The sequence below is a fragment of the Streptomyces sp. T12 genome (assembly GCF_028736035.1).
In the GTDB taxonomy this organism is placed as follows: Bacteria; Actinomycetota; Actinomycetes; order Streptomycetales; family Streptomycetaceae; genus Streptomyces.
In genome coordinates this window covers 4,743,963-5,193,566 of record NZ_CP117866.1, presented here as the reverse complement: position 1 = coordinate 5,193,566, position 449,604 = coordinate 4,743,963, and the positions used below count along the sequence as shown (strand labels likewise).

Sequence of the window (449,604 nt, the reverse complement as noted above, 5' to 3'; positions counted from 1 at the left end):
ATCGCGACGAGCAGGTCGTTGGTGCGCCGGAGTACTTCCGCGGGGTCCGTGGTGGCGGTCGCGACGGCGCGCAGACAGATCCGCACCTGCCCCATGAGGGCCGCGGCCTCGACGTCATGGCCCTGTACGTCGCCGATCGCGAAGCCCACCGAGCCGTCCGGCATGACGAAGCCGTCGTACCAGTCGCCGCCGATGTCCAGACCGACCCGCGCGGGTGTGTACCGCCCCGCCGCCTGCAGGCAGGGCAGGTCGGGGAGCTCGGCGGCGAGGACCTGGCGCTGGAGCGCGGCCGCGAGTTCGACGCGTGCCTGCTGGAACTTGATCTGGTCCAGTATCCGGCCGGTGAGATCCCCGAGCTGCTGCAGCAGCGCTCTGGTCGCACTGGCCGAATCGGTGCGGCGGTGGGCCATGGCCTCACCCTCCGGGTTCTTGCGGAGCGCCATATGCGCCGTTCTCACGGTACCCCCGCGACGGGAGGCTCCTCCTGGGAACGCCGCCCGGCACACGCTGCGGCCGCCCGTGACACGCCGCCGTGCTACAGGTCCTGGTCCCCGAACGCCAGCGTGTCCAGGTCGCCGTCGAAGTTCTCCCCGAGGCCCGCCAGGTCCCCCAGGCCCGCCAGGCCCGCCAGGCCCAGGAACATCCGCTCCAAGGCGTGGTCGGCCGGCCGCTCGTCCCGGGGCGCGTCCGGCGTCGTATGGAGGGTCTGTTCCGTCCAGATGCACTTGCCCGTCGGGGTGTAGCGGGTCCCCCACCGCTGGGAGAGCGCGGTGACCAGTTGCAGGCCCCGGCCCCCTTCGTCCGTCTCCGTCGCCCGGCGTATACGCGGCATCGTCAGGCTGCCGTCGAAGACCTCGCAGATCAGGTCGGCGCCGTGCAGGAGCCGCAGGCGCAGTGGGCCCTTGGCGTGGCGGATGACGTTGCCTATGAGTTCGCTGGCCAGGAGCTCGGTCGTGGGGGTCAGGTCCTGAAGGCCCCAGGCGGCGAGCTGGTCGCGGATCAGGCCGCGGGCCCGGCCCGCGGCTCGGGGGTCGTCGGGGAGAGGCCAGGCGGCGATGCGGGAGGAGGGCAGGGCGTGCAGGCGGGCCAGCAGGAAGGCCGCGTCGTCGGCCGCCTGCTGGTCGACGGGGAGGAGGGCGGAGGTGACCCGTTCGCACAGGTGCTCCAGGTCCTTCGCGGTGCCGTCCGCGTGCGAGGTCCGCAGGACTTCGGCGAGGGCCGCCATGCCCTCGTCCATCTCGCGCTTCGACGACTCCACGAGGCCGTCGGTGTACAGGGCCAGCACACTGCCTTCGGGGACCGGGATCTCGGTCGTCTCGAAGGGGGGTTCCGCCGCGCCCAGGGGCGGGTCGGCCGCCAGGGCCGGGAACAGCACGGTGCCGTCGGGGTGGAGCAGGGCGGGCGGCGGATGGCCGGCCCTCGCTATGGAGCAGATCCTCGTCGTGGAGTCGTACAACGCGTACAGACACGTCACGTACGACTCCTCGCCCATGGCGCCGACGATGTCGTTGAGGTGGCTCATGATCTCGTCGGGGGGCAGTTCGAGGTCGGCCAGGGTGTGGACGGCCGTGCGCAGGCGGCCCATGGTGGCCGCCTCCGGCAGGCCGTGGCCCATGACGTCGCCCACGACCAGCGCCACCTGGCCGCCCGACAGCGGGATGATGTCGTACCAGTCGCCGCCCACGTCCATGCCCTGGCCGGCGGGCAGGTAGCGGGCCGCCGCCGTGCAGGCGGGGACGGTGGGCAGGTCGCGGGGGAGCAGGCTGCGCTGGAGTTCGCGGGACCGGGTGTGCTCGGCGTCGAAGAGGCGGGCCCGGTCCAGGGCCTGGGCCACCAGGGCGCTGGTCGCGGTGAGAAGGGTGCGTTCCTCGTCGGTGAGGCGGCGGGGGTGGTCGAAGGTGACCGCACAGATGCCGAAGGTGTGGCCCGAGGCGGTCAGGGGGAGCAACGCCCAGGCCTGCTTGCCGGCGCGGGCCGGCAGGTCCGCGATCTCGGGGTACCGGGCGGCGAACTCCCGGGGGGAGGAGAGGAACAGCGGGGCGCCGGAAAGTATCGCGTCCCAGAGCGGGCTGGGTTCCGTGCGTCCGCGGCCGTCGAGTATGGCGAGGATGTCGTCCGGGTAGCCGACCGAGCCCACGGTGTGGAGGCGGTCGCACTCCACCGTCTGCACCACCAGTCCCGTCGCCTCGAACGGGGGCAGTACGCGGCGGGCGACCGCGTCCACCACGTCCTTCGAGGTCGTCGCCTTGGCGAGCGCCGTCGTCAACTCCGCTATCCGCGCGGCCCGTTCGCCGGCCGCGCGCTCTGCGGAGCGGCGGTCCTCCTCCAGGCGCCGCCTCTCGGTGACGTCCGTGAAGTAGATGGTGCGGCCGTCGGGGCCCGGCACCAGCCGCAGGTGGCACAGGCGCCCGTTCGGCAGCCGTACGTCGAAACCGACCGACTTCTCCGCGGCCGCGGCCTGCCGGCAGCGGATCTCCAGGCCGGGCACCTGCTGCGCGGTGGGCAGGTCCCACAGCAGGCACCCGAAGAGCTCCTCCTCGGAGTAGCCCAGGGTGCGCTCCGCCTCCAGGTTGGCGAAGGTGATCCGCCAGTCGTCGTCCACCGCGAGGAAGCCGTCGCTCATGTGCCGCAGGGCCCGGCTGAGCGCGTCCCGGGCGGAGCGCGGCTCGTCGCTGTCCCAGCCCACGCCGATCATCCGGTGCGGCTCGCCGTGGTCGTCGTACGTCACCCTGCCGCGGGCCTGGGTCCAGCCCCAGCTGCCGTCCAGTTTCCGTACCCGGTACTCGGCCTCGAAGACGCCGCCGTCGCGGATCGCCCGGTCCGCCGCCGCCAGCGTCGGCGCGAGGTCGTCGGGGTGGACGCACCGCATCCAGTTGTCGACCTTGCCGGTGAAGTCCTGCGGCCGGGTGCCGTAGAGCTCCAGGGCCGCCTCGTCCCAGGTCAGGTCGCCGGTGCGGATGTTCCAGTCCCAGGAGCCGACGCTGACCTCCTTCAGCGACTGGCGCACGCGCTCGCTGCTCGGCGAGTCCATCTGCGAGGGGCCCGCCGGTGGCCGTGCGTGGACCATACGGTCCTGGGCCCACGCGATGACGGCCCGGAGGAACTCCCAGTGCTCGGGGGTCGGTTCGCCCCGGTCGCCCATCAGGACGCTGAGCGCGCCGGTGGTGCGGTTGCCGCTGTACATGGGTAAGGCGGCGAGGCCGGTGCCGGGCCAGCCGGCGTCTGCCTCTTCGGCCGGCTTCAGCGGCACCCACACCCCACTGCCCTCGTGCAGCGCACGGGCGGGGGCCAGCGGGCCCTCCTGGTCGATGATCTCCCAGGCTCGGGTGAGGGCCGCAGGGAGCCCGGCCGTCGACACCAGGCGCAGCGCGGACATCGGGCCGCGGAGATGGATCATGCCGCCCAGGGCGCCCAGCTCGCCCACCGCATGCTGCAGGGCCAGCCGGAAGACCTCGCTTTCCGCGACACCGGGGGCCACCGTGCTGAGCAGTGACAGCCGAGCGTTCATGCCGGGGACCTTACCGTCACAGCCGTAACCGATTCGATGGTTCGCAAGATCCTCACGCCTCTCACCCGGCCGGTCGACAGGTCGTCAACAGCCAAGATTTATCGTCGAGTTGTTGTCGACGGCTTAGCATCACCCGGGACCCCCCGACCCCCTGAGGAGCGGCATGGACATCGGTGTCTTCATCCCCATCGGTAACAACGGCTGGCTCATATCGAAGAGTTCACCGCAGTACCTGCCGACCTTCGAGCTGAACAAGGCCATCGTGCAGAAGGCCGAGGAGCACGGTCTCGACTTCGCGCTGTCGATGATCAAGCTCAAGGGGTTCGGTGGCGAGACCGAGTTCTGGGACCACTGCCTGGAGTCGTTCACGCTGATGGCGGGCCTGGCCGCGGTCACCGAGCGGATCAAGCTGTACGCCTCCACGCCGATCCTCGTCCTGCCCCCGGCGATCGTCGCCCGCATGGCCACGACGGTCGACTCCATCGCCCCCGGCCGCTTCGGCGTCAACATCGTCACCGGCTGGGCGCCCGGCGAGTACTCCCAGATGGGCCTGTGGCCCGGCGACGAGCACTTCGGCAACCGCTACGAGCGGGCCGTCGAGTACGTCACCGTGATGAAGGAGCTGTGGCGCCAGGGCGTCAGCAACTTCAAGGGCGAGTTCTACGAGATGGACGACTGCGTGCTGTCGCCGCGCCCGGCGAACGGGCACATCGACATCGTTGCCGCGGGCCAGAGCAACACGGGCATGCGGTTCGCCGCCGAGCACGCCGATTACAACTTCATCCTCGGCAGTGGCGTCAACACCCCGCTCGCCTTCTCGGACAGCACCGCCACGCTGGTGGAGGCGGCGCGGGAGACCGGCCGGGACGTGGGCGCGCTCTCCCTCTTCATGGTCATCGCGGACGAGACCGACGAGGCAGCGCAGGCGAAGTGGCGGGACTACCACGACAACGCCGACCGCGCGGCCCTCGCGTACATGGCCGGCGAATCGGCCTCGGACACGACCGCCGACGACTCCTCGACCGCCCGCACCATCGTGCTGCCGGAGGGCGCGGTGAACTTCAACATGGGCACGCTCGTGGGGTCGTACGAGACCGTCGCGAGGATGCTCGACGAGATCGCCGAAGTCGACGGCACCAAGGGGATCATGCTGGTCTTCGACGACTTCCTGGCGGGCATCGAGAACTTCGGCACGCGCATCCAGCCGCTGATGAAGTGCCGGCGGGCATGAGCGGGTTACGGCGGCGTGAGGAGGACCGTGAGGAGAGCTGGGAAGAGAACCGTGAGGAGAACCGTGAAGGGGACTACGAGCGGGCCGGCTTAGGTGGCCGACTCACCCCCGGCACCTCCCCGGCCCTGCTCCTGGTGGACCCCGCCCGGGCCTACGTGGACCCCGACTCCCCTCTGTACGCCGGGGTCGAACCGGCTGTGGACGCGATGAAGGCGCTGCTGGCGGGCGCACGCCGAGCGAGCATCCCCGTGGTCGTCACGCGGGTGCGGTTCCGGCCCGACGGCCGCGACGGCGGCGTCTTCTTCCGCAAGGTGCCGACGCTGAAGGTGTTCGCCGAGGGCAGTCCATACGGTGACTTCATCGACGGACTGGCCCCGACGGCAGACGAGTTGACGGTCACGAAGCAGTACCCGAGCGCCTTCTTCGGTACGTCACTGGCGGCGTACCTCACGGCCCAGCGCATCGACACGCTTCTCATCGGCGGGCTGTCGACCAGCGGTTGCGTGCGCGCCACCGCGCTGGACGCGATGCAGCACGGGTTCGTCCCGGTCGTCGTGGAGGAGGCGGTGGGCGACCGGGATCCGGACGTGCACGCGGCGAACCTCTTCGACATCCGGCACAAGATCGGCGAGGTGTGGCCGATCGAACGGGTCATGGACCACCTCGCGGGGAGCAGCGAACGGCCTTGAGAACAGCTGTGACAGCTGGGGCGCACTGATGGTCAGGCGGCCGTGCAGAGGTGAAGGGAGTCCGGGGTCCTGAGCGGCGCCGGGCGCGGCGTCTTCCGGTCCCCGGCGAAGACGAACAGTCGCAGCACCAGGAACCGCCCGATGCCCGCCAGCCCGGAGGCGGTCAGGTACACGGCCTGTTCCCAGAGCAGCGTGGGGGACGGCTGGACCGCGTGGAGCATGAGCATCGCGGCCGTCGTGGCGAGGTAGGCGGCGGTGGCCGAGCCCGCCGACTGGAGGTGCCGGCGCAGCCCCGGGCGCCGTCCGGTGCCGAAGGTGAACAGGGCGTGCAGCTCGGTGCACAGGAGGGTGGAGGCGACGGTGATCAGGGCGTTCGCGAGCGCCCAGGGCATCGCCGCGGCCAGCAGCGGCACGGCTGCACTGGAGAGGAGCCCGACACCGCCGCCGCACACCACGAACCGGGCGAAGGAGGAGAGGGGGCCCGGCGCGGACGGGGACGAGGGACCCGGCTTGGACGGGCTCGGCTTGGACGGGCTCGGCTTCGACGAGCGCTGCGACTCCATGGCGGCTTCCTTCCGGGCTGACCTGAACCTCTGATGGAGGCAGCTCATCCCGGTGCGGCTTCAGCAGGGCCTCAGTCGGGCTTCAGCCGGTATCGACAGGGCTTCAGCCGGGATCAACTGAGGCCAACGATGCCGTTGTCCGCACGTCGGAACGATGGAGTGACCTACCGGACCGATGGTGGGGCAGGCTCCACCATGGGAGGCCGGGGCGGCGCCAAGACCGGGTCTGTAGGCCGGCAGCCCGGCTCAGCAGCCCGGCTCAGCAACTCGGCTCAGCAACGCGGCTCAGTTCATGATCCGCACGAAGCCGCCCCGCGAGGTGCCCGAGCCCAGCAGGTGGCCCCAGTCCAGCACTTCGGGTATCCGCTCCACCGACAGCACCACCGCCCCACCCGCCTGCTCGGCATCCTCGCACCAGGCGCCCATGTCACCTGGCCCGCCCGCATCGAGCACCGGTGCGGCGAGCGAGGGGACCATGAGGCCGGACTCCCCCGGCCCGTCCACGACGCACAGGGTGAGCTTGGGCACGACGCCCCAGCCCGCGCACAGCGGCACCTGCCCGTCGGACGCGGTCAGGGCCGGCAGGGCATCGTGGACGGAGGGTCGGCGAGCAGGAGGACGGGAGGGGTGCCCCGTACGAAGAGGGTGTTCTCGGGCTCGTGCAGCATGGGGCGGGCCGCCTTCTCAAGTGGCGCGATGTGACTGCTCCGCAGGCTAGGCGAAGGCACTGACATTGCGTCCGGCCCAGTCCGCGAACGCACGGGCCGGCCGCCCGAGGACATGCTCCACGTCCGGGCTCACCCGCCGCAACGCGGCCGCCGGAGCCCCCAGCATGTCGAGTGTGCTCTCGACGACCGGCTCGGGCATGAACCCCAGCATCCGCTCCCGGGCTTCGGCGCGGGTCAGTTCGACGAACCGGACGGCTTCACCCACGGCGTCCTCGATGGCGGCCGTCTGCTGCCGGGGCGAGACGGGCGCGGGGCCGGTCAGTTCGTAGACCTCGCCGTCGTGCCCCGGCTCGCGCAGCGCCAGGGCCGCGACCTGCGCGATGTCGACCGGGTCGACGGTCGGCAGGGCCACGTCGCCGAAGGGGGCGGCCACCTCCCGTCGGGTGCGGACCATGTCGGCCCACTGGAGGGCGTTGGAGTGGAAACCGCCCGGGCGCAGCATCGTCCACTCCAGGCCCGATGCCTTGACGGCGTCCTCCAGGACCGAGGGGTGGTCCCCGGTGCCGACCCCTTGGGACGACAGCAGGACCACGCGCCGAACGCCCGCTCCCCGTACGACATCCAGGACGGCCCCGAGGTCACCGCCGGCCGCCATGAAGTCGCCGGAGATCAGCAGGAACAGGGCCTTGGCCCCGTCGAGGGCGGGCGCCAGGCGCTCGGGTTCGGCGAGGTCGGCCGCGTGGGAGCGGGTCCCCTCCGGCACGTCCCTCGCGGAGATCCGGCGGGAGACCGCCGTCACCTGCTCGCCCGCTTCGACGAGGGCCCGCACAAGTGGCCGTCCCACATTGCCGGTTGCTCCAGTCACCACGATCATCATCGGTCTCCGTTCCGAGATTCGATCTCGAATCTCGTTCTCGTATCTCGTATCTCGTTCTCGTTCTCGTCTCGCACGGCGACGCTACTGTTGTGGAGGTAGTAGGTACCTAGAGGAAAGTATTGGCGGACGGGGGTAGTTGTGACTGAGGACACAAACACGGAGGGCGCAGGGAAGTGGACCCCGCGCGGAGGCGATCCCGAGAACGCCTGCCCGATCGCCCCCGTCGTCGACATCGTCTTCAGTCGCTGGACCACTCCGATCCTGTGGGCGCTCCACGAGTACGGTCGCCAGCGCTTCGTCGTACTGGAGCGTCGTATCGCCACGATCACACCGAAGGTGCTCACCCAGCGACTACGGCAACTGGAGCGGGACGGCCTGGTCGTGCGCACGTATCACCCCGAGGTGCCGCCCCGCGTGGAGTACGAGATCAGCGAACTGGGCCGCAGCCTGGCGCCGTTGTTCGCCGCGCTCTCCGAGTGGTCCGTCCATCTGGACGAGGTCGAGCGGGCGCGGGTGGAGTACGACGCCCGTCAGTGATCAGGACTCGTCCAGGTCGCGCAGTTCGTCGATGTAGGCCTGCGCGAGGCCCGTCGTGCGGGTGAACCAGTCCGTGAGTACGGCGATCTCGTCGGCGGAGTAGCTGGCGAAGAGGTCGTTGAGGCGGGCGTAGTAGGGGCCGTAGAGCTCCTCGGCCCGGCTGACCGCGGCCGGGACGGCGGCCACGCGGACGCGGCGGCGGTCGGCCGGGTCCGGGCGGCGGGTGATGAAGCCGGCGCGTTCCAGGCGGTTGAGGATGCCGGTCATCGCGCCGGTCGTGACGTGGGCGTGTTCCGCGAGGTCGCCCGCCGTGAGCAGGTTCTCGCCCGCCTTCAGCACGCAGGCGAAACAGAGCAGGTCGGTGATGTTCAGGCCCAGCCGCTGGGCCATCTCCTGCTGACCGAGCAGGTGGGCCGCGATGAGGGTGTCCATTGCCTCCAGCGCTTGGGCCGGGGTGGCGGTGGGACGCGGCTTGGCTTGCATCTTCCTGATTACCTTAGCTTGTGAGAGATTCAGTTCCTAAACTTCTCACGAGGTGAGAGATTCTCGGAATGCTCGGGAGGTAGCACGTGAGTCAGTATGACGAGGGGCACACGGTCGCGGGGTGGACCGGAACCGCGATCGCGACCATCGGCTCCGCTGTGCTGGGGGCGGGGATATGCATGGTTTCGGCTGTTCTGATGGTGGGCGGGCTGGGGATCGTGGCGGCGAGCGTCCTCGTCACCTGGGCCCTGCACCTGTCCGGTTGGGGCAAGCCGCCGGGCATCCGGCCTCGGGGCCAGTGGCGTATGGGGGCGCGCGACCTGACCGCTCGGGAAGGGCATGCGGACTGCTGGGGATGCCGATTGGCGGGGCGCGGTCGGCGTACGGCTGCGGTGGCGTCCGGGGTGGTTCCCGTGACCGGGGATCCCGAGCCCGCCGCCGCTGAAGCCGGCCGCTGAGGTCGGCGCTGAGGGCGGTTGCAGAACCGGCGCCACCAGCGGTCTCCAGTCACCGAACCGCCGTTGTCAGTGTCTGCCTCTAGTCTCGAAGGGCGATGGCACAGGCATGGAGATGCTCGGGGCTGCGGTGGTCGGCGGACGGTCCCGAGCTGGCGTGGGACGGTGGTCGGCGCTCCGCGCTGACCTGGGGGAAAAGGGTGGCCTTCGGGGTCGCGGAAGGGGGCGTGCGGACATGCGTGGGAGCGCGGGGGCATGCGTGTCCGGTACGGGCGGTCGTGCCGGGGCGGAGTACGGGGGCGCGGTGCGAGGAGTGTGCGCGGCTGGACCGGGCGCACTCCGTGGCGGCCGACACGATCGCGGACGACCCGCGGCCGTACCACGTATATCTGGCCTGGTTCGGGCCCGGGATGACCAAGGTCGGCATCACCGCCCTTGAACGCGGCTCGGCACGGCTGCTGGAACAGGGCGCGGTCTGCTTCAGCTGGCTGGGCGTCGGCCCGCTGATGGCCGCGCGCCGCGCCGAGGAGCTGTTGCGGGCTGCGCTGCGGGTGCCGGACCGGATTCCGTACGGCGACAAGCGGGCGGTGCGCTCCGCGCTGCCGGCGTCGGCGGCGGAGCGGGCGGCCGAGGTGGAGGACCTGCATGCCCGCGCCGTGGCCCTCCCCGGCTGGCCGGAGTCACTCGACCGCGAGCCCTGCCAACCGGTCGACCACGCCGGTGCGTTCGGCCTCGCGGAGCTGCCGGACGCCGTCGGGGAGGTGACCGAGCTTGTCGCCGGCGGGGTGGTGAGCGGGCGGTTGGTGGCGGCTGCGGGGCCGGATCTGCATGTGGAGACGGGCGGCGGGGTGGTCGTGGTCGACACGCGGTTGATGACGGGGTGGGAGCTGGTGCCGGCGGGTGGGGACGGTGAACTGACCATGCTGGTGCGGGCCTTGAGGAAGCGGGCGGCGAGCGCGCAAGACGGCTTGTTCTGACAGGCGTACCAAGGACGACTTCTTCGTCGCCGCGTACCGGGCCGCCATCGAGGAGGGCTGGGACCTGCCCTCGATGACGGTGGCCTGGCCGACACCGCCTACCGTCTGCCGCCCGCCAGACGGCCCGGCCTCACTTCAGGTGTCGGTCCAAGAACCGGCACCCGTCCTCCAGCTCGAACCACGGGGTGCCGGTGTGCCCGCCCAGATTGGCGTGCAGCGTCTTCTCTTTGCTGCCGAAGGCGTCGAACAGGTCCAGGGCCCGTTGCCGGGGGTTGCCTTCGTCGTCCCACTGCAGCAAGAACAGCAGCGGAATGGTGACCTGCCGGGCCTCCTCGCGCTGGGCACGGGGCACGTACCCCCCGGCGAAGAAGCCGGCGGCCGCGATGCGCGGCTCGACCACCGCCAGCCGAATGCCGAGGGCGGTCCACCCCCCGGAATACCCGACCGGGCCGCCGATCTCGGGCAGCTCAAGGAGGGCGTCCAGAGTGGTCTGCCATTCCGGTACCGCGTTTTCGACCAGTGGGCCGATGAAGGACTCAAAGATCTCGTCGACCAGCTCGCCGGCCTGCATCGCCCGCCGGAGGTCGGCACGGGCCTGCTCGTCGGCCGCGGAACGGGGACGGTCACCGCACCCGGCGGCGTCGATGGTGGCCACCGCGTAGCCGCGCGCCGCGGTGTACCGGGCTCGGGCCACCAGCCGGGGTTCCGCCTTGGGCAGGCCGTTGTTGTGGGCCATCAGGACCAGCGGGGCCGGTGCGGATCCGGGCGTCCACAGGGTGCCGGGGATCTCGCCGAGGGTGAATTCGCGTTCGAGGACGCCGTCGTCGAGGCGCTGCTCGGAAGTGAAGTGCATGGTCGTGCCTTTCGGGAGTGCGCTTGAGCGGCGCTCCCGGACGACCTATCGCCCGACCGCGACCCCGGAGGGGAGCACCCATGTCGATACTGCGTTCACGGGTACCACCTCCTCATTCTGTCGCACGGCCTCCGGGAGGTTAGCAACGGTCGCCGTGGTCCGCCACGGGTTTTTACGGCGCGCAGGACGGCTGGTTCTGATCCCGTGACGGTAAAGAGTTGGATCCCTCCGGGATCCCTTTCGGCAAGGAGCCTGGACGCCGCGAGGTGCGGAAGCCGACCGTAGGTGACATGAGCGATCACCGCATTGCACCTGTCGCCCCTGCCCCGTCCTCGTCCTCGCCCCCCGTACCCGTCCCCGTTCCCGTTCCTGCTCACGACCCTCCGTACTACGCCGTCGTGTTCACCTCCGTGCGCACCGAGGGTGACGGTGGATACGGCGCGACCGCCCAGCGCATGGGCGACCTGGTCAAGGAGATCCCCGGGTTCCTCGGCGAGGACTCCGCCCGCACCCCCGGCGGCCTCTCCATCACCGTCGCCTACTTCAGGGACCTCGCCGGCATCGAGCAGTGGCGCGACCATGCGGAGCATGGGGCGGCCAAGGAGCGCGGGCGTGCGCACTGGTATGAGCGGTACTCGCTGCACATTGCCAGGGTCGAGCACAGCAATGGTTTCGAGCAGGCGGCTCCGCCGGGTCCGCCGGGGGCCTCACGTGTCGATCACCCAAGTGCCCCCTGAGAGTCTCCTGTGCGTTTCTTAGGAAAATCACAGGTTGCGGAAAGCGTGTTCTAAGAGGGCTCCGACAAAGTTCCAGCATGACCACGACCTCGCCCCAGGGGCGCACCGAACTGCTGAGGCCGGACGGGAGCCCCGTCCGAGTGCTTGTGGTGGACGACGAGTTGTCGATCACCGAACTTCTGTCGATGGCCCTTCGCTATGAGGGCTGGCAGATCCGGAGTGCCGGGGATGGCACGGGTGCCATCCAGACCGCGCGCGAGTTCCGGCCCGACGCCGTCGTCCTGGACATGATGCTGCCGGACATGGACGGGCTGAGCGTCCTCGGGCGGCTGCGGCGGGACCTGCCGGACGTGCCGGTGCTGTTCCTGACGGCCAAGGACGCCGTCGAGGACCGTATCGCCGGGCTCACCGCGGGCGGGGACGACTACGTCACCAAGCCGTTCAGCCTGGAGGAGGTCGTGGCCCGGCTGCGCGGGCTCATCCGGCGTTCCGGTGCCGCCGACCGGCGGTCCGACTCGGTGCTGGTCGTCGGGGACCTGACGCTCGACGAGGACAGCCACGAAGTCTCGCGGGCCGGGGAGAACATCCACCTCACCGCCACCGAGTTCGAGCTGCTGCGGTTCCTGATGCGCAACCCGCGGCGCGTGCTCAGCAAGGCCCAGATACTGGACCGCGTGTGGTCGTACGACTTCGGCGGGCAGGCCAACGTCGTCGAGCTCTACATCTCCTACCTGCGCCGGAAGATCGACGCCGGCCGTGAGCCGATGATCCACACCCGGCGTGGCGCCGGTTATCTGATCAAGCCCGCGGCGTCATGAGCGGGCGACGACGGCCGCGTACGCAGAAGAGACGAGCGGGTCAGCCGCGCACCCTGCGGGCACGGCTCGTCGTCGCGTCCCTGGTGCTGATCGCCGTGGTGTGTGCGGTGATCGGCACGGTGACGACGCTCGCGCTGCGTTCGCACCTGTACGAACAACTGGGCACCCAGCTCACCGAGGTCGCCGATCGGGCCGCCGGCAAGCCTCCCGGCGCCGACCTCAACAAGAACGACCCCGACAAGAACGACCCCGACAAGAACAACTCGTCCGACAAGGCCGCCCAGGCCCCCGACCTCGACGAGTTCGCCAAGCGCGCCGGCGGCCCGGGGTCGTCCGGCACGGTCATCGCGCTGGTCCAGAACGGCGTCATCACCGAGGCCAAGGTCGGCCAGAAGTCGAACGACAGCACCACCGCCGACCCCTTCGGGATGAAGGCCAACCCCCTCACCGAAGCGCAGGAAGCGGCGCTCAACCAGGTCCCCCAGGACAACAAAGAGCACACGGCCGACCTGGGCAGCCTCGGCGAGTACCGCGTCAAGTACCAGACCAGCCCCGACGGCACCCGCAGCTACTACGTCGCCATCCCCACCAAGGACGTCAGCAGCACCCTCAACACCCTCATGATCATCGAGGCCAGCGTCACCGCCGCCGCCCTGGTCGCGGCCGGCATCGCGGGCACGGTGATCGTCGGCGTAGCCACCCGACCCCTCCGCCGGGTCGCCGCCACCGCCACCCGCGTCTCCGAACTCCCGCTCCACACCGGCGAGGTCAACCTCAGCGAACGCGTCCCCGAGTCCGAGACCGACCCGCACACCGAGGTCGGCCGGGTCGGCGCCGCGCTGAATCGGATGCTGGACCACGTCCATGCCGCCCTGCACTCGCGCCAGCAGAGCGAGATGCGGGTACGGCAGTTCGTGGCCGACGCCAGCCATGAGCTGCGCACCCCCCTCGCCTCCATCCGCGGGTACGCCGAACTGACCAGGCGCGGCAGAGAAGAGGTCGGGCCGGACACCAGACACGCCCTCGGCCGTATCGAGTCCGAGGCCGGGCGCATGACCCTCCTCGTCGAGGACCTCCTCCTGCTCGCCCGGCTCGACGCCGGACGTCCGCTCCAGTTCGAGCAGACCGACCTGGTCCCGCTCGTCGTGGACACCATCAGCGACGCCCGCGCGGCCGGCATGGACCACAACTGGCGCCTTGACCTGCCCGACGAGCCCGCGCTCGTGTCGGCGGACGCGGCCCGGTTGCAGCAGGTCCTCGTCAACCTGCTCGGCAACGCCCGCAACCACACCCCACCCGGTACGACGGTCACCGCGCGTGTCCAACGGCGGGGCCCGTGGCTGTGCGTGGACGTCGAGGACAACGGTCAGGGCATCCCGGCCGATCTGCTCCCGCACGTCTTCGAACGGTTCGCGCGCGGCGACTCCGCGCGCTCGCGTGCCACCGGCTCGACCGGCCTCGGCCTGGCCATTGTGCAGGCCGTGGCGACCGCGCACGGCGGCGCCGTGACCGTCGACAGCGTGCCCGGACGCACCGTGTTCACGGTGCATCTGCCGGCGCTCCGCACGCCGCCGAGCCCCGAAATGAGCTGGCAACAGCACTCACAGGCACAGCACAGCGTCACCACATGGGCGGAACAGGGCGCCTGACGAAAGTCGGTTCCATGCGAACCGACTCTTCTCCCGGCACCCTGCCGGCGCGGGAGCACCTCCCGGCCGGCGACGCCGGTACGCCTGTCCTGGACGTAGTGATCCCCGTCTACAACGAGGAGAAGGACCTCCAGCCGTGTGTGCTGAGACTGCATGATCACCTCAAGCGCACCTTCCCGTACGCGTTCCGCATCACGATCGCGGACAACGCGTCGACGGACACCACCCCCCAGGTGGCGTCGCGGCTGGAGGCGGAGATACCGGAGGTCAAGTCCTTCCGGCTGGAGCAGAAGGGCCGCGGCCGGGCGCTGCGGACCGTCTGGTCCGCCTCGGACTCCCCGGTCCTCGCCTACATGGACGTGGACCTGTCCACCGACCTCAACGCCCTGCTGCCGCTGGTGGCGCCGCTGATCTCCGGTCACTCGGACCTGGCGATCGGCTCCCGGCTGGCCCGTAGCTCGCGGGTGGTGCGCGGACCCAAGCGGGAGTTCATCAGCCGGGCCTACAACCTCATCCTGCGCGGCTCGCTCCAGGCTCGCTTCTCGGACGCCCAGTGCGGCTTCAAGGCGATCCGCCGGGACGTGGCCCAGGTGCTGCTGCCGCTGGTGGAGGACACCGGCTGGTTCTTCGACACGGAGATGCTGGTGCTCGCCGAGCGCGCGGGACTGCGGATCCACGAAGTGCCGGTCGACTGGGTCGACGACCCCGACTCCACGGTCCACATCGTGAAGACGGCGACCGACGACCTCAAGGGCGTGTGGCGGGTAGGCAGGGCCCTGGCGACCGGCTCGCTGCCGCTGGACCGGATCACCCGCCCCTTCGGCGACGACCCGCGCGACCGCGAGATCAAGGACGTACCCAAGGGCCTGGCCCGCCAGCTCGTCGGCTTCTGCGTCGTCGGCGGCCTGTCCACCCTGTTCTATCTGCTGCTGTACAGCGGCTTCCGGGTGTTCACCGGCTCGCAGATCGCCAACGCGCTCGCCCTGCTGGTCTCCGCGATCGCCAACACGGCCGCCAACCGGCGCCTCACCTTCGGGGTGCGCGGCCGCGGCGGCGCCGTACGGCACCAGGCGCAGGGCCTGGTCGTCTTCGGCATCGGCCTCGCCCTGACCAGCGGTTCGCTCGCCGCCCTCAACGCGGCCAGCAGCAACCCCGCGCACTCCACCGAACTGGCGGTCCTCATCGCCGCCAACCTCGCGGCGACGGTGCTGCGCTTCCTGCTCTTCAGGGCGTGGGTGTTCCCGGACCGCAGCGACAGCGACAGCGACACCGGCTCGACGGTGGTCGCCTCGCACAACCCGCTGCACAACGCGCCGCACACCCCGCCCCACGCCCGGGCCCCCCACCCGTCCTCGCGGGCCTACTCCACTGTCTCCGCGGCGCAGCCCGGCCACCACGGCCCGCTCCCGCAGCGTCCGGTGGCACAGCGCGCGCCCCAGTACCCGTACGAAACCGCATCGGTCCGCGCCGGTGAAGCCGCGGACCGCCCGGACGGCACCTGGCGGGACGCCACCATGCAGCTGCAGCCGGTGCGCCCGCACGACACCGACTCGAGGGACTCCCGATGACGCTCTACTACGACCAGTCGACACACGACAGAGACGCGAGCCCAGACACCTGGGGCAGGCCCTCGGCACCCACGCCCGCCGCTCCGGTTCCGGTTCCGGCTCCCGACGCCGGCGAACCCAAGCAGCCCTTCGTACGGCGGCTGTGGCGCGGCCGTCCCGAGGACCCGCGCTGGGCCCGCCCGGCCTTCCTGGGCCTGCTGCTCGCCACGCTCCTGCTCTACCTCTACAACCTCAGCGCCTCCGGCTACGCCAACTCCTTCTACTCGGCGGCCGTTCAGGCCGGCAGCCAGTCCTGGAAGGCCTTCTTCTTCGGCTCGCTGGACGCGGCCAACGCCATCACCGTCGACAAGCCCCCGGCCTCCCTGTGGCCGATGGCCCTGTCGGTGCGGCTCTTCGGGCTCAGCTCGTTCGCGATCCTCCTCCCCGAGGTCCTCATGGGCGTCGGCACGGTCGCCGTGGTCTACGCGGCCGTACGCCGACGGTTCAGCCCCGCGGCCGGCCTGATCGCGGGCGCGGTGCTCGCGCTCACCCCCGTCGCGGCGCTGATGTTCCGGTTCAACAACCCGGACGCGATGCTGGCCCTGCTGATGGCCGTGGCCTGCTACTTCGTCATCCGGGGCCTGGAGGACGGCCGGACGAGGTGGCTGGTGTGGGCCGGTGTGGCCATCGGCTTCGCCTTCCTCGCCAAGACCCTGCAGGCCTTCCTGATCCTGCCGCCGCTCGCCCTCGTCTACGCGGTGTGCGCGCCGGTGTCGGTGAAGAAGCGGATCGGCCAGCTCGCCGCGGGCCTGGTCGCGATCGTCGTGTCCGGTGGCTGGTGGGTCGCGATCGTCGAGCTGTGGCCGGCTTCCTCCCGCCCCTACATCGGCGGCTCGCAGAACAACTCCTTCCTGGAGCTGACCTTCGGCTACAACGGCCTCGGCCGGCTCAACGGCGACGAGACCGGCAGCGTCGGCGGCGGCGGTGGCGGCGGCAACGGCGGCGGCGGCAACTGGGGCGAGACCGGCTGGGACCGCCTGTTCAGCTCCAGCATCGGCGGCCAGATCTCCTGGCTGATCCCGGCCGCGCTGATCCTGCTGATCGCGGGCCTGGTGGCCACGCGCAAGGCCAAGCGCACGTCGGTGACGCGCGGTTCGTTCCTGGTCTGGGGCGGCGCGCTGATCACGACCATGCTGGTCTTCAGCTACATGCAGGGCATCTTCCACGAGTACTACACGGTGGCCCTCGCTCCCTACATCGCCCCGCTGATCGGCATGGGCGCGGCCAAGCTCTGGGAGGAGCGCGGCAAGATGTGGGCGTCGCTGTCCCTGGCGGCCGCGATGACGGCCACCGCGGTCTGGGGCTACGTCCTGCTCAACCGCTCCTCCGACTACCTGCCCTGGCTGAAGTGGCTGGTCCTGGTCGGCGGTCTGGCGGCCGCGCTGGGCCTGATCTTCGCCGCCAAGCTCGGCCGTCAACTGACCATGGGCGTCGTCGGCCTGGGCCTCGCCGCCGCGCTGGCCGGCCCGACGGCGTACACGCTCACCACGCTGAACGAGGGCCACACCGGCTCGATCGTCACCGCCGGCCCCGCGGTCGCGGGCGGCCGTGGCGGCCCCGGCGGTGGCGGCGGCCCCGGTGGTGGTGGCGGCTTCGGCGGCGGAATGCCGGGCCAGCAGGGCCAGAACAACCAGCAGGGTCAGAACAACCAGCAGGGTGGCCAGAACCAGCAGAACGGCAACGGCTTCCCCGGTGGCATGCCGGGCCAGCAGGGCCAGGGCCAGCAGGGCAACCAGCAGGGCGGAATGCCCGGTGGCGGCATGGGTGACGGTGGCGGTGGCGGCATGGGCGGTCTGCTCAACGGCGCCAGCGTCAGCGACGAGGCCAAGAAGCTGCTGGAGACCGACGCCGACGACTACACCTGGGTCGCCGCGGCCATCGGCGCCCAGAACGCCGCGAGCTACCAGCTCTCCACCGGCGACCCGGTGATGGCGATCGGCGGCTTCAACGGCACCGACCCGTCCCCGACGCTGGCGCAGTTCAAGAAGTACGTGGAGGAAGGCAAGATCCACTACTTCATCTCCAGCGGTTCCGGTGGCGGCGGCATGGGCGGCAGCAGCAGCGGTACGTCCTCGCAGATCACCGAGTGGGTCGAGGCCAACTTCAAGCAGGTGACGGTCGGTTCGGCGACCTTCTACGACCTGACGCAGAAGGCGAGCAGCTGACGTAACCCGGTGAAGTAGCCGGAGGCAAGAGGGCGGTGGCCGGGCGTGGCCACCGCCCTCTCCCATGTCCGAGAATCTCGTTGTACAGCGTATGGGAGATGTTCTACGGTGTACGGCATGTCGACGTCCTCCCAGGAAAAGGCCCTGGCCCAGGCCCAAGGCGGCCATCCCCAGCGCTGGCTGATCCTCGGTGTCATCTGCCTCGCCCAGCTCACCGTGCTGCTCGACAACACGATCCTGAACGTGGCCATCCCCTCGCTGACCAGCGAACTGGGCGCCGCCACCTCGGACATCCAGTGGATGATCAACGCGTACTCGCTCGTGCAGTCCGGTCTGCTGCTGACCGCGGGCAGCGCCGCCGACCGCTACGGCCGAAAGAAGATGCTGGTCACGGGCCTCGCCCTGTTCGGGATCGGCTCGCTGGTGGCCGGACTGGCCGACAGTTCCGGCCAGCTGATCGCCGCACGGGCCGGTATGGGCGTCGGCGGCGCCCTGCTGATGACCACCACGCTCGCCGTGGCGATGCAGATCTTCACGCCCGAGGAACAGCCGAAGGCGATCGGCATCTGGGCGGCCGTGAACTCACTGGGCTTCGCGACCGGACCACTCCTCGGCGGCTTCATGCTGAACCACTTCTGGTGGGGCGCGATCTTCCTGATCAACCTGCCGGTCGCGGCGCTCGGCCTGGTGGCCGTCGTCGCCCTGGTCCCCGAGTCCAAGAACCCGCAGGGCGACCGCCCCGACCTGTTCGGCGCCCTGCTGTCCACGATCGGCATGTCCTCGCTGGTCTTCGCGATCATCTCCGGACCCGAGCACGGCTGGACGTCCGGCCGGGTGCTGGCGTCGGCGGCCGTCGCGGTCGTGGTGCTGGGCGGCTTCGCGTACTGGGAGAGCCGGATCCCGTATCCCATGCTCGACATGCACTTCTTCACCAACCGCCGTTTCACGGGAGCCGTGGCCGGGGCGGTGCTGATCACCTTCGGGATGGGCGGATCGCTCTTCCTGCTCACCCAGCACATGCAGTTCGTGCTCGGTTACGGCCCGCTGGAGGCGGGGCTGCGCACGGCGCCGCTCGCGTTGATGATCGTGGCCCTGAACTTCACCGGTCTGTCGGCGAAGTGGTCGGGCAAGCTCGGAACTCCCGTCTCCATCGGGCTGGGCATGACGGCGATGTCCGCCGGCCTCGTCTCGATCGCGACGCTCACCGAGCACGGATATCCGGGCACGCTGCTGGGCCTGGTGCTCATAGGCGCGGGCGCGGCGATCGCCAGCCCGGCGATGGCGCACGCCATCATGAGCGCGATTCCGCCGGAGAAGGCCGGGGTCGGTGCGGGCATCAATGGGACGGTGGCGGAGTTCGGGCAGGGGCTGGGTGTCGCGGTGCTGGGGGCCGTGTTGAACTCGCGGTTCGCGGCGTTGATTTCCGTCGCCGCGGTGTCCCTGCCCGGGGCGTTGGCCGAGGCGGGGTCGGATGCGGAGAGGGAACGTATTACTGACGCATTCGCCTCCGGGCTGGAGACCAGTCAGCTGGTGGGGGCGGGGGCTGTGTTGGCCGGAGGGTTGGTCGCGGCGGGTCTGCTGCGCAGGGCTGAGCGGGTGGGCGCCTAAGAGCTCGGGGTGCTGGGTAGTCGTGCGACTGCGGGCCACGTTGTGGCTGGTCGCGCAGTTCCCCGCGCCCCTTGGGGGGCGCTTAGCATGGCCAGCATCAGAACGTCGAGGAAGGTGCGCCATGGCCAGGGCAGCCCGGCAGTCCGCGCGGACCAGCGTCTGGCTGGAAGGCAAGGAGCGCCGAAGCGGACGTGGCGGGGGACAGCCCTCCGGCCTCGACCGTGACCGGATCACCGCCGTGACCGTCCGGCTGCTGGACGCCGACGGGCTGGCCAAGTTCTCCATGCGGCGGCTGGCCGCCGAGCTGAACGTGACCGCGATGTCCGTCTACTGGTACGTCGACACCAAGGACGACCTCCTCGAACTCGCCCTCGACGCGGCCTTCGGCGAACTGACCCTGCCCGATCCGCAGGACGACGAGGACTGGCGCGACCAGCTGCGCGCGCTGGCCCGCGGGTACCGCGACCTGCTGGTCCGTCACCCTTGGCTGTCGCCGCTGATCGGCACCTACGTCAACATCGGTCCGAACAGCCTCGCCTTCTCCCGCTTCGTGCAGCGCGTCATCCGCAGGACCGGGCTGCCCGCGCACGGCCTGGTGGCCGCCATCTCCGCCGTCTTCCAGTTCGTGTACGGCTTCGGCACGATCGAGGGCCATTTCATCGCCCGCAGCGCGGCGTTCGGCATGACCCCGGACGACTACTTCCAGCACGCCATGAGCACGGTGACGCAGGCCCCGGAAGCCGCCGAGATGGTCCAGGAGTCCGCGGAACTCATGGAGGCCCGCGGCGGCGACACGGTCGAGGAGATGTGGGAGCGGGACTTCGAGTTCGCCCTGGACCTGCTGGTGGCGGGCATCGAGGCGATGGTGGCGCGAGCGGCCGCGGACGACCAGGAGGCCCCGTCCGCCGGCTAACCCTGCGGAGCGAGCCGCGCCGGGAACCCGCCGGTCGCCACCGGCCCCCACTTCTCCGGCGTGACCCGAATGATCGACTTGCCCTGCTTCACCATCGCCGCCCGGTACTCGTCCCAGTCCGGATGCTCCCCGGCGATGTTCCGGTAGTACTCGACGAGCGGCTCCACGGACTCCGGCGAGTCGATGACCTCGGCGGGCCCGTCGATCTGCACCCAGGGCCCGTCCCAGTCGTCGCTCAGCACGAGCAGGCTCACCCGCGGGTCCCGCTTGGCATTGCGCGTCTTGGCCCGCTCGGGGTAGGTGGACACCACGATCCGCCCCGAGTCGTCGACCCCGCAGGTCAACGGCGAGGCCTGCGGGCTCCCGTCCGCCCGTCGGGTGAGCAGGACGGCGCGGTGACGGGGACGTACGAAGTCCAGCAGTTCTTCGAGCGAAACGCGGGTGTTCGTCGCGATGTTCGGTGCCATGGCCTCAGCCTAGGGGGAGATCGGTCCTCTGAGCGTGACCCTGGCGTGCCTACCCTTGCGGCAGCGACTCCCCTTGCACCGCCTGGATGTCCAGCTCCACCTTCAGTGTCGTACCGATGGCCGCGATCCCCGCCTGCACCACCTGGTTGTAGCTCATCGCGAAGTCGTCCCGGTGCAGCTCCGCCGTAGCCCGGAACGCCGCCCGCGTACCGCCCCACGGGTCGGCTCCCGTGCCGAGGTAGGCCAGGTCCAGGTCCACCGGCCGTACGACACCGTGCATGCCCAGCTCGCCGTGCACGGTCCAGCGGTCGGAACCCGCGGCCGCCGTCACACCCGTCGACCGATACGTGATCTCGGGATGCTTCTCCACATCCAGGAAGTCCGGCGACTTCAGATGCCCGTCCCGCATGCCGTTGCCCGTGTCGATCGAGTCGGCCCGGATCACCGCCTCCACCCGGGACTTGGTGACGTCGTCCGGCGCGATCTCGATGGCGCCGGAGAAGTGGGTGAAACGGCCGTGCACGCTGGAGATCCCCAGGTGCTGGGCGACGGCGGCCACGCTGGAGTGCGCCGGGTCGACGGTCCACGGCCCGGGCGGCGGCAGTTCCGTGCCGCCCCGCCGGGCCAGCGTCACCGTGCCGACCTCGGCCCGCCCGCTCGCGGTGACGATCGCGCTCGCGGCGGCGGGCGCGTAGCCGACGGCGGTGACGATGACGGTGTACGCCCCCGGGGCCAGCGGATGCGCGTCCCGTACGGCCCCCTCCGCGTCGGCCTCCGCGCGCAGCACCTGTGTTCCGGTCATGTTGGTCACCGTGACGACGGCGTGCGACACGGCCCATCCGTCCCGGGTGCGGATCCTCGCGCTCAGTCCCATCCCGTCCAACTCCCTGCAAAGACTTACAAATTGGCCATAAAGAGTCCGGCCCGTGGCGGCGCACCTCCGCTCAGAGCGCGCCGCCACGGGCCGGGGTTCTGCTACTCGCCGGGGTGGGCGAGTTCGATGTCGTGGTCGTCGACTCCGCGGCCGGTCACCGTCAGAGCCGTCGCCACCGGCGGGTAGCCCGTCGCGATGACCGTGTACTCGCCGCCGTCCAGGTCGGTGAAGGCGTACGCCCCGTCCGCCCCGGTGGTGGCGGTGCCCACGACGTTGCCCGCCGCGTCGACCAGGGTCACCCGGGCGTCGGCCAGCGCGCCGTACGGTGCCCGGACCACGCCCTGGACCTGGGCGCCGGCTTCGAGGTCGACCTCGATCCGGGTGACCCCGGTGCCGCCGATCTCGACGGGCAGGGCGCGCGGCCGGAACCCGGCGGCGTTCACCGCGACGGTCACGGCACCGGGCACCAGCTCGGCGAAGCTGAACTCGCCCTGCTCACCGGTGGCGGCGGTGGCCAGCAGATCCCCGCGCACGTCGGTGACGATCACCATCGCCTCCTTGACCGGCAGCGCGCTCTGCGCCGTCCGGACGACGCCGCTCAGGCCGCTGGTGCCGCTGAGCAGGACGTCGTACGACACCGGCTCGTCGCCGTTCACGACGATGGTGGAGGCCTGCGGCTGGAAGCCGTCGGCGGAGGCGATCAGGACGTACGATCCCGCGCCCGGCGCGTCGACCGCGTACGAACCGTCGGCCTGCGCCACCGACCGGCCGAGCTGCCGCCCGGTCAGCGAGATCAGCGTGAGAGCCGCCTGCGGCACCGGCGCGCTCTCCGCGCCTCGCACGAATCCGCGGACCGGGACGCCGCCGGACGGACCGGTGGTCTCCTCGGGGCGGGCCACCGTGGCCACGGCGGCGAGCTTCTGGGTGCCGTCCGTCGAGGCCTCGGTGTCGGAGGTGGCGGCGGCCCAGCTCGGGACCCGCTCCTGCGCGGCGGCCGGCGCGGCGGCCTCGGCGGGCTCCGGCGTCGCGGGCTCGCTGCCCTCGGCGGCCTGGGCCAGGGCGCCCTTCGTCTTCAACGGGACCTCCTTGATGAACAGGGCGAACAGGAGGGCGAGGAAGGCGATCGGCGCGGCGTAGAGGAAGACGTCCGCGACGCCGTGGCCGTACGCGCTCTCGATGACGGTGCGGACGGGCGCGGGCAGCGCGTCGAGGTCCGGGATCTCGCCGTGGCCCGACGAACCCTGCACGCCGAGCTTGGTCAGGCCCTCCTCGGCGTAGTGCGTGATGCGGTGGCTCAGGACCGCGCCCAGGGCCGAGACGCCCATGGCACCGCCGAGGGAGCGGAAGAAGTTGACCACGGAGCTGGCGGCGCCCAGGTCGCTCGGGTCCACCTGGTTCTGCGTGGCCAGGACCAGGTTCTGCATCATCATGCCGACGCCGAGACCCAGCAGGGCCATGAAGATCGCGACGTGCCAGTACTCGGTGTCGTAGCGGATCGTGCCCAGCAGCCCGAGGCCCGCCGTCACCAGCACACCGCCCGCGAGCAGCCATGCCTTCCAGCGGCCGGTGCGGGTGATGACCTGGCCGGAGACGGTCGAGGAGATGAACAGGCCGACGATCATCGGGATGGTCAGGACGCCGGACATGGTCGGCGACTCGTTCCGGGCCAGCTGGAAGTACTGGCTGAAGAAGATCGTGCCCGCGAACATCGCGATGCCGACGAAGAGGGAGGCCAGCGAGGCGAGGGTGATGGTGCGGTTGCGGAACAGTCGCAGCGGGATGATCGGCTCGCTCGCCCTGGACTCGACGAAGATGAAGATCAGGAGCAGCGCGAGCGCGCCACCCGTCATCGCGTACGTCTGACCGGACACCCAGTCGTACTTGTCACCGGCGAAGGTCACCCAGACCAGCAGCAGGCAGACCGCGGCGGTGATGAAGAAGGCGCCCGCCCAGTCGACCTTGACCTTCCGGCGGACGACCGGGAGGTGCAGGGTGCGCTGGAGCACGATCAGGGCGATGACGGCGAAGGGCACGCCGACGTAGAAGCACCAGCGCCAGCCGAGCCAGTCGGTGTCGGTGATGACGCCGCCGATCAGCGGGCCGCCGACCATCGCGGTGGCGAAGGTGGCGCCGAGGTAGCCGTTGTAGCGGCCGCGCTCACGCGGGGAGATCATCGCGGCCAGGATGATCTGCGCCAGCGACGACAGACCGCCCATGCCGATGCCCTGCACCGCGCGGAACGCGATGAGCATCCCGGCGTTCTGCGACAGACCGGCCAGTGCGGAACCGGCCACGAAGATGACGAGGGCGAGCTGTATCAGCAGCTTCTTGGAGAACAGGTCGGCGAGCTTGCCCCACAGCGGGGTGGACGCGGTCATCGCCAGCAGCGACGCGGTGACCACCCAGGTGTAGGCGCTCTGGCCGCCGCCGAGGTCCTTGATGATGTCGGGCAGGGCGTTGGAGACGATCGTCGACGACAGGATCGCGACGAACATGCCGAGCAGCAGCCCGGTCAGCGCTTCCATGATCTGCCGGTGCGACATCGGAGCGCCGTCGGCGGACGGCCCTCCTGAGTGCTTGGCGTGGGCCCGCACACCGGCTGGTGTGGTCGTTGCCATGGATTTCCTTCTCTTACTGGGTGATCGCGGGTGTACGGCAGTCGTCGAAGCTGGCCCTCAGTCGGGCCATGAGCCGGGTGAGCTCGGCGACGTCGTCGTCGGTCCAGTCGCTCAGCCGCTCGGCGAGCAGCTGCGTGGTCCGCCGGGACATCTCCCGCACCCGGTCCTCACCGGCCGGGGTGAGGCGCAGGATGCGGCTTCGTTTGTCCGCCGGGTCGGGGGAGCGCTCGATCCAGCCGCGCTCGGCGACGTGGGTGACATGGCGGCTGGTGACCGACATGTCCACGGCGAGCAGCTCCGCGAGCTTGCTCATGCGCATCTCCCCGTGGCGGACCAGCAACGTCAGTACGGCGGCGGAACCGGAAGGGCAGTCGGACGGCAGCGTCCGTCCCATCTCCCGTTTCACGGCGCCGAAGGCGCTGAACTGGCGCACCAGCTCCTCGTACTGCGCCTGCTCGGCCATCACACCTCCGTCGTTTGTTGCTTAGGGCAACCATAGAGTTATTGGTTGCTGCAGGCAAACAAAACGGGCTCGGCGTGCCGCAAAAACTTGGCAAAGGCAAGTATTGCGACCGTAAATGTGCAGGTGGGGTGGGTCCTGTGACCCCCTGTGCAGGGCGGGAGCCCCCACTTGGGCCGAACGGGCGGATTCGCTAGGGTCTCAGGCCATGGCTAACACCCAGGGCCCCCAGGGCAACCACGACCCCGCCGGCAACACCCAGATGTTCCGCGCGTTCGTCGACGAGGCCCCGCAGGGCCGGCAGCAGCAGGCCTCCTCGGGCCCGCGCATCGGTCTGATCGTCGGCGTGATCGCCGCCGTGGTGATCGTGGCGGCGGTGGCCTGGCTGGCGCTCAAGTAGTCGCTGCAGGGTTCACTTCCACGTTCACTTCCACCGGACGGCGACGTCCCGCGTCTCGATGTGCATGCCCAGCGGCACACGCCAGGCGTCGACGCACACCGTCCAGGTCTTCTCCTTGCGCGCCCCGGCCCCGATCGGCGCCGGGAGCTCCTCCGTCGACTCCACCGTCGCCCAGTCGATGCCGAGCGCGCCGATGACGTGGGTGCCGAAGGTGACGGTGCCCGAGCGCACGGCTGTGCCGCCCGAGTTGTGGAAGTCGAGGGTCACCTTCTCGCACCAGCGCTTGTCGGTGGGCTCCCGATCGGGGGCACTCACGGTGAGCTTCGCGGGCGAAGGGGTTGTCGCGGGGGTCGAGGGTACGGGTGAACCGCTCGGCGGTACGGCGGAGTCGGCCGGCGTGACTGCGGGGGCAGGGGTGTCGCTCGGGCGTTGTCGAGCAGGGCTCCGCATTCCCTCGCGCTCCGTTCCCTCGGGGGAAACCGGCCCCTGACTCCCCTCCCGTCCAGGGGAGTTGCTCGACTCGCCGCCACTGCTCTCCGGCTCGTCGAGCGGCACCAGCGTCACCTCACCCGTCGGCGCGACCGCCGTATGGGACACCCTCGGCGGGCCACCCGCCGCCCCCGTCGCGACGTACCCGTCACCACCTCCGCCGCCTCCGCACGCGGCCAGCACCCCGCCCAGACAGACGACGGCCGCCGACGCACCGATCAGGGTGCACCGACGGCCATGTGTCCAGGTCGTCCTTGTCGCGGTTGCGCGAAGCATTCGGCCATGGTGGCTGACGCTCCGTCAAATATGAAGGGGTCGGTCGGAGATGAGGGCCGGGGTCGCAGATGAGGGTCAGTCGGAGATGAGGCCCTCGCGCAGCTGCGCCAGCGTCCGGGTCAGCAGCCGGGAGACGTGCATCTGGGAGATGCCGACCTCCTCGCCGATCTGCGACTGGGTCATGTTGGCGAAGAAGCGCAGCATGATGATCCGCCGCTCGCGGGGCGGCAGCTTGGCCAGCAGCGGCTTGAGGGACTCGCGGTACTCGACGCCCTCCAGCGCGGTGTCCTCGTAGCCGAGCCGGTCGGCCAGGGAGCCCTCGCCGCCGTCGTCCTCCGGGGCCGGGGAGTCCAGCGAGGAGGCCGTGTAGGCGTTGCCGACCGCGAGGCCGTCGACGACGTCCTCCTCGGACACGCCCAGGACGGTGGCGAGTTCGGTCACCGTCGGGGAGCGGTCCAGCTTCTGGGAGAGCTCGTCGCTGGCCTTGGTGAGGGCCAGGCGCAGCTCCTGGAGCCGGCGCGGGACGCGCACCGACCAGGAGGTGTCGCGGAAGAACCGCTTGATCTCGCCCACGACCGTCGGCATCGCGAACGTCGGGAACTCCACGCCCCGTTCGCAGTCGAAGCGGTCGATCGCCTTGATCAGGCCGATGGTGCCGACCTGGACGATGTCCTCCATCGGCTCGTTGCGCGAGCGGAAGCGGGCCGCCGCGTAGCGCACCAGCGGGAGGTTGAGCTCGATCAGGGTGTCCCGGACGTATGCGCGTTCGGGGCTGTTCTCGTCCAGGGTGGCGAGCCGCAGGAACAGGGAGCGGGAAAGGGTGCGGGTGTCGATATTCGCCGTGGCCGGCCAGGCCGGGACGTCATCGGCCGGGACGGCCGGTGCCGGAACGGCCTCAAGGGCCGGTACGTCGTCGAGCGCGGCGTCGGGCGCGGACTCGCTCTTCGTGAGCGTGAGCACCTTCGAGCTGCCCTGGTGTGCGGACATGCCACCCCCTTTGGGTCGCGGGACGGTCGCGGCGAACGCTCCGATCGAGGAACGCCAGCCTTCACCTGAATACCGGAGCCGAAGCCACGGCAAACGCGCTTCCCGAAGAATGTCACATGTCGGCAACACGCTGTAGTGACATGTCGACATGTGAGACTTGAATCCGCCCTGGATAAAGGGGGTCTGACGGTGTTTCAACGCAGAACTGTCGGGATCCGCCCTGGTGAGCGATTCGCTCGCGACGGTTACCTGTCGCTCTTGTTTGCGGTTACGCGTCGATCCGGTTCGCCGAACGCAGCCGTTGGAAGCTACGCGCGAGTAGCCTCGAAACGTGCATCTGGGAGACCCCGAGTTCGGCACTGATTTGCGACTGGGTGAGGTTGCTGTAGTAGCGCAGGAGCAGGATTCTCTGTTCGCGTTCGGGGAGTTGTACGAGCAGATGCCGGACGAGATCCCGGTGCTCCACGCCGTCCAGGGCCGGGTCCTCGTAGCCCAGCCGGTCCAGCAGTCCGGGCAGCCCGTCGCCCTCCTGTGCGGCCTCCAGTGACGTGGCGTGGTACGACCGCCCGGCCTCGATGCAGGACAGCACCTCGTCCTCGGTGATGCGCAGCCGCTCGGCGATCTCGGCGGTCGTCGGGGTCCGCCCGAAGGCGGTCGTCAGGTCCTCGGTCGCGCTGTTGACCTGGACCCACAGCTCGTGCAGCCGGCGCGGGACGTGGACCGTGCGGACGTTGTCGCGGAAGTACCGCTTGATCTCGCCGACGACCGTCGGCATCGCGAACGTCGGGAACTGCACGCCCCGGTCCGGGTCGAAGCGGTCGATGGCGTTGATGAGCCCGATGGTGCCGACCTGGATCACGTCCTCCATCGGCTCGTTGCGGGAGCGGAAACGGGCGGCCGCGTAGCGCACGAGCGGGAGGTTGGCCTCGATGAGCGCCCCGCGCACGCGGTTGTGCTCCGGCGTGCCCGGCTGCAGCTCCTTCAGCTCACCGAAGAGCACCTGGGTGAGCGCCCGGGTGTCGGCGCCGCGACTGCGGGGCGGTGTGGGCGCGGGCGTGTCCGCGGGGGTGTCCTCCTGGGCCGGGGCTTGAGGCGCAGTACTGGCCGGCACGGTCAACTCCACCTCGTGATCCATCAACTCACATCAACTCATCCGTCAAAAGCGGTCATAGCATCACAAGACATGTCCACCGTGTGCAAGCACCGCATAATGCCGTGTTGGGGATGGGGTCGGGGGTGAATCCGGATGAATCCGGGGGCAAGGCATGCGAAAGCCCCCCGTCGTTCCGGCGGAGGGCTCCGTGAAGATCCGGGTGGATCCGGGTGGATCCGGGATGTTGTGGCTCAGTATTCGTAGTCGGCGATCACCCAGGTGGCGAACTCCCGCCACAGCGTGACGCCCGCCTGGTGCTCGGGGTGCTCCGCGTAGGTGCGCAGGGCGGGCACGTCGTCGAAGGCGGAGTTGATCGCGAAGTCGTAGGCGATGGGGCGGTCGCTGATGTTCCAGCCGAGCTCCCAGTGCCGGATCTCGGGGATCTTGCCCTCGAGCGAGCGGAACGCCTCGACGCCCTCCACGACTCGCGGGTCGTCGCGCTCGACGCCCTCGTTGAGCTTGAAGAGGACCAGGTGGCGGATCATGAGCACTCCCTAGCTGTCGCCTCCGTTGGCGATCCACGTCATGAAGTCGCCGATGGCCTTGGCGGCGTCCGATATGCCCTCGAACCCTATCTGGACGTAGTCCGCGGCCCCTTTCGGGTCCGTGATGATCACGTATGACACGAAGACCACGACCACATAGACGGCGACCTTCTTCGAATTCACCGCCATCGCGGCCTCCCCAGTCACTTTTGCCCCATCGACCGCACATGATCGCACGAAGGGCCCCGTCTTTCGACGGGGCCCTTCTGAAGAGCGGTAGCGGAGGGATTTGAACCCTCGGTGACTTGCGCCACACTCGCTTTCGAGGCGAGCTCCTTCGGCCGCTCGGACACGCTACCGAGGGAGACCTTACAGCACGGTCGGCCGTGCTCTGAAATCCGTTTCCCCTCAAGCCCCCCGGTCAGGGGACCGGGCCACCGGGGGCACCGGGTCAGCGGCCGCGGAAGAAGTCGGTGAGGATCCGCGCGCACTCCTCGGCGAGCACGCCCTCGATCACCTCGGGGCGGTGGTTGAGCCGCCGGTCGCGTACGACGTCCCAGAGGGAGCCCGCGGCGCCGGCCTTCTCGTCCCGGGCGCCGTAGACGACCCGGTCCACCCGGGACTGCACGATCGCGCCCGCGCACATGGTGCAGGGCTCCAGCGTGACGACGAGCGTGCAGCCGGACAGCCGCCACTCGCCGACCTCGGATGCCGCGCGCCGGATCGCGAGGACCTCGGCGTGCGCGGTCGGATCGCCGGTCGCCTCGCGTTCGTTGTGGCCGACGCCGAGCACGGTCGTGCCGTCGGCGGCCAGCACGACGGCGCCGACGGGGACGTCCCCGCCCCGGACGGCCAGTTCGGCCTCGTCCAGGGCGAGCCGCATCGCGGCCCGCCAGCGGTCGCGTACGGGGTCGGGCACCTCGGGCGCCGACCCCCGGTCGGACGAGGTCAGCGGACGGTCTCCAGCACCTCCGAGGCGCCCAGCGCCTCGGCGATCGCGCCCAGCGCGTCCTCGGCGTCCAGGGCCTTCAGCTCCTTCTCGCTGACGCCCAGGTCGTCGAGGATCTCGCTGTCGCCGACGGGGCTGTGCGGGACCGCCTCGGCCCCGCCGCCGTCCTCGTCGTCGGAGTCGCCGTCCGGCTCCTCGGTGCCGTCGAGGTCGAGGGCATCCAGGTCGGGGCCGTCGTCGCCGGGCTCCCTGCCGAGCAGTTCGTCGGTGAGCAGGATCTCCCCGTAACTGCTGCGGGCAGCGGCGGCAGCGTCCGAGACGTAGATCCGAGGATCGTCCTCGCCGTCGATCCGGACGACGCCGAACCAGGCGTCCTCCTGCTCGATGAGCACCAGCACCGTGTCGTCCTCGGGGGAGGCTTCACGGGCCAGGTCGGCCAGGTCCGACAGGGTTTCCACATCGTCGAGCTCTGTGTCGCTCGCTTCCCACCCGTCTTCGGTGCGCGCGAGCAGTGCGGCGAAGTACACCGTGACTCTCCCACTGGTCATAGGCGTGCCGGTTGGGGGTCCCCCCGGCGGAGGTTGGGGGCGGGGAGAGCTGTGCTCCGAGCCCACCCACTCGGAATCGTGGCAGAAACAAGGCGTTCAGGGGACGTCTTCGGCTCCCTGTGTCCGGCAGTTTTGATCGGGTTGTCCCGAGAGAGGCGCGAGCACCTCCGTAAAGGACCGACCAGCACAGTCGTTGCTGCCACGTGCGGATCGTACGCGGCTTTTCCAGGTGTCCACGCACGCCCACCGCTGCAACGCACCCGAGGACCGCGGATCTTCCCCGGCGCCTCCCTCTACCAGCGGAACGTCCGCATACGGATCGCGTGGCGCAGGCGGGCGGCCTTGGCGCGGCGCGGCTGGACACGGTCGCGCAGCTCGCGGGCCTCGGCGAGCTCCCGCAGGAACTGGGCCCGGCGCCGACGGCGCGCGGCGTCGGGCTCCTCCGGGTCGGGCTCCTCCGGTGTGTCCCGCGTGGGATCCGCCGGGGACTCAGGATCAGGCATCGGCTCACCACCCCCGCTACGTCCCTCCCACTTTCCCTCCGATGGGCGGTTTGACGCCAGCGCAAGGGGGACGCGAGCACCGTTACTGTTGTGGACATGCGTCTCCACGTCGTCGACCACCCTCTGGTCGCCCACAAACTCACCACGCTGCGCGACCAGCGCACCGACTCCGCGACCTTCCGTCGGCTCGCCGACGAACTGGTCACCCTGCTCGCCTACGAGGCCACGCGGGACGTGCGCACCGAAGCGGTCGACATCACGACCCCGGTCACCGACACCACCGGCGTCAAGCTCTCCTACCCGCGCCCCCTGGTGGTGCCGATCCTGCGGGCCGGCCTCGGCATGCTGGACGGCATGGTCCGGCTGCTGCCGACGGCCGAGGTGGGCTTCCTGGGCATGATCCGCAACGAGGAGACCCTTGAGGCCTCCACGTACGCCTCACGCATGCCGGAGGACCTGTCCGGCCGTCAGGTGTACGTCCTGGACCCGATGCTGGCCACGGGCGGCACGCTGGTCGCGGCGATCCGGGAGCTCATCAAGCGGGGCGCCGACGACGTCACGGCCGTGGTGCTGCTCGCGGCCCCCGAGGGCGTCGAGCTCATGGAGCGCGAACTGGCGGGCACGCCGGTGACGGTCGTGACGGCCGCCGTGGACGACCACCTCAACGAGCACGGGTACATCGTCCCGGGGCTGGGAGACGCGGGGGATCGCCTTTACGGCGCGGCCGAGTAGGGCGGGTCCGGTCCGGTCCGGTCCGGTCTGTTCGCCCTCTTCGCTCTCTTCGCCGCAGGGTTGCGATACAGCGGCGCAGCCCCGCGCCTCTTGGCGGCGTTGCTCAGCAGGCGTTCTTCGAAGCGGCGGGCGTCGGCTCGGGGTTGGTCAGTGCGGCCAGTGCCTTGTCGGCGTCCGCCTTCTTCGTCAGCTCTTTGAACTTGTCGCCGATGATCAGGTCGACGGCCGTGCCCTTGCGGGCGACTTCGGTGCGGCGTTCGGCGGTGCCGAGCTGGGTGGCGAGGACGGGCAGCGAGGTGTGCAGGGCCGCGTCCGGGCCGAGCAGGAGCCCGGTGCCCTTGACCTTCTTGTCGAACTGCTTCGTCGCGTTGCCCACGTCACCGATCTTGAAGCCGCGCTTCTTCAGCTCGTCCGCGGTCTGCTTGGCGAGGCCGCTGCGGGTCGTGGCGTTGAAGACGTTGACGGTGATCTTGCCCGGCTCGGGCAGGGCCCCCGTGGCCGTGGGCGTGGCCGAGGGGGTCGCCCTGGTCCCGCAGCCGGCCTTCGTGCCGGCTGCCGAAGCCTTTCCGCCGCCCCCGGTGAACAGGTCGATGAGCTGCAGTGTGCCCCAGCCGATCATGCCGAGTACGGCGGCGGAGGCGACGGCGATGCCGACGAGCCTGCCGCGCCGTCGGCGACGTCGCATCCGGGGGTATTTGTTCCCCTTGATGCGGTACTGGCCGCCCATGCCTTGGGGAGTCAGCATGCTCATGAGCGCAGCGTAGTGCTCCCGGGCGGCAATGCCTACTAGATGATCATTCGACGTCGCTCAGTCCAACCCGAAAGGGGCAACTGAGGCGGCGCGGCGCGGGGGTGTCGGCCCGGGGTCAGTCCAGTTCCAGGACTCGCGCGTGCAACACCTGGCGCTGCTGCAGCGCCGCGCGCACCGCGCGGTGAAGGCCGTCCTCCAGATACAGGTCGCCCTGCCACTTCACGACGTGCGCGAAGAGGTCGCCGTAGAACGTCGAGTCCTCGGCGAGCAGGGTTTCCAGATCGAGCTGACCCTTGGTCGTCACGAGCTGATCGAGGCGGACCGGGCGCGGCGCGACGTCCGCCCACTGCCGGGTGCTTTCCCGGCCGTGGTCGGGGTACGGCCGGCCGTTTCCGATGCGCTTGAAGATCACACGGAAAGCCTACCGGTCAAGACCTTCCGGGCGCAGCCATGGCGACGGAGTGCGCCGCTGGAAAAGACGCGACAAAACTGGACAGACCGGGAGGTGGGCGGGGAACGGCGGCCCGATCGGAAGCCGGAACGGACCCGAACGGACGCCGCGGGCGGCGACCGAGGCCGAACCGAACACACGTCGGGCCGGCGGTCGGAGCGGATTACGGGGGCGTGGATCCGGGCCTGCGGCGGGGCCGAGTCGGTCGTCCGTCGGAGCGGAAGCGGGAGTACGTCCGACGTGAGCGAGCGGGAGACCATGCCCAAGGCGGGTCCGGGGCCGTGACTCCGGCTGAACACGCAGACCGTGCATCCGATTCGCCCGAAAGGGGGCGGTGTACCGGCGAGGCCGTGGTGACGGTGGTGGTGTGCCGGAGCGGGCGGTGACGGCGTCGGTGCCGTACGGGCGGTATGCACAGGCTGTGGACAGGGAGTCGGAATACGAGGGGCTGCAGGCGGCCTGCGGGGCCGGGGAACGTCGGGCGGGAGATCACCCGGTCGGCCTTCGGTGCGGCGCGGCGGAGGCGGGGCCCCGGGGTAGGGCCCCGCCTCCGTCAGGTCGGCGTCAGCCGCGCTCCCGGTCCTTAGGGGGCTGCTGCGGCTTCTCCCTCTGCACCTGCGGTTTCGGTGTGTTGCGTGCAGCCTCCGCGCGCAGCAGGGCGCGCAGGACCGCGTAGGGGTCGATGGGCATGGCTGTGCTCCTTGTGTCGTACCGGCGGACCTCGTCGCGGGGTCTGTCAGCAGCGCAGGACCACAGTGCGCAGGATGTGCGGGACGTACGGCGGCCGTGGCGGCGCGGGGCGGGCAGGGCAGGCCCGGACGCCGGGCGGCGCCGATTTCGGCAGGGGTGCGGGACGCAGCCGTACGGTGTTGCGCCGGTCGGGGCGGGCCAGTGGCCGCAGGACCGTGTCGAGGACGTCGTGCTCGGCGAGCTCGCCGGAGGCGCCGGAGGAGGCGCCGGAGGCAACGGACGTCATGGGCACGGCGTGCGCCTGGGTGTGCGCGCCCGGCACCAGCAGGAAGAGCAGCAGCACGAGGACCCGCAGCCAGGCGCGGCTGCGCAGGGGGCCTCGTGCGGTGCTCACGGAAAGTCATCTCCCCGGTGGCCGTACGGCGTTCATCGCGTCGGACGTGAGATCCGCCCGCACGGCGTACCGGTTCGCCGCGGGTATCACAGCTCGTGCGGGACCTGGCGGGCCCGCTTCCGCATCCGGATGCCGGTGACGATCTCGACGATGCCGACCGCCACGAGCCACCATCCGGCGAGCAGCATGAGCACGGTGACCGACTCGATCGGGGAGTCGATCAGCACGATGCCGCCGACGAAGGTGACGACCCCGAGGAAGATGTGCCAGCCGCGGGCCGGCATGGACTTGTCGGAGGCGGCGGCCAGGGTCTGGGTGATGCCGCGGATGAGCCAGCCGATGCCGATCCACAGGGCGAGCAGCAGGACCGACTGCATCGGGCGGCGGAAGCAGAACAGGCCGAGGACGACGGACAGGGAGCCGCTGATGAAGGCCAGCACCCGCAGCGAGGTCGTCCGGTGCGTGCCGAAGGCGGAGACCAGCTGGAACACGCCGCTGATCAGGAGGTAGAGGCCGAAGAGGACACCGGAGACGAAGAGCGGGGCGCCGGGCCAGACCAGGACCAGGACGCCCAGGGCCAGGGAGGCGACGCCGGTGAGCAGGACGATCTGCCAGGCGGCCCGGGAGAGGGCGTGCAGAGGCCCCTCCAAGGGCGGCTCGGGCTCATGGGACGTCCCCGGCCCGGGTGGCCCGGGCGGGTGACCGGAGTGGACCCGGCGGTCGTCGTAGTCCCGGCCGTAAGGGGCGCCGGACGGTGCCTCGCTCATGCTCCATGCTGGGAACGAGCCCGCCCGCCCCGCCATCTGGAGCGGTCCAGTCGACTGACGGCTGGTGCGGGTCTGTTTGCGGGCCGGGTGGCTGGCGCCGGGCTGCTCCTGGGTGGGGTGGCTGCTGTCGGGCTGGACGGCTGTCGCCGCGTCGCTTCCGAGCCCGAGGACTGCCGCGGGCCGGATTTGCGGGCGGCCGGATTGTGAGCGGCCGCATTTACGGGTCGGATGGCCGCCGCCGGGTTGCTCCCGGGTGGGGCGGCTGCCGCCGGGCTGGACCCCGGGTCGGATGGGCGGTCCTGGGCTGCTCCTGGGCGGGTGGCGGGTGGCGGTTGCCGGGCTGCCGCGCCGCGGGCTGGACGGTTGCCGCCGCGTCGCCGCGCGGGCCGGACGGTTGCCGCCGCGCTGCCCCGCAGGCCGGACGGCTGCCGCCGGGCTGAACCCCGGGTCGGATGGGTGGCCCTGGGCGGGGTGGCGGTTGCCGGGCTGCCGCTCCCGGGTCGGACGGTTGCCCTCGCGCCGCGCCGCGGGTCGGACGGTTGCCGTCCGGGTGTTGCTCCCGTGGCGGACGGTTGCCGTCGGGGTGTTGTTCGCGGGGCGGGCGGCTGGCCTCTGGCTGCTGTTTCCTGGTTACTTGCCGGACGCCTTCGCTGCCTTTGCCGCCGCCTTCATCTCCTGCTTGTGTGCTCGCACCTTGGCCAGTGACTCGGGGCCGGTGATGTCGGCGACGGAGCGGAAGGACTTTGTCTCGCCGTAGGCGCCTGCGGCCTCCTGCCAGCCCTGGGGGCGCACGTCCAGTTGCTTGCCCAGCAGTGCGAGGAAGATCTGTGCCTTCTGCTTGCCGAAGCCGGGCAGGTCTTCCAGGCGGCGCAGGAGTTCCCGACCGTCCTCGACGCCCTTCCAGACGAGCTCGGCGTCACCGTCGTAGTGCTCGACGAGGTACTGGCACAGCTGCTGGATCCGCTTGGCCATCGAGCCCGGGTAGCGGTGCACCGCCGGCTTCTCGGACAGGAGGGACGCGAAGGCCTCCGGGTCCTGGACGGCGATGTCGTGTGCGTCCAGGTCGTCCGTGCCGAGGCGGTCCGCGATCGTGCGGGGCCCCTTGAACGCCCACTCCATCGGTACCTGCTGGTCCAGCAGCATGCCGACCAGCGCGGCGAGGGGGCTGCGGCCGAGGAGTGCGTCGGCCTCGGGGTCCTGGGCGAGGTGAAGGGTGACGTCCATGACCCCGATCATGCCGTGGCCTGCGTCACCTCTCCACGTGGGGGCCGGTGAGGGCGGCGCCGAAGTGGCCCTTGAAGCCGCGGACCGTGATGCCGGTGCTCTTGCCGCAGATGCTGACCGAGCCGCTCAGCACGGGGCCGGAGGCCGAGCCGCGGGCGATCCACACGCAGCCGTCGCTGTTCTCGCCGGGAATGCCGACGACCGTCTCCGGCCTGCCGTCCTTGTTGAGGTCGGCGATGTGGACGGCGGTACCGAACTCGTCCTCGGTCTCGGCGGTGCCGGGCACGTCCGAGGTGTTCTGGCTGTATCCGGCAGCACGGGCGGTGGTCAGGCCGGAGGCGGAGCCACGCAGCAGGACGACCGCACCGGCCGAATCCTGCGTCCCGATGCCTTCGCCGGGGGAGCCGACGAGGACGTCGGCGTACTTGTCGCCGTTGACGTCACCGATGCTGAGGGACTGGCCGAACCGGTCGCCGTTCTCGGCCGTGCCGGGCACGCCCGCTGTGTCCTGCTGGTACACCTTCGGCTTCTGGTCGGCGGTGATGCCCTGCGCGCTGCCGAAGAGCACCTGGATCTCGCCGCCGCGGTGGGCGGCGCCGGTCCCGCCCGCGAGGGAGTCGTCCGCCGCGATGCCGGTGACGAGGTCGCCGTACCCGTCGCCGTTGACGTCGCCGATCACGCCGGTGTGGCCGTCGGCGTAGGGGAGTTTGGTGGGCCAGTTGGCAAGGCTGTCCTCGTGCGGGGCGCCGTTGTCGAGGTGCACCGGCCCGCGGAGGTCGCCGCTCGTCGGCCCGGCCAGCCAGAACCGCTCGGCCCTGCCGTCGCCGTCGACGTCGCCCATCACCACGCCCCGGGTCTCGCCCGTGCGCCACTCGCGGTAGGCGGAGGCGGCCCGCCCGGTGCGCGTGAACGGGCCCGTGTAGGAGGCGCCTTCGCAGCGGGAGCCGATGCTGAGCTCGGGGGCCCCGTCGCCGTTCATGTCACCGGTGGCGAGGGACATCCCGAAGCCGCAGAGCGTCATGCCGTCTCCGTAACCGGCGGGCGGGGCGATGTTCGCGCCGCCCTTCAGCCCGTCCGGCCCGCCCCACACCACGGTCACGGAGCCACGGAGCTGCTTGGTGCCGACGTCTTCGCCCGGGGTGCCGACGATCAGGTCCGCGTACCCGTCCCGGTCCAGGTCGGCGCTGGTCACCGCCGTACCGAAGCGGTCGAGCTCCTCGGCGTCCCCGGGAATCCCGGTCGTCGCCTGCGTGACGACCGTCCGCCGCGTCGCGCTCACCGACGACGCCGAGCCGTAGAGCACGACGACCGAACCGGCCGCCTCGACACTCCCGTTGGTGGCGTACGGCGCTCCCACGGCCAGGTCGCGATAGCCGTCCCCGTTGAAGTCGTCCTGGACGGCGGCCGTGTTGGCGCCCTTGTACGGCGCCGCCGCGGAGGACGTCACCGGGGTGAGCGTGACGGCGACGGAGGCGGTGAGCACGGCGGCCGCCGTGACTGCTCTGCGCAACGGGACTCCCAGACTTGAGCATCGGACGTCCCACTGGACACACGAACCACACGAATGGTTGTGCGGTCAGGGCCGCCAGTACCCCAGCGCGTTCACCCGCTGCTTCGGCAGACCCAGCTCCTTGCGGACGTACGAGGTGAGGGCGCGGGTCGTCGCCGTGTCGCAGGCGATCCAGACGTACGGGTCCGGGGCGCCGGCGAGGAGGCCGGGCAGGGCGTCCTTCACCTGGGCGACCAGGTGGGCGCCGGAGTCGCGGCGGGGGACCTTTCGCACCTCGTGGCGGGACGGTTCGGTGCGGAAGGGCAGGTCGTCCTGCTCGCCCTCGAACCAGACCGTCACCGGTGCCGAGTCCAGGGTGGAGAGCAGGGAGTTGAGGGCGGGGAGGGAGGCGGGGTCGGCGACGGCGAAGACGTGGGAGGGAACGGGGTCGGGGTCGGTGAACCCCGTGCCGTGGATGGTCGCCTCGATCGTGTCGCCGGGCTTCGCCGCCCGCGCCCAGTCGCTGGCGCAGCCCTCGTGCAGGGCGAACTCCAGGCTGAAGGTGCCGGCCGCCGGGTCCGGGTCGACCAGGGTGTAGGCGCGCTGGTGGGGCTTGCCCGCGTTGTCGAACCACAGCCGGACCCACATGGTCGGGTGCACGCCCGTCGCCGCCAGCATGCCGCCGTCCGTGAGGTGGACGCGGCGGTAGTCCTCGGTGACGTCCTCGGCGCCCGTCACCGTGAACACGAAGTCCTTCGCGCGCAGCAGCTTCAGGACCGCGCCCTCCCAGCCGTGCCCCTGCACCATGGCTTGTTCACCCTTCACGTACCATTCCTGCACCAATGACTTAGGCAAGGCTAACCTAAAGTAAAGGAGGGGCACAGGTGACCGGCGAGATCTTCCGTGATGCCTGGGGCATTCCGCATCTTCGCGCGGACGACGCGATGGCACTCGCCCGGGTGCAGGGCCGCGTCACCGCCCTCGACCGGGCCTGGCAGCTGGAGGTGGAGCGGCACCGGGCGCAGGGCACGTCCGCGTCCTTCCTCGGCGCCGAGGCCCTGCCCTGGGACCGGTTCGTCAGACGGGCCCGCCTCGACGACACGGCGAGACGCTGCTTCGCCGAACTGGAGAGACGGGACCCGGAGTCGGCGGGGTGGGTGCGGGCGTACGTCGACGGGGTGAACGACGGGCTGGCCGAGGGCGCCCGTCGTACGCCGGAGTTCGCGCGCACCGGGCTCGCCCCGGGGCGTTGGGAGCCCTGGACCCCGCTCGGCGTCTGGCTCGGCATTCACATCCTCTTCGCCGGCTTCCCGGCCAAGCTCTGGCGCGAGCAGGTCGTACGGCATCTCGGCGCCGACGCGGTCGCGCTGTTCGCCACCGACGGGCCCGGCACCTCCGGCAGCAACGGCTGGCTGGTGAGCGGCGAGCGGACCGTCACCGGGCACGCGATCATCGCCGGTGACCCGCACCGCTTCATCGAGGAGCCCGGCGTCTACCAGCAGATCCACCTCTCCTGCCCCGAGTTCGACGTCGTCGGCCTCGCCGTCCCGGGCATCCCCGGCATCGCCCACTTCGGCCACACCGGCACGGTCGCCTGGGCCATCACCAACGCCATGGCCGACTACCAGGACCTGTACCGGGAGCGGTTGCGGCGTACGGGGGCGGGGGTGGAGGCCCTGGGGCCGGACGGGGTGTGGCGCCGAGCGGCGCGGCACACCGAGGTGGTGGAGGTGGCGGGGGAGGAGCCGGTCGAGGTCGAGGTGATCGAGACGGAGCGGGGGCCGGTGATCATCGGGGGGCCTGAGGGGCTGCCTGACGGCCTGCAGGAAGGTTTCTCCGGTGGGCTGTCCGGCGGGTTGTCGGGCGGGTTGTCGGGTGGCTTGTCCGGCGGGCCGTTTGGCGGGCCGTCCGATGCGTTCCCCGGCACCCCGGAAGCCGACGCCGACCTCGACCCCGACCTCGACCTCGACCCCGACGGCACCCTGCCCCTCGCCCTCGCCGTCGCCCTCCGCTACCCACCCCGCGTCACCTCCGACCTCGGCTTCAGCGCCCTGCTCCCCCTCCTGCGCGCCCGCCGGGTCGCCGACGTCGACCGTGCCGTCGACCTGTGGGCCGAGCCCGTCAACGTCGTCCAGGCCGCCGACACCGAGGGCGGCCTGCTGCACCGCGTCGCCGGAAAGGTGCCGGTGCGCTCCGAGGCCAACCGCACCCGGCTCGTGCCCGCCTGGGAGCCCGGCCACGACTGGCACGGCCGGCACGAGACGCCGCGCGGCGGGCTCACCGACGGCATCGCCGCCATGGCCAACCAGCGCGGCATCGCCGCACCCCTGGGCGTCGAGTTCGCCCCGCCCCATCGCGCGGACCGCATCACGGCGCTGCTGGGGGAGAAGGAGCGCTGGTCGGCGGCCGACATGCCGGCGATCCACATGGACACGCAACTGGCCTCCGCGGAGCCCCTGTTGGAGATCCTCGGCGCCGCCGAAGCCCTCTCCCCCGAGGCCGCCCGCATCCGGCGGTCCCTCCTGGCCTGGGACCGCCGCATGGACGCGGGCAGCGAGACCGCGGCCCTGTACGCGGCGGTGCGCGGGGCGGTCGTACGGCGACTCGCCGCTCATCCGGCCTTCGCCGCGCTGTCGGTCCCGCCCGCCTACCCGGAGGTGCTCCTCCCCTGGCTGGCCCTGCTCCCGCGCGTCGGCTTCGCCCTCGAACACCTGCTGCGCGCCGCGGAGTTGGAGGAGTCGTACGGCATCGACCGCGCCGAGGCCGTACGCGCGGCGGTGGAGGAGGTGGCCGCCCGGCACCCCACCGGAACCTGGGGCGACACCCATCGCCTCGCCCCCTGGCGGGCGCTGACGACGACCTCGTACGACGAACCCGGCCTCTCCGGCGACCACGACTGCGTGCTGTGCACCTCCGCCGTGCCCGGCCTCACCGACCTGAGCGCACGCGGCCCGGCCGCCCGATACGTCTGGGACCTGGCCGACCGCGAGGCGAGCCGCTGGGTGGTCCCGCTCGGCGCCTCCGGCATCCCCGGCTCACCCCACCACCGCGACCAACTCCCCTTGTGGAGCATGGGAGATCTGGCCCCGGTCGTCACCGATTTCACCCAGTTTGAGAAGGAGTCCGATGTCTGAGCCGCCCGCGGTCGTCCGCCGACCGGTCCACGAGGAAGTGGTCGACGGCTTCGGCGCCGTCCGTGTCCTGCCCCTCGACCCGCACGCCGACGCCGAGGTGATCCACGGCTGGGTCAGCGAGGAACGGGCCGTCTTCTGGGGCATGAACGGCCTGACCAGGGACCAGGTGGCCGAGATCTACGCCCACCTGGACACCCTCGACACCCACCACGCCTTCCTGGTCGTACGGGACGCCGACCCGGTCGCGCTGCTCCAGACGTACGAGCCGGAGGCCGACCGCGTCGGCGAGTGCTACGACGTCCGTCCCGACGACATCGGCGTCCACCTGCTGCTCGCCCCCGCCGGCTCGGCCGGCGCGCGGTCCGGCTGGACCTCGGCGCTCCTGACCGTCATCACGTCATACGTCTTCCTCACCCTGGACCGGCAGCGGGTGGTGGTGGATCCCGACGTACGCAATGAGAAAGCCATCGCCCGTTTCCTCAAGCAGGGCTTCACGGCGGGCCCGGCGGTCGTGCTGCCGGAGGTCGACCTCCCGGACGTGTACATCCCGCGGAAGGACGCCCAACTCGCCTTCCTGGAGCGAGAGGTAGCCTTCCCGGCGTGACCCCCGAAGAGCTCGTCGCGCACTACGCACTGGAGCCGATCCCGCGCGAGGGCGGGCTGTTCCGGCGTACGTGGGCGGGACCGGAGCTGGCCGACGGGCGCCCGCAGGGCTCCGCGATCGTCGTCCTCCTCACCGCGGACGACTTCTCGGCCCTGCACCGTCTGCCGTCCGACGAGGTCTGGCACTTCTATCTGGGCGACCCCCTGGACATGCTGCTCCTCGCCCCCGACGGCACGTCCCGCACCGCCGTACTCGGCCCCGACATACTGCGCGGCCAGCACATCCAGCTCACTGTCCCCGCCGGAAGCTGGATGGGCGCCCGGGTGGCGGCGGGCGGGTCCTGGACCTTCTTCGGCTGCACGATGGCGCCCGGCTTCACCTACGAGGGCTACGAGCACGGCGACCTGGCGCAGCTCACGGCGCGCTATCCCGCCGAAGCCGCCCGGATCGCGGGACTGTGCCGTCCATGAGCGGACTCCTCGAAGGACAGGTCGCCCTGGTCACGGGCGCGGGCGGCGGCATCGGGCGCGGGGTCGCGCTGCGGTTCGCGCAGGAGGGGGCGGCGGTCGTGCTGCACTGCCGTACGGCGGTGGAGGCGGCGGGGGAAGCGGCGTCCCGTATCCGGGAATCGGGTGGGCGGGCCGTGGTGCTGCGCGGCGACCTGACGGATGAGGAGGAGTGCCGACGGGTGGTGGCCGAGGCCGCCGAGTGGGGTGACGGGCGACTGACGGCGCTGGTCAACAACGCGGGCGCACAGCCGACGCAGGAGCTGCGGGGCATGACCGTGGCGCAGTGGCGGGCGGTCGTGGACACCAACCTGTCGAGCGTCTTCGCGTGCACACAGGCCGCGGTCGAGGTCATGCGGGAGCAGGACGGCGGCGGCTCGGTCACCCACATCGCCTCCATCGAGGCGACCCACCCGGCACCCCTGCACGCCCACTACTCCGCCTCCAAGGCGGCGGTGGTGATGCACGCCCGCTCGGCCGCCCTGGAGTACGGCCCTCTCGGCATCCGCGTCAACACGGTCTCGCCCGGGCTGATCGACCGGGAGGGGCTGGAGGAGGCGTGGCCGGAGGGGGTGCGGCGGTGGGAACGGGCGGCGCCGGCGGGGAGGTTGGGGCGGCCGGAGGACGTGGGGGACGCTTGCGTGTTCCTGGCGTCGCGGCTCGCGTCCTGGGTCACGGGGCACGATCTGGTGGTGGACGGTGGGGTGTCGGCGGGGCCGACATGGTGACGGTGGCGTGATCGCGCCCCTGCTTCGAGTCGGGTGGTGAGTGGGGTAGGGCCTGGGGGCCGGGGGCGGAGCCCTCTTCGCAAGACCGTTGCCGAGCGTGCTGAGCCCGGAGGGCTTCGCGTCCGTACATACCCCCGAGGCCTCGAGTCCGACGACGGAGATGTGACAGACGTGGGGTGCGATGACCGACGACAATCGCGGTACCGAAGCCACTCGCGGCGAGGAGTTCAACGGCTGGTGCTGCTGGGCCCCCTGCTGGTCCTGCTCCTCCTCGGCGGCACGGGATCCGCGTCGGCTCACGCAGCCCTCCGCGCCACTGACCCCGAGGACGGAACCCTCCTCAAGTCGGCCCCCCGTCACCTCACCCTGACCTTCACGGAGTCCGTCGGCCTGCTCGACGACTCCTTCCGCGTCCTGGACCCGGACGGCCGCCGCCTGCGCACGGGCGAGCCGCAGCACGCCCAGGACGGCAGCGACACCGCGCGGGTGACGTTGCCCGGGAAGCTGGCCCAGGGCACCTACACGGTGGCCTGGCGGGTGGTGTCGGCCGACAGTCATCCGGTCTCCGGAGCGTTCACCTTCTCCGTCGGCAAACGCTCCCTCACCCTGGCCACCGTCGACCCCGGCCCCACCGAGGACCCGGCGACCAAGGCCCTCTACAACATCGCCCGCTACCTGGCCTACCTCGCCGCCGCCCTGCTCATCGGCACGGCGACGTTCATGGCGGTCTGCCGTCCGCCGGACGCCCCCGTGCTCCACAGGCTGCTCAGGACGGGCTGGTGGACCCTCCTCGTCGCCACCCTCGCCCTGCTGGTGCTGCGCGCCCCGTACGAGACGGGCGAGGGCCCCCTGGGGTCCCTGAGCGCCGACTCCCTCACCCGCACCCTGACCAGCCGCCCGGGCGTCGTCCTGCTGGCCCGCCTCGCCCTCCTGCTGGGGGCCGCCGTGTATCTCGTACGGCTGTCCCGGCGCCGTCAGCCCTACGGCTGGTCCGGCGCCGCCCTCGCCGCAGGCCTCGCCGTGACCTGGGCCGCCGGCGAGCACGCCTCCGCGGGCGTCCAGGTGCCGGCCGCCATGGCGTCCTCGGCGCTGCATCTGCTGGCCACGGCGGTATGGCTGGGCGGCCTCACGGCCCTGGTCGTGACGCTGTACCGGTCGGCCCCCCTGACCCCGGCCACCGTCACCCGCTTCTCCCGCCTCGCCTTCGCTTCCGTGACCGTCCTGGTCGTCACCGGCGTCTACCAGTCCTGGCGCGGCCTCGGCTCCTGGGACGCGCTCACCGGCACGACGTACGGCAGGCTCCTGACCCTCAAGCTGGCCGCGGTGGCCCTGCTCCTCGGGGCGGCGGCCCTCTCGCGTCGCTGGACGGCGCGGCTGGCGACAGTCGACGCGGAGGCGGTCGTACGGGAAAGGGAACGGGAGCGGGAGCGAGAGCGAGAGCGGGTGCCGGAGGCGGTCGGCGGGCCGACCTCGCCGGAGCCGACGTCGCCGGAGCCGCCGTCGGCCCACGTGGCGTCTCCCCCGGACCGGCACCGCCGTGCGCTGCGCCGTTCCGTCCTCGCCGAAGTCGCCGTCGGCGCCGTCGTGCTCGCGGTCACCACGAGCCTCACCAGCACGCTGCCCGGCCGAGCGGAGGCCGAGGCGGCGGCGGGGGCGCCCGCCGTCATCGGTGCCTCCGTCACCACCGTCCCCTTCGACGTCGGCACCCCCGGCGGCCGCGGCAAGGTGCAGATCACCCTCGACCCGGGCCGGGTCGGCGACAACTCGATCGAGGCCCTCGTCTACGGCCCCGACGGCGGCGTCGCCATCGTTCCTGAACTGCGTGTCTCCTTCACCCACGCGGCCAAGGACATCGGCCCCCTCGACGCCGAGCTCGCCGACAAGGGCGGCTACTGGGGCAACAGCTTCCTCAACCTGCCCATCGCCGGGACGTGGAAGATGAAGGTCACCGTACGGACGTCGGAGGTCGACCAGGTGAGCGAGACCAGGTCGGTCGTCGTGCGCTAGCAGCGCACCTCCACAATTTCGATCATCCCGGGCATCAAGATCGGTTCGAGATATCGGTCACGTTTCCGAAACGGCCATCGACATCTCTTGACGCATGACCTGACATACGGCTGTTATTGCGCCAACGTGTTCGGTCAAGTTGATTTCTGATCGGTTACGACGGACTTCAGCTAGCCCACCCTCGTGATCGAACCCTGTCATCAGGAGCCGTAGATGCAGCACTTCTCCCCCTCCGGTCTCTCACTGCCCTCGCCGAGCCGTCGCACTTTGCTGCGTGGCATCGGTGGCGCCGCTGTTCTCGGCGCCGGTGTCCCGCTGCTGAGTGCGTGCGGTGGCGGTGGTTCGGCGAGTGATCCGAAGACGGTCACGGTCGGTTCGAACGCGTCGGACGCGGTGCCGAAGAAGGCGTTCGCCGATATCTACGCGGCGTTCAAGAAGGAGTCCGGGCTCACGGTCGACGTGAACACCAAGGACCACAACACCTTCCAGGAGCAGATCAACTCCTACCTGCAGGGCACGCCGGACGACGTGTTCAACTGGTTCGCCGGTTACCGGATGCAGTTCTTCGCGGCCAAGGGGCTGGCCACGCCGCTGGATGACGTGTGGAAGTCCATCGGGGGCAACTTCCCCGACGCGATGCACAAGCTCTCCAAGGGCGAGGACGGCAAGTACTACTTCGTGCCGCTGTACACGTACCCGTGGGCGCTGTTCTACCGCAAGAGCGTGTTCAAGGAGAAGGGCTACGAAGTGCCCACGAAGTGGGACGACTTCGTGGCGCTGTGCAAGCAGATGAAGAAGGACGGCCTGGTGCCGATCGCCTTCGGTGACAAGGACGCCTGGCCGGCGCTGGGCACGTTCGACCAGATCAACTTCCGTGCCAACGGCTACGACTTCCATGTGGAGCTGATGGCGGGCAAGGCCGCCTGGACCGATGCCAAGGTGCGCAAGGCCTTCGACCTGTGGGCGCAGATCCTGCCCTTCCACCAGGAGGGCGCCACGGGCCGTACCTGGCAGGACGCCGCCCAGACGCTGGCGTCGAAGAAGGCCGGCATGTATCTGCTCGGCACCTTTGTGGGTCAGCAGTTCACCGACGAGGCCGACCGTGAGGACCTGGACTTCTTCGCCTTCCCGGAGATCGACCCGGCCTACGGGCAGGACACCGTGGAGGCGCCCACGGACGGGTTCATGCTCTCCAAGGCCCCGAAGAACAAGGCCGGTGCGGTCAAGCTGCTGCAGTACCTGGGCTCGCCGGCGGCGGAGGAGATCTACCTCAAGTCCGACCCGAACGTGGTGGCGGCCTCCACCAAGGCCGACACCTCCTCCTACAGCCCGCTGCAGAAGAAGGCCTACGAGATGATCTCCGGGGCGAAGTCCCTGACGCAGTTCATGGACCGTGACAGCCGGCCGGACTTCACCTCCACGGTGATGCAGCCGGCGCTGCAGAAGTTCATCCGTGACCCCAAGCAGATCGACAGCCTGCTGTCGTCGATCGAGCGCCAGAAGAAGACGATCTTCGCGTCGGGCTGATCGAGATGACGACTGACATCACCAAGGAGACCCCCGAGGCGGCCGCTGTGCCGCCTTCGGGCGCTGCCCAGCCCAAGAAGGTGCCCCGCGGGCACCGCCGTCTGCTGACCCGCCGTGACCGGCTCACCCTCGGCCTGATGGCCGGGCTGCCGACGATCCTGCACATCGCCCTGGTCTGGGTCACCGCGCTGGCGTCGATCGCGCTGGCCTTCACCACCTGGGACGGCATCGGCTTCGACTCGATCAAGTGGGTCGGGCTGGACAACTTCCGCGAGCTGTTCACCAACAACCCGCAGTTCTGGCCGGCCGTCGAGCACAACGTCGTCTGGTTCGTCGTGCTGATCCTGATCCCGACCCCGCTGGGGCTGTTCCTGGCCGTGCAGCTGGACAAGAAGATCCGCTTCAGCCGCGTCTACCAGACCGCGTTCTTCCTGCCCGTCGTGCTGTCGATGGCCGTCATCGGCTTCGTCTGGCAGCTGGTCTACAACCCCGACACCGGCCTGATCAACAGCGTCATCGGCGCCAACGAGCCCGGCAAGTACATCGACTGGATCGGCGACCCCGACCTCAACCTGTGGGCGATCCTCGTCGCCGCGTCCTGGCGCCACGCCGGCTACATGATGATCCTCTACCTGGCCGGCCTCAAGGGCGTCGACCCCGCCCTGCGCGAGGCCTCCGCCCTGGACGGCGCCGGCGAGTGGCAGACGTTCAAGAACGTCATCTTCCCCACCCTGCGCCCCACCAACACCATCGTCCTGGTCGTCACCATCATCGAGGCCCTGCGCGCCTTCGACCTCGTCTTCGTCTTCAACAAGGGCGCCGAAGGCACCGAACTGCTCTCCATCCTGGTCACCAACAACATCATCGGAGAGTCCAGCCGCATCGGATACGGCTCGGCCATCGCCGTCGTCCTGCTGCTGATCTCCCTGATCGTGATCATCCCCTACCTGGTGGCCACCTTCCGCAAGGAGCGGCGCGCATGAGCACCACCACCGCCCCCCTCAATGCGTCCAAGCAGCGCACCCCGATCCGCCCGGCCAGGATCCTGCTGCACCTCTTCCTCGCCTCGATGGCACTGGCCTGGCTCGCCCCGCTGCTGTGGGCCGTCTACGCCGCCCTGCGCCCCTACGCCGAAACGAGTGAGAAGGGCTACGTGTCCTGGCCCGACACGCTGACGTTCGACAACTTCACGAACGCCTTCCAGCAGTCGGACATGACGCACTACTTCGGCAACACCATGCTCATCGCCGTCCCGGCCGTACTGGTGACCCTCTTCCTGTCCTCGATGGTCGCCTTCTACGTCAGCCGCTTCGACTTCCGCATCAACCTGTTCCTGCTGCTCGTCTTCACCGCCGGCAACCTCCTCCCGCAGCAGGTCATCATCACCCCCCTCTACCGGCTCTACCTCCTGATCGACCTGCCCGGCATCACCATGAGCGGCAAGCTCTACGACTCCGCCCTCGGCCTGGTCCTCATCCACGTCGCCTTCCAGTCCGGGTTCTGCGCCTTCGTACTCAGCAACTACATGAAGATGCTCCCCCACGAACTCACCGAAGCCGCACTCGTCGACGGCGCCTCCGTATGGCGGCTGTACTGGCAGATCACCCTCCCCCTGTGCAAACCGGCGATGGCCGCCCTCGGCACCCTGCTGTCCATCTGGATCTACAACGACTTCTTCTGGGCCCTCGTACTGATCTCCACCGGCGAGAACATGCCGATCACCTCGGCACTGAACAACCTCTCCGGGCAGTACTTCACCGACCCCAACCTCATCGCCGCCGGCGCCCTCATCACCGCCGTCCCGGTCCTGGTCGTGTACTTCCTCCTCCAGCGCCAGTTCGTCAGCGGCCTCACCCTCGGCGCCAACAAGGGCTGACCTCGGCCCCGTTCGAAAGAGAACCCCCGTGCACCACCCCTTCACCCCCGTCGCCTCCGTGCCCGTGGACGAGGCCCGCGCCCGCGTCCACGAGGAGGGCTGGCAGTCCTGGAGCCCCAGCGGCGCCTACGCCCTCGGCGACAAGCCGTACCGCCCGACCGACGACAACTGGGCGACGGTCTGTTACCGCCCCGGCGTCACCGTCCCCGAGGGCACGTTCCAGGGCGAGGGCCTGCTGGTGCTCGACCCGGGCGACGGCTCACCGGTGCGCCTGTGGGCGGCGGCCGATCCGACGCGTGAGGTCCCGTCGATCCGGCTGGTCGTGCGGGACGGGGGCGTCGCGGAGGTCAGCGCCGACGGCCCGGTGAAGGAGTGGACGGGCAGCACCGTCCAGTCGGTGCTGGGCGACTGGGCCGACAGCCTCCAACTGGCGGCCCCGCGCCCGGCCCCGACGGTCTGGTGCTCCTGGTACGAGTACTTCACGCAGGTCACCGAGGACGACATCCACGAGAACCTCCGTGCGATGGAGACCCTCGACCTGCCCATCGACGTCGTCCAGATCGACGACGGCTACCAGAAGGCCCTCGGCGACTGGCTCACCCTCTCCGGCCGCTTCCGCTCCCGCGCGGGCATCGCGGACGCGATCAGGGCGCGGGGCCGCCGGGCCGGCATCTGGACGGCCCCCTTCCTGGTGGACCCGGCGAGCGACCTGGCCGCCGAGCACCCGGAGTGGCTGGTCCGGGACACGGACGGCGGTTTCACACACGCCGGCCGCAACTGGGGCCACGACCTGCGCGTCCTGGACACCACGCACCCCGAGGCGGCGGCGTATCTGACGGACGTGTTCCGCACGCTGCGCGCCGAGGGCTACGACTACTTCAAGGTCGACTTCCTCTACGCGGGCGCGCTGGACGGCGTACGACACGACCGGGACGCGGACGCGCTGACGGCGTACCGATCCGGGATCGAGCTGCTCCGCGAGGCGATCGGCGAGGACGCCTACCTGCTGGGCTGCGGCGCCCCGATCCTCCCCTCCATCGGCCTGTTCGACGCGATGCGGGTCAGCCCCGACACGGCCCCGCACCGCCGCCCCGAGGCCGACGACTACAGCCAACCCGGCCAGGACCCGGCCGAGTTCACCGGCGCCGGCCGCCAGTGGCAGCACGGCCGCCTCTGGATCAACGACCCCGACTGCCTGATGGCCCGCCCCGCGGTGGAGACCCGGGAGCAGTGGGCCGCGCACGTCGAGGCGACGGGCGGCCTGATGGCATCCAGCGACCGTCTGCTGTCGCTGGACGAGTGGGGCGTGGCCACGACTCGCCGTCTGCTCGGGGGAGATGCCCGATGAAGCGCGAACTGTCCCTCCCCGGCATCGCCTACGGCGGCGACTACAACCCCGAGCAGTGGCCCGAGGAGGTCTGGGCCGAGGACATGCGCCTGATGCGCGAGGCCGGGGTGACCATGGTCAGCGTCGGCATCTTCTCCTGGGCGCTGCTGGAGCCGGCCGAGGGCGAGTACGACTTCTCGTTGCTGGACCGCGTCCTCGGCCTGCTGCACGACAACGGCATCGCGGCGGACCTCGCGACCCCGACGGCGGCACCCCCGGCGTGGTTCTTCAAGGCCCACCCGGAGGCGCTGCCGGTCGACAAGGACGGCCGCGGACTGTCGTACGGCAGCCGCCAGACGTTCTGCCCGAGCAGCCCGGCGTACCGCGAGGCGGCCCTGCGCATGGCGGGCGAGATCGCCCGCCGTTACGCGGACCACCCGGCCGTGGCGATGTGGCACGTCCACAACGAGTACGGCTGCCACAACGCGGAGTGTTACTGCGACGAGAGCGCGGCCGCCTTCCGGCGTTGGCTGCGTAGCAGGTACGCGGACGATCTGGCAGCCCTGAACGAGGCATGGGGAACGCGTTTCTGGAGCCAGTGGTACTACTCCTGGGACGAAATCATCCCGCCCCGCCCCACGGGCGCCGTCCCGAACCCCACCCACCAGCTGGACTGGCGCCGCTTCTGCAGTGACGAGCTGCTGTCGCTGTACGAGGCGGAGCGCGAGGTCCTGCTGGAGGCGGCCCCGGCCACCCCTGCCACCACCAACTTCATGGTGATGTACAACTTCGACGCGCTGGACTACTGGCGCTGGGCCCCGAAGCTGGACGTCGTCTCCAACGACCACTACCTCCAGTCCGCCGACCCCGAGTCGCAGATCGACATCGCCCTCAGCGGCGATCTGGTCCGCTCCCTCGCGGGCGGCCCGTGGCTGCTGATGGAGCACTCCACGGGCGCGGTGAACTGGCAGCCGGTGAACAGGGCGAAGGGCCCTGGCGAGCTTCGGCGCAACGCGCTGGCCCATGTGGCCCGCGGCGCGGACGGCATCGCCTACTTCCAGTGGCGTGCGGCGAAGGCGGGCGCCGAGCAGTGGCACTCGGCGATGCTCCCGCACGCGGGCACCGACAGCCAGATCTGGCGTGACGTCGTGCGACTGGGCGCGGACCTGCGGGCGTTGGCCGAGGTACGCGGCAGCGTCGGCACGGCCGAAGTGGCCGTCGTCTGGGACTGGAACGCCCGCTGGGCCATGGAACTCCCCTCCCAGCCGAGCGCCGAACTGCGCTTCCAGGACCTGGTCCGCGCCTGGTACGAGCCGCTGTGGCGGTCGGGCGTGGCGGTGGACTTCGTACGGCCGGACGCGGATCTGTCGGGGTACCGGGTGGTGTTGGCCCCCTCGCTGTACCTGGTGGACGACGAGGGCGCGAGCAACTTGACGGCCTTCGCGGAACGGGGCGGCACGCTGGCCGTCGGCTTCCACAGTGGTGCGGTCGACGAGAACTGTCACGTCCGGCTGGGCGGTTACCCGGGCGCGTTCCGGGAGGCGCTGGGGGTGCTGACCGACGAGCTGTTCCCGCTGCTGCCCGGCGAGTCCGTGGGGCTCAGTGGTGGCGGTACGGGGGCGCTGTGGTCGGAGCGGGTGCGCCTGGCCGGCGCCGAGCCGGTGGAGTCGTACACGACCGGTCCGCTGGCGGGCGGACCGGCGGTGACGCGCAACTCCCTTGGCGAGGGCACCACTTGGTACCTCGCCACGCAGCCGGATGCGGCGACCCTGGCGGGGTTGCTGGACCGCATCCGTGCGGAGGCGGGCGTAAAGCCGGTCCGCACGACCCCGCAGGGCGTCGAGGCGGTCCTGCGGCGGGGTTCGGACGCCGACTATCTCTTCCTCATCAACCACACCGACCGGCCCGCCCATATCGCGGTCGCGGTGGACGCCACGGAACTGCTGACGGGCAAGCCGGTGCCGGGGGCGGTCAGCGTTCCGGCGGGGGAGACGGCGGTGGTGCGGGAGCCGCACGGGGACTGAGCAAACGGGTCGGCGCCGCGCCGAGGCGAACTCGGCGCGGCCTCACCCACCCCCAGAGGGCAGCGGCGAGGACCGACCAGACCGTGACGACGGGATCAGGTGGTGTTCGCCGAAACCTCCGCGCGGACGATCAGTGTGCCGATGTGCTGGTGGGCGTCGGGGCGGGCGCAGATCGTCGGCGGTTGCCAGCGTGGTGGGGGCAGCCGCAACGGCGGACGAGCCAGATGCCGACGGCGTGGGGCAGCGGAATGTCCTTGAGCTGGCGGCACTCGCGGTGCAGGTCCTTGTAGCCGGGCTGAACGGCGAGCGCGCACTCGGCGGACAGGGGGAGTGTCTCGGTGGGCGCCGTCATCCGAGTCGTCCCGCCCGGTTCAGCTCGGTCACCCGTGCACGGAGCACTTCGGTGTCCGTGGCGTGTCGGACTTCGTTGGGGGCCGCATCCCACTCGCGTCCGCCGCCGGGGGGCCGGAGCTGGACGTGGGGGCCTTCGTTCCCCATGGCGTAGCCGATCTTGTTTGTCTTCGTGTCGACGACCAGGGCGCCGTTCTCTGCCGGGGCCGGGTCGCTGTCTCGCAGTTCCGTCCGATCCATGAACAGGACGCTAAGAGCGGGAAGTTGGCAGGCACTATGCTTCTTTCTCAAATTTGCTCGTCGAGCTACTCGGATTGCTGGTGATTTCTTCTGTGCCCCGCCTCACTCCGTAGCGCCGGGCTGGGCCCCTGTCCATGCTGATTGGATCAACGCCCCCGGGAAAGGACAGCGTTCATGGCGCGTCAGCTACTCTTCACCGGCACGGACAGCAAGGTCGATGGCTGTCCTGCACTGCACACGGACGTCAACACCGGCGAGATCGTCGTTCAGGGCACGCCGGTCACCGACCCCGAGGACATCGCGCAGCTCCGGCACTTCGGGCAGCGAGAGGCCGCGGTGGTCGTGCCGCGGGAACTACTCGTGAACTGGGGACCGAAGGAGATGGAGCGGGTGCCGGAGCTGGTCGACCGAGACACCTTCCTGGGCCTCTTCGAAACCTTCGAGCACACCGCCTGGCGCTTGGAGACGCGGCGCGGTTACGCGTCAGACCGTCAGGACCCCGACTATCAGGCTTTCCTGGCCACCGGATCGTCGACCTGGGACCCCAGCGAGCCCTGGTTCACGAACATCCGCCGCCAGACCGATGCAGGCAAGACCATCGGCCGCGTCCGCATCGCCGACAAGCCGCCCACCACGGAACAGCTGTTCCTGCTCGACTACTCCAGGCACAACGCCTCCGTCGGAGAGGACATCCGCTACCTCTGGCGAGAGGAGGCGGACCGAGCCGGTCTGCCCGCCGAGGACTTCTGGCTCTTCGACTCGCGTCTGGTCGCCCTGCTCCGCTTCGACGACGGCGACAACCTGCTGAACGTCGAGCTGATCACGGAGCCTGCGGAGGTCGTGCGGTACTCCATGGTGCGCGACGCGGCCATGCACCACGCCGTGGGGTACGACAGGTTCGCCGCGCAGGTAGCCGCGACCGAGTAGCGCGTGTGACCGGTGAGTACTGACTACCAGCAGGCACGGGAGGCGTTGGGGGCGCGGCTTCGCGAACTCCGCTTTTCGTGCCCTGGCGGCCGGCTCACCGGTCAGCAACTCGCACAGCGGCTCGGCTGGCAGGGCTCCAAGGTCAGCAAGCTGGAGAACGGCAGGCAGACGGCCACCCCCGAGGATCTCCGGGCATGGGCTGACGCGACCGAGCAGCCGGACGCGTATCCCGAACTCGCCGCGCGCCTAGCCGGATTCGAGTCCCACATCAGGTCGTGGCGCCGGGCCCTGGCGAACGGCTTCAAGCCCCTTCACGAAAGCCTCAGCAACGAGATCGAGCGCTCCGCGGAGATATGGGTATGGGAAGAGGCAGTGGTCGTCGGCCTGATGCAGACACCGGAGTACGCCCGCCACGTCATCGGGCGCTATGCGGAGTTGCTCGGCTCGGCCGGCGACATCGAGGACGCCGTGCGGGCCCGGGTGCAGCGCCAGGAGTGGCTGTACCGGTCCGGCCGCAAACTCCACGTGCTCATGTGGGAGGCCGCGCTGCGTTCACTGATCTGTCCGCCCTCGGTACTCGCCGCCCAGCTCGACCGGCTCACCGGCATGATCGGTATGGACACGGTCGAACTCGGCATCATCCCGTTCGCCTCCCCGGTGAAGATCGTCCCCGCCAACGGCTTCTGGGTTCTCGATGACCGCCTGGTCGTCGCGGAAGACTGGCACGCGGAGCTGTGGCTGGACGACGACGACAATGTCGCGTTGTACAGGAAGGTATGGACAGCGCTCCGGGAGTCCGCGGTGTACGGGGCCGACGCCCATAACGTGATCACCGCTGCCCGGCGCGCACTGAACCAGCGCTGACGCCCCCGTCGTCTACGCGTCCTCTGCGGCGGCGGACTTCTCAGGTCGCTCGGTGACGAACGAGCCGAGGCCGGGCTCGGTGTAGATGAGTCCTTCTTCTCGCAGGCCTTTGTGGACCTTCTGTGCAGTCACAGCAGCGATGCCGAACTCCGCCGTGATCTCGACGACGGACGGGATACGCGTACGCGGCGGGTAAGTGCCGTCCTTGATGCGGCGGCGGATCACCTCAGCTACCTGGCGCCAACGGGGGATGTCGGGAGCGAATTCCATCACCGCACCACCATGCGCAGACGGTGGCACCCGGCGCGATTCACAGTTAACCGCTCATACCGCAGTAGACCATAGTAGGGTTCTCTTCCAAGAAGCCCCGGCGACGGTTGCAGCCGCCCCGGGGCACGGCCACCAGCGAACTCGGAGCTGATGACATGACCGACCTTATCCACCGCCTGGCCGCCTGGGTGGCACTGCTGCTCAAGCCACGCGGCGCGCATCGCAGGCCCGCCCGACCGCCCCACCTCGCCCTTGTCGCCCCACCGCGGCCTCGCGTCATGCCCCTCCCGGCCCACCGCAGCCCCTACGGCCTGGACACTCCGCTCGACGCCACGGCAACCCGCTCCGTACGCCCGTACCTCACAGCCCACGAGCAACGTCAGCGGCGCCGCGAGCTCGCCCTCGCCGCCCTGGGGCAGGACATGCCCGGCCCGTACTGGATCCATGGGCTGGAGGTCGCCTGATGGCAGCGGAATCGCCGCGCCTGCTCCCCTGGGCCGGCCCTGAAGGCAAGGCGTGTTACCTCATCACCGATGACCACGGCGGACCGGTGTCCCGTCTGGCCGATGCCACCGAGTCCATCCAACTCGGCATGGGCGGCGAACTCCTCGCCCACGCCCATGACATGCTCCCGGACACCCCGCCCGGCGAACTCCGCTTCCTCGCCGAGCGCCTGACCGAGGCCCTCCATGACGCCCTCCGGATCGCCGAAAGCCGCGGTCGGCGCTTGGGCCGTCTGAACTAGCAGGCGCCAACGCAATGCGACAGCCCCGGTGATCACCGGGGCTCTCGACTCTGTGCACTCGGTGGGATTCGAACCTGCAACCTTCTGATCCGTAGGATCGGGCAGCGCGTTGCGCTGGGGCCTCGCCCTCATCAGGGGTGATCGCTGACGGCCGTGATCGTCGGTCTCTGTGTGCCGTCGTTGCCGTCAACGTTGCCGTCATTGTCCTGCCCCTGGGGCCTGGCGCACGAGTGCCCAGACAGCTCTGTTGACCGCTTAGCGGTCACACTCCGATGAAGCTCACTGTCTCCGTCATGTCCGCCCGCCCGGTACGCAGCCGTGGCACGCCTTCCTTCTCGAATCCCACCGCTAGACCGCAGAACAGTGCGAGCCCGTCATCAGCTCCGACTATCTGGCTGACGGTCTTGCGGTACATCGTCCACATCACCTGGGGACAGCTGTGCAACCCTTCCGCCCTCAGCAACAGCATGACCGTCTGCAAGTACATCCCCGCATCCCCCCACTGTCCGGGCCCCATCGTCCGGTCGAGGTAGCAGAACAGCACGACGGGCGCCCCGAACGCCTCCGAGTTCAAGGCGGCGATCTTCGTGGGCCTGTCGGGGTCGTCGCGCTCGATTCCCAGTGCCTTGTACCGCTGGGCGGCTGCGGCGGAAAAACGGTCCAGATACGGCGAGGTCAGTTCGGCCGGATACATCGGATACTCCCGCTCATCACCCGGGTCTCCCCTCAGTGCCCTGGCCGTCGCACGCCTCTTCAGTTCGGCCAAGGGCTCGCCGGTCACGACATACACATGCCACGGCTGGAGGTTCCCGCTCGACGGGGCCCGCGTCGCTGCGGCCAGCACACGTTCGAGTAGCTCTTTGGATACCGGCTCATCGCTGAACGCCCGTACGGCCCGGCGGCTGTCCACGGCTTCATACACATCCACGTCTTCTCATCCCCTCACTCAACGACAACCACCTCTCTAGCGTCTTCAGCACGGATCGGGCAGCTTGCCTGGCGGGGGTCCGCCTTCCTCCGGACTGATCGCTGACGCTCGTGATTGTCGGTCGTTGTGTGCCGTCGGTGCCGTCATTCGGAGTAGTACGGTAAGGCCATCTCGTCAGGCTGACGTGAAAAGACCCAACCTGTGTTCGTCGCTCCGTCGGTCTGAGATCCTGGAGACCGATCGAGAGGGGCCGCAGGTATGGAGTGGAAGACCCACGGTGAGCGACAGATCTACACCAACAAGTGGGTGAACCTGTGTCTGGTTGACGTCCAGCAACCTGACGGGCGCAGGTGGGAGTACCACGTCGTTCGCCTCCGGCACCTGGCCGTGGCCGCCGTGGTGAACGATCGCCAGGAAGTGCTGATGATGTGGCGGCACCGCTTCATCACCGACTCGTGGGCCTGGGAGCTGCCCATGGGGCTGATCGAGGAGGGCGAGACCCCGGAACAGGCGGTTGCCCGCGAAGTCCTCGAAGAGACGGGCTGGCGGCCCGGCCCCATCAAGCCCCTGATCTACGGCGAGCCGGCCAACGGCATCACCGACTCGCAGCACCACGTTTTCCGCGTGGATGGCGCGACCTACGCGGGGCCGCCCACGGAGAAGAACGAGTCCGACCGCATCGAGTGGATCCCTCTCAGCGAGGTGCGGGGGATGATCGACCGCCGTGAGGTCGTGAGCAGCGGATCATTGGTCGGTCTCCTGTACCTGCTCATGGATGAATCGATCCGCTGACCGGTGGTAGGAGTTCCCGTAGCGTCGCCTCGAAGGCCAGGGCTACGGGTTCTTGCCTGTACGGGGCCAACTGGCCGTAGAACTCCCTGAGATGGCCTGACACTCGCTCGGAGGCCACCGCTGATGCGGGTTCAAGTGCTCGTGTGGCGGTGTGGCATGCCTGGTCGAGCTTGCCCTGATCCAACTGCGTACGCGCCAGCCAGAACGAGTGAAACGCACGGCCGCGCTGGTTGGCGTGGTCTTCGCGCCGCAAGGCGTCCGCGATCAAGGGCTCGGCGGTGGCTGCTTCGCCGAGTCGGCCGTGCGCGATGCCTGTGTCCACGATGAGCTTCGGCTCATCGAAGTAGGTCACCCATGACGGGTCGGGGTCGCTGGCCTGGATCTGCTCGTAATGACGGTGGGCTTCTCCGATCGCCCGGTGGGTGGAGTCCCGGTTGCCGAGGGTGGCATGAGCGAAGGCTTCGCGCATGGACAGCATGGACAGGACGCGTGGGGTGGTGCCTAGGTCTGAGCGGGCCTGGTCCTGGGCGGCCGTCACAAGTGCCAGCGAATCCGCGGGCTTGTCCTGGTAGGTCGCCTGCAAGCTCATGCAGGCCAGCACGTTGGCCATGAACTGCCGGTCATCGATTCCCTTGGCCAGTTGCAGGGCCTCGGTGAAGTACGCGCGGGCCTGGTTGTACTGGCGGGCGTCGAAGTAGGTCCAGCCGGTGAGGCGTGCCAGTTCGGCCGCGATTCCGTACAGGCCGTTCTGGATGGACGGGGGCCGGTGCTCCTTCAGGAGTCCAACGACGTGGCGGAGCTGGCCGACGATGGCCGGCCTCAGCGCCTCGCCGCCGTGCTGGTTGTCCCGTCGCCAGTAGTCCTCAATGGAAGAGCGGAAAGCTTCAAGTGTGGCTGCATTGAGGCTCGTTCGTGTGGCCAGCGCCAAGATGCTGTCTACATCGGGTCCTGGCAGAGACGCGGTTGTCTGCTGCTCGGGCTCTGGTACTTCTGGCGCCTCGCGCTCGGTCACGACGAGGGCCTGAGGCGTCTCCCACGATCGACGGGCCAGCCCAAGCATGTGCCCCGGGATCCGCAAGCCGTCCGCGATGCGCTCGACCACGTCCATGTGCTGCAACTGGCGTCGGCCTGCAATCACTTCGCCGACACGGCTGGGGGTCAGCTCACAGCGTCTGGCGATCATCGACGGGTAGATGTCCGCCTTGGTCTTCACCAGCCGGAAGACCCTGGCGAAGTCCCGTACCCGGCACGCATTGATCATCTCCGGATCGGTGAGCAGCCTGGCAGGCAGTTCCTGCGGCCGGTCGGCGTCGGGCATTGGGTGGCTCCCCACTGCGAGGGCTACGCAACGTCGTTGGGTATCTACTTGCCGCGATGTTACCCAAGTTGGGTAATCAGCCTGACCTTTTGGCGGCGGTCCCCGAATCGCGATGCTCCTTTCCATGGCGAGCAACCAGCAGACCAGACCAGACATCGGTGAACTGGCGAAGGACACCGCCAGGAACCGCATCGGCGTCGTCATGGGTGAGGTCGGCGGCCGTGTGCAGATAAGGCCGATCGGCGGTGGCGCAGAGTGGGATGCCATGCCGGACGACGTGAAACCGCCGAGTGCGCGAGAGGAACTGAGCGCACGCCTGGCCATCAAGAACGGCAACAGTCGGGACGGACTGTGATGCGTGTTATCGGCCGGTACGCAGGAGTCCTGTTCGTGATCATGATCAGCGGCTCGTGCGGCCTGGTGATCGGCATGGCTCTCGCCATGGGCCAGTAGACGGGCCGCCCCGGACGGGTGCCATTCCCCGGTTCCCCCCTTCCCCGTTCGGGGCCGGCCATCCAACCCACGCACCGTCACACACAAGGAGTATTGGCATGACGGCAACGGCGAACGATCAGAAGACCGGTCGCGCGGTGGCTGGCGAGGAGCTGTTCGAAAGCCTCGCCCGCTTCGTGGTCGTCCACAACGAGCAGTCGCCCGAGCGTGCCGAGCGGATCGCGGACCAGGCAGTCGCGTTCCTGGTCACGGCGGCCACCGCCACGGTTCCCATGGTCCCGTCGGATGACGTGGACCTCGGCCTGCACGCGCTCATCCTGCACACGAAGGAGTACGCGGAGCTGTGCGAACGGTACGCGGGCCGTTTCCTGCACCACAACCCGAAGCCGGGCGGAGGGGCCCGGGACCCTGAGAAGGTCGCCACATCGGCACGCGCCATGAAGGCGGCCGGGTTCATGGTCTTCGACGAGCTGTGGACCGTGGACGGCTCGAACCTCGCGCAGTGTGACTCGGACTGCGGCCGACCGTACGGACAGGCGTAGCAACACGACAGCAGCGACGCGGCCGGCCTCGACTCGTGGTCGGCCGCGTTCGCCCGGAAGGAGAAGCGAGTTGCCCGGCTCAACCCCTGAACTGCCGATCGTGGTGCTCGACGCGCTCATGCCCACGGCTCAGCGCCTGGTGCTCAATCGTCGGGGCTCCATGGTCTGGGAGGTGGAGGGCCCTCGGGGCCACCACGCCGTGAAAGTCGGCTATCCGATCGAAGCCACGGCCGACTGGCCCGCCCAGCCCTGGACTGCTCTTGCGCCTGCGCGCGAGGGTGCTGTGCTGTACCGCCTCGGGTTCGCTGACTTCGCGTACGGCGAGTGGGACCACGGGACGTGGAACTTCCAGCCGTGGCGTGAGGGGCCGGACCTGTACCGACTGTGGGAGCCCTGCCGCCGGCCAGACTCCACCATCGCCCCGCACATCAGCGTGGCGCTGGGCTGCGTCGAGGCGCTGGCCGAACTCCACTCCCAGGGTTGGGCACACGGTGATGTGCAGCCCGCTCACTTCATCGTCGGGCCGGAGCGGACGTACCTCATCGACCTTGCCCTTGCCCGAGGCGGAAGCGTGCCCGAGGGGTACGACTTCCCGTTCCGCGGCTGCCTCGTCCACTACGAGGCACCGGAGATCTCCCGCAGCGTGCTCGACACCGGAGAGGCCGAGCCGACACAGGAAGCCGACATCTACGCACTCGGCGCTACCTTGCTGATCTCAGCCACGGGCTGGCGGGCTGTCGAGTACCCGGACCACGCTCCGCGCCCCGTGCAGAGGGAGGCCGTGGCGAACGGTCGGCGTCGGCCGGTGAAGGCGCCTGGTGAGCTGGGCAAGTTGATCGACGCGATGCTCAGCCATGCTCCCGGGGATCGGCCCACCATCTACGAGGTGGGTGCAGCCCTGAGCTGATCCCAAGCCCCGGTTCATCCGGCGTCTCTCGCGCGGCTGAACCAGAATTCGGAGGGCGAGACAGAGCCGGACGCCAAGGACTGAGCGCCATTTCCCACCGCGTTGATGTCAACCGCTGAGGTCAAAGGCCCCTTGGGGTGATCCCAAGGGGCCTTTGACCTGTGTGCACTCGGCAGGATTCGAACCTGCAACCTTCCGATCCGAAGGATCGCGCAGCTTGTCAGGCGAGGGCTCCGCCTTCTTCCGGGCTGGTCGCTGACGCTCGTGATCGTCGGTTCCCGTGTGCCGTCGTTGCCGTCAGCGTTGCCGTCATTCGGAGCAGTACCGCCTTCGGTCATAACATGGCGTGAGTGCCAGACAGGATGGCCATGGACCAGTGCACATCGGTGCCGTTGACCTTTACGGACAGGTGCTTCTGCTCGCTGGGCGCGGTGTAGACGCGTCCGATGGTGACCGGGTCACCGCATGTGATCTTGGAAGGGTCTGAATCCTTGGGCCCGTACTGAATTGTCATGGCGCCCTTACCCGTACAGAGGGCGTGGATGGTGTAGACCTTCTCGGTCGGCATGAACACCGGCAACGTGCGGCTGTCCGTGCCATTGGTCACCGGGAGCAGGAAATCAGGCTTCTCTGGAAGGGCCAGGGGGTCTCGGGGGGCCTTGCTGGGGTTCGCCGCTGTAGTGCTCGACGGCGAAGAGGCCGGGGCCTGCGAGCCGACGTCGCCATTGTTAGCGGCGCACGCCGAGATCAGAGAGGCCAGCAGGACCGGCGCGGCAACATGTCGGCGCATGCGATGACTCCTTGAGGTAAGTGGGACGCGCCCTGGTGCCAACGGTCACGACGAGGCGCTCAAATCGCAGCGTGCGGGTCAGCTGTAGATGCGCCAACCCTCGCGATACGGAGCCCATACGCTCATGTATTGCTTGTCGCTGATCTTGCAGTTGCTGTACTGCGTCGCGACGTAGCCATACACGTTCTCCTTCATGATGCCGTAGTCACCCTTGACCGTTGAGCGAGCCTTCACCTTGCCGCCGGTCTCGATGCCGAGCTCAGATGTCCAACTCTTACTGACGCTGCCGTTGACGTCGACCTCCAACTTGCCGAGCCACAACACCTTGACCGAGCCACTGATGTTGATCGACGCACCCATGGTCGTCGTGCCCGACTTCTTGGACGCGAACTTGAAGTCGACCGCGTAGGACAGGTCGTTTTTCACGAAGTCCTGTACTTGACGGACATCGTGTTCTTCGTGTTGTTGGTGACGCGCACGAACTGTTGCCTGTCGCAGATCGGCCCGTCGGGGAACAACTCGTCGCCGGGCTCCGGCGCGTCGAGCACGCGCGCCTCGGCCGAGGCGAAACCGGCCCGCGTCAGCAGGCGCTCCCACACCGCAGGGCGGTAGCTGTAGCGGTAGGTGAACATGGCCTTGCCCGCGAAGCCGCCCTTGTACATGCCCTGCGGGCCGTACGCGCCGGGGATCGCCGGTGGCTGGGAGAACACGAGCACGCCGCCTGGCCAAGTCCGCTGAGTTCGCCCGCTCAGGGGAACCGGGTCGGTCTGCCTATCGCAGGCTGAGACTGTTTCGGGGATCCGGTCTGAGGTGGAGCGGTTTGAGCCTGCCTCCGTGAAACGGGGTTCGGCAGTCGTCGCGATTGCCGAACCCCGGTCGTCTACCGTCCGACGGTGAGTGCCCAGCGGACGCTGGACGGGGCAGTCACGCTCACGGTGCCGTGATCACGGGCGCGCTTCAGGGACAGCTGGTTGAAGGTGCTGCTGACCTCTCCATCCACGCATTCGAGGGGAAAACTCAACCCGACGGGTTCCACGGAGACGGTCAGTGTTCCCTGGCCCTGGCAATTCACGAGGACTGACATGGGCCCGGTCTTGATTCCGCCGCGGATGTCCATCTCGCGGTTGCCGGTAGCGTTCACGGCCTGCGCTACGACCTCTCCGTCTGGAAGGACCGGCGCTTTGGTCACGGTCTCCCCGGGTACGTGCTCGGCACGGTCTGACGCCGGCGAGCCTGTCGGAGAGGTCGTGGACCGGGGTGACGGCGTGTGAGGAGAGGGCGTGGCCTGGTCCTTGTCGCTGGTGCAGCCCGCCAACGCAACTACCGCTGCGATTCCCCCGATGACAGTGAGCTTCCTCAGCTTTCCCACAGGGCCCAGCCAACCTTCCAGGGGGAGTAGCTGACAACCTTCTTCTCGGGGGAGGTTGTGCAGTTGGAGTGAATCACGTAGCTGACCCCTGTGTGCTTGAGCCGGTAGACGCCGTACTTGGCGTTCGTCGTCTTGTGGGGCGGAGTGTCCACGGCGATCGAGTTCCCGAGCTTGGCGGTGAGTTTCGCCGTCACGGTGACATTGAACTTGGCCTTGATGCTGGCGAGCATCCTGTTGACTGACGTTTCGAGCTCGCCCTGGATGGCGACCCCCACCTCGCCCGTTACCTCCGAGGTGAACGTCGACCTGGCGGTTCTGGAGGTGCCGTTGTGGTTCGAATTCGTCGGACCCACACCCTTGTGGTAATCCCCGTTCTTCGACTTGGGCTTGTACACGAACTCAGGCGCCCCGCAGTCCGGGCGGTTGGGCGTGTCGCCGGGGGTCGGCTTGCCCGTGTACGTGGGTTCGTCGTCGACCGCGCCATCGGGAACTTCGGTGATCTGTTCCTCGGGCTCCTGCGGAGGCGCGGTGCCGACGACAGTGTCCTCTGCCGTGTTGGAGTCCGCACTTGCGGCCTGGTCAGCTCCGCTGGCGGGCGACGCCGACACTCCTTGATCCGCATTCGCTGTCCCGACTGCTCCGAGGCAGAGCAGCAGTGCCGTGCTGGACGCGATGGCAGTTCGGCGCATTCGTATGCCCATGCTTCCCCCATGTCAGTGGCCGCTGGTCAAGCGGCCGAACGCCCAGAACGTTACGACCCGATCATGTGCACTTCGATGGAGTGATCTCCTTACTGAGCATGACTTGAGGTAAAGGCTCCCGGTCACAACAGGTCCGAATGGCTGAGGCGCCGCCCCTCCCATTCAGGAAAGGTGGCGCCTTGATGGAGACGAGTTCGGTCCAGTGATTCGGCCCTGGCGGGATTGTGACCGGCGACGATGAGATCCGGGCGGGCTTGATGGCCAAGTCCGCTCAGTTCGCCGCTCAGGGGAACCGAGGCTGCTTGCCTATTGCGGAGTGATCTTCTGACGTCAGAGGAAGAGCATCAGCACCAGCCCCACCAGCACGACGCCCAGAACGAGGAGGAGCCCGAGGAAGCAGCTCGGTTTGTTGATCAGGTCGGAGAGCCGGGCTGTGATGCCGGTCGGGTCCGGCGTGACGTCCGGTGGCTGCGGGGGTGCCATGGGCGCCGGGGCGGTGCGGGGCGACGGGGGAGCCTGGGGCGATGGCGTCGTGGACGGCGGTCTTTCGGCCCGGAGCAGCGCGTTTCCCAGAAGCCGGCTCCACAGGTCCGGTGGCAGGTCGGGGACCTGGCCGTTCGGCGGTTCGATGATGCTCTGCCGGAGCCAGTTGCCCGTGGTGGGGTGGGTGTCCCGGCTCAAGCGGTACAGCAGAGACCGCAGTTCGGGCAGATGGCGCTCCTCCCGGACATGTGGGGCGACGGCCCAGGTGAAGAGGTACGCCGCTCGGGAGGCCCGGTCCGCTCCCGACCTGCCTTCCGCGCCCGGTCCGTGCGGCGTGAAGTACAAGTCGTTGCGGAGCACCTCCGCGCACAGCTCCTGCTGCAGGTTCAGTGGACGCGCCTGGACGCGGTGGGGGTCGCCCAGCACGTCCAGTACCAACTCGACGGATTCGGGTGGAAGTTCGCCCGAGCGCAGTTCGTGCAGGAGCAGTTCGTCGGGCTGCCTGCGCAGCTCCGTCAGCAGGACGCTCTGCCCCATGACGTCGCCGCGCCGGTAGGCGCAGAGGTTCCGGCGGAGGTTGTGTGCCTCATGGCCGTTCGGGCTGTAGGCGGGCGGGTGGAGGGGCTGCGCAGGGGTGTTCGGCGGGCGGGGTGTGGGGGCGGGGTTCGCGTACGGCTCCGCGAATGGTTCCGCGTACCGCTCCGCGTACGGCTCCGCGAATGGTTCCGAGGACGAGGCCCGGTACGGCTCCGAGGCGATCGCGGCTCGGGTCGGCTCCCCGCCCCGGTCCCAGTGCTGGTCCCCGTCCCGTTCCTGGCCCCTGTCCCATGCCTGGTCCCCGTCCCGTCCCCGATCCTCGTTCCGTTGCAGGTCCCGGTCCCGGTCCCGGTCCCGGTCCCGGTCCCGGTCCCGGGTCGGAGCCGGGCCCGGCTCCCCCGCTCGCGGCGCGCGTGAGGGGATCCTCGTGCCGGCCGGGGGTGTGCGGTCCGCGCCGAGGATCTCCTTGAGCCGGGCGCGGCGCCGTTCCCAGTCCAGGGACGCACCGTCGGGGAGTTCCTTGACCAGCTGCGGTAGGCCCGCAGGTGCCTCTGGATGGGACAGGAGGTGCCTCACCAGTTGCAGCGCCGCCTTCTGCTCGAACCGGGGGTTGGCCTCCCTGCGCCCCATGATCCGGGCCAGCGGGCCGGAGCCGCCCGCGTCCGGCTCCCAGCGCGGGACGGACATCAGCTGCAGGGGATGGCTGTCCACCGTGTCGTACGTGGCGAACGTCCACGTCTGCTTCAGCCAGGTCCCGAAGATCAGGAACAGCCCGAGATAGACCACCGGAACCGCGTCCGGCGTCGGCCAGTCGCGCGGTGTCCTCTCCTCCAGCAGCAGCGACACCCGCTGCTTTGGATCGCGCAGCAACTCCGCCGTGGCCAGGATCAGCGCGTGCTCGACCTCCGGCAGCCGCTCCAGCATGTCCGGCAGCCGGCTCCACGCCAGCTCCTCGAGGTCCGCGCGGTCGAACTCGGAAAGCGTCCCGGACGCCTGCTCCGCCTTCTCCTGTTTGCGCCAGCCGCCGCGGTAGGCGAGCCCGAGGCACCGATCGACCGTCAGGGTCCCCCGATCCCCGACCAGCACGTGGCTGATCGTGCTGGGCCGTCCGCCCCGGTCGGTGGTGGGCCAGCGCTGGACGAGGAGGACGACGCCGTCCCGGGACAGCGTGCGTACGACGCTCGGCCGGGCGGCCGCCGCGCCGGACACCCACAGCAACGGGCGCAGTTCCCGGCCCAGTTCCTCGGCGCGCTCGGCGTCGCAGGAGTGGGCGACGGCGTTCATGCCGGTGTCCTGGCGGCCGTGGTTGCCGTCCCAGCGGAAGACGATCTGGTGCACCGAGCCCCCGTCCTGGAAGTCGTTCACTGGAGTTCCCCTCCCTCGGATCCATCGGGCTCCTCGGGCCCGTCAGAACTCTCGAAAGACCTCTCGGAAGAGCTCTTGAACCGCTGGGGCTTCCCGGCTCCCCCGGTTCTCCCGGCGTCCGTGGCTTCCTCCCACGGCACCGCTTCGAGCGCCGGGGCTTCGCCGACCGCCAACGCATCGGCGCCGCCCGGTACTTCGATCAGCCCGTGCATGGCCAGCAGTGCCAGCAGCGGTTCCAGCACCCGCCGGGGCCCCGCCCCCGCCGGGTAGCGGCCGTGGTCCTCCTGGCCGCCGGTGGCGGACGCGATGTGCAGGGTGCACTGGCGGATCGCGTCGAAGGGGCGCAGCCACGCCTGGCCCGCGTGCCGGCGCAGCAGCCCGTACAGGTCCCGGCTCTCCTCGCGCATCAGCGCCGGGTCCAGCGAGGTGGCTGGTGGCCGGCTCAGCCAACCGTCCACGGGCGGCTGGAACCTGAGCAGGTCGGCCTTGCCGAGCACCATCGCGGCCGGCACGTCGAGATACCCGCCGCTCTTCGGCAGCCGGTCCAGGACCGTGCCGAAGGCGAGGTCGCCGTCCCGGTTCACCTCGACGCCCCAGCGTTCCCTGGCGTGGTCCAGCTGCGGCAGCGGCAGGGCCAGCGCCGGGTCGACGACGAAGATCAGGGCGTCGACCCCGAGCAGGAACCTGAGCGCCGCGTCGGTCCGTACCAGGTCCTCGCCGCCCAGGTCGAAGAAGGCGACCGGACGCACCTGCCCCCGGGCGTCGGTGATCAGCAGGGACTCCACGAAGCGGGCGAAGTCGTCCATGCCCAGCGCCGCCGTGTGGTCCAGGACCTTGCCGTTGCGCAACGGCTGCACCCGGTCCCGTACGAACCGTGCGTGCTGCTCCGGATTGACGGACTGCCACTTCAGGCCGAACGGCTCCAGGCCGCCGTCGGTGATCGCCGCGATCATCTGGGCCAGCAGATGACTCTTGCCGGTGGAGGACTGGCCGACCATCGCGACAGTCAGCGGGCGGCCGTACGTCAGGTAGGGCACCGGGATGTAGTGCGCGGGGAACTCCGGGTCCGCCGTGCACTTCTGGACGGCACCGCGCATGACGTCCGTCCGCCGCACGGGGTTTTTGATGCCCTTCACGTCCAGCGGCTGGTACTGCATCCGGCTGTCGGTGACGAACAGTTTCGAGAGGTCGAGCCGCATGGTCTCCAGGCAGTACGGGCAGAGCACCTCGTCGTCGGCCGACCCAGACCCAGACCCCGACCCCGACCCCGAACCGGACGTGGAGCCGTTGCGGGGGCGGGCTGCGGGTGCCTGCCGTTTGAGCCGCAGCGCCTCCTCGAAGGCCTCGTGGTGCGGGCGCGTTTCGTCGGGGGGCACGGCGAGCCGGACGCGGCGCGCGGCACCCGGCGCCACGAGGTCGAGCACCTGGGCGGGCGTCGGCCGGTCCGCCGCCCTCGGGGCGAAGGCGTCCCGCAACGTCTGGTCGAGCTTGCGGTGTTCGCCGAGGTCGGCGGGTGGCCGGTCGGCGGGGCCGGGCCGTCCGGTCACCAGCTGGTAGAGGACCTGGGCCGCGCTCCACACCGCGTCCCGCGAGTCGGCGAGGGACTCGCCCCGGCGCTGTTCGGGAGGGCAGAAGGGCGAGCGGCCCCACGGGCGCCGCGGCCGTCCGGTCCGGGTCACCGACTCCAGCCCCCAGAGCTGGACCTTGGCGCCGTCCCAGAACACGGTGGCGGGCGAGACGCCGCGCGGCACCAGACCCTGGCCCTCCAGCAGGCACAGGGCCAGCATCAGGTCCCGGGTGAAGACCTCCTGGTCGGTCGCGGACATCACATGGATCCGCGCGACGGCCGTACCGCGCGGCGGGTCGTACAGCAGGAACGGCTCGGCGGTGTCCAGCTCGTAGCCGACGATCCTCGGGAAGAGCGTCGCGTACTCCGTGTCGCCCAGCACCTGGTTCAGCCGCAGTGCGGTGCCCGCCTCGGTGTCCAGCAGGGCGCGCGCAGCCGGGTTCGCCGCGTCCTTGGCGCTCAGGCGTACCTGCACGCACTGCTGGCCCTCGTCGTCCAGCACGGCCTTGCGGATCAGCTGGGGCAGCAGCCGGTCGCGGCGGAACTCGCGGCCGACCCGGACCGGGGTGACCCGCCGCCGCCCCGACGGCACGGTGAACGCGAGCTTGTCCGGAGCCGGTCCGCCCGGCCGCGGCAGGGGGGAATGCGTGGGGCTCGTCACCGGCGGTCGCCGTCCCCTCGGTCGTCGCTCTGCGTCCAGTCGCCCGAGCTCAGCCAGTCGTCCGAGTCCGTCCGGTCGTCCGAGTCCGTCCGGTCGTACGAGTCCGTCCGGTCGTACGAGTCCGTCCGGTCGTACGAGGCCGTCCGCTCGTAGGGGTTCGTCGGCTCACCCTGGTCGTACGGTTCGGTCCGGTCGTACGGCTCCGTTCGCTCGTACGGCTCTGTTCGGTCGTACGGCTCTGTCCGCTCGTATGCGTCCGTCGTGCCGTACGTCTCCATTCCGTCGGCCCTGCCCCCGGCCCTGGCCGTCGCCCTGTCCCCGTCCCCGTACATGTCCATGTCCGTCCCGTCCGGCCCGGAGCCGTGCCGGGGCCGGACCGTGTTCACCACGCCCATGCGCAGCGGGGTGAGGCGCACCAGGCCGGCGTACCGGCCCGACGACGTCCACAGGACGTCCTCCGGGTGGACCGAACCGGCCGTCCGCCAGGCCTTCTCGACCTCGTCGCGTACGGCCCTCGGGGCGAACCTGAGCCACACCGCGGCCGTCGGGTCGCGGGTGAGCAGCGTGCCCTGCTCGGGTGTGGACAGCTGCACCACGGCCTGCCGGTCGGCCTCCGCGCTGACCAGTTCGGCCGGTCCGTGCGGGTCGGTGCCGAGCAGGTTCGCCGAGGTGGCGCGGACGCGGCGCGGGGCGGCGAACGGGGGCGGGGCCAGCACTCCGTTGTGCTGGAGGTGATGGCGGGCCGTCGACAGCAGCTCGCGGACCCGTTCCTCGGTGCGCAGGACGGCGCGGGCGCCGGCCTGGCCGCGTTCGACGGCGCCCCAGTAGTGCTTCATCGCCTCCAGGGCCGCGTCCGTCAGGTCGGCGGACAGGGTGGCGACCAGCTCGGGCCCGCCCTCACCGTTCTCCCGCTCCAGCCAGCGCGGCACAACTCCCTTGCCACGCCGTCCGTTTGAGGCGCTGCCGTCCTCCCGGGCCGACTCCCTCCGCTTCTCCTCCTCGGACGGCTCGTCCTCCCAGGCGTACACGCTCGCCCAGTCGCCGTCGTCGGAGTCGGCGAGGGCGTCGTCCGGCTCCAGGTCCGTGTCGTCGACGAGCCAGTCGTCCTCGGCGGACGTCCCGGCGCCGGACGCACCGAAGCCCGTGGACGCCCCGGCGGTCACGAGGCGCTCCGGCTCGGGCACCGCCTCCGCCTCCGCCGCGGCCGCCGTCGCCCGCAGCATGCCGGCGACGGAACGGGCGGCGTCGGCGCAGTACAGCCGCTCCTCGACGGCCCAGTGCTCCCGCACCGCCTCGGCCAGCAGCGCGTCCAGGCCATCAAGTGCCTTGCGCAGTACGGCGGTTGCGTGGCCCGGGGCCCAGGCGGCGGCCGCCGCGCGCCAGAGCCGGCGTACCGTCTCCACCGCGACGCCGAGACCGACCAGCAGCCCGATGGTGCCCACCCAGACCGGCGAATCGGTCGCGTACCCCACCGCCGCCCCGACCGCCGCGCCGGCGACCGCCGCGACCCTGGGGGCCACGGCCCAGCGGCCCGGGCGTCCGGCACCCTTCAGCCGGACCGACCCGAGCATCGCCATCCCGACGAACAGCAGCGGCACGACGACCGCCAGCGCGAGGAAGGGGCCCGACCACAGCGCACCGAGCAGCCCCGCCCCGGCCGCCGCCAGGGGGCCGGCCACCGGGACGCCGGGGACCTCGGCGCCCGCCGTGCCCGCCGCGCCCGTCTGCCGGGCCACGGCCTCGGCGGAGTGGGGGGTGAGCTTCCGCAGCAGCGCCGAGCCGGGCACCGGCTCCACCCGCCCGGCCAGACCGGTGAAGCGCTGGGCCACCGACCGCAGGGCGAGCTGCTGGCCCAGCAGTTTGTGGGCGAACTCCTTCAGCCCCTCGCCGATCCGCTCGCCCATGCCCTCGGCCGAGGGCACCCGCAGCCCGAGGGCCGCGAGCCGGGTCGCCGACTCGGCGGCCGACGGTGCACTGCCGCCGCCGCTGCGCAGGGCCGTGGCGACGAGATCCCGGTAGTTGTCGAGGGCTTGGCGCGCCTGGTCGACGTCCGTCTCGAACGCCTCCCGGCGCGAGGCCCGCAGCAGGCCGGGCAGGGTCCGCAGCCCGGCCAGCGCGTCCTCGGCGTAGTCGAGGGCGTCCGCACAGGCGCGGTAGGCGTCGTCGGCCACACCGCCGGGTTCCCGGTGGCCCTGGTCCCGGCCGCTCCGGCCCGCGACCAGGCCGCGCAGCGGCTCCGGCAGATCGGCTCCGGACGAGGCCGTCAGCAGCACGTCCGGGGCGAGGTCGGTGTCCGCCCCGGCGAACCGGGTGAGCGCATCACGCCAGGCCCGGTCGCGTACCTCCGGCGGCAGGTCCTGCTCCAGCAGCCGTACGCCGGGTGCGGCGACGGCGTCGGGCAGCGACTGGATGCGGTCCAGCACCTCCAGGTAGACGTCGGGGACCGACAGCACGTCCACCAGGATCGCCAGCGCGTCCGGGTCGTCGTGCTCGGGCTGCTCCAGCGCGGTGCGGGCGGAGCGCAGATCGCCGACCCACAGCAGCGCGGTGCCCGAGGATCGCAGCACCGAGGGCCGCAGCAGCCGGCGGTCGGGCTGGAAGCCGCCCTCCGCACCGGCGAACGCGCCGGGCGCGCTGCCGACCAGCAGCACCAGCAGCCTGACCTCGCTCACCGCCCGGTAGCCGGTGAGCAGCTCGTACTGCAGCTGGTGGTCCGTGAGCCCGGCCGGGGTGTCGACCACCAGGAACAGCGGTTCGTCCGGCTCAGGAAGCCCGGCCCGGCCCAGCTCCTGGGCGACCCTGGCCCGCAGGGCCGACGGACTGTTCAACGCCGCCGCCCCGGCCCTCAGGTCGAGATGAACGACGGTACGGAAGTCCTGGGACAGGCTCACTGCGCGTCACCGTCCCAGGGGGCGCGACGGGCGGTGTCGCCGGGCTCGTCGACGTCCCACGACGGCCGCGGCGGGTCGCCGCCGTCCCGGCCGGACTCCCATCCCCGGCCACCCTGGCTGTCGGGGCGGCGGTCGCCGTCCGGGTCGGGCCTGTCGTAGGCGTCGTAGGTGTCGTAGTCGTCCTGGCGGCTGTCGGTGCGGGGCCGGGCGTCGCTGTCACGGCGGGAGTCCCAGCTGTCCCGGCTGTCCCGGCTCTCCCGGTCCTCCTCGCCGCGTTCGCCGCGTTCGCTGCCGTACGGCTTGTCGTGGTCGTCGTAACGGCCCCTGCCGCGCGAGGTGACCGGCGCGGTCCCCCAGTCGTCGTCGTCCGCCACGGGGCGCCGGGGTGCGCCCACGTCCTCGCGGGTGCGGGGGCGGGTCGGCGTGCCGCCGCGGACGTGTTCCAACAGGTCGCGCAGGGTCGGCTGGACCGCGCGCTGGTCGCCGAACTGGGTGTCCAGCGCGGCGGGGAGGGTCTCCGCCCAGAACTCCCACAGCGGGCGCACCCAGCCCTCGACCCGCTCGCCGCCCCGCTCCCGGCGCTCCGTCAGCAGCTCCAGCTGGCGCGGGGCGACCTTCTCGACCAGGTCGACGAAGAGCGGATGCGGTTCGCTGCCGGTCCGGGCCAGGCCCAGCGGCTGAGCCCGCATCAGCTCGCGGCAGTAGTCCTCGACGATCCGTTCGTCGTCGAGCACCGTCCAGCGTTCGTACGAACGCAGCAGCTCGGCCCAGCTCGACACGCCCCCGGGGTAGTCCCCCAGCCGCAGCCGCACGCCGGGGATGTCCGTGCCCTTCTCGGGGGACAGCCGCAGCCGGACCCGGTCCGGCGACGCCGGGTCGCCGTCCACCACGTCCACCTGGCCGTTCCACATGCAGCACAGCAGGCGGTGCAGGATGACGCGCCGGTCCTCCTCGCTGCTGACCATCCAGCTGTCCCGGTAGCCGAGCCGCTGACGCCACCGCAGTACGTCCTGGGCCTGCTCGGAGTCCTTGGCGCGGGCCCACTGGCGCAGCACCTTGCGGGCCTCGGGCACCTGGGTGAGGCTCATCTCGCTGCGGAAGAGGACCACGGTGATCGAGTCGCTCTCCACCCCCCGGTACTCCACGGAGTTCTTTGCGTCCGAGGGCAGCCGCAGCGTCTTGCCGAGGAACTCCTGCACCTCCTCCACGGCCTGCACCCGCGGATAGGTCACCAGGACCCGCAGCAGCCCGGTGCCCTCCGGGGTGAACCCGACCGGCAGCAGCCCGGTCAGCTTCCGCCCGAACAGGTCGAGCGCCTCCTTGCTGACCTGGTCCTTGGCGTCCGCGTCCCCCGCCGCCGCGGCCAGCAGGGTGCCCATGGACGGCAGCAGCGGCCGCTGCTCCAGATGCGCCCCGCTCTCGGCGAACAGCCGGGTGATCCGGGCCTCCAGCTGCCCCTTGACCCGGGCCACCGCGCCCTCCGGGTCACGCCGGCTGAGCCCGTGGACCTGGCGCCAGGTGTCGCCGTCGACCAGCTTGAGCAGCAGCGCGGCCTCGTCGTCGTTCTCCCGCAGCCCCTCCCGGTGGATCAGCCGGCTGACGACGTCCTCGTAGAAGTGGTTGAGGCTGCGCTGCGGCGGCAGCAGATACGAGATGCCGGTGCGGTCCTCGTACAGTTCGTGGGCCTTCTGCTGGGCGGACTTGCGCTCCTGGTCGCTGTGCCTGCGGAAGGCGTTCACCAGGCGCCCGAGGTCGGTCCCGGCCGCGTCCGCCTGCGGCTGCCAGTGCTGTTGCTGATCGCGCCAGGCCTCGTGCCACACCATCCGGCAGCGCCACTGGTACCAGGCGTCCTGCTCCTGGATGGCCGCCTGCACGTCGTCGTCGCCCCAGCGGGCCGGTGCCAGGCCGCCCAACTGGCCCTTGATCCGGGGGATCTTGGGCGGCTGCTCGGTCACCCCGGGCGGGCGCTGCGGGTTGCGGGCGCGGCTTTCCAGCATGCCGAGGAAGCCGAGGCGGGCGATCTGTTCCTCGCTGTCCGGGACACCCCTGACGACGCGTTCGGCGAGGAAGGGGTCGACGGTCTGGAGCAGCTTGTCGATGGCGGGTCGCGGCGCGAACCGGTCGGCCATCACGGTGGCCGCGCGGTCCGCCTCGGACCGAAGGTCGGACAGCAGCCGCTGCATGTCCGCGATGCGCTCGCCCAGCGCCTGCTCGATGTTGCGGCCACCGCGCGGCAGCGGATCGGGCTCGGGCACCGCCAGCTGCCTGCGTTCCCACAGCTCTTCGAGGTGGGAGTCGGCGAACAGCTGCCGGATCATCGGCACTGCCTGCTCCCGCAGCACCGCACGCGGCAGCTCCACGAGGTCCGTGACCGCCAGCCGCAGCAGCCGCCCGGCCACCAGGTCGGCCAGCTGGTCCATCGGCGCGGTCATGGAGGCGACCAGGCTGGTGGAGACGCCCTGCCGGCCGATGCCGGTGGGGGACACCGCGCTGCGTTGCACGCCCCGGTTGATGAAGCTCGCGGCGAAGGTCTGGAAGTCGTCGTCGGCCGCCATCTTCCGGCCCCGGGCGCGGCCGTCGCCCAGCTCGGTGCCGATCAGCGACATCACCAGGGAGACGATGGAGCGGCGCAGGTCGTCCGCGCGGATGCCGGCGGTCGGGCTGAACAGGAACGCCGTGGGCAGGATGCCGGTGCGCAACCGGATCGGCGTCGCGCCCGGGTAGCGGATGCCGAGCCCGAGCTCCTGGTCGAGATCGCCGATCTCGTGGCCCTCCGACGGCGCGTTCTGCGTGTCCACCAGCCGGAACAGGTCGACCAGCGACCGGGCCGCGTTGAGTTCCGCCTCCCGTCCGCCACCGGTCGCGGCGGAGAACGACGACGGCATGACGACCAGCGGATAGATCTTCACGCCGTCGAAACGGCGCAGCTGGAAGGCGTGGTTGATGAGGTGCAGGTAGTCCAGGAAGATCCCGGCGCCGGTGCCGCCGGCCACCGAGAAGGCGACGAACACGTCACAGCCGTTGACCCTGCCGCCGCCGAGTTCGCTGAGCTCGCCCGCCGACTTGGCGATCGCGTCGATCGCCTGGATCAGCGGCTCCAGCACCGGGGCGAGGCTGTGCCGGAGGGTGGCGAACAGGGCGGCCCGGCCGACGGTCGGCAGCTGGCCCGCGCCGGCGTGCAGCGGGGTGACCTTCGGCTCGTCGATGCGCGGCGGCAGCCAGTCGGCGACCTCATCGCGCAGCACCGCCCGGAGCATCTTGGTCACTTCCGGGGAGGCGTCGAAGTTCGGCAGCAGGTCGTGGGTGGCCCGGGAGGTGCGGGCGTACGCCGCCCGCAGGGACGGGTCCACGTTGAACTGCGGAAGCCGCTGCAGATCGCTCTCGCTGTAGTCCGCGTACACGAACTGGAGGCAGTCGGGCAGCTGGAAGGGCGCGTGGCCGCTCTGCCGGCTGAGCGCCATGCCGTCCGGACCGCACAGCTCGGCGCGCAGTCTGCGCTCCAGTTCCGCGCCGACCAGGCCTCCGGTGCCGCCCAGGCCGACGAAAAGCATCGGCTGGAAGATCTTCATGGTTTCCTCCCCGCTTCACGGCCGACGCGGCCGCCGGTTCGTGCTCGGTACGTCTGTGGTGCCGCGCGGCGGGACGGCCGCGCGGCGATGTGGTGCGGTGCGTTGTGGTGCGGTGCGTTGGGTGCTCGTGCGTTGTGGTGCTCGTGCTGCGCTGTTCGGTGCGCGGGGGCGGGCCGGGCGGTGACGTGTCCGGACGCCGCCCCCGCGCGTCACGCGAACTCGTCGTAGGGGCCGCTCTGGCTCGGCGGCCTCCGGTCGCCGCGACCCGCGAAGGCGCCCTGCGGCGGACGGGGCCCCGGGCCGGGGGTCCCGCCGAGAGTGAGGCTCAGCGTGTCGGTCAGCTGGACCTGGCCGCGGACGGGCAGCGCGATCCGGTTGCCGCCCTTGCGCACCACCGCTCCGCCCTCGCGGCTGCGCCGGACGGCGTACGGGCCGTGCGCGCGCTTCTCGATCCGCGGGCTGCGATGGGCCTCGGCGACGGCGAACTCGTACCACTGCTTGTTGTTGCCGTGTCCTGCCTTGTGCTCATTGAGGACGGTGCCGTCCTCGGAGACCAGCTGCAGCACCAGCCCGAACGGGTCCCGCCGACGCCTGCGCAGCCCCAGCCAGGCGACGACGGCCACCGCGGCCAGCGCGATCGCGACGGCGCCGGACACGAACGCCCACCAGTACTTCTCCCAGATCCCGGGCTCCGGCGTGACCCGCACCGAGACCGGGGCGCGTTCGAGCGTCCGGTCGTCGTCGGTGGTGTCGACGACGGTGAAGGTGCCGGAGAGGTCCAGCCCGTCGCCGAGGCGGTCACCGAAGGCGCCCGCGGGGGAGACCTTGACCGTGACCTGCCGGGTGCCCTGCTCACCGGGCTTGAGGGTGATCTCGTTCGGCTCGACGGAGAGCAGCCCGTCCTTCACGTCGGCGACGGACAGCCGCAGGGTGTGCGGGGTGTCGGTGGTGTTGCTGACGTCCAGGGTGCCGGTGACCGTGCCGCCGGGATGGGTGTCGCCGGCGGGCAGTTCGACCGGTGCCTTGACGGGCAGTTCGCCGGGCGCGACCTCGCCGGTCTCGCTGCGCGTGTCGGCGGTCAGCCCCGAGGCGGTCAGCGTGGCGCTCACCGTCAGCGCCCCGTCGGCGTCCTCGGGGATGGTCACGGTGCCGGTGAAGGAGCCGTCGCTCGCCTCGGGGTCGGACTCCTTGCCGTTGTCCGCGAGTTCGAGCGCGAGGGGGGAGAAGCCGTCCCCGGTCAGCTCGCTGCGCACACGCAGCCCCTCGTAGTCGCGCGGGTCCTTGATCTCGTAGCCCTCGCGCGTCTGCAGCCGCATGGTCACCGTGACCTTCTCGCCGGCCTGCGGCGAGGGCGGGTCCATGGTGATGGCGCCGCGCAGCTCGCCCTGCCACAGCACACTGACGGCGACGGGCAGCGAGCGGTGGCCCTCCGGGGCCTCGGCCTTCACCTTCCAGATGCCGGGCAGCGGGTCGACGATCTTCAGCGCCTCGACGGTGCCGGAGCCGCCCGCCAGCTCGAACCGGGAGTTCTTGTACTTCCCTGAGGTGGTCGGGACCTTGTCGCCGGCCGGGTCGATGTAGGTGATCTTCACCTCGGGGTCGCCCTTGTCGACGACGATGCTGCCGACGGTGGCCAGCGGGGAGATGCCGATCTCCAGGGTGGCCGGCGGCCGCTTGCTGGGGCCTTCCTCGTGACGCAGGCAGTGGGCGGCGGCGAAGATCTTCTCCAGGGTGGTGCCCACGTCCTTGGCCCCGTCGACCTTGTGGGCCTTGGGAGTGGCGGAGGGCAGTTCGACGCAGCCCTTCTGGTAGCCGCCGGCGGCGATCTGGTCGAGCTGCTTCTTGTCCGGGTCGTCGCCGAAGCCCAGCGGCCAGATCTGGACGTTCTGCGCGGCGGCTTCCTCCAGCGCCAGCTTCAACTGCCGTTCACCCTCGGCCTTGCGGTGCGAGGGATCGCCGTACTTGAAGCTGTCCTCGACGTCCATCTTCCCGTCGGTCAGCAGGAACAGCACCCGGGGCACCGAGGCGTCGGAGCCGTCGGTCAGGTCGTCCACGCCCTGCCGGATGGCGGTCGGGAGGTCGGTGCCGGTGCCCTCGCTCTTCTTGCGGCTGCGCAGCTTGTCCACGCAACCGCCGACCTCCTCGCGGCCCGCCGCGTTCAGCGTGGTGCGCGGGCACACCGGGTCCACCACGCGCTGGCCGGCCTTCTCGGCGGCGGCGAAGCCGAACACCGTGACCTGCGAGGACGAGGAGACGTCGCCCAGCGCGATCCGCTTGGCGGCGGCCTTCTCGGCCTTCATGTCCTCGGGCGCGAGGCTGGCCGACTCGTCGACGGCCACGGCGTAGTCGACCGCTGGGAACACCGGTTCGGAGTCCGCCGCAGGCACCGGATCCTGACCGGCCGGTGCCAACAGGGACACGAACACCGCGGCGCCGCCCAGCACCGAAATCGCGGCGCGGCGCACCCGGGCCCTTCCTGTCTGCCGTCTTCCCGTGACTCTTCCCACGGCCGTCCCCTTGGTTTTTGAGGTTCGTGCTTGAGGTTCTTGATTCGTCAGGTTCTTGATTCGTCTTGCGACGTGTACGGACGCGTGCGCGTCGTGCCTGGTGCGCGCCGATGTCGTGTGCGGTGGTGCGTTGGCGTGTGTGCGGTGGTACGTCGGTGCTGCGTGCGCCGGTCGGGGGTCAGCCCGCGGTCAGACCCCAGACCACGGCCAGGGCCGCCGACGGGGCGAGCGAGGCCACGCCCCAGCGGATGGCGCGGTACTTGGCGGACAGGATCGAGCTGACGTCCACGGCCTGGACGAGCAGCCACCGGGCGGGATCGCGCGCCGCCTCGGTGACCCGGGCGGACAGCCGTGCGATGTCGTGCGCGGCCACCAGATCGCCGAAGTAGGTCACCTCGTCCCGGCCGCGGACCGTGCCGGTGCGCGGCATCAGCGCCGCGACCAGTGCGGCCACCGCGACGGCCCAGAGCACCCCGGAGAGGATCAGCGTCATGTCGGCGAACCCGTCCCAGCCGGGCGTGCCGTGCCACCCGACCAGGAACGCGGGCAGTGCGAGCGTCCCCGACAGGAGCACGGCCGCCTTGGAGTCGGCCCGGCCGAGGTCCTCCCGGACCGCGGTCAGCAACCGCTCGGCGATGCGCTCCCCCGCCCGGTCATGGCAGTGCCGACCCCCGTCCGGCACCGGCCCGACCGGGTCGGGGGAGGTCCGTGCCGCCCCGTCGGCGGTCATCGGTCCTCTTCCACCCAGGACCAGCCGTCGTCCTCGGCACGTCTGCGGCGGCGCGGCCGCTCCCGGTCGACGTCGTCGTCCGGGTAGTACGGCTCGGGCCGGTAGGTCCGGTCACGGTCCGGCGAGCGCGGCTCGTCGTAGTCGGGGTCCGGACCCGAGGAGAGCTCGGGCCGGGGCGGCCGGCGTCGGGCTCGGGTGCGCGGGTCGTCGTAGTCGGGGTCGTCGCCCTCGTAGTAGGGCTCGGGCCGGTAGGTCCGGTCACGGTCGCGGTCGCGCGGGTCGTCGTAGTCGGCGTCGGCCGTCGTGGAGTAGGGCTCGGGCTGGTGGGGGCGTCGGCGGTCGCGGTCGCGTGGGTCGTCGTAGTCGGCGTCCGCCGGGGAGTAGGGGTCCGGCCGGTGGGGCCGGCGCCGGGGGCGGGGCGTGTACGCGTCGTCGTCCGCCGAGTAGGGGTCCCGGTGGGGCTCGCGTCGCGCGCGGGAGGGCGGCTCGTCCGCGTCGGCGTCCTGGCCGGCGTACGGCTCCCGTCGGCCGGACCCCGTCCGGCGGGGCTCGTCCCGGGAGGGCTCGGGCCGGTGGGGGCGCCGTCGGGGCGGTTCGTCCGACACCCAGTCCGGGGTGAACGCCCCGTCCGTGGACGGCTCGAGCTGCCGGGGTTCCCGGCGGGGCGGCAGCGATCCGATGGGACCCTGGATGGGGCGGCGCCGGTCCGGGTTGATGAGGTTCAGGACCTGTGTCTCCACGTCGGTGGAGGCGAGCTCCCCGCTGAGCGCCATGGTGTAGAGCCGGTCGATCCGCTCCCTGTCGTCCTGCCTGCCCTCCTGGCGGATCTTCTCCAGGAAGTCCTTGGCCCCCTCGGGATCGGCGGCCAGCATGAAGCTGAGCTGCTCCAGCTCCCCGCCCTGCAGCATGCGCCGGAACGCGTCCTGACGCTGCCGGGTCACCTCGGCCTCGGCCACCACGTCCCGCTTCTTCTTCGCGTGCTCGATGGCGTCGTCGTCCACCCCCAGACGGACGTACAGCCGTACCCGCAGGCCGAGTTCGGCCCCCAGATCACTCCAGCGGCCCCCGACGCACTCGCGCGTGATGACCCGGTTGGCCTGTTCGGCGTCGGTCACCCGGTAGGACCGCGTGACCTCGTGCAGCCGTTCCAGGATCGGGGAGGTGAGCCGCTTGGCGACGTCCTTCACGGCCTGCACGGCGACCAGATGGGGGTCGGTCACCTCCCACTCGATGTCCACCTCGGCCTTGAAGAAGGCGGTGCTGCCGGCGGCCGGGAGCTCCATCCGCAGGGGCGTCACGAAGGTGCCGACCGCGATCTCGCAGACGGTGTACGGCCGGGCCAGCGTCCGCTTGTCGACGTGCCGGATCCCGAAGGCGGAGACCACGCTGTAGCCGCCGTTGCGGTAGAACACCACCGAGGTCTTCTCGGCACTGACCGGCGGCAACCCGCCCGTCGGCGTGTACTCCTTCAGGAACGGACCCGTCGGGGTCGAGTCGGCGGCGGCCCGCTTCGCCTGCACCCGCTGCCTCGCCTTCGCCCTCGCGTCGTCGTTGTCAGCCATGCCTCTCCTCCTGGCCCGTCCGCTCCGGCCGTGAGACGGCGAGCCACCACAGGTCGCGCGCCTTCGGTTCGGGGAGCGGCTTCTCCGGGTCGTTCATCATTCGGCGCAACAGCCAGTCCAGCCGCCGCCGGTCGTTCTCCTCGGTGGCCAGCGCGGGCAGCAGCGCCGCCAGCCCCGGCCGGGTCCACTCGGTGCCGTCCTTGCGCACCGCCGACCGCAGCAGCGCCTCCAACGCGTCCATCGCCACGTCCTTCGACCGCGCCGTGTTCAGCGCGGTCCACAGCAGGTCGGCCATGGGGACGACGAGTTCGGGCCGGGTGGCGGCGAGGGCCAGCGGCAGGGGCCAGTCGCCCCGGTCGCCCAGCGGCGAGGACTCGGGGTCGTCCGTCAGCACCTCGTCCACCGTGGTCAGCGCCAGCCGGACGGTGGTCACCAGACCCAGGTCCTGGTACGGCTCCTTCTTGTGGTGGGTCCACTCCGCCACCCGCTCCAGCACCTGAGCGGCATCGGACAGGGTCAGCAGCCGTACTACATTGAAGGAACTGACAGCCAGGTGATCTCCCTCGTCCCGGATCCCGATCCGGGCCAGCGCGTCCAGGGTGTCGTCCGTCGTGGCGGCGGCGTTGCCGTAGCCGAGTGCCATCGTGGCGGTCCAGCGCAGCGACTTGGTGCCGTTCCTGCTCCAGTCGCCGACGATCTTGTGCACCGTCTTGCGATGGGAGTCGTGACCGGCGGCCTGGTCCATGGTGGTGGCCGCGAAGATCCGCCGACGGGGCGTGTGCGCCTCGGCGAGCGGCCGGACCAGCTCGGTGTAGCCGTGGTCGAAGTCCCGTACGCACAGCTCACCGGCGGCGACCGCGGCGCGCATCCACACCTGGGAGCGCGGATCGTCCGCCAGCAGCCGCAGCCAGCGCACCACCGGCGCCCGCACCGGGAAGTGCCGGTCCCACAGCTCGGTCAGCACCGCGGACGGCAGGGCGGAACCCCGGTACCAGATCAGCCGCGCCGGCACGTCGTGCCCGGCCACCTCGACCTTGCCGTCGGTGAGTTCGGCGCGCGAGAGCGCCGTGTCGACCTCCGGGTCGTCGCAGAACAGGGGGCGGGCCGGTGTGTTGTCCGGGTCGCTCTGAACGGACAGTTCCCAGGTCAGCAGGTGTGCGGCGGTGGCCACGGCGCTGTACGACGCCCCGCCCAGTACGGCCAGCGCGATACGGAACGCCACCGGGTGGAACAGCGTCGCCGTGTCCGACCGGCGGGCCTTGCCTTCTGCGTCGACCCGGGGCGCGGTGAGCGCCCGGTCCACGCCGGCGAACCACTCCTGGGCCTGCTCGGCGGCGATGCTGCGGCAGCCGGACAGCAGCTCCTCGTACGAGGTGATGTCCCCGAGGACATGCCCGGCCAGCAACGACGCGAGCAACTCGGCCTCGGCGGGGCGCAGATCCTTCAGGCCGAGCGCGGCCGTGACCTCTTCGCGTTTCGCGAGGTCCTCCGCCCGTGCCAGCAGCTCCTCCAGCGGGGGGTCGCCCTCCCGGGCCTCGGCGGCCCGCTCCTCCAGCCGCTCGCGCAGCCGGGTGGCGAGCAGCTCCTCGGTGGGCGCGGGCGGGCAGAGCATGCCGTACCGCCCGGCCAGCAGTGCGTTCACCGCCGAGCCGACGGTCACGACGATCACCGCGAAGGCCTCGCGGCGGGCCAGGGCCGCGGCGAGCTCGTCGAGGTCCATCTCGTCCGGGGGCTGGGCGTCGGCCCGGGTGAGGGAGAGCTCCAGCAGATAGCCGGTACCGCGCCGGGCCTCCTCGCCCTCGTCGTCCAGCGTCCCGGCCAACTGCCGTGGCCCGCCCTCCGGGTCGACCCTAAGGACCCGGGGGCCGGGGGCGGGGGCGGGCTCGGCGCCGGAGTCGTCCGCCGTGCGCTGGGTGACCTCGTCGAGGAGCGACAGCGCCGTACTCGTACGTCCCGTACCCGGCGCGGCACCCAGCACCAGCAGCCGCCGGGCACGCAGCGCGCCGCGCAGCCGTACGTACCCCTGCGGCACCACATGGTCCCGGCGGAGCCTGCGCAGCTCCTCCTCGGGAACGGGGCCGCTGCGCATGCCGGAGCCGGGCTGGCGCGAGCCCAGCGTCAGGTTGAAGTTGTCGCCGATGTGGGCGCTCTGGAGCCGCGAGTGGGCGAAGCTGATCAGGTCCCGGCGGACGTCGAACAGCTGCCGGGTGGCCCGGCGCGTCCGCGCGGCGGCGGCGAGATCGGTGGGCCCGTCCTCGCCCTGATCGTCGGCGAGGGGGTCGCGGGTGCGCTCCTTGAACCGCCCCGCGGCGCGCTCCCGTTCCCTCTCCCTCTCCTTCTCCTTCTCCGCCTCCTCGTCCTCGGCGGACTTGGACTTGGACTTGTCGTCGTCGGACCTGCCGTCCTCGCCACGGGCCCGGTCGTCCCGGTCCTGCTTCCCGTCGTCTCCGGCCTTCCTGTCGTCCCCGGCCTTCTTGTCGGCCTTCTTGTCGTCGTCGGACGACCGCCCCCCGCCGGGCTGCTCAGGGGTGTCGACGGCCACGCCGCCCGCCTGCTCGTCGTCGCTCACCCGGCTCAGTCCTTCCCCTGCTCGGTGACGCGGTTGGTGGACCCGCCCATCTGCACGGGCCCGTGGTAGACGTTGTGTTCGTTATGGAACGCGTCGCGCCTGACGTTTTGATGAATGCCGACGTGACCGGGCCGATGGCCGTTCATGTCCACGGCCTCGAACTCGTCCTCGTCCTCGTCCTCTTCCTCGTCGTCGTCGAGCTCGTCGTCGGCGGACGGAGCACCGGCGGCAGACGCCGGTGACGGTGCGTTCGACGGTGACGGCGACACCGGTTCGGCCTCGGGGATCTCCGGAGCGGGCCGCCCGGGCAGGTGGAACCAGGCGGTGGCCGCGCCCTCCTTGAGTTCCAGCCGGGCCGAGGAGTAGTGCGCGGGCTCGATGAACTTGCCGCCGCCGCTGACCACGTCCTCGTACAGCGACTGGGAGGTCACCAGCACGAGGTCGGCCTTCTCGGCGTCGAGGAGTTGCCGGGCGACGGGGGAGTCGGCCAGTCGGCAGGCGAGGTCGACGGCGCGTCCGCTGATGCCCCGCTCGTCGTACCGGACCGGGCCGACGTGCATGCCGATGCGCAGCCCGAGGGGGACGGCCAGGTCACGGTTCTCGTCCCGCAGCTTCTCGTGCACCTCGATCAGCCACAGCCCGAGCAGCCGGCTCACCGCGATCCGCCCCGGCACCGACAGCAGCACGCCGTCGCCCCGGTCCTCCATGTGGACGGCGTCCCGGGCCACCTTGGCGTGGGTGAAGGCCGTCTCCAGCACCCGGTAGATCCGGGCGCGCATGCGCGGCTTGTCGACGTCGTCGTACGCGCCGGAACGTCTGGCGTCGACGCTGATCACCAACTCGTAGTGCGCTTCGGTGAGTTCCAGAGCGTCGTGGTTCACGCGTGCCCCCTGCATGTTCTTTCCGCTTGCCGAAGAGGTGGTTCGTCCTGCCGAGGAGGTGGTCCGCGGAGGCAGCCTGCACCGTGGTCCGCGGGAGGGGTCCCGCTGCATCAGGTTCAGGCCCAGGACGTGAGGCGTCTGTAGCCGTTTACACACGGCGGGGCGTGGGCTTACTCCTGATGACCGTCCGCGAGAAGGGCGAGCAGCGTGGGGTCGAGGACCTCCACCATCCGGTTGCCGGTGCGCACGATGTTCTGGGTGCGCAGCAGCCGTAGGGCCTTGGCGACGGCTTCGCGGGTGGCCCCTATCGTGGCGGCCAGTTCGTCCTGGGCCAGCTGGACGACCCGGCCGGAGGTGGCGGGGCCGGAGGTGGCGGGGCCGCTCGGAGGGCCCACCGCGGACGGGGTGTAAGGGCCGGAGGGCTCGGCTCCCGACAGTTCGGTGAGCCGGCTGGCCAGGCGTTGCAGCACGGTGAGTGAGGCGAGCGCGGACCGTTCCTGGTCGGCGCTGCGGAGCCGGGAGGTCAGCTGACGTATCACCAGTCCGCTGACCCGGGGGTGCAGGGCGAGAAAACGACGAAACGCATCCCCGGATATGACCTGGGCCTCTATGGGACCGAGTGCGCGCACGGTGGCGCTGCGGGGATGCGGATCCAACGCGGCCATCTCGCCGAGCAGTTCGCCCGGGCCGCGCAGGCCGAGTATCAGCCGGGTGGCCCCACGGTCCGTCGCCACGGATACGGTCACCCACCCCTGAAGAATGATCACGACGTGACTGGTTCGATCGCCCTCGGTGAGGAGATGGGCGTCGGCCGGGTAGCGCTTCCGGTTGCCGAGGGCCATGACGCTCTCGTGCTCCTGCGGAGTCAGGGTGTGTGCGAACGCCAGCTCATTGCCGAGTAGCCCCATGGCCAGCCCCCCGCCGCATTCCGGACGCCTGGGATTTCGATGGGTGTTGATGGTGGCAGGACAAAGTTCCGCGCCGAGTGGATTGCGCCATACCAGGGGTACTGGCCGGTAGTTGCGGAATGCCAGGTTGGTCGCCCTGTCGCCGTGCACCCCCGCGGCAGGGCGACCCCCGACACCCAGCGCAGGTCGCCGGCGCCACGCCCGCGCGTGAGGGGACGACCGTGAGGTCAGACACACCACTCGAACAAGGGGCCGTATCGAGGTCGCGATTCGGTCAGTCGATGGAGAGTTGGCGAAAACTCGGGTTTGCGCTGTGACAGGGGTGACGGCGAGGTGGTGGCGAGGTGAGGGGGCGGTGAGTCGGGAGGGGGTCGTGGGTGAGGGCGTCGTGGGAGAGGGCCAAGGCGAGACCTCCAGGGCTGCCCTCCGACGGTTGCGATCGATGTGAGCGCCGCCCCCCTGTGTCATGCCGTCAGCTTTCCGAGGGGGAGCGGAGGGAATGTTGAGGAAACCTGTACGCGCAGGTCGCGCGGCATGGACCATGGCCGCCCTGTGGGCACGAGCGGTTACGGAAGGAATGGCCGGTGGAGATCCGGTTGCTGGGGCCGGTACAGGCGTGGGCGGACGGTGCGGAGGTCGACCTCGGCCGGCCTCGTCAGAGGTGCGTGCTGGCCGTTCTCCTCATGGAGGCCAACCGCGTCGTACCGATCGAGACACTCATCGACCGGGTGTGGGGGGACGACCCGCCGGACACGGTGCGCAACGTGGTCTACGGCTATGTGGGCCGGCTGAAGAGCGCACTGCGGGAGGCGGGCCGGGGATCGACCGGCGTACATCTGGACCGTAGTTCAGGCGGCTACACGCTACGGACGCCCACCGAGCGAGTGGACCTGTACCGGTTCCGTGACCTGGTCGGCCAAGCCCGCGCCAAGGAGAAGGAGGCCCGTGCCAGGGAGGGGGAGGCCCGTGCCAGGGAGGGGGAGGCCCGTGCCAGGGAGGAGGCCGGCACCGCGGCCGCCGCCGACGACCAGGTCGCCGAACTCCTGGAGCGCGCCCTGCAGATGTGGCGCGGCGAACCGCTGACGGGGCTGACGGGGGCGTGGGCGCAGGCGACGCGCGACCGGCTCGCGAGCGAACGGGTCGTGACCCTGCTGCAGTACCACGAGGTGCAGCTGCGCAGGGGGCGCCACGAGGAGATCTTTCCCCGGCTGCGCGAACTGGCCGCCGCCCACCCGCTCGACGAACGGATGGCCGGGCAGCTGCTGACCGCCCTGTACCGGTGTGGTCTACAGGCCGAAGCCCTCCTCCACTACGACGACATCCGCAAACGGCTCGCCGAGGACCTGGGCGTGGACCCGGCACCGGAGCTGCAGACGCTCCACCAGCTCATCCTCACCAACGACCCCGCGGCGGGCGCACCGACACCGGGGCAGCGCGGCCGCCCGGACCGCGACATCACACCGTCGGTCCCGGCCGAACTGCCCCACGACGCCGCCGGTTTCGCGGGCCGCACCGACGAACTCGTCCGGCTGCACGCGCTGCTTCCGCCCGAGCAGGGGCCGGGGCCGGCGAACACGGTGGTCATCTCCGCGATCGGCGGCGCCGCCGGCATCGGCAAGACCGCGCTCGCGGTGCACTGGGCGCACCAGGTCCGTGCCCGCTTCCCGGACGGGCAGCTGTATGTGAACCTGCACGGCTTCGACCACGACCGCCCACCGCTCAAGGCCGGCGAGGCCCTGGAACTGCTGCTGCGGGGCCTGGGCCTGAGGGCGTCGGAGATCCCCCTGAACGACGAGGCCCAGGCGCGCGCGTACCGGACCCTGCTGGCCGGGCGCCGCCTGCTCGTCCTGCTGGACAACGCGGCGTCGGCGGAGCAGGTCCGCCCGTTGCTGCCGGGCAGCCCGTCCTGCTGCGTCGTCGTCACCAGCCGCAACCGGCTCGGCGATCTCGTCGCCCGCGACGGTGCACACGCCCTGCCGCTGGACCTCCTGCTGCCGGCCGAGGCCCGCGCACTGCTGAGCCGGGCACTCGGCGAGGATCGCCTCGGCGAAGACCCTCCGGCGGTGGAGGAGTTGATCCGGCTGTGCGGCAGCCTGCCGCTGGCACTGCGCGTCGCCGCCGCTCGACTGACGGGCGATCCGGGCCTGCGCCCGGCCGACCTGGTCGCCGAGATGTCCGAGGGCAACCGCCTGGAGGCGCTGGCACCGGACGACACCGACGACTCCCCCTTGCGTACGGCTTTTTCCGCGTCGTACCGAGTCCTGTCCCCCGCGGCACGCCGGCTCTTCCGGCTGCTGGGCCTGTTCCCCGGCCCGGAGTTCACCGCCGAGGTCGCGGCAGCGTTCCTGGAGATACCGCTGCCGCAGGCCCGGCGCCCGCTCGGCGCCCTGGCCGCGGCCCACCTGATCGAACCCGCGGCGGCGGGCCGGTACCGCTTCCACGATCTCCTGCGCGAGTACGCGCTGGAGCGCGCGCGGGCGGAGGAAACGGCGGCGGATCGTGACGCCGCGCTGCGGCGCGTCCTCGTCTGGTACCTGAACGCCGCGCGCGCGACCGGGGGAAGCTGGCTCTTCCCGGAGCTGCCCCACGACCTCGCCCCAGGCGACCGGCCGAACCTTCCGCCCGCTTCCGGAGCCGGACAGTGGCTGGAGGCGGAGCGGGCGAATCTGCTCGCCCTCATCAACCACACCGGGCGCCACGGCCCCCGCCCCATCGCCTGGCACCTGACCAACGCACTCTTCGGAGACTTCTGGCTCCATCTGCCACGGGCGACATGGCAGGCCATCACGCAGACGGCGCTGGACGCCGCCGCGGCCGAAGGCGACCTTCACGGCCAGGCCGCCATGCACACCGGCCTCGGGCTGCTCAAGTCGGACCGGGGGTGGGGCGGACAGGCAATGGATCACCACACTCGCGTACGGGAGATCAGCCGGGAGATCGGTTGGGTGACGGGCGAGGCAGCGGGTCTCGGCGGCCTGGCCCAGGCGGAATGGAACTTGGCCCGCCTCGACAGCGCGCACGAGCACGTCACCGCCAGTCTGCGGATCGCCCGCGCGGCCGGAAACCTTCACGTCGAAGCGCTGGGGCTGGTCACACTCGGTGTGACGTGCCGGGATCTGGGCCGGCTGCGCGAGGCTGCCGATCACCTGGAGACGGCCATCCGCCGCAACGAGGAGATCGGCTGGCACGACCACAGCCTGGCTCTGCAGAATCTGGGCTGGACGTACTGGGAACTCGGCCGTCTGACCGAGGGACTCGCCATCCTCGGTCCCAAGGTGAGCCCCGACCTCACGGGCGGATACCGCAACGACCGCGCCATGATGCTGGACTCCGTCGCGAGGATCAAGATCGAGCTCGGCCGTCACGAAGAGGCGCTGCACCAGGCCGAGCGGGCCCTGGCGGTGGGCAAGGCCAAGGGGCGCCGCTGGATTCAGGCCGGCATCCTCAACACGATCGCTGCCGCCCACCGGGAACTGGCCCACCCGGACCGAGCGGAGCGGGCCGGCCGGCAGGCCCTCACCCTGGCCCAGCAGTCGGGACACCGACGCACCGAGGCGGACTGCACCCTGGGCCTCTCCCTCACACTCGGGCAACTGGGCCGGCACGACCAGGCCCGCAGCCATGCCGAGCAGGCGCTGAGCCTGGCGCGCGACCACTCGTTCCGGGTGGTGGAGGCGCAGGCCCTGTCGGTCCTGTGCGACATCGCGGAGTCCGAAGCGGCACACGCCGCAGCCGTCGCCCTCGGCCACGAGGCGCTGGCCATCCACCGCGAGACCGGCCACCGCCTCGGCGAGGCCCGCACCCTCATGACCCTCGGCCGCGTCCTCCGCCCGAACGAGGCGGCCGCGGCCGACCTCATGAGGCAACAGGCGCGGGCCATCTTCTCCGACGTCGGAGTGCCGCCGCGGTAGCGGCCGCCGAACGAGCCGACCGGCGTCCCCGTGCGGTGTCCGGGTGGTTCCGCCACGAGATCACGAATCCCGGCGCGTCGCGGGGACATGTTATTTATTTTCCTATTATTCTCCGGTAACTGTACGAAGTCGATCTGTCACGGATCGCAATCACCTCACTTCACCGGAGATGACATGCACAACCTTCGCAAGGCTGCCGTCGTGATCGTCGCCCTCGGCAGCGTCGGCATCCTGAGCGCCGGCACCGCCACCGCCCAGGGCATGGACGGCCACGGCGGCAAGACCAGCGTCCTGCAGAGCTCCTCCTGCAAGTCGCACGACCTGAACGTCGACGTCCTCGGCCAGGTCGGCGTCCTCAACGGCGTGCTGGGCAACGCGCTCAACGGCGAGGGCAACTCGGGTGGGCAGGACACCCACATCGGCTCGGCCATGGGCTGCGACAACAGCGCCTTCTAGTCCGAGGCCCGGATCAGGGGTTTCTTTGGTCGGCTGGTCGTCCGCATGTCGACGGAGGCCGACCGACGGGATCCCCTGGCCGGTGCGGACCCCGGTGTCCCATGGCGAGACCTACCGGTGGAGTACGGGCCGTCGTAGACGGTCCCTGGGATGTGTTCCGCCGATGGCAGTGCACCGGTGTCCGCCCGGCCGTACTCGACCTCGGAAACCAGCCAGGGGCCCGATCCGCTTTCGCGGATCGGGCCCCTGGCCTGGTGGACCACGACAAGAACGAAAAAGGCGGCAGCTCTCTACCACGTCCCACTGAGGGCCAGTTATGCGTAGGGCCCTTCGTTTGTTAATTCTCGGAGAACTCTTCTACAACCTTCCGCACCATGCGTCGGTCTGGCTAACGCAGGGATGTCTGAGAGGTTCATGAAGAGGAGCTCAGAACGTGACCGTGCGTTCCTTTGCCCGGCGGATGCGACCGCGAGTCGAGCGGAAGGCCGCCGAAAGGGTGTGGCAGCTGCGCACCATGCGGCGGCGCCGCACGGCGGCAGTCACCGACCCGATGCTCCGCCCGGTGGCGGTGCGCGGCCAGCAGCTCTACGGCCGGATCGTGACCCGGTTCAGCGCTGTCGAGGCGGCCGCCGCCAACCTCGGCCTGGTCGTCGCCGCGCTGGAGCAGGAAGGTATCCCCTACTTCCTGGTACCGACCTCGCGTACGCGCCACACGGTCGGCGTGAACGCCGTCGACCGGGAGCGTTTCCTCACCGCCCTGGAGGCGCAGAACGCGGGGAAGGCGGTGTTCCTCGGCAGACCGCTGCCCGGCGGACAGCTCAAGAACCCCGCACTGTTCATGGACGGCGTACTGCCGACCGCACTGCGCAAGGCCACCGTCCTGCGGATCGGGGAGAACCACCTCGGCCCCGCGGGCCAGCTGCTCGCCGGGCCGGAACTCGCCTGCGACGTCGAGTTCTGGGAGGACGGGGCACAGCTCCTCGCCTCCGACGACGGGCCTCGGCGGCTGGCCAAGGTGCAGCCGCAGGCGTCCGAGGACATCTTCGCCGAGTCCCTGATCGCGCCGCGGAACAACGGCATCACGGACGTACTCCCGGCGTCCGAGCAGAAGCCGGCCGCGGTGCGGATCGGCGACCGGGAGCTGCCGAGCTTCACCCCGCTCACCCTGCCGACCGTGAACGACGTGACCTTCCCCGTCGACGTCGTCTACACCTGGGTGGACGGCGAGGAGCCCCAGATGCGGGCCAAGCGGGCCCGGTACCAGGAGCACGGCATCGCCGAGATCCTGGACAAGGAGACCAACGCCTCCCGCTACACCAGCCATGACGAGCTGAAGTACTCGCTGCGCTCACTCGCGATGTACGCCGACTTCGTCCGGCACATCTACCTCGTGACCGACGGTCAGAAGCCGCACTGGCTCGACGACTCGGCCCCGGGAATCACGGTCGTCGACCACCGCGACATCTTCCCGCAGGACGTCCTGCCGGTGTTCAACTCGCACGCGATCGAGACCCGCCTGCACCACATACCGGGCCTGTCGGACCACTACCTCTACTTCAACGACGACGTGTTCGTAGGCCGTCGCGTCACCCCGGAGCACTTCTTCCACGGCAGTGGCCTGATGAAGATCCCGGTGTCCCCGCTGAAGATAGGCGTCGGCAAGCCGCACGCCGAGGAGACGGCCACCAACTCCGCCGGCAAGAACGTCCGCCGGCTGCTGCTGGAGAAGTTCGGGCGGATGACGACGAACAACTTCATGCACACCCCGCTGCCGCAGCAGCGAGAGACGCTCCAGGTGCTGGAGGAGCTCTTCCCGCAGGACATCAGCCGCACCACGGCGTCCCGCTTCCGCTCGCCGCAGGACATCGCCATGACGGCCCCGCTGCTCTACCAGTACGCGCTGATGACCGGCCGCGGCGTGCCGGGGAAGTACAGCTTCCGCTACGTGAACATCAGCCGCCCGGACGCCGAAAAGCGCCTGGCCGATCTGCGCCGCAACCGCCGCTTCGACTTCTTCTGCCTCAACGACGTCGATGTGCCGCCCGAGGAGCGGGAGCAGGTCGGCGCCCGGATGGACGAGTTCCTGGAGAACTACTTCCCCTTCGCGAGCCCCTTCGAGAAGCAGAAGTAACGAGGGCTGGGGGGCCTGGACATGGGGGGCATGGACATGGGGGGAACGAACACCCGTCACCGCTTCGGACTGCCGGGGGGCATCCGGGCGGCCCGGGACTTTCTGGTGGGCCTGCGGCTCTGGCTGACGGCCCGGCTCTGGGCGCTGCGCGCGACCCGGGCCCGCCGGCGCCTGCGGGCCGCGGACCCCGGACTGCGCCGGATCACCTTCGGACCGGTGCGACTCTACGGCCGTACGGTCGCCGGATACACCGCCGCCGACGCCGCCGAAGCCGATCTCGAACGGGTGTGCACCCTGCTGGAGGGGCTCGGCGTCCCGTACTTCCTGGTCCCCGCCGACCACGGGCACAGCGCGGCGCCACGGCAGGCCATCGGCATCGAGGAGCGGTACCGCGGCGCGGTTCTCTCCCGGGCCGCCCAGCGCTTCGCCGGCTCCGTCGGGTACGTCGGCGCCGTCGGACCGGACGGCGCCGTGACGACCGCGGTGCTGTGGGCCGACGGGAAGCTGCCGCGGGCGCTGAGGCGGGCCATGGTGCTCCGTACCGGCGTGGTGCGCCTCGGCCCGCAAGGGCAGGTGCTCACCGGTCTCGAGGCGGGGTGCGACATCGAGTTCTGGCGGCACGGCCGGGACCTCGGCACCACCCCGGCCCCGGATCCCTCCTGGCTCACGGTGCCCGGCAGCCGCTTGCCGGACGTCTTCGGCCCGGCACTCGTCGCCCCGCGCCGCAACCCCGTTGCGGAGGTACTCCCGTCGGCGGCCCAGCAGCCCGCCTCCGTGGCGGGCCGCCACCGCAGCGTGCCGACGTTCGCCCCGTTCGCCGAGCCGGGCATCGACGAGGTGCGCTTCCCCGTCGACGCCGTGTACACCTGGGTCGACGGGAACGACCCGGCGCTGGCCGCGAAGCGCCGCGCCCATCAGGCCCTGTCCTGCGACGTCATCGCTCCGCGCGAGACCGGCGCCTCCCGCTACACCAGCCACGACGAACTGAAGTACGCACTGCGCTCCCTGGAGATGTACGCGGGTTTCGTCCGGCACGTCTACCTGGTGACCGACTCCCAGATCCCCGCCTGGCTGGACCCGGACGCGGAGGGCCTGACGGTGGTGGACCACCGGGACATCCTCCCGCCCGACGCACTCCCCGTCTTCAACTCGCACGCGATAGAGAGCCGCCTGCACCACATCCCGGGCCTGTCCGACCACTACCTCTACTTCAACGACGACGTGTTCATCAACCGCCCGGTACGGGCCGAGCACTTCTTCCACGGCAACGGCATAGCCCGCATCCCGCTCTCCCCCCTGAAACTCGGACTCGGCGCCCCCCACCCCCTCGAACCGGCCCCCAACTCCGCCGGCAAGAACGCCCGCGAGGTGATCAGCCGCTTCCACGGCAGACAGATCACGCACAAATCCCTGCACACCCCGCACCCCCAACTGCTGTCGGTCATGCGCGAGATGGAGACCCTCGGAATCGAGGAACTCGAGCGCACCTCCTACTCCCGCTTCCGCTCCACCTCCGACGTCGCTCCGGCGTCCACGCTCCACCACCACTGGGCGATCGCGACCGGCCGCGCCGTCCCGGCCGACTACCGCTTCCGCTACGTCCAGCTGGGCACCCCGGACATGCACCGCCGCCTGGCCCGCCTCGCGGCCGGCGAGGACATCGACTTCTTCTGCCTCAACGACGTGGACACCGCCCCGGAGGCCAGACCGGCGGCCCAGACCGCCATCCGTACCTTCCTGGAACGCAAGTACCCGTTCCCGAGCCGCTTCGAAGGCCCGCCCCGACCCACCCCCCGCCCGACCGCACCGCTCACGGCGCGCGTCCCGGCACACCCGGCCGGCCGGTCGGCTCGGCGCCGCCCCGCAACACCGTGACCAGCGACCACCTCGATCCGCGGACCGTCCGGGCTCACTTCACATCGACGAAGTCGGCCCGGCCGGTCCTGCCCTGGGTGAGGGACGTGCCCGCGAAATCGAAGCGGTACTCGCCGTCCACCGTCGCCTTCACGGTGGCCGTGGCCCAGCCGTTCCGGTCGGTCTTGACCTTCTTCAGCGTGGTGAAGGCGCCGCTCGTGCCCTTGCGGAACTGGAGCAGCACCTGATGCCCGATGAGGGGCACGTCCTTGTGCTTCTCCCAGCTGGCGACGATCATCCGGGCCTTGACCGTGAGGTCCTTGCCCTTCTTCACCGGCTCCGGGGTGGCGTCGGCCTGGGACAGGTGGGTCTGGCGCTTGATGCGTGCCAGCCAGGGGGCGTCGTCCTCGCGGGTGACGTTGCCCGCGCCGTCGACGGCCACGGCGCTCACGCCCCAGACACCGGCGAGGGCGTTGCTGCGGAGGTTGTCGTACGGGTCGGCGACCACGACGGCCTCGCACTTGGACTCGGTCTCGTTGATCTTCACGCAGCGGTCGAACCCGACCTGCGCCATGCGCCCGTCGGCTTCCGCCCGGTTCGCTCCGTGCCACAGCTCGTACGACACGCTCTGGACGCCGGACGGGTCGCTGACGATCGCGGAGACCAGGAACGCGACCTTCCGTGCGGCCGGGACGACAACGGTGTAGTCGCGGCTCTGGTTGACCTGGATGTCCCTGAAGGTCGTGGGCGAGTCGTCCTGCTCGGCCCCGGCGGCCGGGACGGCGAGAGCGGTGACGGCGAGGGCGGCGCTGAGGGCAGCGGCGGTGGCGGTGGCGACAGTGGCGCGCAGGCGCATGGTGTGGTTTCCCCCACGTTGGATGAATTGGGTGGTGACTCCACCTGCATCAGACAGAGGGGGCGTGCGGGGGGTTGTGCACTGTTGCCGACCCGACCCATCACTTAACCCTGGGTTCTCCTCGGGTTGGCGCAATCATCGGCTGCCGGCCAAAGGAGGAGACGCATACGTCGTACTGGGCTGTTCTGAGACGGACAACGTCGAAGGGCCCCACCGCAAGCGGTGGGGCCCTTCGACATCGTGCCCGGTGAGGCACTGGCGGAGGATACGAGATTCGAACTCGTGAGGGGTTGCCCCCAACACGCTTTCCAAGCGTGCGCCCTAGGCCTCTAGGCGAATCCTCCGCCGGAAACATTACATGACCGAGAGGAGTGCTCGCGAACTCGTTCCCCCCGGCTGACATCGGGTACTCTTCGGGAAGCCCCTCACGCGGCGCTATCTGACTGAACTCCCCCAGGGCCGGAAGGCAGCAAGGGTAGGTCGGCTCTGGCGGGTGCGTGGGGGGCGCTTGCGTTCCCGCTGCGGGGTCGGGTTGTCAGTGGGCGCCTATAACCTCGTAGGCGTGTCGTCTCTCGCGCTGTACCGCCGCTATCGCCCGGAGTCATTCGCCGAGGTCATCGGGCAGGAGCATGTCACTGACCCGCTGCAGCAGGCGCTGCGGAACAACCGGGTCAATCACGCGTACCTGTTCAGCGGGCCGCGTGGCTGTGGCAAGACGACCAGTGCGCGGATCCTCGCGCGGTGTCTGAACTGCGCACAGGGTCCTACGCCCACCCCGTGCGGGGAGTGCCAGTCCTGCCAGGACCTGGCTCGGAACGGTCCCGGTTCCATCGACGTCATCGAGATCGACGCGGCGTCGCACGGTGGTGTGGACGACGCGCGTGAGCTGCGGGAAAAGGCCTTCTTCGGGCCCGCCTCCAGCCGCTACAAGATCTACATCATCGACGAGGCCCACATGGTCACGTCGGCCGGTTTCAACGCGCTGCTGAAGGTCGTCGAGGAGCCGCCGGAGCATCTGAAGTTCATCTTCGCCACCACCGAGCCCGAGAAGGTCATCGGGACCATCCGGTCGAGGACCCATCACTACCCCTTCCGGCTCGTCCCGCCGGGCACCCTGCGGGAGTACCTCGCCGAGGTGTGCGGCCGCGAGAACATGCCCATCGAGGACGGCGTGCTGCCGCTCGTCGTGCGCGCGGGTCAGGGCTCCGTGCGTGACTCCATGTCCGTCATGGACCAGCTGCTCGCCGGAGCGAAGGAGGAGGGTGTGACGTATGCCATGGCCACCTCTCTCCTCGGGTACACCGACGGCTCGCTGCTCGACTCCGTCGTGGAAGCCTTCGCGACCGGTGACGGCGCCGCCGCCTTCGAGGTCGTGGACCGTGTCATCGAGGGGGGCAACGATCCCCGGCGGTTCGTCGCCGACCTGCTGGAGCGGCTGCGGGACCTGGTGATCCTGGCCGCCGTGCCGGACGCCGCCGAGAAGGGGCTCATCGACGCCCCGGCCGATGTCATCGAGCGCATGCAGGCCCAGGCCGGCACCTTCGGCGCCGCCGAGCTGAGCCGTGCCGCCGACCTCGTCAACGAGGGGCTGACCGAGATGCGGGGGGCCACCTCGCCCCGGCTCCAGCTCGAGCTGATCTGCGCGCGCGTGATGCTGCCTGCGGCGTACGGGGACGAGCGTTCCGTGATGGCCCGGCTCGATCGGCTGGAGCGGGGTGTGAACTTCTCCGCGGGCGCGGGCGGCGGCATGCCCGCGATGGGGTACGTGCCCGGTCCTGACGCCCATGCGGGAGCGGCCGCCGCGCCGGTTCCGCCGGGTGGCGGGCCTGCCGCGGCCCGGGCGGCGGTACGGGCTTCGGGGGCGCCCGCGGCCCCTGCTGCCGGGGCCGGTGTGCCGACGGGCGGTATGGGCGGTACGGACGGTGGCGCGGGGGCCGGCACGCCCGGTACGGCCGGTGCCGCTCCGGCGGCGCAGGGTGCGCCCGCCGAGGCCACCCCAGCGCCCTCGGCCCACGGCCACCCGCCCGCGCAGAGCGGTCAGCAGCCTCAGCCACCCCAGGCTCCGCCCACCCCGGCGCCCGCACCGGCCTCCACGCCCGCTCCCGCCGCCGCGAACCCGTCGGCGCCCCCCGCCTCCGCCCCCGGGGCATGGCCCACCGCCGCGCCCGCAGGTGGTGGCCGGCGCCCCGGTGGCTGGCCCACGGCAACCCCGGCGGGCGGCGGCGCCCAGCCCCAGGCCGCCCAGGCCGCCCAGGCCGCGTCGAGCGGCACGCAAGCGCCCCCGCACACACCGCAGCCCGCGACACCCACGCCCACGCCCACGCCCGCTCCCGGCGCAGGCGCGGCACCGGCCTACGCGCCCCCGAGCGGCGGCCTCGACCCCCGCATGCTCTGGCCGAACATCCTGGAGGCGGTCAAGAACCGTCGCCGCTTCACCTGGATCCTGCTCAGCCAGAACGCCCAGGTGGCCGGCTTCGACGGCACCACCCTCCAACTCGGGTTCGTCAACGCGGGCGCGCGCGACAACTTCGTGAGCAGCGGCAGCGAGGACGTCCTGCGGCAGGCGCTGTCCGAGCAGTTCAACGTCCAGTGGAAGATCGAGGCGATCGTCGACCCGTCGGGCGGAGGCTCGGCTCCCCCGTCGCCGGGCGGTTCCTCCGGCTTCGGCGGTGGCGGATACGGCGGTGGCGGCAACAGTGGCTACGGCGGTGGCGGTACGACCGCCCAGCGCCCGGCCCCTCCCCAGCCGACGCCCTCGACACCCACCCCACCTCCGGCGGCCCCGACCTCCCCGGCGCCGAACGCTGCCCCCACCTCGGCACCCCAGCCCCCCTCCGCGCCTGAGCAGCGACCCCCGGTGTCCATCGAGGACGACATCCCGGAGGACGACGACCCCGACCTCAACGAGTCGGCCCTGTCCGGCTACGAGCTGATCGTGCGGGAGCTGGGGGCGACGGTGGTCGAGGAGTTCACGAACGAGTAGCGGGGCCCTGCGGGCGCCCGGCCCGGGCCCCGCGACTTGGAGGAACGTACAGGTCACCAACCCCCGTCCCCTCATCGCCCCGCACAAAAACCCCGTTAGGCTGACCCCCGTGAAGGTCCTTGTCATCGGTAACGGCGCCCGCGAACACGCCCTGTGCCGCTCCCTGTCCCTCGACCCCGACGTCACTGCGCTGCACTGCGCCCCCGGCAACGCCGGCATCGCCGAGGTCGCCGAGCTGCACCAGGTCGACGCCCTGGACGGCAAGGCCGTATCCGCGCTGGCCACGGAGCTCGGCGCCGACCTCGTGGTCGTAGGGCCGGAGGCCCCGCTGGTCGCCGGGGTCGCCGACGCCGTGCGCGAGCTGGGCATCCCGGTCTTCGGCCCCTCCGGGGAGGCCGCGCAGCTCGAGGGCTCCAAGGCCTTCGCCAAGGACGTGATGGCGGCGGCCGGCGTCCCGACGGCCCGCTCCTACGTCTGCACGACCCCCGCCGAGGTCGACGAGGCGCTCGACGCCTTCGGTGCCCCGTACGTCGTCAAGGACGACGGCCTCGCCGCCGGCAAGGGCGTCGTCGTGACCGCCGACCTCGAGGCGGCCAGGGCGCACGCCAACGCCTGCGAGCGCGTCGTCATCGAGGAGTACCTCGACGGCCCCGAGGTCTCCCTCTTCGCCATCACCGACGGCGAGACGGTCGTCCCGCTGCAGCCCGCCCAGGACTTCAAGCGGGCGCTGGACGGCGACGAGGGCCCGAACACCGGCGGCATGGGCGCGTACTCCCCGCTCCCGTGGGCCGACCCGAAGCTGGTCGAGGAGGTCCTGGAGACGGTCCTCCAGCCGACCGTCGACGAGATGCGCCGCCGCGGCGCCCCCTTCTCCGGCCTGCTCTACGCCGGACTCGCGATCACCTCGCGCGGCGTGCGGGTCATCGAGTTCAACGCCCGCTTCGGCGACCCCGAGACCCAGGTCGTCCTGGCCCGCCTGAAGACCCCGCTGGCCGGCGTCCTGCTGGCCGCCGCCAAGGGCGACCTCGCCGACCTGGAGCCCCTGCGCTGGAGCGACGACGCCGCGGTCACCGTGGTCGTCGCCTCGCACAACTACCCCGGCACCCCGCGCACCGGCGACCCGATCACCGGCCTCGACGAGGTCGCCGCCGAGGACGCCCCGCACGCCTACGTCCTGCACGCCGGCACCAAGCGCGACGGCCACGCGATCGTCAGCGCCGGCGGCCGCGTCCTGTCCGTCACGGCGACCGGCAAGGACCTCACCAAGGCCCGCGACCGCGCGTACAAGGCCGTGGCCCGTATCGAGCTCGACGGCTCCCAGCACCGTACGGACATCGCGGCGAAGGCGGCGACGGGCGCGTAAAGGCGGGCGCGTGAAAAGGCGCCTGCGTACCCACCGCACAAGACAACCTGCCGCGGCACGAGACAACCTGCCGCCGCGCAAGACAACCCCGCGGGCCCCGAATCCGTCTCAGGATTCGGGGCCTGATGTATGCCGGGAGCAGGGGCCTGATCCTCGCTTTCCGTCATCCACCTTTCCCCAAAGCCATTCCATCGAGTGACCGCTGCCCCATCCGGCTGACGTGGGCCGGAGCCCCAACTAGGGTGCGGCGCAAGCGTTCCGGCACTTGGCCCACCGGCATTGCGATGTCAGTGGTGGGTGCCACAGTGGGGGAGTGAGCAAAGCCAGGACAGTTCGGACAGCCAGGGCAGCGGGGAGGGGGTGAGGTCCGGCCGTGACCGGTATCGGTGTGGAGGTGGGTGCGCAGTCCGCGCGCGCCCGGGCCCTTGCCGTGCTGCGCATCCGCAGCCGCGCGCTCGCTGTCGCCCTGCTGCCCGCGGCGGTCGCCGTGGTGCTGCTCGTCGGCGCCTCCACCGGCCACCTCGTCGGCCCCGGCTGGCATGCCGCCCGCTGGGTCGTGACCCCCGCCGCCGCCCTCGTCCTGATCGCCGCCGCCGGCATCGCCCTGGTCGTCGCCCGAGCCCGCCCCGCCGTCAGCCCCACGGTCCCGATAGCCGAGGAGCAGGCCCCGGACCTGTACCGGATGGTGCGCGACCTCGCCGACCGCCTCGACGTCCCCGCCCCGTCCGCGATAGCGCTCACCCCGGACTGCGACAGCTGGCTTGAGGACCGCACCCACCCGTCCCACGGCCCGCCCCCGGCCGAGGACCGCGACGAGCACGAGGTCAACGGCCTGCGCGGCGGAAGCACACCCGGCGCCCACCGGCGTGCGCCGGCCGCCCCCGTCCTCGTCATCGGCTCTCCGTTCCTGTGGTGGATGCGCGTCGGTGAGTTGCGCGCGGTGCTCGCCCCGGTCGTCGCCGGTACGGGACCTTCCGCGCACCCGGACATAGCCCAGGCCCGGCGCTTCGTCCGGGGCCTGGACGCCGCCGTCGCCGTCGCCTCGACGCGCGGCCGCTGCCCGGGGTCGCGGGCGGTGTGTGCGGGCGTCGGCTGGGTCGCGCGGCTGTTGCTGCGCAGCTGCCGGGAGCACGCCACCGAGATGGAGCGGGGCGTGGCCAGCGCCGCCGCCGAGCGTGCACAGGCTGTGGATTACGGACTGCGTATCGTCGCCCAGGAGCAGGTCGGGCTGGCGTACGCCGGCTGGGACCGGCTGCTCACACGCGTGGCGCTGCCCGCCTGGCGGATGGGCCGCTGGCCGTCCCGGCTGGACGCGGGCGTCGTCGCCGCCCTCACCGAGCTGTCCCGCCGGGACCGCCTGGCCGAGGGCTTCGCCTCCCGGCTGGGCGAGCGCCCCGCCTGCGATCTGCTCGAAGAGCCCGGCGCGGTCGACGAGGCCGCCTCACTCCTCGCCGCCCGCCTCTTCCACGGCGGCCCGGCCGAGTCCGGCCAGGACTGGTCCCCGGTGGACTGGCAGGAGTACCCGGAGGAGGTCGTCGACCGTAAATGGCGCATGGACGCGGCCCGCCTGCACCGCGTCCTCGACGCCCTCGGCGTCCGCCGCACCACCGACGGCACACCCTCGGAGGCGAGCGGCCCGACCCTGGCCCGCGTCATGGAGCACCTCTCGGTCCCACCGGACTCCTCGCCCGCCCGTCCCGCCGGCGCCCGTCCCGCCGACGCCGAAACCGATGCCGCCCCCGCCCCCGCCGCCCCGCCCCCACCCCCGAAGCCCCCCAAGGCGCCCTACGCGGCCATGTCCGAGGACGACTCCCCGGACGACCAGGAGACCGAGCGAAGCTCCGCTCTCGCCGCCGGCCTGACCGCCGAGCTGGCCCGCGAAGAGGCCGCGGCGCCCGCGGAGCAGACGGCGTCCCCCGTCCCCGACAGCACCCTCCTGGACATCGGCGCTCTTCCCCTCTTCCCGCTCCAACCGCCCCGCACCGCACGCGAGTTGCTCACCGACCACGTCACGGCGATGGTGTGCTGCGCGGCGATGGACACCGCCGGCGCGGCCCCCGGTCTGGACTGGCTCGACGGCCCCACCCTCCTCATCGACGGCGAGAGAGCGGCCGACCTGACCCCCAGAGTCCTCAGCCTCATCGAGGACGGTGATCCGGTGCCCCTGCGCGCCTGGCTGGTGGAGTCGGGGATACGCCCGGAGAAGCCGGTTCGCCTGGTCTGACGGCTGTTTCACGCCGTATGCGGTCGGAACCCCCGGTTCCACTTTCGGCCAATTCGCAACGAATAGTGACAGGATGCGTGCGCAATGTGATGTGCTGGGATCGATAGCGCACATGGCAAGGGCTTGCGACATACGACAGCCGTACAAAAGCCCGCGTCGCACGACGGAAACCGCAAGCGCACACAGCACTCGCACCACACACAACGCTCGACGCACCACCACGGGGGAACGAGGGAGGGGTAGGGCCATGGGGGAGCAGATCCGCCGCTGGGAGTCGGGAGCGCTCGCGCACGCCGTGACGGACCCCTTCGGCCAGGGCCCCGTCCCCTGGCTGCGCGGCAATGTGACGTACTTCGACGACACCGGCCAGGTCGTCCCCTGGTACGTCGACGGCCAGGCCCACCCCCCGACGTCGGACACCCCGAGGGTCCCGGCGCCCCGCAGTGCCGGCCCCCGCTCCGCCGACGACGTCCACCGTCAGATCAAGGGCTTCACCTCGACCGGCGCGGTCGCCCCCGGCGAGGCTGTCGACTTCCACATCACCGTCGACCCGCCCCAGGAATTCGCCGTCGACATCTACCGCATCGGCCACTACAGCGGCGACGGCGCCGCCAAGATCACCACCAGCCCCCGCCTCTCCGGCATCGTGCAGCCCCCACCGCTCACCGCCGACCGCACGGTCTCCTGCCACCACTGGTGGCTGTCCTGGCGCCTGCAGGTCCCCTCGTACTGGAGCATCGGCGCCTACGTGGCCGTCCTGACCACCGCCGACGGCTACCGCTCCCACATCCCGTTCACCGTGCGCGACAAGCACCCGGCGGACCTGCTCCTGCTCCTGCCCGACGTCACCTGGCAGGCCTACAACCTCTACCCCGAGGACGGCCGCATCGGCGCCAGCCTCTACCACGCCTGGGACGAGGACGGCCGCCTGCTCGGCGAGGCCGACGCCGCCACGACCGTCTCCTTCGACCGCCCGTACGCGGGCGCGGGCCTGCCCCTGCACGTCGGCCACGCCTACGACTTCATCCGCTGGGCCGAGCGCTACGGCTACGACATCGCCTACGCCGACGCCCGCGACCTGCACGCGGGCCACGTCGACCCCACCCGCTACCGCGGCCTGGTCTTCCCCGGCCACGACGAGTACTGGTCGTCGAACATGCGCCGCACGGTCGAGCTCGCCCGTGAGAACGGCACGTCCCTCGTCTTCCTCTCCGCCAACTCCATGTACTGGCAGGTGGAGTTGGGCCCCTCCCCGTCCGGTGTCCCCGACCGCCTGATGACCTGCCGCAAGCGCCAGGGGCCGGGCCGCCCGGTGCTCTGGCGTGAAATCGACCGTCCCGAGCAGGAGGTGATCGGCATCCAGTACGCGGGTCAGGTCCCCGAGCCGCACCCCCTGATCGTCCGCAACGCCGACCACTGGCTGTGGGAGGCGACCGGCGCCCACGAGGGCGACGAGATCGCCGGCCTGGTCGCCGGCGAGGCCGACCGCTACTTCCCGCGCACCCCGCTCCCGGACCACGAGGAGCGCATCCTGCTCGCCCACTCCCCGTACACCGACCGCGAAGGCGCCCTCCGCCACCAGGAGACGTCCCTGTACCGCGCCCCCTCCGGCGCCCTGATCTTCGCGTCCGGAACGTTCGCCTGGTCCCCGGCGCTGGACCGCCCGGGCCACGTCGACGCCCGCGTCCAGCGCGCCACCGCCAACCTCCTGGACCGCATCTGTAAACGTGACTGAGCTCACGTACGCCCACGTCACCGCCCCTTTCGAGGCCACCCCACTCCGAGGGCGATCCCCGGCATACGGGAGAATCGAGCCATTGGACAGAACCACGGGGAGGAACCGTGTCCGGATTCGTAGAAAAGCCCGAGCCGATTCAGGTTCCGGGCTTGGTACACCTGCACACCGGCAAGGTGCGCGAGCTGTACCAGAACGAGGCGGGCGACCTCGTGATGGTCGCCAGCGATCGCATCTCGGCGTACGACTGGGTGCTCCCCACCGAGATCCCCGACAAGGGCCGCGTCCTCACCCAGCTCTCCCTGTGGTGGTTCGACCAGCTCGCCGACCTGGTCCCCAACCACGTCCTGAGCACCGACGTGCCCGCCGGCGCCCCCGCCGACTGGGCGGGCCGCACCCTCGTCTGCAAGTCGCTCCAGATGATCCCGGTGGAGGCCGTGGCCCGCGGCTACCTCACCGGCTCCGGCCTGGTCGAGTACAACGAGTCCCGCACCGTCTGCGGCCTCGCCCTCCCCGAGGGCCTGGTCGACGGCAGCGAACTCCCCGCCCCGATCTTCACCCCGGCCACCAAGGCAGAGGTCGGCGAGCACGACGAGAACGTCTCCTACGAGGAGGTCGCCCGCCAGGTCGGCGCCGACACCGCCGCCCAGCTGCGCCAGGCGACCCTCGCCGTCTACTCCCGCGGCCGGGACATCGCCCGTGACCGCGGCATCATCCTCGCGGACACCAAGTTCGAGTTCGGCTTCGAGGGGGAGCGGCTGGTCATCGCCGACGAGGTCCTCACCCCGGACTCCTCCCGCTTCTGGCCGGCCGACCAGTGGGAGCCGGGCCGCGCGCAGCCGTCGTACGACAAGCAGTTCGTCCGCGACTGGCTGACCTCGCCGGCCTCCGGCTGGGACCGCAAGAGCGAGCAGCCCCCACCGCCGCTGCCGCAGGAGGTCGTGGACGCGACCCGGGCGAAGTACGTGGAGGCGTACGAGCGCCTGACGGGTACGAGCTGGTCGTAGCGCGGAAACGGCAAAGCCCCCGGCGAATCCGGAACGCCGGGGGCAACGCAAAAGCCCCCGGCCGAAACCGGGGGCTTTCATCTGGAGCGGACGACGAGGCTCGAACTCGCGACCTCAACCTTGGCAAGGTTGCGCTCTACCAACTGAGCTACGTCCGCACTGCGCCGTGGCGCGAGAGCAACTATACCCAACCTCGCTCCCGCGCGAGACGCACCGCCGCGTGCCGATTCTCCGCCCCGAGCTTCGAGACGGCCGACGACAGATAGTTCCGCACGGTCCCCTGCGACAGCGCGGCCCGCTCCGCGATCTCCGCGACGGGCGCGCCGTCGGCCGCCAGTTCCAGCACCTCGGCCTCCCGCGCGGTCAGCGGCGAGTCCCCGGCGGCGATGGCGTCGGCGGCCAACTCGGGGTCGACGTAACGGTTTCCGGCATGCACGGTGCGGATGATCTCCGCGAGCCGCTGAGCGCTGACGGTCTTCGGGACGAACCCGCGCACACCCGCCTCAAGGGCGCGCTTCAGATGCCCGGGCCGCCCGTGACTGGTCACGATCAACACCTTGCAGCCGGGCAGTTCGGCGCGCAGGGATGTGGCGACCTTCACACCGTCCGCCCCGGGCATCTGAAGATCGAGAACGGCCACGTCCGGCTCGTGCGCCCGTGCCATCGCCAGTGCCTCCGGCCCGCTCGCCGCCTCGGCGACGATCACCAGGTCGTCCTCCAGGGAGAGCAGCGTGGCGAGCGCACCCCGGATCAGATGCTCGTCGTCGGCGAGCAGCAGCCGTACAGGCCCGGTCATACGGCGACCTCCCGCACGCCCGCTCCCGCCAACGGCACCTCGGCCACCAGCCGGAACATCCCCTCCCCGACGCGGCCGGCCTCCAGCGTGCCGTCCACCGCGGCCAGCCGCTCCCGCAGCCCGGCCAGGCCGGAGCCTCCACCCCCGTCGGAGGCTCCGGCTGCCCCGTCGTTCTCCACCGTCTCCCCGGCAGTCCCGTCGTTCTCCACCGTCAACACCACGCGCCCCTCCGTCACCCGCACTCCCACCACGCACCGCCCGGCATCCCCGTGCCGCAGCACATTGGTGGTCGCCTCCCGCACCACCCACGCCAGCGCCGACTGCACCTCGGCGGGCAGTCCGGCCGCCTCCCCGGTCACCTCGCACTCGATCCCGGCGGCCGTCAACACACCCTGCGCACCCGCGAGTTCGACCCCGAGGTCGGCCTCCCGGTATCCCCGTACGACGTCCCGCACCTCGCGCTGCGACTCCTGCGCGATCCGCTGCACCTCGATCATCTGCTCCACGGCCTCGGGCCGCTCACGCCGCGCCAACTGCACGGCGAGTTCGCTCTTCAGGGCGATGACCGCCAGATTCCGCCCCATCACGTCGTGCAGATCCCGCCCGAACCGCAGCCGCTCCTCGGCCACGGCGAGCCGGGCCCGGGTCTCACGGGCCTCGTCGAGTTCGTAGACGGCGTTGAGCAGCCAGACGGAGAAGATGGCGCTGAAGGCGAGGAACCCGCCGCCGAGCAGCACCGCCAGCGCACTGACCAGTGCGGCGGGGGCCGGCTGGCCCAGCGGGAACGCGACGAGCCCCGCACCGGCCGCGAAGCCCGCGACGACGGCGTACACGCGCCGCCGGTTGCGCACACCGAGCGCGATGATGCCCGCCCCGAAGATCAGCACGACGCCGAAGACGCCGCCCGCCGCGGAGTCGACGCCGTCACCGTCCGGACCGTGCTCGGCTACGACGAGGGCGGTGACGGCGACCGCCAAGGTGACGGCGCCGAGCGCCCACAGCAGCCGTACGGGCTGCTCACGCCGGCCCCGCACCCAGTCCAGCGCCCGCGACACGGTCAGGGCACAGACCGCCGCGTGCGCGCAGACCAGAAGCATCAGCCAGGCGCCCAGCGCGAGTCCGAGCTCACCGGTGACCGGCAGTCCGACCGCCATGATCTCGATCACCGCGAAGAAGTGGAACGACCACCTCGTGTACGTCTCCACTTTCGCCGGCGTGCTCTTCCCCCGCCACCACGTGCCCGGCCCGCGCATATGTCGTCCCCCTGCTTCAGCGCCGCGGTTCCCACCGGAACCACCGCCGTACAGCCAACACGCCCAGGACCGCCCAGGCCAGTCCGGTCAGCACGGGACCGATCACCTCGTAGGCCGACAGCTCCCCGGTCCAGCCGCCGCGCACGAGCGTGATCACCGGGGTCAGCGGCAGCAGTTCGCACACCGACGCCACCCGGTCCGGCAGCACCTCCAGGGGGACGAACATCCCGGAGAAGATCATGGAGACGAACAACACGGGCAGTGTCGTGACCTGCGCACTCTCGACGGTGCGGGTGAAGGACGAGGTCACGGCGGCCAGCGACGCGCACAGCACGACCCCCAACAGCAGTCCCAGCACGGCGAGATGGGGAGCGCGGGGCGCGCCCACATCGAGCAGGACGGCGCAGCCGACCGCCAGCACCAGGCTCTGCGCGAGTCCCGTGGCCACGGCCGGCAGCGCGGCCCCCGCCAGGATCTCGGTGTCCTTCAGCTCGCCGGTGCGCAGCCGTTTGAGGACGAGTTCCTCGCGCCGGGCGGTGTAGACGGCGACGAGTGTCGCGTACACCGCGTAGAGCAGTGAGAAGCCGATCGAGGCGGGCAGGATGACCGTGCCGAGGGTGAGGCCGACCTCCGCCAGGTCCATCTCCTTCGCCGCCATCTGCGCGCTGAAGGGCAGCACCAGCGGCACGAACAGCGCCGCGAACAGCGTGCCCTTGCTGCGCCCGAGCAACGTCAGCTCGGCCCGGGCCAACGCCGTCATCCGCCCCACCGGGGTGGTCACCGCCGTACTCATGCCGCGTACTCCTTCGTCTCGGCAGCTCCCGCCGCCTCCCGCGCGATCCCCAGGAACGCCTCCTCCAGCGAGGCCGCCCGCACATCCAGCCGCCCCAGCTCCACCCCGGCCCCCTCGGCCCACACCAGCAGCCGGGTCGCCGCCCGTTGCAGCTGATGGGTCCGCAGTCGTACGGCCCGCCCGTCGACCTCGTGCCCGCTCACCCCCATCTCGGCGAGCGGCGGCAGGTCGCCCACGAAGTAGCCCTCGGGCAGCTCGAAGGAGATCCGCGCCGGCTGGGCCGCGGTCACCTCGGCCGGCGTCCCCGCGGCCGCGATGCGTCCCTCGTGCAGGATCGCGAGCCGGTCGGCGAGGCCCTCGGCCTCCTCCAGGTAGTGCGTGGTCAGCAGCACGGTCGTACCGGCGTCCCGCAGCCCCCGCACCAACTCCCAGGTGTCCCGGCGCCCTTCGGCGTCGAGGCCGGTCGTCGGCTCGTCCAGGAACAGCACCTCGGGATCCCCGAGCAGCGCGAGCGCCAGGTCCAGGCGCCGCCGCTCACCCCCGGACAGCTGCTTCACCCGCACATCGGCCTTCCCGGCCAGCCCGACCAGCTCCAGCACTTCCCGCGGCGGCCGTGCCCCGCTCACGCACCCCGCCCACATCCGCGCGGTCTCGGCGACGGTCAGCTCGGACGGAAACCCGCCCTCCTGCAACATCACCCCGGTCCGCGGCCTTACGACGCCCCGCTCGGCGTAGGGATCGCACCCGAGCACCCGCACCTGCCCGCCGGCCGGCCGGGCGAGCCCCTCCAGCAGCTCGACGGTGGACGTCTTGCCCGCGCCGTTGGTGCCGAGCAGCGCGAAGACCTCGCCGCGGTCCACGGAGAAGGTGATTCCACGCACCGCCTCGAACCCGCCCCCGTACACACGCCGCAGGTCAGTGACCTCAATCACGTGTTCGTGTTCGTCGATGTTCATGACATCAGCGTCCCGGCAGCGGGAGCCCCGCAGCAGTGCGCGCTGTCACCACTCCGCATGACAAATGTCAGGAGGCCGCGCACGGCACATGAAAAACCCCGGTCCAGTGGACCGGGGTTTCTATCAAGAGCGGACGACGAGGCTCGAACTCGCGACCTCAACCTTGGCAAGGTTGCGCTCTACCAACTGAGCTACGTCCGCATTGCCCCCGATCAGCTTCCACTGATCGGTGCGAGCACCAGCCTACCTGATCCACTTCAGTGGTCCGTACGGCGATGCAGAGCGGGTGACAGGAATTGCACACTGCGCCTTCCCCCTGGAAGGGGGATGTTCTACTACTGAACTACACCCGCATGCTCGGCGAGCTGGGCTTTTCTGCCCCGCCCGGCGGCGTGCTCCAGACATTAGCTGATCAGCAGGGGGGTAGCGCAAGTCGGTTGTCGCTCCGCCCCAAATCGGCTGTCCCCAGGGCCCGCTGACGGGCCCTGAGTCCACACCCCCGGGTCGCCTCACCGAGCTGAGGTCACCGCGCCGAGGCGAACGCCTCGTAGACCTTCTTGGGGATGCGGCCGCGGGCCGGCACCTCCATCTTGTTGGCCTGCGCCCAGGCCCGGACGGCCGCCGGGTCCGGGGCGACCTCGGTCTGCTTGTACGCCTTGCCTGACTTCGACCGCTTGCGCCCGGCCTCCACGTACGGCGCGAGCGCCTTACGCAGTTTCTTGGCATTGGCTTCATTCAGGTCGATCTCGTACGACTTGCCGTCGAGTCCGAAGGCGATCGTTTCCGCCGCTTCTGAGCCGTCGATGTCGTCAAAGAGAGTGACCACGACCTTCTGCGCCACGAATATCGGTCCCTTCGTCCGGCACCTCATACAGCTCAGCTGCGACGACGTGCCGAGTCTCGGCTATTTGCCAATTCATTTGTACAGTGCCCGGCAATGCAATGTGAAGCCCGACTAAATCTGCCCGCGTGTCCGAGCGCAATAGCTATCCGGGGCGGTACGGGGATCTTTCCCGTAACTTTTCGTGAACGCACCCCTTCGATACCGGATCGTGACGGCTGTCACGTAGCTTCCTACAACTCTACTCGCGTAGAAATTTTGTGCGGGTAGTCTGAAGGAACCTGCTCAGCACCACACACCGGGAGTGCCAGTGGCACGCGTCGTAGTCGACGTCATGCTCAAGCCGGAGATCCTCGACCCCCAGGGCCAGGCGGTGCAGCGCGCACTGCCGCGGCTGGGTTTCGAAGGTATCTCCGACGTCCGTCAGGGAAAGCGTTTCGAACTGGAAGTTGACGGGCCGGTCGACGAGGCCGCGCTCGCCCGCATCCACGATCTTGCGGAATCCTTCCTCGCCAACACCGTGATCGAGGACTTCACCGTCAAGGTGGAGGAAGTCGCGGAGGCCGCGAAGTGACCGCTCGTATTGGCGTCGTCACTTTCCCGGGGAGTCTCGACGACCGGGACACTCAGCGCGCGATCCGCCTCGCGGGTGCCGAACCGGTCGCTCTCTGGCACAAGGACAAGGACCTCCACCAGGTGGACGCGGTTGTCCTCCCCGGTGGTTTCTCCTACGGCGACTATCTGCGGGCCGGCGCCATCTCCCGCTTCTCGCCCGTGATGGAGACGGTCATCGAGCAGGCCAAGGCAGGCCTCCCGGTCCTCGGTATCTGCAACGGCTTCCAGATCCTCACCGAGGCCCACCTCCTCCCGGGCGGGATGCTCGGCAACGACCACCTGCACTTCATCTGCCGCGACCAGAAGCTGCGGGTGGAGAACGCGGAGACCGCCTGGACCGCCGACTACGAGGCGGGCCAGGAGATCTTCATCCCGCTGAAGAACATGGACGGCCGTTACGTCGCCGACCAGTACACGCTGGACAAGCTGGAGGCCGAGGGCAGGGTCGCGTTCCGCTACCTCGACTTCAACCCCAACGGCTCGCTCAACGACATCGCCGGCATCACCAACGAGGCCGGGAACGTCGTAGGCCTCATGCCGCACCCGGAGCACGCCGTCGAGCCCCTTATCGGGTCGGGCCGCACCGACGGCCTCCCCTTCTTCACCTCGATCCTCAAGAAGCTGGTCAACGCATGAGCCGGACGCCTCTGGACACGGTCGAGCACGCGGCCGCGACCCCCGACGTCGAGCTGCCCTGGGCCGAACTCGGTCTGAAGAAGGACGAGTACGAGCGGGTCGTGGAGATCCTCGGCCGTCGGCCCACCGGTGCCGAGCTCGCCATGTACTCGGTCATGTGGTCCGAGCACTGCTCGTACAAGTCGTCGAAGGTGCACCTGCGCCAGTTCGGCGAGAAGGCGCCGCAGAGCGATGCGCTGCTCGTCGGCATCGGCGAGAACGCGGGCGTCGTCGACGTCGGCCAGGGTTACGCCGTGACCTTCAAGGTCGAGTCGCACAACCACCCGTCGTACGTCGAGCCCTACCAGGGCGCGGCCACGGGCGTGGGCGGCATCGTCCGCGACATCATCGCGATGGGCGCGCGGCCGGTTGCCGTGGTCGACCCGCTGCGGTTCGGTGCGGCCGACCACCCCGACACCAAGCGCGTGCTGCCGGGTGTCGTCGCCGGCATCGGCGGCTACGGCAACTGCCTGGGCCTGCCGAACATCGGCGGCGAGGTCGTCTTCGACTCCTGCTACCAGGGAAACCCGCTGGTCAACGCCGGTGCCATCGGTGTGATGCGGCACGAGGACATCCACCTGGCCAAGGCGTCCGGCGCGGGCAACAAGGTCATCCTGTACGGGGCCCGTACGGGTGGTGACGGCATCGGCGGCGCGTCGATCCTCGCCTCCGAGACCTTCGACGACGCGAAGCCCTCCAAGCGCCCGGCGGTCCAGGTCGGTGACCCCTTCCAGGAGAAGCTGCTCATCGAGTGCACCCTGGAGGCCTTCCGGGAGAAGCTGGTCGTCGGTATCCAGGACCTGGGTGCCGCCGGTCTGTCCTGCGCCACTTCCGAGCTCGCCTCCAACGGCTCCGGCGGCATGCGCGTGACGCTGGACGACGTACCCCTGCGTGACTCGACGCTCTCTCCCGAGGAAATCCTCATGAGCGAGTCGCAGGAACGCATGTGCGCGGTCGTCGAGCCGGAGAAGGTCGACCGGTTCCTGGAGATCTGCGCGAAGTGGGACGTCATCGCCACCGTCATCGGTGAAGTGACCGACGGCGACCGCCTGGAGATCTACTGGCACGGCGGCAAGATCGTCGACGTCGACCCGCGCACCGTGGCGCACGAGGGCCCGGTCTACGAGCGCCCGTACGCCCGCCCGCAGTGGCAGGACGCCCTTCAGGCGGACGACGCCAACAAGCTTGCGCGGCCCGCGAGTTCGGCAGAGCTGAAGGACCAGGTCCTGAAGCTGGTGGCCTCTCCCAACCAGGCCTCCAAGAAGTGGATCACCTCGCAGTACGACCACTTCGTGCAGGGCAACACCGTCCTCGCCCAGCCCGAGGACTCCGGCATGATCCGCATCGACGAGGCGACCGGCCTCGGCGTGGCCATCGCGACGGACGGCAACGGCCGGTACGCCAAGCTGGACCCGTACCACGGCGCCCAGTTGGCGCTCGCGGAGGCGTACCGCAACGTCGCCACGACCGGCGCCAAGCCGCTCGCGGTCTCCGACTGCCTGAACTTCGGCTCGCCCGAGGACCCGGCGGTGATGTGGCAGTTCGCGGAGGCCGTCCGCGGACTCGCCGACGCCTGCCAGCAGCTCGGCACGCCGGTGACCGGCGGCAATGTCTCGCTCTACAACCAGACCGGCGAGGTCGCCATCCACCCGACCCCCGTGGTCGCGGTCCTCGGCGTCATCGACGACGTGGCCCGGCGCACGCCGGTCGCCTTCCAGGAGGAGGGCCAGCTGCTCTACCTCCTCGGCGACACGCGTGAGGAGTTCGGCGGTTCGGCCTGGTCGCAGGTCGTGCACGACCACCTCGGTGGGCTGCCGCCCCAGGTCGACCTGGAGCGCGAGCGCCTGCTCGCCGAGATCCTGATCTCCGCCTCCCGCGACGGCATGATCGACTCCGCGCACGACCTGTCCGACGGCGGCCTCATCCAGGCGGTCGTCGAGTCGGCGCTGCTCGGCGGCAAGGGCGCGCGTCTGGTCGTACCGGACGGGCTCGACGCCTTCACCCTCCTCTTCTCCGAGTCGGCGGGACGCGCGGTCGTCGCCGTGCCGCGCTCCGAGGAGGTCCGCTTCAACGACATGTGCGGTGCGCGGGGCCTGCCGGTCACCCGCATCGGTGTCGTCGACGGTGACTCCGTCGAGCTCCAGGGCGAGTTCGCGCTCTCCCTGGAGGAGCTGCGCGTGGCGCACGAGGAGACGATTCCGGCGCTGCTCAAGTAGGCAGCGGTGCTACGGCTCCGAAGCCCCCGTCCGGTCCGCCGGGCGGGGGCTTCGTCGTGCGGTCACCCGTCCCTTCGCCACTCCACCGCTTGCACGTAATTACGTAGTTCCGTAATATCGCAGGAGTGGAACTCGAAGAACGCGTCGCCGACCTCGAGCGACGACTGGCCGCGCTGGAGGGTGCGCAGCACACCGCCCCCCGCCTCGGCGAGGGCGACTTCTGGGCCCTGCAGGGGTTCAAGGAGCGGCTGGCCGGGCTGGAAGCGGCCGACGGAGGAGTGCTGTTCACCGGCGCCGTACGGCTGCCGACCGGGGAGCAGTACGAGTGGCAGCACGGCTCGCTGACCGAGGGCCTGCTCGACGGCGACTGGACCGAGGCCGCCGAGTCCTTCGCCGCGCTCGGCCACCCGGTCCGGCTGCGGCTGCTCCGCGAAGTCATCGGCGGGCGGCGCACCGCGGCCGAACTCGCCGAGCTGGACGAGGTCGGCACGACCGGCCAGATCTACCACCACCTGCGCCAACTGACCGGCGCGGGCTGGCTGCACACGACGGGCCGGGGCCGCTACGAGGTGCCGCCGGGGCGGGTCGTACCGCTGCTGGTGGCGCTGTCGACGGCCCGGCCGTGACGCGAAGTAGACACGAAGTAGACATGAGCAAGGGGGAACGATGTCCGCACGCAAACTGGCCACCCTCACCTACCGGGGTCTGCAACTGACCTTCCTCGGCCTGGTGATCGCGCACCTCTCACTGGACCTCGGATATCCGTGGTGGTGGAACTTCCTGCCGATCGTCCTGGCCTACGCCCTCGTCATCGTGGTCAACCGGTGGGGCGGCGCCCCGGACAGCCCGCGCGCGGCCCGGGAACCCGTCGAAGTCGCCCCGCCCGTCACCGGCCGCTGGACCGCGCTCAACAGCCCGGCCGACCGCACCCCGAGCCACGGCACGCACGCCTACGGCCAGACCTTCGCCATCGACGTCGTCGCCGAACCCGAGCCCGGCGCCCGCCCGGGCTTCCGCCTGCTGTGGCCGATCGCCCGCCGCAACAGCGCCTTCCCCGCCTTCGGCGCCCCGCTCCTCGCGGTCGCCGACGCCACCGTCGTACGGGCCACCGCCGGGCAGCGCGACCACCTGAGCCGCACCTCGCTGCTCGCGCTCCTGTACCTGATGGTCGTCGAGGCGTCCGTGCGCGACCTGCTCGGGGCCAAGCGGATCGTCGGCAACCACGTCATCCTCGACCTCGGCGACGGGACCTACGCGCTCTACGCCCACCTGCGGCGCGGCTCGCTCACCGTCCGCGAGGGCGACCGCGTGACCGTCGGACAGCCGCTGGCCCGCTGCGGCAACTCGGGCAACTCCACCGAGCCCCACCTGCACTTCCAGCTGATGGACGGCCCCGACCCGGACACCGCCCGCGGCATCCCCTTCACCTGGCGCGGCATCGGCGTCCCCCGCAACCGCGAGGCGTTCGAGGCCTCCACGACGCAGTCGCAGCCCGCATAGGCTGCCGCCATGCCGCCGGCCAAGAAGCGCACCCGCACCTATGACCCCGCCAAGATCCGCACCGCGATCCTCGCCCAGTTCGGGAACGTACGTCAGGCCGTACGCACCCTGACCCCCGAGCAACTCGCGCTGCCCACCCGGCTGGGCGACTGGACCGTACGGGAGCTGGCGGCACACGTGACCATGGCCGTGGAGACCGTCAGCCGCAACCTCGACCGCGACGAGCCGACGAAGGCGGAGCTCACCCTCCTGGACTGGCCCTCCGCGACCGCCGCCCGCGCCGGCGACATCGCCGACGGCACGCGCGAGCTGGCCGTCGGCAACCCGGACCTCGACGCCCTCTACGCCCGCACCGAGGAGCGCCTCACGCAGAAGCTGGCGGACGCGCCCGGCGACCGCATCCTCGCCGCCCGGACCGGCGCCATGACCCTCGCCGACTACCTGGTCACCCGTACCGTCGAACTCGTCGTCCACACCGACGACCTCAACGCCGCCGTCCCCGGCCTCGACATCCCGTACGACCGCCAGGCCCTCGCCGCCTGCACCCGTCTCCTCGCCGACGCCCTCGCCGCGAGGGCGCCCGGCGGCTCGACCGAGGTGCGGATCCCGCCGTACGCGGTGGTGCAGTGCGTCGAGGGGCCGAGGCACACCCGGGGCACCCCGCCCAACGTCGTCGAGACCGACCCGCTGACCTGGATCCGGCTCGCGACCGGGCGGCTGGCGTGGGAGGAGGCGGTGGCGGAGGCCAAGGTGAGCGCGAGCGGGGAGCGGGCCGACCTGGGCGGGCTGCTGCCGCTCCTGAGCTGACAGCCGGCAATCACCCGCTCGCCCCCGCCAAGCGGAACCGCGCGGAACCAGTCCCGCGTCCCTCCCGTCCCACCGGCATGAACACACTCGGCACACTCGGCATGGACAAGCAGCGACTGGCCGCCCTCGCCGCACTGACCCTCCTCCCGCTCGCCGTGGCCTGCGGCAGCGAGGACGCGGGCAGTGACTCGGTCGGTGCCGGGGCGTCGGCCTCCGTCACCGGCGCCTACTGGGCCGTGGACGACGTCACCGTCGACGGCAAGAAGAGCGCCGCCCCGTCCAACGCCTACCTGCGCATTGCCGACGGCGGCGAGGTCAAGGGCAACCTCGGCTGCAACAACTTCGGCGCCGACGCCGTCTTCGCCGACAGCCATGTCACCTTCGACCAGATGCAGGCGACCGAGATGGCCTGCGAGGGGGTCCCCGTGAACTTCGAGCAGACCCTCGCCCGCACCCTCTCCGACGGCGACCTCACCACCGAGGTCGAGGGCGACAAGCTCACCCTCTCCACGGCGGACGGCGACCGCGTCACCCTCACCAAGCAGGAGGCGGCCCCGCTCTACGGCACGAAGTGGACGGTCACCAGTCCCGACGCCGACGGCAAGGCCCACCTCACCTTCGACGAGAAGGCCGGAGAGGTCAGCGGCAGCCTCGGCTGCAACAAGGTGAAGGCGACGGCGACGGTCAGCGACGGCCGTATCACGCTGGGCACGGCGTCCACCACCCGAATGATGTGCGACACCTCACTCATGAATACGGAGAAGACCCTCCTGGGCCTCTTCGACGGCACGGTGAAGTACGAACTCGATCACCGCAACCTCACCCTGACCAGCGAAAACGGCGAACACGTCAACGCGGCCGCGGCCGAGTGATCCTTTACGGGCGCGTATCCCCAATTCGGACCAGTGGTCGATCTCGCCTACACTCGGAGCCGTGCCACGTGGTGACGGTCGACTCAATCATGATCTGCTCCCCGGTGAGAAAGGCCCCCAGGACGCATGCGGCGTCTTCGGAGTCTGGGCTCCCGGTGAAGAGGTCGCCAAGCTCACTTACTTCGGGCTCTACGCCCTCCAGCATCGGGGCCAGGAATCCGCGGGAATCGCGGTCAGCAACGGCTCCCAGATCCTCGTCTTCAAGGACATGGGCCTGGTTTCCCAGGTCTTCGACGAGACCTCGCTCGGTTCGCTCCAGGGTCATATCGCGGTCGGTCACGCCCGCTACTCGACCACTGGCGCCTCCGTGTGGGAGAACGCCCAGCCGACCTTCCGCGCCACCGCGCACGGCTCGATCGCGCTCGGCCACAACGGCAACCTGGTCAACACGGCGCAGCTCGCCGAGATGGTCGCCGACCTGCCCAAGCAGGAGGGCGGGCGCACTCCGCGCGTCGCGGCCACCAACGACACCGACCTGCTCACCGCGCTGCTCGCGGCCCAGGTCGACGAGGACGGCAAGCCGCTGACCATCGAGGAGGCCGCCCACAGGGTCCTTCCACAGGTCAAGGGCGCCTTCAGCCTCGTCTTCATGGACGAGAACACCTTGTACGCCGCCCGTGACCCGCAGGGCATCCGCCCGCTGGTCCTCGGCCGCCTGGAGCGCGGCTGGGTCGCCGCGTCCGAGTCCGCCGCCCTCGACATCTGCGGCGCCAGCTACGTGCGCGAGATCGAGCCGGGCGAGTTCGTCGCCATCGACGAGAACGGCCTGCGCTCCTCCCGATTCGCGGAAGCGAAGCCCAAGGGCTGTGTCTTCGAGTACGTGTACCTGGCCCGCCCGGACACCGACATCGCCGGCCGCAACGTCTACCTCTCCCGCGTGGAGATGGGCCGCAAGCTCGCGAAGGAAGCCCCGGTCGAGGCCGACCTGGTCATAGCGACCCCGGAGTCCGGCACCCCGGCCGCGATCGGCTACGCAGAGGCCAGCGGCATCCCGTTCGGCGCGGGTCTGGTGAAGAACGCGTACGTCGGCCGTACGTTCATCCAGCCCTCGCAGACCATCCGCCAGCTCGGCATCCGCCTGAAGCTGAACCCGCTGAAGGAAGTCATCAAGGGCAAGCGCCTGGTCGTCGTCGACGACTCGATCGTGCGCGGCAACACCCAGCGGGCCCTGGTCCGCATGCTCCGCGAGGCGGGTGCCGCCGAGGTCCACATCCGGATCTCCTCGCCGCCCGTGAAGTGGCCCTGCTTCTTCGGCATCGACTTCGCCACCCGCGCCGAGCTCATCGCCAACGGCATGACGATCGAGGAGATCGGCACCTCGCTGGGCGCCGACTCCCTCTCCTACATCTCCATCGACGGCATGATCGAGGCGACCACCATCGCCAAGCCGAACCTCTGCCGCGCCTGCTTCGACGGCGAGTACCCGATGGAGCTCCCCGACCCCGAGCTGCTGGGCAAGCAGCTCCTGGAGACGGAGCTGGCCGCCGGCCCGGCCGCCACGGCCGCCGCCGACGCGATCCGCCGCCCGTAGGCGTCCCGTAACACCTGCCGTACGACACGAAGGTTCTCTACTGCCATGTCTGAGACAACTGGTGCCAGCTACGCAGCCGCGGGCGTCGACATCGAAGCGGGCGACCGCGCGGTCGAGCTGATGAAGGAGTGGGTGAAGAAGACCCAGCGCCCCGAGGTCCTCGGCGGCCTCGGCGGTTTCGCCGGCCTCTTCGACGCCTCCGCCCTCAAGCGCTACGAGCGTCCCCTCCTCGCCTCCGCCACCGACGGTGTCGGAACCAAGGTCGACGTCGCCCGTCAGATGGGCGTCTACGACACCATCGGCCACGACCTGGTCGCCATGGTCATGGACGACATCGTGGTGTGCGGCGCCGAGCCGCTGTTCATGACCGACTACATCTGCGTCGGCAAGGTCCACCCCGAGCGCGTCGCCGCCATCGTGAAGGGCATCGCCGAGGGCTGTGTGCTCGCCGGCTGCGCCCTGGTCGGCGGCGAGACGGCCGAGCACCCGGGTCTGCTGGGCGCGGACGACTTCGACGTCGCCGGCGCCGGTACGGGCGTCGTGGAGGCCGACCGGCTGCTGGGCCCGGATCGTATCCGTAAGGGTGACGCGGTGATCGCCATGGCGGCGTCCGGTCTTCACTCGAACGGGTACTCGCTGGTCCGGCACGTCCTGCTGAACCAGGCCGGTCTGGCCCTGGACGCACAGATCGACGAGCTCGGCCGCACCCTCGGCGAGGAGCTGCTGGAGCCGACGAAGATCTACTCGCTGGACTGCCTGGCCCTCACCCGCACCACGGACGTGCACGCCTTCAGCCACGTCACCGGTGGCGGTCTGGCCGCCAACCTGGCCCGGGTGATCCCGGACACCCTGCACGCGATCGTCGACCGCACCACCTGGACCCCGGCCCCGATCTTCGACCTCGTCGGCAAGACGGGTCAGGTCGAGCGCCTGGAGCTGGAGAAGACCCTGAACATGGGCGTCGGCATGATCGCGATCGTGCCCGAGGAGGCCACGGACGCGGCCCTCGCGACGCTGGCCGACCGAGGCGTGGACGCCTGGGTCGCCGGCGAGATCACGGACAGGGGCGACCACGAGACGGGCGCGGCCCTGATCGGTGACTACGCCGGCTGATCCCCTGCAGGCAGCACAGAACCCGGTCGGTGACCGAGGTCACCGACCGGGTGAGTGCTCAATGCAAAGTCAAGCGCCGCGACGCTGTTCCGAGGGGTCCTCGTCCTGATCCTCGTCGTCGTCCTCATAGAGGTCGGCGTATTTCGAGTACAGGTCGTCGTCGTCCTGCTCATCGTCCTCGAAGCGATCGCCGTTCGGCGACTGGTTCGACGTCGATGCGCCCAGCTCCTCGGCCAGGCGTGAGAGGTCCGTCCCACCGCTGTTGTACTTCAGCTGGCGGGCGACCTTCGTCTGCTTGGCCTTGGCCCGGCCGCGCCCCATGGCTCGACCCCCTCAACGACGGGGCTCGACGGCCCCAGAGTCTGACACGCGTTCATGATCCGGAACGGACTCTCCGTGGAGAGGCCGGTCCGTAGGGCTTCCACGGTACCTGAGCCCGCGCCCATACGGTACGTCGCCCGCAGCACGCGCGTGTGCACAGGACCTTCGAGGCGCCCTGTCCTCGCTGGTCAACCGCGATTTTAACCACTTATTGGCGGTCGACCCGCCGGTAGAAGTGAGAGTTCTCTCCAACTGCCCACCGGCGGGTACCGGTCAAACCCGTGTGAGGGCCTCCGGCCGGACCGCTGGGCGGCTCAGTGCGCTCCGCGTGCCTCCGCCATCCGCTGCTCGGCGATCCGGTCGGCCGCGGCGGCCGGCGGAATCCCATCCGTCTTCGCACGTGCGAATATGGCCAGCGTGGTGTCGTAGATCTTCGCCGCCTTCGCCTTGCACCGCTCGAAGTCGAAGCCGTGCAGTTCGTCGGCGACCTGGATGACACCGCCGGCGTTCACCACGTAGTCGGGCGCGTAGAGGATCCCGCGGTCGGCGATGTCCTTCTCGACGCCCGGGTGGGCGAGCTGGTTGTTGGCCGCGCCGCACACCACCTGGGTGGTCAGCACCGGCACGGTGTCGTCGTTCAGGGCGCCGCCGAGCGCGCAGGGGGCGTAGATGTCCAGGCCGTCGATGCGGATCAGCGTGTCGGTGTCCGGGACGGCGAGGACGTTGCGGTGCCGCTCGGTGATCTGCCGCACGACCTCCTCGCGCACATCGGTGACGAAGACCTCGGCGCCCTCCGCCACGAGGTGCTCGACCAGATGGTGACCGACCTTGCCGACGCCTGCGATGCCGATCCGCTTGGCGCGCAGTGACGGGTCGCCCCACAGGTGCTGGGCGGAGGCACGCATGCCCTGGTAGACGCCGAAGGCGGTGAGCACGGAGGAGTCGCCCGCGCCACCGTTCTCCGGGGAGCGTCCGGTCGTCCAGCGGCACTCGCGGGCCACGACGTCCATGTCGGCGACGTACGTACCGACGTCGCACGCGGTGACGTACCGACCGCCCAGCGAAGCCACGAACCGGCCGTAGGCCAGCAGCAGCTCCTCGGACTTGATCCGCTGCGGATCACCGATGATCACGGCCTTGCCGCCGCCGTGGTCGAGACCGGCCATGGCGTTCTTGTACGACATCCCGCGCGCGAGGTTCAGCGCGTCGGCGACGGCCTCTTCCTCGGTCGCGTACGGGTAGAAGCGCGTACCGCCGAGGGCGGGGCCCAGAGCGGTGGAGTGGATGGCGATGACGGCCTTGAGGCCGCTGGCGCGGTCCTGGCAGAGCACTACTTGCTCATGACCCCCCTGATCCGAGTGGAACAGGGTGTGCAGGACGCCGTGTGTTACGTCGGTCACTGTGGTGACTCCTGAGTACTGGCGGCGATTGGAGCGAGCTCCCGTACGGGTGGCGGGGGCTGTGAGCATGAGATTAGACCCGTGGGCGCCCGCCCACCCCGCAGTGCTCAGGATCACCTACTCCTGGAGTACAGCCGTGCGACGATTTGCATAGTTTTCCCGCACGTTTGTGAGCGGGTTTCGGAGGTTTTCCTGGCAGACGGCGGGGGAGGGAGCAGGCGTGCCCAAGGTGTCCTCGGTGATCGTCCCGTATGCGACCTATCTGCGCGTCTACGAGCCGCTGGCCGCCTTCCCGGAGCCGGAGCGCGGCCACTGGGACCGTTACGCGCGCCGCCCCGACCGCCCGTCGTACCAGGACGAACTGCGCCGTTCCCTGGCCGACTTGCTGCCCACCCCGCCCATCCCGGTGCCGGTGCACGAGAGCGGCGACGCCTTCGTGCTCGAGGCCGACGGGGTCCTGTGCGTGTGCCCGTGGCGCACCCGGCTGCGCGGCTGGCAGGCGCTGGGGGAGCTGGCCGACGAGCTGCCGAAGCCGGTCCTGGACGCGGCGCTGCCGGAGGTCGTACGGCGCCAGACGGCCCAGGACTACGAGCGCTGGCTGGCCCGCAACCCGGACGCCCGGCCGTGGATCCGCACCTCGACCTGGCAGGTGCCGCTGCACTGGTTCGTGCTGGTGTCGGACGAGGAGCGACGCTTCGACAAGGGCTCGGGCGAGATCCCCCCGATGCTGCGCTACCGGACGCCCATGGTGGAGGCGCGGCGGCGGGTGGCGCGGGCTCTGAGGACGCTCAAGGACGCCATCGACGAGGCGCCGCTGATCGACGGCCTGGTGGACGTCGGGCGCTGGCTGGAGGAGTTCCACCCGCGCTCGCTGGTCGAGCTGGACTACGGCGGCCTGGTGCACACCCTGCCGGCCGGCGAGCTGGAGGACGATCACTCGGCGGCCGATGTGGCCGACGGGATCGAGGCGCTGCGGCGCGGTGACGGGGAGGCCGCGGGGGCGGCTTACGGGCGGCTCGTGGAGCGGTGGCGGTCGGTGCGGGACCGGCGGTCGGCGAACTGAGCGGTCGGCGAACTGGGCGGCCGGATGTGACCTGGCACACGCTGTGATGTAACGAACTGGCGTTTGACGGGCCGCCCGTTTTGGGGTTTCGTGCTCGTTCTGGGGTTCTTGATGCCTCGTCAACATCGGACGTAGGTCCCGATACGGGCGTATGCATCAAGGGTGTGTCAACGCACTCAAGCGTGACGGACCGCACGTACGCGGCCCTTGCATCCCTAACCCCTCCTCGTGCCAAAATAGGACAAGGAGTCCGGGGAGGACTCTCTCTCGACATTGCACGCTTTGGGGGGTCTTGGGACTCCTGCACGCCCCTGTGACTGATCGTCACAGTGGCGTGACTGTCCGCTATGGCATGGTCCATCGGCTTCCGTCGCTGATGAACACCTGGGAGGGCAATTCCATCGGTTTGGCCGACGCGGCTGGACAGATGGTGTAGTTGTAGTGCCGAGGACAAGCCGTTCGTCCTATAACCGACTCGACTCGCGTCCGCCATTTCGGGCAACGCGGGTCAAGGTGCAGAATTTAGAGGAAAGAACCGAGAAGGTTCGGTTCTCCCGAGGAGGCCGCTCATGACCGCTCGCACCCCTGATGCCGAGCCGCTGCTGACCCCGGCTGAGGTCGCCACGATGTTCCGCGTGGACCCCAAGACGGTCACGCGGTGGGCGAAGGCCGGGAAGCTTACGTCCATCCGCACGCTCGGCGGACACCGCCGCTACCGCGAGGCTGAGGTCCGCGCACTGCTCGCGGGTATTCCGCAGCAGCGCAGCGAGGCCTGAACAACTGCATAACCGGGCAAAACGGAGGTTCCCCCAACTTCCGTGGCGCCCGAACTCTAGCTCCAAGCGACGCGGGTTCTGCCCCAACAGAGCCCACGCCCAAGCCGAACAGAGCTTCGCAGGCACGCAACAAGGGTGCGTCGTAGATCGCGCTGGACTCCGCCGGGTCCAGCGCGATCTTTTTTGTGTGCGGAGCGTGTGCCGGCGATGGTCCTGTGGGTGGGCTTGTCGGAGTCTGGGGAGGGGTGTCGGATCTCCTGTGGACTCGCCCTGGCTGGTCGCTCAGTGTGCGCGGGGGTGCTCTCCGAAGCTGGTGCAATTGCACATATTAAATTGACCAGTTGTAGGTGAGGTGTAAGTACCGCGCTTCCGGAAACTCATGCGGTGACACCCGTCACATGGTGCGGTGCTTGTCGCCTCTGGGCTGTGTGCGCTAAAGGAAGGCGCGTTCCCCAGCGCCCCACGACAGCACGGGAGTTGACGTCCCAGGCGGTTACGCGGTGGAAGCGGTTTCTCCCTCGCTGACCTCGCGCGGAGTGACCTGGGGAGTGCGCGGGGCGGAGCCCATCGCCAGCCGCAGCAGGTGATGGCAGATCGGGCAGTGGCGGGTGAGGTGTCGGTAGGACGTGGCGGCGGACAGGTGCGCGCGGAGCAACGCCCGCGTTTCGTGCCTAGCCGATGCCGCCATACGCCACCTCCAGGGGCCACGCGGGGAAAGTGCCCTGACTTCTGGGTACCGAGCGAATGTGACTCCGTCAAGGTGGCGTGGGGCTCCGCCGGTGACGCCGCGTGGTGTGCGCCCGGCGCGCCTGTGGTGGTCGTCCCTGGAGGCTGCCGCCCCAGCCCCCCGCTTCGGCCCTGAACGGGCCTCGTCCTCAAACGCCGGACAGGCTGATGGGCGCGGGCCGGCGCCGCATGTGTGGCGGGACATGAAGAAGGCCCGAGTCCCGCGGCGAGTGGTGAGTGGGTCGCCTTGGCGGCGGGACATGAAGAAGGCCCGCGTCCCTTGCCGGGATGCGGGCCTTCGTCGTTCACTGCGGTCCTGACGGGATTTGAACCCGCGGCCTCCACCTTGACAGGGTGGCGAGCACTCCAAACTGCTCCACAGGACCAGGTTTCGCTGCGCCATTCGTGCGTTGCGCTGCGAGAAGAGACTCTACAGGAGGGCGAGCCCCCTGGTCGAACTCACCCAGCGTGCAGGCCTCGTTACGGCGCCAACGCGTCGATCGTCTTCACGATCCGCTTGTCGGAGATCGGATACGCCGTACCGAGCGCGTGAGCGAAATAGCTGACGCGGAGCTCCTCCAGCATCCAGCGGACATCCAGCACCTGCTGCGGCACCGGACGCCCCTGCGGCATCTGCTCCAGCAGCCAGGCGTACTCGTCCTGCATCTCGTGGACCTTCTCCATGCGCGTCGTGTCGCGCTGGACGTTCGTCGGCATCTGCTGCAGACGACGGTCCACCGCGATCAGATACCGCATCAGATCCGCCATACGCCGCAGCCCCGCCTCCGTCACGAAACCGGGCCTCACAAGGGCGTCCAGCTGCTTACGGACGTCCGTGAGGTTTGCCAGCAGGGCAGGGCTCCGTACGGCCTTCAGACGGCGCTCGGCGGCCTGCCAGGCGGCGAGGACCTGCTGCACCTGGCCCACCGTACGCACGGTCGTGTCGACGATCTCGGCGCGCACCTTGTCGTACAGCTTCCGATACGACTCCTCGTCCCACGCCGGACCCCCGAAGTCGCCGATCAGCTTGTCCGCCGCCGCCATCGCGCAGTCGTCGAAGAGGGCCTGGATCGAGCCGTGCGGGTTCGACGACAACGCCAGCTTCTGCGCGTTCGTCAGCTTCTCCGAGGCGAACTTCGCCGGGTTCACCGGGATGTTGCGGAGGATGAGCCGGCGGGTGCCCTTCCACATCGCCTGCTGCTGCTCCGCCTCCGTGTCGAAGAGGCGTACGGAGACCAGGTCCCCGTCGTCCACCAGCGCCGGGTACGCCTTGACCGGCTGGCCGGCGCGGCGGGTCTCGAAGACGCGGGTGAGCGAGCCGATGGTCCAGTCGGTCAGGCCCTGGCGCTCCAGCGACTCGCCGCCCTCGCGGGACGCCGTGGCCGCCGCGGCCTGGGAGAGGGCCTTGCGCGCCTTCGGCTTCAGCCGCAGCTTCAGCGCCTCCAGATCCTTGTCCTCCGCCAGCTTGCGGCGCCGTTCGTCGACGATCCGGAAGGTGATGCGCAGATGCTCCGGCACCTTCGACCAGTCGAAGTCGTCGGCGGTGAAGGGGACCCCGACCATGCGCTTCAGTTCGCGCGCCATGGTCACCGTCAGCGGCTCCTGCAGGGGGGCCGCCGTGTCCAGGAACCGCTTCGCGAAGTTCGGCGCCGGTACGTAGTTGCGGCGGATCGGCTTGGGCAGGGAACGGATCAGTTCCGTCACCAACTCCTCGCGCAGGCCCGGGATCTGCCAGTCGAAGCCCTCGTCCATGGCCTGGTTCAGCACCTGGAGCGGGATGTGGACCGTCACACCGTCCGCGTCCGCGCCCGGCTCGAACTGGTACGTCACCCGGAACTTCAGCGCTCCCTGCCGCCAGGAGTCCGGATAGTCCGCCTTGGTGACCGCCTCGGCCGACTCCCGGATGAGCATCTCGCGCTCGAAGTCCAGGAAGTCCGGCTGCTCGTGCCGCTTGCGCTTCCACCAGGAGTCGAAGTGGGCGCCCGAGACGACGTGGTCCGGGACCCGCTCGTCGTAGAAGTCGAACAGCGTCTCGTCGTCGACGACGATGTCCCGGCGCCGGGCACGGTGCTCCAACTCCTCGACCTCGCTGAGGAGTTTGCGGTTGTCGGCGAAGAACTTGTGGTGCGTGCGCCAGTCGCCCTCGACCAGGGCGTTGCGGATGAACAGCTCGCGGCTGACCTCCGGGTCGATCCGGCCGTAGTTCACCTTGCGCTGGGCGATGATCGGGACGCCGTACAGCGTGACCTTCTCGTACGCCATCACCGCCGCCTGGTCCTTCTCCCAGTGCGGTTCGCTGTACGTCCGCTTCAGCAGGTGCTCGGCGAGCGGCTCGACCCACTCCGGTTCGATCTTCGCGTTGACGCGGGCCCAGAGGCGGGAGGTCTCGACGAGTTCGGCGGACATCACGAAGCGCGGGGGCTTCTTGAACAGGGCCGAGCCCGGGAAGACCGCGAACTTGGCGCTCCGTGCCCCCAGGTACTCGTTCTTCGCGCCCTCCTTCACGTCCTTCATGCCGATATGGGAGAGCAGGCCCGCGAGGAGGGAGACGTGGATGCGATCGGCGGGGGCGTCGTCCTCGTTGAGGTGGATGCCCATCTGCTTGGCGACCGTACGCAGCTGCGTATAGATGTCCTGCCACTCGCGGATGCGCAGGAAGTTCAGGTACTCCTGCTTGCACATCCGGCGGAAGGAGCTCGATCCCCGCTCCTTCTGCTGCTCGCGGACGTACCGCCAGAGGTTGAGGTACGCGAGGAAGTCGCTCGTCTCGTCCCGGAAGCGGGCGTGCTGCTGGTCGGCCTGGGTCTGCTTGTCGGCGGGGCGCTCGCGCGGATCCTGGATGGACAGCGCCGCCGCTATGACCATGACCTCGCGGACACAGCCGTTCTTGTCGGCTTCCAGGACCATGCGGGCCAGGCGCGGGTCGACGGGGAGCTGGGCGAGCTTGCGGCCGCTGTCCGTGAGCCGCTTGCGTACGTCCTTCTGCGTCGGGTCCAGCGCGCCGAGCTCCTGCAGGAGCTGGACGCCGTCGCGGATGTTGCGGTGGTCCGGCGGGTCGATGAAGGGGAACTTCTCGATGTCGCCGAGGCCGGCCGCGGTCATCTGCAGGATGACGGAGGCCAGGTTCGTCCGCAGGATCTCCGCGTCCGTGAACTCCGGGCGGGCGACGAAGTCGTCCTCGGAGTAGAGGCGGATGCAGATTCCGTCGGACGTACGACCGCAGCGGCCCTTGCGCTGGTTGGCGCTGGCCTGCGAGATCGGCTCGATGGGCAGCCGCTGGACCTTGGTGCGGTGGCTGTACCGGCTGATCCGGGCGAAGCCGGGGTCGATCACGTACTTGATGCCCGGGACGGTGAGCGAGGTCTCGGCGACGTTGGTCGCCAGAACGATCCTGCGGCCGGTGTGGGCCTGGAAGACGCGGTGCTGCTCGGCGTGGGAGAGGCGGGCGTAGAGGGGCAGGACCTCAGTGAAGCGGTAGTTCTTCTTCACCAGCGCGTCGGCGGTGTCCCGGATCTCCCGCTCGCCCGAGAGGAAGACGAGGATGTCGCCCTTCCCCTCGCCCTGGAGCTCCTCGACGGCATCGCAGATCGCGGTGATCTGGTCGCGGTCGGCGTCGTCGGAGTCCTCTTCGAGGAGCGGCCGGTAACGCACCTCCACCGGGTACGTACGGCCGCTGACCTCGATGATCGGCGCGTCGCCGAAGTGCCGGGAGAACCGCTCGGGATCAATGGTGGCCGAGGTGATGACGACCTTCAGATCCGGCCGCTTCGGCAGCAACTGCGCGAGATATCCGAGCAGGAAGTCGATGTTGAGGGACCGCTCGTGGGCCTCGTCGATGATGATCGTGTCGTAGGCGCGCAGCTCGCGGTCGGTCTGGATCTCGGCGAGCAGGATGCCGTCGGTCATGAGCTTGATGAAGGTGGCGTCGGGGTTCACCTGGTCGGTGAACCGCACCTTCCAGCCGACCGACTCCCCGAGCGGCGTGTCCAGCTCCTCCGCCACCCGCTCGGCGACCGTACGGGCCGCGATACGGCGGGGCTGCGTGTGCCCGATCATGCCGCGCACGCCACGCCCGAGCTCGAGACAGATCTTCGGGATCTGCGTGGTCTTACCGGACCCGGTCTCACCGGCCACGATCACGACCTGGTGGTCGCGGATGGCGGCCGCGATGTCGCTCTTCTTCTGGCTGACCGGCAGCTGCTCGGGGTACCTGACCTCGGGCACAAGGGTGCGCCGGGTGGCGATACGCTCCTCGCCCCTGGCGATCTCCGCCTCGATCTCGGCGAGCACGGCGGCGCGCGCCTCCGGCTTACGGATCTTGCGCGCACCTTCGAGCCGCCGGCCGAGCCGCTGCGCGTCACGCAGGGAGAGCTCGGGCAGGCGGGGGGCGAGGGCGCCGAGGGCGGGGGCAGGGTGCGTAGACATACGCGATCCAGGATCTCATCCCGTCGAAATCCGTGGCGAACGCTTTTGTCGCGACGGCGAAGGGCGTGAAGGCGAAGGGTGTGACGGAGAGAGCCATGAAACACCGAGGGCTCCGACCGCATGGTCGGAGCCCTCGAGATGGTGGCTGGGGCCGGGGTCGAACCGGCGACCTATCGCTTTTCAGGCGATCGCTCGTACCAACTGAGCTACCCAGCCACGAGGCCTACAAGAGGCCTCAGCGGTCCTGACGGGATTTGAACCCGCGGCCTCCACCTTGACAGGGTGGCGAGCACTCCAAACTGCTCCACAGGACCAAGCTGTGCGTACGACAGTGTCGCACACCGTACTGCGTGCCCCCAACGGGATTCGAACCCGTGCTACCGCCTTGAAAGGGCGGCGTCCTAGGCCGCTAGACGATGAGGGCTATCGGCCCGCCTGGGCGCTTCTCAGCGCGTCGGGGACGTGAGAAGCATATGGGATGGCGGGAGGTATCGCCAAAACGGTTTACGGGGAGGGGCTGGGGGTGGGCGTCGGCGAGTCGCTCGGCGAGTCGCTCGCGCCCGGTTGGTTCTCCTCCACCAGGTTGCGCCGCACCTCAGCCGTCGTCAGGCCCAGGCCGCCCAGCTCGATCTCGTCCCAGGCCTGGAGGCGGTGGGTGTCGCGGTCGAAGTAGAGGATCGAGGTCTGGATGGGGTCGGGGTGTTTGCCCTCGATCGCGCGTAGGCCGCTGCCGCCGGTCGAGCCTTCGACGCGGAGGCGGGTGCCGTAGGGCAGGACCTCCATCTCCTGGTGATGGATGTGGCCGGCCAGGGCCAGGGGGACCTCGCCGTCGGTCTGGCCGGCGGCGATCGGTTCGTGGGCGACGGCGACGTCCACGGGGGTGCCGGCGGCCTTCTGGTCGCGCAGGGACGTGGCCAGGCGGGCGCCTGCCAGTTCGTTGGCCGCGTCGCCGCCGGGGATCTTGGAGCGGTCGGGGGTGAACTGGGGGTCGCCGATTCCGGCGAAGCGCAGGCCCGCGACGGTCCGTGCCTTGCCGTCGTCCAGGACGTGGACGTTCTTGAGGTTTTCCAGGTAGCGCTGGGTGAGGCGGGAGTCGTGGTTGCCGCGGACCCAGACGTAGGGCGCGCCGAGGTCCTCGATGGGGTCGAGGAAGCCGTTCTCGGCGGCGGTGCCGTGGTCCATGGTGTCGCCGGAGTCGACGATCACGTTGACCTTGTACTGGTCCACGAGCGAGGCGATGATCTTCCAGCTCGCCGGGTTGAGGTGGATGTCGGAGACGTGCAGGACGCGGATGGTGCTCGGGTCGGGTGCGTAGGCGGGGAGCGTGGAGGTGGCGTCGTAGAGCTTGGTCACGTTGGTGACCAGGCGGGCCAACTCCTTTTGGTAGACGTCGAATTCGGTGACGATGCTGCGGGCGTTGCCCACCAGGGACGGTGCGGAGGAGAGCAGGCCCGAGAACTTCGGTTCCAGGACGGATTCGGGGTTCCAGGTGGCGTATGCCGTGCCGCCCGAGGCCGCGAGCAGGGTGAGGGCGAGGCCGCCGGCGGCCAGGGCGCGGCGGGGGCGGCGGTAGACGGCGAGGCCGAGGGCGGTGGCGCCGGTGACGACGGCGACGCAGGAGCGCAGGGCCAGGTCGCGGGTGCCGTGGGCGACGTCCTGGGTGACCTCGTCCTGGAGGCCGGAGAGTCGTTCGGGGTGGTCGACGAGGGCCTGGGCGCGGGCCGGGTCCAGTTGGTCGACGTTGACGTCCAGGCGGACGGGGGCGATGTGGCTGTCCAGTTGGAGGGCGCCGAGCGGGGAGACGTTGATCTTTGTGCCGCCGGTGGTGGAGGGGCGCAGGGTCATCGTCGTGTTCATCGGGCCGACCGGGACGCGTACGTTGCCGACGATCAGCAGGCCGAGCCAGGCGCCGAGGAGGACGACGGTGACCAGGCCGAGGGCGCGTGTCCAGGGGTGGGGCTGGGTGACGAGTTCGGGGGTGGGGCTCGGGCGGCGGGTGGCGTAACGGCGGGCGAGGGCGCGTGGCGCCCTGGGGAGCGAGGCGAGAACCTTCCGGACTGCGGCGGGGACGCGGGCCATTGGTCCCGTATGCCCAAGTGCGCGGGTGGGTATGCGGGGCCGTTGGCGGCTCCTTCACGGCGGGTTCGTACCCGACAATGGGCCTGTGCTGGAGATGACGCGCGAGGAGTTCGAGGAACTGGTCGCCGAGGCGCTGGACCGGATCCCGCCGGAGTTGACGCGGCTGATGGACAACGTCGCGGTGTTCGTCGAGGACGAACCGCCGACGGACGATCCCGAGCTGCTCGGTTTGTACGAGGGGACTCCGCTGACCGAGCGCGGGGAGTGGTACGCCGGGGTGCTGCCGGATCGGATCACGATCTATCGGGGGCCGACGCTGCGCATGTGTGCGTCGCGGGAGGAGGTCGTCGAGGAGACCGAGGTGACGGTGGTGCACGAGATCGCGCATCACTTCGGGATCGACGACGCGCGGCTGCACGCGCTCGGGTACGGGTGAGTCGGGTACGGGTGAGGGGGATCCCGGGTCTTTCGGTGGCGGGTGTGTGTCCTGTCGCGCGGGGCGCGTGTCCTCTTGTGGGCGGCGGGAGTTGGGCAGGTTGACTTCTTCGCCCGCCCCTGGAGGTGGCTCCCGTGCGCCCCTTGTACGTACCTGTCCGTCTGGCTGCCACGGTGATGGCCGTCGCCGCTGCCGCCGGCTGTATGAGCGTGGGTGACGACGCCGGAGGCGGGAGCGCGAAGCCCTCGCACTCCGCGGGTCAGCGCGGTGGTGAGGCGCCCGACGGGGGGTCGGCCGTGTCGGGCGGCGGGTCCGGGTACGGGGCGCACGTGGACGACCGCAAGCGGGAGAAGGAGAAGGGCGAGAAGGGCAAGGGGAAGGGCGAGAAGGGGGCCGAGGAGTCGGCGTCCGCCTCGGCCTCGCCGTCCGCGGACGTGAGCGCGTCCGCTCCCGCGGGGGGCAAGCCGCCGGTCAAGCCGGGGCAGACCGAGAAGCCGGGTCCCACCCGTACGGCCGATCCGACGCCCACCCGGACGCCGGATCCGCAGCCGACGCCGACCGAGCAGCCGACGTCCGCCGTGCCGACGCCCACGGAGGCCGAGCCGTCGTCGTCGGCGCACGAGGAGACGGGGCCGCAGCTGGCTCAGCGGGAGCCGGCGCCGGCTGCGGGGGCGCCCGCCTGACGTGGGGGCGGCGGGGGCGAGGGGGTGGTGGCACGTGACGTTGCCTACACGGGTGGCGGTCGGTTTGCCTTGGGGGGTCGAGGGTGCGTATGGTGGTAGATCGTTTGATCCCATTGCCCGGCGCCAACGCAGAGCGCGCCGTGTGGCGCGTTCTCTCCCTTGCCGTGGCTGACCGCATAGAGGCGGTCGTATTGCGAAATCACGGAGTTGACGGGCGCGTGCCGACGAGACTCCGGAAGGTTTCGCTTAAGCATGTCCATTTCCAGTACTGATCACGTCGTCGTGCCCGAGAACGAGGGCACCGAGGACGCTCCCGAGGTCACCTTCGCGGACCTCGGTCTCCCCGAGGGCGTCGTGCGCAAGCTCGCCCAGAACGGCGTGACCACCCCCTTCCCGATCCAGGCCGCGACCATCCCGGACGCCCTGGCCGGCAAGGACATCCTCGGCCGTGGCCGCACCGGCTCCGGCAAGACCCTCTCCTTCGGTCTGCCCACCCTGGCGACGCTCGCCGGTGGCCGCACCGAGAAGCACAAGCCGCGCGCCGTCATCCTCACCCCGACCCGTGAGCTCGCCATGCAGGTGGCGGACGCCCTCCAGCCGTACGGCGACGTCCTCGGCCTGAAGATGAAGGTCGTCTGCGGCGGTACGTCCATGGGCAACCAGATCTACGCCCTGGAGCGCGGCGTCGACATCCTCGTCGCCACCCCGGGCCGCCTGCGCGACATCATCAACCGCGGCGCCTGCTCGCTGGAGGACGTGAAGATCACCGTCCTCGACGAGGCCGACCAGATGTCCGACCTGGGCTTCCTGCCCGAGGTCACCGAACTGCTCGACCAGGTCCCGTCCGGCGGTCAGCGCATGCTCTTCTCCGCGACCATGGAGAACGAGATCAAGACCCTCGTCGACCGGTACCTCACCAACCCGGCCACGCACGAGGTCGACGCCGCCCAGGGTGCCGTGACGACCATGTCGCACCACATCCTGATCGTGAAGCCCAAGGACAAGGCGCCGGTCACCGCCGCGATCGCCTCCCGCAAGGGCCGCACCATCATCTTCGTCCGCACCCAGCTCGGCGCCGACCGTGTCGCCGAGCAGCTGCGCGACTCCGGCGTGAAGGCCGACGCGCTGCACGGCGGCATGACGCAGGGCGCGCGGACCCGGACGCTGGCCGACTTCAAGGACGGGTACGTCAATGTGCTCGTCGCGACCGATGTCGCCGCTCGCGGTATCCACGTCGACGGCATCGACCTCGTGCTGAACGTCGACCCCGCCGGTGACCACAAGGACTACCTGCACCGGGCGGGCCGTACGGCGCGTGCGGGGCGTACCGGTACGGTCGTCTCCCTCTCCCTGCCGCACCAGCGCCGCCAGATCTTCCGGCTGATGGAGGACGCGGGCGTCGACGCCTCGCGCCACATCATCCAGGGCGGTGCCGCCTTCGACCCGGAGGTCGCCGAGATCACCGGCGCCCGTTCGATGACCGAGGTGCAGGCCGAGTCCGCGGGCAACGCCGCGCAGCAGGCCGAGCGTGAGGTGGCTCAGCTCACCAAGCAGCTGGAGCGGGCGCAGCGGCGTGCCGTCGAGCTGCGGGAGGAGTCCGACCGGCTCGTCGCCCGCGCGGCGCGCGAGCGCGGTGAGGACCCGGAGGCCGCGGTGGCCGAGGCGCAGGCGGCGGCGGTCGAGGCCGTCGAGGTGGCCGTGCCCGAGCAGCCGGCGGCGCAGGACGTCGACAAGACGGAGGCTCCGGCGTACGAGCGTCGTGAGCGTCGTGACAACGACCGTGGCGGGTTCCGCCGGGACGACCGTCGGGATGACCGGGGTGGTCGTTCCTTCGAGCGCCGGGACAACGACCGCGGTGGGTTCAACCGTGACCGTGGCGACCGTGGGTTCGAGCGTCGTGACAACGACCGTGGTGGCTTCCGCCGGGACGACCGTCGCGACGACCGCCGGGATGACCGGGGTGGCCGTTCCTTCGAGCGCCGGGACAACGACCGCGGTGGGTTCAACCGTGACCGTGGCGACCGTGGGTTCGAGCGTCGTGACAACGACCGTGGCGGCTTCCGCCGGGACGACCGTCGCGACGACCGCGGTGGCCGCTCCTTCGACCGCGACCGTGGTGGCCGTTCCTTCGAGCGTCGTGACAACGACCGTGGTGGCTTCCGCCGGGACGACCGGCCGGCCGCTCGTCCCTTCGAGCGTCGGGACGAGCGCGGTGGGCACCGCGGCAGCGACCGCCCCTTCAACCGCGACCGTCGCGACGACCGCCCGGGCTTCCGCGCCGGCGGCCACGACCGGCCCAGCCACGACCGGCCCGGCCACGACCGCCCGTACGGCCGTCGTGACGACCACCGCGGTGGCGGCTCCTTCCAGCGCCGCGATGACAAGCCGCGCTGGAAGCGCAACAGCTGACGGCTGAGCAGTACAGAGACAGAGCGCCGTGGTCCGGTTCGGGCCACGGCGCTCTGCTGTGTAGGGAGCGTGAGTGGACTGTAAGATCAGCCCACTTTTGAGGGAGATGTGACGGCCGGGGCCGGGGACATCTGACGCACCGCACGCTCTCCCTCGCGTTTCTGGGGAGGATTCGCCTTGGCTCGTCATGCCTTCGTACGTCTTTCGCGCGCGAGACGCGCGGCCGTCGCCGTCGCGGCTTCCGCGGCCCTCGCTGCTGGGCTGAGCCCGCTGCTGCCGGCCGCGTCGGCCGTGGAGGGCGCGCAGGAGACGGTGGTGCCGGCGACGCTGCGGAGCAGCTACCTGTGGGCGTCGCTCCACTACGCGGGCACGGGCACCGGTCATGACGGAGCGGGCAGCCAGGGCGTCTTCCACCGTATGGAGGGCAGCAACGAGCTGCTCTGGACGCGGTACGCGGACGGCACGACCCGGGCCGTACCGACGAAGGAGGGGGCGACCTTCACCTATGCGACCGGCACCGACGTCCTGCCGTATCGCTACGCAGACGGCCGGGTCGAGCTGTGGAACGCCTCGGACGACACGACCCGGACGGTTCAGGTCCCCGCGGGGCAGAACCTGATCACCGCGTACGACGGCGTGGTCGTCACGTCCAGCACCGCCACCGCGGAGGACGGCACGACCGTCAAGACGGTGCACCTGTTGAGCCCGGAGGCCGACGGCACCACCCGCGACGTGGCGGTCGACGACCTGCCCGCGGGCCTGCGCATCGGTGCTCCCCGGGGCGCCGACGCCACCAGCCTGTTCCACTACGGCCAGTACGAGGGCCAGACCGTCGTGGTCGGCGTCGACCGGCAGACCGGACGCGTGACCGGCTGGACCCGGCCGCTGGCCCAGGCGTACCCCGGCATCGTGGTCACGGCGGACCACGTCGTGCTGTACTACGCCGCTGACGCCAAGGTGCTCGTCCTGCCCCGGGCGGACCTGTCCGCGGCGCCGACCGAGGTCACGCTGCAGAGCGAGGGTGTGAACCCCGCCCTCGGCCTGGCGGTGATCGGCGACTGGCTGGTCTTCCGCTCCACCAGCAGCACGGTGGTGAAGGCCCAGCCGATCGCGGGCGGCGCCGCGGTGACCCTGCTGACGTCGTCCGACACCCGTGGCCTCTCGGTCTCCCACGACGGCACCGCAGCCGTAGTGGGCCGTACGTCCACCGCTGCCGATGACTGGGGCATCCAGCGCATCAGCCCGGGCGCGGACGGCGGGGCCCCGGTCGTCACCCAGGTCAAGGCGCTGCCGAAGCCGCCGGTCGAGATCCAGGGCCTCGCCCTCGAACAGGGGCGGCTCCTCGTCGCCGACGACAGCCGGTACGGCAACCGCGACAGCTACCTGCGGACCGTCGCCGCGACCGGCACGCCCGAGTTCGGCGCGCGTTCCTCGTACGACGGAACCGACCTGTTGCTCCAGGACTGCCCGCCGGCGGAGGGCGGCTGCCGGCTGTACGGCACGGCCGACAACCGTGCCGTCTGGCTGGCGAAGGACACGGCGGACCACGACCGGCTCCGCGTCAACGGCCCCGCCCCGTACAGCTTCTGGGAGCGCGGGGTCCCCGCGGGCGGGCGGATCACCGACGTCTCCGGCCAGTACCTGATCCACACGACCGCGACCCAGCAGACCGTCCTCAAGATCGGCAACGACGGTACGGCGGCGATGACCCGCACTCCCGGCGCCGCCGCCCTCTCCGGCGACACCTTGTGGACCGCGGGCACCACCCCGGGCAGCGTCACCGCGTACGACCTGACCGCGAGGAAGACCACCGAGACCCTCGCCACCGACGCCGGTTGCATCCCCACCGAACTCCAGGCGCTCGGCCGGTACCTGTACTGGACCTGCGCAGACGGCAAGGCCGGTGTCTACGACCGTACGGCCAAGGCGTCCGTGCCCGTGCCGGCGGGCGAGGCCAAGCTCGGTGACGGGTACGTCGTCACGCACGACAAGCAGGCCGGGAAGCTGACGCTGACGACCGTCGCGGGCGGCACGCCCGCGAGCCGCGTCATCGGCGATCTGCCCGACACCGGGGTCTCGCAGCGCGACGTGCGCTGGACCGTCGACGAGTCGGGCGCGAACGCCGCGTACGTCGACGACCAGGAGCGCGTGCACCTCGTACCGTCCGGAGTCGCGCAGCAGCCGCTGCGGCTGCTGGGGCCGGCGCAGAGTGCGTCGTACGTCGAGGCGCGCACGATCGACGCGACGCCCGACACCCTGACCACTGTGCAGCTGTCGAAGCCGTCCGCGGGCTGGGAGCTGACCGTACGCAACCGCGCGACCGGCAAGATCTACAACGCCGGCCGGTACAGCGGTGCGGCGCGCGGCGAGCTGAGCGTCGGCTGGAACGGTGACGACCCGACAACGACGGCCGGCGGGGACGTGTTCCTGCCGAACGGGACCTACGACTGGACGCTCACCGTCACACCGGCCGACGGCGTCGGCGACCCGCTGGCGGTGCGCGGCTCCGTGAAGCTGCTGCACGGCGACCCCGCGCGCCATGACCACGTGGGCTCGGACGGGCTGCCCGACGGTGACGGCGACCTGCTCACCCTCAACTCCTCGGGGACGCTGACCTTCCAGCAGGGCACGGGCAAGGGCACGTTCTCCGGGAAGGTGTCGGGAAGCGGCTGGTCGACGTCCGTCGTCGCGGTGCCCTTCGGGGACCTGAACGGCGATCGCTGCAATGACGTGCTGGTGCGGATGGGCGACGGCTCGCTGCGCGGCTACAAGGTCAAGTGCGGTCTGGCGCCGGAGACTTCGATGGCGTACACGAAGCTGGGTACTGGCTGGAACGCCTACAACGTGCTCACCTCGCCCGGTGATCTGACCGGTGACAAGCGGGCCGACCTGCTGGCGCGGAAGGCGTCGACCGGGGACATCTACCTCTTCGCGGCGAAGAGCGACGGGACGCTTGCGGCGGGGAAGAAGATCCGTTCGGCGTGGACCGGTTACCCGAAGATCCTGGGCGCCGGGGACCTGAACGGCGACGGTCACGGGGACGTCCTCGCCCGTGACAAGGCGGGGGCGCTGTGGCGCTACAACGGCCTGGGCAACGGTCTGTTGAAGGATCGCGTGAAGGTCTTCACGGGCTGGGGCACCGGCTACAACGTCATCGTCGGCCCCGGGGACATCACCGGGGACGGGAAGGCCGACCTCGTCTCGCGGGACGGCAGCGGCAATGTCTGGCGCAACAACGGTGACGGCAAGGGGTCGTTCGGGGCGCGGGTGAAGATCGCGGGCGGCTGGCAGGGCTACAAGGGCCTTTTCTAGCCAAGTTGTGACGTGTGTCATGCCCCCGGCGCGGGAATCGCTGGGGACATGACAGATGACGCCATAGCGAGTGGGCTGTCTGACGAAGAGCGGCTGGCCCAGCTCGGCTACACGCAGGTTCTCGCCCGCCGCATGTCGGCGTTCTCCAACTACGCGGTCTCCTTCACGATCATCTCGGTCCTGTCGGGCTGCCTGACCCTCTATCTGTTCGGCATGAACACGGGCGGCCCGGCGGTGATCACCTGGGGCTGGGTGGCCGTGGGCCTGATGACCCTCTTCGTCGGCCTGTCCATGGCGGAGATCTGCTCGGCGTATCCGACGTCGGCGGGACTGTACTTCTGGGCACACCGGCTCGCGCCGTCGCGTACGGCCGCCGTCTGGGCGTGGTTCACGGGCTGGTTCAACGTGCTGGGCCAGGTGGCGGTGACGGCGGGCATCGACTTCGGGGCCGCGTCCTTCCTGGGCGCGTACCTGAACCTGCAGTTCGGTTTCGAGGTGACGCCGGGCCGCACGATCCTGCTCTTCGCGGGGATCCTGGTGCTGCACGGCCTGCTCAACACCTTCGGCGTACGCATCGTCGCGCTGCTCAACGGCATCAGCGTGTGGTGGCACGTGCTGGGTGTCGCGGTGATCGTCGGCGCGCTGGCCTTCGTACCGGACGAGCACCAGTCCGCGTCCTTCGTGTTCGGCGAGTTCGTGAACAACACGGGCTGGGGCAGCGGGGTGTACGTGGTGCTGCTGGGCCTGCTGATGGCCCAGTACACCTTCACCGGCTACGACGCCTCGGCGCACATGACGGAGGAGACGCACGACGCGTCGACGGCGGGCCCGAAGGGCATCGTGCGGTCGATCTGGACGTCGTGGATCGCGGGATTCGTGTTGCTGCTGGGCTTCACCTTCGCGATCCAGTCGTACGAGGGTGCCCTCACGTCCCCGACGGGCGCGCCGCCCGCGCAGATCCTGCTCGATGCGCTGGGCGCGACCGCCGGCAAGCTTCTGCTGCTGGTCGTGATCGGGGCGCAGCTGTTCTGCGGGATGGCGTCGGTGACGGCCAACAGCCGCATGATCTATGCCTTTTCGAGGGACGGGGCGCTTCCCTTCTCCCACGTCTGGCACACGGTCAGCCCGCGCACGCGCACGCCGGTCGCGGCGGTGTGGCTGGCGGCGGGCGGGGCGCTGGTCCTCGGGCTGCCGTATCTGATCAATGTGACGGCCTACGCGGCGGTGACCTCGATCGCGGTGATCGGCCTGTACATCGCCTACGTCATCCCGACGCTGCTGCGGCTGCGCAAGGGGGAGGCCTTCGAGCGGGGGCCGTGGCATCTGGGCCGCTGGTCGGGGGTCGTGGGGGTGGTGGCGGTGGCGTGGGTCGGCGTGATCACGGTGCTGTTCATGCTGCCGCAGGTGTCACCGGTGACCTGGGAGACCTTCAACTACGCGCCGATCGCCGTCCTGGTCGTCCTCGGCTTCGCCACGACCTGGTGGCTGGCCTCGGCCCGGCACTGGTTCCTCAACCCCGACCACGAGCGGACGATCGCCCGGGAGGCGGCTCGGGCGGGGGCGCCTGAAGCGGTGGATCCGTAGGGCCACGGCGGCGCGCGAGGGCTTGTTTCCTCGCCGTCCGCCACCGTCGACGTGGCCGTGTCCCCGATACCCGATCGGAGACACGGCCACGGGCGGCTATGCTCGGGGTGGCAACATCGCCTGGGCCCTTAGCTCAATTGGCAGAGCAGTGGACTTTTAATCCATTGGTTGTGGGTTCGAGTCCCACAGGGCCTACAGGTTGCAGGTGGGGGTTGACCCCTCTGACCTGCTACGCAGCGCCTGAGTCGGCTTCGGTCGGGTCGGGCGCTGCTTCGTTCTCAAGCCATTGCGTGAGCGATGCGTGAGCGGATGCGCTCGCGGCTTGCGGATCGCGGGCTGCTGGGGCGGACGAATCAGCAGCCGCCGGACGCGACCGGGGGATCAGCTTTGCTGCCTTCTCGGCGATTTCGCGGTCCAGCTCAGGGAGCAGGCTCGTGTACGTGTCCGAGGTCAGCGTGATCGTGGAGTGCCGCAAGGTCTCCTTCACCGTGTGGATGTCGCCGCCGCCTCCGTGCGTGAGCGTCGCGGCGACGTGGCGGAGGTCCCGGAGGGTGATGGGTGGCAGGTCGGTCGTGGCGAGGATGCGGCGGAAGGTCTCGGAGACCGTGCCGGGATGGAGCCAGGAGCCGTCTTCCTTCGTGAAGACCTTGCCCGTGTCCTGCCAGGCATCGCCCCACTGCGCGCGCTCCTTCTCCTGGCGGGCTTTGTGCTCGCGCAGTTCGGAGATGGTCGTGCTGTCGAGCGCGATCGTGTTCGCGCTTCCGTCCGTCTTCGGCTCCGACTCGTAGGGGTCCCAGCCGTCCACCACGATCTCCTTGGCGGGGGTGATGAGTCCGGCGTCGAGGTCGATCTCGTGCCAGTCCTGGCCGACCGCCTCGCCGCGACGGAGGCCGCGGGTGCCCATGAGGTGGAAGATCGCGTACAGGCGGTCGCCCTCGGCCGCGTCGAGGAAGGCGCCGAACTGCTGCGGGGTCCACACCATCACGGGGCCAGGGATTTCGCCCGTCCCGCGCCAGCGCCGGACACGTTCATCGGTCCAGAGGAGTGGCTTCGGGCGCTTGCCGGACTCCAACTCGACGTGGGACGCCGGGTTGAAGGTGATGAGCTGCTGGGCGATCGCTGAGTTCAGGGCCGCGCGCAGGGTGCGGCGGATCGCCTGACGGGATGCCGGGCCGGTGATCTTCCGGAACGGCTTCATCTCCGCCAGCTTGGCCCGCTCGGCTGCGAGCAACTTCCGCTCGGCTCCTACGGGGCGGCCGGGCTTGCTCGGCTTGCAGCGGGCGATCTGCTCGCGGCGGGCCTCGTTCTCGGCCGCGATGACCTCGTTGTCGTCGGCTATCCCGTCGAACATCTCCACCAGGTGGCCGACGTTGAGGCGGTCGAGGCGTACGTGGCCGATGCGCGGCTTCAGGTGGACGCGGATGTGGGAGGCGTAGCCGTTGAGCGTGGTCTTGCGGCGCTTCTTCGCGGCGAACCACTGGTCGAGCCACTCGCCGACGGTGAGGCTGCCACGGAGGGCCAGGCCCGCCCTCAGACGGCGTCGGGTCTCCTCGATGGCGGGCAGCGGGGCCTTCTCGGCTGCGACCTCCTCCAGCAGGGCTACGAGGCGCTGGAGGCTGTCGGGGTCGTCCTTGTCCGCCAGGGCGAGCAGAGCGCGGACGTGGTCGAGGTCCGACTGGGCGTCCTTCAGGGACTCGTAGCCAGCGCGGCTGAAGGAGCGGCGGGTGCCGTCCTCGCGGGGTGGCAGCTCCTGGCGTATGGAGTGGTAACCGTGCTTCCGGCTTTTGCGCTTCGGGCAGGAGGAGCCGAGTTCCTTGCCGGTCTTCGGGTCGCGGCACGAGCAGCGGCGGTAGGTAGAGCCCTTCAAAGGCGTTCCTCCGGGGTGTCGGTATCGGGTTCGGGCGCGTCGACGTCGCCCAGTGCGGGTGGCAGATCGGGTGGGATGGCCCCCTCCTCGCGGAGATCGCGTCGGAGGTGGCGGAGGCTGTACTTGGCGGAGATGGCCTGATCGGCGTACTTGGCCCGCTGGCGCTCAGCTTCTTCCTGCTGGGCGCGGCTGGTGGCCGTCTTGGCTGCGAACCGTGCCCGTTCTTCCTCTTCTAGCGCGGCGAGGGCAGTGCTCACGAGGCTGGCGTGGGCCTCGAAGTCGGGGACCAGGCCCGCGTCGTAGCCGAACACGTCCTCTTCGCCGGTGAAGCGGCGCAGGGCGTCCCAGGTGGGCACGAGGTGCTGGAACGGAAGCTCCTGGGTCTCCTCGACGTAGCCGACAGGGAAGACCAGGCAGACCGGATACGTCTCCAGCGCGGCGGCCAGGACCATGACGTCCACCAGCGGGAGATTGGCCCGGCGGCCGGACTCCATGTTGGCGATCACGTTGCGCGGGATGGGATGCCCGAGCTGCTCGCACCGGTCCGCCAGTTCCTGCGCGCTCCATCCCATCTCCTTCCTCCTGCGCCGAACTTCGCCGGCCACGTTGGCCTTGACCCGGTCCGCCCACTCCGGGACGTCGTCCTCGTCACTTCCATCATCGAAACCGCGTTGTGTCATGCAGACACATTAACTTCGTCATCCTGGTTTGTAGGCGCCTGGAGACGGATGTGACGACCGCGTTCGCCGAGGGCTGCACGGAAAGGGGCGCACTGCATGCGCGAAGACACGACGGCCGGACGACCGAAGGGCGCGAAGGGGATGAGCCGGGAGGAGCTGCTCGCTCTCCCCGTATCGGTTGACCTGGACACGGGCAATCGGGCTCTGGGGCTCGGGCGTAGCAAGGGGTACGAGCTGGCGAAGCGCGGCCAGTACCCGTGCAAGGTGCTGCGGCTGGGCAACGCCTACCGAGTGGTGACCGCCGATCTGTTGCAGCTGCTGGGTCTGGCGGCGTGAAGGGGCGGGAGCGTAGCAGACAGTTCTGCGCTGAGCTGACACAGAAACGCTGGACTGTGGCGGGGCGTGGACGTACTGTCCGTGTTCCCTCGCGGTGTCCGAACGCCCGCGAGAAGAGGGAGAGCCCCCGGCGGTGCAACGCCGGAGGCCCGATGACTCCCCACCAATCCGATGCGAACCGACCCGGCGGCACGGGCATGCCAGCCCGCCACCGCCAGACGAGGAGCCGCCGAGTGCAACCCGAGAACCCCGAGTCCTATTCCGCCTCCGCCGAGGCGGTCTGGCCCACCACCGCCATCCCCGGCCGACCGGGCGCCCACCTGCGCGCCGCACAGGCTGACGGCGTCGGCCCGGACCTGAGCGATGACGCGCCCGCCCACAGCGCCGATGCGGCGGACGCGACGAGCGGGTTGGAGGCGATACCCGATGCGGAGCCGACGGTCGGCTCGAAGCTGCTGGACGAACTGCGTGAGCAGATAGCCCAGTTCGTGATCCTGCCCCCGCCGCAGGCGCTGGACGCCGTGACGCTGTGGGTGGCGGCGACGCACTTGCAGCCCGCGTGGCAGCACGCGCCGCGTCTGGCGGTGGTGGGGCCGGCGAAGCGGTGTGGCAAGTCGCGGCTGCTGGACGTGCTGACCGAGACGGTCCACGAGCCCATGCTCACCATCAACACCACACCGGCAGCCATCTTCCGCTCGATCACCGAGGAGAATCCGCCCACGCTCCTGGTGGACGAGGCGGACACCATCTTCGGCACCCCGAAGATGGCCGAGAAGAACGAGGAGATGCGTGGCCTGCTCAACGCCGGTCACCAGCGCAACCGCTACGTGACCCGGGTCGTCGGCAACGACCACACCCCGCACCGGTTCGCGACCTTCGCCATGGCGGCCATCGCGGGGATCGGCGATCTGCCCGACACGATCATGGACCGGGCGGTGGTGATCCGGATGCGGCGCCGGGCCGAGGGCGAGAAGGTCAAGCCCTTCCGCTCCCGCCGCGACATCCCGGCCCTGCATGATCTGCGCGACCGCATCGCCGCGTGGGCCAGGCCCCTGCTGGACGAGGCCGCGAACCTGGAGCCGGACATGCCGGTCGAGGACCGCGCGGCGGACACCTGGGAGCCGCTGGTGATCGTCGCCGATCTGGCCGGTGGGCACTGGCCCCGTCTGGTGCGGGTGGCGTGTGCGCGGATGGTCGCCGCCGAGGCGGCGACCGAGGAGGACCACCCGAGCGGGGCGCGGATCCTCGCCGACATCCGCCGGGTCTTCGTCGCCCAGCGCGAGGTGGACAGCCTGTCCACCGAGGAACTCCTGCACCACCTGTGCCAGGATCCCGAGGCCCCGTGGGGCGAGTGGGGGCGCGGCGGGCTGACCGCCCGTGAGCTGAGCAGGATGCTGCGTGAGTTCGACATCAGGCCCGGCAACGTCCGCATGGCCGACCGGACTCAGCGCAAGGGGTACATGCGCAACAAGTTCCTCGACGCCTGGCGCCGGTACTGCCCCGCAGTCCACCCCGTCGACGCCGACCCAGGCTCCGGCTCCGGCTTCAGCGAGGGCTGAGCCCCGCCCCCTGGTTGCCGTACTTGTCGTCCCTGCCGTGATCTCGCAGGTCAAACGGCATGCGGCCAAGACGGAAGCGAGGGCCAAGACGGCAACGCGATCATGACCGGCGCGTTGCCTGCCCAAGACGCGGTCCCGATCCGTCTTGTGCCGTACCCCGCCGTCCTGCCGTATCAGCACAGGTCGCAGCCCTGCCCTCCGGGACGGAAGAGGCAACGCCACCGTCTCGACGCGGGACACGGCCAAACCCGAAACCAGGTGCCCGTCAAACGCACCGACGTCTTGTTCCGAGTCGGAACAAGACGTCGGCAGCGCCCGCCAGGACGGGGAACCTAGGCGCTCGCCGTACCCACTCTGACCTGCGCTTGCAACGGCCAAGACGGCAAAGACGCACCACGCCACTACCCCAGGAGCACCCCGCTTGAGGATCCCGATCATGTCTCGTCGCCCAGACCGCCCGTCCCTGGACGACCAGCCGGCGAAGGCGAAGCTGAGTGCGGAGCAGTATGTGCTCCGCACGGCCGGCATCGTCATCGCGGCCCTGACCGCAGGTGCGTTCTGGCTCTCCTACGCGCACCTGGCCGAGGTCGCCGCCCAGCATGGACTCCGTGACTCGCCGACCCGCCGCTGGGCGTGGCCCGCGACGCTGGACGCGTTCATCGTCGCGGGCGAGCTGCTCATGCTCCGTGCTGGCCTGCGCCGCGTCACTGACAAATGGGCCATCGGTGTCACCGCCATCGGATCGGTCGGCTCCATCGGGCTCAACGTGGCTGGCGTGACCGGCACGCGCGAAGTCGGCAGCGTGCCGTTGCTCGACTACGTGGTGGCCGCGGTTCCCCCGGCCGCCGCGATGGTGGCCTTCGGCGTGCTGATGCGGCAGATCCACGAACTGGTCGCACAGCCTGCTGCCAGTCATCCAGCCCCGGATTCTGTGCAGGTGCCGCAACCAACGGCCACCACATCCGTCCACCCCGCGAAGTCGTCGGCCACCGCAGTCGGCCAGTGGGCCGAGGCTCCGGTCGAGCACATCCGGCCGGCCGAGCTACTCATCGAGCCCGCCCGGGCCACGGAGCCACCGGCCGCCACATCCGTCCAGTCGCCGGAATCGCCCGCCGACGCTGCAGCGGGCAAGCCGCGCGGTGGCCGTCCGCCTGGCGCCCCGCTTGAGGTACTCGTGGAGATCGGCCGGGCTGCTGCCGCTGAGCAGGGCAAGCTCACCCGCGCCGTCGTCCGAACAGCGGTTGAGGACAAAGGGCTGACGGTCGGCAGCAAGCGGCTGACCGAGGTGATGGACATCCTCCGGGCCGACCTCGAAGCCGCAGCGGAGACCGATCCGGCCGGCGGCTGACCTCAACTCCTGCCGGGTGACCGGAACCCTTCCGGTCACCCGGTCCGCCCGTCACAGCCCCGCGCAACGCCCGATCGTCCACACCTGCGGACGAAGCGGCAGCCGTCCGAACCCCCTCTGAATCGTCGCGGTGCCCCGCACACCCTCCCCACCCCTTCTCCGGAGAACCGTCCATGGCGCACGACCCACTCCATCCCGACAACGCTCCCGACGAGCTGCTGCTGGCGAAGTCGCCTACGCTGATGGACCGTTGGCGCCGCGCCTTCGGACGGGCTGCCCCGGGCGGAGCCAGTAGTACCCCGAGTCCGACTCAAGGCCGGACATCGGGGGTCTCCGCCCCGGGGGTGGCGGAGGAGGCCCAGCGCCAGGGGGCGCAGGACCAGGAGGCCGGGGCCGAGGGCGGCTCCGACCCGGATACGCTCCACGCCGTCCAGCGCGCGACCCTGCGCCCCGCCTCCGCCGCCGACACCGCTGAGAGTGTCGGCGGTGAGCCTGCCGTGAAGAGCGTGCAGCCCGCCATCCGCCGCTTCACCGGTACCAAACGCGACGAGCGCGTCGGCCCTCTGCGCTTCACCGCCGATCAGCTCGCTCTGCTCCGGGACGCCACGGCCCAGCATGGCTACAAGGGCGAGTCCGGTTTCGCCGCCGACATCGTCCTCGCCTTCGTCACCGGCCGGTTCACCGCCAACCTGCCCCTGTCCGAGGACCGCCGCCGCACCCACATCTTCCGCGCCCAGGCCCTGCGCCAGCTCAACCGGATCGGCGTGAACGTCAATCAGATCGCCCGTGCCCTCAACAGTGACCACACCCCACCCGACATCCGCCAGCGACTGACCGAGCTCCAGCAGCTCCTGGAGCTGATCGCCGAGGCCCTGCGTCAGCCCGCCGACTCGGAGACGGAGGCAGCCGCGTGATCGCCGCCATCAAACCGGCCGGGTCCAACACCCGCGGCCTGCTCGCCTACCTCTACGGCCCCGGCCGCCACGACGAGCACCTCGACCCGCACATCGTCGCCGGGTTCGCGATGCTCGGCATGCCCGACCCCGGCCGCGACGAGAACGCCACCCTCACCGCGCTCGCCCGCTACCTCGACGAGCCCGTCCACCTGCGCAACAGCGAGTTCGGCAAGAAGGTCTCCGACCATGTCTGGCACTGCCCCGTCCGCGCCGCCCCCGAGGACCGCTACCTCTCCGACGCAGAGTGGGGCGAGATCGCCCAGCGCATCGTCCAGGCGGCCGGAATCGCCCCCGCCGGCGACGACCTGGCCTGCCGCTGGATCGCCGTACGCCACGCCGACGACCACATCCACATCCTCGCCACCACCGTCCGCGAAGACGGCCGCCGCCCCAAACTCCACGACAGCGGACTTCGCGTCGGCGACGCCTGCCGCGAGATCGAGAAAGAATACGGGCTCCGGCAGTTGAACAAGGGCGACCGCACCGGCACCCGCCGCCCGACCCAGGCCGAGATGCACAAGGCCGAACGCCTCGGCTGGGAACAGCCCAGCCGCGAGTGGCTCCAGGACCGCATCCGCGCCGCCATCCCGCACGTGACCAACGCCGAGGAATTCATCGCCTACCTGCAAGCCGACGGCATCGAGGTCCAGGCCCGGCGCGGTCCGTCAGGAGACCTCCTCGGCTACGCCGCCGGCCGCTCCGGCGACCTCAACGAGAACCAGGAGCAGATCTTCCACCCCGGAGGCAAGATCGCCCCCGACCTCACCCTGCCCAAAATCAAGGCCCGCCTCGAATCCAGCCAGCCCGAAGAACACCCCACCGCCCGCCGCGACCGCCCCAGCACCCCCTGGCAGCAGGCCACCGAGGCCCTCGACGCCCTCCACACCGACCTGGCCGACGACAGCCACGCCCAGGCCCACGTCACCGCCCTCGGTGAACTCCTTGAAGCCACCGCCCAGAAAGCCCCCGAAACTCTGCGCGCCGAACTCCAGGCCGCATCCAAGGCGTTCGCCCGAGCTCAGCGTTCCCAGGTACGGGCGGAAGACCGTGCCGCTCACGCGCTGCGTAGCGCTGCCCGCGACATCGTCCACACCGCCACCGGACCCGACGGCAGCGCACTGGCCGCCTTGGTCGCAGCCCTCGTCTGGGCGACCATCGTCGCCGGGCGCTGGCACGAAGCGAAGAGCCACGCTCACCAGGCCGACGCCGCCCGCCAGGCCGTCCGGCACCTCCAGGCAGCCGCAGACCGAGCACTTGCTCCGACGCTCGCCGAACTCACAGCCCGGCCGCCCAGGGATCAAGCCCGCCGTGTTCTCGCCAACGACGTACGAGCAGCTGTCCCTGACCACGCCGAGCGGATCCTCGCCGACCCGGCCTGGCCGGCGCTCGCCACCGTCCTCGCTGACGCCGAAGCCCGTGGCCACCAGCCGCACCAGCTCCTCAAGGAGGCTGCCGCCCAACGCGAGTTGACCACTGCCCGCCAACCCGCCCGCGTGCTGATCACCCGCATCCAGCACACCGGCCGGAACCCGGCACGCAACCGTCTTGCCGAAGCCGCCCGCCTGCAGTCGACCATGGCAGGCTCGATCCCCACTCAGCAGACCGGAAACAGTCGGCTCCCCTCGGTGGCTCCGCCTACCAATCAGCATCACCGACAGCGCCGATAGACACCGTCAGAACCGCAGTGGTTGCGTTCCTCCGGGATCGGAGGAACGTGCGACGCTTTCCCGGATCATGCTGTCGCTGGCGTGCAGAGCCGCCGTCAGTTCTCCTCGCAGCTCGTCCGGGAGGATCCCAGCACCGAGGGCGCAGGCGTGCACCAGCGCGCGACAGTCCTGCACCTGCCGGTCGGTGGCGATCTCGGTGAACAGAGGATGAGCCAAGTTCTCGCGGGCCGCGTAGCCGTCCTCGGCGTCCGTCGTCCTGCGGTGGAGGTCCGCGACGATGCGGTGCGCGGTGAGCGCCCCGGCGGAGCCGATCGCGTCGAGGATTGTGAGTCCGAGCCGGGTGTCGAAGACGGTCATCCCGAGTTCGGTCTTCCGTCCGAGGTAGGCCGCCACCAGGTCCGCCAGGTGGCCGTCGATCGGCTGCCCGGCGTCGCGGCGGCACAGGACGGTCAGGCATGCCGTGACGGCTTGCTCCCACGGATCGCCGGGCATTGTGTCGGCGAGGAGGACAGTGGCCCACGAGGTGTCACCCGCAACGAGGGCGGCGAGCACGGCGACCTGTCGACCGTCGAGCATCCGCTTTCCGATGCCGTGGTGGGCTTCGATGTGCGCCAGGGCCTCGTCCCATCGCCCCTCGGTGGTGAGGGTGCGCGTGCCGTCGGCGAGGAGTACGCGCCACAGCCACGCGCGAACCTCCTGGCGGTCTTCGTCGGTCGCAGTGAGGTCCGCGGGTACGTTGACGCCCTCGAAGCGGGCGGCCGTGCCCGACTCGACGGCCTTGTACAGGTCGAGGAGTCGCTGACGGCCCTCATCGGCGTGACCGGCGCGGATCTGGAGGCGGGCCAGGTTGACGACCGGTTCCAGTCCTCGGATAGCGCTCATGCCGGGCAGGGGGCAGGCGTGGAGGTAGGCGGCGGCGTGCTGGTGGCACATCTCGCGGGCGAGGCCGGGAAGGCCGAGGTCGGAGGCGATGAGCGCGGCCTGGTTGTAGACAGCCGATGCAAGCCCCTGGTCGGTCTTGTTCACCGCAGTGTCGGCCAGGTCGACGAGACTGTGCACACGCTCGGGCAGGGGCAGGCAGGCGGGGCGGAATCGAGCGACGAGCGGGAAACGCTGGGCTATGGGGCCGTGCGGGTCCATGGATCCCCCGGGTCGAGAGTGACGACTGCTGAGGCGACGGTGCCCGCCAGCCGTGTGCCGACGGGCGCCGTCCGCTACGCGTGGGGCGTCATCGCCAGTCGACGACGATGCGGTTCAGCGGGGTGTCGAGGGCGAAGAGACCGGAGCGCTGCTCGATCTCGGGGGTGTCCAGGGGCTGGATCTCGAACGTGGCCTCACGGCCTCGGTACTCCCTGTCCCAGGTACGGATGGTGTCGGCGACCTTCGCGGCCAGCTCGTCGCTGCCGGGGCCGTGGCCGATGACGCCGAACTCCCAGAGCTTGTCGCCCTCGGGGGTTTTCTTCTTCGAAAGGCGCCGGGCGAGGTATGTGACGGCACCCTTGTCGACGACCGCGGTGGACGAGGGGTAGGGGTCCTCGGTGAGCAGAGTGCCTTTGGCGCTCTGGGGGAACAGCATCCGGATCAGACCGGAGGGCAGGGAGCTGGTGACGAACAGTTCCATCCACTCGGGCGACTCCATGGCGCGGACCGTCATGCCAGTCCACTCCTCGGTGCGCGGCTGGTCAAGTACGCCCGCGAGGGCGTCGGCGTCGATGTTGAGCCCGGCGGGGGCCTGGAGTCGTACGGCGCCGTCCGTGCTGAGAGGGATCACTCGGCGGTCGTCGTCAGCGATGCCCCGCCGGAGCGGCATGAAGGTGTTCATCTCGCTGCCGAGGGACACCCACCGGCCGTCGCGCTGCTCGTAGGCGATGGAGCGGGAGACGGTGCCCTTGAGGCGCTGGGGGACGAGGAGTCGGCCGCCGGGTGCGAGCTGCTGCAGCCAGGCGTGCGGTACGCCGTGCGCGCCGACGGTGGCGATGATCCGGTCGTACGGCGCTGCTTCTGTGTAGCCGAGGGCCCCGTCGCGGGTCACGGCCTCGACGTTGGTGATTCCGGCGGCGGCGAGGTGCGTGCGGGCACTCTCCACGAGGTCGTCGTCGACGTCGAGGGTGGTCACGTGTCCGCTCTCGCCGACCAGGTGAGCGAGCAGACCGGCGTTGTAGCCGGTGCCGGCACCGAGTTCGAGGATGCGCTCGCCGGGCTGGGCTTCGAGCTGGTCCAGCATGAGGGCGACGACGCCCGGCTGGGAGGCGCAGGAGATGGACGTGCCGTCGGTGTCGTACTTGATGTGCACCGGTGCATTGGCGTAGGCGTCTTCGAGTGGCGCGTCGGGCACGAACACGTGGCGGGCCACGGTCCGCAACGCGGTCTCGACGGCGGGCGTGCGGGCGTGTCCGTCCGCGCGGAGCTGGTCGACCAGGGCGTTGCGGAGGCGCTCGGCGTCCGCCGTGGGAATGGTGATCGTGTCGGTGTTCACCGCGCTGACGCTATCGATGTCGGCCGTTGCCTCGGTGGGCGACGCGGTGTGGTCACTCGTTCCCATGACTACCTCTCGTGCGATCTGGGACAGGGCGCTCTGGTCGTCCCGGAGGAGACCGGCGCGGTTGGCGTGGAAGATCACGTGGTGGGCAATGACGGCTCGCAGGCCGCGGGTGAGGGCGCCGCGGCCTGCGAGGTCGGCGAGCGTGGCTCCGGCCCGTTCGAAGGCGGTCACCCATTCCTCGTGAGCGTGGAGTGGGCCACCCGGGCGGCAGATGCTGTGGGCGTCGGCGGTCATGAGCTTCCGCATGGGCAGAGCCAGTTCGGCAGCTCGTTCGGGTGGTTGTGAAGCGGTGGCCGGTCGAAGAGCCGCTACCTTCGCCCATGCGTCACCCTGTTCGAACCAGTCGAGTCCAGCACCGCGCATCATGACGCTCGCCAGCAGGACGGCGGTCTCCCGGCGTCCCAAGTGCATCGGGCTCAGCTGGTAGGTGAGCAGGTGGCGGGAGTCGCTGTGGAACAGTTCGTGGGCTGCGTCCACGGCCTCGGGCCCGCCGAACGTGTCGGTCTCGGGCTCGTAGACGCCGGGCAGGCACGACACGGCCACGCCATCGCCGATGAGATCGCTCAGGAGCGACTCGATGGCTGGTGAAGGCTTGCCTGCGAGGTAACGCAGCGGCCAGGGCTGCTTGTTCATGAACCACCAGCCGGTGAGCTGCCCGTTGGCCTCGGCCTCGATCAGAGCGGGGCCGAGGCGTTCGGCGATCGTGCGCCGGGCGCTCTCACGGTCGGCGAAGGTGATGTTGTGCTGCTGCCAGCGGTCGGGAGGCATTCAGGTCCTTCGGTCGGTGGTTCAAGCGGTGAGGAGGCAGGCGTCCCAGGCGGACTGGGGTGGTGCGGCGGTGCTGGGCGCGAGGAGGGCCAGGGCTATGCCGACGGCGCCGTCGAGGAGGCCGGGGCCGCCTTTCTCGTCCTGGATGAGCGCTGTGGCCATGAGTTCTGGGTCGGTGCCCGGGGGAGTGATCTCAGCCAGGAGGGCCGGGATCGCGGCGCGGAGTCTTCCCGCGGTCGAGGGGTGAGCGTCGTCGGCCGTACGCGCGGCAGTGTGGGCGAGGCCGGCGAACCCGTGGCAGAGGCCGTTGTCCGTCGTGGCCTTCAGCTGCTCGGGATCGGTGAGGGCGGCCACGAGCGCGTTCTCCGCGTCGATTTGCCGGCTGGCATCGCCGAGGGCCAGCGCGGCAAGCTGCTGGGCGCGGGCGAGGCCGGCGGTGCCGTAGCACCAGGATGGCCGTCTGGGGGCTGACGGGCCGAGGCGCCCGTTGCGCAGCTCGCCCTGAGTGACCCAGTACGGCCAGACCGGTCCACCGCCGGTCTTCTGCTTCCAGCGGTCCAGCCAGGTCAGGATGGTGCGCAGTGCTGCGTGGTGCCCGTCGGTGACGGCGCCGTTCCGGGCGGCGACGGCCAAGAGCGAGAGAACGCCGCCGATACCGTGCGCCATACCGGTGTTGGCGTGCCCGCCGGGGAATCGGTCGTCCGGGTTGCCCGAGGGCCCGGTCTCCGTCCACCAGCCCGGCAGGGTCTCGCCGTGGTGGGTGATCGGTTCGGTGAGGCGCACGCAGTAGTCGAGAACGGCGCGCATCGTGGAGCTGCCGGGGTTTCGGCGCAGTAGGTATGCGCCGTATCCGGTGAGGCCCCGGATGGCGTCGAACTCGGCGAGCTGTGGCAGGCGTTCGGCGTCGATGCGGCGGTGTGCGGCGTCGAGACGCCGTCCGACGTCGACTGCGATCTGGCCGTCCATCGTGTCGAGGGCGCCTTGGTAGGAGTCGGGCAGGTGGTCGGCGGCGCAGCTCAGGGCGTGGGCGAAGGCGGGTACTCCGTAGAACGGGTGGCTGTCCGGGCCGCTGGTGAGCGGCTGCCGGGTGGCGGCGGTGAGCCAGTCGTGGGCGCGGTGCCAGGGGCCGAGGCCGTTCGCGGCCAGCTCGATGTGCAGGAGCGCGATTCCGGGCGGGCCGTAAGCGAGGTGCTGCCGGTCCGAGGACAGCGTCTTGAAGCCGAGGGGCAAGGTGTCGGGGTCGGCAAGCCGGGCGGCGATGGCGTCGACCAGGCCGAGCGCGGGATGGTCGGTCACGAGGCCCTCGCCTTGGTGCGGGCGGTCCAGGCCAGGGCGGCGGCGCGCGCCAGGTAGAGGCACACCTCTTCCTCCGGGAAGTTCACGGCGACGTGGCGCACGAAGTGGACGTGGAGCAGGGAGGTCAGGACGTCGTTGACGGCGATGCCCTGGGTGTCCGGGCCGGGCAGGTGCGGCCGGTACGCGGCGAGCGCCGCTTTCCGGTCGGCCCATCCGGACACGATGGCGTCTCCGCCGGGAACACTGCGCAGGGCCGACCAGTCGTCGCTCGGGTCGGCGAGCCGTACGGCCTCGGTGAACTGCGGGCGTGGAACGGGCACGGGTGCTGTCGGCGGGACGTGGTTGATCAGCCATTGCATCCCGGCCTCGGTGGTGCCGAGGAAGGCGGACGCGATAGCAACGGTGTGGGCCGCCACCAGCGTGCGCTGGCCCGGACGCTGTGGCTGCGCGAGTTGCGCCAGGACGGCGCGCGAGTCCGCCCGGAACACCTCCTCGGCCGCCTCCCATGCGGTGCCGGAGCCCCAGCGGCCCATCTCCCGGTAGGAGGTGGGATAGCGCAGGTCGGCCAGCAGGCCGATGCTGCGTAGCTCGTCGGCCCAAGCGCTCACCGTTCGGGCCGTGTCGGCGAAGGCTTCCGGGTTGGGGAGGGCGATGCGTACGCGGAGGTGCTGGTCCGGGTCGCGGAAGCGGATGAACCACCACGGCGGGTTGCCGAGCTGTTCGAGGAGGCCGGGAAAGTGCCGGGAGAGCAAGACGTCTTGGCGGCGGGGGTCGCTGTAGAGGGCGGCCAGAAGAACCGAGGAAGCGGCGGGCGTCTGAATCTGGGCCGCAGACAGGGCGCGGGCCCGGGTGGGGGCTGGCAGTGGCGGCCATGCCGACGGCCTGGTTGCTTTGAGGGGCACCACGACCTCGTGGGCTCGCCCGCCGCACCAGCCGTACGCCTCCGGTTCCGGGGCCTCGACGAGCACGGCCAGGCGCGAATGGTCGAGATGCCGGCGCAGGAGCGCGCGGTGGCCGGCCTCATCGAGGTCGAAGAAGAGGCGCCGGTCGTCCTCAACGAGATGGACGCGGCGAGGCAGCCTCCGCCGGGCACGCCAGTCGGCGAGCGCGGCGTCCCATTCGGTCCGAGGGCGGGTATGGCCGGGTAGCTCGGACGCCTCCAGCCGCCAGCGCGCCGGGGCCAGCACGGTCCGGCCGTACCGCACACGTGGAAGGAACGGCATCGCTGCTGCGGCGCCCCAGTCGAAGACGGTGACCTGCGCACACTGGGCGCGGGACAGTTCGGTGAGGAACCGCACCAGCGGCGGGGTGTGGGTGCGCAGGTTCAACGCGTGCATCCCGACGGCCTCCACGCGGTGGCCCCGCTCGGGGACGGCGAGGTACATGCGGCGGCCGTCGCACCCCACAGCCAAGTCCTCCGGGGTGAGGACGGTGTCCTGCGGAGCGCGGTGCTCCTGAAGGCTGATCACGGTGGGCAGGACCTGTGGGGAGCGGGTGACGTGGGCGCTCTCGGAAAGCAGGGGTGGGAAAGAGAGCTGCGCGGGCACGGTGTTGCCGTCCGCGGCCGGGAGGTCGGCAAGCTCGGCGGCCAGGGCCTCGCGGTCGGCGGGGGCCAGCACGCGGAGGAATCGGCCCGTGGAGACGCCGGCGCCACGGGACACGCTTGCGACCTCCAGCCGGAACCGCCCACGCTGCAGCTCCTCCAGGCTGGACGCGTGCACGCGCACCCCGATTTCCAAGTGCGGCGGCAGCCGAGGCTCGTCGGGACCCACGTCCAGGGCCTCGATCTGTTCGTCCGTGAGGGTCACTTCGTCGCGGCCGTCGAGCGCGGCGGTCTGAGCCAGCCGTACGAGGGCGTCATCCCGAGCGGAGACGCGGGGCCTGCGTGCGCCGGCCGGAGCGCCTGGGTAGCCGTCGGGATAGCCGGTGCCGCTGTCCGCGACGACCTCCGCGAGCGGCACCATCGTGCCGATGCCGTACCGCTCGTAGAACCGCTGGTGGTACTCGTTCCAGGCGGCGGTCCCGTACGGGCGGATGCTCAAGCGGGTCAGGATGAGAGCGGCGCGCTCGACCTCTCGGGCGACCGCTTCCGGCAGAACGATCTGCGCGTCCAGGCGCAGGTCAAGCGCGACAGGGTGGCGACGCAGGTCAGGGACGAGGTCCCGCATCCGCGCCGCGACGCTGTCCCGGCCACCGTGCGTGGCGCACTCCTCCAGACCCGCCCGGACCGCGCGGAGTTCGCGCACGGTCTCCGCGACCGGGGCAAGGCTTCCAGCGTCGATCGCGTCGAGTTGACTCACCAGATACCCGAGGGCGTCGGTCTCAGTGCTCGGAGCGTGCAGGCCCGTGATCAGCACTCGCCGCCGGATCAGCTCCGCCAGCAGTTGACGCGCCTTCTCGGGACCGGCCTCGGGGAACTCCGCCTGGAGCCTGTCCACGAGGGTGCCGAACCGGATCGGCACCCGGGTCGCGGCCAGGACCGCGCGCACCGGTCCAGTCAGGGCCAGAGACGCCTCGACCGCGCGCGTCCGCTCGTCCTGGACGTCCGGCTGGAACGGCACGATGAGCCGGTCTCCCCGGTACGTCACGGTGTCGTTGATGACGACGGGCAGCCGTTCGAGGAGGACCGGGCATGACTCCAGCCGTGCGCCCAGGGCCGCCAGCCACTCTGCCCCCGCGCGGCCCACGGCCACGTGTTCCTCGCCCCAGTCGGCCCGCGCTTGCGGGCCGAACTCCGCGGCGGCCACGCCGGCGAACAGGCCGAAGGGCGTGGCCCGGTGTTGGGCCCGCAGCAGGTAGCGGGCCACGGACAGCGCTGCGCGCTGCACATCACGGAGGGCTGGATACTCGGTCGTACACAGGGCCCCTACCTGCGCGGCCAGGACTGGGCTGGAGTGCTGGAGTGCCTCGACGACGTCCTCGTTCGCCCAGACCGCGCGTAGCCACGCCACACGGGCAGACGCACCACTGGGCGAGCGGTCGTCGAGGTCAGGGCATGGAGGAAACGGCAGCGAGGGCCGGGCCACGGCACGCACGAGAGCAGTGGAACCGGTGCGGAACGCTGCGGGCGAAGCAACCACCAAGTACCTCCGTGGTGAGGGGGGCGGGCGGCTGGTGCCGCCGCGTGGAGACGCGGCGGCACCAGACCGGGGTGACCTGGGGCCGAATCAGGCGACGTTGGTGGTGCAGGCGCCGCAGGTGGACCCGCAGTTGTCGTCGGTCAGGTTGACCAGACCCGCCGGGTCGGCGATCTCAGCGAGGGAGACGTCCAGGTCGAAGCCGTCCGATGCCCCCGGCATCTGCGGACGAACTTCGGTGCGGCTGAGAACTACGGTGCTGCGCGTCATACTTCAACTCCTCGTAATCGTTGTGGTGTTACTGGGCTGGAGCGCCCACCAGGTGCCGTCAGGGGAGCGTTGCCAGATGGCTGCTCCCTGAACGGCTCCTGGCCGCCCAGCACGAGGGGACGTGCTCCGCGTAGGAAGTCCTCACGGGGTTCCTGCCTCACGCCGGGAAGTCGTGTGTCGAGAGTCTGATCAAGCGGATGTCGGCCGCCGCTCCATGAAGTAGGCGAGCGCCTGGGCCTTGAGGCGATCGAGGCACGGCTCGCACGCGTAGAAGGGCGCGTGCTGCCCGTCCCACTGCACCGGACCGAGCCAGATCACCAGGACCCCGGTACGCCCGCAGCCGAGCCAGCAATCACCGGTGATCCACGGCTACTCCATGGAAGGACGTCCCCTTTCTCAGCTGGTCGGGATGGTCGATCTGGCGGCCTGGCAGTGGGGAGCGCAGGCCCAGAGCTGGAACGGCAGACCCCGGTGGCGTATCTCGCCCAGCCGCCGACCGCTCGCTCCCAACGGCCGAGCGCAGAGGGCGCAGTCCATGGCCATCTGCTGGCGGGGCCGGAGTCGAGCGAGATCCGGAAGGGGCGACGGTGCCGTGGCCGAGATACTCACTCGCCGCCCCCGGTACGGAGTTCCGCCCAGACCTCTTTGCCCCAGGGGCGTCTGCCCGAGCCGTGCAGGTCGTAGCCCCAACGGTCGGCAACAGCATCGACGAGGAGCAGCCCACGCCCCGACTCGTCGTCGTCAGCCGCGTGGCTGAGTATGGGCAGACGCGATGGCTCCCGGTCCACGACCCCGACACGCAGCCGTGTCGCGCTCGGCCGCCCAACCGTGAGACGGATCTCGGGACACGGAGTGTGCCTGGAGGCGTTCGCGATCAGCTCCGTGACGATCAGCGCGGCACGGTCGGCGAAGCCGTCGAGGTGCCATACACCGAGGACGTCTCGGACGAGTTCGCGGCCGAGCTCGGCCGTGGACGGCTTGCACGGGAAGGTCTGGCTGTACGTGGGGTGGCCGACGGAGAGGGCCTCAACTGGTGTTCTCAGACTCGTCATTGGGGTGGAGCCTTCGTGTCGTCTCGGCGCCCGGCCCGCCCCCGCGGGGGAACCTCAGGGGCGGGCCGGGCCGTCAACAGCCGCCCGCACGGTGGGGCGCGGCGGGCGACCAGCACCCAGACAACTCCCTTTCCCACCAAGCTGGTTAGGGCGTTCAGGCATTCAGCCGACGGACCCGCCTAGGGCGTTTTGACCTGCCCTTTACCTGGTGGGGAGGGATCGCGCGGACTACCGTGCCCGCATGGACACCACCCGCAACACCGTTCTTGAGGCGTGGATGACCGAACACGGCTACAGCTCCAACAGCCTCGCCGAGGCCGTGAACAGCGCCATTGAACGGTTGACCGGGCGCCCTGGAGGACTCGACGGCTCATCGGTCCGGGCATGGAAAGCGGGCCGGGTCACGTGGCCAAAGTCAGCCGCCCGCAAGGCACTTGAGGACGTCACCGGACTACCCGCCGTCGCTTTAGGGTTCGTGCCACGGAGCCGGCCTTCGTCCACCCCGGCCCCACCGCAGCAGGAGGACCCCGACATGAAGCGCCGTACCCTCGTCGGCAGCATCGCGGCGGCAGCCGCAGCAGCAGCCGCACCCGGCACCGCTTCGCCGCGCCGTATCGGCATGAGCGACGTCAACCGCCTCAACAAGCGCTTCGCCGAGATCATCGCCAGCGACCACCGCCACGGCGGACAACTCGGCATCGAACAGCGGGCCGCCGCCCTCGCCGACGAGGCACTCAACCTCCAGAACGCCGGCAGCGCCACCCAGCGGGTGCGCAGCAACCTCTACGCCTCCGCAGCCGCCTTCCGCTCCTCCGCGATGTGGGCCGCCATCGACGGCCGGCGCTACGACGTAGCCAAGGCACACATGCGCGAGGCCCAGGCCCTCGCCGAGATGTCCGGCGACCAGGCGATCAAGTTCCGCATCTGGAGCCACGCGGGCACCATGTACCGCCACATGGGCCGCCCCGCCGACGCACTCGCCGCCAACGACGTCGCCCGCAACCTGCACCTCACCCGCCGAGACCCCCTGTTCGCCTCCCTCGGCCTGGCCCGCCAGGGCGCCATCCACGGCACAGCGCAGGACCGCACCGGAACCCGCCGCGCCTTCGAGCAGGCTCAGGACGCCATGCTGCGCGCCGACCCCGCCGACTACCGGCCGGTATGGATGCTCGCCTTCTACGACCAAGCCGAACTGGACTCCCTGGCCCTGTCGGCGCACCTGGCGCTCGGCGACTACTCGACCGCCGAGTACCACGCCCACCGCTGCCTGTCCGCCCTCCGGCCCCACATGATCCGGTCCCGAGCCATCACCACCACCCGGCTCGCCCACGCCCAGCTCGCCCAGGGCGCCCCCGACGCCGCCACGGCTACTGCGATGAAGGTCCCCGCCGAAGCCGCTACCCAGCACGCCCGGGTCACGCGCATGCTGCAGGAGTTCGGGGCCGCACTGCGCGCCACCGCGCCGGGCAGCTCCACCGTGCAGACCTGGACCGAGCACACCGCCACCTGGAGGATGGCCGCATGACCACGGCGCCCGCCATCGAACTGCGCACCTTCACCACCCTCGACACAGCCCGCGGCGACCTCCTCGACGTGTACGCCGAAGTCCGCGCCCCGCTCCTCCACCTGCCGAACTACGCCGTCACCGCGTTCGGCGAGCGCCTGGACCGACACGGCACCGAGCCGGGGTTCACAGCCGTCCTCGCGTACGCGGACGGACATCCGATCGGCTACGCCTACGCCAACACCATCGAACATGGCGACCGCTACTGGCAGCGCACCAGCCCGGCGCCGGCCGAGAAGTACACCGAGCATCCGACCGTGGCTTTGAAGGAGATTGGCGTCCGGCCACCCTGGCGGAAGACCGGTACCGCCCTCCGCATCCACGACGCCCTCCTCGCCTCCCGCGACGAGCCGTACGTCACGCTCATGGTCAACCCGGCCGCCGGGGACGGAAAAGTCCACGCGCTCTACAAGTCGTGGGGGTACAAGGACATCGGACAGAGCCAACCGTCACCGGCCTCACCGGTCCTGACCGTGATGATCCGCGTCATCCGCTACTCAGGTTGAATCCGTGATGTCCGGGGTGTGGTGACGGGTCGTGATCCCTGCGGTACGACGTCTTCATGCGGTATGCGCAAGGGGGCGGGCTGACGCCTGCCGGGCAGGTGAAGCGGGAGGCCGTGCGCCTGGAGGCGGCCAAGTGGTTCGAGGCCGGGGCGGGCACGGCCCGGATCGCGGCCGAGTTACGGGTGACGGACCGGTCGGTGCGCCGGTGGCGGGCGGCCTGGCGGCAGGGCGGTGCCGGAGCGTTGGCGTTAGCGGGGCCGATGGCGGTGGAGCGGCTGTCGCTGGCGCAGTGGCAGCGGCTGGAGGCGGAGTTGAAACGGGGCCCGCTGGCGCACGGCTTCGACGACGAGGCGCAGGGCTGGACGCTGAAGCGGGTGAAGCTGCTGATCGGCCGGCTGTTCCACGTCGGCTACACCGTGCAGGGCGTGTGGCGGCTGCTGAAGCGGCATGGCTGGAGCTGCCAGGTGCCCGTGCGGCGGGCGCTGGAGCAGGACGAGGCGGCGATCGAGGTGTGGAAGGCCGAGGTGTGGCCGCGGGTAAAAGTACCGCGCACGACCTGGGCGCCCACATCTGTTTCGCGGACGAGTCCGGCCAGTCGCTGATCCCGCCGAAGGGCCGGACCTGGGCCCCGCGCGGGGCCAGACCCGTGGTGCGGGTGGCCGGGCGGCGCGGCGGCCGGGTCAACATCGCCGGCGCGGTGTGTTTCAAGCCCGGCCACCGGCCTCGGATGTTCTTCAAGCTGCACGTGAACCGCGGCCGCAGGGGCGAGCCGAAGACCTTCGCCTGGAGCGACTACCGGGACTTCATCCGCATGGTCCACCTGCAGCTCGGCACCCCCGTGGTGTGGGTCTGGGACAACCTGAGTGTGCATCTGCAGCAGGAGCTCTTCGACTTCGAGGCGGAGCACAAGGACTGGCTGGTCATCTTCCATCTGCCGCCGTACGCACCAGAGATCAACCCGCAGGAGGGCATCTGGAGCCTGCTCAAGCGGGCCCTGGCCGACTTCGCCGCCACCGACCTCGCGCACCTGACCCGCGTCATCAAGCGGAAACTCAAGAAGATCCAGTACCGGCCGCACCTGATCACAGGCTGCCTGCCGACCACCGGCCTGGACCTTCAGGGCCTGATCGAGACACCGGACATCACGGATTCAACCTGAGTAATCGGAGCACCGCCACCCCTACAAAGCTGCATGATCATTGAAAGCACCCATGCGCTACCTTCCGTGCCAACGACGGAACATGACGAGGTCACACACCAACCGAACCATCCCAATACCGCCGAGGCGCCGCCTACCCCTCACGAGTCAAGTCATGCCGTAGACTGCTTCACCGCGTTCCCCACCAAGTCGGAGTGGATTGAGTGTGGTTGAGGCTCGCCATCTGAACCGCGCCGCCGCGCAACTCTTCTCACTCGAGGGACGACGCGAAGCGCCAGACATCGTCAATTTCGAAGATCTCAAGCCCTTCTGGAGATCCTTGCGGAGTGAGATCTTGAATGATCTCGATCACTCCAGCTGGGGTCCTGGGTATGTCGAAATAGTAGAGCATCCGAAGAATCCGCTATCCGTACGCCCGATCGCGCGTTTCTCAATCAAGGATCGATTGATATATGACGCGCTAGCGGCTGTTGTGGCGGAATCGATTGAACCTCTCCTGTCGGGCCGCGTATATAGCTACCGAGCTAATCGCCCGACTACCCACTCCATCCGCGCATGGGTGAAAATGCGGGAAAGAGCAAGAGCCAAGCTTCAGCAATCTGGCACCCGAATGGCCCGTACCGACATCACCTCATTCTATGAGCATATAGATCTGAGTATCTTGTCGATGGATCTGGATTCTATAGGTGTAGACGGGAAGACCATCGAGCGATTGCAATACTTCCTGAATCATTTCTCGCACCAGAGTCACGCCTGGGGGCTTCCACAAGGGGCAACGGCATCTGGAATTTTGGCCAACACATACCTTCTACCAATTGACGAATGGTTGCTTCAAACAGAAATCGATTGGGTAAGGTATTCTGACGACATATATCTCTTCGATCGGGACGAAGAAGAACTCAGATCAATCCTACTCGGTACAAATAGGACGCTCCGAGCCCGCAAACTTTCCATGTCCTCCACAAAGACGGAGATTTTCACCAAAGAGGGTGCGGAAGATTTTCTGGACGACGCAGAAAAGGATCTGATCAGCTACTTCCTCGGTCTGGGAAAACCTTGGGCGAAAAAACTGCTACGAGACCTTTTCGCGCGCGCACTCACACAAGAGTCACTAAACGAGCGCGACATCAAATTCTCTCTTCCGCGTCTCGGCCGCATCAAAGATGATTCCGCTCTCGAGTGGGGCATGGATAACCTCCAGTCCCTGCATCACTTGTCGGAACAGATCCTTAGATACGCTGAGGCGCTACCCAGACACAGCAAGACGTTGGCGCAAACACTAGAGACACTTACTGACTCCATGCCGAACCGAGACTACCCGTACCTCGAAAGGAATATATTTCATAGTGCCCTCCGAAAAAATCTTGAATCTGCGGCGATCAAATCTCACGCATGGCGCGTACTACGGGATCACAACCGGCCTAACCTTCCCCGCGAGTTCGCCGCTAGATACATCGGTAGTTTCGCAAAGCCAGCCGATGGCCCACTTCTCAGGATGGAGTACGAGAACGAGGGAAGCGAGCATGTCCGGCGCGCGCTTCTCGTAGCCATGCACGAATCAGACTACATATCACCAACCCTTCTCCATAATCTAACGCGCTCCCCTTCACAACTTCGCTGGACAGCAGCCTATTTGCTTCGCAATCCCAGAATTCCGCACCCAAAGTAGTTGGTGGCCATGAAGAGACTTCTTTTCTATATAGCATTGTTGCTGGCATGCCTCATTGTCGCATTCACGCAACAGGGCAGCACTCTGGGCGATCTAGCAAGTGGCGGAGTGGTGGGACTCCTTCTGCCGGTCGCAGACGGGGTGGCTTCCAATGCCACGGAGATACGACACCGATGGTACTCATTTCGTTACGCTAAGTCTGAAATTCGCATTTCCGCATCCTATCTATTTCGCATCAAGGTCGACGGCCGCTACCTACTCATCCAAGGGCATCGATTTCCCCAATTCCAGCCCGTTGGAGGGGTTTACAAGATAACCAGAAGCGGCCGAGCCTTCTTGAGTGGAATCGGCGCACAGGACGACGATCTCATACCCTTTGACTCTACAAGTAAAGACGACATGCGCATTCGCATTAAGGGGAAGGAGCTGTCCAGATTCTATAGCTGGTTCGAATCGCGAAAAGGGCGTGAGGATTCCCCTTGGAGAGAGTTTTACGAAGAACTCGTAGAAAATGGACCACTCCCGCATAGCGTGTTCCCTTACATATTTCACGACTACGTGCGGCGAGATATTGACCCCATTCGGTTCAGCGAGCACGCCAATTGCCTCGAAATCCTCGTCGCGGACATCTACGAGTTGCTCCCTACCGAGGATCAGCTTTCTGCTTTGCAAAGTCTGATAGCTACTCATCCTGATTCGATACAGTGGGTCACGGAAGATATGATTCGTCGACGTGGGGCTATTCCAGGCGCTCCTCAGAGGTTCGACATAGCCCGGCATGCACAGCGCCTAATTCATTAGGAGGACGGCGTCCCATCAAGGCTCCAGTCTGCGTCAGCCCTCGACACGCGCACGTGGAGATGGTCTGCAGGTGCCAGCCGACGGTCTCCCGCCCGGTGTTCAGGCCCTGGGCAGCCAGATCCTGGCGGGTGATACTCCACGGAATTGCGGAGCCATGCAGACCATGTGCCTCCGTTCAGCGCTGCGGCGGACGCGTCGGCCGGCTCGCATCATCGGTTGTCCGCGCCCCGCGCGCCATCGCCGCCATGCGACTCGGCGCCGACTGGCACTGCTCCCTTGAACTGCGAAGTAGCTGACTGCGCCCCGGCCTTGATCCAGTCGCCATGGAAGTTGCTGCGGCACAGACAGCCGGACTCCGGGCCGAGGAAAACGTGTCCGTCGCGGAGGTCGAGCCCGGCAGCGCAACCGAGTTGTCTCACAGAAGCGGAACATTGTTCCTCGGCGCAGGTCAGTGCAGTCCATGCGGCGAAAACGCCGGTCGGTTGTCGGCAAATCCGAAATACTTGATGCCTGCCGACAACACCCAGGGGGGAACGTGGCTCAGCTCGAACTCGAAGTGCTCACGGACGATGCGTCCGAGGCAGCCGCCTTCGAGGCGTACTGGCGACTCAACGAAGACGGTGAGACGTGGGCGCAGACTGTCACGGCCATCCGGACCGAGTACGGGTTGAAGCCACAGCAGATGACCCGCATCGCCCAGCAGGCCGGCACGGCCTACCTGGCCGACTTGTTGTGCGAGTCGTGCGAGGACCCCTACCCGGTGTCCAGCCGCAGTGACCTCGCTCAAGCTCTCCGTTTCGAAAGCTGGAAGTGCCCGAGCTGCCACGAACGCGAAGTGGAAGAGCAGGCCGCGCGGGTCAAGGAACAGAAGGCGCGGCGCCGGGCCGAGGTCTACGAGCAGTACCCCGTCATGAACGGTCCCGACTTGGAGCCCGCCGACCTCACTCTTTTCGAGGCTATCGCGCTGCATACCCTCTTTAGCGACCCGGCAGTCGAAGACGCCGGGCTGACGTCTCCCACCGACATCTGGCCGAAGGAGCGCCGCTGGGCTCCCGAGCAGCTTCGGTACGACTTCGAGCGTGGGCTCTTGAAGGCTGTGCCGCGTCTGATCAAAGTGCACCCGGACTCGCACCTTGACGCCTTCGCCCTGGACGACGACGGGGAACTCAGCGATTCCTTCTACCTCGGCCGCGTCAGCTACTACCTCATGGGCCAGGCCGACGAGCTCACTGATCGGCACCCCCGTCTCCTCCAAGCTCTGAACCGCACCTTCCGGGAAGGCCCGTGGCCGACCTCCTGGGCGGGCCAGTGGCGGGAGCTATGGGACGAGCTGGTGCTGGCGGACGCACAGGACTACCTCGCGATGAAGCTCGGCGAGCACCACCTTGAGATGAACCAGGGCGAGGGGACCCGCACCGCCCTCCAGGACGCCCTGAGTACCTTCAGCCTCGGCCAGGTCTTCAACTTCATCTACCGGGCGGCCAAGGACTCCGCCGCCTATTACCAGCGTGGCGGAGTGAACAAGCGGCAGGCCGCCAACAGCACCATCGGGCGGATCAGCGCCAGCGCCGACAGGGCCCGCGCCAACGGCTGGGACGTCAAGCCCTTCGGTCGGCCCTGGAATCTCCCTCTCTCGGCCATCGGGGAGACGTTCTTCAGCAAGGTGATGTGGCAGCCAGACATGATGCAGGTGGCATCCCGCGACGCGCAGGTCCCCTTGCACGCCTGGCCCGCTGAAAACGCCGCCGAAGGCACGGAGGACGAGGGCTCCGAGGAAGTACCGCACCCGGTGCCTGGCATCGATGAGGAAGGCACCTGGATCGACCTCGGCAAGACTCCTGGTGCCACTCCGTGGCCGGACGTCAACGACCTCCTGAAGCTGGAGCCTGGGACGGTCACCGCGATCGTGTCCGTGCCAACTGCCGGCCGCTCGACAATGGCGCTGAACATCGCGCTGCACAATGCCACAGCCGACCGACTCACGGTCTTCAGCACCTGCGAGATCAACTCCGACGCGATCGAGCGGAAGCTTGTCAGCGCCACCTGCGGAGCAGATCTGCGCTACCCCGCCGACACGGTGGACTTCGACTCCCTGCGTCGCCGCGCATCAGAGTCCTCAGTCAGGGTGCCAGGCTGGCACACCCCGGCCATCGGGCTCCCGCTTGAACAGGTCTTCCGGGAAGCCGCAACTACGGTCATCCCACCGCAGCGTGGTCGCCTTGCCCTGTGGGTGGTCGACACGATCCAGAGCTACAGCGACCTGGACGAGGAGGGCCTGGCATTGAGCATGGACGTGGCACGCCGCATTGCGGAGGAACACAACCTCGCAGTTCTGATCACAGCTCGTGCGTTGAGCGAAGGGCCTGACGAGCCGCTCGAACTGCGACATGTCCCGACGCCTATCGCACGCGGCGCCGACACCATCGTTGAACTACATCGCGACGGGGTGTACTGGACGAACCTGCCCGACGCCGACTCAGCCATCGTGCGGGCTTTGAAGGTCGGAGGCAAGCAGTGCAAGGAATCCGTCTCCTTGAAATTCGAGGCGCCCTTCTGCCGTTTCGTCCGGACTGACAGGTGACCAAGCCCCCAGGTGACCTTCAGCGGTGCTGGCCCGCGGCACAGCGGGGCGCCCCGGCCGGGTGAATCAGCGTGGCCGTGCGCGAACCACAGGGCAGTCCATGGGCGCCCCAACTCGGAGAACTCATGGACTGCAGCACTGTCCTCACCGACTATTGATCTCGATGGGGGCAACAGAGGGTGCGCTGTCCTCTTGTAGGCCGAAAGCCGCTGCTCAGGGGCGTGCCGTGCGTGAGCGATGCGTGAGCGGACGGCGTGGCACAGCCTGTCCCGCGCCGGATCGGCACTCACGGCGCACATGCTCTGACCAGGTGGTTCCGGACCCCGAAGAAGCATCCGGAACCACCCAGCAAGCCTTGGCCAGGACTTTTAATCCATTGGTTGTGGGTTCGAGTCCCACAGGGCCTACCGGTGGCAGGCGAGGGGAATGCCCTCTGACCTGCTGCGCAGCGCCTGGGTCGGCTTCGGTCGGGTCGGGCGCTGCTTCGTTTTCGGGCCCGGGTGTGAGCGGCTGTTCTCCGCTGACATGCCGTCAACGCGTCGGCGGCCAGATGGCGCCGAGGATCACCTGCACCTGGCCGATCAGGTGGGGCGGGTCGAATCTGCCGGGGTCGGTGAGCGCGATGCGGCCGAAGTGTTCCGCGCAGGCGACGAGGGCGTGGGCGAGGACCTCCGGGTCGAGTGCCGGGCCCCGCCGGTCGGCCAGGACGAGGGAGAGCCATTTCTCGACCCGGCGCCGAAACCGTTCTCGGTCCGCCTCGATGCGGTCGCGGACGACCGTGGGCATGGTGCCCGGAGTCAGCAGGATCAGCCGCCAGGTGTCGGGGTCCTCGCGGAGCATCGCGGACATCCGGCGCACCGCCTCGGAGGCGAACGCGGCGGGGTCGCGCAGGTCCGCCGCGCTGGGGATCGTCTGGAGCAGTCGTCCGAAGGCGCGTGCCTGCTGCCGGTCGAGCAGTGCGGTCAGCAGGGCGTCGAGGTTCTCGAAGGCGCCGTAGACCACCGACCGGGCGACATCGGCCTTCTTCGCGATGGCGTCGATGGAGACCCGTTCGTAGCCGTCGCTCACGATCACGGCGAGGGCCGCGTCGAGCAGCTGCTCGCGGCGTTCCGCGATCGGGACGCGCGGGGCGTAGGGGCGTCGCTTGCGTGGCCTGTCTTCCGAAGAGGTGGGTGCTGACACCTTGGCAGTTTACGACACCCGTGTCTTAATTTAAGACAGCAGTGTCGTAATCGACGGCGGCGTACGCCGCGGACGCATGAGGAGCGGCTCCATGGCGAAGTCGAAGTGGAGTGAGGTCGAACCGCACGAGGACTACGGCTTCTTCGGCCCGGGGTCGGTGGTGTGGAAGGTCTGGAGCTATCCGACCGCTCCGACGGTGGGTTTTCAGCGGGCCGTGGTGGTCGAGGAACTCGACCCGCCGCTGGTGGCCGCCGTCCACGCGACCCAGGGCATCTACCAGCGCTCCCGCACTCGCTACGACCGGACCCTGCGGTACTTCGCGATGGTGGCCTTCGCCGGTTCGCGGGAGGTGTGCAAGGCCGCGGACATCCTGGTCAAGGTCCATTCCAAGGCGATCGGCAAGCTGCCCTACGGCGGCGGGACCTACGATGCCAACGACCCCGCCTCGCAGCTGTGGATCCAGCTCACCGGCTGGCACTCGATCCTCTACGCGTACGAGAAGTACGGACCCGGCAGGCTCACCGCGCAGGAGGAGAAGGAGTACTGGGAGGCGTGCGCGGTCGCCGCGGAACTGCAGACCTGCTCCCCCGACGACATCCCCCGCAGCCGTGCGGGCGTGCGGGCGTACTTCGAACGGATGCGTCCGCGGCTGTCCGCCAGTCCGATCGCCCGGCAGGCCATGAACCACCTGCTCAGGAGTGAGCTCGTCCTGCCGCCTACGCCGCGCTGGGCGAAGCCGGCGAGCATGGCGGTCGCGAAGGCACAGCGGATCGCCACGATCGCCACCATGCCGCGCTGGATGCGCGAGATGGCCGGGATCCGGCAGTCCCGCCTCCTCGACCTGCTCATCGTGCCCGTCATGAAAGCGGCCTTCGCGCTCGCCCACCTCAGCCCCAAGGCCGAACTGCGCCTGATAGCACGGCTTTCGCCCTCCACGGTCGCGGTGATCGCGCCGATGAAGCTCGGCATCCCTCCCCGCGAGGAGGAAGTGCTGACGCCCGCGGAAGCCCGCGCCCGCCACGGCTACGCCAAGCCCGCCGAAGCCCACCTCGAATTCCGGGCCCGACAGGCCGCGCGCGTCTTCGACGACGGCGAGGCGTCCAGCGACCAGGGGCTCATCGAGTCCCAGGAGATCCTGGGGCCGCTCTCGTAACCGGGGCCGATCTTCTGGTGCCGGGTGTCTGCCAACACGGGCTCGGCGCCGGGCTGGTGGGCCCGGCGCCGAGACTTATCGCGGTGAACTGGAACGACTAGTGGCCACAACTTGAGCCGGTGTGGTTCCACATTCCGCCCGCGTTGCCCTCGCCGTTCACGGCATTGCCCAAAAGGCCGGGGAGTACCCCGACCTGGCCGAGGATGTCGACGTTCAAGTCGTGCGACTTACAGCCGTGGCCATGCCCGTCGTATGCAGCGGCGGGGGCGGTGGCTATGAAGCTGAAGCTCCCCAGGATGGCGGCCGCGACAGCGGCCTTCTGAATCTTGCGCATTGCTCCTCCTCGGGTTGGGTAGAGCGCACCATTGATAGATCCACTTTGCGCTCATTTCGGAGGCTAATCCGATATCTGTCGCCGCGCTCATCGGGACTGCCATATGGGGGTCCTGAGGGTCAATCGGCTGTGACGGGGCCTCAATGTCCGCGGCCCCGGGCCGACTTCGGCTTCTCACGTTATGGCTTGCATCTATCCGTGAGAAGCGGTTAGCTGTGCCTCACGGATACATCTCCTCTCAACCGTGAGGTATGACGATGGTCGCCACCCGCACCACCAGCGAGCAGGTCCCCGCCCCGGTCCCCGTCCGCGTCTTCGGCGGCCCGACCGCCCTCATCGAGTACGGCGGTCTGCGCCTCCTCACCGACCCCACCTTCGACGCCCCCGGCGACTACCCGCTGGGTGGCGGCCGCGCCCTGACCAAGACCGCCGCCGCCTCCGCCTCGCCCGCCGAGCTCGGGCGGATCGACGTGGTTCTGCTCTCGCACGACGAGCACCCCGACAACCTCGACGTCTCCGGCCGTGCGCTGCTCTCCGAGGTGCCGTTGACCTTGACCACGCCAAGTGGCGCCAGGCGGCTGGGCGGTGCCGCTCGGGGGCTGGGGGACTGGGAGTCCGTGACCGTGGACCGGCCCGGCGGGGGCACGATCACCGTGACCGGGGTGCCCGCACTGCACGGCCCGGGAGAGCGGGAGGAACTCGAAGCGGTCGTCGGTCAGGTCGTCGGCTTCGTGCTGACCGGGGCCGGTCTGCCCACGGTGTACGTCAGCGGCGACAACGCCCAGCTCGGGCCGGTCAAGGAGATCGCCGAGCGGTTCGGGCCGGTGGACACCGCCGTTCTCTTCGCCGGCGCCGCCCGCACGGCCGTTCTCGACCGCCAGTTGCTCACCCTCGACAGCGTCCGGGCCGTGGAGGCCGCCCGGATACTCGGGGCGCGCCGGATCGTCCCCGTCCACTTCGACAGTTGGGCCCACTTCACCGAGGGGCGCGACGAGCTGGTGGCCGCGTTCGCCGAGGCGGGGTTGACCGACCGGGTGCAGCTGGGCTGACCGGCACTCGGGGGGCGTAGCCGGACCGTCTCACAGGAATGTCACAGCCTGGTCGGATAAGTCCCCCATGACGCATGGCGAGTTTGTGCCAGTCGGCGATCTCGGCTCCCTGAACTATCAAGAGAAATCGGTCCCTTGGGGGAAGCTGGGCGATCATCCGGGATCACATTCCGGACCGCGGCGGTCGAAGGTGCTCGATACGGCCGCCGACGTCTACGTTCCTTCAGCACCAGGGATCACCATGCCCACCACCCCCCACCCGGCCCCGATACCGGGCGCGACACGCGTCGCCCGTATCGCCGTGGCCGCGGGCCTCGTCGCCGCGCTCTCCGCGGCGGGGCCCATACCCCTCGCCCTCGCCGCGGACGGCTCACCCGCCACCGCGGCCGAACCCGGCGTCAAGTCCGCGCACGACAAGCTCGGTTCGGACGACGCCGACCTCCTCGCGGAGGCCAAGGCACAGCGCGACAAGACCGTCACGATGATGATCGCCACGGCGCCCGGCCAGACCGAGAAGGTCGCCGAGGAGCTGGACGCGATCAAGGGCGGCTCCGTGGGCCGTACGTACGACAAGCTCGGATACGTACGGGCCACGGTGCCGACCGCCAGGGCGGACTCGGCGATCACGGCCGCCGCCAAGCTCTCCTCCGTGCAGGCCATCGACCTGCGGGACGAAATACCCCTGGAGGAGCCGAGCCTCGAAAGCGGCGGCAAGTCGAGCGCCTCCGCGGCCGCTTACCCCGGCCCGGACAAGAACACCCCCGCGAAGAACCCGTACAACCCGTCCTTCGAGACGGGCGCGGTGGACTTCGTGAAGAAGAACCCGAAGGCGGACGGCCGTGGCGTGACCATCGGCGTCCTCGACACCGGTGTCGACCTCGCGAGCCCCGCGCTGCAGAAGACCACCACCGGTGAGCGCAAGATCGTCGACTGGGTGACCGCCACCGACCCCATCGTCGACGGCGACGGCACCTGGCGGGCGATGACCAGCTCCGTCTCGGGGCCGGCCTTCACCTACGGCGGCAAGAGCTGGAAGGCCCCTGAGGGCTCGTACCGGATCAGCACCTTCCGTGAGGACGTCACCAACCAGGGCAAGGTCACGGACGGCGACGCCGACGGCGACGTCAACCGCGACGGCGACACCACCGACGACTGGGGCGTCCTGTACGACCCGGCGGCCGGGACGGTCACCGTCGACGTCGACGACAACGGCGACTTCACCGACGACACCCCGATGAAGCCGTACAAGGACGGCCACCAGGTCGGCCGCTTCGGCACGGACAACCCGGCCACGGACATCCCCGAGAGCCAGGACTTCGTCGTGGAGGTCCGCAAGGACGTCCCGATGGATCCGCTGGGCGGCGACTGGGTCGGCAAGAAGGCCGACTTCGTCAACATCGGCCTCACCGCCGGTTCGCACGGCAGCCACGTGGCCGGCATCACCGCCGCCAACGGCATGTTCGGCGGCAAGATGAACGGCGCCGCCCCCGGTGCGAAGATCGTCTCCGCGCGGGCCTGCATCTTCGGCCCGGGCTGCTCGAACGTCGCGCTCACCGAGGGCATGATCGACCTCGTCGTCAACCGTGGCGTCGACGTCGTCAACATGTCCATCGGCGGCCTGCCCCCGCTGAACGACGGCAACAACGCAGGCGCCGAGCTCTACACGCGGCTCATCGACACCTACGGCGTCCAGCTCGTCCTCTCCGGCGGCAACTCCGGCCCCGGCGCCAACACCATCGGCGACCCGGGCCTGGCCGACAAGGTCATCTCGGTCGGCGCCGGCGTCTCCAAGGAGACCTTCGCCGCCAACTACGGCACCGGCGTGCGCAACGAGTACCAGCTGTTCAACTTCTCCTCGCGCGGCCCGCGTGAGGACGGCGGCTTCACCCCGACCGTCGTCGCCCCCGGCTCCGCGGTCAGCACGATCCCGGCCTGGATGCCCGGCGCGCCGATCGCCGAGGCGGGCTGGAAGCTGCCGGCCGGCTACGCCATGTACAACGGCACGTCGATGGCGTCCCCGCAGACGGCGGGCGCGAGCGCGCTGCTGCTGAGCGCCGCCAAGCAGCAGGGCATCAAGCTGACGCCGGTGAAGCTGCGCACGGCTCTCACCTCGACCGCCAAGCACATCGAGGGACTTCAGGCGTACGAGGAGGGTGCCGGCCTCATCGACGTCGTCGACGCCTGGAAGGCGATCAAGGCGGGCGCCACCGCCCACGACTACGCCGTCAAGGCCCCGGTCGACACCGCGCTCGACCAGGCGCTGAAGACGCCGGGCTTCGGCACGGGCGTCTACGACCGCGAGGGCGGCCTCAAGGCCGGCCAGAAGAAGACGTACGACGTCACCATCACCCGTACGTCCGGCCCCGGCGGCTCGCTCCCGCACATCCTGCGCCTGGCGAACAACAAGGCCCGCACCTTCTCGATCGTCGGCCCGAAGGTGGTCGACCTGCCGCTGAACAAGGCGGTGACCGTCAAGGTCCAGGCCGCGCCGAAGCACGCGGGCATCAAGAGCGCGATCCTTCAGGCCGACGACCCGAGGACGGCGGGCGTCGACAAGCAGATCCTCAACACCGTCGTGGTCTCCACGCCGGTCCAGCACACCTTCACCGCCTCGGGCTCGGTGCAGCGCAACAACTTCAAGTCGTACTTCGTCACCGTCCCCGAGGGCACGAAGTCGCTCCAGGTCACGCTCGGCGGGCTGAAGGAGGGCAGCCGGACGCTGTTCAGCGCCATCAGCCCGTACGGCACCCCGGTCGCCGACAACGACACCACCACGACGGACATCGCCTCCTACGAGGACCCGCTGCCCGGCGTCTGGGAGATCGAGGTCGACTCGCGCCGTACGTCGGCCCTGCTGGACAACCCGTACCAGCTGAACGCCACCGTGTACGGCGCGTCCTTCGACCCGGCGGCCGTGACCGTCCCGGAGGCCAAGGTCGGCACGCCGGTCGCCGCCTCCTGGACGGTGACCAACAAGCTGGAGGCCGTGGAGGGCAACCTCAAGGGCGGCGCACTCGGCTCGTCGAAGACCGGGCGGCCGACCATCGCCGGCGGTGAGACGCAGACCAGCACCGTCGAGGTGCCCGAGGGCACCACCTCGCTGGACGTCGCCATCGGCAAGGTCTCCGACCTGGGCTCCGACCTCGACCTGAACGTGTACGACGCCGAGGGCAAGCTCGTCGGCCAGTCCGCGGACGGCGACTCCGAGGAGGCCGTCTCCATCGCCAACCCGGCCGCCGGCAAGTACACCGTCGAGGTCGTCGGCTTCGAGGTGCCGTCCGGCTCCACCGCGTACGACTACCGGGACGCCTTCTTCTCCTCCGCGCTCGGTTCGGTCACCGTCGACGAGTCGCCGGTGAAGCTCGGCACGGGCGACTCGGCGAAGGTGGCGGCGAACGTCACGGTCGCGCGGGCCGTGCCCGAGGGCCGGCAGCTCTTCGGTGAGGTACGGCTGGTGAACACGCGCGGGACGACCGCGGGTGTCGGCGGGGTGACGATCGAGAAGGTCACGCCGTAGTCGTCGTCGGGCTGCTGTAGTCGACGTACGACTGAGGGGCGGGTGTCCGATCCGGACGCCCGCCCCTTCGTTCTGTCTCCGGCGTGCTGCCGTCCGCTCAGCCCGCGTTGAGCCCCGCGAGGGCCCCCAGCGGCAGCGTGTGCTGGGTCTGCAGCACCTTCGCGCGCAGGTAGCGGACGTTGTCCGCGGTGGCGAAGACGCCGGTGGGTACGCGGCCCTGGACCTCGATGCCCAGGGCGCGCAACTGGTCGGCCTTGTCGGGGTTGTTGGAGAGCAGGTCCAGTGCGCCGATGCCGAGGGCGGTGAGCATCTGGGCGGCCGCCGTGTAGTCGCGGGCGTCCTCCGGCAGGCCGAGGGCGGCGTTCGCGGCGTAGGTGTCGAGGCCCTGGTCCTGGAGGGCGTACGCGTCCAGCTTGTTGTAGAGCCCGATGCCGCGGCCCTCCTGGCGCAGGTACAGCAGCACGCCGCCGCGCTCGGCGATGCGCTCGACGGCCTCGCGCAGCTGGGGGCCGCAGTCGCAGCGGGCCGAGCCGAAGACGTCGCCGGTCAGGCACTCGGAGTGCAGCCGGACCAGCGGGGTGGTGCCGGGGGCCGGGTCGCCGAGGACGACGGCCACGTGCTCCTGGCCGTCGGTCAGGCCGTGGAAGGTGACCAGTTCGGCGTCTACGGAGTAACCGTCGTGGAAGCGCAGCGGGACCCGGACGCGGGCGCGCTGGGTGGCGGCGGCGGTGAAGTCGGGCATGCGGGTTCTCCGGGTTCCGTCCGTGGGTCGGCTGCTTCAGATTTGAAGCAGCTCCTCGGTCCAGGACCCTACCCCATGCTTTAAATTTGAAGCAACAAATATGTCGTGTGCGTCACGAACAGGACTTGCCGGAGCGCCGCCGCCAGGGCACGTCATCCGCGGTGGCGTGCGCGTCCTCGCCCTGGAAGCCCTCGGCGACCGCGGTGAAGATCTCCTCCAGCTGGCCGACCTGCTCCGGGGTCAGCCGGTCGAAGAGCAGCGCCCGTACGGTCTCCACATGCCCCGGGGCCGTACGCTCCAGGACACGCATCCCTTCCTCGGTGAGCGTCGCGATGCTGCCGCGCTTGTCCCAGCGGCAGTCCTCGCGCCCCACCAGCCCGTCCTTCTCCAGCCGCGTCACGGCGTACGTCAGCCGGCTCCGGGTGATCTTCAGCCCCTCGGCGAGATCGGTCATGCGCAACCGGCGCTCCGGAGCCTCGGACAGGGTGGCGAGGATGGAGTAATACAGATGGGGCATGCCGGCTTCCTGCTGGAGCTGCCGGTCCAGCGCGTCCTCCACGAGGGCGGCGGAGGCGATGTAGGCGCGCCAGGCGCGCTGCTCCTCGGGGGAGAGCCAGCGAGTCGTCATGCGACCAGTGTAGGTTTGTTTCAAACTTGAACCAAGCCCGAGATTGCCAGACCGAGTCTGCCGAGCCGGAGAGCGTGCCGATGCCGTCGTACCCCTACGTCCTGCTGTCCGCCGCGGTCTCGCTGGACGGCTACCTCGACGACACCACCCCCGAGCGCCTGCTGCTGTCCAGCCCGGCCGACTTCGACCGGGTCGACGAGGTACGGGCCTCGGTGGACGCGATCCTCATCGGCGCCGGCACCATCCGGGCGGACAATCCGCGGCTGCTGGTGAACTCGGCCGAGCGACGGGCCGCGCGGGTGGCGGCGGGGAAACCCGAGTATCCGCTGAAGGTCACGGTCAGCGCGTCCGGCGAACTGGATCCGGCGGCGAACTTCTGGCACACGGGCGGTCAGAAGATCGTCTACACGACGGAGAAGGGCGCGGAGCGGCTGCGGCGGGCGCCGGTCGCGGCGGATGTGGTCGCGCTGGGCGCCGAGCTGGACTGGCGGGGGCTGCTGGAGCACCTGCACGAGGTGCGCGGTGTCGAGCGGCTGATGGTGGAGGGCGGCGGCACGATCCACACGCAGCTGCTGCAGCAGGGGCTCGCGGACGAGGTGCAGCTGGTGCTGGCACCGCTGTTCGTGGGGGATCCGGAGGCGCCGCGGCTGTTCGGGCCGGGGGGATACCAGGGCGGGCGCCTGCGGCTGCTGGAGACGCGGCGGATCGAGGACGTCGTCCTGATGCGCTACGAGCCGACGGCGCCCGGCGCCGGTGCCCTTCCCTCCGCCGCGGATCGGCACTGGCTGGCACGGGCGTGTGACCTGGCGACGCAGTGCCCGCCGTCGGAGACGGCCTTCAGTGTCGGGGCGGTGGTGGTGGCGGCCGACGGTACGGAACTGGCGCGCGGGTACTCCAGGGAGGGCGGCGATCCCGTGGTGCACGCGGAGGAGGCGGCGCTCGCGAAGATCGCGGCCGGTGATCCGAGGCTGGCGACGGCGACGGTGTACAGCAGCCTGGAGCCGTGTACCCGGCGGGCCTCCCGGCCGGCGCCCTGCGCGCGGCTGATCCTGGCGGCGGGGGTGCGGCGGGTGGTGACGGCTTGGCGGGAGCCGGACACGTTCGTGGTGGCGGCCGACGGCAGTGGGGTGCTGGCGGGACAGGGGGTGGATGTCCTGGTCCTGCCGGAGTACGAGAAGCGGGCAAAGGCCCCGAATGGTCACCTGCTGTCGTGACGCCGGGAAAGGCGTGTGCTTTCTGTCCTGCGGATGGCGTACTATTGAGTCATCGCCGCGGGGTGGAGCAGCTCGGTAGCTCGCTGGGCTCATAACCCAGAGGTCGCAGGTTCAAATCCTGTCCCCGCTACTGAAGGCTCAGGGCCGGAACTGATTCAGTTCCGGCCCTGAGTGTTTTCCCAGCCGTCGTCCGGTCAGCCCACACCACTCGCTCCCCACCCCCGCTTCGGCAACCCTGGTGAGGTGGAGGAACGGCGGATCTCGTACGCACGCCGGTTCGTCCGGCTGCTCCCCGCCCTGCTCACCGCGGCCGGGGGCGCGTACGACTACGCCACGCCGAGCGAATTCACCGGCGCTCCCTTCTTCACCGCCGCACCCCTCGTCGCCGCCCCGCTCTACTCGCTGCGCGGCACGCTGCTCACGGGGCTCGCCGCCTTCGCCGTCCTGCTCGTGCTCCGCATCGTGCTCGGCGGCACCCCCAGGGCGGAGGTGATCACCGAGCTGGCCACCGTGGTCACCGTCTCCGTCCTCGCCGTCCTCATCAACGTCCTCGTCCGCCGCAGCGACGAGCGCCTCGCCTCCGCCCGTGAGATCGCCGAGGCCGCCCAGCGCGCCGTACTGCCCGAGCCCGCCGAGCGGATCGGTGGGTTCAAGATCGCGGCACGGTACGAGGCGGCGCAGGAGGGCGCCTCCATCGGCGGCGACCTGTACGCCGTGCAGGACACTCCGCACGGCGTACGGCTCGTCGTGGGGGACGTGCGCGGCAAGGGCATGGGGGCGGTCGCGGCGGTCGCCGTCGTCATCGGGGCGTTCCGGGAGGCCGCCGAGCAGGAGGCCACGCTGGAGGCGGTCGCGCAGCGGCTGGAGCGGGCGCTGGCGCGTGAGCGCACGCGGCGTGAAGGGGTCGAGTCCTCCGAGGGGTTCACCACCGTCGTGCTCGCCGAGCTGCCGCACGGCAACGGGCTCGTGCGCCTCGTCAACCGCGGACATCCACCGCCCCTGCTGCTGTACGCCGACGGAACCGTGCGCTCGCTGCTCACCCCGGAGCCCGCGCTGCCGCTCGGCATGGGCGAGCTCGGCGCCTGGCCCGACCGGGCCCAGGAGGCCGGCTTCCCGAGCGGGGCCACACTGCTGCTGTACAGCGACGGCCTGTCCGAGGCGCGGGACGAGAACGACCGGTTCTACGACCCCGAGGCCCGGCTCGCGGGACGGGACAACGCCTGTCGCGAGCCGGCCGCGCTGCTCGGCGTGCTCGCGGCCCAGGTGCGCAGGCACTCCGGGGGCGGCATGGCGGACGACCTGGCTCTCATCGCCGTGCGACGGCCCTGATGGAGATCTTGTGGAGCAGACCCTTGATCACCGTCACCAACCGTGATCGGGTGACCGCCCTCCGCATAACAACTGACATTCCGTCAATACCTGTGTGGCTCCTGAGCCCTGGCCAACTCGCCCGATTTAGGCCACTCATGACCCGTAAGTCCGGGCGAAAATAGTTAATGATCAAGCGGAACAGCTTGGAATCCGTACCCCGCGTCTATTAACGTTCGATAACGCAGCGCGGTCGTCCCAGCCGTCACAAGAGTCGGCTCCGTGCGCACGCGCCGAATCCCGCAAGGGAACCGGGGAACCACCACCTTGGGGTGAATCGCACGGATACCGCCGTGAACTCACGGCCGGTATACGCGCGTAGGAGACCTTCCTGCTCCGAACCCGTCAGCTAACCCGGTAGGCGAGAAGGAAGGAAAGGAGCACGCCCACGTGGCGTCCAACCGGCCTGCCCAGCAAGCCCCGTTCGTGCCGAGTCAACGCAGTACCGACTCCTTCGGCTACGACAGCTACCGCACCGACGAGGGCCCGTTCGAGGAGTGGAACCCCACCGCGGACTCCATTCGTCCCGTACGCGGCAGGCATCGCGTCTCCAAGCAGCGCGGCGGGGGACTCGCCCGCAGCTCCACGGTTCTCGGCGTCGGTGTCATAGCCGCCGTCGGCGCGGGCGGCATGGCCAGCGCGAACAGCGGCAAGCCGCCGGTCGCCATCACCATGCCGGACCTGCCGCTGATCTCCGACGACGACTCCTCCGCGGCCGCCGAGGACTCCGCCACCGCGCTGAGCACCATGGGCGAGGCCGCCGAGGAGACCACGCAGGGCACTGCCGACGCCGGCGAGGCGCTGCGCAGCCGGATCATCGCGCAGGCCGAGCTGCAGCAGGACCAGATCGACAGCAAGGCCGCCGCTGCCGCCGTCGCCGCCGCCGAGAAGGAGGCCGCCGCCGCGGCCGCCAAGGCGGAGAAGGAGGCCGAGGCCAAGGCCGCCGCCGCGAAGGCCGAGGCCGAGGAGGAGGCCCGCAAGAAGGCCGAGGCCGAGCGCCTCGCCGAGCTGGCCAAGCAGTTCACACTGCCGACCTCCTCGTACACCATCACCTCGACCTTCGGTCAGGCCGGCGCCTACTGGTCCTCCGGCTACCACACGGGCCTCGACTTCGCCGCCCCCACCGGCACGCTGATCAAGGCGGTGCACTCCGGCACGATCACGTTCGCCGGCTGGGACGGGTCGTACGGCTACAAGACGGAGCTCACCCTCGACGACGGCACCGAGCTCTGGTTCGCGCACCAGTCCTCGATCAGCGTGAGCGTGGGCCAGAAGGTCAACACGGGCGACGTCATCGGCCGCGTGGGCGCCACGGGCAACGTGACCGGGGCGCACCTGCACCTCGAAGTGCACCCCGACGGCAGCGCGAGCGGCATCGACCCGATGGCGTGGCTGCGCGGCAAGGGCCTCACGCCCTGAGGTTCACCCACTTCTGATCCCCGGCGGTCCTGACGACTTACCCCCCGACGTCAGGGCTGCCGGTTTCCGCTGCGTGCGCAATGATGCGTGCGGAATACAGGCTTCTGGTGCGGGTGTTGGGGAAGAGCATGACTTCTCTTCGCAAGCTCGGCTCCTCCGACCTCGAGGTCTTCCCGCTCTCCCTCGGTGGCAACGTCTTCGGCTGGACCGCTGACGAGACCCGGTCCTTCGCCGTCCTGGACGCCTACGCGGCGGCGGGCGGCAACTTCATCGACACGGCCGACTCGTACTCGGCGTGGGTCGAGGGCAACGTGGGCGGCGAGTCCGAGGCCATCATCGGCAAGTGGGTCAAGGCGCGCGGCAACCGGGACGACGTCGTGATCGCCACGAAGGTCAGCCAGCACCCCGACTTCCAGGGCCTGACCGCGGCCAACATCAAGGCGGCCGCGGACGCCTCCCTGCGCCGCCTCGGCACCGACCACATCGACCTCTACTACACCCACTTCGACAAGCCGGAAGTGCCGGTCGAGGAGATCATCGGCGCGCTGGACGAGCTGGTGAAGGCGGGCAAGGTCCGGCACATCGCCGCGTCCAACATCTCGGCGGAGCGGCTGGCGGCCTCCCTCGCCCTCTCCGACCGCGAGGGCCTCGCCCGGTACGTGGCCCTTCAGCCCCACTACAACCTGGTCTCCCGTGACACCTACGAGGGCGAGCTCCAGAACCTCGCCGAGCGGGAAGGCCTGGCGGCGGTCCCGTACTACGCCCTCGCGTCCGGCTTCCTCACGGGCAAGTACCGCGCCGACACGGCAGTACAGAGCCCGCGCGCCCAGGGCGCCGGCAGGCACCTGGAGACGGAGCGGGGGCGCAGGGTGCTGACCGTGCTCGACGAGGTCGCCCAGGCCCACGAGGCCCCGGTGGCCACGGTGGCCCTGGCCTGGCTCGCAGCCCAGCCGACGGTGGCGGCCCCGATCGCCTCGGCCCGGACGCCGGAGCAGCTGCCGGCGCTTCTGGGGGTGGGGGAGCTGAGGCTGACGGACGAGGAGCTCGGGAAGCTGACGGCGGCGTCCGCCTGATGCTTCGCAGCACACCATGATCACGTCCGGTACGGCGCGCGATGACCTACGATGCGTCGCGATCACGTCCGATACGGGTTGTACGCGGGATACGGTGTCGCCGGCCCATACCGGGGCCCGTACACGTGCCCGTACGGCTGCCCGTTCACCTGCCCGTTCACCTGCCCGTACGGCTGCCAGTAAACCGGCACCGGCGCCCCGTACCCGTACGCCGACCAGGCCTGCGCGGCACCCGCGTGCTCAAGCGCCGGCCGCGCGAGCTCCCGGCGTCGCCACAGTTCGTGCAGCAACTCCCGTTCCCGTACGGCGAAGTCGGCGCCGGCCCGGCCACGGCGCCCCCGGCGTCGCAGGAAGGCCAGTGAGGTGGCGTACGCCTCGTACTGCGCCACCGCCCGGGCCGCAGCGCGCCCCCCGCGGCGCCGCGCGTACTGCCGGGCCATCCGCCTGGCCCGCATCGAGCCGAGCACGAAGGGCTCGCCCGGGGTCAGCCACCCGGCGACGACGTAGGCGGGCAGCTCCTCGCGCACGGTCCTCAGCTCGCGCTGCCGGGTCCAGATCACCAGCCAGGTCAGCAGCCCGAACGCGGGCACCATGATGGCCGCGTACACGGCGAAGAACCCGAACTCGCCGAAGGCCGACGAGCCGTTCCACAGGGCGTGCATGCCCATGGCGAGAAGCAGCCCGGAGAGCGGGAGGAGGACGCGGCGCACATGCTGCCGCTCGCCGGACAGCGCGGCGATGCCGAAGCCGATGCCGGTGAGGACCGTGAAGAGCGGGTGCGCGAAGGGCGACATGATCACGCGGACGAAGAAGGTCGCCGCCGTGACGGAGGCGATGCCGCTGTCGCCGGAGAGCTGGTCGGTACCGAAGGCGGTGCCGAGGTAGAGGATGTTCTCGGTGAAGGCGAAGCCGGTGGCGGTGACCCCCGCTATCACCACGCCGTCGACTATCCCGGTGAAGTCCCGTCGGCGGAAGAGGAAGACGAGCAGGACGGCGGCGGCCTTCGCCGTCTCCTCCACGATGGGCGCTATGACCGTCGCGCCCAGGGTGTCCGCGTGCGACGGGTCGGCGGTCGCGGTCGCTATCCATCTGGTCGCGAAGCTGTTCGCGACGATCGCTATCAGGGCCGCCGCGCAGGCGCCCCACGCGAAGGAGAACAGCAGATTGCGCCAGGGGCCCGGCTCGACCCGGTCCAGCCACCGGAAGGAGGCGACGAGCAGCGGCACCGGCAGGATGGCGAGCCCGAGCCCGACCAGGAACCCTTCGGTGCCGGTCTGCTCACGTACCAGGGCGAGGATGACCAGCCCGGAGAGCGCGAGCAGGCTGCTGAGCGCGCCGTAACGCACCCACCGCTTCTGCCACCAGTGCGCGTGCCGCAGTGCGCCGCCGGTGGGGCCGGTGGGGGGCGTCGGGTACGGGGGACAGGTGGCCACGGCATTGACCCTAACGAGGCAGGGGCGCCGCCCGCAGCAGCGCGAGGGGCTCTGGCGCCGGTGGGGGGTTGCTGTCGGTGCTGCTGTAGATGCTCTTGTCGGTGCTGTTCGTCCGGTCGGCTGCCGGATGTCCTTCGCGTCCGGTCGTCTCCCGGATGTTCTTCCCGCTGCTCCTACGGCTGTACGCGGCGGAAGAGCAGGTCGTTCACCACATGACCCTTGTCCAGTCCCTGCCCCTCGAAACGGGTCAGCGGCCGGAACTGCGGACGGGGCGCGAAACCGCCGTCGTCCTGCGTGTTCTCGAAGTCGGGGTGCGCGGTCAGGACTTCGAGCATCTGCTCGGCGTACGGCTCCCAGTCGGTGGCGCAGTGCACGACCGCCCCGGGCTTCAGCCGGGTCGCGGCGAGGCTGAGGAACTCGGGCTGGATGAGCCGCCGCTTGTGGTGCCGCTTCTTGGGCCAGGGGTCCGGGAAGTAGACGCGCAGCCCGTCGAGCGAGTCGGGCGTGAGCATCTCGCGCAGCAGGATGATGGCGTCCCCGTTGCCGACCCGGATGTTGGACAGTCCGTTCTGGTCGGCGAGATTGAGCAGGTTTCCCTGCCCGGGGGTGTGGACGTCGACGGCGAGGATGTTGGTGCCGGGGTCGGCGGCGGCCATCTGGGCGGTGGCCTCGCCCATCCCGAAGCCGATCTCCAGCACGACGGGATTGCCGTTCCCGAACAGCTCGGCGAAGTCCACGACGCACTGGCCGTCGATGTCGAGCCCCCACTCGGGCCACAGCCGCTGCAACGCGTCCGCCTGCCCCGCGGTCACCCGGCTCCGCCGCGGCTGGAAGCTCCGGATCCGCCGCTCGAAGTGCGACCCGGCGGGGTCGGCCTTGGGCCCGTCCGGGAACCGGGGCTCACCCTTGGTCCGGGTGTGCCGAACCGAGACACCGGGGATGTGGCCGGGGTGGTCATCGCCGGAGATGCCGGAGATGCCGGAGATACCAGCGATGCCGGTGATGCCGGACTGACCGGAGGTGCCGGGCTGGGGGATTTCGGGAGCGTTGAGGGAGTCAGACACAGTGGGGTCGATTTTACGTGCTCCCCACGGCCGACCTCAGGGCCGACCGCCTCACCCCTGCCGACCGCTCAAGCCTCCCCCAGCACCGCCAACGCCCTGCGGGCCACCTCCCGCCCGATCGGCAGGGAAGCCGTCGCCGCAGGGCTCGGTGCGTTCAGCACATGCACCGCCCGCGGTCCCTCCCGGATCAGGAAGTCGTCCACCAGCGTCCCGTCCCGCAACACCGCCTGCGCCCGCACCCCGGCTGCCGCGGGCACCAGATCATCCGCATTCACCGCCGGCAACAGCCTGCGCACCGCCACGCCGAACGCCGCCTTGGACACCGACCGCCGCAGCTCCCCGGCGCCGTACCGCCAGTGCCGCCGCGCCATCCGCCACACCCCGGGCCACGCCACCGTCGCCGCGACCTCCCGCGGCCGTACGACGTCCCAGCGGTACCCCTCCCGGGCCAGCGCCGGCACCGCGTTGGGCCCGATGTGCACATCCCCGTCGATCCCGCGAGTGAGGTGCACTCCGAGGAACGGGAACGCCGGATCCGGCACCGGATACACCAGCCCCCGCACCAGCTCGGGCCGCGCCAGGGAGTAGTACTCCCCCCTGAACGGCACGATCCGCACCTCCGGCTCGTCCCCCGTCATCCGGGCCACCTCGTCGCAGTACAGCCCGGCGCAGTTCACCAGCACCCGCCCCCGCACCACGTCCCCGCGCGTGGTCCGTACGGCGACCCCCAGCTCGGCCCGCCGGTCGACGCGCTCGACCTGCGCGCCGTACCGGATCTCCGCCCCCGACGCCTCGGCCAGCTGCCGGGCGACGCCGACGAAGTCGCACACGCCCGTCGTCCCGACGTGTATCGCGGCGAGCCCCCGCACCTCGGGCTCGTACTCCTCGATCTGTGCGGCGCCCAGCTCCCGTACCGGAATGCCGTTCTCCCGGCCGCGCTGCACCAGGGCGTGCAGCCGCGGCAGCTCCTCCCGCTCGGTCGCGACGATCAGCTTGCCGGTGACGGCGTGCGCGATGCCGTACTCCGCGCAGAACTTGACCATCTCGGCGGCGCCCCGCACCGCGTACCGCGCCTTCAGTGACCCCGGCCGGTAGTAGATCCCGCTGTGGATGACCCCGCTGTTGCGCCCCGTCTGGTGCCGGGCGGGCCCCGGCTCCTTCTCCAGCACGGTCACCCGTGTCCCCGGCGCGGCGCGCGTGATCGCAAACGCCGTGGCCAGCCCGACGATCCCACCACCGACCACGAGCACATCACAGTCGTAACCGCTCGACCGCCCTTGCCGCGCCACCTGCACCACCTCCGGCTTCGATAGTGCACTGCGCCACTGACAGTCACTTCAAACGCGGGGATCTGCAGCGCTGTGAGGGGCGCGGGGAACTGCGCGACAAGCCACAGACAACCCGCAGCCTCGCCGCGAGACAAACCACGCAGATACTCACGCAGATACTTAGGAAACCACCCCTAGGCCGGAGCCATGAGAAGTGGCCGAGCCCGCTCCCGCAGCTCGACGACCCGCGGCTCATCCCCATACGGCTCCAGCCGATGAAGAAGATCCTTCACATACTCGGTCGTGCGAGCCGACGATATGCGCCCCGCGACCTCCACCGCCCGCACCCCCTGCTCGCACGCCGCATCGAGATTGCCCGACTCGAGCTCGGCCACCGCCGAAACGACGAGCCGCAGCCCGTGCGACCGCACGAACTCCTCCGTCGGCTTCGACAGCGCCTGCTCCGTGAATCGTCGCACCTGCCGCGGCGCCTTCAGATCCCGGTAGCACTCCGCGGCATCCGCGGCGAACCGGTCGTAGGAGTAGAACCCGAGCCAGGACGGATCGTTGTCCCCCTCCCGGGACCGCTCCAGCCACCCCTCCGCCGCCTTCAGCGCCGCGCCGGCCGCCTGCGCGTCACCGGCGCGCGCGTGCGCGCGTGCCTCGACGAGCCGGAAGAAGCTCATGGTGCGGGCCGTGGCGAGCCCCCGGTTGCGTTCCAGAGCCGCCTGGGCGAGGTCGACGCCCTCGTCGCCGAAGCCCCGGTAGGTCGCCTGGAGTGACATCGACGCCAGCACGTACCCGCCGAGGGGGACGTCGGCGGCCGCGCGCGCGAGTCGCAGCGCCTGGATGTAGTAGCGCTGCGCGGCCTCCTGCTGTCCGGTGTCGAAGGCCATCCACCCGGCGAGACGCGTGAGCTCGGCGGAGGCACCGAACAGCGCCCGCCCCACCTCGTCGGAGTACGCGCCGAGCAGCAGCGGCGCCGCCTCCACCCTCAAGCACTCCGGCACCATGGACGAACGCCAGTCGCCGCCTCCGTACTTGGAGTCCCAGCGCCTGGCGTCCTCGGCGGCCTCCCGCAGCTTCTGCACATCGCTGTGGCCGACTTTGAGCGGTGCGCCGGAGTCCTCGGCGGAGTTCACCTCGCGCGCGACCGAACTGTCGGCCGGGGTTATCAGCCACCGTGAGGCAGGCGTTGCGTATGCGCTTACTGCGAACGATCCGGCCAGCGACTGCCAGATGCCGCCGGAGCCGGCGCGCCGCCCGGCGAGGTCGAGACGGTACAGCTCCGTCGCCGACTTCACCGCCTGTCCGACGTCCCGGGGGAAGGCGAGGCCCACTTCGGGTGCGGGGTCCGCGTCCGCCAGGCCGATCTCGTGGAGCGGCACCGGACGGCCCAGCTTCTGGCCGATGGCGGCCGCGATGAGGTGCGGCGCGGCACCCTGCGGCACCATGCCTTTCGACACCCAGCGCGCCACCGACGTCTTGTCGTAGCGAAGAGTCAGTCCCCGCTGCGCGCCAAGATCGTTGACGCGTCGTGCGAGTCCTGCGTTGCTGATTCCCGCGAGGGCGAGAACGGTGCCGAGCTTTTCGTTCGGCCCGCGTTGCTCCCTGGACATGCGCCACCCCTCGACACAGACGGCTGCCGCGCTGGCATAACCACGCGGCATTCGTAAACCCAGCGTAGTTCGCCGCATCCCAAGCGTTAAGGGGCATTCTTCCGGATGGCGGGATTGTGGTCCGCACTCAAGTGCGCACCCCCTACGCACAGTTGTGACGTGCTCCCGCTGTGTGGCCGTGCGCCCGTCCGTGCGCTCTTCTCCGGCCACCGGGGGAGCGGTTCCATGGCTTCTGCGTGGGTCGGCCCGCTGTACTGGATCCAGTGGGCTGGGGGATTCCGCCACCTACATCCCCGCGGGCGGCGGAACGGTCCGGGGGGCGTACACCGTTCCCCGGACTGCGCGCACGCCGAGCACGGCGAGTAGTGCGCAGGACTTGTACGGAGCGTGCGCGAGCCTGTCCCTACGGCGTCGATTTGGCTGAAAATCGACCCTGCCGCTTCCGGGTAATTACCGCTCCCACCACGGAACTTGAGGGCGCAGGGGGCGTTTTGGGGGAGCGTACCGGGGGCGCATTCGCGTCGCAGCTGTGGTGCTGACGTGGTGCGATCCCCTTGCCCGCTCGCCTCGATCTCCTTGTCCCGTCCGGGCGTTCGGGTGGCGCGGCGACCACGCGTGGGGCGCGTTCGCGCCGACGCCGGGGTGCCCTCAGGGGCGCAACTCCGGGATCTCCAGCGGCTCCACCGCCCCTCCACCGCCCGTCCTTCATGGCAGCATGGTGCCCGGTTCGTACGGTGCACTGGTTGTCCACAGCCTGTGGAGGCGTCGATGCGGTGGTTGGTGGGATGGAGCAGCACCGCCGCGGTGGCCGCCGGGATCGGCTCCGCGGGGGCGACCGGGAGCGACGGCGAGACCGTGCACCCGGTGGGGTCCCAACTCCTGTGGGGTGACCCGGATCCGCTGTGGGCGGTCGGCGACTGGCGGCCGGACGAGGTGCGCGTGGTCAAGGCCGACGAGCAGACCCGGATCGCCGTCCTCGGCACCTGCGGGGCGAGCGACGAGCAACTGCGGGTCGGCCTGTTCGCCGCGCGCGGAGGGGCACTTCGGCATCTGACGGCGTGGTCCGGCAGCTACACGGCCGTCGTCCAGGTCGGCCGCAGGGTCATGGTGTGCGGCGATCTGGCAGGCGCACGGCCCGTGTTCTACACCCCCTGGGCGGGCGGTACGGCGTATGCGACGGCCGCGCTCCCGCTCGCCGACCTCATCGAGGCCAACCTCGACTTCGGCCACCTCGCCGCACTGCTGGCCGCCCCCGACGTACCGGCGGCCGTGCACGACTCCACCCCGTACGACGGCGTACGCCGCATTCCACCGGGGCATGCGCTGATCCTGCGCGCCGGGGCACGCGAGATCGCCGGGTACGAGCAGGTCGCCTCGCTGGCGGTGGCGGCGCCGATCGCGGACCCGGACAGCGCGGTGGACGCCGTCAGGGACGCCCTGGTGGAGGCGGTACGCGCGCGTCTGTCCGCACCTCGCCATGTCCCCGGCGCTGACATAGACCCGGGCCCGGTCCCGGGCATGGGCCCCGCCGAACGGCGTGCCGCGCGCGGGATGCCGGTTCCGGGCATCGGGGCGGACCTGTCCGGCGGCCCCGCGTCAGGCACCCTGGCGCTGCTGGCCGCCGGCCTCCCGGGGATGCCGGGCACGGTCCTGGGCCACGGCACGGGCGCGGGGGAGCGCCTCCTGGCGGTCACCTTCAACGACCTCGCGGTAGGCGGCCGCGAGGCCGAGCTGGAGAGGGCGGGAACGCTGGCGGCCAACCCCCGTCTGCACCACGTGGTGGTGACGGGCGGCGAGGAGACACTGCCGTACGCCGACCTGGACGGCCCGCTGACGGACGAGCCGGGCCCGAGCCTGGTGACGGCGGCGAGGCACCGCGCGCGCCTGGCGTCCGGCAGCGCCGACCACTTCACCGGCTACGGCGCCCGCCAGGTCCTGGACGCACACCCGGCCCGCCTCGCGGACCTCCTGATGGACCGCAAACGCCGCCATCTGGTCCGCCCGGTCGCGGCGCTGGCGAAGGCGGACGGCTCGGTCCTGGTCCCCGCGCGCGTGTACGGCGCGGCGAGGAAGCTGGCCCGCACGCCGTACCGCACGGGCCTGGAGTCCCTGGCCGCCCGCCTGATGGACCGCCGCTTCGACGAACCCGGAGGTGCCGTAGGGGCGTCGCTCGCCGCGCTCACCTGGGCCAGACCGGGCCCGGCGGCCCGCTGGCTGACCGGCGAGGCGCTGGCTGAAGTATCGGTTCGCCTGCAAGCGGCGACGAGCCGCAACGGCGTGGGCCCCGGGCAACGCCCCGGCGACTACCGCGCGCGTGCGGCACTGGCCCGCCACGCAGCCGACCTGCGCGTCCTCGAACAGGCCGCCGAGATCCGCTTCCAACGCCTGCACGCACCGTTCCTCGACAACCAGGTCGTCCGCGCCTGCCGAGCCCTCCCGGAGGCCCTGCGCGTCCAGCCCGGCGCCCGCGCCGCGATACTCCGTACGGTCCTGGAGGGCGCGGGAGTCGCCGACCTCCCACCGGGCTGGGGCGCCCCGTCGCACGCGTCGGCGGCGGTGGCGGCGCGAACGGGCCTGAGGGTGGCCGCAGACTCCCTGATGGCCCTCTTCGGCACCCCTCTCCTCGCCCAAGCGGGCTTGGTGGAGGCCCGCGTGGTCCGCAAGGCCCTCCGCGCAGCGGCCGAGGGCGAACCCCTCCCCCTGGACGGCCTGGCCGACCTGGTCTCCCTGGAGCTGTGGCTACACCGCCTACTGGCCCGCCGAGGCACCTGCTGGACAGGCACGCCGGCCCGGCAACGGGCGGTACCGGCGGGGATCACGCCGCAGCGGGGGGCGCTGGGGGCGGGGGCGGCGCGGCGGGTGTAGGGAAGCGGCCGTGTGCGGGCGGTCCTGAAGGGCTGCGGGGCGCACTTCTCGAGGCCGGTCAGCATCATCCAGCTAGCCCCCACCCGCCCGCAGGGGGCTTCGCCTCGTGGTGCTGGACGGTTACTTCCCAACGCCGGTCCGGCATTTCAGCCCGTCCGGCGTTTGAGGACGAGGCCCGTTCAGGGCCGACGGGGGTCCAGGGGGCAGAGCCCCCTGGCGGGGGCGAAGGGGCAGCGCCCCTTCAGGATGGGACGGGTAGGGGCGGCGGGGGCGAGAACCCTTCCGGCGCGCACCCGGACGACCACCGCAACCACGCACCCCTGGCCCGCCCGCCCGGTCGCCCCGACCCTCCCGGCCGCCAAAACCCGTGCCACCCACAGCCGCCCCCGCGACAATGACCCGGTGCAGTACAGAATCCTGGGCATCACCCAGGCAGAGGACGACCAGGGCACCGCCATACCCATCGGCGGCCCCCGCCTCCGCGCGCTGCTCACAGCCCTGGCCCTACGCCCCGGCCGCCTCACCACCCCCGACACCCTGATCGACGAGGTCTGGCCCGGCGACGGCACCCCGCCCCAGGACGCCCCCGCCGCCCTCCAGGCCCTGATCGGCCGCCTGCGCCGCACGCTCGGCAAGGACGCCATCACCTCCGCCCCCGGCGGCTACCGACTCACCGCGTCGAAAGACGACGTCGACCTCTTCGTCTTCGAACGCCTCGTACGCCAGGGCACCTCCGCCCTCGACAGCGGCGACCCCTCCACCGCCGCCCACGACCTCGCCACCGCCCTCGCCCTGTGGCGCGGCCCCGCCCTGGCCGACCTCCCCGACCGCACCGCCGCCGCGACCCGCCCGGAGGCCCTGCGCCTGGAGGCGACCCGGGCCCGCATCGAGGCGGACCTGCGACTCGGCCGCGCCCAGGACGCCGTACCGGAACTGAGGGAACTGACCGCGGCGCACCCGTACGACGAACCGCTGCACGCCCTCCTCATGCGCGCCCTGCGCGACACGGGCCGCCCCGCCCATGCCCTCACCGCCTACGAAACGGCCCGCCACGCCCTCGCCGACGGCCTCGGCACCGACCCCGGCCCCGACCTCCGCGCCCTGCACACCGAGTTGCTGACCCCGGCGCCCTCCGAGACGGAACCCAAGCCGCAACCGCAACCCGAGCCGCAACCACAACCGCGACCCGAGCCGCAACCACAACCGCGACCCGAGCCGCAACCACAACCGCGACCCGAGCCGCAACCACAACCGCGACCCGAGCCGCAACAGCAACCGCAACCGAAGCCGCAACCCCACCCCTGGCCGCAGTCCACCCCGCCAACCCTGCCGACCTCACCGAACCCCCACGGCCCCCAACCCTCCCAGGCCCCCCAACACCCCCAACCCCCCGAACGCACCGGCAACCTCCGTCCACGCCTTACCTCTTTCGTGGGCCGGGAACTCGAACTCGACGCCATCCGTTCCGAATTGCACAGGGCTCGACTGGTCACGCTCACCGGACCGGGCGGCTCTGGAAAGACCCGTCTCGCCGAGGAAGCCGCCGCCGGGCTCCCGCAGGCATGGCTGGTCGAGCTCGCCCCGCTCGACCGACCGGAGGCGGTGCCGGGCGCGGTGGTCAACGCCCTCGGTCTGCGCGAGACCGTGCTCATGACCAACGAGCTGACGGCCCCGCAGGACGACCCGGTCGCCCTGCTGATCGAGTACTGCGCCCCGCGCAGCCGACTCCTGATCCTTGACAACTGCGAACATGTCATCGACGCGGCCGCCACCCTCGCCGAAACCTTGCTCACCCGCTGCCCAGGGCTCACCATCCTCGCCACCAGCCGCGAACCCCTGGGCGTCCCCGGCGAGTTGGTGCGCCCGGTCGAGCCCTTGCTCCCCGACCAGGCGCACCGCCTCTTCGCGGAGCGCGCGGCGGCCGTCCGCCCCGACCCCGGCGCCGTGCTGCGCGACGAGCGCGACCAGGAGGCCGTCGCGGAGATCTGCCGCCGCCTCGACGGCCTGCCGCTCGCCATCGAGCTGGCGGCCGCCCGGCTGCGGCTGCTCACCCCCCGACAGATCGCCGACCGCCTCGACGACCGCTTCCGCCTCCTCACCTCCGGAAGCCGTACGGTCCTGCCCCGCCAGCAGACCCTGCGCGCCGTCGTCGACTGGTCCTGGGAACTGCTCGACGAGCGGGAGCGCACGGTGCTGCGCGAGGTGTCCGTCTTCGCGGGCGGCTGGGACCTCGCGGCGGCGGAGGCCGTGTGCACCGGGCCCGTCGCGGACCTCATCGGCGCGCTCGTCGACAAGTCCCTGGTCGTGGCCACCCCGTGCGCGCGGGACGGCTCCGGAGGCATGCGGTACCGCCTGCTGGAGACCATCCACGAGTACGCCGTCGAGCGCGCCGCCGAGGTTCCCGAACTGCGCGTCGCGGCCGAGCGGCGGCACCGCGCGTGGGTGCGCGCGCTTGTCGAGCAGGCCGAACCACTGCTGCGTTCCGCCGGCCAACTCCCCTGGATCTCCCGCCTGGAGACGGAGCTGGACAACATCCGGGCGGCCCTCGACCGCGCCCTCACAGCGGGCGACGAACCGGACGCCACATCCATCGCCCTCGCCATGGGCTGGTTCTGGTGGCTGCGCAACTACCGCCACGAGGGCGCAGCCTGGGTCGACCGGACCCTGCGGCTGGGGACGGCCCTGGACGCCTTCGGCGACGATGCGCCGGCCTCCTTCGACTCGCAGGCCGCCTCCCCTGGCCCCCGGACCGCCTCCCCCGACCCGATCGACGCCTTCCTCGCCACCCCGGAGGCGGAGACCCACCACCCGCTGCACATCCCGCGGATGAACCTCCGGCTGCTCCACCTCTTCCTGCAGTCCGAGATCGAACCCATCGCCGCGCTGCTGGACGAGCGGATGCGGCGCTACATGACCCGGATGCGGGACTTCTTCGAGCGGGGAGGCCCGCAGTCGGCGCGGCTGCCGGGACTGGTCTGGCCGCTGATCGCCTTCTTCCTGGGCAGTTCGCGGGACGTCAGGGCCTCCATGGACATCGCCGTCGCCAACTGCCGTGCCTACGGCGGTGACTGGGAGGTCGGTGTCTCGCTGATGTTCCGTACGCACATGGTCGTCGACTCCCCCGGCGACCTGGAGGGCATCGACGACGATCTCGCGGAGCTGCGGATCCTCAGCCGCCGTGTCGGCGACCGCTGGATGTGGGCCCAGGTGTGCAGCGCGGCCGCCGAGACGGCCATGTCGCGCAGCCGCTTCGAGGAGGCCAAGGGCGAGTACGAGGAGGCGCTGCGGCTCGCCTACGAGGTGGGCGCGTACGCCGAGACCCCGTTCCTGGTCGCCCGGCTGGCCGAGATCGCCTACCGCTCGGGCGACCGTACGGCCGCGCGGGCCGCGCTGGACGAGGCGAGCGCGGCGGCCGACCGTTACGGCGTGACGGACTCACGGGCGTTCGTCCTGCTGTTGCGGGCCCAGATGGCGCTGGACGACAAGGAGACCGCTCTCGCGAGGGAGATGTGCGAGGCGGCCCGCGCGGAGACGGCCCGAGGCACGCCACCGCCCCAGTTCCTCGTGATGCTGAAGGCGGTCGACGCCATGACCGTGACGGCCGAGTCGGGTCCGGAGCGCGGACTGCCCCTCCTGGCCGACGCGCTGCACGTGGCCGTGGAGAACGGGTGTGCCGATGTGATCACGGCGACCCTCGCGGACACCGCGGCGGATCTGCTGACCCGCCTCGGCGACCATCCGTGCGCGGTCCGTCTGCTCGCCGCCTCGGAGTACTGGCGCCGCGGTCACCCACGCCCGCTGCCGGAGCGCGCGCACGCCGAGCGGGCCGAAGCCGCCGCCCGTACCGCACTGGGCGCCGAGCGGTTCACCGCCGAGCACACCCGAGGCACTGCCCTGACCCGGGATGACGTCCTGCGTGACCTCGGCGAGGCCGTGCGCGACCGCTGCCGCCCTACACGCAGCTGAACTTCGACTCCGCCCAGTCCGCCAGCAGCAGGGTGTCGAAGGTGCTGTGCGGCTCGACCACCAGCCGGACGGTCTCGCGCCCGGTGAGGTTCACATGGACCGGTACGGCCGCGTCCCCGCCCTTGAGCACTGCGGACCGCCACAGCCGGACGCCGTCGGCGTAGACCGAGAAGGAGAACGCGCCGAGCCCCAGGTTCGTGTCGTCGACGCCGGCCATCGCGTCGTAGGCGGAGCACTCCCGGTTGAGGTCGATGGTGACGGAGGACCGGCCGTGCACGGTGACGCCGTGCGCGTACCGCTTGTCCGCGATCGACACGCCGTACCGCTGCCACACCCAGGTGCTCTCGCCGAGCCGCATCTCGGGCTCGGTGCCGTCGCCGGTGAGGTTGTACGACAGCTCGCTCCACTGGTAGACGGCCGGGGCGGGCGGAGGCGGCGTGGGTGTGGGCGTCGGGGTGGGGGTAGGGGGCGGAGTCGGCGTCGGAGAGGGCGTGGGCCTCGGACGGGGGGTGGGCGTGGGGGACGGCGTCCGTGTCGGGTCGGGCTTCGGCTCCGCGGCCGGGACGATCGCCGGCGGCTCGGGTGCCGGCGGCTTTGGAGCCGGCTCCTCCTTCGACGGTTCGGGCGTCGGCGTCTCCTCGACGATGGGGGAGGGGACGGGGGGTTGCTTGGCGTCCGTCTTGTCGGCCGGACTGTCGTTGCCGGCCAGCGCGAGCACGATCGCCGCCGCGACGCCCACGGCGACCACACCGGCCGCGATACCGGCTTTCAGTGGCGCGCCCACCCCCTCGGAAGCGGCCGCGCCGCCCCCGGTGCTCGCCCCGCCGGACGAACTGCCGCCCGCCGCGGCGGCCGCCCCCGCAGCACCGGCCGCACCTGCCCCGGCACCGCCGGCGATGAGCCCGGCCGCCTTGGCGTACCCGGCGGCGCCGAACCAGCCGATGACCGCGACCGGCACGACGGCGGGGATACCGCTGGCGACTTCCTGGATCTGGCCCGCGGCCAGCCGGCACTTGGCGCACTCCTCCAGGTGCTTGCGCAGGCCGCGTTCGGCACGGGTGCGCAGGCTGCCGCGGGCGTAGGCGCCGAGTCGGTCCGCGTAGCGGGCGCACTCCCCGTCGCCGACGAGGCTGGCGCTGACGTGGGCCTGGAGGTAGGCCTGCTTGAGCCCTTCGCGGGCGCGGCTGGCGAGCACGCGCGTGCCGTTGGCGTCGAGCCCGAAGAGCGTGGCCACCTCGCTCGGCGACTCGTCCTCGACCTCGGTGTGCCACAGCACCGCCTGCCAGCGCTCCGGCAGCGACCGGAAGGCCTGCATGGCCATGGACTGCTCGGCCTCGTGCAACGCCCGCACGTCCGCGCCGAGGTCCAGGCCCGCTCCGAAGGAACCGAAGGACGCGGTGTCGTCGGACACCTCGGACACGCGCGCCGACTCTGCGGCGAACACCGCGAAGTCGTCGACCAGCTGCTCCCGCCGCGCCGACTTCGTCCAGTCCGCGGCGGCCCGCCGGATCGAGGTGAGCAGATAAGCGCGTACGGCGTGCTCGGGGCCGGAGCCGCCGCGTACCGCCTGGAGCATGCGGGCGAACACCTCGGCCGTGAGGTCGTCCGCGGTGTGGGCGTCACGGCAGCAGGTGCGCGCGTACCGGCGTACCGCCCCCGCGTGGCGCCGGTACAGCTCCTCGTAGGCGGTGTCGTCGCCGGAGCGCATCCGCCCGATCAGGTCGGCGTCCGACGGCGGCAGCTCGAGCGGCGGCGGCAGCGTGCTGTCCTCGCGCCGGTCGCGCTGAGCCGGGACGCTGCCTTCCGCGCGCCCTTGAGCGCGGCCTCCCGGGGGCATGCCGCCCGGCGGCAGGTCCGCCCGTCCGCCTTGACTCGGCACCTGCGGAGTCGACGAGTCACCCTCACCGGGTGACTCGTCCCGACCGTCAACGCTCATCGCGGAAAGCCCCCGCCGCCAGCTCTACCCGTCCCGGACACCGGGTCAGGGTGCCATATTGGCTTTCGGTCAGGACCCACCCGTACGGACCATCCACTCGTCCGTGGGCACTTCCCGCACCGCAGTACTAGCCCTCACCCGCACAAGGATGGCTCAAACGGCGCTGGCCGTACGGGAGTTGAGCGCGACGGCCGAAATGTACGGCATGTTCCGCGACGGTGGTTCGAGGCAAGGGCAGCACAGCACCCCGCCTCTTGGTCACCCCTTCGAAGTCATGGCCGTCCTCGAAGTCGCAGCCCTCTTCGAAGTCACGGCCGTCTCCGAAGCCACGGCCGTCACTTCGGCCGGCTCACGCCTGAGGCCGCGACCGCAACCCCTCCAGCAGGATGTCCAGCAACCGCGCCGAGGCCGCCGCCTGCTGCGCCGCATCCGGCAGCGAGGGCGCCGCCGTCGCGATCACCAGCAGGACGTCCGACACCGACACGTCGGCCCGCAGCTCACCCGCCGCGCGCGCCCGCTCCACGAGCTGGCCCACCACGTCGAGCAGTGCCGCCGCCCCGGCGTCGTCCATCACGTCCGTCGACATCGCCGCAGGCTGCTCGGACACAAGCCGCAGCTCACCTGTGCCCGGCTGCGTCCGCTGCTGCGGCACCCGGGCCTCCTCGAGCACGGTGCCGTCCTCGGCGACCCCGACCCGCAGCACCTGCGGCGGCAGCAGCCGCCCGGCGCCCGAGGCCACCGACGTGCGCAGGAAGCGCGAGAGCGCCGACCACGGCTCGTCCTCCTGACCGAGCGCCGCACGTGCCTGGTCGGTCAGCCGGGAGGTCTCCTCCTCGGCTATCCGGCGCACCAGGACGTCCTTGCTCGGGAAGCGCCGGTACACCGTCCCGACGCCGACCCGCGCGCGTCGCGCCACGTCCTCCATCGGCGCGCCGTACCCCAGCTCGCCGAAGACCTCGCGCGCCGCACGCAGTACGTGCTCCAGATTGCGCTGTGCGTCCACGCGCAGCGGCGTCGTACGCGAGCTGTCCCCGCGTCCGTTGCCCGCAGCCGCGCTCATCGTGCCGCCCACCGCTCCGCCGCCCGATGTGATGGCGGACGCGGAAGACCAACGAGAATCCTGAACATGCATAAGCGATCCCCCGGTAATGACGTCTCCCCCCGGAGACTCTCCCCGTCATTTGCAAAGCCGGAGCGTCGCGGAACAAGCCCGGACCACGAGTCCGCCCTGTGTGACTCGCGGACCCGAAGAGCGCATCCCCCTACACCCCGTCGACATACGAACATAGTTGAGCGAGGGTCAATTCAGAAGGGGCACGTTCCGCACGGAGCGCCCCTCGATCGGAGTACGGGTCGTTTACGTCCAGATTTCACCCCCTGCGGTCCACCGGCGCACGCCCGTTGACCTGCGGACCTTCCCCGCACTCCGGCAATTCGGCCAAATCGCGGCGCCGACGATCTCCGGTCACACAAATCGCCGAGCCTGTGGACAAACGCAAGCGCCGGGTGCGTCATGGGATGGTGAAGGAACGTGCGCGCATTCTCGTTGTCGGCGGCGGCTACGTCGGGATGTACACCGCCCTGCGCCTCCAGCAGCGGCTGAAACAGGAACTGGGGCGAGGCGAGGCCGAGATCACGGTCGTCACCCCCGACCCGTACATGACGTATCAGCCTTTCCTCCCCGAAGCGGCCGCAGGCTCCATCTCCCCGCGCCACGTGGTCGTACCGCTGCGCCGCGTCCTGCCCCAGTGCCGGATCATCATCGGCGAGGCCACCGCCATCGACCACGCGGGGCGCACCGCGACCCTCTCCACCCTGGCCTCCGAGGAGGAGGGCACGGGCAGCGAACAGCTCTCCTACGACGAACTGGTCCTCGCGCCCGGCTCCATCTCGCGCACCCTGCCCATCCCCGGCCTCGCCGACCACGGCATCGGCTTCAAGACCGTCGAAGAGGCCATCGGCCTGCGCAACCACGTCATCGAGCAGATGGACATCGCCTCCTCCACCCGCGACCCCGCGATCCGCGACGCGGCCCTCACCTTCGTCTTCGTCGGCGGCGGCTACGCCGGTGTCGAGGCGCTCGGCGAGCTCGAGGACATGGCCCGCTACGCCACGCGCTACTACCACAACGTCCGGCCCGAGGACATGAAGTGGATCCTCGTCGAGGCCTCGGACCGCATCCTGCCCGAGGTCGGCGAGGACATGGGCCGCTACACCGTCACCGAACTGCGCCGCCGCAACATCGACGTACGCCTGCACACCCGGCTGGAATCCTGCGTGGACCGCGTCGCCGTCCTCAGCGACGGCGCCCGCTTCCCGACCCGTACGGTCGTCTGGACGGCCGGCGTCAAACCCCACCCGATCCTCGCCGCGAGCGACCTGCCACTCAATGAGCGCGGTCGGCTGAAGTGCACCCCCGAGCTGACCATCGAGGGCACCACGCACGCGTGGGCCGCGGGAGACGCCGCCTCCGTCCCCGACGTCGCAGCCGGCGATCCCGGCAAGGAGTGCGCCCCCAACGCCCAGCACGCCGTGCGTCAGGCGAAGGTGCTGGGCGACAACATCGCCCACGCCCTGCGCGGCGAACCCCTGGAGACGTACGCCCACAAGTACGCGGGTTCGGTCGCCTCCCTCGGCTTCCACCAAGGTGTCGCCCACGTCTACGGACGCAAGCTGAAGGGCTACCCTGCCTGGTTCATGCACCGCGTCTACCACCTCAGCAGGGTTCCGACCCTCAACCGCAAGGCCCGCGTCCTGGCCGAATGGACCCTGTCGGGACTTTTCAAGAGGGAGGTCGTCTCCCTCGGTTCGCTCGAACATCCCCGAGCGGAGTTCGAACTCGCGGCCGGTGGAAATGCTCCTCACAGCCCGGAAGGCGACCCGAAGGGGTCGTCCTGACCGGACCCAGGAACTCCACCGACGAGGCAGGCGTCTGACGGGTGTCGGCCAGGTCGGCCGCACTGCCAGACTGATCCCCGAACCGATCCCGACCGCGAGGCTCTCCCCACAGTGCTGCAACCCCGGGGTGCTGGTGCCACCCCTCAGACCCCAGGCCGGGTCCGGAGCTGGCCGCAGACGACGACACGAGGCAAGGATTCGTGAACTTCACGCGCTGGAGCGCCCGGCTCCCCGGAACGCAGCGCCGCGCCGCAGCGCGGACCGAACCCGCGGCGGCGGTCACCCAGGACCGCCGGGGAGAGAGCCCGGGCGCCGTCCCCGCGGCCCGCGCCGAACACCTCACCGACGAGGCCACGCCGATCCCCGCCGTGGACGAACTGCCGGTCCGTGAGGTCCTGGACCGCGTCCCGGCCCTGGTCGCCCTGGTCCACGGCTCCGACCACCGCCTGGCCTACGTCAACGACGCCTACGTGAGTGCCTTCGGCCTGCGCCCCCCGGGCGAACCGGCCCGCGAGGCCCTCCCCGAGCTGGCCGAACTGGGCCTGCTCCCCCTCCTCGACCAGGTCCTGCGCAGCGGCAAGCCCCGCACCCTCAAGTCCCGCAAGGCCCCCGACGGCCGCTCCTACACCTTCACCTGCACCCCCGTGACGGAGGGCGACGGCGGCGTCCTCGTCTTCGCCACGGACGTCACCGACCACGCGGAAGCCGCCGAACGCCTGCGCGCCAGCGAACGCCGCCAACGCGAAACGGCCGTCACCCTCCAACGCTCCCTCCTCCCCCAGGAGCTCGAAGAGCCGGACGACCTGCGCGTCGCCGCCACCTACCACCCGGGCGGCACGGAGGCCGCGGTCGGCGGCGACTGGTACGACGTGATCACCCTCGGCGGCGGCCGCACGGCCCTGGTGATCGGCGACGTCATGGGCAGAGGAGTACGAGCAGCAGCGGTAATGGGCCAGCTCCGTACGGCAGTGAGGGCATACGCCCGCCTGGACCTCCCCCCGCACGAGGTCCTGCAGTTGCTCGACGGCCTGGCCGCGGAGATCGACGCCAACCAGATCGCCACCTGCGTCTACGCCGTCCACGACCCGAACGAGGGCCGCCTGGTGTACGCCTCCGCCGGGCACCTCCCGATCCTGGTCCGCGACGAGAGCGGCGCGGTCCAACGCGCCGATGAACCGACCGGCCCACCCCTCGGCACGGGCGGCTGGATGCACGCCTCCGGCTCGATCGCCCTGGGCCCCGGCTCCACAGCGGTCCTCTACACCGACGGCCTGGTGGAACGCAGGGACGAGGACTTGGACGAGGGAATCGCCTCCCTGGAGCGAGCCCTGGCCGGCGCGACCGGCACCCCCCAGGTGATCTGCGACCGCCTGGTCCGCACAGCAGGCGTGACGGCAGACCACGACGACGACGTAGCAGTCCTGGTCCTCCAGCACCCGGCGCGCACGGGCCCCGACAGCGACCTCTTCCGCAACGCGGCCCTGGAACTCCTCGGCGGCATCGAAGCGGCGCCCCGCGCGCGTGCCTTCGCCTCCGGCGTCCTCACGAGCTGGCGCTTCCCCACCGAGCTCCACGACCTGGGCGTCCTGGCGGCCAGCGAACTCGTCGCCAACTCCCTCCAACACGGCACCCCACCCATGCGCCTACGCCTGCGCCGCACCGACCGCCGCCTGATCATCGAGGTCACCGACGGCGACGACCACCTCCCCCGCCGCCGCCGCGCCGAACCGGGCGACGAATCAGGCAGAGGCATCGCCATCGTCGCCACCGTCGCCTCCGCCTGGGGCTCACGGAGAACCCCGGGAGGCGGAAAGGCAGTGTGGTGCGAGTTCGCCCTCCCAAAGCACCCCACCGAAGCCCCAAGAGCCTGACCTCCAGCCCGTCTGGGGGTCCAGCACTCAGGCGTGCGCGCGAGCCTGCCCCGCAGCAGACGCGGCCCCCTGCGCCACCACCCGACTCTTCACCAACCACGGCTGATCCTGCACGGCGCTGAGCTGACGCCCCAGCCGCACCGCGAGATACGTGATCCCCAGCGAGAACACCAGAAACGTCACGACATACGGCCCATGCAGCGACGCCCCCATAGGCCCGCCCACCGCCGGCCCAACCGCCAACGCAAGCTGCTTCACCAGGGCAAACGCAGAGTTGTACTGCCCAGCCATCCCCTCCGGAGCCAAGTCCGCCACCAGCGGAGCAACCGTGGGAGACAACATCGCCTCACCCAGCCCGAACAGCGCATACGTCGAGATGAAGGCAGCCGTAGCCATCTCCTGACTTCCGTGCCCCAGCCCCGCATACCCGGCCACAACCCAAGCCACGGCCCAGATCAGCCCCACAGCCGCGATCACCCGCGACCGCCTCCGCCGCTCGACGAACTTCAGCACGGCGAACTGAGCCACCACGATCATCGCGGTGTTCGCCGCCAAAGCGGTCCCCAGCGCCGACGTGGAAACCCCGGCCGCCTCGACCCCGTACGCACTCAGCCCCGACTCGAACTGCCCGTAGCAAGCGAAGAACAGCACAAACCCCAGCACACACAGCTGCACCATCGCCCGGTTCTGGAGCAACTGCTTCCAGCTCCCCTTCGCCGCCCCGGCGCCCGGCGCCCCCTCGATCCGCGGCGCCCGCGGCATCCGCACCGTCGACATCACCACGACGAGCAGCAGGAACATCGCCGCCTCGATAGCGAACAGCAGAGTGAAGGACGAGACACTCGACGCGTCGACGAGGTGCCCACCGATCAGCCCGCCGACCCCCAGCCCCAGGTTCTGCAGAAAGAACTGCGTCGCGAACGCCCGCGACCGCGTCTCCGCGCCAGAGCAGTCCACGATCATCGTCGCGAGTGCCGGCTGCATCACGGCCTGCCCCGCCCCGAGCGCGGCCGCCGACAGCAGTACGGCCGCCGCACTCCCCGCGAGCCCCAGGCTCAGCGACCCGAGCGCGGCGGTGACCAGGGCGGCGAGCAGCACCGGCAGCGGGCCACGCCGGACGATCGCCCGCCCGGCGAACGGCAGCACGACCAGCGCGGCCACGGCGAAGACGGCGAGGACGAGCCCCGCCGTCATCGAACTCAGCCCCCGCACCTGCGCCACATAGACGTACAGGTAGGGGACGGTGAAACCGAGCCCGAACGCGCTGAGTGCGTTGCCCACGTGGATCCGGCGCATCGCTGCGCCCATCGCCCTGGTCACGTTCACCTCTCTCGTATGTAGACCTGAAGACTTCAAAGCTAAACTTCGAAGCTAAACAGTACACAGCGAAGGACTTCAACGCCAAGCAAGCCCGTGCGATACTCGGCCCATGGGCGACACCCACGGCGTCAGCGAGCCGACACTCGAAGAGCAGATCGCCGCCTACCAGCGCGAGTTCCAGGGCCTCGACCCCCAGGTCGAGAAGATCGTCTCGGCGCTGTCCCGTCTGAACCGCCGCATGAACGTCGCCTACGGCCGCCAGACCGCCGCCCTCGGCATCAGCAACGCCGACTGGGAGGTCCTCAAGGCCCTCGTCCTCTCCGGCGCCCCCTATCGGATGGGCCCCAGCGACCTCGCCAAGCGCCTCGGCCTCACCCCGGCCGCCATGACCCACCGAATCGACCGCATGGTGGCCGAGGGCCTGGTCACCAGGGATCGCGACGAGTCCAACCGCGTCCGTGTGATCGTGGAGCTGACCGGGGAGGGCCGCGAGAAGTGGCTCGAGGCGATGCGTCTGGCCTCTGTCTTCGAGGAGGACCTCCTCCAGGACCTCGCCGCGGATGAACGCACCGCCCTCGGCGAGGTCCTCACCCGCCTGCTCCGCAGGGTGGAAGACGCCCAGCCGGACGCCGGCGGACGCCTCAGCGACCTGGACTGACGCGGGGCCGCCGTCCACGGCAAAAGATCTTGACAGGGGACGCTTGACAGCCCCCTGCCCGATCCGTAAAGTTCTTCGGGTTGCCACGGAGCCGTAACGGTTCTGCGACAGCACCTTCCGCCGCGAGAGCGGCAACCCAAACCATTAGTACGACCTCCCAACGAGGTTGAATTCGGCGTGCCCGAATTCAATTCGATTTGGGTGCGGCAGCTCGATTAGGAACTGCCGAGAGGATCCGCTAAGGTTTGAGACGTCGGAACGGCCCAACAGCCGCGAAGACAAGCCCGCTGACTGGGAGTCAGGCCCGAAAGGATCTGATAGAGTCGGAACCGCCGGAAAGGGAAACGCGAGAGCGGGAACCTGGAAAGCACCGAGGAAATCGGATCGGAAAAAGATCTGATAGAGTCGGAAACGCAAGAACGAAGGGAAGCGCCCGGAGGAAAGCCCGAGAGGGTGAGTACAAAGGAAGCGTCCGTTCCTTGAGAACTCAACAGCGTGCCAAAAATCAACGCCAGATATGTTGATACCCCGTCTCCGGCCGTCACGGTCGGGGCGAGGTTCCTTTGAAAAAACACAGCGAGGACGCTGTGAACGGCCGGGCTTATTCCGCCTGGCTGTTCCGCTCTCGTGGTGTCGTCCCGATTACGGGAAAACATTCACGGAGAGTTTGATCCTGGCTCAGGACGAACGCTGGCGGCGTGCTTAACACATGCAAGTCGAACGATGAACCACTTCGGTGGGGATTAGTGGCGAACGGGTGAGTAACACGTGGGCAATCTGCCCTGCACTCTGGGACAAGCCCTGGAAACGGGGTCTAATACCGGATATCACTACCGCAGGCATCTGTGGTGGTTGAAAGCTCCGGCGGTGCAGGATGAGCCCGCGGCCTATCAGCTTGTTGGTGAGGTAATGGCTCACCAAGGCGACGACGGGTAGCCGGCCTGAGAGGGCGACCGGCCACACTGGGACTGAGACACGGCCCAGACTCCTACGGGAGGCAGCAGTGGGGAATATTGCACAATGGGCGAAAGCCTGATGCAGCGACGCCGCGTGAGGGATGACGGCCTTCGGGTTGTAAACCTCTTTCAGCAGGGAAGAAGCGAAAGTGACGGTACCTGCAGAAGAAGCGCCGGCTAACTACGTGCCAGCAGCCGCGGTAATACGTAGGGCGCAAGCGTTGTCCGGAATTATTGGGCGTAAAGAGCTCGTAGGCGGCTTGTCACGTCGGGTGTGAAAGCCCGGGGCTTAACCCCGGGTCTGCATTCGATACGGGCTAGCTAGAGTGTGGTAGGGGAGATCGGAATTCCTGGTGTAGCGGTGAAATGCGCAGATATCAGGAGGAACACCGGTGGCGAAGGCGGATCTCTGGGCCATTACTGACGCTGAGGAGCGAAAGCGTGGGGAGCGAACAGGATTAGATACCCTGGTAGTCCACGCCGTAAACGGTGGGAACTAGGTGTTGGCGACATTCCACGTCGTCGGTGCCGCAGCTAACGCATTAAGTTCCCCGCCTGGGGAGTACGGCCGCAAGGCTAAAACTCAAAGGAATTGACGGGGGCCCGCACAAGCAGCGGAGCATGTGGCTTAATTCGACGCAACGCGAAGAACCTTACCAAGGCTTGACATACACCGGAAACGGCCAGAGATGGTCGCCCCCTTGTGGTCGGTGTACAGGTGGTGCATGGCTGTCGTCAGCTCGTGTCGTGAGATGTTGGGTTAAGTCCCGCAACGAGCGCAACCCTTGTCCTGTGTTGCCAGCATGCCCTTCGGGGTGATGGGGACTCACAGGAGACCGCCGGGGTCAACTCGGAGGAAGGTGGGGACGACGTCAAGTCATCATGCCCCTTATGTCTTGGGCTGCACACGTGCTACAATGGCAGGTACAATGAGCTGCGATACCGTGAGGTGGAGCGAATCTCAAAAAGCCTGTCTCAGTTCGGATTGGGGTCTGCAACTCGACCCCATGAAGTCGGAGTTGCTAGTAATCGCAGATCAGCATTGCTGCGGTGAATACGTTCCCGGGCCTTGTACACACCGCCCGTCACGTCACGAAAGTCGGTAACACCCGAAGCCGGTGGCCCAACCCCCTTGTGGGGAGGGAGCTGTCGAAGGTGGGACTGGCGATTGGGACGAAGTCGTAACAAGGTAGCCGTACCGGAAGGTGCGGCTGGATCACCTCCTTTCTAAGGAGCACTTCTTACCGATCCCTTCGGGGTGAGGTCAGAGGCCAGTACATCAGCGAATGTCTGATGCTGGTTGCTCATGGGTGGAACGTTGATTATTCGGCCGGGTTCACGGGTCGGAGGCTGCAAGTACTGCTCTTAGGAGCGTGGAACGCATGATCTCCGGACGGGAGCTGGCCGGGCACGCTGTTGGGTATCTGAGGGTACGGCCGAGAGGCTGCCTTCAGTGCCGACCCCAGTGAACTTGCCTCAAGGGGCAGGGTGATGGGTGGTTGGTCGTTGTTTGAGAACTGCACAGTGGACGCGAGCATCTGTGGCCAAGTTTTTAAGGGCGCACGGTGGATGCCTTGGCACCAGGAACCGATGAAGGACGTGGGAGGCCACGATAGTCCCCGGGGAGTCGTCAACCAGGCTTTGATCCGGGGGTTTCCGAATGGGGAAACCCGGCAGTCGTCATGGGCTGTCACCCATACCTGAACACATAGGGTATGTGGAGGGAACGCGGGGAAGTGAAACATCTCAGTACCCGCAGGAAGAGAAAACAACCGTGATTCCGGGAGTAGTGGCGAGCGAAACTGGATGAGGCTAAACCGTATACGTGTGAGACCCGGCAGGGGTTGCGTATGCGGGGTTGTGGGATCTCTCTTTCACGGTCTGCCGGCCGTGAGACGAGTCAGAAACCGTTGATGTAGGCGAAGGACATGCGAAAGGTCCGGCGTAGAGGGTAAGACCCCCGTAGTCGAAACGTCAGCGGCTCGTTTGAGAGACACCCAAGTAGCACGGGGCCCGAGAAATCCCGTGTGAATCTGGCGGGACCACCCGCTAAGCCTAAATATTCCCTGGTGACCGATAGCGGATAGTACCGTGAGGGAATGGTGAAAAGTACCCCGGGAGGGGAGTGAAATAGTACCTGAAACCGTGTGCCTACAAGCCGTGGGAGCGTCGGAATGTGCTTGCACATTCTCGTGACTGCGTGCCTTTTGAAGAATGAGCCTGCGAGTTTGCGGTGTGTTGCGAGGTTAACCCGTGTGGGGAAGCCGTAGCGAAAGCGAGTCCGAATAGGGCGGTATAGTAGCGCGCTCAAGACCCGAAGCGGAGTGATCTAGCCATGGGCAGGTTGAAGCGGAGGTAAGACTTCGTGGAGGACCGAACCCACCAGGGTTGAAAACCTGGGGGATGACCTGTGGTTAGGGGTGAAAGGCCAATCAAACTCCGTGATAGCTGGTTCTCCCCGAAATGCATTTAGGTGCAGCGTCGTGTGTTTCTTGCCGGAGGTAGAGCACTGGATAGGCGATGGGCCCTACCGGGTTACTGACCTTAGCCAAACTCCGAATGCCGGTAAGTGAGAGCGCGGCAGTGAGACTGTGGGGGATAAGCTCCATGGTCGAGAGGGAAACAGCCCAGAGCATCGACTAAGGCCCCTAAGCGTACGCTAAGTGGGAAAGGATGTGGAGTCGCAGAGACAACCAGGAGGTTGGCTTAGAAGCAGCCACCCTTGAAAGAGTGCGTAATAGCTCACTGGTCTAGTGATTCCGCGCCGACAATGTAGCGGGGCTCAAGCGTACCGCCGAAGTCGTGTCATTGCGATATGTACCCCCAACGGGGATCGTGATGGGTAGGGGAGCGTCGTGTGCCGGGTGAAGCAGCACCGGAAGGTAGTTGTGGACGGTTCACGAGTGAGAATGCAGGCATGAGTAGCGATTCACACGTGAGAAACGTGTGCGCCGATTGACTAAGGGTTCCTGGGTCAAGCTGATCTGCCCAGGGTAAGTCGGGACCTAAGGCGAGGCCGACAGGCGTAGTCGATGGATAACCGGTTGATATTCCGGTACCCGCTGTGAAGCGTCAAACATCGAACCGGGCGATGCTAAGTCCGTGAAGCCGCCCCGGAGCCTTCGGGCAAAGGGGAGTGGTGGAGCCGACGAACCAGACCTGTAGTAGGTGAGTGATGGGGTGACGCAGGAAGGTAGTCCATCCCGGGCGGTGGTTGTCCCGGGGTAAGGGTGTAGGCCGAGTGGTAGGTAAATCCGCTGCTCATCAAGGCTGAGACCTGATGCCGAGCCGATTGTGGTGAAGTGGATGATCCTATGCTGTCGAGAAAAGCCTCTAGCGAGTTTCATGGCGGCCCGTACCCTAAACCGACTCAGGTGGTCAGGTAGAGAATACCGAGGCGTTCGGGTGAACTATGGTTAAGGAACTCGGCAAAATGCCCCCGTAACTTCGGGAGAAGGGGGGCCACGCTTGGTGAGAGGACTTGCTCCTCGAGCTGGGGGTGGCCGCAGAGACCAGCGAGAAGCGACTGTTTACTAAAAACACAGGTCCGTGCGAAGCCGTAAGGCGATGTATACGGACTGACGCCTGCCCGGTGCTGGAACGTTAAGGGGACCGGTTAGTCACTCTTCGGGGTGGCGAAGCTGAGAACTTAAGCGCCAGTAAACGGCGGTGGTAACTATAACCATCCTAAGGTAGCGAAATTCCTTGTCGGGTAAGTTCCGACCTGCACGAATGGCGTAACGACTTCTCGACTGTCTCAACCATAGGCCCGGTGAAATTGCACTACGAGTAAAGATGCTCGTTTCGCGCAGCAGGACGGAAAGACCCCGGGACCTTTACTACAGTTTGATATTGGTGTTCGGTTCGGCTTGTGTAGGATAGGTGGGAGACTTTGAAGCGGGCACGCCAGTGTTCGTGGAGTCGTCGTTGAAATACCACTCTGGTCGTGCTGGATGTCTAACCTGGGTCCGTGATCCGGATCAGGGACAGTGTCTGATGGGTAGTTTAACTGGGGCGGTTGCCTCCTAAAGAGTAACGGAGGCGCCCAAAGGTTCCCTCAGCCTGGTTGGCAATCAGGTGTTGAGTGTAAGTGCACAAGGGAGCTTGACTGTGAGACCGACGGGTCGAGCAGGGACGAAAGTCGGGACTAGTGATCCGGCGGTGGCTTGTGGAAGCGCCGTCGCTCAACGGATAAAAGGTACCCCGGGGATAACAGGCTGATCTTCCCCAAGAGTCCATATCGACGGGATGGTTTGGCACCTCGATGTCGGCTCGTCGCATCCTGGGGCTGGAGTCGGTCCCAAGGGTTGGGCTGTTCGCCCATTAAAGCGGTACGCGAGCTGGGTTTAGAACGTCGTGAGACAGTTCGGTCCCTATCCGCTGTGCGCGTAGGAGTCTTGAGAAGGGCTGTCCCTAGTACGAGAGGACCGGGACGGACGAACCTCTGGTGTGCCAGTTGTTCTGCCAAGGGCATGGCTGGTTGGCTACGTTCGGGAGGGATAACCGCTGAAAGCATCTAAGCGGGAAGCCTGCTTCGAGATGAGGACTCCCACCCACTTGATGGGGTAAGGCTCCCAGTAGACGACTGGGTTGATAGGCCGGATCTGGAAGCACGGTAACGTGTGGAGGTGACCGGTACTAATAGGCCGAGGGCTTGTCCTCAGTTGCTCGCGTCCACTGTGTTGGTTCTGAAACCACGAACAGCCCCATGCCAGGTCACGGTGTGGTGCGGCTGGATAGTTTCATAGTGTTTCGGTGGTTATAGCGTGAGGGAAACGCCCGGTTACATTCCGAACCCGGAAGCTAAGCCTTACAGCGCCGATGGTACTGCAGGGGGGACCCTGTGGGAGAGTAGGACGCCGCCGAACAAATTTTGGAAAAGGCCCACACCTTATGGTGTGGGCCTTTTCGTGTTTCAGGACGGTTTTACCAGTTCCGTGTCGTACGCCAGAATCACCGCTTGAATGCGATCCCGCGATCCCGTCTTCGCGAGGATGCGGCCCACGTGGGTTTTCACCGTCGACTCGGCCAGGTGAAGGCGTGAGGCTATCTCCGTGTTCGTCCAGCCTTTGCCGATCACCGTGAGGATCTCGCGTTCGCGGTCGGTGAGGGCGGTCAGGCGGGCGTCCAGGGCCGTTGGGTCCGGGCTGCCGGCCGGGGTCTGCGCCGGTAGATGGTGGGCGTAAGCGTCGAGGAGGCGGCGGGTCAGGCTGGGGGCGACCACCGCGTCGCCCGTGGCCACTGCGCGGATGCCGGAGAGGAGTTCCTCCGGCTGGGCGTCCTTGACGAGGAAGCCGGAGGCGCCTGCGCGGAGTCCGGCGTAGGCGTACTCGTCGAGGTCGAAGGTCGTGAGGATGAGGACCCGGGTGCGGTCGCCGGCGGTGGTGATGCGGCGGGTGGCCTCGATGCCGTCCAGGCCGGGCATGCGGACGTCCATCAGGACCACTTCGGGGTTGAGTTCCGCGGTCATGTGGATCGCCTCGCTGCCGTTGGCCGCTTCACCCAGCACCGTCATGTCGTCCTGACTTTCCAGGAGCATCCGGAAGCCGAAGCGCTGGAGGGGCTGGTCGTCGGCGATGAGGACGGTGATCACTGGTGGGTTTCCTCCGGGAGGTGCAGGTGGACGCGCCAGCCCTGCTCGGGGTGGGGGCGTGGGCCGGCCTCAAGTGTGCCGCCGTACAGGGCCGTTCGCTCGTGCATTCCGGGCAGACCGCGGCCGCCCGTGGACTGAGCGGCGCCGGGGCCGCCGCTGCCGGTGTCGGTCACGGTCGCGGTGACGGCGCCCTTCTTCTCGTACGAGAGCTCTATGGCCGCCGTGGTGCCGGGGCCGGTGTGTTTGAGGGTGTTGGTGAGGGCCTCCTGGATGACGCGGTAGACCGTGAGCTGGCGGCCCGGGGGGAGGCTCGGGGTGCCGTGGATGGTGGTGGTGACGGGGAGGCCTGCGGCGCGTACGCCGTTGATGAGCTGGTCGAGGTCGGTGAGGGTGGGTTGGGGGGTCAGTTCGGGGTGGGGGGTGTGGGGGTGGTTGTCCTCGCGTAGGACGTCCAGCAGGCGGCGTAGTTCGCCGAGGGCCTGGCGGCTGGTGGTGCCGATGGCTTGGAGGGCCTGGGCGGCGCGTTCGGGGGACTTGGCGGCCGCGTACTGGCCGCCGTCGGCCAGGCCGGTGATGACGGAGAGGTTGTGGCCGATGATGTCGTGCATCTCGCGGGCGATGCGGGCGCGCTCGGCCGCGGTGGCGATTTGGGCCTGCTGGTCGCGTTCGATCTCCAGGCGGCGGGCGCGGTCTTCGAGGGCCTCGGTGTGCTCGCGGCGGGTGCGGACGGTGATGCCGATGGCTGTCGCCACGGCTATGGACATCAGCACGGGCACGATGTCGCGGTCCGGGCTCCCCTGCGGGTGGCGGGCGGCCATCACGGCGATGGGCGTGGTGATCAGGGCCGCCGCCCACCACAGATTGCGCGAGGGGCGGCGCAGGGCGATGTGGAAGACGACGAGCAGTTGGAGCAGGACCGCTTGGAGGGCGGCGCCGGTCCAGGCGTTGACGAGGGCGAAGGGGGCGATGGCGAGGAGTACGGCGCGGGGGTGGGTGCGGCGCTGGAGGAGGGGGACGGAGAGGCCGAGGCTCAGGGTGAGGATCAGCCAGCCGGGGTTGTCGCGGTCGCGGGCCACGTTGAGCCAGCCGCCGCCGTAGTAGTCGATCAAAGCCGCCGTCACCCAGAAGCCGGTGAGGTGCATGTCCCAGACGAGCGGGTGGCGGTGGTCGAAGGCGCGCACGCGGCGGCTGATGCGCTGGATGTGCTGGGTGAGGGGTTCCGTCGTCGCTCGCTCTTGTGTCACCCGGTCTGCCTGGTCCGCCTGCGCCTGGTCCACGTTGTCCACGAGGTCCATCGTGCGGGGCGCGCCATGGGGCGGAACAGCACCGTGGGGAGTATTCCGGGTGAGCGATGTCGTACCCGGGTACTACGGTGGCGGTCATGAGCACCACGAACCCCGGGGCCTACGTCATCCGGTCCATACGCGCCGACGAGTGGCCCGCCGCGAAGGAGTTGCGGCTCGCCGCGCTGCGGGATCCGGTCGCGCCGATCGCCTATCTGACGACCTATGAGGAGGCCGTGGCCCAGCCCGACTCCTTCTGGCAGGAGCGGGCCGCGGGGGCCTGCGAGGGGGCCGAGAAGGCGCAGACGATCATCGCCGAGGGGCCGGACGGGGGGTGGGTCGGGACGCTGACCGTGCTGGTCGAGGAGCCGGGGACGACCGACTGGGCGGGGCTTCCGGTCGAGCGGAAGCAGGGGCATGTCGTCGCTGTGTTCGTACGGCCCGAGGAGCGGGGGATCGGGCTGACCGAGGTGCTGTTCGACGCCGCTCTGCAGTGGTCGTGGGCGCGTGGTGTGGAGCGGGTGCGGCTGATCGTGCACGAGGAGAACGGGCGGGCGCAGCGGTTCTACCGGAAGGTGGGGTTCGTGCCGAGCGGGGTGAGCGTGCCGCTCGGTGAGGGTTCGGAAGACGCCGAGTTGGAGTTCGTCATCGAGCGGCCGTGAGGGGCTGCGGCGCCCGTAACTGGCCTGTCTAGACGGGGAGTTCGTCGTGGGGCCAGCGGGAGCGGGCCTGTTCCCGGGACCGGAGCAGGGCCAGGGTCGGCATGCCCCGGTCCGCTCCGGTGGCCAGCAGCTCCGGCAGCTGGGGAAGCGGAGCCACGGCGGCGACGTCGTCCAGGACGAGCGTCAGTGGTGGGTCGAGGCGACCGGAGGATGACCGTTCGGCCATGCGCCGGCCGCGCTCGACCACGCTTGCGGCGAGGGCCGTCAGGAGTGGCATGGCGCCCGGGTTGGCTCTGGGGTCCTCGATGGATTCACCCACCACATAAAGCGTGCCCCCTTCATGGACGAAGGAATCCAAGGTGAGGGCATCAGTTCGGTTTGGAGTGCAGGACTCTCGGATGTTGACCGTGGAGAGGGCGGAGAGGGCGCGGGTCGTCAACTCCTGGGCCATGTCCCGGCGTTCGGGGTGGGCTGTGAGGGCGGCTTCGAGTTCGCCTGCCGCGCCTGGGGCCGCCTTCGGGTTGGTACGGAGGGTTCGTACGGCGTCCTGGATCTGGGTGCCCTGGGACCAGCGGTGGACGTGGCGGATGGTGCGGCCGTCGATGGCCGCGGCGTGGAGGTAGCTGCGCAGTAGCGTTTCGGCGGTGTCGCTGACCGCTTGGTCCAGGCGGGAGGTGGGGCGGACCGGGGTCAGGAGGGCGGTGGCTCTTGCGGCCGCGGTCTGTTTGTCCTCGCAGCCCGTTGTGGGGGACCAGTGGATGCGGGCCGGGGTGTCGCAGAGGTGGGTGGGGTCGTAGAGGAGGACTGGGCCGAGTTTTGAGCGGGCGTCCTTTGTGTCCTGCCAGAGGGCCGGGTTCGAGGTGACTACGAGGGCGGGGCCCTCCGCGTCGCGTACGGCCTGGGCCGCGGTGGTGTGGCGGCTCTCCCTCGTGGCTACGACGAGCCTTTCCCAGCCGCCCGCCCGTTCGCCGAGCAGAGATGTGTGGGGGTCGGTCCCGGGCCCCGTTGGCTCCGGCTGTGGCTCCGTTCTGGGCGCCGGTACGTCATGTGAAGCCGGTGCGGGTGCCGGTGCCGGCACCGACACGGGTGCCGGGGCCGGTGTTTCCGCCGGCCCCGGCCCTTCCCCGGCTCCGGTCTTCCCCACGCGCCGCCCCGCCCTGACCGCCCGCCACCGTGCCACCGTGCCCAACACGAACACGGTCAGCACGATCAGGACCATCAGCTGGCCGATGAACAGCCCCCAGAACAGGCCGTACCCGGACAGCTCCCCCTGCGGGGTCTCCGGCCACGCGCCCGGGATGTCGTGGGGCTGGGCGATCAGGGAGCGCATGGCCAGGGGCGTGCGGGTGAAGGTGACGCCGGAGGGCCAGGCGCCGTGGGCGAACCAGGCCGCCAGGCCCGTCGCCGTCCAGACCAGCAGCGTCATGCCCAGGAGGAAGGCGAGTATGCCGATCAGCAGGCCGTCGGGAATGCCCCCTTGGCCGTCCCGCTGTCCACGGCGGTCGTCCGGTCTGCCTGGTCTGTCCGGTCTCACGCTGACCCCCTAGCCCTACGCCACCGTCGATTCGGAGTCGCCGAGGTGCTGCTCCACGAAGGCCGCCGCCCGTTCCTCCGCCTCCAGCTCGGCGGCGCGCAGGGCGTCGTCGGCCAGGTCGCGGTCGGCGGACGACTCGGTCATCGCGCGGTCGGTGAAGACCAGGGGGCGTTCTGTCTCCGTGATCAGGTGTTTGACGACCTGGACGTTGCCGTTGACGTCCCACACCGCGATGCCGGGGGTGAGGCTGGGGATGATCTCCACCGCCCAGCGTGGCAGGCCCAGCACGCGGCCCGTCGCCCTCGCCTCGTCCGCCTTCTGGGCGTAGATCGTCCTGGTCGACGCCATCTTCAGGATCGCGGCGGCCTCCTTCGCCGCCGCGCCGTCCACGACGTCGGACAGGTGGTGGACGACGGCGACGAAGGACAGGCCCAGGCGTCGGCCGAACTTCAGCAGGCGCTGGAAGAGCTGGGCCACGAAGGGGCTGTTGATGATGTGCCAGGCCTCCTCGACCAGGAAGATGCGCTTCTTCCGGTCGGGGCGGATCCAGGTGTGCTCCAGCCAAACGCCGACGATCGCCATCAGGATCGGCATGGCGATGGAGTTGCGGTCGATGTGGGACAAATCGAACACAATGAGCGGCGCGTCGAGGTCGATGCCGACCGTGGTCGGACCGTCGAACATGCCGCGCAGGTCACCGTCGACCAGACGGTCCAGCACCAGCGCCACGTCCAGGCCCCAGGCCCGTACGTCGTCTATGGCGACGTTCATCGCCTCCGCCGACTCCGGCTCGGGGTGCCGTAGCTGCTCGACGATGTCGGTCAGGACCGGCTGGCGCTCGAGGATGGTCTCGTTGACGTAGGCGTGCGCGACCTTCAGGGCGAAGCCCGAGCGCTCGTCGAGGCCGTGGCCCATCGCGACCTCGATGATCGTCCGGAGCAGGGCCAGCTGGCCTGTCGTCGTGATCGCGGGGTCGAGCGGGTTGAGGCGGATCCCCATGTCCAGGGCCGCCGTCGGGTCCAGGCGGATGGGAGTTATTCCCAGCTCCTGCGCGATGAGGTTCCACTCGCCGACGCCGTCCTCGCCCTGTGCGTCGAGGACGACGACCTGGCGGTCGCGGAAGCGCAGCTGTCGTAGGACGTACGTCTTCTCCAGGGCCGACTTGCCGTTGCCGGACTCGCCGAGGACCAGCCAGTGCGGGGCGGGGAGCTGCTGGCCGTACAGCTGGAAGGGGTCGTAGATGTAGCCCTTGCCGGAATACACCTCGCGGCCGATGATCACCCCCGAGTCACCGAGACCCGGCGCGGCGGTCGGGAGGTAGACCGCCTGGGCCTGGCCCGTCGACGTGCGCACCGGAAGCCGGGTCGTCTCGACCTTCCCGAAGAGGAAGGACGTGAAGGCGTCGGTGAGGACGGACAGCGGGTCCCGCATCAGGTCCTACCTCCGAATGCCGGTGGCGAAGGGGAGCGTGTTGACGAATGCCCGGTGATGCTCGCGGTCGCACCACTCCAGCTTCAGATACGACTTTCCGGCTGACGCCCGGATGGTCCGCTTGTCGCGGGCCAGGGCCTCGGGGGAGCGGGAGGAGACGGTGATGTAGCCGACCAGGTTGACGCCGGCGGCACCGCTCGCGAGGTCTTCTCCTCGCTGGTCGAGGCGGTTGTGGGCGGCGATGTCGCGCGGGTCGACGGTCCGGTTCATCTTGGCGGCGCGGCTGGCCTCCGCCTCGTCGTTGGTCTTCTCGGTCAGCATGCGTTCGATGGCCACCTCGGTGGGTTCGAGATCCATCGTCACGGCGACCGTGCGGATGACGTCCGGGGTGTGGACCAGCAGCGGCGCCAGGAAGTTGACGCCGACCGGGGTCATCGGCCACTCCTTCACCCAGGCGGTGGCATGGCACCAGGGCGCGCGGGTTGACGACTCCCGGGTCTTGGCCTGCAGGAACGTGGGCTCCATGGCGTCCAGCTCGGCCGGCCAGGCGTTGCGCTTCGTCATCGCCTGGATGTGGTCGATCGGGTGGTCCGGGTCGTACATGGAGTGGATGAGGGAGGCCAGACGGCCCTGGCCGAGCGGCTGGCGGACGCGGATGTCCGCCTCCTGCAGGCGCGAGCAGATGTCGGTCAGCTCACGGGCCATGACGACCGCGAGCCCGGCGTCCCGGTCGACCTTGCCGCCGTGCGGGCGGGCCGCGCGGGCCATCGCCTGGGCCTCGGCGGCCAGTTCGCGCGTGAAGTGCATGCAGGCGACGAGGTAGGCGCGGTGCTGCTCGCTGCTCGTCGACACCATCGACTGGAGTTGGTCGTACGACTGCTGCAGCCATCCCAGGGCCCGGTCGTCGCCGCGTACGGCGACGTCCTTGGCGTGGGCGTCGGGGTCGGCGGGGAGGGTGCGGGCGAGCATCTGCAGCCGCGTCACGAAGCCGTCGCCGTTGGCCACGTGCTTGAGGAGGGTGCCGAAGCGGTCGACGAGGGCTTCCTGGTCCTCGGAGTCGCGCAGGCCCACGCCGGGCCCCTCGATCTCGATCGCGGCCGTCACCGTACGGCGGTCGGCGTGCAGGAGTACGGCGATCTCGTCGGGCCCGAAGGGGGCGGCCAGCCAGGTGATGCGGCCGATGCCGGGGGGCGGGCCGACCTCGACCTCCCGCCCGTCGAGGTGGGTGCCGGCCTCGACGACGCCGGAGCGGTAGGTCGTGCCCTGGCGGAGGGTGCGCTTGTAGCTGCGGTTGATCTCGAACCACTTGTAGATGGTCCGGTGCTTGTACGGCACGTAGACCGCGGCCAGCGCGAGCATCGGGAAGCCCATCAGCAGCACGATGCGCAGGGACAGGACGGGGACGAGGAGTCCGCACATCATGCCGAGGAACGCGCCCCCGATGATCAGCGCGATCTCGCCGGTCTCGCGGTTGCGGCCGACGATCGCGTTCGGCCGGGCGCGGCCGATCAGATATGTACGGCGGGGCGTGACCGCGTGGGACACGTGGGACTCGGTCGTCAACGCCCGTCACCTCCTGAACGGTTGCTGCTGCTGTTACGGGTGTTGCTGGCGTGGGGGGTGTTCACCGAGCTGCTCGAACGGGGTGCGGGTGCGGCGGAGGGGACGGATCCGCCGCCTGAGTTCGAGGAGCGCGAGCTGTGCGCGGCGACGCCGCCGGAGGCGGGGTTGGAGGGGCGGGCGGACCCGCCCTGGCCTCCGCCGCCGTTGTTGTCCGCGCGGGAGCTGTGTGTCTTGATGCCCTGGGCGACGAGGGTCGCCGGGGAGCTGATGACCGCGGCGGCCTTGCCCTCGGCGCCGCTCATGATGCGGTTGTTGCGGGAGCCTGCGATCTCGTCGCCGAAGCCCGGGACGAAGCGGTAGATCATCGCGCTGGCGAAGATGGCGAGCAGGATGATGGCCAGGCCGGAGACGACGGCCGAGAACGCGTTCGGGCCGTCGTCGGAGGACAGTGCGCCGGCCAGGCCGAGCACTATGACGATGACCGGCTTGACCAGGATGACGGCGATCATGATGCCCGCCCAGCGGCGGACGTGGCCCCAGAGGTTCTTGTCGACCAGGCCCGCGTAGACGACGGTGCCGAGGAGGGCGCCGACGTAGAGCAGGGCGGCGCGGATGACGAGCTCCAGCCAGAGGATGCCGGCGGCGAGGATGGAGACGAGGGACACCACGATCAGCATGATCGGGCCGCCGCCGATGTTCTCGCCCTTCTCCAGGGCGCCGGAGAAGGTGCCGAAGAACGTGTCCGTCTGGTCGCCCGTCGTCTTCGCGAGGACGTCCGAGACGCCGTCCGTGGCCGATACGACCGTGTAGAGGATCAGCGGTGTGAACGCGGACGCGAGGACGGTGAGCCAGAGGAAGCCGATCGCCTCGGAGATGGCGGTGGTGAGGGGGACGCCTCGGACGGCTCGCTTGGCCACTGCCAGGAGCCACAGCAGGAGCGTGAGGATCGTCGATGCCGCGAAGACGACCGCGTACTGCTGGAGGAACTTGGCGTTCGTGAAGTCGACGTTCGCCGTCTCCTTCACGGCCTCGCTGAGCTGCTTGACGGTCCAGCTGGCGGCGTCTGCGCAGCCCTTGGCGAGGGAGGAGAGGGGGTCGAGGGTGGCGGTGGGGTCGGTGAGGGACGGGGTTTTGCTGGTGCCGCCGGATCCGCCGTTCTCTTTTTCGCAGTACTTCTTGGCCTCGCCGACGATGAGGTCGCAGGGGTTGTTGCTCGGCGAGGGCGTGGGCGTAGGGGTGGGCGCGGCGATGGCACGGGTGGCCAGCAGAACTGCGCCAGCCTGCACGGTGGCGAAGACCGCGGTGACCCTGAGGAAGCGGCGGTTAGCGCGCATACGTGAACCCTCCGTACTCCTCGATGGCCTTGCTGATCTCGTCAGAGGCGGCGGCCCTGTCGTCCCCGGGAACCGGGGCGGGGCCGTCCTGCTGGGAGTCCGTGACGATCTTCCAGTCGCCGCCGGCCCACCGCAGGTCGAACGTCCAGGTCTTCCACGTCGAGCTGACGGGGTCGGTCGAGTTCTCCCCTGACATGCCGATGAGGCCCATGTACCAGACCGCGACCTTGGCGCTGTCCCCCGCGTACTGCTGGGCCGTCGTGCCCACGGGGACCACACGCGAGACGAAGGTGTTGCCCTCCGGGGGGTTGCCGTTGGCGTCGAGCCCGAGCTTGCTGAGGAAGTCGGTCGAATAGGCCTGGTCCATCGGGCCCTTCAGCTTGGCTGCGGCGTCGGGCGTGTAGAGGGTGTCGACGATGGCATGCCGGGTGTCCGTCTGGAACATGCCGGTCGAGCCCAGCACCACCGAGTAGTTCGCCGCTGCCGACTGCGCCCCTTGCTCATTGTGCGCGAACCCCCCGGGAATCCCCGCGGTCTTCCCCTCCACAGGCCGCACGCCACTGGCCGCCGTAGACGAAGATTTCGGCTGGTTTTCGTCCCCGCCCGCGGAACCGGAGTTGTCGCCTCCACGGTTCGCGAAGGCGATCGCCGCGATGAGGAGGACGACCACGCCGACCACCGTGACCAGGCTCCGGGACGACGAGCGGCCGCCTCGCCGCGCGCCCCCGTACACGTCACCGCCGGTCTCGGGCAGTCGGGTCCGGGTCTGACCGGTGCCTGCGTAACCGCCGGAGGTCTCCCGTTCGTCTCCGAGAGTCATGCCGCGTACGCCCCCTCGACGTCGGACGAAAACACGTAGGAGTACGACGGTAGCCGTGCTGGTGCCCGCGTGGGCGCGGTGTGGTGACTCGACATCAGGGAAACGCAACCTCAGCCGGTGGGCACGACGGGTGGGTGGGGGACTAGGGGGACCGGGCGTGCCCGGAGCGGACGGAGGGGACGCGGCCGCCTAGACGGCCATGCCGTACACGATGGTGAACAGTGTGCCCAGCGAGCCGATGATGAAGACGCCCGTCAGGCCGGCGATGATCAGGCCCTTGCCCTGCTCGGCGCTGAAGGTGTCGCGCAGCGCCGTGGCGCCGATGCGCTGTTTGGCCGCACCCCAGATGGCGATGCCGAGGCAGAGCAGGATGGCCACCGCCATCACGACCTCGATCATCACCTTCGCCTCGTTACCCAGGCTGCCGAAGGGGCCCCAGTCCGGAGCGATCCCGCCGATGATGGTGTTGATGTCGCCCTTGTCGGCCGCAAACAGCATGTAAGTCACCGCCCCTGTTGGGTAGTTCCGCAGTCCCCTGCGGTGCGCAGAGGTCAGGCCTCATTCTCGCCGACAATGGCGCCGTCGTATGTCGACTTGGCGTCATTGATGGGCGGGATTCGTACGAATACCTCGTACGGTCACTCTGTGTATCACGGCAGGTCACCCCGGGCAATGAGGCCTGAGCGGAACCTGTCGTGTGGTTCCGTCGTTACTCCTCTTCACGCCGGGGGCCGTTTCTGACGGCTGGTCGGGTGAGTGGTCGTGCCCGTGTTCTGCGGGTGAAGGCTATCCCGGCATGGCGAACGGGCCACGGCGGGGTGCCGTGGCCCGTTGCTGTCAGGGCTGGTGACGGAAGGTCAGCCGGTGAAGGCGGCCAGGCCCTGCGGGGTGCCCCAGCCGGTGGGGCCGTCGTAGCCGGAACCGGCGGTGCAGAAGTACGACGTGGAGCAGGTGCCGTTGTTGCCGGAGGTGATGTCGTTGAGGGCGGAGGTGCCTGCGGCGGCGTACGGGAACTGCGCCGGGTAGGAGCCGCTGGACGGGGTGCCCGCGAGGGCGTAGACGCCCGCGATGATCGGGGCGGAGGCGCTCGTGCCGCCGAAGGTGTACCAGCCGGCGGTGACGCCGTAGGAGTCGTAGACCGAGACGCCGGTCGCCGGGTCCGCGACGGCCGAGACGTCCGCGATCATGCGCTTGCCGCAGCCGCTGTCGGTCTGCCAGCTCGGCTTCGCGTCGTACGAGGAGCAGCCGGAGCCGGTGCCTTCGGTGCTGCTCGTCTTCCACACGCTCTCCGTCCAGCCGCGGGACGTGGAGGAGGCGGACAGCTTCGTGCCGCCTACGGCGGTGACGTAGCGGGACGCGGCCGGGTACTCGGAGCCGTAGGCCGAGTCGCCGGCGCTGACGGTGATGGCGACGCCCGGGTGGTTGAAGTACGTGGAGTCGTAGGAGGCGTCGGAGGAGGACTCCGAGCCGCCGTAGCTGTTGGAGACGTACTTGGCGCCCAGCTTGACCGCTTCGTTCACTGCCGTGCCCAGGTCCTCCATGGACGCGGAGGACGCCTCGACCAGCAGGATGTTGCAGTTCGGGCAGGTGGCGCTCGCCATGTCGACGTCGAGGGAGATCTCCTGGGCCCAGCCGCTGTCGGCGGAGGGGAGGGAGGTCGTGGAGCCGGTCTGGCCGACCTTCTTGAAGCAGCCGTTGGCGGTGGTGCAGGCGGAGAGGCCGTAGTTCGAGCGGTACTTGGCGAGATCGGCCTCGGCGTTCGGGTCGTCGTACGCGTCGACGATCGCGATGGTCTCGCCGTCGCCGTTGGAGGCGGCGGCGGACGTCAGGCCGTAGGCGTCCTGGAGGTCGGACGGGCCGTAGCCGGAGGGGGTGGTGGCGTCACCGGCCTTGGGGGTGATGCCGTCCTTGGCCGCCCGCTGCTTCTCGAAGGCGGTGGTGCCGCCGGTCACGCGGACCGAGTTGCAGGCCAGGTCGCCCTTGTGTTTGGGCGTGGCGCAGGGGGTGGCGGTCCAGGTGACCTTCGTGGTGGCGGGGGTGTTCTGCGGGGTGGCGGTCGCGGTGCCGAGTCCGGCGAGGATGAGGGTGGCGGTTGCGGCCGCGGTGGCGGCCGTGGAGGTGAGGTGGCGCCATCTGCCGCGGGTCGTGGGGGAGTTGGGGGTCGTCGTACGCAACGTACAGCCTCCTGTGAGTGGGTGAAGAGGCCTGCGGGTGGGGGGTCCACCGGTGCGGTTCCCGGCGGGGGCGGCGGCCCGCCGATGACTGTCGCTTGTTGAGTACGTGACAACAAGATGAGTTTCGGAATCCTGACTTCCGTATTGCTCAAGGGCGTTGGGGATTGCTGATCAATGGCGCGGGGATGGGCGGGGGATGGCGCGGGGATGGGCGGGGGATGGCCTGGGCTTGACCTCAGTGCTCCGCGACGTTCGTGGTGATCAGGCGGAGCAGCTGCTTGGCCAGTACGTCCTGTTCGGGGGTCAGGCCCATGGCGTCGCCGATGGCGAGCGGGACGGTGGTCGCATGGTCGCGGAGCCGGGCGCCGGTCTCGGTGAGGCGGATGGCGACCGAGCGCTCGTCCTCGGGGCGGCGCTCGCGGCGCAGCAGGCCGCCCGCTTCGAGGCGCTTGAGCAGGGGGGAGAGGGTGCTGGACTCCAGCTGGAGGGCCGCGCCCAGGTCCCGTACGGAGATCGAGTCCTGTTCCCAGAGGGCGAGCATGACCAGGTACTGCGGGTAGGTCAGGCCGAGTTCGTCGAGGAGGGGGCGGTAGCGCGCGGTGACGGCGCGGGAGGCGGCGTACAGGGCGAAGCAGAGCTGGTCGTCCAGGAGGAGGGAGCCTTCCGGGGTTGGTTCTGGGGTTGCTTCGGGGGTTGGGGTCGTCATGGGGGCTCCTGGTGCCTGGGTGCGGGGTGCGGGGTGCGGGGTGCGGGGTGTGGAGTGCTGGGTGTCCTCGACTCTATCGGGAGCTAATCCATCGATCACCAATCAGTTGCGCACGACTAAATAGCGCGCTACTTTCGTATCGTGCCGCCGAATCCGGCCCGGCACCCCGATCCGAGGAGATCGCCATGACCGAGTCCAACCGCCCTGTTCTGGAACCCGCCGCCCAGGCCTTCGTCGAGGCCACCGCGAACCCGCCGTACCTGTTCGACCTCGGCCCGGCGGAGGGGCGCAAGGTCGTCGACGAGGTGCAGTCCGGCGAGATCGCCAAGCCCGCCGTCGACGAGGAGTGGGTCACCGTGCCCGGTGGGCCGACCGGTGAGGTCAGGGCCCGTGTCGTGCGCCCGGCCGGGGCAACCGGCGTGCTTCCGGTGATCATCTACATCCACGGCGCCGGCTGGGTCTTCGGCAACGCCCACACACACGACCGCCTCGTGCGCGAACTGGCCGTCGGTACCGGTGCCGCGGTCGTCTTCCCCGAGTACGACCTCTCGCCCGAGGCCCGCTATCCGGTCGCCATCGAGCAGAACTACGCCGTCGCGCGGTGGGTCGTCGGCGAGGGGGCGGGCAACAACCTGGACGCGAGCCGGATCGCGGTGGCCGGTGACTCGGTGGGCGGCAACATGTCGGTGGCGCTGACGCTGATGGCCAAGCAGCGCGGGGATGTGCCGCTGGTTCAGCAGGTGCTGTTCTATCCGGTCACCGACGCCGCGTTCGAGACCGGGTCGTACCACCAGTTCGCCGAGGGGTACTTCCTGCGGCGGGATGCGATGCGGTGGTTCTGGGACCAGTACACGACCGATGAGGCCGAGCGGGCGCAGGTGACTGCGTCGCCGTTGCGGGCCTCCGTCGAGCAGCTTCAGGGGCTTCCGCCGGCGCTGGTGATCACGGCCGAGGCCGATGTGCTGCGGGACGAGGGGGAGGCGTATGCGAACAAGCTGCGGGAGGCGGGGGTGCCGGTCACCGCGGTGCGGTATCAGGGGATCATTCACGACTTCGTGATGCTGAACGCGCTGCGGGAGACGCGGGCTGCGGAGGCTGCTATCGGGCAGGCGGTCAGTGTTCTGCGTGGTGCGTTCGCCGCGGGCTGAGGGGAGGCTGGAGGGCTGGGGGCGCCATCGCCGTAGGGGTGCGGGTCTGGGCGCTGCCGTTCAGCGGGGCCTCAGGCCGTGCAGCAAGTGGTGGACCAGGCCCTCCACACCGGGCAAGGCCGCATCCGGCGTCAGCCAGCCGGCCGCGATGAAGCCGGCCATGCCGTGGAGGGCGGCGCCCGTGACGAGGTTGAGTTCCTCGGGGTCGCCCTCGATGATCTCGCCGCGCTTCTGGGCGTCCGCGAGGACCCGTTCGAGGCTCCCGACCGTGCGCTGGACCGCGGTGGTCATCTGCTCCGAGGCGTCCGGGTCGTGCTTGCGGGCGTACATGAGCTCCAGGAGCTCGGCGTTGTCGATGGCGAAGGTGAGATAAGCCCGGGCCAGGGCGGTGAGCCGGGGTTCCAGCGGGAGCGCCGGGTCCTCGGCGGCGTCCAGGGCCTGGGCCAGCCGCTCGTACCCGGCCAGCGCCAGGGCGTTGAGCAGTGCCTGCTTGTCCTTGAAGTGCCGGCCCGGGGCGGCGTGGCTGACGCCGACCTCGCGGGCCAGTTCGCGGAGCGAGAGGGAGCCGACGCCCTTTTCACGCAGGGTGCGTTCCGCGGCGGCGAGCAGGGCGGAGCGCAGGTCTCCGTGGTGGTAGGGACGACTCTCGGGCATGCGCACCATCGTAGCTTGATGTTGTCGGCGCCATCATTGTTGACGTCGTCACCATTGTTGTCATTGACAGCATTGTTGCCGCCGCCTACATTCGAGGGTATGGCTGACAAGACGAAGAAGCAGACGTGGGACGCGAACCGCCTCCCCGACCTCGCCGGCCGCACGGCCGTCGTCACCGGTGCCAACAGCGGCATCGGCCTCACCGCGGCCGACGCGCTGGCCCGGGCCGGCGCGCACGTCGTGTTCGCCGTACGCGACCTGGAACGGGGGCGGGCAGCGGCGGCGACGGTGAACGGCAGCACGGAGGTGCGGCGCCTGGATCTGGCTGATCTGTCGTCCGTGCGGGAGTTCGCGGACGGCTGGCAGGGGCGGCCGCTGGACCTGCTGATCAACAACGCCGGCGTGATGATGCTGCCGCAGCAGCGGACGGCGGACGGCTTCGAGATGCAGTTCGGTACGAACCATCTGGGCCACTTCGCGCTGACGAACCTGTTGCTGCCCTACGTCACCGACCGGGTCGTGACGTTGTCGTCCGGTGCCCACCGCTGGTTCGGCGCGAGGATCCGCTTCGAGGACCTGAACTGGGCGTCCGGCTACGACCCGAACCGCGCGTACGCCCAGTCGAAGCTGGCGAACCTGCTTTTCACCCTGGAACTCCAGCGCCGCCTCGCGGAGTCCGGCTCCCCGGTCCGCGCCCTGGCGGCCCACCCCGGCTACGCCGCGACCAACCTCCAGAGTCACGCGGGGAGTCCGGTGATGCGTGGGTTCATGAAGATCGGCAACAGGCTCTTCGCCCAGGACGACAGGGCGGGGGCGCTGCCTACGTTGTACGCCGCCACTCAGGACCTCCCCGGTGCGAGCTACGTCGGCCCCGACGGGCTGGGCGAGATGCGGGGTGCGCCGACGCTGGTGGGGCGGACGGCGTCGGCGAGTGACGCGGGGGTGGCGCGGCGGTTGTGGACGGCGTCGGAGGAGCTGACGGGGGTTGGTTGGCCGGCGGAGCGGGTGGGGCGGGTGGCGGCCGAGCGGTAGTGCACGCGCCCGACCGCCACGCTTACTTCGCCTGACGCCACGCGCACTTCGCCCGGCGCCGCGCTTGGTTCCCCCGGGTCACGACTCCGGCTGGGTCACGGTCAGCGCCCACCGGATGTTGTCCGCCGAAGCGTCGACGGCCACCTGGAAGGAACCGGCACGCACCACGCCGGGGTCCATGCTCACCGAGCCCACGCCGGCCTCTCCGGCCTCTCCGGCCGGACAGTCGACCGAGAACGCGGCGACCTCGGTGCCCTGCGACTGCATGGTCACCCGCACATCGCCGCCGCCCTCGCACGCCACGGTGAGCACGGTCGGCAGACTCTCCCAAACGCCCGCCGACACGACACCGCCGTCCCCCGTCCACTCCTGCACCCACACCAGGCCCTCCGGCCCGGGATGGGGCAGCAGCACCTCGCCCGACGCGGCAGCGGGCACCGCCCCGAGGCCGGTCAGCCCGCAGGCCGCCAGTGCGGTCATGGCGAGGGCTCGACTGGTCCGTCTCGTGGTTGTTCTCATGGTTGTTCCCCCTGGTGTTGATCGGTCGTGTGTGTTGATCGGTCGTGGCGCCACAGTCTGCCGTGGCGGATGACCTTGCGCCTGAGTTTTCGTACTCAGGGGTAGGTAGGGGGCAGGGGCGTAGGGCATTCTCGGAGGTGATCGTTCTATGCCGCAGCCGAGCCTGCTCGCCGTCTTCGCCCACCCGGACGACGAGTCCCTGTCCTCGGGCGGAGTCCTCGCCCGGCACGCCGCCGCAGGCGCTCGCACCGCGGTCGTGACGGCGACCTGGACCCCGGACACCGGGCGCGGCGCCGAACTCGCCGAGGCGCTGCGGATCCTCGGCGCCGGTGAGCCGCGGATGCTCGATGCGCCGCTGGACGAGGCGGTGGGCCGGCTGGTCGCTCATATACGGCAGTTCCGCCCGCAGATCGTGGTCACCCACGATGCCTACGGCGGCGTAACCGGCCATCCCGACCATGTGCACACCCACCGCGTGACCACGCTCGCGTTCCAGGCGTCCGGCCTCGAGCGCCTCTACCCGGACGCCGGTTCCCCCTGGCAGCCCAGCTCCCTCTACCTGGCCACGCACCCGCACTCGGCCCTCGGGGCGCCCGTACTGGCACATCGCAGCGAAGTGGAGCGAGGGGCGGCGCCGGGCCTGCTCGCCGGGTTTGCGCGGGACGTGCGGGAGCGGTTCCTGTCCACCGAGTGGTACATCCGGCAGGACGCGGTGCCGTCCGTGTCGGCCCAGACGGAACTGACCCCTTGAGCGACTGCAGCGCTGAGCGCTACTCGGCCGCCAGTGTCTCCCGTATGGCCTTCGCCGTGGTGGCCGGGTCGTAGTCCTCTGCGACGCCCTCGACCAGGATGATGTCGCCCTCGATGTGCCGGGCGCGCAGGGGCGCGATCTCCTGGTAGGCGGGAGAGTCCCACCACGCCCGCGCCTCGGCGATCCCGGGGAAGCCGATCATCACGACAGCCCCGGGCCAGCTGCCCTCCTTGGTCTCGTGCAGCGTGGCGTGCACCAGGAAGCGGCCGCCGTACGGCTCGAAGGTGGCGGTGATGCGCTCGATGTACTCGGCGACCTCCGGGTGCGGGGTGGCGTTGCGGAGGTGGGCGATGGCGTAGGCGGGCATGGCGTCCTTCCGGTCGGTCGGGCTTCCTGTGCGCGCGTTGTGCTCCCGTTGCTCACGAGCGTGGCATGAGGGCCCGCCGGCATCGATTACCTGCCGGGTCATGCGGCGCCGACTCGTGGCGAAAAGGCCTCGGGTGCGGGGCCGGGTCTGTTGAGGGGCGGGGCGCTGTGGGTACAACCTCTGTGCGCGCTGGGCCGTCGGGCGCTTTCTCCTGCTCGAACGCGGCCCGTCCCTGGGCTGGGAGCCGTTCCACAGTACGGGCTTGTGGCATGCGGTTGGGAGGAGGCGGTGTTGGCTGAGGAGAATGCCTCGATTGCGTGGCAGAAGAGTAGTTACAGCGCGGACGGTAGCGGCGGCAACTGCTGTGAGGTCGCCCTTCTCGAGGCTGAGGTCCGGGTACGCGACGCGAAACTCCCCGAGCGAGCGGTCCTCCGTTTCTCCTTGTCTGCCTGGCGGGTCGCGGTAGCGTACTTCGGCAGGACGCCGTCCGCCGGAGGCAGCCATGAACAGTTGTGATCCAGCCGATCGAGGCGTGCCCCCTCAGCGCGGCCGGGGTGAGTTGGCGAGCTACTGCGTGGTGACGGGGCTGGTCGCCGCGGCGGCCGGTGCGGGGGCGTCGCTGCTGGGCGGGGACCTCGTCGTCCGGTTCGTGGTGTGGGCGCTGGTCCTGCTTCTGGTGGCAGCGGTCGCCGGCTGGTGGTGGGCACGGGCGCCCGTTACCGCTCATCGGTGGACGGTGCGTCTTTTGGTGCGTCCGGCAGTGAAGGCCGTACCGCCTCGAACGCCTTTGCGAAAGTCCTGACCAGTAGTACGGCCGCACTGAAACTGCCCACCACGCATGCCTCGGGCGGGATGCCCATGCGGACACCCGCGTACGCCACCAGGGTCAGGGTGGCCGAGGAGAACACGGCCAGGGCGGTCAGGTTGCGCAGCACCCGTATCAGGTCGTCCGTGTGCGCCCTTCTGCGGCGTATGGCGTCGTCCGTGTCGTCGTGACGCAGGCGCCGCAGGCGTGCGCAGGCCTCGTCGCTGGTGATGCCCTGCGCGGTGAGAGGACCGGGCACCGACGGCTCGCGGGCGGGCGCCCGTTTCACCGGCCGGGTGGTCGTGCCGGAGGAGCGGCCGACGTCCGAACGCCGGTCCTTTCGCCTCCGTTTCTCGTTCGCCATGGCCTGTGTGCCCCCGTCGGTGCCTGGTCGTCGGATTCAGGAACGGTTCAATTGGCCGAGCAGTTCGTCCAGGAGAGCGACCGACGCGTCCTGGCTCAGCGCCTTGTCGGTCAGGTCCTCGAAGCACTCCTGGTAGCGGGCGACCATCTCGCGGTTGTCCCGGTTGGTGAGGACGCCGCCGGGGCCGGCCAGGTACAGGACGTCCTCGTCGTCGCGGTAGCCGAAGAGGACGAAGCTGTCCTCCAGGCTGTCGTGAGCGCCGGCGCTGAGTGGCAGGACCTGGAGCTTGATTCTCTGAGTGCCCGTCAACTGCCTGATGTGACTGAGCTGGTTGCGCATGACGCCGGGGCCTCCGACGAGCCGGCGCAGCGCGGACTCGTCGACGATCATGGTCACGGCCGGGGCCCCGTCCGCGAAGACGCGTTCCTGCCGGGCCGTCCTGAGGTCGATACGGCGCTGGACCTCGGTGGCGGCGGGTGACGCGGCGAAGAGGGCGCTCATGTAGTCCGTGGTCTGGAGCAGGCCGGACACCAGGGTGGGGTGGTATGCGCGGATGGAGTCCGCCGCGCTCTCGTAGCCCAGGAACTGCGCGAAGGGGGGCGCGATGATGTCGTTGTACTCCGACCACCATGACTGGCCCTTGCTGCCTCGCGCCGCCTGCTCCAGCTCCGCGACGAGTGCCTCGTCGGTGACCTCGTACAGGCGGAGCATCGCCTGGAGGTCGGTGACGGACAGGCTCACGGTGCCCGCCTCGATTCGGATCACCTTTGACAGCGACCAGTCAAGGCGGTCGGCGGCATCGCGTTGTGTCAGGCCCGTCTTGTCGCGCGCGGCCTTCAGTGCGAGGCGCAGTTTTCGCCGGTTCAGGCTTGGGTCGGAGGCGGTGGGCATGGGACTCCTTCTGGGGCGCGCTGACCGCGCCTCAGTGCTGCCTGCCACGCGACCAGCTGTTGTCGGGCATGGTCGGGCGCAGCGGTCCGCGCCCGACCCTAACCCTATGAGCAGTCCCGGGTGGTAGCACTTGGCCACATTCGAATGGGGTACACCCAAACAGGTACACTCCGATCGAACAGCGTCAGAGTGAAACTTCCCGAAAAGCCATATGTCGAATCGACCGCTGGGCACTCGCCACCTGCAGTGTGATGAACGTCACATGGGCGTCGGGTTCTCGTTGATCCCCTCGACGAAGTGGTCGAACTCTCCCGCCTGTACGCCCAGTACGAAGGCGTCCCACTTGCGGCGGTTGGTGGTGACCACGTTGTCCGGGGCGCTGGTCTCGCGGATGTAGACGGGGGCGTCGCCGTCGTCGCCCTCGCCGAAGGCGATCTCGATCCAGGGGCCCGGGCCGGTGGCGTCGGGAGGGGCGGCTCGTTCCCAAGTGAGGTTCGGGGGGATCTCAGCCACGGGGGGATTCCTCTTTGAGGGTGATGAGGAGGGCGGTGAAGGAGGCCAGGGTGGCGTTGAGTATGGCGCCGGTGGGGTCGCTGCTTTCGGTGAGGTGGATCGTTTCGGTGGAGGCGGCTATGTGGACGCAGGAGGCTCCTTCGGAGCAGTAGGAGGACTTCTGCCAGGTGCGGGCCACATGGACACAGGAATCGCCTTCGCCGCAGAACGACGACTTCTGCCAGGCGGGCTTGGTCATCTCGGTTCCCTTCACAGGTTGTGGGCGATGGAGCGGATGAGGTCGCGCGATTTCTCCGCCGGGAGGCACTTCGTCTCCATACGGTCGAGTAGTACGCGGTACTTGCTGAGCTGGGCCTCGGCATCGAGGAACGCCGGGCCGTGGGACTGGTCGAGGTGGACCGTGTCGAGCTGGGGTACAGGACCGCTGGAATAGAAGATCGACTGGCCCGATCCCGGGAAGCCTCCGGCGGCGAACGGGAGCACCTTGATGGTGATGTGGTCTTGCTCGCTCATGTCCAGCAGGTGCTGCAGCTGCGCCCGCGCGATCGCAGGGCCACCGAACTCCATCCGCAGAGCAGCCTCGTGGATGAGGGCGAGATAGGGGGCCGGCGAATCCCGGAAGACCACGGCCTGCCGCTTGATGCGAAACGAGACGCGGTGCTCGATGTCGGGCGGTGAGAGGGCGGGCACGACCTGGCGGAACAGCTCGCGCGCGTGGTCCGTGGTCTGGAGCAGGCCGGGAATGTGGACCGTGATGGCTGTGTGCAGGCGCATCGCGTGGTGCTCGACCTCGGCCAGGTCGAGCAGGGCGCTGGGCAGGATCTCGCGGTACTCCTCCCACCAGCCTCGCGTACGGTCGCCCGTCATCCCGACCAGCGCCTTGACGAGGTCTGTGTCCGAGCAGTCGTAATTGCAGGCCACGGTGCGTACGCGCTCGGCGCTGACGCCCGCGCGTCCGGCCTCCATGTTGCTGATCTGGTTCGGCTTGACGCCAAGGAGTTGACCGGCCTCCGCGGCTGTGAGACCTGCGCGCTCTCGCAGTTTGCGCAGCTCAGTGCCCAAGCGGAGTTGACGACCCGTTGGATTGCTTCTCACGGGCTTGCCCGCCTCCTTGCCGTGGCGTGTCACTCACATGAGTGGTGTATCAGGGATTTAAGGGGAACCGTTTAATGAGTTACATGAGCGTCGCTAGCTTATTAGCAGGCGACCCCGCCCAGAAGTGCACCGCCCGACGGGGCGGCACCGCCACTGGGTCACCACCCAACTCCCCACCGTGATCGGAGACTTCCGTGGTCACCGTATCCCCGTCCTGGGCCTACACCCTTCAACTCCCGCACGATCCACGCGCACCGGGGATCGCCCGCGCAACCCTCCGCACCGTCCTCGCCGCCCACGGCCTCACCGACCTCGCCTCCACCGCCGAGCTCCTGGCCTCCGAACTCCTCACCAACGCCCACCGCCACACCACCGGCCCCTACGCCCTCCGGGTACGCCCGATGGAACCCGGCCGCCTGCGAGTCGCCGTGTGGGACACGGACCCGAGAGTCCCGCCCGGATTCGCTGCCGAAGGTGGCCCTGTGGGCGTGCCCCCTTATGACGCGGAGCACGGTCGCGGCCTGCATCTTGTGCGGGCCTGCGCCGACGCGACCGGCGTCTCGGTGCTGCGGGAACTGGGGGCTTCGGGGGGCGGGAAGTTGCTGTGGGCCGAGTGTCAGTGGGGTGGCCTACTGTGAAGGGGACGAGAACTGGCTGGCCGACCCCGAGGACGCCGCGCTGGCCGTCCGCACGGCGTCTGACGCTTCTCTCACCTTCGTGGGTCACAGTGGCCCGCGATGAAGCGCATCGCCCGGACCTCCCGTCTCTCCCTGTACGCCGTCAGCCTCCTGCTCGCCCTCACCGCGGCCTCCGCGGCTGACGACGCCGGCACAGGTCCCTTCGGCGTGACTTCCGTCGCCGCGGCGACGGCGCGGAGCGCGCGGGTCGGTGCCCTGTTCGCGGCGGACCGTCGTGACCGCCTCCGCGGCGGTCACTTCTGCACCGCGTCCGTCGTGCACAGCCCGCACCGGGACCTCATCGTCACCGCCGCCCACTGCCTGAGCGGAAGGAAGCGCGAGCTCGTGTTCGTGCCGGGGTACGGGGACGGCGAGGCGCCGTACGGGGTGTGGAAGGTCGGGAAGCGGTTCCTGGCGGAGGCGTGGAAGGAGCGGCGGGACGAGGACAGCGACGTGGCGTTCTTGACGGTGGAGGACCGGGGTGGTGAAGGCGTCGAGGATGTGGTGGGTGGCAATCGGTTCGCCACGGACACGGCCACCGGGGCCACGGCGGTGACCGTCACCGCCTACCTCAACGCCCGGGAGCAGCCGGTCAGTTGCACCAACAAGCCGCGCCTCCGCAGTCGTACGCAGCAGCGCATCGCATGCCCCGGCTTCAGCGGCGGGAGCAGCGGGAGTCCCTGGGTCAACGGGGACGGGGAGGTCGTGGGCGTGCTCGGTGGGCATGACAATGGCGGGGTGTCGGCGGACATGTCCAACAGCGTGGTGTTGGGCGAGGGGGCGGCGGAGTTGTACGAGGAAGCGGAAAGGGGTTCCCCGTCGAACTGATCTCTGTGGCAAGGTCAGTTCGGTGGAGGCGCGCATATATAGGCCCGTACACGCTGCTCGCGCGGCTCGGGGCGGGCGGTGCCGAGGCGGTGTCGCAGGACCTCCGGGCGGCGGTGGCGGCCGGGCTGGCGTACGCCCTGGATCGTGGCCCTGGCCGTCGCTGTGGTGGTCGGAACGGGGACCGCGTGGCGTTGCGGACGCTGCAGGACGGGCAGGACGGCTCGCAGGCGCGGGGAGTGCAAGCAGGTCGGTGCGGTCAGCGCGCCGATGGAGCTTCAGTGACGTCGAACTGGTCTATCCCGACGACTTCCAGGAGCACACGGCCTCGGGCAAGGCGTATGAGGCGATTCCCGTCGCCAAGGACCCGGGTGACTGGACGGTCGTCTTCTGCCACGTCCTGGGCAGTCCGACGAACTACGAGAGCATCGGTTGCCACGGGTTCCGCGTGGGAAGCTCCTAAACTGGCGCGGGCGGACTCCCGGCGGGCGAGGGGCGGTTGACGGTGCGTAAGGCATGGATCGTGGCGGGTGCCGCTGTCGCGGCGGGGCTCAGCTTCGTGATGCTGCTCGTCGTCGGGGTCTATATCGTCGCCGGGAACCTCGCCAACGGGGTGGGCGGCGGGGCCAAGACCCTTGCCAAGGGGGCTGTGCCGGCCGCGTATCAGGCGCTCGTGCAGAAGTGGGGCAATATGTGCCCCGCGATCAATCCCGCCTTGCTCGCCGCCCAGCTGTACCAGGAGAGCGGGTTCAACCCGAAGGCCCAGAGCCCTGCGGCCGCGCAGGGCATCGCGCAGTTCATCCCGGGCACCTGGGCCACGCACGGCGTGGACGGCGACGGCGACGGCGACCGTGACGTATGGGATCCGAATGACGCGATTCCGTCGGCCGCGTCGTACGACTGCAAGCTCGCCTCGTACGTGAAGGACGTTCCCGGCGACCCGACGAGGAACATGCTCGCGTCCTACAACGCGGGGGCGTACGCGGTCATCAAGTACGGGGGTGTGCCGCCGTACAAGGAGACCCAGAACTACGTGAAGACGATCACGACTCTGGAGGAGAGCTTCGCCGCGCCCGTCACCCGTGTCGACCCCAGCAAGCAGGCCGCCAGTGCCATCTACTACGCGCAGAAGAAGCTCGGCACGCTCTACCTCTGGGGCGGTGACGGTACTGCTGCGGACGGTGGGCGGTTCGACTGTTCGGGGTTGACGAAGGCCGCGTACGAGAGTGTGGGGATCTCGTTGCCGCGGGTCGCCAACGATCAGTACAACGCGGGGCCGCATCCGGACAGGGATGAGTTGTTGCCCGGGGATCTGGTGTTCTTCTCGGACGACCTCACCAACTCCCGGGCCATCCGGCATGTCGGTATTTATGTCGGTGGCGGGTACATGATTGACGCCCCGAGAACGGGTGCTGTGATCCGGTTCGACCCGATCGACACCCCCGATTACTTCGGGGCGACGCGGGTTACCGAAGATGGCGCGAAAGCGCTGCCCACGGCGGTGTAGACGGAGCGTGAACCCACCCCCTGAGCTGCAGCGATGGGTATCTCTTCGATAACGTCTGCGTGATCATTCAGTGGAGTGTGGAACGTATCCACAGGGGCCGTGCGTTCCTGGTGTAGTAGCCGGATCACAACCACGGGGGTGGGCGGAGCGGCGTACGCAAGATGCGCCGGAGAGACGACGAAGGGGCCGCAGCATCATGGCTGGACTCGCAGAATCCGGGTCGAACCCCGACGTCGATCTGCTCTACGACATCAATGGCCTGGCCAAGGATGCGCCGCGCTGGTTCGACCGGGTCATCGAGTACGTCGGTGAGTACGGGCTGGTGCTCGCCATGATCCTGCTCGTGGTGTGGTGCTGGTGGTCCGTGCGGCGGCGGGGCGCGGAGGACGCCGCCTCGTCCGTGGCCGCGCTCGTGTGGGCGCCGCTCGCCGCGGCGATCGCGGTGCTCGTGAATGTGCCCATACGGGGATTCGTCGAGCGGCCTCGGCCGTTCAACGACCACCAGGGGCTCGAAGTCCTGGTGTCCGGCAAGACCGACTACTCGTTCGTGAGTGATCACGCGACGATCGCCATGGCCCTGGGGGTCGGGTTGTTCGTCGCGAACCGGAAGTTCGGGCTGGTCGGGATCGGGCTCGCGTTGCTCGAAGGGTTCTGCCGGGTCTACATGGGCGTGCACTATCCGACTGATGTCGTCGGTGGGTTCGCGCTCGGTACGGCGGTCGCGCTGTTGCTGTCGCCGCTGGCCATGGCTCTGCTGACGCCCGTGATGGCCGCGATCGAGCGGTCGCCGAGGGGTGGGTGGCTGATCAGGTCGCGGGGGTTGTCCCGGGCGGGTGGGCAGGACGCGTTGATTCCGGGGGCTCGCAAGGAGTCGGCGGGGGCTGCGGAGCGGGACCTCGCGGCGTAGCGCTCCGCCGGCTGTTGACTGTGCCGATATGCGGCTCCGCCCGGGGGGGAGGGGAGCCGCGATGTGTCGTCTGATGTCTGCCGCGCCGTCCGTCGTGGCTGGTCGCGCCCGCGCGGCGGAGCAGCATGTCGATCACTGTCCCGCGCCACGGCCCCGCGCCCCTTACGGGCGCAGTACCGCGCCGGGTTACAGCGCCTGCGGGTACGTGAAGAACTTCTCCGGGTCGTACTGCTTCTTCAGCCTCGTCAGGCGCGCCGCCGCGTCCCCGTAGTACGCCTTGCGCCAGTCCGTCAGAGTCGGGTCGGTGTAGTTCTGGTACGCGGCGCCCGAGGCGTACGGCCGCATCGCGTCGTGGGCCGACTTCAGCCACGCCTGGGCCGTGGAGCCCGTCGTGCCCGCGCGCCAGGAGGCGATGTACTGGGCCAGCATGCGGGAGCGGCGGTGCACGAAGGCCGTCGCGGTGGGGGAGACGCGGTTGACGGCTCCGCCGAGGGCCGTGAGCGCGATGCTGCCGGAGCCGCCGCGGACCGACTGCATCTGCTTCAGCAGGGTCTGGATGCCTGCGGATGACAGGGAGCGGTCGAAGAAGTCCGACTTCGCCGTGTACGTTTCGCGGCTCAGTGCGCCCTGGGGGGAGCGGCCGGGGGTGGAGCCGGGGAGGTGGCACTGCGCGTCGGCGGAGAACGACGAGCAGCCGGCGTAGAGCTCCATCGACTCCTCGTACGAACGGCGCTTGAGGACGACGTTGCTCGCGGGGCCGGGGCCGCCGGGGCGGTCGGCCAGGCGGTCCACCGCGTTCTGGAGTTCGCCGTAGGTGCCCAGGCAGAACGCGGCGACGGAGATGGTGGGGGTGCCGCCCGCGTGGTTCGAGATGCTCAGGGCCGACCAGATCTCGTCGGGCTGGGTCGGGCCCCACTCCTGCCAGGCCTTGATCAGCGTGGCCGCCTTCGACCAGGGCCAGGTCATGTACGCCGTTACGGCCTGGGGGGCGGGGTGGGTCTTGAACTGCAGTTCCGTCACGACGCCGAAGTTGCCGTTGCCGGCGCCGCGCAGGGCCCAGAAGAGGTCTTTGTGGGTGGTGGCGTTGGCGGTGAGCTGCTTGCCGTCGGCGGTTATCAGGGTGGCCTGGGTGAGGCTGTCGCAGGTCAGGCCGTAGGCGCGGGAGGTGACGCCGTGGCCGCCGCCGAGGGTGAGGCCGGAGACGCCGACGGTGGGGCAGGAGCCGGCGGGGATGGTGGTGCCCTTGGCGGCGAGGGCTCGGTAGACGTCGATGAGCTTGGAGCCGGCGCCGACGACTGCGGTGTTGCCCGAGGCGCGGATGCGGTTGAGCTTGGAGACGTCGATGATCAGGCGGTTGTTGCCGGAGGACCAGCCTGCGTAGGAGTGGCCGCCGTTGCGGATGGCGACGTGGAGGTTGTGGGCTCGGGCGTAGGCGAGGGTGGTGCGGATGTCGTCGGGGTGGGCGACGTAGGCGACTGCGGTGGGCTTCAGGGAGTCGAAGCGGGTGTTGTAGAGCTGGTGGGCCGATTTCCAGTCGGCGTCGCCCGGGCGGATGAGGGGGCCGTCGAGGTCTTGGGCCAGGGCGGTCCAGTTGGCGGGGGCGGAGGAGGCGGCGGTGGTGGATCGGGTGGCGGTGGTTTGTGTGCGGGTGGTTGTGTCTGCGCCCGTGCCTGCGCTTGCGCCTGTGCCGGTGTCTGATTTGCCGTTGCAGGCGGTTGCTGCCAGGGCGGTGAGGGCTGCTGCGCCGCCGCCGATGAAAGTACGCCGTTCCATGTCGCCTCCTGGGGGTTACGTGGAACGAGACGAGGTGGTGGGGGGCGGGGTTCCCTGGTGCGGGGGGCGTTCGTGTGCGGGCCTGGGGATTCTCGCCCCCGCCGCCCCTACCCGTCCCATCCCGAAGGGGCGCTGCCCCTTCGACCCCGCCAGGGGGCTGCCGCCCCCTGGACCCCCGCTTCGGCCCTGAACGGGCCTCGTCCTCAATCGCCGGACGGGCTGAACGACGCGGACCGGCGCCGAGAGGTGGGGTCCTCTCCGGGGTGGGTGGGGGGCAGGGATGGTCGTGGTCGTGCTTCAGTGCCGGACGGGCTGAGATGCACGGACCGGTGCTGGAAGGTGATCACTTCCCGGCGCCAGGTCCGCAGCTCTCGGAACGTGGACGGAGTCGCCCTCCCCGGACGGCGCCTGCAAGAACCCCAGGTGCACGACCCCGAACGCCGCCGCTTTCACCCCGGCCGCGCGGCGCTGACCGGGCCCCCGTCCCAGGACGGCGTCTACAAGAACGCCAGGTTCACGACGCCGAAAGCCGCCGCTGCCACCGCCGCCGCTGCCGGCATGGTGATGAACCAGCCCAGGACGATGTTCTTGGCCACGCCCCACCGCACGGCGTTCACCCGCTTTGTCGCGCCCACGCCCATGATCGCGGAGGTGATGACGTGGGTCGTGGAGATCGGGGCCTTGAAGAGGAAGGCTGTGGTGAACATGATCGACGCGCCGGTCGTCTCCGCGGCGAAGCCCTGGGGCGGGTCGAGTTCGATGATCTTGCGGCCGAGGGTGCGCATGATGCGCCAGCCGCCGGCGTAGGTGCCGAGTGACAGCATCACGGCGCACACGATCTTGACCCACACCGGGATCGGGTCGCCGTAGTCCTCGACGTCGGCGATGACCAGGGCCATGACGACGATGCCCATCGTCTTCTGCGCGTCCTGCAGGCCGTGGCCCAGCGCCATGCCGGCGGCCGAGACCGTCTGTGCGATACGGAAGCCCCGCTTGGCCTTGTGCGGATTGGCGCGTCGGAAGATCCACATGATCGCCGTCATCACCAGGTAGCCCGCGCACAGGCCGACGATCGGCGACACGAACATCGGGATGACGACCTTCTCCAGGACGCCGTGCCAGTACACCGTCGTCCCGCCGGCCAGAGCCGCTCCCACCATGCCGCCGAACAGGGCGTGCGAGGAGGACGACGGCAGGCCGAAGTACCAGGTGACGAGGTTCCAGGTGATCGCGCCCACCAGGGCGGCGAAGAGAATGCCCATTCCCTTCGAGCCCTCGGGTGTCTGAATCAGGCCCTCACTGACCGTCTTGGCCACGCCCGAACCCAGGAAGGCACCGCCGAGATTCATCACCGCGGCCATCGCCAGCGCGGCCCGCGGTGTCAGCGCGCGCGTCGAGACGGACGTGGCGATCGCGTTCGCGGAGTCGTGGAAGCCGTTGGTGTACGTGAAGAAGAGCGCGACGCCGATGGTCGCGACCAGCGCAAAGGTGTCCATGGGTGGGTCTCAGGACTCCTTGACGGCGATGGTCTCCACCGTGTTCGCCACGTGCTCGAAGGCGTCCGCCGCCTCTTCCAGCACATCCACGATCTGCTTGAGTTTGAGGACCTCGATCGCGTCGTACTTGCCGTTGAAGAGGTGGGCGAGGAGCTTGCGGTGTATCTGGTCGGCCTGGTTCTCGAGGCGGTTGACCTCGATCCAGTACTCGGTGAGGTTGTCCATCGTGCGCAGGTTCGGCATCGCCTCGGCCGTCAGCTCGGCCGCGCGCGACAGCACCTCGATCTGCTGCTCGACGCCCTTGGGCAGTTCCTCGACGTTGTAGAGGACGACCAGGTCGACGGCCTCCTCCATGAAGTCCATGATGTCGTCGAGGCACGATGCGAGGTTGTAGATGTCCTCGCGGTCGAACGGCGTGATGAACGAGGAGTTCAGCTGGTGGAAGATCGCGTGTGTGGCGTCGTCACCTGCGTGTTCCGCGGCCCGCATACGCTCTGCGATCTCGGCCCGGCCGGCGGTGTCCGCCCCGAGCAGTTCCATCAGGAGTTTCGAGCCCGTGACGATGTTGTCCGCGGATGCGGCGAACATGTCGTAGAAGCTCGTCTCCCGGGGGGTCAGACGAAATCGCACGTGGGGTCCTCAAGAAGCATCGGTTTCGGTCAGGCTGATGCTAGGCGCATCATCCGGCCACGGCTAATGGGCCGTCCTCCAGTGTCGCCCATCAGGCACAGTGGTCGGCACGGGGGCTGCCCAGTGGTCCAGTCCAGCGGCCGTTCGCGGCATCGGCCACAGGCCCTATACCCAGCAAAGTTCGGTACGATATACCCAGTAGGGGTATATGAAGCGGTTTACGTCTGGAGGACGCGATGACGACCACCGAGGCCGGCGCGGGCGTGCCCTCCGAGGCGGAGGGCGCACCCGCCGTCGTGACCGACCACGACCGCGGCGTCCACGGCTACCACAAGCAGAAGGACGAGCACCTCAAGCGCCTGCGCCGGATCGAGGGCCAGATCCGGGGCCTGCAGCGGATGGTCGACGAGGACGTCTACTGCATCGACATACTCACGCAGGTGTCCGCCTCCACCAAGGCCCTGCAGTCCTTCGCCCTGCAGCTGCTGGAGGAGCACCTCCGCCACTGCGTCGCCGACGCGGCCCTCAAGGGCGGTGCGGAGATCGACGCCAAGGTGGAAGAAGCGACGAAGGCGATCGGGCGACTGCTGCGGACCTGAGAGCGACGGCTGCCGATCTGAGAGTGGCTGAGAATGCTCACTCGCCCGACGGGTCCCGTTCCTCCGCGACTCTCAGCACCTCGTCGATGCTCTCCAGGCTGAGCCGGTCCTCGCGGGCGGTCGACGCCGCGATGATCAGCTCCCCGCACAGCTCGATCTCGGCGAGGGCGACGTGGTCCTGAACTGCCGTACCGCCGACCGGAGCCACGTGCATCACCTCTTCTCTGCCGTTACCGACTTCCTAGAGTAGGCAGCGGCCTACACGCCGCGCATGGCACGGACGGGCTAGTTCTCGACGCCCGTCACGCACGCATACGCCGACCCTCACTCCTCGGCGATCTTGCCCGCGTAGATGTCGTTGCCGTCCGGCAGCCGTACGTCGACGGGGGCCCCGAAGTCGTACAGCAAGGTCGTCGAGGCCACGGCGACGGCGTTGTTCTGCTGTCCGTTGACGAAGCTGAAGCGGTGCCGGACCTTGCGGATCCGGCCGGACTCGTCGAGGTAGACGTCGAACGGCACCTGATCCGTGGCGAACCCTTTCGCCGCCGCGGCCAGCGGTTCCTTGTTCCCGTCGGACGCGTCCTGAGCGGCAATCCCCAGGTCAGCCGTGCCCCGGTAGTGCCGCACCGGCGTCCCGGCGATCTCGTCCTCACCCACATACGTCGCCGTCCGCGCCCCGCGCAGCACCTCGGCGGCGGCGAACGGATCGGTGGCCCCGCCGGTGACGAGGTTGCCGTCGGAGAGGGACCGCGTCTCGACGCGCACCCATTTGTCGGTGGGTACGCCGGCGCCTCGGTTCTTCATGAACAGGGCCCCGGGAGCGAGGAGTTCCCTGATCGGCCGGTGGTCGGGGGTGCCGGCGGGATCCTGCGGCAGCAGGACCTTCAGCTCCCCGAGCTGCTTGCGGAAGTCGTACACGCCCTCGCCGCGGATGGTGACGCGGGTGCCGCCGGTGGCCATCTCCATGGAGGTACGGGCCTTGGCGCTCCGGGCGCCGACGAGCGCGTCGGCGGCGCTCCGCACCGTCTGTACGGCCTCGCCCTCGCGCGCGTCCTCGGCCGCGGCGCCGCGCTCCGCGCATCCGCTGCCCGCCAGACAGACACACAGGACCCCAGCCGCAACGCCCGCCCCGCGCCTCCGCTTGTGCTGCTGCCGCTCCGTCATCGCCTGCCTACCCCCAGCCGGTACGTCCGTCACGGGCCCCCTTCGTTCCGGTTAACGACGGGTAGGTGCCCTCGTCACGCACGCGGGGGCGTTGCGCTTACTTGCCCTGGGTAACGTTGTCGGTGTGGCGCAGAAGGACGGACCGAGCTCTTCCCGAAATCACGGCGACCCCTTGGCCCACCGCACGACGACGGTGGAGAAGGGCCCCTTCTGCACAGCCCAGTGCAGCTGCGGCTGGCGAGGGCCGGCGAGACGCGCGCGGAGTCTGGCGCGGACGGACGCGGAAGGGCATGTGAGTGGTTGAGACGGTGGTAAGGAGGCGGTGAGGAGGCGGCGCTGCGCCTCCCGGGACGCCTTCCGAGATGCCTCCCGAGATGCCTTCCACCTACAGAGACGGGCCCGCCCCCCGGAAGCCAGGGGGCGGGCCCTTTATCTGCCTCGCGGTGGCACCGCCATGCAGCACCGCGAGGGGTTTGTGTCGCCTGGTGGCGGATCAGCCGAAGCGGCCGGAGATGTAGTCCTCCGTGGCCTGGACCGACGGGTTGGAGAAGATGCGCTCCGTGTCGTCTATCTCGATCAGCTTGCCGGGCTGGCCGACGGCGGCGAGGTTGAAGAAGGCAGTGCGGTCCGAGACACGCGCCGCCTGCTGCATGTTGTGCGTCACGATGACGATCGTGAAGCGTTCCTTCAGCTCGCCGATCAGGTCCTCGATGGCGAGCGTGGAGATCGGGTCCAGGGCCGAGCAGGGCTCGTCCATCAGCAGGACCTTGGGCTCCACCGCGATCGCCCGCGCGATGCACAGACGCTGCTGCTGGCCGCCGGAGAGGCCCGAACCGGGCTTGTTCAGGCGGTCCTTCACCTCGTTCCAGAGGTTCGCGCCCTTGAGGGACTTCTCCACGACCTCGTCCAGCTGCGACTTCTTGTACTTGCCGTTGAGCCGCAGGCCGGCCGCGACGTTGTCGTAGACGGACATGGTGGGGAAGGGGTTCGGCCGCTGGAAGACCATGCCGACCTCACGCCGTACGGCCACCGGGTCGATTCCGGCGCCGTACAGGTTCTCGTCGTCGAGCAGCACCTTGCCCTCGACGCGGCCGCCCGGCGTGACCTCGTGCATCCGGTTGAGGGTGCGCAGGAAGGTGGACTTGCCGCAGCCGGAGGGGCCGATGAAGGCGGTGACGGAACGGGGCTCGACGGTCATCGAGATGTCCTCGACGGCCAGGAAGGAACCGTAGTAGGCGTTGAGGCCGCTGACATCAATGCGCTTGGCCATGTAGATCACTGCTTCTTTCGGGGGGATTCGGGTCGCTGATTGGCCGCGTCAGCGGCCCGTCTTCGGTGCCTTCCAGCGGGCGATACCGCGAGCCACCAGGTTGAGGATCATGATGAAGGCGATCAGCACCAGTGCCGCCGCCCATGCACGGTCGTACGCCGGACCCTGACCACCACTGTTCGCGAACTGCAGGTAGATGTAAACCGGCAGCGACCCCTGCGGGTCCTGGAACGGGTTGGCGTTGATGAAGTTCGTCACCCAGACCAGCAGCAGCAGCGGAGCGGTTTCGCCGGTGATGCGGGCGACCGCGAGCATCACGCCCGTGGTGATACCGCCGATGGAGGTCGGCAGAACCACCTTGAGGATGGTGCGCCACTTCGGCACGCCCAGCGCCAGCGAGGCCTCGCGCAGCTCGTTCGGGACGAGCTTGAGCATCTCCTCGGTGGAGCGGACGACCACCGGCAGCATCAGGATGGACAGCGCCATCGAGCCGGCGAAGCCGGAGTAGCCCATGCCCAGGATGATGATCCACAGGCTGAGGATGAACAGACCCGCGACGATCGACGGGATACCCGTCATGACGTCGACGAAGAAGGTGATGGCCTTGGAGAGCTTGCCGCGGCCGTACTCGACCAGGTAGATGGCGGTCAGCACACCGATCGGCACGGAGATCACGGTGGCGATGCCGACCTGCTCCAAGGTGCCGAGGATGGCGTGGTAGATGCCGCCGCCGGGCTCGGTGTCGGCGACCACACCCATCGAGTGGCTGAGGAAGTAGCCGTCGAGGACCTTCACGCCGCGCTTGACGGTCTCGTAGATGAGGGAGGCCAGCGGGATGACGGCGAGGAGGAACGCGACCCAGATCAGGCTGGTGGAGATACGGTCCTTGGCCTGCCGGCGGCCCTCGACACGTGCGGAGATGCCGTACGACCCGATGATGAACAGCAGCGCGGCGATCAGCGCCCACTGGATGCTGCTGTCCAGCCCGGCGGCGGCGCTGATGCCGAGGCCGAGGGCGACCGAGCCCGCGGCGACGGCCCAGGCGAACCACTTGGGCAGGGTGGCGCCCTTGAGGCTGCTCGGGCGCTGGTCGGAGAGAGTTGCGTTGCTCATGCGTTGGCCCCCGAGAACTCCTTGCGCCGCTCGATGATGATGCGGGCGGTGCCATTGACCAGCAGGGTGATGACGAAGAGCACCAGACCGGAGGCGATGAGCGCGTCACGGCCGTTCTCGGTGGCCTCGTTGAACTTGCTGGCGATGTTCTGGGCGAAGGTGCCGCCGCCCGGGTCGAGCAGACTGGCGTTGATGTCGAAGGTCGGCGACAGGACCATGGCGACCGCCATCGTCTCGCCGAGCGCGCGGCCGAGGCCCAGCATCGACGCGGAGATGACACCGGAGCGGCCGTAGGGCAGGACCGACATCCGGATGACCTCCCAGCGCGTGGCGCCGAGGGCCAGGGCGGCCTCCTCGTGCATCTGCGGAACCTGGCGGAAGACCTCGCGGCTCACGTTGGTGATGATCGGCAGGATCATGATCGCGAGCAGGATGCCGACGGTGAGCAGCGCGCGCGGGGCGCCGCCGCTCCACTCGAAGATGCCGGTCCAGCCGAGGTACTCGTCCAGCCAGCCGTACAGGCCGTCCAGGTTCGGTACCAGGACGAGGGCGCCCCACAGGCCGTAGACGATGGACGGCACGGCGGCGAGCAGGTCGATCACGTACGCGATGGGGCCGCCGAGCTTGCGCGGGGCGTAGTGCGTGATGAACAGGGCGATGCCGATGGAGACCGGAACCGCGATGGCCAGCGCGATGACCGACGACACGACGGTGCCGAAGGCCAGGACGGCGATGCCGAAGACCGGCGGCTCGCCGGTGGGGTTCCACTCGAAGGTGGTGAAGAAGTTGGCCTCGTCCTTGCTGATCGCATGGGAGGCGCGAAGGCTGAGGAAGACGGCGATGGCCGCCATGACGACCAGCAGGAAGATGCCCGATCCGCGGGAGAGCGCGAGGAAGATCCGGTCTCCGGGGCGGGTGGCGCCGCGGGCGGCACGCTTCTGCTCGGTCGTGGGCGGCTCGGGTGTGGGGGGCGACGCAGTGGTCTTGGTTGATATATCCATCGGGTTCTCCGGTCTGCGGAGCCGTCGGGTCCGACGACTCTGGAGCGGAGCCGTAGCGGGTGGGCAGCGGCTCCTGGCGGCGGTGCACCGGACGGTGCGGCCCGCTCCCGTGTGGAGCGGGCCGCACTCAGGTCAGCTCAGGCCCGAGACGGTGCTGCGGACCTTCGTGATGAGCTCGTCGGGGACCGGGGCGTAACCGGCTTCGGTCAGCACACCCTGGCCGTCCTCGGAGGAGATGTAGGAGAGGAAGGACTTGACGGCGGGGAGGGTCTCCGCCTTGTTGCCCTTGTCACAGACGATCTCGTACGTGACCAGGGTGATCGGGTAGGCGCCCTCGGCCTTCGGCGTGTAGTTCAGCTCCAGCGCCAGGTCCTTGCCCGTGCCGACGACCTTGGCCTCGGAGATGGACTTGGTGGCGTTGTCGGTGGTGGCCTCGACCGGCTCGGCGGCACCCGTCTTGATCTTGACGGCCTTCATGCCGTCCTTCACGTACGACAGCTCCATGTAGGAGATCGCACCCGCGGTCTGGGTCACCTGCTGCGCCACACCGGAGGAGCCGGAGGCGGACTGGCCGCCCTTGGCCTCCCACGACTTGCTGTGCTCGTACTTCCAGTCGCTGGGGGCGGCGGCACCCAGGTACTTGGTGAAGTTGTCCGTGGTGCCGGACTCGTCCGAGCGGTGGAACGCCTGGATCTTGAGGTCGGGAAGCTTCGCGTCGGGGTTCAGCTTCTTGATGGCCGCGTCGTTCCAGTTGGTGATCTTGCTGTCGAAGATCTTGGCGAGGGTCGGGGCGTCCAGGACGAGGCTGTCGACACCCGGCACGTTGTAGCCGACGCCGATCGGGCCGACGACCATGGGCAGGTCGATGGCCTGGCCGCCGCCCGTGCAGGCGGTCTTCTTGGACTCGGTGATCTCCTCGGCCTCCAGCGCGGAGTCCGAACCGGCGAACGCGGTCTGACCCTGGAGGAAGGCGGTGACGCCGGCGCCCGAACCCGTCGGGTTGTAGTTGAGCTGCACGCTCTTGCAGGCCGCCGTGTACTGCTTGACCCAGGCGTCGATCGCGTTCTTCTGCGCGGAGGAGCCGGAGGCCTGCAGCTGGCCGCTGGCGTCGCCGCAGTCGATGTTGCCGGCCTTGGCGGTCGACGTGGAGTCGCCGCCGGTGTTCCCGGTGTCGTCGGAGCCGCACGCCGTGAGGGCCAGGGCGCCGGAGACGGCGAGAGCGCCGAGAGCGAGTGCCCGCCGGTTCTTGCGCTGAAGCTTCACTTGAGGGAGTTCCTTCCAGGAGCCGCCGTCCTGAATTCGGCGGCGTGCGAAGAATGGGCGACGCGGCCGCGTCCCGTCGGGCGCGATCCGTCATCGTGCAAGGCCGAAATTAGGCAGTACAGGTGAAGGCGCCGAAGGGCGTAAATGAACGAGGGGTGAACCCCTGGGGACGGTGCGGTGAGGTCACGGAACGCTTACGTTGAGGACACGGGTGCATTCCGAGGCTTTGTGGCGGGTTGTAGCGGACTATGCCAGGCGCAGCGACTTCAGCAGGGCGTCCACGAGGTCGCGGTCCCTCTGCTGGGTCAGCCGGCCCCGCGCGGCCGTGGGGGAGAGCCACAGCAGGCGGTCCACCTCGTCGCTCGGGGCGAATGAGCCGGGACCGGCCTCGGCCGCCCAGTAGCGGACCTCCTTGGGGCGGCCGTTCGCCTGGTACCGCAGCGTCGGCAGCGCGGCGCCCAACCGGGCCGAGTGGCCTGTTTCCTCCGCGACCTCGCGCAGGGCTCCGGCGAGGGGGTCCTCGCCGCGCTTCAGCTTGCCCTTGGGGTGGGACCAGTCGTCGTATTTCGGCCGGTGGATCAGGCATATCTCCAGCTCACCGTCTACCGGCGAGCGGCGCCACAGGACGCAGCCCGCCGCGTGGACGGTGGTGAGGTCATGGGCGTGAGTCACCGGGTGTGCCTCCTTCAGGGCCTGCCTGCCGGCTGGATCTGCCAGGACTGCTGGAAGGCGAACCGCGCCGCCTCCACCTCGTGCCGCTGGTCGGCGTGCAGCACGCCGAGGGCGTAGGCCGTCGCCGGGGCGATACGCGGGGTGCGGGCCGCCTGGGCCGCGGCCGCCGCCGCCTCGGAGGCGTCGCGGTGCCGGTTGAGGGCCTGGCCGGCGGTCAGCAGCCGTACGTCCACCAAGTTGGTGTCGCCGTGCAGGACCTCACGGGCGTAGCGGTGCAGGCGCAGCAGCAGGCGGACCTGGTGCCAGGGCGCGTCCTGCGGGTGCGGGGCCGGGTCCGGGGAGAGGCCGTGGATCAGGGCCTCCGCGTTGTAGGGGTGGCCCGCGGTCACCAGGGGCAGCGCCGTCACCGCGTCGCTGAGGCGCTCCTCGGCGGCGGCCGCGAGGGGGCGCAGGTCGCCGGTGGCCGCGGCGGGGGTGAGGGGGACCTCGCTGGCCAGTACGGCGATGTTGTCGGCGACCGCGTGGAAGCGGCTGCTGCCGAGGGCCTGGAGGGCGGTGCTGTGTGCTCGGGTCCGGGCCAGGGTGAGCTGGCGTTCGAGCAGGGCGCCTGCTTTGGCCGCGCCCACGGTGAGGTTGCCGCGTTCCGTGGTGGCCGCCGGGTGGGCCGGGGGGCCGGCGTGCGGGGGCGCCGCTTTCGGCGGGACGGACGCGGCACCGGCGGCACGGCTGCCCGCGGTCACGTTGGCACGGCTTGCCGCGGCCGCGTCGGCCCGACCGGCCGTGGCCGCGTCGCCGCGGCCGGTCGCCGCCGTGTCCGTCAGCCTGCTCGCGCCGCTCGCGCCCGCCGTGCCGGGCAGGCCGGCCACGCCGCCCGTCTGCGTCGGCAGCGCCGTGGCCCCCGACAGGCGGTGCAGGGCCAGCAGCAGGCGCTCCAGGCGGGCCGCGTACGCGTGTTCCATCGCCAGGGTTCCCGAGAGCCAGGCCAGCTCGGGGCGGATGGCCTCCGACCAGTCGGTGTCCAGCAGGGGGCGGAACGTGTGCAGGCTGGCGCTGATGCGGCGGGCCGAGCGGCGCAGGGCCCGGGCCGCGTCGACGGACTCCTCCGAGCCGTTGTCCCCCACTCTCGACTTCGCTCGAGCGAGGGAGCCCCCGTCGCCGCCGCCGGTCTCCCGGTGCAGGCGCAGGGCTCGGAGGAACTCCGTGGCCTGGGCGCGCAGGTAGCCCGCGAGGGCGTCCCCCGCCGCAGCCCCGGCCGTGGGGTCCGTCGGATCAAGGTGTTGCTGTGCCACGCCGGCGCCTCCGGGCGTCTATGAGCATCTCCTGGACGTTGCGCAGGGGCTGGCCGTCCGCGTCCGTCGCGTGCCGGGTCCACTCGCCGTCCGGACCGAGGTGCCAGGATGCGGTGGTGTCGGACATACCGGTCTCCATGAGCCGGTTGAGCGCGGCGCGGTGGGCCGGGTCCGTGACCCTGACCAGGGCTTCTATACGACGGTCGAGATTGCGGTGCATCATGTCGGCGCTGCCGAACCACACCTCGGGCTCGCCGCCGTTGCCGAAGGCGAAGACCCGGGAGTGCTCCAGGAAGCGGCCGAGGACCGAGCGGACGCGGATGTTCTCCGACAGTCCCGTCACGCCCGGGCGGATCGCGCAGATGCCGCGGACCCAGATGTCGACCGGCACGCCCGCCTGGGACGCGCCGTAGCAGGCGTCGATGAGCGCCTCGTCGACGATCGAGTTGACCTTGATGCGGACGTAGGCGGGACGCCCGGCACGGTGGTGCTGGACCTCCTTGTTGATCCGCGAGATCAGGCCGTCGCGCAGGGACTTGGGGGCCACGAGCAGACGGCGGTACGTCTCCCGGCGCGAGTAGCCGGACAGACGGTTGAACAGGTCGGACAGGTCCGCGCCCACCTGCGGGTCCGCGGTCAGCAGGCCCAGGTCCTCGTACAGCCGTGCCGTCTTCGGGTGGTAGTTGCCGGTGCCGACGTGGCTGTAGCGCCGTAGCGTCTCGCCCTCCTGGCGGACCACCAGCGACAGCTTGCAGTGGGTCTTCAGGCCGACGAGGCCGTACACCACATGGCAGCCGGCCTCCTCCAGCTTGCGCGCCCACTTGATGTTGGCGTGCTCGTCGAAGCGGGCCTTGATCTCGACCAGGACGAGGACCTGCTTGCCGGCCTCGGCGGCGTCGATGAGGGCGTTGACTATGGGGGAGTCGCCGGACGTCCGGTACAGGGTCTGCTTGATCGCGAGGACGTCCGGGTCGTCGGCCGCCTGCTCCAGGAACGCCTGCACGGAGGTGGAGAAGGAGTCGTACGGGTGGTGCAGCAGCACGTCGCGGTTGCGCAGCGCGGCGAATATGTCGGGCGCGGACGCCGACTCGACCTCGGCGAGGTCGCGATGGGTGCCCGCGACGAACTTCGCGTACTTCAGCTCGGGCCGGTCGATGGAGGCGATGCGGAAGAGGCCCGTGAGGTCCAGGGGGCCGGTCAGCGGGTAGACCTCGGCCTCGCTGATCTTCAGCTCGCGCACCAGCAGGTCCAGGACCTCCTGGTTGATGTTCTCCTCGACCTCCAGGCGCACCGGCGGCCCGAAGCGGCGCCGCATGAGCTCCTTCTCCAGGGCCTGGAGGAGGTTCTCGGCGTCGTCCTCCTCCACCTCCAGGTCCTCGTTGCGGGTGACCCGGAAGGCGTGGTGCTCCAGGACCTCCATGCCCGGGAACAGCTCCTCCAGGTGGGCGCCGATGACGTCCTCCAGCGGGACGAAGCGGCCGGGGGAGGCCTCCAGGAAGCGGGAGAGCAGCGGCGGCACCTTGACGCGGGCGAAGTGCGGGGTGCCGGTGACGGGGTTGCGGACCCGTACGGCCAGGTTCAGGGAGAGGCCGGAGATGTACGGGAAGGGGTGCGCCGGGTCGACCGCCAGCGGGGTCAGGACCGGGAAGATCTGGTGCCGGAAGAGGGTGAACAGGCGCGCCTGCTCCTTCTCCTGGAGTTCGCTCCAGCGGACCAGGTGGATGCCCTCCTCCGCGAGGGAGGGGGCGACGTCCTCGTGGTAGCAGGCGGCGTGCCGGGCCATCAGCTCGCGGGAGCGGGCCCAGATCATCTCCAGGACCTCGCGGGGCTGCAGGCCGGACGCGGACCGGGTGGCGACACCGGTGGCGATACGGCGCTTCAGTCCGGCCACGCGGACCATGAAGAACTCGTCCAGGTTGCTGGCGAAGATCGCCAGGAAGTTCGCCCGTTCGAGGAGCGGGGTGTTCGGGTCCTCGGCGAGTTCGAGGACGCGCTCGTTGAACGCGAGCCAGCTGCGTTCCCGGTCCAGGAAGCGTCCCTGGGGCAGCTGGACGCCGTCGATCTCGGAGACCTCGTACGCGTCGAGGTCGGCATCGATGTCGGGCTCCAGTTCGGAGACCACCGCCGAGCTCACCGTGTGCGGGCGGTGTGCCGCGATGGAGCCCACGGAGGGCTGCGCGTGCTGGACGTTTGCCTGGGCGTTCGTGGACTGGCTCATATGCCCATTGTTCCGCGTGGCGAGGCTTATGGGCGCGTCGGACAACGCGGGCGGGAGCGTGGCGGGGAGGCGTCGTGCGTCCCCGTTCCTCGCGCTCCCTCCCGGGGGCGGCGCAGGCTCTGGCACGGCGGGCGTCATTGGCTGAGCCTCGCAAGCCCGTCTGAACCAATGGTTACGGAGACATGGCGTGTGGGATAGCGGGGGGCGGCTCGCGGGCGTCTACGTCGCCGCCGGGATGTCCGGCCCGCACGCCCGTCCCCCCGTGGAGGGACGTACGGGCCGGAGGTCTCAGGGCATGCGGCGGCGCAGCAGGCGGAAGGCGGCGAGCGTCGCCGCGGCGGCCACCACGAGGACGATTCCGGTCTCGACGTACTGGAGCGGCCAGAAATGGGACTGGGGGTGGAAGGTCGCGCTGGTGGACAACGGGGTGCCCTCCCCGGGATGCCGCCCCCAGGTGATGTCCCCATCCTGCTGCCAGGCGGAGCGGGGCAGCTCGAATTCGCCCTTCTCGCTGCGGGTGACCGTCGGCCAGAGGTCCTCGCGGTAGCGCTCCAGCACGGTGTGGAGGAGCAGCGCGGCCGCGAAGCCCACCCCGGCGGCGGGCAGTGTCCGGCGGAGCAGCAGTCCGGCGAGCGTGCCGAGGGCGAGGCCCGCGAGGGCGTAGGCGACGGCCACCGGGCCGATGCCGGAGAACTGGTCGGGTCCGTACCAGTCCCCGACGAGGTTCGGGTTGTCGTCCGTGCGGGCCCAGAGGTTCAGCAGCAGGACCGCACCGGTTCCGGCGGTGAGCAGGGCGGCCGGGACCGCGAGCTTGGCGGCCAGCCATCGGGCCGGGGTGACCGACTGGGTCCAGGCGAGCCGGGCGGTGCCGCTCTCCAGCTCCCGGCCGATCAGCGCCCCGCCCGCCCAGGCGGCCACGGGGAGGATCACGTAGCACAGGGCCGTGGTGACCAGGGCGATGCCGTCGGAGTAGAGGCCGTCGACGGTGATCGCCTCGACCGAGGCGCAGGAAGGGAGGCCGTCGTGGGCGGGCTCGGCGCACGGGACGTTTCCCCGGCGGGCGTCGTCCGCGATCGTGTGCATCCAGATCAGGCCCGCCGTCGCGGCGGTCAGGGTGAGCCCCCAGAAGACCAGGGCCGTGCGGTGCACCCGCAGGACGGCCCAGACCAGGCCGCGCGGCCCGCGCGGGGTGCCGGTGGCCGGGGTCGTCGTGGCGGTGAGTGTGGTGGTCATACGGCGGCTCCGGTGCGGCGGTTCAGCAGCCGGAAGGCGAGCAGGACCGCCAGTGCGGCGACGGCGAGGACGATGCCGGTCTCCACGAGTTGCAGGGGCCAGAAGTGGGAGGCCGGGTGGTAGTCGCGGTAGAAGCCCACGATGTCGTGCTCGGCGAGGCACTTGGCGTTGTCGACGCAGATGGGGTCCGGGACGCGGGCGCCGGTGGAGGTGAGCGCGCCCTCGCCGACGACCATGCCGATGTACTCGGGGTACTCGTTCTTGTCGGTGAGCGTCTCGACCGGCCACAGGTACGGGCGCAGGGCGCCGAGCGCGGCCGCGAGGATCGCGAGGCCCACGACCGCCGTGCCGAGCGCGGCCAGGGCCCGGCGCTGGAGCAGGCCCGCGAGGACGCCGACGGCGAGGCCGAGGAGGGCGTAGGCGGTGGCGAGGGTGCCGTTGGCCTCGAAGGTGGCGCCCTGGTACCAGGCCCGCGAGCCGCCCGCGAGCCGCAGCGCACCGTCCGCCGAGAAGACCATGCGGTGCAGCAGAGTGAGCAGGAGCGTGCCGGAGACGAGCAGGGTGGCCGGGACGGCGAGTTTGGCGGCCAGCCAGCGGGCCGGTGACACGGACTGGGTCCAGGCCAACTGGGCGGTCCCGCTCTCCAGTTCGCGCCCGATGAGCGCGGCGCCCGCCCAGGCGGCGGTGAGGAAGGGCGCGAGGGCGAGGACTCCGGAGCCGAGGGCGATTGCGGCGTCGTACCGGCCGTAGGCGGCACCGGCACCCGTGTCGCAGGTCAGGTCACCCGGTGACACGGCATCGCAGCCCGCCTTCCGGAGCTCGGCCCACGCGGCGTCCGCTCCCGGACCGTACGCCCACAGCAGTACTCCCGCTCCGACGGCCACCAGCATCACCCAGAACCACAGCGCCGAGCGGTGCAGCCGCAGCATCGCCCAGAGCAGGCCGCGCGGTCCCCGGGTGGGCGTGGCGGCGGTGGACGCCTCAAGGGTCACGGCGGTCATACGGCGGCCTCCTGCGGGGTGTCGAGCCGCAGAGCCGGGGCCTCGGGGGCGCGCAGGTGGGCCAGGACCAGCTCCTCCAGGGTCGGGGCGGTGGTCTGCCAGCCGTCGCCGAGGGGGCCGTCGGGGCGTACGAGTGCGGTGAGTTGGCGTCCCGTGGTGCGGGACTCGACCACGGTGTGCGGGTCGAGGGAGGCGTCGGCCCGGCCGGTGACCAGCTTGTGCGCGGCGAGCAGGTCGTCCAGCGGGCCGGCGAGGCGGACCCGGCCGGCGCCGAGCAGCAGGAGGTGGTCGCAGGCGCCGTCCAGCTCGGCCACGACGTGCGAGGACATGACAACCGTGGTGCCGTGCTCGGCCGCGTCGGCCATGAGCGTGGCCATCAGCTGGTGCCGGGCGAGCGGGTCGAGGTCGGCCATCGGCTCGTCCAGGAGCAGCAGTTCGGGGCGCTTGCCGAGGGCGAGGGCGAGCGCGACGCGGGTGCGCTGGCCGCCGGAGAGCGTGCGGATCTTGGCGTCCGGGGCGAGGTCGCCCTCGGCGACGATCCGCTCGGCGACCCGGTCGTCCCAGCGGCGGGGGTTCAGCTCGCGGCCGAGGCGCAGGGTGTCGGCGACGGTGAGCTGGGGGTGCAGGGGCTTGTCCTGGGCGACGTACGCGAGTCGCTCGCGGGCCGCCGCCGGGGTCTGGCCGAGGACGGTGATCGTGCCGTCGGTGGGGCGCAGCAGTCCGGCCGCGAGGGAGAGCAGGGTCGACTTGCCCGCGCCGTTCGGTCCGACGACGGCGCAGACGCGGCCGACCGGGAGCCGGAAGGCGCAGCCGTCCAGCGCCGGCGTGCGGCGCCGCCCGAACCTCTTGCTCAGCGCGGCCGCCTCGATGGCGGTCTCGGTCATGACTCGTCCCCCTTGAAGTGCGTGTCCAGTACAGAAGTGAAGAGCGCGTCCACGTCGTCGCGCTCCAGGCCGGCCTCGCGGGCCCGTACGGCCCACGCGTCCAGTTCGGTGCGCAGCGGCGAGTCGGCCGGCGCGGTGTTCAGTCCGCGTCGCACGAACGTGCCGAGTCCCCGCCGTGCCTCGACCAGGCCCTCGCGTTCCAGTTCGCGGTAGGCCTTGAGGACGGTGTTGGGGTTGATGGCGGTGGCCTCGACGACCTCACGGGCCGTCGGCAGCTTGTCCCCCGGCTCCAACAGGCCCAGGCGCAGGGCCTGTTTGGTCTGCTGGACGATCTGCACGTAGGTGGCGACGCCGGAGCGCCGGTCGATGCGGTACTCGACCATCCGTTCCACCACCCTTTCACTAATTGAGTAGTGAAAGGGTGGTGCAAAAGAAGGGGCGGCGTCAAGGTCGCCGCCCCTTCTGGGAGTTATGTGCGGTTTGGTGTCACGTCTCGGCCCGGTACATGAGGTCCGTCTCGTACGTCACGAACCCCAGCCGCTCGTACACCGACACCGCCGCCTTGTTGTCGGCGTCGACGTAGAGCATCGCCGTGGGCAGCCCCTGTGCGGCCAGATGGCGCAGCCCGATCGTCGCCAGGGCCTTGCCCAGCCCGCCGCCCTGCGCGCCCGGTCGCACACCGAGGACGTACACCTCGCCCAGCCGCTCCTGCGCGTGGACCTTCGTCCAGTGGAAGCCGATGAGTTCGCCCGCCCGCTCCGCCAGGAAGAAGCCCGCCGGGTCGAACCAGGGCTCGGCCTTGCGGTCGTCGAGGTCGCGCTGGGTGAGGGAGCCCTGCTCGGGGTGGTGGGCGAAGGCGGCGGCGTTCACGGCGAGCCAGGCCGCGTCGTCCTGGCCGGGCACGAAGGTGCGGACCGTCACGCCCTCGGGGAGCATCGGGTCCGGCAGCTTCAGGTCCGCCAACGAGCGGCGCATCTGGCGCAGTTCGCGGAACAGGGTGAGGCCGAGGACCTGGGAGAGATGCCGGGCGGCGGCGTGGCCGCCGTGGGCCCACACCCGCAGCCGCTTGCCGGACGCGGCGAGGAGGGCCGAGCCGAGCGCGCGGCCGTGGCCGTGGCCGCGGTGCGAGGGGTGGACGACCAGCTCGGCGGCCGGGGCCTCCACCGGGTCGGTGTCCTCCAGCTGGGCGTAACCGACGAGTTCGCCGGCGACGGTCAGCAGCAGATGCGACACGCCTTCGCGCTCGCCTCCGTGCAACTGCAACCGGCCTTGCTCGGACACCGCCTGCTGCCCGTCGTTCCGGGCGGCCTCCGCGAGCAGTTCGAGTACGGCCTCGGTCTGCTCCGGGGAGAGCGTGGAGTGGGTCTCGATGGAACGGGTCGGGAGGGGGTGTGCGGTGTCGTCGCTGGTCATGCGTACGAGGGTAAGGGGAGCGTCCGGCAATGTGGCGGCAAAGGGGCGGGCAAAGGGAAACCAGAAAGTAACCATGAACCCCCTGTCGCGCTACGCGCGTTGACTCTAGGCTGCGCGCGACGGGGCCATGTCACTTTCGACCCACAGGGGGGCGTATGCCAGCCGAGTCACGGGCGCACCAGCGCCGCAGACGCCGTACTCACCTTCTCCTCGCCGGAGCCGTCGGTCTCGCCACCGCCGGTGCGCTGGCCGCGGCGCTCCCCGCGACGGCGACGGCGGAGGAGAGCTCCGCCAAGCACGGGGGCGGTTACGGCTACAACCGCTACCAGGACGTGCAGCTGCTGTCCTTCAACGACCTGCACGGCAACCTGGAGCCGCCGGCCGGTTCCTCCGGCCGGGTCACCGAGCTCCAGGCGGACGGCACGACGAAGACCATCGACGCGGGCGGCGTGGAGTACCTCGCCACGCACCTGCGCCAGGCCCGCGAGGGCAACAAGTACTCCATCACCGCGGCCGGCGGCGACATGGTCGGCGCCTCCCCGCTGATCTCGGGCCTCTTCCACGACGAGCCCACCATCGAGGCGCTGAACAAGCTCGACCTGGACGTCACCTCGGTCGGCAACCACGAGTTCGACGAGGGCGCCAAGGAACTGGCCCGCCTGCAGAACGGCGGCTGCCACCCGACGGCCGGCTGCTACACGGACACGGAGTTCGCGGGCGCCGACTTCCCGTACCTCGCCGCGAACGTCCTCGACGAGAAGACCGGCAAGCCGATCCTCAAGCCCTACTGGGTGTGGAAGAAGAACGGCGTCAAGGTCGGCTTCATCGGCGTGACCCTGGAGGACACGCCGGGTGTCGTCTCCGCGGACGGCGTGAAGGGCCTGAAGTTCAAGGACGAGGTCGAGACGATCAACAAGTACGCGCGCGTGCTCCAGGCGCAGGGCGTGAAGTCGATCGTGGCGCTGATCCACGAAGGTGGCCTGCCGGCCTCCGGCTCGTACAACTACAACTGCGACTCCCCGGGCGCCGGTGACGGCATCTCCGGCCCGATCGTCGACATCGCCAAGAACATCACGCCGCAGGTGGACGCGCTGGTCACCGGCCACACGCACGCCGCGTACGTCTGCACGGTCCCCGACCCGTCGGGCAAGCCCCGCATGGTGACGTCGGCCGCGTCCTTCGGCCGCCTCTACACCGACACGACGCTGACGTACGACCGCTTCACCGGCGACATCGCCCGTACGTCCGTGAAGTCGGCGAACCACGTGGTCACCCGGACGGTCGCCAAGGCGCCCGACATGACCGAGCTGATCAGCAAGTGGAACACCCTCGCGGCGCCCATCGGCAACCGTGCGATCGGCTACATATCGGCCGACATCCCCAACACCGGCACCGAGTCCCCGATCGGCGACCTGATCGCGGACGCCCAGCTGGCGCACGGCAAGGAGCTGGACCCGGAGACGGACCTGGCGCTGATGAACCCGGGCGGCATCCGGGCACCGCTGACCTACGCGGCCAAGGGCAGCGAGGGCGACGGTGTGGTGACGTACGCCGAGGGCTTCACCGTGCAGCCGTTCTCCAACACCGTGAACCTCCAGGACTTCACCGGCGCGCAGCTGATCCAGGTGCTCAAGGAGCAGGTGAGCGGGACGAACGCCGCCTCGCCGAAGATCCTGCAGGTCTCGTCGGGTCTGACGTACACGCTGGACCTGACGGAGTCGGGTGCGGACCGGGTGGTGACCGACTCGGTCAAGCTGAACGGCGAGGCGATCAACCCGACGGCCACCTACCGCGTCGCCACGAACAGCTTCCTCGCGGGCGGCGGCGACGGCATCCCGACGCTGGGCCAGGGCACGAACGACCTGGTCGGCTCGGACGACCTGGCGGCGCTGGAGAAGTACCTGACGGCCAACTCCTCGGCGACGAACCCGATCGCGCCGCCGGCGGCGAAGCGGATCACGGTCGTGCAGTAGTGCGTGAACCGGCGTGAACTAGATCGCAAACCTCCGGTAGAGGTTGCGGGTGGGGGGCGTGCGCATGGTCGGATGGATCGATGCGTACCCCCCACCGCATAACCACGCATCCCTATACGAACCCCTACGAGGAGCTCGCCGGCCTGGACGACGGTCCGCTGGATGAGTTCCTCCACGAGGACGTACGGGACGAGCAGACCGAGCAGGACGAGGCGGCGGCCCAGGACGATCCCTGGGCCCCGCCCAACCACCGCCGCAACGGCCGGCGCCGCCGGCGAGGTCGTTTCGCGGGGCTTCCCCTCGCGCTGAAGGCGGTGGTCGCCCTCGTCGTCCTCGCCGCCTTCCTCACCCTCGGCGACCGCTGGGCCCTGCTGTACGCCGAGCGCAGAGCGGCGGACACCCTCAAGGACCGCTTCGACCTGGCCGCGGCGCCCGAGGTGGAGATCGGCGGCTTCCCCTTCCTCACCCAACTCGCCGACGAGCGGCTGGACTCGGTGAAGGTGACGGTCCCCGACGTGGCCGCCGACCGGATCTCGCTCGCGCAGGTGACGGCGACGGCACGGGACGTACGGCTGGACACCGACGGCCCGACGGCGGTGCGCGGCGCCGAGGTCCCGAGGCTGGAGGGCGACGTCCTCCTCTCCTTCGCGGACCTGAACCGCGAACTCGGCGCCTCCCAGGTCACGTTCACCGGAGAGGGCCGTGACCGGGTCCGGGCCCGCGGCACCCTGCCGGTCGCCGGACACGACCTGCGCCTGCGCGCCGAGGCCCGCATCCTGCGCGACGGCGACCGAGGCATCGCCACGCACATCGGCGGAATGCGCCTGGACATCGGGGACCTGGCCACCTACCGCCCCGGCGCCCGCGCCGCGGACGGCCTGCACCTGAGCCGTGAGTCGGCGGCCCGCCTCGCCCACGAGACCCGCAAGGCGAAGGAGCTCCTGTCGATCCCGGCGGTCGTACGGCGCCTCGGAGTGCCCGACTCCGTCGTCCGCGAGGCCCTGCGCAACGAGTCCAAGCTCACCGACCTGACCGGCACCCCGCGCTTCCTCCGCCAGGCCATGCGCCTCAACCTCATCGACCTGGCCCTCGACCACCCCGCCCTGCTGAAGCGCCTGGGCTTCGACCCCGCCCTCCTCGACGCCCTGCCCCGCCTCACCCGCCCGGTCCTCGCCGACCAGCTGTCCCTGGGCTTCCGGCTGCCCGAGCCGCCGAGCGGGGCGCTGCGGCTGCGGGACGTGCGGGTGGAGAAGGACGGGATCAGGGTGCGCTTGGAAGGGGCGGGGCTGGCGGTCGGCGGGAAAAAGGTCCGGAAATAAATCCTGTGTGAATTCCGGTTCGGTTCCCGGATCTCCCTGAGAATGGTCTCAGGTGTAATTCATCGAGGTCTCAGCGGATTTGGCTTTTTCCGGCTCCGGCGTCCCGTAATGTTTTCCATGTCGAAAGCGAACGACATGAAAGCAAGCGACCTAGGTAAATCCTAGTAATTCACAGGAAAGAGAAATCCGCATGAGCTTCCACAAGATCGCCCCCGTGAAGAAGAACTGCAAGACCGCCGCCCCGGCCGCCAAGAAGCAGAAGGCTTCTGCCGCCCCGAAGAAGGCGGCCCCGAAGCGCCGCCCGGTCGCGCACAAGGGCTGAGGCCGACGGACGAGGCGGGGTCACCGGAGCGCTCGGCTTCGGGGCCCCGCCTCCGTCATGCCCGGAGGTCTTCTCCGGTGCCGGGAAAGGGACTTGAGCATGAGGGAAGTGCGTACGGCCTTCCGGCGTTTCTGGCCGCTGACGCGCGGCGACCGGAAATGGCTGGCGGCCATCGTGGCCTGCGTCGTCGTCGCCGCGCTCGCCGAGACCGCCTCGATCCTGCTGTTCGCCGAGCTCACCGACAACGCGCTGAAGGCCGGTTCACTGGCGGCTTTCTGGGGCCCGGCGGCGGCCTGGCTGGGCGTCGCGGTGCTGGGCGCGTTCGTCGGCTATCTCGGTAATTCGCTCGCCACCTGGACCGCCGAGAGATTTGTGCTGAGGCTGCGCGCGAAGGTCTTCCGGCACGTCCAGGAGCTGCCGCCGCATTTCTTCCAGAAACACCGGCAGGGCGACCTGGTCGAGCGGCTCACCGGGGACGTCGAGGCCATCGAGCAGATGGTCGTGTCGGGCGTGGTCGGCACCGTCTCCGCCGCCTTCTCGGCGGTCTTCTACTCGGCGGCGGCCCTGTACCTGCGCTGGGACCTGGCCCTGGCCACCTTCGTCCTGGCGCCCCTGTTCCTGCTGGCCGCCCGCCGCTTCTCCGGCCGTATCCGCACGGCGTCCCAGGACGAGCGGGTGGCGGACGGCGCGATCACCTCGGTGGTGGAGGAGTCCCTGGGCAATGTGGTGCTGACCCAGGCCTACAACCGCAGCCGGGACGAGGAGCGGCGGCTCGACCGCGAGGCGCGGGCGTGGATGAAGGCGTCCGTGCGCGGGGCGCGGCTGAGCGAGATGTACGAGCAGTTCGTCGAGGTCGTGGAGACGATCTGCGTGCTCGCCGTGATCGGCCTGGGCGTCTGGGAGATCTCGGCCGACCGTATGACACTCGGCCAACTCCTCGCCTTCGCCGCCTTCGTCGGCTACCTCTACCCGCCGATCCGCAACCTCGGCCGGCTCGGCCTCACCCTCACCGCCGCCACCGCCGGCGCCCGGCGCCTCGGCGAGATCCTGGACGCCGAGCCGGCCGTCACCGACCCCGCCCGGCCCCTCGCGCCGTGGCCGGTGCGCGGCTGGGTCGGCTTCCACGGGGTGTCCTTCCGCTACCCGGGTTCCACCAGGGAGTCGCTGACGGACCTGACCTTCACGGCCGGCCCCGGAGAGCTGGTGATCATCACGGGCCCGAGCGGCGCGGGCAAGTCGACGACGGCCAAGCTCCTCACCCGCTTCTACGACCCGGCGGCGGGCGCGATCACCCTGGACGGAATGCCGCTCACGGACCTGTCGCTGCAGTTCCTGCGCGAGAACGTGGCGCTGCTGCCCCAGGAGACACTGATCCTCAACGGCACCATCCGCGAGAACATCGAGTGCGGCCGCCCGGGCGCGAGCGACGAGGACATCGAGCGGGCGGCGCGCGCGGCGGCGGCGCACGACTTCATCGCCGCGCTGCCCGGGGGATACGACACGCAGGTCGCCCCCGGCACGGCGGCCCTGTCCGGCGGTCAGCTGAAGCGGATCACGATCGCCCGCGCGATGCTGCGCGCCGCGCCTGTCCTGGTCCTGGACGAACCGACAGCCGGGCTGGACTCGGTGGCCGCCCGCCAGGTCGTACAGCCGTTGCGCCGCCTCATGTCCGGCCGTACGACGATCATGATCACCCACGATCTGAGCCTGGCGCCGGATGCGGACCGGGTGCTGGTCGTGGACGGCGGCCGGCTGGTGGAGGCGGGCACGCACGGGGAGTTGGTGGCTCGGGGCGGGGTCTATGCGCGGCTGGCGGGGCCGGTGGCGGGGCCGGTGGCGGGGAGGTTGACGGAGGAAACCCTCGTCCTCAGACGTTGACCGCCCGCACCCGCACCCGCCCGTGGCCCCGCCGGAGTGTGGTCGTCAGGCGACCCGGTGGACGCGCTGCGTGTCCAGCTCGTAGCGGGCGCCGACGATGGCCAGTTCGCCGGAGGCCACCTTCGCGGCGAGGTCGGGCTCCGCGGCGAGGCGGGCGCGGACGGCCCGTACGTTGGCGTCGATGGTGGAGTCGACGCGGGCGTCGCCCTCCTTGGTGCGGTCTATGTTCGGCGCTATCTGGTCGGCGATGTACTGGATGTGGGCCGGCAGCCGCTCACCCGACTCGTCCGCCGCGACGGAGGCCTTCACCGCACCGCACGACTGGTGGCCGAGGACCAGCACCAGCGGGATGTCCAGTTCGAGCACGCCGTAGGCGACGCTGCCGAGCACGGCCTCGTCCAGCACCTCACCGGCGCTGCGCACGGTCATCAGGTCACCGAGGCCCTGGTCGAAGACGAGCTCCGGCGGCACCCGGGAGTCGATGCAGCCGAGGACGACGGCGAACGGGTGCTGACCCGTCGTCAGACTCTGCCGCACGGCGGGCGACTCGTCGGGGTGCCGCTCACAGAAGGTGCGCCAGCGCTGGTTGCCCGCGGCGAGCTCACGCAGGGCTTCGCCGGGAGTGCTGGGGCGACGGCGGGAGCCGCTGGTGCTGGGGGCGGCGGAGGCGGAGCCCGTACCGAGGGCGGCGGTGGCCCCCAGAGCCGCGGTCCCGGTCAGCCCGGCCCGCAGGAGTGCGCGGCGGGCGAGAGAGGGGAGGGCGAACCGCGTGTGAGCAGTGGTGGCCGACGGTGAGTCGGCGGATCTGTCTGAGTTCACGGGGTGGAACGTACGCTCGAAGTTTCAAATAAACGTTCCCCTTGCAGAATCATGGCCGGGCGCGGGGAATTCATGATCGACCGTTGGCCGGCTCTTGGTGTTCTCCCGCGCCTGCCTTGACCTTCCCGACAGCAACGCGTTGCCCGTGCCTGGACGGTGGGTACGAAGATGAGGTCCGCGGCCGGCCTGCCGTGTGCGGACGGCAGGCCGACGAGGAGCTTCCCCGGTGTCGTTGGGTGCTGTCCGGTGCGGACCTAGACCGTGGCCATGGCCGCGGTCATGGTCATGGCGGGGTCGACAACCGTGGTCGTGGCGTCGAAGACGGTCTCCCCGTCCTGCTCGGCCCGCACGTGCCATCCCCCGACGCTCTCGGTGGGATCGGTGAGGGGCTCGGCGGTGATCCAGCAGGGGCTGCTGAACTCGACGTACTTGGTGAAGGACGCGTCGACGCCGATCGGCAGGAGACCGCTCTCGCCGGGTGTGAGGGCGGTGACCGCTTGGCGTGCTGCCTCCAGGAGCACCATGCCGGGGATGTGATCCACGTAGTGGTCGAACAGCACGGGGTGGTCCGTCTCGGCGCGCAACTGCCACCGCCGGGGCTGGCCGGTGGGGGACAGGACGACATCGCTGCTGTGCCGGCGGTTGACGGACGGGGGCCACACGGCGGGGGCGGGGTGGAGCGGTGCCGCCCCGACGTCGAGCCGTCCGGCCCGGAGCCGGTGGTAGGCGACAGGGGATGTGCACGCGTAGCTCGCGCTGCCCGTCGCGATCGTCTTGCCGCCGAGCCGTATGACAGCGGTATAGGAGAGACCGGTCAGTCGGGTTCCGCGGCGGCGGATGTCGTCGCAGACGATCTCCAGCTCGAGGTCCGCCGGCTGCGCTCCGATGGCCAAGTGCTCGGGCAGAACCGTGTAGTTGAGATTCCACATCAGGAACTTGTAGTCGAGCGGAACCTGGAAGGCCGCGTGCGCCAGCAGCGCTCCGGCCTGTCGGATCGTCTCTGCCACCAGCATGGGGTCGAAGTGCCGGGATATCGGTACGAAGAAGGAGTGTCCTCTGGGCCATTGGGCCCGGACCGTGAAGTGAGTGTTGCTCTTGGGGGCCCAGTCGATCAGGAAGACCTCGGCCACCGCTGCGCGATGCACGAACTCGCGCGGCACCGTGCTCGTCAGCGTCTGAGCACTGAGGGTGGTGATCCCGGCAGTGGGCTCGGCAGGGGCGGTAGGAGCGGGAGATTCGATCATGACTTCCCTTGGCGGGCGGACTCGTGGCCTTCGAGGGTGCGGTCGCGAATGTACTCGCGCTCCATCCTTCAGCTCCCTGGTGAGGAACCCCAGGCCGACGTCGCTGGCCTTCAGCTCTTCGGCGAGCATGGCGAGTTCGATACCGCGGCCGAGCCGTTGGTGCTCGTGGACGACCAGGGTTACCGCGATGCCGGAGGAGCGGATCTCCCCGGCAAGCTTCACGGCGGCCTCCAGCTCGGGGCGCCGGGTGGCGCGGGTGGAGATCTTCTCCGAGAAGACGCGCATCACCCCGGCCTCGGCGAGTGAGTCGAGCTGCGCGTCGAGGGACTGCCCGGCTCTCCGGGCGGTTGCCGCGTTCGTTCACGTGGTCGGCCACGCAAGTGATCACACACCCCGAAGCGAGGCGAGGTGGCTACCTCGCCCCTACGTCCGGCATTACTTGGCTAGCCACATGATTGCTGTTACGGTGATTATGTGGCCAGCCACGCTTTTGGTGGCCCAAAGGGAATGGAGTCATCATGAGAGCAATCGTTTTCGACCGGTTTGGCGGCCCGGACGTGTTGCACGAGGCGGACATCGAGGTCCCGCAGCCCGGCCCCGGACAGGTCCGAGTCCGTGTGAAGGCCGCCGGGCTGAACGCGCTGGACGGCAAGATCCGCGCCGGGATGCTGGAGGCCGTCCGCCCGACGACCTTCCCCGCCGTCCCCGGTGGCGAGCTCGCCGGCGTGGTGGACGCCCTGGGTGAGGGCGTGAGCGACGTGCAGGTCGGCGATGAAGTGCTGGGCTGGTCGGACACCGGCTCGTACGCCCAGTACGCGCTGGCCACCACCGTGGCCCCCAAGCCCGCCGGCCTCGACTGGCAGCACGCGCTCGCGTTGCCGGTGGCCGGCGAGACGGCCGAGCGGGTCCTGGACCTGCTGGGGGTGGTCGCCGGGGAGACCGTGCTGATGCACGGCGCGTCCGGAGCGGTGGGCACCCTGGCGGTCCAGCTCGCCGCGGCCCGCGGAGCACGCGTCATTGCCACCGCGGGCCCCTCCAACCAGGACTACCTCACCTCGCTCGGCGCCACCGCGACCGTGTACGGCGACGGTCTGGTCGAGCGGGTGCGGGCGCTGGCCGCTGACGGCGTGGACGCGGTGTTCGATCTGGCCGGGAAGGGCGCCCTGGAGGACTCCATCGCCCTGCGGGGCGGCACCGAGCGCATCGTCACCATCGCCGACTTCGGTGCACGGCAGCTGGGCATCACCTTCTCCCAGGGGTCCCAGGAACGCTCGACCGCCCGCTTGGCCGCCCTGGCCCAGGACGCCGCGGCCGGCAAGCTCGTCACCACCGTCACCGCCTACCCGCTCGACCAGGCGGCCACGGCCCAGCAGGTCAGCGACGCCGGGCACGTGCGGGGCAAGCTCGTCCTGACCGTCGACTGAGCACGCCCGCCCACCGCCTCCCCACGACCACTCGCTGCCTTTCCGGTGACCGGCCCGTCACCGCTCTATCGAAGGACCCCCTCATGCTGGATTCCCTGTGGACGCCGACCACTCTTGGCGGCGTATCTCTGCCGCACCGCCTGGTCATGGCCCCCATGACCCGTGACCGCTCCACACCTGAAGGCGTACCGACCGAGCTGAACGCCGAGTACTACGCCCAGCGGGCCTCGCACGCGCTCGTCATCACCGAGGGAACCCAGCCCTCCGCCGACGGCCAGGGCTACCTCCTGACCCCCGGCATCCACAATGACGAGCAGATTGCCGGGTGGCGCAAGGTCACCGACGCCGTGCACGCGGCCGACGGCCGGATCGTCATCCAGCTGATGCACACCGGACGCATCTCCCACCCCGACAACACCCCCCACGGCCGCCGGCCGGTCGCCCCTTCGGCGATCCGGCCGCAGGGCGCGATGTTCACCGCGTCCGGGCCCCAGGAGATGCCGACGCCCCGTGCCCTGTCGACGCAGGAGGTCGCGGCGACCGTCGAGGACTTCCGCCGTGCCGCAGCGGCCGCCGTCGCGGCAGGCGCCGACGGCGTGGAGATCCACGGAGCCAACGGCTACCTGGTGCACCAGTTCCTGTCCGACAACACCAACCAGCGCACCGATGGCTACGGCGGGTCCATCGAGAACCGCATCCGCTTCGCCGTCGAGGTCGCCGCTGCGGTGGCCGACGAGATCGGCGCCGACCGCACCGGCCTGCGCATATCCCCCGGCAACCCCTACAACGACATCGCCGAGTCCGACACCGCCGAGCTGTATCCGGCGCTCCTGGACGCCCTGCGCCCCCTGGACCTGGCCTACCTCCACGTGATGCACACCGGCGACGAGGAGCTGCTGAGCACCCTGCGCGCGCTGTGGCCGAACACGCTGATCCTCAACCGGGGCGGCACCGACCTGCCCGCCCGCGCCAAGGACATCGTCAACGGCACGGCCGACCTCGTCTCCGTCGGCGCCCTCGCGCTCGCCAACCCCGACCTGGTCGAGAGGCTCCGCGCCGGCGCGCCGCTGAACACTCCCGAGCCGGCGACCTTCTACGGCGGCGGAGCGGCCGGCTACACCGACTACCCCACCCACACCGTCTGAGGAACCGAACCATGCCCACCCCTGAACCCCGCATCCCCACGACGGCCGGCGCAGGACCGATGAGCTACGCGATCTTCCAACTCGCCCGTGCCCACCGCACCTACGCCGCCGCCCTGTTGCGCGAGATGGACCTGCATCCCGGACAGGAACTGCTGCTGATGCACCTTCTCGACCGGGACGGCCAGTCCCAGTCCGAGCTGCTCGAATGCCTCGGCGTGGACCACTCCACCATCTCCAAGGCGCTACGCCGCATGCAGGACGCCGGCCTGGTCATCCGCGAGCCGGCCGCGCATGACCGGCGCGTCATGGTGGTCCACCTCACCGACAAGGGCCGGGCGATGCGCGAGCCCATCGCGGCCCTGTGGCAGGCCCTGGAGGAGACCTCCGCCCGGAATCTGTCGCAGCAGCAGGCGGAGTCCTTCGTGGAGACCGCCTACGCCATCACCGAGGCGATCAGCAGCCGCACGCTGCCGGAAGAAGCAGCCACCGCCCACCAGCCTGATGGAAAGTGAGACTCCCATGCCTGTCACCGAGTCAACCATCCTCCCGGTCCTCGTCGTCGGGGCGACCGGCTCCCTGGGGAGCAAGGTCGTCGACGAACTACTCAAGCGCGGCAAGAACGTCCGCGCCCTGGTGAGGCCGGCCAGCGACGCCGGCCGGCTCGAAAGCCGGGGTGTGGAGATCGCCCGCGGCGACATGCTCAACGTCGACTCGCTCGTGGCCGCCATGAACGGCGCCGACGCCGTCATCACCACCGCCGCCGGCTACACCCGCGGCGGCAAGAACGCCAACGACATCGACACCATCGGCAACGCCAACCTCGCCGAGGCCGCCCACCGCACCGGCATCCGGCGGTTCGTCCTGACCAGCATCCTCACCAGCGATCAGACGCCCGATGTCCCGCACTTCTGGCACAAGAAGCTCGCCGAGGACAAGCTCGAACAGCTCGGCGTCCCGTTCGTCGCCCTGCGCCCGGGGGCGTTCCTCGACCAGGTCGCGAGCATGGCGGGCGACCCGGTCGACAAGGGCCGCATGGTGTGGATCGGCAAGGCCACCGTCCCGCTGACCTTCGTCCACACCTCCGATCTCGCGGGGTACCTGGCAGCCGCCGTCGACGCCGAGGCCGAGGCCGGTGAGCGGATCGACATCGGTTGGGACCGTCCGGTCAGCATGCGAGAGGTGGCCGACGTGATGGGCGGCCGGGCCGGAAAGAAGATCAAGGTGTGGGCCGTCCCGTCCGCCGTCGCCCGCGCCGCAGGAGCCGTCGCCAGCCGCTTCATGCCCCTGATCAAGGACATGGCCGCGATGTTCCGCTGGTTCGAGACCGGACGCTACGTCGCCGACCCCCGCCGCCAGGAGCAGCTGTTCGGCCCCGTCCCCACGGCCGAGGAGGCCCTCGCCCGGTTCACCGACGAACTGCGCACCGCACAGCACCGGTGACAGGCCCGCGTCCGCGACCACTCTTGCCGAACGCCCACCCCTTTGGCCTCGATCACTCGATCAGACCTACAACGGCGCCCCGGACGGGGTAGCGGAACTCGTCCCGCTACCCACGACCTACTTTGCGGCTGGTGTCTGAGCCAGGACACCGGGGCCGAGTTGACGCGACGCCGCCGAACGCTGCCGGAGGACCTCAGGAAGCCGAAGGCGTCCAGTCCCCCAACCAGTCCGCGACCTCCTGGCCGCCGGCCTGGGCGTCGGTCAGCTGCGGGCGGTCGCTGCTCGCGCTGCCGGCACCCGCGCCGGTGTTCTTGTACTCGGCGAAGCGGTCGTCCTTCCAGGAGAAGCCGCCCATGTCCGACCAGGGCGTGGTCTTGACGGCGGCGCTCAGCGTGCTGTTGCGGACCGTGGTCTGCGGGTCGAGGGTTGCGTCACCGCCGGCGTGCCAGTTGCGGCCGAGGAAGAAGGAACGGTTGGACACATCGCCGTTGACCGTGGAGTTGGCGATGAGGATGCCCTTGCGGTTCGCGGCGGTCGACGGGGCGGTGACATAACCCGCCGAGGTGCCGTCCCAGCGCTTCTTCAACGTGATGACGGACTTGTCGATCACCGCGGTCGCGCGGCCGAAGATGAAGTCGACGTTGCCGATGACGTAGGAGTTCGTCATGTAGACGCGGCCCAGCCTGTCCTTGGACGCGGTGTCCACGAGCAGGGTGTCCTGGTCGCCGCCGACGATGACGCCGTCGAGGAACACCTTGTCGGCGGCGGTGCGCAGGGCGACGGCCTGGTGGCCGTTCAGGCTCTGGTTCGCCTTCTCGTCGAAGTCGTTGTTGATCGTCAGGTTGCGGGCCTGGAAGTCGTCCGCCTCGACGGCGACGGTGGCGCTGCCGCCGGTGCCGTAGGTTCCGCCGCCCGGCTTGGGCGTGCCGGCCGCGTTGTTGTAGACGATCACCGTGTCCTTACGGCTGCCGCCCGTGCCCTGGATGGTGACGTGCGGCTTGTTGGCCGGGACCTTGACCAGCTCGCGGTACGTGCCCGGCTTGACCGCGATCACGACCCGCGAGGCGTTGTTCGCCGGTACGGCGTTCACGGCGGCCTGCACGGTCGTGTACTGGCCGCTGCCGTCCTTGGCGACGGTGAGGGTCGTGGCGGCCTTGGTGCTCGCCGCCGCGGTCGTCGTACCGAGGGAACTGCGCGGTCCCGCACCCGACTTGAGGAGCGACGGCACGTTCGCCGCCGCGTCGAGCGTGTAGGAGTAGTACGCCTTCGGATCGAAGGCCGTACCCCCGCTCTCATTACGCCCGCTGGTGCCGGAGAAGACGCTGCCGCGCTGGACGAGGGTCGCGGTGCTGTCCTTGATGACGGGGTTGTTGATGCCCTGGAAGTAGGAGTTCTCCAGGACCATCTTCGTCTTGCCGCGCGAGTAGTTGCCGTACGACGACTTGATGTCGGTGCCCGCCACGTCCTCCAGGAAGTTGTTGTAGAGGTGCGCGTGGGCGGCGTTGTCGGTGGAGGGATTGCGCTGCTCCGTCTCACGCACCCAGTTGTGGTGGATGGTGATGTCGGTGACGACATTCTCGGTCCACCCGATGCCGAAGGCCTTGTTGTCGTTGCTCAGCTTGTTCCAGGACACGGTCACGTTCGTGCTGTCCTTGCGCACGTCGATGAGACCGTCGGCCATGTGCCGCAGATCGTTGTGGTCGATCCAGACGTGATGAGCCCCGTCCATCTGGATGGCGTCGAAGTCGTGGTCCTTGTCGTTCCAGACGCCCTGGTACGCATCCCGGATGGTCAGGTTCCGGATGATCACGTTGTGCACGCCGGAGCCGAGGAAGAAGCCGCCGCCGACGATGTGTCCGGAGGTGCCGGACCCGATGATGGTCTTGTCCGACTGGACCTTGATCTCCTTGCCCACCGGGTTCATGTTGATGGTCCCGGCGACGACGATGACGTAGGGCTCCGCGGCCGTCGCGTACTTCTCCAGGTCGGCCTGCGTCTTCACGGTCACGATCTGACCGTCCCGGCCACCATAAGTGCCGTTCTGACCAAGCGAGTTGACGGACGCGAAGCCGTCGGCGGTGGCGGTGGCCCAGGCGGGGGCGGCGGTGGTCGCGGCGGATGCCTTCTGCTGGGCGTCCTCGCCGAAGAGGCCGAGGTCCGTGCCGTAGGCCAGAGTGCCGGCAGCGGTCAGGGCGAGGGGGATACCGACCGCCAGCGCGCTCCTGCTTCTGCGGTGCCGGGGCCGGTTGCGGGTTTCAGTCACGGCTGCTTCCGTTCAGGTCAAGTGGTGGGGGGCTCAAGTCACTTGCCTGTCGAAGCTGTGGAGCGAAAGGTTGCCGTGCTCGGACGTGCTTTTGCGGCGCCTACGAGGACGGAGCCGGAGTCGTGTCGTCGTCCCTCGCCGTGGCGTTGCGGTTCTGCCGGCTCAGATGGACGGCGTGGAGCAGGGTGCCGACCGCTGCCGCATCGCTCAACAGGGAGCCGAAGGCCGCGATCAGTGAGCCGGGGCCGTCGCCTCCGCCGCCACCCGGGTTAACCGCGACGACGGTCTGGGTCACCACGGTGACAGGGGTCGGTTCACCGGGTGCGGTCGGTTCCTCGGTGGCGCCGGGATCACCCGTGTACGGCGGCTGCGTGGTGTACCAACTGGTCGACGCGTGCCCGGAGGGAGGAGTCCCGTGCGACCCCGAGGTCGCCGCCACGACGAGGAGCGAGACGGCTCCGGCCGTGAACAGGAGACCCGCGGTGATCCACAGGGCGATCTTCGGTGACGAGTTCTTCGACATGGCTCCCCCTCGCCTCAAGCGTAAGGAGAAACGGCCGGGAAGTGGATCACGTTCCCGGCCGCCTTGGGTGAGAAAGTACGCCAAGTGGCGCCTGGGGACCCCTACTTGGCGCAGGTGCCGGGGTCCAGCTTCTCCTCCACCTTGTCCTCGCGGCCGTCGGGCTGCCCGTTGGGCAGGAGCTTGTCGGAGACGCCGTCGATGTAGTAGCCGTACGAGTAGATCGTCTTCCAGCTCGCGTCCCGGCCGCGCCAGGTGTGCGTGGTGACGTCGCCGTCACCCTTGTTCCACTGGTAGTCCTCGACGTAGAAGACCGGGTTCACGCGCACCACGCGCTGGTACGGCGTCCAGGTCACGGCGACCTGGGTGCACGGCGGGATGGTCTTCTCGCTGCGGCGCTCGAACTTGGACTCCTTCTCCCAGCCCCATTCGTAGCCGGCGCTGCCGCCCACACTGCCCGAGAAGATGCTCTTGGCGAGGGACAGGCCGATGGTGCCGCCGACGCTCTTCTTGGCGAACGTCTTGGTGCCGTAGCTGCTGACGAAGGTCTCCTTGTCGTCCTTCGAACCGCGGTTGCCGATCCACGGCGAGGTGCGGACCGTCGCGCCCTTGGTGGACCAGGTGGACGCCTCGGCGTAACCGCACCAGCCGCGGAACAGCTCCCACGGCCCGGCGGGCGTCCACAGCCCGAAGACGTCCCGCAGGTACTCGTCCTGCGTCTTGAACTCGCCGGTGTCGACGTTGTAGGCGCCGTAGACGCCGGTCAGGCTCCCCTCCTGGTTGCAGAGCCGCTCGATCATCAGGTCGGTGTTGCCGGGGTCGGTACCCCGGATGTTCGACGCGCCGCCCGGCCCGTTCCCGGCCGCCTGCGCGGTTCCGGTGCCGGCCAGCACGCCGGCTATGGCGAGGGCGGTGGAGGCGGTGATCAGGGCGCTCTTCTTGACGCCGTTCCTGGCGCTCTTCCTGAGCTTCGATTTGCGAATGAGTCGCATGGGGGTTGGCTCACTCCTGTCTGCTGTGCACAGGCGCCGACTGGTACGTCCGGCACCTGTCTGACAGCCAGGAAGATTGCAGAGAACTCGTGGGTAGGGTCGGGATCAGGTGAGGATGACAGGACATCGACAGCTGGGTGGGGGTGTCTGTCGGGTTTTTCCTGGCTTTGGCCTGCTGCCGCTTCACATGAATTCGCGGCCCCCTGGGCGGTACGGACCCCTTCGCCGCGACCGTGGACGTCGGGTGCGCGGCAGGGAACCGTGGCCGTTGCCGTATGCGTTCGCGATCATGTTCCGCGCCGGCGCCCGGCCCGGTCCGGGGGGAGGGCGTCGGGCCGGGCGCCGCACCACCAACTGTCGCGTCCCTCGCCTTTGATGCGCCTCGGCCGAAAGGCCGGGTCCTGCCTGCTCCCCTGGCCGCCCCTCGGCCGATCGGCCGACCCTGAGTGGGTGGGGGCGGGGTCCGAGGGTGCCTCGGAGCGATCAGAGGACGACCAGGTCGACGACGTTGATCACGACATGGCGGTTGGACACGATGTAGGTGATGAAGCCGCCTGCGAATGCAGCTGACCAGCTGTTGTCTCGGTTGCTGATCGCGGGCGGGCCGAAGGGGTTGAGGCTGAGCCGCTTCTCAAGATCGTCCAGGGACGCGCGCTGGGACGGGTTCAGCGCCGCCTTCCGCTGAGCCGCTCGTTCGGCATACCTGATCGCATAGGCGCTCACCCACACCTACCTGCGTCAATGGGCCGATTGTCGGCGTCGTAGGCGTTGCCCTCCGCGTCGCGGAACACCATGCCTTCGGTGTCGCCCTCGGTCACCCTCTTGACGGTCTGCTCCACCTCGTCCAGATAGCCGGGCGTGGCGCAGGCGCAGGCGAAGGGGAACCACTTTTCGGTCACGGCGTCGAGCGCCGCCTGATCGAAGTCGGCCGCCGCGCTGAGCCAGTCCTGCTCGAAAGCCTGCAGCCAGTCCGGACGGCGCTGCAGGGCCGCGCGGATCGCCTCGGGGGTTCTCTCGCAGGAGTGGGGATCCACCTCATGGGCCATGATCGGTTCCTCTTCTCCGGCTGGGGTGAGACGTGGTGGCCGGAGGTCCACGGTAGAACGCGAGAGGTGTCCGGTGGCGATGGATGAGCGTGTCACCTGTCACCCGCCTCGATGCGTTCACCTCGGCTGACCGCGATACGGAGTACGTCCTCCAGGGACTCCGTGGCGCGAGTGAGCGCGAAGCGGACCGCGTACTCGCCTGCCTTGGCGTCGGCGAGGACGGCTCTGGCGCCGACGAGTACGTGATCCCCCGAGCCCAGTTGGGTCGCCTCCACGTCGTCGGCGAGGCGGGAGAGCCTGCTGTCGTGGTTGTCCGTGCTGAGGTAGCAGGGTTTGCCGTCGGGGGCGGTCCAGGGGAGGAGGCGGAGTTCGCAGCTGTCCGGTGCCGATGGCTCTTCGGTGACGCTCATGCGGAGACCTCCTGGTTGCCGTAGGCGGCGATCCAGTGAGCGCGGCGGCGTTGCAGGATCCGTTCGCGCTCGCAGGGGCACACGTGGGTGGGGTGGCGGGGCTGAGTCGCCAACGGCCGTTGGGAGAAAGGGGGTTGGGGCGGCGGGGCTGCTCGGTGGCGTCCCTGGGGCGGCAGTAACGCTCGAACGAGTGCGAGCAGTAGCGATTCGATGAGCCGGGCGGTACGTTCGCGCATGTCGGCGCTCCTTGTAAGCGTCGGCCACGCCCCCGGACCGAGCTGCATCGGTCGCGGGGGTCTTGGCATGACAGGGGTCTGACGAGCGGTGATTACCGTTCGTGCCTCGATCGTCACAGGTGCGGCGTACGCTGCGGAAGAGGTTTGGTGTTGTCTGGCGCGCCAGGCAACGGGGAGGGGTGACGTGGGCGAAGTCGTTGACGGAGAGCGGGAGTCGGGGCGTGCTGTGCTGGGGCGGACGCTGAAGTTCCTTCGGGAGAAGGCGGGTAAGACGCTGGGGCAGCTGGCCGATGACACCGGGTACGACAAGAGCTATCTGAGTCGGCTGGAGTCCGGGGAGCGGCTGTCCAAGGTGACGGTCATGGAGGACCTGGACGGGTATTACGGGGCCGGTGACCTGCTGGTTCGGCACTGGAACGCGGCGCGGCTGGACGCGTTCATGGACCAGTTCAAGCGGTTCATGGAACTGGAGGCGACGGCACGGATCATGTGGATGTTCACGCCGGGTGTGCCGGGACTCCTGCAGACCGAGGACTTCGCCCGGGAGGTGTTGTCTGGGCCCCAGACAACACTGGAGGACGACGAGTGGGTCGAGGAACAGGTGGCGGCTCGTATCGGACGGCAATATCTGTTGCGGCAGAAGCCGGAGCCGAGCGTCCGCATCATCGTGGATGAGACCGCGTTCCGGCGTCCCGCGGCCCTCCCCAAGACCTGGGAGGAGCAGTTGCTTCACATCGAGACCGTCGCGATGCGGTCGAACGTGACGCTTCAGGTACTGCCCTTCGCCGCCGGAGTCCATCACCATATGGACGGATCGCTGACCCTGCTGTGGCAGAAGGACGGCAGTGGCGTTGCCTACACGGAGGGCAACGGTTGCAGTCGGCTGATCGAAGAACCGGACAGCGTTCTACGGCGCCGCTTGTCCTACGATCGGCTTCGGGATCTGGCGCTGTCCCCGTCGGACTCGCTGACGTTCATCAGGGACGTACTGGAGGAGCACAAGTCATGAAGCACACCCCCGATCTCAGCACCGCTGACTGGCGCAAGTCGAGCTACAGCGAAGGGGGAGCCAACAACTGCGTCGAGGTTGCCGACGGCTACGCCGGCGTCGTCCCGGTCCGCGACAGCAAGGTCCCTCACGGTGGCGTCCTCGTCTTTGGCGCGTCGTCCTGGTCCGCGTTCGTGCACGACGTGAAGGGCTCCTCGTGACCCCCGATCTCAGCGCCGCTGCATGGCGCAAGTCGAGCTACAGCGACGGGGGAGACAACAACTGCGTCGAGGTCGCGGCTGTCAAGCGAGAGACGTGTCCGCGCACATTCGGATGACATATGCCCGAAGTCCTGATGTTCGAGGCGCCCCGCCTGCACGCTGGATCTCGTGACCCCGACACGAACGACTGATCCATGGAGTACGAGGCGGTTATGGTCGTAGACACGGCGAGTCGAAGGAGGACATCGATCATGGCTGCCCACGCTGCGGAACCCGGTCCCGTCGTCCCCCCCATGCCCGAGCGGACTCCGAAGGCGCTGCGTGAGGCCATCGCCCTGCATGCCCCCCAGCTCCTCCCCGACTTCGATGAGCACTGGAAATGGGCCATCGCCGACGCATTCAATCTTGGCCCCGTGCCTGCCTTCATGGCCCGTTGGTGGGGTGAGTACGCCATCGCCCGTGACCCCCAGCTGGACGCGCACGTGCTCGATCTCGAACGCCGTGCCGTGGACTCCACCGACATCGCCGAGGCGAGGGCATGCCTGGAAGAGGCGGCGAAGATTCGCTACCGCGTGCGAGACCTGGAGCCCGGCGAGTGACTGACGGGTTCATTGGGCCGCCGTGGCAGATGGACTGGCGGCTTGATGCACGCGCTGGCCTCGAAGAGCTGCCTGTGCATGTACGGGAGATGGTCTACGCCGCGCGTGCCGAGCTGGTTACGGCGAAGGACCCGTATTTCCGCGGTATTGAGACGGATGCCGAACTTCCGGATGGAATGAAGGTCAGGCCCGACCGGTCCACTGATCCCAAGGGCCGCCACATCCTCTTTTTCGACGAAGGAATCGGCTGGCTGAAGTACGTCTTCGTGCCCCGTACCGAAGACCCTCAGATCGTGGTGGAAGAGATCTTCTGGCAGGGAGCCTAGGTCGCCGCCGGGTTCAGACCGCGTCGGCGGTTCAGCCCGTGAGACCGGCCCGGCGCAGCAGCGTCAGCCAGTCGTCGTACTCCACCAGGTTGTCGTCGATCAGCGCGAGCCGTAGGTATTCCTCCGCAGTGGCCAGCCGCTCCAGGAAGAATGCCTCCAGCCGGTCGTGTCCCGCTTCGTGGTGTAAGCGATCTTGCTCGATGCGTTCCGCTAAGGCGCGCGTCGGCCATTCCATGGGACACGGCTCTCAAGTTGCGGAGCGGCTGACCTGCCGTCAGCGCAATGCGCGGCTCCGAACCGCGCCAATGCCGCGATGACCTGTGGATTCCGGCGCCTTGATCCGCTACACCACATGGCGGGACGCCACCCTCCAGCCCTGGCGCCAGCCGCTCGAAGCGCTCCGCGTCGACCCAGTCGGCGCCTTCTTCCGGGGCGCCGAGGACGCCGCCGCCCGCGCGGTCGAGGAATACGGGCGCCTCGTTGATCATCCCGACGCGGTCCCTCGAAAGCCGCAAGATCCCGCCAGGTCGACACGACCGGACGGGATCTCGATAACGGCCTTCAGCTAACTCAAGGATTCACTCTTACGACCTTGACCGAGGACGTCTTGTTGTCGAACCCGTTGTTCGTCAGGTCCTTGTCCACGCTGTCCGGGGCTGCTGCGTAGCCAGCCGTGCCCTTGCAGTCCTTCTTGTCATAGAAGTAAACGGCGTAGTCGGTGCGGTTGTTCATGGAACTCGCCTTGTTGTTCATGGAGGCGGGCACGTTGTAGCAGCGGGTGCTGGGGTAGAGCATCCCCCAGTCTTTGGCTTCGAAGTCGTCATGCTCGTACAGCCAGAAGCCGAGCCGGAAGTCGGCAGCTTCGGCCTTCGAGGCTGAACCTATTAGGCCTATGCCGCACAATGACATGACGGACAAGGCGCTGACTGTGAGAGCAAGCGGGCGATTCATGCGAGTCCTTCTGTGAGGGGGGTGGCAAGATCGCCGCGAGCCTAGCCCCCATCGCCGCATCGAGAAAAAGCATCTTTTCGTACGGCGTTTCCGGGTGATTCCCGGACAAGTGGCAGGTCGAGACCGCTACTGACAGGAACGTGCGGCCGTGGCCAGCGGTCACGGTGAGCCGGGCGGCGGCGTGTCAGCACCCGGCAGCCGTACCGTCGCCACCGTACCGCCGCCGTCTGCACGGGCCAGCATGACCTGGCCGCCCGCCTGCTCCACGGTCCGGGCAACGATCGACAGACCCAGACCGGAGCCGGGCAACGCGCGTGCCGACGGGGAGCGCCAGAAGCGGTCGAAGACGTGGGGGAGTTCGTCGGCGGGGATGCCGGGGCCGTGGTCGCGGATGGTGAGGACGCCGTCGTTCAGGGCGACCTCGATCGCGCCGCCCTCGGGGCTGAACTTCACCGCGTTGTCGAGGATGTTGACCACAGCGCGTTCGAGGGCGGCCGGTTCACCCCGTACGTACCAGGGCTGCAGGTCGGCGGTGATCGTCAGCTCCGGGCCGCGCAGCCGGGCCCGGCGCAGGGCGGACTCGACCGTTTCCTCCAGCGAGATCACCTGGACGCGTTCGCCCCGCTGGCCCTCGGAGCGAGACAGCTCCTGCAAGTCGCCAATCAGGGAGGCCAGTTCGGTCATCTGCGCCTTCACCGAGGCGAGCAGCGCCTTGCGGTCGGCCTCGGGGATCGGGCGGCCGGTCTCCTCGCTGCGGGTGAGGAGTTCGATGTTGGTGCGCAGGGAGGTGAGGGGGGTGCGCAGTTCGTGGCCGGCGTCGGCGATGAGCTGCTGCTGGAGCTCGCGGGAGCTGGCGAGCGCGGAGGTCATGGAGTTGAAGGAACGGGAGAGCCGGGCCACCTCGTCCTCGGAGTCGTCCTCGACCGGGATGCGGATGTTGAGGTCCTCGGTGCGGGCGACGTGTTCCACGGCGTCGGTGAGTTTATCGACGGGGCGGAGGCCGGCCCGGGCGACCGCGAGTCCGGCGGCTCCGGCGCCGATCACTCCGATGCCCGAGACGAGGAGAAGGATCAGGGCGAGATCGTTGAGGGTGGACTTGGTGCCCTCCAGCGATACCGCAATGGTGATGGCGACGTAGGTCTGCTCTCCCGTGCCGGTGTTCTGGGCGAGCTGCGGCACGGTCATCACGCGCACCGGCGTACCGTCGTCCGCTGTGCCGTCGCGGATGATGCCCCGGCTGGACATCCCGTTCTTGATCACGTCCTTGTCGGCCTGGGTGACCTTGACCGCGCCGATGGAGTCCTCGGTGACGCAGGGGGTTCCGTCCGCCTTGACGACCTGCGAGTACAGGTTCCGGAAGGGTTTCGCGCTCTCCGGGGACTGAGTGCAGTTGCTGAGCGCATTCTGCATCTCGATCCACTGCCCGGGCTTCATCCGGGCCTGCTCCAGGTCGTCGTTCACCTGGTCGTCCAGCCGCCCCTGCACGATGAACCAACACGTCACCGAAACCGCAGCCACCGCAAAGGCCACCGCCGCCGCCACCAACAGCGCCAGCCGCGACCGAATGGGCAGCGATCGGTACCGGCGTAGAACCCTGTTCACTCCGCCCCGCCCTGCCGCAGCACATACCCCACACCCCGAACCGTGTGCACGAGCCTCGGCTCGCCGCCCGCCTCGGTCTTGCGGCGCAGGTACATGACGTACACGTCCAGCGAGTTCGACGACGGCTCGAAGTCGAAGCCCCACACGGCCTTCAGGATCTGCTCCCGCGTCAGCACCTGGCGCGGATGCGCCATGAACATCTCCAGCAGCGTGAACTCCGTACGGGTCAGCTCCACCGGCCGCCCACCCCGCGTCACCTCGCGCGTCGCGAGGTCCATGCGCAGGTCGGCGAAGGTCAGTGCCTCGTCGTCCTCCACCGCACCCGCACCGGCCGCCGCTGCGTAGGAGCTGCGTCGCAGCAGGGCGCGGACCCGGGCGAAGAGTTCGTCCAGTTCGAAGGGCTTGACCAGGTAGTCGTCGGCCCCGGCATCCAGTCCCGTCACGCGGTCGCCGACCGTGTCGCGGGCCGTCAGCATGAGGATCGGCGTCGTGTCGCCGGCGCCACGGATGCGGCGGGCGGCGGTCAGGCCGTCCATGCGGGGCATCTGGATGTCCAGGACCACCAGGTCGGGCCGGTAGGCCGTCGCCTTCTCCAGGGCGTCGGCGCCGTCGACCGCGACCTCGGTGTCGTACCCCTCGAAGGCGAGGCTGCGCTGGAGTGCTTCACGCACCGCCGGCTCGTCATCGACGATCAGGATGCGCTGGGGGTCACGGTCGCCATCGGCGGGGCTCATGGGCTCGGGATCCTCGGTGTGGTGGGGGCAGGGGGCTGAGCGGCTCGGTGCCTTCAGCCTCGCACGATTCTCGGCCTTCTCAGCCTCGTACGGTACGGCGGCGGCCGCGGGCCGCGGCGGCCCTGTGGCCTGCGCCAAGACCGGCGGTCGCCAGCTCCGGAGCCCGGGACGGGGCCGTCGGCGTGTGCAGGGCGTCGGCGACCGCGAGGGCCAGGGCGAGGTCGGCGGGACCGACGCGGGTAGCGGTGTGCTCAACCTGCTGGATCATGACGTACTCCCTCTGGCGTGTGGCGAGTGTGGTTCAGTCGGTGGAGCCGGCCCGCAGCTTCGCCAGGTCGGACTTGACGGTGTTGATCGGGATGGCGAAGCCGAGGCCCACGCTGCCCGCGTCGGACGAACCCGAGCCGGAGGCCGAGTACATCGCGGAGTTGATGCCGATGATGTTGCCGTTCATGTCGATCAGCGCGCCGCCGGAGTTGCCGGGGTTCAGGGACGCATCCGTCTGGAGTGCCTTGTACGTCGTCGTCGACGAACCGGTGTCGCCGTTGAACTGCTGACCGCCGAACTCGAACGGCCACCCGCCGCCGCCCTGCTGCTGTTGCTGCTGGCCCTGGCTCTCGTCCGTCGAGACGGTCACGTCCCGGTTGAGCGCGGACACGATGCCGCTGGTGACCGTGCCGGTCAGGCCCTCGGGGGAGCCGATCGCCACGACCTGGTCGCCGACCTGGACGCCGGAGGAGTCGCCGAGGGTGGCCACCGTGAGCCCGGAGGCGTTCTGCAGCTTGATCAGCGCGAGGTCCTTGCTGCTGTCGGTGCCTACGACCTCGGCGGTGTACTGCTTGCCGTCGCTGGTCCGCACCTTGATCGACGAGGCGCCGGAGACGACGTGGTTGTTGGTGACGATCTCGCCGTCACTGGTGATGATCACGCCCGAGCCGGTGGAGGATCCGGCGTTCGAGGTCGCGTTGATCTCGACGATGCTGGGGCTGACCGCCTTGGCGACGCCGGAGACCGTGCCCTTCTGGCTGGAGGGGACGACGTTGGTGCTGGTGGAGCTGGTGGTGGCGACGGTGTCGTTGCCGGTCAGCTCCTGGATGCCGTACGCCGTGCCGCCGCCGATCGCCGCGGCGACGATCGCCACGGCGGCGAGCAGCGCGACCGGGCCGCGGGGGCGGCGCCGCGTCTTCGGCGGCTGGGCGACGGGCTCGGTGAGGAGAGCGGTGGGGGCTCCGCCGGCAGGGACGCCGGTACCGGCCCCGGCATCGGCCTGTGCGGCCGGCTGGTACGCCGGCGGGGGCGGCCACTCGGGGTTCACGGGGGAGGAGGCGTGCTGCTGGGCGCCCTGGTGGGGGTTCGTGTACTGCTCGTACTCGCCGTCGCGGCGGAAGCTCTCGGTCATGACAATGAGCTTGTCGCCCGACCATGAGAGCTTCCTGAGTGCTCCCTGAGAAGCCCGGCAGAAGGTCGTATGCCCGATGTAAAGACCGTTCTCGCGGCTTGGTGAGGCCTCTCAGACAGGCTTCATAAAAGCTGGCCCGGCCCTCACTTGCAGCCGCAGGACCGCCGTACCACCAAGCGCGACGGAAACACCTTCAACCGCTCACGCCGCGACCCGGCAACCCGCAGTCCGTCATCGAGGACGAGATCCACGGCGGCCCGCGCCATCGCCGACCGGTCGGACGCGATCGTCGTCAGCGGCGGATCCGCCAGCGCCGCCTCCTTGATGTCGTCGAACCCGGCGACCGCCAGCTCCCCCGGTACATCGATCCGCAGCTCCCGCGCCGCCCGCAGCACGCCGATCGCCTGGTCGTCGGTGGAGCAGAAGATCGCGGGCGGGCGGTTGGGCCCGGACAGGATGTCGAGCGCTACGCGATACGCGTCGTAGCGGTTGTACGGCGCCTCGAACAGCCGCCCCTCCGTCGGGATCCCGGCCTCGGCCATCGCGCGCCGCCAGCCCTCGACGTGGTCGGAGACCGGGTCGCCGACCGCCGGGGTCTCGGCGGTGCCGCCCACACAGGCGACGTACTCGTAGCCGTGCTCCAGCAGGTGGCGTACGGCGAGCTGGGCGCCGCCCAGGTCGTCGGTGACGACGGCGACGTCGTCGATGGCCTCCGGCCGCTCGTGGAGGAGGACGACCCGGGCGTCCCAGGCCTCGATCTCGGCGGCGGCCAGGTCGTTCAGAGCGTGGGAGACCAGGATGAGCCCCGAGACCCGCATCCCCAGGAACGCCCGCAGATAGTGGACCTCGCGCTCGCCGACGTAGTCGGAGTTGCCGACGAGGACCATCTTTCCGCGCTCGGCGGCGGCCCACTCGACCGCGTGCGCCATCTCCCCGAAGAAGGGCTGGCGCGCGTCCGGCACGATCAGGCCTATGAGATCCGTGCGCCGCGAGGCCATCGCCTGGGCGACCCGGTCGGGCCGGTACCCCAGTTCCTTGATCGCGGCGAGGACACGCTCGCGCGTGGCCGGGGCAACCGGCCGGGGTCCGTTGTTGATGACGTAACTGACGACGGCAGTGGAAGTCCCTGCCAGCCGCGCCACGTCATCGCGAGTCACCTTGGCCACGCGCGGAGTCTACGCGGATGGACCAGCTCTGGGCAGGGCGTGAAGGAGCTTCCCTGTCGCCCGGCTGTCACCGAGCTGTGCGAAAGCAACGCCGATGACGCCCCGCCCGAGCGTCCGCTGTGCCTTTCTATGCCTCGGCCCGCACTTCGGCGTCGTCCAGGACGGCCGTCTCGTCCGCATCCGCCGACTTTGACCGGTCAGCCTTGGCCTTGGCTTCCTCGGCGGCACGGTCGATCTTCTCGGGGGTAACGAATCGATAACCGACGTTCCGGACGGTCCCGATGAGTGACTCGTGCTCGGGGCCGAGCTTGGCGCGCAGTCGTCGTACGTGGACGTCGACGGTCCGGGTGCCACCGAAGTAGTCGTAGCCCCAGACCTCCTGGAGCAGCTGCGCGCGCGTGAAGACGCGGCCCGGGTGCTGGGCGAGGTACTTCAGGAGTTCGAACTCCTTGAAGGTGAGGTCGAGGACCCGGCCCTTGAGCTTGGCGCTGTACGTCGCCTCGTCGACCGACAGGTCGCCGTTGCGGATCTCCATCGGGGAGTCGTCGTTGACGATCTGCTGGCGGCCCATGGCGAGCCGCAGCCGCGCCTCGACCTCGGCGGGGCCGGCGGTGTCCAGCAGGACGTCGTCGATACCCCAGTCGGCGGTGACGGCGGCGAGGCCGCCCTCGGTCACGACGAGGATGAGCGGACAGCCGGGGCCGGTCGAGCGCAGCAGCTGGCAGAGGCTGCGGACCTGAGGCAGGTCACGCCGGCCGTCGATGAGGATGGCGTCGGCACCCGGGGTGTCGACGAGGGCGGGGCCTTCCGCCGGAGCCACGCGCACGTTGTGCAGCAGCAGACCCAGGGCGGGGAGCACCTCCGTCGATGGCTGGAGGGCGTTGGTCAGGAGCAGCAGAGAACTCATACGTCTGGTTCCTCCTCGGTCCCTGCGAGGACGTGTGCGGTGCGGAACTGCTCTGCGATCCCGAAGGCCCCGTACACCTGCGGTCACCTGAGGTTTCCCGCGTCGTATACAACGCTTCCGAAAGCACAAAAGGACCCGGGGGCTACGCTGCCCGAGTCCTCTGCCCAGCAGAATAGCCCACATGAGCAACGGTCCGGCAGGTCATGTGGCACGATCGACGGTTCGTCCGCACTCTGAGACAACCAGACGTACACCTTTGCGGACGTTTCTGCACACTGACGACGGGGTGACGATCGATTCCGTATACGACCCGGGTGCGGTCGTATACGACGCCTCCCGTCCACCTGCCGGTGACCTGGCGTTCGTCGTGGCCCACGGCTTCACCGGCGACGCGGACAAGCCGCATGTGCGACGGGTGGCGGAGGCCTTCACCCGGCACGGGGCCGTCGTCACCTTCTCCTTCCGGGGCCACGGAGCATCGGGCGGCCGTTCGACGGTCGGCGACCGCGAGGTGCTCGACCTGGCGGCCGCGGTGCGATGGGCCCGCGAACTCGGGCACGCGCGCGTGGCGACCGTCGGCTTCTCCATGGGGGGCTCGGTGGTGTTGCGGCACGCGGCGCTGTACCGCCGCCCGGACGGATCAGGGCGCGAGGAGCGCGAGGGGGGCGCAGGGGCGCACACGGATGCGGTGGTTTCGGTGAGCGCGCCGGCCCGCTGGTACTACCGGGGTACGGCTCCCATGCGCAAGCTCCACTGGCTGGTGACCCGGCCCGAGGGCCGCCTGGTGGGCCGTTACGGATTCCGGACGCGGATCCACCACCGGGAGTGGGACCCGGTGCCGATGTCCCCCGTCGAGGCGGCGGCGCTCATCGCGCCCACGCCGTTGCTGATCGTGCACGGCGACCGGGACGGCTACTTCCCCCTCGACCACCCCCGCATGCTGGCCGGGGCGGCCGGTGACCACGGCGAACTCTGGCTGGAGCAGGGGATGGGGCACGCCGAGCACGCGGCCGCCGACGAGCTGCTGGGCCGGATCGGGGACTGGGCTGTCGGTGGGGCGGGCTAGCCTGACGGGGTACACAGCCGACCGACAGAGGAACCGCATGCCAAAGGTCACGGTGCGCTACTGGGCCGCCGCGAAGGCCGCGGCCGGGATCGCCGAGGAGCCGTTCGACGCGGCCACGCTCGCCGAGGCGCTCGACGCCGCCCGCGAGCGACACCCCGGTGAACTCGTGCGCGTCCTGCAGCGATGCTCGTTCCTTGTCGACGGTGACCCCGTGGGCACCCGCGAACATGAGACGGTACGGCTGGCCGACGGCGGCACGGTCGAGGTGCTCCCGCCGTTCGCAGGAGGGTGACGATGACCGACCAGCCGTATCAGGGGTACGACGGGTACGACGGGTACGACCCGTATCAGCAGCCCGCCCAGCAGCCCGCGCCGCAGGGATGGCCCGGGCAGCAGGCGTACGACGATCCACAGGCCGCCCAGCAGTACACGCAGCAGTGGCAGGGGCAGACCTGGGAGACGCAGGTGCAGCCGCCGGTCGCGCCGGCCTCGGCGGAGGAGACGTCGTATCTGCCGTCCCAGGGGGCGGCTGCTTCGGAGTACCGGGGCGGGGACCCGTCCGGGTACCAGGCCGGGGGCTGGAACGGCGGGCCGCAGGCCCAGGGCCGGCAGCAGCAGGCCCACGCTCAGCCCCAGCCCCACGCCCAGGCACACCCCCACGCTCAGCCCCAGTTCCAGTCACCTGCGCAGTCGCAGAACCGGACGCGGACTCAGGCTCCCGAGCCCGACGCGGATGCTGCGGCCGCACAGGCCGCACAGGCGGGCGACGGCAGCGGCGCCGGCTACGGCCCCGCGACCCTCGCCGGCAACGCCCGTATCACCGACGCCCAGCGGGCCCGTCTGGAGGGCCGCTCCCCGATCATCGAGCCGGGGATTCAGCCGGCCGCGCTCACGGCGCTGCTGGGGCTGCTCCTCTCGGCCACGGCGGCGATCGGGTCGTACGCCCTCCTCGTGCCCCTCGTCGCCCTTCAGGCGGTGACGGCGGCGGGCTGGTTCCGGCTGAACGGCATGTGGCCGGCCCGGCAGGGCATCGCGCTGGCCTTCGCGGGCGCGGTGACGGCGGACGTGGCGCTGTTGGCGTCCGACCGCGCGCCGGCGGCGATCCTCGGCACGCTGGGGGTCTGGGTGCTGCTGTCCCTGGTCCTGCAGCTCCGTTCGCATGCCGACCCGGACGAGCGGATGTACGGGCTGATGGCGACGGTCGCCTCGGCGGCGCTGTCGATCGTCGCGGCCGGGTACCTCGCGGCGGAGGCGGACGCGGTGACGGTGGGCGCGGTGGCGGTCGCGGTCGCGGTCCTGGCGCGGGCGCTGCCGTTGCCGACGCCGGTTTCCGTGGTCGTCTCGTTGCTCGCGGCGGCGGGAGCGGGGGTTGTCGTCGGTGCGATGACCGGGGTGGGGTCCGGTGGGGCGCTGCTCGGTGCGGGTGCGGCGGTGTGCGCGCTGATCGGCCACCGCGTGGCCAGTTACGACTACCCGTCCCGGTTCGTGCACTTCACGGCGGGCGTCGCCCTGCCGCTGGCGGCCGCGGCACCGGCGGTGTACGTGCTGGGCCGGGCGCTGGCCTGAGCCCGGCCTCCTGGCCCGATCCCCCCTCCACCCCCTGTCACAGATGATCGACAATCCGCCGGTCAACCCCGCCCGCAGGGTTACCCTCGCGCTGGACGGCCACCCGGCCGTCAGTGGCCGGCGTCGGTCACGACCGCCGAGGTGGGGGAACACCACAACATGCGCGCCCTTCGGATACTGCTGATCGTCGTCGTGATACTCGGCGGCCTCTTCGTGCTGGCCGACCGGCTCGCCGTCGGGTTCGCGGAGGACGAGGCCGCCGGAAAGCTCCAGACCACCGAGAACCTCGACGCGGCCCCGGACGTGTCCATCAAGGGCTTCCCCTTCCTGACCCAGGTCGCCAGCGGCACGCTGGACGACGTCGAGGTCGGCATCAAGGACTACGAGGCCGCCACCGGCACCGACGGCAAGACGATCCGCATCGACGACCTCACGGCGAACATGAAGGGCGTCGACTTCTCCGGCGACTACAGCTCCGCCACCGCGGCCACCGCCACCGGCACCGCGTCGATCACCTACGCCGAGCTGCTGAAGACCGCCAAGTCCGAGCCCACACAGGTCGCCCCCGGCGTGACCGCCAGCGTCATCGGCCTCTCCGACGGCGGCAACGGCAAGATCAAGGTCGCCGTCGAGGCCACCGTCCTCGGCACCAAGCTGCCCGAGCCGGTCTACGTCCTGAGCTCGGTCACCACCCAGGGCGACACCGTGAAGGTGCACGCCGACACCCTGCCGAACTTCGGCGGCGCCGCCATCGCCGAGGCCCGGGCCCGCGCCATCACCGACTTCGAGCAGAAGATCGACGGCCTCCCCGGCGGCATCCAGCTCGACAAGGTCCAGGCGGCGAAGAACGGCGTCGAGATCACGGTGCGGGGTTCGAACGTCCGCCTGGCCGGGTAGTACGGCCACCGAACCCGATCCCCAACACCCGGGTGTCCGACTGGCGAGACGGCGTCGTCCGTACCGTAGATGTGACCGCCGATACATCGGCCCGGGAGCCGCGCGAAGGCGCCCTCGGCGAGGGCTCGATCCCGTATCCCGGACATTCCTGTCTCAGCATGCGACACGCCGGTGACACGCCCGCCTGTCCGTCCCTACGATCGTGGCCATGAAGCGACAGGCGGATCTCACGAAGCGGCGGGCAGTAGACCTGTGCCGCGTTGCCGCCATGCTCTGTCGCCCCTTCTGAGCGGAAGCTCCGACTTCTGCGTTTCCCCGCGCCCTGACCAGGGCACAGGTGCGCCGTCTCGGCACGAGCGCGCGCACCCCCTCGCACTCGCACGCCCCGCCGCAACTGCCCCGGAGGAGAGAAGAGCATGAGCCGCAGCGACGTCCTCGTCGACGCCGACTGGGTCCAGGAAAACCTGGACGACCCCAACATCGCGATCGTGGAGGTGGACGAAGACACGTCCGCCTACGAGAAGAACCACATCAAGAACGCGATCCGCATCGACTGGACCAAGGACCTGCAGGACCCGGTCCGCCGTGACTTCATCGACCAGGAGGGCTTCGAGAAGCTCCTGTCGGCGAAGGGCATCGGCAACGACACCCTGGTGATCCTCTACGGCGGCAACAACAACTGGTTCGCGTCGTACGCCTACTGGTACTTCAAGCTCTACGGCCACGACAACGTCAAGCTCCTCGACGGCGGCCGCAAGAAGTGGGAGCTGGACGCCCGCGAGCTGGTCGAGGAGGTCCCGCAGCGCCCGGCGACCGACTACAAGGCCAAGCCGCAGGACAAGTCCATCCGTGCCTTCCGTGACGACGTCGTCGCCGCGATCGGCTCGCAGAACCTGGTCGACGTCCGGTCGCCCGACGAGTTCTCCGGCAAGCTGCTCGCCCCCGCGCACCTGCCGCAGGAGCAGTCGCAGCGTCCGGGTCACGTCCCGTCCGCCCGCAACATCCCGTGGTCGAAGAACGCCAACGACGACGGCACCTTCAAGTCGGACGAGGAGCTCAAGGAGCTCTACGCCGAGGAGCAGGTCGACCTGGCGAAGGACACCATCGCCTACTGCCGTATCGGTGAGCGCTCCGCGCTGACCTGGTTCGTCCTGCACGAGCTGCTCGGCGTGGAGAACGTCAAGAACTACGACGGCTCCTGGACCGAGTACGGCTCCCTCGTCGGCGTGCCGATCGAGCTCGGCGCCAACAAGTAAGACCCCACCAGCACATCCCGACCGGCCTTCCTTCCGGTCAGACCCCTCTTGGAGAAAGACATGTGTGGAGCGAAGGCCGGCGGCCCCGACGCCTCGACGATCAAGCCCGGTGAGACCACGATCCAGGGTCAGGTGACCCGCGACGGCGAGCCGGTGACGGGCTACGTCCGTCTGCTGGACTCGACCGGCGAGTTCACCGCGGAGGTCCCCACCTCCGCCACGGGCCAGTTCCGCTTCTACGCGGCCGAGGGCACCTGGACCGTCCGTGCACTCGTCCCCGGCGGCACCGCCGACCGTACGGTCGTCGTCGCCGAGAAGGGCGCGCTCGCCGAGGTCGCGATCGCGGTCTGAGCGAACTCAGCAGCCGAACAGCTGCCGAAGAGGGGCCGCACCCCGCGGGTTGGACACCTGGGGTGCGGCCCTTCGGCATGCCCGCGTGTCCGACCTACCCTGGAACCATGTACGCACGGCGGCGTCACTTGTACTTCGCCATGATGGGGACCTGCATCACGCTCTTCGTCCTGGCCTGGGGCGTCGTGCGCCTGTGGTCGGTTCCGGTGGCCGTGGGCATGTGTGTGGTCGCCATGGTCATCCCGCCGCTCGCCGCGATGGTCGCCAACCGACGGGGGCCGGAGGACCGTTGGTGGGACGACCCGTCCGGTGACCCCCAGTCCGACGAGTGGTGGGACGAGCTGGACGGCAAGAAGCGCCCGCGGTCCCAGTAGCGGTGGGGGCAGCCGGGGGGTTCAGTAGACGAGCGCCTGCGTCTCGTCCCCGAGTGCCTCCTGTACGAACACCTGCGCGCCCGCGATACGGACCCCCTCGATGACGTCCTTCTCCGTGATGTCCCGGCGGGCCGCGCACTGGGTGCACAGGGTGAGGCGGCCGGCCGCCAGGATGGAGTCGATCAGGTCGGGCAGCGGCGCCGCGTGCGGGAGCTCGAACTCGGCGGCGCGGCCCGGCAGGGCGAACCAGGCGGACTCGCCGGTCAGCCACACGGAGACATCGACGCCGCTGGCCACGGCCACCGCCGCCACCGTGAACGCCTGCGAGCAGCGTTCGGGGGCATCGGCCCCCGCCGTCACCTTGATCACGAGCTTCTTCGCCATGGCCGAATCGTAGTCAACGCCCGCGAGGGCGTACCTCACACAGAGGGCCGGTGCCCGGCCGCGTAAGCTGGGGCCCGGCCCTGTGTACGTAAAGCATTCCCCGCGCTCAATCGAGGAGCACCCCGTGGAGATCTTCTTCGAAGTCCTGCTGGTCCTGGTCGCCGTCGGCGTTCTCGCCTTCGCCGGTCTGACCGTGAAGAAGCTGTACCAGGGCCAGCGCTGACCGCCATCACCGACGTACGAGACTTCTGAGCTGCTCATGATCGAGATCCCGTCCGACCTCCACAAGGACCTCGTCCCCCTCGCCTTCCTGCTCGGCAACTGGGCGGGTGCGGGTGTGCACGACTTCCCCGGCTCCGCGAAGTGCAACTTCGGGCAGGAGGTCGCCTTCATCCACGACGGCCGGGACTTCCTGGAGTACCGCTCCCACACCTGGGTGCTGGACAACGACGGCAACAAGGTGAAGCCGCTGGAGTCCGAGCACGGCTTCTGGCGGATCGACGCCGACCGCAAGGTCGAGGTCACGATGGTCCGCGACGACGGCGTCGTCGAGATCTGGTACGGCGAGCTCGCCGACAAGAAGCCGCAGATCGACCTGGTGACGGACGCCGTGGCGCGGACCGCCGCCTCCGGCCCCTACACCGGGGGCAAGCGGCTCTACGGCTACGTCAAGAGCGACCTGATGTGGGTCGGCGAGAAGCAGACCCCCGAGGTCGAGCTGCGCCCCTACATGTCGGCCCACCTGAAGAAGGTCGTCACCCCGGAGGAGGTCGAGCGCTGGGCCAAGGCCCTGCCCGACGACATGCCGGACGACGGCATCGCGTTCTTCAAGTAGACCTAGACTTCCAGTGTGGTGAGCACCGACTGGAAGAGCGACCTCAGGCAGCGCGGCTACCGGCTGACGCCGCAGCGTCAGCTTGTCCTCGAAGCTGTGGACACCCTGGAGCATGCGACCCCCGACGACATCCTCGTGGAAGTGAGGAAGACGGCGTCGGGGGTCAATATTTCCACCGTGTACCGGACCCTGGAGCTCCTGGAGGAGCTCGGGCTGGTCAGTCACGCCCACCTCGGGCACGGTGCGCCGACGTATCACCTCGCCGACCGGCACCACCACATCCACCTGGTCTGCCGGGACTGTGAGAACGTCATCGAGGCGGACGTCCAGGTGGCCGCCGAGTTCACGGCCAAGCTGAGCCGGACCTTCGGCTTCGAGACCGACATGAAGCACTTCGCGATCTTCGGTCGCTGCAAGGACTGCTCTCTGAAGAGTTCAACTACCGAGTCGTAGGCTTAGGCATATGAAGAGCCCCCTGCTGACCCTGCCCGGCGCCGTGCCCGCCGAGGGCGTGGACGAAGGCGTCGCCGCCCACTACGGCGATCTGTTCCGCGAGCAGCGCGCCCTCGCCGACGGGACCGGTTTCGTCGATCTCTCGCACCGCGGAGTCGTCGCAGTCACCGGCCAGGACCGGCTGAGCTGGCTGCATCTGCTGCTGACCCAGCACGTCAGCGACCTCCCGGCCGGCGAGGCCACCGAGGCGCTGATCCTCTCCGCGCACGGCCACATCGAGCACGCGCTGTATCTCGTCGACGACGGCACGACGGTGTGGGCCCATGTGGAGCCCGGCACCCAGGAGGCGCTCATCGCGTACCTGGAGTCGATGAAGTTCTTCTACCAGGTCGAAGTCGCCGACCGGACCGCCGAGTTCGCGGTCGTGTACCTGCCTGCCGGGTCCATCGCCGAGGTGCCCGAGGGCGTCGCCGTACGCGAGACGGCGCACGGCCGTGATCTGTTCCTGCCGCGCGCCGACCTGGAGTCGTACACGGGGAAGGCCGGCCCGGCGGCCGGGATCCTGGCGTACGAGGCACTGCGCGTCGAACACCACCGCCCCCGCCTCGGCTTCGAGACCGACCACCGCACCATCCCGCACGAGCTGGGCTGGATCGGCAGCGCGGTGCATCTGCAGAAGGGCTGCTACCGGGGCCAGGAGACGGTGGCCCGGGTGCAGAACCTCGGCAAGCCGCCGCGCCGGCTCGTCTTCCTGCACCTCGACGGCAGCGAGGTCCATCTGCCGACCCACGGCACCGAGCTCCACCTCGCGGACGAAGGCCCCGACGGCCGCAAGATCGGTTTCATTACGACGTCGGTACGCCACCACGAGCTGGGCCCCGTCGCGCTCGCGCTGGTCAAGCGGAACGTGCCGGTGGACGCTCCGCTGGTGGCGGGGGACACGGCTGCGGCGCAGGAGGTCGTCGTAGAGCCCTGAGGCCGTGGGCCTTAGATCTCCAGGAGCACGGTGAACGGGCCGTCGTTCGTCAGGGACACCCGCATCTGGGCGCCGAAACGGCCCGTCGCCACCGTGGCGCCGAGGGCGCGGAGTTGGGCGACCGCCTCGTCCACGAGGGGCTCGGCCACGTCGCCGGGGGCGGCGGCGTTCCAGGTGGGGCGGCGGCCCTTGCGGGCGTCGCCGTAGAGGGTGAACTGGCTGATGACGAGGAGCGGGGCGTCGATGTCGCTGCAGGACTTCTCGTCGTGCAGCATGCGGATGGACCAGAGTTTGCGGGCGAGTTGGGCCGCCTTCTCCTTGGTGTCCTCGTGCGTGACCCCGACGAGGACGCACAGTCCCTCGCCCACGATCTCCCCGACCGACTCACCGTCCACGACGACACTCGCGCCGTCCACTCTCTGCACCACAGCTCGCATGCCGCCATCATGCCGTGTGCGCGGAAGTGCCTCGTAAGGGGCTTCTTTTTTGATCCTTAAGCCCCCATCTGGGGCTGTTCATGGGCACTCGGTCACATAGTGGCCAGTTGTGATGGCACGATGCTTCCCACAGCCGGTCGAGGGGACGGTAGAGGCATATGAGCACACCGAGTACCGGGCAGCCGCCCGGGGCTGTCCTGTGGACCCACGCGGGTCAACTGGACGGCCTCAGGCCGCCCACGCAGCGCACCGCCGACGATCCGGGCCCTGGTCCGGGTCCGCGGCTGCCCGTGGAACCGCCCGAGCACGATCTGACCGTGCTCAGCCTGCCAGAGCTGCGCACCCTGCGTCGGGACGCCCAGCGCGACGAGGCGGACCTGAGTTATGTACGACGACTGCTGCAGGGGCGCATCGACATCCTGCGGGCGGAGCTGGCCCGGCGCTCTCCGGCGGGAGCGGCGTCCGTCGTGGAGCGCCTGTCGGAGATCCTGACCGACGCTCCGGCGCGCCACCGCTCCTCGGCCCGGCATGTCACGCTGGGCACGCCGCAGAGCGAGGAGTACCGGCGGCTGGCGGCGGAGATGCTGGCCGAGGTGGAGCTGTCGGACCTCCAGGCGCGTACGGACGTCGAGCTGGACACCGCGATGGGGCGTCTCGTGCGGTACGAGCAGCAGGTGTCGGGGCGCCGCCAGCGGTTGCAGCGGACGGCCGACGACTGCAGTGCGGAGATCACGCGCCGGTACCGGGAAGGCGAGGCGCAGGTGGACGACCTGCTGACCTAGGCCCTGGCTCAGCGCTTGGCCGGCCTTATCCACAGGCTGTGGAAGAAAGGGGCGGGGTGGGGCGGGGGCGGGGGCGGGGTGGGGGCCGGGAAAATTCGGCGACACCCCGCTCCCGCCCGCCTACCGTGGCCCCATGAGCCGTCCCGAACCCCACATCGACGTCCGCCCGATCGCCGAGGCCGACATCCCCGACTGGATCAGGGCCCTGAACACCGGCTTCCTGCGCACCCCCGACGTCGCCGAGACGGAGATCGCCGACCGGGCGTCGTACATCATCCCGGACCGCACCCTCGGCGCTTTCGACGCCGGTCGCTGCGTCGCCACCTTCCGGTCGTTCCCGCAGGAGATCACCGCCGTGGGCGGCGCCCCGGTCCCCGCCGACGCCATCTCCAACGTCACCGTCACCCCCACGCACCGCCGCCGTGGCCTGCTGACCCGCATGATGGCCCAGGACCTGGCCGCCGCGAAGGACCGCGGGGACGTCGTCGCGACCCTGATCGCCGCGGAGTACCCGATCTACGGCCGCTACGGCTTCGGCCCCGCCACGTCGACGGCCCAGTGGACCGTCGACGTCCCCCGGACCGGCCTCGACCCGAGGTGGGCCGGCCCCGAGGACGGCGGCCGTATCGACATCGTGGACGGGGCGGACGTACGCAAGATCGGCCCGGAGCTGTTCGAGCGGGTGCGGCGCGCCCAGCCGGGTGCCGTCGACCGGGACGAGCGCTGGTGGCTGGTCAACACGGGGGTGCTGCGCCTGGACAGGTCCCCGTGGACCGAGCCTTTCTTCGCGGTGTACCGGTCGGCGGGCGGCGAGGTCGAGGGGCTGGTGTCGTACACGGCGGACGACCACTGGGGCGACGGCAAGCAGCCGTTGAACACGGCGACCGTGAACTGGCTGATCGCGACGACCCCGGACGCCGAGCGCGCCCTGTGGCGCTACCTGTGCTCGATCGACTGGATCACCACGGTGAAGAGCGGCTGGCGGGCCCCCGACGACCTGATGCCCCTCTACCTGCCCGATCCGCGGGCCGCCCGGGCCACGACGCTGGCGGACTGGCTGTGGGTGCGGATCCTGGATGTCGTACGGGCGCTGGAGGCGCGCACGTACGAGGGGCAGGGGGCGCTGGTGCTGGAGGTCGTGGACGCGGGTGGGCTGACCGGCGGGCGGTATCTGCTGGAGGCCTCGGCGGACGGGGCGTCCTGCACGCCGACCACGGCTGCCGCCGAACTCACCCTCGACATAGCCGACTTGGGCCGTCTCTGGCTCGGCGACGAGTCCGTGGTGCGGCTCGTCGCGCTGGGGCGGGTGCGGGAAGAACGAGCGGGCGCCGCCCGGGTGGCCGACGCCCTGCTGCGTACGTCCAGGCGGCCTTGGTGCCCGGACATCTTCTGACGCTCCTCTCTGCCGACGACGGGTCTGCTCATCCGTAGCGAGCTGTTCAGTTGTGGTTGTGGGCTGTGCGTCTGTATGCGGTTGTGGCTGTGCGGTTCGCTGTTCGGTTGTCGATGTGAAGTTGTGGCTGTGCCTTTGGTGCAGACCGACCGGGCTCCCGGCTCCCCTCCGGAAGGGAGCCCGGACGGCCGAACCTGGTCGCCGGGTCCTTGACGACAGGACCTAGTGGGCGAGCAGCATCACGAGGATCACCGCGCCGATGCCGCCGATCATGGTGTTCTTTGCCTTGATGCCGATGGACAGCGCCAGGAAGGCGATGATGCCCATCGGCCCGTACTTCCACTGGACGAGCTGCTCGAATCCGATGGCGAGTGCGGCGACGGCGAGGTAGACGAGCGGCATGCCGGTCTCCTTCGGGGCGATGGTCGACAGAACCCACTCTGGTGGCCAACCCTCTGAAAGTTTGACCATGTTGCTTAAGTTGGCGACCAACTTCACTGTACTTATGACCGCTTGGAAGCGTCCTATAACCACCTTCCCCGGAACTGCCCAAAGATGGCGGGAAGTTGTAGTGTTTGGCCGTGGAGCCGAAACCCGTCTCCGTCAATGGGCGGAAGAGTTCACAGCGGCCACAGAAGTCACATCGGGAGGTGGCCGACGAGCTGCGCGCCCGGATCGCCTCGGGCGAGTTGCGGCCCGGCCAGCGCATGCCCACCCAGGCCAAGCTGGCCGACGAGTTCGGTGTCGAGCGCGGAGCGGTACGGCAGGCCCTGCGCATCCTGCAGTCGGAGCACCTGCTCACCAATGTCTCCAAAGGGGCCCCGGCGACCGTCGCACCCGACCTCGGCAGGGCGCTGACCGGCCCCGGAGCCCCGCCGCAGACCACCATGGTGGCCCTCGCCCCGCGCATCGCCGCCGCCTTCGCGGCCCCGCACGTCGAGATCGACGCCCTGTGCCTGACCTCGGTCTCCCTCACGCTCGCCATCGGCGAACCGCTCCGCCAGATCCACGCCGGACGGCTGAAACCGGCCAAGGTCGACGTCCGCATCCTGCTGCCGAGCCGTGACATCTCGCTCGCCTTCCCGACGCCGGTGGACGCTTCGGCCGACGACGCCGACGAAGAGCTGCGCCGGCGCTGGCTCACCCAGCGCAACGCCCAGGGCCAGGTGCTCCAGCACAACCTGCTGGCGCTGCGCGCCACGCACGGCATCGATGTGCAGGTCAGCTTCCGCGCGCTGCCGTTCACCCCGCCGGTGAAGCTGTACCTGCTCAACGGCACGGAGGCGCTCTTCGCGTACTACACACTGTCGCGCCGCGAGGTGGAGATCGACCACCAGCACCTGGAGATGTACGACGCTCCGGGCATCCAGTCGTTGCTGTTCGCCTTCGAGCAGGGGGCCGGGCTGCGGGACATGACGTTCGTGGAGCAGTCGCATGTGTGGTTCAACGCACTGTGGGAGACGATCAGTTCGGAGCTGGTGCTCACGAGCTGATCGTCTCCCACAGTGTTTGACCTGTGTGTTCGTTGCATGCGGGGCACGCCTGGTACCCATGGCTCACAGGGCGGGGCCCGAGACCAGGAGGGCGAGGACGACGGCCCCGATCGAACTGACCGCAGGGCTCTTGGCCTTGATGCCTATGGTGAGCAACAGCAGGCCGATGATGCCGGTGGCACCGTACTTCCACTGGAGGGTCTGCTCGACGCCAACGACGAACACGGCGGAGAGGAGTGCGAGGACGGGCATCTGTGTTTCCCCCTTCGGGCTTCTGGGGATGGAAGGATTACTTCCGCCAACTCAACCAACTTGGCGCCAACTCTGACTAAGTTGTCCCCACTTGGCCCCTACTTTGAAACAAGCTACAAACAACTCCCCTTAGATGGGTGAGAGTTGTAGCGTTTGGTCGTGACCCAGGAGAACGTGGCAGTGAACGGCAGCAGGAGACTCTCGCCCCAGGAGATCGCCGACATCCTGCGGGAACGCATCCGCGTAGGTGACCTCAAGGCAGGCGACCGCCTGCCCACCCAGGCCGAGCTGGCCGAGGAGTTCGGCGTCGAGCGAGGCACCGTACGCCAGGCCCTGCGCGCACTCCAGGAAGACGGGCTCCTGACCAACGTCAGCAAGGGAAGCCCGCCGCGGATCGCCCTCCCCACCCCCACGAGGGGCGCCCCCCAGACGACGATGGTCGGGCTGTCGCCACGGCTGACGGAGGCCTTCGCGGCCCCGCACGTGCGCGTGGACGTCGTATGCCACACCTCCGAGACCCTGATGCTGGCCCTCGGTGAGCCGCTGCGCCTGATCCACGACGGCTCGATCCACCCCAAGTCGATCGACGTCCGTATCCTGCTGCCGTCCCGGGACATCCACCTCGCCTTTCCGGTACTGGTCGAGGGGCGCGGAGACGACGAGGATCCGGTCCACAAGCGCTGGCTGGAGATGCGCAATGCGCAGGCGCAGGTGCTGCGGTACAACCTTCAGGCGGTCCGCTCCACCCACGGCATCGATGTCCACGTCACCTTTCGCGCGCTGCCCTTCACCCCGCCGGTGAAGCTGTACCTGCTCAACGGCGACGAGGCGCTGATCGGCTACTACGTCCTCACCGAACGCGAGGAGGAGTGGGAGAGCCAGACGCTGGAGATGTACGACGCCCTCGGCTCCCAGTCCCTCCTCTTCTCCTTCGTCAAGCAGGCCGGCCAGCGGGACGCGGCGTTCGTGGAGGAATCCCAGAAGTGGTTCGACGCCCTCTGGGAAACCATCACGACGGACCTGACACTCTCCTAGTGACTTCTGATACGAAGCAGACTGAACCGGTGACCATACAGACGGAGCGTCTCGGGGAACTGATCGCCCATGCCCGCGTCGTGCTCTGGGACTTCGACGGGCCGATCTGCCGGCTGTTCGCCGGGCACTCGGCGGCGCGCGTGGCGACCGAGTTGGTGGAGTGGCTCGAAGGGCGGGGGCTGCGTGGTCTGCTGACGGGGGACGAGCGGGAGACCGGGGACCCCCACGAGGTACTGCGCGCCGTCGACCGTCGGCACCCCGACAGCGACCTGGTGACGGAGCTGGAGGAACGTCTCACCCAGGAGGAACTGCTCGCCGTACGGTCGGCGATGCCCACCGCGTACGCCGACCCTCTGATACGCACGTTGACGGCGGTGGGGTCCCGGCTGGCCATCGTCACCAACAACTCTCCGAGAGTGGTCCGCGACTACCTGGGCAGCCGCGATCTGCTCGCCTGCTTCGGTCCCCACATCTACGGCCGCACCCAGGACCTCCAGTACCTCAAGCCCCATCCGCGCAACCTCAACCGCGCACTGACCGCGATGGGGGCGGCGCCGTCCACCGCCCTGTTCATCGGCGACACCCCCACGGACTACGAAGCTGCCCGCGAGGCCGGGGTTCCGTTCCTGGGCTACGCGCGTAACGGGCGCAAGGGAAAGCTGTTGAGGGAGGCGGGGGCGACGGACATCGTGGGGTCGTTGGAGCCGTTGCTGGTGGCGGTGAGGGAGCGGGGGTGAGCCGCCCGTGGAGGCCGCCCGCTTAGCGCCGAACGGGTTGTCTCGTTCGTGCCGTTGTCGGGAACGAGCAGGTTGGGGCAAACCGGCGGGCATCGCCCGGACGTGCGCGAATGTCTATGTGCAACGTGCCACAGGGGTCGGAAAGTTATGCACCTGTTGGCATGGCGCCCAGCGCGAAGCGCTAATCTCGGCCATCGTGCCCCCTCTGCAACACGGAGCGCGTTCGTCGCTCGCGCACCGCCTTTTGGAGTCCCGCCGACTCCGAGGTAGGGGTGAGGTGCTCAGGGGCCACCACAACACCAACTACGTGTTGCGGGTAGGGCTGTTGCTGGCCCTGGTCATCGGTGTGGTGCCTTACACGCGGTTCAAGTACCGGGTGCCGCTGAACACTGTGGAGGTCGTCCCCCGCATCTGGCCGCGCGAGGCCGATGTCCTCGACGTCGTCTGCCGGTACCTGCGCGAGGTGCCGCGCTGTCTCGCCGTACTGGGGGAAGTCGGCGACCGCTCCCTGCACCGGTACCGCAGGGGCGAGGCGCTCAGCGAGCGCAATCCCGCCGGTGAGATCGACGAGAAGCTGATGCGGGAGTTCGCGGCGTTCTTCGTCAGGACCGCCCAGGTGCCGGTCGAGGAGCTCCCGCCGCCTCCCGAGGACTGGCCGGACGACGGCGACAGCGACAGGTTCCTGCACTGGCTGGTCGACTTCACCGAGCAGCGTGTGCACCAGCCCAACCGGGACCGGTTCGGCGACCTCTTCGACGCGGTGGGGATTCCCCCGGACGCGATGACGGCGTTCAAGGAGAACCATCACGGCCTGACCTCGCGTCCCTTCAAGCTCCTGCACACCGACGTCCACCGCGCCAACGTCGTGGTGCGCCGCGGACGGATCGCGGTGATCGACTGGGAGCTGGCGATATACGGCGACCCCCTGCACGATCTCGCCACTCACCTTGTACGGACGGGGTATGGGAAGGCAGAACAGGACCGAATGGTCGAACTGTGGGCCCAGGCCATGGAGGAGGCCGGCTGCGCCGAGCTCACCGCGGGGTTGCACCAGGACCTCGACACCTACCTGGCCTTCGAGTACGCGCAGTCCGTCTTCCCGGACGTCATGCGCGCGGCACTCGCTCTCCCGGTCGAGGCCGAGGAGCGGCACTTCCAGGCGGCGGCGGAGCGGGTGAGCCGAGCCATGGGCCGGGCCCGTCAGCCGCTGCGGCTCGTTGAGGTGCCGGACTTGGAACAGATGGTGGAAGCCCTGCGGAAGTGGCACAGCCTGTCCGTGCCGACGGCCGCTTCATGACCGTACGGCGGGAGACGGAGCGACCGCAGAGCGTGGCGCTCGACGAATCCGCACTGTTGCGGGCCGCGGCGGAGCGGATCGTGCTGGGGCGGTGCGTGCTGTTCGACTTCGACGGGCCGCTGTGCCGGCTGTTCCCCGGTACCTCGTCGGCACCGCTCGCCGTCGAGCTGCGGAAGATCGTCGCGAGGCGCGGCGCACTGGCCCTGCTGCCGCCCGCGGCCTTGGCGTCCATCGACCCCCAGGTCGTGCTGCGTGCCGTGGACTCGGCGCGTCCCGGTGATGCGCTGGTGGCAGAGCTCGACGCCTGTCTCGTCCAGGGCGAGAAGGAGGCGGCGCGGATCGCGCCCCCGACCGAGGGTGCGGAGGATCTGGTCCGGCGGCTGGCGAAGGAAGGGGTGCGGATCGCCGTCACCACGAACAACTCCCCCGAGGCCGTCGCCGTGTACCTGCGCCGGATGGGCCTCGACGAGCACTTCGCGGGCCGGATCCACGGCCGTACCGGCGACCCCAGGCGGTTGAAACCCCACCCGGACTGCCTGCTCCGGGCGCTGGACGCGTTCGGCGCCGACGCGGCGGACGCCCTGATGTTCGGGGACACGACGACGGACCTGGCGGCGGCGCGGGCGGCCGGGGTGGCGTTCGTGGGGTATGCCCCGGACCCGGGCGAGGACGGCGACGATGGCGGGGGCGGGGGCGGGGGCAGGGGCGAGGGCGCGTGCGAGCGTGAGGCGGCGGCGCTGCGGGCGGCGGGCGTGGCCGTCGTCAGGCATCGGTTCGATGATTTCTCGGCCCTGATTCCGTGGTGATGACCACGGCCCCTTCCTGACGGCCCGGCCCAGCGGGCACCATGAGCAGGCTCGATCCAAGTCGGGGGCTGGCAGGGGGAATTGGTGTCGGACACAAGGCCGTCATGGGGCGGCAGACTGGCGGCCGGCTGGGGGCGGCTGGAGCCCGTCATCACGCGGCTCTTCCTCTTCGCCGTCTTCGTCATCGGTCTGGTGGCGCAGTTCGTGAAGCCGGTCGGGGACGCGCTGGCGGACAAGGTCTATCTGGGCGGGTCGCTGGTCACCGTGGTGGGCTATGTGCTCTACGCCGAGGTGCAGCGGCTCAACGGGCGCCTGGACAGCGAGATGCAGAGGCTGAACTCGGGAAGGGTCGTCACGCCGAGGGAGCTGGAGAGCGAGTTCAAGGAGGCGCTCGAGGGCAGAGACGTCCGGCTGGCGGCGATGGGCTTCACGGGGGAGACGCTCGCCGCCCCGCTGAAGACCTTTCTCCAGGAGCTGAGCGAGAACAAGCAGCGCAGAGTGAGCATTCGGGTCCTGGTGCCGGACTTCACCCGGCAGATCGAGGTCCCGGGCCTGGTGGGCGCGGGCGGCAAGGTCTCCGACTCACCCGCGTTCCGCGCGGAGCTGAGGCGCCAGATCGCGGAGTACGAGAGAAGCCTGAAGGATCAGAGAGGTCGGATGGCCGTCGCCAAGCGGGGGACGCTGACCGTCGAGTTCCGGGTGCTGCACATGTCGCCCTCGCTCAAGCTCTACTTCATCAACGACCGGGTGTACGAGGGGATCTACGACAAGATCGACCTGCGCCCCGAACCGTGGGCCACCGGCACGCCCGCCCAGCCCGGCCCCGACACGGCCGACGGCCGTCTCCTGGATCTGATCGGTTACGACTCCCTGCTGACCCGCTGGTCCCCGGACGGCGGCGCCCACGACCGGATGATGATCAGGCGCCGCCAAGAGTTCTTCGAGACGCTCTGGGACGCGGCACGCGAACCGGAGCCGGCGATCCCACTCCCCACCCGACCCGGCGCGTCCTGAGCGCGGGAGCGTGCCGCGGGCGTACGCTCCATTGCCCGGTGAGGTGGGGGGAGGGTGCCCATGAGCCCGGAGCCCGTTTCGGTGACGGGGCAGCGTGCCGTGGAGATGTCCGGGACCGCCGAGGTGATCACAGGGCCCCTGCAGGGCTATCACCACGAGACCTACGTCCTTGCGCTGCCCGGCCGGACGGATGCCGTCAAGTGCCGGGAACCGCGCGACGGGCTCCTGTGGTTCGACCGGCGGTGCTTCCGCTCCGAGGAGCAGCTGCTGCGCGAGTTGAGCGGGCGGATCACACGGATCCCCGAGGTCCTCGAGATCGCGGGTATGGGGCTGCAGCTGTTCATCGAAGGCCGCACCATCGGCGCGCGCCGCTGGACGGGCCGTCGCGTTCCGGAGGCGATCCTCGACCAGATCGTCGACCTCTTCCGGGAGATGGCGCGGATCACGCCGTCGTCGCTCAGCGCGGAGCGGCGGTGCCTGTCCCAGGATCGGACCGAGGACGGTGACACCAACGGATTTCTGGAGCGCCTGATCGCGTTCGTCGAAGAGCGGGTCCACGACGCGAACAGCAGGCAGTTCGGTGCCCTCTTCATGAGTCTCGGCGTGGGCAGTGACGCGTTCGTCCACCTGCGCAAGCACGTGCTCGTGGGGCTGTCGGAGCGCCCCTTCTGCCTTCTGCACGCGGATCTGCACCGCGAGAACTTCATCGTCGACGACGAAGGCCGGCTCTGGACGATCGACTGGGAGCTGGCGATGCTGGGCGACCCGCTCTATGACCTCGCCACGCATCTCTACCTGATGCGCTACCCATCGGATCAGCAACGGCGTATGACCGAGGAATGGTGCCGGGCGGCAGAGCGGGTCCGCCCCGGAAGCTCCCGCGGCTGGGCGGGCGACCTGCCGTTGCTCCTCGACTTCAAGAGGGCGCAGTCGGTCTTCACCGATGTCATCCGCGTGTCGCTGTCTCTTCTCCACGGCACGGAGATCGACTGGGTGGCCCTGCCCCAGGCCGCCGGAAAGCTGCAGAGGGTCCTGGCCGCCGCAGCCGTGCCGCTCGGCTTGGTGGACCTGCCGACCCGCTCGCAGATCATGGCGGCGCTGGTGAGCTGGCTGCGCAGCACGGCCATGGCTCCTGCGTAGGCTCGCTCGCATGAGCGACACACCCGCCGGAGAGCCCGGGCTGCGCGAGCGCAAGAAGCAGCGGATGTACGAGACCGTGTCGGACACCGCCGTCCGCCTCTTCCTGGAGAAGGGCTTCGACGCCGTGTCCGTCGCCGAGGTCGCCGCCGCGGCCGAGATCTCCAAGCCCACCCTCTTCCGGTACTTCCCGGCGAAGGAGGACCTCGTCCTGTACCGGATCGCCGATCACGAGCAGGAGGCCGCCCGGATCGTGGCCGGCGCGCAGGGCCCGCCTCTTCGTGCACTGCGGCGGCACTTCCTCGACGGGCTGGAGCGGTGTGATCCGGTCACCGGGCTGAACGACCATCCCGAGGTGCTCCGCTACCACTCGCTGCTGTACGGGACTCCCTCGCTGGCCGCGCGCATGTACGCCTACCTGGAGCGTTCGGAGGCCGCGCTCGCCGACGCGCTCGGCGGGGACCTGGACGCGCGGCTGGCCGCCGGGCAGATCGCCGCCGTGCGGCGGATCCTCGCGCTGGAGAACTGGCGGCGGATCGCGGGCGGGGAGCGGGCGGAGGATGTACGGGCCGATGCCGTGGCCGCTGCCGAGCGGGCGTTCGACCTGCTGGCGAAGGGGTTGCCCTACCTGTCGAAGTGAGTGAGATGCGGTAAAAAACTTAACTCGGTTACGTTATTTGGGTACGCTTGCTCGAATGACGTCAACCGAACCTGCCCTCCGGCACGCCCTCGCCGAAGAACGAGCCCACCACGACCGCTGCCGCGCCGCCCTCGCCGCCATGGTCGCCGGCGCCCAGGAACAGGTCGTCGTCGGCGAGGACGTCTCCGCCTCCGGTGCCGACGCCGAGGTCCTCGGGTACCAGCTGCGCAGCCAGGCCAAGGAACTCCGCGAGCTGCCCGAAGGGCCCCTGTTCTTCGGGCGGCTGGACTTCGGCGAGGGAGGTGAACACGGCGGGCAGAGCTACCGCGTCGGGCGGTTGCGGATCACCGAGCACCCCGCCGCGCCGCCCCTCGTCGTCGACTGGCGGGCTCCCGTCTCCCGCGCCTTCTACCAAGCCTCCGCCCGCGACCCGCGGGGCGTCGCCGTACGGCGGCGGTTCGGCTGGGCGCCGGGGAGCCGCGGGGAGTCCGCCGACCTGACCGGGATGGAGGACGAGCACCTCGACCGGGGCGAGTCCCGGGCCAGCGACATCGTCGCCCGGGAGATCGAGCGGCCCCGTGTCGGGCCCATGCGGGACATCGCGGCCACCATCCAGCCCGAGCAGGACGATCTCGTACGAGGCGATCTCGCCCTGTCGGTGTGTGTGCAGGGCGCTCCCGGCACCGGCAAGACCGCCGTCGGCCTGCACCGCGCCGCGTATCTGCTCTACACCCACCCGCAGCGCATCCGGCGCGGCGGACTGCTGATCCTCGGGCCCAACCGGACGTTCCTGTCGTACATCTGCGAGGTGCTGCCCGCCCTCGGCGAGAGTGGCGTACGCCAGTCCACGCTGCGGGACGAGATCGCCCGGCATCCGGTCACCGGGGCCGACGACGGGCGGGCGGACGTCGTGAAGCACGACGTCCGGATGGCGCGGGTGCTGCGGCGGGCGCTGTACGCGCGGGTGCGCACGGAAGGGGTCGACTCCCTTGTCCTGGCCGAGGGTTCGTACCGGTGGCGGGTCTCGGCGGGCGAGCTCGTGCGGATCGTGGCGGGGGTGCGGGAGGAGGAGCCGCCGTACGCGGTCGGGCGGGAGCGGGTGCGGACTCGGGTGGTGCGGCTCATCCGCGACCAGGCCGAGCGGCGCAGCGGGGTGCGGAGCAACGCGTGGGTGCAGAAGGTCTCGCGGGCGCGGCCGGTGGGGGCGTACGTCGATGCCGTGTGGCCGCGGGTGAGGCCGGAGGAGGTGGTGGCCGAACTGCTCGGCGATCCGCAGGTGTTGGCGGCCGCCGCCGACGGGCTGCTGGACGCCGAGGAGCAGAAGGCGCTGCTGTGGGCGAAGCCGCCGCGGTCGTGGAAGTCGGCGCGCTGGTCGGCGGCCGATCTCGTGCTGCTCGACGAGGTGGCGGGGCTCATCGAACATCCGCAGGGGTACGGCCATCTCGTCGTCGACGAGGCGCAGGACCTGTCGCCGATGGAGTGCCGGGCGATCGCGCGCCGGGCGGCCTTCGGGTCGCTGACCGTGCTCGGGGACCTGGCGCAGGGGACGACGCCCTGGGCCGCGCGGTCCTGGGAGACGGTGCTGCGGCATCTGGGGAAGCCGGACGCGGTGGTCGCACCGCTCACGACGGGGTTCCGGGTGCCGGGGGCGGTGCTGGCGCTGGCCAACCGGCTGCTGGAGCGGGTGGAGGTGGACGTGCCGCCGGCGCGGTCGCTGCGGGAGGACGGGGAGTTGCGGTTCCGGGAGGCGGTGGAGGGTGAGCTGATGGGTGCGGTCGTGGGCGCTGTACGGGATGCGCTGGGCCGGGAGGGGTCCGTGGGCGTCGTCGCCGCCGACGCGGACGCGGCCCGGGTGCGCGAGGCGCTGGCGGCCGCCGGGATCGAGGCGGGGGGTGCGGATGAACTTCGGGCGCGGGTGGCCGTCGTACCGGCGAGGGTGGTGAAGGGGCTGGAGTACGACCATGTCGTCGCCGTGGAGCCGGCCGCGATCGTGGAGGCGGAGGAGCGGGGGTTGCAGCGGCTGTATGTGGTGGTGACGCGGGCGGTGGCGGGGTTGGAGGTGGTGCACGGGAGGCCGTTGCCGTTCTAGCGGTCTGTGCGGGCGACGGCCTCCCGTGGGTCACCGTCGGCCGTTACGCGGCGTCCAGGACCGGGATCAACTGCTCCTCCTCGTACGTCAGATGCGCCTCCAGCTCCGCCGTGAGGCGCTCCACCTCGGTGCGGGCGGCGGCCGGGTCCGGGTGCTCGGCGCTCACGGCGTGACGCAGGTCCTCGACGAGGGCGGCGATGCGCTCGTGCTCCTCGCGGAGGCGGGCCAGGACCGGCGCCAACTCGGGACGGCGGTCGGCCAGGACCGGGAACATGCCGAGATCCTCGCCGGTGTGGTGGTTGTGGAGGCCCGCGCAGAAGGTGAGGCAGTTGACGCGGAGCTGGGCGCCGAGGGTGCCGGCGCCCCTGCCGCCCTCCTCGCTGCTCTTGCTCATCTCCTCGCGGATCAGGGCGAGTTCGCGACGGAAGGCGTCATGGACGACCTTGATGGCCTCGCCCATGGAGGACGCGTTGATGTTCGGGGGGCCGCCCTGGGCGATCTCGTACAGGGCGACGACGGGGATCACCCGCTCCGTCTTGTCCTGGTACGCCGCCCAGCCCGGATCCGCCTCGACGGCCCGGGCGAAGGCCTGGTCACGCTCCTCGCCGTCGAGGACGACCGCCCGGGCCTCGTAGGTGAACGCGCCGCTCTCGACGGTGACTCGGGGGTTCGCGACCAGGTTGTGGAACCAGGCCGGGTGCTTCGGGGAGCCGCCGGCCGAGGCGATGACCAGGACGCGGTCGCCGCCGTCGGGGAGGTAGCCGACGGGGGCGGTGCGCGGGCGGCCGGTGCGGGCGCCGGTGGTGGTGAGGAGGATCAGGCGGGCGCCCTCGAAGTAGCCGCCGACGCGGCCCTTGTTGGCGCGGAACTCGTCGATGACCTGTTGGTTGAATGCGTTGGGCAATTCTTTCTCTTTCTCTGATTCCGTACGGAGGGAAGGCGAAGAGAAAGAGGCGGGCTCCTGGCCCGCCGCCGCAGCCTCACTCAGAGGCCGGGCAACACCCAACTCGCTCACGGCACATGGCCGACCCGGCAGTCATGGCCGTGACTCTAGCTTCCTTGTATGACTGCCGCGACCGATTTTCAGCCGGTGCGGGAGCGGCCCAGCAGGTCGGTGACCCGCATGAAGCCGTCCGTCCCGTGGCCGAGGGCGACGACCCGGCGGGCCTGGCCCTCGGCGGCGCGCATGACGGCCGAGTCGATGCCGTGGGACTCGGCGGCCTGGACGATGTGGGCCATGGAGGACACGGCGGAGGTGATCGGGTTGAGTTCGCCGGAGTAGGTGCCGTCGTCGACGTCGCCCGCGAACTCCTCGAAGAGCGGCGACAGGATCGCGCCGATGCCCTGGGCGAGGGGGAGGAGCTCCCGCGCGGTGATGCCCTCGGCCCGCGCCACGGCCAGGGCGTGCGCGTAGCCGGCCATCGCCGTCCAGAAGATGTCGAGCAGGGCGATGTCGTAGGCGGCGGCCCGGCCGATGTCCTCGCCGAGGTGGGTGTGGGTGCCGCCCAGGGCGCCGAGGACGGGGCGGTGCTCGCGGTAGAGCTCCTCCGGACCGCTGTAGATGACCACCGCGTCGGATGTCCCGATGGTCGTGGTCATCGACATGATCGCGCCGTCCAGATAGCGGACGCCGTGCGCGGCCGCCCATTGCGCCGCGTCCCGGGCCCGCGCCGGGGTGTCGGCGGTCAGGTTCACGACCGTACGGCCCTTGAGCGCGTCGGTGACCGCGTCCTGCCGCAGGACGGCGTCGGCGGCGTCGTAATTGACCACGCAGACGACGGTCAGCGCACCGGCGGCGACCGCCTGTGCCGGGGACGCGGCCGCCGTGGCACCGCGGTCCACGAGCTCCCGGTCCCGCCCCGGCGTGCGGTTCCAGACGGTGACCCGCACTCCCGCATCCAGGAACGCCCCGGCCAGGGCCCGCCCCATCGGGCCGAGTCCGAGGACGGTGACGGTGGGGGTGTCGGCAGGGGTGTCGGCGGGGGTATCGGTGGGGGTGAAGGCGGGCTCGTCGGCGTAGGTGGGCATGACTCAACTCCCTGTAGGGTGGCGATAGTTGATGAATTGCTGACAAAAGGGGTGGGGTATGACACGTCGGCGCCATGACCCGAACGTCTGCGGGGTGACCGCCGCGATCGCCGTGATCGACGGCAAGTGGAAGACGTCGCTGCTGTGGCTGCTGGAGTCCGGCCCGCTCCGCCCGGCGGAACTGCGCCGTCGGCTGCCGGGCCTCAGCGAGAAGGTGCTGACCCAGGCGCTGCGCGAGATGGAGACGGACGGTCTGGTGCACCGTGAGGTGTACGACGTCCTGCCGCTGAAGACCGTGTACTCCCTGACCGGGTTCGGCCGTGACCTGGCCGAGGCTCTCGGCCCGCTCTCCGACTGGGGCCACCGCCGCCTGGAGCGACTGACCGAGACCCAGCCGGCCTCCTGACCTGAACGCCACCTCCGTCCGTCGTACGACTGCCGGGCGCGTCCTGCGCCTCGTCGATCACCCGTATCCAGGGTCGGACGGCGGCGCAGCGCTGCCAAGTACCCACAAAAAAGTGGGTACGAGCCGTACGGCTCAGGCCAGCTCCGCCCGGAACCCCTGGCGCCACGACGGATACCGCGGCTCCCAGCCGAGCTCCCGCCTGGCCTTGGCGTTGGAGAACCCGCGCCCCTCGGTCATCATCGTCACCACCACGTCCCCGGCCAGCAGCCGGGCCAGCCACTTGGGCACCCGAAGCGGAGGCTTCGCCCCCGCGCAGGCCGCCAGATACGGCAGCCACTCGCTGGCCGGCGCCGGTTCGTCGTCGACGATGTTGAACACGCCCCTCGCCCGCTGCTCCACGGCCAGGACGGTGGCGCTCGCCGCGTCGTCGAGATGCACCCAGGAGCAGTAGCCGGTGCCGCCCCCGACCAGCGGGAACTGCCGCTTGCGTACGAGCTCGACCTGGTCGTCGGTGGCGCCCGGCCCGTAGAACCCGCCGTACCGCAGGACCGTCCCGTCGGCCTTGAGGACCACGTCCTGGATGTGGCGGATCGCGTCCGCCAGCGCGCGCAGCTTCCCCGTCTCCACGGGCAGTGGGTCCTCCTCGGTCTTCACCCATCCGCCCTCGCGGACGCCGTTCCAGATGGCGGCGCTCTGCGCGACGAAGTGGGGGACGCCGGTCGCCGCCGCGGCGGCCAGCAGGTGGTCCGTGCCCTCGGTGCGCAGCCGGTTGGTGGTGGCGAACCACCGGTCGAAGTGCCTGATGTCGGGCTTGCCGGAGTGCGGCACGGAGATCGCCGTCATCTGGTGCACCACCACGTCCGGCCGGGCCGCGGCCACCGCGGCGGCGACCGACCCGGCGTCCAGCCCGTCCATCACGACGCCGTCCGCGCCCAGCTGCTTCAGCAGGTCCAGCTTGGCCGCGCTCGTCGTCGTAGCCGTCACGTGATGACCACCGCCCACGAGCTGCGGCACCAGCCGCCGCCCGATGACCCCGGTGCCGCCTGCCACGAACACTCGCATGACCCTCACCGTCCCGATTCCGGAAGACGTCATTCAAGGCCCTCTTCAAGGCCTTGGCCTCTCACCACCTTGGACGAGTCGGCCCGTCGGTTTTGTGACACGGCGGTGTCTTCATGCCGAACAGTCCAACGGGGCGGGCGCCGGACGTGGTCTCTCCTGACGGCCGGTCGCAGAGCCCCGGCACGTGGCGTGGCGCACTTTTGCAAGCAGGTGCTTGCAATAGTTAGCGCGGGTGGGGCAAGGTGGAGGCATGGCATCGCTCAACGTCGGCAATCTCGGTGACTATCTGCGTGAGCAGCGGCGCAACGCGCAGCTGTCACTGCGGCAACTCGCCGATGCCGCGGGGGTGTCCAATCCGTATCTGAGCCAGATCGAGCGCGGCCTGCGCAAGCCGAGCGCGGAGGTGCTGCAGCAGGTCGCCAAGGCGCTGCGGATCTCCGCCGAGACGCTGTACGTCCGGGCCGGCATCCTCGATGCCGAGCGGGACCGGGACGAGGTGGAGACGCGCGCCGTCATCCTCGCCGATCCCACGCTGAACGAGCGGCAGAAGCAGGTGCTGCTCCAGATCTACGAATCCTTCCGCAAGGAGAACGGGTTCGGGATATCCCCCGAGGCGGGCGAGGCGGCAGACGCTGCCGAGGCGATGGAAGCCGTCGCGTCGGCCGAGGCCGTCTCGAGCGACGGGCACCCCGACGGTGCGGCGGACGCTCAGGGCAGTGACACCGCCGTACGCCGCAAGCCCGCCGCGCGCCGTACCCGCACGACGCGAGCGACCCGCACGACCCGCACACCCCGCACACCCCGCACGTCCGACGGCAACGACGCCGACCCGGAGAACCCGAACGACCCCCAGCAGTCGGCCGGCTGACCACGCGCACCGGCAGGCCGACCGCGGGAACCAAAACCCTCACCTCGAAGCAACCCGGGAGGACCATCACCATGGCCATCACCGACGACCTGCGTAAGACCTTCAGCGACCCGACCCCGCTCTACTTCGCCGCCGGCACCGCCGACCTGGCCCTCCAGCAGGCCAAGAAGGTGCCCGGCCTGGTGGAGCAGCTGCGCGCCGAGGCGCCGGGTCGGATCGAGGCCGTTCGCAACACCGACCCGAAGGCCGTCCAGGAGAAGGCCACCGCCCGCGCCAAGGAGGCCGGTGTCAAGGCCAAGGAGGCGCAGGAGACCATCCAGGCCAAGGTCAACGAGTTCATCGGCAACCTGGACGCCGACATCAAGAAGTTCGGCAGCAACCTGGACGCGGACTTCAAGAAGTTCGGCAGCAGCATCGACGCCGACCTGAAGAAGTTCGGCGAGAGCGCCCAGGACCTCGCGCTGCGCACCGTCGGCGTCGCCGCCGAGTACGCCGTGAAGGCCCGCGAGACCTACGAGAAGGTCGCCGAGCATGGCGAGCAGGCCGTGAAGACCTGGCGCGGCGAGGCCGCCGAGGAGATCGAGGAGCTCGCGGTCGCCGTCGAGCCGAAGGCCGAGCCGGTCGAGGTCAAGGAGGACAAGGCCGAGGCCAAGCCCGCCGAGACCCAGCCCGCCGCGGAGGCCGCCCCGGCGAAGAAGGCCACCGCCAAGAAGACCACGACCCGCAAGACCACCGCCAAGAAGACGACTCCGCCCGCCAAGTAACACGGACGGATGAAGAAGAGCGGTTGGACACGGGCCGGGCACTTACATGGTGCTCGGCCCGTTGTTCGGGTAGCGGGCCTGCGGTTGCGGGTACGGTGACCGCGTAGGTACGAGCCGAACCAGGTGGTGGACGTTGTGCTGATGCAGGGCTTCGCGGGGTTCATGTGGCTGCTGAGCATGGCCCTGATCCTTTTCAGCGGCTTCGCGCTGATCGACGCGGCCACGCGCCGCGAGGACGCCTACCGCGCGGCGGACAAGCAGTCCAAGCCGTTCTGGCTGATCATCCTCGGGCTCGCCTTCATCGTGAACCTGATCTTCAACATCCTGTCGTTCCTGCCGATCCTCGGCCTCATCGCGACGATCGTGTACATGGTGGACGTACGCCCCGCGATCAAGGGACTTCCGGGCGGCGGTCGCAGCAGAAGGGGCTCCAGCAGTGACGGCCCTTACGGCCCCTGGAACGGCGGACGGTAGCCAGTGCCCTGAGGGGCGCGCGGGGCTGTAGCAATATGCAGCTGCGCCGCCGCATGGGTGCGACCAGCCACAACGCCCCGCAGACGGCGAACGACAGCACCCTTTCGGCGGGCTCCCGCAAACGGCACGACCCTCCCGGCGCGCTCCCGCAAACGGCACAACCCAAGCGGCGCGCTCCCGCTCAGGCCCCCCGGTCGAGCAACAGCACAGCCACGTCGTCCGTCAGCTCGCCCCCATTGAGGTCCCGGACCTCATTGACCGAGGCCCGCAGCAGCGCCTCTCCGCGCAACCCCTCGGAGAGCTGCCTGCGCACCATCTCCACCATGCCGTCCTGGCCAAGCCGTTCCCGGCCCTCACCGACACGCCCCTCGATCAAGCCGTCGGTGTAGAGCATCAGGCTCCACTCCGCCCCCAGCTTGACCTCCATCCGCGGCCACCGTGCCCCGGGCAGCAGCCCGAGCGCGGGCCCGTTGTTGTCGTACGGCAACAACTGCGCGGGCCGTCCGGGCCGGGCCAGCAGCGGTGACGGGTGCCCCGCCAGGCACAACCCGGCCCGACGGCCGTCCGGCGCGATGTCCACCGTGCACAGGGTCGCGAAGATCTCGTCGTCGGCCCGTTCGTGCTCGAGGACCTGCTGGAGCGTGCCCAGCAGAGCGTCCCCGCACAGTCCCGCCAGCGTCAGCGCCCGCCAGGCGATCCGCAGCTCCACACCGAGCGCGGCCTCGTCGGGGCCGTGCCCGCAGACGTCGCCGATCATGGCGTGCACAGTGCCGTCAGCGGTGCGTACGACGTCGTAGAAGTCACCGCCCAGCAACGCACGCGAACGCCCGGGCCGATACCGCGCGGCGAACCGCAGCGAGGAGCCCTCCAGCAGCGGCGTAGGCAGCAGACCGCGCTCCAGACGCCGGTTCTCCTGCGCCCGCATCCGGCCCTCGGCAAGGCGCCGCTCGGCCGTGTCGGAACGTTTCCGCTCAACGGCGTACCGGATCGCCCGGCTCAGCAGCCGCCCGTCCAGTTCGTCCCGGAAGAGGTAGTCCTGGGCGCCGACCCGCACGGCCTCCGCGCCGCGCTCGGCGTCGCCGGAGGCGGTGAGCGCGAGGACGGCATGCCGGGGCGCGAGCTCCAGGACGTGCTTGAGCACGGCCAGCTCATCGTCCTCGGCGACCCGGCCGGGCGCCGCGAGCGCGAGGTCCAGCAGGATGCAGTGGACGTCGTCGGTCAGCAGCCGCTCGGCCTCGGTGAGGTTGCGCGCGGTGCGCACCCGGATGGGCTTGCCGGCCGAGTCGAGCAGCTCGGGCACGATGGCCGAGCCGCCGGGATCGTCCTCGATCAGCAGCAGCGTCAGGTTGGTGTGGGTGGTGTTCTCGACCGTCTCTTCCTTACGCGGGGCCTCTTCCCGGAGGGTGCCGCCGCTTGGGGGCGCGGCCTTCGCCTGACCACTCTCCACGGCCGGGATCGCTCTCTGCCGCGGTATGGGTAGGGGCATCGTTTGAGTTCCTTCCCTCCCCCCGAGGGCATGGTGTGAACGAGGGACCTCGATCCACCGACGGGGACCATAGCGGTAGTCGGCGGCGCAACGGAATGGTGTGGGCCACGCCGCGTGGGCGTCGGCCACTGTCATATGCCGCGTTCCCTACCGCAGTTGGACAGGGCGGAAGAGAGCCAGGGATGACGAACGTCACGTTCGGCCGGCGTTTGGGGGTCGAAGGGACGTGCGGTGGGTCACGTGGCCGGGGTCACGTCAGGTGTCGCGGCAGGTGTCACAAGGTGCCCTGAATCCTCACTTGTCAGGGAATCCTCGTGCGCCGGAGAATCCTCACGCATCGGGTCGAACCACCCCGAGAATCGGCATCGAGCCGGCCCCCGCGACCGTCACCGTCCGCCCCGGGCGCGGGGCGTGGATGATGGCGCCGTCGCCGATGTACATGGCCACATGGCTGGCGTCGTCGTTGTAGATGATGAGGTCGCCGGGGCGCATGTCCTCGACGTCGATGCGCTCCAGCTGCTTCCACTGCTCCTGCGAGGTCCGCGGAATCCCCTGCCCGGCGCTGGCCCAGGCCTGTGACGTAAGCCCGGAACAGTCGTACGTCTTCGGCCCCTCGGCGCCCCATTCGTACGGTTTGCCCAGCTGCTCCGTGGCGTACTCGACGGCCTTGCGCCCCTGTTCGGATGCCTCGCCCTTGATGTCCTGCAGGATGCCGGAGTCCAGCCAGGCCGTCTGGGCCTTGTAGGCGGCCGCCTTCTCCAGCTCGGCGAGGCGCTCCTTCTCTTCCTTCTCCAGCCGGGATTCGAGCTGCTCGGCCGCCTTGATCTGCTTCTCGATCTTCTTCTGGGCGGCGGCCTTGGCCTTGCGGCCCGCCTCCAGCTTCTTCCACTGGGCGGAGGCGTCCTTGGCGTAGAGCTCCAAGTCCTGCTGGATGCGGGTCATCTCCGCGAGCAGCCCCTTGGTGGCGCGCTGGCCCTGCAGCACCCGGCCCGTGCCGTCGAGGAACGCCTGCGGGTCGTCGCTGAGCATCAGCTTCGCCTCGTCGGGCAGCCCGCCGGAGCGGTACTGCGCGGCGGCCGCGGCCCCGGCCCGCTTCTTCAACTCGGCCAGCCGCTCCTGCCCTTTGACGATGCTCTTCGCCAGCGCGACGATCTCGGCGGACTGCTTCTCGGCCGCCTCCTCGGCGGCGTTGTACTCGTCGGTGGCGACGGCCGCGGCGTGGTAGAGCTCCTCGAGCCGCTGGCGAACGGCCTCAAGGTCCTTGGTCGACACGGCGGCCGAGGAGGCCGAGGAGGTCGAGGCGCTCGGTGAAGGGGTGGGGGAGGGGGAGGGTGCCGCGAACGCCGTGCCTGGCGCCGCGAGCACGGTGACCGCACAGACGACGGTCACAGCTGCAGTGATCAGGCCGCGCTTGCCCGAACCCATACCTGTTGCCCCCAAACTGATGTCCCGTCAGTAACTTACGAGCGTCCGGGGGATCGTGCCATGTCGGCGCGCAAAGTGACAGAGGTCTACTTCCCCCCGTTCCTCCCCGTCATGACGATCTCCCCGCCTTTGTGACGAACGACTCCCGGAGATCGTTCCCCTCCATCTCGCGGAGTCAGACGCGCGGCGCCAACGCCTCCCACCGCACGGTCACTTCACCCTGCCGCCACCGCACCGGCCCGTCCGCCACCGGCCAGTCGACGGCGAGATCCCGTACCGCCCTCATCCATCGCTGGCGTGCGCCGTACGACGCATAGGGCGCGGCAGCGGCCCAGGCGCGGTCGAAGTCGCGCAAGAAGGCATGAACCGGCTCGCCGGGAACATTGCGATGGATGAGCGCCTTCGGCAGCCGCTCGGCGAGGTCCGAGGGCCGCTCCAGCGAGCCCAGCCGCGTCGCGAAGGTCACCGTACGCGGCCCCTCCGGCCCGAGCGCGACCCACACATGCCGACGCCCGATCTCGTCGCAGGTCCCCTCGACGAGCAGCCCCCCACGGGATCCGGCCCCCGGATCGGCCGGCGCGAGCCGCGCACACAGCCGCTCCCAGACCCCGGCGACCTCGCCCTCCTCGTACTGGCGCAGCACATTCGCCGCCCGCACGAGCAGCGGCCGCTGCGAGACGGGAATCTCGAACCCCCCGTGCCGAAACACGAGCCCCTCCCGCTCATACGGCTTCGCGGCCGAGACCCGCGCCGGTTCGATCTCCACACCGACCACACGCACCCGGGGTGCGGCGGACCGCAGCCGACCGAGCAACTCCACGGCAGTCCAGGGAGCGGCGCCGTACCCGAGATCGACCGCGACAGGATCGGCGGCCCGCCGCAGCTCCGCACCGTGCGCGTGGGCGATCCAGCGGTCCATACGGCGCAGCCGATTGGGATTGGTGGTCCCCCGCGTGACGGTGCCCACGGGTCGGGCGGAGGCACGGGAGGTCATGCATACGAGGGTAAGTGTCGTCGTCAGGCGGGATGCCACCCCCCGGCACGGCCCTGCCCCACAACGCACCCGCAGGCATCCCCGGCCCAATCGCCGAAGGCACAACGCCCCCCACCACCGAACAGTTGAGCGACCCCCGGTAATACCTCGGCAAAAACCGCCCCACCAGGAATGGGAACCCCTCCCTCCAGCGTTGCACCGCCGTGGAGGGCGCGAGCACCCTCCGTCCGGCATGCCCGCAGCGAGGAGGAACGCCACGTGAGCCAGTACGTCGGCAGGCTCGGGCGTCGCTCCCAGGCCGCCCCCCACCGGCTGCGCCTGCACCGCCGCCCCCGCCGCATCGCCATGCTCTCCGTACACACCTCACCGCTCCACCAGCCCGGCACCGGCGACGCCGGCGGCATGAACGTCTACATCGTCGAGCTCGCGCAGCGCCTCGCCGCGATCAACATCGAGGTCGAGATCTTCACGCGCACGACCGCCACAGACCTCCCGCCCGTCGTGGAGCTCGCCCCCGGCGTCCTCGTCCGCCACATCGATGCGGGCCCGTACGAGGGACTCAACAAGGAGGACCTCCCGGCCCAGCTGTGCGCCTTCACCCACGGCGTGATGCAGGCCTGGGCCGGCCACCGACCCGGCTACTACGACCTGGTCCACTCCCACTACTGGCTCTCCGGCCACGTCGGCTGGCTGGCGGCCCAGCGCTGGGGCGCCCCCCTGGTACACGCCATGCACACCATGGCCAAGGTCAAGAACGCCAACCTCGCCGACGGCGACACCCCCGAACCCGCCGCCCGAGTCATCGGCGAGACCCAGATCGTCACGGCCGCCGACCGCCTCATCGCCAACACGGCCGAGGAAGCCGACGAACTCGTACGGCACTACGCCGCCGCCCCCGACAAGGTCGCCGTAGTCCACCCCGGCGTGAACCTCGACCGCTTCTCACCCGCCGACGGCCGAGCCGCCGCCCGAGCCCGCCTCGGCCTCCCGCAGGACGCCCTGATCCCCCTGTTCGCGGGCCGCATCCAGCCCCTGAAGGCGCCGGACATCCTCCTGCGCGCCGTGGCCGTCCTCCTGGACGAGCACCCCCACCTCCGCTCCCGCATCCTCGTCCCGGTCGTCGGCGGCCCCAGCGGCAGCGGCCTCGCCAAACCGGAGGGCCTGCAGAAGCTGGCCGCCCGCCTGGGCATCGCGGATGTCGTACGGTTCCGCCCGCCCGTCGGCCAGGAGCAGCTCGCGGACTGGTTCCGGGCGGCATCGCTGCTGGTCATGCCGTCGTACAGCGAGTCCTTCGGCCTCGTGGCCATCGAGGCACAGGCGGCCGGCACACCCGTGCTGGCGGCAGCGGTGGGCGGCCTGCCGGTGGCGGTCCGCGACGGCCGTACCGGCTTCCTGGTCCAGGGCCACAACCCGGCCGACTACGCGCGCGTGCTGCACGCCTTCGCCGACGACCCGCACCTGTCCCCCCGGATGGGCGAGGCCGCGGCCCGGCACGCCCTGTCCTTCGGCTGGGACACCGCGGCCGCCGCCACGGCGGACGTCTACGTGGCCGCGACCCACGCCCACCGGCGTCGCGTACGCTCCCACCATGGCTGACGCACAGAAGGCGGCGCAGATCGTCGAGGGAGCCCTCAAGGACGCCGAACTGGAGTGGGAGAGCCCCGCCCCCGGCAACTACGTCGTCAAACTCCCCGGCACCCGCAAGCTGTCGACGACGGTCTCCCTGCTCGTCGGCCGCCACTCCCTCTCGCTGAACGCCTTCGTCATCCGCCACCCCGACGAGAACGAGCCCGGCGTCCACCGCTGGCTCCTGGAGCGCAACCTCAAGCTGTACGGCGTGAGTTACGCCGTCGACCGGCTCGGCGACATCTACGTCACCGCCAAGCTCCCGCTGTCGGCGGTCACCCCCGACGAGATCGACCGCCTCCTCGGCCAGGTCCTGGAGGCGGCGGACGGCGCCTTCAACACCCTCCTCGAACTGGGCTTCGCCTCCGCGATCCGCAAGGAGTTCGAGTGGCGCGTGGCGCGCGGCGAGTCGACGCGCAACCTGGACGCGTTCACCCACCTGACCCAGCGCCCCGCCGACTGAATTCAGAGCTCGGGTGCTGTACGGCGCTCTGATGTACGGCGCTCAGCGCGCGCTGCTGCGATAGCGCCCCGGCGGCACCCCCACCAGCTTCCTGAAGTGCCGGGTGAAATGGGCCTGGTCGTAGAACCCGGTCGCGGTGGCCACGTCGGCCGGTGACCGGCCCTCCAGGAGCAGCCGCCGGGCGCGGTCGACACGGCGGGACATCAGGTACTGGTGCGGGGCGATGCCGTAGGCGGTGCTGAACGACCGTACGAGATGGGCGGGATGGGCGTGCAGGAGCCCGGTCGCCTCCTCAAGGGCGAGGCCCTGCACAACGCGCTCGTCGAGAAGCTCGCGCAGCCGACGGGCGAGGGCGGGGTCGCGCCGTGGGACGTGCGTGGCGGCTTCGGGCCGCAGGTGCGCGCGCAACCGGTCGCCGATGAGGGTCAGCCTGCTGTCCGCCTCCAGTTCGTCGCCGGGCTGGGCGAGGGCGGTGTGCAGCCGGCCGACGCGCAGCCGCAGTACGGGGTCGCGCAGGTCGGGGGAGTCCACGGCCCGGCCGATCAGGTCCTCGCCCAGCCGGCTGCTGTCCAGGTACAACACCCGCTTGCGGAAGCCGTCCGGGGTGGCGGGGGAGCCGTTGTGCGGGACGTGCGGCGGCAGCAGGGACACGGTGTCGTGCGGGGTGCCGTGCTCGTGCCGGTCGAGGTCGTAGCGCACGGCGCCGTCGTCGACGATGAGCAGCGTCCAGGCCTCGTGGACGTGCATCGGGTAGGCGTACTCGGTGAAGTGGGCGTGGAAGACCTCGGTGACGCCCGGGACGGAGGGGCGCCACGCGGAGACTTCCTGGCGGTTCCGTGCGGCGGCCATGCAAAGAACGTACAAGACGAGGTCGTACGGCGGTCGGCAGTCTCGTCGTATGAGCGACACGAGCGACCCGAGCGACACGAGCACCGAACCCATCCGATTCGACACGAAGATCGCCGTACTGCTGCGGGAGGACTTGGAGCCGTGGCAGCGGCTGAACGTGACCGCGTTCCTGGTCAGCGGGCTGGGGACTCAGGTTCCCGAGGCGATCGGGGAGCCGTACGAGGACGCGGACGGGGTGGGCTATCTGCCGATGTTCCGGCAGCCCGTGCTGGTCTTCGAGGGCACGAAGGAGACCCTGACAGCGGCGCACGCGCGCGTGCTGTCGCGGGCGCTGCCGCGGGCCGTGTTCACCTCCGACTTGTTCGGCACGGGGAACGACCGGGACAACCGGGCGGCGGTGCGGGCGGTGTCGACGGGGGAGTTGGATCTGGTGGGGCTGGCGGTGTACGGGCCGCGGAATGCGGTGGACAAGGTGGTGAAGGGGGCGCGGATGCATCCGTGACGGGGGTCAGTGGTGGCGGGCTTTCTTTGTCAGCTTCTGGGCTTCGTGGGTCTTGCCCTGGGCTTGGAGCGTCTCGATCAGGTCGCCGGTGAGCCTGCCGTGCAGGGGGTGGTCGACTCCCAGGGTTTCGCGAACGCGGAGTCTCGTGGACTTCTGAAGGCGTTCCGCCTCGGAGTACCGGCCCAGGTAGAACAGAGCGCTGGCGAGGAAACGAGCGGAGATGAAGGTGTCGCGGTGGTCGTTGCCGAGAACTTTCCGGCGTCGTTCCAGGATGTCCGTCAGTGCGCGGCGGGCTTCGTCATGCCGACCGAGGCGGCCCTGAACGACGGCTACGTTCACCTCGGTGTGGAAGGTGGCGGGGTGGTCGTCGCCGAGAACTTTCCGGCGTCGTTCCAGGACGTCCGTCAGTGTGCGGCGGGCTTCGTCATGCCGACCGAGCTCGGCCAGGGTGCCACCGCAACCGTGAGCGGAGGCGAGCGTGTCGGGATGATCCTCGCCGAGCTTTGCCCTGCGCGTTGCCAGGAGGTCTTCGTGCAACATGTACGCCTCGGCGTTCCTGCCCAGGTGCCCCAGGGTGACGGCGAGGTCATGCGCCGAACTGAGCGTCTCCGGATCGTCGTCGCCCAGAACCCTGCGGCGCCGCTCCAGGACGTTCTGGACGAGGGGGAGGGCCTCCTCATGGGCCCACATGCCGTCCAGAGCCCAGGTCACCATGTGAGCGGCGCGCAGTGTGTCCGGATGGTCTTCGCACAGGGAAGCGGCCCATGCCTCGCGAAGCGTGGTGGCAAGGTCGCGGGCGACGTGGGGCTGAGCGCTTCGTACGAGGTACACGGCGGCCCTCAGCAGCATGGGGCGCAGCTCTGCCCGGTCACTCGTGAAGTGGAGCGTTGCCGTCAGATGCGGTGTGAGCGTCGTCCACCCCGGCCACGTCTCGGGCAGCTCCGGATCACCCGGATCGAGGGCGGTCAGCAGAACGGCCACGTCGTCGCGCAGTGCACCCGTCGCCTCGCTGCCGGTCCTGTCACGCACCACGGCCTGCGTCAGCCGGTGCACCTGAAACGCGTCCGGGCCCACCACGGCCAGCCCGTACCGCGCCAGTGGATTGAGCGCGCTCTGCGGCCACAGGACGTCGTCCGGGTCTGTGGGAACCGTCGTCAGCTCCGCCCGCCCCGCCACCAGCCAAGCCGTCGGAATCCGCTCGGGCCCAAGGAAGGCCGCGAGCCGCAGCACAGCGGTGGCCTCCGGGTGGTCGGCGTCGAGGCGGTCCGTGGCGATGGTGACCGTGGCCGCGAGCGAGGCGGGGTAGTCGTACACCTCACCGCGATCGAGAAGCTTGGCGGTGTGCGTCTGCAGCACCCGCACGTACTGCTCCGGCGGCATCCCCTCGCTCATCACGCCCGCCGCCTGCGCCAGCGCCAGCGGCAGGTCGCCGAGCGCGTCGGCCAGTGCGTCGGCGTGCTCGGGGTTGAGGGTGGGCAGCTGAGCGGTGAGGTAGTCCAGTGACTCGGCGCGGCTGAACACCCCCAGCTGGAGTCGCGGCACGACCTTGCGCCAGTCCGGATTGCGGGCCGTGATCAGCACATGCCCCTGCCCCTCCGGCAGCCAGGTCCGCAGCTGCTGCGGATCCTCCGCGTTGTCCAGGACGATCAGCCAACGGTCGTGGGTGCGCAGGTACTCCATGGCGTACCGCGCGTTGACCTCGACACCGGCGTCCGGCTTGGCCACGCCGACGCGGGCGGCGAGTTCGGCGTAGCGGGCGGGGACCTGTTCGCCCTGCTCGGCGTCCACCCACCAGACGAGGTCGTACTGGCCGGCGAAACGGTAGACGTACTCCAGCGCGACCTGGGTCTTGCCGATGCCGCCGGTTCCGTTGAGCGCCTGGACGGCGGCCTGGCGTTCGGCGAGCAGTTTGCGGCGTACCTCTTCGATGACGACGTCGCGGCCGGTGAAGTGCGGGTTGCGGCGTCGCTGCCGTACGTCCCACACCTCGGGGTCGGAGGTGTCGGACGGGAAACGGGGCTGGGGGCCGACCGGAGCCTTACGCCGTCGGGATCTCGATTTCGCGGTGCGCTTGCCGGGGAAGTCGGGCTTGCGGGTGGGGAGGGCGGGTCCGCGTACCGCCTCGAGGAGCGCCGCGAGGGCGTCGGCCTCGTCCAGGTCGTGGAGGTCCTTGCGCAGCCGCGGGGTGAGGACGGCCGGCAGATGGTCCTGCTGCAACGGCTCGACCACCACGGGGATGAAGCGATCGCGCCGGGCGACCAGGGCGGTCCACTCCTCCTCGGTGTAGCGGCCCGGGGCGAAGTAGGCGGGTGACAGCAGGGCGACGGCAGCGGAGCACCGCTTGAGGGCTTCGTTCATCTTCTTGACGAAGTCGTCGCCGGTACGCCAGTGCCAGAGGTCCAACTCGACCTCGTACCCGGCCTCTTGGAGGTGCCATGCCACCCACTCCGCCCACTGGCCGTCGGGCCCGGCATGACTGACGAAGATCACCTCAGAACTGTCGGACATGCCTGTCTCCCACCCCAGCGGCCCCAACGGCCCCCGCACCGCGACTTCTTGTATACCCCGCGCTTGCCTCGACGGAGGCGGGAGTCGGAGAAGAGCGGCTGGCGGGGCGGTTGGCGGAGCGGCTGGCGGGGGTGTGGGCGGTGAGGTGGGCAGGCGGCCGGCAGGGTGGGGGGCAGGCGGTAGGCAGGGCGGTAGGCAGGGCGGTGGGTGGGCGGCAGGCAGGGCGGTGGGCGTCAGGCCGCGCCCATCTCCGCCTGAGCTCCGGCCGGGGATTCGGCGGCCGGGGGAGCCTCTGACCCCGTCCCCGCCTCCCTTTCCGTCTCCGTCTCCATCCCCGTCTCCGTTTCCATTTCCGCCGGCAGTCTCCGCATCAGCGCTCCGTACCCGAGCCCCGCCACCGTCCCGACGACCGCGCACAGCCCCCACAGCCACTCCGCGCCGAACCGGTCGATGACGAAGCCGGACATCAGGGGGGCGACCAGGGCGGCCACGGACCAGGACATGGTGTACATGCCCTGGTAGCGGCCGCGTCCGTGGACGGGGGAGAGGCGTACGACGAGGCTGGTCTGGGTGGGTGCGTTGACGATCTCGGCGAGGGTCCACACGCACACGGTGAGCGCGAAGACGCCGACCGACCCGGCGAAGGCGGTGAGCCCGAAGCCGTACCCGGCGAGGACGGACGAGACGACGAGCAGCCGCCCGGGATCGCGGTGCTCGATGAAGCGGGTGACCGGGATCTGCAGTGCGACGATCAGGATGCCGTTGACGGCGACCACGAGACCGTAGTCCGCGGGCGTGAACCCGGCCTCGCCCATGGCGACGGGCAGGCCGACCGACCCCTGCTGGAAGATCACGGCGACGAGGAACGACAGCCCGACGACGCTCATGAAGCGCCGGTCGCGCAGCACGGTGCCGAGCCCGACCTCCGCCTCGGCGGCCTTGGCCGCAGCCACCGGCTTGGACTCGGGCAGCTTCAGGAAGACGACGACCGCGCAGACCATCGTCATACCGCCCTCGATGAGGAAGCCCGCGAGGTAGCTGACCTCGGCGATGAAACCAGCGGCCATGGAGGAGACGGCGAAGCCGAGGTTGATGGCCCAGTAGTTGAGGGAGAAGGCGCGGACCCGGTCCTCGGGCCGGACGATGTCGGCCATCATCGCCTGCACGGCGGGCCGGGAGGCGTTGGAGGCCATGCCGACGAGGAACGCGACGGCGGCGATCGCGACGGGATCGTGCATGAACCCGAGCAGCGCGACCGAGAGGGCGGTGGAGGCCTGCGCGACGAGGAGCGTGGGCCGCCGCCCGAGCCGGTCGGTCATGACCCCGGCACCGAGGGAAGAGATCACCCCGCCGAGTCCGTGCAGCGAGGCGACGAGACCGGCGTAGGAGGCGGAGTAGCCGCGGTCGAGGGTCAGGTACAGGGCCATGAAGGTGGCGACGAAGGCCCCGAGCCGGTTGACGAGCGTGCTGGTCCACAGCCACCAGAACTCGCGGGGGAGCCCGGAGACGCTCTCACGGGTGGCGCGTCTCAGGCTGGCGAGTGACATCGGGATCCCCCACGGATGTAAGCGGCTCAGGCGACGCTCACAACTTACGGAGATCCACTCCACGTCGGCCACTCAATTAACAGATGCCGTCAACTGTCCGGCCTTCGGGCAGCCACGCGAGGGGGCGAAAGCGTGGATTACGCTCTGAGGCATGGCCGACGCACCGTACAAGCTGATCCTCCTCCGCCACGGCGAGAGCGAATGGAACGCGAAGAACCTGTTCACCGGCTGGGTGGACGTCAACCTCAACGAGAAGGGCGAGAAGGAGGCAGTCCGCGGCGGCGAGCTCCTGAAGGACGCCGACCTCCTCCCCGACGTGGTCCACACGTCCCTCCAGAAGCGCGCCATCCGCACGGCGCAGCTGGCGCTGGAGTCGGCGGACCGCCACTGGATCCCCGTCCACCGCTCGTGGCGCCTGAACGAGCGCCACTACGGCGCCCTCCAGGGCAAGGACAAGGCGCAGACCCTGGCCGAGTTCGGCGAGGAGCAGTTCATGCTGTGGCGCCGCTCGTACGACACCCCGCCGCCCCCGCTCGAGGACGGCACGGAGTTCTCCCAGTCGGACGACCCGCGCTACTCCTCCATCCCCCCGGAGCTGCGGCCCCGCACGGAGTGCCTGAAGGACGTAGTCGTCCGCATGCTCCCGTACTGGTACGACGGCATCGTCCCGGACCTCCTGTCCGGCCGCACGGTCCTCGTCGCCGCCCACGGCAACAGCCTCCGCGCCCTCGTCAAGCACCTCGACGGCATCTCCGACGCCGACATCGCGGGCCTGAACATCCCGACGGGCATCCCCCTGTACTACGAGCTCGACGCCGACTTCAAGCCGGTGACGCCGGGCGGGAAGTACCTGGACCCGGAGGCTGCTGCGGCGGCCATCGAGGCGGTCAAGAACCAGGGCAAGAAGAAGTAACTCGACGCCAGTAAGCCCCCGACCTGCGGTTTCTTGGCAGGTCGGGGGCTTTTTGGTGGGGTCGGGCCGTCTCTGGGCCGTCAGGTGTGACGACGCCAGCGCCGGACGCGGATATCGAGGACGATCAGGAGCGCCACGGGGACGGCGATCTCTGCGGGAGCGTCGGCCCAGAGGGCGAGCGCACCACCGGCTGTGCCGATGAGCACGATCGGCAGATCGCGGGGGTGGATGTCGACGGTCACGCCGATGCGTGGGACCATGGGGCGCTCCAGCTGTGCTCGGTTCACTTGGCAAGGTGATTTCTGGGACGTGGCAATGGAGACGAATGCCGCCCCTGGCCGGGCGGCATTCGCATGCCGCTGGAACTTTCCCATAGTCATCACGCGCCAGACAAACGTGCAGCTAAAGGCCGCCTTGCTTGCTTGCGTGGACGGATTGCCCACGATCGTGGGCAGCTACGGAACTCCAACATTCCTTGGATACTTTCCAGACTCTCCAATCTTTCCAGGAGTCGCCTCGTTCCGCTCCGTGTCGCCCTGTGCCGCACCATGCCGCTCCATCCTGCCTGGTGTCGCACCCTGCTGTCTGGTGCTGTCCTGTATCACCTTGTGTCGCCCTGTTCTCCGGGGTGTTGCTGTCGCAGGTTAGTAAGGGACCCTTTTTCCTTGTGAGAGAAGCGATTCGTTAGTCGTTTAGCTGTCCGACTTGGCTTTCCCGCTTAGCTCTCCGGTTTGGCTTTCCGGCTAAGCGTCCAGGTTGCGCTTTCCGGCTTATGCTTTGCGCTTTCCTTGTTTAGCCCCTGAGTGCATCGTTTTTTCGTAAGTGCTTGCAATTGCCTTCCGCGTACGCTCCTGGCTGGAAGGCATGAGGTGCGCGTACACGCGGAGCGTCAGGCCTGGATCCGAGTGGCCGAGGTACTCGGCGAGGGCCTTGATGTTCTCTCCGGCGTCCAGGAGCACCGAGGCGTAGAAGTGGCGGAGCGCGTGCATACCGTTCTCGCGGGACTCGGCATACGACTCGCCCGGCTTCCGCTCGGGGATCACCCCAGCCGAGGCGAGTGCCCGCTTCCACACCTCCTCGTTGAGGGACGTACGCCAGACGTGCCCACCACGAGGCCCGGTGAAGATCAGCCGCTTGGTCACTGGAGGCCCGTCCGCCACCTTCCACGGCAAGGTGATCTCGACCGGCGGGAACCGCTTCATGTGCTCCCGCAGCGCATCGGCGACCGGCCCAGGAAGCGGTACGTCCCGCAGCTTGCCGCCCTTGGGCGGAGCGAACACGGCCTTGCTCCGGCTCAGCTTCAGTTGCTGGACCACGTGGAGCGTGTCCGACTCGAAGTCGATCGCGTCATCGGCGACGCCGAGGATCTCTCCCTGGCGAAGCCCGCAGCCGCCGCCCAGATCAACCATGGGTTGGTACCGCTCAGGCATGGCGGCCTGGACGGCGAAGACCCGTTCCGGCGTCCAGGGAACGATCCGCTTGGCATCCACCGTCGGCGGCCGGACCGAGCGAGCAGCACACGGATTCCGGGGGAGGTGCCCGTCGTCCACGGCCGCACTGAGCGCTGCCCGCACGTTGGAGTAGATCGTCCGGGCGTACGAGCCCCGGACGCCGTTCTCTTGAAGCTGTCCCACCCAGTCACGGATGTGAGCAGGCTGGAAGGAACCGAGCGGACGCGACCCCAAGTAGGGGAAGGCGTGCAGCCGAAGCTGCGACTCCATCGACGCCTGGGTGTTCGGGTCCGGCGCGTGCGTCACCCACTTCTCGGCGTACTGCTCGAAGGTGATCCGAGCCGCACGCGGGTCGATGTACTGCCCGCGAGCCATGTCCGCCTCGGTGTGCGCCAGCCACTGTTCAGCGAGCCGCTTCTGCCGATCCGGGAAGCTCTTCGACTTCTCCGTACCGTCCGGTCCGACGTACCGAGCCCGGTAACGAAGCCCCGTGCCGTACCGCTCCGTCCTGACCTTGCGATCCTTCCCGTCCGGCCCGGGCTCCGTTCTGTACCAGCGGTCTTGGATGTGCCCGGCCATCAGGCAGCAGCCCCTTCCATCAGGGACTCGACCCAGGCCCGAACGTCCACGGGGTCGTAGCGCAGATGCCGGCCAACCCGGAAGCCACGCGGCCCAGTGCGCTTCCGGCGCCACTGGTAGACCGTCTCGACCGGCACGCCCAGGATCTCGGCAACGTCCAGAGGAGTCAGGTACCGCGAAGGCAGAGCACGCGGTACGTCGGCCGTTTCCGCGACCGCGAGGCGTCGGTTACCCACGGGTGGGCTCTCCTTCTGTTCCGGGGGCGGGTTCGAGGGATTCGGCAAGCCAGGCTTCGGTGTCGGAGAGGCCGGTTCCGGCGAAGACCCAGTGCGCGAGGACGTATGTCGTGTCGTGCTCCGGACCGTTGGGGGCGGCGGCTTGGGCTCGTCGCCATTCGGCGCGGGCGCTGCGGAGGGCGCCGAGGGTGGTGGAGTAGCGGCGGGACTTGGTGGAGAAGTGGCCGCGGAAGCCGAGCATGTGGGCCCATGCGCGCAGGCGGAGGCGTTCCAGGTCCTTGCGTGCACCGAGGGTCCAGGCGGTTCGGATCAGCCGACGGGCGTGGTCGCTGATGTCGAGCTGGGCGAGTTCGGCGAGGAACTTCAGCGGGCGGTCGAGAGCTCCCGTGGTGGTCTCGGCGCCCTTGGTCGCGTACTTGGCGATGTAGGCGGCGACAGCCCGCTCGGTGAGTTCCTGGCCGCCATCGAGGTCGGCACTGCGGATGGTGCGGACATCGAGCTGACGGCCGAAGGTGAAGCCGTGCGGGCGGCCGTCGACAATCGGGCCGTCCACACGAACGTGGGCAGCGGCAGTGCGGATGGCGTCGGTGAGCAGCTCGGCGGTTGCCCAGGCGGGCGGCGCAGTGTTGCCGCCCTCGGGGCCGTCGATCCGGATAACCGCGTGGAAGTGGACAGCGCCGCGCTTCTGGTACTCGGCGACCTTGGCGAAGGACACCCGGGCGTACTGGCGGAAGGCGCGTTGTGTGAGGCCGGCGCGCTTGGCTACCTCTCGGCGCAGGTAGGTCGAGAAGCGACGCCAGAGCGGTCCGGCGTGGGCGTTCCAGAGGACGGCGGCTTCGTAGTCGTAGGTGTCGGGGTCGAGCGGGGTACCGAGTGCGTCGTCGTCCTGGTCGTGATGGGTGCCGCAGCGGCATCGGCGGACTGAACCGGCCGGGCCGGTGGGGCGGTTGTGGACCGGGCCGAAGCTCGGTGCGGTGAAGGTGGCGAAGACGCGGGGGTGGGCGGCGACGCGTTCCGGGGTGCCCTTGCCACCGCGCAGGCCGGAGGTGATCAGGTGGAAGGTGTCGCGACGGTAGACCTCTGCGCAGGCCGCGCAGCGGGTCGTCCGGCGGTTGTTGCAGCGTACGAGGAGGTGGCCGGTGGGGAGGGTCGAGGAGTCGAGGCGGTGGAGGACGTTGCCGATCTCGCCGGTGCGGGTGTTGACGTCGTATTCGGTGCGGTGGCCGTCGAGTCGGATGGGGTTGGTACAGCCTCCGAGGCTGGAGAGCTGGCGGAGGATACCTGGCAGGGTGCCGTGCGAGGCGAGCTTGGCGAGTTCCGGGAGTGGGGCCGGGGTGGCGCGGGACAGGATGGCTCTCTCCTTCTGGCTGGCTCGGTCAGGAGTGACGGACTCCCGGGGCGGCGGATGCTTGGTCGTGTCGAGCCGCCCCGGGAGCCGGGCGCCTTCAGCGCCGGTGTTGGTCGCGGAGCATGGAGCGCAGGACCACGGCGGCGACGGCTACGGAGATGGCCGTGACGGCGACGGCGGCCAGGAGCGCGGTCAGTACGACTCCGCCGACGATCACGGTCGCTATCGCGCCGGTGCTGATGGAGACCTGAGGGAGCGTGCGCTGTACCGGGGCGGGGTCTGCGGGGGCGTGGGTGTGCACGGGCGGGGGAGTGGGGCTGTCGGGGTACTTGGGCAGGAACACGGCGGAGTTCTCCTTATCTACTCGTCTAGTCGTGTGAGCCGTTTATGACGTCCACGCCGGATCGCGTGCCGGACTCGATGGCCGGGGCCATGAAGGTGTGCGAGAGCCAGAAGCCGAAGAGGGCGACCAGGACGACGATCCAGGTGCGGACGCCGAGGAACTTGACCGCTCCCCAGGCGAAGAATCCGAGGACGAGGACGAGCGGCAGGCTGAGGGTCACGGGGTGCGGGTCCTTTCAGCGGACGGGGCAGCGGTGGGTGCGGGCGGCCAGTTCGGCGGCGGCGCGGCTGTCGTAGTCGGAGGAGAAGCCGCAGCGCGGGGCGGTGCAGGCGGCGGTGTGCTTCTCACGGCCGCGACCGTCGTAGGCGGTGCCGACCTGGACGGGGCCGATGCGGGTGACGTTGCGGAAGCGGCGGTTGGCGGTCATGCGGGCTCCTTTCAGAGGTGGGCGGCGATGGCGTCGGCCATGGGTGCGGGGACGCCGAGCCGGGCGCGCAGGGTGGGGGTGTCGATGGGGGTGCCGGTGCGGGTGTGGTGCTCGGCGGCGACCTTGCGGGCGTGTTCGACGAGAGCGGTCGGGACGGATACAGGCGGGGCAGGGGTTGGGCTCATGTCCTGCTCAGCAGGAGGCTCGGGCACGGGACCACCGGCGTCCTCCTCCTGGTCCGCCGTTGGTTCCTCGGCGAGGGTGGGTGTCGAGTGCGCCAGCAGCGTGCCGCCGAGGAATGCGACCGCGGGCCAGCCCGCGACGAGGATGCGTAGCCAGGCCGGCACGGCGTCCAGGTCGAGCATTCCGGCGGTGGCGACGTTCGCCCCGAGGGAGGCGGCGAGGGCAATGACGAACCAGCACCACCCGGCCGCTTTCGCGTCGCCGGTCCGCAGCCTGCGCCAGGCCGCGACGAGCAGCAGGTCGACCGAGATGGGATAGGCCCACGCTTTCCACCCGTCTTGTCCGGCCGCCGAGGCGATGTCGTGCAGGTGGGCGAAGGACAGGGCGGCGGCGATGACGGCTTGGACGAGCACCGCATCGATACGGGCCAGTTGGGCGCGCATGCTGCGGCTCCTTCCGGATTCAGGCATGGGAGAGGTAAGGACGTGGCGCGAGGCGGTCACGCCGGCCGAGGGAAGGGACGGTGGCTCAGTCGGTCACTGGGCGCGGGTGGACGACCGGCGCCGAGGCGTCGACCGGCCGTATGGGGATGTAAGGGCGGAAGGGCTTGAGCGCAGGCAGGTGCGGCGTCAGGTGGGCCGATTCCTGGCAGATCTCGGCGGCATCGCCGAGAGAGAGGTAGGGCGTGCGGATGCGGGACCAGCCCCCGGAGGTATCACCGGCGACGGCCAGGCCAGGTCGTTCGGGCGCGATGGCGCAGGCGGCGGCGACCGCTTCGGGTGCGATGTCGCCGAGGGCCATCTTGGCGGAGGCTTCGTCGTTGACGCGGTGGCAGACTCGGCCGGTGAGCTGGGCCCGGAGCATGGTGGCGCCCTTGCCGAGTTCAGCGCCGAAGCGCTGTCCGCAGACCTCCAGGTAGATACCGGCCGCGCGGCCTAGCTGGGCGAGGCGGATGAGCTGGGTGACCATCTCGTCCCGGCGTTCCTCGTCCTTGCGCGTGGCGACGAGGAAGAGTTCGGCCACTTCGTCGACGAACAGCACGATGGGGACCGGGCGTTCGTGCTCGGGCAGGCCCCAGATGTCGGAGGTGATCTCCTCGTCCGGTGTACTCGGGGCGATGCCCTGTCGGGCCTTGATCAGGTCGTATCGGTCCTCCATTTCCTTGATGAGCACGGGCAGCAGGTCGGCGGCCTGGTCAGGGTCGGTGGCGAGCGCCGAAAGACGTGGCGCGAAGGGGGCCAGTTCGACGCCGCGCTTGCAGTCGATGCCGACCAGGGCGACGGGCTGTCGGGCGAGTCCGGCCACCAGATGGCGCAGGTACATGGACTTGCCGGAGAGCGTTGCTCCGAGGGTGAGTTGGTGCGGGACGGTGCGGTAGTCGCGCACGAAGGGGGTGGCGTCCTCTCTGAGGGCGACCGGCACCCTCAGGAACTCCGTCGTGGTCTTGCGCGGCATGCGGACCCGCCGGAGTACGTCGAAGCCGACGAGCCGAAGCTCGACAACGCCGGGCTTGATCGTGGTGACGTAGACGGCGTGAACTCCCCAGGCGTGCCTCAGCCGTTCGGCGGAGGCGGCGACGTCAGCGGGTTCCTGCCCCGGGGCCAGTCGCAGGCGGAGTCGTAGCCCGGTCATGGTTGGGCGGATGATGCCGCGACGCGGCGGGACGGGACGGACCTCGCGGCGGGTGGTGGCCTTGACCGCCAGCACCCGGAGCCGGGAGGGCGCCACGGTCAGGCCGCAGGCTTCCATGACCGAGCCGTACGAGCTGAGCAGCCGAGCTGTGGACATCGGCAGGCCGACCGTCGACCAGTAGATCCCGGGGTGCTTGGCCCGGGCGTAGGCAGCCCCACCGCCGAGCGCGGCGACAGGACCACCCACCTCCAGAAGCGTCGCTATGTCGGTCATCAGGCAGCGGCCCCAGTAGCGACGGGGAACGCAGCCGGAGTGACGGCGGCGGCGCGGAACGCGATGCCGTGCCGCTGCTGCCCGTTGAACACGCTCTCCCACGGCCGGGCCACGAGCCCCGGCAGAGAGACCGGGGCGCCCAGCGCGAGCCCCTCCGCCACCCCGCTCTCCGGAAGGGTCACCTTGATCAGGGACGACTCCCCCTCCTCGATGTAGACGACGCCGATCGTCATCAGTGCCTCGCCGCTCACGGCGTCCTTGGCGATCTCGCCGGTCTGCCGGTCGCGGACCTTGGGCTCGGGCGCCTCGGTCAGCAGGATCGTTGCGGCCGAGGTCTCCACGCGGATGGTGCGCAAGGTTTCTTCCCATCTACTCGTCTATACAAGATGCAGCCTTCGAACCCGATCTCCGGGAACGCCAACCACCTTGCCACACAACTTGCCCACTCGTCTATACGAGTATGCCTGTTGGGGTGTACGAGTTCGGGAGAACGGCCCCGCGCACCACCGCCGGTCAGGCCCTCACGTGGCCGGGAGCTGGTACGACAGGACGTACGCGTCCGCCGCCATGACCGTGTCGCAGACTTCTACGGCTCGCCCCTCGGTGTCGTACGCGGTGCGGATCAGGTGGATCACGGGCACGCCAGCGGCCAGCCGGAGCGTCTTCACCTCGGCAGGCGACGGCATCCGGGCACGGATCTCCTCCTCGAAGTGGTCGAGGCGGTGGCCCAGTTCTTCGAGGCGGGCGTAGATGCCGCCAGGTCCGGGGTTCGGCTCGGCGATCGGCGTACCTCGCGCGATGTCGAGCGGAAGGTAGGAGGTGGCGAACTCCACGGGCCGCCCGTCGAGCAGATACCGACGGCGGCGAGCCAGTACCCGGCGCACGGAGCCGAGCCGGGCGGAGACATCCTGGCTGGCCTTCTCTTCCTTGACCTCAAGGCTGTCGACCTGGGGGTGACTGCCGGCGGCGTCCGCCTCGACGATGAAGGCGGACTTGCCCTGCTCTCGGTGTCGCCGGGCGAACCGGTCGGAGGCGAGCCGCCGCACGGGAGGCCGGGGCCGCACGAAGACGCCCTTGCCATGCTCGGCATGCACGAGCCCTTCCCCCTGCAGGATGGAGAAGGAGTTCCGGACCGTCATCCGGGAAACCCCGTAATGCTCGACAAGGTCAGCTTCGGAGGGCAGCTTGTCGCCCTCTCTGAACCGCCCACGGTCGATGGCCTCACGCAGCTGGTCGGCGATCTGCCGGAAGACCGCACGATCGCTCGTGGGGTCGAGATCGCCGAGGAGGCCGGAAGGAAGAGACGGCACCTGTACTCCTTTAGGTATCTAGACGAGTGGGCGAGTGTTGTTGCTACGGTGGAGAGCCTAGCCAGCCGAGAGGGCCGAGGAACGTGAGCACAGAACGCCCGCACTCCGTGAGCGTGGCCGGGGTCGTCGTAGACGGCCAGGGCCGGGCCCTCTTGATCCAGCGCCGCGACAACGGCAAGTGGGAGCCGCCGGGCGGAGTCCTCGAACGCGAGGAAGCCATCCCCGAGGCTCTCCAGCGCGAAGTTCTCGAAGAGACCGGCATCAAGATCAAGCTTCCCGCGACCTTGACCGGCGTCTACAAGAACATGAAGGGCTTGATCGTCTCGCTGGTCTTCCGCTGCGAAGCCGCCGACGGCACGCCCACCACCGGTGACGAGACCCGCGCGCTGCGCTGGGCCACCCGCGAAGAAGTATCCGAACTCGCCGACGAGGCGTACGCGATCCGCGTCCTGGACGCTATGGACGCGGCGTCTCCGCCGGCCATCCGCGCCCACGACGGCGTGAAACTCGTCTAGCCCGAACCCGCTACACATGGCGGCCTACCAGCACGAAGGAACTTGTATGCACGAGTATACGAGTAATACACGGGTCTGGGGGCTCACTTGCCCAGGATTTCCGGAAGAGGTGAGCCGGGCCCGCCGATGGACCCGCGACATCCTGCGTGGCTCGCCGTTAGCCGAGGACGCCGAGCTGATCGTGAGCGAGCTGAGCGCGAACGCGATCCTGCACACGGCCAGCGGCCGGGAGTCCGGAAGCTTCCATCTGGCGCTCGCGGTATCCGCGCAGGTGATCGCCTTGTCGGTGACGGACGACGGAGGCACGGGGATGGGCCCGAAGGTCGAGCACCAGGACCAGGAGGCCGAGCACGGCCGGGGCCTGGGCATGGTCAGCGTCATCGCGCACCGGGTCGTGGTCCACGAGACCGACGGCGGTCACACAGTCACCGCGGAGCTCTTCGCCCGCCCGCGCCGAGGAGGCCACCCGTGCTGATGGACAAGCCGCAGTGGGGCTACTGGTGTGAGTGCTGGACCGAGGACTTGGACGAGCAGCGGAGGCCGGCGCTTCTGGCATCGATCGACGCGTACTCGGCGGCCCAGGCCGACAGGTGGGTTGCGGTCGCCCTGCGTGCGATCACTCCGGCGCTGGATTCCGAAACCTCTGACGAGGCGTGGGACTGGCTGTACGAAGGCCGCATTGAGACGCGGCGAGCCCTCCTAAAGTCAGAGCCCTGCACCGTGTCGATCACTCAGGACCGCACTCGCATCACATGGACGATCCGCCCGGTGCTCTTCGTGCCGCTCGCCCACCGCCAAGGATTCGAACTCCCAGGCTGCGCATATGACTTCAAGCCCTGCGCGGCCGTGTCGAGTCTCAGTTGATGGTTGACGGGTTGGCGTCGGGTGATGCTTGACGTCTGCCCTAGACGATCTTTCGGCGATTGTGTTCGCCGGAGTTGCGGACCACCACCTCCTTCCTGGTGACGCGGGGAACGGTGGTGATCAGCTCGGTTCCCTGGAAGATGCGGATGCTGGTCTCGTCCAGGTGGGCGGTGACAATCTGGCGGGCATGGCCGCGGCCGAGCTGGATGCGTTGTCCGGCGACCACGAAGCCGCCGGTGCTGCTGACGGTGCGCTCGGCGATCTGCTCGCCGGGCGGTGGCAGCAGCGGTGGAGGGCCGGCCGGACGGCCGCCCTGCAGACGACTGCAGGCCGACGGCGGCAGCGGGCTGGGCAGGGTGGCCTTGAGGACCCGCTGTTCGTCGAGGACCTGAAGGATCCGTCCGTCGAGCCGCAGGGTGACTCGTTGTCCGGCGAACGGCCAGCCGATGAGGACCTTGTCGCCGCCCAGGCCGACGTAGCCGACCGCGTTGACGGTGCGATCGACCTCCACCGCCTTCGGGGAGTCGTCGGCCGGGCCGGGATCATCGGGCCAGGGTCCGGCTGGACGGGCATCGCCGCTGGCCAGCAGGGCTTTGAGGTCCCGGCCGGACAGTTTCGAGGGCAGCGTCTTGTGCCGTGCCCCGCCGATCAGCACATGCAGCCGGTTCACGTCGATGCGCAACGTGACCGTGGTGCCGGCGAGGGCCGGACCGAACCAGATCTGCTGCCCGCGCAGGCTCAGATTCCCCGAAGCAGGAACCTGCCGCTCCACCTCGATCGCACCGATCTCGCCCTCGGCCAACGGCCAGGCCACCGGCGCCGGTTCAAGCGGCGGCGGATCCGGCGGAGCCGCAGGAGTGACCAGGTCGAGGCGGGCGGGCAGGACCACCGGCAACACGTCCTGCTCGGCCCGCGGCCGGGGGACGAACCGGCTCGCCGGGACGGCCATGTCCAGGGCCTGGTGCGGCCGCATCCGGTTGTAGTCCTCCAGCCAGGCATCCACCGCCGCCTGCGCGGCCGCGAGGTCTTCGAACGGGCCGCAGCCGTCGAGGAGTTCGCGTCTGAGTGTCTGGTGAAACCGCTCGATCTTCCCGGTGGTGGTCGGGGACTGCGGTCGGGTGAGCCGGTGGGTGATGCCGTTCTCCCGGCAGATCCGGTCGAACATCGTCTCCCCGGGCCGTCCGGAGCCGAACCGGGCGGTGAACTGCTTGCCGTTGTCCGTCAGCACCTCCTCAGGCACTCCGAACCGGATCAGCGCTTCCCCGAAGGCCCGACAGACCGCGCGGGCGGTGGCCCGCTCGACCACCTTGGCGATCACCATGAACCGTGAGTGGTCGTCGATCCCGGTGACCATCTTGCACTCGCCGCCGCCCGCGAGCAGGATGCCGCCGACAATGTCCATCTGCCACAGTTCCATCGCCGCAGACCGTTCCCACCTGCGGTAATCCGACCGGCGCCGCTTGCGGACCCCGGGCTCGACCAGGCCGTTGCGGACCAGGACCCGGTAGATGGTCGCCCTGGAGGGGACCGGTGTGATGCCCCTGCGGTCCAGCTCGTGCACCAGGCGGCGCGGACCCCAGGTGGGATGCCGGCGCCGCAGCTCACACACCACCGCCTCCACCTCCCCGGCGATCCGGTGCGGACACGAGACCGGACGGTGCGAACGGTCCACCAGGCCCGGCAGGCCCGACCGCTCGTACTTGCGTACCCAGGCATGCACCGACTGTCTCGACACCCCATACCTGGCCGCGACTTGAGTGACCGGAACCCCCGCGGCAACCTCCATCACCGCGTGATACCGCTGCTCGACCACGCTCAACTCCACCAGCACGGCCCCGACCCTCCCCATGCGCCATATCCAGGCGCACAGCCAAGCCGAGGCAAGCGGTGTCAAGCATCAGGTGAGGCCACAGCGTCAAGCATCAACCGAGACAAGACAAGCCCCACGCGAACGACTGAGTTACAACTTTCTCTACTGGTTCAAGGCGGCTCGCTCCGCTCCCCGCGCGCGGCCCGGCCCCCGGCCGGGCCTGCGCTCCTGTCTCCGCCCCGCTCCAGCCCAGCCGGCGCCCGTACCGCGCTCAAAGCATGCAGCCGCCTGATGTCAGAGAAGGGGTACATCGTGGCTGGGGCGGTCGGCTCCACGGCTTTACGGAGCCACTTTGGCGCGAGCCTCGCAGATCATGGCCCCAACGTCGTGCTTTACCGGGCAGGTTCACTACCTGCCCGACTCGCCGGAAGCTTACGGGGCCATGATCACTCGCGCCAAAGCAGCGCCACCCCAAAGCCGCTCCACCGACCTCGCGCTTCCAAGCATCGCAGCGTTCCCTTGGTGACCGCCAAAACCTAAATTCCCAGGACATGTCACTCAGTGTGTAGCTAACATTTGGCGAGATCGAAGGCACCAGGGGATTACAGCGGGAGACGCGAGTGGCACTATTGCAAGATCTGATTAGAGATGCGGCTGGCGAGGAAGTCTCTACCGCAAGCCTTCTTCGACAGGCTCGAATTGTGGCAACACGTCTACGAATTTCCGACGCATTGGACTGGATCGATAGAGAACTAACAGGATACCCCGACGAGGACGTACCAGCCTATCGCGGGCCATTTCCTGTGCACACACTTGGAAACTTTGCAGGACCCTTCGGCTCAGGGATGAGCAATGCTCCTGTGGCCGTCTCCATGCTACCCGAAAGATTCAACCCCTCTCGACTTGGCAAGACCAGCATAAATTCTAGCGTTTCCGAAATCGAAGATCTCCTCAAAGGCGATCTTCGAAATGGAATTGGCGTTCCTTGGACCGCAGACATGGTGGCCCAATTCAACTTCTATCACACTCGTGGCGACTTCACCATGTACGAAGGAATGGGCGCCACGCGCATTTGGCGTCAACTTTCACCGTCGCTCTTGCGCGCCATTCTCGATGCAGTTCGCACACGAATCCTCGACTTCGCACTTCAACTTGAGGCAGAAAACCCGGAGGCTGGGGAGAAATCAGGGGAGTCTCTCGTGACACCTGAAAAAGGGAACGAGATTTTTCATACAGTGATTAATGGCCCTGGAGCAAACGTAGCGCTAAACTCAAACAACTTCACTCAGAATTCTTACGCTAGTCCCCCAAAGACAGAAGGTGAGCTGGTTGACAGATTGAGACAGGCTGGCGTCAATGAAGAGCTGCTGACATCGCTAACCGTAGCAATTTCCGAGGACCGCGCCGAGGCGGGGGGAGAACTGGCAGAGCCTGGTCCTCGTGTGCAGGGGTGGCTGGGCAGGGTTCTGGCCCTAGGGGCCCGATCGTCTGAGGCGGTCGGCACCGGAGTCGCAGGCGGAGTAGTCACGCAACTAGTTCTTAGCTACTTCGGCCTGGGAGGGTAGATGTAGAGCATCCGATTGATATGAGGGTCGCCGGTGTTGCGGTCGCTGGGCCGTCCAAGGCCCTTCGCGGCCGAACGATGGCAACCGAGAGCACCAGGAGGACAGCCAGCCTCGTGAAAGCGCGAGGCTAGCTTGACCAACAGAACGCTAGCTAGTCCTGCGCATCAATAATGGTCTCAAGCGCCAGGAAGCGGGCTAGGAGGATGTCCGGGCCGAGCAGATTCGCTTCACTACTGCGCGGCAGCAATTGCGGCGTCTCAGAGTATTTCGGATCATCCTTTGCGTGCACAATCCTATTTCGGAGTGCGTAGATCCTACGAGCAACTTGAACCTGCACGGTCTCCGACGTGGAACTGAGATTTATGCCAGGAACCCCTTTTATGGGCCCTTTACGAGAAAAGTGCTCAATGAATCCGTCACCCTTTAGGGCCTCTATTAGCTTGTCCTCTCGGACGCAGTCCCGTACCAGAATTTTCAAAGCTTCTTCTTCGCCCACACCCCTCGCTCGCTCGGCGACGTTTAGTACTCGAAGCACAGAAGCGTCATCCGAAACATCAAATGCGAAGTCCCTTATTTCGCGGCGGACACGCTTTAGCGCATCTCGACGCGCCACGAACGGCAGATAGTACTCAAGCACTTGATAGTAGGAGAGGAAGGCAAAGGGCGGATTATCTTGAGCTTCGCCGGCGAAAGAGAAGATCGCCGCAACCTCGCGAGGTACGCGCGTTGAGGGGAAGCTGATCGACTGCCACTCCGTCGTCGGCTTCCTCGACAAGAAGGGTAGCCGACCACGCTCTCGTGGTATCAGACTGAGAACAAGACCATATTTAGCATCGAGCTCGAATAGCAGATCGTGCGCAAGTTGCTGCACTTGCATGGAATTGGCGGCGACGTCATTAGACGATCCCAGCATCACTTTTAGCGTGTGCTCACTGAAGTTGTCCGCCGTGTAATATCCGAGATCATAGGCGAGGAGTGTGGCAATTGGACTGATGGGGGAAATCTCGACGCAGGCATTCAAATTGGGGCTTCGGAGGTGAAACCCTACTTCGTGCGTCCGTGATTTCTGCTTAATTACATAGGGCTCGAAGGTGTGCCCACAATCAGGTTCAGCATACCGCCAGGAGTATGACTCGATGATTTTCCCAGCAGGAATGGTAGAGCTAGAGTTGCCGATCAGAAACTCGGCGCTAGCCCCATTGTGAGAAATTACCCCCCTGTACTCAGTGTGATCTCTATATGTATCCAACCCCGAAGCGGCGGCCGGGAGGTCAGTCACACGGATATCGGCGTTCCTGAGGAGTCCCCCTTGTCCTCGTGAAGACGAACCATCACGCTCGTCCACGAAGTGCATACCGTCACTGTAGTGACCTGCTCTGCGGAATCCGAACTTGACGATTTTGTCAATCGCCGCCACTTGCTCCTCAGACAGCGATATCTCGATCTCTTCATCTTCGGGTAGTAGGCCTAGCGATACTTCGTACTCGAAATCGTCATCAACCTTAGACACCCAACGATCCCCCTCCTGATGCATCGCAACATCTCGGCGCTCTTACATGATGCACCATGATGCGGTTACGCCTACCCGACAGCAAAAAATGTGCAGTCATGGTCTGCTTCTGGCAGGTGCTCCTTATACCGGCCAGCAGTTCAAGCTCCATTGCCAGGTCGAGAGCCTCTGTCCTGACGGCACTCACTGATAGCAGCACCGGCGCACGAACCCCACCAACACAGTTGGGTGCACACGAGACCGCGCGCCGGATGTACTGACTCGCGTACGCGTGGAGCTTCCGTACCGCCGGCCATGCGCCCTACCCCGGTCCTTGGCCTGTAGCGCACGCTGGGTGCCGACCCTTGAGACGAACTACCGGGGGGTGGGCGGTGGGTGAGTGGAAGCAAGGGAAGTGCGGTTGGCCGACTGGAGCCGGAGGTCGTTGCCAGAACAAGACGATGAAGGGCACGTCGCGCTGCTACCTCCATCAAGGTGTCTGGACGAAACGCGGCCAGGCCGAAGTCAAGAAGAGGGCGAGCAGGCGTCGCAAGAAGTGAACCCCTTGCTGTGCAAGCCCGGCCGCGATGGGAGGGCCTCTGATGCGCACTGCAACCCCTGACGATGGTCGCACCACAAGCGCACCAGATCGAGCGGGGAACAGCGGGGACTCACGGTGAGAGCAGGCAGCGGCAACAAGGACCCGTTCAAAGCGTTCACCGAGGTCAGAGCAAGAACTGGCTCCAAATGATCGCAGCCTCCCAAGCTGATGTACTCCGCCTGGTCCTCGCACTGGTGATTTGGTCCTCACCGTGACGGGGAGATCGTTCAGCGTGGCGTTGCACCAGCCCCGGCCCTATGGCGGCACACTCTGGCGACCCATCAACGGCCGGCTGAGGAGATAGGCCCGTGACGAAGTTCGATCAAGTGCAGACGTCAAAGCTGCCAACCGGCTACGCCCAGTTGGTGCTGAGTCCTGAACACCTTTTCAACGCCCCTCTGCCCGATCTTCTCTCGGAGCTGGGCGTCACGCTGGATGAGTCTTCGATTACCGACCCAAACTTCACGGGTGCTGCCGTGGTTACCCGGGACCACCGTGTGATTCTTTCCATGAGGGCAGGCCAACCGGACTGCGAGCGCGACGTTGTTGCGCGAGCGCTGTTGGGACGCGTGCTGAATGTGCCGTTGTCGCCGTTGCCTGAGCCGTACCGCATGAGCGAAGTCTGAGCCGGTCGGCTGTCTGGGCCGTCCCTGGGCCGTCCGACGCCGCCAAACAGTGGCCAATGACGACCAACGACGACCACCAGGCGCCCGACCCCACCGCCCCTGACCAGCAAAAACCCAGCTCACCAAGATCCCCGACAAGACCCAGGGCAAGAAGAAGTAGCCTGAGCTGATCAAGCCCCCTACCTGCGGTCTTTCTGCGGGTAGGGGGTTTCTCTCTGCACGAGGGCCCCGTCGGAATGCGGCGACCGGCTCCCGCAACTCTTCGTGATCATGTCACCAGCCTGTGACAACGCTGTCTTGGAACGAAGGCACCGGGATCCCTTCGTCCCGCAGCCCCCTCATAGTCATCGAGCAGCACCGAGCAGCCGAAACCGCTTCGGCCTCAACCGACCGATGACCAAGGGGATTTCATGTCCGGCAACCGTCGCAAGGCCTTCCTCGTCTCCGCAGCCATCGTGGGCGGTGCCATGCTGATGACCGCGTGCCAGGACACGGACACGGACAAGGCCACGGACGCCGGCGCCGCGCAGGGTTCTTCGTCCGCCACCCCGGCCGGCGATGCGGCCACCCCGTCAGGCTCGTCGACCGCGGGCAGCGGCCAGGGGTCCGACAAGGGCTCCGACGCATCGGGCAAGGGAACCGGGGACGCGGCCGGCTCCGGCTCCGGCGCAGACACCGGCAACGGCGAGCGGGAGCCGGTCGGGCAGAGCTGCGGGGCCAACGACATCTCCTGGAGCACCAGGTCCGAGACCCAGGCCGGCGGATACATCCTGATCATCGCGAAGGCGAAGTCGGGGATCACCTGTTACCTGCCCGCCGCGCTGCCGACCGTGGCGTTCGGATCCGACGGCACCCAGGCGGGTCCCGCGGAGCAGGCCGTCGGCGAGCAGATAAAGCTGAGTGGGAGCACCGCCGCCTACGCCGGGGTGAACCCGAAGACCACCAACGGAGACGGTGGCAAGGAACTGGACAGCATCATCGTCGGCGTCGGTGACGACGACCCCAACCCGGTGTCCCTGCCGGTCGGCACCATCACTGTCGAGAAGCCGATCGTCACCAACTGGCACACCGCCCCGACAGAGGCCGTTCCCTTCAGCTAGTCCTGCGGTCGAGTTTCCGGTCGCCTGACGAGGTCTGGAGTATGTTGCCGTCCTGTCTGTGTGGACGGCCACAGCGAACGGGATGGACGTAGGCGCATACTAGGGGCAATGACTAAGCCTGCTGTACCGAAGCGTCATTTGCCTACCAGCCCCTTCAAGGCCCCGGTCGCACCGGCTCCCAAGCACTTCGCCGTGGGCGACAAGGTCACGCACGACGTGTACGGACTCGGCCGGGTGATCGGCATCGAGGACGGAATCGCGGCGCTCGTGGATTTCGGCTCGACTCAGATGCGGATCCTGAGCCCGTACGCCAAGATGACCAAGCTGTAGGACCGTTGTGCCCGGTCACGGCACGCCAGGCCTCTAGGGGCCTGTAACGAAAGGCAGACCTCTCATCGACCAGACCTCGCTGTTCTCCGCCCTGGAAGGGCAACCCCGCCGTTCCACCGCAGTATCGCCACCTCCGGCGACCAACCCCTTCCAGGCCTCGGATCTCGGAGAAGACGGGATCTTCCTGATCGAGGATGCGCAGGAGCCCGCCCCGACCATGCGTGCGGCGCGGCCCAGGGCTGCCTAGCTGCCAAACCCACGTGTCGCCCGTGGACGTGGACGCACCCGTGGACGTGGACGCAGGTGAACGCCTCCGCGGACGTCCGCTGTGGGGCGGCGTCAGGGTGCGGTTTGCGTCCGCCGTGCGCCGGTGCATGATCACGGCTTTCCGAGTACGTGATCACGGCTTCCCGAGCTGAGCGGCCTGGACGCCATCGCATACGAAATCCCCTGGGCGCTCCGCCCTCAGCGCCTCGTAGCCTCGCGGAACCGGGCGCGTACCCCCCGACCTGTGAACAAGCCCCCTACCTGCAGATTTCCTGCAGGTAGGGGGCTTCTCGCTGTCCCGAGGGCGTTCCTACGCCTGCCCCTGTGCCTCGGCCTGCGCATCCGCGACCGCAATCGTGATGCCAAGCGCCTTGGCGATGTTCCCGGCCGCCGTCATGACGCGCGCCGTACCCACCACGGGCGCGATGGCAACAAGCACATCCTGCACCTGCTCCGCAGTCATCCCGGCCTGGATGGCAGGGTCGATATGGGCGACGTACGAGATCGGCGGGGCGTCCGAAGCGGCGAGGGCGGCGATGCGGGTGAGCATGAACGTCTCCGGGACCAGCCCGCACCGCTCGACCGAGTCGACCGTCATGGCGGCGAGGGTGTCCAGTACCGGGGTTTCAGATGCTGTGGCCATGGCAGGTCGTCTCCTGTTGGTGTCGTGAGGGAAGTCGACGGGCGGCGGCGCCGGCACGTGAGGGCACCTCATCTGGTGCAGCGCCCACCGCTCGACCGTAAGTCCGTTTCCCGCGGATCGCCTGTCGAGGGGTCACCCGACGGAGCCTCCGAAGAAGCCTGCAAGATCCGAAGGACCCTCCAGGAACGGTTGTCAGCCGAGCGTCAGCTCGACCCGTACCGCCGCCTCAGGAGCCCCGGCCCCGTCATCGCCCGGTCCCCCCACCCGCACCGTCGCCTCGGCCATGCCGGGCGGCCCCATGGCAGGATCCGCCCGGCACAGGAGCGCGTAATCACCCGGTATCGGGGCGGTGAGGGAGAACCGTCCCTCGGTGTCCGTCACGGCAGCGATGTCCGGCAAGGGCCCGGGCCCGTCGGTGAACAGGACATGGGCGCCGGGCACGGGTACCCCCGAGGCGTCATGGACGACGCCGGTGATCTCCCTGGCGGACCCTGCGGACCCTGCGGACCCCGCAGCCCTCGCCGAACTGCTGTCGTTCATGGAGCTTCGCTCACGCTTTCCAGGCCACGTAGTTGTTGTAGACGGGTGTGGTGAACCGGGTACCCGAATTCACCCGGGCTCCGCCATAGGCGTGGATGGCGAAGCCGTAGCGGTTGCCGTTGTCGATGCGGTAGACGGAGCTCCCGCTCTGGCCGCCGGCCGTGTCGATGTCGTAGTACACCTTCCGCGCGGTGACGGAGTCGACGCCGCGGGCCGCGTACCAGAGCGTCCCGGGCGGCTTGTCGCCCGGATAGCCGGCGATGTTGCCGGTGGTCTTGAGCAGGTCCGAGTCGGACCAGACGCCGAAGCCGAACCAGCCGGTGGTGGAGCCGATGTTGGACGGCGTGACGATGGCGCCGTAGTCGAAGTTGTCGTCGCCGTCATCGGTCCAGCCGACCACGGAGCGGAAGCTCGTGCAGGTGACACTGCCGTACGGCAGCACGGAGCCGTTGCGTCCGGGCATCACCTGGATGCTCTTCACCCAGCCGTCCCGGCCCGCCACGCCGCTGCCCTTGATGTAGACGCAGTGGCCCGCGGTCGCCACGGTGTGCGGTCCTACGAGCCAGCCGGTGCCCTGGTAGAGGGTGTTGTCGCGGGCCGTGATCAGCAGGTAGCAGTGCACCCGCCACGGGTACACCGCGGTGTTGGTGATCTGGACGCGGTCGTCGGGGCCGTGCACCGTCTTCTGCGCCGACGGCGGCGGACCGAACGACGCTTCCCCGATGTCGGGCAGGGCGACCGTCGGGGCGGTCCAGGCCTCGGGCGGGAACCCCTCGGGCCGCCGATAGCCTTCGACCGGCTCCAGTCCCTCACCCGTGCCGTGCAGTACCTCGCCCTGCGCGCCCTCCGACGGCGGTTGCAGGACGGCTTCCTGCTCGGGGGCCAGCGATACGGTCACGTCCTCCGGCTCGTTCGATACGGCGTTGTGCGGGTCGTGCGGCATTCTGGATCACCCAGCCTCTCGGAGCTGCGTTGTGATGCCTGGAGACGCCGCGGCCGCAACGTTTGGGGTCATTGCTCTTCTACTGCCGCCGGACAGGTGCGGCAATGCGCCTTTTGCGCCGACCCTGTGGGCGCACGCGCCCGCTGCCGGGGGAGTACCGGGCGGGGATGCGGACCGGTCGCCGGAAGCCCATGAGGCCCCTAGGGGCGCGCAGTCACCTGCCGTCCCGGCGCGAGCGGGCGTGCCAAGGTCTCAGTTCCCTCGGGCAGCCCCGGCGGGACGCGCAGACCCCGAGCGCATGGCGGTCCTCTCGCTCGTCTTGGTCTCCTGCCGACCCGGCCGACGACCCGCGCCTCGCCGCTCGCAGAACGGAGCGCGGGCGCGATGCCCTGATCCCACCCCTACAGACAGCAGCAAAAGCGAAATTCCACGCTCCATCCGAACAATCACCCATCCCGGACGACCGTCCCCAGAGCGGCGCTCCCGAGGCCACACGTCGGCCCCCGGCCTGCGTCGCCCGCAGGCCGGGGGCCGTCACTCCTCCTCCGCCGTGTCCTCTGTCGTGCCGAACTCACACGGTCAGCGGTACGGCATGGATCTCGTCCGGCGCCCCGCCGCCCCCGCGTTCGTGGGCACGTCGGACTGCCGCGGCCGAAGGGCCCTCGCTGAGGCAGTACACCGTGCCGGACTCCGGGTCCGCCCAGGCGTGTTCGAAGTGGACTCCTTCTTCCTGCTCGACCGCGGCGGCGGCCTCGTGGCCCTGCTGCAGTTGTTGGGCCGTGATGCCCTGCAGGCCGTGGTGGACGTCCATGAAGCGTGTCACGGGCCTCGCACCTCCTTCCCGTACGTCCCTTCGTACGTCCCCTTCGTACGTCCTATCCCGCGTCTCAGATCGACAGCGGAACCGGATGGACCTCGTCGGCCTTGTGCCCGGCGCGCTCGTGGATGCGCTGGACCGCCTCCGCCGAGGGGGCCTCGGACAGGCAGTAGACGATGCCGGACTCGGGGTCGGCCCACGCCCGCTCGAAGTGCACGCGCTCGTCCTTCTCTATGGCGAGGTCCGCGTTGTGGGCCTCCCTGAGCTGGTCAGCCGTGATGCCCTTCATGTTGTGGTGTACGTCCATGTACTGAGCCATGCCTCGCACCTCCTGACGATCCTCGGACCCTTCCGGTCCTCGGAGTGCGCTCGCCTGCTCTCGCTCTCCTTCCATGCTGCGCCCGTCCGGGACGACCAGCACGACGAAGGGCCCCGGCATTCACGCCGGGGCCCTTCACCGTCGTACGAGATCCACGGCGTCGTACGCCGCAGTACATCCGTACCTACATCCGCACCCGCACCCGCACCCTCACCCGCTCACCCGCACTGGCAAGGATTCCCCGACTGGCACCCGCACCCGCACCCCGAGCCGCAGCCGCAGGCGCCGAAGAGTGGGAGGCTCCTGATGTCGGCGGGCTGCTCGGACGGGCGTTCCCGGGTGGGGTCGGGTGTGCTGCCGCGGGTTCCGGGAGTGCTGGGGGATTCGGCCATGGTCCCTCCTCAAGGCTGGTGCCTGTGCCCATTCCATGCCCGCCCCACTGGGCGCATCAACGGCGCACAGAGGCTTGCACACGCCCCGAACAGTCCCCGGTGAGCGGGTTACGGCTTACGCCCCTTCCGCACCCGAGACCGGCTGGATCTCCGGCTGGATGTCGGCCTGCAGGTCATCCGCGTGCTCACCCGTCACCAGGTACACCACACGCTTCGCAACCGCGACCGCGTGGTCGGCGTACCGCTCGTAGTAGCGGCCGAGCAGCGTCACGTCGACCGCCGTCTCGATGCCGTGCTTCCAGCGCTCGTCCATCAGGTGCTGGAAGAGCGTGCGGTGCAGGAGGTCCATCGCGTCGTCGTCCTGCTCCAGCTGGAGGGCGAGATCGACGTCCTTGGTGATGATCACCTCGGCGGCCTTCGCCATCAGACGCTGCGCGAGCTGGCCCATCTCCAGGATGGTGGCGTGCAGGTCCTGCGGGATCGCGCGCGCGGGGTAACGCAGCCGCGTGAGCTTCGCGACGTGCTGGGCGAGGTCGCCCGAGCGCTCCAGGTCCGCCGACATACGGAGCGAGGTGACGACTATCCGCAGGTCGGTCGCCACCGGCTGCTGGCGCGCCAGCAGCGCTATGGCCCGGGCCTCCAGGTCGTGCTGGAGGTCGTCGACCTTCTGGTCGGCCTCGATCACGCTCTCGGCCAGCTTCAGATCGGCGTCGAGGATCGCCGTCGTGGCGCGCCCGATCGCCGACCCGACCATCCGGGCCATCTCCACCAGGCTGTCGCCGATCGAGTCCAGTTCCTCGTGGTACGCGTCCCGCATCAGGGTCCCTCTCTTACGTATGCCTCGGGGGTTCCGGGGGCCAGGAGACTGTCGTCGAACCGGCAGTCTTGTCGTCCGCCACGGCAGTCTTACGGTCGTGACCTCCGACCATAAGACTGCCGTGAAAACGACAGTCGGACTGTCGTGAAACCGCCAGTGCGATGACCATGTGATCACCTATGTGATCACTCGCGCGATCACCCATGCGATCACCAGCGCGATCACCAGCAGAAATCGCCTGTGCGAACCCCACGCTCCTACCTTCCGGCCGCTACGCGTCCGTTTCCGCCACCCCAAATGAACCAGTACTGGCTCCAAGGTGAACTCTGGGCGACGAGTGTTCGAGCTCGCACTCCGACGGCTGTGGCCACTGCCTGCGTCATGCCTAACCTGGGTGCATGGACGTGAACGCGGCGGTCGCCGCAGCGGCAGCGATCGCCGGGGTACTTACCGGTGTCATCGCCATGCTGGCGTTCCGCTGGAGCGAACGCGACCTGAAGCGCCCCACCCGAACCTCCCTGCACACCGACCCGGTCCTGCCACCCGGCGTGGACACGGTCCTGTCGGTGCTGCGCTCCTCCGCCGTCGTCCTCGACGAGGGGGACGCCGTCGTCAAGGCCAGCTCGGCGGCGTACGCCCTCGGTCTGGTGCGCGGCGGCAAGCTCTCCGTCGAGCCCATGCTCCAGATGGCCCGGGACACCAGACGAGACGGTGAGATACGGCAGGTCGAGCTGGACCTGCCGCGGCGCGGCACCGGACGCGGCGAGGCCCTCGCCGTGTCCGCTCGCGTCGCGCCCCTGGGCTCCCGCCTCGTCCTCCTCCTCGTCGAGGACCTCACCGAGGCCCGGCGCATAGAGGCGGTGCGGCGCGACTTCGTCGCCAACGTGAGCCATGAGCTGAAGACGCCGGTCGGCGCCCTCTCCCTCCTCTCCGAGGCCGTCATGGACGCCTCCGAGGACCCGGAGGCCGTGGAGCGCTTCGCCGGGCGGATGCAGATCGAGGCGACCCGGCTCACCAGCCTGGTGCAGGAGCTCATCGACCTCTCCCGGGTGCAGAACGACGACCCGCTGGAGGACGCCGAGCCCGTCCGCGTCGACGAGCTCGTCGCCGAGGCCATGGACCGCTGCCGGCACGCCGCCGGAACGAAGCAGATCAACATGGCCTCGAACGTAGGGGCGCTCGAAGGACCCGATCAGAGTGGTGGTGGGCGACGGGCCGGCGGCACCGCCGACCTCAGCATCTGGGGCAACCGCGGCCAGCTCGCCGCCGCGCTCGGCAACCTCGTCGAGAACGCCGTCAACTACTCGCCCGCCCGCACCCGCGTCGGCATCGCCGCCCGCCGGGTCAGCGCCCCGGGCGGAGACCTCATCGAGATCGCCGTGACCGACCAGGGCATCGGCATCTCGGACAAGGACAAGGAGCGCATCTTCGAGCGCTTCTACCGCGTCGACCCGGCCCGTTCCCGTGCCACCGGCGGCACCGGCCTCGGTCTCGCGATCGTCAAGCACGTGGCCGCCTCGCACGGCGGGGAGGTCACGGTGTGGAGCTCCGAGGGACAGGGCTCCACCTTCACCCTGCGGCTGCCGGAGGCCGGTGCGGCCCGAGACCGCGCACAGCAGCACCCCGACCTCGACGACGAGGCCGGACAGCCCGCCGGATCGCATCCCCGCAGATCCCCCGACTCACCGCCTGACTCAACAGCGTACGAAACGCTTTCCGCCCCGGAGGTCCTTCCGTGACCCGTGTGCTCGTCGTCGAGGACGAGGAGTCCTTCTCCGACGCCCTGTCGTACATGCTCCGCAAGGAGGGCTTCGAGGTCGCCGTCGCGACCACCGGGCCCGACGGACTCGACGAGTTCGAGCGCAACGGCGCCGACCTCGTCCTCCTCGACCTGATGCTGCCCGGCCTGCCCGGCACCGAGGTCTGCCGCCAGCTGCGCGGCCGCTCCAACGTCCCGGTGATCATGGTCACCGCCAAGGACAGCGAGATCGACAAGGTCGTCGGCCTGGAAATAGGAGCAGATGACTACGTCACCAAGCCGTTCTCCTCGCGCGAGCTGGTCGCCCGTATCCGGGCCGTCCTGCGCCGCCGCGGCGAGCCGGAGGAGGTGACCCCGGCCGCGCTGGAGGCGGGCCCGGTCCGTATGGACGTGGACCGCCACGTGGTCACGGTCTCCGGCTCCAAGGTCGACCTCCCCCTCAAGGAGTTCGACCTCCTGGAGATGCTCCTGCGCAACGCCGGCCGCGTCCTGACGCGCATGCAGCTCATCGACCGCGTCTGGGGCGCCGACTACGTCGGTGACACCAAGACCCTCGACGTCCACGTCAAGCGCCTGCGCGCCAAGATCGAGCCGGACCCGGGCGCGCCGCGGTACCTGGTGACGGTGCGTGGCCTGGGCTACAAGTTCGAGCCGTAAACAACACGCTCACCACGTGGAAGAAGGGCGGGACCCCGTTTCCGGGGTCCCGCCCTTCTTCTCTTCTACGTTCTACGACTCTACGTTCTACGACCGCTCAGTGACCGGCCGTCGTCTGCGAGGCGCTGTCGGACGGGGTCGCCGCACCGGCGCCGCTCCCGGTACCGGCCGCGTTGCCTTCCGCGGACGTCGCGCTCGCGGAGGCCTCGCCGTTCGGGCCGGCCGGGGTGCCCTCGGCCGGGGATCCGGTCGGTGAGGCGGTCGGGGAGGACGTCTTGCCCGGCACCGACGGGACCTCGGTCGGGCCCCAGCTCTCGAAGTAGTGCTCGGCCGGGACGACGAACGCGCGCAGGCTCACGTCACCGGTCTTGCTGAAGGTGAAGGTGATCTTCTGGGCGTTGCCGTCCTGGACGGCCTCGCGGCTGCTGGGCAGCAGGGCGGAGGCGTTGTCCTTGCCGCCGAGGATCAGCGAGCCGCCGGCCGGGATGGTCAGGCTGCCCCCCTTGGCGGGCTTGAGCTCGGCGGTCTTGTCGGTGCCGTCCACCTTGATCGCGTCCAGCGTCTGGGCGGTGCGGCCGGAGTTGAACAGGGTCGCGGAGATCGCGGCCGGACCGGTCGACTCCAGGTCGGGCTGGGTGATGACGATGGCGTTCTGGATCTTGATGTCGCCGACCGTGGTGGCCGCGTTGTCCGGCTTGATCTCCAGCGTCTGGCTGTTGTTGCCGGCGGCGCACGCACCGAGCGACGTGATCGAGAACGCGATGGCGGCCGCGGCGAGGGCGCCGCGTCGAAGGCTGCTGCTCACGGCGGCGGCAACTCCTTGACTCGAACGGGGCGGGCGCGTAAAGCCGCCCTAAGTGTCTGTCAGCGGCCTTAGGTTACCGAGCCGTTCCCGCGCGACCGCACCCGACCCTCCCCTGAGTGGCGATGAGCCGTCGAAGTACCTCTTCCACCACCCGTCACTTCACCCGCAAGTGACCCGGGAGTCACATTGCTCGCGCGTCCGTCCGCCATTCACATAAGTCCCCTTGCAAGCCCCCGCGCAAAATTTCCGTGAAGGAATGCGCGGCTCTCCCGAAATTGATCACCGACCGTCCTGCCGACCTGGCCGTGATCAATTCCGGATTCGACCGGTACCCGACTCCGGACGCCGAACGGAGTAGCGGAAGTCGCACACTTGGAACCGGACATATGTGGACGTTCGACCACTCGGACGCGCCTCCGGATGTGTGTAACGTGCGCGTTTCACCTCACCCGCAGAGCCGCTCCGACCTGCGAATACCTTCTTCCAGTCGGCCCGCGCAGCACGTTCCTGTTGGAGTTGTCAAGCCCCGAGATATGCCCTGACCTGCGAAAACGCCATTCAGAACCCGCAGTTTCCGTGTTACCCTGGATAGCCACGGAAGGGGTACCTGTCACATGACGTTCAAGGTTGGCGACACCGTGGTCTATCCCCATCACGGGGCCGCGCTGATCGAGGCCATCGAAACTCGCCAGATCAAAGGCGTGGACAAGACCTACTTGGTGCTGAAGGTCGCCCAGGGTGACCTGACGGTACGTGTGCCAGCGGACAATGCGGAGTTCGTCGGCGTGCGTGATGTGGTCGGTCAGGACGGGCTGGACCGGGTCTTCGAGGTGCTGCGCGCGCCGTACGCCGAGGAGCCCACGAACTGGTCGCGTCGTTACAAGGCAAATCTGGAGAAGCTCGCCTCCGGCGATGTCATCAAGGTCGCGGAAGTCGTGCGTGACCTGTGGCGTCGTGAGCGCGAGCGTGGACTCTCCGCCGGTGAGAAGCGCATGCTCGCCAAGGCCCGCCAGATCCTGGTGAGCGAACTCGCTCTCGCGGAGAACACCAACGAGGACAAGGCCGAGGCCCTGCTCGACGAGGTTCTCGCGTCCTGACGCGGTTTCATCCGCCTCAGTTCAGCACACTGCTGTGTTGTTTTAAAAAGTGCCGCGGTGCCCGATGACGTATTTCTCGTCGCCGGGCGCTGCGGCATGTTCGTACCCGGACGCCGTATGTCCTCGGACCTCGGACGCCGTACGCGGGTTCATCCTCGGAGGAAGATCCCCCGATACTTGGCGTGCCGGGCCCGGGCTGCTGGCTCGACCGGTGTCACGGAAGGGTCCGGTCAAGGCGTCGCGCCCGGCACGCTGAGGCCATACCCACGTAGGCCGAGCACACAAACCTGACAGGAACCGATGTCTGACGATTCGCGTCCTTCGCCCGCGGAAGTCCGTACCGCTGCCGTGATCCCGGCCGCCGGCCGGGGCGTACGCCTGGGTCCGGGCGCCCCCAAAGCGCTTCGCGCGCTGAACGGCACGCCCATGCTGATTCACGCGGTCCGCGCGCTGGCCGCGTCCCGCGCCGTCTCCCTGGTCGTCGTCGTGGCCCCGCCGGACGGCGCCGGCGAGGTCAAGTCGCTGCTCGACGCGCACGCGCTGCCCGAGCGCACCGACTTCCTCGTCGTCCCCGGCGGCGAGAGCCGCCAGGAGTCCGTGAAGCTGGGGCTGGACGCGCTGCCGGCCGCGTACGACATCGTGCTGGTGCACGACGCCGCCCGGCCCCTCGTCCCGGTCGACACCGTCGACGCCGTCATCGAGGCCGTACGAGAAGGCGCTCTGGCGGTCGTTCCGGCGCTGCCCCTCGCGGACACGGTGAAGGAAGTCGAGCCCGCGGCGGCCGCGGGCGAGCCGGAGCCGGTGGTCGCGACGCCCGAACGCGCTCGGCTGCGGGCCGTGCAGACCCCACAGGGCTTCGACCGCGCCACGCTGGTCCGCGCCCATGAGACGGTCACCGACAACGTCACCGACGACGCGAGCATGGTCGAGCAGCTGGGCGAGACGGTCGTGGTCGTACCCGGCCACGAGGAGGCCTTCAAGGTGACGCGCCCGCTGGACCTGGTCCTGGCGGAGGCGGTCCTGGCGCGCCGGAGGCTGAACGATGGCTTCTGAGGCACTCCCGGTACTGCCCCAGGTGGGCATCGGCACCGACATCCACGCCTTCGAGGAGGGCCGCGAGCTGTGGTGCGCGGGTCTGAAGTGGGAGGGCGAAGGGCCGGGCCTCGCCGGGCACTCCGACGCGGACGTCGTCGCGCACGCCGCGTGCAACGCGCTGTTCTCGGCGGCCGGCCTCGGCGACCTGGGACAGCACTTCGGCACCGGGCGACCCGAGTGGTCGGGCGCCTCCGGCGTCGTACTCCTCACCGAGGCGGCACGGATCGTGCGCGAGGCGGGCTTTCGGATCGGCAACATCGCGGTCCAGGTCGTCGGCCCCCGCCCCAAGATCGGCAAGCGCCGCGACGAGGCGCAGAAGGTCCTCTCGGAGGCGGCCGGAGCACCGGTGTCGGTGTCGGGCGCGACCACGGACGGACTGGGCTTCCCGGGACGCGGCGAGGGCCTGATGGCGGTGGCGACGGCGCTGGTGGTGCGGGCCGGCTGAACGGCCTTGAGCACGGGGGATGTCACGAATACGTCCCCTTGAGTGGGAAGGTCGCAAGGCACTCGCTCCTGCCCACTACCCTGGACTCGTGACTATTCGCCTGTACGACACCAGCGCCCGGCAGATCCGTGATTTCACCCCGCTCACGCCGGGCTGTGTCTCGATCTACCTCTGTGGCGCCACCGTGCAGGCCGCGCCGCATATCGGGCACATCCGCTCCGGCCTCAACTTCGACATCATGCGCCGCTGGTTCGCCCACCGCGGCTATGAGGTGACGTTCATCAGGAACGTCACGGACATCGACGACAAGATCATCACCAAGTCCGTCGACCAGGGCCGCCCCTGGTGGTCCATCGGCTACGAGAACGAGCGTGCCTTCACCGACGGCTACACCGCCCTCGGCTGCCTCCCGCCGACGTACGAGCCCCGCGCCACCGGCCATGTCACCGAGATGGTCGAGATGATGCGCGGTCTCATCGAGCGCGGACACGCCTACGAGGCGGACGGCAGCGTCTACTTCGACGTCCGGTCCTGGCCCTCCTACCTGGAGCTGTCCCGGCAGGACCTCGACGAGATGCGGCAGCCCTCGGAGGAGGGCATCACCGGCAAGCGGGACCCGCGCGACTTCGCGATGTGGAAGGCCGCCAAGCCCGGCGAGCCCGACTGGGAGACGCCGTGGGGCCGGGGCCGCCCGGGCTGGCACCTGGAGTGCTCGGCCATGGCCCACAGGTACCTGGGCTCCGCCTTCGACATCCACGGCGGCGGCCTCGACCTGATCTTCCCGCACCACGAGAACGAGATCGCCCAGGCCAAGGCGTACGGCGACGAGTTCGCCCGGTACTGGGTGCACAACGCCTGGGTCACCATGAGCGGCGAGAAGATGTCCAAGTCGCTCGGCAACTCAGTCCTCGTGAGCGAGATGGTGAAGCAGTGGCGACCCATCGTCCTGCGCTACTACCTCGGCACCCCGCACTACCGCTCGATGATCGAGTACAGCCCGGAGTCCCTGCGCGAGGCCGAGTCGGCGTTCGCGCGCATCGAGGGCTTCGTGCAGCGCGTGGTGGAGAAGGCGGGCGTCGTCGAGCCGTCCGCCGAGGTGCCGCCCGCCTTCGCCGAGGCGATGGACGACGACCTGGGCGTCCCGCAGGCGCTCGCCGTCGTGCACACCACCGTCCGCCAGGGCAACAGCGCACTGGCCGCCGACGACAAGGAAGCCGCCGTGGCGCGCCTCGCCGAGGTGCGGGCCATGCTCGGCGTCCTCGGCCTGGACCCGCTCGATGCGCACTGGGCCGGCGAGACCGACCGCGGCGAGGACCTGCACGGCGTGGTCGACACCCTGGTCCGCATGGTCCTCGACCAGCGCGAGGCGGCCCGCTCCCGCAAGGACTGGGGCACCGCGGACGCCATCCGCGACCAGCTCAACCAGTCGGGCCTGGTCATCGAGGACGGCCCGCAGGGCCCGCGCTGGAGCCTCGGCCCGCGCTGAGCCCGGCCGCGCCGGAGAAGATCGATTGTGCCGTCCGGGCCTCCGGGCGGCACACTTCATAGTCGTACGAGCACACGCTTCACTTCCGCACAGAGCAGAGACGGGTAGGTCATGGCAGCCAACAACCGCCGCATGTCCGGCAAGAAGGGCGCGCAGGTCGGCAGTGGCGGCCAGCGGCGCAAGGGTCTGGAGGGCAAGGGCCCGACCCCGCCCGCCGAGATGCGCAAGGGACACAAGAAGAACCGCATCGCGGGCGCCAAGGCGAAGCAGGCCGTGCGTCGTCCGGCGCCGCGCGGCCGCGGCGGCAAGTCGTCGTCCGAGCTGGTCGTCGGCCGCAACCCGGTCGTCGAGGCGCTGCGCGAGGGCGTGCCCGCGAGCACCCTCTACGTCCAGCAGTTCATCGACAACGACGAGCGCGTCCGCGAGGCCCTCCAGCTCGCCGCCGAGCGCGGCGGCATCAACCTCATGGAGGCCCCGCGCCCCGAGCTGGACCGCATGACCAACGGCCTCAACCACCAGGGCCTGGTCCTGCAGGTCCCGCCCTACGAGTACGCCCACCCCGAGGACCTGGCGAGCGCCGCCTACGACGACGGCGAGGACCCGCTCATCGTCGCCCTCGACGGCGTGACCGACCCGCGCAACCTCGGTGCCGTGGTCCGCTCGGTCTCCGCCTTCGGCGGCCACGGCGTCGTCGTACCCGAGCGCCGCGCGGCCGGCATGACCGCCGGCGCCTGGAAGACGTCCGCCGGCACGGCAGCCCGCACTCCGGTCGCCCGCGCCACGAACCTCACCCGCGCCCTGGAGGCGTACAAGAAGGCGGGCATCGTGGTCGTCGGTCTCGCCGCCGACGGCGAGGCCGAACTGGGCGAGCTGGCGGCCCTTCAGGGCCCGGTCGTCATCGTGGTCGGCAGCGAGGGCAAGGGCCTGTCCCGCCTGGTCGGCGAGACGTGCGACGTCCGCGTCCGCATCCCGATGCCGGGCGGCGCCGAGTCCCTCAACGCCGGTGTGGCCGCAGGCATCGTCCTCTACGAGGCGGCTCGCCGACGCGTCTGAACAGACATCCGTGGCGTCACCCGTGCGGGTTAATTCTGGTGACAGTGGTGCGACCTGCGCATCCTTGACGGGGTCCGGACAGATCGGACCGGTCAAGGCAGTGTCCTAACCACACGTCACTCGGTTAGTTGAGTGTGGACACCAGAACACCCCGCACACCCACGGGGGACCGCTCGTCGGGATACGACGACGCTCCCGCGCTGAGCATGGTGAAGGTGCCGAGCGATCCGGCGCAGATCATCGTCAATCACGCGAGTTTCCGCGTGCTGTTGGGCGCGTCGACGCGGCGCGCCCAGTCCCCGCGGATCGCACGGCACCTGAGCGCCACCGAGGACACCACCCGCATCCCCGTCACCTACGCGGCCGGCAGAGCGGGAGCAGCCACCGGCGCCCGCCGCCGGGTCGCCGTCTGGAACGGCACGTCCGCGCCCGACGACACCGGCGCCCACCGCCTGCTCCAGGCCGTGCGGGACGGCAGCGTCCGCCACGGCGACGAGCCGCTCACCGGCGCCGGCGGCACCCAGGTCATCCCGCGCGTCGAGTTCGGCGACTATGACCGGGGCTACGAGGGCGGCTACGACGACGAGTTGACGCAGACCGTCGAGACTCCGATCGTCGGCGCGCAGCGCACGCACGAGTCCGTCGAGGCCCGGCTACTGCCGAACATGCGCACGGTCGAGAGCGCGTACGACGAGGAACTCCCCTACGAAGAACTCCCCTACGAGGACGAGGAGTTCGAGGAACCCGATACGACGGACGGGACCGCCGCGCCGCTCAAGCGGCCCGGCGGCGACGACCCCGCGCGGCACGCCTACTACCCCGGCCGCCGCATGAACCTCGGCGTCGTCCTGCTCCCCCTCCGGGTCTTCCTCGGCTTCATCTCCATCTACGCCGGCATGGGCAAGCTCTGCGACCCCGTCTACTTCGACGGCGGCAAGCGCGGCTCGATGGTGACGTGGCTCAACACCCTGCACCCGTGGGAAGTCGCCGAGCCCCTGCGCCAGTTCGCACTGGAGCACCCGATCGGCTCCGGCCTGGTCATCGCCTTCTTCCAGGTCATCGTGGGTGTCCTCACGGTCCTGGGGTGCTGGCAGCGGGTCGCCGCGGTCGTCGGTGCGCTGCTGTCCGCAGCGCTGCTGGTCACCGTCAGCTGGAAGAGCGTCCCTGTCTACGACGCCCCCGACATCATCTACCTCGCCGCGTGGTCCCCGTTGATCATCGCCGGCGCCCCCGTCTACTCCATCGACGGCCGCCTCGCCGGCATGGCCTGGCGGCGCCTCGGCCCCCGCTCCGACATCTGGGAGCTCCGCAGCTACGTCCTGCGCCGCGGCGCCCTCGTCACGGCGATCGTCACGGGCCTCACCCTCCTCATCGGCTCCGTCCTCGGCGGTGCGGTGCGCGACGCCGACCGCGTCGTCGTTCCCGGCCCCGGCGAGGCCCCTCGTAACGAACTGCCCGGCTCCCCTCTCCCGCAGGAGCCCGGCAATCGGCACAAGAGGACGCCGTCGGCCTCCAACTCGCCCACCCAGGGCGCCACGTCGGGCTCGGCGAGCCCCAGCGCGGGCGCCGCGACCACGCCGGGCGCCACCAGCGACACGGGCACCGCGGGCGCCGGTACGCCCAGCCAGACGCAGGGCACGGCGGGCCAGGCCCCGCCCCAGCAGTCCACTCCGACCGACGAGGCCCCCAGCACCAGCACTGGCCCCACCTCCGGAGGCCCCTCCTCCGGCGGCGGCTCAACGGGCGGATCCTCACCCGACGAACCGGGCCTGGTAGGCGGCCTGCTGGGGTAACACCCCGGTGGGCGACCTACACGGCACCTGCCCCACCGACTGCCACGACGCCGATGGGCCCCGGACACGATTCCGTCCGGGGCCCATCGTCATACTCCCTGCTGCGTCGGCTGAGCCGAGTCACAGGTGCCGCTCGCTTTGCGGATCGCCCGGCGCTGCGGGGTGCCGCCCGGGTCGAACGTAGCCGCGCCGAACCGCAGGCGTCGACGTGCACCCCCGTGGAGCGCTCAGCGCCCCAGAGCCGCCAGTTCCTTCGCCGCCTCCGTCAGGTCCTTCGCCGTGTCGATGGCTCGCCAGTACGCCCCCTGGGGAAGCGGGAAGCCGGCCAGACGGCGTTCCCGGGCCAGGTGGGGGAACGTGGTGCGTTCGTGGTCGCCGCGTTCGGGGAGGAGGGAGGCGAACGCGGGGGAGAAGACGTAGACGCCCGCGTTGATCTCGAACGTCGACGGCGGGGCCTCGATGAAGTCCGTGATGTGGCCGAAGCCGTCCGTCTTCACCGCACCCCACGGGATACGCGGCCGAGCGAGGGCCAGCGTCGCGACCGCGTCGCGCTCGGTGTGGAAGTCCGCCATGTCGCGGAGCGAGAAGCGGGTCCAGATGTCGCCATTGGTGGCGTACCAGGACCGGTCCGGGTGCGGAAGATGCGCGGCCGCGTACTTCAGGCCGCCGCCTCGTCCGAGCGGCTCCGTCTCGACGACGGTCGTGACGCGGACCGGAAGATCGGCCGACTTCAGCCAGTCCTGCAGCACCTCGGCGAGGTGCCCACAGCTGACCACCACGTCCGTCACGCCCTCTTCGGCGAGCCAGGCGAGCTGGTGGCCGATGATCGGCGTCCCCGTACCGGGGATCTCGACCATCGGCTTGGGCCGGTCGTCGGTGTAAGGACGCAGCCGAGAACCCTGGCCACCGGCCAGAATGACGGCTTGAACGGGGCGGGACGCGGCGTTCGGATCAGTCATGACCGAACTGTACGCGGCGCCCCGCTCGCGGCATTCGCCTGCAACCGTTCCTTAATCAACCGGGCTAGCTGTGCGCCGCCGCCACCCCCGAAGCGAAGGCGGTGTCGCAGACGGGCCGGGCGTACGACTGCGCACGCGTCGGACCGTACATGCGCACCGCGGCGCGGCCGAGGGCGCGGGCGATCGAGGCGCAGTGCCGACCCAGGGACGGGCGGTCGTCGACGGCCTGCTGGAGGTGGGTGAGGGCGACGCCCGGGTTCTCCGCCTGCAGCTCGGTCAGCAGCTGGTCGCGCAGCACGTCCTGCGGGGCACGCGGGGCGGCGTGCTTCGCGTCCGCGCTCGAGACGTCGGTCGCGGTGAGCACCGAGTCCGAGGGGTTCCCCGACCAGTTGACCCGGGTGACCGCGAGGGTCCCGGAGAGCACCAGGACGACGGGCAGGACGAGGGCGAGAGTGCGGCCGAGCTGGCGGGCGGGGCCCCGGTGGCCGCGTCGTGTCTGTTGGGTGGTGGAGTGCTTCACGCGAGTGAGAGTAGCGTTCGGTGCTGACATGGCGACATTCGGTCACCGGTTTGGGGGACGGAGGGGTCCCATTTCTCGGCGGTGCGTTGACGCACAGTGCTCGAAATGACCGATCTGCAGGGGTATTTGTCGACAACGAGAAGGGCCCCGCAAGCATCTGCGGGGCCCTCTTCGTCAACCTGGGTGAATTACCCGGGGTTGTGCTGCCTGTACCTGCCCTGGGGCGCTTCCTCAGTCGGAGAGGCGCGCACCCGTGGAGGTCGAGAACACGTGGGTCTCGCCGGAGCGCGGGACGATGTGCAGCGTGCTGCCCTTCTCCGGGACGTCACGGCCGCTGACGCGGACGACGAGGTCCTTGGAGTCCTCGCCGACCTTGGCGGTGCCGTAGACGTACGCGTCGGCGCCGAGCTCCTCGACCACGTTCACGGTGACCGCGAGGCCCTGCTCCGAGTCGGAGCCGGCCACGTCGAAGTGCTCGGGGCGGACACCGACGGTCACGGTCTTGTCGGTGGCGGCGGCGAGCGCGTCACGGTCGACCGGGACGACGGAGTTGCCGAACTTCACGCCGCCGTCGGTGATCGGGACCTCGACCAGGTTCATGGCCGGGGAGCCGATGAAGCCGGCGACGAAGAGGTTGGCCGGGCGGTCGTACATGTTGCGCGGGGTGTCGATCTGCTGGAGCAGACCGTCCTTGAGGACCGCCACGCGGTCGCCCATCGTCATGGCCTCGACCTGGTCGTGGGTGACGTAGACGGTGGTGATGCCGAGACGGCGCTGCAGCGATGCGATCTGCGTACGGGTCGACACGCGGAGCTTGGCGTCCAGGTTGGACAGCGGCTCGTCCATGAGGAAGACCTGCGGCTCACGCACGATGGCGCGACCCATGGCGACACGCTGGCGCTGACCACCGGAGAGGGCCTTCGGCTTGCGGCCGAGGTACTCGGTGAGGTCGAGGATCTTCGCGGCGTCCTCGACCTTCTGGCGGATCTCCGCCTTCGGCACGCCGGCGATCTTGAGCGCGAAGCCCATGTTGTCGGCGACGGTCATGTGCGGGTACAGCGCGTAGTTCTGGAACACCATGGCGATGTCCCGGTCCTTCGGCGGCAGGTGCGTGACGTCGCGGTCACCGATGCGGATGGCGCCGGCGTTGACGTCCTCGAGCCCCGCCAGCATGCGGAGCGAGGTGGACTTGCCGCAGCCGGACGGGCCGACCAGAACGAGGAACTCTCCGTCCTCGATGTGGATGTCGAGCGCGTCCACGGCGGGCTTCTCGGTACCCGGGTAGATCCGGGTCGCCTTGTCGAACGAGACAGTGGCCATGATGAATGGGCCCCCTTCTACCGGCAGGAACGTGCCGGACGATCCGTTGTAGGAAGGTGGTTGGTTTAGTCCACATGTGCGGACTGGCTCTGGACGGTACCTGGCGTTCGCCTGATCTGTCAGTACCTGGAGGCATGTGAACTTCGCGGAAATTTTCGACAGGGCCCACTCGGAACCTGGGTACACTGCACGGGCGCGTGCGTGACTGCGCGTGCAGGCCTCCTTAGCTCAGCTGGTCCAGAGCGGCTGTCTTGTAAACAGCAGGTCGTCGGTTCGAATCCGACAGGGGGCTCCACCAACATCCACAACCCGCCGCAGAGCCTGAGCGCGACGCTCGCTCCTAAGTAAGCCTGCGCCAGGCCGGGTTTGAGTCGTCTCCGTCACTCTCGGCAACGCCGCGTGCACCCATCTCCCCTCTCGGACACGGGACATGCACCGGCATGGAACCGGTTCGTAACTGCTAGTGTTCGTGCAGTCACAGTAGGCAATCAGCCTCTATGTATAGGTAATGAAAACCGAGGGTTCCATGCGCAAGCTTCACCAGGTCATGATCGTTGCAGCGGCGGCCGGCAGCCTGTCCGCCATCGGTGCCGGTACCGGTGTCGCCTACGAGGCGAGCACCGACCTCTACCGCCCCTACCAGGAGTGCAGCCCGCAGACGGTGGCCGAGGGTGACCTCCCGATCGCCGTGCTCGGTCTCGCCGAGACCTTCGACACGACCTGCGGTCAGTTCAACAACGCCTTCACTGGTTGAGGTCGGCGGCGTAGTCGTGCCGACGCCTTCCGCGGGCCCCTTCGGGGTCATCCCCCGAGGGGGCCCGTTCATGTGCGGCTGCCCGGAGCGCAAGGCCGCTCCTCGGGCCCGTACGCGTGCGCTACGGCACTGAACTCCGGTGCGTCGATGAGCGGTTGCGCGCGCACGACCTGAACCTCGATGCCCTGAAGCCTTCGGCTCGGGCACGGATTGCGGCCCCAGTGCCCTCCGGCAGGTCGGTCCTTCACCTCACTTCAGGTCAGTCCTTCACTTCGTAAGCAATGCGGCCCCGCGTCCCGGACACGAGTCGGACGCCGGGGCCCGTCTCTCCGACATCCCCGGGGCCCGTCGCGGCAGTTCGCGGTGCACGGCACCCCGGGGCACCCCTCACAAAGGAGACGCAGGACATGTTCAACGGAAAGAAGATCGCGGCTGTCTCGGGGCTCCTCGGCGGCCTCGCCATGACCTGGATCGGCGCAAGCCAGGCTTACGCCGTAGCCCTGCCAGGCGTCTGTGGCGCCGACGCTCAGGGCAACATCGTCTGCACCCAGCGGATCGTGGGCGAAACGAAGGAGGGCGAGGACATCGCCCTGCGCCGGTCGGTGACCTGCCAGCCGACGGAGCCGTTGACCCTGCCCGCGGCCGGCCTGCTGAACCCTGGGCGCGTTCGGCTCGGTCCCCAGATCACCTGTGCCAGCGAGGCGCCCCAAGCGTCCGCGCCCGCGCCCGAGAGCGACAACAACATTGAACCCCGCCTGACGCAGCTCGGATTGCCCATCTGAGTCCCGGGGCGGAACCTCCCGACTTCCCTGCCTTCAAGCGGCGGATGGCCGGACCAGCGCGACCTGGTCCGGCCATCCGCCGCTTTCGCGTCCGGGAGCGCTGCGTCGGCAAACGGGTGAGCGTCCCGCACTGCCCGTGACTCGCCCTCGGGGAACTGTCGTTTCTTTCAAGGGAGAACAGTGCCTTTCACGTCCATGGCGAAGCGGACGGAAGGGTTCCTTGGCATGAGCCGACACGACACAAAGAAGGGTCGAAGATCCCAAATTGCTACGGTTCGCATGTATATGCTCACACTAAGTAGTCAACCAGGGCCTCGTGCCCGGGAAGAAAGGGTCAAACTATGCGCAGGTTTCAGCGCGTTGCGGTCGTAGCCGCGGCGGTTGCAGGGCTGTCCTTCGGTGCCGGTGCGGGTGCCGCCTTCGCCGGCGAGGGTGACTGGGACGGTCAGAACGTGACCGCGGTCGCTACCTCGACGGCCAACGCGGTGGCCACGTGGGGCGGTGCCCACGACGACAAGGCGTACGCCGCCCCCGCGGCTGCGCCCGCGGCCGCGCCGGAGGCTGCTCCGCAGGCTGCTCCGGAGGCCGCTCCGAAGACCGTCGCTCCGGAGTACGGCTACGGCGAGTACACCGCTCCGACCACGGCTCAGTAAAGAAATACCGGGGGTTCGGTGCGCGAGTTTCAGGGCACTGCGGTTGTCGTCGTGACGGCCGCGAGGCGGGTGGCTCGGTATCGGCTCGGGATTTCGCTCCACAGCCGACCTCATAGACATCGCCTCGCAACGTCGCGACAGGCGCATCGACTTCCCTCGGAGCACCGTGTTCAACGGTGTACTGGACAACACCCTTAGCAAAGCAGCCCGGACGCGCAACAAACCCATCAGGGTGCGCGGCCGGGCTGCACCCAATCGTATTTCGACCTTCTCCCGGGCTCGAACGCGTGCCGATCGGCGGCACAGGCGTTCGGGCCTCGATTTGCAAAGGAAGGCAGCACATGATCGGTCGACAGAGGATCGCAACCGTCTCAGGGCTCATTGGCGCTCTCGCCGTGCTCTACAGCGGTGCCGCGCCGGCGTACGCCGATGATCCCAAGGGTGATTGCACGATCTCCGAGCAGGGCGACATCGTTTGCATCAAGAAGAGCGAGATCGTCCGCAAGGACAAGCGCGGCAAGTATGTCGTCAAGCAGAAGCAGGACTGCCAGACGATCGAGCGGCCGCGCTTCGCATATTCCGATGGGAGCCTCTTGAACGGCGGGGACGTGAAGTCCGGACCGGTCGTGGAATGCTCCAACAAGGCGGATCTGCCGAAGAGTTACAAGCTGCCCAAGTTCAAGTTCAAGTTCTGAGGGGTGATCGGCGAATGCCGGACCGGGATTCTCCCGGTCCGGCATTTCGGCTTTCCGGGCGGCGGTTGGCCGACAAAAGACCGGTGCCCCGGCCTCTGCGGCCGGGGCACCGGGGGGAGGGTCTGGCTTACGTCACTTGCCGACGGCGTTGTTGCAGCCCATCGACGAGCCCAGGGAGGTCTCCTGCGCGCCCGGGTTGCCCTCGCCGTTCAGCAGGTTGCCGCCCAGGCCGTTGGCGATTCCGACCTGGCCGAGGATGGAGGCGTTGGCGTCGTGCGACTTGCAGCTCGTGCTCTGCAGGATGCTGAAGTTCGTGCCGCTCTTGCCGTTGCTCTTCGAGCCCCAGCCGCCCTGGTCGGCATGGGCGGCGCCGGCGGTCAGGAGCCCGACGCTCCCGAGGGCGGCGACCAGGACGGCGGCCTTGCGGAGCTTGTGCATGTTCATCTCCGGTGGAGTGGAGTGGGTGCGACCTATTTCAGATCGACTTGGTACGGTTACGGAGGCTAATAGGAAGTAATCCAAAGAAATCGACGGCACGCCGAATTCGGAAAAGTCTCACCGCCTTGGCCGATGGCCGGGAAATGCTGGCTGTGCGTTGGATATCGACATAAAAAAAGGGGGTCCCGGTACCGTGCCTGAGGCTCGGTACCGGGACCTGTTTCCCGTCATCGGCCGCCTGTGCGGCCCGTCAGGCTCTTAGAAGGCGCTGTTGTTGCAGCCCATGGTCGAGCCCAGGTGGGTGTCCTGGCCACCGGCGTTGCCCTCGCCGTTGAGGCCGTTGCCCAGCAGGCCGTTGAGGATGCCGACCTGGCCGAGGACGTCGAGGTTCAGGTCGTGGGACTTGCAGGAGGAGCTCTGCAGGACGCTGAACTTGTCCCCGCCCTTGCCGCCGTGCCCGTCGTTGCCGTGTGCGGTGGCAGTGCCGGCGCCCAGAAGTCCGACGCTGCCGAGGGCGACGACCAGGACGGCAGCCTTGCGAAGCTTGTGCATGTCATCTCCGGTGGAGTGAGGTGGGTGCGATCCGTGAGAGATCGACTTCGTACAGTTACGGGAGTTAATAGGAACTATCCGTAAATGTCCCGACGACGCGCCGGTGTTCGTGCTCTCGTCGGGGAAGCACCCAGAAGTCGCATCGCGCGCGAGCGGGCCCTTTTCCAAGAAGGGCGATCCTCGAGGACGTCTCGGGATCGGGCAGTGGATGCCGCGGCTGCGCGGGTAGTTGAGGTTCGCGCGGGAGCCCGCCGCGCTGTGGGGAGCCTTCGCGCTGCCCCGTTGATCGGCTGCCGTTCTGTGCGCTCAGGCGGACGGGCGGACTTGCTGCCCTCGGGGCAACGGTGCGTCCGGCGCCGCCCGCTGAGCCTTCGTCGGATCTTCTCGGATCGCTCGACGTGATCAGTACACGACGTCGAACTGCCTTTCGAAGCGCGGCCCTAGCTGACGGAGCGGGCGCTGGAGACGGCGTTCGCCTGGCTGTTGGCCTGGTGGCAGTCGATGCCACGGTTCTCGGCGGCGGCGAGTACGGCGACCGGGACGGCGGCGTTGAGCAGGGACTGCGGGCTGCACTCCTGGTACGGGCGGAAGAGGTTGGAGTTGTGCAGCGGGGCTTCCTGCGAGGCCGGCTGAGGGGAGATCTGCGGGTTGAGCTGCGGGCTCAACTGGGGGTTGAGCTGCGGGCTGACCTCGGCGCCCCGCTGGGGGGCCGCCGGCTCCCGGTGCGGCGTAGGCGCGTTGGAGGTCTGGACGCTGGTCTGCGAGCGGGTCCACGTGGCGGCCTGAGCGTCCTGCCGCGGCGCGGGGGCCGGGGCGGTACCGCCGTATCCGACGGGAGCGTCGGCGACGCTGGGGCCGACGCCGATGGCTGACAGACCACTGGCTGCTGCGACGACGAGCGCGACCTGGTGAAGCTTGCGCATGGAACCTCGGCCCTTCATTGACCTGTGCATGGAACGTATGGAAATGCTATGAGTCGGTGCAGCTTTAGCTTTTCTGCTGCCCTACGGATGCGATGGGCCATCGCTCTGACCCTGTGCGGAACGAGATAAGTGTGGGTCCGGTCACGTGAGCCTTGGTGGGGTCACCCATTCGCTTTCCTTGACGGGGTGACAAGTCCGGATAGCCGGTTATCCGACCGATGGCAATTGAGTGACGGGTTTTTAGATCCCGTGACCTGGCCGGACAAATGTCGTTGCCAGCGGAGAGAGGGCAGCGATCAGGAATCAGAGAGAGGGCAACTGGATCTGCTGTCGGCTCCGGCGTGAAGTCCACATGACAGCTCAGGCATTACCCCTGTAAGGGCGCAGTACGAATATCAGACTGAGCGCACGCAAGATTGCACTGAAATACAACGGATTTCCCTGCACAGGTAATGAAGGGCCGAGGGTTCCATGCGCAAGCTTCACAAGGCCGCGCTCGTCGTAGCGGCGGCCGGCGGTCTGACCGCCATCGGCGCCGGCGTCAGCGAGGCCGCCGACTACTATCCCGCCGGGTACAACGGTGCCCCGGCGCCTGCCCCCGAGTACCCGGCGCCTCAGTACGCCCCGGCGCCTGCTCCCTATTACGCGCCGCCTCAGTACGCCCCGGCGCCCGCTCCGCAGTACGCGCCGCCTCAGTACGCCCCGGCACCCGCTCCCCAGTACGCGGCCCCCGCCCCCCAGTACCAGGCACCTCAGCAGGCCATCGCCGAGGCTCGTTCGACGGGTACCGCGCAGGCCTCGGCTCCGCAGCCCCACCCGCAGCCGGCGCCTCAGTACCAGGCCCCGGCGCCCGCCCCGGCTCCGGCTCCGGCTCCGGCTCCGGCCCCGGCCCCGGCGCCCGCTCCGGCGCCCGCCCCGCAGCACCAGAGCGGCTACGCCTCCGCCTCGGCCGCGTCGGGGGGCGCCGCGCAGGCCTCCAGCGAGCCGCGCGCCCAGCAGCAGGCCGCCCCGCAGCAGTCGCCGGTGTCGCAGGTCGTGCCGCAGGTCACCCCGCAGACGGCGCCCCAGGTCATGCCGCAGGTCGCTCCGCAGGTCAACGCGCCTCAGGTCTTCAACCCGGAGCCCCCGCCGCGTGTCGCGCCGCAGGTGAACCCGCAGGTCAACCCGCAGGTGAACCCCCTCATCAACCCGCTGCTCTCGCCGGCGAGCGCACCGCAGGTTCCCGGGCTCGGCCTCGGACAGGTCGCGGCGCCTCCCGTGGGCCAGTTGGGCCTGCCCCGGCTCGGCTGAGGGCCTTTCCGTACGTATCCACCGTCCCAACTCGATCTGCTGCACAGCACATCCGCTAGACCAACGGAGAAGTAATGCACAAGCTTCAGAAGGTCGCCCTCCTGGGCGCCGTCCTCGGCAGCGTCGGTTCCTTCGGCGTCGGCACCGCCTTCGCGCACGGCGAGGGTGGGGCCCACGACCTCGACATCACGCAGGGCATCGAGTGCCGCTCGCACGACATGAACATCGACGTCCTCGGCAGCCTCGGCGTCCTCAACGGCGCGGTGGCCAACGCGCTCAACGGCGAAGGGTCGCCGGGTGCGCAGCCCAGCCACCTCGGTTCGGACATGGGCTGCAACAGCGCGGTCAAGTAGCCCGTGTGAAGCGTTAGGTCCGACGCCCGCTCCACCACGGGGCGGGCGTCGGACTGTGAGGTCGGAGCTCGTCGGCGGCGGACAGCAAAGGAAGAGGATGGCGGCGTATCGCATGAGACTGTCCTGTGCCGACGAGATGTTGCTGCTCAACGGGTGTCCGGGAGTCATCGGACTGGCGACGGTCTTCGCCGGTGAGCGGCCCGATGTGGAGCGGGTGCGGGCGCGTGTCGCCGAGCGGTGGACGGGCCTGGAGCGGATGAACTGTGTGCTCGACCGTTCACCGGGCGACGGCGGGACGGCGCGGCCGGGGCGGGTGCGGTGGGCCGTACCGGGACCGTTCGATCCGGCTGTACATGTCACCGTGGCACGCAACAAGTTGGACGACCTGTGGGCGGAGAGCGTGGACCGGCCGCTCGGCGGTGGCGTGCCGCCCTGGCGGCTCTTCGTGGTCCCGGACGCGGCGCACGGCGGCGACTTCGCTCTGGCGCTCGTGGCCCAGCATGTGCTGCTGGACGGGCGCTCCCTGGCGACGTTGATGCGCTTGTTGATGGACAGCCCCGTGGAGACGAGGGAGCCGGGCCGGTCGGCGGCGCTGTCGCGTACCGGGCTGCGGGCGGCGGGCAGGGAGCTCAGGGCGATGGCGGCCGCGGGACAGGCCCTTCCGATGCGGCCGGCGGAGCAGACGTATCCCTCGGTCGCGGTGAGCGAACTGTCCGCGCACACGGTCCGATCCGCCCGCCGACAGCCGGCCGACGGCCGGGGCGCGACGTTGAACGAGCTGCTCGTGGGTGCGGTGGCCGGGGCGCTGCGGACCCAGTACGGGCCGGTACGGCGGTGGCGGCAGCGGGATGAACCCGTGTACACGGCCGTACCGTGTGATCTGCGCACCCGGGCGAATCCGAGAGAACTCGGGAACACGCTCACAGTCGTTCGGGTTCCGTTGCCCGTCGACGTGGACGGTCCCGTGGCGCGGCTGCGGGCGTGTCAGGCCGCGATGGCCACCGTCCCCGACCGGGCCGCGGTGCACGCCACCGTGCTGTTCCCCGCGGCGGAGGCGGTACGCCGGACGGGCCCTTGGGTGACCAGGCTGCTGGCCGACCGCGGCCGGCACTCCTGCTTCGCGGCGACCGCGACCACGGCCATGAAGTGGCCCGGCGGATCGAGCGTCTTCCAGGACCGTCGGCTCGTGCGCACGGTCGGGCTGCCGCCCTTGCAGCACCCGGGCACGGTCAGCTTCGCCCTGGCACAGGCGGGGGACGCGTTCACGCTCACCGCGGTGTGCAACCTGCGCCCGAACGACGCGAGACGGCTCGCCGACGCGGTCGTCACGGAGTTCGAGACATGGGCCCGGACGGCGACGCCGTCGGTGTGAGTCAGCCCTGACGGCACCAGGAGATGGAGGCAGTTGCATGGATGTGGAACACGGCGACGTATGGGAAGCACTGCGCCCGCTGTGCGCGCGGGTGATGTCGGTGCCGCCGGAGGCGGTCGTGCCGCAGGCCCGGCTGGTGGCCGACCTGGGAGCCGACAGCCTGGACATCACCGAGCTGGAAGTGGCGTCGGAGGAGCTGTTCGGAGTGTCCCTGAAGGGGACCGACAAGGCCGGAGTGTCCACCGTGGGTGATGTGGCCGACCTCATCGTGAGGCTGCGCACCCATGCCGCCCGCAGCCCCCTCGCCCGATGATCCGCCGACCCGCTGTCGCCGTCACCGGCCTGGGAGTGCGGTGCGCCGCCGGAGCGAGTCCGGCAGCGCTGTGGGAGAGCCTGGCGGAGTGCCGTTCGGCGACGTCGCTGCATGTTTTCGACGACGAGGGCGCAGTGGTGTACCCGGCGTGTGCGATGCCCGACTTCGACCCGGGCGGTTATCTGACGCCCAAGGAGGTACGGCGGGCCGACCGTTCGGTGCAGATGGCCGTGTGCGCGGCCGCGGACGCCGTCGAGGACGCCGGCGGGCTCCATGTCGCAGCCGGTCGGCGGGCGGTGGTCACCGGCACCGGCTACGGCGGGGTGATCAGTCAGGAGAACGGCATCGGGCATCCCGATGTGCTGTACGCGCCTCGGCTGATGCACAACGCGGGGGCGTACTGGATCAGTGCCCGGCTCGGTATCACCGGCCCGAGCCTGACGGTCTCCACCGCCTGTGCCTCCGGGACGCATGCGGTGGGGGAGGCGATGCAGATGATCCGGGCCGGGTGTGCGGACGTGGTGGTGGCGGGAGGCCACGACAGCCCCCTGACCCCGACGACCGCGCTGGCCTTCGGGCGGGCCGGTGCGATGGTCACCGAGTGCGAGGATCCCGCCGCCGCGTCACGGCCGTTCGACGTCGGGCGGCAGGGATTCGTCCTCGCCGAAGGGGCTGCGTTCCTGGTGCTGGAACGGCTGGACCTCGCCCGCGCGCGGGGCGCCCGGATCTACGCCACGCTGACCGGATACGGCCGTACCTCCGACGCCCACCACCTCACGGCACCGCATCCCGACGGTGCCGGTGCGCGGGCGTGCATGGAGCAGGCGCTCGTCGACGCCGGTACGACGGCCGACGCCGTGACTCATGTCAACGCGCACGGCACCGGAACCGAGTTGAACGACCTCGCGGAAGCGCGGGCGATCAGCGCCCTGTTCGGCTCGCGTGCCGTGCCGGTGACCGCACCCAAGGCTGTGACCGGGCACGGGTTGGGGCTGGCGGGAGCGCTGGAAGCCGTGATCACGGCGTGGTCCGTGCACGAAGGGCTCGCGCCTCCGACGGCTCATCTCACGCGGCTGGACCCGCGATGCGAACTGGATGTGGTCACCGCTGAGCCACGCAAGATCCCGGACGGGCCGGTGATCAGCAACAGCTTCGCCTTCGGGGGCCACAACGCCTGTGTCGTGTTCGATTCACCCCACGCCTGATCACGGGAGGCGGGAGGCGAGTACTCAGGGGGGCTTGGGAACGAGAGGCTGGAACATGAGGCTGACGGCCATCGAGGAAGGGCACCTCCGCAACGGAATGCCGGGGACGATCGGCATCGCGGCGGTGTTTCCCGGGGGGCCGTTCGACCTGGCACAGGTGCGGTCCCGGGTGCGTGACCGGTGGGGCGGGCTGGACCGGATGAGCCTGGTCCTCCAGCCCCCCGCCGGGCCGGCGGCGCTGTCGGGCCACCGGTGGTCGGCCGCCCGGCCGTTCGATCCCGTCGCCCACATCACCGCCACGGACCAGGAGCTGGAATCCCTGCTCACCGACGGTGTCAGTCACAGGCTGCCGGTCGAACGGCCACTGTGGCGGCTGCTGGTCACGCGGCAGGCCATCGTGCTGCTCGCCCATCACGCGCTGCTGGACGGCAGATCCCTGGAGACCCTTTTCCGGCTGCTGATGGATGACGCCGTAGCGCCGGGGCCGCTCGGAGAGGGGGCGGCCCACCCGCTCGCGGCGGGGCAACAGCGCCCTGCCGTTCCTCCCGCCACCGTGTGCAGGGAACTGCGTCGCATCGGGGTCCCCGGCCAGCCCCTTCCGTCGGCTCCCCCCGGCGAACCGCGGCCGTCGGTGGCCGTGGTCGAGCTCGACCCGCAGATCATGCGCACGGCCCGCCGCCGGCCGGCCGGTGGGCGCGGATCGACACTCAACGAGCTTCTGCTGAGTACGTACGCCGGTGCCCTGCGCGCCTGCCACGGTCCCCTGCGGTCCTGGCCGAAGGGACCGACCCCCTTCTACGCCACGGTGCCGGTGGACCTGCGGACCCGCCACAACGCCCACCATCTCGGCAACGGCGTCACCGCGCTGCGCATGGCGCTGCCCGTCGACCTCGCATCACCGGTGGCGCGTCTGCAGGCGTGCCAGGAGGAGGTCGCGGCGTTCGACGGACGCTGCGACGCCCATCGCGCGATCCTTCCGGCACTGCAGGCCGCCGCGCGTACCGTGCCGTGGCTGGCCGGGGTGATGGCCAAGAGGCTGGCACGCCCGGAACTCACCACCAGCCTGTGCACCGCTTTCAAGTGGCGGGACAACCCCAGCCACTTGCACGGCCGTCCCCTGTCGCGCATTGTCCCCCTGCCGCAGCTCTCCCCGCCGGGCACGGCGAACCTCTGCCTCGTCCACACCGCCGACGCCTACACCCTCACCGTCGTCAGCAACCTGCGCGGGGGTGACGCCGGGACGATCGGCGAGGCAGTGGAGCGGGAGCTGAAAGCGGTCGCGGCGTCAGATCCGTTCTGACCCGGGCTTTCGCATGACCTGGCCCGCGGCCCTGGTCAGTTCGGGGCGGGCCAGGACGTCGGTGCTGTCGAGGAACTGGTCCACCGCGCCGACGAGCGGCAGGTCGCGCAGGACCGGGTCGGTGATGCGGGCGGTGAGGGCCTCGGTGAAGCGGTCGGCGCGCAGCACCCGGAAAGGGCGGGAGTGGTACGGGCGCGTGGTGGGGGCGACGCGGTCGGTCAGGGCGAGCTCGTTGTGCAGGTGCGCGACGATCTCGTACGCGTGGGTGAGGTGCTGTTCGCGGGTGTGCCAGTCGGTGGCGGCGAGGACGGCCGTGAGGTCCGGGGTCAGGCGGGGGCCGACGCGGCTGCGGGCGAAAGCGCTGCCGAGCCACTTGCCGTACGGGGGGTAGCGGCGGTCCATCAGGAGGCAGAGCCGCATCAGGTCGCGGACCAGGCGGGCGGCGGTGACGGCGGAGCCCAGTTCGTCGCCGACCTCGCCCGAGCGGCCCACGAAGGCCTCCTCCTGCGCGATGCGCTGCCACTGGCAGGCCAGGACGTACAGCCAGACGTCGTGGGGGTACCAGCGCAGCGCTCGGCGTAACGGGGTGAGGGTGTGCAGGCCGTCGTGGAAGACGGCGCCTCCGGTGACCTCGGCGAGCAGCTGGGTGGGGGTGGCCAGCCAGTCGGCCGGGGTGATGCCCTGCGCCGGGTCGAAGCCGAGGGTGTCGGTGACCCAGGTGGAGGTGCCGGTGACTTCGACGCGGTGGTGGACGGGGCCGTCGGTGAGCCGCATGACGCGGATGTCCCGGTCCGCCTCTCCCGCGGGGGCGAAGTGGGTGGGGTGGCCGAGGAACGTCTTCGGGAGGTGCTCGGCGAGGACGTGTCTGATGTGGGCCGCGTGGCGGGGCACGTCGTGGCGGTGGAGGAAGACCTGCAGGCGCGGGCCCCACTCGTGGTCGGCGGAGCGCGGGGTGTCGTAGCCGAGGACCTCGGAGCCGCTGCCCATGCGGGCGGCGGAGTGGGGGACTCCGGGGGCGGCCTCCTCCAGCAACGGGCGTACGGCGTCGGTGTAGAAGCGGCGGGAGAGTTCGAGGCCGGGGATGAAGTCGGGCTCAGGCGCGGGGGAGTTCATGCGGCGCATATTCGTGTGGCTCATGCCAGGAAGCCGTGCCCATTCGGTGGCGTGTCATGCGCAGGACGTTCACGCCGCCCCGCGCTCCGGTGCGGCGCCCAGCTCGGTGAGCGCCTCGTCGGTCAGGCGGTACACCGTCCACTCGTCCTGGGGGCGGGCGCCGAGGGCCTCGTAGAAGGCGATGGACGGGGTGTTCCAGTTCAGTACGGACCACTCCAGGCGCTCGTAGCCGCGCTCCACGCACAGCCGGGCCAGTTCGGTGAGCAGCGCCTTGCCGTGGCCGGCGCCGCGGGCGGTGGGGCGGACGTAGAGGTCCTCCAGGTAGATGCCGTGGACGCCGCGCCAGGTGGAGAAGTTCAGGAACCAGATCGCGCAGCCGACGGTCTCGCCGGTCGCGTCGTCGGCCGCGATGTGCGCGTAGGCGGCCGGGCGGTCGCCGAAGAGGGCCTCGTGGAGCTGCTGCGGGGTGGCCTTCGCCTCGTGCGGGGCCTTCTCGTACTCGGCGAGCTCGCGGATCAGGGTGTGCAGGGCGGGGACGTCGGCGGGGGTGGCGGTGCGAATCATGGGGTGAGGCTAGCCGCGGGGCTCGCGCAGGCGCCTGGCGATTTCCAGTTGCCGCTCCTGAAGCGGGCGGCCGTCCTCGATGTCCCACAGGCAGTTCTGCAGGAGTCGGCCGTACGTCCACGCACGCGCGCGTGCCCGGTCCAGGCCGAGTACGTCGGTCATGGCGTCGAAGCGCCAACGGACGTCGTCGGCGTCGAAGCGGTTGTCGAGGGCCGGCCACAGCTCGAAGCCGGGGTCGCCGGCGAGGGGCTTGGGGTCGATGGCGAGCCAGGGGGCGCGCTCACAGGCGAGGACGTTCTCGTCGTGGAGGTCCCAGTGCAGGAGGCGGTCGCCGGGTTCGTCGACGACCTCCCGTACGGCGGCGGCGCAGTCGGCGACGATCCGGCGGGCCCCCGGGTCCGGGATGTGCTCCAGGGCCCAGGGCGTCTGCTCCAGCATGGCCTGCGCGATGTCGCCGAGGCGGCGCAGGCCGGCGGGCGCGGGGGAGGACGTGAGGTGGGCCAGCAGGCGGGCGATGACCAGGACGGACTCGTGTGCCTCCGGGTGGTGCGCGAGCATGCGGGACGAGTCGAGGCGTTCGAGGAGCATGGTGCCGGTGGGCTCGTCGTGGTCGAGGAGACGTACCGCCCCGTCGCCGTCCCACAGGCGCAGGGCGACCGGTTCGCCCTCGCTCTCCTCGTCGAGGAGTTGCAGCTTCAGGACGGCCGGGGTGCCGTCGCGCCGCAGGACGGGGAGGACCAGGGCGGAGACCCCGTGCATCGGCCGTCCGTCGACCGTCAGCTCCCAGCGGTCGAGGAAGCCGGCCGTCAGGTCCGGGAGTCCGGCGATGAAGGCGCGGCCCGCCTCCCCGTTGTACTCCTGCTGTGATGCGGCGAGCTCCTGCGGAATGTCGATCACCTTGTGACCGTAGCGGGGTGGGGGAATCGGCTCACTCGAATTAACGTCCTCGCATGAGCAGCTCGGTGAGTGGTGCCGTGAACGGCGGCATTTCCTTCTGGTACGCGGACGACGGCCTCCCCGAGGTGCGGGAGCCGCTCGCGGGGGACGCCTCCGCGGACGTGGTGATCGTGGGCGGTGGCTACACGGGACTGTGGACCGCGTACTACCTGAAGAAGGCGGTCCCCTTCCTCCGTATCACCGTCCTGGAGCAGAAGTTCTGCGGATACGGCGCCTCGGGGCGCAACGGCGGCTGGCTGTACAACGGCATCGCGGGGCGTGACCGGTACGCGAAGCTGCACGGCCACGAGGCCGCCGTACGGCTGCAACGGGCCATGAACGACACCGTCGACGAGGTCGCCCGAGCCGTCACCGAAGAGGGCTTCGACGCCGGCCTCCACAAGGGCGGTGTCCTCGAAGTCGCCCGCACCCCCGCCCAGTTGGCGCGCCTGAAGGCCTTCCACGAGCACGAGCTGTCGTACGGCGAGAAGGACCGCGAGCTGTTCGGTGCCCGCGAGACCGCCGAGCGCGTCAAGGTCGCGGACGCGGTCGGCTCGACCTGGACGCCGCACGGGGCGCGGGTGCACCCGGTGAAGCTGGTGAAGGGCCTCGCGGCGGCCGTGGCGGCGCTCGGTGTGACGATCCACGAGCTGACGCCGGTGACGGAGATCCGGCCCAAGCACGCCGTCACGCCGTACGGCACCGTCCGCGCGCCGTACGTGCTGCGCTGCACCGAGGGCTTCACGGCCGCCCTGAAGGGCCAGAAGCGGACCTGGCTGCCCATGAACTCCTCGATGATCGCCACCGAGCCGCTGACACAGGAGCAGTGGGAGTCGGTGGGCTGGGACGGCGGGGAGACGCTGGGCGACATGGCGCACGCCTACATGTACGCGCAGCGCACCGCCGACGGACGGATCGCGCTGGGCGGGCGCGGGGTGCCGTACCGCTTCGGGTCGCGGACCGACAACGACGGGCGTACGCAGGACGCGACGGTCGAGGCGCTGCGGGAGATCCTCGTGCGCTTCTTCCCGCAGCTGGCCCCGGTCCGGATCGAGCACGCCTGGTCGGGCGTGCTGGGCGTGCCGCGCGACTGGTGCGCGACGGTCACCCTGGACCGGTCGACGGGGCTTGGCTGGGCGGGCGGTTACGTCGGCTCCGGCGTCGCCACCGCCAATCTGGCGGCCCGCACGTTGCGGGACCTGGTGCAGCAGGACTCCGGCCAGGGCGGGCGCACCGAGCTGACCGATCTGCCCTGGGTCGGCCACAAGGTGCGCAAGTGGGAGCCGGAGCCGCTGCGGTGGCTCGGGGTGCACGGGCTGTACGCCACCTACCGGGCGGCGGACCGGCGGGAGCACCTCACCAACAGCGCCGAGTCCGCGAGGCTGGCGCGGATCGCCGACCGGGTGGCCGGGCGGCACTGACGAAACTCTCGCCGCTTTCATCCCTGGATACTCGCGAGTGCGTTGTCGCACTCCTGTGCGACTATCGCCTCAACGACCACTGATCCAGGGGGGATTCCGTGTCCGACGACGACTCCTGTCCGGCTGCGAGACGGGGGCGGGCGGCCAAGTTCGCGGCCGTGTTCGCCGCTGTCGTCTCGCTGTTCGCCTCGACTCTGACCTTGGCCGGGGCGAGCCCCGCCGTCGCCGTCGAGGCGGAGTGCGCGCCGCTCGCGCTCGCGTCCTTCGGCGACCCGGCCGGCGCCGTCGGCAAGGCCACCGTGCCGGCCCAGGACAGCGCCTGCTTCTCCGTGACGGCTCCGCAGGCGGGCCTGTACCGGATGTTGCTGGACGACAGCGGCAACAACGCGTACGCGCAGATGTACGCCGAGGACGGCAGCCAAGTCGACTGCTACGACGAGCAGTTCTCCGACGACGGCTGGTGCCAGGTCCCCGCGGCCGGCACCTACACCGTCAAGGTCGTCAACAACGGCTGGGCGGACCCGGAGGAGGCCGAGGTCACCGTCGTCCCGCTCGGCTCGGCCACGCAGGGCTGCTTCGAGCCGGTGGGCACCTCCTGGGACCTGCCGACGGTGAGCCGGACCTCGGCGAGCCGACTGGAGGTCGACTGCCAGGCGTTCGAGGGCAAGCCGGGCGAGCGCGTCCGCCTCACCCGGGGCACGAGCGTCTACGGCTTCGTCGTCGCGTGGATCACCGACGCGAGCGGTGCCCGGATCTGCCCGCGCATCACCGAGGACGACGAGGACACCTTCAGCTGCGTGCTGCCCGGCGAAGGCCCGTACCGGGTGCTGTCCCAGGTCACGGAGGCGGGGAACGGCTTCCCCGCCGAGTACGCGGTCAAGGTGCGCGCGCTGACCGACCCCCAGGGCTGCCGCACCGCGCCCGTGCGCCCCTTCGGGCCGCCGCAGGGCCTGGACTTCGACTCCGACCCCTGCTTCACCTTCACCGTCGACAAGGCCGGGTCCTACCTGGTCCACGCGGTCGACGACGACTCCGCGAACCCCGTCCAGGTGTACGACGCGGCCGGGAAGATCGCCTGCCGGACGGGCGACCCGTGCCGGCTGCCGGCCGCGGGTACGTACACCGCGACCCTCGACGGCACCTCCCCCTACAGCGGCGCCCATGACGACCTGCTCGTCCTCGACCGCGCCTCGGACGCCGGGTGCGTGCCTACCGGGATGGGGTTGTACAAGGGCGAGTTGAGCACGGCCGGTCAGTACGACTGCCTGACGCTGGACGCCCCGCAAGGCGCCCGGATCGCCGCGCTCACCTCGCTCTCCTCGGCCGGGCTGACCCCCGAGGTGGAGGTCCTGGACCGGGCCGGCACCCCGCAGTGCGACGAGGACGAGCTGAAGGGCGGCGACTGCGCGCTCACCGGCGAGGCCCCCTACCGGGCGCTGGTGCACACCGACGACGAGGGGGACTCGGCGACCGGCGCCTACGCGGTGGCCTTCCACCGCACCGACGTCGCGCAGGGCTGCCCCGTCCTGCCCGCCGGCAGCTTCGCCGCGGACGGTGCCAAGGCCACGCTGACCACCGGCGACGGCGTCTTCTCGCGCTGCCTGGGCATCCCGGCGGACGCGCACACGGACGCCGAGGTCTTCCAGCTGATCGCCACCTCCGGGACTTCCTCCGCGGAGTTCTCGGTGCTGGACTCCGACGGCAAGCGGGTCTGCGAGCGCTGGGCCACCACCAACGGCTGGACCATCTGCTCCCTGACCCCGGGCAAGGCCCACACCGTGCTGGTGACCGGCCGCGACCAGGCCGCCACCTACACCCTGACCCGGCGCGACGTCACCGCGAGCGCCTCCTCGGCGGGCTGCACGAAGACCGCGGCCGCGAAGGTCGGCGGACCCTCCGTGAAGAGCGCGTACGGCGCCCCCGGCACCCTCGACTGCCGACAGGTGACCACCGCCGCGGACACCGACGTCGTGCACGTCAACGTGCGGGACGCCCTCGGCACCGCCAACTCCGCGGTCGTCGCCGGGGACGGCCGCATGGAGTGCTCCTTCCGCAACACCTCCTGCGCGGTCACCGGGTCCACCACCCACCAGGTCCTCGTGCAGACCCCGGCCAACCTCAGGGCCGCGCCCGAGTACCGCCTGGACGCCCTGCGCATCGCGACCGCCGACGGGCCCGCGCCGGAGTGCGTCAAGGTGCCGTCCGTGGCGTACGGGTACGGGCCGATCACGGGCACGCTGGACGAGTCGCGCACCGCGGTGTGCGCGGCGCTGCCGACCGCCGGGTTCGACCGCTTCGAGACCGACATCAAGGACACCGCCGGCGCCACCACCACGGCGGTACCGGTGCTGTACAACACGTCGACCTGGGCCAACGGCTGCACGCACTACATCCCGGAGGGCTACGACTGCGACGCGCTCGGCTCGTCCCCGCAGAGCACGCCGACGCTGTTCCTGCTGGGCCTGCCCGAGAAGGCGCCGAGTACGGCCTACAGCGCCAAGCTGACCTGCACGTCCGCGCCGTGCGGCACCGAGGAGACGGCCGTCACCGCGGTCAGCCCCGACACCGGGGCGGCCGGCGGCAAGGTGAAGCTCACGGTCACCGGAACCGCGCTCGGCCCCGATGTCACCGTCCGGCTGAGTCAGGCCGGGAAGACGATCACGGCGGCGGCCGACTCGGTCTCCGCGGACAACCGGACGGTGACCGCGACCCTCGACCTGACCGGTGCGGCCACCGGTACCTGGAACGTCAGCGTGATCACGCGCGGCTGGGAGTTCGGTCGCGGCACCTTCACCGTGACCCCCCAGCCCAAACTGGAGAACACAGCCGCCCCCAAGGTGACCGGCACGGCCAAGACCGGCGCCAAGGTCACGGCTGCACCGGGGAGTTGGTCGGCGACCCCGTCGTCGTACACGTACCAGTGGAAGGCGAACGGTACGGCGATCAGCGGGGCGACGGCGTCGACGTACACCGTCCCCGCCTCGATGGTCGGCAAGAAGCTCACCGTGACCGTCACCGCGGTCAAGTCCGGCTGGGTCAGCGGATCGGCGACCTCGGCGGCGGTGACCGTGGCCAAGGGCGACGCGCCCAAGGCGACCACGCTGCCGGTGATCAGCGGGACGGCGAAGGTCGGCAGGACGCTGAAGACGTCCAAGGGGGCCTGGTCGCCGGCGGCGACGTCGTACGCGTACCAGTGGTACGCGAACGGCAGGGCGATCAGCGGGGCGACCAAGTCGTCGCTGGTGCTGAAGTCGGCGCAGAAGGGCAAGAAGATCACCGTGAAGGTGATCGCGCACCGCACGGGGCACCAGGACGGGGCGGCGGTGAGCAACGCGACGAAGACGGTCGCCGGCTGATCGCTGCCCGGGGCCTGAGGCCTTCGCAGAGGGTGGGGGAGGGGCTCCGCGGTCCAGTGGGGCCCCTCCCCCCGTTTCTCAGGCCACCGACTCCGGGACCGGCGCCTCCTGCGGGGCGCCGTGCTTCGAGGGCTTCGCCGTCACCATGAGGGCCGCGATCAGGCCGGCCAGGAGCATGATGGCGGCGGCCCACCAGATGGCGACGGTGTAGCCGTGGACGATGCCCTCCTTGGTGACCAGGGCGCGCTGGGCCGGATCGGTGAGGTGGGCGGTGATGTAGGCGGTGCTGCTGGTGGTGGCGATGGTGTTCAGCAGGGCCGTACCGATCGAACCGCCCACCTGCTGCGAGGTGTTGACGGTCGCGGAGGTCACGCCGGAGTCCTGCGGGGCCACACCCGCCGTCGCCGTGGCGAACACCGGCATGAAGATCAGGCCCATGCCGAGGCCCATGAGGATCAGTGCGGGCAGGATGTCGGCCGCGTAGGACGAGTGCACCGTCAGCCGGGTCAGGAGCACCATGCCGACCGCCGCCAGCAGGGCTCCCGGGGCCATGAGCAGGCGCGGCGCCACATGGTCCAGGAGCCGGGCGGCGATCTGGGTGGAGCCGGTGATGATCGCGGCCGTGAGCGGCAGGAAGGCGAGGCCGGTCATCACCGGCGAGTAGTCGAGGATGACCTGCAGGTAGTAGGTCATGAACAGGAACAGCCCGAACATGCCGATCACGGCCAGCGCCATGGTCAGGAAGCAGCCGGCGCGGCTGCGGTCCTTGATGATGTGCAGCGGCAGCAGGGGCACCGGGGCCCGGGTCTGCCACCAGACGAAGGCCGCGAGGAGGACGACCCCCGCCGCGAAGAGGGTGAGGACCATCGGGTCGGTCCAGCCGCGCGGCTCGGCCTCGGCGAATCCGTAGACGATGGCGACCAGGCCGCCGCAGCCGAGCAGCACGCCGGGTACGTCGAGGCGGGCGCCCGGGTGGCCGGGGCTGTCGTGGAGCAGGGCGAGGGCGCCGATCACGGCGACGACGGCGATGGGCACGTTGACGTACAGGCACCAGCGCCAGTCCAGGTACTCGGTGAGCAGACCGCCGACGATGAACCCGATCGCGCTGCCGCTGCCGGCCAGGGCGCCGTAGATGCCGAAGGCCTTGCCGCGCTCCTTGGGGTCGGTGAAGGTCGTGGTCAGCAACGACAGGGCCGACGGGGCCAGTACGGCGGCGAAGACGCCCTGGAGGGCGCGGGCGCCGAAGAGCATGCCGGACGTGGTGGCGGCACCGCCCAGCGCGGAGGCGGCGGCGAAGCCGACGAGGCCGATGACGAAGGTGCGTTTGCGGCCCACCAGGTCGGCGATACGGCCGCCGAGCAGGAGCAGTCCGCCGAACGCCAGCGTGTAGGCGGTGATCACCCACTGCCGGTCGCCGTCGGAGATGCCGAGGTCGCTCTGGGCGGAGGGGAGCGCGATGTTCACGATGGTCGCGTCGAGGACGACCATGAGTTGCGCAAGGGCGATGATCACCAAGCCCCACCAGCGACGGGGGTCGGCGTCCACGGCGGCTTCACCTGTTCGGGTGAAACTCACCTGACCAGAAGACCATGATTCGGGTCGTATCGCATCTGGGGAGGACCGGGGAACCGCCTCTGGGGAGGGGCGAGGTATCGCCTTTGCGGAGTGCTTGCGGCCGGTCATGGCTCCAGTACCACCTTTCCGGTGGTTCCGCGCGTTTCGAGGGCGCGATGGGCGGCCGCCGCCTCGGCGAGCGGGAAGCGCTGGACGGCCGGGGTGAGACGGCCCGCGGCGGCTTCGGTCAGGGCGCGCAGTTCCAGGGTGCGTACGGGGTTGGGGCCGCCGGCCTTCTGCATCATCGCGGGGCCGAGGACCTGCTGGGAGACGCCGTCGACGAAGTAGGGCCTGCCGTCAAGCCCTGCGCCGGACCAGCCGAAGACGAGGTGCCTGCCGCCCGGCCCGAGCAGGGCGACGGACTCGCGGGCGACGTCGCCGCCGACGCCGTCGAAGACCACGGTGGCCGGTCGCCCGCCCAGGAAGGCGCGCACCTTCTCGGGCCATGCCGGGTCCGTGTAGTCGACGGCCAGGTCGGCGCCGTTCTCCCGCACGCGGGCGACCTTCTGAGGGCCTCCGGCGAGGCCGATGACGACGGCGCCGGCGTTCCTGGCGTACTGCACGAGCAGGGTGCCGATGCCGCCGGCGGCCGCCGGGATCACGGCGACCGCGTCCGGGCCGAGCTCGGCGAACTGCAGGATCCCCATAGTCGTACGGCCCGTGCCGATCATGGCGACGGCCTCGGCGAAGTCGAGGTTCGCGGGGATCTCGTGGACGCGGTCGACATCGGCGACGGCCAGCTCGGCGTAGCCGCCCGGCGCGAAGCCCAGGTGGGCGACGACGCGCTTGCCGAGCCAGAGCGCGGCGACACCCTCACCGAGGGACTCGACGACGCCGGCGACCTCGCGGCCGGGGATCGTGGGCAGCGTGGGCGGCTGCGGTGCCGGGCCCTGGATGCCCTCGCGCAGCGTCGCGTCGAGGAGGTGGACGCCCGCTGCCGCTACGGCGATGCGGACCTGGCCGGGGCCCGGTGCGGGGGCGTCGACGTCCTCGTAGGTGAGGTTCTCGGCCGGGCCGAAGGTGTGCAGGCGGATGGCGTGCATTGGAATCCCCCATGAGATGAGCCAGGTGCTGGGAAGGTGTCGGCAAGCCGCCGCGTAGCCGGCGGCCGCTGATCGATGCTGCAACCTGATCGATGCTGCAACCTCAAGCCTGCTTGAGGTCAAGGGCGTGCCGGCCGAGGGCCAGGGACACCGCCGTGAGCGCGCTGTTGAAGGAGACCTCGGACAGCACGCCGGGGGCGGCGACCTGATCGCCCGCCAGATAGACCCCGTCGCCGCGGTCGACGGCCGGGCGGTCCCGCCAGCTGGTGCCGGGCAGGTCGACGGCGCCGGTACGGCCGCTCGCGACGGACTCCCGGCGCCAGGTGACGCGTTCGCGCCAGCCGGGGAAGCCGAGGTCGAGAAGCTGCTCGGCACGGGCGATGCCGTCGGCCCTGGACTCGTGCGGGGCGATCGGGATCTGGCCCTGGATCAGCTGTTCACCGGCCGGCGCCAGGGACCGGTCCTGTGCGGTGAACCGCTCCAGCCACCCGGTCCCGTCGAGGTCGGAGACGACGAAGGCGTCCCCGCGCCGGGTCCGCACGGCGAGGTCGACGAGTGCCGTACGCCCGCTGGTCCAGGTCAGGGAGTCGTCCCTGAGCAGGCGGCGGGCGGCGTCGAGGGACGTGGCGACGACGACGGGCGTGCCGGTCGTCAGGTCGTCGAGGCTGTCGACGCGGGAGAGGGTCTCCATCCGCACCCCGAGATTCCACGCCCGGGCCGCCATCCGGTCGATCATGGTCGCCCACCCGCCCCGCGGGTAGTGCGCCTCCGGCGGCAGCTTCGTGGCCCGGCGCAGCCGCTCCTGCACGAACGCGGCGGACAGGGCGCCGGGGTCGTGGTGGAACAGGGCGACGGCGGAGTAGTGCGCGGCGGCACGCGCGCCCTCCTCGCCGGCGATGTCCGTGGCCCAGGTCATGAAGTCGACGTCGACGGGCGCCTGCGGCAGGCCGCGCCGCAACAGCTTGAGCATGGCGAAGGGCGGGGTGCGACGCAGGACGCCGCGGTGCCGCAGCCGCAGCCGGGCGGCCTCCAGGGGCGGGATCGGCGCGAGCGGCCCGATGAGGTCGCGCTGCTTGAGCCAGACCCAGTGCGGGCCGCCGCTGTACAGGGCGTGCGGTCCTTCGTTCGTCCGGTACGGCCCCTCGGCGGTCCGCGCCCGCCCGCCGAGGGTGTGGTGGGCCTCGTACATGGTGACCTTGGCGCCCGCCTCGGCGGCGGTGATGGCCGCGGTGAGTCCGGCGAAGCCGCCGCCGACGACGGTGATGCGGTGCATGGCTGGGGTCTCCCTTGTGCTCGGGGTCGCCTTTCGGCCCTTCTCTGTGAGTAGGACGGTCCTGGGCACCCGGAATGTGACATCGGCGGTGTCGGCGCAGGTCAGGGGGATTGTCAGTGGTGGGGTGCAGCATGGGGGGCATGGCGAGGACAGCGATGGGTGAGGGCGGCGGTACCGGCAGGGGTGGCAGCGCGGGCAGGGGCGGTGGTCCGGGCAGGGGTGGCGTGAAGGGTGCGCGGCGGCCCGAGCTGCGGTTGCCGCCGCTGGAGCCGTACCGGGACGGGGAGTTGGAGCCGGACGAGGACTACGACGGCCTGGAGTTCCGGGAGGAGGACCTGGGCGGCCAGGACGGCGGGGGTGCCCGCTTCCTGGACTGCGAGCTGCGGGGCTGCGCCCTGGACGAGACGAGACTTCATCGCGCCCGGATCCTCGACTCGGTGCTCACAGGTCTACGGGGCGTCGGCACCGATCTCGCCGAGTCGACCCTGCGTGATGTGGAGCTGGTGGACGCCCGCCTGGGCGGGGTGCAGCTGCACGGCGCCGTGCTGGAGCGGGTGCTGATCCGCGGCGGCAAGATCGACTACCTGAACATGCGCAAGGCCAAGCTCAAGGACGTCGTCTTCGAGGGGTGCGTCCTGGTCGAGCCGGACTTCGGGGGCGCCCGCCTCGAGCGGGTGGAGTTCGTGGACTGCGCGGTGAAGGGGGCGGACCTCACCGGGGTGACGCTGACGGACGTGGACCTGCGCGGGGCGGCCGAACTGGACATCGCGCGGGGGGTGGACCGGCTGACCGGAGCGGTGATCAGTCCGGGGCAACTCCTGGATCTGGCACCGGTGTTGGCGGCGCAGCTGGGGATCCGGGTGGAGGGATAGGGGGCGGTCTTCGGAAGGTCTTCGGAAGGTCTGCGGAAGGTCGGTGGGGCTGAAGGACGGCGTTGGCCCATGCTGCGAACAGCCCGCGAAGGGATGGGCGTTTGATCCGTCGGGCCAGGGCCCGGGCCCTGCGCGAGGGTGGTTAGATCCGGGCATAGCGGGAGTCGGCGGAGTCGTCCGGCGTGCTCCCGCGACCAGCGTCGCGGGTGGCCTCTCCGTCAGCCAGGTGGTTCGCCGCCCCGCTCACCCCACCCGGGGAAACCGTGCCTGGAGTGTCCAGATCGCCGGGTTCTCGGCCAAACCGTCGTGCAGGTCGATCAGGTCGGCGATCAGGTCGTGCAGGAAGTCGCGGGCCTCGCGGCGCAGCTCGGTGTGCGAGAAGGTCAGCGGGGGCTCCTCCGCCGGCATCCAGTCCGACTCGATGTCCACCCAGCCGAAGCGGCGCTCGAAGAGCATGCGGTCCGTGGACTCGGTGAAGTCCAGTTCCGCGCGTTGCGGACGGGAGGCGCGGGAGCCGGCCGGGTCCTGGTCCAGCTGCTCGACGATGTCGCACAGGGCCCAGGCGAAGTCGAGCACCGGCACCCATCCCCAGGCTGTGGACAACTCCCGGTCCGCCTTGGTGTCGGCGAGGTAGACGTCGCCGCAGAACAGGTCGTGGCGCAGGGCGCGGACGTCCGCGCGGCGGTAGTCCGTCTGCGGGGGATCCGGGAAGCGGGTGGAGAGGGCGTAGCCGATGTCGAGCACGTAGGGGATGGTGTCACGCCCGAACTCATAGGATCACCGGCGTGTCCCGTTTCGTGCCCGTCGCCCTGACCGTCACCTCCGCCCTGCTCGTCCTCACCGCGTGCAGCAGCGGCGTCCAGGGCACGCCCGGCGGTTCCGGGGTGCGCGACCCGTACTTCGCGAAGGCCGGCAACGGCGGCTACGACGTCACCCACTACGCCCTCGACCTCGCCTACGACCCCGACGACCGCCACCTCACCGGCACGGCGGAGATCACGGCACGCGCCACCCAGGACCTCTCCGCCTTCGACCTCGACCTGAAGGGCATGGACGTCGAGCGGGTCGGCGTGGAGGGCCGGAGCGCTCGCTGGAGCCGCAACGGCCAGGAGCTCGTCGTCCGTCCGCACGACGAGCTCGACAAGGGCGAGACCTTCCGGCTCACCGTCCGCTACTCCGGCCACCCCGAGACCGTCACCGACCCCGACGGCTCCGAGGAAGGCTGGCTCCCCACCGCCGACGGCGCGCTCGCCCTCGGGGAGCCGACGGGATCCATGGCGTGGTTCCCCGGCAATCACCACCCGTCGGACAAGGCGCCGTACGACATCGACGTGACCGTGCCGGAGGGCCTGGAGGCCGTCTCCAACGGGGAGTTGGTGAACCGGACGACCAGCGACGGTGAGACGACCTTCCGCTGGCACACCTCCGAACCCATGGCGAGTTACGTCGCCACGCTCGCCATCGGTGACTACAGAATCAGCCGCTCCACCACCGACAGCGGCCTGCCCGTGTACGTCGCCGTGGACGAGGAGGAGGCGGGCGACACCGACGGGGTGCTCGCCGAGCTGCCCGAGATCATGGACTGGGCGGAGGACAACTTCGGCCCGTACCCCTTCTCCTCCACCGGCGCGATCGTCGCCGGCGCGGACACCGCCGACTACGCCCTGGAGACCCAGAACCGGCCCGTCTTCCCCGGCGCCCCCGGCACCGAGCTGCTCGTACACGAGCTCGCCCACCAGTGGTTCGGCAACTCCGTGACGCCGAAGAGCTGGCGGGACATGTGGCTCAACGAGAGCTTCGCGACCTACGCGGAGTGGCTGTGGGAGGAGGGCGACGGCGGCGACAGCGCGCAGGAGACCTTCGACGCCCTGTACGACCACGGCGAGGACGACTACGAGGACCTCTGGGACTTCCCGCCCGCCAAGCCCACGAGCGCCGCGCACATCTCCGACAACCCCGTCTACCAGCGCGGCGCGATGGTCCTGCACAAGATCCGTCAGACCGTCGGCGACGACACCTTCTACGACATCGTCCAGGGCTGGGCGGCCGAGCACCGGCACGGGAGCGCGGACACCGACGACTTCACGGCGTACGTGGAGAAGACGGCGCCGGACGAGGACTTCGACGGGATCTGGGAGGACTGGCTGTACGGGGACGGGAAACCCGCCCAGCCCTGACGGCGCCCACCGTCCGGCACGCCCGTCGCCCCGCCACCCTTCAGGCCGAGTGCCAAGCCCCCAACGCCGGGAGCCCCCGGCCACGGCGTACCGCGGCAAGGGGCTCCGGCTCAGCGCGGCGTCCGTCAGACGTTCACACCGAAGTCCTGCGCGATGCCCACCAGGCCCGAGGCGTAGCCCTGGCCTACGGCGCGGAACTTCCACTCGGCGCCGTTGCGGTAGAGCTCGCCGAAGACCATGGCGGTCTCGGTGGCCGCGTCCTCGGACAGGTCGTAACGGGCGATCTCGGCGCCGCCGGCCTGGTTGACGATGCGGATGTAGGCGTTGCGGACCTGGCCGAAGTTCTGCGAGCGGTTCTCCGCGTCGTAGATCGAGACCGGGAAGACGATCTTGTCGACGTCGGCCGGGAGGCCGGCGAGGTTGACGTTGATCGCCTCGTCGTCGCCCGCGCCCTCGCCGGTGCGGTTGTCACCGGTGTGGACGATGGTGCTGTCCGGGGTCTGCTTGTTGTTGAAGAAGACGAAGTGGGCGTCCGAGTAGACCTTGCCCGTGGGGTTGACCGCGATCGCCGAGGCGTCGAGGTCGAAGTCCGTGCCGGTGGTGGTGCGGACGTCCCAGCCGAGGCCCACGGTGACGGCGGTCAGGCCCGGAGCCTCCTTGGTGAGCGAGACGTTGCCACCCTTGGACAGGCTTACAGCCATTGTTGGGAGTCCCTTCCCTCGTTGCGGTACGGCTAGAAGCTACAGCTACCCCTATGAACGCGAAGAGGGGTACCTCAAGTTCCAGGTGTCTTTACTTTCTTTGCCAAAGAGCACTCGTAGGGGATATTCGCGTGACGTGGACCGGACAGGACAGGGAACATGGACGGCATGTCTGGTCCCTACGTCGTCCGTGGCTCCGTCTCGCTTCCCGAGGCCGAGCTCATGTGGCGTTTCTCGCGGTCGAGCGGCCCGGGCGGCCAGCACGTCAACACCAGTGACTCGCAGGTCGAGCTGCGGTTCGACCTGGCGAAGACCGAGGCGCTGCCCGAGGTGTGGAAGCAGCGGGCGCTGCAGCGGCTGGCGTCCCGCCTCGTCGACGGCGTCGTCACCGTGCGCGCCTCCGAGCACCGCTCCCAGTGGCGCAACCGAGAGACGGCCGCCGTACGCCTCGCCGCGCTCCTCGCCGAGGCGACGGCCCCGCCGCCGAAGCCGCGCAAGCCGACCCGGATCCCCCGGGGCATCAACGAGCGGCGGCTGCGGGAGAAGAAGCAGCGCTCGGACACCAAGCGGGGACGGTCGGGGCGGGGCTGGGGGTAAGGGCTCCGGCCGGCGCCCTGCGCCGTGGCCGCGTCTCCGCGCTGCGGTCGGCGCCCTGCGCTGCGGCCGCGCTCCGCGCTGCGGCCTGCACCCCGCGCTGAGGTCGGCGCTCCGCGCTGAGGTCGGCACCTCACGCCGCGGCCGGCACCTCCGCGCCGCAGCCGCACCTCCGCCCACGGCCACACCGGCCGTCGCGCTCCCGTACCGGGCCGCCACCACCCGTACCGCGCCGTCGCGCTCCCGTACCGGGCCGTCGCGTACCCGTACCGCGCCGCCACGCACCCGTACCGGGCCGCCACGCACCCGTACCGGGCCGCCACGCACTCGCACTGCGCCGCCACACACCCGCACTGCGCCGCCACCACCCGTACCGCGCCTGTCACATCCCCGTCGCGCGATCCGTCATGCCACTGATGACGGACCGCGACGAGAGGCTGTGACAGATGAGCGGCGGCGACACCAGCGACACCGACTTCCTTGCCCAGCGCTTCGAGGCGCACCGTGCCCGTCTGCGCGCCGTCGCTCATCGCATGCTCGGCTCGACCGCCGAGGCCGACGACGCGGTGCAGGAGGCGTGGTTCCGGGTGAGCCGCTCCGACACCACCCGGGTCGACAACCTCGGCGGCTGGCTGACGACCGTCGTCGGCCGGGTCTGCCTGGACATGCTTCGCTCCCGCAAGTCCCGCGCGGAGCAGCCCCTGGACACCACGGCACCCGCTCCCGCCGCTCCGGCCGCACCCGCCGTCTTCGCGTCCGCCATCCCGCCCGCCTCCGCGACCGACCCCGAGCAGGACGCGCTCCTCGCCGACTCGGTGGGCGTGGCCCTGCTCGTCGTACTGGACGCCCTGACGCCCGCCGAGCGGCTGGCGTTCGTGCTGCACGACCTGTTCGGGGTGCCGTACGAGGAGGTCGCGGCCGTCGTGGACCGTACGCCGGCCGCCGCCCGGCAGCTCGCCAGCCGTGCCCGGCGCCGGGTACAGGGGGCGGACGTGCCCGCGGCCGACCGCGCCAGGCAGCGGCAGCTCGTGGACGCCTTCCTCGCCGCCGCGCGGAACGGTGACTTCGACGGGCTGCTCGACGTCCTGGACCCGGACGTCGTCGCCCGCACCGAGGTCGGGGTGGCCACGGGCGCGGCGGCGGTGGCGCGGGGCGCGGCGACGTTCGGGCCCCTTGCCGGTGTCGCGCGACCCGCGCTGGTCGACGGGGTGGCGGGGTTCGTGGTGCTTGCCGAGGGGCGGGTGGAGCGGGCCCTGAAGTTTGCGTTCGTACGGGATCGGATCGCCGTGATCGACATCGTGACGGATCCCGGGCGGGTGTCCCGGCTCGACGTCAGGCCGATCTAGCCGATCCGGTCCAGCTCCAGCACCCCCACCGTCTCGCCCTCGCTGGTCTCCCCGTTCGGCCGGAAGCCGAGGCCGAGGTAGAAGCCCTCAGGGCCGTTCGGTCCGGGATGCCAGGTGACGTACAACTCCGTGCCGCCCCGGCGGCGGATCTCGGTGGCCACGGACTCGACCGCGAACCGGCCGTAGCCACGGCCCTGTTCCTCCGCCGCGATGTTCAGCCGCCACAGTCCCGAGCGGAACAGTGTGCCGTCGCCGCGCCAGTCGATGTCGAAGAAGGCCATCAGGAACCCGACAGGACGGTCACCATCGACAATCAGGCGCGGCCAGGCGACGCCCGCCGGATGAACGTATGCCTCGGCGAGGGACTGCATCACCGGGGAGACTGCGAATTCCTGCTCGGGGCGGACGCGTATGCCGGTCGCGGTCTCGAAGTTTACGGGTGTGATGTTTTCGAGGCGGAGTGCGGGAGTCGATGTCATCCGCGCACGGTATGCCGAGTGATCATCGGCGGCCACGGATTTTCGTCCGGGCTCCGGATCTCGCCTCGATCGCTGATCTTCACCCCAACTGCCGGTACCGCCCCCGGAAATACGTCAGCGGCCCCCCGTCCGAACTCGGCAGTGAGGCCGACAGGACGCGGCCGATCACCAGAGTGTGGTCGCCGGCCGTCACCCGCTGCTCGGTGCGGCACTCCAGGGTGGCCAGCGCGCCGCCCACCAGCGGGGCGCCGGTCTCCTTGCCGCGGACGTACGGGATGTCGGCGAACAGCAGCCGGTCGCTGACGCGGCCCTTCATGGCGAAGCGGCCGGCGATGTGGCGCTGGCTCTCGGAGAGGACCGAGACCGCCCACAGGGGCTGCTCGACGAGCAGGTCGTCCATGCGGGAGCCCTCGCGAAGGCTGACCAGGACCAGCGGCGGGTCCAGGGACACGGACATGAAGGCCGTGGCCGTCATGCCGACGTCCTCGCCGACCGGCGCGTGCGGGTCGTCCGGGTCCAGCGGCGGCTCGAGCGCGGTCACCAGGACCACACCCGCGGCCAGCCGCGACATGGCGGCACGGAACTCGTCGTTGCTCACGCCCTCAGCATGCCCGGAAGCGCTCCGGGCGGTGGGGAGGACGGCGGTCACGGGCGGCGCGGGGGGAGAAGTGTTCGGCACGCCGAAAACGCTAATGTCAGCCCCGCACACGCCACATCGGCCCTTCGCCCGAGAACAGACCTAGGACTACGGACGGAGCCCGACGCGCCTGTTCAGAACCGTTTCGCGGCACCTCCACACGCGCACAAAGTTTGCGTTCGGTAAACGCACAGGAAAAACGCAGAAACGCCGCTCAATTGTTCACGTTTCTCTGTGACTTGAGTCACAAGAGCCATTAATTGTTGACCCTGTGTACCGAGTGGGCAGCGCGCTGTGATTCAGTGGCGGGGAAGCTGCAAGGGCACGATCGATTAAGAAGCGCCGAAGAGCACCCTTGATTCGCTGCGAGGTCTCGGGGGGAGGGCGAGCATGGAGACCGAGTCGGAGCCGTACGTCCGTCTTGCGACCCTGCGACAAGTGCACCAGGTCATGGCGGACATGAACACCGCCCGCAGCCTGGCGGACACGCTGCAGACCGTGGCCGACGGCGTTGTCGCCGGCCTCGGCTACGAACTCGCGTGCGTCAACCTCGTACGCCCCGACGGCGATCTCGTCGTCGCCGCCTTCTCCGGCAACCCCGCCGCCGAGGCCCTCATCACCGGCCGTGTCGGCTCCCGCGACTCCTGGGAGCGCCGGCTGACCATGGGCGAGCGCTGGGGCGACCTGGTCTTCATCCCGCACACCGAGGGCTGGATACTCGACGACGACGACGTACCGCAGTGGTACACCGACGGCCCCGCGCCCCGCTTCGAGGACGAGTGGCACCCCTCGGACCGCCTGTTCGCGCCGATGTACACGCCCGGCGTGCAGGGCAGCGCGTGCGGCGAGCTGATCGGCGTCCTGTCCGTGGACCGGCCGCGCAACGGCCGGCTGCCGGGCGCATGGGGGCGCGAGGCGCTCCAGATGTACGCGTTCCAGGCCGCCATCGCCATCAGCAACGCACGTCTACGCGCGAATATGCAGCGGGCACTGGTCCGGCTCGAACGCGAGCAGCAGGCGCTGCGCGCGAGCGAGGAAAGCTTCAGGCAGGCCTTCGAGTACGCCCCCTCCGGCATGGCCATCGCCGAGATGGGCGGTGACCAGCACGGCCGGATCCTCAGGACCAATGACGCGCTGTGCCGCCTGCTGGGCCGCCCCGCCTCCGCGATGCGCCGCTACTCCTTCTCCGACCTCGTCCACCCCGAGGACATCGGCACGCTGCTGCGTACGTCGGCGGAGGGCGGCCGCGCGGAGCTGCGCCTGGGCCGCCGCGACGGCACCTATGTGTGGGTCTCGCTCCGTAACTCCGTCGTCGCCGACGCCGCCGACGGCCCCCGCTTCCTGCTCACCCACGTCGAGGACATCGAGGAGCGCAAGCGCCGCGAGCTCCAGCTCGCCCACCGCGCCTCCCACGACTCCCTCACCGGCCTGCCGAACTCCGCCGAGCTGCGCTCCCGCCTCTCCGCGCGCCTGTGTCAGCGCCCCACCCACGCGGGCGCCCTGGAGTCCACGGACGCGGCCTACGGCCACCCCGCCGTCTACGACGCCAACGGCCACGGCTTCGACTTCCCCGGCGCGGCGGCGTTCGACGCCTACGACCATCACGAGCACACCATCGCCCCGGTCGAGGGCGGGCGCGACGACGGCGCCAAGGGGCTCGCGGTCCTCTTCTGCGACCTCGACGGCTTCAAGTCGATCAACGACCGGTTCGGGCACAACGCGGGTGACGCGGTTCTCATCGAGGTGGCCAGGCGGCTGACGCGCGGGGTCCGCGACGGCGACACCGTCGCCCGGCTCGGCGGCGACGAGTTCGTGATCCTCGCCGACGGGCTCGGCCGGGCCGACGCCCAGGACCTCGCCGTACGTCTGCGCAACGAGATCATCCAGCCCATCCGGGCGGAAGGCCGTGCCGTACGGGTGGGCGCCAGCTTCGGCATCGGGTGGGCACACTGCGGGATGACCGCGGACGAAGTGTTGAAGTCCGCTGACGAGCGGATGTACGTAGAGAAACGATCTCGTCCCAAACAGCACAGACGCGCTGGGTAACTCCCAGGTCAGCGAGCTGATGCGATCCGTGTCACCCGTTTGGGTCAGCAGGAGCGGGTAGGCTCGCCATTCTGACCCCACGTATCGCATCCGCCCGCACCTGGTGAGGAGTACCAAAGGGATGACGTCCGGCAACAACGGCGCCACTACGCCAGAGGACGACGACCCGTTCGGCTACCTCTACGCCGACGGGCAGGCCAACGGCGCCCAGCCCCCCTCCGGTGGCGGGGGCTACGGCTACCCGGGCTCGGTCAACCGGGTGCGAGCGGTCGGCCAGCGCCAGTACGGCCAGCAGCAGCCGACGGCGCCCCACGGCCAGATACCGCAACAGCAGGGCACGTACGGCCAGCCGAACGCGCACTACGCGGCGCCGGAGACACACCCCGGCGCGGCACCGACGGCCCAGCAGCAGCCGGCGTACAGCGGCGGCAGCGGCTCCGGCGGCGGCCGCGGCGGGGGCCCCAACACCAAGGGCCTGCTGATCGGCGCGATCGCGGTGGTCGCGGCGGTCGTCATAGGCATCGGGGTGGCGATGCTGGGCGGTGACGAGGACAAGGGCGACAAGGACAACGAGGCCGACTCGACGCCGACGCAGTCCCAGCAGAGCACCGCGCCGAGCCCGTCGAACAGCAACAGCCAGGCGGCCGAAGAGGACCTGCCGACGATCGACGCCAAGGCCCTCGCCCTCGGCGGCAGCGCCGTCACCGCGTCCGACGTCAAGGGTGCCCAGGCGGACGGCGGCGTCTACGTCCAGGGCTTCAACCAGGTCGGCTCCTCGGTCACCTGGAAGGTCAACGGCATCCCGAAGTCCGGCAAGTACACCGTGTACGTCGGCTACAGCGTCCCCGGCAAGGACCAGAACGCCACCCTCACGGTCAACGGCACGCCGGCCAACACTCCGGTCGACCTGAAGAACTGGGCGCACGGCCCCGAGGGTGACTACGAGAAGAGCTGGACGAAAACGTACAACTGGATCCAGCTCAACAAGGGCACGAACACGATCAAGGTGTCCTGCGAGCAGGGCAACCAGTGCGACGCCCTCATCGATCAGCTGTGGCTGGTGAAGGGCTGGGTCAAGTAGTAGCCGTCAGGCTGCGGTGACCTCCCCGGTCACCACAACCCGCCCCAGCAACTCCTCGTAGGCCCCCCGGTCGAACTCCCCCGCCACCGGCGCCACCACGCTCGCCGCGCTCAGCGCTGCCGCGTGGGTCAGCCGTTCCGGCCAGGGCAGCCGCTCGACCAGCCCCGACAGCAGGCCCGCGACCGCTGCGTCGCCGGCGCCGGTGGGGTTGCCGTGGAGGCGGGCCGGTGGGGTGGCGCGCCAGCGGCCCTCGGGGGTCAGGGCCAGGAGGCCTGTGTCGCCGAGGGAGGCGACCACCGCGCGGGCGCCGCGGCGGCGGGCGTCCTGGGTGGCGCGCAACGGCTCGTGGGAGCCGGTGAGTTCGGCCAGTTCGTCGGCGTTGGGCTTGATGATGTCCGGGCGGGCGGCGACGCCCCGGCGCAGTGCCTCGCCGCTGGTGTCCAGCAGTACAGGAACCTCCGCCGCGCGAGCGGCCCGTACCAGACCGGCGTACGCCCCCACCGGCACCCCCGGCGGCAGGCTGCCGCACAGGGCCACCGCCAAGGCCGACGGGACGAGGTCCTCGTACGCCTCCTGGAAGGCGGACCACTCGGCGGAGGTGATCGTCGGGCCGGGTTCGTTGAGCTGGGTCGTGTCGCCGGTTCGCTCGTCGACCACGGCGATGGTGCGTCGGGTCGCGCCCGTCACCGGGACCAGCGCGTCCACCACGCCCGGCGTGGCCGTGAGCCGCTCCTGTACGACGCTGCCCGTCGCGCCGCCCGCGAAGCCGGTGATTGTCACCTCGTGGCCGAGGGCGGCGAGGACGCGGGCCACGTTCAGGCCCTTGCCGCCGGGGCGTTCGGTGACGTCGGAGACGCGGTGGGACGCGTGGGGCCGTAGTGCCCGTACGCGATAGGTGATGTCGAGAGCGGTGTTCAGTGTGACCGTGAGGATCACCTGGGCCGACCTCCCCCGAAGAAGTTCGCGATGTGTTTGCCGTCTGTCTGCCGGGCGCTTCGCCCGGAGGCTGATCATGCCAAACGGACGGCGGCCGTCCCAGTCTCGCAGGACAACCGCCGCCCTCAACAGCAGGACACATCACCCCAGTTGGGGATCGACCACCCATTCGCCCCGGCGCATCACGCCCTTGAGGTCGAAGTCGGAGTCCAGCAGCACCAGGTCGGCGTCCTTGCCGGGCTCCAGGGAGCCGATGCGGTCGTACCGGCCGAGCAGCTTGGCGGGGTTGACGGACAGGGCCGCCACCACGTCCTCGACGGGCAGCCGGTCGATCGTCACCGCCCGCTTGAAGGCGCGGTCGAGGGTGAGGGTGGACCCCGCGATCGAGCCGCCTTCGACGAGGCGTGCCACACCGTCGGCGACTTCCACCTCCAGCGGGCCGAGCATGTAGCGGCCGTCGCCGAAGCCCGCGGCGTCCATCGCGTCCGTGATGAACGCGACCCGGCCCGCGCCCGCGTGATGGAACGCCAGCTGGAGCGAGGCGGGGTGCAGATGGGTGCCGTCGTTGATCAGCTCTACGGTCACCCGCTCGTCCTCCAGCAGGGCCGCGATCGGGCCCGGCTCGCGATGGCCGAGCGGCGGCATCGCGTTGAAGAGGTGCGTGGCGACCGTCGCGCCCGCCTCGATCGCCTCCACCGTCTGCTCGTACGACGCGTCCGTGTGCCCGATCGCCGCGATGACGCCGTGCTCGGCGAGGAGGCGTACGGAGTCGAGGCCGCCCGGCAGTTCGGTGGCCAGGGTGACCATCGTGGCCCTGCCGCGCGCCGCGTCGATCAGCTTGCGCACCTCCGCCGGGTCCGGGTCGCGCAGCAGTTCCTCGGAGTGCGCGCCCTTGCGGCACGGGGAGATGAACGGCCCCTCGAAGTGGATGCCCGCGATGTCGCCCTGCTCGGCCAGTTCGGAGAGGAGGCCGGCTCGCTGGGTCAGGAAGTCCATGTCGCCGGTCACCGTGGAGGCGACCAGGGTGGTGGTGCCGTGCAGGCGGTGGGTGTGGATGCCCTTGACCACGTCGTCCGGCGTGCCTGAGGTGAACGAGGCTCCACCGCCGCCGTGGTTGTGGATGTCTACGAAACCGGGGACCAGGTAGTGGCCGGTTACGTCGATGACCTGGGCGCTTTGTGGGGCTGTGCTGGTGATGCGGGTGCCGTCGACGATCACTTGGCCGTCTTTGAGGATTCCCGTCGGCATGACCACGTCGGCGCCGGAGAGGATGAGGGGCACCTTGTCCGTCGCGGGCTGCGGGTGCGTCGTGGCTGGTCGCGCCCGCGCGGCGGTAGCCGCAGATTCAGCGCTGTCCCGAGCCCCTGGGGCGTTGGCCATCAGGCGGTTACCTCCGTGCCGTCGGTGTTGTCGAGGAGATCCCAGGCCAGCAGCCCGGCGCCCAGGCATCCCGCCGTGTCGCCCAGGGCGGCGGGGACGATCTCCGGCAGCTTCTGGAAAGTCACCCGCCGCCGGACGGCGTCCCGCAGCGGTGTGAACAAGGTTTCCCCTGCCTCGGCGAGGCCGCCACCGATGATCAGGGTGCGCGGGTCCAGCAGGGTGAGGGCGGTGACCAGGCCGTCGGCGAGCGCGTCCACGGCCTCCTGCCATACCCGTACGGCGTTCGGGTCACCGGACGCGACGGCCTTGGCGCAGTCCGCAGCGTCCGCTTCCGGGTCCCCGCAGGCGGCGGCCCAGGCCTCGCTCACCGCCGCCGCGGACGCGAACCGCTCCAGGCAGCCGCGCTGCCCGCACGGACAGGCGGGCCCGCCGGGTCGTACGACGATGTGGCCGATCTCGCCCGCGAAGCCGTGTGCACCCGCCTCCACCCGGCCGTCGATGCCGATGGCGCCGGCGATCCCGGTGCCGAGCGGCACGAAGAGGAAACGGTCGGCGCCCTTGCCCGCGCCGATGCGGCCCTCCGCGAGACCGCCGGTGCGCACGTCGTGGCCGAGGGCGACGGGGATGCCGCCGAGCCGTTCGGTGAGCAGCTGCCGCAGGGGTACGTCGCGCCAGCCCAGGTTGGCCGAGTAGGCGGCGATGCCGCGCTCCTCGTCGACGATGCCGGGGACGGCGACGCCGAGGGCGGCAGCGGGCTCGCCGAAGTGCTGTTCGCCGTACGCGCGCAGCTCGGCCGCGAAGTCGAGGATGCCCTCGACGACCGCGTCCGGCCCGCGCTCACGCCCGGTCGGGCGGCGGACCTGGTGGGGCACGGCGGGCGTGCCCTCACTGGGCACGGCGCCGCTCGCCCCCGCCAGGGCGGCCTTCATCCCGGTGCCGCCCACATCGAGGGCGATGACATGTCTCACGAGGGACAGTGTGGCTTGCCTACCCGCGAGAGGTCTAGTCCACTTACGTGGTGTAGACCTTATGGGGGCAATATGTATGACGTTTCGAAAGTTTCGAACATGGGTGTGGGGCGGTTCTGCGTGCAGCGGCGTAGGAGTACAGGGCGTACGGGAACGATCGCGGCGATGACCGCGCTGGGCCTGACGGCGGCTCTGGGCGGCTGTGGGCTGACCGGTGGTTCGGACGAGGTGACGCTGAAGCTGGTCGCCGCGGACTACGGGGACAGTGAGGCGAACGGTTCCCAGAAGTACTGGGACAAGCTCGTCAAGGAGTACGAGGAGGAGCACGCCGGCGTGCGCGTCGACGTCACGGTGTACTCCTGGAACGACGTCGACGCCAAGGTCAAGGAGATGGTCGACGCCGGGAAGGCGCCGGACATGGCGCAGATCGGCGCGTACGCGGACTACGCCGCGAAGGACCTCCTCTACGAGGCCGACGACCTGCTCTCCATCCCCGTCCAGGCCGACTTCGTCTCGCAGCTCGCGGACGCCGGGCAGGTCAACGGGGTGCAGTACGGCATTCCGTTCGCCTCCTCCACGCGCCTGCTCTTCTACAACAAGACCCTCTTCCAGGAGGCCGGCCTCACCGCGCCGACGACCTGGAAGGAGCTGGCCGCCGACGCCGAGGCGCTCAAGGCAAAGGGCGTGAAGTACCCGTACGCGCTGCCGCTCGGGCCCGAGGAGGCGCAGGCCGAGACGATGCAGTGGCTGCTCAGCGGCGGGGGCGGCTACACCGACTTCGACCTCGGCACGTACAGCATCGACTCCGCCGAGAACGTCGCCACCTTCAACTGGCTCAAGAACAACCTGGTCGGCAAGCAGCTCACGGGCCCGGTCGCGCCCGGCGAGCTCAACCGGGCCGACGCGTTCTCCGCCTTCGCGGCCGGTGACGTCGGCATGCTCAACGGCCACCCCTCGCTGATGCGGATCGCCGCGGACAAGGGCGTGAAGTTCGGCATGGTGCCCATGCCCGGGTCGGACGGGCCCACCAAGATGTCCATGGGCGTCGCCGACTGGATGATGGCCTTCAAGCAGAACGGCCATGCCGAGCAGGTGGGCGAGTTCCTCGACTTCGTCTACGACAAGCAGAACGTCCTGGACTTCTCCCGCGAGTACGACCTGCTGCCCGTCACGAACTCCGCGTCCACGGTGATGACCGGGGCCAAGGGGGACGCCGACCTCAAGCCCTTCCTCGAGGAACTCCCGCTGTCCGAGCTCTACCCGGTCGGCCGGACCTCCTGGGCCGCGGTCAGCGCGGACATCAAGAAGCGCATCGGCAAGACGGTCGCGTCCGGCGGCAGCCCGTCGGCGATCCTGGCGCAGCTGCAGTCGACGGCTACGCGGGCGGAGACTGCCGAGTAGGTCGCTTGTCGGTGGGGGGCGTTACGGTGCGACACATGAGCCAGGACCAGCCTGAGGACGTCGCCGCCCCCGCCCCCGCCCCCGTCCTCGCGGAGCGCGAGCAGGCCATCCTCGCCCTGGAACGCCGGGGCTTTGCGGGTCCCGGCGCGAAGGAGCGGGCCATACGCGAGGAACTGGGCCTGGCCCCTGTCCGCTACTACCAGCTGTTGAACGCCCTGCTGGACGACGCCCGGGCTCTGGCCCACGATCCGGTGACGGTGAACCGGCTGCGGCGGGTGCGGGAGGCGCGGCGGGGGGAGCGGTGACGGGTACGGGCCGGGTCTCCCGTTCCTGGGGGCGGAGCCCCCTGGCGGGGGCGAGACACAGGGATATGCGCGACCCCGCGTGGATAGGGTCGTCGTATGGGTAACTCACCGGACCCCCTGCCGACCCCCGCGACCCAGCCCGGTCGCGACGGCCTCGCGGCCATCCTCGCCCGCCCCGCCCGCGCACTCGTCGCCCTCGACTTCGACGGCACCCTCGCGCCGATCGTGCCCGACCCCGAGAAGGCCCGCGCCCACCCCGACGCGCTGCCGGCGCTCGCCGCGCTCGCCCCGAAGGTGGCCTCCGTGGCGGTGATCACCGGCCGTCCGGCCGACGTCGCCGTCCAGTACGGCGGATTCGCCGGGGTCCCGGGGCTGGAGCACCTCGTCGTGCTCGGGCACTACGGCGCCGAGCGCTGGGACGCGGTCAGCGGTGAGGTCACCGCACCCGACCCCCACCCCGGCGTCGCAGCCGTCCGCGCCGAACTGCCGGGCCTCCTCGCAAGCACCCAGGGCGCATGGATCGAGGACAAGGGGCATGCCGTCGCCGTGCACACGCGCCGCGCGGCCGACCCCCAGGGCACCTTCGACGCCCTCCGCGAGCCCCTCACCGACCTCGCCACCCGCAACGGCCTCATCGTCGAACCGGGGCGCATGGTCCTCGAACTCCGCCCGCCCGGCATGGACAAGGGCGTGGCGCTGAGCGAGTACGTCCGCGAACTCGGCGCCGGGTCCGTCCTCTACGCCGGCGACGACCTCGGCGACCTCCCCGCCTACGCCGCCGTCGACGAACTCCGCTCCGACGGCACCCCGGGCCTCCTGGTCTGCAGCGGCAGCGAGGAGGTCACCGAGCTGTCGAAGAAGGCGGACGTGGTGGTGGACGGCCCGCAGGGGGTCGTACGGCTGCTGCAGGCGATCGCCGCCCAGACGGGCTGACCAGCCTCCTGGCCCGCCTGGCCCTCCTGGCCCTCCTAGTTCTCCTCGTCCAGCGCATGCAGCTGGTCCAGGAACCACTGGGCCGGGGGGAGCGCGGTCGCGGCCGCAGTCAGCCTCTTCGACCGTTCCGCCCGCTCCTCCGGCCCCATGGACAACGCCTCGTGCAGCGCCCGCGCCGTGTCCATCACGTCGTACGGGTTCACGGCGATCGCGTCCTCGCCCAGCTCCGCGAAGGCCCCCGCCTCCCGCGACAGCACCAGCGCGCACCCCTCGTCGGAGACGACCGGCACCTCCTTCGCGACGAGGTTCATGCCGTCCCGGATGGGGTTGACCAGGGCCACGTCCGCCAGCCGGTACGCGGCCAGCGAGCGGGCGAAGTCGTCCTTGACGTGGAGGACCACCGGGGTCCAACCCGGCGTCCCGTACCGGGAGTTGATCTCCTCGGCCAGGCGCTGGACCTCCGCCGTGTACTCCCGGTAGACCGCCAGGTCCTGCCGCGACGGATACGCGAACGCCACGTGCACCACCCGCTCACGCCACTCGGGGTGGTCGTCGAGCAGCTGCCGGTACGCCAGCAGGCCCCGCACGATGTTCTTGGACAGCTCGGTCCGGTCGACCCGCACGACGGTCTTGCGGGCGCTCCCGTCCGGCGCCACACCGATCTCACCCCTCAGCACCGCCATCCGCTCGGCCACGTCGGACTCATGCGAACGCGTCCGCAGGAAGTCCGCGTCCGCCCCCAGCCCGTGCACCCCGACCCGCGTACCCCGCAGCCCGCCGGCGAACTGAGCACAGCACGCCTCGAACGCGTCGGCCCACCGGCGGGTGAGGAACCCCAGCCGGTCCGCGCCGAGCATCCCGCGCAGCACCTCGCCGGCGACATCGTCGGGCAGCATCCGGAAGTACTCCGGCGGCGCCCACGGCGTGTGCGAGAAGTGGCCGATACGGAGGTCAGGGCGCAGCTCGCGCAGCATCCCCGGCACCAGGCACAGGTGATAGTCCTGCACCAGCACCGCCGCACCCGGCGCCGCCTGCCCGGCCAACGCCTCGGCGAAGGCCCGGTTGTACGCCTCGTACGACGCCCACTGCCGCTGGAACTCGGCGTCGAAGACCGGCTCCAGCGGCGTCTGGTAGAGCATGTGGTGGACGAACCAGAGGACCGAGTTCGCGATGCCGTTGTAGGCGTCGGCGTGCACGTCGGCCGGGATGTCCAGCATCAGCACGCCGCCCTCGCCGACCCCGCGCCGCACCGCCTCCCGGTCCCCCTCGGACAGCGCGGAGCACACCCACAGGGCGCCCGCGTCCGGCCCGATCGCCGACAGTCCGGAGACGACTCCGCCGCCGCCCCGCTTGGAGTGCAGCGAGCCGTCGTCGCGCACCTCGTACGAGACCGGACCGCGGTTCGACGCGACCAGCACCTTGGCAGCACCCTGCGCATCCTGCGTGGAAGCCATACGCCTCAACCTAGCCCGGCCCGGAACCGCTCAAACGTGCGGTTCACCTCACTGGCAGGGGCCGTATACGACGTTCCGGACGAGCTTCAGGCCGCATTCAAGCCACCTTCAAGCCACCTTGCGGGAGGCGTACTCCGCGATCTCCGCCATCGGCGGCCGCTCTTCCGTGTCCACGGAGAACGTGCGCGGCTCGAACCCGTCCTCGCCCCGCTCGAACTGGGTGAGGGAGGGGCGGATGAGGTGCCCGCGGGCCAGCCGCAGCTGGGCCGTGCGGTAGATCGCGGCGGACATCCGGCCAAGGGCCTGTCCGTCCTGGTGGCGGTGCTTGCGGACGCCCACGTCCACCTGGGCCAGGGCGTCGAGGCCCACCAGGTGCAGGGCGTCGACCAGCATGCCGAGCTCGACGCCGTAGCCCACGGGGAAGGGGAGCTGTTCCAGCAGCGAGCGGCGGGCCGCGTACTCGCCGCCGAGCGGCTGCACGAAACCGGCCAGCTGCGGCCAGTGCATGTTCAGCAGCGGGCGCGCCATCAGCTCGGTCACCCGGCCGCCCTGCCCGGCCGCGCCGCCGAGGGGGCGGTCGTACATGCCCTTCACCAGATCGACCTCGGGGTCGGTCAGCAGCGGGCCCACGATGCCGGAGACGAAGTCGGACTTGAACTCCCTCAGGTCCGCGTCGATGAAGCAGACGATGTCGCCGCGCGTGACGAGCAGCGAGCGCCACAGCACCTCGCCCTTGCCGGGCACGGTCGGGATGCGGGGCAGGATGTCGTCGCGGTGGACGACCCGGGCGCCCGCGGCGGCGGCCACCTCGGAGGTGCGGTCGGTGGATCCCGAGTCGACAACGACGATCTCGTCGACCAGCGGAACCTGCTGCATGAGGTCGTGACGGATGATCGCGACGATGTCGCCGACCGTCTCCTCCTCGTTGAGCGCCGGCAGCACGACGGAGACCGACTGGCCCGTACGCTGCTTGGCGGCCAGGATCTGGTGGAGCGGGCGATCGGTCACGGACCAGGAGCGGGTGCTCAGCCAGCGCTCGACTTCTTCCAGCACGGTTGGCGGCTCCTCACGGTTTGTCTCGCGGTTCGGACGGACTCTCTCAACTGTCCTGGCCGTCGGTTACAGTCTTGAACAACGCGGATGACCATCGCATGTCCGGGGTCAACCGCCGTTAACAACCGAATACAGCTCATCCAGAGGGGCAGAGGGAAACGGCCCGATGAAGCCCCGGCAACCCTCCAGTCGGTTCTCGTAGCGATCACTGTCGATCGTCTCCGCGAGGCTCCCGGCTAGGGAAGGTGCCAAATCCGTCTCACGGCGAGATGCGTCGTGAGGAAGATGAGGAGAAAGGGCCTCGCCTCACATGGCTGTGCAGACTGTTGCAAGCACCACCGAATCCACCGTAGACCTTGGTCCCGCCGCGGCGCTGTCCTGCCGCGAGTGCGGTCACCGGGTGCCCCTCGGACCGGTCTTCGCGTGCGAGGAGTGTTTCGGCCCGCTGGAGATCGCGTACGACTTCTCGGCCTACGACGCCGAGGAGCTCCGCAAGCAGATCGAGGCGGGTCCCGCGAACATCTGGCGCTACGCGCCGCTCCTGCCCGTCCCGGCCGACGTGGCCACCAAGCCGAACATCAACCCCGGCTGGACCAAGCTCGTCAAGGCCGACAACCTCGCGCGTGAGCTGGGCGTCGACGCCGGCAAGCTCTTCATCAAGGACGACTCCGGCAACCCGACGCACTCCTTCAAGGACCGTGTCGTCGCCCAGGCCCTGGAGGCCGCCCGCGCCTTCGGCTTCACCACCCTGTCGTGCTCCTCGACCGGCAACCTCGCCGGTGCGGTGGGCGCCGCGGCGGCCCGCGCCGGCTTCCGCTCCTGCGTGTTCATCCCGCACGACCTGGAGCAGGGCAAGGTCGTCATGGCCGCGGTGTACGGCGGCGAGCTCGTCGGCATCGAGGGCAACTACGACGACGTGAACCGTTTCTGCTCCGAGCTGATCGGCGACCCGGCCGGTGAGGGCTGGGGCTTCGTCAACGTCAACCTGCGGCCGTACTACGCCGAGGGCTCCAAGACCCTGGCGTACGAGATCTGCGAGCAGCTCGGCTGGCAGCTGCCCGACCAGCTCGTCGTGCCGATCGCCTCCGGCTCGCAGCTCACGAAGATCGACAAGGGGCTGCAGGAGCTGATCAAGCTCGGGCTCGTCGAGGACAAGCCGTACAAGATCTTCGGTGCGCAGGCCGAGGGCTGCTCGCCGGTGTCGACCGCGTACAAGGCGGGGCACGACGTGGTCCGCCCGCAGAAGCCGAACACGATCGCCAAGTCGCTGGCGATCGGCAACCCGGCGGATGGTCCTTACGTCCTGGACATCGCTCGCCGTACCGGCGGTGCGGTGGAGGACGTGACGGACGAGCAGGTCGTGGACGCGATCAAGGTCCTTGCCCGGACCGAGGGCATCTTCGCGGAGACCGCCGGCGGTGTGACCGTGGGTGTGGCGCGCAAGCTGATCGAGAACGGTGTCCTCGACCCGACGAAGACGACGGTCGTTCTCAACACCGGTGATGGTCTCAAGACGCTGGATGCGGTGGCCGGTACGGGGCTGACTGCGACCATTCGGCCCAGCCTCGACTCGTTCCGCGAGGCGGGTCTCGTCTAGGGGCCTGTCCCATAGATTTTCGTCTGCGGGCCGTGGGGGGCTGGTCGTGCCCACGCGGCGGTAGTCGCAAATTCCACACAGCCCCGCGCCCCTAGGGGCGACTACCTGACCGGAGGTCATACGTGAGCGTCAACGTCCGCATCCCCACCATCCTGCGTACCTACACGGGTGGCCAGGCCGAAGTGAGCGCCGAGGGCGGCACCCTCGCCGAGGTCATCGCCGACCTGGAGAAGAACCACACCGGGATCGCCGCCCGGGTTCTCGACGACCAGGGCAAGCTGCGCCGGTTCGTCAACGTGTACGTCAATGACGACGACGTCCGTTTCGAGCAGGGGCTGGAGACGGCGACGCCGGACGGCGCGGGTGTCTCCATCATTCCGGCGGTCGCCGGAGGCTGACCGAATGACCGATCATTACCATCGGTAACCCCGGTCACCGAGAGTTCATCGAATTGCCCCCTCCGTGAGAGAAGCGGAGGGGGCAATTCTGTGTGGTTGAGCGAGGTACAGTTGGGGAACATGCCGCCGATTCACGGGTCGGTGGCCCTTGATTTCTGCCGCCCGCCCGACAAGAAGTAGCCAAAGTGTGCGGGTTTTTTGCGGCTTTTGTTCCGTTTATCAGGTCCGACTTGACCTGAAGTCAGGGGAATTGTCCCCACATTCCCGACCGGCTGTGCCCGGATTTCTCGTCCGATTGACCTGTTGCAGACGGCAGTTGGGCAGATACATTCAGCCGCGGTCGACGCGTTCCGGCGCACGCCCCCGACCGATGGGGGGTGAGGTCTGACCCGGATCCGCGAAGTGTGGATCTGTGCAAGGGCCAGTAATAGGGGAGTTAGGCATGGCTCAGGGCACCGTCAAGTGGTTCAACGCGGAGAAGGGGTACGGCTTCATCGCGGTCGACGGTGGTGCGGATGTTTTCGTCCACTACAGCGCGATCCAGATGGACGGGTACCGCACCCTGGAAGAGGGCCAGCGAGTCGATTTCGAGATCTCGCAGGGTCAGAAGGGGCCGCAGGCGGACATGGTCCGGCTCGCGACCAGCTGAAGCACGCGTCGACTTAAAGCAGCGACGTTCTTCTTCGAAGGGCCCGCACCTCCCGGGGTGCGGGCCCTTCGCCGTGCCCGCGCCCGCACGTGGCCTGCATGTGGCCTGCCCGGACCCCTGCCCGAGCCTTGTTCGCGCATCGCGGAGCGCCCCGCCCGATCCCCGAGAGCCGCTTGCACTCGCAGGGGGCGAGTGCTAATCATTGGCGTTAGCACTCTGAAGGTGAGAGTGACAATGAAGGACCGGGTCGGTGAGGCCCGCAAGCCAGGTGGGGCAAGGAACCACGAGGCATGCGAGCCGTCCGTCGCGGGCGCGGGCGCGGTCCGAAGGAATCACCCCCAGTCCTGGAGGGACCACTTCACATGGCCAAGATCATCGCGTTCGACGAGGAGGCGCGGCGCGGCCTCGAGCGCGGCATGAACCAGCTCGCGGACGCCGTCAAGGTGACGCTCGGCCCCAAGGGTCGCAACGTCGTCCTCGAGAAGAAGTGGGGCGCCCCCACGATCACCAACGATGGTGTCTCCATCGCCAAGGAGATCGAGCTCGAGGACCCGTACGAGAAGATCGGCGCCGAGCTGGTCAAGGAAGTCGCCAAGAAGACGGACGACGTCGCCGGTGACGGTACGACCACCGCGACCGTTCTCGCCCAGGCCCTGGTCAAGGAAGGCCTGCGCAACGTAGCCGCCGGCGCCAACCCGATGGCCCTCAAGCGCGGTATCGAGAAGGCCGTCGAGGCCGTCTCCGCCGCCCTGCTGGAGCAGGCGAAGGATGTCGAGACCAAGGAGCAGATCGCTTCGACGGCCTCCATCTCCGCCGCCGACACCCAGATCGGCGAGCTCATCGCCGAGGCGATGGACAAGGTCGGCAAGGAAGGCGTCATCACCGTCGAGGAGTCCCAGACCTTCGGTCTGGAGCTGGAGCTCACCGAGGGTATGCGCTTCGACAAGGGCTACATCTCGGCGTACTTCGCCACCGACATGGAGCGTATGGAGGCGTCGCTCGACGACCCGTACATCCTGATCGCCAACTCCAAGATCGGCTCGGTCAAGGACCTGCTGCCGCTCCTGGAGAAGGTCATGCAGTCGGGCAAGCCGCTGCTGATCATCGCCGAGGACGTCGAGGGCGAGGCCCTGTCGACCCTGGTCGTCAACAAGATCCGCGGCACCTTCAAGTCCGTCGCCGTCAAGGCCCCGGGCTTCGGTGACCGCCGCAAGGCGATGCTGAACGACATCGCCATCCTCACCGGTGGCGAGGTCATCTCCGAGGAGGTCGGTCTCAAGCTCGAGAACACCTCCCTGGACCTCCTGGGCAAGGCCCGCAAGGTCGTCATCACCAAGGACGAGACCACCATCGTCGACGGTGCCGGCTCCTCGGACCAGGTCGCGGGCCGCGTGAACCAGATCCGTGCCGAGATCGAGAACAGCGACTCGGACTACGACCGCGAGAAGCTGCAGGAGCGCCTGGCGAAGCTCGCCGGCGGTGTCGCGGTCATCAAGGCCGGCGCTGCCACCGAGGTGGAGCTCAAGGAGCGCAAGCACCGCATCGAGGACGCCGTGCGCAACGCGAAGGCGGCCGTCGAGGAGGGCATCGTCGCCGGTGGTGGCGTGGCGCTCATCCAGGCGTCCTCCGTCTTCGAGAAGCTGGACCTCGAAGGTGACGAGGCGACCGGCGCCAACGCCGTGAAGCTCGCGCTGGAGGCCCCGCTGAAGCAGATCGCCGTCAACGGTGGTCTCGAGGGCGGCGTCGTCGTGGAGAAGGTCCGCAACCTCCAGGTCGGCCACGGCCTGAACGCCGCGACCGGTGAGTACGTCGACATGATCGCCGAGGGCATCATCGACCCGGCGAAGGTGACCCGCTCTGCCCTGCAGAACGCCGCCTCCATCGCCGCGCTCTTCCTCACCACCGAGGCCGTCATCGCCGACAAGCCGGAGAAGAACGCCGCGCCCGCCGGTGGCGGCATGCCGGGCGGTGACATGGACTTCTGAGTCTTTCGCAAGAAGGCTCGGACCCGGTCCGTCAGTACCGAGGGCGGCACTCCCTGTTCCGACAGGGGGTGCCGCCCTCGGGCGTTTTCCATGGCAGTTCCCCGCGCCCCTTTGAGGCGCTGCGCGTGGCCGGGGTCACAGCTGTCCCCGGCGTGATGCGGAATGTGCGGTAGCGCATAGGTGGTTTCTTCAGTAGGTGCAACAATGCGCGCGCACATACCAGCTGGTTAACAGAGTCACTCCCGAGGAGCCTTCCCCGTGACCGTCACCACCGCCTCCGCCTCCCGTGCGGCCCAGATCCTGTCCCGGCCGACCACGATCAACGGCCTGACCGTCCCCAACCGCATCGCGATGGCGCCGATGACGCGCATGTTCTCCCCGGGCGGCATCCCCGGCGAGGACGTCGTGTCGTACTACGCGCGCCGCGCCGCCGCCGGCGTCGGCCTGATCGTCACCGAGGGCACGTACGTCGGGCACGACTCGGCCGGAGAGAGCGATCGCGTCCCGCGCTTCCACGGCGAGGAGCAGCTGGCGGGTTGGGCCGAGGTCGCCGAGGCGGTGCACGCGGGCGGCGGCACGATCGTGCCGCAGCTCTGGCACATCGGCATGGTCCGCAAGCCGGGCAGGCCGCCCTACGCCGACGCCCCGGCGGTCGGCCCCTCCGGTCTGCGCATCGGCGCCGAGGAGGCCACCGGCAAGGCGATGACCCAGAGCGACCTGGACGACGTCATCGGCGCGTTCGCCCAGGCCGCCGCGGACGCCGAGCGCATCGGCTTCGACGGCGTGGAGATCCACGGCGCCCACGGCTACCTCGTCGACCAGTTCCTCTGGGAGGGCACCAACCGCCGCACGGACGCGTACGGCGGCGACCCGGTGGCCCGTACGACGTTCGCGGCGGAGATCGTGGCCGCCGTACGCGAGAAGGTCTCCGCGTCCTTCCCGGTCATCTTCCGCTACTCGCAGTGGAAGCAGGAGGCCTACGACGCCCGCCTCGCCGAGACCCCCGAGGAGCTGGACGCCATCCTCGCCCCGCTCGCCGCGGCCGGCGTCGACGCCTTCCACGCCTCCACCCGCCGCTACTGGATCCCGGAGTTCGACGGTTCCGACCTCAACCTGGCCGGCTGGACGAAGAAGCTCACCGGCAAGCCGACCATCACCGTCGGCTCGGTCGGCCTCGACGGCGACTTCATCGGTGCGTTCATGGGCGAGGGCTCCACGGTCAAGGGCATCGACGACCTCCTGGACCGCCTGGAGCGCGACGAGTTCGACATGGTGGCCGTCGGCCGCGCCCTGCTCCAGGACCCTGAGTGGGCGGCGAAGGTCCTCGGCGACCGCCTCGACGAGCTGAAGCCGTACGACGCCGCGTCGCTGAAGACGCTGAGCTGAGCGTCAACTCCGCGATAACGTCCGGGAGATGAGGATCCTTCATCTCTCGGACACGCACATCGAGCGAACCGACGCTCCCCACAAGAACGGCGTCAACGCCACCGATTCGCTGCGCCTGATGCTCGCCGAGCTGCGGCATCAACGGGACGTGGACGCGGTGGTCGTCACCGGGGACATCGCCGACGACGGATCCGTGGAGGCGTACACGGCCGTACAGGAACTGGTGGGCGAGTTCGCGCGGCGGCTGGGCGCGCCGGTGTTCTACACGACCGGCAACCACGACGAGCGGGACGCCTTCGGGAAGGTGCTGGGCAGCGGGCACCCGGAACCGGAGCTGGTCCTGGAGTCCGAGGCGTCGGAGCGGGCCGCGGTGAGCACGGTCGCGGGCCGACGCCTGGTGACACTGGACTCGCTGGTGCCGGGGAAGGTGTACGGCCATCTGAGCGCGACCCAACTTGACTGGTTGCGCGCGGTGTTGAGCGAGCCCGCCGAGCGGGGCACCGTCCTCGCCTTCCACCACCCGCCGATCAGCCTCGCCCTCTCGGCGACCCAGTCGCACTTCGGGCTGCGGAACCCGGGGGAGCTGGGGGAGGTGATCCGGGGGAGTGACGTACGGGTCGTGCTGACCGGTCACTACCATCTCCAGCTCTTCGGGCTGCTGGAGTCGGTGCCGGTGTGGGTCACGCCGGGTGTGGTCAACCGCATCGACCTGACGTCCGCGCCCGGGACGGAGCGCGCGGTGCGCGGGGCGTCGGCGTCGCTGGTGGAACTGGGCGGGGCGGCGGGGCCGATGTTCCACACCTTCCATGCGCGGGATCCCCGGGCGCACGAGACGGTGTACGAGCTGGACGAGGAGCGGGTGCGGTCGTTCGTGGAGCGGGAGGCGTGACCGGCGGCGGCCGGGAGGCGTGACCTGCGGTGACGTGACCTGGCTCCCTTGAGTAAGTCAATCAACTGACTTAAGGTTGCCTCGGTCAATTACGAGTCACTCACTCACTCACGCACGCCGACGGAGGCCGAGCCATGTCCGACGCACCGACCGCCGCCCCGCCGAGGTCGAACGGCGTGGTGGCGGTGCTGGCCTTCGCCGGGATCGTCGTCTCGCTGATGCAGACCCTGGTCATCCCGATCGTCCCGGAGCTGCCCCGGCTGCTCGACGCCCCGGCGTCGGACACCGCCTGGGCGGTCACGGCGACGCTGCTGGCCGCCGCCGTCGCCACGCCGGTGACGGGGCGGCTCGGCGACATGTACGGCAAGCGGCGGATGCTGCTGGTCAGCGTCGTGCTGCTGGTGAGCGGCTCCGTGGTCTGTGCCCTGAGCGAGTCGCTGGTCCCGATGATCGTCGGGCGGGTGCTCCAGGGCCTGGCCTCCGGCGTGATCCCGCTCGGCATCAGCATCATGCGCGACGAGCTCCCGGCCGAGCGCCTCGGCTCCGCCACCGCCCTGATGAGCGCCTCCCTCGGCATCGGCGGCGCGCTCGGCCTGCCCGCCGCCGCGCTCATCGCGGACAACTTCGACTGGCACGTGCTGTTCTGGACGTCGGCCGGTATGGGTGTCGTGGCGCTGGTATGCGTGCTGCTGGTCGTGCCCGAGGCGAAGGTGCGCACGGGCGGGCGCTTCGACCTGGTCGGCGGCACAGGGATGGCGGCCGGCCTGGTCTGCCTGCTGCTGGCCGTCTCCAAGGGGGCCGACTGGGGCTGGGGCAGTGGTACGACGCTGGGGCTGTTCGCCGCGGCCGTGGTCATCCTGCCGGCGTGGGGCTGGTGGGAGCTGCGGGTGGAGCAGCCGCTGGTCGACCTGCGGACGACGGCCCGCCGTCAGGTACTGGTCACCAACCTGGCTTCGATCGCGGTCGGCTTCGCGATGTTCGCGATGAGCCTGGTCATCCCGCAGATCCTCCAGCTCCCCGCGCAGACCGGCTACGGCCTGGGCAAGTCGATGCTGGTCGCGGGCCTGTGCATGGCGCCGTCGGGCCTGGTGATGATGGCGACGGCCCCGGTGTCGGCCGCCATCTCGCGGGCCAAGGGGCCGAAGGTCACGCTGATGATCGGCGTTCTGATCGTGGCCGCGGGCTACGGCCTCAACATCGTCCTGATGTCCGAGGTCTGGCACTTCGTCCTGGTGGCCTGCGTCATCGGCGCCGGCGTCGGCTTCGGATACGGCTCGATGCCCGCGCTGATCATGAGCGCCGTACCCGCTTCGGAGACGGCCGCGGCGAACAGCCTCAACACGCTGATGCGTTCTCTCGGCACGTCCACGGCGAGTGCGGTCGCGGGCGTGATCCTGGCCCAGATGACGACGGACCTCGGGGGTTACGCCCTCCCGTCCGAGAACGCCTTCAAGGTGGTCCTGGCGGTGGGCGCCGGGGCGGCGCTGCTGGCGTTCGTGGTGGCGTCGTTCATCCCGAGGCAGCAGGTGGCTGCGGTCGGGGAGCCGGCGGCGGAGGGGGCGGCGGAGCGGGCGGGGGCGACGGCACGGTCGTAACGGCGAACGGCGAACGGCGAACGGCGAACGGCGAACGGCGAACGGCGGGACCGGGGCCTACAGATTCCCCATCGGCTCGATGTCGACCTTCACCGGCGTACCCCAGACGCGCAGCACCTCGTAGTCGGTGAACTCGTGCACGAGCCGGTAGGCCATGGCCGCACGCGGGCCGCGACGCGCGGCGGCGAGATAGAGCTCGGCCTCCCGGCGGTCGCGGCGCGGGGTGCCGCAGAGCTGCCACTCCTGCCCGTTCCACAGCTCCGGCAGCCAGCGCTGCTGGGGCTGGGGGCGGTCGCCTCGGACGCCGTAGCGGGAGGGGGCGGAGGGCTCGGAGGAGCGGGGGACGTCGGGGCCCGGTCCGTTGAACTCGGACCGGCGGGCCGCTCGGCGGCGGGTCTCGCAGAGCAGGCAGAGGTCGGGGGCGGCGCTGTCGACGGGGCCGTTGGGGTGCTCCGGGCAGCGGGTTGTCGGGGCGGCGCCGGTGACGCTCTCGTCCAGGAGGTCGAGGGCGCGGCGGAGGTCGGCCTTGACCTCGTGGAGCTTGGCGTCCGGGGTGGTGGCGGTGAGGGCCTCCCCGTGTTCGCCGAGGAGGCGGAGGGCTCGGCCCAAGGCGGTCAGCTGGGCGTGGTTCATGGGGTGGCTCCGGGGGCTTGCGGGGGCCTGGTCAGGTGCTGGGGCAGCCTTCAGCATGCACATGGGGATGCTCTGCCTCCAACTGGCCCGCTGCTCCATGCGGTCCGTGTAGGCGTCAGTCCGCGTAGTCCTTGAGCTTCTCGGTGTCCAAGGTGATGCCGACGGGGGCGGGCAACTCGACGGTGGTCCCCCACGGGTAGGACGCTGCCTGGAGGTACCGGCCGTCCTTCGGCTCGGAGTACACGGTGATGGTGTCGATGTCGCGGTCAATGAGGAGATAGACGGGAATCTCGGCTCCCGCGTAGCCGACGGGCTTGTCGATGCGGTCGCGTTGGTTGGTGTCCCGGTCGTGGGAAGTGATCTCTACGGCCATGAGTATGCCGTCGGCTTTGGACCACTCGCCGTCGCCCCTGAAGTGATCCACCGGCACGAGGGAGCCATCCGTGCGGGCGCGGCCCTTGCGGTATGCCTCCGCCTTGACGCCGCACTCGGGCACGAGATCCAGGTCCGGCCGGTGTTGCATGCACTGGCGCAGCAGCCACATGAAGATCGAGCGGCGATTGCCGTCCGGCACTGCCTTGACCTCTACTTTTCCGTTGATGTACTCCAGTCGAACGGTTTCCGGAGCCGCGGCGGCAAGCTCTTCGAATTCATCCACGTCGAGTGGCCCGTGCCGGATGCACAGCCGCCCGCCCAGGAACTCGAGCCTGTTCTGCAGCTCCCTCGGAGCCCTGCGGACGAGTTCCTCGAAGTCCTCGACGGACATCTGCGGGCGTTCAGCGGTGACAGGGGTCATGGCGTCGCCTCCTTTCTCCCATCGTGCCCTGGTGTGGTGTCGGCGGACCGTAGGGGCCGTCATGTGGGTGTCCTTTCTCTTCGTCGTTGGGACATTGCGACACGGATCTCTGCCGCATGGGCATGGATGACGGAGGCTCGCAGGGGCGCGGGGTAGCCGTCGGGGGCGCGTTCGCCTCGGCATGCGCCGCAGATGCCGCCGGGCAGGGCCTCCGGGCGGCCGGGTACTCCGCACTTCGCGCACTCCAGGACGCGGAGGGGTGGGCGGGGCGGGGCGGGCTCCGGCGGGAGCTTGGTGGTGAGGCGGTTGCGGATCAGGGCGGCCGGGTGGTGGACCGGGGTGGGGAGGCCTGTCGTCAGGGCGCGGAGTACGTCGGTGTCGGTGGCGCCACGCGCGTACCACTCGGTGACCAGGGGCGCGAGGGCCGCGCATTCAGCGGCCGACAGCGACAGAGCGGGGGCCTCACGGCCGAGGGCTGCCAGGACGATGTGGGCGCGGGAGCGGGTCGGGCGCGGGCGGTCCGGAGGGTCCGTTGGCTCCTGCGGTACGTCGCCCCGCGTGAACGCCGCCCACCAGGCGTCGTCGCGTGCGGTACGGGAGAACCACGATCGAGTGATCCAGTGCGCGACGCCTGAGGCGGAGGTCAGGTGCTCGCGGCCTCGGCGCAAGTGGCCTGCCCGCTGGAGGTTGTTGAGCGCCGTGCGGAGGGCGCACTGTCCGTACGGGAGCTGCTTGGCCAGCGTTTTTACGGAGATGTCGGCGCCGTCGGGGAGGCGGTCGATGTAGGCGGCGATGGCGGCTTCGCGGGGTGGGAGGTGGGCGAAGTCGTGGTTCGTGCGGGGGTGTTGATCGGGCGCGGACCGTTTCCCGTAACCCGGATTGGCCATTGGGTGCGGGGATGCGTGCGCGGGCAGGGAGGCAGCACTAAGCTTGGCAGCAGCCATGGGATCGAACTTTTCCTTCGATCTCGTAGGTCAAGCCCCCGCAGGTGTTGCGAGCACCTGGCGGGGGCTGTTCGTTATTCGGGCACGCTAGACGACCATCACTGTGCGTGGCAAGCCGAACGCTCCAAGTCAACTCGCGGGGTGGGAGGGTGGGTTGAGGCCCTCCAACCATTCCTTGCAAAGAGGGCTCGGGGCTGGCCGCTTGAGCTTCGGGCCGGGCGAATCGGTGCGTCAGCCCATGCTCTTCGCGCCGTCCAGGCCCTCGCGGATGATGTCGGCGTGACCGGCGTGCTGGGCCGTCTCGGCGATGATGTGCAGCAGCACCCTGCGGGCCGACCATCGAGCCTCGGGCTCGAACCACGGGGCCTTGGGCAGCGGGTGGGCGGCGTTCAGGTCGGGCAGGGTGGCGACCAACTCGTCGGTCCGGCGGGCGACTTCCTCGTACTCGGCCAGCACGCCGGCCAGCGTCTCGCCCGGCAGCATCCGGAACTCGTCGGCCCGCTTGGCGAAGTCGGCCTCGGTCATGGCGGTGAAGTCGGGCATCGCCGACGGGCCGTGCTGGATGAAGGCCGCCCAGCTCCCTTCCACCGACGTGACGTGTTTGATCAGGCCGCCGAGACACAGTTCGCTGACGGTGGTCCGCTGGCCGACCTGCTCGTCGGTGAGGTCGCGGGTGGTGAAGCGCAGGAAGTGCCGCTGCTTGGCCAGCGCTTCCAGCAGGTCGGCGCGCTCGTCGGTGGCGGTGGCAGTGACGGGGCTGTGCGTGGTCTCAGTCATGACAGCCACGTTAGGAGCCGATTAGGTCAGATCCTGACCGCTTTGACGAAGGCCGACCAAGCCGACGCTCGGAATACGAGCTTCGGGCCGTGGGGGGTCTTGGAGTCGCGGACGGGGATGACGGTGGGGAAGTCGTGGGTGACTTCCAGGCAGTCGCCGCCACTGCCGCCGCTGTAGCTGGACTTGTGCCAGGTGACGCCGTCGTGCTCAGGGATGTTCCTCATGGGCGTAATCCTGCGCCATCGCCTCGATCAGGGCCAGGGACTTCTGCGGCGAGAGTGCGCAGGCCGTGAGGAGTTCGTAGGTGAACCTCTGGTGCTTGACGGTCGCGGGGTCGTCCTCCAGCCGTCCGGTGCCGACCCCTTCGAAGTAGACCAGCGGAGGAGCGTCCTCGAAGTCCATCAGCTTGATGGAGCCCTCCATCGCGGCATGTGCTCCCGCCCCAAACGGCAGCACCTGCACGATGACCCGACCCCGGCGGCACAAATCTGCGATGTGACGCAGGACCTCCGCCATCACCTCGGGTCCGCCCGTCACTCGCCGCAAAGCCGCCTCGTCAATCACCGCCCACAACAGCGGGTCTGTTGGATCGTCGAGGAGTCGGGTGCGCTCCATCCGGGCCGTCACGAGCTGCTCGATCTTCTCCGCCGGGGCCGTCGGCTGGTATGCGCGGCACACGACCCTCGCGTATTCGGGCGTCTGCAGAAGGCCGGGGATCAGGAGCGGCGCGTACTGCCTGATCGCCGTCGCTTGAGCCTCGGCCTCCGCTGCCTCCGCGAAGTGCTCCGGATACCTGGACTTGTTGGCTGCCTTGCAGTTCCGCGCGAAGAAACCCTTCGTGTCCAGCACCTCATCGACCACCGGGGCCATGTCGGGCCGCAAGCGCCGCGTACCCGCCTCCAGTTGGCCGACGAACGTGCCGCTGACGAACAGCTTCAGGCCCAGGGCCTCCTGGCTGAGGCCCTTCTTCTCGCGAGCGTGACGTAATTCCGCCCCCAGCAGCGCGCGCGGCGATGACGACGGGTCGAGGTCCTTGGGTCCCGGCATGGCAGCTCCCGGTCGAACATCGGAGATGTTGGTGTCCCCTGTATGGCCAGGCTAGAGCCGTGACCGACACGCTGTGTTGTGAATCGCAAACTCTGCGTGGAGAGGTGAACTCAACGATGCGGTCGACCGAAGAAGTCGTGGTGTCCCTGCGGGAGGCGCTCAGGGGTGTGGGCGTCGTACTGCCCTCCCTGTGCGTGGATCCGGTAACCGGCGCCAGCGACGAGCCGTTCGCTCTGGTCCAACTCGGGCGTTGCAATGTCCGCACCGCGGAGCGGCTCGTGGCGGTGTTGCGGGGTGAGCCCGTGGAGCCCGCGCCGACGAAGGAGGAGCTGTTGGCGCGGGTTCGGCAGGTCAACAGGGAGGGGAGACTGCCGCGTTAGGGACGGTCAGGCGGGTTGGAGTCAGGAGATCATGCCCATGTCGCAGCCGGAGATCGATGCTGTCGTGTTCGATGTGCTGGGCACGCTTGTCGACGAACCCGCCGGTATCCGCGCCGGCATTCGTGAACTCGATCCCTCGCTCGACGATTCCAGGGTTGAGGACCTTTTGTCGCTGTGGCAACAGCACATCGACCGCGAGCAACGTCGCATGCTCGACGGCGTCCGGCCTTACCTCACCAGCGACCTCCTCGACCTGGAAGCCGCTCGGCTCGTCGCCGATGCCGCCGGAGTCGACGACCCGATCGCCGTGGCGGCGCTGGCCCTGTCGGGTCGCCGGCTCCCGCCGTGGCCCGACACCGTGGCAGGGCTCGCCCGTCTCGCCGAGCGGTTCCCGTTGATCGGACTCTCCAACGCCAGCCGGACGGCGCTGCTGGGGCTCAACGCCCATGCCGGACTGCGCTGGCACCAGGCCCTGTCCGCCGAGGACGCCCGGACCTACAAGCCGGACCCAGCGGTCTACCAGCTGGCCGTCACCGTCTCGGGGCGACCGCCGGAGCGCCTTCTGATGGTCGCCGCCCATGCCTGGGACCTGCGCGGAGCACAGCACCTCGGCCTGCGCACCGCCTACGTCGCCCGCCCCGTCGGCGACCCGCCCACCTCCTCGGACCGGTTCGACCTGCACGCCGACGACCTGGCCGACCTGGCCGACCGACTCGACCGTGCCTGGTAGTGCTTCTAGGCCGACTCGGAGGCGTGGTTCAGGCGGTCGTACTGGTCCTGGGTGAGGTGGACGGCGTTCGCGCCGAGGTTCTCCTCCAGGTGCGCGATGCTCGTCGTCCCCGGGATGGGGAGGATCGCCGGGGAGTGGGTGAGGAGCCACGCCAGGGCGACCTGCGTCGGGGTCGCGTCGAGTTCCTTCGCCACCGCGGCGATCTCCGACCTCGCCCCCGACTGTCCCGCCGCCACCGGCCGCCACGGCAGGAACGCGATGCCCGCCGACTCGCAGGCCTTGAGTACGGGTTCGTGCTCGCGGTCGAGGAGGTTGTAGCGGTTCTGGACGCTCGCGATGTCGACGACGGTCCGGGCCTGCGCGAGCTCGGCGGCCGTGACCTCGGACAGGCCGATCAGGCCCACCTTGCCCTCCTCGCGCAGGTCGCGGAGGGCGCCGAGCTGGTCGGGGAGCGGTACGTCCGGGGCGAGGCGGTGGAGTTGGAGCAGCTCGATGCGGTCGAGACGGAGGCGGCGTAGGGCCTCGTCGACCTGGGCTCGGAGGTCGGCCGGCTCGCCCGCGTGCCGCCAGCCCTCGCCCGAGGTGGTGTGGCGGATGCCGACCTTCGTGGCGATCACGAGGTCGTCCGGGTACGGGTGCAGGGCCTCGGCGAGGAGGTCCTCGTTGGCTCCCCAGCCGTACATGTGCGCCGTGTCGATCAGCGTGACGCCGAGTTCGACGGCGCGGCGGGCGACCGCGACGCAGGCGGCACGGGCCTCGGCGCTCTCCGGGCGCAGGTGCATCGCCCCGAATCCGAGCCGTCGTACTTCCAGGTCGCCGCCGATGCGGAAGGTGGTCGCCGTCATCCGTTGTCTCCCCCTCTGGTGGACTGGCGTCATGACGATCCTGCCGCATCGCCTGCTGAGGGCGCTGGAGCATTTCAACGCCGCCCACCCCTGGGACCACAACGCCCACTATCACCGGTGGATCCTGCGGCAGTTGCCCCGGGAACGGGTTCGACGGGCCCTGGATGTCGGGTGCGGGAGCGGGGGCTTGGCGAGGGCCTTGGCGGGACGGGCGGACTCCGTCCTCGGGGTCGACTCCGACGCCGAGATCGTCGGGCGGGCGCGGGAGTCGACGCCCCACGGGTTCCCGGTCTCGTACGTCGTCGCCGACGCGCCGGACGGGATTCCCGAGGGTTCGTACGACGTCATCACCTGCGTCGCCGTACTGCACCACCTGCCGCTGGCCGAGACCCTCACCCGCTTCCGGCGCCAACTGGCCCCCGGCGGCACGCTGCTGGTCGTCGGTCTGGCCCGCGAGGAGGGGCCTGTGGATCATCTCCTCGGTGCCGTCTCCATCCCGCTCAACCTCGTCTTGGGGTGGGCCAAGAACCGGGGAAGACGGGCAGGGGTCCGGCCGGTCTCCATGACCGCCGTCACCCGGCCGGCGGAGACAGGCTTCTCCGGCATCGCCCGTGCGGCCCGTCGCGTCCTGCCCGGCGTCCGCATGCGCAGGCGACTGTTCTGGCGGTACACGCTTGTCTGGCGCGGCTGACAGCCTTGCCTCCAGTCTTGGGCCCCCTCAGGCCCCCGCCGCCTCCAGCGCCGCCCTCAGGTGGCCGTCCGCCGTGGACAGCAGCCCCGTCGCCGTGGGCCCGTCCACATCCCCCAGCAGGATCAGGATCGCCGTCTTCACCTCGCCGCCCGCCTCGGTCAGGGCCCGTTCGATGTCGGTGTCGTCCGCGCCCGTGGCCAGGGCGACGATACGGCGGGAGCGGGCCCGTAGCTTGTCGTTGGAGGCGCGGACGTCGACCATCAGGTTCCCGTAGGTCTTGCCCAGGCGGATCATCGTGATCGTCGAGAGCATGTTGAGGACCAGCTTCTGGGCGGTTCCGGCTTTCAGGCGCGTCGAGCCGGTCAGCAGTTCCGGGCCCACGACGATCTCGATGCCGTGCTCGGCGGCCGCGGCGAGGGCGCTGTCGGGGTTGCAGGACAGGCCGATCGTCAACGCGCCCTGCGCACGGGCGTGTTCGACCGCGCCGATCGCGTACGGGGTGCGGCCGGAGGCGGAGATGCCGACCACGGTGTCGGCGGCGGTGAGCGCGAGGGCGTCGAGGTCGGCGCGGGCCAGGTCCTTGGAGTCCTCGGCGCCCTCGATCGAGGTGACCATCGCCTCCGGGCCGCCCGCGATGAGCCCGACGACCTGGGAGGGGTGGGTGTTGAAGGTGGGCGGGCACTCGGAGGCGTCCAGCACGCCCAGGCGACCGGCCGTACCCGCGCCGGCGTAGACGAGCCGACCGCCCTGCGCCATCCGGTCGGCGATGGCGTCGATGGCGGCGGCGATCTGCGGGAGGCGCGACGCCACGGCGGCGGGCACGGCCGCGTCCTCGCCGTTCATCAGCCGGGCGATGTCGAGGGTGGGGAGCCGGTCGATCTCGGCGAGCTCGGGACGGAACGCCTCGGTGGTCAGGGTCTCCAACTCGGCGCGGAGATCACGGGGGTTGGAAGTCGAGGTCATGAGGGAGGCGGCTCTCTTCAACTTCGGTGTGTTGGCATACCTACGGTCTATCGACGATGCCGATGCGCCAGTGCCTCGTAAGAGGCGGCCAGCGCGGGCGCCGCACTCTCATAAGTCCGCTGAGCGACCCCCACGAACAGACAGTCCACCACAAGCAGCTGACTGGTCCGGGACGACATCGCCGCGGGACGCAACTCGCTCTCGCGAGCCGTCGACGTCGTAAGGATGTGATCGGCGTACTGAGTGACGGGCCCGTCCGGACGCCCGGTGATGGCGACCGTCGTGGCCCCGTGCTCGAAAGCGACCCGCAGCGGCTCGATGACGTCCCCGGTCGACCCGGAGTGCGTGATGGCGATCGCCACGTCACCCGCACGGAGCTGCACGGCGTTCGTCACGGCGAGGTGCGGATCGCTGTGCGCGTGGGCTATCAGCCCTATGCGCAGGAGCTTCTGGGTGAGGTCCTGCGCGACCAGCCCGGACGCCCCGACGCCGTACACGTCGATACGGCGGGCCGCGGCGGCGGCCGAGACGGCCGCTCCCAGCTGGACCGTGTCGAGGCCGGCGGCCGTGTCGGCGAGGGTCTGCTGCTCGTCGTAGGCGAGCTTGGCCACGACATCCGCGATGGGGTCGTCCACCGCGATGTCGGTCGTGATGGCGGGGGCGCGGCCCGACTGCTGCTGGGCGGCGAGGCCGGCGAGGGCGAGGCGCAGGTCGCGGTAGCCGGGGTAGCCGAGGAGGCGGGCGGTGCGTACGACCGTCGCCTCGCTGGTGCCCGTGAGTTCGGCGAGGCCGGTGACCGTGAGGGCCGCGCAGCCCGCCGGGTCGTTCGCGACCGCTTCGGCGACGCGCTGCATGGAGCGGGTCATCGACGGGGCGAGCGTGCGCACCTTGGCCGCGAGGGCGGCGGGGGCGGGCGGGGGTCCGGCCGGGCCCGACCCGGCTCCTCCGCTGCCGGTGCCGAAACTTTCCTTCACTCTCTGGGTCACGTATGAAAGATATTTTCGGCTCGGCGCCCTGGTCAAGAGTGCGCACAATAGGTCCATGGAACCCATCAGTCCGCTGGAGCAGGCGCTGCACGCCGCCCGCGCCCTCGTGCTCGCCGACCTGGTCGCGGGCAAGGTCGCCGAGGCGGACGTCGTATCGCTGGTCGAAGAGTCGGTCGTACAGCGGCGCTGGTGGGTGGAGCAGTGGCCGGAGGGTGTGGAGTACGTGGCCGGGCTGGTCGCCCAGGACGTGCAGGACGCGCTGCTGGAACGGCGCGGCCGCTGGCCGCTGTGCCCGGTGTGCCGCACCGGTGACCCGCATGCGCTGGACGTCGAGCCGGAGTTGGGGCCCGATCCGCACTGGGTGTGCCACCAGGCGGGGGTGAAGGTCGCGGCGGTGGGGTCGCTGGGGTCGTCCGGGCTGGGCGGGGCGCCGTCCTCGTGAGCCGCGTGAGACGCGCGAGGCGCGTAAGCCACGTGAGATGCGTGAGCCACGTGAGACGCGTGACGTCGTGACGATCTATATCGACCCGCCGGCCTGGCCGGGGCACGGCCGGCTGTGGTCGCACCTCGTGAGTGACGTGTCGTACGACGAACTGCACGCGTTCGCCGACGAGTTGGGCGTGCCGCGGCGGGCCTTCGAGCGGGATCACTACGACATCCCGTCGGATCGGTACGCCGATGTGGTGCGCGCGGGTGCCGTGGAGGTCAGCAGCCGTGAGGTGGTACGGCTGCTGACGGAGGCGGGGTTGCGCAGGCCGAAGGGGCGGGCGGCCGGCTAGCGCCCCCTCGGTCTCGCGCGCAGTGCTCCCGGCTAGGCGAACTGGCCGGGCTGGTAGCTGCCCGCGGGCTGCTGGATCATGACGTTCAGCCGGTTGTAGGTGTTGATCATGGCGATCAGGATCACCAGGGCGCCGAGCTGTTCCTCGTCGTAGTGCTTGGCGGCGTTCTCCCAGATCTCGTCCGGGACCCCACCGGCGCCGTCCGCGATGCGGGTGCCCTGCTCGGTGAGTTCCAGGGCGGCGCGCTCGGCCTCGGTGAAGCAGGTGGCCTCCCGCCAGGCCGCGACCAGATTGAGGCGAAGCCAGTCCTCGCCGGCGGCCACCGCGTCCTTGCTGTGCATGTCGGTGCAGAAGCCGCAGCCGTTGATCTGGCTGGCCCGGAGCGTCACAAGGTGCTGGATGCTGAGCGGCAGCGGCGAGTCGTGCACCACCTTGCCGGCCGCCCCGAAGTGCTTGATGACCTTGCCGGCGATCGGGTTCTCGAAGAGGTTCAAGCGGGCGTTCATGGCCAACTCCCTTGCCGTTGTCGTCGGGTTACGCAGATATGACGGAACGGCCGGGCGGGATGTGACATGAGCGAACGTGACGTGGGTCACGCGTGCGTGGCCCGGCGCATGGGATACCAGGTGTCCCCGGACGGCCGGGGAGGGTCCGACAGGTTCCAGCTCCACGAGAGCGTCGGCGTGATGCGCAGGTAGTGACCGGGACCCACCATGCCGACCCGCTCCACGGGGCCGTCCGCGACGCCGTACACCCGGATGCCACGGGCGACGAACGGCTCGATGGAGAGCAGGTCGTCCACGACGAAGGCCACCTTGTCGCGGCCGCGCGCGACATTGCGGAACTTGCGGGTGTCGAGGACCTCCGCGCGGGGCCCGCCGACCCAGAAGTGGGTCCCGTCGAACTCCAGGGCCACCGGCACCACATCCGGCTGCTCGTCCGCGCAGAGGCTGGCGAGGCGGGCGAGCGGGTTCGTGGTGAGGTAGGCGATCTCCTCGTCGGTGAACGACATGGCGGCTCCCTACGGCGGTGCGGGTCGGCTCCGCCCCAGGCTAGGCCGCCGCGGGACGCCCCCTGCGGACGTACAGCCGGAGCGTCGGGTCCATGTCGGGCCCCTCCTGCACCGCCCGCTCCTCCTCGACCGTCGCCCGCACATACCCGGCGCGCGTGGCGACGCCCTGTGACGGGAGGTTGTCGGCGTCGACGATGGCGCAGAGGAGTTGTACGTCGTCCCTGGCCAGGGCCCACTCCGACAGGGCGTCCAGCGCCTCGCTCGCGTAACCGCGGCCGCGGACGCCCTCCACGAGGTCGTAGCCGACCTCCGCCCGGCCCTCCTCGTCGGGGACGCCGTGGAAGCCCATGCCGCCGACCGCGAGGTCGTCCTCCTTGCGTACGAGGACGAACAGGCCGAACTCGGGACGGTGCACGCCCGTCTCGTAGGCCTTCATCGTCATCCCGGCCGCCTCCCGCGTCCCCTCGAAGGGACCGCCCACGACCCAGGTGAACCCGCCGTCGCCGCCCGCGCTCAGGTCGGCGGCGGCCGCGGGGGTGACGCCCTGGAGGGTGAGGCGGTCGGTGGGGATGACGAGGTTGTTGCGCCAGCGCCATTCGGTGACCGGCGCGCGGCCGGGCAGGTCACCGCGGCCGGTGGCCCACAGCAGGGTGCGCCAGTGGTCGGGGCCGGGCTGGACGTGCGGGAAGATCCGGGTGAGGACGAACTCGGGGAGTTCGGAGGGCGGTTCGTAGGTCAGGCCCAGGCCCTCGGCGATGTCGTGCGTGTGGAGGAGGACCTCCGCTACGCCCATCGCCGCGAAGCCCTCGCGGTTCGCGCTGCGGAAGGGGTAGGGGTGGAAGGCGCGCACCTCGGGGGGTGTGGTGCGGATGGTGGCGGTGAACAGGGCGCCGGTCGTCTCGATGACCTGCAGCAGGCCCTCGTTGTCGGTGCCGTCGTCCAGGGTGATCTCGAACGGGACGTAGTCGTCCTGCGCGCGTCCGGCCAGGTTGGCGGCGTAGGCGATGAGGTCTTCGGCGATATGGAACGCGGTGGCGTGGCAGTCCCACTCCAGCCGTCCGGCGCCGACGGCCGTCCAGTCCCGGTCCGCCGCCGTTCGCAGCAGCGCCACGCAGCTTGCCACGGCCTGTTGTACGCGTTCCCCGCTTATGTCTCGCATGCCGTGCAGGCTACGGCGGCGCGTTGGTCAGAGCGACAGCATTTCCAGCTCGGAGGAGAGGTTGTAGCGGGCGGTGGCTTCCCACTTCTCCTGCCCGTACGGCGTGCTGAACAGGCTGGGCAGGGCGAGGAGTTGACGCAGGATCGCGGCGCGGCCCTCGCGGAAGGCGTCGTTCGGGACGAAGTGGTACTCCTCGCGGACGGCGGCCGTGTAGGCGGCGTACGCGGAGGGCGGGGCGGCGAGGATCGCGAGGTCCGCGTCGCACAGGACCTGGCCGTCGCGGTCGTCCGGTGCCGGGGCGTGGGTGGTGGTGAGGCGGACGAGGCGGGCCACCTCGGCGGTCCGCTCGGCGGGGACACCGGCCTCCGGCAGGGCGCGTTCGGCGAGGCGGGCGGAGCGCTCCTCGTTCTCCGAGCGCTCAGGGAGGTACACGGCGTCGTGGAACCAGGCGGCGAGGTGTACGACGTCCGGGTCGTCGGCGTGGTCGGCCAGCTCGTCGATGTGGTCCAGGACCGCGGTGAGGTGGGTGAGCGTGTGGTAGTGGCGCTGCGGTTCCTGCCAGCGGGTGAGGAGGTTGTCGGCGTACGGGGCCGGGTCGGGGGTGGTGGCGGGGGAGCGGGTCGCGTCGAGGGCTCGGGTGAAGCGGGCGCGGAGGGCGTCGAGGTCGGCCATGGCGTCATTGTGGCGGGTGTGTCGGCGTTCTCCCGGGCACACGCACCGCCCCCTAGCGTGGACGCCATGACTTCTGCTGACGTGCACGACGTACGGGATCCCGAGCTGCCGGGGCGGTTGCTGGTGGTCGAGCGGGATGCGCTGGTTCCGCTGTTGCGGGGGAGGGCGGAGGCGGACTTCGCGCTGCCGACCGCCGCGTGTCCGGGGTGGTCGGTGCGGGATGTGCTGGCGCACTGTTCGGCCGTGTTGATGCGGGTGGTGGAGCACCGCTTCGAGGAGGGCGTCTTCTCGCCCGAGTCCAACGACCGGGACATCGCCGAGCGGGCCGACTGGAGCGACGCGCAGGTCGTCGACGAGCTGGAGCGCGGGATGACCGAGGCGGGGCCGGTGATCGCCAAGGCCGGCGGGGCCCTGGACGGCGTCGCGCTCGGGGAGTGGGTGCATGCCGGTGACGTACGGGAGGTGCTCGGGGAGCCGGGGGCGTATGCCGGGGCCGGGCTGCCCGACGCGCTCCGGCTGCTCGCGTGGCTGACCCGGGAGCGACGGCACGTCCCGCTGCACGCCGACCTGGACGACGTCGACGAGCCCCTGCGCCTCGGGGAGGCGGCGGCCCCGCGCCCACCGGCGCGGTACATCGGGGACGCCGCCACGCTCGTACGGCTGTATGCGGGGCGGCCGGTGGAGGGGGCGGCTTATGAGCTGGCGGGGGTGGAGGCGGGGGAGCTGAACATCTTCGGGTGACCGGCGGGTCCGGTGGCGGCGGCATGGGTTGAGCGGATCTCCGGTGGGGCAGGCGTACCCTGGATTGGACTAGACCTGTAGCCGGGTCCGTAGCTAGGCCTGTAGCTACATCTGTAGCGCCGTCGAATGCCGAGGAATGGGGTCCCATGAGCAAGCGTGCAGTCCTGGAGGTGATCGCCCTCGGGGTCGAGGACGCGGTCGCCGCCCAGGCCGGGGGTGCGGACCGGCTCGAACTGGTCACCGACATGGCGGCCGACGGACTCACCCCGTCGGTCGAGGCCTACGCCGGGATCCGGGCCGCCGTCGACATCGATCTGCGCGTGATGCTGAGGCTGGCGGACGGGTTCGCGGTGGGGGACGTGCGGCGGGTCGTGCGGGTGGCGCGGGAGATGCGGGACGCCGGGGCCGAGGAGTTCGTGCTCGGGTTTCTCGATGCCGACGGTGGGGTGGACCTCGGGGCCGTCGAGCGGGTGGTCGGCGAGCTGGACGGGTGCCGGTGGACCTTCCACCGGGCCATCGACCGGGCCGCCGACCGGGACGCGCTGCGTAAGCAGCTGGATGGGATGCCGGGGCTGGACACGTATCTCACGGCCGGGTCGGCGGTGGGTGTGGACGACGGGCTTCCCACGCTGCTCGCCGAGGCGGCGAGGGGTGCGGCGAGGGGTGGGGAGCCCGGGTATGAGCAGCAGATTCTGGTGGGTGGGGGGCTGCGACTCGACCATGTGCCGAAGCTGCTGGCCGCCGGGATCGACGCGTTCCACATCGGCGGGGCGGCGAGGCCGGACGGCTGGGACGGGCCGGTGTCCGTCGCCGCTGTGGCGGAGTGGCGGGCTGTGCTGGACGAGGTTTCGTAGGAGTCCGGCGTTGATGGCCAGGCCGTGATCTACTTCCGGTCAATTGCTGATCAACATGAGCTGAGGCCATGACTGAACACTGCTGCGACGCGATGACGAGCCGAGTGAACTGGCACTGCGACCGGCACGGCGACCCCTCCGCCTGCCCGGACGCCCTGATGCGATTCAGCGCCAAGTTCCAGGAGTACGGCCTGATCATCCATGACGGCGGCACATCCAGCATCGGGATCGACTTCTGTCCTTGGTGTGGACAGCGCCTCCCCGCGTCGCAGCGGGATCGGTGGTTCGACGAACTGGAGAGCCGAGGGATCGATCCGTGGGAGGACGAGATCCCTGCCGAGTTCCAGGACGGGAGCTGGCTCGCCGAGACGTCACCGCCCCCGATCCCCCCGGCCTCAGCCCAGCTGCGCCGGTAGCGCCGCCGCGTGCACCACGATCAACCCCGACACCGCTCGCGTCAGGGCGACATACAACCGCCGCAGCCCCGTCCGCTCGTCCGGCTCCCCGTCCACCACCGCCTGCGGCTCGTCCAGGACGACGTAGTCGTACTCCAGCCCCTTCGCGAGTGACGCAGGGACCAGCGTCAGGCGGGTCTGCTGGGTCGTCTCCTCACCCGGGGCCAGGTAGGTGATCCCCGCCGCCGTGAGCGCCTCCGACAGGGCCGGGATCCGGGCGTCCGCGGCGATCAGGCCGATCGAGCCCTCGTTGCGCAGCAACTCCTCGCACGAGGCGACGACTTCGGCCGTCTCCGACACTTCACGGACCTCGAAGAAGCCCGGGTTCTCGCGGATCGACACCACCGGCGTCAGGCCCGGTGCGATGTGGGGGAGGAGGCGGGAGGCGTAGGTGATGACGTCCGTCGGGACGCGGAAGCCGGCCGTCAGCTCCTCGATGAGGCCCTCCGACTTGCCGAGGTGGGCCAGCGCCTCGTCCCAACTCCGCGTCGCCCAGGGGGTCGTACCCTGCGCCAGGTCGCCGAGGACCGTCGCCGAACCGGTCGTGCAGCGGCGGCCCACCGCCCGGTACTGCATGGGCGAGAGGTCCTGCGCCTCGTCGAGGACGACATGGCCGAGGGAGGGCGTGCGCGCGACGATGTCGTTCGTCTCGTCGATCAGCACGGCGTCGGCGGGGGACCACTTGGCCGACTTGACGCTCCTCGCCGGCTTCGCCCAGAGAATCGTCTTCTGCTCGTCCTCGCTCAGCAGCCCCGCCGCGTGTACGGCGAGGAAGTCCGCGTCCGCGAGCAGGCGCAGGACGAGTTTCGCCGGGTCGACCGGCGGCCAGATCGCCTTGACGGCGGCCTTCACCGCGCTGTTGCGGGCCACCGCGTCCTGCACCCGGTCGTCCGGCGCCTCGCCCGACCGCTCCATCTGCACCAGCACGGCGTGCGCGATGCGCTGCGGGAGGGCCTCGCGGGCGGCGCCGTAGCGGATGTCGCGGGCGAGCAACTCGCGGACGATCTCCTCGACTTCGTACGCCGCAACGCGCCAGCGGCGGGATCCGCGTACGACGACCACCGCCTCCGTCGGCATGGTCACGTGTGAGTAGACGGCGCGCCGCAGCACCTCCGCCATCCTCGCGTCGCCCTTGATCACCGCGGCCGCCGCGTCGTCCGTGCCGCGCACCTCGACGTGCGCGACGAGGTCGTCCACCGTCGCCTGGCGGACCGTCAACTCGCCCAGCGCGGGGAGGACCTGCTCGATGTAGTGCAGGAAGGACTTGTTCGGTCCGATGACGAGCGTGCCGGTGCGGGCGAGCCGCTCGCGATGGGCGTAGAGGAGATACGCGACCCGGTGCAGGCCCACCGCCGTCTTCCCGGTGCCCGGGCCGCCCTGCACACACACGGTTCCGCCGAGCCCGGACCGTACGATCTCGTCCTGCTCCGGCTGGATCGTCGCCACGATGTCGCGCATCGGGCCGACGCGCGGGCGCTCGATCTCCTGCTGGAGCAGCTTGCTGGTCCGGGCCGCCTCTTCCGGATCAGAGAGGTGCTCGTCCTCGTACGCCGTGAGGTCACCGCCCGTGTAACCGAAGCGGCGGCGCAGCCCGATGTCCAACGGGTCCTTCTTGGACGCCCGGTAGAAGGGCTGGGACACCGGCGCCCGCCAGTCGATGACCATCGGGTCGCCCTCGGCGTCGTGCACATGCCGGCGCCCGATGTAGAAGCGCTCGCCCTCCGCGCCTTCCGCCTCCTCGGCGCCGGGAGCGTGCAGATAGTCGAGCCGGCCGAAGAACAGCGGGGTGTCGCTGAGGTCGGCCAGGGCCTTGATGCGCTCGTCGATCTGGCGGGTGAGGACTTCGGCGTTGACCCAGTTCGCGGTGACGTCGCTGATGTCGAGGGACTCGACGTCCTCCCGCATGGCACGCAGGGCGGCGCGGGAGGAGGCGAGGTGGGAGCGCTCTCGGGAGAGGGGGTCGAGCGGGTCGAGGGGGTCGAGCGGGTCGTCGACGGGCGTGGCCAAGGGGGTGCCTCCGGGGGGACCTACAGGTAGGTGATCGAGAGAGCCGACCGGTTTCCGTCCGGGCGGCGGCACTCCGCGGGGGAGGCGGGCAAGAGCGGAGATTTTAGGTGAGCGGGGAGGGCGAACGCCACCGAATATTTCGCGCCCTGTCCGCGCCGTGTCCGCGCCGTGTCCGCGCCGTGTCTGCGCCCTGCCCCCTCGGATTCCCCCCTCGTATTCCCCCCCCGTATTCCGCCTCGGATTCCTCCCGTATTCCTGCCCATGTTCCGTCCCCTAGGGGATGCGGCCCTACTCCCTGGGGGGAAGGGGTCCGTCCGGAGGTGTACGGCGGTAGTACGCGGCCTGGGACCGCAGGCCGATGCGGTCTTTATGCCCGCGGATCCATCATGGAGACATGAGCGCGGCAACCATCAACCCAGCCCCCGTGGGTCCCCGCGGAGCGACAGCGCTCCAGGGGAGTCACCACCGTCATCGCATCGGCGAAGCCCTGCGCGCCGTCAAGGTGTTCGCACGTGCGGCCTTCGACGTGATCATCCTCGGCGAGTACGGCGAGGAGGTGGGCGTCCGCCACAGGTGACCGTCTAGGGTCACCGCGTGACCCGCCGATCACGTTCCGCAACTCCCTGTTTCCTACTGATCGTTTCCGGCCTCTCCCTGGCGGCCTTCACGGCCCTCTGCCTCCACCAGCGCATCCCGATGGCCGACGCACTGGTCTACCGGGCGGAAGGACAGGCGGTCCTGCGCGGCGGCGACCTCTACGGCTTCACCGTCACCGAGTGGCAGCTCCCCGCCACCTACCCGCCCTTCGCGGCACTCCTCTTCGTGCCGGCGGCCCTGATCCCGGTGACGGCCCTCAAGGCGACCTTCCTGGCGGGCAACGCGCTCCTGCTCGTCGTACTCGTCCACCTCTCCGCCCGGCTGTCGGGCCCGGCGAGGACCCGCCTCCCGCGCCGAACCGCCCTGTGCGCCGCCACGGCCGCGGCCCTCTGGCTGGAGCCGGTCTTCCAGACCCTCCTCTTCGGCCAGATCAACCTCGCCCTGGCCTGCCTGATCCTGTGGGACCTCACCCGGCCGTCGGGCGCCCGCTTCAAGGGCGCCGCCGTGGGCATCGCGGCCGGGATCAAGCTGACTCCGGCGATCTTCATCGCGTACCTGGTGCTGCGCGGGCGACACCGGGAGGCGGCGACGGCGGCGGCGGCCTGCGCCGGGACGGTCGCGCTCGGCGCCCTCGCCCAGCCCTCCGCGAGCCTCGACTTCTGGACCCGCCGCCTCTACGAGACGGACCGCGTGGGCAAGGCCTGGATCGTCGACAACCAGTCGCTGCAGGGGCTGATCACCCGCGCCCTCGGCGACCCGGCACCGGGCCCGGCGGCCTGGGCGCTGCCTTGCGCGGCGGTCGCGCTCACCGGCCTGTGGCTGGCCGCGCGGGCCGTCGAGGACCGCCACGGGATCCTTCTGACGGCGTTCACGGCGCTGCTGGTCTCACCGATCAGCTGGTCCCACCACTGGGTGTGGTGCGTCCCGCTGATCGCGGTACTCCTGGCGGAGGGCCGTACGCGCACGGCCGCGCTCGTGGCCCTCGTCTTCACCGCCCGCACGATGTGGCTGCTGCCGCATGAGGGGGATCTGGACCTGCAACTACCCTGGTGGCAGCAGCCGTTGGCGTCGCCGTACCTCTTGCTGGTGCTGCTCCTGCCGACGGCTGAGTACGTGATCACCCGCCGGATGAGTACGCGCACCGGTGCCCCGGCACCTGCCGGGCCGGTTCACTGCACGCATGACGACAACGCACATCGCGGCACGGCCCCCGGCCCGGTCGGACGTGGCTGAGCGGGACTCCAGGGCGTGGATCGCGCCGCTCGTCGCGACGATCCTCCTGGCGTTCCTGGGCCCCGCCGCGCTGCTCCTCGGCGGGCTCTCCGCCATGGCGACGGACAGCTGCGGTCCCGACGACTGCTCGCCGGCGCTCAACACCCAGCTGTCCGTGATCTACGGCACTCTCGCCTTCGGCACCTTGCCCACACTCGCGGCCTGGATCACGGCATGGGCACTCCCCTGGCAGCGCCGCTGGTCGGCTTGGCGCACCGGCGCCGCGATCACCGCACTCCTGCCGCCGCTGTTCGTGCTACTGCTGGTGTTCACGCTGCCGACGCCCTGAGCGGTCCGCACGCCGTGAGCGACCTGCACACCCTGAGCTGGGCCGCGAGGACGGGCCCGCGGGGGTGTGGATGGGGCCGCGGGTCGGGCGCCTGGCCCTGGCGGGTTGTGGACGGGGGCCGCGGGCTGTGTGGACGGGAGTGCGTGGGCGTGCGTCCGGTCCCGCGGGTTGTGTGGACGGGAGCGCGGGTTGCGCCCGGCCCCGGGAGGCGTGCGTGCGGTCCCCGCGGGTCGTGCGGACAGGGCCGTGGGTCGTGTGTCTGGTCCCGCAGGTTCGTGGGGACGGGAGCGTGGGTTGCGTTCGGCCCCCGGGGGTCGTGCGTCCGGCCCCCCCCGGGGGTCGTGAGCGCGGGTTGCGCCCGGGCCCGTGGGTCATGTGTCCGGTCCCGCAGGTTCGTGGGGACGGGAGCGTGGGTTGCGCCTGCCCCCGCGGGTCGTGCGTCCGGCCCCGCGGGGCGTGTGAACGGGCCGCATTCGTGTGTCCGGACCGCCCCGCGGCCCGTGTCGGTCGGGTCGTTCAGCTCTCTGTCAGGAGTTCGTCTGCGTCCATGATCCGGTACGCGTACCCCTGCTCCGCCAGGAAGCGCTGGCGGTGGGCGGCGAAGTCCTGGTCGATCGTGTCGCGGGCGACGACCGAGTAGAAGTGGGCCTGGTGGCCGTCGGCCTTGGGGCGCAGGACGCGGCCGAGGCGCTGGGCCTCCTCCTGGCGGGAGCCGAAGGTGCCGGAGACCTGGACGGCGACGGTCGCCTCCGGCAGGTCGATGGAGAAGTTGGCGACCTTGGACACGACGAGGACGCTGATCTCGCCCTCCCGGAAGGCGTTGAAGAGCTTCTCGCGCTGGGCGTTGGAGGTCTCGCCCTTGATCACCGGGGCGTTCAGGTGCTCGCCCAGTTCGTCGAGCTGGTCGATGTACTGGCCGATGACCAGGATCTGCTGCCCGGCGAAACGGCGGACGATGGCCTCCGTGACCTTCCGCTTGGTGTCGGTCGTCGCGCAGTAGCGGTACTTCTCCTCGGTCTCGGCGGTGGCGTACGCGAGCCGCTCGGAGTCCGTCAGATTGACCCGCACCTCGACACAGTCCGCGGGCGCGATGTAGCCCTGCGCCTCGATCTCCTTCCACGGTGCGTCGAACCGCTTGGGGCCGATGAGCGAGAAGACGTCCGACTCGCGCCCGTCCTCCCGCACGAGGGTGGCCGTGAGGCCCAGCCGCCGCCGCGCCTGCAGATCGGCCGTGAACTTGAAGACGGGGGCCGGCAGCAGATGCACCTCGTCGTAGACGATCAGCCCCCAGTCCCGGGAGTCGAACAGCTCCAGGTGCGGATAGACACCCTTCCGCTTGGTGGTGAGCACCTGGTACGTGGCGATGGTGACGGGCCGGATCTCCTTCCGCGTCCCGCTGTACTCACCGATCTCCTCCTCGGTCAGCGACGTCCGCTTCACCAGCTCGTGCTTCCACTGCCGGGCGGAGACGGTGTTCGTGACGAGGATGAGGGTGGTCGACTTGGCCTGGGCCATGGACCCGGCGCCGACAAGGGTCTTCCCCGCCCCACACGGCAGGACCACGACCCCGCTGCCGCCGTGCCAGAAGTTCTCCACGGCCTGCTTCTGATAGGGCCGCAGCGCCCACCCGTCCTCGGCCAGCTCGATCGGATGCGCCTCGCCGTCGACGTACCCCGCGAGATCCTCGGCGGGCCAGCCCAGCTTCAGCAGGGTCTGCTTGATCTGCCCCCGCTCGGAGGGATGGACCACGACGGTGTCCGGATCGATACGGGCGCCGACCAGGGGCGCGATCCGCTTGGAGCGGAGCACCTCCTCCAGGACCGGACGGTCGGTGCTCGTCAGGACCAGCCCGTGGGCCGGGTGCTTGCTCAGGGTCAGGCGGCCGTACCGGTCCATCGTCTCGGCGATGTCGACCAGCAGCGCGTGCGGCACCGGATAGCGGCTGTACTGCACCAGCGCGTCCACGACCTGCTCGGCGTCGTGCCCCGCCGCGCGCGCGTTCCACAGCCCCAGCGGTGTCACCCGGTAGGTGTGGATGTGCTCCGGTGCCCGCTCCAGCTCCGCGAACGGCGCGATGGCCCGACGGCAGTCGTCGGCCTGCTCGTGGTCGACTTCCAGGAGCAGGGTCTTGTCGGACTGGACGATCAGTGGACCATTCACGCGCGGCAACCTTTCCGTACGGCCGGACGGCGCGACCAAACGTCCAGTGTGCCTGATCGTCCCCCAGGTCGGGACGGTCGGCGCCTGCGGTCCTACAGGATGTCTATTCAGTCCTGTGGGTGGTTCGGTTGAGCTGTTCGGCGGTGGCTTCCGAAGAATGGCCGATCGTGACGACCACGACAATCGGCTACGCCCTGTTCGCCACTCGCTGGCTCCAGGCCCCGTTGTACTTCGGCCTGGTGGCTGCGCAGGGCGTGTATGTCTACAAATTCTTCTACGAGCTGTGGACCTTACTGGTCCGGTGCGTGAGCGGGCAGGCGACCGAGACGTATGTGATGCTCGCGGTGCTGAAGCTGGTCGACGTCGTCATGATCGCCAATCTGCTGATCATGGTGATCGTCGGCGGCTATGAGACGTTCGTCTCGCGCATCGGTCTGCAGGGCCACCGTGACCAGCCCGAATGGCTCTCGCACGTCAACTCCAACGTGCTGAAGGTGAAGCTCGCCACCGCCATCGTGGGCATCTCCTCGGTCCATCTGCTCCAGATGTTCGTGGATGTGCACCACACCTCGCACCACTCACTGCTGTGGGGCACGGTGATCCACATGGCGTTCATCGCCTCGGCGGCGATCCTGGCGTACATGTCGGGACCGATGGCCGCCCTGGCCGCCTACCGGCTCGATCACGCATCGCACAAGGAGAGCCGGGGGCAGGGAACCGACGCGGCGTCGCCCGTGGCGCCGACGGAAGCGGTGACCGCCGCACGCTCCGTGCCGATCCCCGCCCAGGCGTCCGCCCCCTGCGCGGCCGACGACGCCGGTACCGAGGCCCGTGTCCGAGCCGCCGGGTTTCCCGCCCGCAAGCTCTTGGAGGACTTCGACGAGGAGCACCCCCGCGCCTTCGACCGGGAGGCCGTGGCCCGGCTCGGCAAGCTGGACTTCATCGCCGCCCACCGGAACGTGGTCCTCGTCGGCCCGCCCGGCACCGGCAAGACCCATCTGGCCGTCGGCCTCGGCGTGCGCGCCTGTCAGGCCGGCCACTCGGTGCTGTTCGCGACGGCCACGGAGTGGGCCGCCCGGCTGGCCGGCGCCCAGGACGCCGGCCGGCTCGCCGAGGAGCTCGCCGCGCTCGACGACCACGCCCTGCTGATCGTCGACGAGGTCGGCTACACCCCCTTCGACGCGGAGGCCGCCGCCCTCTTCTTCCAGCTGGTCGCGCACCGCTACGAACGGGCCTCGCTGATCGTGACCAGCGACCGTCCGCTCGGCCGCTGGGACGAGATCTTCGGCGGCCCCTCGGCGCTGGCGATGGTGGACCGGCTGGCCCACCACGCCGAGCTCGTACGGATCGACGGCGACAGCTACCGGATGCGCCGCGCTACTTCAGGATGGGCAGACCGAAGTTGTTGATCAGCGGTCCCTCGACGGTGACGCCCTCGGTGATCAGCGACTCCGCACCGGCCGCCGGGACGGGCAGCGGTAGGGCGGGGGCGGGGGCCGCGACGGCCACGGGGGCCAGGGGGGCGAGTACGCCGACGAGGACGGCGGCGACGACGGTGGCGAGGCGGGCGGGGGTGGGGCGCATGGGTGCTGGTGAGCCTTTCTGACGCCGGGACTGGAACAGGCGGGTGGCTGACGCCGGGACGGGACACGTGGTGAGACGAGCGGGCCGGACCCCGGAGTACGGGGGCCGGCCCGACGTGTGCGCGGGCGGGGTCAGATCGGGATCTCGACCACCGCGCCGGCGATGTCGACGGCGACCGCCGCGGCCTGGGTGGCGAAGGCTCCGATCATGGCGGCGGTGGCGGTCAGCACGGTGGCGATACGGCGCGCAGTGCGCATGGGACAACTACCTCTCTGTTGCGCTCACTTGAGAGCGTGATCAGGACACCGGGTGGCTGCCCTGCGCCTCGTGACGCGAAGCGGAAAGGCCCGCAAGGTCCCTCAAGAGTTGGAAAAGCCCGGCGTGGCGTGCATGAAACGCCGCGTACACCCCAACGAGTGGGGGGCGTCAGGTCTCGTCGTCCACGAGCTCCGCGACCCCCGTGATCCGGTGCAGCGGATACGTCCGTACCTCGTCCGCGGTGTGGTCGTACGCCGTCACGAACCCGCCCTCGACCCGCACCGGCGCGATGACCCGCTGACTCGCGGCGCCCTCGGCGTTGACGTAGCCGATCCACAGCGCCTCGCCGGTCAGGACGGCGGCCTGCATGGTGGCGAGGGTCTCCGCGGAGGTCGTGCGGGGCAGTTCACCGCCGGTCACCGCAGCCGCGGCCCCGCTCGGCCTGCGCGGTGTCGTGGAGGCGAGGTCGCCCGCGCGGATGGCGCGGATCGCGGCTGCCAGCAGCGTGGCGTCCGGCGTCGGCGGGCCGTCGGGGACCGGCTCGGGGGCCGTGCGCGGTGGGGTGCGGTGGGCGTCGGCGCGGGTGATCAGGACGTCGCCCTCCGCCGACTCGGCGGCCGGGGCGAAGCCCATCGCGCGCAGGCCGTCGAGCAGCGCCGCCGGGTCCGCCTGGGTGGCGAGCACGGTCGGCGCCAGGCGGCGCAGGCGCAGCCCGGCAGCGCGCTTGTCGGCGAGGATCTCGTTCAGCAGCGCGTCGTCGTCGCAGCGGACGTACGCCGAAGCGGCGCCCACCCGCAGATGGCCGTGCTTACGGGCCACGTCGTCGATCAGGTACGCCAGCGGCTGCGGCACCGGCGTACGGGAGTGCTCGGCGAGGAAGGCGTGCAGGTCGGAGGCGCTGCGGCCGGCGTCGAGGGCGCGGCGCACCGAGCCGGGCGTGAAGCGGTAGACCGTCGCCCCGCCCTTCGACTCCACGTCCGCGAGCACGCCCAGCGTCTCGGCGAGCGGGCGCTGCAGGGGGCCGGGGGCCACGGCCGTGAGGTCGGCCTGCAGGAGGACGTGGTCGAGCGGCTCGGGCAGGAGCGGGGTGAGCAGGCGGGCGGCGGCCGCGGAGGCGACGGCCTGCTCGGTGGGGGAGAGGGGTTCGGGGGGTGCGGTCGGGCGGTGGTGGTGCACGGGGAGTTTGTCGCCGGGGCCTACCGGTTCCCCGGCGGCCGGTTCCGGCAGCCGCGCGCCCAGCAGCGCCCGCCCCTGCGCCGACAGCGCCCCGCGCCCCGTCACGCCCAGCAGCTCCGCCTCGCTCAGCGTCCACCGGGCGAGGCGGCCGCGCAGGTCGTCGTCCTGCTGGGGCCCGCGCAGCGGCCGTTCCCAGCGCAGCCGCGCCAGCACCGACTCGGCGGACGGGGACGCCCCCTCCGGCAGCCCGGCGAGCAGGGCCAGCACCCGGTGCCGTACCTCCGGCGCGGCGGAGCGGTCCAGGCCCGGCCCCAGCGCCGACAACGTACGGTCCTTCGCGTCCCGTCCCCCGACCACGCCCGCCGTGCGGGTCGCCGTCAGCCACGCCTCCGCCAGCCGCACCCAGCGCTGCGCGGCGGGCTGCTCCAGCCACTCGTCGTAGGCGGGCGTCGCCGCGTACCGCTCGTCGGCCTCGCCGTCGGAGGCCAGCAGCCCGGCGGCGTAGGCGAGCTCGACCCAGAACGCGGCCATGGGCTCGGAGACGTCGAGTGCGACGGCGGTCCGCTTGAGGTCGCGCACGCTCAGACCGCCCGCCCGCAGTACGGTCGGCCCGCCCTCGTCCCAGTCCTTCAGCAGCTCCTCGACGGTCGCCAGCGCCGTGTACGCCTGTCCGGCGGCCGTCGTGTCCACAACCTGTGGACGGTGCGTCGCGGCCGCCTCGACCGGCGGCGGCAGCGGCTCGGTGGTGCGGTGCGCGCGGCCGGCCCGCAGGTGCAGGGCCACCTCGCGGGGGAGTACGACCGTGCCGGGCGCCGTCGGGAGGAGAAGGCCGCGGTCGAGGAGCCAGCGCAGGCGGGGCGCGGGGTCGGCGGTGACCTGGCCGTACGGCGGCCCCCAGACCAGGCGCGCGAGGACCTCCCGGGACTCCTCCGGGGCGTCGGCGAGCAGGTCCGCCATACGCCGCCGGTCGGCGAACAGGGCGGTGAGCGACGACACGGCGGACACCGCGTCGTGGGTCGAGGCCAGCCCGGCCGTCGTGACGATCTCCTGGATACGGCCCGGCGACATGCCCGCGGTGGCTTCCTGCACGGTCGGGCCCAGGCCGGTGGGGGACGGGTGCTGCGGCGAGGGCGCCAGCAGCTCACGTGCCGTACGGACGAGCCGCAGCCGGTCGTCGGAGCCCCACACCAGGGCCTGGTCGCGCAGGGCCCCGAGGGCGTGCGGCAGGGCGCCTGCGACGGCCTGGTCGCCCTCGTCGCCGGTCATCAGGCCGAGCAGTTCGTCGTACGTCGCCGGGTCCGCCGCCACGGCCAGCGCCTCCGCCGTCTGCAGCGCGAAACGGTCCAGCCGCTCCAGGGCGCGCACCACGGAGGCCCGGGTGCCGGCGCGGGTCGCCAGCTGGGTGAGGTCGGTCGGGACGGGGGTGATGAGGTCGGGGCGGCTGCGCAGGAGCACGGCCAGGGAGGCGTCGTCCCGCGCACGGAGGGCTTCCGCGAGGGAACGGGGCGGTGTAGCCGGGTCGCTCATCCGACCCACGTTAGCGGGTGGGGCGACGGGGCAGGGGGTGTGCCGGACGCCTGGAACGCCGCCCGACCGGCGAACGGAACGTTTCCGAGATGACCCCCGGATGAACATCGTCCGGAGGATTCCGGCGCCTCTGGCAACACCACGCACCCCCTGGTCACCCTGGGCTCCCAGTCAACTGCTTCACGGCTCAAGGGAATTCGGGGGGACCCTGCGGTGAGTGAACAGGTCGAGCAGTGGATCGCGATCCTGAGTCTCGGGTTTCCCGTCGTGGCGTTCCTGTGGGAGTTCGCCATCGTCGGCCGCAAGCGGCTCGGCTACCGGGTGCAGATGGACACTCTGGCCGCGGACGCGGCGGACAAGCCGTACGCCGACGTACTGGGGGACATGCGGCACGACGGCCACCAGCTCAAGGACCCCTCGTTCGTCCTGCTGCGCATCGAGAACGCCGGGTCGACCAAGATCGTCTCCGAGGACTACCTGGCCGACCCCGCCGATCCCTACGGCATCAAGGTCACCTTCCGGGACCGCCGGGTCGCCGCCGTGGTCCTCACCGATCCGAGCAACAACGCGCTGCGCGACTTCTTCTTCGAGGAGGTGACCGAAGGCGACAACGTCCGCGTCGTCGCCAAGCCCGGCTTCCGGCGCAACAACAACGCGGGGGACCGCACGGGCACCATCCGGCTGCCGAAGGTCACGCTGCCCCGGGGCGCCGAGTACAAGGTGCTCGTCGTGCTGGAACGCTGGCCCGACGACAACAGCAAGGATCCCTTCCCGGACCCGGTCGTCCAGGGCACCGACGGGCAGGACCGCTGGTACGACCCGCTGGTGCGGTTCCTCCGGCTGAAGGCCACCAGGACCGAGAGCCATGTCTTCGCATCCCGGCCCGCCTGGTGGGCCATCTGGATCCTGATCGCGGCCGTCGTCGTCCAGGCCTCCTTCACGCTCTTCTTCCGCAACGACCGGCGGCCCCCGCTGGACTGCGTCGGCGGCACCCTGTACCTGCACGGCTCCACCGCCTTCGCGCCCGCGGTGCGGGCCGCCGCACGCGACTACCTCAAGAGGTGCGACGGGGCGGATGTGCACATCCCGCTCGCGGACGACACCTTCAAGGGCAGCACCGACGGCGTCACCGACCTGGACAAGGCCGGCAGGGACGCGGACATCCCGGTCGGCGAGGGCCTGGGCGACCACATCGCCTTCACCGACGGCCTCGCCTCCGACGGCCACCCCCGGCTGATCCCCGAACCCGTCGCGCTGTCCGTGTTCACCCTCGTCGTCAACAAGGACGCGGGCGTGGAGAACCTGAAACTCGCCCAGATCCGCGAGATCTTCGCCGGCCGGGTCCGCAGCTGGTCCGACGTCGGCGGCAACGACGTGCCCGTCCACCTCATCAACCGCGACCCCGGCTCGGGCACCCGCAGCGCCCTCGTCGGCAAGGTCCTGGGCGGCAAGGAACCGCCCCAGTTCACCGAGACCGACTGCGCCGCCCTGAACCCGCAGCGGTACGGCCGCTGCGAGGTCACCAGCACCGACACCATGCTGAACACCACCGCCACGACTCCCGGCGCCATCGGCTACAGCGAGACCAGCGGCGTCGACGGCCACAAGGCCGCCGCCGGACTCGTCAAAGTGACGATCGACGGCCGCAAGCCGACGGCGAAGGGCGTCGAGGACACCAACTACCCCTATTGGCAGACCGAGTTCGCCTACACCTACGGCGAGGCCCCGGCCGGCTCCGTCGCCGCGGCCTTCCTGAACTTCCTCACCCAGCAGAGCGGCCGTGACATCCTCCGCGACCACGGCCACGGCCTCTGCTCCGAAGTGCAGAACTCGGGGGAGTGCCGCCCGGCCTGACCCGCACCGTCCACCCTGTCCTGCGCTAACGTCGTCCCACGGGGTATCCAACGCACCCACCCCGGAGGGGACTTCGTGGGGATCGAGAGCGACCAGGTCGTCTACGAGTATCTGAGCCGCGTCGGCGACGTGGCTCAGCAGCGCCAGCTGCCGTCGGCCAGCCGCATGCGCCTGGTGAACGAGCTGCGCGGCGAGATCGACCGGCGGCGCGCGAAGGCCCCCGTCGACAGCCCCGCCGCCGTCCGCCGCATCATCGCCCGCCTCGGCACCCCGGACGAGGTCGTCGCGGCGGCCGGCGGCAACACCGCCCCCGCACCCCAGGCGCCGGTCACCTCCGTGCCCGTACAGCCGGACAGCCGGGACAGCCGGGCCCACGAGGAACGGCCCAAGGGGCTGCGCCGTATCGTGCCGCGCCCGCGTCCCGCCGAGACGCCGGCGGTACCCGACGACGCGCCCCCACCGCCCCACCTGGCCAGCACGGAGGACCTGGGCGGCAGCGCGACCCGGCCCGACTGGTGGCGGGTGGACAGCAGCCCCTTCGGCCCCGGCGAGGACGTCCCGGGATTCGTCGGCGGCGTCGAGATCCCGGAGATGCTCAGACGCCCGCCCGCGAAGGAGGACACGCGGCTCGAGAAGAAGGATCCCGCCGAGGATCCCGTCCCGGCCGCCGTGGAGAGGGCCGACGACCCGGAGGCGGACACCGCCGGCCCCCGTCGCCGCCGCCTCCTGCCCCGCCGCCCGACCCTCCCCACCGGCCGCTGGAGCAACCCCCTGCTCCTGCTCGCCGCCGCGCTCCTCGTCGCCGGTGCCGTCCTCGGCAACCCCATCGCCCTGCTCCTCGGCTGGCTCATCGCCTGGGCCTCACGCCGACTGAGCGACGCCGAGACCAAGTGGGCGGTCGTGATCCTGCCCGGCCTCGCGCTCACCGCCGGCGTCGTCTGGCTGTGGGGCCGCACCGAGGGCCGCTGGAGCACCCCCATCGCCGAGGGCCACATGAGCGACGCGATCGCCGAGACCTGGCCGTGGGTGCTGCGGGGGGCGGCGGTGGCGTCGGCGCTGTTCATCGTGTGGCGGTCGCAGCGCGAGAAGTAGGGGGTCCGCGAGGTGCGGCCCGCAAGGCGGATGCGGATCACATCCATCCGGCGTCTGGTCCTCCGGCGCCTGGGCACAATGGCCCATATGGCCTCCTCGACCCTGCCCCCGCTCACCGTCGGCTTCGACCTCGACATGACCCTCATCGACTCCCGCCCCGGCATCCACGCCTGCTACACGGCCCTGGCCGAGCGGACGGGTACGTACGTCGACGCCGACCTGGCGATCACGCGGCTCGGGCCACCGCTGGAGGAGGAACTGATCAACTGGTTCCCGGCGGAGCAGGTCGCGGCGACAGCCGACCTGTACCGCGAGATGTACCCGACGATCGCCATCGCCGCCACGCCCGCCCTTCCCGGCGCGCGCGAGGCGATCAGCGCCGTACGGGAGACGGGCGGGCGCGCGATCGTCGTCACCGCCAAGTACGAGCCGAACGCCAAGCTGCACCTGGAGCACCTCGGCATCCAGCCCGACGCGGTCGTCGGCAACCTGTGGGCCGAGCAGAAGGCGGAGGCCCTGCGTGAGTACGGGGCGAGCGTCTACGTCGGCGACCACCAGGGAGACATCCGCGCCGCGCGCGCCGCCGACGCCCTGTCCGTCACCGTGGCGACCGGGCCGTACGGCGCCGATGAACTCGATGCGCTCGGCGCGGACGTCGTCCTCACGGACCTGACCGGGTTCCCGGACTGGCTCGCCGGCTATCTCGTCGCGCCGCGTGCCTGACGCCGCCCCGCCGCGACCGAGCGGAGCACTCCCGCGCCGGCGACGAGGAATCCGACGCCCATGAGCATGCTCAGTCCGAACATGAACGTCGGAAATGGCGTCGTACCGAGCAGGAACGGGGCCACCGTGACCAGAGTGGCCACGGCACCGATGAAGAACACGACCGCTCCGGCACGGATCAGTCGGTCGCCGGGAGCGGCGGAATTCGTTTGGGTTTTGTCACGCACCGGACCAGGGTAGTTCCCTGCGCGAAGGAACAACCGGGCGACGTCTTGTCACCGGCTCCGGGAGCATTAGCCTTGGTAGCGGCGGGTCATGGTCGACCCGCTGTAGTGCTATCAAGAGCCGTTTTCAGAAGCAGTTTTCCGACGAGTACGAGGACGAGGACAGACGTGCCTACCGGCAAGGTCAAGTGGTTCAACAGCGAGAAGGGCTTCGGCTTTCTCTCCCGCGACGACGGCGGTGACGTCTTCGTTCATTCCTCGGTCCTCCCCGCCGGAGTCGAGACACTCAAGCCGGGCCAGCGAGTTGAGTTCGGCGTGGTCGCCGGCCAGCGCGGCGACCAGGCACTTTCGGTCACGGTCCTGGATCCGACCCCGTCGGTCGCGGCCGCCACCCGCAAGAAGCCGGACGAACTGGCTTCCATCGTCCAGGACCTGACGACCCTCCTGGAGAACATCACGCCGATGCTGGAGCGGGGCCGCTACCCCGAGAAGACCGCCGGCAAGAAAATCGCCGGCCTCCTGCGCGCGGTCGCCGACCAGCTCGACGTCTAGGCGCGTTACGGACTTACGGAAAATCCAGCGCACCCCGGCCGAGGGGCGGCACCAGCCCCTCGGCCGCCGCGCGTGGCACCTCTTTCTGCCGCCCTTGCACCGCTTCGCGGGCTGCGGGCGGCTGCGCCGGCCTCCGGCCGACGGTTCTGATCACCGTGCGGCTCAGGGGAACGAGAGGGCCTCGGGCCCGAGTGCCGGCACAAGACCTTCTGCCGCCGCGCGTGTGAGCAGCCCGCGTACGGCCGCGTAGCCGTCCACGCCGAGGTCGTGCGTGAACTCGTTGACGTACAGCCCGATGTGCTGGTCGGCGACGGACGGGTCCATCTCCTGGGCGTGTTCCATGACGTACGCGCGGGAGGCCTCGGGGTCGTCCCAGGCGGCCCGGACCGACGTGCGGATCGAGTCGGCCAGCAGCGTCAGGTTCCGCGCGCCCAGCGAACGCTTGGCGATGATCGCGCCCAGCGGGATGGGCAGCCCGGTGGTGTCCTCCCAGTGCTCGCCCATGTCCGCGAGCTTGTGCAGCCCGTAGTTCTGGTACGTGAAGCGCGCCTCGTGGATGACGAGCCCCGCGTCGACCTTCCCGTCCCGCACGGCGGGCATGATCTCGTGGAACGGCATGACGACGATCTCGCCGACCCCGCCGGGGAGCGTGTCCGCCGCCCAGAGGCGGAACAGCAGGTACGCCGTCGACTTCTCGCTCGGTACCGCGACTGTACGGCGGGTCAGGTCCACGCCCGCCATGGGGGTCCCCCCGCTCGAGCGAAGCCGAGAGTGGGGGAGCGTCAGAACCAGCGGGCCGCAACCCCGGCCCAGCGCACCGCCGCAGGGCAGCAGGGCGTACTCGCCGAGGACGTACGGCAGCACGGCGTACGACACCTTCAGCACGTCGAACTCGCCGCGCTCGGCCATGCCGTTGGTGATGTCGATGTCGGCGAAGGTGACGTCGAGGGCGGGGGCGCCGGGGACGCGGTCGTGGGCGAGGGCGTCGAAGACGAAGGTGTCGTTCGGGCAGGGGGAGTACGCGATCTGCAGGGGCTGTCGCTGCTGCTCACCGGTCATGCGGGTTCCAACTCTCCAGGACGGGCGCGAGCTTCCCGAAGGCCTCGGTGAGGGCCGCCAGCGCCTCGCCGATGCGCCAGGCGGCGCGGTCGCGCGGGCCGACGGGGTTGGAGACCGCGCGCAGCTCCAGCACGGGCGTGCGGTGCGAGGCCGCGGCCTCGGCGACGCCGAAGCCCTCCATGGCCTCGGCGAGGGCGGTGGGGTGGCGCTCGCGGAGCTGTGCGGCGCGCACGGCGGTGCCGGTCACGGTGGAGACGGTGAGGACCGCGCCGGGACGCGCGCCGGTGGCGGTCGCGACCTCTCGTACGAGTGCTTCGGGAGGACGGTGGGTGACGGTGCCGAAGCCCAGCTCGGTGACGGGCAGGAAGCCGTCGGGGGTCTGCGCGCCGAGGTCGGCGGCGGTGATCTCGTCGGCGACGACGAGGGAGCCGACGGGGGCGTGCGGCGCGAAGCCGCCCGCGATGCCGGCCGAGACGACCAGGTCGTACGGGGCGCCTTCGAGGGCGGCCGTGGTGAGGGCCGTGGCGGTGGAGGCGGCAGCGAGGGCGGGGCCCACGCCGGCGGCGATCACGTCGACGACGCCGGGTGCCTTGAGCGCCTGTGCCACCGCGTCCCGCTCAGCCGGGACCGCGGTGGCCACCAGGACACGTACGCCAGACGTGGTCAGCTGTCCTTCTCGAGCTTGAAGGACCACAGACCCGTCACGTCCTGCTCGCCCTCCTTGATCGACACCAGCGTCGAGTCGCCGCTGGCGCCGTACTGGGCGTTGAAGAACACGCTGCCCGGGATGGTGCGGTACGTCTTCTTGCTGGAGTCGGTGAGCGGCTGACCGTTCATGAGGACGGTCCAGCCCTCGTCCGCGATCTCCGGGTCGACGCCGAAGCGCACGGTGTCGTCGGGGTCCACCTTGATGGACTTGATGTCCTTGTCCTTCAGGCACTTGGCCAGGTCCGCGGTCTTCAGAGCGTCGCCCTCACCACCGCAGGTGGCTTCCGCGTTGACGGAGGAGGTGCCGACGGTGATCGTCGCCATCGGCGTCGGCTTGTCGCAGGCCGACAGGACGAGCAGTCCGGCGGAAACGGCGCCGGCGGCGGCGAGCGCGCGGCGGCGTCGCACAACGGCGCGGACGATAGCGGCTCCGCCGCGTGGCATCGTGGTCATGGGCGAAGGCTATCGGGCCCGTGTGGCGCTCTCTCTACGCGGGGGCGGCGTGCCGTATGTCATGGGGGCGGCGTGCCGTACGTCACGCGGGCGGACGGGGCGTGTCAGGCCACGTGCGGCCGTGCGTGGCCGCCGTGCCGGGCCGAGCCGATCAGGCCCTTGATGGTGGTCAGCCAGCCGATGGCGACGATCCCCGCGCCGACCAGCAGGCCCAGGGAGCCCCTCAGCGGCAGCACGATGCCGATCGCGCCGCCGAGTACCCAGGCCACCTGCAGCAGCGTCTCGGAGCGCGCGAACGCCGACGTACGGACCAGCTCGGGCACGTCCCGCTGGATCAGCGCGTCCAGCGACAGCTTGGCCAGCGCCTGCGCGAACCCGGCGGTCGCCGCGAGGAACGCCACCAGGATCGCGCCGAAGAAGATCGCGGCCGTGAGCGACGCGAGCAGGACGAAGCCCACGACCGTCACGATGATGATCTCGGGCGCCCGGGAGCGCAGCCACGCGCCCACCGCCGTACCGCACGCGTTCCCGATCCCGGCCGAGGCGGCCACTATGCCCAGGGACACGGCGGCGCTCTGGCCGGACATCGGGTGCTCGCGCAGCAGGAACGCGAGGAAGAAGATCAGGAAGCCGGAGAGACAGCGCAGGGCGGCGTTGGCGCCGAGGGCGTGGGTGACGGCGATGCCGACCGTGCGCAGCCCGGGGCGCTTGACGGGCTTGAGGTGCGGCCCGTGCAGATGCTGCTCGTCGGCCGCCAGCAGCGCGGTGTCCTCGCCCTTGGCCGAGTCGACCTTCGGCGGCAGGGTGAACGACAGGAACGTACCGGCGATGAAGATCACGAAGGCGCCGTACAGCGGATAGCGCGCGCCGAGCGCCTGGAGTCCCGCGCCGATGGGCGCGGCGATGCCGGTGGCCAGGAGGCCGCCGAGGGTGACCCGGGAATTGGCCTTCACCAGGGAGAAGCGGGGTGGCAGCAGCCGGGGCACCACGGCGCTTCTGACGACGCCGTAGGCCTTCGAGGCGACCAGCACCCCGAGCGCGGCCGGATAGAGCTCGATGCTGCCGGTGACGACCGCCCCGGACAGGACCAGCGCGAGCATCGCCCGCGCGAACATGGCGCCGGCCATCGCGGCGCGGCGGCCGTGGGGGAGACGGTCGAGGAGGGGGCCGATCACGGGCGCCAGGACGGTGAACGGCGCCATGGTGATGCCGAGGTAGAGCGCGACCCGGCCGCGGGCCTCGTCGGTGGGGACGGAGAAGAAGACGGTGGAGGCGAGGGCGACGGTGATCATCATGTCCCCGGCGCCGTTCACCGCGTGCAGCTCGATCAGCTTGCCGAGGCCGGACTCGCCGGCGCCATGCGCGTGGGTGGCCTTGCGGATACCGCGGGCGGTGCCGGTGAACGGGAAGTGCAGGGCACGGCCGACCGAGCGGAAGGAGCCGCGCCTCCGGCCCGATCCGCCACCTCGATTCCGGCCCCCCTTGGCCCCACCGACACCGGTGGCTCCTTGGGGCGGCTTCGCGGTTGCCACGACGCAATAGTGCCCCGAGATGGGGGTGGGTAGTGCGGTTACGGCGCGTATGGAGGGCAAGGTCTCGGGTCGGCCGGGGGCGACTCTCGGTTCGCAGGCACGGTTCAGGCACGGTTTGGGCACCCGCCGCGCAGCGGTGAAAGGGCCGTCGGTGTAGGCCCAGCGCTCGCGAACAGGTAGCGTGCATATCTCAGCCATCCCGCACAATGGATGATGTAGGTGCGCCCGAGCGCGATTCGGATGCGGATGTCGACGCGGCCCACAGGTCCGCTCCGTTCGCTCCACCGCCTTAAGGCACCGCACCCGAGAGACGGCGTAGGAGAGAAGCGATACCTGTGAGCGCAGCGACAACGCGAAGCCGCACCCCCGACCGTCTGTGCGCCGAGGCGGTCGACCTCGCGCGCAGCGCAGCCGAGGAGGCCGCCGCGCCCGGCGTCGTGGGCGAGCACGCGGGTCTGGTCTCCGAGGGCGACCGCGTTGTCACGCACTTCTTCGAGTGCAAGGAACTCGGGTACCGCGGCTGGCGCTGGGCGGTGACGGTGGCGAGGGCGTCGCGCGCGAAGGTCGTGACGCTGGACGAGGTGGTCCTGCTGCCGGGTCCGGACGCGCTGCTGGCTCCGGAGTGGGTGCCGTGGAGCGAGCGGCTCCGCCCTGGCGACATGGGCCCGGGTGACCTGCTCCCCACGGACGCCGAGGACCTGCGCCTGGAGCCCGGCTTCTCGGGCGAGGACGAGCCGGTGCCGAGTTCGGCCGTCTCCCACGAGATGGCGGAGCTGGTGGAGGCGGAGGACGCCGACGTCACGGCGGGTGTCCCGGCGGACCTGCCGATGGCCCCCTCCCGGGGCTCGATCGCCGCGGTGGCGGAGGAACTGGGCATGCGCCGCGCCCGCGTCCTGTCCCGCTACGGCCTGCACGTCGCCGCGGACCGCTGGGAGGAGTCGTACGGCGCGAAGACCCCGATGGCCCAGGCGGCCCCGGCCTCGTGCGTCACCTGCGGCTTCCTGGCCCCCATCGGCGGCTCCCTGGGGCAGGCCTTCGGCGTCTGCGCGAACGAGTTCTCCCCGGCCGACGGCCGGGTCGTGTCCCTGACGTACGGCTGCGGAGGCCACTCCGAGGCCGCGGTGATGCCCGCGCCGCCGCGTCCGGCTCCGCCGGTGATCGACGAGACGCGGGTGGATCCGTTCCCGCTGCGGCCGGCGGCGGATTCGGGGTCGGTGTCGGTCGTCTCCGACGAGGATGCGGCGGAACTGGGGCACTCGTAGGGAGGTCCGCCCGCTCCGCCGACTGTGACTGCTGACTACTCGGCTTCGAAGATTTCTTCTGCTGTCGGGGCGGTGACGGCGCGACGGTGCCAGCGGTCCAGGATCTCCAGGTCGTCACACCCGGTGATGCGCTCACGAGCGTCTTCCGGGACGTCGATGCCTCGTTCAGCCAGGACAGCCAGGACGTCCTTGGCGGCACGTCGTGCCTCGCCCTCGGCCCGGATCTCTTCTGCGATGTACGACTTGTAGAAGGAGAGGTCCACGGCCACCAGGTTCCTCCAGAGTTCCGCGGCCGGGTGCTTGCCCAAGCCTTGTGAGATGAGTTCGGTGATCGGTTCGGCGATGGCCTGCGGTGTGTCCCGCAGCACGGTCGTCACTGCCTTCAGTATGGCCCCGACGTCCGGATTCTTGGCGTGGGTGATCGCGGACAGTGTGGCGAGCGCGAGGTCCTTGCGGACCTCGGCCGGGTCGGTGATCACTGGCATGTTGTGCGGTCCCGCGACCAGCGGGCGCAGGGTGAGCAGGGGCCACTGGCGAGGGCCGAAGTCGACCGGGCGAGCGGCCCATTCCGCGGTGGCGCGGTCCTGGCAGACGACCAGCAGCATCGGCTGCAGCCGGTACTTCGTGAGCAGGTACGAGGCGTAGTACGCCCAGCTCGCGGGCTTGTCCGGGTCCTGCCGGCCTTGGGCCTCGATCGCGAGGAGCAACGGCTCGTCGTCCTCCGTCTCCAACCGTACGAGTGTGTCCACACGGCGTTCGACCGGGCTGGTCTCGGTGAGGTCGTTGGGCAGGACGGTGACCGAGGTGGGCGGGGAGAAGTCGATGCCCAGCACCTCGGAGACCCCGGAGAAGAGCCCCGGATAGTCCTGGAAGATGCGGTGCATCGCCTCGTGGGACGAGCTGACCATGGTGCGGTTTCGGGCCTTTCGTTGGGTACGAGGCAGCCGCTCAGGCGGCCTGCGCGGGATCGGGCGTACGGCAGGCGCGGCAGCTGCCGGGCAGCGGTGCCCGGAAGGCGCGGTCGCAGCCTTCGCAGGTCTGGAAGGGGTGCCGGACGGGCGGCGGTGGTGCGGGTGCGCGCAATGGGGGTGGGGGTGGCAGCTGGGTGGTGAGGCGGTGGGCCAGGAGGGCTGCCGGTCGGCACAAGGGCTCGGGTGGCAGGTCGGTGGTCAGGGTGTGGCGTACGGCGGTGGGGGTGAGGTCCCGTTCCAGCCAGGCCGCGACGCCGGGGGCCAGGTGTGCTGCGTCGCGCTCGCTGAGCAGCAGGCGGGGGTCGTGGTGGCGGAGGTCTGCGAGGAGGTCGGTGGCCGTCTGGAGGAGGGTGGGGGCCGGGTAGGCGGGTTGGGGTACCGCGGGGAGGGGTTTGCGGGGTGCCGGGTTGCGCTTCTTCCGGGGTGGGGCCGGGTGGTCCTGGGCGTGGCGGTGGCCGGGCTGGTTGCAGGAGATCGTGCGGGTGACGATGCGGCCGGCGGGGGTGCGTCGGCGTTCGCGGCGCAGGTAGCCGTGGGTCTCCAGCTCGCGCAGGGCGGCGGCGATACGGGTCGTGCCCTCGGGGAAGCGGGCCGCGAGGGTCTTGATGTCGACGCGGGCGCCCGCGGGGAGGGACTGGATGTAAACGGCGAGCCCGATCGCGAGGCCGGACAGTTCCGGGTGTTGGGCGAGGTGGTTGCCGATCACCGTGAAGCGGGTGGTGTGGCGGGTGTGGTCGTGGACGAGGCCGCCGCCGGAGTGAGGGTGCCGCTGGTTCGGCTTGTTGTTGGCGGCAAGCCGGGACTGGGCACGCGGGGGCGCGCTAGGGTTCTGCGTATCCATCGGGAAGTCCTTACCTTCCTCGGTGGTCAGGCCCTCGCACTGGGATTGCCGTCCCGGCGGGGGCCGTCGCATGTCTGCGGTTGTGTTGCGGCGAGCGTAAGGCAGGCAACCTGTCCCGAATCCAGCCGAGTTGGTGATGTTCACCCGGGCGGGTGAGTTTGCGCCGGGGGCGGGAGGGAGGGGTGGGGTTTGGTCGGGTTCTTTCACCTTCGTGTTTCTTGGGGGAGACCGCTCGAGCCACCGGAGCGCGGATTTCCGGGGATCGGCGGGAGAGTGACTTCGGCCCACACGGTCTTGCGCGGGGCGGGGCCTTCGGTGAATCCCCAGCGGTCGGCGAACGCCTCCACCAGGAGAAGTCCGCGGCCCGACTCGGCCTCGGGGGCGGGGGGTTGGGGGTGCGGGAGGCGGTCACCGCATGTGTCCGTGACCTCGATACGGACGGTGTCGCCGACTACGTAGAGGAGCAGGAGGAAGTCCCGGCCGGGGATGCGGCCGTGGGTGACGGCGTTGGCTGCCAGCTCGGCGACCACGTGTGCTGCTCGGTCCAATGGCAGGCCCCAGCTGCGGAGTTGTTCGGTGGCCAGGAGGCGGGCGAGGCGGGCGCCGCGTGGGGTGGGGGACAGCTGCACGCTGAAGTTGCGGATGTGGTTGTCGAGTTGGGTGAGTGGGGGCGTGGGGGCGGCGGTTTCCTGATTCACGTCACTCAGCGTGGCCGTGCGTGCTTACTGTGAACAGTGACTCAGCGGGTGCGTACGGTGACTGTCCGGAGCTTGTCCGGTCGTGTCCGGGCTGTCGGGGCGGGCGTGCGGGTAGGGCGCTGCTGCATTGCGGCGGTACGACGGAGGGGTACGGGATGTCGGTCGAGGTGGATGCCGGACGGCTCAAGACGGAGGCGGACGAGCCGGGGTGGGAGGTGGATCCGGACGACGAGTGGGGAGTCGCGGTCATCGCGACCGTCGGGCGACAGCTGAAGCTGCGGCGGGAGGCGGTGGGGATGCGGGCCGCGGACTTCGGGAGAGCGGTGGGGTACGGCGAGGACCTCGTCTACAAGATCGAGGGTGGGAAGCGGATTCCTCGGCAGGAGTACCTGGACAAAGCCGACGAGGTGTTGGACGCGGGCGGGCTCATCGCCGCTGCGTGGGAGGACGTGAAGAGGGTCCGGTACCCGAAGAAGGTGCGGGCGCTGGGGGAGATGGAGGCCAAGGCGGTCGAGCTCCAGCTCTACGATCCGCTGAACGTCCACGGTCTGTTGCAGACGCCGGAGTACGCACGCGGGCTCCTCCTGATGCGGCGCCCCGCTTACACAGAGGACGAGGTGGAGCGGTTCATCGCGGCGCGCGTGGCCCGCAAGGCCGTGTTCGAGCGGGACCCCGCGCCTGAACTCAGCTTCGTCTTGGAGGAGTGGACGCTGCGGCGTCCGCTCGGAGGCAGGGGGGCGTTGCGTCGCCAGCTCGAACATCTACTGGAGGCGGGGGAGTCGCGGAACGTCGAGCTTCAGGTGATGCCGATGGATCGGGAGGAGCACGCCGGACTGGCCGGTGGAATCGAGGTGCTGAAGTTCGAGGATGGTTCGGCAGTGGGGCGTTCGCCAGCCATGGCCAACGGACGCCCGGTCTCCGAACCCAAGCAGCTCCGTATCCTTGAACTGAGGTATGGCATCATCCGGGCGCAGGCTCTCACACCGCGTGAGTCGACTGCCTTCATCGAGCAACTGCTGGGGGAAACATGATCCGCAACACCTCGGCCGGGAACGCCCCCGAGCTGGTGTGGTTCAAGAGCAGCTACAGCAGCAGCAGCGAGGGCGACTCGTGCGTCGAAATCGCGGTAGCGCCCCGCACGATCCACGTCCGCGACTCCAAGCACAGCGACGCCGGCCCCTGCCTCGCCCTCGCGCCGCAGGCCTGGGTCGACTTCGTGTCGTACGCGACGCGATGAACTGCGTCAGCGGACGTATGTGATCGCCCCGACCAGGCACACCGGCAGGGTGAGGGCGAGCTGGAGGATCCAGGGGGTTCCAGGGCCCTCGCTGTCCGGCCTGCCGGGGTTTCCCGCTCGCCAGGTCATGAAGGTGCGCAGGGCCTTCCAGTGGCCCACAACGCAGAGGGCGCAGGCGATGAGGACGGCGCTGTAGACGGGTAGCCACTCGGTGACGGACTCGTCGTAGACCGCGGCCAAGCCCAGAAGGACGAGGAACGTGAACGCGGGGCCCATGGAGGCGAAGATCTTCTGGCGCCGGTTGACCATGCCAGGGAGCATCCCAGCGATGAAGGCGGCCGCGCTGAGCACTGCGAAGAGCCACCACAGCGGCGAGGTCTTGTCCGGCATCTTTACCCTTTCTTTGGCTCATTATCGTAGGTAAGCGTGTGGTGGGCCCTCCGGAGGGGGTGGCGCCCCGCGCTCCTCGGGGGGTACCGGCACCGGTTCGTCGTCGAGTTCGCTCAGAACGCCGCTGATGCCGCGGCGAGGGCGGGGGTGGTCGGAAGGATGCGGCTCACCCTGCGGGACGTCCAGTCGCATCGCCACCCGCAGGGCCGGTGCGGACTGCTCGGCGGGGGAGGCGACTGCGGTGTACAACTCTCCGGATGCGTGCCGGGCCTGAGCCTGCTCGGGTGTCAGCGGGTTCATGGGCGTCTCGGCGAGGTTGCTCCACTGCTCGCAGTAGGTCCAGATCATGGCTGATTCACTACGCCGCAGCGATCCTTTGGTGGATCAGCTCCAGCCATTGCCGGAGTGACATCCCTTCCGGTGGCAGGAGGTCGAGCCCCAACGCCGAGGTTGCCGTGTGGAGTTCCTGATCCGAGGGCACCATCGTCAGAAGTTCGGTGATCTCCTGCGCTGCCTGTGCACGGTCTTCCGGTGCGGCTTCGCTGACGTACTCATCGATAGCCTCCTCGGGAGAGTTATGGAATTCTGAGTAATTTTGGTGCAAGTAGCCGCCGAGGAATTGGCTCAAGTGGGGGAATCGCTCGTTCCATTCCCATGCATTCTGTGGGTTCATCTGGGGAACTCGTGACGGGTCTTGCAGGAACCGGTGGAGGTGGTCTCTGGCGATACGCAGGCAGTCCTCCACACTGGTGCCCATCGGCGGTCGGATGTGCTGTAGGTCCTCTACATCATCCGCGATCTCTTCGGAGAAGAGTCCGACGGAGAGTAGGTCGTCAATTTGATGGACGGCGATTGATGCGCGCGCAGGGTCCCGCGCAGCGATTCTGAGGTAAGAGGCCAGGCCAGGGCCTGGGGTCTCTGCGGTGTCGGAGAATGTGAAGCCGGTGTTCGCGTAGGCTTCTAGCAACTCGCTGAGTTCGTAGAATCGCTGCCCAGGTGGGAGTGCCTGACTCATCGCTTGCTCCAAGAGTGGGTTTCAGGGGTGAGGGAACGAAGTGAGGACGCGGTATCCGGATGCCGCCGACGGGTCAGCCTTGAGGATGACACGAACGCGGTTCACCCACTTCGTTGGCTGTCCGTGGGTGAAGTCGTACCGCGTGAGGCGGAGTCCCGTGGGCTCGGCAAACTTCGCTTCTAGTCGCAATGTTCCTTTCGCGCCATTGGTCAGCCAAGCAGATATCTTCCGTTGGTTTCGTTCGATAGCGAGAGTCTCGTCCGTGAAGCGTTGTGCCGAATTAACGTCAACATAACGTGAGTCCGCGTCGAGCTTAGGATTTTCACGCAGACGCTTACGCATGCCAGCAATGGTCTTGTCGACATGCCTGTCGATGGTATGAGCCTTGCTCTTGCCTCCAAGGCTCTTGCCTTCGTCACCGCGGACATCCGCACGGTGCTCGGGCTTGGTGCGCCCCTTGCGTTTGTTCCTCGGCCACGCGTTGTAGTCCCCGCCGGACCCATTCGAGGCGCCCAACCCCATGAGGACGAGCCCGGCCGTGCCGAGGAGGCCGGCGTTGAGGGCCGCCTCGGCCGTGAGCGCGCCGACCGCGCCACCCCCGGCCAGGGCGAGCCCCCCGGGAGGGAACAGGGCGAGCAGGGAGAGCAGGAGGAGGGCGAAGCCGAGGTAGACCAGGAAGGTGTTCAGGGCGTCGAGGAGGTGGAGCGTGCGGATGGCCCTGCCGTCGGGGCCCGCGTCGCCGAGCCCGCGCCACAGCAGGAATACGCCGGTGGTTGCCGACCCCAGCGCGGTTCCGAGGCGGAAGCGGTGGGTCGCCAGCAGTTCACCCATTGGTTGTGCCGACACCTGCTGCCAGCTGCGGAGCAGGACCGTGAGCTGGTAGGCGATCCAGGCCAGGGCGGCTATGCCGAAGCCCATGAGGATCTTCGGTCCCGCACCGGTGCTGAAGAACTCCTGGAGGCCCGCGGTGGAGGTGAACGAGCCGACGCCCAGGAACAGCAGCGAGGGGAGCATCAGCACGCACGGGATCAGCAGGAGCCATCGCCTGCGAGAACGTCGGGCCGCTCGCGTCGCCTTCAGCCACGCGCGGATGTTCAGCGCCTGCCAGGCACGCTGGTTGTCGGACGCGTCCATCCGCGCCGTGATCCCCGCGACGACCTGGCGAAGTTCCCCGGTGGCCTCGGACGGCGCCGACGCGGCGGCGTACAGCAAGGCGCGCCGCAGCCTGACGTAGCGCAGGACGATCAGCAGGCTCCATGGCAGACGCCAGGCCGCGTAGCGCAGCAGGGCGCCCAGGCTGTCGCCTTCGGCGCGCTCGGAGGTGAGGAGTACGTCGGGCACAGTGCGCTTGCCGTGGTGGAGTTGGCGTACGTCCACGGCCATGGCGATGGCCAGGCACACGAGGGGCGCAGCCCACGCGAGCCCGTCCAGGGACTCGAGCCACTCCCTGGCCCAGCCGGTGTGTTCCTGTACCGCGTAGTTGTTCACCGCGTGATACACGGCGGCGGCCGCGATCGGGAGGATCGACAGCAGGCGTACCCAACCGCGTGCGCGCCACAGCAGCCCGACGCCGAAGCCGGCCATGGCCGTGAACACCAGGTGCGTGAACGTCTCCGTGACCGTAGGTCCACCCAGGTCCAGTTGGCTGAACGGCGCCGGCAGCCAGGACGTCAACACCTGCCCCAGGCCCGGCACATAGGGACGGGACAAGCTGTCGGGGATGATCCAGCCTTCACCCCGGACAATCGCCCGGTCCGCGTCCAGGCCGAACCGGAGAACCGCCTCCAGCAGCCCGAACCCGGCTCCCAGCGCCGCACCCACCACCACGAAGTCGGTCAGGCCCCACTGCCGGCGGACCCGCAGACTCAACCCCGCCAGCAGCAACGGGGCGACCTTGAGTAATTCCTCCACCCAAGGAGCCACCGTGTAGCTGGTGGTGTTCACCACCGTCACCAGCGACTGCCCGGACTGCTCCGCGTAGACACGGGTGTAGGCGAACTGCACCAACGCCGTCGCCACACCGCATCCGTACACGCCCACCGCGAGCGCCAGCAGCACCGTCGACAGGCGCACCGAACGCGTCGGCCAGGACAGCGCGAACAGTTGCAGCACGCCCCAGACGGCCGCCACCGCCATCACCAACGTCACGCCAGGCCCCCCAAGCACCGGAACAATGTTCGATTCGCGATAGTGAACGCGATGCTATGTAGTCAACTGCGAGCGCAGCAAGCGAGTTGGGCAAGCGAGTTGGGCAAGAGTGTCGATTCCCCGGGACGGGTCCCGTGCGGGTGCCGCGACACTGCCGTCGGCGATCGGCGATCGGCGGATCGAGAGGAGATCGACGGTGTCCGGCAAGAAGACGCACATCCGCATGACCGTCCACGCGCTGTTCGCGGCCGCGATGACGCTCGCCTTGCTGATGGTCACATGCGGTTCGTCCGTGGCGCAGACCCGGTGTGAATCCCGTGGTCAGGTGTACGCCCAGAAGGTCATCGTCACCCACAAGGGCAAGAAGGGGCGAGGGAGCTCGAGCTCATGACGGTCTCGGGCAAGACGCATCGCAGCGCCTCATGGCTGTGGTGGCTGACCGGGGGAATTGCCCTCGCGCTGGTCACGGGCGGCGGCGGAGCCCTTTGGCTGCGTGCGCGTCGGCGAGCGGTCCAGGGTTCGGACTCTCCGGACTCTGACGCATCCGATGTATCTGACGCGTCCGACATAACGGTCACGCCAAGCGCCGCGAGTGAATGACCGCCCCGCCGGCGGTCCTGGCCGGCCTGGCCGGGATGTCGGGTGGGCGGATCAGGAGCGCCGGGCGCGCCGGGCGCGGCGGATCAGTCGGGATGCCGTGAGATACAGCGCGGTGATGACCGCCCAGGCCGCCAGGAACTGGAGCGCGAGGTTCTTGTCGCCCCCGCTCCAGACGATGGCGGTCACCGCCGGACCGCCGATCCACCAGACGAGCAGGACGATTCCGACGACCAGTGTGACCAGTTGACCGAGGGCCTCCTTGATCAGGTCCAGCATGGTCCGGCACTCCCCGTGCAGATGAGACGTCTACATGATCAACCGGCTCAGCTTAGGGACTCCTGACCGAGTGACGCGAGTCGCCTCAGGCTCCCGATGAGCGCGCATCCTGTGCTCCGTGCCCCGCTCCCCAAGCGGTACCTTCAACATCACGCCGATGAGGAGAGTCAACGTGAGCAAGTTCGTGCGGCCCGCAGCCGAAGGTGCCGACCCCTTCGGTACGGCCCGTCTGCGCCGCGGCGTGCTGGACGCCTGGGCCACCAGCCCCGCCCGTTTCCGCGAGGACGCCAACGCCGAGGAGGATCTGGTCCTCGGCGGGTATCGGGACCGGCTCGTCGTCGAGCTTGCTCAGAACGCCGCCGACGCCGCCGCCCGGGCAGGGGTGCCCGGAAAGCTCCGGCTCACCCTGCGGGACGGGGTTCTCGTCGCCGCCAATACCGGTGCCCCGCTGGACGCCGCCGGCGTCGAGTCGCTGTCCACTCTTCGTGCCTCCGCCAAGCGGGACGCCCAGCAGCAAGGCGCCGTCGGCCGGTTCGGTGTCGGCTTCGCCGCCGTCATCGCCGTCACCGACGAGCCCGCCGTGGTCGGGCGGCACGGTGGTGTCCGGTGGGGCCTCGCCGAATCCCGGGAACTGGCCCAGGACGTCGCCCGGCACAGTCCCGGCCTCGGAGACGAGATCCGGCGCCGCGACGGGCACGTCCCGCTCCTCCGGCTGCCGTTCGCCGCCGAGGGGACCGCCCCGGATCCGTACGACACCGCCGTCATCCTCCCCCTGCGCGACACCGCCGCCGCCGATCTCGCCGAGCGGCTGCTGCACGCCGTCGACGACGCGCTGCTGCTCGCCCTGCCCGGCCTGGAGGAGGTCGTGGTCGAGGTCGGGGAGGGCGAGCCGCGCACGCTGCGGCGCCGGGTCGACGGCCCGTTCACCGTCGTGGAGGACTCCGGCAACGGCGTCACCCACTGGCGTACGGCTGCCGCGAACGGCCCGCTCACGCCCGAGCTTCTGGCCGACCGCCCGGTGGAGGAGCGGCTGCGGCCCCACTGGTCGCTCACCTGGGCCGTCCCCGTCAACGCCGCCGACAGCACCCCTGCCCGGCCCCGCACGGCCCTCGTCCTGCACGCGCCCACGCCCAGCGACGAACCCCTCGGCGTCCCGGCCCTCCTCATCGCCTCCTTCCCCCTCGACACCACCCGCCGCCACGCCGCCCCCGGCCCGCTCACCGACTTCCTCGTCCAGCGCGCGGCCGACGCCTACGCCGAACTGCTCGCCGACTGGCGCCCGGTGAGCGAGGGCATCATCGGACTCGTGCCCGGGCCGCTCGGCAAGGGCGAACTGGACGGCGCCCTGCGCCAGGCGATCCTGGAGCGGCTGCCCCGGACTGCGTTTCTCCCGCCCGCCCACCCGGCGTCCCTCCCGCCGGCCGTCGAGCCACACGAACTGGAACCGGAGCTGCCCGAGTCGCTCCGGCCGCGTGACGCCGAAGTCGTCGAAGGCGCGGGCGCCGACACCGTGCGCGTCCTCGCCGAGGTGCTGCCCACCCTCCTCCCCGCCGGGCTCGAACGGCGCGTGGAGCTGCGGACCCTGGGCGTCGCCCGCGTCCCGCTCACCGACGCCATCGACCGGCTCGCCGGACTGGAGAAGGCGCCGAGCTGGTGGCGGCGGCTCTACGACAGCCTCGCCGGGGTCGACCCGGACCGCCTGTCCGGCCTCCCCGTGCCGCTCGCCGACGGGCGCACCACCATCGGGCCCCGGCAGGTCCTGCTCCCCACCCCCGACGGCGCCCCCATCGACCCCGAGATCCTCGCCCGCCTCGGCCTCAAGGTCGCCCACCCGGACGCCGCCCACCCGCTCCTGGAGAAGCTCGGCGCCCTGCCGGCCACGCCCCGCGCGGTCCTCACCACGCCCCAGGTGCGAGCCGCCGTCGCCGCCTCCCTGGACGACGACGGGGGCGTGAGCTGGGAGGAGGACGCTCCGGACGCCGAGGAACTGGCCGACACCGTGCTCGCCCTGGTGCGGGACGCGGGCCTGGAGCCCGGTGACGAGCCGTGGCTCGGCGCCCTCGCGCTGCCCGACGAGGAGGGGGAGCTGGCGCCCGCCGGCGAACTCGTCCTGCCCGGCAGCCCCTTCGCCCAGGTCATGCGGGAGGACGAACTCGCCACCGTCGACGCCGAGCTGGCCGAGAAGTGGGGCGAGCAGCCGCTCGCCGCCTGTGGTGTTCTCGCCAACTTCGCCCTCGTCCGGGCCACGGACGTCGTCCTCGATCCGGACGAACTGGAGCCGCGCGAAGGCGACTTCGCCGAGCCCGACGACGCGGGTCTGCTGGACGCCGTGGACGTCTGGAGCGAGGACATCCTCGACCGCTTCCCGGACACGCCCGTACCGCCGGTCGCCACCGAGCTGATCGCCGTACGCGACCTGGATCTGGTGGACGACGGCAAGTGGCCCCAGGCCCTCGCGCTGCTGGCCCAGCCGCCCCTGCGGGACGCGCTGACCCAGCAGGTGCGGATCCTGCTGCCGGACGGCACGCATGAGGTCGTACGGCCGTACACGGCCTGGTGGCTGCGGGGGAACCCGGTGCTGGACGGCCGCCGCCCGGCCGGTCTCCTCGCCTCCGGCGGCGACCCGCTCCTGCGCGGCCTGTACGACGAGGCGGACGCGACCGGCTTCGAGGACGAGCAGGTGCTGCGGGCGCTGGGCGTGCGGACGTCGGTCGCCGCGCTGCTGGAGGAGCCGGGCGGCGCCGCCGAGCTGCTCGACCGGCTCGCCGACCCGGAGCGTCCCGTCACCTCGCCCCAACTGCACGCTCTGTACGGTGCCTTGGCCGACCTGGACCCTGAGCAGGTGACCCTGCCGGACGAGCTTCGGGCGGTCGTCGACGGGCGGGTCGAGGTCGTGGACGCGGCGGACGCGGTGGTCGTCGACTCGCCGGATCTGCTGCCCTTCACCGAGGGCGTGCCGCTGCTGCCGGTACGGCCGACGCGGGCCGCCGAACTGGCCGAGCTGTTCCAGGTGCGGCGGCTGAGCGAGTCCGTCACCGGGGAGGTGACGAGCGAGGGCGCCGAGCATGACGTACCGGAGTCGGTGCGGCTGCTGCTGGGGGCGCGGACGCCTCAGTCGTACGTCGAGCACGAGGAGCTCGTGGTCGACGGGGTGGAGATCGACTGGCGGCTCACGGATGACGGGGTGCTGCACGCGTCCACCCTGGAGGGTGTCGCGGCCGGGCTCGCGTGGGCGGCGAGGCAGTGGCCGCGGCGGTTCGAGGTGGCGGCGTTGCTGGAGGACCCGTCCAGGACGGCGGAACTGGCCCGCGATCGCTGGTTCGACTGAGCGACAGGGGCCGTCCGAGCAACAGGGGCCGTCCCCGCGGACGGCCCCACGAGGAAGTACACGGTCACGATTCCACCTTCCGGGGCTGATCTTGAAACTTCTCGCACAAATTCTTCAGGAGTCGTACAACCTTTCACTTGTGTCGTGAATCTGATCATGCGAGCCAACAGGCTCCCTGATCACTCGGGTCCCGCAAGGCGCCCTGGGCCGCTTGGTACGACACGCGACCGGCGCCGGGACCCCCTTCTCCACGTGGGGAACGACACATGCGCATGCGTGCCACCCTCGGCGTCGTCACCGGTGCCCTGGCCCTCTCCGCTCTCGCCGTCCCGGCCGCGCAGGCCGACGAGGTCGAGGGCGACACGACGATCTCGAACGTCGTCGTGAACGGCGGCAAGGCGGCGGTCGTCGGAGCGACGACCACGAAGACCATCACGGTCTCCTTCACCGTCAAGGACGACTCGGGCGTCGACTGGGCGCAGGCGATCCTGTACCACGGTGCCGACATGGACAGCTCCGACACGGGCGCCGTGGCCAACAGCAGCGACGGCCGTGCCACCTGCACCGTGGTCAGCGCCACCACGTCGAACTGCAAGTCGACCTTCGACCTCGACCCGGGCTACAACGTGGGCAACTTCGCGGCCGGCTCCTGGAAGGTCTGGGCGATCGCCGCGGGTCACGACGCCGACTACGTCCTGAAGGAGAACGCCAAGAGTTTCCTGGTGCAGCGCGCCTCGAAGCTGACGGTGAACGCCTCGCCGGAGCCCGTCGCCAAGGGCAAGACCATCACCGTCACGGGCAAGCTGACCCGCGCCAACTGGGACCGCGGCACGTACAACGGTTACTCCACCCAGCCGGTGAAGCTGCAGTTCCGCAAGAACGGCACCAGCACCTACACCACGCTGAAGACCATCAAGACGAACACCTACGGCGACCTGAAGACCACGGTCACCGCCTCCGCGGACGGCTACTTCCGCTACCGCTTCGAGGGCACCACGACCACCCCGGCGATCAGCGCCACGGGTGACTTCATCGACGTCCGCTAGTCAGTAGCGCGACGGGACGTCTGCCGCCCGGTGCCGGTTCTTCCGGCGCCGGGCGGTTCCCGATTCCACCATCACTACGGTCCCGTGACGACCATCGCCGGGTCCCTCATACTCCTGGGGAGCGCATGCGCATCCGAGCCACCGTGGCCGCCGTCTCCGGCGCCCTGGCCCTCTCCGCCCTCGCCGTGCCGGCCTCGCAGGCCGCCGACGCCCCCTCGTACGGCAAGGAAGACGTCCGGGCGGCCGTGCAGGCCGCGCGTCAGGCCGACGCCGGCGGCTCCGCCCGCAGCACCTACGCCGCCGAGGACGAGGGCACGCCGTACGCCCTGGACCTCTCCTTCTCCGACGTGAAGGTCAACAACGGCAAGCCGATCGTCGCGGGCATCGCCAACCAGGTGACCGTCCCGGTGACGTACAAGGTCACGCACGCCGCGGACATCGACCTCAGCGCCCCCGACTTCTACCTGGACGTGGAGATCTACCGCGGCGCCTCCTACGCCGAGTGGGACAACCTGCTCTTCGGCGACGACTGGCCGGTCTGCACGGCGACCTCCGCCACCACCGCCAACTGCAAGGGCACCATCGACATCTATCCGGACTTCGAGCTGGAGAACGTCGACGCCGCCACGTGGAAGGCCGGCGGCTACGCGTACGACTTCAACGACCAGGACCCGCTCGCCGAGGACATCGACTGGAGCAAGGTCGGTTACGCCGAGCAGGACGGCCTGGGCACCACCAAGCTGCAGCGTTACTCCAAGCTGACCGTGAACGCCTCGCCGGAGCCGGTGAAGAAGGGCAAGACCATCACGGTCACCGGCAAGCTGACGCGCGCCAACTGGGAGACCCACAAGTACGCGGGCTACTCCACTCAGCCGGTGAAGCTGCAGTTCCGCAAGAAGGGCTCCAGCACCTACACCACGCTGAAGACCATCAAGACGAACACCTACGGCGACCTGAAGACCACAGTCACCGCGTCCACGGACGGCTACTTCCGGTACCGCTTCGAGGGCACCGCGACGACCCCGGCGGTCAGCGCCACGGGTGACTTCGTCGACGTGCAGTAGATAGCAGGGCAGTAAGAGAGAAATAGGGCATGCGTCACGAACTCCCCTGCTTCCACTGGGAGTTCGTGACGAAGCTCACGAACTTTCCTCGCCGACGACACAACCGGCCACCCCCGTCGCCTATCTGATCACATGGGTCAACAGGCCCCACGATCACTCGGGCCCCGACGTGACCGGCAGTGCACGGAACGACGACCAGCGGGGCCCCTTTCCGTACCAGGGGAACGCATGCGCATCAGAGCCACCGTGGCCGCCGTCTCCGGCGCCCTGGCCCTCTCCGCCCTCGCCGTTCCGGCCGCACAGGCCGACGACTCCGCCGCCGCCCAGCGCGCGGACGTCGCGAAGATCCGCCAGGCCGCCCACGCCGCGTCCGGCAGGGCCCCGGCCGAGGAGGGCAAGCCGTACGCCCTGAACGTCACCTTCTCCAACTTCAAGATCGCCAAGGCGATCAAGGTCGGCACGACCGAGCACGTCGCGGCCACGGTGACGTACACGCTGACCCACGGCGAGGATGTCAACATCGCCGCCGCCGACTTCATCACCGACCCCCTCGTCTACCGGGGCTCCGCCACCGCGCCGGACAACATGCTCTACGGCAACAAGCCGGCCAAGTGCACCGCGACCTCCGCGACCACCGCCAACTGCAAGGGCACCATCGACGTCTACCCGGGCAACCACGAGCTGCTCAACTCGGACGCCGGGACGTGGCGGGCCGCGGCCGAGGCCACCGCCTTCAACGGCCAGGACCCGGCGGGCGAGACCTTCGACATCACCAAGGTCGGCTACAAGGGCCAGAGCGGTCTCGGCACCACGCTGATGCAGCGCTTCTCCAAGCTGACGGTGAACGCCTCGCCGGAGCCGGTGAAGAAGGGCAGGACCATCACCGTCACCGGCAAGCTGTCCCGCGCCAACTGGGACCGCGGCACGTACAACGGCTACGTCGAGCAGCCGGTGAACCTGCAGTTCCGTAAGAAGAACAGCAACACCTACACCACGGTGAAGACCATCAAGACCAACGCCACGGGCGACCTGAAGACCACGGTCAAGGCCACCGAGGACGGCTACTTCCGCTACACCTTCGCGGGCACGACGACGACCCCCGCGGTCAACGCGACCGGCGACTTCGTCGACGTCCAGTAGCCGAGCGCAGCGGCTACGCCGGGAAACGGCGGTCGACCCACTTCCACGTGAACTCCAGGGCGACCGCCGCCACCCCCGCGATCCCCACCGCGATCCACGGCATCGTCACCCCGACGAGCCGCAGCGCGAAGAACTCCTGCAGCCATGGCACGACCAGCACCAGCAGGAACCCGAGGCCCATCGCGGCCACGAGCGTGACCCGCCACCACGTGTACGGCCGGGCGATGATGGCCAGGACCCACATCGAGATCAGGAACAGCGTCAGCGTGGCGACGCTGGTCTCCGCGTCCAGCGCGTCCGCCCCGCTGTAGTAGTGCCGGGCGATCAGGTACGTCGCGAAGGTCGCCACCGCGGCCACCAGCCCGCCCGGGATCGAGTACCGCATGACGCGCCGTACGAAATGGGGTTGCGCGCGTTCCCTGTTGGGCGCGAGGGCCAGGAAGAAGGCCGGGACGCCGATGGTGAGGGTGGAGAGCAGGGTCAGATGGCGGGGCAGGAAGGGGTACTCCACCTGCCAGAACACCACCATCAGCGCCAGCAGCACCGAGTAGACGGTCTTCACCAGGAACAGCGTCGCGACCCGCGTGATGTTGCCGATCACCCGCCGCCCCTCGGCGACCACCGACGGCAGCGTCGCGAAGCTGTTGTTGAGCAGCACGATCTGAGCGACCGCCCGGGTCGCCTCCGAGCCCGAACCCATCGCCACGCCGATGTCGGCGTCCTTCAGGGCCAGGACGTCGTTCACGCCGTCGCCGGTCATGGCGACGGTGTGCCCGTGGGACTGGAGCGCGCCCACCATGTCCCGCTTCTGCTGCGGGGTGACCCGTCCGAACACCGTGGCGTCGTCGAGGGCCGTCGCCATGTCGTCCTTGTCCTGGGGGAGCCGGCGCGCATCGACCGTCGTACCGCTCAGCCCGAGCTTGTTCGCGACCGCCCCCACGGACACGGCGTTGTCCCCGGAGATCACCTTGGCGCGGACGTTCTGCTCGGCGAAGTAGCGCAGGGTGTCGGCGGCGTCGGGCCGCAGCCGCTGTTCCAGTACGACGAGGGCGGCGGGCTTGGCGCCGTCCGCGACGTCGGGATCGTCGAGGTCGCGGCCGGCGCGGGCGAGCAGCAGGACCCGTAGTCCCTGTTCGTTCAGCCGATCGGTTTCGGCCAGGGCCGGGTCGTCGGTGGGCAGGAGCACGTCGGGGGCGCCCAGCAGCCATGTACTGGCCTCGCAGTTGCCCTCGCTGAACGTGGCGCCGCTGTACTTGCGGGCGGAGGAGAAGGGCAGGGACTCGGTGCAGCGCCAGTCCTCGGCGTCGGGGTAGGCGTCGATGACGGCCTGGAGGGACGCGTTCGGGCGGGGGTCGGACTCGCCGAGGGCGCCCAGCACCTTCCGTATGTACTCCTCGTCGCTGCCGCCCAGGGGCCGCAGCTCGGTGACGTCCATGCCGCCCTCGGTGAGGGTGCCGGTCTTGTCGAGGCAGACGGTGTCGACGCGGGCGAGGCCCTCGATGGCGGGGAGTTCCTGGACCAGGCACTGCTGGCGGCCGAGCCGGATGACGCCGATGGCGAAGGCGACCGAGGTGAGGAGCACGAGGCCCTCCGGGACCATGGGGACGATGCCGCCGACGGTCCGGGCGATCGAGTCGTCGAGCTCGTTGTCCTTGGCGACCAACTGGGTGATGATCAGGCCGATCGCGGCCGGGATCATCATCCAGGTCACGTACTTGAGGATGGTGGAGATGCCGGAGCGCAGCTCGGAGTGGACCAGCGTGAACCGCGAGGCCTCCTCGGCGAGCTGGGCGGCGTAGGCCTCGCGCCCGACCTTGGTGGCCTGGAAGGCACCGCCCCCGGCGACGACGAAACTGCCCGACAGCACCCGATCCCCCGGCCGCTTGACGACCGGATCGGCCTCCCCGGTGAGCAGCGACTCGTCGATCTCCAGCCCGTCCGCCTCGACGCACACCCCGTCCACGACGGCCTTGTCCCCCGGCCCGATCTCTATCAGGTCGTCCAGCACGATCTCCGAGGTGCTGACCTCGGCGGCGGCCCCGTCCCGCCGCACGGTGGGCCGCGCCTCACCGATCACGGCGAGCGAGTCGAGGGTCTTCTTCGCCCGCCACTCCTGGATGATCCCGATGCCGGTGTTGGCGAGGATCACGAAGCCGAACAGGCTGTCCTGGATCGGCGCCACGCCCAGCATGATCATCCAGAGCACGCCGATGATGGCGTTGAAACGGGTGAAGATGTTGGCGCGGACGATGTCGGCCATGGACCGGCTGCTGCGCACCGGCACGTCGTTGACCTGCCCCCGCGCCACTCGCTCGGCCACCTCGGCCGCGGTGAGCCCGCCCGTCGCCACCGGGGCGGGGGCGGGGTGCACAGGGTTGTCCACTTCGGCGCCCGCGTCGGTATGCGTCATGCATTCGACGGTACGTGCGGATTTACGGCTTCACCCGCCGAGTGACCGGAAGTTCCGACCTGGGGAGGACGGCGCGTCGTGCCGTGGTTGTAGGGGCGGCACCTCAGGACGACTGGGGTTCGCCGGTGGTTTCCCGGGGTTCCGCGGCGGCCGCCGCCCGCTTGATCGCCGCGTCACGCCTGCGGACGTACCAGATGCCGATGAGCCCGAGGCCCCCGCCGGCCAGGCAGGTCCACACCCACCGGGTGTGGCCGTGGTCGTCGAACCAGCCGTAGAACGGCAGCTGAACGACGAAGAGGACGAACCAGATGATCGTGCCGCCGGTGATGGTGGCGACCACGGGCCCTTCCAGGGGCTCCGGCGCCTCATGCTTGGGGGATCCCGAAAAGAATGCGGCCATGGAGGACAGCTTACGAGGCGATCAGATCTACGCGCGGAGATGGCCGATCCAGTCCTTATATGTTCATACTGAAACGGTTTGTGTCTGACCACTTCTCTTCGTAGGAAACACCGAACACATGCCCTCCTCGGCCCCCGCCAAGGTCCCCGCCCCTGAACAGCCGGGAGCCGGCCCCGCATACGGCGCACTCGACCGCTTCTTCAAGATCTCCGAACGCGGCAGCACGCTGCCCCGTGAAATCCGCGGCGGTCTCGCCACCTTCTTCGCGATGGCCTACATCATCGTGCTGAACCCGATCATCCTCGGCAGCGCGAAGGACATGTACGGCAATCAGCTGGACAACGGCCAGCTGGTCACCGCCACGGCCCTGACAGCGGCGTTCACCACGCTGCTGATGGGCGTCATCGGCAACGTGCCGATCGCGCTCGCCGCCGGTCTGGGCGTGAACTCGGTCGTCGCGCTCCAGCTCGCGCCGCGGATGTCCTGGCCGGACGCCATGGGCATGGTGGTGCTCGCGGGCTTCGTGGTCATGCTGCTGGTCGCCACCGGTCTGCGCGAGCGCGTCATGAACGCCGTGCCCTACAGCCTGCGCAAGGCCATCTCCATCGGCATCGGCCTGTTCATCATGCTGATCGGCCTCGTCGACTCCGGCTTCGTCTCCCGCATCCCGGACGCCGCCCAGACGACCGTGCCCCTCCAGCTGGGCGGCGACGGTCACCTCAACGGCTGGCCGGTCCTGGTCTTCGTCCTCGGCGCGCTGCTCACCCTCGCACTGATCGTGCGCAAGGTCTCCGGCGCGATCCTCATCTCCATCGTCACGATGACCGTGCTCGCCGTATTCATAGACGCGGTCGCGAACGTGCCGTCCTGGGGCCTGACGACCCCCAAGTGGCCCGGCAACCCCGTCGCCAGCCCCGACTTCGGCCTGATCGGCCAGGTCAGCCTGTTCGGCGGCTTCGAGAAGGTCGGCGCGCTGACCGGCGTCCTCTTCGTCTTCACCGTCCTGCTGTCCTGCTTCTTCGACGCCATGGGCACGATCATGGGCGTCAGCGACGAGGCCAAGCTGACCGACGCCCAGGGCCAGATGCCCGGCATCAACAAGGTCCTGTTCGTCGACGGCCTCGCCGTCGCCGCGGGCGGCGCCAGCTCCTCCTCGGCCACCACGGCCTTCGTGGAGTCCACAGCCGGCGTCGGCGAGGGTGCCCGTACCGGATTCGCGAACGTCGTCACCGGCGCCCTGTTCGGTGTGGCGCTGTTCCTGACGCCCGTCGCCACGATGGTCCCGTCCCAGGCGGCCACCCCGGCCCTGCTCGCGGTCGGCTTCCTGATCCTGGCGAACTCCGTTAAGGAGATCGACTGGGCCGACTACACGGTCGCGATCCCGGCCTTCGTGACGATGGTGATGATGCCGTTCACCTACTCGATCACCAATGGCATCGGCATGGGCTTCATCACCTTCGCGGTGCTGCGCCTGGCCGCCGGGCGGGGCCGCGAGGTGCCGGTCGCGATGTACGTCGTGGCGGCGGTGTTCGGCTTCTACTACCTGATGCCGGCGCTGGGTCTCACGTAAGCCCGTAGAACTTCTCGGTCTCCTCGACCGCGGACTGGAACCGCTCGTCGAAGTCATCGCGGATGAGCGTCCGGACGACGTAGTCCTGGACGCTCATTCCTCTTTTTGCCGCGTGCTCCCGGAGTCGTTCGAGCAGCTCGTGGTCTATCCGCAGGCTGAGCACGCTGGTCCCCATGGACACGAGGGTTACGGCACCCGCCGGTCCGCCGTGTCACGTTCCGCCGCGGGATCACCCGGATGGGTGATACTGAACCTAGTGGTCTTTAGTCAGGGTAATGAGTTATGCTAAAGAACATGTCGGACCTTACCCATGGCGACGACGCTGCCGCCGTGAACTCTCTGCGTTCCGCCGTGATGCGACTGTCACGCCGGCTCAAGCACCAGCGGGTCGACGAGTCGCTGAGCCCCACCGAGATGTCGGTGCTGGGCACCCTCTCCCTCTGCGGCAAGGCCACCCCAGGTGAGCTCGCCCGCAAGGAGCACGTCCAGCCGCCGTCGATGACCCGCATCGTCGCCCTGCTGGAGGCCAAGGGACTGGTCCGTCTGGAGCCGCATCCGGAGGACCGGCGCCAGAAGGTCGTCACGAAGACCGAGCAGGCCGAGGCGATGCTCGAGGAGAGCCGCCGCAAGCGCAACGCCTTCCTGGCCGCCCTGGTCGAGGGCCTCGACGAGGACGAGTGGGCGAAACTGCGCGCCGCCGCCCCCGTGCTGGAGAAGCTCGCACACCTGTAAGCCATCTTCGCGAGGAGGCGAACCCCCATTGAGTACGGGATCCGGAGCAGCTTCCGCCCCCGCACCAGGCACCTACGACCCCATATCCGTTTCCAAGACCCGCAAGTCCTCGATGTTCAGCTCGCTGAAGGTCAGGAACTACCGCCTGTTCTTCCTCGGCCAGGTCGTCTCCAACACCGGCACCTGGATGCAGCGCATCGCCCAGGACTGGCTGGTGCTCAGCCTCACCGGCTCCGCCACCGCCGTCGGCATCACGACGGCCCTGCAGTTCCTGCCGATGCTGCTCTTCGGCCTCTACGGCGGCGTCCTCGTCGACCGGCTGCCCAAGCGCCGCACGCTGCTCGTCACACAGACGTCGATGGCCCTCACCGGTATCGCGCTCGCCGTCCTCACCCTCACCGGACACGTCCAGGTCTGGCACGTCTACCTCGCCGCCTTCGCCGTAGGCCTCGCCACGGTCGTCGACAACCCGGCCCGCCAGTCCTTCGTCTCCGAGATGGTCGGCCCCGACCAGCTCCAGAACGCGGTGAGCCTCAACTCGGCGAACTTCCAGTCCGCCCGCCTGGTCGGCCCCGCCGTCGCCGGCCTGATGATCACCGGTGTCGGCACGGGCTGGGCGTTCCTCGCCAACGGCCTGTCCTTCGTCGCGCCCATCACCGGACTGCTGCTGATGCGGGCGCGTGAGCTGTACGTCGTCGAGCGGGCCCCGCGGGGCAAGGGGCAGATGCGAGAGGGGCTGCGGTATGTCGCCGGGCGCCCGGAGCTGATCTGGACCATCGCCCTCGCCGGGTTCGTCAGCACCTTCGGCTTCAACTTCCCCGTCTATCTGTCGGCCTTCGCCGACGACGTCTTCCGCGCGGGCGCCGGCTCCTACAGCCTCTTCAACACGCTGATGGCGGTGGGCTCCCTGGCAGGCGCCCTGCTCGCGGCCCGGCGCGGTACGGCCCGGATGCGGGTGCTGATCGCGGGGGCGGTGGCCTTCGGCGCCATGGAGATGGTGGCCGCTCTCGCCCCCTCCCTGTGGCTGTTCGCGCTGCTCATGGTCCCCATCGGCATGTTCGGCATGACGGTGAACGTCACCGCCAACAGCAGCATCCAGATGTCCACCGACCCGAGCATGCGCGGCAGGGTGATGGCCCTGTACATGATGGTGTTCATGGGCGGCGCACCGCTGGGCGCACCGATCGCCGGCTGGATCACGGACGCGTACGGCGTCCGGGCGGGCCTGGCGGTGGGCGGCGCGATCACCGCCGCCGCGGCCGTCACCATCGCCCTGGTCCTGGCCCGGGTGGGCGGCCTCAGGCTCTCGGTCGGCTGGAACCACGGCCATCCGCAGGTGCGGTTCGTGCCGCGTGAGCAGGAGCAGTTGGCGACGGTGGCGTAGGGGCGGAGGTCCGCGTCAGTCGCGGGGGAGCTGGTCGGTCTTGAGGACGAGGCCGAGGTGGGCGGTGGTCATGTCGACGTCCCCGCCGTAGGTGATGGACGTGTCGCTCACGTAGTCGCCGTCCTTGGGCTGGGTGAACAGGCGGCACTTGCCGGTGTAAGGGTCGGCGATGAGGTAGACGGGGACTTCGGCGAGGGCGTATGCGGTCTTCTTGGGGCCGTAGTCGTTCTTCGCCGTGTCTTTGGAGATGACCTCGGCGATGAACTCCACATCTTCGTAGCGCCAGCCGCCTTCGGAGTTCTTCTGGGCACCGTCGCGCAGTTTCGCCACGTCCGGGGCGAGACCGTTCTTGTGGCCGGGGAAGTCGATGCGGACGTCCGAGAGCACCTTGACGTCCATGCCGAACGCGTCTTCAAGGGCCCGGACGATCCTGCGAATGGTCTCCCAGTGGATGTCCCGCTGCGGCGACATGTAGATGGTCCCCTCGACGATCTCGACCTTGTATCCCTCGGGGACGGGCATCTTCTCGAGCCGCTCGAACATCTCGTCGAGCCAGCGTGTGTCGCTCTCGGCCATCGCGATCCTGTCTTCAATGACGGTCATCGTGGCGCTCCTCCCCGGCCGCCGCTCGGTCACGGACAGCCGCGCAGTACAACGATACGCACGGTGACCGGGTCACATGTGGCCATGGTCACGCTCACGGCACCAAGGCGACTAAACCCTCCGGGCCAGCACCTGACCCGGCCAGTCGTCCTTCCCCTCGTAGGTCTCGGTGCGGACGAAGCCGTTGCTCTCGTAGTAGCGGACGAGCCCGCCGTCGTCGCCCGCGTAGCAGTCCACCCGCAGCAGCGAGAGGCCCGCGCGCCGGGTCTCCTCGGCGGCGTGCGCGAGCAGGGCGCTGCCCACGCCGTGCCCCTTGAAGCGGCGGTCGGAGGCGAGCCAGTGGATGTAGCGCTCGGGCTCGCCGGGCGGCGGGAGATGGGCCAGGTAGGCACCGGGCGCGTCGGTGAGGGTGAGGGTGGCGGCCGGCACGCCGTCGACCTCGGCGATGAACGCGCTGCCCACCTCCATGTCCCGGGCGACCGATTCCGCCACCTTCGAGTTCTCCGACAGAGGCTTCGTCCCCCACTGACCCGGGCGCCCCTGGGCGACCAGCCACTCCACACAGCTGTCGAGCATGCCGAGTATCGCGGGGATGTCGTCGGGCCCGGCTTCTCTGATGGTGATCTCCATGCCGTCATGGTGCCAGGCTGGATCCCATGAGACTCTTCGCCGCCGTGCTGCCACCAGAGGACGTCACCCACGAACTGGCCGCCGAAGTAGCCGAGTTGAAGAAGCTGCCCGGCGCGGACGGGCTGCGCTGGACCGGCCGCCCCGGCTGGCACTTCACCCTCGCCTTCTACGGCGAGGTCGACGACGACCTCGTCCCCGACCTGTCGGCCCGCCTGGAGCGCGCCGCGCACCGTACGACGCCCTTCGCGCTGGCGCTCAGCGGCGGCGGGCAGTTCGGGCACGGGCGGGCCCTGTGGACGGGCGCGGACGGGGATCTGGCGACGCTGCGGCTGCTGGCGGACCGCAGTGAGGCGGCGGCGCGCAAGGCCGGGGTGCCGATGGGGGAGCACCGGCGGTACAAGGCCCACCTGACGGTGGCGAGGAGCCGGTCGGCGGTGGCCGTACGGCCGTATGTCGCGGCCCTCGAAGCGTTCACGAGCCGTACGTGGACGGTGGACGAGCTGGTGCTGGTGCGCAGCAATCTGCCGAAGTCGGGGGTGGCGGGCGAGCAGCCCCGGTACGAGGCGGTCGCCCGCTGGCCGCTCGGAGGGGCCGGTTAGGCTCGGTGGCGTGGACCCGAAAACCCG

General features: G+C 69.9%; 424 protein-coding genes, 12 tRNA genes, 3 rRNA genes, 1 other RNA gene, 1 pseudogene and 2 riboswitches (1 of these 443 cut by a window edge). Of the genes and pseudogenes, 213 read left to right on the top strand and 228 right to left on the bottom strand.

Annotated features, from left to right (window positions below; genetic code table 11):
- Both PBV52_RS23275 and PBV52_RS23270 read right to left on the bottom strand, forming a co-directional pair.
- A protein-coding gene (locus tag PBV52_RS23275; protein WP_274249522.1) for a PP2C family protein-serine/threonine phosphatase crosses the window boundary here: on the bottom strand, nt 1-410 show its 5' end (the start). Its footprint begins 433 nt before the window's first position; 410 of the gene's 843 nt are visible here — the first part of the coding sequence; the start codon lies at nt 408-410; its stop codon lies beyond the left edge, outside the window.
- A gap of 125 nt (nt 411-535) precedes the next feature.
- Nucleotides 536-3,508 carry a SpoIIE family protein phosphatase gene (locus PBV52_RS23270; protein ID WP_274240815.1) on the bottom strand — a complete coding sequence of 991 codons (2,973 nt, stop codon included), beginning with the start codon at nt 3,506-3,508 and terminating at the stop codon, nt 536-538.
- A 163-nt stretch (nt 3,509-3,671) separates the two neighbouring features.
- On the opposite strand from PBV52_RS23270, the gene rutA reads away from it, so the two are divergent.
- A complete protein-coding gene (rutA, locus tag PBV52_RS23265) occupies nt 3,672-4,739 on the top strand; it encodes a pyrimidine utilization protein A (RefSeq protein ID WP_274240814.1) in 1,068 nt (355 codons plus the stop codon).
- Nucleotides 4,736-5,428, top strand: coding sequence for an isochorismatase family protein (locus PBV52_RS23260; RefSeq protein ID WP_274240813.1), 693 nt, complete (start codon nt 4,736-4,738; stop codon nt 5,426-5,428). The genes rutA and PBV52_RS23260 overlap by 4 nt, the downstream gene beginning before the upstream one ends.
- 32 nt (nt 5,429-5,460) lie before the next feature.
- Here the strand turns inward: PBV52_RS23260 and PBV52_RS23255 are convergent, their stop codons facing one another.
- The 3 genes from PBV52_RS23255 to PBV52_RS23245 form a co-directional block, all read right to left on the bottom strand.
- On the bottom strand, nt 5,461-5,991 hold the full coding sequence (locus PBV52_RS23255; RefSeq protein ID WP_274240812.1) for a hypothetical protein: 531 nt from the start codon (nt 5,989-5,991) through the stop codon (nt 5,461-5,463).
- Between the two features lie 285 nt (nt 5,992-6,276).
- Entirely contained in the window at nt 6,277-6,519 is a 243-nt protein-coding gene (locus PBV52_RS23250) for a hypothetical protein (protein ID WP_274240810.1), read from the bottom strand.
- Between the two features lie 186 nt (nt 6,520-6,705).
- Complete coding sequence (locus tag PBV52_RS23245; RefSeq protein ID WP_274249520.1) at nt 6,706-7,533, bottom strand: NAD(P)H-binding protein; 828 nt, start codon at nt 7,531-7,533, stop codon at nt 6,706-6,708.
- 141 nt (nt 7,534-7,674) lie between these two features.
- Between PBV52_RS23245 and PBV52_RS23240 the strand changes: the two genes are divergently transcribed.
- The gene (locus PBV52_RS23240) at nt 7,675-8,073 is read left to right on the top strand and encodes a helix-turn-helix domain-containing protein (protein WP_274240808.1); all 399 of its coding nucleotides are present in this window, start codon (nt 7,675-7,677) and stop codon (nt 8,071-8,073) included.
- Here the strand turns inward: PBV52_RS23240 and PBV52_RS23235 are convergent, their stop codons facing one another.
- A complete protein-coding gene (locus tag PBV52_RS23235; RefSeq protein ID WP_274240806.1) occupies nt 8,074-8,556 on the bottom strand; it encodes a MarR family transcriptional regulator in 483 nt (160 codons plus the stop codon).
- Between the two features lie 86 nt (nt 8,557-8,642).
- On the opposite strand from PBV52_RS23235, the gene PBV52_RS23230 reads away from it, so the two are divergent.
- Together PBV52_RS23230 and PBV52_RS23225 are read left to right on the top strand one after the other, a co-directional pair.
- Nucleotides 8,643-9,014 carry an HGxxPAAW family protein gene (locus PBV52_RS23230; protein ID WP_274240805.1) on the top strand — a complete coding sequence of 124 codons (372 nt, stop codon included), beginning with the start codon at nt 8,643-8,645 and terminating at the stop codon, nt 9,012-9,014.
- Between the two features lie 95 nt (nt 9,015-9,109).
- On the top strand, nt 9,110-9,988 hold the full coding sequence (locus PBV52_RS23225; protein ID WP_274240804.1) for a DUF2797 domain-containing protein: 879 nt from the start codon (nt 9,110-9,112) through the stop codon (nt 9,986-9,988).
- A gap of 130 nt (nt 9,989-10,118) precedes the next feature.
- Here PBV52_RS23225 and PBV52_RS23220 read toward each other — a convergent pair whose 3' ends face one another.
- Nucleotides 10,119-10,841 carry a dienelactone hydrolase family protein gene (locus tag PBV52_RS23220; protein WP_274240803.1) on the bottom strand — a complete coding sequence of 241 codons (723 nt, stop codon included), beginning with the start codon at nt 10,839-10,841 and terminating at the stop codon, nt 10,119-10,121.
- A 398-nt stretch (nt 10,842-11,239) separates the two neighbouring features.
- Here PBV52_RS23220 and PBV52_RS23215 point away from each other — a divergent pair, with 398 nt between their 5' ends.
- The 7 genes from PBV52_RS23215 (at nt 11,240) to PBV52_RS23185 (ending at nt 20,338) form a co-directional block, all read left to right on the top strand.
- Entirely contained in the window at nt 11,240-11,578 is a 339-nt protein-coding gene (locus PBV52_RS23215; RefSeq protein ID WP_306801441.1) for an antibiotic biosynthesis monooxygenase, read from the top strand.
- A gap of 77 nt (nt 11,579-11,655) precedes the next feature.
- Entirely contained in the window at nt 11,656-12,396 is a 741-nt protein-coding gene (locus PBV52_RS23210; RefSeq protein WP_274240800.1) for a response regulator transcription factor, read from the top strand.
- A complete protein-coding gene (locus PBV52_RS23205) occupies nt 12,393-14,045 on the top strand; it encodes a HAMP domain-containing sensor histidine kinase (RefSeq protein WP_274240799.1) in 1,653 nt (550 codons plus the stop codon). The genes PBV52_RS23210 and PBV52_RS23205 overlap by 4 nt, the downstream gene beginning before the upstream one ends.
- Nucleotides 14,046-14,059: 14 nt before the next feature.
- Nucleotides 14,060-15,613: a bifunctional glycosyltransferase family 2/GtrA family protein gene (locus PBV52_RS23200; RefSeq protein ID WP_274240798.1), complete on the top strand. Its 1,554-nt coding sequence runs from the start codon at nt 14,060-14,062 to the stop codon at nt 15,611-15,613.
- A complete protein-coding gene (locus tag PBV52_RS23195; protein WP_274240797.1) occupies nt 15,610-17,817 on the top strand; it encodes a glycosyltransferase family 39 protein in 2,208 nt (735 codons plus the stop codon). The genes PBV52_RS23200 and PBV52_RS23195 overlap by 4 nt, the downstream gene beginning before the upstream one ends.
- A gap of 117 nt (nt 17,818-17,934) precedes the next feature.
- Entirely contained in the window at nt 17,935-19,425 is a 1,491-nt protein-coding gene (locus PBV52_RS23190) for an MFS transporter (protein ID WP_274240796.1), read from the top strand.
- A gap of 121 nt (nt 19,426-19,546) precedes the next feature.
- Complete coding sequence (locus tag PBV52_RS23185; protein WP_274240794.1) at nt 19,547-20,338, top strand: TetR/AcrR family transcriptional regulator; 792 nt, start codon at nt 19,547-19,549, stop codon at nt 20,336-20,338.
- On the opposite strand, the gene PBV52_RS23180 is transcribed toward PBV52_RS23185, so the two are convergent.
- The 4 genes from PBV52_RS23180 to PBV52_RS23165 form a co-directional block, all read right to left on the bottom strand.
- Nucleotides 20,335-20,805, bottom strand: a complete 471-nt coding sequence (locus PBV52_RS23180) for a PPOX class F420-dependent oxidoreductase (protein ID WP_274240793.1) — start codon at nt 20,803-20,805, stop codon at nt 20,335-20,337. The two genes, PBV52_RS23185 and PBV52_RS23180, sit on opposite strands and share 4 nt — an antisense overlap.
- Before the next feature lie 49 nt (nt 20,806-20,854).
- A complete protein-coding gene (locus tag PBV52_RS23175) occupies nt 20,855-21,679 on the bottom strand; it encodes a YceI family protein (protein ID WP_274240792.1) in 825 nt (274 codons plus the stop codon).
- Between the two features lie 101 nt (nt 21,680-21,780).
- Nucleotides 21,781-24,297 carry an MFS transporter gene (locus tag PBV52_RS23170; RefSeq protein WP_274240791.1) on the bottom strand — a complete coding sequence of 839 codons (2,517 nt, stop codon included), beginning with the start codon at nt 24,295-24,297 and terminating at the stop codon, nt 21,781-21,783.
- A 13-nt stretch (nt 24,298-24,310) separates the two neighbouring features.
- Nucleotides 24,311-24,760, bottom strand: coding sequence for a MarR family winged helix-turn-helix transcriptional regulator (locus tag PBV52_RS23165; protein ID WP_274240790.1), 450 nt, complete (start codon nt 24,758-24,760; stop codon nt 24,311-24,313).
- A 205-nt stretch (nt 24,761-24,965) separates the two neighbouring features.
- On the opposite strand from PBV52_RS23165, the gene PBV52_RS23160 reads away from it, so the two are divergent.
- Nucleotides 24,966-25,157 (top strand): hypothetical protein, encoded by a 192-nt coding sequence (locus PBV52_RS23160; protein WP_062708509.1) that lies wholly within the window; start codon nt 24,966-24,968, stop codon nt 25,155-25,157.
- Between the two features lie 24 nt (nt 25,158-25,181).
- Here the strand turns inward: PBV52_RS23160 and PBV52_RS51440 are convergent, their stop codons facing one another.
- The 9 genes from PBV52_RS51440 to PBV52_RS23115 all read right to left on the bottom strand — a co-directional run bounded on the left by PBV52_RS51440 (nt 25,182) and on the right by PBV52_RS23115 (nt 30,547).
- Nucleotides 25,182-25,472: a hypothetical protein gene (locus PBV52_RS51440; protein WP_306801440.1), complete on the bottom strand. Its 291-nt coding sequence runs from the start codon at nt 25,470-25,472 to the stop codon at nt 25,182-25,184.
- Between the two features lie 525 nt (nt 25,473-25,997).
- A complete protein-coding gene (locus PBV52_RS23150) occupies nt 25,998-26,909 on the bottom strand; it encodes an RNA polymerase sigma factor SigF (RefSeq protein WP_274240788.1) in 912 nt (303 codons plus the stop codon).
- Between the two features lie 268 nt (nt 26,910-27,177).
- Nucleotides 27,178-28,044, bottom strand: a complete 867-nt coding sequence (locus PBV52_RS23145) for an RNA polymerase sigma factor SigF (RefSeq protein WP_274240787.1) — start codon at nt 28,042-28,044, stop codon at nt 27,178-27,180.
- 209 nt (nt 28,045-28,253) lie between these two features.
- Nucleotides 28,254-28,547: a Dabb family protein gene (locus PBV52_RS23140; RefSeq protein WP_274240786.1), complete on the bottom strand. Its 294-nt coding sequence runs from the start codon at nt 28,545-28,547 to the stop codon at nt 28,254-28,256.
- A gap of 9 nt (nt 28,548-28,556) precedes the next feature.
- Nucleotides 28,557-28,736 carry a hypothetical protein gene (locus PBV52_RS23135; protein ID WP_274240785.1) on the bottom strand — a complete coding sequence of 60 codons (180 nt, stop codon included), beginning with the start codon at nt 28,734-28,736 and terminating at the stop codon, nt 28,557-28,559.
- A gap of 85 nt (nt 28,737-28,821) precedes the next feature.
- Nucleotides 28,822-28,906, bottom strand: a tRNA-Ser gene (locus tag PBV52_RS23130).
- Nucleotides 28,907-28,998: 92 nt separating this feature from the next.
- Nucleotides 28,999-29,430: a tRNA adenosine(34) deaminase TadA gene (tadA, locus tag PBV52_RS23125; protein ID WP_274249518.1), complete on the bottom strand. Its 432-nt coding sequence runs from the start codon at nt 29,428-29,430 to the stop codon at nt 28,999-29,001.
- A gap of 65 nt (nt 29,431-29,495) precedes the next feature.
- A complete protein-coding gene (locus PBV52_RS23120) occupies nt 29,496-30,023 on the bottom strand; it encodes a hypothetical protein (protein WP_274249517.1) in 528 nt (175 codons plus the stop codon).
- A gap of 314 nt (nt 30,024-30,337) precedes the next feature.
- Complete coding sequence (locus PBV52_RS23115) at nt 30,338-30,547, bottom strand: hypothetical protein (protein ID WP_274240784.1); 210 nt, start codon at nt 30,545-30,547, stop codon at nt 30,338-30,340.
- 96 nt (nt 30,548-30,643) lie between these two features.
- Here PBV52_RS23115 and upp point away from each other — a divergent pair, with 96 nt between their 5' ends.
- On the top strand, nt 30,644-31,279 hold the full coding sequence (gene upp, locus PBV52_RS23110; protein WP_274240783.1) for a uracil phosphoribosyltransferase: 636 nt from the start codon (nt 30,644-30,646) through the stop codon (nt 31,277-31,279).
- A 103-nt stretch (nt 31,280-31,382) separates the two neighbouring features.
- Here the strand turns inward: upp and PBV52_RS23105 are convergent, their stop codons facing one another.
- The 8 genes from PBV52_RS23105 to PBV52_RS23070 form a co-directional block, all read right to left on the bottom strand.
- Nucleotides 31,383-32,006: a LytR C-terminal domain-containing protein gene (locus PBV52_RS23105; protein ID WP_274249515.1), complete on the bottom strand. Its 624-nt coding sequence runs from the start codon at nt 32,004-32,006 to the stop codon at nt 31,383-31,385.
- A gap of 139 nt (nt 32,007-32,145) precedes the next feature.
- The gene (locus PBV52_RS23100; RefSeq protein WP_003999914.1) at nt 32,146-32,442 is read right to left on the bottom strand and encodes a type II toxin-antitoxin system VapB family antitoxin; all 297 of its coding nucleotides are present in this window, start codon (nt 32,440-32,442) and stop codon (nt 32,146-32,148) included.
- Between the two features lie 603 nt (nt 32,443-33,045).
- Nucleotides 33,046-33,171 carry a hypothetical protein gene (locus tag PBV52_RS23095; protein ID WP_274240775.1) on the bottom strand — a complete coding sequence of 42 codons (126 nt, stop codon included), beginning with the start codon at nt 33,169-33,171 and terminating at the stop codon, nt 33,046-33,048.
- 46 nt (nt 33,172-33,217) lie between these two features.
- Nucleotides 33,218-33,565: a hypothetical protein gene (locus PBV52_RS23090; RefSeq protein ID WP_274240774.1), complete on the bottom strand. Its 348-nt coding sequence runs from the start codon at nt 33,563-33,565 to the stop codon at nt 33,218-33,220.
- Between the two features lie 86 nt (nt 33,566-33,651).
- Nucleotides 33,652-34,332: an HdeD family acid-resistance protein gene (locus tag PBV52_RS23085; RefSeq protein ID WP_274240773.1), complete on the bottom strand. Its 681-nt coding sequence runs from the start codon at nt 34,330-34,332 to the stop codon at nt 33,652-33,654.
- A gap of 630 nt (nt 34,333-34,962) precedes the next feature.
- On the bottom strand, nt 34,963-35,556 hold the full coding sequence (locus tag PBV52_RS23080) for an HhH-GPD-type base excision DNA repair protein (protein WP_274240772.1): 594 nt from the start codon (nt 35,554-35,556) through the stop codon (nt 34,963-34,965).
- A 25-nt stretch (nt 35,557-35,581) separates the two neighbouring features.
- A complete protein-coding gene (locus PBV52_RS23075; RefSeq protein ID WP_274240771.1) occupies nt 35,582-37,066 on the bottom strand; it encodes an FG-GAP-like repeat-containing protein in 1,485 nt (494 codons plus the stop codon).
- Nucleotides 37,067-37,132: 66 nt separating this feature from the next.
- Nucleotides 37,133-37,852: a siderophore-interacting protein gene (locus PBV52_RS23070; RefSeq protein ID WP_274249513.1), complete on the bottom strand. Its 720-nt coding sequence runs from the start codon at nt 37,850-37,852 to the stop codon at nt 37,133-37,135.
- 77 nt (nt 37,853-37,929) lie between these two features.
- Here PBV52_RS23070 and PBV52_RS23065 point away from each other — a divergent pair, with 77 nt between their 5' ends.
- The 10 genes from PBV52_RS23065 (at nt 37,930) to PBV52_RS23020 (ending at nt 50,778) form a co-directional block, all read left to right on the top strand.
- Nucleotides 37,930-40,179 carry a penicillin acylase family protein gene (locus PBV52_RS23065; protein ID WP_274240770.1) on the top strand — a complete coding sequence of 750 codons (2,250 nt, stop codon included), beginning with the start codon at nt 37,930-37,932 and terminating at the stop codon, nt 40,177-40,179.
- A complete protein-coding gene (locus PBV52_RS23060; protein WP_274240768.1) occupies nt 40,172-40,783 on the top strand; it encodes a GNAT family N-acetyltransferase in 612 nt (203 codons plus the stop codon). The genes PBV52_RS23065 and PBV52_RS23060 overlap by 8 nt, the downstream gene beginning before the upstream one ends.
- On the top strand, nt 40,780-41,253 hold the full coding sequence (locus tag PBV52_RS23055; RefSeq protein WP_274240767.1) for a cupin domain-containing protein: 474 nt from the start codon (nt 40,780-40,782) through the stop codon (nt 41,251-41,253). Before PBV52_RS23060 ends, PBV52_RS23055 begins: the two co-directional genes overlap by 4 nt.
- Nucleotides 41,250-42,017, top strand: a complete 768-nt coding sequence (locus PBV52_RS23050; protein WP_274240766.1) for an SDR family NAD(P)-dependent oxidoreductase — start codon at nt 41,250-41,252, stop codon at nt 42,015-42,017. The genes PBV52_RS23055 and PBV52_RS23050 overlap by 4 nt, the downstream gene beginning before the upstream one ends.
- Nucleotides 42,018-42,254: 237 nt before the next feature.
- On the top strand, nt 42,255-44,024 hold the full coding sequence (locus PBV52_RS23045) for a copper resistance CopC/CopD family protein (RefSeq protein ID WP_274240764.1): 1,770 nt from the start codon (nt 42,255-42,257) through the stop codon (nt 44,022-44,024).
- A 213-nt stretch (nt 44,025-44,237) separates the two neighbouring features.
- Nucleotides 44,238-45,551, top strand: coding sequence for an ABC transporter substrate-binding protein (locus PBV52_RS23040; RefSeq protein ID WP_274240763.1), 1,314 nt, complete (start codon nt 44,238-44,240; stop codon nt 45,549-45,551).
- 5 nt (nt 45,552-45,556) lie between these two features.
- Nucleotides 45,557-46,534 carry a carbohydrate ABC transporter permease gene (locus PBV52_RS23035; protein WP_274240762.1) on the top strand — a complete coding sequence of 326 codons (978 nt, stop codon included), beginning with the start codon at nt 45,557-45,559 and terminating at the stop codon, nt 46,532-46,534.
- Nucleotides 46,531-47,427 carry a carbohydrate ABC transporter permease gene (locus tag PBV52_RS23030; RefSeq protein ID WP_274240761.1) on the top strand — a complete coding sequence of 299 codons (897 nt, stop codon included), beginning with the start codon at nt 46,531-46,533 and terminating at the stop codon, nt 47,425-47,427. The genes PBV52_RS23035 and PBV52_RS23030 overlap by 4 nt, the downstream gene beginning before the upstream one ends.
- A gap of 28 nt (nt 47,428-47,455) precedes the next feature.
- A complete protein-coding gene (locus PBV52_RS23025; protein WP_274240760.1) occupies nt 47,456-48,775 on the top strand; it encodes a glycoside hydrolase family 36 protein in 1,320 nt (439 codons plus the stop codon).
- Entirely contained in the window at nt 48,772-50,778 is a 2,007-nt protein-coding gene (locus PBV52_RS23020) for a beta-galactosidase (protein WP_274240759.1), read from the top strand. The genes PBV52_RS23025 and PBV52_RS23020 overlap by 4 nt, the downstream gene beginning before the upstream one ends.
- A gap of 130 nt (nt 50,779-50,908) precedes the next feature.
- Here PBV52_RS23020 and PBV52_RS23015 read toward each other — a convergent pair whose 3' ends face one another.
- On the bottom strand, nt 50,909-51,130 hold the full coding sequence (locus tag PBV52_RS23015; RefSeq protein WP_274240758.1) for a hypothetical protein: 222 nt from the start codon (nt 51,128-51,130) through the stop codon (nt 50,909-50,911).
- The gene (locus tag PBV52_RS23010; protein ID WP_274240757.1) at nt 51,127-51,369 is read right to left on the bottom strand and encodes a hypothetical protein; all 243 of its coding nucleotides are present in this window, start codon (nt 51,367-51,369) and stop codon (nt 51,127-51,129) included. Before PBV52_RS23010 ends, PBV52_RS23015 begins: the two co-directional genes overlap by 4 nt.
- Before the next feature lie 174 nt (nt 51,370-51,543).
- Here PBV52_RS23010 and PBV52_RS23005 point away from each other — a divergent pair, with 174 nt between their 5' ends.
- Both PBV52_RS23005 and PBV52_RS23000 read left to right on the top strand, forming a co-directional pair.
- On the top strand, nt 51,544-52,296 hold the full coding sequence (locus PBV52_RS23005; protein ID WP_274240756.1) for a DUF6879 family protein: 753 nt from the start codon (nt 51,544-51,546) through the stop codon (nt 52,294-52,296).
- A 12-nt stretch (nt 52,297-52,308) separates the two neighbouring features.
- Complete coding sequence (locus tag PBV52_RS23000; RefSeq protein ID WP_274240754.1) at nt 52,309-53,160, top strand: helix-turn-helix transcriptional regulator; 852 nt, start codon at nt 52,309-52,311, stop codon at nt 53,158-53,160.
- A 12-nt stretch (nt 53,161-53,172) separates the two neighbouring features.
- Here the strand turns inward: PBV52_RS23000 and PBV52_RS22995 are convergent, their stop codons facing one another.
- Nucleotides 53,173-53,430, bottom strand: a complete 258-nt coding sequence (locus PBV52_RS22995) for a GntR family transcriptional regulator (RefSeq protein WP_274240752.1) — start codon at nt 53,428-53,430, stop codon at nt 53,173-53,175.
- A 155-nt stretch (nt 53,431-53,585) separates the two neighbouring features.
- Here PBV52_RS22995 and PBV52_RS22990 point away from each other — a divergent pair, with 155 nt between their 5' ends.
- Nucleotides 53,586-53,894: a hypothetical protein gene (locus tag PBV52_RS22990; protein WP_274240751.1), complete on the top strand. Its 309-nt coding sequence runs from the start codon at nt 53,586-53,588 to the stop codon at nt 53,892-53,894.
- Nucleotides 53,894-54,175, top strand: a complete 282-nt coding sequence (locus tag PBV52_RS22985; RefSeq protein ID WP_274240750.1) for a hypothetical protein — start codon at nt 53,894-53,896, stop codon at nt 54,173-54,175. Before PBV52_RS22990 ends, PBV52_RS22985 begins: the two co-directional genes overlap by 1 nt.
- Before the next feature lie 262 nt (nt 54,176-54,437).
- Here the strand turns inward: PBV52_RS22985 and PBV52_RS22980 are convergent, their stop codons facing one another.
- A complete protein-coding gene (locus PBV52_RS22980; RefSeq protein WP_274240749.1) occupies nt 54,438-55,103 on the bottom strand; it encodes a nitroreductase in 666 nt (221 codons plus the stop codon).
- Between the two features lie 258 nt (nt 55,104-55,361).
- Between PBV52_RS22980 and PBV52_RS22975 the strand changes: the two genes are divergently transcribed.
- Complete coding sequence (locus PBV52_RS22975; RefSeq protein ID WP_274240748.1) at nt 55,362-55,895, top strand: NUDIX hydrolase; 534 nt, start codon at nt 55,362-55,364, stop codon at nt 55,893-55,895.
- Here PBV52_RS22975 and PBV52_RS22970 read toward each other — a convergent pair.
- A complete protein-coding gene (locus tag PBV52_RS22970) occupies nt 55,873-57,213 on the bottom strand; it encodes a hypothetical protein (protein ID WP_274240746.1) in 1,341 nt (446 codons plus the stop codon). The two genes, PBV52_RS22975 and PBV52_RS22970, sit on opposite strands and share 23 nt — an antisense overlap.
- A gap of 112 nt (nt 57,214-57,325) precedes the next feature.
- On the opposite strand from PBV52_RS22970, the gene PBV52_RS22965 reads away from it, so the two are divergent.
- The 3 genes from PBV52_RS22965 (at nt 57,326) to PBV52_RS22955 (ending at nt 59,115) form a co-directional block, all read left to right on the top strand.
- Nucleotides 57,326-57,568, top strand: coding sequence for a hypothetical protein (locus PBV52_RS22965; RefSeq protein WP_274240744.1), 243 nt, complete (start codon nt 57,326-57,328; stop codon nt 57,566-57,568).
- A gap of 196 nt (nt 57,569-57,764) precedes the next feature.
- Nucleotides 57,765-58,208 carry a hypothetical protein gene (locus PBV52_RS22960; protein ID WP_274240743.1) on the top strand — a complete coding sequence of 148 codons (444 nt, stop codon included), beginning with the start codon at nt 57,765-57,767 and terminating at the stop codon, nt 58,206-58,208.
- Nucleotides 58,209-58,278: 70 nt separating this feature from the next.
- A complete protein-coding gene (locus tag PBV52_RS22955) occupies nt 58,279-59,115 on the top strand; it encodes a protein kinase (RefSeq protein ID WP_274240742.1) in 837 nt (278 codons plus the stop codon).
- A gap of 334 nt (nt 59,116-59,449) precedes the next feature.
- Here the strand turns inward: PBV52_RS22955 and PBV52_RS22950 are convergent, their stop codons facing one another.
- The 15 genes and pseudogenes from PBV52_RS22950 to PBV52_RS22880 all read right to left on the bottom strand — a co-directional run bounded on the left by PBV52_RS22950 (nt 59,450) and on the right by PBV52_RS22880 (nt 82,205).
- Nucleotides 59,450-59,905, bottom strand: coding sequence for a hypothetical protein (locus PBV52_RS22950; protein ID WP_274240740.1), 456 nt, complete (start codon nt 59,903-59,905; stop codon nt 59,450-59,452).
- 78 nt (nt 59,906-59,983) lie between these two features.
- On the bottom strand, nt 59,984-60,331 hold the full coding sequence (locus tag PBV52_RS22945; protein WP_274240738.1) for a hypothetical protein: 348 nt from the start codon (nt 60,329-60,331) through the stop codon (nt 59,984-59,986).
- A 98-nt stretch (nt 60,332-60,429) separates the two neighbouring features.
- Nucleotides 60,430-60,642, bottom strand: a pseudogene (locus PBV52_RS22940) (SAM-dependent methyltransferase); the annotation flags it as partial.
- 143 nt (nt 60,643-60,785) lie between these two features.
- Entirely contained in the window at nt 60,786-61,094 is a 309-nt protein-coding gene (locus PBV52_RS22935) for a hypothetical protein (protein ID WP_274240737.1), read from the bottom strand.
- A 167-nt stretch (nt 61,095-61,261) separates the two neighbouring features.
- Nucleotides 61,262-61,975: a hypothetical protein gene (locus PBV52_RS22930; RefSeq protein WP_274240736.1), complete on the bottom strand. Its 714-nt coding sequence runs from the start codon at nt 61,973-61,975 to the stop codon at nt 61,262-61,264.
- Between the two features lie 330 nt (nt 61,976-62,305).
- Nucleotides 62,306-64,360 carry a hypothetical protein gene (locus PBV52_RS22925; RefSeq protein ID WP_274240735.1) on the bottom strand — a complete coding sequence of 685 codons (2,055 nt, stop codon included), beginning with the start codon at nt 64,358-64,360 and terminating at the stop codon, nt 62,306-62,308.
- The gene (locus PBV52_RS22920; protein ID WP_274240734.1) at nt 64,357-66,588 is read right to left on the bottom strand and encodes a hypothetical protein; all 2,232 of its coding nucleotides are present in this window, start codon (nt 66,586-66,588) and stop codon (nt 64,357-64,359) included. Before PBV52_RS22920 ends, PBV52_RS22925 begins: the two co-directional genes overlap by 4 nt.
- Complete coding sequence (locus PBV52_RS22915) at nt 66,585-69,479, bottom strand: hypothetical protein (protein ID WP_274240733.1); 2,895 nt, start codon at nt 69,477-69,479, stop codon at nt 66,585-66,587. Before PBV52_RS22915 ends, PBV52_RS22920 begins: the two co-directional genes overlap by 4 nt.
- A complete protein-coding gene (locus PBV52_RS22910) occupies nt 69,476-73,048 on the bottom strand; it encodes a tubulin-like doman-containing protein (protein WP_274240731.1) in 3,573 nt (1,190 codons plus the stop codon). Before PBV52_RS22910 ends, PBV52_RS22915 begins: the two co-directional genes overlap by 4 nt.
- Before the next feature lie 209 nt (nt 73,049-73,257).
- Nucleotides 73,258-75,513 carry a VWA domain-containing protein gene (locus PBV52_RS22905; RefSeq protein WP_274240730.1) on the bottom strand — a complete coding sequence of 752 codons (2,256 nt, stop codon included), beginning with the start codon at nt 75,511-75,513 and terminating at the stop codon, nt 73,258-73,260.
- A gap of 220 nt (nt 75,514-75,733) precedes the next feature.
- A complete protein-coding gene (locus PBV52_RS22900; RefSeq protein WP_274240729.1) occupies nt 75,734-76,285 on the bottom strand; it encodes a Pycsar system effector family protein in 552 nt (183 codons plus the stop codon).
- Nucleotides 76,282-77,847, bottom strand: a complete 1,566-nt coding sequence (locus tag PBV52_RS22895) for a hypothetical protein (protein ID WP_274240728.1) — start codon at nt 77,845-77,847, stop codon at nt 76,282-76,284. The genes PBV52_RS22900 and PBV52_RS22895 overlap by 4 nt, the downstream gene beginning before the upstream one ends.
- Nucleotides 77,840-80,416: a hypothetical protein gene (locus PBV52_RS22890; RefSeq protein WP_274240727.1), complete on the bottom strand. Its 2,577-nt coding sequence runs from the start codon at nt 80,414-80,416 to the stop codon at nt 77,840-77,842. Before PBV52_RS22890 ends, PBV52_RS22895 begins: the two co-directional genes overlap by 8 nt.
- Nucleotides 80,417-80,421: 5 nt before the next feature.
- Nucleotides 80,422-81,297, bottom strand: a complete 876-nt coding sequence (locus tag PBV52_RS22885) for a hypothetical protein (RefSeq protein ID WP_274240726.1) — start codon at nt 81,295-81,297, stop codon at nt 80,422-80,424.
- Between the two features lie 170 nt (nt 81,298-81,467).
- The gene (locus tag PBV52_RS22880) at nt 81,468-82,205 is read right to left on the bottom strand and encodes a Crp/Fnr family transcriptional regulator (protein WP_274240725.1); all 738 of its coding nucleotides are present in this window, start codon (nt 82,203-82,205) and stop codon (nt 81,468-81,470) included.
- Nucleotides 82,206-82,789: 584 nt separating this feature from the next.
- On the opposite strand from PBV52_RS22880, the gene PBV52_RS22875 reads away from it, so the two are divergent.
- From PBV52_RS22875 to PBV52_RS22860, 4 genes are all read left to right on the top strand, one after another.
- Nucleotides 82,790-86,116 (top strand): BTAD domain-containing putative transcriptional regulator, encoded by a 3,327-nt coding sequence (locus PBV52_RS22875; RefSeq protein ID WP_274240724.1) that lies wholly within the window; start codon nt 82,790-82,792, stop codon nt 86,114-86,116.
- Between the two features lie 174 nt (nt 86,117-86,290).
- Nucleotides 86,291-86,572 carry a hypothetical protein gene (locus PBV52_RS22870; protein ID WP_274240723.1) on the top strand — a complete coding sequence of 94 codons (282 nt, stop codon included), beginning with the start codon at nt 86,291-86,293 and terminating at the stop codon, nt 86,570-86,572.
- Between the two features lie 433 nt (nt 86,573-87,005).
- A complete protein-coding gene (locus tag PBV52_RS22865) occupies nt 87,006-88,703 on the top strand; it encodes a stealth family protein (RefSeq protein WP_274240721.1) in 1,698 nt (565 codons plus the stop codon).
- A gap of 36 nt (nt 88,704-88,739) precedes the next feature.
- Nucleotides 88,740-90,578, top strand: coding sequence for a stealth family protein (locus PBV52_RS22860; protein ID WP_274240720.1), 1,839 nt, complete (start codon nt 88,740-88,742; stop codon nt 90,576-90,578).
- 34 nt (nt 90,579-90,612) lie between these two features.
- On the opposite strand, the gene PBV52_RS22855 is transcribed toward PBV52_RS22860, so the two are convergent.
- Nucleotides 90,613-91,413 (bottom strand): hypothetical protein, encoded by an 801-nt coding sequence (locus tag PBV52_RS22855; protein WP_274240719.1) that lies wholly within the window; start codon nt 91,411-91,413, stop codon nt 90,613-90,615.
- A gap of 256 nt (nt 91,414-91,669) precedes the next feature.
- Nucleotides 91,670-91,757, bottom strand: a tRNA-Ser gene (locus PBV52_RS22850).
- A 72-nt stretch (nt 91,758-91,829) separates the two neighbouring features.
- Here PBV52_RS22850 and ffs point away from each other — a divergent pair.
- The 6 genes from ffs (at nt 91,830) to PBV52_RS22820 (ending at nt 100,725) form a co-directional block, all read left to right on the top strand.
- An RNA gene (gene ffs / locus PBV52_RS22845) (signal recognition particle sRNA small type) lies at nt 91,830-91,928 on the top strand.
- Nucleotides 91,929-91,975: 47 nt separating this feature from the next.
- Nucleotides 91,976-94,396 (top strand): DNA polymerase III subunit gamma and tau, encoded by a 2,421-nt coding sequence (locus PBV52_RS22840; protein ID WP_274240718.1) that lies wholly within the window; start codon nt 91,976-91,978, stop codon nt 94,394-94,396.
- Between the two features lie 109 nt (nt 94,397-94,505).
- The gene (purD, locus tag PBV52_RS22835; RefSeq protein ID WP_274240717.1) at nt 94,506-95,759 is read left to right on the top strand and encodes a phosphoribosylamine--glycine ligase; all 1,254 of its coding nucleotides are present in this window, start codon (nt 94,506-94,508) and stop codon (nt 95,757-95,759) included.
- Between the two features lie 373 nt (nt 95,760-96,132).
- Complete coding sequence (locus PBV52_RS22830; protein ID WP_274240716.1) at nt 96,133-97,983, top strand: hypothetical protein; 1,851 nt, start codon at nt 96,133-96,135, stop codon at nt 97,981-97,983.
- Between the two features lie 247 nt (nt 97,984-98,230).
- Nucleotides 98,231-99,718 (top strand): N,N-dimethylformamidase beta subunit family domain-containing protein, encoded by a 1,488-nt coding sequence (locus PBV52_RS22825; RefSeq protein WP_274240714.1) that lies wholly within the window; start codon nt 98,231-98,233, stop codon nt 99,716-99,718.
- Nucleotides 99,719-99,825: 107 nt separating this feature from the next.
- On the top strand, nt 99,826-100,725 hold the full coding sequence (locus PBV52_RS22820) for a phosphoribosylaminoimidazolesuccinocarboxamide synthase (RefSeq protein ID WP_274240713.1): 900 nt from the start codon (nt 99,826-99,828) through the stop codon (nt 100,723-100,725).
- 82 nt (nt 100,726-100,807) lie between these two features.
- Here the strand turns inward: PBV52_RS22820 and PBV52_RS22815 are convergent.
- From PBV52_RS22815 to PBV52_RS22780, 8 genes are all read right to left on the bottom strand, one after another.
- Nucleotides 100,808-100,883 (bottom strand) — tRNA-Gly (locus tag PBV52_RS22815).
- A gap of 23 nt (nt 100,884-100,906) precedes the next feature.
- Entirely contained in the window at nt 100,907-101,521 is a 615-nt protein-coding gene (locus tag PBV52_RS22810; protein WP_274240712.1) for a response regulator transcription factor, read from the bottom strand.
- Nucleotides 101,518-102,774, bottom strand: a complete 1,257-nt coding sequence (locus tag PBV52_RS22805) for a sensor histidine kinase (protein WP_274240711.1) — start codon at nt 102,772-102,774, stop codon at nt 101,518-101,520. The genes PBV52_RS22810 and PBV52_RS22805 overlap by 4 nt, the downstream gene beginning before the upstream one ends.
- A gap of 16 nt (nt 102,775-102,790) precedes the next feature.
- Nucleotides 102,791-103,567: an ABC transporter permease gene (locus PBV52_RS22800; RefSeq protein WP_274240709.1), complete on the bottom strand. Its 777-nt coding sequence runs from the start codon at nt 103,565-103,567 to the stop codon at nt 102,791-102,793.
- Nucleotides 103,564-104,523: an ABC transporter ATP-binding protein gene (locus tag PBV52_RS22795; RefSeq protein ID WP_274240708.1), complete on the bottom strand. Its 960-nt coding sequence runs from the start codon at nt 104,521-104,523 to the stop codon at nt 103,564-103,566. Before PBV52_RS22795 ends, PBV52_RS22800 begins: the two co-directional genes overlap by 4 nt.
- Nucleotides 104,524-104,651: 128 nt before the next feature.
- Nucleotides 104,652-104,724: transfer RNA gene (locus tag PBV52_RS22790), tRNA-Gly, on the bottom strand.
- 80 nt (nt 104,725-104,804) lie between these two features.
- A tRNA-Gly gene (locus PBV52_RS22785) sits at nt 104,805-104,876 on the bottom strand.
- Between the two features lie 170 nt (nt 104,877-105,046).
- The gene (locus tag PBV52_RS22780; protein WP_128435391.1) at nt 105,047-105,364 is read right to left on the bottom strand and encodes an Lsr2 family protein; all 318 of its coding nucleotides are present in this window, start codon (nt 105,362-105,364) and stop codon (nt 105,047-105,049) included.
- A 310-nt stretch (nt 105,365-105,674) separates the two neighbouring features.
- Here PBV52_RS22780 and purS point away from each other — a divergent pair, with 310 nt between their 5' ends.
- From purS to purM, 9 genes are all read left to right on the top strand, one after another.
- On the top strand, nt 105,675-105,938 hold the full coding sequence (purS, locus tag PBV52_RS22775) for a phosphoribosylformylglycinamidine synthase subunit PurS (protein ID WP_015659417.1): 264 nt from the start codon (nt 105,675-105,677) through the stop codon (nt 105,936-105,938).
- Nucleotides 105,935-106,615, top strand: coding sequence for a phosphoribosylformylglycinamidine synthase subunit PurQ (gene purQ / locus PBV52_RS22770; protein ID WP_274240706.1), 681 nt, complete (start codon nt 105,935-105,937; stop codon nt 106,613-106,615). The genes purS and purQ overlap by 4 nt, the downstream gene beginning before the upstream one ends.
- Nucleotides 106,612-108,870, top strand: a complete 2,259-nt coding sequence (gene purL, locus PBV52_RS22765) for a phosphoribosylformylglycinamidine synthase subunit PurL (RefSeq protein ID WP_274240705.1) — start codon at nt 106,612-106,614, stop codon at nt 108,868-108,870. Before purQ ends, purL begins: the two co-directional genes overlap by 4 nt.
- 125 nt (nt 108,871-108,995) lie before the next feature.
- On the top strand, nt 108,996-109,496 hold the full coding sequence (locus PBV52_RS22760; protein ID WP_274240704.1) for a helix-turn-helix transcriptional regulator: 501 nt from the start codon (nt 108,996-108,998) through the stop codon (nt 109,494-109,496).
- 40 nt (nt 109,497-109,536) lie between these two features.
- The gene (locus PBV52_RS22755) at nt 109,537-110,370 is read left to right on the top strand and encodes a M23 family metallopeptidase (RefSeq protein WP_274240702.1); all 834 of its coding nucleotides are present in this window, start codon (nt 109,537-109,539) and stop codon (nt 110,368-110,370) included.
- Between the two features lie 9 nt (nt 110,371-110,379).
- Nucleotides 110,380-111,177: a maleylpyruvate isomerase family mycothiol-dependent enzyme gene (locus PBV52_RS22750; RefSeq protein ID WP_274240699.1), complete on the top strand. Its 798-nt coding sequence runs from the start codon at nt 110,380-110,382 to the stop codon at nt 111,175-111,177.
- Nucleotides 111,178-111,254: 77 nt separating this feature from the next.
- Entirely contained in the window at nt 111,255-112,049 is a 795-nt protein-coding gene (locus PBV52_RS22745; RefSeq protein WP_274240697.1) for an META domain-containing protein, read from the top strand.
- Nucleotides 112,050-112,110: 61 nt separating this feature from the next.
- Nucleotides 112,111-113,640 (top strand): amidophosphoribosyltransferase, encoded by a 1,530-nt coding sequence (gene purF / locus PBV52_RS22740; protein ID WP_274240696.1) that lies wholly within the window; start codon nt 112,111-112,113, stop codon nt 113,638-113,640.
- A gap of 45 nt (nt 113,641-113,685) precedes the next feature.
- Complete coding sequence (gene purM / locus PBV52_RS22735; RefSeq protein WP_274240695.1) at nt 113,686-114,753, top strand: phosphoribosylformylglycinamidine cyclo-ligase; 1,068 nt, start codon at nt 113,686-113,688, stop codon at nt 114,751-114,753.
- Nucleotides 114,754-114,822: 69 nt separating this feature from the next.
- Here the strand turns inward: purM and PBV52_RS22730 are convergent, their stop codons facing one another.
- On the bottom strand, nt 114,823-115,074 hold the full coding sequence (locus tag PBV52_RS22730; protein ID WP_128435382.1) for a DUF3073 domain-containing protein: 252 nt from the start codon (nt 115,072-115,074) through the stop codon (nt 114,823-114,825).
- A gap of 314 nt (nt 115,075-115,388) precedes the next feature.
- Nucleotides 115,389-116,474 carry a Glu/Leu/Phe/Val dehydrogenase dimerization domain-containing protein gene (locus tag PBV52_RS22725; RefSeq protein ID WP_274240694.1) on the bottom strand — a complete coding sequence of 362 codons (1,086 nt, stop codon included), beginning with the start codon at nt 116,472-116,474 and terminating at the stop codon, nt 115,389-115,391.
- 220 nt (nt 116,475-116,694) lie between these two features.
- Here PBV52_RS22725 and PBV52_RS22720 point away from each other — a divergent pair, with 220 nt between their 5' ends.
- A complete protein-coding gene (locus PBV52_RS22720; RefSeq protein WP_274240692.1) occupies nt 116,695-117,537 on the top strand; it encodes a hypothetical protein in 843 nt (280 codons plus the stop codon).
- A 569-nt stretch (nt 117,538-118,106) separates the two neighbouring features.
- The gene (gene bldC / locus PBV52_RS22715; protein ID WP_003949541.1) at nt 118,107-118,313 is read left to right on the top strand and encodes a developmental transcriptional regulator BldC; all 207 of its coding nucleotides are present in this window, start codon (nt 118,107-118,109) and stop codon (nt 118,311-118,313) included.
- Between the two features lie 493 nt (nt 118,314-118,806).
- Here bldC and PBV52_RS22710 read toward each other — a convergent pair whose 3' ends face one another.
- The 7 genes from PBV52_RS22710 to PBV52_RS22680 all read right to left on the bottom strand — a co-directional run bounded on the left by PBV52_RS22710 (nt 118,807) and on the right by PBV52_RS22680 (nt 125,543).
- Complete coding sequence (locus tag PBV52_RS22710) at nt 118,807-119,001, bottom strand: DUF6274 family protein (RefSeq protein WP_274240621.1); 195 nt, start codon at nt 118,999-119,001, stop codon at nt 118,807-118,809.
- 349 nt (nt 119,002-119,350) lie between these two features.
- Nucleotides 119,351-119,425 (bottom strand) — tRNA-Asp (locus PBV52_RS22705).
- 94 nt (nt 119,426-119,519) lie between these two features.
- Entirely contained in the window at nt 119,520-123,464 is a 3,945-nt protein-coding gene (gene hrpA / locus PBV52_RS22700; protein WP_274240620.1) for an ATP-dependent RNA helicase HrpA, read from the bottom strand.
- 139 nt (nt 123,465-123,603) lie between these two features.
- A tRNA-Phe gene (locus PBV52_RS22695) sits at nt 123,604-123,680 on the bottom strand.
- Between the two features lie 23 nt (nt 123,681-123,703).
- Nucleotides 123,704-123,778 (bottom strand) — tRNA-Asp (locus tag PBV52_RS22690).
- 37 nt (nt 123,779-123,815) lie between these two features.
- Nucleotides 123,816-123,888 (bottom strand) — tRNA-Glu (locus PBV52_RS22685).
- Nucleotides 123,889-123,968: 80 nt separating this feature from the next.
- Complete coding sequence (locus tag PBV52_RS22680) at nt 123,969-125,543, bottom strand: metallophosphoesterase (protein WP_274240619.1); 1,575 nt, start codon at nt 125,541-125,543, stop codon at nt 123,969-123,971.
- An 85-nt stretch (nt 125,544-125,628) separates the two neighbouring features.
- Between PBV52_RS22680 and PBV52_RS22675 the strand changes: the two genes are divergently transcribed.
- The 6 genes from PBV52_RS22675 (at nt 125,629) to PBV52_RS22650 (ending at nt 134,162) form a co-directional block, all read left to right on the top strand.
- Complete coding sequence (locus PBV52_RS22675; protein ID WP_274240618.1) at nt 125,629-125,979, top strand: metallopeptidase family protein; 351 nt, start codon at nt 125,629-125,631, stop codon at nt 125,977-125,979.
- A gap of 134 nt (nt 125,980-126,113) precedes the next feature.
- Entirely contained in the window at nt 126,114-126,662 is a 549-nt protein-coding gene (locus tag PBV52_RS22670) for a hypothetical protein (protein WP_274240617.1), read from the top strand.
- A gap of 252 nt (nt 126,663-126,914) precedes the next feature.
- A complete protein-coding gene (locus PBV52_RS22665) occupies nt 126,915-129,071 on the top strand; it encodes a DEAD/DEAH box helicase (RefSeq protein WP_274240616.1) in 2,157 nt (718 codons plus the stop codon).
- Between the two features lie 177 nt (nt 129,072-129,248).
- Nucleotides 129,249-132,383, top strand: a complete 3,135-nt coding sequence (locus PBV52_RS22660; RefSeq protein WP_274240615.1) for a VCBS repeat-containing protein — start codon at nt 129,249-129,251, stop codon at nt 132,381-132,383.
- A 48-nt stretch (nt 132,384-132,431) separates the two neighbouring features.
- Nucleotides 132,432-133,967 carry an amino acid permease gene (locus tag PBV52_RS22655; RefSeq protein ID WP_274240614.1) on the top strand — a complete coding sequence of 512 codons (1,536 nt, stop codon included), beginning with the start codon at nt 132,432-132,434 and terminating at the stop codon, nt 133,965-133,967.
- 122 nt (nt 133,968-134,089) lie between these two features.
- Nucleotides 134,090-134,162, top strand: a tRNA-Lys gene (locus tag PBV52_RS22650).
- A gap of 34 nt (nt 134,163-134,196) precedes the next feature.
- On the opposite strand, the gene xerC is transcribed toward PBV52_RS22650, so the two are convergent.
- Together xerC and PBV52_RS22640 are read right to left on the bottom strand one after the other, a co-directional pair.
- On the bottom strand, nt 134,197-135,834 hold the full coding sequence (gene xerC / locus PBV52_RS22645) for a tyrosine recombinase XerC (RefSeq protein ID WP_274240613.1): 1,638 nt from the start codon (nt 135,832-135,834) through the stop codon (nt 134,197-134,199).
- Nucleotides 135,831-136,514, bottom strand: a complete 684-nt coding sequence (locus PBV52_RS22640; protein WP_274240612.1) for a helix-turn-helix domain-containing protein — start codon at nt 136,512-136,514, stop codon at nt 135,831-135,833. The genes xerC and PBV52_RS22640 overlap by 4 nt, the downstream gene beginning before the upstream one ends.
- Before the next feature lie 96 nt (nt 136,515-136,610).
- Between PBV52_RS22640 and PBV52_RS22635 the strand changes: the two genes are divergently transcribed.
- The 5 genes from PBV52_RS22635 to PBV52_RS22615 all read left to right on the top strand — a co-directional run bounded on the left by PBV52_RS22635 (nt 136,611) and on the right by PBV52_RS22615 (nt 142,380).
- On the top strand, nt 136,611-136,850 hold the full coding sequence (locus PBV52_RS22635; RefSeq protein WP_115907254.1) for a hypothetical protein: 240 nt from the start codon (nt 136,611-136,613) through the stop codon (nt 136,848-136,850).
- A 233-nt stretch (nt 136,851-137,083) separates the two neighbouring features.
- The gene (locus PBV52_RS22630) at nt 137,084-138,409 is read left to right on the top strand and encodes a DUF3631 domain-containing protein (RefSeq protein ID WP_274240610.1); all 1,326 of its coding nucleotides are present in this window, start codon (nt 137,084-137,086) and stop codon (nt 138,407-138,409) included.
- A 436-nt stretch (nt 138,410-138,845) separates the two neighbouring features.
- Nucleotides 138,846-139,757 carry a DUF2637 domain-containing protein gene (locus PBV52_RS22625; RefSeq protein WP_274240609.1) on the top strand — a complete coding sequence of 304 codons (912 nt, stop codon included), beginning with the start codon at nt 138,846-138,848 and terminating at the stop codon, nt 139,755-139,757.
- A 173-nt stretch (nt 139,758-139,930) separates the two neighbouring features.
- On the top strand, nt 139,931-140,671 hold the full coding sequence (locus PBV52_RS22620; RefSeq protein ID WP_274240607.1) for a MobC family plasmid mobilization relaxosome protein: 741 nt from the start codon (nt 139,931-139,933) through the stop codon (nt 140,669-140,671).
- Nucleotides 140,668-142,380 carry a relaxase/mobilization nuclease domain-containing protein gene (locus PBV52_RS22615; protein ID WP_274240606.1) on the top strand — a complete coding sequence of 571 codons (1,713 nt, stop codon included), beginning with the start codon at nt 140,668-140,670 and terminating at the stop codon, nt 142,378-142,380. Before PBV52_RS22620 ends, PBV52_RS22615 begins: the two co-directional genes overlap by 4 nt.
- A 6-nt stretch (nt 142,381-142,386) precedes the next feature.
- Here PBV52_RS22615 and PBV52_RS22610 read toward each other — a convergent pair whose 3' ends face one another.
- The 7 genes from PBV52_RS22610 to PBV52_RS22580 all read right to left on the bottom strand — a co-directional run bounded on the left by PBV52_RS22610 (nt 142,387) and on the right by PBV52_RS22580 (nt 151,385).
- Nucleotides 142,387-143,520, bottom strand: coding sequence for a hypothetical protein (locus PBV52_RS22610; RefSeq protein WP_274240605.1), 1,134 nt, complete (start codon nt 143,518-143,520; stop codon nt 142,387-142,389).
- Nucleotides 143,521-143,608: 88 nt separating this feature from the next.
- Nucleotides 143,609-145,690: a methyltransferase, FxLD system gene (gene fxlM, locus PBV52_RS22605; protein ID WP_274240603.1), complete on the bottom strand. Its 2,082-nt coding sequence runs from the start codon at nt 145,688-145,690 to the stop codon at nt 143,609-143,611.
- 21 nt (nt 145,691-145,711) lie between these two features.
- Nucleotides 145,712-146,986, bottom strand: coding sequence for a lanthionine synthetase C family protein (locus PBV52_RS22600; protein ID WP_274240602.1), 1,275 nt, complete (start codon nt 146,984-146,986; stop codon nt 145,712-145,714).
- Nucleotides 146,983-149,937 carry a lantibiotic dehydratase gene (locus PBV52_RS22595; RefSeq protein ID WP_274240601.1) on the bottom strand — a complete coding sequence of 985 codons (2,955 nt, stop codon included), beginning with the start codon at nt 149,935-149,937 and terminating at the stop codon, nt 146,983-146,985. The genes PBV52_RS22600 and PBV52_RS22595 overlap by 4 nt, the downstream gene beginning before the upstream one ends.
- Nucleotides 149,938-150,153: 216 nt before the next feature.
- The gene (locus PBV52_RS22590; RefSeq protein WP_274240600.1) at nt 150,154-150,333 is read right to left on the bottom strand and encodes an FxLD family lanthipeptide; all 180 of its coding nucleotides are present in this window, start codon (nt 150,331-150,333) and stop codon (nt 150,154-150,156) included.
- 189 nt (nt 150,334-150,522) lie between these two features.
- The gene (locus tag PBV52_RS22585; RefSeq protein WP_274240598.1) at nt 150,523-150,651 is read right to left on the bottom strand and encodes a hypothetical protein; all 129 of its coding nucleotides are present in this window, start codon (nt 150,649-150,651) and stop codon (nt 150,523-150,525) included.
- A gap of 287 nt (nt 150,652-150,938) precedes the next feature.
- Nucleotides 150,939-151,385 (bottom strand): ATP-binding protein, encoded by a 447-nt coding sequence (locus tag PBV52_RS22580; RefSeq protein ID WP_274240596.1) that lies wholly within the window; start codon nt 151,383-151,385, stop codon nt 150,939-150,941.
- A 241-nt stretch (nt 151,386-151,626) separates the two neighbouring features.
- Between PBV52_RS22580 and PBV52_RS22575 the strand changes: the two genes are divergently transcribed.
- The 7 genes from PBV52_RS22575 to PBV52_RS22545 all read left to right on the top strand — a co-directional run bounded on the left by PBV52_RS22575 (nt 151,627) and on the right by PBV52_RS22545 (nt 159,665).
- Nucleotides 151,627-152,910 (top strand): XRE family transcriptional regulator, encoded by a 1,284-nt coding sequence (locus PBV52_RS22575; protein ID WP_274240595.1) that lies wholly within the window; start codon nt 151,627-151,629, stop codon nt 152,908-152,910.
- A complete protein-coding gene (locus tag PBV52_RS22570; protein WP_274240593.1) occupies nt 152,907-153,455 on the top strand; it encodes a GNAT family N-acetyltransferase in 549 nt (182 codons plus the stop codon). Before PBV52_RS22575 ends, PBV52_RS22570 begins: the two co-directional genes overlap by 4 nt.
- A 56-nt stretch (nt 153,456-153,511) precedes the next feature.
- Nucleotides 153,512-154,057 carry a winged helix-turn-helix domain-containing protein gene (locus PBV52_RS22565; protein ID WP_274240592.1) on the top strand — a complete coding sequence of 182 codons (546 nt, stop codon included), beginning with the start codon at nt 153,512-153,514 and terminating at the stop codon, nt 154,055-154,057.
- A complete protein-coding gene (locus tag PBV52_RS22560) occupies nt 153,982-154,614 on the top strand; it encodes a transposase (RefSeq protein ID WP_274240589.1) in 633 nt (210 codons plus the stop codon). The genes PBV52_RS22565 and PBV52_RS22560 overlap by 76 nt, the downstream gene beginning before the upstream one ends.
- 205 nt (nt 154,615-154,819) lie before the next feature.
- Nucleotides 154,820-156,283 (top strand): RNA-directed DNA polymerase, encoded by a 1,464-nt coding sequence (locus PBV52_RS22555; RefSeq protein ID WP_274240588.1) that lies wholly within the window; start codon nt 154,820-154,822, stop codon nt 156,281-156,283.
- A gap of 9 nt (nt 156,284-156,292) precedes the next feature.
- Nucleotides 156,293-157,084: a hypothetical protein gene (locus PBV52_RS22550; protein WP_274240586.1), complete on the top strand. Its 792-nt coding sequence runs from the start codon at nt 156,293-156,295 to the stop codon at nt 157,082-157,084.
- Between the two features lie 535 nt (nt 157,085-157,619).
- Nucleotides 157,620-159,665 (top strand): hypothetical protein, encoded by a 2,046-nt coding sequence (locus PBV52_RS22545; RefSeq protein WP_274240585.1) that lies wholly within the window; start codon nt 157,620-157,622, stop codon nt 159,663-159,665.
- A gap of 531 nt (nt 159,666-160,196) precedes the next feature.
- On the opposite strand, the gene PBV52_RS22540 is transcribed toward PBV52_RS22545, so the two are convergent.
- A complete protein-coding gene (locus tag PBV52_RS22540) occupies nt 160,197-160,847 on the bottom strand; it encodes a TetR/AcrR family transcriptional regulator (protein WP_274240583.1) in 651 nt (216 codons plus the stop codon).
- Nucleotides 160,848-160,938: 91 nt separating this feature from the next.
- On the opposite strand from PBV52_RS22540, the gene PBV52_RS22535 reads away from it, so the two are divergent.
- A complete protein-coding gene (locus PBV52_RS22535) occupies nt 160,939-162,000 on the top strand; it encodes an oxygenase MpaB family protein (protein ID WP_274240582.1) in 1,062 nt (353 codons plus the stop codon).
- Between the two features lie 97 nt (nt 162,001-162,097).
- On the opposite strand, the gene PBV52_RS22530 is transcribed toward PBV52_RS22535, so the two are convergent.
- Nucleotides 162,098-162,334, bottom strand: a complete 237-nt coding sequence (locus PBV52_RS22530; protein ID WP_274240581.1) for a hypothetical protein — start codon at nt 162,332-162,334, stop codon at nt 162,098-162,100.
- A gap of 257 nt (nt 162,335-162,591) precedes the next feature.
- Here PBV52_RS22530 and PBV52_RS22525 point away from each other — a divergent pair, with 257 nt between their 5' ends.
- Both PBV52_RS22525 and PBV52_RS22520 read left to right on the top strand, forming a co-directional pair.
- Complete coding sequence (locus tag PBV52_RS22525) at nt 162,592-163,383, top strand: MBL fold metallo-hydrolase (RefSeq protein ID WP_274240580.1); 792 nt, start codon at nt 162,592-162,594, stop codon at nt 163,381-163,383.
- Nucleotides 163,384-163,624: 241 nt separating this feature from the next.
- The gene (locus PBV52_RS22520) at nt 163,625-166,900 is read left to right on the top strand and encodes a S8 family serine peptidase (RefSeq protein ID WP_274240578.1); all 3,276 of its coding nucleotides are present in this window, start codon (nt 163,625-163,627) and stop codon (nt 166,898-166,900) included.
- Nucleotides 166,901-166,997: 97 nt separating this feature from the next.
- On the opposite strand, the gene ribA is transcribed toward PBV52_RS22520, so the two are convergent.
- Nucleotides 166,998-167,642, bottom strand: coding sequence for a GTP cyclohydrolase II (ribA, locus tag PBV52_RS22515; RefSeq protein WP_274240577.1), 645 nt, complete (start codon nt 167,640-167,642; stop codon nt 166,998-167,000).
- Between the two features lie 112 nt (nt 167,643-167,754).
- A complete protein-coding gene (locus PBV52_RS22510) occupies nt 167,755-168,270 on the bottom strand; it encodes a MarR family winged helix-turn-helix transcriptional regulator (RefSeq protein WP_274240576.1) in 516 nt (171 codons plus the stop codon).
- A gap of 80 nt (nt 168,271-168,350) precedes the next feature.
- Between PBV52_RS22510 and PBV52_RS22505 the strand changes: the two genes are divergently transcribed.
- From PBV52_RS22505 to PBV52_RS22485, 5 genes are all read left to right on the top strand, one after another.
- Nucleotides 168,351-169,484, top strand: coding sequence for a dihydrofolate reductase family protein (locus PBV52_RS22505; RefSeq protein ID WP_274240575.1), 1,134 nt, complete (start codon nt 168,351-168,353; stop codon nt 169,482-169,484).
- Nucleotides 169,485-169,540: 56 nt separating this feature from the next.
- Nucleotides 169,541-169,614 (top strand) — tRNA-Met (locus PBV52_RS22500).
- A gap of 113 nt (nt 169,615-169,727) precedes the next feature.
- Nucleotides 169,728-170,813 carry a PP2C family protein-serine/threonine phosphatase gene (locus tag PBV52_RS22495; RefSeq protein WP_274240574.1) on the top strand — a complete coding sequence of 362 codons (1,086 nt, stop codon included), beginning with the start codon at nt 169,728-169,730 and terminating at the stop codon, nt 170,811-170,813.
- Nucleotides 170,814-171,073: 260 nt separating this feature from the next.
- Nucleotides 171,074-171,231, top strand: a riboswitch (cyclic di-AMP (ydaO/yuaA leader).
- Between the two features lie 11 nt (nt 171,232-171,242).
- The gene (locus PBV52_RS22490; protein WP_274240573.1) at nt 171,243-172,271 is read left to right on the top strand and encodes a M23 family metallopeptidase; all 1,029 of its coding nucleotides are present in this window, start codon (nt 171,243-171,245) and stop codon (nt 172,269-172,271) included.
- 128 nt (nt 172,272-172,399) lie between these two features.
- The gene (locus tag PBV52_RS22485; protein ID WP_274240571.1) at nt 172,400-173,344 is read left to right on the top strand and encodes an aldo/keto reductase; all 945 of its coding nucleotides are present in this window, start codon (nt 172,400-172,402) and stop codon (nt 173,342-173,344) included.
- Between the two features lie 62 nt (nt 173,345-173,406).
- Here PBV52_RS22485 and PBV52_RS22480 read toward each other — a convergent pair whose 3' ends face one another.
- From PBV52_RS22480 to PBV52_RS22465, 4 genes are all read right to left on the bottom strand, one after another.
- Nucleotides 173,407-174,777: a PrsW family intramembrane metalloprotease gene (locus tag PBV52_RS22480; protein WP_274240569.1), complete on the bottom strand. Its 1,371-nt coding sequence runs from the start codon at nt 174,775-174,777 to the stop codon at nt 173,407-173,409.
- 173 nt (nt 174,778-174,950) lie between these two features.
- A complete protein-coding gene (gene trmB, locus PBV52_RS22475) occupies nt 174,951-175,781 on the bottom strand; it encodes a tRNA (guanosine(46)-N7)-methyltransferase TrmB (RefSeq protein ID WP_373922022.1) in 831 nt (276 codons plus the stop codon).
- A 128-nt stretch (nt 175,782-175,909) separates the two neighbouring features.
- Nucleotides 175,910-177,130 carry an L-2-hydroxyglutarate oxidase gene (gene lhgO, locus PBV52_RS22470; RefSeq protein ID WP_274240567.1) on the bottom strand — a complete coding sequence of 407 codons (1,221 nt, stop codon included), beginning with the start codon at nt 177,128-177,130 and terminating at the stop codon, nt 175,910-175,912.
- Between the two features lie 173 nt (nt 177,131-177,303).
- Nucleotides 177,304-178,728 (bottom strand): MFS transporter, encoded by a 1,425-nt coding sequence (locus PBV52_RS22465; protein WP_274240566.1) that lies wholly within the window; start codon nt 178,726-178,728, stop codon nt 177,304-177,306.
- Nucleotides 178,729-179,496: 768 nt separating this feature from the next.
- On the opposite strand from PBV52_RS22465, the gene PBV52_RS22460 reads away from it, so the two are divergent.
- A complete protein-coding gene (locus tag PBV52_RS22460; protein ID WP_274240565.1) occupies nt 179,497-181,593 on the top strand; it encodes an asparagine synthase-related protein in 2,097 nt (698 codons plus the stop codon).
- Nucleotides 181,594-181,995: 402 nt separating this feature from the next.
- The gene (locus PBV52_RS22455; RefSeq protein ID WP_274240564.1) at nt 181,996-185,559 is read left to right on the top strand and encodes a BTAD domain-containing putative transcriptional regulator; all 3,564 of its coding nucleotides are present in this window, start codon (nt 181,996-181,998) and stop codon (nt 185,557-185,559) included.
- On the opposite strand, the gene PBV52_RS22450 is transcribed toward PBV52_RS22455, so the two are convergent.
- Nucleotides 185,546-187,495: a sigma-70 family RNA polymerase sigma factor gene (locus tag PBV52_RS22450; RefSeq protein ID WP_274240562.1), complete on the bottom strand. Its 1,950-nt coding sequence runs from the start codon at nt 187,493-187,495 to the stop codon at nt 185,546-185,548. The two genes, PBV52_RS22455 and PBV52_RS22450, sit on opposite strands and share 14 nt — an antisense overlap.
- Before the next feature lie 349 nt (nt 187,496-187,844).
- The gene (locus PBV52_RS22445; RefSeq protein ID WP_274240561.1) at nt 187,845-188,627 is read right to left on the bottom strand and encodes a TetR/AcrR family transcriptional regulator; all 783 of its coding nucleotides are present in this window, start codon (nt 188,625-188,627) and stop codon (nt 187,845-187,847) included.
- Between the two features lie 386 nt (nt 188,628-189,013).
- Between PBV52_RS22445 and PBV52_RS22440 the strand changes: the two genes are divergently transcribed.
- Together PBV52_RS22440 and PBV52_RS22435 are read left to right on the top strand one after the other, a co-directional pair.
- A complete protein-coding gene (locus PBV52_RS22440; RefSeq protein WP_274240560.1) occupies nt 189,014-190,393 on the top strand; it encodes an NAD(P)/FAD-dependent oxidoreductase in 1,380 nt (459 codons plus the stop codon).
- Between the two features lie 200 nt (nt 190,394-190,593).
- Nucleotides 190,594-192,264 (top strand): SpoIIE family protein phosphatase, encoded by a 1,671-nt coding sequence (locus PBV52_RS22435; protein WP_274240559.1) that lies wholly within the window; start codon nt 190,594-190,596, stop codon nt 192,262-192,264.
- A gap of 27 nt (nt 192,265-192,291) precedes the next feature.
- On the opposite strand, the gene PBV52_RS22430 is transcribed toward PBV52_RS22435, so the two are convergent.
- Entirely contained in the window at nt 192,292-193,560 is a 1,269-nt protein-coding gene (locus PBV52_RS22430; protein ID WP_274249511.1) for an MFS transporter, read from the bottom strand.
- Nucleotides 193,561-193,693: 133 nt separating this feature from the next.
- Here PBV52_RS22430 and PBV52_RS22425 point away from each other — a divergent pair, with 133 nt between their 5' ends.
- The 4 genes from PBV52_RS22425 (at nt 193,694) to rrf (ending at nt 200,066) form a co-directional block, all read left to right on the top strand.
- Nucleotides 193,694-194,242 (top strand): MarR family winged helix-turn-helix transcriptional regulator, encoded by a 549-nt coding sequence (locus PBV52_RS22425; protein ID WP_274240558.1) that lies wholly within the window; start codon nt 193,694-193,696, stop codon nt 194,240-194,242.
- A gap of 655 nt (nt 194,243-194,897) precedes the next feature.
- Nucleotides 194,898-196,425, top strand: a 16S ribosomal RNA gene (locus tag PBV52_RS22420).
- Nucleotides 196,426-196,740: 315 nt separating this feature from the next.
- Nucleotides 196,741-199,860: ribosomal RNA gene (locus PBV52_RS22415) — 23S ribosomal RNA — on the top strand.
- A gap of 89 nt (nt 199,861-199,949) precedes the next feature.
- Nucleotides 199,950-200,066: ribosomal RNA gene (gene rrf / locus PBV52_RS22410) — 5S ribosomal RNA — on the top strand.
- The 16S, 23S and 5S rRNA genes sit together here, the layout of an rRNA operon.
- 47 nt (nt 200,067-200,113) lie before the next feature.
- On the opposite strand, the gene PBV52_RS22405 is transcribed toward rrf, so the two are convergent.
- Nucleotides 200,114-200,791, bottom strand: coding sequence for a response regulator transcription factor (locus tag PBV52_RS22405; protein ID WP_274240557.1), 678 nt, complete (start codon nt 200,789-200,791; stop codon nt 200,114-200,116).
- Nucleotides 200,788-202,086, bottom strand: a complete 1,299-nt coding sequence (locus PBV52_RS22400) for a sensor histidine kinase (protein WP_274240555.1) — start codon at nt 202,084-202,086, stop codon at nt 200,788-200,790. Before PBV52_RS22400 ends, PBV52_RS22405 begins: the two co-directional genes overlap by 4 nt.
- A gap of 86 nt (nt 202,087-202,172) precedes the next feature.
- On the opposite strand from PBV52_RS22400, the gene PBV52_RS22395 reads away from it, so the two are divergent.
- Entirely contained in the window at nt 202,173-202,736 is a 564-nt protein-coding gene (locus PBV52_RS22395) for a GNAT family N-acetyltransferase (protein WP_274240554.1), read from the top strand.
- Nucleotides 202,737-202,764: 28 nt separating this feature from the next.
- Here PBV52_RS22395 and PBV52_RS22390 read toward each other — a convergent pair whose 3' ends face one another.
- From PBV52_RS22390 to PBV52_RS22355, 8 genes are all read right to left on the bottom strand, one after another.
- Nucleotides 202,765-204,270 carry a type IV secretory system conjugative DNA transfer family protein gene (locus PBV52_RS22390; protein ID WP_373921896.1) on the bottom strand — a complete coding sequence of 502 codons (1,506 nt, stop codon included), beginning with the start codon at nt 204,268-204,270 and terminating at the stop codon, nt 202,765-202,767.
- A gap of 15 nt (nt 204,271-204,285) precedes the next feature.
- Nucleotides 204,286-205,701, bottom strand: coding sequence for an ATP-binding protein (locus PBV52_RS22385; protein WP_274240553.1), 1,416 nt, complete (start codon nt 205,699-205,701; stop codon nt 204,286-204,288).
- A 6-nt stretch (nt 205,702-205,707) separates the two neighbouring features.
- Nucleotides 205,708-207,264 carry an SCO6880 family protein gene (locus PBV52_RS22380; protein WP_274240552.1) on the bottom strand — a complete coding sequence of 519 codons (1,557 nt, stop codon included), beginning with the start codon at nt 207,262-207,264 and terminating at the stop codon, nt 205,708-205,710.
- Nucleotides 207,261-208,598 carry a hypothetical protein gene (locus PBV52_RS22375; protein WP_274240550.1) on the bottom strand — a complete coding sequence of 446 codons (1,338 nt, stop codon included), beginning with the start codon at nt 208,596-208,598 and terminating at the stop codon, nt 207,261-207,263. Before PBV52_RS22375 ends, PBV52_RS22380 begins: the two co-directional genes overlap by 4 nt.
- On the bottom strand, nt 208,588-209,418 hold the full coding sequence (locus PBV52_RS22370) for a hypothetical protein (RefSeq protein ID WP_274240549.1): 831 nt from the start codon (nt 209,416-209,418) through the stop codon (nt 208,588-208,590). Before PBV52_RS22370 ends, PBV52_RS22375 begins: the two co-directional genes overlap by 11 nt.
- 189 nt (nt 209,419-209,607) lie before the next feature.
- Nucleotides 209,608-209,916 carry a hypothetical protein gene (locus tag PBV52_RS22365; protein ID WP_003991275.1) on the bottom strand — a complete coding sequence of 103 codons (309 nt, stop codon included), beginning with the start codon at nt 209,914-209,916 and terminating at the stop codon, nt 209,608-209,610.
- A gap of 359 nt (nt 209,917-210,275) precedes the next feature.
- Nucleotides 210,276-211,592 (bottom strand): S53 family peptidase, encoded by a 1,317-nt coding sequence (locus PBV52_RS22360; protein ID WP_274240544.1) that lies wholly within the window; start codon nt 211,590-211,592, stop codon nt 210,276-210,278.
- Nucleotides 211,593-211,827: 235 nt separating this feature from the next.
- Complete coding sequence (locus PBV52_RS22355; RefSeq protein WP_274240543.1) at nt 211,828-212,298, bottom strand: MarR family winged helix-turn-helix transcriptional regulator; 471 nt, start codon at nt 212,296-212,298, stop codon at nt 211,828-211,830.
- A gap of 185 nt (nt 212,299-212,483) precedes the next feature.
- Between PBV52_RS22355 and PBV52_RS22350 the strand changes: the two genes are divergently transcribed.
- Nucleotides 212,484-213,446: an alpha/beta hydrolase gene (locus tag PBV52_RS22350; protein ID WP_274240542.1), complete on the top strand. Its 963-nt coding sequence runs from the start codon at nt 212,484-212,486 to the stop codon at nt 213,444-213,446.
- A 60-nt stretch (nt 213,447-213,506) separates the two neighbouring features.
- Here PBV52_RS22350 and PBV52_RS22345 read toward each other — a convergent pair whose 3' ends face one another.
- Nucleotides 213,507-214,109 (bottom strand): TetR/AcrR family transcriptional regulator, encoded by a 603-nt coding sequence (locus PBV52_RS22345; protein WP_274240541.1) that lies wholly within the window; start codon nt 214,107-214,109, stop codon nt 213,507-213,509.
- 90 nt (nt 214,110-214,199) lie between these two features.
- Here PBV52_RS22345 and PBV52_RS22340 point away from each other — a divergent pair, with 90 nt between their 5' ends.
- Nucleotides 214,200-215,132, top strand: a complete 933-nt coding sequence (locus PBV52_RS22340) for an oxidoreductase (RefSeq protein WP_274240539.1) — start codon at nt 214,200-214,202, stop codon at nt 215,130-215,132.
- Between the two features lie 78 nt (nt 215,133-215,210).
- Here the strand turns inward: PBV52_RS22340 and PBV52_RS22335 are convergent, their stop codons facing one another.
- Nucleotides 215,211-215,651, bottom strand: a complete 441-nt coding sequence (locus tag PBV52_RS22335) for a hypothetical protein (protein ID WP_274240538.1) — start codon at nt 215,649-215,651, stop codon at nt 215,211-215,213.
- Nucleotides 215,652-215,799: 148 nt separating this feature from the next.
- Between PBV52_RS22335 and PBV52_RS22330 the strand changes: the two genes are divergently transcribed.
- Nucleotides 215,800-216,402 (top strand): PIG-L family deacetylase, encoded by a 603-nt coding sequence (locus PBV52_RS22330; RefSeq protein ID WP_274240537.1) that lies wholly within the window; start codon nt 215,800-215,802, stop codon nt 216,400-216,402.
- Nucleotides 216,403-216,421: 19 nt separating this feature from the next.
- Here the strand turns inward: PBV52_RS22330 and PBV52_RS22325 are convergent, their stop codons facing one another.
- A complete protein-coding gene (locus PBV52_RS22325; protein ID WP_274240536.1) occupies nt 216,422-216,769 on the bottom strand; it encodes a DUF1330 domain-containing protein in 348 nt (115 codons plus the stop codon).
- 264 nt (nt 216,770-217,033) lie between these two features.
- On the opposite strand from PBV52_RS22325, the gene PBV52_RS22320 reads away from it, so the two are divergent.
- Nucleotides 217,034-217,285: a DUF397 domain-containing protein gene (locus tag PBV52_RS22320; protein WP_306801439.1), complete on the top strand. Its 252-nt coding sequence runs from the start codon at nt 217,034-217,036 to the stop codon at nt 217,283-217,285.
- A gap of 200 nt (nt 217,286-217,485) precedes the next feature.
- Here PBV52_RS22320 and PBV52_RS22315 read toward each other — a convergent pair whose 3' ends face one another.
- The 5 genes from PBV52_RS22315 to PBV52_RS22295 form a co-directional block, all read right to left on the bottom strand.
- A complete protein-coding gene (locus PBV52_RS22315; protein ID WP_274240535.1) occupies nt 217,486-217,938 on the bottom strand; it encodes a hypothetical protein in 453 nt (150 codons plus the stop codon).
- A 36-nt stretch (nt 217,939-217,974) separates the two neighbouring features.
- Entirely contained in the window at nt 217,975-218,829 is an 855-nt protein-coding gene (locus PBV52_RS22310; protein ID WP_128432377.1) for a helix-turn-helix transcriptional regulator, read from the bottom strand.
- A gap of 258 nt (nt 218,830-219,087) precedes the next feature.
- Nucleotides 219,088-219,342 carry a DUF397 domain-containing protein gene (locus tag PBV52_RS22305; protein WP_274240534.1) on the bottom strand — a complete coding sequence of 85 codons (255 nt, stop codon included), beginning with the start codon at nt 219,340-219,342 and terminating at the stop codon, nt 219,088-219,090.
- Nucleotides 219,335-219,580, bottom strand: coding sequence for a DUF397 domain-containing protein (locus PBV52_RS22300; RefSeq protein WP_274240533.1), 246 nt, complete (start codon nt 219,578-219,580; stop codon nt 219,335-219,337). Before PBV52_RS22300 ends, PBV52_RS22305 begins: the two co-directional genes overlap by 8 nt.
- 11 nt (nt 219,581-219,591) lie before the next feature.
- Nucleotides 219,592-220,437, bottom strand: a complete 846-nt coding sequence (locus PBV52_RS22295; RefSeq protein ID WP_274240532.1) for a helix-turn-helix transcriptional regulator — start codon at nt 220,435-220,437, stop codon at nt 219,592-219,594.
- 194 nt (nt 220,438-220,631) lie between these two features.
- On the opposite strand from PBV52_RS22295, the gene PBV52_RS22290 reads away from it, so the two are divergent.
- The 5 genes from PBV52_RS22290 (at nt 220,632) to PBV52_RS22270 (ending at nt 224,353) form a co-directional block, all read left to right on the top strand.
- Entirely contained in the window at nt 220,632-221,075 is a 444-nt protein-coding gene (locus PBV52_RS22290) for an ATP-binding protein (protein WP_274240531.1), read from the top strand.
- Nucleotides 221,076-221,174: 99 nt separating this feature from the next.
- Nucleotides 221,175-221,942, top strand: coding sequence for a serine protease (locus PBV52_RS22285; RefSeq protein WP_274240530.1), 768 nt, complete (start codon nt 221,175-221,177; stop codon nt 221,940-221,942).
- 250 nt (nt 221,943-222,192) lie between these two features.
- Nucleotides 222,193-222,402, top strand: a complete 210-nt coding sequence (locus PBV52_RS22280) for a hypothetical protein (RefSeq protein ID WP_274240529.1) — start codon at nt 222,193-222,195, stop codon at nt 222,400-222,402.
- A 99-nt stretch (nt 222,403-222,501) separates the two neighbouring features.
- The gene (locus PBV52_RS22275) at nt 222,502-223,446 is read left to right on the top strand and encodes an NlpC/P60 family protein (protein WP_373922021.1); all 945 of its coding nucleotides are present in this window, start codon (nt 222,502-222,504) and stop codon (nt 223,444-223,446) included.
- Between the two features lie 196 nt (nt 223,447-223,642).
- The gene (locus PBV52_RS22270; protein WP_274240527.1) at nt 223,643-224,353 is read left to right on the top strand and encodes a phosphatase PAP2 family protein; all 711 of its coding nucleotides are present in this window, start codon (nt 223,643-223,645) and stop codon (nt 224,351-224,353) included.
- 186 nt (nt 224,354-224,539) lie between these two features.
- Here the strand turns inward: PBV52_RS22270 and PBV52_RS22265 are convergent, their stop codons facing one another.
- The 3 genes from PBV52_RS22265 to PBV52_RS22255 form a co-directional block, all read right to left on the bottom strand.
- Nucleotides 224,540-226,126, bottom strand: coding sequence for an FAD-binding oxidoreductase (locus PBV52_RS22265; protein WP_274240526.1), 1,587 nt, complete (start codon nt 226,124-226,126; stop codon nt 224,540-224,542).
- Nucleotides 226,127-226,623: 497 nt separating this feature from the next.
- Nucleotides 226,624-227,622, bottom strand: coding sequence for an inorganic phosphate transporter (locus PBV52_RS22260; RefSeq protein ID WP_274240525.1), 999 nt, complete (start codon nt 227,620-227,622; stop codon nt 226,624-226,626).
- A gap of 9 nt (nt 227,623-227,631) precedes the next feature.
- A complete protein-coding gene (locus tag PBV52_RS22255) occupies nt 227,632-228,252 on the bottom strand; it encodes a DUF47 domain-containing protein (protein WP_128432358.1) in 621 nt (206 codons plus the stop codon).
- Between the two features lie 236 nt (nt 228,253-228,488).
- Between PBV52_RS22255 and PBV52_RS22250 the strand changes: the two genes are divergently transcribed.
- The gene (locus PBV52_RS22250; protein ID WP_274240524.1) at nt 228,489-228,851 is read left to right on the top strand and encodes a metal-sensitive transcriptional regulator; all 363 of its coding nucleotides are present in this window, start codon (nt 228,489-228,491) and stop codon (nt 228,849-228,851) included.
- Between the two features lie 37 nt (nt 228,852-228,888).
- Here the strand turns inward: PBV52_RS22250 and PBV52_RS22245 are convergent, their stop codons facing one another.
- The 14 genes from PBV52_RS22245 to mshD form a co-directional block, all read right to left on the bottom strand.
- Complete coding sequence (locus PBV52_RS22245) at nt 228,889-229,065, bottom strand: hypothetical protein (protein WP_274240523.1); 177 nt, start codon at nt 229,063-229,065, stop codon at nt 228,889-228,891.
- Nucleotides 229,066-229,175: 110 nt separating this feature from the next.
- A complete protein-coding gene (locus PBV52_RS22240; RefSeq protein WP_274240522.1) occupies nt 229,176-230,015 on the bottom strand; it encodes a hypothetical protein in 840 nt (279 codons plus the stop codon).
- Between the two features lie 493 nt (nt 230,016-230,508).
- Nucleotides 230,509-231,285, bottom strand: coding sequence for a phosphate ABC transporter ATP-binding protein PstB (gene pstB, locus PBV52_RS22230; protein ID WP_274240520.1), 777 nt, complete (start codon nt 231,283-231,285; stop codon nt 230,509-230,511).
- A 48-nt stretch (nt 231,286-231,333) separates the two neighbouring features.
- Nucleotides 231,334-232,398: a phosphate ABC transporter permease PstA gene (gene pstA, locus PBV52_RS22225; RefSeq protein ID WP_274240519.1), complete on the bottom strand. Its 1,065-nt coding sequence runs from the start codon at nt 232,396-232,398 to the stop codon at nt 231,334-231,336.
- Nucleotides 232,395-233,399: a phosphate ABC transporter permease subunit PstC gene (gene pstC / locus PBV52_RS22220; protein WP_274240517.1), complete on the bottom strand. Its 1,005-nt coding sequence runs from the start codon at nt 233,397-233,399 to the stop codon at nt 232,395-232,397. The genes pstA and pstC overlap by 4 nt, the downstream gene beginning before the upstream one ends.
- 132 nt (nt 233,400-233,531) lie before the next feature.
- On the bottom strand, nt 233,532-234,662 hold the full coding sequence (gene pstS / locus PBV52_RS22215; protein WP_274240515.1) for a phosphate ABC transporter substrate-binding protein PstS: 1,131 nt from the start codon (nt 234,660-234,662) through the stop codon (nt 233,532-233,534).
- A 246-nt stretch (nt 234,663-234,908) separates the two neighbouring features.
- Complete coding sequence (locus PBV52_RS22210; protein ID WP_274240513.1) at nt 234,909-235,334, bottom strand: NUDIX hydrolase; 426 nt, start codon at nt 235,332-235,334, stop codon at nt 234,909-234,911.
- A 14-nt stretch (nt 235,335-235,348) separates the two neighbouring features.
- Nucleotides 235,349-236,623 (bottom strand): CHAD domain-containing protein, encoded by a 1,275-nt coding sequence (locus PBV52_RS22205; RefSeq protein ID WP_274240512.1) that lies wholly within the window; start codon nt 236,621-236,623, stop codon nt 235,349-235,351.
- The gene (locus tag PBV52_RS22200; protein ID WP_274240511.1) at nt 236,604-238,979 is read right to left on the bottom strand and encodes an RNA degradosome polyphosphate kinase; all 2,376 of its coding nucleotides are present in this window, start codon (nt 238,977-238,979) and stop codon (nt 236,604-236,606) included. Before PBV52_RS22200 ends, PBV52_RS22205 begins: the two co-directional genes overlap by 20 nt.
- Before the next feature lie 150 nt (nt 238,980-239,129).
- A complete protein-coding gene (locus PBV52_RS22195; RefSeq protein WP_274240510.1) occupies nt 239,130-240,074 on the bottom strand; it encodes a hypothetical protein in 945 nt (314 codons plus the stop codon).
- Nucleotides 240,071-241,075 carry an ABC transporter permease gene (locus tag PBV52_RS22190; protein ID WP_274240509.1) on the bottom strand — a complete coding sequence of 335 codons (1,005 nt, stop codon included), beginning with the start codon at nt 241,073-241,075 and terminating at the stop codon, nt 240,071-240,073. The genes PBV52_RS22195 and PBV52_RS22190 overlap by 4 nt, the downstream gene beginning before the upstream one ends.
- On the bottom strand, nt 241,072-241,959 hold the full coding sequence (locus PBV52_RS22185; protein ID WP_274240508.1) for an ABC transporter ATP-binding protein: 888 nt from the start codon (nt 241,957-241,959) through the stop codon (nt 241,072-241,074). The genes PBV52_RS22190 and PBV52_RS22185 overlap by 4 nt, the downstream gene beginning before the upstream one ends.
- Nucleotides 241,956-242,342, bottom strand: coding sequence for a GntR family transcriptional regulator (locus PBV52_RS22180; RefSeq protein WP_128432324.1), 387 nt, complete (start codon nt 242,340-242,342; stop codon nt 241,956-241,958). Before PBV52_RS22180 ends, PBV52_RS22185 begins: the two co-directional genes overlap by 4 nt.
- Nucleotides 242,343-242,445: 103 nt before the next feature.
- A complete protein-coding gene (mshD, locus tag PBV52_RS22175) occupies nt 242,446-243,372 on the bottom strand; it encodes a mycothiol synthase (RefSeq protein ID WP_274240506.1) in 927 nt (308 codons plus the stop codon).
- A gap of 155 nt (nt 243,373-243,527) precedes the next feature.
- Between mshD and PBV52_RS22170 the strand changes: the two genes are divergently transcribed.
- The 4 genes from PBV52_RS22170 to PBV52_RS22155 all read left to right on the top strand — a co-directional run bounded on the left by PBV52_RS22170 (nt 243,528) and on the right by PBV52_RS22155 (nt 248,864).
- The gene (locus PBV52_RS22170) at nt 243,528-245,345 is read left to right on the top strand and encodes a bifunctional UDP-sugar hydrolase/5'-nucleotidase (RefSeq protein ID WP_274240505.1); all 1,818 of its coding nucleotides are present in this window, start codon (nt 243,528-243,530) and stop codon (nt 245,343-245,345) included.
- Between the two features lie 80 nt (nt 245,346-245,425).
- Complete coding sequence (locus PBV52_RS22165; protein WP_274240504.1) at nt 245,426-246,664, top strand: DUF2993 domain-containing protein; 1,239 nt, start codon at nt 245,426-245,428, stop codon at nt 246,662-246,664.
- A gap of 190 nt (nt 246,665-246,854) precedes the next feature.
- Complete coding sequence (locus tag PBV52_RS22160) at nt 246,855-246,986, top strand: hypothetical protein (RefSeq protein ID WP_274240503.1); 132 nt, start codon at nt 246,855-246,857, stop codon at nt 246,984-246,986.
- 99 nt (nt 246,987-247,085) lie between these two features.
- Entirely contained in the window at nt 247,086-248,864 is a 1,779-nt protein-coding gene (locus tag PBV52_RS22155; protein ID WP_274240501.1) for an ABC transporter ATP-binding protein, read from the top strand.
- Nucleotides 248,865-248,909: 45 nt separating this feature from the next.
- Here PBV52_RS22155 and PBV52_RS22150 read toward each other — a convergent pair whose 3' ends face one another.
- Together PBV52_RS22150 and PBV52_RS22145 are read right to left on the bottom strand one after the other, a co-directional pair.
- Nucleotides 248,910-249,683 (bottom strand): carbonic anhydrase, encoded by a 774-nt coding sequence (locus PBV52_RS22150; protein WP_373921895.1) that lies wholly within the window; start codon nt 249,681-249,683, stop codon nt 248,910-248,912.
- A gap of 254 nt (nt 249,684-249,937) precedes the next feature.
- Nucleotides 249,938-251,212 carry a ScbA/BarX family gamma-butyrolactone biosynthesis protein gene (locus PBV52_RS22145; RefSeq protein WP_274240500.1) on the bottom strand — a complete coding sequence of 425 codons (1,275 nt, stop codon included), beginning with the start codon at nt 251,210-251,212 and terminating at the stop codon, nt 249,938-249,940.
- Nucleotides 251,213-251,445: 233 nt separating this feature from the next.
- Between PBV52_RS22145 and PBV52_RS22140 the strand changes: the two genes are divergently transcribed.
- The 4 genes from PBV52_RS22140 (at nt 251,446) to PBV52_RS22125 (ending at nt 254,936) form a co-directional block, all read left to right on the top strand.
- A complete protein-coding gene (locus PBV52_RS22140) occupies nt 251,446-252,351 on the top strand; it encodes an NADP-dependent oxidoreductase (RefSeq protein WP_274240498.1) in 906 nt (301 codons plus the stop codon).
- 83 nt (nt 252,352-252,434) lie between these two features.
- Nucleotides 252,435-253,496, top strand: coding sequence for an alkene reductase (locus tag PBV52_RS22135; RefSeq protein ID WP_274240497.1), 1,062 nt, complete (start codon nt 252,435-252,437; stop codon nt 253,494-253,496).
- A gap of 11 nt (nt 253,497-253,507) precedes the next feature.
- Nucleotides 253,508-254,008: a MarR family winged helix-turn-helix transcriptional regulator gene (locus PBV52_RS22130; protein ID WP_274240495.1), complete on the top strand. Its 501-nt coding sequence runs from the start codon at nt 253,508-253,510 to the stop codon at nt 254,006-254,008.
- Between the two features lie 7 nt (nt 254,009-254,015).
- Entirely contained in the window at nt 254,016-254,936 is a 921-nt protein-coding gene (locus tag PBV52_RS22125; RefSeq protein WP_274240494.1) for an SDR family oxidoreductase, read from the top strand.
- 193 nt (nt 254,937-255,129) lie between these two features.
- Here the strand turns inward: PBV52_RS22125 and PBV52_RS22120 are convergent, their stop codons facing one another.
- The 6 genes from PBV52_RS22120 to PBV52_RS22095 form a co-directional block, all read right to left on the bottom strand.
- Nucleotides 255,130-257,199 carry a pectinesterase family protein gene (locus PBV52_RS22120; RefSeq protein ID WP_274240493.1) on the bottom strand — a complete coding sequence of 690 codons (2,070 nt, stop codon included), beginning with the start codon at nt 257,197-257,199 and terminating at the stop codon, nt 255,130-255,132.
- A 100-nt stretch (nt 257,200-257,299) separates the two neighbouring features.
- The gene (locus tag PBV52_RS22115) at nt 257,300-257,722 is read right to left on the bottom strand and encodes a hypothetical protein (RefSeq protein ID WP_274240491.1); all 423 of its coding nucleotides are present in this window, start codon (nt 257,720-257,722) and stop codon (nt 257,300-257,302) included.
- A 101-nt stretch (nt 257,723-257,823) separates the two neighbouring features.
- The gene (locus PBV52_RS22110) at nt 257,824-258,711 is read right to left on the bottom strand and encodes a hypothetical protein (protein ID WP_274240489.1); all 888 of its coding nucleotides are present in this window, start codon (nt 258,709-258,711) and stop codon (nt 257,824-257,826) included.
- Nucleotides 258,712-259,194: 483 nt separating this feature from the next.
- Nucleotides 259,195-259,434, bottom strand: a complete 240-nt coding sequence (locus PBV52_RS22105) for a hypothetical protein (RefSeq protein WP_274240488.1) — start codon at nt 259,432-259,434, stop codon at nt 259,195-259,197.
- Entirely contained in the window at nt 259,431-259,757 is a 327-nt protein-coding gene (locus PBV52_RS22100) for a DUF6247 family protein (protein ID WP_274240486.1), read from the bottom strand. The genes PBV52_RS22105 and PBV52_RS22100 overlap by 4 nt, the downstream gene beginning before the upstream one ends.
- Nucleotides 259,758-259,849: 92 nt before the next feature.
- Nucleotides 259,850-260,167, bottom strand: a complete 318-nt coding sequence (locus PBV52_RS22095) for a hypothetical protein (RefSeq protein ID WP_274240484.1) — start codon at nt 260,165-260,167, stop codon at nt 259,850-259,852.
- A 420-nt stretch (nt 260,168-260,587) separates the two neighbouring features.
- On the opposite strand from PBV52_RS22095, the gene PBV52_RS22090 reads away from it, so the two are divergent.
- The 5 genes from PBV52_RS22090 to PBV52_RS22070 all read left to right on the top strand — a co-directional run bounded on the left by PBV52_RS22090 (nt 260,588) and on the right by PBV52_RS22070 (nt 262,537).
- Nucleotides 260,588-261,412 (top strand): helix-turn-helix transcriptional regulator, encoded by an 825-nt coding sequence (locus tag PBV52_RS22090; protein ID WP_274240482.1) that lies wholly within the window; start codon nt 260,588-260,590, stop codon nt 261,410-261,412.
- Nucleotides 261,409-261,612, top strand: a complete 204-nt coding sequence (locus PBV52_RS22085) for a DUF397 domain-containing protein (RefSeq protein WP_274240479.1) — start codon at nt 261,409-261,411, stop codon at nt 261,610-261,612. The genes PBV52_RS22090 and PBV52_RS22085 overlap by 4 nt, the downstream gene beginning before the upstream one ends.
- Nucleotides 261,609-261,728: a DUF397 domain-containing protein gene (locus tag PBV52_RS22080; RefSeq protein WP_346283450.1), complete on the top strand. Its 120-nt coding sequence runs from the start codon at nt 261,609-261,611 to the stop codon at nt 261,726-261,728. Before PBV52_RS22085 ends, PBV52_RS22080 begins: the two co-directional genes overlap by 4 nt.
- Nucleotides 261,729-261,863: 135 nt before the next feature.
- Nucleotides 261,864-262,211 carry a DUF6247 family protein gene (locus PBV52_RS22075; protein ID WP_274240477.1) on the top strand — a complete coding sequence of 116 codons (348 nt, stop codon included), beginning with the start codon at nt 261,864-261,866 and terminating at the stop codon, nt 262,209-262,211.
- On the top strand, nt 262,208-262,537 hold the full coding sequence (locus PBV52_RS22070) for a hypothetical protein (protein WP_274240475.1): 330 nt from the start codon (nt 262,208-262,210) through the stop codon (nt 262,535-262,537). Before PBV52_RS22075 ends, PBV52_RS22070 begins: the two co-directional genes overlap by 4 nt.
- Nucleotides 262,538-262,568: 31 nt before the next feature.
- On the opposite strand, the gene PBV52_RS22065 is transcribed toward PBV52_RS22070, so the two are convergent.
- The 8 genes from PBV52_RS22065 to PBV52_RS22030 all read right to left on the bottom strand — a co-directional run bounded on the left by PBV52_RS22065 (nt 262,569) and on the right by PBV52_RS22030 (nt 269,296).
- Nucleotides 262,569-262,772, bottom strand: coding sequence for a hypothetical protein (locus PBV52_RS22065; RefSeq protein ID WP_274240473.1), 204 nt, complete (start codon nt 262,770-262,772; stop codon nt 262,569-262,571).
- A gap of 335 nt (nt 262,773-263,107) precedes the next feature.
- Nucleotides 263,108-263,488 (bottom strand): peptidase inhibitor family I36 protein, encoded by a 381-nt coding sequence (locus PBV52_RS22060; RefSeq protein WP_274240472.1) that lies wholly within the window; start codon nt 263,486-263,488, stop codon nt 263,108-263,110.
- A 159-nt stretch (nt 263,489-263,647) separates the two neighbouring features.
- On the bottom strand, nt 263,648-265,090 hold the full coding sequence (locus PBV52_RS22055) for a HAMP domain-containing sensor histidine kinase (protein ID WP_274240470.1): 1,443 nt from the start codon (nt 265,088-265,090) through the stop codon (nt 263,648-263,650).
- Nucleotides 265,087-265,824, bottom strand: a complete 738-nt coding sequence (locus PBV52_RS22050; RefSeq protein WP_062723819.1) for a response regulator transcription factor — start codon at nt 265,822-265,824, stop codon at nt 265,087-265,089. The genes PBV52_RS22055 and PBV52_RS22050 overlap by 4 nt, the downstream gene beginning before the upstream one ends.
- Nucleotides 265,825-265,903: 79 nt before the next feature.
- Nucleotides 265,904-266,092, bottom strand: a complete 189-nt coding sequence (locus PBV52_RS22045) for a hypothetical protein (RefSeq protein WP_274240467.1) — start codon at nt 266,090-266,092, stop codon at nt 265,904-265,906.
- A 33-nt stretch (nt 266,093-266,125) separates the two neighbouring features.
- Complete coding sequence (locus tag PBV52_RS22040) at nt 266,126-267,223, bottom strand: S1C family serine protease (RefSeq protein WP_274240466.1); 1,098 nt, start codon at nt 267,221-267,223, stop codon at nt 266,126-266,128.
- 143 nt (nt 267,224-267,366) lie between these two features.
- Nucleotides 267,367-268,389, bottom strand: coding sequence for a LacI family DNA-binding transcriptional regulator (locus PBV52_RS22035; RefSeq protein ID WP_274240464.1), 1,023 nt, complete (start codon nt 268,387-268,389; stop codon nt 267,367-267,369).
- Nucleotides 268,390-268,516: 127 nt separating this feature from the next.
- Nucleotides 268,517-269,296 (bottom strand): response regulator transcription factor, encoded by a 780-nt coding sequence (locus PBV52_RS22030; RefSeq protein WP_128432287.1) that lies wholly within the window; start codon nt 269,294-269,296, stop codon nt 268,517-268,519.
- A gap of 181 nt (nt 269,297-269,477) precedes the next feature.
- Here PBV52_RS22030 and PBV52_RS22025 point away from each other — a divergent pair, with 181 nt between their 5' ends.
- From PBV52_RS22025 to PBV52_RS21995, 8 genes are all read left to right on the top strand, one after another.
- Nucleotides 269,478-270,362 (top strand): alpha/beta hydrolase, encoded by an 885-nt coding sequence (locus PBV52_RS22025; RefSeq protein ID WP_274240461.1) that lies wholly within the window; start codon nt 269,478-269,480, stop codon nt 270,360-270,362.
- Nucleotides 270,363-270,399: 37 nt separating this feature from the next.
- Nucleotides 270,400-270,654: a MoaD/ThiS family protein gene (locus PBV52_RS22020; RefSeq protein WP_030052141.1), complete on the top strand. Its 255-nt coding sequence runs from the start codon at nt 270,400-270,402 to the stop codon at nt 270,652-270,654.
- Nucleotides 270,655-270,656: 2 nt separating this feature from the next.
- Complete coding sequence (locus tag PBV52_RS22015) at nt 270,657-271,928, top strand: hypothetical protein (RefSeq protein WP_274240460.1); 1,272 nt, start codon at nt 270,657-270,659, stop codon at nt 271,926-271,928.
- 159 nt (nt 271,929-272,087) lie between these two features.
- On the top strand, nt 272,088-272,825 hold the full coding sequence (locus PBV52_RS22010; protein ID WP_274240457.1) for a DUF2993 domain-containing protein: 738 nt from the start codon (nt 272,088-272,090) through the stop codon (nt 272,823-272,825).
- A gap of 208 nt (nt 272,826-273,033) precedes the next feature.
- Complete coding sequence (locus tag PBV52_RS51780) at nt 273,034-273,114, top strand: Ms5788A family Cys-rich leader peptide (protein ID WP_350751515.1); 81 nt, start codon at nt 273,034-273,036, stop codon at nt 273,112-273,114.
- Nucleotides 273,115-273,241: 127 nt separating this feature from the next.
- Complete coding sequence (locus PBV52_RS22005) at nt 273,242-274,081, top strand: sulfurtransferase (RefSeq protein WP_274240455.1); 840 nt, start codon at nt 273,242-273,244, stop codon at nt 274,079-274,081.
- A gap of 60 nt (nt 274,082-274,141) precedes the next feature.
- Nucleotides 274,142-274,432, top strand: a complete 291-nt coding sequence (locus PBV52_RS22000; RefSeq protein WP_043502058.1) for a DUF1416 domain-containing protein — start codon at nt 274,142-274,144, stop codon at nt 274,430-274,432.
- A gap of 107 nt (nt 274,433-274,539) precedes the next feature.
- Nucleotides 274,540-274,806, top strand: coding sequence for a DUF3099 domain-containing protein (locus PBV52_RS21995; protein WP_128432279.1), 267 nt, complete (start codon nt 274,540-274,542; stop codon nt 274,804-274,806).
- Nucleotides 274,807-274,827: 21 nt separating this feature from the next.
- On the opposite strand, the gene PBV52_RS21990 is transcribed toward PBV52_RS21995, so the two are convergent.
- A complete protein-coding gene (locus PBV52_RS21990) occupies nt 274,828-275,190 on the bottom strand; it encodes a DsrE family protein (protein WP_128432277.1) in 363 nt (120 codons plus the stop codon).
- Nucleotides 275,191-275,449: 259 nt separating this feature from the next.
- Here PBV52_RS21990 and PBV52_RS21985 point away from each other — a divergent pair, with 259 nt between their 5' ends.
- Genes PBV52_RS21985 through PBV52_RS21975 form a run of 3 tightly spaced genes read left to right on the top strand, consistent with a single transcriptional unit; the run spans nt 275,450 to nt 277,454 of the window.
- On the top strand, nt 275,450-276,025 hold the full coding sequence (locus PBV52_RS21985; protein ID WP_274240453.1) for an FABP family protein: 576 nt from the start codon (nt 275,450-275,452) through the stop codon (nt 276,023-276,025).
- A gap of 15 nt (nt 276,026-276,040) precedes the next feature.
- A complete protein-coding gene (locus PBV52_RS21980) occupies nt 276,041-276,478 on the top strand; it encodes a Fur family transcriptional regulator (RefSeq protein WP_062710955.1) in 438 nt (145 codons plus the stop codon).
- A 10-nt stretch (nt 276,479-276,488) separates the two neighbouring features.
- Complete coding sequence (locus PBV52_RS21975) at nt 276,489-277,454, top strand: folate-binding protein YgfZ (protein ID WP_274240451.1); 966 nt, start codon at nt 276,489-276,491, stop codon at nt 277,452-277,454.
- Nucleotides 277,455-277,465: 11 nt separating this feature from the next.
- On the opposite strand, the gene dtd is transcribed toward PBV52_RS21975, so the two are convergent.
- The gene (gene dtd / locus PBV52_RS21970; RefSeq protein ID WP_274240449.1) at nt 277,466-277,891 is read right to left on the bottom strand and encodes a D-aminoacyl-tRNA deacylase; all 426 of its coding nucleotides are present in this window, start codon (nt 277,889-277,891) and stop codon (nt 277,466-277,468) included.
- 158 nt (nt 277,892-278,049) lie between these two features.
- Between dtd and PBV52_RS21965 the strand changes: the two genes are divergently transcribed.
- Together PBV52_RS21965 and PBV52_RS21960 are read left to right on the top strand one after the other, a co-directional pair.
- A complete protein-coding gene (locus PBV52_RS21965; RefSeq protein WP_274240447.1) occupies nt 278,050-278,673 on the top strand; it encodes an aerial mycelium formation protein in 624 nt (207 codons plus the stop codon).
- Nucleotides 278,674-278,806: 133 nt separating this feature from the next.
- Nucleotides 278,807-280,066, top strand: coding sequence for a GNAT family N-acetyltransferase (locus tag PBV52_RS21960; RefSeq protein ID WP_274240446.1), 1,260 nt, complete (start codon nt 278,807-278,809; stop codon nt 280,064-280,066).
- A gap of 222 nt (nt 280,067-280,288) precedes the next feature.
- On the opposite strand, the gene PBV52_RS21955 is transcribed toward PBV52_RS21960, so the two are convergent.
- Entirely contained in the window at nt 280,289-280,468 is a 180-nt protein-coding gene (locus PBV52_RS21955) for a hypothetical protein (protein WP_062701807.1), read from the bottom strand.
- 248 nt (nt 280,469-280,716) lie between these two features.
- Between PBV52_RS21955 and PBV52_RS21950 the strand changes: the two genes are divergently transcribed.
- Nucleotides 280,717-281,559 (top strand): winged helix-turn-helix domain-containing protein, encoded by an 843-nt coding sequence (locus PBV52_RS21950; protein WP_373921894.1) that lies wholly within the window; start codon nt 280,717-280,719, stop codon nt 281,557-281,559.
- A gap of 63 nt (nt 281,560-281,622) precedes the next feature.
- Here PBV52_RS21950 and PBV52_RS21945 read toward each other — a convergent pair whose 3' ends face one another.
- Entirely contained in the window at nt 281,623-281,811 is a 189-nt protein-coding gene (locus PBV52_RS21945) for a hypothetical protein (RefSeq protein WP_128432251.1), read from the bottom strand.
- A gap of 153 nt (nt 281,812-281,964) precedes the next feature.
- Here PBV52_RS21945 and PBV52_RS21940 point away from each other — a divergent pair, with 153 nt between their 5' ends.
- From PBV52_RS21940 to PBV52_RS21905, 8 genes are all read left to right on the top strand, one after another.
- Nucleotides 281,965-282,846: a winged helix-turn-helix domain-containing protein gene (locus tag PBV52_RS21940; RefSeq protein ID WP_274240444.1), complete on the top strand. Its 882-nt coding sequence runs from the start codon at nt 281,965-281,967 to the stop codon at nt 282,844-282,846.
- On the top strand, nt 282,846-283,583 hold the full coding sequence (locus PBV52_RS21935; protein ID WP_274240443.1) for an HAD family hydrolase: 738 nt from the start codon (nt 282,846-282,848) through the stop codon (nt 283,581-283,583). Before PBV52_RS21940 ends, PBV52_RS21935 begins: the two co-directional genes overlap by 1 nt.
- A 277-nt stretch (nt 283,584-283,860) precedes the next feature.
- Nucleotides 283,861-284,880, top strand: coding sequence for an aminoglycoside phosphotransferase family protein (locus tag PBV52_RS21930; protein ID WP_274240442.1), 1,020 nt, complete (start codon nt 283,861-283,863; stop codon nt 284,878-284,880).
- On the top strand, nt 284,844-285,686 hold the full coding sequence (locus PBV52_RS21925; RefSeq protein ID WP_274240440.1) for an HAD family hydrolase: 843 nt from the start codon (nt 284,844-284,846) through the stop codon (nt 285,684-285,686). The genes PBV52_RS21930 and PBV52_RS21925 overlap by 37 nt, the downstream gene beginning before the upstream one ends.
- 84 nt (nt 285,687-285,770) lie before the next feature.
- Nucleotides 285,771-286,700 carry an ATP/GTP-binding protein gene (locus PBV52_RS21920; RefSeq protein ID WP_274240439.1) on the top strand — a complete coding sequence of 310 codons (930 nt, stop codon included), beginning with the start codon at nt 285,771-285,773 and terminating at the stop codon, nt 286,698-286,700.
- 60 nt (nt 286,701-286,760) lie between these two features.
- Nucleotides 286,761-287,840 (top strand): aminoglycoside phosphotransferase family protein, encoded by a 1,080-nt coding sequence (locus PBV52_RS21915; protein WP_274240438.1) that lies wholly within the window; start codon nt 286,761-286,763, stop codon nt 287,838-287,840.
- Between the two features lie 10 nt (nt 287,841-287,850).
- A complete protein-coding gene (locus tag PBV52_RS21910) occupies nt 287,851-288,477 on the top strand; it encodes a TetR/AcrR family transcriptional regulator (RefSeq protein ID WP_274240437.1) in 627 nt (208 codons plus the stop codon).
- Nucleotides 288,478-288,532: 55 nt separating this feature from the next.
- Nucleotides 288,533-290,566 (top strand): AAA family ATPase, encoded by a 2,034-nt coding sequence (locus PBV52_RS21905; protein ID WP_274240436.1) that lies wholly within the window; start codon nt 288,533-288,535, stop codon nt 290,564-290,566.
- Nucleotides 290,567-290,609: 43 nt separating this feature from the next.
- Here PBV52_RS21905 and PBV52_RS21900 read toward each other — a convergent pair whose 3' ends face one another.
- Together PBV52_RS21900 and PBV52_RS21895 are read right to left on the bottom strand one after the other, a co-directional pair.
- The gene (locus tag PBV52_RS21900; protein WP_274240435.1) at nt 290,610-291,470 is read right to left on the bottom strand and encodes a nitroreductase/quinone reductase family protein; all 861 of its coding nucleotides are present in this window, start codon (nt 291,468-291,470) and stop codon (nt 290,610-290,612) included.
- A gap of 179 nt (nt 291,471-291,649) precedes the next feature.
- The gene (locus PBV52_RS21895) at nt 291,650-292,594 is read right to left on the bottom strand and encodes an NAD(P)-dependent oxidoreductase (RefSeq protein WP_274240433.1); all 945 of its coding nucleotides are present in this window, start codon (nt 292,592-292,594) and stop codon (nt 291,650-291,652) included.
- Nucleotides 292,595-292,652: 58 nt separating this feature from the next.
- Between PBV52_RS21895 and PBV52_RS21890 the strand changes: the two genes are divergently transcribed.
- Complete coding sequence (locus PBV52_RS21890) at nt 292,653-293,000, top strand: helix-turn-helix domain-containing protein (protein ID WP_274240432.1); 348 nt, start codon at nt 292,653-292,655, stop codon at nt 292,998-293,000.
- A gap of 132 nt (nt 293,001-293,132) precedes the next feature.
- Here the strand turns inward: PBV52_RS21890 and PBV52_RS21885 are convergent, their stop codons facing one another.
- Nucleotides 293,133-294,062 carry an NAD(P)-dependent oxidoreductase gene (locus tag PBV52_RS21885; RefSeq protein WP_274240431.1) on the bottom strand — a complete coding sequence of 310 codons (930 nt, stop codon included), beginning with the start codon at nt 294,060-294,062 and terminating at the stop codon, nt 293,133-293,135.
- Nucleotides 294,063-294,312: 250 nt separating this feature from the next.
- Between PBV52_RS21885 and PBV52_RS21880 the strand changes: the two genes are divergently transcribed.
- The 3 genes from PBV52_RS21880 to PBV52_RS21870 all read left to right on the top strand — a co-directional run bounded on the left by PBV52_RS21880 (nt 294,313) and on the right by PBV52_RS21870 (nt 296,168).
- On the top strand, nt 294,313-294,930 hold the full coding sequence (locus tag PBV52_RS21880) for a helix-turn-helix domain-containing protein (protein WP_274240430.1): 618 nt from the start codon (nt 294,313-294,315) through the stop codon (nt 294,928-294,930).
- Between the two features lie 71 nt (nt 294,931-295,001).
- Nucleotides 295,002-295,694 carry a hypothetical protein gene (locus PBV52_RS21875; protein WP_274240429.1) on the top strand — a complete coding sequence of 231 codons (693 nt, stop codon included), beginning with the start codon at nt 295,002-295,004 and terminating at the stop codon, nt 295,692-295,694.
- Nucleotides 295,695-295,835: 141 nt separating this feature from the next.
- Entirely contained in the window at nt 295,836-296,168 is a 333-nt protein-coding gene (locus tag PBV52_RS21870; protein ID WP_274249504.1) for a DUF2516 family protein, read from the top strand.
- Between the two features lie 181 nt (nt 296,169-296,349).
- Here the strand turns inward: PBV52_RS21870 and PBV52_RS21865 are convergent, their stop codons facing one another.
- The 3 genes from PBV52_RS21865 to PBV52_RS21855 form a co-directional block, all read right to left on the bottom strand.
- Nucleotides 296,350-297,654 carry a PP2C family protein-serine/threonine phosphatase gene (locus tag PBV52_RS21865; RefSeq protein ID WP_274240428.1) on the bottom strand — a complete coding sequence of 435 codons (1,305 nt, stop codon included), beginning with the start codon at nt 297,652-297,654 and terminating at the stop codon, nt 296,350-296,352.
- 330 nt (nt 297,655-297,984) lie between these two features.
- Entirely contained in the window at nt 297,985-299,079 is a 1,095-nt protein-coding gene (locus PBV52_RS21860) for a C40 family peptidase (protein WP_274240427.1), read from the bottom strand.
- A gap of 175 nt (nt 299,080-299,254) precedes the next feature.
- Nucleotides 299,255-300,046, bottom strand: coding sequence for a class I SAM-dependent methyltransferase (locus PBV52_RS21855; protein ID WP_373922020.1), 792 nt, complete (start codon nt 300,044-300,046; stop codon nt 299,255-299,257).
- Between the two features lie 285 nt (nt 300,047-300,331).
- Here PBV52_RS21855 and mshA point away from each other — a divergent pair, with 285 nt between their 5' ends.
- Both mshA and PBV52_RS21845 read left to right on the top strand, forming a co-directional pair.
- The gene (mshA, locus tag PBV52_RS21850) at nt 300,332-301,669 is read left to right on the top strand and encodes a D-inositol-3-phosphate glycosyltransferase (protein WP_274240425.1); all 1,338 of its coding nucleotides are present in this window, start codon (nt 300,332-300,334) and stop codon (nt 301,667-301,669) included.
- Entirely contained in the window at nt 301,662-302,162 is a 501-nt protein-coding gene (locus tag PBV52_RS21845) for a YbjN domain-containing protein (RefSeq protein ID WP_274240424.1), read from the top strand. Before mshA ends, PBV52_RS21845 begins: the two co-directional genes overlap by 8 nt.
- 42 nt (nt 302,163-302,204) lie before the next feature.
- Here the strand turns inward: PBV52_RS21845 and PBV52_RS21840 are convergent, their stop codons facing one another.
- On the bottom strand, nt 302,205-303,011 hold the full coding sequence (locus PBV52_RS21840) for an AraC family transcriptional regulator (RefSeq protein WP_274240423.1): 807 nt from the start codon (nt 303,009-303,011) through the stop codon (nt 302,205-302,207).
- 49 nt (nt 303,012-303,060) lie between these two features.
- Between PBV52_RS21840 and PBV52_RS21835 the strand changes: the two genes are divergently transcribed.
- Nucleotides 303,061-303,513, top strand: a complete 453-nt coding sequence (locus PBV52_RS21835; RefSeq protein ID WP_274240422.1) for a DUF2000 domain-containing protein — start codon at nt 303,061-303,063, stop codon at nt 303,511-303,513.
- A 6-nt stretch (nt 303,514-303,519) separates the two neighbouring features.
- Here PBV52_RS21835 and fxsT read toward each other — a convergent pair whose 3' ends face one another.
- Both fxsT and PBV52_RS21825 read right to left on the bottom strand, forming a co-directional pair.
- Nucleotides 303,520-306,021: an FxSxx-COOH system tetratricopeptide repeat protein gene (fxsT, locus tag PBV52_RS21830; protein ID WP_274240421.1), complete on the bottom strand. Its 2,502-nt coding sequence runs from the start codon at nt 306,019-306,021 to the stop codon at nt 303,520-303,522.
- Nucleotides 306,022-306,254: 233 nt separating this feature from the next.
- Nucleotides 306,255-307,568, bottom strand: a complete 1,314-nt coding sequence (locus PBV52_RS21825) for an MFS transporter (RefSeq protein ID WP_274240419.1) — start codon at nt 307,566-307,568, stop codon at nt 306,255-306,257.
- A 151-nt stretch (nt 307,569-307,719) separates the two neighbouring features.
- On the opposite strand from PBV52_RS21825, the gene PBV52_RS21820 reads away from it, so the two are divergent.
- On the top strand, nt 307,720-308,481 hold the full coding sequence (locus PBV52_RS21820) for a phosphoglyceromutase (RefSeq protein WP_062701143.1): 762 nt from the start codon (nt 307,720-307,722) through the stop codon (nt 308,479-308,481).
- An 80-nt stretch (nt 308,482-308,561) separates the two neighbouring features.
- Here PBV52_RS21820 and PBV52_RS21815 read toward each other — a convergent pair whose 3' ends face one another.
- The 11 genes from PBV52_RS21815 to PBV52_RS21765 all read right to left on the bottom strand — a co-directional run bounded on the left by PBV52_RS21815 (nt 308,562) and on the right by PBV52_RS21765 (nt 316,263).
- A complete protein-coding gene (locus PBV52_RS21815) occupies nt 308,562-308,741 on the bottom strand; it encodes a hypothetical protein (RefSeq protein ID WP_274240418.1) in 180 nt (59 codons plus the stop codon).
- A gap of 510 nt (nt 308,742-309,251) precedes the next feature.
- Nucleotides 309,252-310,511 (bottom strand): tyrosine-type recombinase/integrase, encoded by a 1,260-nt coding sequence (locus PBV52_RS21810; protein ID WP_274240417.1) that lies wholly within the window; start codon nt 310,509-310,511, stop codon nt 309,252-309,254.
- On the bottom strand, nt 310,511-310,747 hold the full coding sequence (locus PBV52_RS21805) for an AlpA family transcriptional regulator (protein ID WP_274240416.1): 237 nt from the start codon (nt 310,745-310,747) through the stop codon (nt 310,511-310,513). The genes PBV52_RS21810 and PBV52_RS21805 overlap by 1 nt, the downstream gene beginning before the upstream one ends.
- Nucleotides 310,740-312,035, bottom strand: coding sequence for a replication initiator (locus PBV52_RS21800; protein WP_274249502.1), 1,296 nt, complete (start codon nt 312,033-312,035; stop codon nt 310,740-310,742). The genes PBV52_RS21805 and PBV52_RS21800 overlap by 8 nt, the downstream gene beginning before the upstream one ends.
- Nucleotides 312,036-312,192: 157 nt before the next feature.
- Nucleotides 312,193-312,438: a SpdD protein gene (locus PBV52_RS21795; RefSeq protein WP_274240415.1), complete on the bottom strand. Its 246-nt coding sequence runs from the start codon at nt 312,436-312,438 to the stop codon at nt 312,193-312,195.
- A 25-nt stretch (nt 312,439-312,463) separates the two neighbouring features.
- Nucleotides 312,464-312,658, bottom strand: coding sequence for a hypothetical protein (locus PBV52_RS21790; RefSeq protein WP_274240414.1), 195 nt, complete (start codon nt 312,656-312,658; stop codon nt 312,464-312,466).
- A gap of 15 nt (nt 312,659-312,673) precedes the next feature.
- Nucleotides 312,674-312,865, bottom strand: a complete 192-nt coding sequence (locus PBV52_RS21785; RefSeq protein WP_274240413.1) for a mobile element transfer protein — start codon at nt 312,863-312,865, stop codon at nt 312,674-312,676.
- 11 nt (nt 312,866-312,876) lie between these two features.
- The gene (locus PBV52_RS21780) at nt 312,877-313,491 is read right to left on the bottom strand and encodes a DUF2637 domain-containing protein (protein ID WP_274240412.1); all 615 of its coding nucleotides are present in this window, start codon (nt 313,489-313,491) and stop codon (nt 312,877-312,879) included.
- An 85-nt stretch (nt 313,492-313,576) separates the two neighbouring features.
- Nucleotides 313,577-314,953 carry an FtsK/SpoIIIE domain-containing protein gene (locus PBV52_RS21775; protein ID WP_274240411.1) on the bottom strand — a complete coding sequence of 459 codons (1,377 nt, stop codon included), beginning with the start codon at nt 314,951-314,953 and terminating at the stop codon, nt 313,577-313,579.
- Nucleotides 314,953-315,309 carry a hypothetical protein gene (locus tag PBV52_RS21770; RefSeq protein ID WP_274240409.1) on the bottom strand — a complete coding sequence of 119 codons (357 nt, stop codon included), beginning with the start codon at nt 315,307-315,309 and terminating at the stop codon, nt 314,953-314,955. Before PBV52_RS21770 ends, PBV52_RS21775 begins: the two co-directional genes overlap by 1 nt.
- A 165-nt stretch (nt 315,310-315,474) precedes the next feature.
- Nucleotides 315,475-316,263 (bottom strand): GntR family transcriptional regulator, encoded by a 789-nt coding sequence (locus tag PBV52_RS21765; RefSeq protein ID WP_274240407.1) that lies wholly within the window; start codon nt 316,261-316,263, stop codon nt 315,475-315,477.
- 107 nt (nt 316,264-316,370) lie between these two features.
- On the opposite strand from PBV52_RS21765, the gene PBV52_RS21760 reads away from it, so the two are divergent.
- From PBV52_RS21760 to PBV52_RS21750, 3 genes are read left to right on the top strand one after another with little or no spacing between them, the layout of a single operon-like run.
- A complete protein-coding gene (locus tag PBV52_RS21760; protein ID WP_274249501.1) occupies nt 316,371-316,778 on the top strand; it encodes an NUDIX hydrolase in 408 nt (135 codons plus the stop codon).
- Nucleotides 316,779-316,824: 46 nt separating this feature from the next.
- Nucleotides 316,825-317,253 carry an ATP-binding protein gene (locus tag PBV52_RS21755; RefSeq protein WP_274240406.1) on the top strand — a complete coding sequence of 143 codons (429 nt, stop codon included), beginning with the start codon at nt 316,825-316,827 and terminating at the stop codon, nt 317,251-317,253.
- Complete coding sequence (locus PBV52_RS21750; RefSeq protein ID WP_373922019.1) at nt 317,253-317,642, top strand: hypothetical protein; 390 nt, start codon at nt 317,253-317,255, stop codon at nt 317,640-317,642. The genes PBV52_RS21755 and PBV52_RS21750 overlap by 1 nt, the downstream gene beginning before the upstream one ends.
- A 40-nt stretch (nt 317,643-317,682) precedes the next feature.
- On the opposite strand, the gene PBV52_RS21745 is transcribed toward PBV52_RS21750, so the two are convergent.
- On the bottom strand, nt 317,683-319,461 hold the full coding sequence (locus tag PBV52_RS21745) for an IS481 family transposase (protein ID WP_274249465.1): 1,779 nt from the start codon (nt 319,459-319,461) through the stop codon (nt 317,683-317,685).
- A 611-nt stretch (nt 319,462-320,072) separates the two neighbouring features.
- On the opposite strand from PBV52_RS21745, the gene PBV52_RS21740 reads away from it, so the two are divergent.
- Entirely contained in the window at nt 320,073-321,017 is a 945-nt protein-coding gene (locus PBV52_RS21740) for a hypothetical protein (RefSeq protein ID WP_274240404.1), read from the top strand.
- Between the two features lie 151 nt (nt 321,018-321,168).
- On the opposite strand, the gene PBV52_RS21735 is transcribed toward PBV52_RS21740, so the two are convergent.
- On the bottom strand, nt 321,169-322,527 hold the full coding sequence (locus tag PBV52_RS21735) for a hypothetical protein (RefSeq protein ID WP_274240403.1): 1,359 nt from the start codon (nt 322,525-322,527) through the stop codon (nt 321,169-321,171).
- Nucleotides 322,528-323,415: 888 nt separating this feature from the next.
- Here PBV52_RS21735 and PBV52_RS21730 point away from each other — a divergent pair.
- The 3 genes from PBV52_RS21730 (at nt 323,416) to PBV52_RS21720 (ending at nt 325,163) form a co-directional block, all read left to right on the top strand.
- Entirely contained in the window at nt 323,416-323,733 is a 318-nt protein-coding gene (locus tag PBV52_RS21730) for a hypothetical protein (RefSeq protein ID WP_274240402.1), read from the top strand.
- 410 nt (nt 323,734-324,143) lie between these two features.
- Nucleotides 324,144-324,833, top strand: coding sequence for a hypothetical protein (locus PBV52_RS21725; protein ID WP_274240401.1), 690 nt, complete (start codon nt 324,144-324,146; stop codon nt 324,831-324,833).
- Between the two features lie 108 nt (nt 324,834-324,941).
- Entirely contained in the window at nt 324,942-325,163 is a 222-nt protein-coding gene (locus tag PBV52_RS21720; protein WP_274240400.1) for a hypothetical protein, read from the top strand.
- 577 nt (nt 325,164-325,740) lie between these two features.
- Here the strand turns inward: PBV52_RS21720 and PBV52_RS21715 are convergent.
- The 6 genes from PBV52_RS21715 to phoU all read right to left on the bottom strand — a co-directional run bounded on the left by PBV52_RS21715 (nt 325,741) and on the right by phoU (nt 329,901).
- The gene (locus PBV52_RS21715) at nt 325,741-326,073 is read right to left on the bottom strand and encodes a carboxymuconolactone decarboxylase family protein (protein ID WP_274240399.1); all 333 of its coding nucleotides are present in this window, start codon (nt 326,071-326,073) and stop codon (nt 325,741-325,743) included.
- A 192-nt stretch (nt 326,074-326,265) separates the two neighbouring features.
- Nucleotides 326,266-326,613 (bottom strand): carboxypeptidase-like regulatory domain-containing protein, encoded by a 348-nt coding sequence (locus tag PBV52_RS21710; RefSeq protein ID WP_274240398.1) that lies wholly within the window; start codon nt 326,611-326,613, stop codon nt 326,266-326,268.
- A 10-nt stretch (nt 326,614-326,623) separates the two neighbouring features.
- A complete protein-coding gene (locus tag PBV52_RS21705) occupies nt 326,624-327,556 on the bottom strand; it encodes a serine protease (RefSeq protein WP_274240396.1) in 933 nt (310 codons plus the stop codon).
- Between the two features lie 571 nt (nt 327,557-328,127).
- On the bottom strand, nt 328,128-328,379 hold the full coding sequence (locus PBV52_RS21700; RefSeq protein ID WP_274240395.1) for an SCO4226 family nickel-binding protein: 252 nt from the start codon (nt 328,377-328,379) through the stop codon (nt 328,128-328,130).
- A gap of 64 nt (nt 328,380-328,443) precedes the next feature.
- On the bottom strand, nt 328,444-328,692 hold the full coding sequence (locus PBV52_RS21695) for an SCO4226 family nickel-binding protein (protein WP_274240393.1): 249 nt from the start codon (nt 328,690-328,692) through the stop codon (nt 328,444-328,446).
- 507 nt (nt 328,693-329,199) lie between these two features.
- Nucleotides 329,200-329,901, bottom strand: a complete 702-nt coding sequence (gene phoU / locus PBV52_RS21690) for a phosphate signaling complex protein PhoU (RefSeq protein WP_274240391.1) — start codon at nt 329,899-329,901, stop codon at nt 329,200-329,202.
- A gap of 398 nt (nt 329,902-330,299) precedes the next feature.
- Here phoU and PBV52_RS21685 point away from each other — a divergent pair, with 398 nt between their 5' ends.
- The gene (locus PBV52_RS21685; RefSeq protein ID WP_274240390.1) at nt 330,300-331,640 is read left to right on the top strand and encodes a cell wall metabolism sensor histidine kinase WalK; all 1,341 of its coding nucleotides are present in this window, start codon (nt 330,300-330,302) and stop codon (nt 331,638-331,640) included.
- Nucleotides 331,637-332,317 carry a response regulator transcription factor gene (locus PBV52_RS21680; protein WP_015659563.1) on the top strand — a complete coding sequence of 227 codons (681 nt, stop codon included), beginning with the start codon at nt 331,637-331,639 and terminating at the stop codon, nt 332,315-332,317. Before PBV52_RS21685 ends, PBV52_RS21680 begins: the two co-directional genes overlap by 4 nt.
- Nucleotides 332,318-332,414: 97 nt before the next feature.
- Here PBV52_RS21680 and PBV52_RS21675 read toward each other — a convergent pair whose 3' ends face one another.
- Nucleotides 332,415-333,122, bottom strand: a complete 708-nt coding sequence (locus PBV52_RS21675; protein WP_274240388.1) for a DUF461 domain-containing protein — start codon at nt 333,120-333,122, stop codon at nt 332,415-332,417.
- 614 nt (nt 333,123-333,736) lie between these two features.
- Here PBV52_RS21675 and PBV52_RS21670 point away from each other — a divergent pair.
- The 6 genes from PBV52_RS21670 to PBV52_RS21645 all read left to right on the top strand — a co-directional run bounded on the left by PBV52_RS21670 (nt 333,737) and on the right by PBV52_RS21645 (nt 340,091).
- Nucleotides 333,737-334,219, top strand: a complete 483-nt coding sequence (locus PBV52_RS21670) for a CarD family transcriptional regulator (RefSeq protein WP_003953493.1) — start codon at nt 333,737-333,739, stop codon at nt 334,217-334,219.
- Between the two features lie 300 nt (nt 334,220-334,519).
- Entirely contained in the window at nt 334,520-335,272 is a 753-nt protein-coding gene (gene ispD, locus PBV52_RS21665; protein ID WP_274240297.1) for a 2-C-methyl-D-erythritol 4-phosphate cytidylyltransferase, read from the top strand.
- Nucleotides 335,262-335,759, top strand: coding sequence for a 2-C-methyl-D-erythritol 2,4-cyclodiphosphate synthase (gene ispF, locus PBV52_RS21660; RefSeq protein WP_274240296.1), 498 nt, complete (start codon nt 335,262-335,264; stop codon nt 335,757-335,759). The genes ispD and ispF overlap by 11 nt, the downstream gene beginning before the upstream one ends.
- Nucleotides 335,760-335,847: 88 nt before the next feature.
- Nucleotides 335,848-337,245 carry a cysteine--tRNA ligase gene (gene cysS, locus PBV52_RS21655; protein ID WP_274240295.1) on the top strand — a complete coding sequence of 466 codons (1,398 nt, stop codon included), beginning with the start codon at nt 335,848-335,850 and terminating at the stop codon, nt 337,243-337,245.
- A 111-nt stretch (nt 337,246-337,356) separates the two neighbouring features.
- Complete coding sequence (gene rlmB, locus PBV52_RS21650) at nt 337,357-338,298, top strand: 23S rRNA (guanosine(2251)-2'-O)-methyltransferase RlmB (protein WP_274240293.1); 942 nt, start codon at nt 337,357-337,359, stop codon at nt 338,296-338,298.
- A gap of 134 nt (nt 338,299-338,432) precedes the next feature.
- On the top strand, nt 338,433-340,091 hold the full coding sequence (locus tag PBV52_RS21645) for a DoxX family protein (RefSeq protein ID WP_274249499.1): 1,659 nt from the start codon (nt 338,433-338,435) through the stop codon (nt 340,089-340,091).
- 227 nt (nt 340,092-340,318) lie between these two features.
- On the opposite strand, the gene PBV52_RS21640 is transcribed toward PBV52_RS21645, so the two are convergent.
- The 3 genes from PBV52_RS21640 to PBV52_RS21630 all read right to left on the bottom strand — a co-directional run bounded on the left by PBV52_RS21640 (nt 340,319) and on the right by PBV52_RS21630 (nt 342,890).
- Nucleotides 340,319-341,050: a nucleotidyltransferase family protein gene (locus PBV52_RS21640; RefSeq protein WP_274240292.1), complete on the bottom strand. Its 732-nt coding sequence runs from the start codon at nt 341,048-341,050 to the stop codon at nt 340,319-340,321.
- A gap of 64 nt (nt 341,051-341,114) precedes the next feature.
- The gene (locus PBV52_RS21635) at nt 341,115-341,570 is read right to left on the bottom strand and encodes a hypothetical protein (RefSeq protein WP_274240291.1); all 456 of its coding nucleotides are present in this window, start codon (nt 341,568-341,570) and stop codon (nt 341,115-341,117) included.
- A 231-nt stretch (nt 341,571-341,801) separates the two neighbouring features.
- Nucleotides 341,802-342,890 (bottom strand): ABC transporter ATP-binding protein, encoded by a 1,089-nt coding sequence (locus PBV52_RS21630; protein ID WP_274240290.1) that lies wholly within the window; start codon nt 342,888-342,890, stop codon nt 341,802-341,804.
- A 217-nt stretch (nt 342,891-343,107) separates the two neighbouring features.
- Here PBV52_RS21630 and PBV52_RS21625 point away from each other — a divergent pair.
- The 5 genes from PBV52_RS21625 to PBV52_RS21605 all read left to right on the top strand — a co-directional run bounded on the left by PBV52_RS21625 (nt 343,108) and on the right by PBV52_RS21605 (nt 345,774).
- Nucleotides 343,108-343,185: transfer RNA gene (locus tag PBV52_RS21625), tRNA-Thr, on the top strand.
- A 231-nt stretch (nt 343,186-343,416) separates the two neighbouring features.
- On the top strand, nt 343,417-343,644 hold the full coding sequence (locus PBV52_RS21620) for a hypothetical protein (protein WP_062714168.1): 228 nt from the start codon (nt 343,417-343,419) through the stop codon (nt 343,642-343,644).
- 407 nt (nt 343,645-344,051) lie between these two features.
- Nucleotides 344,052-344,426: a hypothetical protein gene (locus tag PBV52_RS21615; protein WP_274240289.1), complete on the top strand. Its 375-nt coding sequence runs from the start codon at nt 344,052-344,054 to the stop codon at nt 344,424-344,426.
- Between the two features lie 341 nt (nt 344,427-344,767).
- Nucleotides 344,768-345,079, top strand: a complete 312-nt coding sequence (locus tag PBV52_RS21610) for a hypothetical protein (protein WP_274240288.1) — start codon at nt 344,768-344,770, stop codon at nt 345,077-345,079.
- Between the two features lie 341 nt (nt 345,080-345,420).
- Entirely contained in the window at nt 345,421-345,774 is a 354-nt protein-coding gene (locus PBV52_RS21605; RefSeq protein WP_274240287.1) for a hypothetical protein, read from the top strand.
- A gap of 132 nt (nt 345,775-345,906) precedes the next feature.
- On the opposite strand, the gene PBV52_RS21600 is transcribed toward PBV52_RS21605, so the two are convergent.
- The 3 genes from PBV52_RS21600 to PBV52_RS21590 all read right to left on the bottom strand — a co-directional run bounded on the left by PBV52_RS21600 (nt 345,907) and on the right by PBV52_RS21590 (nt 347,687).
- Nucleotides 345,907-346,212 carry a hypothetical protein gene (locus PBV52_RS21600; protein WP_274240286.1) on the bottom strand — a complete coding sequence of 102 codons (306 nt, stop codon included), beginning with the start codon at nt 346,210-346,212 and terminating at the stop codon, nt 345,907-345,909.
- 258 nt (nt 346,213-346,470) lie between these two features.
- Nucleotides 346,471-346,764, bottom strand: coding sequence for a hypothetical protein (locus tag PBV52_RS21595; RefSeq protein ID WP_274240285.1), 294 nt, complete (start codon nt 346,762-346,764; stop codon nt 346,471-346,473).
- A gap of 440 nt (nt 346,765-347,204) precedes the next feature.
- Complete coding sequence (locus tag PBV52_RS21590; RefSeq protein WP_274240284.1) at nt 347,205-347,687, bottom strand: hypothetical protein; 483 nt, start codon at nt 347,685-347,687, stop codon at nt 347,205-347,207.
- A 471-nt stretch (nt 347,688-348,158) separates the two neighbouring features.
- On the opposite strand from PBV52_RS21590, the gene PBV52_RS21585 reads away from it, so the two are divergent.
- The 6 genes from PBV52_RS21585 (at nt 348,159) to PBV52_RS21560 (ending at nt 353,520) form a co-directional block, all read left to right on the top strand.
- A complete protein-coding gene (locus PBV52_RS21585) occupies nt 348,159-348,977 on the top strand; it encodes a hypothetical protein (RefSeq protein ID WP_274240283.1) in 819 nt (272 codons plus the stop codon).
- 74 nt (nt 348,978-349,051) lie between these two features.
- Complete coding sequence (locus PBV52_RS21580) at nt 349,052-349,330, top strand: hypothetical protein (protein ID WP_274240282.1); 279 nt, start codon at nt 349,052-349,054, stop codon at nt 349,328-349,330.
- Between the two features lie 112 nt (nt 349,331-349,442).
- Nucleotides 349,443-350,702: a WS/DGAT domain-containing protein gene (locus PBV52_RS21575; protein WP_274240281.1), complete on the top strand. Its 1,260-nt coding sequence runs from the start codon at nt 349,443-349,445 to the stop codon at nt 350,700-350,702.
- Between the two features lie 37 nt (nt 350,703-350,739).
- Nucleotides 350,740-351,015, top strand: a complete 276-nt coding sequence (locus tag PBV52_RS21570; protein WP_274240279.1) for an acyl carrier protein — start codon at nt 350,740-350,742, stop codon at nt 351,013-351,015.
- On the top strand, nt 351,012-352,220 hold the full coding sequence (locus PBV52_RS21565; protein WP_274240278.1) for a beta-ketoacyl synthase: 1,209 nt from the start codon (nt 351,012-351,014) through the stop codon (nt 352,218-352,220). The genes PBV52_RS21570 and PBV52_RS21565 overlap by 4 nt, the downstream gene beginning before the upstream one ends.
- A gap of 55 nt (nt 352,221-352,275) precedes the next feature.
- The gene (locus tag PBV52_RS21560; protein WP_274240276.1) at nt 352,276-353,520 is read left to right on the top strand and encodes a wax ester/triacylglycerol synthase domain-containing protein; all 1,245 of its coding nucleotides are present in this window, start codon (nt 352,276-352,278) and stop codon (nt 353,518-353,520) included.
- Here PBV52_RS21560 and PBV52_RS21555 read toward each other — a convergent pair.
- The 3 genes from PBV52_RS21555 to PBV52_RS21545 are packed head-to-tail and all read right to left on the bottom strand — an operon-like array spanning nt 353,506 to nt 356,121.
- Nucleotides 353,506-354,657, bottom strand: coding sequence for a DUF4037 domain-containing protein (locus tag PBV52_RS21555; protein WP_373921893.1), 1,152 nt, complete (start codon nt 354,655-354,657; stop codon nt 353,506-353,508). The genes PBV52_RS21560 and PBV52_RS21555 overlap by 15 nt on opposite strands.
- Before the next feature lie 45 nt (nt 354,658-354,702).
- The gene (locus PBV52_RS21550; RefSeq protein WP_274240275.1) at nt 354,703-355,197 is read right to left on the bottom strand and encodes a GNAT family N-acetyltransferase; all 495 of its coding nucleotides are present in this window, start codon (nt 355,195-355,197) and stop codon (nt 354,703-354,705) included.
- A gap of 9 nt (nt 355,198-355,206) precedes the next feature.
- Nucleotides 355,207-356,121 (bottom strand): aminoglycoside phosphotransferase family protein, encoded by a 915-nt coding sequence (locus tag PBV52_RS21545; protein WP_373922018.1) that lies wholly within the window; start codon nt 356,119-356,121, stop codon nt 355,207-355,209.
- A 26-nt stretch (nt 356,122-356,147) separates the two neighbouring features.
- On the opposite strand from PBV52_RS21545, the gene PBV52_RS21540 reads away from it, so the two are divergent.
- Together PBV52_RS21540 and PBV52_RS21535 are read left to right on the top strand one after the other, a co-directional pair.
- Nucleotides 356,148-357,554 (top strand): FAD-binding oxidoreductase, encoded by a 1,407-nt coding sequence (locus PBV52_RS21540; RefSeq protein WP_274240273.1) that lies wholly within the window; start codon nt 356,148-356,150, stop codon nt 357,552-357,554.
- 98 nt (nt 357,555-357,652) lie between these two features.
- The gene (locus PBV52_RS21535) at nt 357,653-360,910 is read left to right on the top strand and encodes an IPT/TIG domain-containing protein (protein WP_274240272.1); all 3,258 of its coding nucleotides are present in this window, start codon (nt 357,653-357,655) and stop codon (nt 360,908-360,910) included.
- Between the two features lie 78 nt (nt 360,911-360,988).
- Here PBV52_RS21535 and PBV52_RS21530 read toward each other — a convergent pair whose 3' ends face one another.
- The 3 genes from PBV52_RS21530 to PBV52_RS21520 all read right to left on the bottom strand — a co-directional run bounded on the left by PBV52_RS21530 (nt 360,989) and on the right by PBV52_RS21520 (nt 364,840).
- The gene (locus PBV52_RS21530) at nt 360,989-362,485 is read right to left on the bottom strand and encodes an MFS transporter (protein WP_274240271.1); all 1,497 of its coding nucleotides are present in this window, start codon (nt 362,483-362,485) and stop codon (nt 360,989-360,991) included.
- 104 nt (nt 362,486-362,589) lie between these two features.
- Nucleotides 362,590-363,567, bottom strand: coding sequence for a zinc-binding dehydrogenase (locus PBV52_RS21525; RefSeq protein WP_274240270.1), 978 nt, complete (start codon nt 363,565-363,567; stop codon nt 362,590-362,592).
- A gap of 103 nt (nt 363,568-363,670) precedes the next feature.
- Complete coding sequence (locus tag PBV52_RS21520) at nt 363,671-364,840, bottom strand: FAD-dependent oxidoreductase (RefSeq protein WP_274240269.1); 1,170 nt, start codon at nt 364,838-364,840, stop codon at nt 363,671-363,673.
- A 224-nt stretch (nt 364,841-365,064) separates the two neighbouring features.
- Here PBV52_RS21520 and PBV52_RS21515 point away from each other — a divergent pair, with 224 nt between their 5' ends.
- Nucleotides 365,065-365,712 carry a pentapeptide repeat-containing protein gene (locus PBV52_RS21515; protein ID WP_274249495.1) on the top strand — a complete coding sequence of 216 codons (648 nt, stop codon included), beginning with the start codon at nt 365,065-365,067 and terminating at the stop codon, nt 365,710-365,712.
- A gap of 243 nt (nt 365,713-365,955) precedes the next feature.
- Here PBV52_RS21515 and PBV52_RS21510 read toward each other — a convergent pair whose 3' ends face one another.
- Nucleotides 365,956-366,456: a hypothetical protein gene (locus tag PBV52_RS21510; RefSeq protein WP_274240268.1), complete on the bottom strand. Its 501-nt coding sequence runs from the start codon at nt 366,454-366,456 to the stop codon at nt 365,956-365,958.
- A gap of 41 nt (nt 366,457-366,497) precedes the next feature.
- Here PBV52_RS21510 and PBV52_RS21505 point away from each other — a divergent pair, with 41 nt between their 5' ends.
- Nucleotides 366,498-367,889, top strand: coding sequence for a M1 family metallopeptidase (locus PBV52_RS21505; protein WP_274240267.1), 1,392 nt, complete (start codon nt 366,498-366,500; stop codon nt 367,887-367,889).
- A gap of 125 nt (nt 367,890-368,014) precedes the next feature.
- On the opposite strand, the gene PBV52_RS21500 is transcribed toward PBV52_RS21505, so the two are convergent.
- Entirely contained in the window at nt 368,015-368,590 is a 576-nt protein-coding gene (locus PBV52_RS21500) for a TerD family protein (RefSeq protein ID WP_030050335.1), read from the bottom strand.
- A 159-nt stretch (nt 368,591-368,749) separates the two neighbouring features.
- Between PBV52_RS21500 and arfB the strand changes: the two genes are divergently transcribed.
- Together arfB and PBV52_RS21490 are read left to right on the top strand one after the other, a co-directional pair.
- Nucleotides 368,750-369,187 (top strand): alternative ribosome rescue aminoacyl-tRNA hydrolase ArfB, encoded by a 438-nt coding sequence (gene arfB / locus PBV52_RS21495; protein ID WP_274240265.1) that lies wholly within the window; start codon nt 368,750-368,752, stop codon nt 369,185-369,187.
- A 443-nt stretch (nt 369,188-369,630) separates the two neighbouring features.
- A complete protein-coding gene (locus PBV52_RS21490; RefSeq protein ID WP_274240264.1) occupies nt 369,631-370,530 on the top strand; it encodes a sigma-70 family RNA polymerase sigma factor in 900 nt (299 codons plus the stop codon).
- Here the strand turns inward: PBV52_RS21490 and PBV52_RS21485 are convergent.
- Nucleotides 370,527-371,009: a GNAT family N-acetyltransferase gene (locus PBV52_RS21485; RefSeq protein WP_274240263.1), complete on the bottom strand. Its 483-nt coding sequence runs from the start codon at nt 371,007-371,009 to the stop codon at nt 370,527-370,529. The genes PBV52_RS21490 and PBV52_RS21485 overlap by 4 nt on opposite strands.
- A 79-nt stretch (nt 371,010-371,088) precedes the next feature.
- Entirely contained in the window at nt 371,089-371,688 is a 600-nt protein-coding gene (locus PBV52_RS21480) for a flavin reductase family protein (RefSeq protein WP_373921892.1), read from the bottom strand.
- A 348-nt stretch (nt 371,689-372,036) separates the two neighbouring features.
- Between PBV52_RS21480 and cdgB the strand changes: the two genes are divergently transcribed.
- Together cdgB and PBV52_RS21470 are read left to right on the top strand one after the other, a co-directional pair.
- On the top strand, nt 372,037-373,692 hold the full coding sequence (cdgB, locus tag PBV52_RS21475) for a diguanylate cyclase CdgB (protein WP_274240261.1): 1,656 nt from the start codon (nt 372,037-372,039) through the stop codon (nt 373,690-373,692).
- A gap of 121 nt (nt 373,693-373,813) precedes the next feature.
- Entirely contained in the window at nt 373,814-374,773 is a 960-nt protein-coding gene (locus PBV52_RS21470; protein ID WP_274240260.1) for a CBM35 domain-containing protein, read from the top strand.
- Nucleotides 374,774-374,779: 6 nt separating this feature from the next.
- On the opposite strand, the gene PBV52_RS21465 is transcribed toward PBV52_RS21470, so the two are convergent.
- The 3 genes from PBV52_RS21465 to PBV52_RS21455 all read right to left on the bottom strand — a co-directional run bounded on the left by PBV52_RS21465 (nt 374,780) and on the right by PBV52_RS21455 (nt 378,057).
- On the bottom strand, nt 374,780-375,709 hold the full coding sequence (locus PBV52_RS21465; protein ID WP_274240259.1) for a 1-phosphofructokinase family hexose kinase: 930 nt from the start codon (nt 375,707-375,709) through the stop codon (nt 374,780-374,782).
- A gap of 141 nt (nt 375,710-375,850) precedes the next feature.
- Nucleotides 375,851-377,089: an N-acetylglucosamine-6-phosphate deacetylase gene (gene nagA, locus PBV52_RS21460; RefSeq protein ID WP_373921891.1), complete on the bottom strand. Its 1,239-nt coding sequence runs from the start codon at nt 377,087-377,089 to the stop codon at nt 375,851-375,853.
- On the bottom strand, nt 377,089-378,057 hold the full coding sequence (locus tag PBV52_RS21455; protein ID WP_274240258.1) for an ROK family protein: 969 nt from the start codon (nt 378,055-378,057) through the stop codon (nt 377,089-377,091). Before PBV52_RS21455 ends, nagA begins: the two co-directional genes overlap by 1 nt.
- 165 nt (nt 378,058-378,222) lie before the next feature.
- Here PBV52_RS21455 and PBV52_RS21450 point away from each other — a divergent pair, with 165 nt between their 5' ends.
- The 3 genes from PBV52_RS21450 (at nt 378,223) to otsB (ending at nt 380,696) form a co-directional block, all read left to right on the top strand.
- Nucleotides 378,223-379,458 (top strand): ABC transporter substrate-binding protein, encoded by a 1,236-nt coding sequence (locus tag PBV52_RS21450; protein ID WP_274240256.1) that lies wholly within the window; start codon nt 378,223-378,225, stop codon nt 379,456-379,458.
- A gap of 35 nt (nt 379,459-379,493) precedes the next feature.
- Nucleotides 379,494-379,763 (top strand): DUF3263 domain-containing protein, encoded by a 270-nt coding sequence (locus PBV52_RS21445; RefSeq protein ID WP_274240255.1) that lies wholly within the window; start codon nt 379,494-379,496, stop codon nt 379,761-379,763.
- A gap of 96 nt (nt 379,764-379,859) precedes the next feature.
- A complete protein-coding gene (gene otsB, locus PBV52_RS21440) occupies nt 379,860-380,696 on the top strand; it encodes a trehalose-phosphatase (RefSeq protein ID WP_274240254.1) in 837 nt (278 codons plus the stop codon).
- Nucleotides 380,697-380,731: 35 nt separating this feature from the next.
- Here otsB and PBV52_RS21435 read toward each other — a convergent pair whose 3' ends face one another.
- On the bottom strand, nt 380,732-382,150 hold the full coding sequence (locus PBV52_RS21435; RefSeq protein WP_274240253.1) for a trehalose-6-phosphate synthase: 1,419 nt from the start codon (nt 382,148-382,150) through the stop codon (nt 380,732-380,734).
- Nucleotides 382,151-382,258: 108 nt separating this feature from the next.
- Nucleotides 382,259-383,203 (bottom strand): glucosyl-3-phosphoglycerate synthase, encoded by a 945-nt coding sequence (locus PBV52_RS21430; RefSeq protein ID WP_274240252.1) that lies wholly within the window; start codon nt 383,201-383,203, stop codon nt 382,259-382,261.
- Between the two features lie 133 nt (nt 383,204-383,336).
- A riboswitch (SAM riboswitch) is annotated at nt 383,337-383,495 on the top strand.
- Between the two features lie 18 nt (nt 383,496-383,513).
- Here PBV52_RS21430 and thrC point away from each other — a divergent pair.
- From thrC to PBV52_RS21395, 7 genes are all read left to right on the top strand, one after another.
- A complete protein-coding gene (gene thrC / locus PBV52_RS21425; protein ID WP_274240251.1) occupies nt 383,514-384,800 on the top strand; it encodes a threonine synthase in 1,287 nt (428 codons plus the stop codon).
- A 122-nt stretch (nt 384,801-384,922) separates the two neighbouring features.
- Complete coding sequence (locus PBV52_RS21420) at nt 384,923-385,198, top strand: MoaD/ThiS family protein (RefSeq protein WP_274240250.1); 276 nt, start codon at nt 384,923-384,925, stop codon at nt 385,196-385,198.
- A 442-nt stretch (nt 385,199-385,640) separates the two neighbouring features.
- The gene (locus PBV52_RS21415) at nt 385,641-385,847 is read left to right on the top strand and encodes a cold-shock protein (protein WP_019057200.1); all 207 of its coding nucleotides are present in this window, start codon (nt 385,641-385,643) and stop codon (nt 385,845-385,847) included.
- 362 nt (nt 385,848-386,209) lie between these two features.
- Nucleotides 386,210-387,832 (top strand): chaperonin GroEL, encoded by a 1,623-nt coding sequence (gene groL, locus PBV52_RS21410; protein WP_274240241.1) that lies wholly within the window; start codon nt 386,210-386,212, stop codon nt 387,830-387,832.
- 258 nt (nt 387,833-388,090) lie between these two features.
- Nucleotides 388,091-389,218 (top strand): NADH:flavin oxidoreductase, encoded by a 1,128-nt coding sequence (locus tag PBV52_RS21405; protein WP_274240240.1) that lies wholly within the window; start codon nt 388,091-388,093, stop codon nt 389,216-389,218.
- A gap of 28 nt (nt 389,219-389,246) precedes the next feature.
- Nucleotides 389,247-390,107 carry a metallophosphoesterase gene (locus PBV52_RS21400; protein WP_274240239.1) on the top strand — a complete coding sequence of 287 codons (861 nt, stop codon included), beginning with the start codon at nt 389,247-389,249 and terminating at the stop codon, nt 390,105-390,107.
- 134 nt (nt 390,108-390,241) lie between these two features.
- Complete coding sequence (locus PBV52_RS21395; protein ID WP_274240238.1) at nt 390,242-391,702, top strand: MFS transporter; 1,461 nt, start codon at nt 390,242-390,244, stop codon at nt 391,700-391,702.
- A gap of 57 nt (nt 391,703-391,759) precedes the next feature.
- Here the strand turns inward: PBV52_RS21395 and PBV52_RS21390 are convergent, their stop codons facing one another.
- The 6 genes from PBV52_RS21390 to PBV52_RS21365 all read right to left on the bottom strand — a co-directional run bounded on the left by PBV52_RS21390 (nt 391,760) and on the right by PBV52_RS21365 (nt 395,899).
- A complete protein-coding gene (locus PBV52_RS21390; protein ID WP_274240236.1) occupies nt 391,760-392,335 on the bottom strand; it encodes a hypothetical protein in 576 nt (191 codons plus the stop codon).
- A 115-nt stretch (nt 392,336-392,450) separates the two neighbouring features.
- Nucleotides 392,451-393,131: a Uma2 family endonuclease gene (locus PBV52_RS21385; protein ID WP_274240235.1), complete on the bottom strand. Its 681-nt coding sequence runs from the start codon at nt 393,129-393,131 to the stop codon at nt 392,451-392,453.
- A 59-nt stretch (nt 393,132-393,190) separates the two neighbouring features.
- Entirely contained in the window at nt 393,191-394,075 is an 885-nt protein-coding gene (locus PBV52_RS21380) for a hypothetical protein (RefSeq protein WP_274240233.1), read from the bottom strand.
- Between the two features lie 231 nt (nt 394,076-394,306).
- Entirely contained in the window at nt 394,307-394,852 is a 546-nt protein-coding gene (locus PBV52_RS21375; RefSeq protein ID WP_274240232.1) for a DinB family protein, read from the bottom strand.
- 26 nt (nt 394,853-394,878) lie between these two features.
- Nucleotides 394,879-395,076, bottom strand: a complete 198-nt coding sequence (locus tag PBV52_RS21370) for a DUF397 domain-containing protein (RefSeq protein WP_274240231.1) — start codon at nt 395,074-395,076, stop codon at nt 394,879-394,881.
- Nucleotides 395,060-395,899: a helix-turn-helix transcriptional regulator gene (locus PBV52_RS21365; protein ID WP_274240229.1), complete on the bottom strand. Its 840-nt coding sequence runs from the start codon at nt 395,897-395,899 to the stop codon at nt 395,060-395,062. The genes PBV52_RS21370 and PBV52_RS21365 overlap by 17 nt, the downstream gene beginning before the upstream one ends.
- Nucleotides 395,900-396,015: 116 nt before the next feature.
- Here PBV52_RS21365 and PBV52_RS21360 point away from each other — a divergent pair, with 116 nt between their 5' ends.
- Nucleotides 396,016-396,279, top strand: coding sequence for a hypothetical protein (locus PBV52_RS21360; protein WP_274240228.1), 264 nt, complete (start codon nt 396,016-396,018; stop codon nt 396,277-396,279).
- 37 nt (nt 396,280-396,316) lie between these two features.
- Nucleotides 396,317-397,009, top strand: a complete 693-nt coding sequence (locus PBV52_RS21355; RefSeq protein ID WP_274240227.1) for a haloacid dehalogenase type II — start codon at nt 396,317-396,319, stop codon at nt 397,007-397,009.
- Between the two features lie 5 nt (nt 397,010-397,014).
- On the opposite strand, the gene PBV52_RS21350 is transcribed toward PBV52_RS21355, so the two are convergent.
- Entirely contained in the window at nt 397,015-397,854 is an 840-nt protein-coding gene (locus PBV52_RS21350; RefSeq protein ID WP_274240226.1) for an aldo/keto reductase, read from the bottom strand.
- A gap of 31 nt (nt 397,855-397,885) precedes the next feature.
- Between PBV52_RS21350 and PBV52_RS21345 the strand changes: the two genes are divergently transcribed.
- Nucleotides 397,886-398,545 carry a bifunctional 2-polyprenyl-6-hydroxyphenol methylase/3-demethylubiquinol 3-O-methyltransferase UbiG gene (locus tag PBV52_RS21345; protein WP_274240225.1) on the top strand — a complete coding sequence of 220 codons (660 nt, stop codon included), beginning with the start codon at nt 397,886-397,888 and terminating at the stop codon, nt 398,543-398,545.
- 27 nt (nt 398,546-398,572) lie between these two features.
- Here the strand turns inward: PBV52_RS21345 and murQ are convergent, their stop codons facing one another.
- Complete coding sequence (gene murQ, locus PBV52_RS21340) at nt 398,573-399,508, bottom strand: N-acetylmuramic acid 6-phosphate etherase (protein ID WP_274240224.1); 936 nt, start codon at nt 399,506-399,508, stop codon at nt 398,573-398,575.
- A 47-nt stretch (nt 399,509-399,555) separates the two neighbouring features.
- Nucleotides 399,556-400,494 (bottom strand): MurR/RpiR family transcriptional regulator, encoded by a 939-nt coding sequence (locus tag PBV52_RS21335; protein ID WP_274240223.1) that lies wholly within the window; start codon nt 400,492-400,494, stop codon nt 399,556-399,558.
- 55 nt (nt 400,495-400,549) lie between these two features.
- Here PBV52_RS21335 and PBV52_RS21330 point away from each other — a divergent pair, with 55 nt between their 5' ends.
- Nucleotides 400,550-400,936: a hypothetical protein gene (locus tag PBV52_RS21330; RefSeq protein WP_274240222.1), complete on the top strand. Its 387-nt coding sequence runs from the start codon at nt 400,550-400,552 to the stop codon at nt 400,934-400,936.
- Between the two features lie 67 nt (nt 400,937-401,003).
- On the top strand, nt 401,004-401,273 hold the full coding sequence (locus tag PBV52_RS21325; RefSeq protein ID WP_274249489.1) for a DUF4031 domain-containing protein: 270 nt from the start codon (nt 401,004-401,006) through the stop codon (nt 401,271-401,273).
- A gap of 32 nt (nt 401,274-401,305) precedes the next feature.
- Here the strand turns inward: PBV52_RS21325 and PBV52_RS21320 are convergent, their stop codons facing one another.
- The 4 genes from PBV52_RS21320 to PBV52_RS21305 form a co-directional block, all read right to left on the bottom strand.
- Nucleotides 401,306-401,779: a carboxymuconolactone decarboxylase family protein gene (locus PBV52_RS21320; protein ID WP_274240221.1), complete on the bottom strand. Its 474-nt coding sequence runs from the start codon at nt 401,777-401,779 to the stop codon at nt 401,306-401,308.
- Nucleotides 401,780-401,865: 86 nt separating this feature from the next.
- On the bottom strand, nt 401,866-402,285 hold the full coding sequence (locus tag PBV52_RS21315; RefSeq protein WP_274240220.1) for a PPOX class F420-dependent oxidoreductase: 420 nt from the start codon (nt 402,283-402,285) through the stop codon (nt 401,866-401,868).
- Between the two features lie 40 nt (nt 402,286-402,325).
- A complete protein-coding gene (locus PBV52_RS21310) occupies nt 402,326-403,444 on the bottom strand; it encodes a GNAT family N-acetyltransferase (protein WP_274240219.1) in 1,119 nt (372 codons plus the stop codon).
- Nucleotides 403,445-403,471: 27 nt separating this feature from the next.
- Nucleotides 403,472-404,116, bottom strand: a complete 645-nt coding sequence (locus PBV52_RS21305) for a hypothetical protein (protein ID WP_274240218.1) — start codon at nt 404,114-404,116, stop codon at nt 403,472-403,474.
- A gap of 66 nt (nt 404,117-404,182) precedes the next feature.
- Here PBV52_RS21305 and PBV52_RS21300 point away from each other — a divergent pair, with 66 nt between their 5' ends.
- The 3 genes from PBV52_RS21300 to PBV52_RS21290 all read left to right on the top strand — a co-directional run bounded on the left by PBV52_RS21300 (nt 404,183) and on the right by PBV52_RS21290 (nt 406,127).
- Nucleotides 404,183-404,857: a maleylpyruvate isomerase family mycothiol-dependent enzyme gene (locus PBV52_RS21300; protein ID WP_274240217.1), complete on the top strand. Its 675-nt coding sequence runs from the start codon at nt 404,183-404,185 to the stop codon at nt 404,855-404,857.
- Nucleotides 404,858-405,003: 146 nt separating this feature from the next.
- Nucleotides 405,004-405,711 (top strand): copper homeostasis protein CutC, encoded by a 708-nt coding sequence (locus PBV52_RS21295; protein WP_274240215.1) that lies wholly within the window; start codon nt 405,004-405,006, stop codon nt 405,709-405,711.
- Nucleotides 405,712-405,779: 68 nt separating this feature from the next.
- On the top strand, nt 405,780-406,127 hold the full coding sequence (locus PBV52_RS21290) for a hypothetical protein (RefSeq protein WP_274240214.1): 348 nt from the start codon (nt 405,780-405,782) through the stop codon (nt 406,125-406,127).
- On the opposite strand, the gene PBV52_RS21285 is transcribed toward PBV52_RS21290, so the two are convergent.
- On the bottom strand, nt 406,107-408,173 hold the full coding sequence (locus PBV52_RS21285) for a UvrD-helicase domain-containing protein (protein ID WP_274240213.1): 2,067 nt from the start codon (nt 408,171-408,173) through the stop codon (nt 406,107-406,109). The genes PBV52_RS21290 and PBV52_RS21285 overlap by 21 nt on opposite strands.
- A gap of 394 nt (nt 408,174-408,567) precedes the next feature.
- On the opposite strand from PBV52_RS21285, the gene PBV52_RS21280 reads away from it, so the two are divergent.
- The 3 genes from PBV52_RS21280 to PBV52_RS21270 all read left to right on the top strand — a co-directional run bounded on the left by PBV52_RS21280 (nt 408,568) and on the right by PBV52_RS21270 (nt 410,331).
- The gene (locus tag PBV52_RS21280; protein WP_274240212.1) at nt 408,568-408,750 is read left to right on the top strand and encodes a hypothetical protein; all 183 of its coding nucleotides are present in this window, start codon (nt 408,568-408,570) and stop codon (nt 408,748-408,750) included.
- Between the two features lie 119 nt (nt 408,751-408,869).
- Complete coding sequence (locus PBV52_RS21275) at nt 408,870-410,003, top strand: glycosyltransferase 87 family protein (RefSeq protein WP_274240210.1); 1,134 nt, start codon at nt 408,870-408,872, stop codon at nt 410,001-410,003.
- The gene (locus PBV52_RS21270; protein ID WP_274240209.1) at nt 409,951-410,331 is read left to right on the top strand and encodes a hypothetical protein; all 381 of its coding nucleotides are present in this window, start codon (nt 409,951-409,953) and stop codon (nt 410,329-410,331) included. Before PBV52_RS21275 ends, PBV52_RS21270 begins: the two co-directional genes overlap by 53 nt.
- A gap of 516 nt (nt 410,332-410,847) precedes the next feature.
- Here the strand turns inward: PBV52_RS21270 and PBV52_RS21265 are convergent.
- Complete coding sequence (locus tag PBV52_RS21265) at nt 410,848-412,491, bottom strand: DNA repair helicase XPB (RefSeq protein WP_274240208.1); 1,644 nt, start codon at nt 412,489-412,491, stop codon at nt 410,848-410,850.
- Between the two features lie 167 nt (nt 412,492-412,658).
- Here PBV52_RS21265 and istB point away from each other — a divergent pair, with 167 nt between their 5' ends.
- Nucleotides 412,659-413,900, top strand: coding sequence for an IS21-like element helper ATPase IstB (istB, locus tag PBV52_RS21260; protein ID WP_274240207.1), 1,242 nt, complete (start codon nt 412,659-412,661; stop codon nt 413,898-413,900).
- On the opposite strand, the gene PBV52_RS21255 is transcribed toward istB, so the two are convergent.
- From PBV52_RS21255 to PBV52_RS21245, 3 genes are all read right to left on the bottom strand, one after another.
- Entirely contained in the window at nt 413,869-414,075 is a 207-nt protein-coding gene (locus PBV52_RS21255; RefSeq protein WP_274240206.1) for a hypothetical protein, read from the bottom strand. The genes istB and PBV52_RS21255 overlap by 32 nt on opposite strands.
- Nucleotides 414,076-414,206: 131 nt before the next feature.
- The gene (locus PBV52_RS21250; RefSeq protein ID WP_274240205.1) at nt 414,207-414,332 is read right to left on the bottom strand and encodes a hypothetical protein; all 126 of its coding nucleotides are present in this window, start codon (nt 414,330-414,332) and stop codon (nt 414,207-414,209) included.
- 169 nt (nt 414,333-414,501) lie between these two features.
- Entirely contained in the window at nt 414,502-417,036 is a 2,535-nt protein-coding gene (locus PBV52_RS21245) for a helicase C-terminal domain-containing protein (protein ID WP_274240204.1), read from the bottom strand.
- A gap of 213 nt (nt 417,037-417,249) precedes the next feature.
- On the opposite strand from PBV52_RS21245, the gene PBV52_RS21240 reads away from it, so the two are divergent.
- The 3 genes from PBV52_RS21240 (at nt 417,250) to PBV52_RS21230 (ending at nt 420,705) form a co-directional block, all read left to right on the top strand.
- Nucleotides 417,250-418,890, top strand: coding sequence for a substrate-binding domain-containing protein (locus PBV52_RS21240; RefSeq protein WP_274240203.1), 1,641 nt, complete (start codon nt 417,250-417,252; stop codon nt 418,888-418,890).
- Nucleotides 418,891-418,965: 75 nt separating this feature from the next.
- On the top strand, nt 418,966-419,982 hold the full coding sequence (locus PBV52_RS21235; RefSeq protein ID WP_274240201.1) for a hypothetical protein: 1,017 nt from the start codon (nt 418,966-418,968) through the stop codon (nt 419,980-419,982).
- A gap of 78 nt (nt 419,983-420,060) precedes the next feature.
- The gene (locus PBV52_RS21230) at nt 420,061-420,705 is read left to right on the top strand and encodes an HAD family hydrolase (protein ID WP_274240200.1); all 645 of its coding nucleotides are present in this window, start codon (nt 420,061-420,063) and stop codon (nt 420,703-420,705) included.
- Here the strand turns inward: PBV52_RS21230 and PBV52_RS21225 are convergent.
- The gene (locus PBV52_RS21225; RefSeq protein ID WP_274240199.1) at nt 420,681-420,932 is read right to left on the bottom strand and encodes a hypothetical protein; all 252 of its coding nucleotides are present in this window, start codon (nt 420,930-420,932) and stop codon (nt 420,681-420,683) included. The two genes, PBV52_RS21230 and PBV52_RS21225, sit on opposite strands and share 25 nt — an antisense overlap.
- A 165-nt stretch (nt 420,933-421,097) precedes the next feature.
- Between PBV52_RS21225 and PBV52_RS21220 the strand changes: the two genes are divergently transcribed.
- A complete protein-coding gene (locus tag PBV52_RS21220) occupies nt 421,098-421,481 on the top strand; it encodes a cold-shock protein (RefSeq protein ID WP_058924654.1) in 384 nt (127 codons plus the stop codon).
- Between the two features lie 162 nt (nt 421,482-421,643).
- Here the strand turns inward: PBV52_RS21220 and PBV52_RS21215 are convergent, their stop codons facing one another.
- The 4 genes from PBV52_RS21215 to PBV52_RS21200 all read right to left on the bottom strand — a co-directional run bounded on the left by PBV52_RS21215 (nt 421,644) and on the right by PBV52_RS21200 (nt 425,233).
- Nucleotides 421,644-422,540 carry a 1,4-dihydroxy-6-naphthoate synthase gene (locus PBV52_RS21215; protein WP_274240198.1) on the bottom strand — a complete coding sequence of 299 codons (897 nt, stop codon included), beginning with the start codon at nt 422,538-422,540 and terminating at the stop codon, nt 421,644-421,646.
- Nucleotides 422,530-423,180 carry a futalosine hydrolase gene (locus tag PBV52_RS21210; RefSeq protein ID WP_274240197.1) on the bottom strand — a complete coding sequence of 217 codons (651 nt, stop codon included), beginning with the start codon at nt 423,178-423,180 and terminating at the stop codon, nt 422,530-422,532. Before PBV52_RS21210 ends, PBV52_RS21215 begins: the two co-directional genes overlap by 11 nt.
- 23 nt (nt 423,181-423,203) lie before the next feature.
- Nucleotides 423,204-423,701, bottom strand: coding sequence for a DUF2771 domain-containing protein (locus tag PBV52_RS21205; protein WP_274240196.1), 498 nt, complete (start codon nt 423,699-423,701; stop codon nt 423,204-423,206).
- Between the two features lie 104 nt (nt 423,702-423,805).
- Nucleotides 423,806-425,233, bottom strand: a complete 1,428-nt coding sequence (locus PBV52_RS21200) for an MFS transporter (protein ID WP_274240195.1) — start codon at nt 425,231-425,233, stop codon at nt 423,806-423,808.
- A gap of 335 nt (nt 425,234-425,568) precedes the next feature.
- Here PBV52_RS21200 and PBV52_RS21195 point away from each other — a divergent pair, with 335 nt between their 5' ends.
- Entirely contained in the window at nt 425,569-426,495 is a 927-nt protein-coding gene (locus PBV52_RS21195) for a DUF3027 domain-containing protein (protein ID WP_274240194.1), read from the top strand.
- Between the two features lie 35 nt (nt 426,496-426,530).
- Here the strand turns inward: PBV52_RS21195 and PBV52_RS21190 are convergent, their stop codons facing one another.
- The 3 genes from PBV52_RS21190 to PBV52_RS21180 form a co-directional block, all read right to left on the bottom strand.
- Nucleotides 426,531-427,403 carry a hypothetical protein gene (locus PBV52_RS21190; RefSeq protein WP_274240193.1) on the bottom strand — a complete coding sequence of 291 codons (873 nt, stop codon included), beginning with the start codon at nt 427,401-427,403 and terminating at the stop codon, nt 426,531-426,533.
- A 40-nt stretch (nt 427,404-427,443) separates the two neighbouring features.
- The gene (locus tag PBV52_RS21185; RefSeq protein WP_274240191.1) at nt 427,444-428,307 is read right to left on the bottom strand and encodes a helix-turn-helix domain-containing protein; all 864 of its coding nucleotides are present in this window, start codon (nt 428,305-428,307) and stop codon (nt 427,444-427,446) included.
- A 203-nt stretch (nt 428,308-428,510) separates the two neighbouring features.
- Nucleotides 428,511-429,005, bottom strand: coding sequence for an ATP-binding protein (locus tag PBV52_RS21180; protein ID WP_274240190.1), 495 nt, complete (start codon nt 429,003-429,005; stop codon nt 428,511-428,513).
- A 155-nt stretch (nt 429,006-429,160) separates the two neighbouring features.
- On the opposite strand from PBV52_RS21180, the gene PBV52_RS21175 reads away from it, so the two are divergent.
- Nucleotides 429,161-430,036 carry a helix-turn-helix transcriptional regulator gene (locus PBV52_RS21175; protein WP_274240189.1) on the top strand — a complete coding sequence of 292 codons (876 nt, stop codon included), beginning with the start codon at nt 429,161-429,163 and terminating at the stop codon, nt 430,034-430,036.
- Nucleotides 430,033-430,242 carry a DUF397 domain-containing protein gene (locus tag PBV52_RS21170; protein WP_274240188.1) on the top strand — a complete coding sequence of 70 codons (210 nt, stop codon included), beginning with the start codon at nt 430,033-430,035 and terminating at the stop codon, nt 430,240-430,242. Before PBV52_RS21175 ends, PBV52_RS21170 begins: the two co-directional genes overlap by 4 nt.
- A 6-nt stretch (nt 430,243-430,248) precedes the next feature.
- Here the strand turns inward: PBV52_RS21170 and PBV52_RS21165 are convergent, their stop codons facing one another.
- Genes PBV52_RS21165 through PBV52_RS21150 form a run of 4 tightly spaced genes read right to left on the bottom strand, consistent with a single transcriptional unit; the run spans nt 430,249 to nt 433,795 of the window.
- On the bottom strand, nt 430,249-430,632 hold the full coding sequence (locus PBV52_RS21165; protein ID WP_274240187.1) for a hypothetical protein: 384 nt from the start codon (nt 430,630-430,632) through the stop codon (nt 430,249-430,251).
- A gap of 21 nt (nt 430,633-430,653) precedes the next feature.
- On the bottom strand, nt 430,654-430,980 hold the full coding sequence (locus PBV52_RS21160) for a hypothetical protein (RefSeq protein ID WP_274250022.1): 327 nt from the start codon (nt 430,978-430,980) through the stop codon (nt 430,654-430,656).
- A 10-nt stretch (nt 430,981-430,990) separates the two neighbouring features.
- Entirely contained in the window at nt 430,991-431,647 is a 657-nt protein-coding gene (locus PBV52_RS21155) for a contact-dependent growth inhibition system immunity protein (protein WP_274240186.1), read from the bottom strand.
- A 21-nt stretch (nt 431,648-431,668) separates the two neighbouring features.
- A complete protein-coding gene (locus PBV52_RS21150) occupies nt 431,669-433,795 on the bottom strand; it encodes an RNase A-like domain-containing protein (RefSeq protein WP_274240185.1) in 2,127 nt (708 codons plus the stop codon).
- 196 nt (nt 433,796-433,991) lie between these two features.
- On the opposite strand from PBV52_RS21150, the gene PBV52_RS21145 reads away from it, so the two are divergent.
- Nucleotides 433,992-434,186: a hypothetical protein gene (locus tag PBV52_RS21145; protein WP_274240184.1), complete on the top strand. Its 195-nt coding sequence runs from the start codon at nt 433,992-433,994 to the stop codon at nt 434,184-434,186.
- 260 nt (nt 434,187-434,446) lie between these two features.
- On the opposite strand, the gene PBV52_RS21140 is transcribed toward PBV52_RS21145, so the two are convergent.
- Nucleotides 434,447-434,671 (bottom strand): hypothetical protein, encoded by a 225-nt coding sequence (locus PBV52_RS21140; RefSeq protein ID WP_274240181.1) that lies wholly within the window; start codon nt 434,669-434,671, stop codon nt 434,447-434,449.
- Between the two features lie 172 nt (nt 434,672-434,843).
- Between PBV52_RS21140 and PBV52_RS21135 the strand changes: the two genes are divergently transcribed.
- The 4 genes from PBV52_RS21135 (at nt 434,844) to PBV52_RS21120 (ending at nt 441,249) form a co-directional block, all read left to right on the top strand.
- Nucleotides 434,844-437,999 carry a sacsin N-terminal ATP-binding-like domain-containing protein gene (locus PBV52_RS21135; protein WP_274240180.1) on the top strand — a complete coding sequence of 1,052 codons (3,156 nt, stop codon included), beginning with the start codon at nt 434,844-434,846 and terminating at the stop codon, nt 437,997-437,999.
- A gap of 266 nt (nt 438,000-438,265) precedes the next feature.
- Complete coding sequence (locus PBV52_RS21130; RefSeq protein ID WP_274240178.1) at nt 438,266-439,045, top strand: calcium-binding protein; 780 nt, start codon at nt 438,266-438,268, stop codon at nt 439,043-439,045.
- A gap of 125 nt (nt 439,046-439,170) precedes the next feature.
- Entirely contained in the window at nt 439,171-440,109 is a 939-nt protein-coding gene (locus PBV52_RS21125) for a hypothetical protein (protein ID WP_274240176.1), read from the top strand.
- A gap of 228 nt (nt 440,110-440,337) precedes the next feature.
- Nucleotides 440,338-441,249 carry a hypothetical protein gene (locus PBV52_RS21120; RefSeq protein WP_274240175.1) on the top strand — a complete coding sequence of 304 codons (912 nt, stop codon included), beginning with the start codon at nt 440,338-440,340 and terminating at the stop codon, nt 441,247-441,249.
- A gap of 13 nt (nt 441,250-441,262) precedes the next feature.
- Here PBV52_RS21120 and PBV52_RS21115 read toward each other — a convergent pair whose 3' ends face one another.
- Both PBV52_RS21115 and PBV52_RS21110 read right to left on the bottom strand, forming a co-directional pair.
- On the bottom strand, nt 441,263-443,659 hold the full coding sequence (locus tag PBV52_RS21115) for a cation-translocating P-type ATPase (protein ID WP_274240173.1): 2,397 nt from the start codon (nt 443,657-443,659) through the stop codon (nt 441,263-441,265).
- Nucleotides 443,660-443,762: 103 nt separating this feature from the next.
- Nucleotides 443,763-444,059 carry a DUF2530 domain-containing protein gene (locus tag PBV52_RS21110; RefSeq protein ID WP_274240171.1) on the bottom strand — a complete coding sequence of 99 codons (297 nt, stop codon included), beginning with the start codon at nt 444,057-444,059 and terminating at the stop codon, nt 443,763-443,765.
- A 118-nt stretch (nt 444,060-444,177) separates the two neighbouring features.
- On the opposite strand from PBV52_RS21110, the gene PBV52_RS21105 reads away from it, so the two are divergent.
- Entirely contained in the window at nt 444,178-445,629 is a 1,452-nt protein-coding gene (locus PBV52_RS21105; protein WP_274240169.1) for an NCS2 family permease, read from the top strand.
- Here the strand turns inward: PBV52_RS21105 and PBV52_RS21100 are convergent.
- The gene (locus PBV52_RS21100; protein ID WP_048581217.1) at nt 445,622-445,804 is read right to left on the bottom strand and encodes a ribbon-helix-helix protein, CopG family; all 183 of its coding nucleotides are present in this window, start codon (nt 445,802-445,804) and stop codon (nt 445,622-445,624) included. The two genes, PBV52_RS21105 and PBV52_RS21100, sit on opposite strands and share 8 nt — an antisense overlap.
- Nucleotides 445,805-445,923: 119 nt before the next feature.
- Between PBV52_RS21100 and PBV52_RS21095 the strand changes: the two genes are divergently transcribed.
- Together PBV52_RS21095 and PBV52_RS21090 are read left to right on the top strand one after the other, a co-directional pair.
- A complete protein-coding gene (locus PBV52_RS21095; RefSeq protein WP_250088454.1) occupies nt 445,924-446,361 on the top strand; it encodes a MarR family winged helix-turn-helix transcriptional regulator in 438 nt (145 codons plus the stop codon).
- Nucleotides 446,362-446,389: 28 nt separating this feature from the next.
- The gene (locus PBV52_RS21090; protein ID WP_274240161.1) at nt 446,390-447,745 is read left to right on the top strand and encodes an MFS transporter; all 1,356 of its coding nucleotides are present in this window, start codon (nt 446,390-446,392) and stop codon (nt 447,743-447,745) included.
- A 15-nt stretch (nt 447,746-447,760) separates the two neighbouring features.
- Here PBV52_RS21090 and PBV52_RS21085 read toward each other — a convergent pair whose 3' ends face one another.
- Together PBV52_RS21085 and PBV52_RS21080 are read right to left on the bottom strand one after the other, a co-directional pair.
- Complete coding sequence (locus tag PBV52_RS21085; RefSeq protein ID WP_274240158.1) at nt 447,761-448,348, bottom strand: Uma2 family endonuclease; 588 nt, start codon at nt 448,346-448,348, stop codon at nt 447,761-447,763.
- A 111-nt stretch (nt 448,349-448,459) separates the two neighbouring features.
- Nucleotides 448,460-448,978 carry a GNAT family N-acetyltransferase gene (locus PBV52_RS21080; RefSeq protein WP_274240157.1) on the bottom strand — a complete coding sequence of 173 codons (519 nt, stop codon included), beginning with the start codon at nt 448,976-448,978 and terminating at the stop codon, nt 448,460-448,462.
- Between the two features lie 26 nt (nt 448,979-449,004).
- On the opposite strand from PBV52_RS21080, the gene thpR reads away from it, so the two are divergent.
- Complete coding sequence (thpR, locus tag PBV52_RS21075) at nt 449,005-449,577, top strand: RNA 2',3'-cyclic phosphodiesterase (protein ID WP_274240155.1); 573 nt, start codon at nt 449,005-449,007, stop codon at nt 449,575-449,577.
- Nucleotides 449,578-449,604 lie beyond the last annotated feature (27 nt).

Excerpts from the sequence above, each read along its gene's own strand:
- PBV52_RS23105 (WP_274249515.1), bottom strand. The coding sequence starts at position 32,006 with ATGGGCGGCCAGTACCGCATCAAGGGGAACAAATACCCCCGGATGCGA.
- PBV52_RS22730 (WP_128435382.1), bottom strand. The coding sequence starts at position 115,074 with ATGGGGCGCGGCCGGGCCAAGGCCAAGCAGACGAAGGTCGCCCGCCAG.
- PBV52_RS23095 (WP_274240775.1), bottom strand. The coding sequence starts at position 33,171 with ATGCCCATCGACCCCTACGCGGTCCTGCGCGCCCTGCTGCGCGCGGAG.
- purM (WP_274240695.1), top strand. The coding sequence starts at position 113,686 with ATGTCTGAGACAACTGGTGCCAGCTACGCAGCCGCGGGCGTCGACATC.
- PBV52_RS21890 (WP_274240432.1), top strand. The coding sequence starts at position 292,653 with ATGACACGTCGGCGCCATGACCCGAACGTCTGCGGGGTGACCGCCGCG.
- PBV52_RS22680 (WP_274240619.1), bottom strand. The coding sequence starts at position 125,543 with ATGGCCCGCGTCCCCGCCGCAGTCCGGAAGGTTCTCGCCTCGCTCCCC.
- PBV52_RS21215 (WP_274240198.1), bottom strand. The coding sequence starts at position 422,540 with ATGACCGGTGAGCAGCAGCGACAGCCCCTGCAGATCGCGTACTCCCCC.
- PBV52_RS21960 (WP_274240446.1), top strand. The coding sequence starts at position 278,807 with ATGAGCCGTCCCGAACCCCACATCGACGTCCGCCCGATCGCCGAGGCC.
- PBV52_RS21995 (WP_128432279.1), top strand. The coding sequence starts at position 274,540 with ATGTACGCACGGCGGCGTCACTTGTACTTCGCCATGATGGGGACCTGC.
- PBV52_RS22465 (WP_274240566.1), bottom strand. The coding sequence starts at position 178,728 with ATGTCCAGGGAGCAACGCGGGCCGAACGAAAAGCTCGGCACCGTTCTC.
- PBV52_RS21775 (WP_274240411.1), bottom strand. The coding sequence starts at position 314,953 with ATGACCGACATAGCGACGCTTCTGGAGGTGGGTGGTCCTGTCGCCGCG.
- PBV52_RS21875 (WP_274240429.1), top strand. The coding sequence starts at position 295,002 with ATGGCCATCACCGACGACCTGCGTAAGACCTTCAGCGACCCGACCCCG.
- PBV52_RS22200 (WP_274240511.1), bottom strand. The coding sequence starts at position 238,979 with ATGACGCCCGCCGTGCCAGAGCCTGCGCCGCCCCCGGGAGGGAGCGCG.
- thpR (WP_274240155.1), top strand. The coding sequence starts at position 449,005 with ATGAGACTCTTCGCCGCCGTGCTGCCACCAGAGGACGTCACCCACGAA.
- PBV52_RS22610 (WP_274240605.1), bottom strand. The coding sequence starts at position 143,520 with ATGGACCCGCACGGCCCCATAGCCCAGCGTTTCCCGCTCGTCGCTCGA.
- PBV52_RS22285 (WP_274240530.1), top strand. The coding sequence starts at position 221,175 with ATGAAGCGCATCGCCCGGACCTCCCGTCTCTCCCTGTACGCCGTCAGC.
- PBV52_RS23030 (WP_274240761.1), top strand. The coding sequence starts at position 46,531 with ATGAGCACCACCACCGCCCCCCTCAATGCGTCCAAGCAGCGCACCCCG.
- PBV52_RS23185 (WP_274240794.1), top strand. The coding sequence starts at position 19,547 with ATGGCCAGGGCAGCCCGGCAGTCCGCGCGGACCAGCGTCTGGCTGGAA.
- PBV52_RS21370 (WP_274240231.1), bottom strand. The coding sequence starts at position 395,076 with ATGAGGAACATCCCTGAGCACGACGGCGTCACCTGGCACAAGTCCAGC.
- PBV52_RS22960 (WP_274240743.1), top strand. The coding sequence starts at position 57,765 with ATGACGGCAACGGCGAACGATCAGAAGACCGGTCGCGCGGTGGCTGGC.
- ispD (WP_274240297.1), top strand. The coding sequence starts at position 334,520 with ATGTCTGACGATTCGCGTCCTTCGCCCGCGGAAGTCCGTACCGCTGCC.
- PBV52_RS23015 (WP_274240758.1), bottom strand. The coding sequence starts at position 51,130 with ATGACGGCGCCCACCGAGACACTCCCCCTGTCCGCCGAGTGCGCGCTC.
- murQ (WP_274240224.1), bottom strand. The coding sequence starts at position 399,508 with ATGACCTCGACTTCCAACCCCCGTGATCTCCGCGCCGAGTTGGAGACC.
- PBV52_RS22870 (WP_274240723.1), top strand. The coding sequence starts at position 86,291 with ATGCACAACCTTCGCAAGGCTGCCGTCGTGATCGTCGCCCTCGGCAGC.
- PBV52_RS22975 (WP_274240748.1), top strand. The coding sequence starts at position 55,362 with ATGGAGTGGAAGACCCACGGTGAGCGACAGATCTACACCAACAAGTGG.
- PBV52_RS22665 (WP_274240616.1), top strand. The coding sequence starts at position 126,915 with ATGTCCATTTCCAGTACTGATCACGTCGTCGTGCCCGAGAACGAGGGC.
- PBV52_RS21490 (WP_274240264.1), top strand. The coding sequence starts at position 369,631 with ATGAGCGGCGGCGACACCAGCGACACCGACTTCCTTGCCCAGCGCTTC.
- PBV52_RS22135 (WP_274240497.1), top strand. The coding sequence starts at position 252,435 with ATGCTGGATTCCCTGTGGACGCCGACCACTCTTGGCGGCGTATCTCTG.
- PBV52_RS21865 (WP_274240428.1), bottom strand. The coding sequence starts at position 297,654 with ATGCCCCTACCCATACCGCGGCAGAGAGCGATCCCGGCCGTGGAGAGT.
- PBV52_RS22190 (WP_274240509.1), bottom strand. The coding sequence starts at position 241,075 with ATGACCGCCGTGACCCTTGAGGCGTCCACCGCCGCCACGCCCACCCGG.
- PBV52_RS21975 (WP_274240451.1), top strand. The coding sequence starts at position 276,489 with ATGAAGAGCCCCCTGCTGACCCTGCCCGGCGCCGTGCCCGCCGAGGGC.
- PBV52_RS22745 (WP_274240697.1), top strand. The coding sequence starts at position 111,255 with ATGAACACACTCGGCACACTCGGCATGGACAAGCAGCGACTGGCCGCC.
- PBV52_RS21270 (WP_274240209.1), top strand. The coding sequence starts at position 409,951 with ATGACGACAACGCACATCGCGGCACGGCCCCCGGCCCGGTCGGACGTG.
- PBV52_RS23235 (WP_274240806.1), bottom strand. The coding sequence starts at position 8,556 with ATGCAAGCCAAGCCGCGTCCCACCGCCACCCCGGCCCAAGCGCTGGAG.
- cdgB (WP_274240261.1), top strand. The coding sequence starts at position 372,037 with ATGGAGACCGAGTCGGAGCCGTACGTCCGTCTTGCGACCCTGCGACAA.
- PBV52_RS21570 (WP_274240279.1), top strand. The coding sequence starts at position 350,740 with ATGGATGTGGAACACGGCGACGTATGGGAAGCACTGCGCCCGCTGTGC.
- PBV52_RS22020 (WP_030052141.1), top strand. The coding sequence starts at position 270,400 with ATGCCAAAGGTCACGGTGCGCTACTGGGCCGCCGCGAAGGCCGCGGCC.
- PBV52_RS22335 (WP_274240538.1), bottom strand. The coding sequence starts at position 215,651 with ATGAGAACAACCACGAGACGGACCAGTCGAGCCCTCGCCATGACCGCA.
- PBV52_RS22485 (WP_274240571.1), top strand. The coding sequence starts at position 172,400 with ATGACTTCTCTTCGCAAGCTCGGCTCCTCCGACCTCGAGGTCTTCCCG.
- rutA (WP_274240814.1), top strand. The coding sequence starts at position 3,672 with ATGGACATCGGTGTCTTCATCCCCATCGGTAACAACGGCTGGCTCATA.
- PBV52_RS21250 (WP_274240205.1), bottom strand. The coding sequence starts at position 414,332 with ATGCGCACTGCGCGCCGTATCGCCACCGTGCTGACCGCCACCGCCGCC.
- PBV52_RS22095 (WP_274240484.1), bottom strand. The coding sequence starts at position 260,167 with ATGAGCGTCACCGAAGAGCCATCGGCACCGGACAGCTGCGAACTCCGC.
- PBV52_RS21720 (WP_274240400.1), top strand. The coding sequence starts at position 324,942 with ATGACTAAGCCTGCTGTACCGAAGCGTCATTTGCCTACCAGCCCCTTC.
- PBV52_RS21685 (WP_274240390.1), top strand. The coding sequence starts at position 330,300 with ATGGACGTGAACGCGGCGGTCGCCGCAGCGGCAGCGATCGCCGGGGTA.
- PBV52_RS21640 (WP_274240292.1), bottom strand. The coding sequence starts at position 341,050 with ATGACTGATCCGAACGCCGCGTCCCGCCCCGTTCAAGCCGTCATTCTG.
- PBV52_RS21115 (WP_274240173.1), bottom strand. The coding sequence starts at position 443,659 with ATGACGCATACCGACGCGGGCGCCGAAGTGGACAACCCTGTGCACCCC.
- PBV52_RS21120 (WP_274240175.1), top strand. The coding sequence starts at position 440,338 with ATGCGCATCAGAGCCACCGTGGCCGCCGTCTCCGGCGCCCTGGCCCTC.
- PBV52_RS21100 (WP_048581217.1), bottom strand. The coding sequence starts at position 445,804 with ATGGGGACCAGCGTGCTCAGCCTGCGGATAGACCACGAGCTGCTCGAA.
- PBV52_RS21140 (WP_274240181.1), bottom strand. The coding sequence starts at position 434,671 with ATGCTGGACCTGATCAAGGAGGCCCTCGGTCAACTGGTCACACTGGTC.
- ribA (WP_274240577.1), bottom strand. The coding sequence starts at position 167,642 with ATGCCCGACTTCACCGCCGCCGCCACCCAGCGCGCCCGCGTCCGGGTC.
- PBV52_RS22260 (WP_274240525.1), bottom strand. The coding sequence starts at position 227,622 with ATGGACACCTTTGCGCTGGTCGCGACCATCGGCGTCGCGCTCTTCTTC.
- PBV52_RS22985 (WP_274240750.1), top strand. The coding sequence starts at position 53,894 with ATGGCAGCGGAATCGCCGCGCCTGCTCCCCTGGGCCGGCCCTGAAGGC.
- PBV52_RS21615 (WP_274240289.1), top strand. The coding sequence starts at position 344,052 with ATGTTCAACGGAAAGAAGATCGCGGCTGTCTCGGGGCTCCTCGGCGGC.
- PBV52_RS22655 (WP_274240614.1), top strand. The coding sequence starts at position 132,432 with ATGACAGATGACGCCATAGCGAGTGGGCTGTCTGACGAAGAGCGGCTG.
- PBV52_RS22060 (WP_274240472.1), bottom strand. The coding sequence starts at position 263,488 with ATGAATCGCCCGCTTGCTCTCACAGTCAGCGCCTTGTCCGTCATGTCA.
- PBV52_RS21955 (WP_062701807.1), bottom strand. The coding sequence starts at position 280,468 with ATGCCGCTCGTCTACCTCGCCGTCGCCGCACTCGCCATCGGATTCGAG.
- PBV52_RS21185 (WP_274240191.1), bottom strand. The coding sequence starts at position 428,307 with ATGGATACGCAGAACCCTAGCGCGCCCCCGCGTGCCCAGTCCCGGCTT.
- PBV52_RS22965 (WP_274240744.1), top strand. The coding sequence starts at position 57,326 with ATGCTCCTTTCCATGGCGAGCAACCAGCAGACCAGACCAGACATCGGT.
- PBV52_RS22370 (WP_274240549.1), bottom strand. The coding sequence starts at position 209,418 with ATGACTCTCGGAGACGAACGGGAGACCTCCGGCGGTTACGCAGGCACC.
- PBV52_RS23145 (WP_274240787.1), bottom strand. The coding sequence starts at position 28,044 with ATGGATCACGAGGTGGAGTTGACCGTGCCGGCCAGTACTGCGCCTCAA.
- PBV52_RS22430 (WP_274249511.1), bottom strand. The coding sequence starts at position 193,560 with ATGCGCCGGATCCACGTGGGCAACGCACTCAGCGCGTTCGGGCTCGGT.
- PBV52_RS21500 (WP_030050335.1), bottom strand. The coding sequence starts at position 368,590 with ATGGCTGTAAGCCTGTCCAAGGGTGGCAACGTCTCGCTCACCAAGGAG.
- PBV52_RS22590 (WP_274240600.1), bottom strand. The coding sequence starts at position 150,333 with ATGACGCGCAGCACCGTAGTTCTCAGCCGCACCGAAGTTCGTCCGCAG.
- PBV52_RS21290 (WP_274240214.1), top strand. The coding sequence starts at position 405,780 with ATGACTGAACACTGCTGCGACGCGATGACGAGCCGAGTGAACTGGCAC.
- PBV52_RS21395 (WP_274240238.1), top strand. The coding sequence starts at position 390,242 with ATGTCCGACGCACCGACCGCCGCCCCGCCGAGGTCGAACGGCGTGGTG.
- PBV52_RS22910 (WP_274240731.1), bottom strand. The coding sequence starts at position 73,048 with ATGAAGATCTTCCAGCCGATGCTTTTCGTCGGCCTGGGCGGCACCGGA.
- PBV52_RS22085 (WP_274240479.1), top strand. The coding sequence starts at position 261,409 with ATGAAGCACACCCCCGATCTCAGCACCGCTGACTGGCGCAAGTCGAGC.
- PBV52_RS22625 (WP_274240609.1), top strand. The coding sequence starts at position 138,846 with ATGTCTCGTCGCCCAGACCGCCCGTCCCTGGACGACCAGCCGGCGAAG.
- PBV52_RS22750 (WP_274240699.1), top strand. The coding sequence starts at position 110,380 with ATGCCGCCGGCCAAGAAGCGCACCCGCACCTATGACCCCGCCAAGATC.
- PBV52_RS21435 (WP_274240253.1), bottom strand. The coding sequence starts at position 382,150 with ATGGCTTCCACGCAGGATGCGCAGGGTGCTGCCAAGGTGCTGGTCGCG.
- PBV52_RS22900 (WP_274240729.1), bottom strand. The coding sequence starts at position 76,285 with ATGACCGCCGACGGGGCGGCACGGACCTCCCCCGACCCGGTCGGGCCG.
- PBV52_RS21130 (WP_274240178.1), top strand. The coding sequence starts at position 438,266 with ATGCGCATGCGTGCCACCCTCGGCGTCGTCACCGGTGCCCTGGCCCTC.
- PBV52_RS22300 (WP_274240533.1), bottom strand. The coding sequence starts at position 219,580 with ATGACCAAGCCCGCCTGGCAGAAGTCGTCGTTCTGCGGCGAAGGCGAT.
- PBV52_RS23115 (WP_274240784.1), bottom strand. The coding sequence starts at position 30,547 with ATGCCTGATCCTGAGTCCCCGGCGGATCCCACGCGGGACACACCGGAG.
- PBV52_RS23255 (WP_274240812.1), bottom strand. The coding sequence starts at position 5,991 with ATGGAGTCGCAGCGCTCGTCGAAGCCGAGCCCGTCCAAGCCGAGCCCG.
- PBV52_RS21300 (WP_274240217.1), top strand. The coding sequence starts at position 404,183 with ATGACTTCTGCTGACGTGCACGACGTACGGGATCCCGAGCTGCCGGGG.
- PBV52_RS22125 (WP_274240494.1), top strand. The coding sequence starts at position 254,016 with ATGCCTGTCACCGAGTCAACCATCCTCCCGGTCCTCGTCGTCGGGGCG.
- PBV52_RS23080 (WP_274240772.1), bottom strand. The coding sequence starts at position 35,556 with ATGGACGTCACCCTTCACCTCGCCCAGGACCCCGAGGCCGACGCACTC.
- PBV52_RS23010 (WP_274240757.1), bottom strand. The coding sequence starts at position 51,369 with ATGGATCGGACGGAACTGCGAGACAGCGACCCGGCCCCGGCAGAGAAC.
- PBV52_RS21375 (WP_274240232.1), bottom strand. The coding sequence starts at position 394,852 with ATGACTGAGACCACGCACAGCCCCGTCACTGCCACCGCCACCGACGAG.
- PBV52_RS23160 (WP_062708509.1), top strand. The coding sequence starts at position 24,966 with ATGGCTAACACCCAGGGCCCCCAGGGCAACCACGACCCCGCCGGCAAC.
- PBV52_RS22445 (WP_274240561.1), bottom strand. The coding sequence starts at position 188,627 with ATGCATGTTCAGGATTCTCGTTGGTCTTCCGCGTCCGCCATCACATCG.
- PBV52_RS22050 (WP_062723819.1), bottom strand. The coding sequence starts at position 265,824 with ATGAGCCCCGCCGATGGCGACCGTGACCCCCAGCGCATCCTGATCGTC.
- PBV52_RS21780 (WP_274240412.1), bottom strand. The coding sequence starts at position 313,491 with ATGCGCGCCCAACTGGCCCGTATCGATGCGGTGCTCGTCCAAGCCGTC.
- PBV52_RS23180 (WP_274240793.1), bottom strand. The coding sequence starts at position 20,805 with ATGGCACCGAACATCGCGACGAACACCCGCGTTTCGCTCGAAGAACTG.
- PBV52_RS22240 (WP_274240522.1), bottom strand. The coding sequence starts at position 230,015 with ATGACGGAGCGGCAGCAGCACAAGCGGAGGCGCGGGGCGGGCGTTGCG.
- PBV52_RS21785 (WP_274240413.1), bottom strand. The coding sequence starts at position 312,865 with ATGACCGCCAACCGCCGCTTCCGCAACGTCACCCGCATCGGCCCCGTC.
- PBV52_RS23270 (WP_274240815.1), bottom strand. The coding sequence starts at position 3,508 with ATGAACGCTCGGCTGTCACTGCTCAGCACGGTGGCCCCCGGTGTCGCG.
- PBV52_RS21415 (WP_019057200.1), top strand. The coding sequence starts at position 385,641 with ATGGCTCAGGGCACCGTCAAGTGGTTCAACGCGGAGAAGGGGTACGGC.
- PBV52_RS22145 (WP_274240500.1), bottom strand. The coding sequence starts at position 251,212 with ATGCGCGTCTTCTCGGAGAAGATCTCCACCCGCGCCACCCGGCGCCCC.
- PBV52_RS22535 (WP_274240582.1), top strand. The coding sequence starts at position 160,939 with ATGGCGAAGTCGAAGTGGAGTGAGGTCGAACCGCACGAGGACTACGGC.
- PBV52_RS22440 (WP_274240560.1), top strand. The coding sequence starts at position 189,014 with ATGGTGAAGGAACGTGCGCGCATTCTCGTTGTCGGCGGCGGCTACGTC.
- PBV52_RS22350 (WP_274240542.1), top strand. The coding sequence starts at position 212,484 with ATGACCGAGTCCAACCGCCCTGTTCTGGAACCCGCCGCCCAGGCCTTC.
- PBV52_RS21585 (WP_274240283.1), top strand. The coding sequence starts at position 348,159 with ATGCGCAAGCTTCACAAGGCCGCGCTCGTCGTAGCGGCGGCCGGCGGT.
- PBV52_RS22860 (WP_274240720.1), top strand. The coding sequence starts at position 88,740 with ATGGGGGGAACGAACACCCGTCACCGCTTCGGACTGCCGGGGGGCATC.
- PBV52_RS22580 (WP_274240596.1), bottom strand. The coding sequence starts at position 151,385 with ATGACGAGTCTGAGAACACCAGTTGAGGCCCTCTCCGTCGGCCACCCC.
- PBV52_RS23190 (WP_274240796.1), top strand. The coding sequence starts at position 17,935 with ATGTCGACGTCCTCCCAGGAAAAGGCCCTGGCCCAGGCCCAAGGCGGC.
- PBV52_RS21695 (WP_274240393.1), bottom strand. The coding sequence starts at position 328,692 with ATGGCTCAGTACATGGACGTACACCACAACATGAAGGGCATCACGGCT.
- pstC (WP_274240517.1), bottom strand. The coding sequence starts at position 233,399 with ATGGATATATCAACCAAGACCACTGCGTCGCCCCCCACACCCGAGCCG.
- PBV52_RS22450 (WP_274240562.1), bottom strand. The coding sequence starts at position 187,495 with ATGAGCGTTGACGGTCGGGACGAGTCACCCGGTGAGGGTGACTCGTCG.
- PBV52_RS21550 (WP_274240275.1), bottom strand. The coding sequence starts at position 355,197 with ATGATTCGCACCGCCACCCCCGCCGACGTCCCCGCCCTGCACACCCTG.
- PBV52_RS22800 (WP_274240709.1), bottom strand. The coding sequence starts at position 103,567 with ATGAGTACGGCGGTGACCACCCCGGTGGGGCGGATGACGGCGTTGGCC.
- PBV52_RS23005 (WP_274240756.1), top strand. The coding sequence starts at position 51,544 with ATGGCGCGTCAGCTACTCTTCACCGGCACGGACAGCAAGGTCGATGGC.
- PBV52_RS21155 (WP_274240186.1), bottom strand. The coding sequence starts at position 431,647 with ATGAGTCAGGCACTCCCACCTGGGCAGCGATTCTACGAACTCAGCGAG.
- PBV52_RS21990 (WP_128432277.1), bottom strand. The coding sequence starts at position 275,190 with ATGGCGAAGAAGCTCGTGATCAAGGTGACGGCGGGGGCCGATGCCCCC.
- PBV52_RS21860 (WP_274240427.1), bottom strand. The coding sequence starts at position 299,079 with ATGGGTTCGGGCAAGCGCGGCCTGATCACTGCAGCTGTGACCGTCGTC.
- fxsT (WP_274240421.1), bottom strand. The coding sequence starts at position 306,021 with ATGTCCGACAGTTCTGAGGTGATCTTCGTCAGTCATGCCGGGCCCGAC.
- PBV52_RS21525 (WP_274240270.1), bottom strand. The coding sequence starts at position 363,567 with ATGCACGCCATCCGCCTGCACACCTTCGGCCCGGCCGAGAACCTCACC.
- PBV52_RS21345 (WP_274240225.1), top strand. The coding sequence starts at position 397,886 with ATGACGATCCTGCCGCATCGCCTGCTGAGGGCGCTGGAGCATTTCAAC.
- PBV52_RS21175 (WP_274240189.1), top strand. The coding sequence starts at position 429,161 with ATGTCGGTCGAGGTGGATGCCGGACGGCTCAAGACGGAGGCGGACGAG.
- PBV52_RS21605 (WP_274240287.1), top strand. The coding sequence starts at position 345,421 with ATGATCGGTCGACAGAGGATCGCAACCGTCTCAGGGCTCATTGGCGCT.
- PBV52_RS22505 (WP_274240575.1), top strand. The coding sequence starts at position 168,351 with ATGCCGTCGTACCCCTACGTCCTGCTGTCCGCCGCGGTCTCGCTGGAC.
- PBV52_RS21895 (WP_274240433.1), bottom strand. The coding sequence starts at position 292,594 with ATGCCCACCTACGCCGACGAGCCCGCCTTCACCCCCACCGATACCCCC.
- PBV52_RS23225 (WP_274240804.1), top strand. The coding sequence starts at position 9,110 with ATGGCACAGGCATGGAGATGCTCGGGGCTGCGGTGGTCGGCGGACGGT.
- PBV52_RS21840 (WP_274240423.1), bottom strand. The coding sequence starts at position 303,011 with ATGGCCGCCGCACGGAACCGCCAGGAAGTCTCCGCGTGGCGCCCCTCC.
- PBV52_RS21085 (WP_274240158.1), bottom strand. The coding sequence starts at position 448,348 with ATGACCGTCATTGAAGACAGGATCGCGATGGCCGAGAGCGACACACGC.
- PBV52_RS21540 (WP_274240273.1), top strand. The coding sequence starts at position 356,148 with ATGAGCAGCTCGGTGAGTGGTGCCGTGAACGGCGGCATTTCCTTCTGG.
- PBV52_RS22165 (WP_274240504.1), top strand. The coding sequence starts at position 245,426 with ATGCGTACCCCCCACCGCATAACCACGCATCCCTATACGAACCCCTAC.
- PBV52_RS22990 (WP_274240751.1), top strand. The coding sequence starts at position 53,586 with ATGACCGACCTTATCCACCGCCTGGCCGCCTGGGTGGCACTGCTGCTC.
- PBV52_RS21160 (WP_274250022.1), bottom strand. The coding sequence starts at position 430,980 with ATGATCTGGACCTACTGCGAGCAGTGGAGCAACCTCGCCGAGACGCCC.
- PBV52_RS22025 (WP_274240461.1), top strand. The coding sequence starts at position 269,478 with ATGAGCAACGGTCCGGCAGGTCATGTGGCACGATCGACGGTTCGTCCG.
- PBV52_RS22345 (WP_274240541.1), bottom strand. The coding sequence starts at position 214,109 with ATGGTGCGCATGCCCGAGAGTCGTCCCTACCACCACGGAGACCTGCGC.
- PBV52_RS23085 (WP_274240773.1), bottom strand. The coding sequence starts at position 34,332 with ATGAGCGAGGCACCGTCCGGCGCCCCTTACGGCCGGGACTACGACGAC.
- PBV52_RS22195 (WP_274240510.1), bottom strand. The coding sequence starts at position 240,074 with ATGACCACCACACTCACCGCCACGACGACCCCGGCCACCGGCACCCCG.
- PBV52_RS22040 (WP_274240466.1), bottom strand. The coding sequence starts at position 267,223 with ATGACCGAGAGCTTCCGCCGCGACGGCGAGTACGAGCAGTACACGAAC.
- PBV52_RS22810 (WP_274240712.1), bottom strand. The coding sequence starts at position 101,521 with ATGACCGGGCCTGTACGGCTGCTGCTCGCCGACGACGAGCATCTGATC.
- PBV52_RS22315 (WP_274240535.1), bottom strand. The coding sequence starts at position 217,938 with ATGGCGAACGAGAAACGGAGGCGAAAGGACCGGCGTTCGGACGTCGGC.
- PBV52_RS21670 (WP_003953493.1), top strand. The coding sequence starts at position 333,737 with ATGACGTTCAAGGTTGGCGACACCGTGGTCTATCCCCATCACGGGGCC.
- PBV52_RS21165 (WP_274240187.1), bottom strand. The coding sequence starts at position 430,632 with ATGCCGGACAAGACCTCGCCGCTGTGGTGGCTCTTCGCAGTGCTCAGC.
- PBV52_RS22010 (WP_274240457.1), top strand. The coding sequence starts at position 272,088 with ATGCGCGCCCTTCGGATACTGCTGATCGTCGTCGTGATACTCGGCGGC.
- PBV52_RS21620 (WP_062714168.1), top strand. The coding sequence starts at position 343,417 with ATGCGCAAGCTTCACCAGGTCATGATCGTTGCAGCGGCGGCCGGCAGC.
- groL (WP_274240241.1), top strand. The coding sequence starts at position 386,210 with ATGGCCAAGATCATCGCGTTCGACGAGGAGGCGCGGCGCGGCCTCGAG.
- PBV52_RS21565 (WP_274240278.1), top strand. The coding sequence starts at position 351,012 with ATGATCCGCCGACCCGCTGTCGCCGTCACCGGCCTGGGAGTGCGGTGC.
- PBV52_RS21305 (WP_274240218.1), bottom strand. The coding sequence starts at position 404,116 with ATGGCCGACCTCGACGCCCTCCGCGCCCGCTTCACCCGAGCCCTCGAC.
- PBV52_RS21245 (WP_274240204.1), bottom strand. The coding sequence starts at position 417,036 with ATGAGCGACCCGGCTACACCGCCCCGTTCCCTCGCGGAAGCCCTCCGT.
- PBV52_RS21390 (WP_274240236.1), bottom strand. The coding sequence starts at position 392,335 with ATGAACCACGCCCAGCTGACCGCCTTGGGCCGAGCCCTCCGCCTCCTC.
- rlmB (WP_274240293.1), top strand. The coding sequence starts at position 337,357 with ATGGCAGCCAACAACCGCCGCATGTCCGGCAAGAAGGGCGCGCAGGTC.
- PBV52_RS21205 (WP_274240196.1), bottom strand. The coding sequence starts at position 423,701 with ATGACCACGATGCCACGCGGCGGAGCCGCTATCGTCCGCGCCGTTGTG.
- PBV52_RS22325 (WP_274240536.1), bottom strand. The coding sequence starts at position 216,769 with ATGCCCGCCTACGCCATCGCCCACCTCCGCAACGCCACCCCGCACCCG.
- PBV52_RS23195 (WP_274240797.1), top strand. The coding sequence starts at position 15,610 with ATGACGCTCTACTACGACCAGTCGACACACGACAGAGACGCGAGCCCA.
- PBV52_RS21280 (WP_274240212.1), top strand. The coding sequence starts at position 408,568 with ATGAGCGCGGCAACCATCAACCCAGCCCCCGTGGGTCCCCGCGGAGCG.
- PBV52_RS23140 (WP_274240786.1), bottom strand. The coding sequence starts at position 28,547 with ATGATCCGCCACCTGGTCCTCTTCAAGCTCAACGAGGGCGTCGAGCGC.
- PBV52_RS21880 (WP_274240430.1), top strand. The coding sequence starts at position 294,313 with ATGGCATCGCTCAACGTCGGCAATCTCGGTGACTATCTGCGTGAGCAG.
- PBV52_RS21105 (WP_274240169.1), top strand. The coding sequence starts at position 444,178 with ATGCCCTCCTCGGCCCCCGCCAAGGTCCCCGCCCCTGAACAGCCGGGA.
- PBV52_RS22355 (WP_274240543.1), bottom strand. The coding sequence starts at position 212,298 with ATGACGACCCCAACCCCCGAAGCAACCCCAGAACCAACCCCGGAAGGC.
- PBV52_RS22245 (WP_274240523.1), bottom strand. The coding sequence starts at position 229,065 with ATGCACGTGGCTCCGGTCGGCGGTACGGCAGTTCAGGACCACGTCGCC.
- PBV52_RS21600 (WP_274240286.1), bottom strand. The coding sequence starts at position 346,212 with ATGCACAAGCTCCGCAAGGCCGCCGTCCTGGTCGCCGCCCTCGGGAGC.
- PBV52_RS22395 (WP_274240554.1), top strand. The coding sequence starts at position 202,173 with ATGAGCACCACGAACCCCGGGGCCTACGTCATCCGGTCCATACGCGCC.
- PBV52_RS21190 (WP_274240193.1), bottom strand. The coding sequence starts at position 427,403 with ATGGTCAGCTCGTCCCACGAGGCGATGCACCGCATCTTCCAGGACTAT.
- PBV52_RS22755 (WP_274240702.1), top strand. The coding sequence starts at position 109,537 with ATGTCCGCACGCAAACTGGCCACCCTCACCTACCGGGGTCTGCAACTG.
- PBV52_RS22400 (WP_274240555.1), bottom strand. The coding sequence starts at position 202,086 with ATGGACCTCGTGGACAACGTGGACCAGGCGCAGGCGGACCAGGCAGAC.
- PBV52_RS22155 (WP_274240501.1), top strand. The coding sequence starts at position 247,086 with ATGAGGGAAGTGCGTACGGCCTTCCGGCGTTTCTGGCCGCTGACGCGC.
- PBV52_RS21965 (WP_274240447.1), top strand. The coding sequence starts at position 278,050 with ATGAGCACACCGAGTACCGGGCAGCCGCCCGGGGCTGTCCTGTGGACC.
- PBV52_RS22425 (WP_274240558.1), top strand. The coding sequence starts at position 193,694 with ATGGGCGACACCCACGGCGTCAGCGAGCCGACACTCGAAGAGCAGATC.
- PBV52_RS22340 (WP_274240539.1), top strand. The coding sequence starts at position 214,200 with ATGGCTGACAAGACGAAGAAGCAGACGTGGGACGCGAACCGCCTCCCC.
- PBV52_RS21835 (WP_274240422.1), top strand. The coding sequence starts at position 303,061 with ATGAGCGACACGAGCGACCCGAGCGACACGAGCACCGAACCCATCCGA.
- PBV52_RS21870 (WP_274249504.1), top strand. The coding sequence starts at position 295,836 with ATGCAGGGCTTCGCGGGGTTCATGTGGCTGCTGAGCATGGCCCTGATC.
- PBV52_RS21710 (WP_274240398.1), bottom strand. The coding sequence starts at position 326,613 with ATGAACGACAGCAGTTCGGCGAGGGCTGCGGGGTCCGCAGGGTCCGCA.
- PBV52_RS21595 (WP_274240285.1), bottom strand. The coding sequence starts at position 346,764 with ATGCACAAGCTTCGCAAGGCTGCCGTCCTGGTCGTCGCCCTCGGCAGC.
- PBV52_RS22065 (WP_274240473.1), bottom strand. The coding sequence starts at position 262,772 with ATGGAATGGCCGACGCGCGCCTTAGCGGAACGCATCGAGCAAGATCGC.
- PBV52_RS22805 (WP_274240711.1), bottom strand. The coding sequence starts at position 102,774 with ATGCGCGGGCCGGGCACGTGGTGGCGGGGGAAGAGCACGCCGGCGAAA.
- PBV52_RS21845 (WP_274240424.1), top strand. The coding sequence starts at position 301,662 with ATGGCTGACGCACAGAAGGCGGCGCAGATCGTCGAGGGAGCCCTCAAG.
- PBV52_RS21230 (WP_274240200.1), top strand. The coding sequence starts at position 420,061 with ATGGCCCATATGGCCTCCTCGACCCTGCCCCCGCTCACCGTCGGCTTC.
- PBV52_RS21630 (WP_274240290.1), bottom strand. The coding sequence starts at position 342,890 with ATGGCCACTGTCTCGTTCGACAAGGCGACCCGGATCTACCCGGGTACC.
- PBV52_RS21445 (WP_274240255.1), top strand. The coding sequence starts at position 379,494 with ATGAGCCAGGACCAGCCTGAGGACGTCGCCGCCCCCGCCCCCGCCCCC.
- PBV52_RS23205 (WP_274240799.1), top strand. The coding sequence starts at position 12,393 with ATGAGCGGGCGACGACGGCCGCGTACGCAGAAGAGACGAGCGGGTCAG.
- PBV52_RS22275 (WP_373922021.1), top strand. The coding sequence starts at position 222,502 with ATGCTGCTCGTCGTCGGGGTCTATATCGTCGCCGGGAACCTCGCCAAC.
- PBV52_RS21485 (WP_274240263.1), bottom strand. The coding sequence starts at position 371,009 with ATGACATCGACTCCCGCACTCCGCCTCGAAAACATCACACCCGTAAAC.
- PBV52_RS21725 (WP_274240401.1), top strand. The coding sequence starts at position 324,144 with ATGTCCGGCAACCGTCGCAAGGCCTTCCTCGTCTCCGCAGCCATCGTG.
- PBV52_RS21350 (WP_274240226.1), bottom strand. The coding sequence starts at position 397,854 with ATGACGGCGACCACCTTCCGCATCGGCGGCGACCTGGAAGTACGACGG.
- PBV52_RS21945 (WP_128432251.1), bottom strand. The coding sequence starts at position 281,811 with ATGCCCGTCCTCGCACTCCTCTCCGCCGTGTTCGTCGTTGGCGTCGAG.
- PBV52_RS22075 (WP_274240477.1), top strand. The coding sequence starts at position 261,864 with ATGGCTGCCCACGCTGCGGAACCCGGTCCCGTCGTCCCCCCCATGCCC.
- PBV52_RS22565 (WP_274240592.1), top strand. The coding sequence starts at position 153,512 with ATGCGGTATGCGCAAGGGGGCGGGCTGACGCCTGCCGGGCAGGTGAAG.
- PBV52_RS23210 (WP_274240800.1), top strand. The coding sequence starts at position 11,656 with ATGACCACGACCTCGCCCCAGGGGCGCACCGAACTGCTGAGGCCGGAC.
- PBV52_RS22550 (WP_274240586.1), top strand. The coding sequence starts at position 156,293 with ATGAAGAGACTTCTTTTCTATATAGCATTGTTGCTGGCATGCCTCATT.
- PBV52_RS22570 (WP_274240593.1), top strand. The coding sequence starts at position 152,907 with ATGACCACGGCGCCCGCCATCGAACTGCGCACCTTCACCACCCTCGAC.
- PBV52_RS21910 (WP_274240437.1), top strand. The coding sequence starts at position 287,851 with ATGAGCGACACACCCGCCGGAGAGCCCGGGCTGCGCGAGCGCAAGAAG.
- PBV52_RS22375 (WP_274240550.1), bottom strand. The coding sequence starts at position 208,598 with ATGCGCGCTAACCGCCGCTTCCTCAGGGTCACCGCGGTCTTCGCCACC.
- PBV52_RS22330 (WP_274240537.1), top strand. The coding sequence starts at position 215,800 with ATGCCGCAGCCGAGCCTGCTCGCCGTCTTCGCCCACCCGGACGACGAG.
- PBV52_RS22970 (WP_274240746.1), bottom strand. The coding sequence starts at position 57,213 with ATGCCCGACGCCGACCGGCCGCAGGAACTGCCTGCCAGGCTGCTCACC.
- phoU (WP_274240391.1), bottom strand. The coding sequence starts at position 329,901 with ATGCGGGACGCGTACCACGAGGAACTGGACTCGATCGGCGACAGCCTG.
- PBV52_RS21915 (WP_274240438.1), top strand. The coding sequence starts at position 286,761 with ATGAGCCCGGAGCCCGTTTCGGTGACGGGGCAGCGTGCCGTGGAGATG.
- purL (WP_274240705.1), top strand. The coding sequence starts at position 106,612 with ATGAGCCGGACGCCTCTGGACACGGTCGAGCACGCGGCCGCGACCCCC.
- PBV52_RS22045 (WP_274240467.1), bottom strand. The coding sequence starts at position 266,092 with ATGATCCAGCAGGTTGAGCACACCGCTACCCGCGTCGGTCCCGCCGAC.
- PBV52_RS23050 (WP_274240766.1), top strand. The coding sequence starts at position 41,250 with ATGAGCGGACTCCTCGAAGGACAGGTCGCCCTGGTCACGGGCGCGGGC.
- PBV52_RS21450 (WP_274240256.1), top strand. The coding sequence starts at position 378,223 with ATGACCGCGCTGGGCCTGACGGCGGCTCTGGGCGGCTGTGGGCTGACC.
- PBV52_RS22110 (WP_274240489.1), bottom strand. The coding sequence starts at position 258,711 with ATGCGACTCATTCGCAAATCGAAGCTCAGGAAGAGCGCCAGGAACGGC.
- PBV52_RS21080 (WP_274240157.1), bottom strand. The coding sequence starts at position 448,978 with ATGGAGATCACCATCAGAGAAGCCGGGCCCGACGACATCCCCGCGATA.
- PBV52_RS23245 (WP_274249520.1), bottom strand. The coding sequence starts at position 7,533 with ATGATCGTGGTGACTGGAGCAACCGGCAATGTGGGACGGCCACTTGTG.
- PBV52_RS23040 (WP_274240763.1), top strand. The coding sequence starts at position 44,238 with ATGCAGCACTTCTCCCCCTCCGGTCTCTCACTGCCCTCGCCGAGCCGT.
- PBV52_RS21470 (WP_274240260.1), top strand. The coding sequence starts at position 373,814 with ATGACGTCCGGCAACAACGGCGCCACTACGCCAGAGGACGACGACCCG.
- PBV52_RS23200 (WP_274240798.1), top strand. The coding sequence starts at position 14,060 with ATGCGAACCGACTCTTCTCCCGGCACCCTGCCGGCGCGGGAGCACCTC.
- PBV52_RS23150 (WP_274240788.1), bottom strand. The coding sequence starts at position 26,909 with ATGTCCGCACACCAGGGCAGCTCGAAGGTGCTCACGCTCACGAAGAGC.
- PBV52_RS22995 (WP_274240752.1), bottom strand. The coding sequence starts at position 53,430 with ATGGAATTCGCTCCCGACATCCCCCGTTGGCGCCAGGTAGCTGAGGTG.
- PBV52_RS22635 (WP_115907254.1), top strand. The coding sequence starts at position 136,611 with ATGCGCGAAGACACGACGGCCGGACGACCGAAGGGCGCGAAGGGGATG.
- arfB (WP_274240265.1), top strand. The coding sequence starts at position 368,750 with ATGGACGGCATGTCTGGTCCCTACGTCGTCCGTGGCTCCGTCTCGCTT.
- PBV52_RS51780 (WP_350751515.1), top strand. The coding sequence starts at position 273,034 with ATGAAGCGACAGGCGGATCTCACGAAGCGGCGGGCAGTAGACCTGTGC.
- PBV52_RS21095 (WP_250088454.1), top strand. The coding sequence starts at position 445,924 with ATGTCGGACCTTACCCATGGCGACGACGCTGCCGCCGTGAACTCTCTG.
- PBV52_RS23020 (WP_274240759.1), top strand. The coding sequence starts at position 48,772 with ATGAAGCGCGAACTGTCCCTCCCCGGCATCGCCTACGGCGGCGACTAC.
- PBV52_RS22880 (WP_274240725.1), bottom strand. The coding sequence starts at position 82,205 with ATGGGGCTACTCGGCAATGAGCTGGCGTTCGCACACACCCTGACTCCG.
- PBV52_RS23135 (WP_274240785.1), bottom strand. The coding sequence starts at position 28,736 with ATGGCGGTGAATTCGAAGAAGGTCGCCGTCTATGTGGTCGTGGTCTTC.
- PBV52_RS22855 (WP_274240719.1), bottom strand. The coding sequence starts at position 91,413 with ATGCGCCTGCGCGCCACTGTCGCCACCGCCACCGCCGCTGCCCTCAGC.
- PBV52_RS22180 (WP_128432324.1), bottom strand. The coding sequence starts at position 242,342 with ATGGTCGAGTACCGCATCGACCGGCGCTCCGGCGTCGCCACCTACGTG.
- ispF (WP_274240296.1), top strand. The coding sequence starts at position 335,262 with ATGGCTTCTGAGGCACTCCCGGTACTGCCCCAGGTGGGCATCGGCACC.
- PBV52_RS22930 (WP_274240736.1), bottom strand. The coding sequence starts at position 61,975 with ATGGGCATACGAATGCGCCGAACTGCCATCGCGTCCAGCACGGCACTG.
- PBV52_RS21755 (WP_274240406.1), top strand. The coding sequence starts at position 316,825 with ATGCACGAGTATACGAGTAATACACGGGTCTGGGGGCTCACTTGCCCA.
- PBV52_RS21320 (WP_274240221.1), bottom strand. The coding sequence starts at position 401,779 with ATGAACGCCCGCTTGAACCTCTTCGAGAACCCGATCGCCGGCAAGGTC.
- PBV52_RS22620 (WP_274240607.1), top strand. The coding sequence starts at position 139,931 with ATGGCGCACGACCCACTCCATCCCGACAACGCTCCCGACGAGCTGCTG.
- PBV52_RS23175 (WP_274240792.1), bottom strand. The coding sequence starts at position 21,679 with ATGGGACTGAGCGCGAGGATCCGCACCCGGGACGGATGGGCCGTGTCG.
- PBV52_RS22510 (WP_274240576.1), bottom strand. The coding sequence starts at position 168,270 with ATGACGACTCGCTGGCTCTCCCCCGAGGAGCAGCGCGCCTGGCGCGCC.
- PBV52_RS21110 (WP_274240171.1), bottom strand. The coding sequence starts at position 444,059 with ATGGCCGCATTCTTTTCGGGATCCCCCAAGCATGAGGCGCCGGAGCCC.
- hrpA (WP_274240620.1), bottom strand. The coding sequence starts at position 123,464 with ATGTCTACGCACCCTGCCCCCGCCCTCGGCGCCCTCGCCCCCCGCCTG.
- PBV52_RS21315 (WP_274240220.1), bottom strand. The coding sequence starts at position 402,285 with ATGTCGTTCACCGACGAGGAGATCGCCTACCTCACCACGAACCCGCTC.
- PBV52_RS22460 (WP_274240565.1), top strand. The coding sequence starts at position 179,497 with ATGCGGTGGTTGGTGGGATGGAGCAGCACCGCCGCGGTGGCCGCCGGG.
- upp (WP_274240783.1), top strand. The coding sequence starts at position 30,644 with ATGCGTCTCCACGTCGTCGACCACCCTCTGGTCGCCCACAAACTCACC.
- PBV52_RS22185 (WP_274240508.1), bottom strand. The coding sequence starts at position 241,959 with ATGACCGAGACCGCCATCGAGGCGGCCGCGCTGAGCAAGAGGTTCGGG.
- PBV52_RS21360 (WP_274240228.1), top strand. The coding sequence starts at position 396,016 with ATGCGGTCGACCGAAGAAGTCGTGGTGTCCCTGCGGGAGGCGCTCAGG.
- pstB (WP_274240520.1), bottom strand. The coding sequence starts at position 231,285 with ATGGCCAAGCGCATTGATGTCAGCGGCCTCAACGCCTACTACGGTTCC.
- PBV52_RS21330 (WP_274240222.1), top strand. The coding sequence starts at position 400,550 with ATGGAACCCATCAGTCCGCTGGAGCAGGCGCTGCACGCCGCCCGCGCC.
- PBV52_RS21385 (WP_274240235.1), bottom strand. The coding sequence starts at position 393,131 with ATGACCCCTGTCACCGCTGAACGCCCGCAGATGTCCGTCGAGGACTTC.
- PBV52_RS23070 (WP_274249513.1), bottom strand. The coding sequence starts at position 37,852 with ATGGTGCAGGGGCACGGCTGGGAGGGCGCGGTCCTGAAGCTGCTGCGC.
- PBV52_RS21310 (WP_274240219.1), bottom strand. The coding sequence starts at position 403,444 with ATGCGAGACATAAGCGGGGAACGCGTACAACAGGCCGTGGCAAGCTGC.
- PBV52_RS21825 (WP_274240419.1), bottom strand. The coding sequence starts at position 307,568 with ATGTCACTCGCCAGCCTGAGACGCGCCACCCGTGAGAGCGTCTCCGGG.
- PBV52_RS21170 (WP_274240188.1), top strand. The coding sequence starts at position 430,033 with ATGATCCGCAACACCTCGGCCGGGAACGCCCCCGAGCTGGTGTGGTTC.
- fxlM (WP_274240603.1), bottom strand. The coding sequence starts at position 145,690 with ATGCCTCCCGACCGCTGGCAGCAGCACAACATCACCTTCGCCGACCGT.
- PBV52_RS22640 (WP_274240612.1), bottom strand. The coding sequence starts at position 136,514 with ATGACACAACGCGGTTTCGATGATGGAAGTGACGAGGACGACGTCCCG.
- PBV52_RS21590 (WP_274240284.1), bottom strand. The coding sequence starts at position 347,687 with ATGCGCAAGCTTCACCAGGTCGCGCTCGTCGTCGCAGCAGCCAGTGGT.
- PBV52_RS21985 (WP_274240453.1), top strand. The coding sequence starts at position 275,450 with ATGATCGAGATCCCGTCCGACCTCCACAAGGACCTCGTCCCCCTCGCC.
- PBV52_RS21705 (WP_274240396.1), bottom strand. The coding sequence starts at position 327,556 with ATGCCGCACGACCCGCACAACGCCGTATCGAACGAGCCGGAGGACGTG.
- dtd (WP_274240449.1), bottom strand. The coding sequence starts at position 277,891 with ATGCGAGCTGTGGTGCAGAGAGTGGACGGCGCGAGTGTCGTCGTGGAC.
- PBV52_RS23260 (WP_274240813.1), top strand. The coding sequence starts at position 4,736 with ATGAGCGGGTTACGGCGGCGTGAGGAGGACCGTGAGGAGAGCTGGGAA.
- PBV52_RS22520 (WP_274240578.1), top strand. The coding sequence starts at position 163,625 with ATGCCCACCACCCCCCACCCGGCCCCGATACCGGGCGCGACACGCGTC.
- PBV52_RS22530 (WP_274240581.1), bottom strand. The coding sequence starts at position 162,334 with ATGCGCAAGATTCAGAAGGCCGCTGTCGCGGCCGCCATCCTGGGGAGC.
- PBV52_RS23060 (WP_274240768.1), top strand. The coding sequence starts at position 40,172 with ATGTCTGAGCCGCCCGCGGTCGTCCGCCGACCGGTCCACGAGGAAGTG.
- PBV52_RS23220 (WP_274240803.1), bottom strand. The coding sequence starts at position 10,841 with ATGCACTTCACTTCCGAGCAGCGCCTCGACGACGGCGTCCTCGAACGC.
- PBV52_RS23165 (WP_274240790.1), bottom strand. The coding sequence starts at position 24,760 with ATGGCCGAGCAGGCGCAGTACGAGGAGCTGGTGCGCCAGTTCAGCGCC.
- PBV52_RS21400 (WP_274240239.1), top strand. The coding sequence starts at position 389,247 with ATGAGGATCCTTCATCTCTCGGACACGCACATCGAGCGAACCGACGCT.
- PBV52_RS21275 (WP_274240210.1), top strand. The coding sequence starts at position 408,870 with ATGGCCGACGCACTGGTCTACCGGGCGGAAGGACAGGCGGTCCTGCGC.
- PBV52_RS21810 (WP_274240417.1), bottom strand. The coding sequence starts at position 310,511 with ATGGCCGGGCACATCCAAGACCGCTGGTACAGAACGGAGCCCGGGCCG.
- PBV52_RS21365 (WP_274240229.1), bottom strand. The coding sequence starts at position 395,899 with ATGCCGGGACCCAAGGACCTCGACCCGTCGTCATCGCCGCGCGCGCTG.
- PBV52_RS22030 (WP_128432287.1), bottom strand. The coding sequence starts at position 269,296 with ATGAGTTCTCTGCTGCTCCTGACCAACGCCCTCCAGCCATCGACGGAG.
- PBV52_RS22015 (WP_274240460.1), top strand. The coding sequence starts at position 270,657 with ATGACCGACCAGCCGTATCAGGGGTACGACGGGTACGACGGGTACGAC.
- PBV52_RS23170 (WP_274240791.1), bottom strand. The coding sequence starts at position 24,297 with ATGGCAACGACCACACCAGCCGGTGTGCGGGCCCACGCCAAGCACTCA.
- PBV52_RS21715 (WP_274240399.1), bottom strand. The coding sequence starts at position 326,073 with ATGGCCACAGCATCTGAAACCCCGGTACTGGACACCCTCGCCGCCATG.
- PBV52_RS21560 (WP_274240276.1), top strand. The coding sequence starts at position 352,276 with ATGAGGCTGACGGCCATCGAGGAAGGGCACCTCCGCAACGGAATGCCG.
- PBV52_RS21580 (WP_274240282.1), top strand. The coding sequence starts at position 349,052 with ATGCACAAGCTTCAGAAGGTCGCCCTCCTGGGCGCCGTCCTCGGCAGC.
- pstA (WP_274240519.1), bottom strand. The coding sequence starts at position 232,398 with ATGAGCAACGCAACTCTCTCCGACCAGCGCCCGAGCAGCCTCAAGGGC.
- otsB (WP_274240254.1), top strand. The coding sequence starts at position 379,860 with ATGGGTAACTCACCGGACCCCCTGCCGACCCCCGCGACCCAGCCCGGT.
- PBV52_RS22000 (WP_043502058.1), top strand. The coding sequence starts at position 274,142 with ATGTGTGGAGCGAAGGCCGGCGGCCCCGACGCCTCGACGATCAAGCCC.
- PBV52_RS22575 (WP_274240595.1), top strand. The coding sequence starts at position 151,627 with ATGGACACCACCCGCAACACCGTTCTTGAGGCGTGGATGACCGAACAC.
- PBV52_RS22895 (WP_274240728.1), bottom strand. The coding sequence starts at position 77,847 with ATGGCTGACAACGACGACGCGAGGGCGAAGGCGAGGCAGCGGGTGCAG.
- PBV52_RS22115 (WP_274240491.1), bottom strand. The coding sequence starts at position 257,722 with ATGTCGAAGAACTCGTCACCGAAGATCGCCCTGTGGATCACCGCGGGT.
- PBV52_RS22825 (WP_274240714.1), top strand. The coding sequence starts at position 98,231 with ATGGGGGAGCAGATCCGCCGCTGGGAGTCGGGAGCGCTCGCGCACGCC.
- PBV52_RS21885 (WP_274240431.1), bottom strand. The coding sequence starts at position 294,062 with ATGCGAGTGTTCGTGGCAGGCGGCACCGGGGTCATCGGGCGGCGGCTG.
- PBV52_RS21750 (WP_373922019.1), top strand. The coding sequence starts at position 317,253 with ATGGACAAGCCGCAGTGGGGCTACTGGTGTGAGTGCTGGACCGAGGAC.
- PBV52_RS22525 (WP_274240580.1), top strand. The coding sequence starts at position 162,592 with ATGGTCGCCACCCGCACCACCAGCGAGCAGGTCCCCGCCCCGGTCCCC.
- PBV52_RS22950 (WP_274240740.1), bottom strand. The coding sequence starts at position 59,905 with ATGCGCCGACATGTTGCCGCGCCGGTCCTGCTGGCCTCTCTGATCTCG.
- PBV52_RS22140 (WP_274240498.1), top strand. The coding sequence starts at position 251,446 with ATGAGAGCAATCGTTTTCGACCGGTTTGGCGGCCCGGACGTGTTGCAC.
- nagA (WP_373921891.1), bottom strand. The coding sequence starts at position 377,089 with ATGGCCAACGCCCCAGGGGCTCGGGACAGCGCTGAATCTGCGGCTACC.
- PBV52_RS21355 (WP_274240227.1), top strand. The coding sequence starts at position 396,317 with ATGTCGCAGCCGGAGATCGATGCTGTCGTGTTCGATGTGCTGGGCACG.
- PBV52_RS21520 (WP_274240269.1), bottom strand. The coding sequence starts at position 364,840 with ATGCACCGCATCACCGTCGTCGGCGGCGGCTTCGCCGGACTCACCGCG.
- PBV52_RS23035 (WP_274240762.1), top strand. The coding sequence starts at position 45,557 with ATGACGACTGACATCACCAAGGAGACCCCCGAGGCGGCCGCTGTGCCG.
- PBV52_RS21295 (WP_274240215.1), top strand. The coding sequence starts at position 405,004 with ATGAGCAAGCGTGCAGTCCTGGAGGTGATCGCCCTCGGGGTCGAGGAC.
- PBV52_RS21610 (WP_274240288.1), top strand. The coding sequence starts at position 344,768 with ATGCGCAGGTTTCAGCGCGTTGCGGTCGTAGCCGCGGCGGTTGCAGGG.
- PBV52_RS21555 (WP_373921893.1), bottom strand. The coding sequence starts at position 354,657 with ATGAGCCACACGAATATGCGCCGCATGAACTCCCCCGCGCCTGAGCCC.
- PBV52_RS21125 (WP_274240176.1), top strand. The coding sequence starts at position 439,171 with ATGCGCATCCGAGCCACCGTGGCCGCCGTCTCCGGCGCCCTGGCCCTC.
- PBV52_RS22365 (WP_003991275.1), bottom strand. The coding sequence starts at position 209,916 with ATGCTGTTTGCGGCCGACAAGGGCGACATCAACACCATCATCGGCGGG.
- thrC (WP_274240251.1), top strand. The coding sequence starts at position 383,514 with ATGGCTGTGCAGACTGTTGCAAGCACCACCGAATCCACCGTAGACCTT.
- PBV52_RS22385 (WP_274240553.1), bottom strand. The coding sequence starts at position 205,701 with ATGCGGGACCCGCTGTCCGTCCTCACCGACGCCTTCACGTCCTTCCTC.
- PBV52_RS21815 (WP_274240418.1), bottom strand. The coding sequence starts at position 308,741 with ATGGTCCCACGCATCGGCGTGACCGTCGACATCCACCCCCGCGATCTG.
- PBV52_RS22270 (WP_274240527.1), top strand. The coding sequence starts at position 223,643 with ATGGCTGGACTCGCAGAATCCGGGTCGAACCCCGACGTCGATCTGCTC.
- PBV52_RS22005 (WP_274240455.1), top strand. The coding sequence starts at position 273,242 with ATGAGCCGCAGCGACGTCCTCGTCGACGCCGACTGGGTCCAGGAAAAC.
- mshD (WP_274240506.1), bottom strand. The coding sequence starts at position 243,372 with ATGACCAGCGACGACACCGCACACCCCCTCCCGACCCGTTCCATCGAG.
- PBV52_RS22100 (WP_274240486.1), bottom strand. The coding sequence starts at position 259,757 with ATGGCCCATGAGGTGGATCCCCACTCCTGCGAGAGAACCCCCGAGGCG.
- tadA (WP_274249518.1), bottom strand. The coding sequence starts at position 29,430 with ATGCGGCTCGCCCTGGACGAGGCCGAACTGGCCGTCCGGGGCGGGGAC.
- PBV52_RS22310 (WP_128432377.1), bottom strand. The coding sequence starts at position 218,829 with ATGCCCACCGCCTCCGACCCAAGCCTGAACCGGCGAAAACTGCGCCTC.
- PBV52_RS22170 (WP_274240505.1), top strand. The coding sequence starts at position 243,528 with ATGCCAGCCGAGTCACGGGCGCACCAGCGCCGCAGACGCCGTACTCAC.
- PBV52_RS22250 (WP_274240524.1), top strand. The coding sequence starts at position 228,489 with ATGACGACCACCGAGGCCGGCGCGGGCGTGCCCTCCGAGGCGGAGGGC.
- PBV52_RS22795 (WP_274240708.1), bottom strand. The coding sequence starts at position 104,523 with ATGAACATCGACGAACACGAACACGTGATTGAGGTCACTGACCTGCGG.
- PBV52_RS22160 (WP_274240503.1), top strand. The coding sequence starts at position 246,855 with ATGAGCTTCCACAAGATCGCCCCCGTGAAGAAGAACTGCAAGACCGCC.
- PBV52_RS21905 (WP_274240436.1), top strand. The coding sequence starts at position 288,533 with ATGACGTCAACCGAACCTGCCCTCCGGCACGCCCTCGCCGAAGAACGA.
- PBV52_RS22710 (WP_274240621.1), bottom strand. The coding sequence starts at position 119,001 with ATGGCGGCATCGGCTAGGCACGAAACGCGGGCGTTGCTCCGCGCGCAC.
- PBV52_RS21255 (WP_274240206.1), bottom strand. The coding sequence starts at position 414,075 with ATGCGCCCCACCCCCGCCCGCCTCGCCACCGTCGTCGCCGCCGTCCTC.
- PBV52_RS22130 (WP_274240495.1), top strand. The coding sequence starts at position 253,508 with ATGCCCACCCCTGAACCCCGCATCCCCACGACGGCCGGCGCAGGACCG.
- bldC (WP_003949541.1), top strand. The coding sequence starts at position 118,107 with ATGACCGCTCGCACCCCTGATGCCGAGCCGCTGCTGACCCCGGCTGAG.
- PBV52_RS22265 (WP_274240526.1), bottom strand. The coding sequence starts at position 226,126 with ATGGAACGGCGTACTTTCATCGGCGGCGGCGCAGCAGCCCTCACCGCC.
- PBV52_RS21820 (WP_062701143.1), top strand. The coding sequence starts at position 307,720 with ATGGCCGACGCACCGTACAAGCTGATCCTCCTCCGCCACGGCGAGAGC.
- PBV52_RS21380 (WP_274240233.1), bottom strand. The coding sequence starts at position 394,075 with ATGGCTGCTGCCAAGCTTAGTGCTGCCTCCCTGCCCGCGCACGCATCC.
- PBV52_RS21575 (WP_274240281.1), top strand. The coding sequence starts at position 349,443 with ATGAGACTGTCCTGTGCCGACGAGATGTTGCTGCTCAACGGGTGTCCG.